The organism is Kushneria konosiri, from assembly GCF_002155145.1.
Classification (GTDB): Bacteria; Pseudomonadota; Gammaproteobacteria; order Pseudomonadales; family Halomonadaceae; genus Kushneria; species Kushneria konosiri.
In genome coordinates, this window is sequence record NZ_CP021323.1 from 634,202 (window position 1) to 1,095,574 (window position 461,373).

Consider the following 461,373-nt stretch of genomic DNA (forward strand, 5'->3'; position numbering starts at 1 on the left):
TGACGCCAGCAATTTCCTGGGCATTCTCGCCTCGGGCAATGTCAAGAACTACGGCGGCTATCACAGCGCCGAGTTCGACCAGCTGCTGGTGCAGGCTGCCGCGCAGCCCGATCAGGACAAGCGTCAGCAGCTACTGGAACAGGCCGAACGTCAGGCACTGGGCGATTACGCCATGGCACCGATTTATGCCGATGCTGCACGTAACCTGGTCAATCCGGACATGACTGGCTGGGAAGACAACGCCATCAACCGTCATCTGTCCCGCTGGATCAGCCTCGAGCCGTAAACCGCCATGCAACGCAGGCGCGTGCCCGTGCGACATGCGCACCGCCTCGGACAATAACAATGACCGATACAACGTCTGACCTGCGTACCGTTCGCGGGCGAGCCCCGCTTTTCAGACGCGCCGTTCTGACAGCCTGTCTCCTGTCCATGGCACCGCTGGGCATGGCCGCTACGCTGCGCATCGATAACGGCGCCGAACCCGGCACGCTCGACCCGCAAAAGACCAGCGGCACCTGGGAGACGCGCATCGTGCGCGAACTCTTCGAGACGCTGATCAGCCATGATGCCAAAGGCAATCTGGTACCGGGACTGGCCAGTGGATGGCAGCTCAGTGATGACGGCCTGATCCTGACCCTTGAGCTGCGCGACGGCGCAACATGGTCCGATGGCCAGCCCGTCACCGCCGGTGATGCCGTCTTCAGCCTGCGCCGATTGTTGAGCCCCGAGACGGCGGCCCACAACGCCAATCTCTACTACCCGATCAAAAATGCCCTCGCGGTCAATGCCGGCGAAGCCGACCCGGAGATGCTGGGCGTGCGCGCCATTGATGATCGTCATCTGGAAGTCCGGCTTGAGCGGCCCACCGCCTGGTTTTTACAGGCACTGGCCATGCCCGAAGCGGCACCGCTTCCCGAACACGCCATGACAGATGACAGCGAACGCTGGGTCGTCCCGGGGGAAACGGTGGTCAGCGGTCCCTTCACCTTGAGTGAGTGGTCGCCGCAGGACCACATTACGCTGGATAAAAACGAGCACTATTACGATGCCAACGAGGTGGCCCTTGATGAGGTCATCCTCTATCCGCTGGAAGAAGCCACCGCCGCGCTCAACCGCTTTCGTACCGGCGCACTGGACATCAGCTATACCAGCGTTCCGGGGGGGCGCCTTGAGCAGCTGCGTCAGGAACTGGGCAACGCTCTGCGGGTCAGCCCGCTGGTGGCGCAATATTTCTACATGTTCAACCTGCGCCCCGACAGCCCGCTCAGCGACATTCGCGTCCGTGAAGCGCTGAACCTGGCCACGCGACGTGAGGTGATCACCGATCAGCTGCTGGGCATGGGTCAGACGCCATCCTACTGGCTGGTCCCGCGGGTAACCCACGGAGGCACCAAAGGCGAAATGCCCATGGTGCAGATGACGATGGATGAGCGCATGACGCGCGCCCGCGAGCTGATGAAAGCGGCCGGCTTTGGCCCAGATACTCCCCTGACGCTGACGCTGCGCTACAACACGCTGGAAGATCACAAGAAAATTGCGGTGGCGCTGGCCGCCATGTGGAAGCCGTTGGGCGTTGAGATGTCGCTGGTCAACACCGAGGCCACCAGCCACTACGCCGCCATCCGCGAAGGCGATTTCCAGCTGGCACGCTATGGCATGGTCGCCACCATCGACGACCCGTATGACTTTCTGGGCAGCTATACCACCGGTGGAAGCGCCGCCATCAGCAGCGGCTATCACGATGAACGCTTTGATCAGCTGGTCGAGCAAAGTAGCGAGACCATCGCGCCGGATGCGCGTGCCGAGCTTCTGACCCGGGCCCAGCAGCGCCTGCTCGACGATTATGCCCTGCTGCCGCTTTACGATTACATCAACACCGCGCTGGTATCAGAGCGCGTCCATGGCTGGGAGCCCTCCCCAATGGACGTGCATCCCCTGCGCTACATCAGTATCAAGGAGTAATCCCTTGTTTTCGATATCCATCCTGCGCCGAGGTAGACCGGCATGCTGAGCTATATCGCCAAGCGTCTGGCCATGGCCATTCCCACACTATTGATCGTGATCACGGCCTCCTTTTTCCTGATGCGGGTCGCCCCGGGAGGGCCCTTTGATGGAGAGCGCCAGCTCCCGCCGGAGATCGAGGCCAACCTGATGGCGGCTTACCATCTGGATGAACCGCTGCCCATGCAGTATCTGCGCTACATGGGCAACCTGGTTCAGGGCGATTTCGGGCCGTCGTTCAAATACAAGGACTTCTCGGTCACCGACCTGATCGCCCAGGGCTTTCCGGTCAGTCTGGAACTCGGGGGACTGGCGATTGCGCTTGCCCTGCTGCTGGGCATTCCCATGGGGGTGATGGCCGCGCTCAGGCGCAACTCGACCGTGGATTATCTGCTGATGGGGACAGCGCTGGGCGGCATTGCGGTGCCCAACTTCGTGATCGCCCCGCTCATGGCGCTCTTTTTCGGCGTCATTCTGGGCTGGCTGCCGGTGGGCGGCTGGAACGGTGGTGCCCTGCCCAATCTGGTCTTGCCGGTGGTGGCGCTGGCCATTCAGCAGATTGCCTATATCGCCCGCATGATGCGCGCCTCGATGATCGAGATTCTCGGCAGTCACTTCATCCGCACCGCCCGCGCCAAGGGACTCAACGAACGCCAGGTCATCTGGCGTCACGCCCTGCGCCCGGCGATGCTGCCGGTGCTCTCCTACCTGGGGCCAGCCATTGCCGGCATCATCACAGGCTCGGTGGTCATCGAGCAGATCTTTGGTCTGCCGGGCATCGGACGCTACTTCGTTCAGGGCGCACTCAATCGCGACTACACCCTCGTGATGGGCACGGTGGTGTTCTACGGCGTGCTGATCGTGCTGATGAACCTGATTGTCGATCTGCTCTATTCGCTGTTCGACCCCCAAATTCGCTATGACGACTGACCGGAGCACATCATGACTTCATCCAGCGGTGCTCATGACACCCGGGCCGCATCCGGCACGACTTCAGATAACGCTGACCATCTTCAGGGCGGCGGCAGTCCCAACCCGCCTCAGGCACCGGTCGCGCAGCCCGGCGAGAGCCTGGCCCGAGAGGCCTGGCGCCGCCTGCGCCACAATCGGGCCGCCATGGCGAGCCTTATCCTGCTGGCACTGATGACCATCATCTGTATTGCGGGTCCCTGGTTTCTGCCCTGGGATCTGGCCGAGGTGGACTGGAACGCATTCGGCGTGGCGCCGACGATGGAAGGCCAGCACTGGCTGGGTACCGATGCCAACGGTCGAGACCTTCTGACCCGCACGCTCTACGGCGGGCGTGTGTCCCTGTCCGTGGCGCTGGTAGCCACCCTGGTGAGTCTGGTCATCGGCGTGCTGTATGGCGCGATTTCCGGCTACATTGGCGGGCGCACGGACAATCTCATGATGCGCTTTGTCGACATCATGTACTCCCTGCCCTTCATGTTTCTGGTCATCCTGTTGATGGTGGTGTTCGGCCGTAACATCTTTTTGATCTACGCCGCGATCGGCGCGGTGGAGTGGCTCGACATGGCGCGCATCGTGCGCGGGCAGACGCTGTCACTCAAGCGCCGCGAGTTCATCGAAGCCGCCCACGCCCTGGGCGTGCGGGATACCAAGATCGTCACTCGCCACCTGATTCCCAACTCGATCGGGCCGGTCATCATCTACGTGACGCTGACGGTGCCCAAGGTCATTTTGCTGGAAAGCTTTCTCTCCTTTCTGGGTCTGGGCGTTCAGGAGCCGCTGACCAGCTGGGGCGTTCTGATCAGCGAAGGGACCTCCAACATGCAGGGCGCGCCCTGGATGCTGATCGTGCCGGCGGCGTTTCTGGCCGTGACGCTGTTCTGTCTCAACTTCCTGGGCGATGGGCTGCGTGATGCCCTCGACCCGCGTACCCGCTAAGGAGTCCGCCATGTCGGCACATCTACTCGAGATCGACAATCTGAAGGTGGACTTTGAACTGCCCACCGGTACCGTCTCCGCCGTCAAGGGCGTGAGCTTTCATATCGACCAGGGCGAAACCGTCGCGCTGGTGGGCGAATCCGGCTCCGGCAAGTCGGTCACCTCGACGGCATTGATGCGTCTGCTGCCGGAGATGGCCAAAATCTCCGGCGCCATTCGTCTGGACGGTGAAGATCTCACTCAGGTCAGCGCCTCACGGATGCGCCGGCTGCGCGGCAACGAGTTCTCGATGATCTTTCAGGAGCCGATGACCTCGCTCAACCCGCTGCACCGCATCGGGCGCCAGATTGCCGAAGTCCTTCATCGCCATCGCGGCATGTCCGGCAGTGAAGCGCGCACGCGGGTGCTGGAACTGCTGCATCAGGTCGGCATTCCCGAACCCGAGCGGCGCATTTCAAGCTACCCGCATGAACTCTCCGGCGGCCAGCGCCAGCGCGTGATGATTGCCATGGCGCTGGCCTGCGAACCGCGCCTGCTGATCGCCGATGAGCCCACCACAGCACTTGATGTCACCGTTCAGGCCCAGATTCTTGACCTGCTCCGGGACCTGCAAAAGCGCTACGGCATGGCGATTTTGTTCATCACCCACGATCTGAGTCTGGTGCGACGCTTTGCCGAGCGGGTCTGTGTGATGCGCTACGGCGAGCTGGTCGAATCCGGTGAGACCGCGAAGGTCTTCAATGCGCCGCAGCACGACTATACCCGCATGCTGCTCGATGCCGAACCGCGTGGCAGCAAGGCGGCCGTGGCAGACGATGCGCCGGTACTGCTCAGCGGTCAGGACGTTCGGGTGCGCTTTACCACCAAAAAGCGCCTGTTCGGTAAAAATGACTATTTCGAGGCAGTGCGCGGCATCAACCTGACCGTTCGTCGCGGCCAGACCGTGGGCATTGTCGGCGAGTCGGGTTCGGGCAAGTCAACGCTGGGTCGGGCACTGCTAAGGCTTTTAAAAAGTCAGGGCCAGCTGCGCTTCGAAGACACCGACATCACGGCGTTTGATAAATCCCGGATGCGGCCGCTGCGCTCGCGCATGCAGGTGGTCTTTCAGGACCCCTTTGGCTCGCTGTCACCCCGTCTGACCGTGGGCGAAATCATCAGTGAAGGGCTCAAGGTCCACTTTCCCGAACTCGACCGGCGCGAGCGCGAGGCACGCGTCATCGAATCGCTGGAGGAAGTGGCACTCGATCCGGCGATGCGCAAGCGCTATCCGCACGAGTTCTCCGGCGGCCAGCGCCAGCGCATCGCCATTGCCCGGGCACTGGTACTCAAGCCCGACTTTTTGCTGCTCGATGAGCCGACCTCGGCGCTCGACCGTTCGGTGCAGATGACAGTCATCGAACTTTTGCGTCACCTTCAGCAGAAATACGACCTGACCTACGTGTTCATCAGCCACGACCTGGCCGTGGTCCGCGCGCTGTCCGACACCGTGCTGGTCATGAAGGAAGGTCAGGTCGTTGAACAGGGCTCGGCAGAGAGTATTTTCCAGTCACCGCGCGAGGCGTACACGAAAGCGCTTCTGGAGGCCGCCTTTCTAGAAACGGCCGCCTGAAGGGCCACCGCGTCGCAGACGACTCAAGGGTCATGGCGACATGAATGTCCTGGCAACCCTGAACCCTCGCCCCGACTGGCGGGGGTTTTTTGTGGGTGATTGAGCGCATCCACCATCTCGACCCTGTGGTTACCCCGGGATTTTACGCTGAGCGCATGACAGATAACCGGCAGGCAATGACACGTGAACTGGCCGAAGGTGGCCACGTGACCCACAAAACCAGCCACCATGACCCTCAGAGACTGATTCACGTCGAACATCTTCCAACGTCTATCCGCTTTTTTTAGCCGGGCGACTCCAGCCATGACTGTCTTGAGAAAAGCAGGCCGGGGTTGGCGTCACAGGGTAAATGACGACGTGATCGATGGCAGGGTCGACAGGCGGCTAGATTTCCACCGCACGGCCAATGTATTCGATGGGCCCGGTCGGCAGGCCCGTGGGCGAGCCGGTAGCGTCTTCAAGCGTCAGCTCGAACAGCTGGTTGTCCTCAAGCGGTGGCAGCGTGTCCAGATTCAGACGTACGGGTCTGCCCGGCTGAACCAGACCCAGCGATACCGGTGCCTGCCAGTCATCGGCCTTGGTCCAGAACTGGAGCGCCTTGCCTTCGGGCACCTCGAAGGTGCCCAGCGGAATCAGCTCGATCTGCCGGCGGTTGGCAGCCTGAACCACCCAGCCGGCGGACTGGCTTTGCGGGGCGAGCAGGACCACCATGTATTCCGGCGTCGCTGGAGCATCTGGCTGTCGCCATAACAGTGCGGCCATGACCAGCGTTGCCGCCACGCCCAGTCCGGCGGCAGTACGCCAAAGGGCCAGGCGCTGAAAAAGACCGGTTGCAGGCGCCGGCGATCGGCGCGCCTCCAGACTTCGCTGAATGCGCGGCCAGAGAAAATCGCTCGGGGTTTGAGGATCGGTGAGTGCGGTGTAAGGGAAAAAACGCTCCTCCCACTCGATGACCATTCGGCGCAGCTCGGGGTCGCGGGTCAGACGCGCTTCAAATGCCTGACGCTCGGCATGGGAAAGCGTCCCCAGTACATATTCGCCGGCCAGAACGTGCTTGTCTTCATCAGACGGCAGGTCACTTTCGTGAGGCGTGTTCATGCCAGACACTCCCGTAAACGCACCAGGCTTCGTTTGATCCAGGCCTTGATCGTGCCCAGCGGTGCGCCCGTATGCGCCGCGATTTCCGCATGGCTCAACCCCTCCACGTATGCCTGTAGCACGCAGTTGCGTCGCTCAACCTCAAGCGCTTTCAGGCATTCGTCCATTCGCTGACCGGTGTGCCAGTCAAAGGCTTCAGCGGACGGGCTTTCAGGGCGCGTGTCATCCCTCTGCTCAAGGGTATCTGCATCGATTTCTCCCACCAGTCTTTCACGCTGACGAATGGCGTTCAGCGCCATATGGCGGGCAATGCTGAAGATCCATGTGCGGGCACTGCCCTTTTCGGAATCAAAGGTGTCAGCTCGCTGCCAGATGGCCAGAAAGGCATCATGAACAATGTCCTCTGCCATGCCGCGGTCCCTGACGATGCGCTGCACCACACCGAGCATTCTCGCCCCCTCCAGACGATAAAGCGTGTGAAGGGCGTCATGATCCCCCCGGGCGCAGCACGCCAGTGCCTCGTTGTAATCAAATTCGCGGGTTGTATCGGACACCTGTGCTCCCTCATGGCGCCCGGCTCGTTCACCGATGCGCCGAAGCAGCATAACCACCGAAGGCCCATGACACGAGCCCTCGATGTCATCGCAATGGAAAAGCCCCTGCTCGAGTCGGGGCAGAATCTGAACTTACTCGGCGGTCCAGAAGAGATAGTCGGCCTGATAGGTCACGATGGCCGTGGCGCCCTTGTGATCGGCATCGCACGCGACATTCGGGGGAACACCGCCCTCGGTATTCAGACGCTGAATATAGCTGACACCGGTCATGGCGCCCTTGCCTTCGGCCGGATTGGCCTTGACCAGCTGCAGCGCAATGTTCCCGTCGCCATTACCGGCGGTGGCCTGCTGGGTGCCGGTCACTTTCGAGCCGTCCAGCGCTTCCCAGGTGGCGGGCGGGCCATAATAGCTGCCGACCTGGTGGCCATCGCCATCATTGAGCGCGGCACTGGGCCCCTTGAAGACCCATGCCATGGCCCCGTCATCGCTGGTGTCACACAGATACCTGATGGCACCGACGCCGACGGTCTCAAGTGCAACCTTGTGGCCATCCGGCACCTGGACACTCTCCGGAGTATCCGCCAGAGCCGCATGACTAAAGGACGCGATCAAGGCGGTCGCCAGAGCAGTACGCGTTAGACGTTGAACATTCATGTCAATCTCCCTGATGGTGGTTATCAACCGCTCCAATCGCTGCGGCTGTATAAGGGGTACACACGAGATGTCGTTCTGGATGCACTTTTTTAAAAAAAATTTGATGACGCCTGACGAGCCTCGTCTTGAGGCAATGACCGTCTGCCGCACACCTCATTTGACCCTGTGGCTACCCCAGGGTTTTATGCTGAGTGCATGACAGATAACCGGCAGGCAATGACATGAAAATTGGTGAACTGGCCGAACGGGGCAACGTGACCCACGAAACCATCCGTCACTATGTCCATCAGGGGCTGATTCACGCCGAGCGCAACCCCGCTAACGGCTATCAGCTTTTCGACGACGACGCGCTCAGGCGGCTGCGCTTTATCAACCGTGCCCGAACCCTGGGCTTTAGCCTCAAGGAGGTCGGGGAGATCTTTGCCCACACCGATCACGGTGACTCCCCCTGCCCCATGGTGCGTGACCTTCTGCGCACGCGCCTGCCTGAGGTCAGGGCACAGATTCAGGAGCTGGAGCAGCTGGCAGATCGGATGGAAAAGGCACTCAACGCCTGGTCTTCCATGCCGGATGGCGCGCCGGATGGCCACACGCTGTGTCAACTGATCGAACACTGGAACGATGCGCGACCCGAGGCGAGCGCACGCGACGCAGGGAGCTCTCATGTTTCATGATCATCGACTCGCCCTGAGCGGCCTGCACTGCGGCGGCTGCGTCAAACGCACCCGTGCTGCGCTGGAAGCCCTCGATCCGAAGGCCCATATCGAGATCGATGTGGAGCATCTTGCCATGCGCACCGACCGCCCCCTTGAAGAGGTCATCAAGGCAGTGGAAGGCGCCGGTTTTCAGGCTGCACCGGCGCAGGACACACCTCATCATCACCGGCTGGCGCTTGAGGGTCTTCACTGCGGTGGCTGCGTCAAACGCACACGTACCGCGCTGGAAACGCTTGATCCACAGGCGCAGATCGACATCGATACCGAACATCTGTCGATCACTACCCACAAATCGATCAGTGAGGTCATCAGCGCCGTGGAAGACGCGGGCTATCGCGCCGCCCCTGTCAGGGAGACACCTGAATCAGCGCCTGAACCCGGCCCGACGATAGAGGCCAGCGCCGCGACTGGAGAAGGTGCTGAAGACGCTGTCGGACAAACTGACGCTGATACTTCAACGTCGCCGGACAAGGCCTCGGGAGAGGCCATCGAACTTCAGCTCTCCGGCATTACCTGCGCCGGCTGCGTACGCACCATCCAGAACGCGCTGGATCACGTGCAGGGTGTCGATGAGGCCCAGGTCAACTTTGCCACGCGCAGCGCCCGGGTCCGCGGCAGCGCCACCGCCAGCGACCTGATCAGGGCAGTCGAACAGGCCGGCTACGGTGCCGAGGTCATCGAAAGCATCGAACAGGGCGAGGCACGCCGAGGCGAACTGGAACAGCAGGATTATCGTCACAAGATTCGTGACACCTGGCTGGCGCTGGTACCCGGGGCTGCGCTGATGGTGTCCATGTTCTTTCACCATCCACAGCTGGAAGGCGGTGAGCGCTGGTTCTGGGTCGTGACTGGCCTGGCCGTTCTGGGCATCATGCTGACCGCCGGCCGCGGCTTTTACGATGCGGCCATCAAGGCCGTACGCCATCGCATGGCCAACATGGATCTGCTGGTGGCCATCGGGGCCACCACGGCCTGGCTTTACTCGATGTTTGTTGCGCTGTTGCCGGACATCGTGCCCGAGGCAGCACGGTCGCTCTATCTTGAGGCGCCACTGATGATCATCGGCCTGATCAGCCTGGGGCAGGCCATCGAGACCCGATCGCGCGGGCGTACCTCGAAGGCGCTGTCGCAGCTGGTATCGCTGCGCGCCAGTACTGCCAGGGTCATTCGAGGCCAACAGGATGTGGATGTGGCCATCGATGATGTAGTGCGCGGCGACCTTGTCCGCCTGCGCCCCGGTGAGCGAGTACCGGTGGATGGCGAAGTGGTTGAAGGCAGCAGCCATATCGATGAATCGATGCTGACCGGTGAACCCCAGGCCGTCGAACGAAACGCCGGCGACCGGGTATCTGCGGGCACGCTCAACACGAAGGGTACCCTGACCCTGCGCGCGACCCGGGTCGGCGGCGACACCAGCCTGTCACGCATCATCGAACAGGTGCGTCAGGCACAGGGATCACGCCCACCCATCAGCCGGCTGGCCGACCGGGTCGCGAGCATCTTTGTGCCGGCCGTCATGATCATTGCAGTCATCACGGCGCTGGTCTGGTTCAACATTGGCCCGGAGCCGCGGATCACCCATATGTTGATCACGGCAACGTCGGTCCTGATCATTGCCTGCCCCTGCGCACTGGGACTGGCCACCCCGATCTCGACCATGATTGGCGTGGGCCGTGCCGCCAGCGCCGGTATCCTGATTCGTCATGGCGAATCTCTTCAGCGTATCGGCGAGCTGACCGCACTGGTAGTCGACAAGACCGGGACGCTGACCGAGGGCAAACCGCGCGTGACCGACGCGCTCTGGCAGGATGAGGATCATGACAGGGCGCTCGCCCTGCTGGCCGGACTTGAGCGCGGCTCGGAGCATCCGCTGGCGAGTGCCGTGCTGTCGTATTGCGACGAGCAGTCGGCAGAGACTGTCGAAGTCAGACAGTTCGAGGCGCTTTCAGGACGCGGCGTCACGGCCATCGGTTCGAGCGGCGAGCGCCTGGCGCTGGGCAATGCCGCGCTGATGAAAGCAAACAATGTCGCCCTGGAGGAGGTCCGCGAGACCGTCAACGCATGGGAAAAACAGGCCCGAAGCGTGCTGCACTTCGCCATCGATGGTCGACTGGTCGCGCTGCTGGCCGTACAGGACCCGCTTAGAGCCGATGCCCGAGAAGCCATCGAGCGTCTGCATGCCCGCCAGCTGCGCGTGGTGATGCTGACCGGTGACGCCGAACCTACCGCCCGGGCGATCGCCCGGGAAGCGGGCATCGACGAGGTGCACGCCGGCCTTCTGCCCGAGGACAAGCAGACCCATATCGAGCGGCTGCGACGCGAGGGTTATGTGGTCGGCATGGCCGGCGATGGCATCAATGACGCGCCGGCACTGGCAGGCGCCGATGTCGGCTTTGCCATGGGGGCCGGTAGCGACGTGGCGATTGAATCGGCCGGCGCTGCCCTGATGCGCGACTCCCTGCACGGCATCAGCGATGCCATCGATCTGAGTCGCGCCACGATCAAGAACATCAAGCAGAATCTATGGGGCGCCTTTGCCTATAACACACTGGGCATCCCGATTGCCGCCGGCGTGCTCTATCCGCTGACCGGCGCCCTGCTCTCGCCCATGGTGGCGGCGCTGGCGATGGCTGCCTCGTCGGTGACGGTCGTGACCAATGCCAACCGATTGCGCCACTTCACACCGGAGCGGATCGCGCGCCCGGACAATGACCAATCAGCAGCGACGACGGAGGTCACCTCATGAGTATCCTGATCAATGCCCTGGGGCTCGTACTGATCGTTGTGATCGCCTGGTGGTTCTGGGGTGGTCACAAGGACACATGACAGCGTGGGCGGGCTGGCCCACACTGCCCTTTCAGTGCCATGTTCACGGAGTGTTTATCCATGTCCGAATCGTCTGCCCCCGCCCTGCACGGGGTGATCGAAACCGCGCTCTATACCGCCGATATGGCGCGGGCGCGGCGCTTTTTTGAAACGGTGCTGGGCCTGACACCTCATCTTTTTGATGAGCGCTTTACGGCCTACCCGACCGGGCCGTCGATGCTATTGATCTTTCTGCAGGGAGAGACGCAGGACACCGTGCATCTGCCAAACGGCATGGGCACCATTCCGCCCCACGATGGCGGCGGGCGTCAGCATATTGCGCTGGCCATCAAGGCCGAGGCACTGGAGGCCTGGGAGGCGCATCTGGCACATCACGAGGTCGCCATCGAGGGGCGCACGCACTGGCCGCCGGGCGGTGAAAGCCTCTATTTCCGCGACCCGGACGGCCACCTGCTGGAGCTGGTCACGCCGGGGCTGTGGCCCAACTATTAACGTCCGGCGGTATCAGGTCAATTACTGCTGGTGCCGGTATAGCGCCCGGGGCGATGATTGAGGGTCAGGATCACACCCAGTACGGCCGCGCCCACGATGGAGTACATGACGTTGGTGGGTGGCAGCACGAAAAAGGCCATCAGCATGACCAGCCCATCAAGGGCAAGCTGAACCTTGCCGGCGCTCCAGCCGCGCCGGTCCTGCAAATACAGGGCAAGAATATTGAACCCGCCCAGACTGCCGCGATGGCGGAAAAGCGCCAGCGCCCCCAGCCCGATCAGACTGCCCCCCATGAGGGCGGCAAACAGCGGAGAGACGTCACCGATATCGATCCAGCGCGGCATCTGCCAGCTGATCAATGACAAAAGCGCAATGGCGGCAAAGGTCTTCAGCGCAAACTGGTGGCCGACCCGCTGCCAGGCGAGCCAGTAAAACGGCAGATTCACCACGAAAAAGACCGGGCCGAAATCCCAGCCGGTACTATAGGTGATCAAAAGCGCGATACCGGCCGTGCTGCCGATCAGGATCTGGGCATGCTCATAAAGTCCGATCCCCAGCGCCGCGCAGGCCGAACCCAGCATGATGGCCATGACATCCTCGTGCAGACGATGTCGACTCAACGAAGCATCCATCGATAATATCCTTGTTGTTGTGTGACTGCCGGATGGGCAGTGCATGACACACGGCGCTTGTGGCGCCTGAAGATATTATCGACAGCCCGCGCGCAGGCGTCGAGTGGCCGCGGCTTACCCGGGCTGCGACGTGGCGTGCTCGATCATCAACTGCAGACTCTCCCGCCCCCGATAGCGATTGCGTGACAGACGAAAGGCGCAGCGTATTTCCTCACCGACGGCCACCGGCATGTTCTCGCCGGGCTGGACGGCGCGAAACCAGATCGCGCGAATCATGTGGGCCCCGGCGTCCAGCGTCATCATCAGATGGTTACCATCACTGCCGACCAGGCGTGCCTGATCCACCACAAACCGGCCCTCAAACAGGGGCGCCTCAAACTCTCGCCCGTAGGGTGCCAATGCTTCGAGTTCATCGAGAATGGAGAGCGTCAGCTGATGCGGCGAGAGCGTGCCGTCGCTGAGAATCAGCGGATAGAGCTCGCGGCCGTCCAGCTGCTCGTCGATGGCCGTGGCCAGAGCACAGCGAAAGGCTTCCAGCTGACAGATGGGCACCCCGACGCCGGCCGCCCCGCTGTGGCCGCCAAAGCGCGGCAGCGCCTCGGGCGCCAGCTCACAGGCACGCTGAAGCGCATCACGCAGATGCACGCCTTCCACCGAGCGCCCGGAGCCGGTCAGCATGTCAGGGTCCGGGGCCTGGGTCAGCACCACGGACGGACGCCCGAAGGCCTGCACCAGCCGCGAGGCCACAATGCCCTGCACGCCGGGGTGACCCTCGGCCAGATGAACGATCAGCACACGCGCGCCCTGCTCGAGCTGCTGATGGGCCATGGCACGTGCCTGCTCGGCCATGTCGGCCTCGATGGCCTTGCGCGCCTGGTTGTCATCATCCAGCACATTGAGATAGCGTCGAGCGGTGGCATCGTCCTCGGCCAGCATGAAGTGCAGCGCTGCATAAGGGTCATCCAGCCGCGAGCGGGCATTGATACGCGGTCCCATCTGAAAGGCCAGCGTTTCGGCATCAAACGGTGTGCTGTCCGGCCCCAGTCGTTCGGCCATCATCCGCCAGCACGGCGCCTCCATGCGGTTGATCAGCTTGAGCCCGAGCGTGACCACCGCGCGATTGATGGCGCTGTCGCCCAGCGAGACACAGTCAGCCACCGTGCCCAGCGCCACGTAGGCCAGCCATGGAGAAAGCTTGGGGGTGTCATCGGCCAGCCGACCCGCCTCGATCAGATGCGTGCGGGTCAAAGACATCAAAAGCCAGCACACCATGCAGCCCGCGATAGTGGCATCGGGATAGTCACAGTCGGCGCGCGACGGATTGACCACCGCATGGGCCGAGGCCGGCGGCCCCTCGACGGGCAGGGCGTGATGATCGGTCACGACCACATCGATACCGGCTTCCTTGAGACGTGCCAGGCGCGGCTCATCGCTGGAGCCGCAATCGGCACTGATGATCAGCGATGGACGCGGCGTGAGCGCCAGCGTTTTATCCACCAGCGCCGCGCTGATGCCGTAGCCATCATTGATGCGATGACCAATCAGACTGTGAAGCCGCTCGCGCGGCACGCCGAAGAGTTCGACCAGCGTTCTCAGAATCACCACGTGCGAGGTAATCCCATCGACGTCATAGTCGGTGATGATGCCGATATGTTCCCCGTCGATCACGGCTCGGGCGATGCGCTCGGCGCCGCGGGTCGCATCGCACAGCTTTTCGGGATGCTCGATATAGCGCAGCGCCGGCGCGATCAGGGCGGACACCGGCGCTCGCGGGTCCTTGAGGCGTCCGGCCAGAATTCGCGCCTGCAGCTCGGTCAGTCCGGCATCGAGCGCCTCTTGGTAGAGGCCTTCATGACAGGGACGCTGCAGGATTTTCTTGTTCAGCAGCGTTTTCAGGGAAGGACTCGCGTTATTCACGGGGGCTCCAAAAGCTCAAGGGCTGCGCCAGCATCATTGATACCGGTGCAGCCCTGTTGATGGCTCGTTCAGAACGGTCAGGTCAGCGGCGTCATGACCTGTCGCTGAAAGGCGTCGCGCTCGGTCAGGCGCTGATACCAGCGCTCAAGATGCACCTGTGCCGGGCGCTCGATGGGCATTTCAAACCAGGCATACGCCATGCAGCCCAGCGGGATGTCACCCATGCCAAACGCCTCACCGGAAAGCCAGGCTTGATCGGCCAGAATGGCATCGACACGCGCCAGCAGTCTCGTGCATTCGTCAATGCCACGCTCCCTGATCGCATTGTCGCTTTGATCCGGCGATAACCGTACGGTATTCCAGAAGACATCCCTGAAGGGTGCAGCGAAGGTCGAGGTGGCCCAGTCCATCCACTTGTCCGCCTCGGCACGGCGGGCGGGGTCATGGACGGCCAGCGGCCCCTCGCCGTACTGCGCGATCAGATAGCGCACGATGGCGTTGGACTCCCACAGCACCAGCGACCCGTCCTGCAGGCAGGGGATCAGGCCGTTGGGATTGAGCGCCCGGTAGCCGGGATCATCCACAATCCCGAACTCGCCACCGGCATCGATACGCTCGACCTCAAGGCCAAGTTCATCGGCACACCAGAGCACCTTCTTGACGTTGGTCGAGTTGGCCCGGCCCCATACCTTCAACATGCCCTCTCCTCACGCAGTGATGTCGACAACGCCTGCCGGCTGGATCAGCTGCTGGCCACGCGATGCTCGGCGACAAAGCGCTGAACGTCATGTGCCCTGGCCGGCAGCACGTCATAGCGCTCTTCACGCGTCATCAGATCGCTCATGGACTCCGGCAGCGCCGCGCCTTCAAAACCGGCCCGGACCACGGCGTCCTCGAACTTGGCCGGATGCGCGGTCGCCAGCGTAATCATGGGCGTGGTGTCATCGCTGCGCGCCACGTCAGCGGCGCGATAGCCGGTGGCAGTATGCGGATCAAGCAGCTCGCCGGTGCGCTCGAAGGCTTCGCGAATCACCTCGAGGATGGTGTCATCATCCACGCGGTGGCTGCCGAACTTCTCGCGCAGTCTGGCCAGCGGGGCATCGGCCAGCACCGTGGGCTCCTGCTGGAAACACTCCAGCAGCGCGCGAACACGATCACCGTCGCGATCGTAGGCGTCAAAGAGCAGACGCTCGAAGTTGGATGACACCACGATATCCATCGACGGTGCCAGAGTCGCTGCCAGCTCGCGTTTGGAGAAGTCGTTATCGGCCAGCGTCCTGTGCAGGATGTCGTTGGCATTGGTGGCAATCACGAACTGCTTGACCGGCAGGCCCATCTGACTGGCGGTATAACCGGCAAACAGATTGCCGAAGTTGGCCGATGGCACCGTGAAACTGACCTCGCGGTGCGGGGCGCCCAGCGCGACGGCCGAGGCAAAGTAGTAGACGATCTGCGCCATGATGCGCGCCCAGTTGATCGAGTTGACCGCGATCAGTCGGGTGCCGTCGAGAAAGCCCTGGTCGGCGAAGCTGGCCTTGACGATGGCCTGAGCGTCGTCGAAGTTGCCTTCGATGGCGATGTTGTGAACGTTATCGGCCAGCACCGTGGTCATCTGGCGACGCTGAACGGCAGAGACGCGCTGATAAGGATGCAGGATGAAGATATCGAGGTTGTCACAGTGACGACAGCCCTCAATGGCGGCCGAACCGGTATCGCCCGAAGTCGCGCCCATGATGACGCCCTTCTCGCCGCGTTTTTTGAGAAAGTGATCCAGCAGGCGGCCCAGCAGCTGCAGTGCGACATCCTTGAAGGCCAGTGTCGGCCCGTGGAAGAGCTCCATCAGCCAGTGGTTGTGCGAGAGCTGCTTGAGCGGCACCACGGCGTCATGCTTGAAGGTGGCGTAGCTGTCGTTGATGAGACCGCGCAGGGTGTCATCATCGATCTCGCCGCCGACAAAGGGCTTCATGACCCGAAAGGCGATCTCGGTATAGGGCTGTCCGGCCATGGCCGCGATCTCTTCACGAGAGAACTGCGGCAATGTTTCCGGCACGTACAAACCGCCATCGGGCGCCAGCCCGGTCAGTAACGCTTCTTCAAAATTCAGCGCGGGAGCGTTCCCGCGCGTACTGATGTAACGCATGGTCTGTGCGCCCCTGATCAGACGTTTTCGTCAAGATGTTCGATGCGGATGCGGGTTACCGGCCCGGCAATATCAGCCAGCGCTTCAAGCTGGCGAATTGCTTCATTCATGTTGGCCTCGCGGGTGCGGTGCGTGGTGATGATGATCGGCACCAGCTCGCCTTCGGTGGCTTCCTTCTGGATCAGCGCCTCGATGCTGACCCCCTGCTCGGCCAGAATGGTGGCCACACGCGCCAGCACACCGGGACGATCCACGGCCAGAAGTCTCAGATAATAGGCCGTGACGATGTTCTCCATCGGCAGGATCGGCAGGCTCTCATCGCCCTCCACGATGCCGCTGAAGGCCAGATAGGGTGTGCGGTAATCATGATGGGTGGCCATGTCGCGGGCCACGTCCAGAAGATCCGCCACGACCGCCGAGGCGGTCGGCTCGGCGCCGGCGCCCGCCCCATAGTAGAGTGTCGGCCCCACGGCATCGCCCATCACTTCGATGGCATTCTTGACCCCGTGGACGTTGGCCAGCAGCTGCTCTTTGGGGACCAGGGCCGGATGGACACGCAGTTCGATGCCGTCATCGGTGCGCTTGGAGATGCCAAGATGCTTGATGATATAGCCCAGGGCTTCGGCCTGTTTCACGTCATCGAAGGTGATGCGCGAAATGCCTTCGGTGTAGGCCCTCTCGAACTGCAGCGGCACGCCATAGGCGATCGAGGCCAGAATGGTCAGCTTGTGGGCCGCATCGATACCTTCGACATCAAAGGTCGGATCGGCCTCGGCATACCCCAGCGCCTGAGCTTCGGCCAGTACGTCTTCAAAGGCCCGCCCTTCATCACGCATGTGAGTCAGGATGTAGTTGCCGGTGCCGTTGATGATGCCGGCCACCCACTGAATGCGGTTGGCGCCCAGCCCTTCGCGCAGGGACTTGATCACCGGAATGCCCCCGGCCACGGCCGCCTCGAAGGCGACAATGACGCCCTGCTCGGCGGCCGCGCGGAAGATCTCGTTGCCATGAACGGCGATCAGGGCCTTGTTGGCAGTGACGACGTGCTTGCCGTGGCGAATGGCTTCCAGCACCAGCTCGCGGGCCACGTCATAGCCTCCGATCAGCTCGACCACGACATCGATATCAGGATTTCGGGCGACCTCGAACACGTCGCGGGTGACGTTGATCCCGGTCAGGTCCACCTGCGGGCTATCACGCCGCGCACCAATCTGCTCCACCACAATGGCGCGCCCGGCTCGACGTTCAATGTCCTGGGCGTTACGCACCAATACATTGAATGTGCCGCTACCCACGGTCCCCAGTCCACAGATGCCTACCTTTACCGGTTCCACCGTCTTGCCCCCTGGTCTACTGATCTCAACGCTGCATGACTGTTTTCCCGGGGCCTTCAGGACCCCGGGAGGAGAAGCAGTGTAACGTCCCGCACGGCTTCCATGAATGCCTTGTGGTTAATTCTTCAACCCCAGCATGCTGACCAGTCGGTCCACGGGTACATAGCCTGGAATCATGCGCCCATCAGGCAGGATCAATGCCGGTGTGCCCTGAATACCGATCTGCTTGCCCAGGGCAAACTGTGCCTCGACCGGGGTATCGCAGCTGGCGCCGCCCTTGATCTTCTTGTCCTTCTTGATCGTTGTCATCGCCTCGGTGCGGTTGTCACTGCACCAGACCTGATTAAGTTCGCGTGCGCCTTCCCCCTGCATGCCGGCCCGCGGAAAGGCCAGATAACGCACCTCTACGCCCCGCTTGTTGAGCTCGGGCACTTCTTCATGAAACTTTCGGCAGTACGGGCAGGTGGTATCGGTAAAGACATTGATCACGGCCTTGACCTTGCCGGCGGGTCGAAAGACGACCGTGTCCTTGTCAGGCACCTGCTCAAGAAGCGCCAGGCGCTGCTGCTGCTGCTTCTGTTCGGTCAGGTTGACCATCTGGCCGCTGTCGTTGCGATAAAGATCGCCCACCAGCAGATACTTTCCCTCCCGGTCGCTGTAGAGCGTCTGACCACCCTCCAGCTGGACCTCATAAAGACCCGATACAGGTGAAGCTTCAACCGAGCGCACCGGCATTGACTGACCATTGACCACCAGGTGGTCGGTCAGATCCTTTGGCACCCCGGCGTCATCGGCCTGAGCGCCCTGGGCGAGTACGGCGCCGGCCAGCAGCGTACCGGTCAACAGAGAACGAATGGAGAGAGCAGGCAGTTTGGACATGGGTAGTTCAGCCCCTTGGATGATGTTTGGCATGAATGGCTTCAAGGCGTGCCTGAGCCACGCGCGTGTAAATCTGTGTGGTAGAGAGGTCGCGATGACCGAGAAGTTCCTGCAGCACGCGCAGATTGGCACCGTGGTTGAGCAGGTGGGTCGCAAAGGCGTGGCGCAGGGTATGTGGTGACAGCGACGCCTCAATGCCTGCCCGGGTCGCGTGGTGCTTGATGCGATACCAGAAAGTCTGTCGCATCATGAAACCATCGCTGCGTCCCGGGAACAGGGGAGCGCGGGTAATGTCGGCCATCAGCTCACCGCGCCCTTCACGCAGATAGCGCTCCAGCCATTCGATGGCAGGCTCGCCCATTGGTACCAGCCGTTCGGCATCGCCCTTGCCCAGTACGCGCACCACGCCCTGACGCAGATTAATGCTGTCCACCCGCAGCCCTACCAGCTCGGAGACACGAAGCCCACAGCTGTAGAGCACCTCCAGCATGGCCCGGTCACGCAGACCCAGCGCGGTGGTCACATCCGGCGCGCCAAGCAGCCGCTCGACTTCTTCCTCTTCAAGCGTGCCCGGCAGCCCCGCACTGGCTCGCGGCGCCACGATGTCGGCCAGAGGGTCATGCTGGATCTGGCCGGTGACCAGTGCCCAGCGATAAAAACGGCGCAGGCTGGAGGTCAGTCGGGCATCGGAGCGTGCCTGATAGCCATTTTGACGACGCTCATCGATCAGGTTTTGATAGACCTGACTCTCCGGCGCCAGAAGGCTCATGTCATGACGTGACAGATAGCGCTGCCAGTGCATCAGATCACATCGATAGGCGTCCAGCGTATGTCGGCTGGCACCGCGCTCAAGCCATAGCGCATCAAGAAAGGCATCGATCAGCTGGCTGGACATGACAGTCTCTCATGAAAACACGACAGTGATTCGGGCGGTCATCCTGAACCCTTCAGACAGGCCGGTACCCAACAGACAAAAACCCCGCCCATGATGCATGGTGCGGGGTCTTTGAGAAACTGCCCGATGACACCGGGCAGTGACGAAAAGGCTCAGGACTTCTTGGCGAGCTTTTCCTTGATACGTGCAGACTTGCCGCTGCGATCGCGCAGGTAGTAAAGCTTGGCCTGACGAACATCACCACGACGACGCACTTCAATGCTGTCGACCTGACGGCTGTAGGTCTGGAAAGTACGCTCAACGCCAACACCGTGAGAGATCTTGCGCACGGTGAACGCAGAGTTCAGTCCACGGTTGCGCTTGCCGATGACAACGCCTTCAAACGCCTGCAGACGCTCGCGGCTACCTTCCACGACCTTGACCTGTACCACGACAGTGTCGCCGGGGCCGAAATTCGGGATTTCCCTGTCCAGCTGCTCGTTTTCAAGCGCCTGGATAATCAGGTTTTTGCTGCTCATGACATTTCTCCAATGTGACTGGACCCGGTAGCAGTGTCTGCAACACCGGCGTCCTTAATCCCGGCGACATGCGCGGGGTCGATTCGTGGGTGACGCGGCATCATTCGAACCATGGTCCGCTAATCCCGCACCGCCGCATCGGCATCCACCGATGCGTGTTCGTCGATGAACTCGTCCAGCAACTGACGCTGCTCACGGTCGAGTATCATCTCCTGCAGCAGTTCCGGCCGACGCTGCCAAGTCCGGCCCAGAGACTGCTTGAGGCGCCAGCGGCGAATCTCGCCATGGTGTCCTCCCAGCAGCACTTCCGGTACCCGCTGCCCGTCAACCTCTTCCGGACGCGTGTAGTGCGGACAGTCCAGCAGGCCAGCGCTGAAGGAGTCCTCTTCGGCAGAGGCCTGATGGCCCAGCACGCCCGGCACCAGTCTTGCCACGGCATCACAAAGCACCATGGCGGGCAGTTCACCACCGCTGAGCACGTAATCACCGATGGACCACTCTTCATCGATATCAAGATCGATCACGCGCTCGTCGATGCCTTCATACCGACCGGCCACCAGCACCAGATTCCGATAGGAAGCCAGCTGCCTGACACCTTCCTGATCCAGCTTTCGCCCCTGAGGGGAAAGATAGATCACGCGTACCGGCGCATCGTCATCCTGTCCGGCCTGCTCTTCGCCGTGACGTCGGGCCTCGGCAATGGCACTACGCAGGGTATCTACCTTCATCAGCATGCCGGGGCCGCCTCCATAGGGGCGATCATCCACACTGCGATGGCGATCCAGCGCGTAGTCACGCGGATTCCAGCAGTCGATGCGCATCAGGCCACGCTCTACGGCGCGCCCGGTCACCCCATAGCGGGTGACGGCATCAAACATTTCCGGAAACAGCGATACCACTCCAATCCACACGGCCCATTACTCGCCTGAAGGGAAAACAGTCATCAAAAATCGGGATCCCAGTTGACGGTCATGATGCCGCCCTCAAGATCCACCTTTTGAATCACGTCATCCGGCAGAAATGGAATCAGGCGCTCGCGGTCTTCACCACGAACCACCAGAACATCGTTGGCACCGGTTTCGAACAAATACTCGACACATCCGAGCGCAACGCCATCGACCGTATGAACCCTGAGCCCTTCCAGCTGATACCAGTAGTACTCATCGCTGGCCAGCACCGGAAGCTCATCGGCCTTGAGCCAGATGGTAGCTCCCGCAACACGCTCGGCGGCTTCTCGTGAATCAACACCATCAAGGCGAACCACCAGTCCCTTGCCGTGACGCTGACCGTTAAGCAGGGTCATGGGCGTACGCTGCCCATTGTGCTCAACCAGCCATGTCCCGTAGGAGAGGATACCCTCCATGGGGCTGGTCCACGAATACACGCGAAGCCACCCTTTTACGCCATAGGGGCTGGTCAGCTTGCCCATGACGACGTACTGCTCAGGCGACTGCGTCATACCGATTCCAGAACGTATCAGGCGGAAGCGGTTTGCTGCTTGCGCGCAAAACGCACGAGCTCGGCAACGCGATCAGAGAGCTGTGCACCCTGAGCCTGCCAGTGTTCGATGCGCTCGAGGTCGATACGCAGACGTTCCTGCTGACCACGGGCGATCGGGTTGAAAAAGCCCACCTGCTCCAGATAGCGGCCGTCACGCTTGACGCGCGAATCAGTCACATGCAGGTGATAAAAGGGACGCTTCTTGGCGCCACCACGTGCCAGACGAATGGTAACCATTTAAAGTCCTTCAGTTGGAATAACGTCGCTCAACTGCACGACGAGGCCATAAACATGTTGCGCGCATCATCCTGATCACAAGCGTTACCGGAAAACTCACCCCGGAAAACGCCATGCGCAGGCGCGCCGCTTCTCGAAGACGCGGTATTCTACGGGAAATTTCAAGGCTTGGGAACTGCATAAATGCAGTTCCCAGGCAAGCGAAATCGGGCACTTCTCAACGACGCGGGAAACCGCCCGGACCACCCATACCGCCCATGCCTCCGCCGGGGCCGCCCATGCCGCCACCGCCGCCCATCATGGAGCTCATACCGCGCATCATCTTCTGCATGCCGCCCTTTTTGCCCATCTTTTTCATCATTTTCTGCATCTGCTTGTGTTGCTTGAGCAGACGGTTGAGATCCGGCACGGTCGTCCCGGAACCTGCACAGATGCGGCGCTTGCGCGAGCCGTTGATCAGGTCGGGCTTGCGGCGCTCCTTCGGCGTCATGGAATTGATCATTGATTCGAGCTTGCCGAACTCCTTCTCGCTGGCCTGCCCCTGGGCCATTTCGGCCATCTGTCCCATACCGGGCAGTTTTTCGAGCAGACTGCCCATGCCGCCCATGTTCTTGAGCTGCTGGAGCTGATCACGAAAGTCCTCGAGATCGAAGCTTTCGCCCTTTTTGATCTTTTTGGAGAGCTGATCGGCCTTGGTGCGATCTACCTTGCGCTCGGCTTCCTCGATCAGGCTGAGCACATCCCCCATGCCAAGGATGCGCGAGGCCACACGGTCCGGATAGAAGGGTTCGAGAGCATCGGTCTTCTCGCCCATCCCCATGAACTTGATCGGCTTGCCGGTGATATGACGTACCGACAGCGCCGCACCACCACGGGAATCGCCGTCTGCCTTGGTCAGGATCACACCGGTCAGCGGCAATGCCTCGTGGAAGGCCTGCGCCGTATTGGCGGCATCCTGACCGGTCATGGCATCGACCACGAACAGCGTTTCCTGCGGCGAGATGGCGCGATGGAGATCGCGAATCTCGCCCATCATCGTCTCGTCGATGTGCAGACGACCGGCGGTATCTACCAGTACTACATCAAAAAACTGAATGCGGGCATGACGGATGGCCGCTTCAGCGATCGCGACCGGCTGTTGTTCGCTGGTTGAGGGGAAGAACTCGACGCCGACCTCATGAGCCAGCGTTTCGAGCTGATCGATGGCCGCCGGACGGTAGACGTCCGCCGACACTACCAGCACCTTCTTCTTTTGACGCTCGCGCAGAAAGCGGGCCAGCTTGGCAACGGAGGTGGTCTTGCCCGCGCCCTGCAAACCGGCCATCAGAATGACGGATGGGGTCTGCTTGAGCTCGAGCGGCACGTTGCCCTCGCCCATGGTCGCTTCCAGCTCCTGCTGGACGATCTTGACGAACTGCTGACCGGGCGAGAGGCTTTTGGAAACCTCCTGACCCACGGCGCGGGCGCGAACGCGTTCGACGAAGTCCTTGACCACTGCCAGCGAGACGTCGGCTTCCAGCAGGGCACGCCGAACTTCGCGAAGGGTATCCTTGATGTTCTCCTCGGTCAGTCGTGCCTGGCCGGTCACGGATCTGAGCGTATGAGAGAGACGATCTGTCAGGTTATCAAACATGAGCTTCTCCGATGGTGCAGCGGCGGCGGCAGAAACGTGAAAGGCGCCCATGCCGAGACCGGAAAATGTTGGTGCGCATTATAACGGTTCAAGGCGTCGCCATACACCAGCCTGACAAGGATTCGTGAACAACCGGATATCGATCCGCAAAGAGACCTGTCGCCTGCTCCACGGACATGTCCGGTTTCGATTGGGGTTGGGTCTCGGTATAGTGGTCAAGCCCCGTGATCTGCATCACGACTTGCACGTCAGGTTCGCGATTTCCATACGGATTGTCATATAACGATGCTCACGCTTTTTTCTGCCCTTGTGGCAGTCGTGTTTTATTGCACCGCCGCCTGTCGTCAGATGCTGTCGCTCACCCGGCGCCTGCCCGCTCGCCAGGGACTTGTGAATGCGGCCAGCGCCCTGGCTGTCGCGGGTCACGGCGTGGTGGTCTACACCACGCTACGCGCACATGATGGACTGCACCTGGGCATTTCCGAGACCATTTCACTGGTCTTTTTCCTGATTGCTGCCCTTTTACTGCTGGCCAGCGTCAAAAAACCGCTCATGCCGGCCGCAGTAGGGCTTTATCCTCTGGCAGCCCTGAGTGTCATGGGGGCCGTCGGCTTTCCCGAGTCCAGCATCGAATATGGTTTTACGCCCGGCATGCTGGCGCATATTGCCACATCGGTGCTGGCCTATGCGCTGCTGATCATGGCCGCCGGCCAGGCCATTTTACTGGCCGTCCAGACACATGCGCTCAAGCACAATCATTTTCGTGGCATCGTTCAGGTTCTACCGCCCCTGACGACCATGGAGAAGCTGATGTTCGAGCTGATTACCTATGGCATGGTCTTTCTGACCGCCTCGATCGTCAGCGGCTTTTTGTTCATCAACGATCTGTTTGCCCAGCACCTGGTACACAAGACCGTATTATCCCTGCTGGCCTGGGTGCTTTTTTCCATCCTTCTCTGGGGTCGATATCAGCGCGGCTGGCGCGGCTCGCTTGCCATTCGCTGGACGCTGGGCGCCGTCATCATATTGATACTGGCCTATTTCGGCACCAGGCTGATCGTACAGTTGTTGCATGGCTGATTCAGCCGGCATTCATGGCAACTTCTGCCAATGCCGCCTTGACACTCATGACACAAATTTCTAAAAACGACCGATAACTGATTCCGAGGATCCACCGACCTTGAGCGATGACACTCCCCTGGGGCTGATGTTTGCCCTGCTCGTGCTGCTCATTATCCTGTCTGCCTTCTTCTCGAGCTCGGAAACCGGCATGATGTCCATCAACCGTTACCGGTTGAAGCATCAGGCCAATACAGGGCACAAGTCCGCCAAACGGGTGCTGCGAATGCTGTCGCGCCCGGACCGCCTGATCGGCGTCATTCTGATCGGCAACAACTTCGTCAATAATCTGGCGGCCTCGATCGGCACCATCATTGCCATTCACTTTTTTGGTGAGGTGTCGGGCCCTGCCATCTCGACAGCAATTCTGACCCTGGTCGTTTTGATCTTTGCCGAGGTCACACCCAAGACCATGGCAGCATTAAGGCCTGACAAGATCGCCTTTCCCGCTTCTCTGGTTCTTGAGCCCCTGCTGCGGGTCCTCTACCCGCTTGTCTGGCTGGTCAATGGCATATCCAACGGCCTGCTGCGTCTTGCCGGCATCCGCGAGATGGACGGCAGCGCCGCCAACCTGACCCGCGATGAACTGCGCACCGTCGTGCATGAAGCCGGCACCATGATCCCCCGCCGCCACCAGACAATGCTGATCTCGATTCTTGATCTGGAAAATGTCACGGTCAACGACATCATGGTGCCGCGCCACGAAGTGGTCGGGCTCAATCTCGAGGATGACCTGGAGACGCTGCTTTCCGAGATCCGCACCAGTCAGCACACGCGCGTACCGGTCTACAAGGGGGACATCAATAACATCATCGGCATCCTGCACCTTCGCAATGCCGCCCGTATCATGTCCCAGCCCAATGTCAGCAAGGCCTCCATCGTGCAGGAGGCGCGCGAGCCCTATTTCGTGCCCGAATCTACTCCCCTGCACACCCAGCTGCTCAATTTTCAGCAGCAAAAGCGACGCATCGGCATTGTGGTCGACGAATACGGTGACGTGCAGGGACTGGTCACGCTTGAAGATATTCTTGAAGAGATCGTGGGTGAGTTCACGACCGACATTGCTGACACGCATCAGGAAATTCATCAGCAGGATGACGGGAGCTACATCATTGATGGCACTGCCAACATCCGTGAAATCAACAAGGTTCTGAGCTGGCAGCTGCCGACCAGCGGCCCCAAGACACTCAATGGATTGATTCTGGAGTATCTGGAATCCTTTCCTGACGCACCGGCCAGTCTGGAGATTGGCAGTGTTCGTCTCGAGATTCTTGAGATCAAGGAGAACCTGATTACATCAACACGCTGCTGGCAGACTCAAAGGCGTGCGACGCGCGCAGCCGACATGCATCAATGATCGATCCGGACACATACGCAAGAGCGCTTTTGGGATTGAGTTAAGCCTGTTTTGTTAAGTTGCGCGATATCCATGACGGCCTTTCCGGGAACGCATGATGATATCGCTCACTTTTCCGCACGATTTACGTGCAACAGGTCAACATGATGTTCATGGATAGCCTCCGACTGCGCTTATTCGCGCTTTGCTGCCTGGCAACGTTCCCGACGTTTGCTGCGATGGCATGCGCCTGTCAGAAGGAGGGTCAGGATGTCTCTCAGGATGAGGTGCTTCAGATGACCGAAAATGGTCATATCGAGCCCTTTCCGGTCATACTCGAGAAAGCGCGCGGGTATCGCAGCGGGAAACTGCTTGAGGCCAAGCTCGACTGCATTGATCAGCGTTATGTTTACGAAATTGATATGCTCGATCATGATGGACAAATCAGGGCGCTTCGCTTCGATGCCGTGACCGGCAGGCACCTGGATCTGGAAGAAGATGAGAGGGGTAATCATGCGGTTGCTATTGATTGAAGACAATGTTCCGCTTGCGGATGAACTGACTGCCCTGTTTACCCAGAACGGCTACGCCGTCGACTGGTGCACGGACGGCCGGGATGCTGCCGTCATGGCCACCAGTGAACCCTTTGATATCATTATCCTGGACCTGGGCCTGCCCGGCCGTCCGGGGCTGACGCTTCTGGAACAGTGGCGGGCCGATGGGCTCGACACGCCCATACTGATCCTGACCGCTCGCTCCAGCTGGAGTGAGCGCATTACCGGACTGCGCGCTGGCGCAGATGACTATCTGCCCAAGCCCTTCCATCCCGACGAGCTGATTCTGCGTCTTCAGGCACTGGTTCGCCGCCGTCACGGTCAGCGCCCCTCTCCCACCATTTCGGTGGCAGGGGTTGTACTGGATGAAAATGGACAGAGCGCCTGGCGTACCTCCAACGAAACGCCGGTCAACCTGACCCGCGCCGAGTTTGCGATCCTGCGCTATCTGATGCTCCACCCCGAACATGTCATTGCCAAGGATCGCCTGCTTGATCACCTCTACGACAGTGAACACGATCGCAACCCCAACGTGGTCGAGGTGCATATCAATCATCTGCGCCAGAAGCTGGGGCGTGGCGTGATCATCACCCAGCGCGGACAGGGCTATCGTTTCGGTGGTGACAGCGTCGTCGCCTGATGTCACTGACACGTCGTCTCGATCTGGGGCTGCTGGCCTCGGTACTGGTGGTCATGCTGCTGCTGGCCCACGGCAGCGTGGTGCTTTTCGATTACGTTCTGCGCGACTACCTGACAGAAAGGCTGCGCGAGGATGCCGAAAGCCTGGCCACTCTACCAGTGGATCGGGACGGTCAGGTCCAGATCGATCCACTGCGTCTTCGTGCCTCCTTTAACCAGGTCTACTCGGGCCAGTATTTTGTCATCGATATCGATGACGATATCCACCTGCGCTCCCGCTCGCTCTGGGATCACCGCCTGAAGCCGGTGGAAGGCGACACTGCCCAGATCCGTCAGGGGCCCGAAAACCAGTCCCTGCTGGCCTGGACCGGCCAGTACCATCGCGGCAAACATCATTTCACCATCACTACAGCGCTGGATTACAGCACCGTCACCCGGCGTCTGGACTGGCTTCGCCTGTGCATCTGGGGCCTTGGCGGCGTCATGGCGATCCTGCTGGTCTTCATCCAGCGCCGCGTCATTCGCCTTGGCCTCATGCCGCTGGAGAAACTCCAGCGCGAACTTGCCCAGCTGCATGAGGGCAAGCGCATGGCACTGGAAACCCAGGTACCGGATGAAATCGCCCCGTTTGTCGAAGAGCTCAATCACCAGCTGGAACGTATCGAGCGGGTGCTCAACCGTTCTCGCGATGGCATCGCCAATCTCGGGCATGCGCTCAAGACACCTCTATCGGTGATGGAAACCCAGCTGGCGCGTCGCGAGCTTGAACAGCTGCCTGACCTGCGCAAGTCACTTCAGGCGCGGCTGGATGACATTCACCGTCTGGTGGAGAAGGAGCTTCAGCGCGCCCGACTGGATACCGGCGAGGTCTCTGCAGCCGCTCGCTTTCAGCCTGACAGCGACATTCAGCCCCTGCTGGACACCCTCCGCGAGATTCACAGCAACGTTACCTTCATCAACGACAGCGCGAACCTGCCGCCCCTGCCCTGGGATCGTGACGAACTGCTGGAGATTCTGGGCAACCTGCTGGATAACGCCGGTAAATGGGCCCATGGTCTGGCACGCCTGACCATGTCATATGAAGGGCGGAAGTTCGTCATGCTGGTGGAAGATGACGGCCCCGGCATTCCGCCGGAGCAGCGAAGCCGGGTAATGGGGCGCGGCACGCGCCTGGACGAACAGGTCACCGGCCACGGGCTGGGGCTCGGGATCGTGGAACAGATCGTTCACCATCACGGTGGCGATATCCAGCTGGGTGAAAGCGATCTGGGCGGGCTGGCCGTCACGGTTGAATTACCTGCCCCGCCAGGGCCTTGACGAACCAACAGGTGACCGCCCTCCCTATTTCAACCAGATTTCAGTTCTGCTCCTGACGAACCATGTCGCCATGTTCCATCGGCGCTTCCGGATCGCGAAAGGGCTTGTTATGAGCGTACCCATCAATACTGGTCTTGAGCGCGGCAACGCTTGCCTGCAGCGACTCCCGGGTTGATGTCTCGGACGCCATGGGCGCACCGAAACTCAGACAAACCTTCGCACGAAAACGTCTGGGCACTCCCTTGAAGGGCATACCGTCGTAACGCGACGACCATGACCCCCAGAGCCCGGACAGTGCTGCCGGCACTACGGGTACCGGGTCACGCTTGAGAATCAGATCAACCCCTCGGCGAAACTCGTTCATGTGACCATTGCGGGTCAGCCGCCCCTCGGGGAAGAGCATGACCACTTCACCGTTTTGCAGCGCCTTGCTGACCATGTCCAGCGCCCGACGCATTCCCTTGGGATCACGCCGCTCCGAGGCGACCGGAATAGCGCCGGCCATGCGAAAGAACCAGTTGAGCCAGGGCGATTCATAGATGGGCTTGTCCATCAGAAAGCGTAGCGGTCGCGGGCTGGCGCCCCCCATGACCAGTGCATCCATGAAACTGACATGATTGCAGACCACTATCGCGGCCCCTTCGTCAGGGATGTTTTCAATCCCCCGAATACGCAGCCGATACCACATGTTGACCAGTACAAAGATGCTGATGCGCATCATGGGGCGCGCCTGCAGCACCGCGCAGACCAGCGCCGTGATCAGAGAAATGAGCGCCAGCGAGGCAAAAAAGGTATGAAGGGAAACCCCCAGAACGCCAATCATTACGGCACCGAAGGCTGCCGATAGCACCATGAAAAGGGCATTGAGAATATTGTTGGCAGCAATCATGCGTGCCCGATGCTCATCGCTGCTTCGAATCTGTACCAGCGTATAGAGCGGAATGATATAGAGCCCGCCACCAATCCCGATCAGGATCAGATCCAGCAGCATCCACCAGAAACGCGGCATGCCCACAAGCTCTGCCAGAGTATTGACACCATCCCCCATGGCGGGATGAAGGGCAAAATCAAGCCCCGCCAGCGCCAGCACAAGGGCACCGATGGGCACCAGCCCCACTTCCAGTCGACCGGCTGACAGACGGGCACAGATCAGCGACCCCAGCCCGACGCCCACGGCAAAGGCCGCCAGCAACATGGTCACCGCCCCGGCCTGCCCGTGGACAACGTGACTGGTCCAGAGCGGCAATTGGGTCAGATAACAGGCGCCCAAAAACCAGAACACGCTGATCCCGATCAGGGCTCGAAAGATGCCGGGAGACTGCCAGGCGTTCGAGAGCACCTGCCAGGAGCCTCGAAAGGGTTGCCACTTCAGCTGACCCGGAGAATGGGCCGGCGCCGGGGGGACCAGCAGGGCCGCCCCCAGTCCGCATAGCGAAACCACTACCAGCGTGACACCGATCAATATGCGCGTGTGCTCCCCCCCAACGCCATAAGAATGCCGGCCCCAAGCGTGCCGAGCAAAATGGCCAGAAACGTGCCCATCTCGACCCAGGCATTGGCCTGCACCAGCTCGGTACGCTGTACATGCTGAGGAAGAATGGCATATTTGACCGGGCCAAAAAGCGCCGACTGGGTCCCCATCATGAACAAGAGCCCCAGCAACAGGGCATAAGCATCCAGCCAGATGGCGAGTGCAGCGCAGGTCATGGTGGCCAGCTCCAGCCACTTGAGTGCAATGATCAACTGCCGCTTGTCACGGTAATCGGCCAGCTGCCCGCCCCAGGCCGAAAACAACAGATAGGGCAAAATGAAAAGCGCGGCGGCCAGATTGTTGATCAACCCGGCATCCCAGCCCAGACGAGGCACGGCCACAAAGGTGACCAGCAACAACAGCACGTTTTTGAAGACGTTATCGTTAAAGGCGCCCAGCGCCTGGGTCCAGAAAAAGGGCGCAAAGAAACGGCTGCTCATCAGGCTCAGGACATTTCTCAATGAGCTGCCCCCCCGGCACGCAGACCGGCCAGTATGGTATACAAAAGCTGATCCAGCAGTTCGGTCACCTCAAGCGCCTGCCCCTGGCCATAGCCCAGGCGTTCGTTGAGTCCCAGCTGGACCAGGCCATGCACGCTGCCCCAGAGAGTACGCGCCAGACGGCTGGCCTCAAGGTCTGCCATCTGTGGCTGAACTTCCTTGAGCGTGGCCTCGACACGCAGGAAAAGCGCCTCGATCATCCTGCCCTGGCGAGTATCGAGTTCCCCCTCCTCGGCCAGCGGATAATCAAACAGCAGCTGCCAGCGATACGGATAACTGTGAGCAAAGCTCCAGTAGGCTCTGGCCAGAGCGCTCAGACGCTCATCGGGCGTGCCGGCCTGAAAGGTATCAATCTGCTCTTTCAGACTGTCCAGCGTTTCAAGGTTGACGTACTGAAGCAGATTGTTGAAGCTGCCATAGAGTTTGAGCAGCGTACTGGGCGCACAGCCGACATCGCGAGCGATGGAACGCAGTGACAGGGCGTGGATGGGATGATCCTTGAGCCAGCTGTCGCATGCCGCCATGACGCTGGCATGCAGCTCCTCCGGTGAATGCTGTCTTGGGCGCGCCATGAAAATTCCTGTCTGTTATATTTTGTGATCGAACACTGTTTTCATACAGCATATCCAGCCTGTTTTCAAAAGCAAGAGATATCAGGGATGCTTGAAACACACGGCCGGTAAACAACGCTTGTATACGGATACATGATATTTCAGGGACTGTCATGACAAGACGTCCGTACTGTCCACCATTTTCATGTCCTCGGGAGCGATTGCCATGGCAGGGCGTTTGTATATTGAAGCACTGGATACCGCCCGGCTTCTCGATGATGTCGTGGTTGACCAGCCTGTCGTGGCCAGTCCCAATCTTGCACCACGACACTGGCTATCGATGCTTCGCCTGGAACAGGGGCACATCCATCTGGGGCGCGCGTTCTGGGGCATGACGCCTTCCTGGCTCAAGGTGCTCGATCACGCGCCACACTGTGCCCGCGCCGAATCACTGGATGAAAGACGCATGTTTCGTGAGGCCTTCAGTGCCAGACGCTGCCTGATTCCCGTCTCCGGCGTCTATATCTGGAAACAGTTGCCACGCCAGAAACAGCCCTTTCTGATTACCCGGGTCGATCGCGCCCCGTTCATGCTGGCCGGCATCTGGTGTCGATACATGACCGATACCCGAACGGCCTTTGACTCCATGGCGTTGATCACCGTGGACGTCGATGCACCACTTACGCCGCTGACCGACCGCTTCCCTGCCGTCATCGATGCCGATCAGGCAGGCCCCTGGCTGTCGCCCGAGACACCACTGACTCAGGCACGCGCGTTGCTTGCCCCGGCGCCACCGGCTCTGCTCGGCGCCTTCCCGGTCGAACGGCTGGTCAATGACCCGACCAATCAGCAATGGCACTGTGCACGCCCCACCGGACACATGCTGACCGCCACACGCGGCGCCATTCACGTCACCGGGCACTAGCCGGTCACCCGAACACTTTCAGCGCACGGGGCAGGTATGTCCCATGCGCGCGAGCAATATGGATACTCATGACGAATCCTTCTGCAAGCGGCGAACAGCGCCACCACATCATTCCGGGACCGGGCGACAGCGCCACCTATGAAGCGCTGATGCTCGATAATGGACTGCAGGTGCTGCTGGTTCACGACGACAGGATTGAGCGCGCCGGGGCCGCCATGAATGTGGCCGCCGGCAGCGCCTTTAATCCCGTCCGCTTTCCAGGGCTGGCCCATTTTCTGGAACACATGCTGTTTCTGGGCACCGACCACTATCCCGACCCCAACGACTATCAGCAGTTTTTGAGCGCTCATGGCGGCCATCACAACGCCTTTACCGCTCCTCGGGATACCAACTACTTCTTTGACATTGCACCCGAGGCTTTTGCTCCGGCACTGGCGCGTTTTAGTCGCTTTTTTATTGCGCCGACGCTTGATGAGACCTATGTCGAGCGCGAACGTCACGCCGTCAATGCCGAATATCAGGCGCGCCTGCAGGACGATGGCCGACGCATCGAGGATGCCCTGAGCCAGGCACTCAACTCCGAGCATCCCTACAACCACTTCAGCATCGGCAATCTCGACACACTCAGGGATCTTCCCGACCAGACCCTTCGTGAAGCGCTGGTGGCCTTTCATGACGCGCACTACGATGCCAATACCATGTCACTGGTGCTGATCGGCCCGCAGCCGCTGGAGGCGCTGTCGTCTCTGGCTCGTGAGCTTTTCAGCGAGGTGCCTGACCGGGGCCTGAGCCGACGCTCCATTGATCACCCCTTGGTCCTCGATGATCAGCTGCCCATGGCCATGGCCGCACAGTCGCTGAACCAGCAGCATCAGGTCCGCTTTCTCTTCCCCATTCCCGACCCTGAACAGGACTATCGACTCAAGCCGGTCTCGTTTCTGTCGCACATGATCGGCCATGAAGCACCCGGCAGTCTGCTGGCCTGCCTGCGCCAGCGCGGCTGGGCAGATAGCCTCTCGGCCGGCAGTGCCCGTGGCGACGGCCAGCGCGCGCTGTTGATGGTCAACATCGAGCTCACGCCCAAAGGCTGCGAACATCTCGATGAGATCCAGGCCGCCCTGATGGACTGGATCAACCTGATTCGCGATCAGGGTGTCGAATCATGGCGCTACGATGAGCAGGCACGGGGCGTCGAACAGCAGTTTCGCTTTCAGCAGCGCCAGGCGCCCGCCCAGCAGGCCACGGCGCTCTCGGTGGCCATGGCGCGCTATCCGATCGAGGAAGTACGCCGGGCCGGCTTTTTGATGGAAGGTTTCAACGCAGCGCGCATTCATGACTATCTCGATGCCCTGACACCCGACCGACTACTGCGCCTTTATACCGGCCCCGAGGTGACCGGCGAGCAGCGATCCCTCTGGTTCGACACCCCCTGGCAGCACGTCTCCGTCCATCACAACCAGCTTGAGACCACACTTGAAGGCCTGGCACTGCCACAGCCCAACGCGTTTATCGCCCGGGATCTTGAGCTGATCAACAAGGATTCAAAGGCCACCCGGTGTATTCTCGACACACCGGGGATGGATCTTTGGCTGCATGCCACGGGCATTTTTGGCGCACCACGGGTGGAGTGGCGCATCAGTCTGCAGAGCCCGCATGCGGGGCAGGATGTTCGACAATCCGTGCTGACCGAGCTACTGGCGCGCTGGCTGGAAGACAGCCTGTCCGATGCACTTTATCCGGCACGCCTTGCCGGACAGGGCGTGAGCACTCATGCCCATGCGCGCGGCATGACACTTTCCTTTTCAGGCTGGCGCGATCGCCAGACACTGGTGATGTCACAGGTGCTCGATCAGCTCATGCACGCCGAGATGGATACCCACCATCTTCAGCGCGTCAGTCGCAGCCTCAAGCGTCGCTGGCAGGATGAGCCCGGCTCGGCCCTGCACGAGCAGCTCAATCGTGCGCTGATTCAGGCCATGATCACCCCGGGCTGGACCAGCGAGGCGCGTCTGGCCGCGCTGGAAGAAATAACGCCCGAAGCTGTTCGGGAGTTTCGTCACCAATGGCTGGGCGAGCTGCATGTTCAGGCGCTTGCCACCGGCGACACCAGCATCGAGCTTGCCCAACAAATGGGAGAAACCCTCAAGGCCAGGCTGTCGCCGGGAGTAACGTCCGAGGCCATCCCCGACCTGAGCGTACTGTCCCCGACGGCCACCCCGCCAATGCTGCGCCCTCAAAGCCGACGCGGCGATTCAGGCGTACTGTACTATTTACAGGGAAAGGGTCGGTCGCTGGAGGATCAGGCCCGCATGGCCATTCTGGGACAGATGATCAGCGCGCCCTTTTTCAATCAGCTCAGAACCGATCAGCAGCTTGGCTATGTCGTCTCGGCGCGCTATCAGCCACTGATTGATGCGCCGGGGCTTGCGCTGCTGGTGCAGTCACCGGATCACGACACAACCGTTTTGAACTCGCGCATTGAGCAGTTTCTGGAAGGGTTTGACGAGCTTGTGATGGGTACTGGAGATGCTGAAATGGTGGCCTATCAGCAGGCCGTGGCGGAGCGTCTTGTGGAGCGTGAGCAGCGCCTGGGCCAGATCACCGCGCGTCTTTGGCAGGAACTGGCACACGGCTGGACCGGTTTTGACCGTCGCGAGCAACTGGCAGCCGCCGTCAGCGCTCAGCGAAGCGAGGATATTCGCGCGGCCTGGCAGGCGCTGCGATCACGCCCGGTGCTGTTGGCCGGTGCTGATGACGGGGTGGCGGCCAACCTCATGGATGCCCCCTGGCAGTCCTTTTTAACGCTTATGTCGTAATTTAGCATCAGCAGCGCGCCGTCAAAGGCGCGCTTCACCAGCCTCGCAGGCCTAGCCAAAGGCCTGCGGCGGCATCATGGCCTCGACGTGCATCACCAGTTCCTCGATGCACTGCCGCTCACGATCACTCATGTGGCCGAGCTCACCATTGATTCGCTCAATCTCACGAGCAAATCCGGTCAGCGTCATGGCCGCAATCTTCGGGTCGTTCATGCGTTCCCAGCGATCACTTTCCCAGCGCGTGCGCTCTTCGGTTGTCAGCACTTCGGGATAGTTACGCGCCTTGTAGCGGAAAAACATCTCCTCCAGTCGACCGTCCTGAAAGGCAGGACGCAGTGCTTCCAGCGCCTCGACCGGCGTCTGGCGAATGCGGCCCATCTCGCGCTTGTCGCTATTGGAAAAAAAACCGCCCGAATAGAGCATCAGATCGGGGTCAGCCGGCGGCTCGGGGGGTGCCCCGCTGAACGCCTGCGCCACGCGGGTGGCAATATCGGCGCTGCCGGCGAGCTGCTGCCAGTGTCGCTCGGCAGCTTCCCGGTCGATCCCCAGACGCTCGGCGACAGCATCATCCACGGCTTTGATCGGCATCAGCACCGGGCTGCGATTGAGATGAATGACCTTGAGCGGGATGCGTGATGTGCCCTCTGCCAGTTCATCGGCGCTGGCAAAGACACGCTCGGCAATGGCCTCAGGACTCAATTCGAACAGCGGCGCCGGGTCCATGGCCAGATCCACCACGATCACCCCGTTGGGATTGGTGGGATGCATGGCCAGCGGTGCAATCAGCGCGCTGCAGCCCCGACTGGCCGGATAGCGCCGCGAGATGTGCAGCATGGGCTTTCGGGTGTTGATGTCGAGCAGTGAGGCGACGCGTCGCTTGTCGCGAAGCCCCAGCAGATAGTCAAAAAGCTTCTCGTTGCGCGCACGCAAAAGCTTCGCCAGTGCAATGGTGGCCCGCACGTCAGCCAGCGCATCATGCGCGTCCCCATGCTCGATCCCGTTGGCCACGCTGAGCCGTTCAAGCTTGAAACTGGGATTGCCATCCTCGCGGGTGGGCCACTCGATGCCTTCAGGGCGCAGCGCGTAGAAGGCACGCACGGCATCAATCAGATCCCAGCGCGAATTGCCGTTTTGCCATTCACGCGCGTAGGGGTCGATGAAGTTGCGGTAGAAGAGATGCCGCGTCACCTCATCGTCAAAGCGCAGTGAGTTATAGCCCAGCGTGCAGGTATTGCCCTGCTGCATCATCTCGAGGATACGCCCGGCAAACTCGGTCTCGGGCAGACCGCGACGCGAGGCCTGCTGTGGGGTAATCCCGGTCAGGAGACACGCTACCGGCTGGGGCAGATAGTCATCGCTTTGACGGCAGTAAAGAATTTCAGGCTCGCCGATTTCGTTGAACTGCTCATCGGTTCGAATGGCGGCAAACTGGGAGGGACGATCGCGGCGCGGGTCGGCACCGAAAGTCTCGTAGTCGTGAAAAAGAAAGCTGACCGACAAGGCAGTGGCTCCAGACAGGGATCACGGGGCGAGCAAATAAACGATAGCGCCTCTTCAACGATGTTCATCGTTGAAGAGGCGCCCGGGTGCAAGACTTCGTCAGCTTCGGTTGGGCAAGGTCACGTTCAGCTCAAGCACCGAACAGTCATCTTCACTGTCCAGACTGATGTTGATGGCGTCCTGATCAACCTGAACATAGCGACGGATCACCTCAAGAAGCTCGCGCTCCAGCATCGGCATATAATCAGGCTGACCACGCTGACCGCGCTGATGGGCCACGATAATCTGCAGTCGCTCCTTGGCGACCGAGGCAGACTTCTTGCGCTCACGCTTTAGAAATTCCAGTAATTTCACCGACGCCCCCCGCCGAAGATCCGACTCAGAAAACTTCTCTTTTGTAGTAGATGGAAGCGTAGCGGCTTTTCATCACCCAAAAGCCTGGCCACGGTATCACTATAGGCCTGACCGGCGTCGCTGTCCTGATCATGTGTTACCGGCACCCCTGAGTTGGAGGCACGCAGCACCGCCTCGGACTCCGGAATCAGACCGATCAGCTTGATCGCCAGAATTTCCTGGATATCCTCCAGATTCAGCATATCACCGCTGTCGACTCGATTGGGGTCGTAGCGGGTAATCAGCAGACGCTCGACCACCGGGTCCTGACCCTGTTCGGCGCGGCGGGTCTTGGAGGCCAGAAGCCCCAGAATGCGATCGGAGTCGCGCACCGAGGAAACTTCCGGGTTGGTCACCACGATCGCCTCGTCGGCGAAATACATCGCCAGCTGGGCCCCGCGCTCGATACCGGCCGGCGAATCACAGACAATATAGTCAAAATCTTCCGACAGCTTTTCGAGCACCTGCTCGACGCCTTCAAGCGTCAGGGCATCCTTGTCGCGCGTCTGCGAGGCCGGAAGGATATAAAGATTGTCGGAGCGCTTGTCGCGGATCATGGCCTGATTGAGCCCCGCCTCGCCCTGAATGACATTGACCAGGTCGTAAACCACACGACGCTCGCAGCCCATGATCAGGTCGAGATTTCGAAGGCCCACATCAAAATCGATAACGACGGTCTTGTTGCCTCTCAAGGCCAGACCGGTAGCGATGGCTGCCGCGCTGGTGGTCTTGCCGACCCCGCCCTTTCCTGATGTAACGACGATGATCCTGGCCAAAATGCGCTTCCTGTAACTGTTGCGTTGTAAGGGGGGCTTCGCGGTCAGACGAGTGCTTCTATGGATAACTGATCGTCTCTCAGTCTGACCTGAACCGTCGTATTGAGCAGTGACGGATCGATATCCTCAAGGCGCTTGTAATTGCCGGCGACCGACAGGAGTTCGGCATGCAGCTCATGACAAAAGATGCCGCAGTCACGATCGCCATGAATGCCTGCCAGCGCTCGCCCGCGCAGCGGCCCATAAACGTGGACACTGCCGGCGGCCAGCACCTCGGCGCCGGCATTGACGGCGCCAACCACGACCAGATCGCCTTCAGCGGCGCTGATCTGCTGACCCGAGCGTACCGTTCCGCGGAAGATGCGACCGCCACTGCCAACCTCTTCCATCACGGGCGTCTGCGGCGGCGGTGGCGTTACCGATGCCAGTGTACGCGCCTCGCGTGATTCCTGAGGTGGAAACCAGCCCAGCCCCAGCGCCCATGCCGACTGTTTAATGCCTTCGTTGCCGCCTCTGACGGCCACCGGCAACAGCTTGTGAGAACGACACACGGCGCAAAGACGCTCCAGCGCCAGTGAGGTATCATCAAGTTTTTCAACACTCAATACCACTGGCGTATGCTGAAAAAAGGCCGGCGACTGGCTAAGCTTGCCTGCCAGTTGCGCACTGATGCGCTCGGGATCTGGGCTGTTAAGCTCCATGACCGTCATGGGCAGCATGCCGCCCTTGAACGTAAAGGCAGTGGCCGTCTGATCCACCTTGAGACTCATGCCCGGTTTCCTGTCGGATAATGAATGAACGCCCTGAGCGATGATAGTGTTTCCGACCAACGATCATACGGGGTGTGCTGACGTCTGTCAGGTGTCGCCAGTTGCCGACGCCTTTATTGAGAGAGTGCTGTGCCACAAAGGTAACCCTACGCCACACGTGTGCAGGCCTGTTATCATCCCCTGACGTCCAAACGCCCATATCGCCCGGTACTCAGCCACCGCCAGTTGCCTGGAAAGACATCGATCTCATGCCCGGATTTCTACAACGTCTGTTTGCGCCGCGCTGGCGTCACAATGACCCCCATGTTCGCCAGGAGGCCATCGCCGGCCTGACGGTCGAGCGCGATCGCGAAAAACTCGAAACCCTGCTTCATGATGAACATCCCGACGTTCGTCATGCCGCCCTTGCTCGCCTGGCAACCCCGGAGCGCTATCAGACGCTGCTGTCCACGCTTGAGCCGGGCACCGGGCTTTATCGCACGCTGCTCGACACCCTGACCGGCAAGGAGCGCACCCTGCTGTCGCTGGAACAACGACAGCAGGTAGTCGACACCATCGACAGGCCTGACCTTATTGCGCACATGGCCACGCACGCTGACAACCAGCAGCTGCGGCTGGCCGCGCTTGCGCGCATCAACGATGAATCGATTCTGATCGAGCAGGCCTGCCAGAACTCGATTGCCGGCGTCCGCCAGGCCGCTGCCGAGCGCATCGACAGCGATGAAGGACTCGAACGTCTGGCGCGGGAAGCGCGGCGCGACAAGCAGATCATGCGCAGCGCTCGCGACCGGCTCAATCAGCGCCGCGACCAGCGCCGCGAGCAGGATGCCCGACAACAGCGCCGAGATGACCTGATTGCCGCCATGACCCGACTGTCCGATCAGCAGTGGGAACCCATGCTGCCGGCGCGCTACCGCCACCTGGTGCGCGAGTGGCGCTCGCTGGCTGACGATGCCGACGAATCGCAGCGTCATAAATTTCACCAGGTGGAACAGGTCACCAGTGCTCGCGTGATCGAGCATGACAATGCCGAGCGCGAAGAGCGCGCACGTGAGCAGGCCATGGACATGGCTCGCCGCGACAGCCAGCGCATCATTGGCTCACTCGAACAGGCCCTGAAGGATCTTGCGCATCACGCAACGCTTGATGCTCAGGATGTGGCCCAGCTGCAGGCACACTTCAAATTGCAGGCCGAACAGTGGCGAGATCTCACTGATCGTATCGCCCCAAGCCAGGAAGACCAGAAACATTTCGAAGCGCTGTTCCAGAAGGCCGGCGAGCTGGCCGCCGCCTGGCAGCGCTTCGAAGAACATGAGCAGACCCTGCGCAGCGCCATCGACAGCCGCGATTTCAAGGCCATCGATCATTCAAGGCGGGCCATCGCCTGGCCGGAGGGACTCCCCTGCCCGACACTGCTGACGCACCTTCCCGAACCTCCCGCGTCGGACGACAGTTCCCCGTCTTCCCGCCCCAGCCTCGACCCTGAGCAGTTTCAGCAGTCGCTGGACCAGCTGGAAAGCCAGCTTGATCGCGGTGAGCTGCAGGAAGCCACGCGCCTGCTCGATAGCCTGATGCAGCGCCGCATGCGGCTTGCGCCCGATCACCGCGACCGCCTGCAGGCCCGGCTCAACCAGCTGGGTCAGCGCACCCATGAGCTGCGCGACTGGCGCAACTTTGCAGCCGCCCCCAAGCGCGAGCAGCTGATCGAGGGAATGGAAGGACTTGCAGCCGCCGATCTGGACGAAACCGCTCGTGATCAGCAGCACCGTCGTCTGGTGCGTGACTGGAAGGCGCTGGGCGATGCTGCAGCCTCACGAGATCGCTCTACGCGTTTTCGTCAGGCCTCTGATCAGGTCCGCGAGCAGCTGGCCGGGTTCTACCAGCGCCGCGATCAGCAGCGTGAGACCAATCTGGCCGAACGTGAGCGGCTCTGTGAACAGCTGGAAACGCTGGTCGGTCACACGGCAGCCACCTCCGACCCCGACAGCCTGCGCACCATTCGCGATCGCGCCAGAGAAGCCTGGCGTCAGTGGTCGCCTGTACCACGGAATCGGGAAAGTGAGTTGCGTCAGCGCTTTACAAAAGCGCTGCGAGCGCTGCAGACCCTGATCGATCAGCAGGCGCGGACGGTCGCTCAGGCCAAACAGGCCCTGGTCGACGAGATTCGCGCGCTGGAAGACGCCGACATCGATGACGAACGGCGTGCCGATCGGGCCAAGGCACTGCAGACCCGCTGGCGTGAACTCGGGCGCGCGCCAAGAGGCGAGGAACAGGCCCTGTGGCGCGCTTTCCGCCAGCACTGTGACACCATCTTCGAACGGCGCAACGTCCAGCGTAATCAGCAGCGTCAGCAACGCGACAGTCGACTTGATCAAATGCAGGCCCTGATCGACCGACTGGACCAGTGGGTGCCCGAACGCGCCGCCGATCAGGCCATTCTCGATGATGCCGAACGTGAAGCCGAGGCACTGATGCCGTTGCCCAACGGCTCTCGCACCGGCGGTATGCTCAAACGATGGGAAGGCATTCTGCGCGATCGGCGCGAGCGACTGGACCGTCTGGCGCTGGGCACCCTGGCCGAACGCTGGCAGCAGTGGCAGCCGCTGCTCGAAGCGCATGTCGCCGCAGACAGCCGCGCCCTGAAGGGCGAGCCCGCCGACAGTGTCGACACCCCGCTTGCCCTTTCACCGCAGGCACTGGACGCCCATCGCCTGCGCAATGAGCGACGCGCCAGCGGCGAGCAGGCCAAGGCCCGCGAATGGCTCGAGCACCTTCGTGTTCACCTGTCCGTGCTGGTGGATGCACCGCTGGGCAGTGAAGACTCCTCTCGCCGGCTGGACGTCCAGGTGGCCCGTCTCAATGACGCCATGGGCAACATGCCGGGCCCCATGGAGGAACTCGAACAGTTGCAGAATCGATTGCTGGCCAGTGGTCCGATCGATCAGGAAGACTGGGCGCGAATCGCTCCTCGCCTGAACGAACTCATGACCATGTTGCAGGAATTTGACACAAACGATTGACACTGCGGCAAAAACGCGTAAGATGCACAGCACGTCGATGCGGGGTGGAGCAGCCTGGTAGCTCGTCGGGCTCATAACCCGAAGGTCGTCGGTTCAAATCCGGCCCCCGCTACCATCGACAATCAGATTGCAAAAGCCGACCCTTGGGTCGGCTTTTTTGCGTCTGGCGATTGGCAGAGCCTGTCCTTGATGCATGCACACAACGGTCGTCGGTTCCCTTTTGATTTCAACACCGGCGGCCCCCGCTGCCCTCCACAGAAAGATTGCAGGAACCTACCTCTGAGCGGGCTTTTTGGTGCCTGGCAGTTGGCAAACCATGCCCGTGACACATGCACACAACGGGCGTCGGTTCCTCCTTGATTTTATACTGACGGCTTCATCCCCTTGTCCTATCTGCCGCCTCGATGCCGGGCCAGCATCAGAACCGGCCGTTTCAGTTTCCCGGAGATACTGCCCCTTTTATTCATACTGCGACTGATATAGAGGTGTCGGAGCCAGACGTCCAATGCCCGGCAACTTGATCGCCAGATCCAGCGGGTCGACCCCGAAGACCAGCCCCAGCAGATTGAATTCAAGTCCTTCATCGCGTGCCAGCATGATCCCGAACAGACCGTAGAGCGAGACCTGATAGCCCGTTCCACTGGGCGCCGGACCGATCACCCGCCCCAGAAAATGATGGTCATCAATCAGATAGTCCTTGCCCAGCGCCAGCGAGGGCATCTCCACATCAAGCTCGGGCACCTGACGAATCAGCCAGGCAATGAAGGTATTGCTATTGGGACCGGGAAAGACGCGATAGCGCTGCGGCCAGGGGTAGTCATCGACCGCCTGATCTATATGAGAAATGGCACGCGCAGCCTGCCTACCCCGCAAATCCGCCAGCAGATGCGGAGGCTGTCCGAACCATTCGCGATCCAGCACGCCCTCACGCATGCGTACAGTGGGCCGGCGCCAGCCCTGGACTTCATAAGTGGTATAGGTGCTTGCCCCTTCCGGCTTGACGGCAATCCAGGTATGCATGGCAAAGGCGCCACGCCAGCTGAAGGCACGGGCCCCGTAGAGCTGAACCACCGCGCCATCGAATGCCTCGGCTCGGGGCGCAAGGCCGACAGACTGTCGTCCGGCATTTGACCAGCGGGTCTGTGTATCAATGCCACCCAGCCACCACACCCCTGCCGGTCCCGCCAGCAGCAGTGCCAGCAATGCCAAAAGGCCTGCCAGCCATTTAATCAGCGTCATGGCAGGCTCCCTTTCAATACTCCGGGCAAGTACCCGGTGATCTCTCGCCCCTTGGGCATGTTTTGTTCACCCCGTGTGGTCTGACGTCTTGAATTCGCCCCGGGCCAGCGCCATAAACACCTATATTCGAACGGACCGAGAATCCCTCTTAGCGAGAGTTTGCCATCATGCAGATCGTTGACCCCAAAACCGGTGAACCCATGGGCGCGCCGTCCCCCCAGCCCGGTCAGAGTGCCGGCGGCAATGTCGATGCCTCGCAGTTTATCGTCGATGTCGACATGTCCAATTTCCAGCAGGTTGTGCTGGAAGGGTCGATGCACATGCCCGTGGTCCTGCAGAGCTGGGGCCCCTCGAGTGAAGCCTGCCGGACACTGATCCCGGTACTGGAAAGACTGGCCCACGAGTATCAGGGCGCCTTCGTACTGGCCAGGCTCAACGTTGAAGAGCAGCCGCAGATCGCCGCTCAGCTGGGCATCCGCTCAGGGCCCGACGTCAAGCTGATCATGCAGGGCCAGCTTTATGATCAGCTGCACGAAGCCCTGCCCGAGCGTCAGATGCGCGAATGGCTCGGCAAGCATATTGCCGCCCCCGAAGGTGGCACACAAAGCGTCGAAGAGCAGGTTCAAAACGCTCTGGAGACCGGCGACACGGCCACCGCTCGCACCCTGCTGACACAGCTGATCAGCGATTATCCCGATGATCATGGCTATCGCATCGACATGGCAGGCGTCATGACCCGCGAGGGCCATTTTGACGACGCCCTGAGCATTCTCGATGCCCTGCCGCCGGAGCATCGCGACGGTGTCAAGGCACGCGGGGTTCGTGCTCGGATCGATTTCGCCCGCGAAGCCCTGTCGGCGGAAGAGATCGAGGCAATCGGCACGCGCGACGACAGCGAAGCACAGTTCCAGCGCGCGCTGCGCGCCGTGGCCGACGGTGACTATGAGCGTGGCCTTGAAGGCTTTCTGGAACTGATGAAGCGCGATCGCAGCTACGGCGAAGATGCTGCACGCAAGACGCTGCTGCGCGTCTTTGATGCCCTCGGCGGCGACCATCCGCTGACGGTCGCCTACCGTCGTCGCATGTTTACCCTGCTGTATTGATTCCTGCGCTGACCCATGGCGCCCGGCCCTCTTCATGGCCGGGCGCTTTTTTTCACGCCTTGTTTTATACCTCTGACGGCGCCAGCAGCGCATCCATCCGCGTGAGTGCTTCTTCCAGTACGGCCCGCTCGGTGCCAAAATTCAGCCGTGCAAAGCCGGGCCAGCCAAAATCCGCCCCGTTATTGAGCGCCACTCTGGCGTGCTTGAGCAGCGCCTTTTGTGGCGATTCACCCAGACCGGCCTCGCGCAGATCGAGCCAGGCCAGATAGGTCGCCTGCGGCACACTCATCTGCACGCCCGGCCAGCGCGCCACGAACGACTCAATCAGCGCCACGTTGTCACGCAGCTGTGCCAGCAGCGCCTGACGCCACGGCTCACCATGAGCGTAGGCAGCTTTCGCCGCCGTCTCGCCCATGATGTTTTCAGATGGCATCAGCCCAAGACAGCCACGCTTGAAGCGAGCCCGCAGGTCATCATCGCTGATCACCGCACAGGCACTGGTCAACCCGGCGACATTGAAGGTCTTGGAGGCCGCCCAGAGCGTGATGGTACGTGAGGCAAGACGCGGCTCGATCATGGCCAGCGGCCGGTGAGCGCTGCCATCCAGAATCAGATCGCAGTGCAGCTCATCGGAGCAGACAATCAGATCATGGCGTTCGATGAAGTCCGCCAGCCGGGCGAGTTCTTTTTCATCAAAGACGCGTCCGGTCGGGTTATGCGGATGACACCAGAGCAGCAGCCGGGTGCGCGGCGTCACAGCGGCTTCCATGGCGTCAAAATCCAGTCGCCACAGTGGATCGTTTTGTGTCGGAGCACGCATCGGTGCCGTCTGGGTAGTGCGCCCGGTATTGTCTGCCACCTTCAAAAAGGGGGGATAGATGGGCGTGACGGTCAGCACGCCGTCACCGGGCTCGGTCAGGGCCAGGCTTGCCACATGCAGCGCCGGCACCACGCCAGGCAGCCAGTGCTGCCAGTCGGCCTGAATCTCCCAGCCATAACGATCGTGACTCCACTGGCAAAGGGTCTTCTTCAGCGCTTTATCGGCATGCGTATAGCCAAAGACCGGATGCGCCAGACGTTCAGCCAGCGCTGTCTGAATGGCCGGTGCCACGGCAAAGTCCATGTCGGCCACCCACAGCGGCAACACGTCCTCGTCATACAGATGCCATTTGGTGGTAGGGTACACGCGCCGATCCAGCGGTGTCGTAAAATCAAAGTCGGCACTGTCCTGCGTCATGCTGTCTCCGTGAAATGCAGTCCGGTCAGACACTGACCGAAACGTGATTGAATGCATGATGTCGTGATGCCGGCGGCATCGTTACCCTTGATTGATCCCACGCTTTTGAACAGACCCCATCATGACCGATAGTGACTTTTATACCAGCGCCATGGCCGGCCTGCCTTCCCTGATCGAGCGCTGGCTCGAGATCGGCGATACCACACCCGAAAAACTGGGCATCATTCTGGCCGATACGGCCCGGATTGCAGGGCTTGGAGATCCAGCACAGGATCCGGACGGCGAGACGCTCAGACGCTGGGCGGCACCGGGCAAAAGCGCCGATCACCCGCCGGCATGGGCCACACGCAGCGCGCTTTTCCTGCTTTCACAGATGCCGGCGCACCCGATGCCGCAGACGCCATCACAGTGTGACGGCTGGGCCTGGGCGTGGGTGCGCCTGCGTCGCTGGGAAAGTCTCGAACAGGCCGTCGAGGCACTGCCGGGCTGGCTTGCCCCGGCACTTGAGGCTCGCCTGCCAAAGGCCTGGCACGATCATGGGTCCCAGCGGCTCATTTGAGCGACGATCATTGGATCTCAGCGCTGGCGCCGAATCGGCGACTTGGGCTTGAAACCGGCCGGGCGGCTTGAAAGCCAGCGAGCGAATTCCGCGATCTCGGGCTGTGTCAGCAGCGCCTCACGCGTGTGATAGCTTTCGGCCATCTCGCGCTCGCTGAGTACGCGATGAATGTGGTTGTGACAGGGTCGGCAGATCATCAAAATGTCGCCTTTCATCTCCTCACGACTGAAGCGCTTGCGAAACCGCTTGCGCCCGTGCAGCGCCCGCGGGATCAGATGATGGCGCGTCAGCGCCACGCCCTGACGCCCGCACAGCGCACAACAACTCAAGGGAGTGTCCTCATGTTGTGACATGGCATCTCCATAACAGTGGCCGGGACAGGTTCGCAACCAGGCTTACCGTCAGTATAAGATGGCGGGGCACGCCTTGCCGCCGACCAGGGGCATGTCTATGATGCAACCCCGTTTTCGCACATGCAGCGACTGCTCTTTTCCTTTCACGATCGTGCGCCCTGTGCCCACGTCGAACTGCCTATCCGACCATGATCATTCGTACCGACCACGCCCCCAGCGATGCCCAGCTCGACATCATTACGCAGCAGCTGGGACGCACGCCGCGCGGCCTTCAGGCCGTCAGCGCCGAGGACAGCCGCGGCACGCCGCTGGCGCTGCGCGTCGCCCCACTGGTAGAAGGCAAGCCCTTCCCGACACTTTACTGGCTCTGCAGTCGCGAGCTGACGGTGGCGCTGTCGCATCTTGAAGCCGATGGCGTGATCAAGCGTCTCGAAGCACATCTCAAGGAAAATGAAGCGCTGCGTGAGGCCTATCGCCAGAGCCATGAAGCCTATGTACAAAAGCGCTGGTCATGGATAAGCGAGCAGGAGCGTGCCGAGATCGAGCGACTGGGCTTTACGAAGGCACTGACCGAGCGCGGCGTCGGCGGCATTACCAACTGGCAGCAGGTCCGCTGCCTGCATACGCAGTATGCCCATCACGTGAGTGACCACAACGCCATCGGCGCCTGGATTGATGAGCACTACCCGCAGGTTGCCGAAAGCGTTAATTGAGCGTCGGACCGTGTTATCCGTGTGAACCACCAGCAGCAGGAATCATCATGAACAGCCATACCCGGCCTTATGAAGGCCTCAGCGTCTGCGTTTACATGGGCTCTCGCAGCGGCCATGCACCGCACTGGCAGCAGCTGGCCGAAGCCGTGGGCACAGGTATTGCCCAGCGCGGCTGGCGACTGGTGTACGGTGGCGGGCGGACCGGTCTGATGGGCGCCTGTGCCAGCGCGGCGCTGTCCGCCGGCGGCGAGGTCGTCGGCGTCATTCCGGATCATCTGGTCGAGCGCGAAGTGGCCCATACGGGACTGACCGAGCTGATCAGGGTGCCGGACATGCATACCCGCAAGGCGCAAATGGCCGCCCACAGTGATGCCTTCGTCACCCTGCCGGGCGGCATCGGTACCTTCGAGGAGTTTTTCGAGATCTGGACCTGGCGCTATCTGGGCCTGCACCGCAAGCCCATTGGGCTGCTCAATCACGAGCGCTTCTTTGATCCCCTGCTACAGTTTCTGGACAACACGGTCGAGGCAGGCTTTCTCAACGCCGATACGCGCGCCACGCTGATCAGCGCCAGCACGTCGAATGATCTGCTGGATGCCCTGTTCGACTAAATCTCAATTTTTCGGGAGTAGCACCGATGTATGCCATCGCCGTCAAGGATTCGCACCTTCAATGGTGCGAGCACAAGGATCTGCCCTCCCCCGGCGGCAGCGAAATTCTGATTGATGTGGCCTGGGCGGGCATGAACCGCGCCGACGTGCTTCAGCGTGACGGGGGCTATCCGCCGCCGAAGGGCGCCTCCGAGATTCTCGGTCTGGAAGTCAGCGGTGTGGTCACAAGCGTCGGCCCGGCCGTCGAGCGCTTTCGCGTGGGCGATCAGGTCTGCGCCCTGCTTTCAGGCGGTGGCTACGCCGAGCAGGTCGTTGTCAATGAAGCCCAGGCCCTGCGCATTCCCGAAGGGATGACCCTGCGCGATGCGGCCGCCCTGCCCGAGGTATTCGCCACGGCCTGGCTCAACCTCTATATGGAAGCCGACCTGCGTGAAGGCGAACGGGTACTGCTGCATGCCGGTGCCAGCGGTGTCGGCACCGCTGCCATCCAGCTCTGCCGCGCCTTTAACAACCCCTGCTTTGTCACCGTGGGCAGTCAGGACAAGATCGAGGCCTGCAAGGCACTGGGCGCTGAAGCCGGCTGGAATCGCCACGACGGCAGCTTCGTCGAGGCGGTCCAGAACTGGGGGGGCGTCGATGTGGTGCTGGACCCGGTCGCCGGCGAATATATCGAATGGAACCAGCAGGTGCTCAACCTTGATGGCCGCATCATTTTGATCGGCTTCATGGGGGGCGGGAAACCCGGGTGGATCTGGGACGCATGCTGATGAAACGTCAGCGCCTGATCGGCTCGACCCTGCGCTCGCGCTCACCGGCCGGCAAGGGTAGCGTCATGGACGCCCTTCACGCCCATGTATGGCCGCTGCTGGAGTCCGGCCGGGTCAAGCCGCTGGTGGATCGCACCTTCTCCATTCAGGAAGCCGATGAGGCCATGCGCTATCTGGAAGAGAACACCAGTACCGGCAAGGTCCTGATGGGCGTCTCCGGCGCCTGAAGCTGCCTTGAAACAGTGACAGACCCCGGACATGAAAAAGCCCGAATCCGCTGGATTCGGGCTTTTTCATGTCCGGGTCAGAATCCAGAACAACGTTACTGCAGGGCAGGCGAACGTGCAGAGACCGACGTCATCTGGCGTACAACCGGTGCAGTATCGTCTGCCAGGCGCCAGTGACGCGAGCGTTCAGGGTCAACCGGCAGTCCGAGTTCACCATGATCAAAGGCGCGCGACAGACGCTGCGCCGCACCGGCATGGCCGGCTTCGGCCGCACGAGCATACCAGGTGACCGCCCGATCTTCCCGGCGTGCGATCTGGGTGCAGCCATGCTCATAGATGTGCCCGACCTGGTACTGTGCCTCGGGGTGACCGGCCTCGGCCGCCTGCACGACACAGCGCACGCCCCGGGCCTTGTCACGAGCCGACTGACCACGGCGAAACAGCATCACCCCATAGGTGGAAAGTGCATCCACGTGGCCTGCATTGGCACAGCGACGAAACAGGTGAAGCGTCAAGCGACGCTTGTGCGCAGAGCCTTCCAGCCAGGGGGCCTGCATCAGACGCGATGCCAGACGATATTCAAGCTGTGTGAATACTTGAGCAGACCGCAGCATAACAACCAACCTTGTGAGTTCCAGCGTTCGATTCATGCCCTGTCTGACCTGTAGCGTGGCAGGGATCGGGCATTGACGCGAATGACTGTTGCCGTGAAGGTGACTCATCACCTGCAGAACAAGAACAAAAAGAGGGATAACCTCAATGTTGTCGCACCCTCGGGTGTTGTGCACCCGGGCAGCGAGGCCGGCAATATACGCCTGTGCGGGAGGTGACTCAAGCCCTGTGTTTGCCCGCGCATCAGCACCCGTCTAACATGGGCGTTCATCCGCTTTTGAAGGCTCTGGAGACCCCATGGAAAGACGTCCTCTCGGTGACAGTGGCATAACGGTCAGCCGGCTCTGTCTTGGCACCATGACCTTTGGCGAACAAAACAGTGAAGCCGAGGCTCACGAGCAGCTCGATCGCGCGCTGGCCGCCGGTATCGACTTTATCGATACGGCCGAAATGTACCCGGTACCACCGGGTGGCGAGACCCAGGGTCGCACCGAAGCCTATATCGGCAGCTGGCTGAAGGCGCGCGGCCGACGCGACGATATCGTGCTGGCCAGCAAGGTGGCCGGGGCCGGGCGCGGCATGGAACACCTGCGCGGTGGACCGAAACTGTCGCGAACGCAGATCCATCGGGCCCTGGACGACAGCCTCAAGCGTCTGAATACCGACTATCTCGACCTCTACCAGCTGCACTGGCCGGACCGCCCCGCCAACTACTTTGGCAAGCTGGACTATCACCACGAGGAGGCCCCGGACGCGACGCCGCTGGAAGAGACCCTGTCGGCGCTCAAGGAAGCCGTGGATGCCGGCAAGATCCGGACCATCGGCCTTTCCAATGAAACGCCCTGGGGCACCATGCACTGCCTGCGTTTGGCCGAGACCATGAATCTGCCGCGTGTGGTATCGGTTCAGAACCCCTATAGCCTGCTCAATCGCAGCTACGAAATCGGCATGGCCGAGATCAGCCATCGCGAAAACGTGGGGCTGCTGGCCTACTCACCACTGGCCTTTGGCGTGCTGTCCGGCAAGTACCTGGGCGGCGTCAGGCCGGACGGGGCGCGGCTGACCCTGTTTGATCGCTTCCAGCGCTATAACTCGACGCTGGCCGAGGAAGCCACCTGGGCCTATGTCGATATTGCCCGACGCTTTGATCTCAGCCCGGCCCAGATGGCGCTGGCATGGGTCAACACGCGCCCCTTCCTGACCAGCAACATCATCGGGGCCACTACGCTCGAGCAGCTCGATCACAACATCGCAAGCGAAGGCATGACGCTTTCCGATGAGGTTATCGAGGCCATCGAAGACGTCCACAAGCGTCTGCCTAACCCCTGCCCCTGAGCTTTCCTTCGCACACCCGGGAACAGGCTTTCCCCTCTGGCCTGGCACTGACTTAAGGCAGTCTGACGCCAGCGCCGGAGGGGGTATAATCAGTGACATCATGAGCGGAGAATCTGCATGCTGAGCGTGCTGTCCCCAGCCAAGACGCTGGATTTTGAAACGCCGTCCAACGTGACGATTGCCTCGCAACCGGATTATCTGGACCAGAGCCGGCAGTTGATCGACATTCTGCGCGACTATTCGCCGCACGCGCTGTCGAAGTTAATGGGCATCAGCGACAAGCTGGCCGGGCTCAACGTGGCCCGCTTCGAGCAGTGGCAGACACCGTTTGATCAGGACAACGCCAAACAGGCGATTCTGGCCTTTCAGGGCGACGTCTATACGGGCCTTGAGGTCTCAGGGTGGCATGAGGATGACCTTGAATGGGCGCAGTCGCACCTGCGGATTCTGTCAGGGCTCTACGGCATGCTCAGGCCGCTGGATCTGATGCAGCCCTATCGTCTGGAAATGGGGACGAAACTTGAAAACCCGGCCGGACGCGACCTTTACGCGTTCTGGCGCGAGCGACTGACACAGGATCTCGATCAGGCCGTGCGCGAGAGCGGCGGTGATTGGGTACTGATCAACCTGGCCTCCAACGAATATTTTGGCGCCATTGATCGCAGGCGTCTTGGCAGTGATGTCATCACGCCGGTGTTCAAGGATGCCAAAAACGGGCAGTACAAGGTCATCAGTTTTTATGCCAAGAAGGCGCGCGGCATGATGAGCGCCTGGATGGTGCAGCAAAGAATTGAAAAGCGCGATGATCTGAAAGCCTTTGACGGGGGCGGCTACCGGTTCAACGCGGAGCTTTCGGATCAGCGCAGCTGGGTATTTACCCGCGAGACGCCGCAAGCGTAATGATGGTCGGTTGACCACCACTCAATGATGCATTTATCGGGAGGATCTCTCATGCGTCATCTATTGATTACCCTGCTCATCGGTCTGATGAGCTTTGGCCTGGCGGTCGAGCACGCCGACGCCAAGCGTTTCGGCGGCGGCAAGAGCTTTGGCAGCTACTCGCGCTCGGCCAGCCCAAGCAGCAGTCAGGCCACGACACCGCCACGGCAGGCCCAGCAGGGCACTCGTGCCGCCGGTGGTGGCATGTCGCGCTTCATGGGCCCGCTGGCAGGCATTATGGCCGGCGGCCTTCTGGCCTCGCTGTTTTTCGGCGGCGCCTTCGACGGTATCCGCTTCATGGATATCCTGCTGATCGCGCTTTTGGGCTTTATTGCCTGGAAGGTGCTGGCCGCACGGCGTCGAGCCACCAATACCGGTGCCCACGACGCGCATCAACAGCCTCAGCAGCGTCAGGCGCACGATTTTGGTGGCACCTCCAGCGGCACGGCTGGTGCCATGGGCGGCGCCACCATGGCCAGCGAGCCCGACTGGTTCAACCGCGAGCAGTTCCTGTCCGGTGCCAAGGAGCACTTCATGGATCTGCAGCGCGCCTGGGACAACAACGATTTCGCCAAAATCCAGGAGTTTGTCACGCCAGAGCTTTATAACCTGCTTCGCAAGGAGCGTGCCGAGCAAAGCGCCAACAACCAGACCGAGATCGTGCGTCTGTTTGCCGAGCTGGGAGATGTGCGTGAATACGGTCAGCAGGCCGAAGCGACCGTACTGTTCCACGGCGTCATGAAAGAGGATGGTCAGGACAACGAGTTCAACGAGACCTGGCATCTGATTCGTGAAGTGCGCGATCAGTCTCCCTGGTATATTCAGGGTATCGAACAGAACAACGTCTGATCTACCTTGCCGCCGCCCCTTCCGGGCGGCGGTTCTCGTCATCGGGTCACTTTCTTCGGCCCTGGATCATTCCCGAACCTGTCCGAGCATGCCCCCCTGGTTGCCCTCATGGGCACTACCCTGCCTGTCGATCTACCCCTGCATCGACCATTCGATACTGTGCACCCCGTTCTGATCCGCGTAACGTGATGTTTTGACAAGACTCTACCGGAGAGAGCATGCGCCGCCCGAGGCCGTCGGCACGGGCATGGCACAGCGTCAGCCATCCAATGACAGGTGATACACCTCAACGAAAGGTCAGGGTCCGCCGTACGCTGATCCTGTCAGCCTTTGGCATCGCTCTGGTACTGCTCATGTGGCAGGGCGCGCGGCTGGCTCGCGAGCAGGCACTGACGGAGCTTCATCATGTCGCCGGCAACGCCCTGCAGCTGTCCCGCGCCAATCTGGTCGGCTACCTTACCCGCCACGATTATCTTCCTCACCTGCTTGCCACGCGTGAGAGTGTGCGCCGCTTCCTGTCTCAGAGAGAGGATGAACGCGATCCCCGGGCGCTCAACCAGCTGCTGGATCGCTCACGCGCCTATGCCGACGTGTCAGACATCTACCTGCTTGATCATGACGGCACTACCATTGCCGCCAGCAACTGGCAGCGCACCGACAGTTTCATGGGTCAGAACTATGCCTTTCGCGGCTATTACCGTCAGGCCATCAATGGTCGCAGTGGTCGCTTTCACGCTCTGGGCACACAATCTGGCGCACGCGGGTACTATTTTTCGGCTCCGGTCCGGGCCAGTGGCCATACATCGGACATGCCACCCGACGGGGTGATGGTGGTCAAGGTAGGGCTCGAAGAGATCGAACGTGAGTGGCAAAGCCTTGATGCCACGCTGCTGGTGGCCGATATCAACGGCATCATCTTCATGTCGAGCGATCCTGCCCTGCGCCTGACGGCGCTTCAGCCTCTCTCGGAAAGCGCCCGCAAGGGGCTTTTATCAACCCGACGCTACACGGATGAGCCCCTGCCCGAGTCCGGTCTCGAGGTGATCGAAACCCTGCCCGGGGGCGCACGACACGTACGTCTTGGCGACCAGGACTATCTGAATCTTTCACAGCCTTTGGCGCGCTTTAACTGGAGCCTGAACATTCTGCAACCGATGACCCCGATTGCCCGGGCACAGTGGCTGGGCGCACTGGGTGCCGGCGGCAGCTGGATGCTGATCGCACTGGGAAGCGCCATTGGCTGGCAGCGTCATCGATTGCGCCGTGAGCGCGAGCGCTTTGCCGAACGCGAGCGCAACACGCTTGCCCATGCTCGAGATGAGCTGGAGCGCCATGTGGCGGCTCGCACCCGCGAACTGGTCGACTCCAACCATCATCTCTCTCAGGAGATAGAAGAACGAAAGCGCGCCGAGGAGAGCCTGCGCCAGACTCGCGACGAACTGGTTCAGGCAGCCCGTCTGGCCGTACTGGGTCAACTGGCCGCCAGCATCAACCACGAGCTCAATCAGCCTCTTGGCGCCATCCGGGCCTATGCCGACAACGCTCGTACATTGCTGGCACGCCACCGCATCGAGGATGCCGACACCAATCTCGCGCAGATTTCCGAACTGGTCGAACGCATGGCGGCCATCAGCGCCCAGCTGCGACAGTTTTCTCGCAAGGGCAGCGAAACGCTGACCGATGTCTCGGCTCAGGCGTGCTTCGACTATGCGCTGCGCCTTTTTCGAGCGCGCCTGGAAGAATCCAGTATTACGGTCGTATCGCACATGGATGAGTCAACCTGCTGGGTGCGTGCCGATCCGGTACGCCTTGAACAGGTGCTGGTCAATCTGATCGGCAATGCTCAGCAGGCCATGAACGACAGCGTCGAACGCCAGCTGATACTGGTCGTCGAAAAACACGCTGAACGGGTTATCCTGAGCGTTGCCGACAGCGGCCCGGGGCTCAGCGAGGAGGCACTCGAGCACCTCTTTGAGCCCTTTTATACCACTCGCCCTGCCGGTAGCGGGCTGGGGCTGGGGCTTTCCATCTCACAGCGCATCATCAGCGACCTGGGCGGTCATCTCGAAGCTCGCAATCGTCCTGAAGGTGGCGCGCTATTTGTGATCCAGCTACCTGCTGCCCACCCATCGTCACTACCCTCGGAGAATCCTGCTGATGCCTGATCGCCCTGCCACGCCAGTGATCATCGTTGACGATGAACCCCACCTGCGCTTCACCACCGGCCAGACGCTGGAACTGGCCGGCTACCGGCCGCTACCGGTGGCCAGTGCAGAGAAGGCTCTGGAGATTCTGGAGAAGGACTTTCCTGGCGTGCTGATCAGCGATATCCGCATGCCGGGCATGGATGGCATGGCACTGCTGCGCGAGGTACATGCCCGTGACCCGGAGCTGCCGGTGATTCTGATTACCGGTCATGGCGATGTCTCCACCGCGGTTACCGCCATGCGCGATGGGGCCTGGGACTTCGTCGAGAAACCCTTTGCCGGCGATGAGCTGGTGGAAGTGGTACGCCGCGCCGCCGAAACCCGAAGGCTGGCACTGGAAAACCGCCACTTGCGCGCCGAACTGGAGGCCCAGCAGTCAGCGCCAGGACCAAGACTGGTAGGACGTACCGCAGCGATCGCCCAGCTGGCCACCATGGTGTCACGCATCAGTCAGGTAGAGGCCGATGTCCTGCTGTTTGGTGAGACCGGTACCGGCAAGGATCTGGTTGCCCGCGCCATTCATGAGCGCAGCCGCCGCAGTGGCGCGCCATTTGTTGCCATCAACTGTGGCGCCGTGCCGGAGAGCATTATCGAATCGGAGCTGTTCGGCCACGAAAAAGGAGCCTTTACCGGTGCGGTAGAGCGACGCATTGGAAAGTTCGAATATGCCCAGGGGGGCACGGTCTTTCTCGACGAGATTGAATCCATGCCGCTGACGCTGCAGGTGCGGCTACTGCGGGTGCTTCAGGAGCGCGCTATCGAACGCCTTGGCGCCAATGAGGCCATCGAACTGGATATCCGCGTGATCGCGGCCACCAAGGTGGATTTGAAAGCCGCTGCCGAAGCGGGGCGTTTTCGCGAGGATCTCTACTACCGGCTTAACGTGGTCACCCTGCCGATTCCACCGCTGCGCGAGCGGCGCGAGGATATCCCGCTGCTGTTTCAGCACTTTGCCGTGGTCGCGGCGACCCGCAGCAGCCTTGAGGTGCCCCCGCTCGACAGCGCAGGCGTGGCCGTACTGCTGGCCCACGACTGGCCCGGCAATGTGCGCGAACTGCGCAACCTTGCCGAGCGCTACGTACTGATCGGCAGTGCCTACGATTACCGCCTGGATGCCCTGCTCGGCAGTATTGACGGCGATGCCAGCGAGCTGTCGCTGGCCCGCCAGGTCGAGATGTTCGAAAAAAGTCTGATTGATCAGGCGCTGGCCCGCTGTCGTGGCCGAATCAGTGAGGCCTGCGAGCACCTTGATGTGCCAAGAAAAACGCTTTATGACAAGCTGAAAAAGCACGATCTGCGTGCCGAGGCCTATCGACGTGAAGGCAGTGATGACCCTCAAGTCTGACCGTTGAACGTTCAAAAGCGGCTCCGGCTCAGCCTTGAAACGGCCTTCACCGTTATACTTTAGACTCGAAAAGCGTCTCTTCGGTGGCGCTGGTAGCGTCTTTCATACCCTGACAGCACCGTTGTGCGGATTTCCGCACACCACTGATGTGGAAAAATGTGGATATCCGCCATTTTCCCACCCTTTCACACGCGACCAAAGTTGCAACGCAAAACCATAACCCTCTGACATCGTTTAAAAAAACGGTAAATGGCGCATCGCTTGCCACTCCCGAAGTGTGATGCACATCGACGCCCTGGTCGGTGTCCTTCAAAAAGTCCAATCATAACGGGAGCTCCATCATGCCAACCCTGTCACGCAATACTTTTGCCCTGACTGTCGCGGCCTCGGTTACGACGGCAGTATCTCTGACCACCATCGGCGCAGCCCAGGCCGGCGATAGCGTTGACCGCAGCGACTGGCCGAACAGCATCACCGTGGCCACTGCCAGCCAGGGCGGGACGTACTACGTCTATGGTTCCGGCTGGGCCAACCTGATTGCCGAAGAACTGGGCATTTCCGGCGGCGGTGAGATTACCGGCGGCCCGACCCAGAACATGGCGCTGGTCCATAGCGGCGATGTCGCGCTGGGTCTGACCACCATGGGGCCTGCCGCTCAGGCCCTCAACGGCGAGAGTCCGCTGGCGCCGGGCATGAAGATGGACAACGTCTGTGCGCTGTTCCCGATGTATGAAACGCCCTTCTCGGTGGCCGCCCTCTCCAGCAGTGGTATCGACAGTATCGACAGCATCCCCGATGGCGCGCGCATCGGCTTTGGCCCGGCGGCATCGACCTCTGACACCTATTTCCCGGCGATTCTGTCAGAACTGGGCGTGGAGTATGAGCGCCGCAACGGCGGCTGGTCCGACCTTGGCAGCCAGCTGCAGGATGGTCTGATCGATGTGGTCGCCTTTGCCGCCGGCATTCCCATCCCGGCCGTCAGTCAGCTGGAAGTCCAGACCGGCGTCAACTTCGTCGAGTTCACCGAAGCACAGCAGGAAAAGATCGTCAAAAACTTCCCGGTCGCGCCGTTCACCATCCCGGCCAGCACCTACAGCACGCTGGATCACGATCTTCGTGCCGTATCGATGTGGAACTTCACCATCGCCAACTGTGATCTGCCGGCAGACTTCGTTTATCAGGTCGTCAAGGTGAGCATGGAAAACAACGACCGCATGCGTGATATCCACCGCAGTGCGGCCAATAGCGTACCGGAGAACCTCAAGTACAACACCGTGCTGCCCTACCATCCGGGCGCCGTGCGCTGGTATGAGGAGAACGGTTACGACATCGACCCCTCACTGATCCGTCAGTAAGACTCGTCGCCGCCTCGTGCTCGGGGCGGCGCCGTTTTTTGAATCACTCGGGGTGACCACCATGTCCAACCAGCACAATAATCAGACGCCTGAAGATGACATGATCATCGCCGACGGCGTTGACAACGATGTCGTCGAGCCGACCCGACGCGTCTTCTCCGGCCGCCTCTGGTGGCTGTTCGCCGCCATGGCCGTGGCCTATACCAGCTTTCACCTGATTTCGCTCAATGTCTATCCGATCGAGACCTGGACATTTCGTATCCTGCACGTCTGCGGCGCGCTGATTCTCGGCTTTGGCCTTTATACCGGGGCGCGCTTTGCTGAAGACGGTGAAAGAACCTCACCGCGCTGGCTGGACGGTATTGCCGGCGTCATGCTGCTGCCCGCCCTCTATGCGCTGGTACAGGTCTTCATGATGCACCAGGCCATGGCCGGCGGTACCATGCGCATTGATCCGTCCATCGAGACCTGGCAGTTCGGCGTCCCACTGATCGTCGCCACCGTGGGGGCCATCATGCTCTCCTGGGCGATTCGGCGCCCGCGCGGCCATCTACCCATCGCAGAAGTGGTGCTGATGGTCTGCGCCGCTGCGGCCTCCAGCTATCTGCTTTTGATGTTCAATTCACCGCTGCGCGCCTCGACCGGTACCGCCTTCGCACCGATCGGGATATCCTGGGCGGCGATCGCCGGCTCGCTGCTGATTCTGGAGCTGACTCGCCGGGTGGCTGGCATGGCGCTGGTCATCATCGCTGCCATCTTCATCGCCTATGTGTTTGCCGGCCCTTTCCTGCCGGGCTTCCTCGGCTACCCGGGACTGTCCGTCAACCGTTTCTTCAGTCAGGTCTACACCGATGCCGGCGTCCTGGGACCGACTACCGCAGTCTCCTCGACCTACATCATCCTGTTCATCATCTTTGCGGCCTTTCTGCAGGCATCAAAGGTGGGTGACTACTTCGTCAACTTCGCTTTCGCGGCCGCAGGACGCGCGCGCGGCGGCCCGGCCAAGGTATCGATCTTTGCCTCCGGCCTGATGGGCATGATCAACGGCACCAGCGCCGGTAACGTCGTCTCCACCGGCTCGCTGACCATCCCGCTGATGAAAAAGGTTGGCTACCCCGCCCGCAGTGCCGGCGCCATTGAAGCGGCCGCCTCGACCGGTGGGCAGATCATGCCGCCAATCATGGGGGCAGGCGCCTTCATCATGGCCGAGATCACCGGCATTCCCTATACCGAGATCGCCATCGCGGCGGTGATTCCGGCCATCCTCTATTTCGCCTCGATCTACTTCATGGTCGACTTCGAGGCCGCTCGCAAGGGCATGCGTGGCATGACCCGGGACGAGATTCCAAAGTTCTCGAAACTGGCACGCCACGCCTACCTGTTCGCCCCGATCATCATTCTGGTCGCTGCACTCTTCATGGGCTATTCGGTGATTCGCGCCGGTACCCTGGCCACTGCCTCGGCGGCCATTGTCAGCTGGATCTCGCCCAACAAAATGGGTCCCGCAGCAATCCTGCGTGCCCTGCAGCTGGGCGGCACGATGTCGATCCAGATTATCGCGGTATGTGCCTGCGCCGGTCTGATCGTCGGTGTCATCGGCCTGACCGGGGTGGGCGCGCGCTTCTCCTCGCTGCTGCTGGGTCTGGCGGGTGTCAGTCAGCTGCTGGCACTGTTCTTCGCCATGCTGATCAGCATTTTGCTGGGGATGGGGATGCCGACGACCGCCGCCTATGCGGTGGCCGCCTCGGTAGTGGCACCGGGATTGATCGGCATTGGCATCGAGCCGCTGGTGGCACACTTCTTTGTGTTCTACTTCGCCGTGGTCTCGGCGATCACTCCGCCGGTGGCTCTGGCCTCCTATGCCGCGGCCGGCATTTCAGGGGACAACGCCATGGGCACCTCGGTGGCCTCGTTCAAGATCGGTCTGGCCGCCTTTATCGTGCCCTTCATGTTCTTCTACAGCCCGGCCATGCTGATGGAAGGCAGCTGGCTGCAGATTGCGCGCGTTGGCGTCACGGCCACCATGGGCATCGTGCTGCTCTCCGCCACCGTTCAGGCCTGGTTCTTTGGCCCGGTGAAGGCATGGCAGCGGGTCGTCATGTTTATCGGAGCGCTGTGCATGATCTATGGCGGTATTTATAGCGATCTGGCCGGGATTGCCATCGCCGTCGGTCTGATCGTTTTTCAGCGCCGCCATCACAATGACCGCAACACACCGCAGATGGCCACGACATGATCGTTGGTTATGCCCGCCGAAGGGCCCCGCATGGCGGGGCCCTTTTCATTGGGCTAACAGCTCAGGCAAATACCGGCTGATAGCCCGAAAGGCCCAGTTCCAGGGCTGCCATACCCGCCGGCACATCGACCCTGTAACCCAGCGAGCGCACGCTGGTGCCCAGCGCATGCAGGGTACGAAACAGATGATGCGTGCGGCACTGCTCGCCCATCTGACCGATTCGCACGATGTTGGCCCCAAAGGCGCCGGAAATCTCCACACCGTGATGGCTCGAGATGTGAGCCATCAGATCGGCCTGCGCCAGCCCCTCGGGGAGATGAATGCCGACTACCGAGTTCAGCCGCGAGGGGCCTTCGATATAAAGCTCAAGCCCCAACCCTTCAATGCCTGCCTGCAACGCCCTGGAGCAGCGCAGGTGTCGATCAAAGCGTCTGGACAGGGTTTCCTGACATACCAGTCGCAGCGCCTCGTGCAGCGCCAGAATGCCCGAGACCGGCGCGGTGTAATGATAGGACTTGTTGTACCAGAACTGATGCGCCAGTCGAGCATCAAGACACCAATGGGTCAGCGTGCGCGTGCGCTGCTCGATGACCTCCCAGGCGCGATTGGAAAAGGCGATCAGTGACACGCCGGGAATCGAGCTCAGCCCCTTCTGACCACCGGTGATCACCACATCTACCCCCCAGGCATCCATCTCCAGCGGCATGGTGCTCAGCGTACAGACCGCATCGCAGACCACCAGGCAGTTCGCCTCAGCCGCTGCCCGACAGATGGCCGGCAGGGTATGGTTGAACACGGTGCTGGAGGTTTCGCCCTGCACGATGGTCAACACACGCGGGCGATGTGTCCGGATGGCCTCGATGACATCAGCTTCACTGGCAGCGCAGGCCACACCGGCGTTCATCTCCACGACCTCTCCGCCGGCGCGGCGGGCCATCTCGCCCAGCCGGCTGCTGAAAAAGCCGTTATTGATGGTCAACACTCGGGTCCCCGGATCGACCAGATTGATGATCGCCATTTCCATCGCCGCCGACCCGGGCCCCGCCACACCCAGAATATGGCGTGACTCGGTCTGAAAGACATAACGCGACATCGCCTTGACCTGCTCGATGATGCGCGCCATGGTCTCGCCCAGATGATTGATGACAATACCGTTGGCCGCCGCCACCCGAGCCGGAATGGGCACGGGGCCCGCGCCCATCATGAGCAGCGGCTCATCGGGCAGAATGCTTTCCAGGGGTTCGATATCAGGCACGGTATACGACATCACCCTCTCCTTGAGATGGGATCGGACAGTTTGAGGCGCCACCACCCAGCGGTGGCACCTGCGCGAGCCGTCCAGTATGCCCACGCTCTGAAAACGTCGACAAGCGAAAGATCACCAGAACCTGATCAAGGCAATGCCGCATTGCCCGGGCGGGCCTTATGAGCGTATGGAGGTGAAGACGCCGTTTGGACGACGGGGAGGAGATGAGGGGCATGGCCTGTCTACAGGGGCCGGACAGCCCCTGTAGACATCTGGAACGCGTCAGACGTTGTTCCAGTGCATGGTGTTGTCAAACGCCCCGGGCAACAGGGCAGTGACTGCATGCACCCGCTGCATGAGCGTTGCGTAGTCATCGGCCACCACATTGATGTGGGCCAGCTTGCGCCCGGCGCGTGGTGATTTGCCATAGCGATGCAGATGCACCCCCTCAAGCGCCAGCAGCGCGGCGCTGTCGCCCTCTTCACCGATGACATTGACCATGCAGGTCAGACCACGCGGGGCGGTATCGCCCAGCGGCAGCCCGGCAATGGCCCGCAGGTGGTTTTCAAATTGGCTGGTCACGGCACCATTCATGGTCCAGTGACCGGAATTGTGCACTCGAGGCGCCATCTCGTTGGCCAAAAGCCTGCCGTCGCGCGTCTGGAAAAGCTCCAGCGACAGCACACCGACATAGTCCAGCTCATCCAGCAGCTTCTGGATATAGCCATCCGCCGTGGCCTGCAGGGTCTGATCCACATCCGGCAGCGGCGCTACCGAGTAGCGCAGAATGCCCTCTTCGTGCTGGTTTTCGGTGATCGGATACGAACGCACTTCCCCATCACGCCCGCGCACGGCAATCAGGGAAACTTCCCGCACGAAATCCACGAAAGCCTCAACCACCAACTGGTCATGGCCAATGCTCTGCCACGCTTCAGCGGCCTGCTCGGGCGTGCGCAACACCGCCTGGCCCTTGCCGTCATAGCCCTCGGTGGTGGACTTGGCCACGACCGGACAGCCCAGCTCACGCGCAGCAGCCTCGAGCGCCTGCGCACTGTCGACCAGGCGATATTCAGGCGTCGGGATGCCCAGCTGCGAGAATAACGCCTTCTCTTTGGCGCGATGCTGGCATACCGCAATGGCACGGCTTGACGGATAGACCGGGCGTACCTGCTCGATGCGCTCCAAAAGCGTGACCGGCAGGTGTTCGAATTCATAGGTGACGACGTCAGCGCGTTCGATGAACGCCTCAAGGGTGTCGTCATCGCTGCCGGTCAGCAGCTCACCAATGCCGGCACTGGGCGTGCCGCCGGGGTCCAGAAGGGTAAATTGCTGACCCAGCGGCAGGCCCGCCAGTGCCATCATGCGTCCGAGCTGTCCTGCTCCCAGAATGCCGATCTGCATGGCCATCTCTCACTCATCAACAAGGGTAAAGGAATCTGCGCCAGTACCTTTTGGCAGTACTGTTTCAAGCCGTATTATTCTGCGCCGGGGTCGGGATTATCCAGAACGTTTTGAGTCTGCTCGGCACGGAAGGCCTCGACGGCACGGCGTACCTCAGCGTCATGCGTACCGATGATCTGGGCCGCCAGAAGCCCGGCATTGGTGGCGCCGGCCTTGCCTATGGCCAGCGTGCCCACGGCAATCCCTCCCGGCATCTGGGCAATCGAAAGCAGCGAATCCATGCCCTTGAGTGCCTTGGACTCGACCGGTACACCCAGCACGGGCAGCGGCGTTTTCGAGGCCACCATACCGGGCAGATGCGCGGCACCGCCGGCGCCGGCGATGATGACTTCAATGCCCCGCTCGGCGGCGGTGCTGGCATATTCAAACATCATATCCGGCGTACGGTGGGCAGAGACAACACGAGTCTCGTAAGCCACCCCCAGACGCGTCAGCATGTTGACGGCATGCTCCATCACCGGCCAGTCCGACTTCGATCCCATGATCACTCCCACGCGCGGCTGCATCGGCACTCCCCCTTTCGGCAATGAACATTCGACTAGAAACAGTGCAGCGCCGGCGGTAGCCAGGGCGCTGCGTCATGCTGGAAAACCGTGCAGGATACTCGCTCGGGCAAGGGGGGGAAAGTCACGACGATAGTCACGAGACCGGTCAATCGCCAGCGATGGCTCACACTGCAAACACCAGCGGCGTATTGTTGGCAGCGACACCCGGGTCACTGATGAAATGAAGCCATCGTACTGTCATGCACAAAGCAGAGCTTGTTGCCTTCAATATCACGGCAATAGGCCGCATAAAAATCCGGCCCATAGCAGTCGCGCACGCCGGGCGGGCCTTCGCTGATCCCACCGCAGGCCATGACTCGGCGCCAGACCTCATCGACGCTCTCCCGATCGGGCGACATGAAACTCACCTGAGTACCATTGCCCCAGGTCGCCGGAAGGCCATTGAAGGGATACTGAATGACAAACAGCGGCCAGTGCCGGCCCGGATAGTGCCAGATGGCATCGGGTGGACCACCATCGCGCTCGCTTTGCAGACGAATCAGCCCGATCGGCGCCAGCACGTGATCATAAAAGGCCGCCAGACGGGGTAGATCACGCGTACCAAGCTGGATATGGGTAAACATGGGTCAGGCGCGCCCCCTGTCGATAAAAGGGCCCATGGCATGAAACAGGAAGGGATAGACGGGGTGAGCGGGCCAACAGAGGGTGATCATGCAGCAGAACTCCTTGAAGTTGTTGTTGGGGAGTAAGCTTTTGCAGCCGATGCCCTCATACCATAGCCAGCCTTCAAGGCAGTGACACCACCCTTTTTGTGACGATGCGTATGCGACCAGAACCTATCGGCAAAGCCCGTAACCGCGCATGCCAAGATGAAAGTGATCGCGATGGGCTGCGTTGTATTCAGGCCCCAGCGAGTTGCCGAACACGTCGCAGCTGCCCTTGAAGGCCTGTCTTAGCAGCGCGCCTCGCGGCCCCTCATCCGACCAGTGCCCGGCGACCGTCGCCCGGGTACCATCCTTGAGACGAACCCCGATCACATCGAAGGCCTCGGCCGTGGCGTGTTCACTGCGTCGGCCGCTGGCACGATGATAGACATTGCGACAGGCAAAGCTGCCGACGTGATCCACCCGGGCAACGTCCTGTCCGAAAATGTCACGCGCAAGCGGTTGAAGGCGCTGTCGTTCGAACACGACCCAGGACAGCGCCAACGGACAGCTGGCCAGAAAACTGTTCCCGAACGTGACCGACGTCGAGCGAACCCGCACGGCGTGATCGAGCTGACAGGCGCCGATCTCTGGGCTGCCGACCTCGACATAATCAATGGCGCCCTGCGCTCGCGCCCGAGCAAGCGCTGCCAGACAGCGTTGCGGATCCTGATTCAGCGCCTTGAGCTTGAAACGGGTCATCGGATTGAGTGGATCGTCGACATTGAGAGGCGCAAAGGGATTGTATTGTGAAGGCACGCGCTCGCTGCCCGGCCACTGCTGCCAGAGTCCGATGGCAACCAGCACCGGGATCAATAACATCATCAACATCACGTAGCGCATGTCCCTCCCGAGCGTTCGACAGGCAAAAAAAATCCCGCATGAAAAACATGCGGGAAAGAAGGGGGTGTTGCATTGCATCATGGATGCTAGATGAAACAGCTCCGAGTCTGGCGGCTCGAAACATGATCAAGGATAGGGAAGGAGTGATTAACAGGCTAATCATCATTGCGGATCATAAAAATAGCCAAAGATAATCGGGTCAGGCAAAAGGCCCGACCCGATGCTATTGAAGTGAGCCGCCAGCCCTTATTCCGACTCGATCTGCCCGGTCCCCCGATCCCGGTGGATTCGGCGGTTCTTCACGCCCGGCGAGCGACGAATACGCTCGGCATGCATGTCGGACATCTCGTCGGCTTCAAAGGCATCCGCCCCCACCGGCGTCTCGTTATGCTGACGATAGAGGTTGAGCAGCATCTGTTTACGATCGGCTCTCAGCTCCTTGAGCAGCACATAGACCATGCCGTAGATGATCAGCGTAAACGGCAGTGCCGAGACCACGGCCGCCGACTGCAGGCCGCTGAGGCCGCTCTCGCCCCCGGCCGAAATCAAAATCAGACAGATGGCAGCAATCAGCACCCCCCAGGTCACCCGCTTGTAAAGCGGCGGGTTGAGCGACCCCTTGTCGGTCATCTGCCCGACGATATAGGCCGCCGAATCGGCCGAGGTGACCAGAAAGATGAAGATCAGGATCATCGCCACGATCGACAGCGGGAAGGAGAACGGCATTTGATCAAACATCACGAACAGCGCCGAGGTGATGTTGTCACTGGTCGCCTGAGCCAGGTCCGTACCCTGGAAGATATCCATATGGATGGCCGCCCCGCCAAAGACGCCAATCCACAGACAGGCCAGCATCGGAGGCACGATCAACACCCCGAAGACATACTGCTTGATGGTCCGGCCACGCGAGATACGCGCCACGAACGTGCCGACAAACGGCGACCAGGCAATGACCCAGGCCCAGTAAAACACGGTCCAGCTGCTGGCCCAGTCGGTCTCGGTATAAGGGCTCAGACGCAGACTCATGGCAAAGAAATTCTGTAGATAGTCACCAAGCCCCGTGGTAATGGTGCCCAGAATGGCCACGGTAGGTCCGGTAATCAGAATATAGGCCATCAGGGCCAGGCACAGACCCATGTTGAGATTGGACAGGCGCTTGATCCCCTTGTCGAGCCCGGAGACCGTCGAGAGCATATAGCAGACAAACATCGCAAACAGGATGATGCCCTGCCACATCAGCCCTTCGGTAACATCAAAGACGGCATGCAGCCCGCCGTTGATCTGTAACACCGCCAGACCGATGGAGGTCGCCACGCCCATCACGGTCGCGACCACGGCAAAGGTATTGAGTATCCCTCCAGCCAGCACACGTCCGCGGCCAAGCTTTGCCGTCAGGGGGGCCATGACCGTTGAGACCAGCCCGGTCTGCCCCTTGCGAAACTGGGTGTAGGCGATAATCAGGCCCACTACGGAAAAGGCGGCCCACTGATGAACGCCCCAGTTGAAAAACGCATATTGAATGGCCAACCGCGCCGCTTCAGGCGTTTCTCCCTCGACATCCCCGAAAGGCGGGCTGGAAAAATGTGTCATCGGCTCGGCCATACCGTAAAACACCAGCCCCACCCCGAAACCCGCGGCCAGCAGCATGCTGACCCAGGAGAAGAAGTCATAGGTCGGTTTGCTTTCCTGAGGACCAAGACGAATCTTGCCGTACTTGCTGAAGGCAAGAACCAACAAAAAGATCACAAAGCCGAAAACCGATAGCAGATAAAACCACCCGAAGAGATGGGTCACACCACTGAGTGCCGCGCTGGCGCCAGCACTGAACTGGTCAGGAAAGATGGCCCCCATGGCCACAAGGACCACGATAATCATCGTGGAGGCGACAAAGACACGCTGTCTGGGAGCAATAACCATAAGAGCGTCGTTCCCCTGTCATTGTTGGATTGTCGTTAAAGACTAGTTCAAAACATCAAGATCAATGCATGAAGGTGTCGGCACCCGCTGGCGCCTGCCACGCAAGACCGGCCGAAAACGTCCGGCCATTGATCGATGATGTATTGCCAGTGCGCATTCACTACCCGGGAACACGCTCGGCGCTCACGAAAAAGGGGGACACATCCGTGTCCCCCTGTCTTTCTTCGCGCCCAAGGACCATTACATCCTGGCATCAATAGCGACCACTATCCATAACGCCCTGTTATATAGTCTTCCGTCTGCTTCTTGCCGGGGTCGGTAAAGATCTGGTCGGTCTGACCGCACTCGATCAATTCCCCCAGATACATGAATGCCGTGATGTCCGAGACTCGCGCCGCCTGTTGCATGTTGTGCGTCACGATCACGATCGTATAGTCCGTCTTTAATTCGTGAATCAGATCCTCGATATAGCCGGTCGAAATCGGATCCAGCGCCGACGTCGGTTCATCCAGCAGGATCACTTCCGGCTTGACCGCGATGGTACGCGCAATGCAAAGGCGCTGCTGCTGACCGCCGGACAGCGACTGCCCGTTGGTCTTGAGCTTGTCCTTGACCTCGTTCCAGAGTGCTGCCTTTTTCAGCGCCCACTCTACCCGCTCGTCCATGTCGCGCCGCGACAGGCGCTCATAGAGCTTCACGCCAAAGGCGATATTGTCATACACCGACATCGGAAACGGGGTCGGCTTTTGAAACACCATGCCGATCCGGGCACGCAGCAGATTGATGTCCACGCCAGAGGCATGGATATCCTGCCCATCCAGCAAAATGCCGCCTTCGGTTTTCAGTCCCGGATAAAGATCGTGCATCCGATTGAAACAACGCAACAGCGTCGACTTGCCACAGCCGGAGGGGCCGATATAGGCCGTGACCTGATTAGCCGGAATTTCCATCGAGACGTTTTTGATCGCCTGAAAACTGCCGTAGTAAAAGTTCAGGTCCTGGACCGACAGCTTGGAAGGGGCTGAAGCATGGGTATGTCCGGAAGCGTTCCGGGAGGTCTGCCTGGGCGCCATGGTGAAATTCTCTGATCGCATGTTCATGAAATGAAAGCCCCTTGATGCTACTTCTGTGAGCGCGCTGCACTGACGCGCGCCAGAATATTGAGAATCAGCACCGCGGCCGTCAGTATCAGTGCCCCTGCCCACGCAAGCGCCACCTGAGCGGGAATAAACGAATTGATGGTCATGTTCTGGTAAAGCACCATCGGCAGGTTGGGCATCTCGCTGCCCATGTTGAAAAAATTCCACTGATTGGTGTTGAGCGCCGTAAACAGCAGCGGCGCCGTCTCGCCGCTGATGCGCGCACACCCCAGCAGCACCCCGGTAGTGATCCCCGCCTTCGCACCGCTATAGCAGACCCTGAGCACGATCAGCCAGCGATGTGCCCCCAGCGCCGCGGCGGCTTCACGCAGCGAATTGGGTACCAGCAGCAGCATGTCCTCGGTCGAGCGAATCACGACCGGAATGATGATGACCATCAGCGCTGCCACCCCGGCCCAGCCCGAAAAGTGCCCCATCGGCAGCACCACGACGGCGTAGATATACAGACCGATGATGATCGAAGGTGCCGACAACAGCACATCGTTGATAAAGCGAATGAGATTGGCCAGCCGTGAGCGACCGCCGTATTCGGCAAGCCAGGTGCCGGCCGCGATGCCGATGATGGTACCGCCGACAGTGGCCAGCGCCGTCATGATCAGCGAGCCCAGAATGGCGTTACCCAGCCCGCCACCGGACATGCGGGTGCGCTCGGTGAACACGTCAAGTGACAGGGCCGGTACGCCCTTGGTGACCAGCGTCAGAAGAATCAAAAAAAGCCAGATGACCCCAAAGGCAGAGGCCAGCAGCGACGCCATCATGATGATGCGATTGGCCATACGGCGACGGCGATAAACAGGATTCATGACAGCCTCCTTCATGACGGGGCCCGCTGATTGATGCGATTAAGCATGAAGCGCGCCAGTGCCAGTACTGCAAAGGTGATCAGAAACAAAACCAGACCCAGCAGCAAAAGTGCCGAGCGCTGCAGGCCGTCGGCTTCTGAAAACTGATTGGCGATCAGGGCAGCAATCGAGGTGCCCTGCCCGGTGACGGTGGCGTTCAGGAAAAGGTTGTTGCCGATCACGAAGGTCACCGCCATGGTTTCTCCCAGCGCCCGGCCCAAGCCGAGAATCACCCCACCCAGCATCCCGGCCTTTACGGACGGAAAGATCACGTGGCGCACGACCTCCCAGGTGGTACAGCCCAGTCCGTAGGCCGACTCGCGCATGATCGATGGCACGGTATTCATGACATCGCGGGTCACGGCAGTGATAAAGGGGATGATCATGATGGCCAGAATCAATCCGGCCGTCGTCAGTCCGGTACCGGCCGGAAACACCGACGGGAAATGGGACTGCAGAAACGGGGCCAGCACTTCCATGCCCCACATGCCATAAATGATGGACGGCACGCCTGCCAGCAGCTCGACCATGGTGCCAATGGTGCGCCGCAGCTTCGGCGGGCACAGCTCGGTGAGAAAGATCGCAATGCCCAGCGAGACCGGCACTGCGATGGCGATGGCAATCAGGGACGTCACCAGCGTGCCGTAAATGGCCGGCAGCGCGCCAAAATTCTCGACGTTGGCGGCCCAGCGATCGCCGGTAAAAAAGGAAAGCCCCAGCTGCTGCAGGGCCGGCCAGCCGGCGATCACCAGCGAGCCGGTGATGGTTCCCAGCAGTACCAGCACCAGCAACGCCGAGCTACGGGTCCCGAGCTCAAAGATCCGGTCAATAATGCCGTTGCGCTTGAGTGCCGTGCGCTCCCGGGCACTGGCCGACAGCTTCTGCATCCGATCGCCCTCTGCGGCCTGTGGTGTGACGCTGCTGCTGCCGGTCGTCATGATGGATACCTGTACATGAACGTCATGAGTGGGTCAGGTGGACAGAAGCCGGGGCACATGGCCCCGGCCCGAGACATCAGGTCAGCCGTGAATTACTGCTGCCAGACAGCCTTGCCGCTGCTGTCCTTGATCTGCGACCAGACGTCTTTCTTGATCATGTTGACCACGCCATCCGGCATCGGGATGTAGTTGAGCTCGGTGGCCATGTCATCGCCGTTTTCAAATGCCCAGTCAAAGAAGGCAAGCGCGTCACCAGCGGCCTTGGCATCGTCGACTTCAGTGTGCATGAGAATGAAGGAAGCCCCCACGATCGGCCAGCTCTGATCGCCCGGCTGATTGGTCAGCACCAGATACATGCCGTCAGCATTTTGCCAGTCGGCATTGGCGGCCGCGGCCTGGAAGGTGTCGCTGCCGGCGGTCACAAAGTTGCCGGCCTGATTTTTCATCTGCGCCACATTCAGATCGTTCTGCTCGGCATAGGCTGACTCGACATAGCCGATGGCGCCGTTGATGCCGTTGACCTGGCTTGCCACCCCGGCGTTGGCCTTGGCACCAACACCGGCAGGCCACGCCACGGACTTGCCTTCACCAATCTCGTTTTTGAAATCGCTGCTGACCTGGGCCAGATAGTGTGTAAACAGGAAGTTGGTGCCCGAGCCTTCGGCACGATAGACCGGGGTAATCCTGGTGTCTGGCAGATCCACGTCGGGGTTGAGCTGCGAGATGGCGTCATCGTTCCAGGTGGTGATCTCGCCGCGGTAGATGTCCGCCAGTGTCTGACCGTCCAGACGCAGCGCCCCATCTTCAACGCCTTCCACGTGCACGACCGGCACCACGCCGCCCATGATCTGGGGCCACTGAACCAGATTGTTCTTTTTGAGCTCTTCCGGTGTCATCGGCGCATCGCTGGCTCCGAAGGTGACCGTACCGGCAGTAATCTGCTGGATACCGCCACCGGACCCGATGGCCTGATAGTTGAGGCCGTTGCCGGTCTCGTCCTGATAGCCATCGGCCCACTGCGAATAGACCGGATAGGGGAAGGTCGCACCGGCACCGGTGATGGTCGCGGCCGAGGCGGTGGCCGCCAGCGAGGTAGCAATGAAGGCTGCAGCGACTTGCTTGATCATCAGATTGCTCCGTTACCCTGCGTCAGAACGCTCAAGGCGCCCTGCTGGTTATCGTGCCGGCCTGTCAGAAAAGGCGCGGCTGCTTCAATACGACGCCAGGTTAGCAATCAAATATGTCAGTTTTATTGCAGCGCTGTCATAAATCTCCCCTGCCCACTACCGCAGCCACTGCCGCACAAGGGCCACACAGGCCATGCCCAGCGCCGTCATCAGTAGCGAACCCACAAGATGGGCGCTGATACCCGCCAATGCATTCAGATAGCGTCCTTCCTGAAGCTGTCCGGTGATCTCCAGCGAGAAGGTCGAAAAGGTGGTCAGCGCGCCCAGAAAACCGGTCACCACAAAAAGTTTCCAATGTGGACTCAGCTCCGGCAGGAGATTAAACAGCGCAAAGGCAATGCCGATCAGCCAGGCCCCCAGCAGGTTGGCCACCAGCGTCCCGGGCGGCAACGGTGGAAACAGCGCATTGAGCATCAATGACAGGGCCCAGCGCAGGTTGGCGCCCAGCGCCGCACCACACCCGATGGCAAGAATGGACAACCACATGCAGCACTCCTCGAATCTCTCGGTCATGTCGAGGGCACGGGCAGCAACGTCGTATCAACACGAACCTGCCCCCGTCCCCCGGGGCGTTGCAGGCATCATCAATCACGACGTGTCAGAGCGCGATGGTTCGAAGCGCATGCTTCGGGAGGCATGCCATCTCCTTTGGAAAATCATTGCACTGCCGCGCGATGGTGACAAGCCATGCCCCGTGAAGGGTCTTCCCCTGCCCGCCATCGTGGCGTTTGCGTTAACATGGCATTTTTATTCTGTTCACGGGGCGTGACCATGCCGGCAATGGGCCGTTTCAATACGCTTGAAATCCTCAGGACGTCTTCCATCGGGCTTTTCCTCGATGGCGGCACGCTGGGCGATATTCTTCTGCCGACGCGCCAGATACCGCGAGGTTTATCCACCGAGCCGGGCGACTCGCTGCGGGTCTTTTTGTATCTCGACAGCGAAGACCGCCCGATCGCGACCACCGAGCGACCCAAAATTCAGGTGGGCGAGTTCGCCGCGCTGGAAGTGGTCGAGCGTACTCCAGTGGGTATCTTTCTGGACTGGGGCCTGCCCAAGGACCTGCTGCTGTCGCATTTTGAAGAGCGTACCCATCGCCCCCTGCGTCAGGGCGATCGCTGCGTGGTGTTCGCCTATCTGGATGATCGCACCCGACGCATCACCGCCTCGATGCGGCTGGACCGCTATCTGAGCCATGAGCCGGCCGATTACGCGCGTGATGAGGAAGTCGATCTGCTCATTACCGGTCCGACCGACCTGGGCTTCAACGCCATTATCAATCATCGCCACTGGGGGCTTTTGCACAAGAGCGAGGCCATTCGTCCGCTGCGCATGGGCACCCGGACCAAAGGCTACATTCATCGGATTCGCGATGACGGCAAGGTGGATCTGAGTCTGCAGCCTCGCCGTGAACTACTGGCAGAGCCGCTGGCCGAACAGATTCTCGAGCAACTGCAAAAGGCCGGTGGAAGGCTGGCCATCAGCGACAAGAGTGACCCTGCCCTGATTCAGCGCACCTTTGGTGTCAGCAAGGGCAACTTCAAAAAGGCCATTGGCGGCCTTTATAAGCAAGGGCTGATCACCATTGATGCCGATGGTATACGACAGGTCAATCAACCATGATCAGCGCCCGGCGCTGAGACATTTATATTTTGCATCAACGTTCAGGGATCTTCATGGGCAAGACAACGGGCATTATCGGTACTGCAGCAGTCATCATCGTGGTCGCAGGCGCTGCCGCCCCCTGGTACACCGGCAAGCAGATCGAGCAGGAGTTCCGCCATGGCATGGCGCAGGTCTCTGACAGCGCCCCGACCCAGGTCATCGACTATGACCGCGGCTGGCGCACGTCTGATGCGGTGACCCGCACCGTGATCGAGACCCGCGAAGGGCCGTTGCAGATCGATGTGCATCATCACATCACTCATGGCCCATGGGGATTTGGCTGGGCGCGCATCGACAGCACCCCCGACTTTGGTGACCAGCAGGCCGCCGTTGCGCACTATTTCGGTGACCAGCCGGCGCTTGAGGCCACCACCACCGTGGGCTTTGGCAATGACGTCAACATCGACTGGCAGTCGCCGGCCTTTGACGACACCCAGGTTCCCGAAAGCCCTGACGCCCGCCTGGCCTGGGGCGGCATGAAGGGCCACTACCGGCTTGACGGTGATCGCACCGAATCCAGCGTCTCGATCCCCTCTCTGGATTTTCACAGTGACGACGCCACGCTGACGCTCAAGTCATTGAAGATGGACAGCAGCGGCGCCGGCGGCCCCGACTGGCCCAACATCGACAACTTCTGGGACGCTCGCTTCAAAACAACCCTGGGCCAGCTGAACCTTCAGGACAATGCTGAAGGCGTAAGCCTGAAGCTGGGCCTGGACGGCCAGGGTCAGCTGCGCGACAACGGTGACGACGGCCTGTCAATGAACGCCTCCTGGCAGATCAGCAACCTGCTGATGAAGGATCCGGAGCTTGCCGAGCCACTGATCATCAACAGTGCTACCCAGACCCTGGCGCTCAAGCACCTTCCTCGCGAGGCCACCCGCACGCTGCTGACCGAACTGGCCGGTGTGGATGACTCGCTGGACGAAGATCAGGTCACGGGGCAGGTACAGAACATCATGACGCGATATCTGCTGGAGGCTCTGAAGGGGGCCCCGTCTGCAGAAATAACGGTCGCGGGCCTCAACACCCCTCAGGGGTCGCTTGAAGGCAAGCTGGCACTGGACTTCCGCCCGATGGATACCGAAGGCAAACCGCTTGCCACAGCGCTTGAGCGTGGGAACCTGACGCTGGACATGGCCTCGGATCGTACGCTGCTCATGCACCTGATGACGCTTTCCGATCCAGATGCCCGTCCGGAGCAGACGCTTCAGGGCCTCGAGCAGGAAGGGCTACTGGCACGTGATGGCGATCGATATCGCATGGATATCGAAATGAACAGCCAGGACCTTCGCGTCAACGGTAAGTCACATCCGGAGCTTTACATGATGCTGCCCCTGCTGCTGATGTCCCTGAACGGCTGATCCATTCGGCCTGGCGTGCGCGCCAGGCCATGGTCGCGCTGTGTTGCGTCCCGAGAGATGGCTATAGTGGGAGCGCCGTCAGCGATAAACGACCCAACCGATACCCTGACGCATCATGCATGACCGGGGTATTTCTTCACTTTCTGTCTACAGCGAGTCATGACGATGTCCCAGAATCCTTCTCGCCCGCTCTATATCGTGCATTCAGGGCCCACCCTTCTTGAAACACCGCTGCTCAACAAGGACAGTGCCTTTTCACTTGAGGAGCGCATTCAGTTCAACCTGATGGGCCTTTTGCCGCAAAACATCGAAACGATCGAAGAGCAGGCCGAGCGTGCCTACCAGCAATATGCCCAGCAGGGCAGCGATCTGGATCGTCATATCTATCTGCGCTCGATTCAGGACAGCAACGAAACCCTGTTCTTCCGGCTGCTGGAAGATCATCTTGAGGAGATGCTGCCGATCATTTACACGCCCACCGTCGGCGAGGCGTGCCAGTCCTTCTCCCAGATCTATCGCTCTCATCGCGGCATCTTCATCTCCTATGACCACCGCGATTACATTACCGATATCCTGCACAGTGCCACCAAGGACAACGTCAAGGTGGTCGTGATCACCGATAGTGAGCGTATTCTCGGTCTGGGTGATCAGGGCATCGGCGGCATGGGCATCCCGATCGGCAAGCTCTCTCTCTATACCGCCTGTGGCGGTATCAGCCCGGCCTACACCATGCCGATCGTGCTGGATGTCGGCACCAACAATCAGGACCTGCTGGACGATCCCATGTACATGGGCTGGCGTCACGAGCGTGTCACCGGTGAGGCCTATTACGAATTTGTTGACCAGTGCATTCAGGGCATCAAGCGTCGCTGGCCCAACTCCATCATTCAGTTCGAGGACTTCGCCCAGGCCAACGCCATGCCGCTGCTGGAGCGCTATCGCGATGAGATCTGCTGCTTCAACGATGATATTCAGGGCACCGCCTCCGTCGCACTGGGCACCCTGTTCTCGGCCTGCAAGGCCAAGAACGAAAAGCTTTCCGAACAGCGCGTTGCCTTTGTCGGTGCAGGCTCCGCCGGCTGCGGCATTGCCGAGCACATTGTGCTTGCGATGCAGGAAGAGGGGCTCAGCGAAGAAGAGGCCCGCAAGCGCATTTTCATGATCGATCGCTACGGCCTTCTGACCGATGACATGAGCAACCTGGTCAACTTCCAGCGGCGTCTGGTGCAAAAACGCACCGACCTTGGCGACTGGGATACCGGCACTGGTGATCTGGCCCTGATCGACGTGGTACGCAATGCCAAACCCACCATCCTGATTGGCGTCTCGGGTCAGCGCGGGCTCTTTACCGAAGAAGTCATCAAGACCATGCACCAGCACTGCAGTGAGCCGCTGGTGATGCCGCTGTCCAACCCGACGTCGCGCATCGAGGCTACCCCGCGCGAGATTCTGGAATGGACCAATGGCGAGGCACTGGTCTCGACCGGCAGCCCTTTCAAGCCGGTCACCATCGGTGATCGAAAGATCCCCATTGCCCAGTGCAACAACTCCTATATCTTCCCGGGCGTGGGTCTGGGCGCCATTACCGCCAGGGCCTCGCGCATCACCGATGGCATGCTGATGGCAGCTTCGAGAGCACTGGCCGACTGCTCACCGGTCGCACTTGAAGGCAAGGGTGCTGTCCTGCCACCGCTGTCCGATATTCAGGAAGTCAGCCAGAAAATCGCCATCGCCGTGGCCAAACGCGCTCAGGAAGATGGCGTGGCTCTTGAAACCGATGACGACACCATTCGTCAGGCCATCGATGCCAACTTCTGGCGACCGCGCTACCGTCAGTATCGTCGCGCCTCCTACTAGGCCGGATCGTACTGACCACAAAAAGGGCGCCCGAAGGCGCCCTTTTTTAATGGGTCAGCCAAGGTTCAGACGCTTGCTGCACTCTCCTTGCCCTTCGCGACCTTTTTACGTTTGGCCGGAAAGAAGGTGCCGTTACGCAGGTCCGCCTCGATCTGCTCAAGCGAGCGCCCTTTCGTTTCGGGCACATAGCGCACGATAAATACCAGTGCAATGATGGTGATCAGCGCATAGAGCCAGAAGGTACCAGAGGTGCCCAGCGCTCCGATCAGCGACAGCGTGGTCAGGGTAACCAGCAGGTTGAAGACCCAGTGGCTGAAGGCGCCCACACTTGCCCCCTTGCCACGTACAAACAGCGGATAAACCTCGGCATTGATCAGCCACAGGCAGACACCAAAGCTTGAGTTGAGCGCCATATAAATGGCAAGACATGCCACCAGCGTCCACTGCGCCGCCGGATTGTCCGGAGAGCCACCAACAAAAAGCGCGCCCATGATGACCAGTGCCACGGCCGAACCCGGCACCATCCAGAGCAGAAAGCGCTTGCGACCGATCCGGTCGACCAGAAAGATGCCCAATACGGTGGCCAGGTTGATCAGCACCGCCCCACCTACCGCCGCCAGCACCGAAGCGCTGTCGCCGAAACCGGCATCACTCAGAATGGTGGGCGCATAGTAGATCAGCGCATTGTTGCCGGTAATCTGGGAGAACATCGCAATACCAAAGCCCGCGATCAGGGCCGGCCGCACCCACGAGCTGAACAGATCCCGCCAGCTGCCTTCCGGCTGCGCAGCAATCTCCTTGATTTCGTCAAGCTCCTGCTGAGCGCCCTTTCGATTGCCTCTCACACGCTCCAGAATGCCCAGCGCCTCGCTTTCACGATTTTTACCCAGCAACCAGCGCGGGCTTTCCGGCAGCAACAGCATGCCAATCATCAAAATGACCGAAGGGATGATGCCGAGCGCAAACATCCAGCGCCACTGATGCCCCAGCGCATAGCCGGTGAGATAGGCGACCAGGATGCCAAAGACCACCATGAACTGGAACATCACCACCAGCTTGCCGCGATGCGCCGGCGGCGTCACCTCGGCGATGTAAACCGGAATGATCTGTGTGGCGCTACCCGCCGACAGTCCCAGAATAAAGCGGGCCAGAATCAGTACGCCCACGCTGGGGGCTGCTGCCGACATGATCGAGCCGATGGTAAAGACCAGCCCGACCAGGGCGATCGACCAGCGCCGTCCAATGCGATCGGAAATGGGCCCCGTGCCCAGACACCCGACCAGCGCGCCAAGAATGATGGCCCCGGTCACGATCTGCTTGAGCGCATCGTTGAGGGCAAAATCGCGCGCCAGTCCCAAAAGGGCCACGCCAATGATGCCGGTGTCATAGCCAAACAGCAGCCCGCCCAACGCTGCAATGATTGACACCACAATCACCAGAGCCTTGCCGCGAAGCCCCTTCTGTGCGGTCCCTGCATGATGTTCCATGAAAACTCCCGAAGCTGGCTGAATCGTTTCAGCGTAACCCTTAAAAAAATGCTCTGATGCAAAGCACCAGAGCCTTATCGGGATTGTAACCTGAAGCCATACTGATGCGATCATTCATTCGCCGTAGAGCGGCGAGTAAATGGTGACATCGTGTTAAAAAATGATGTCTTGTTTATAAAAAACGAATACAGGCGCCATCCCAGCCGACAAGACGATCCGCTCGCACTCGAGTGGCCTCGATTTTTTCGGCGTTGGGACGATCCGTCGAGGCCACCCAGGCTCGGGCATCAGACTCACTGCGTCCAAATCGCATGTGACGCTCTACCAGCCACTGTTCGCGCTGCTCGGTGTCGACTTCGACATACCAGATTTCATCGAGCAGTGATCTGACACGATTCCATGGCGCCTCCTCCATCAGGAGATAGTTGCCCTCGGTGACCACCAGCGGCGTGTGCGGTGATACCGCGATACTGGCGGCGATCGGCTCCTCGATCTCGCGATAAAAGCCGGGGGCGTAGATGATCTCATCCGGCTGCGGGGCCCGAAGCCGCTCCAGCAGTGCCACATAGCCGGCACTATCGAACGTGTCCGGCGCCCCCTTGCGCTCGGCACGCCCCAGACGCGCCAGTTCACGGTTGGAAAGGTGATAGCCATCCATCGGCACCACCTGCATCGTCTCACCAAGGCAGTGCATCAGCGCCTCGCTGACACTCGACTTGCCGGCACCGGGCGCCCCGACCAGTCCCAGCAGCGCGCGGGGCCGATCACGAATCAGCGACCGGGCCGCCTCAACGACAGCATCATCGATCATCAGACCTGAAATATCGTTTTCAGAGGGCGTCATCTTTTTCTGGACCTTTTGCTCAGGGCTTTTGAAAAATGGGATAACATAAAAAGGGCCGGCTCCAGTGGAGCCGGCCCTTTAGAATGAAACGCTGTCTTTACAGGCGCTTTTCGATCATGCCTTCGAGCTTTTGCTGGTCTTCGGCAAACTTGCGAATGCCCTCTGCCAGCTTGTCGTTGGCCATGGCGTCCTGATTGTGCTCCCAGCGGAACTCGGCTTCGGTCATTTTTTCGACCTTCTTGTCGCCGGCACCGGTATCGGTCACCTTGCGCTCAACCTCGCCTTCGGTATTGGCCAGCTTTTCCAGCAGGTCCGGCGAGATGGTCAGACGGTTGCAACCGGCCAGCGCCAGAATCTGATCGGTGTTACGGAAGCTGGCACCCATGACCACGGTGTCATAACCGTAGTTGCTGGCGTAGTCACATACGCCGCGCACAAACTTCACACCCGGATCATCTTCCGGTGCGTAATGTTCAACGCCGTCACGCTGCTTGTACCAGTCAGTGACACGGCCCACGAAGGGTGAAATCAGAAAGACACCGGCCTCGAAGCAGGCGCGCGCCTGAGCGTCGCTGAACAGCAGCGTCAGGTTGCAGTTGATGCCTTCGCTCTGAAGCTGCTCGGCGGCGCGAATGCCTTCCCAGGTGGAAGCCAGCTTGATCAGGATACGATCGCGACCAACGCCGGCCTTTTCATAAAGCTCCACCAGCTTGCGCGCCTTCTCGATGCTGCCTTCACGGTCAAAGGAAAGCTTGGACGCCACTTCGGTAGAGACAAGTCCCGGCACCAGCTTGGTAATCTCGGTACCGACAACCACCGAAAGGCGATCCACGGCGTGCTCAAGACGCGCTTCGCGGCTCTGGCCCTCGGTTTCCTGCTTCACTTCCTTGAGCGTCTTGTCGATCAGCTCCTGATAGCCGTCCAGCTCGAAGGCCTTGAGCAGCAGCGACGGATTGGTCGTGGAGTCTTGCGGCTGATATTTCTTGATCGCTTCCAGATCACCGGTATCGGCGACGACCTTGGAAATCGCCTTGAGGGACTCAAGCTGAGTTGCCATGTATCACTCCATCGAATCGATTGGGGCCAGCCGACGCAGCAGCATCGACTGGCCACGACATTCATGCAGAAACGGCTCATGAGCTTCTGCAACGAAAATTCTACCGTGTCAGAGCTTCAGGATAGCGATTTTTGAGCGTTTCGACATAGTCTGCGTAGACATCTGCATAGCGCGAGACGCTATCCTCGTTCGGAGATGTGAGGGTGGATCGGTCAATATCAACCGCATGGCGGCAGATATCGGCAAGCTCGGTCTTGCGTCCCTGCATGTATTCATCACACCACTGTGCCTGCAGGGCGCCACCCAGCGCGGCCGCCTCGCGGATGACCGGACAGACCAGTTCCACATTCATGATGTCGGCAATCATCTGTCGCCACACCGCGCTATTGGCCCCGCCACCGACCAGACGCAGCTGATCGGGCCGAATGTCGAAATCCGCCAGCAGGTCCATCCCATAGCGCAGGCCGAAGCTGGCGCCTTCCATGACCGCCCGACAGAGGTTGTCCGCCGAAAGATTATGAGCAGAAAGCCCCAGAAAACTGCCGGTGGCTTCCGGCAGCATTGGCACGCGTTCGCCGTTGAAAAACGGCAACACCCTGACCCCTTCGGCACCAATGGGCGCCCGTGCCACGGCGGCGTTAAAGGCCTGAACATCATGTCCCAGCACCTGGCTTAACTGACTGGTGGCCGAGGTCACATTCATGGTGCAGATCAAGGGCAGCCAGCCGCCGTGGCTTGAGCAGAAGTTGGCCACCAGTCCGTTGTCGGTAATGGCCGGCTGGCTGGCACAACCATAAAGCGTGCCCGACGTCCCCAGACTCATGGTCACTGCACCTGGCTGAATGTTGCCAGTACCGATGGCCCCCATCATGTTGTCGCCACCGCCGGCCGAAACAATCACGTGATCGTTCAGTCCCAGACGGCGGGCCACTTCGCGACGCACGGTGCCGGCCGGCTGATGCGGCTCGATCAGTCGCGGCAGCACGCGCTGCGGATCGAGCTCGGGCGCCACTTTCGAAAACGCCTCGCGATGCCAGTAGCGCTTGCGGGTATCGAACCACCCCGTGCCCGAGGCATCACCATATTCAGCGCTATATTCACCGGTCAGATAAAAGTTGAGATAGTCGTGTGGCAGCAGAATATGGGCGATTCGATCGTAGGCATCGCGGTGATGCCGACGAAGCCACATCACCTTGGAGGCGGTGTACCCGGTCTGGGGAATCACCCCCAGCGTGTCCAGACAGCCCTTTTCGCCCCCAAGCGCTTCAACGTATTCCGCGTTTTCCTTCGAGGACTCGGTGTCGTTCCAGAGCTTGCCCGGATAGACCGGCACGCTCTGCTCATCAAGGGCCACCATGCCGTGCTGCTGTCCGGAGACCCCAATACCGCGAATGGCACCGGCATCGATTCCCGCTGCCTCGATAGCCTGATGGAAGGCAGCCTCGAAGGCCTTGATCCACCATGTGGGATCCTGTTCGCGACGTCCACTTTCACGGCTGATCAGCTCGTGAGGCTGCTGGCCTTCACCGATGATGACGCCGTTTTGAGTATCCAGCACCACCACCTTGGTACTCTGCGTTCCGCAATCCACGCCGATATACATGAGCTTGTCCTGTCCGAAAGTACTGTCGTGACAATAGCCTAGCGCACTGATTCGACCGTGGCCCTCGCACCCTGCTGATGCAGGCGGGAAAGTGCCCGGGTATAGGCTTCCACAAAGCGTTCGTTATCGACCAGATCGCCGAACACTTCCCGATTTTCGATAAAGGCCAGCGGATTGTCGCGATTGTGTTGCGCAATCTCGTGAAGTTCCTCTTTCATGCGATCAACGATCTCGATCGGTTCATTCTGCTCATCAACGCCTTCGGCGTAGCGGGCCCAGCTGGCCACGACCGCCGCCGAGCGCTTGATCTCGCCATCGCGCTCGAGCTGCTCGCGAATCACCGGCAAAAGCCACTTTGGAATGCGATCGGAACTCTCGGCGCACAGCCTTGCCAGGGTGTCACGAATCTCGGGATTGGCAAAGCGCTCGATCAGGGTGCGACGATAATCATCAAGATCGACCCCGGGTACGGGCGAGAGCGTCGGCGTGCCCTCCTCGACCATGTAGTTGAGCAGAAAGTCGGCGTACAGCTCGTCCTGACAAACCTCGTGGGCGTAGCGATAACCGTCGAGGTAGCCAAAATAGGTCAGGGCCTGATGACTGGCGTTCAAAAGGCGCAGCTTCATCAGCTCGTAGGGCATGACGTCATCGACGACCTGAACGCCGACCTCTTCATAGGCCGGGCGCCCCTGGTTGAAATGATCCTCCAGCACCCACTGGGTGAAGGGTTCACACACCACCGGCCAGCCGTCCTCGATGCCAAAGCGCGCCCTGATCTGCTCGCGATCCTCATCGGTGGTCACCGGCGTGATGCGATCCACCATCGAGTTGGGAAAATTCACCTCACTTTCAACCCAGTCGCCCAGTGCCGGATCACGGCTGCGTGCAAAGGCCACAAAGGACTCCTTAGCCACATCGCCGTTGCCCTGGATGTTGTCACAGGACATGATCGTAAACGGCGCCATGCCCTTCTCGCGACGGCGCGCAAGCGCCTCGACAATCAGGCCGAAAAAGGTTTTTGGCACGACGCTGGCATCCAGATCATGACGCACATCAGGATTGTCGAAGTTGAACTCGCCGGTGACATGATGAAAGTTGTAGCCGCCTTCGGTGACGGTCAGCGAGACGATGCGGGTCGTCTCTGCCGCCAGACGCTGGATGACCGCTTCGGGATCATCAGGGGCGTAGAGATAGTCGACGATCGAGCCGATCACCTGAGCTTCCCAGCGCCCGTCGGAATGCTTCTGCACCAGGGTATAAAGCCCGTCCTGCGCCTTGAGGACCTCCTGCATGCGCCGGTCACCCGGCATGACCCCGACACCGCAGATGCCGAAGTCCATCGCCTTGCCTTCCTTCATCAGCGCATCGAGATACATGGCCTGGTGGGCGCGATGAAAGCCCCCGACACCGAAATGAAGGATGCCGACACTGACATCATCACGGTGGTAGCCAGGCAGCGAGACATCACCACCCAACTGATCAAGATTGCCTGCCTTCAGCGCTGTCATGCCGTCACTCCCTGTGTTGTCGGACGTCTATTGTAGATGCCGGGATCAACCGGTGGTCTGGTTACGCGGTGGCCTGTGCCGAGGATGTCGCCGGGTCTGTCTCGAGCCCCAGCGCCTTGTCGCTGTCGATATCAAAAAGATGGACATGATCCGGATCAAAGGCCAGTGCCAGTGTGTCACCGATCTGCACGTCCAGATGCGCGGCCAGCTGGGCCGTGACGAGGGTATCTCCCACCCGTACCTGCGCCATGGTGACCGGCCCCAGCGGCTCGACAACTTCAACGCTTCCCTCAAGACGACCGTTGCCGCTGACCTCATCGGCCCGATGCAGATGCTCTGGACGAATGCCCAGCCAGCACTGCGAACGCTGGCCACTGTCACCCAGTGCCGACTGCTGGCGCGGGCTCAGGGTGCATGAGAAGCCCTCACCCTTGAGTGCATCCCCCTGATAATCGGCCTTGAGGAAATTCATCGACGGCGTACCGATAAAGCCGGCCACAAAGCGGTTCACCGGACGTTCATAAAGATTGTAGGGCGTGTCGATCTGCTGAATGCGGCCGTCGCGCATGACCACAATGCGCTGCCCCATGGTCATGGCCTCGGTCTGATCATGGGTGACGTAGAAGGTGGTCACACCCAGGCGACGATGAAGCCGGGTAATTTCGGCGCGCATCTCGACGCGCAGACGCGCGTCCAGGTTGGACAGGGGCTCATCCATCAAAAAGACCTGGGGCTGGCGCACCAGCGCCCGCCCGAGTGCCACACGCTGGCGCTGACCACCGGAAAGCGCCCGCGGCTTGCGATCCAGCAGATGCTCGATATCAAGAATTCTGGCCGCCTCCTGAACGCGTTTTTTCACCTCATCCTTTGGCGTTTTCTTGAGTTCAAGTGCAAAGGCCATGTTGTGATAAACGCTCATGTGCGGATAGAGCGCGTAGCTTTGAAACACCATGGCGATGTCGCGATCACGCGGCTCAACGGCACTAACGTCCTGACCGTTGATGCGGATCTCACCGGCCGTGTTGTGCTCAAGGCCGGCTATCATGCGCATGGTGGTGGATTTACCGCAGCCGGAGGGGCCGACCAGCACCACAAACTCGCCATCTTTTGTGATCAGGTTGAAATCCTCGACCGCATTGGCCTGCTCGCCACTCTTTTTGCCCGGCATGCTGTCGTAGCGTTTGGCTACATCTTTAAGTTCTACAATCGCCATCGAAGCGCTTCCTTTTCCAGGCACAGCCATCCGGCTGCGCAGATCCATTCGATGCGCCTATTTGACGGCGCCAAAGGTCAGTCCGCGAACCATCTGACGCTGAGCAAACCAGCCCAGCACCACGATGGGCGCAATGGTCAGTACCGAGGCGGCCGACAGTCGCGCCCAGAAAAGCCCTTCGCCACTCTTGAACGATGCCGTGTACACGGCCAGGGTCGCCGCGTGGTAGTCGGTCATGGTCAGGCTCCAGAACGACTCGTTCCAGGCCAGAATCAGGGCCAGAAGCCCGGTCGATGCCAGACCCGGCAGTGCCAGCGGCAAAATGACACGAAACATGGTCTGAGCCGTGCTGGCCCCGTCGATGCTGGCAGCTTCGACAATATCTACCGGAATGTCGCGGAAATAGGAGTACACCATCCATACCATGATGGGCAGGTTCATGGAGGTGAACAGCATCGTCAGGCCCAGACGCGTGTCCAGAAGCCCAAGGGAGCGATAGACCAGAAAGACCGGAATCAACACTCCCACGGCCGGGATGAACTTGGTCGACACCATCCAGACCAGCGTAAAGTCCGTGCGTTTTGAGGGATAAAACGCCATCGCATAGGCCGCCGGTATCGCCAGCGCCAGCCCCACCAGCGTTGACCCCACCGCCGTGATGACCGAGTTGAGGGCGTAGTGCCAGTATCCGCTGCCCTGGGCCAGCGCGCTTTTGAAGCTCTCAAGCGTTGGCGAGAAAATGAAGGTCGGCGTCATGCTGAACGCTGTCTGCTCGGTCTTGAGCGCCGTCAGCACCACCCAGAGGATCGGGAAGAACATGGTGATGCCGATCAGCCAGGCCAGCAGCGTCAGTAATGTGCCGCCGGTGGACTTTTTGCGACCGGGCGTTTGATCAATGGTAGATGACGTCATCGCTGGCTCCCTGCGTTGAGGTTACCGGCCACAAACCGGATCAGGAATATGGCGCAGATGTTGGCAAGCACGACAGCACCGATGGCCGCCGCCGAAGAGAGCCCGATGTCATACTGGAAAAACGCGCCCAGATAGATGTAGTACGGCAGATTGGTGGTCGCCGTGCCCGGGCCGCCGCTGGTGGTGGCGTAGATCTCGGCAAAGGAGGTCAAAAAGAAGATGCTCTCGAGCATGATGACGACATACAGCACCTGCCCCAGATGCGGCAGTACGATATGTCGAAACTCCTGCCAGCGATTGGCGCCATCCAGACGTACTGCCTCGAGCTGATCCTCGGGCAGCGACTGTAGACCGGTGAGCAGAATCAACAGCGCAAAGGGCGTCCACTCCCAGCTGATCATCATGACCACCGACAACAGCGGATAGCTGGAAAGCCACTGGATGGGCTCAAACCCCATCGAGCGCATGACCCATGAAAACAGCCCGTAAACCGGGTCCAGCAGCATGTACTTCCAGATCAGACCGGTCACCACCGGCATGACAAAAAACGGTGAAATGGCCAGCGTTCTGGCAATGCCTCGCCCTACAAAGGTGCGATTGAACAAAAGTGCCAGCGCCAGTCCCGCCACAACCGTCACCAGAAGGCAGGTCGCGACCAGCAGCAGCGTATTGAGCAGGGCATCCCAGAAAACAGGGTCGGTAAAGAGCAGTTCATAACTCAAAAACCCGGCGAAACCGCGCATGTCCGGCATCATCAGGTTGTAGTCCTGCAGCGAGTAATACAGCGTCATCGCCAGAGGGACAATCATCCAGACCAGCAGAAACAGCACCGACGGCGCCATCAGGCGCTTGGTCGGCGCACGCTGTCTGGAAGATGGATTGGATGAAGGATCGCTCATGTCACAGGCCTCGCATGGCGGAAGTCATCAACGGAGGAAACCACGCGGGGGATGCCCGCGTGGTCGCGCGGGTCACCGAATGCCGGTGACCGTATCTGTGGACTACTTCGCCACATCGGCGCGGCGCATCAGCCGCTCGGTAAAGGCCTGCGCCTGATCAAGCCCCTCATCCACGCTGGTCTGACCGCTCAGGATACCGGCCATGATCTGCCCCACTCGCGTGCCGATGGCTTGGAACTGCGGAATGCTGATGAACTGAATGCCGGTATAGGGCACGGGCTCAGCGGTTGGATGCTCCGGATCAGCACTCTGGATGGCCTTTTCGACCAGATCGGCGAAGGGTGCGACCTTCTGGTACCCCTGACTCTCATAGGTCGATTGACGCGTCCCCGGTGGAACCGACAGCCAGCCATACTGGTCAGCCACACTCTGGATGTAATCCGCCGAGGTTGCCCAGTCAACAAAGGTCTGTGCCGCTTCGGGATGATCTGCCGACTCAGGGACTGCCAGCGCCCACGCATACAGCCAGCTGGAGCCGGCCTCGGTTTTCTCGTGCGGCGCGCGAGCAAAGCCTACATGCTCATGCACCTTCGAGTTATCAGGATTGGAGAGATAGCCGGCTGCAACGGTAGAATCCACCCACATGCCGCACTGGCCGTTGGCAAAGAGCGTCTCGCTCTCGGTAAAGCCGTTGGAGGTCGATCCCGGCGGGCCGTACTGCGTCAGAAGGGTCTTGTAGGCGTTGGCGGCCTCATGCCAGGCCTCTGAGGTCAGCTGAGGCTCCCACTGCTCGTTGAACCAGCGTCCTCCAAAACTGTTGACCATGGTACTGAATAGCGCCATGTTCTCGCCCCAGCCGGGCAGACCACGCAGACAGATGCCATAAACCCCGTTTTTGGGATCATGTACCTTTTGTGCAAAATCCTTGATCTGGCTCCAGGTCGGCTGGTCGGGCATCTCGATGCCGGCCTTTTCGAACAGGTCCTTGCGATAATAGGTCATGGAAGATTCGGCATAAAACGGTAGTGCGTAGGGCTTGTCTTCATAGGAAAGACCCTGACGCACGCTGGGGATCAGGTCGTCGACCCGATAGCTGTCCGGCAGATGATCCATCGCCTTGAGCCAACCGTTTTTGGCCCAGATGGGCGTTTCATAGTTGCTGACCGTAATGACATCGTATTGACCGCCACCGCTTGAGATATCGGTCGTAATCTTTTGACGCAGTTCGTTCTCGGCCAGCGTCACATAGTTGACCTTGATATCCGGATGCGCCTCGGTAAAGGCCTTGGTCATCTTCTGCATGGTGACCATATCCGGATTATTGACAGTGGCCACCGTAATGGTGGTCTGTGCCTGCGCAAGGCCTGCGCACCCAAGTCCCGCCAGCAGCATGATCCATGGTGTTTTCATTGTAGAGATTACCCCGGGTGTTGGTGGGCCCCTGTTGCAAGAGGCACAGAGATGAGCAACATTTTTGTCATTTTTTAACATTCATTGTTATGTGCCTATCGTTCAACAGGACCAGCGTTAAGGCAACCTCGCGATAAAACAAAAAACATCTAAATATCATTAACTTATATTTTGTTAGACCAATTGACGTTCTAATGTAGAAAAGCAACAGACTTTTATACCGACGAATGGTGTACTTCCCTTGAGCATTTTTAAGACGCCGAAGATGACAGAAAATGATAGATATTGATGAACGGCATCATGACGCTACCGATGCTGTTCTTGTCGCCATTACAAATCAGGACACCTCATGGAACCGCCATCATCTTCCACAAGGGTTCGTCTAAAGGATGTTGCCCGGGCTGCCGGGGTCAGCACGATCACGGTATCCCGCGCGTTCAGCGCCCCCGAACAGCTGCACCCCCAGACCCGTCAGCGGGTACTCGACGTGGCACAGGCGATGGGGTACGTGGCAAGGCAGCGTTTGGCGAGCGAGGAAGACAGGCGCCCGGTCATTGGCGTCATCAACCCTCAACTGGACAACCCCTTTTTTCATGAACTGGCCTGCGCCTTCAGCCAGCAGGGAGAAGCGCGCCGCATGGATGTGCTGATCATGGATTCCCATGACTCAGCCGCTCAGGAAGAAGCCGCCGTGGACCGTCTGATTGCCTGCGGCGTGGACGGCATCATCCTGACCGTCATCTCTGCTGACAGACGCTATCGCCCCCCCTATTTCGAGCGGCTGGAAAAGGCAGGCATTGCCGTCATTCTGGTGGATAGGGAAGTCGCGGCCCCCCATTATGGCGGCGTCTATATCGACAATCTGGATTGCGGCTATCAGGCAGGAATGTGGATGAGAGAACAGCCGGTCGAGCGACTGCTGATTCTCTCCGGGCCACCGGACTCGCTGGTCACCATCGGGCGGGTATCAGGAATACGTGAAGCCATGGCAGGCAGTCACATCACGCTGGAGGTGCACTACGGGGATTTTTCGATGACGCCTGCCGAGCAGTTTCTGGATAACAGACTCGATCAACCCCCGCTGCCTGATGCCCTGATCGGCATCAATAACCAGATCACTCTGGGCATTCTGGCCGCCTATCGACGCGCCGGACTCGCCCTGCCCGGGAAGCCCGGCGGCCCCCGTCTGTTCTGCATCGACGGCATCGCCTGCGCCGAACTGCTCGGTATGGACCTCCCCTCCATTCGCCATGATCTAAAGACCATGGCCACGCAGGCCATGGACCTTATCGAGGACGCCCTGCGCGCCGGCAGCCGACGCGGGTCTCGCCAGGTTGTACGGGGCCATCTTCATCTGCCGGGCGAAACAACCTGATGACAGTGTCAGGGGCGCGACGCCCCACCGTCCGGCGGGGCGCCATCCGGCGCGCCGCCGGCATCTGTCCCTTCGTCATGTGAGTCGGGAGGGGCAACCATAACCTCCCGGCGCGCCTCGCCCGGGCGTCCGCCTCGTAGATGTTCCAGCAGGCCATCGAGATTTTCCAGATGGACGCTAGTGCGTGGCACGGCCAGATCGAAGCCTTCTTCATCCATGCGCCGCTTGAGACGCAAATTGAATTCACGCGCTACCTCCCACTGCATGACCGGGGCGGTACGAAAGCGTGCTCGTACGATGGCCGAGCCTTCGGTAAAGCTTTCCACCCCCTGCATCTCGAGCGCCGACCAGATCTTGAAGCGAAACAGCGGATCATTACGCATGCCGCCAGCGGTCTCCTCAATCATCTCGATGGCCCGATCGATGGTCATGCGCTGCGGCACGCGCACACGGAACATGGCGTAGCCGAACTCGCGCGAGTAGTTCTGCACCGCCTTGATCTGACTGAAAGGCACTGAATGCACAATGCCATCCAGATCGCGCAGCCGAATGGTACGCAGACTGAGCTTTTCAACCGTCCCCAGATTGCCACCCACATCGACAAAGTCATCGATGGCAAGTGTGTCTTCTACCAGAATGAAAATGCCGGTGATCAGATCCTGCACCAGCGTCTGAGCACCAAAGCCGACCGCCAGACCGATCACACCGGCACCGGCCAGCAGCGGTGTCACATTCACGCCCAGATTGGCCAGGGCCACGATCGTCCCGATCACCAGAATGGTGACAAACACCACATTGCGCATCAGGGGCGTGATCGTCTCGGCCCGGGCCCGTCGTGCGCGCCCGCGCTGGGAGCGCGAGGTGGAGGTCATGGCACGATGAATGGCCGTGTCGGTCAGAATCCAGATCAGCCAGCAGATCAGCACCGTCAGGCCGATACTGATCAGCGGCCGGGCAATACGCTCGCCCACGCCCCCGGTGCGTCCAAGATTGAGTATCGAAAAACCCCACGCCTGAGCGGCACACTCGGCAAAGATGATCCAGCAGGCCAGATGGCACAGCACATAACCAAATCGGGTCAGACGCCTGACATAGAGCGAGCGGCGCGGCCGCTGGCGCACCTGCTGACTGTTGCGCCGCAAAAGACCGGTCACGATCAGGGTTACGATCATGAGCCCGGCCGTGAGCAGCGCCCGAGCAAAGACCGAGCGCACGTCACCGCTGTAGGTCAGAATGGCCAGCAGCGAAGCGGCAACGATCAATAGCGCCGGAATGTGCCAGACCTTGCCCAGCACCTGAATCAGGTCACTGATGGCGCCACCCTCACGACGCTGGCTCAGCGGGCGGTTACGAATCAGATGACGAATCGGGCGGCGAAAGCGCACCACGAAAAAGCCGGTCAGAAGCACCGCGGCAATGTTGACGATCTCGGCGCTGAAGCCGGCCAGACTGCTGCCCAGCGCCTCGGTCAGCAGATTGGCATTCAGGGCATCGCCCAGTGCGGCCACGCTGCCGATGTAAAAAAGCGGCCATGCCGCCTGCTGGCGCAGCAGCCGCAGCGCCGTGCGCCGATGCCCCCAGGAAAACAGCGAAAAGACCACCTCACAGACCGAGGCAAAGACCATGCCGCAAAGCGCCGCCCATCCCAGCGTCGTGGCCAGTATCATGCCGGGTGAAGGCCCCATTCGAAAGGTCATCACCAGGGTGGCCGCAAAGGCCACGCCCATGGGCAGCAGTCGGCGCAGACAGTAACGTATCAGCGTGACGGCGGTCGGCTGCTCGGGCAGTCGCTGAATGACACCATAATGTTTGCCCACCACCCGGATCAGCGTGTAAAGCAGCAGCCCGATGACCAGCTGTACTGCCAGCGTCATCAGAAAGTCGCGAATCAATGACCAGCGGCTGTCACGATTGCCAAATCGTTCGGACAGATCGTCCAGCGCACTGTTGCCCCGGCGCTGCCAGCTCTCGATCAGACTGCGCCCTTCTCCGTTCTGACCGGTCACCTCCTCAAAGGTGGTGGCCAGCGCGCCGAGTAATCCGCGCCCGGACGCGCCTTCACCACTGTCGCCGTCGATACGCGCCTGACTGGCCTCGCGAAGCTCACGCAACCCCTTGAGCAGCGAGGCTCGCTGCTCGCTGTTTTCAAGCGTCGAAATCAGCTGATCCAGCGAATCACGCATCTGCTGGGGAGAGACCTGCTCACTGCCGCCGGCGCCCTCCTTGTTTCCCCCACCCAGCCCGGCAAGCTCGGCGGCCGAAGCATGTGCCTTCGGCGTCCCGGCCAGTACAATCATCGCCAGCATTATCATTGCGCCCAGTCGGCGCATGGCTGTCAGCGTCCAAAGCCCTGTTGTCGCCTGCATCCACTGATCTTCCTTTCCATCCAACCGGCAGGCAGAGTGACCTGGTCAAGCCAGGTCGACAAGTCATGACACTCCATTATGGGGAAAACGCCGCTCGCTCCATCAAATGGCGCCATTCTTCTCGATCATCACGGCTGAAAACCGTTCAAACGGGTCGAGCCGGACCGGAAAACGGTTGAAAAAATATTGACGCTGGCCCATCATACCCGGCCATTAAATTTGGCTGACCAACATCTTTCCGGAGCGCGCCATGAAAGCAGGCATCCATCCCCAGTACCGCACGGTGATCTTCCACGACACCAATGCCGATACACACTTCAAGATTCGTTCGACGGTAAGCACCAGCGAAACCATCGAGTTTGAAGGCGAGACCTATCCGCTGGTACGTCTGGATATTTCTTCCGCCTCGCATCCCTTCTATACCGGCCAGCAGCGTCAGGCCAGCTCCGAAGGTCGTGCAGCGCAGTTCCGTCGTCGCTTCGGCAACTTCGGCACGCGCAACAACGCGCAGTAAGACTCCGGGCGCTCTTCGCCCGAGTCACCAGGCCTTGTTCGGGCCGATATTCCGAACACGCAGCGCTCCTGTATGCCCGAAAGGCTTTCTTTCGGGCGTCAGGGCTGCACTGCCCGCCCCACCGCAAGATATGCACGCCTCTCTGACATACCCCCTGACATAAAACTGAATCACGCGATTGGGCATGAACCTGCCACAAGCGCTATTGTCTTATTATCAGCCATTTTGATTCAGCCACTACCCGTGAGGAGTGTTTACATGGCAGATCAGAGTTATAACGCCGCCTGGCGCATGGCCGAAGAGATGAAGGCACGCGCCCGGGCCGCACAGCCCTCTCGTCAGCCCGGCGCACTGAAAATGCTGGGCGCATGGATGGTGTTTGGTCTTCTTCTGATGCTCGGCAGCGTGCTGGCCCTGTTTTTCGTTCTGCTGGGATGGGCCATGATGCCGCTGGTACGCCACCGCATGAAAAAGCATGCCAATCAGCAGGGGCGCACATGGCAGGGTCAGACAGCACCGAACGGAAACCACGCCACGCTTGAAGGTGAATACGAAATTCGCCGCGATCCTCACGCACAGCATCACTGACGCAAATGTTTTGATTCGTTACTGAAAAAGTCGGCCCTGCCGGCTTTTTTTGTGACCGACCACATGATTTTCCCCTGTTGAATTATCGATAGCACGCCCCGACGTCACACATAATAAGCCTGCTAATGATATGCTGGTAGCAGCGCTATTTCGCAACGAACAGAGGCCATCATGTCCCTACTTGCCAATACTCGCCTGTCCGTACTGGATCTGGCACCCGTGCGTCAGGGCGGCACCATCCGTGAGACGTTCGACAACACGGTGTCTCTGGCGCGTCACGCCGAGGCGCTGGGCTATCACCGTTTCTGGCTGGCCGAGCACCACAACGCCGCCGGCATCGCCAGCGCGGCCACTTCGGTGCTGATCGGCCATGTGGCCGGCGCCACTTCGACCATCCGGGTCGGGTCCGGTGGCGTCATGCTGCCCAACCACCCTCCCCTGGTGGTCGCCGAGCAGTTCGGCACGCTGGCAACACTCTATCCCGATCGCATCGATCTGGGGCTGGGGCGCGCCCCGGGCACCGATGGCGCCACCATCGCCGCACTGGGCCGCAATCCTCAAAGCGGGGTGCATGACTTTCCCCAGCAGGTGGCAGAACTCGCTCGCTATCTGGGCGATGAGCAGCCAGGACAGCGCGTCAGTGCCTGGCCGGGACAGGGCACCCATGTACCGCTCTGGTTGCTGGGTTCCAGCGGCTACAGCGCGCAGCTCGCGGCGCACCTGGGCCTGCCATTCGCCTTTGCCGGCCAGTTTGCTCCGGGCTACATGATGGAAGCACTACGACTGTATCGCAGTCAGTTCCAGCCCTCGGAAGTACTCGACGAGCCCTACGCAATGGCCGGCATTCCGCTGATCGCGGCCGACACCGATGAAGAGGCGCAGTATCAGGCCACGACACAGCAGCAGAAATTTTTATCGCTCATTCGCGGACGTCGTATCCAGCTGGCACCCCCGGTGCGGGAAATGGACTGGAGCCCGCATGAGCAGGCGGCCATCTCCAACAATCTGGGCGCTTCAATCGTGGGTGGACCGGACACCGTTCGTCGTGAACTTGAGGCCTTTATCGAGCGTACGGGGGTCAATGAAGTGATGGTCAACTCGGATTTCTTCGATCATGCCGACCGGCTGCGCAGCTACGAAATCCTCGCCGACATCCGGTCGGGACGCCGTTAAGCGTCCCGACCGGTGACTCGACAGGCGTCAGGCAGGGCTGCCTGACGCCCCTGCCCCTTCCCTGGCGGCCAGCGCCCGGTTGGTGACAAACACGATCACGGCGATCGCCGCGCCACCGATGTCGGTCCAGACGCCCGGGAAGATCAGCATCAAGGCCCCCACGAGCGACAGTATCCGCACGACCATGTTGACCTTCGTCCACAGATAGCCCTCTGCTGCCACCGCCAGCAGGGTAACGCCCGCCACGCTGGTCACCAGCACCACCGAGATATTGGCCACCGTGGAATCAATCATCAGCATTTCGTGGGCGAAAACGAACATGAAGGGCACCACAAATCCCGCAATGGCGAGTTTCATGGCCTGAAAGCCGGTGGCATTGGGTGAGCCACCGCTGATACCGGCACCGGCATAGGCAGCCAGTGCTACCGGCGGCGTCAGGTTGGCAAAGATGCCGAAGTAGAACACAAACATGTGCGCCACGAACACGGCCGTGTCGTTGCTGCCCGAAAGCTCGCGAAACAGCGGCAGGTTCAAAAGAATCGGCGCTGCCATGGTGCTGGTAATGATGTAGGTCGGGATACTGGGCAGCCCCATGCCCAGCACGATGGACGCCAGCATGGTCAGAAGCAGCGTGACCATCAGCTGAATCATCGGACTGGGAATCTGCGAGCCAAGCGCCACAACAGCATCGGCCGCCTCCAGCGCGATGCCGGTAAGCGTGGCAACGCCCACGATAATGCCCACGGCTCCACAGGCAACGGCGACCGGAATGGCGTTGCGAATGCCGCCTTCCATAGCATCGACGCAATCACGCGCAGTCATGGTCTCGGCAACGATGCCCTTGCTGGCCCGCAGCGCATTGACCACCACCGGTACCACAATCACTGCCAGCAGCCACAGTCGATCAATGCCGACATCCGGAATGCCGCGACCCACGATCACCCCTTCCAGCTGCGGCTGAAAGATCAGCGCCAGCAGAATCAGGGATAACCCGATGACCACGCGACGCGTACCGCAGATCAACACCGTGGCGCCGATCGACCAGAAGGCAGCAAAAAACGGCGCACGCCCATCGGCCAGCAGCCAGATCAACACCGCCATGGGAATCAGAAGGTGGCCGCGCTCGATCATGACCGCCCTTACCGGCGAGAGCTGATCCCGCGGAATGCCCTTGAGACCGTTGCGCAACGCGCGCAGGTGAACCTGGATCAGAACGCCGAGATAAAAGAGCAGTGCCGGGATAATGCCGGCCAGCATGACCTGGGTATAAGGCACCGACAGCACTTCGGCCATGATGAAGGCGGCCGCCCCCATGATGGGGGGCAGAATCTGGCCACCGACGCTGGCCGCGGCTTCCACGGCACCGGCAAAGTTTGGCTTGTAGCCGGTCTTTTTCATCAACGGAATGGTGAAGGCACCGGTCGTGACCACGTTGGCAATCGCCGAGCCGTTGATTGAGCCCAGAAAACCACTGGCGATCACCGCCACCTTGGCCGGCCCGCCACGGGAGTGACCCGCTACCGCCAGCGCCAGGTCATTGAACAACTGACCCAACCCCGACTTGCCCAGAAAGGCGCCAAACAGGATGAACAAAATGATATAGCTGGCCGACACGGCAATGGCCGAGCCCAGCAGACCTTCGGTGATGTAGACCAGATGCGACATCAGCTGACGGCCGATGGCCATCAGGATGTTTGGATTCAGTTCGGGGTAGAACGACAGCCGAGCGTAGATGCCATAGGCCAGAAAGGCCGTGGCCAGCAGTGTCAGGCCCCAGCCGGTCACACGACGGGTGGCATCCAGCACCAGCAGAATGGCCACGATACCAACCACCATATCCAGATCCGTGATACGCCCGGCGGCCAGAATGATTCGCTGGGTGGAAAGGATCATGTAAACGCCGATACCAAGCGCCAATACTGCCAGAATCACGTCACGAATCGGCACCCGATCGCGCGCGCCCTTGCGGGTGAAGGGATAGAGCACAAAGGCCAGCGCCAGCAGCGTGTAGAGGTGAATGCTGCGCTGCTGAATATCGATCAGCGGCCCGGCCGTTGAGGTATAGAGGTGGAAAAGCGCCAGCAGCACGCCGAGAACGGTGACCACACGGGCAAAGAAGGTCGGCAGGCTGTGGCGAATGGCACTCTCGCGGTCATATTTCTCCAGCAGGGCCGGGTCCAGCGCTGCGGTATCCTGACTACCTGCCAGGCCTCCGGGCAGCTCGGCACCATCATGCTTGTCGTCCGGGATATCACGGCTATCCACCCGTGTGTTCATGTTGTTCTCTCCGTACCGTCCCAGGGATTCTGGTGCCCACGGGTCATTCGGTGCCACCAGGGGCGCCACAGGGCTGCCATGACCATGATTGGTGGCAGACGTTGTTGTTGAAAATGCAGGATCGGGGCCGGTCCGAGTGCGGCGAGGTCGAACCAGTGTCCGCCATATCCAAGGCGATAATGCTCGCGCTCGGCGGCCTGTACCAGCAAGGGATCTACAGATCGGTGAAGACCGTCCAGAACGACCCAGCCGTGCTCGAGACGGCTGGGCCGACCGGAATCCGGAACGCCAGCACCAAAGGTCTTGAAGCGACTGCGCACCACATTGATGCCGCCCGGGGTCAACTCGAAGGTTTCAACCCAGTCTTCACGCTCGACTGAATGCTGCCAGCGCAGCGAAAACCGTGTCCCATCATCGCCGGAGAACGCGTAGCGCCGTTCATCAGCACTACCGACATGGCGTTCGCTGACCACCAGCCATGGCCGGGGCCAGCAAAACACCAGCAGCAACACCAGTGCATACAGCACCAGCCAGCCGCGACGATGGGACACGCGCTGACTCAGCCAGCGTCGTTGCTGTTTGCGTTGTTATCGGCGGCGTCGCTGCCACTGGTGTCAGACTCGGCACCACCCCCAGCGCTCTCCTGCCGGCTGTCGTAATAACGCTTAGCTCCGGGATGTACCGGCACGATCAGACCCTGGTCCAAGGTGTCGGAGCCGACTTCCTTCAGGGCCCCCACCGCAACCTGACCGGAATTGAGATACTCATCAAAGCGGCGGGCCAGATCCTCGGCCACATCGTCGCGCATGCTGGCCGGTGCAATCAGAAGGTTGCGAATGGACACGGTGTTGACCGGCTCGGAGAGGTCGTAGCGTTCGGCAGCACCGGCAGGAATGGTGTAGCTCTGGTAGTAGGGATAGTCATCCATCAGTTTTTTGGCGGTATCGCCATCGATGTTGACGAACTTGATGTCCCGGCTCTGCATCAGGCCGGTAATGTTGCTGTTGGGCACGCCCGAAGTGAAAAACGCAGCGTCAAGGTTGCCGTTGCTCATTTCGGTCACGCTGTCGGCATAGCCGGTGTGGCTGACACGCGCCAGATCATCATAATCAAGGCCGGCCGCAGACAGGGCAATCTTGGCACTGGCTTCCACGCCCGAACCGACCTGACCGACACCGATGCGCTTGCCGGCCATGTCCGCGATGCTGTTGATACCGCTGTTATCAAGCGCCACGACCTGAACCACGTTGGGATACAGCCCGGCGATCGCCGTGATATCGGCCGGGTTGTTCTCGAACTGGTTCTTGCCATTGACGGCGTCATAGGCCACATCGCTCATGACGATGGCCAGTTGATTCAGACCGTCCTGAATGTTTTGAATGTTTTGTACCGACGCACCTGTCGAGACGACCTGAACGTTACTGATCACCGGGCTGGCTTCAAGCACGGACTTCAATGCGCCCCCCAGCGCGTAATAGGCCCCGGAGGTCCCCCCGGTCCCAAAGACCAGCTGCACCGGCTCTGCCGCAGCCTCGCTGCTGCTACCTGCCTCGCTGCTGCCACCCTGAGTGTCGGCACTGTCCGGCTGAGCGCTTGCGCTGCTGTCGGCCTTCTGGCTATCGCTGTCATCGCCGCAGCCACCCAGCATCAGCAGTGCCAGTGAGGCCGCGATCAATCCGCCTTTGTAATTCATGGTGCCATCCCCTGATTCATTGGTATTCGCACGCCCTTGAGTCATCGGACGCTGTGATGCGAAATCAATGTATACAGGGGTAATGTCGCAACACAATGTACCCGACGCTCACAGAGCGTCAGGGATGGCATCCATTGGTCGTATTGAAAGTATTAGACATTCCTGCTCTCAGCATTTCAGACCGTCTGAAAGCGGCCAGCAAAACCAGCAATCAGACCGGCCAGCGCTTCTGGCATTTCCATCGGCAGCAGATGACCATGGTCGGGAATAACTTCAAGATGTGGCGCAGCAAACTGACCCAGCACCAGCGCCTTTTGTGTTTGCGGCGGCAGGGATGGGTCCCGATCCCCCACAACGATCAGCGTGGGATAGTCCAGCACCCCGACTTCTCCAGAAAAATCTTCCCGGCTGCCATGACGTGGCCAGGCCTGCCAGGCCGCAGGCGAGGCGCGCATGGCATCCTCGACGGCATCCCGATAGCGCGCAGGTGAAATGTTCCGGGCAATTGCGCCGTCAATAAAGGCCTCGGCCTGCTCACGGCTATGGTCAAAGGCCTGCTGAAACTCACGCTCCTCATCGCTGACCGGCTGAGGACCTGCCGGTGCCGGTGCCACCAGCACCATCGAGATGAGCCATTCGGGCCGCCGGGCGGCAAGCACCATCGCAACCTTGCCGGAAAAGGAGTGGCCGACCAGCACCACACGCTCAAGGCCCAGTGCATTGATGGTCTGTTCGACCTGATCTGACATGGCACGGGTATCGAATCCCTCGATATCGGCAGCGTCACCGAAGCCCGGCAAATCCAGTGCAATGCATCGATGCTCGGGCCCCAGATATTCAATGACCTCGAGCCACTCCCGATGTGAATTGCCGAAAAAATGCATCATGACCAGCGCGGTATCGCTCTGGCCTCGATCGATCAATGGCAGCATGTTCTCTCCCTGACGCCTGCGTTGAACAAACGCCTTGAGCATAGCTGTCGTTACTGCATGTGACAGCAGGGGATTGTCGAGGATGGCGCAGGCATGCCTATACTGATGACCATGTCCGACAAACTCCGGTAATGCCGGCCCCCTCGTACGATGACAAAGGATGCAGGCCCATGAATGCCAGCGGTTATATTGTCGCCAGTGACAGCGCCATCATCGGCATTGGAGAGACCATCCGAGAGGCTGCCACCCAGGCGCTTGAATGGAGTGATGATTATGGCAGCGTCGAAGCGCTGATCTCGGATATGGAAAGCGATCTTGAGAAGGCGCACGAAGAAGACGGCAAGCCCTACGTACGCCGTGCTACCGCCGCCCTCATTGATGCCGTGGAAAAGGGCGGCACGCCCGAGCAATGGACCATCATCGATAACATTGCCTGCACGGCTGAAGAAGCCATCGAGCACAACAGCTAGCGCTCATTTTCTGCCGCCAGCTCCCTGCCTCAGAGCATTCGCCGAATGCCCGGCAGTCCGCCCATCCACTTCTGAGCCCGGACCAGCAGGCTGCCGGGCTCCTTCGACAACCGACGCGCCCGATTGTCCTCATCCACCGTCAGCCACGACAGTTGTCCCTGGTCATCCAGCTCGACCCTGAAGCTGCTGTCCGGGCGAAGGGCGCGCTCGATCACATCGTCAAGCTCTGACACCAGCCCCTTGTGCTCAACCATCAATCCCATCTCGTTGTTCCACCAGGTCGAGCGTGGATCGATATTGAAGGAACCGACAAAGAGTCTCCTGTCGTCCATGACCATGGCCTTGCCATGCAGGCTGGAGGCCATGATGCCGAAATGATGCCTGCGACGACGGCGCGGCTTGTGGCCATGTCGCAGCTCATGCATGCGCGCCCCCTTCTCGAGAAAGCGGCGCCGCCAGGGCGCATAGCTGCCATTGACGATCGGCGTATCACTGGCCTGCAGGGAATTGGTCAGCACGGTCACCTTCACGCCTTTTTCCAGCAACGCCTCGATATCGATCACGTCACGCTCACTGGGAATGAAATAGGCCGAGACGATTTTGATATGTGATTGCGTGTCGGCCACCATCGCCCCGATGGCCGGCCCCATGATCAGATCACGGGAGGGGTAGCCCGGCTGGCACGGCTTGTCCGGATGATCCCAGTACAGCTCGCCGTGAGTCTGAACCAGCTCGCCCAGACCCTCTTCCAGCGCGCGCTGCTCGCCATGGTGGATGGACAAAAAGGCCGAATCCGCCAGCTCTTCACCGGATAACTGCTGCCGAAGCGTTTCACGCAGGTCCTGCCAGTCATGACCTGGCGCTTCCGGGACCAGGGACGTCAGCGTGCTCACACAATGACCATGCCAGTACTGGCTGAAGCATTCACGCATCTGCGCGGCCACCGGACCGTCAGCCACGAGCATATCCAGATCTGCAAAATTGTATTCACTGTTGGTGATGAAGTAGTCATCACCCAGATTGCGCCCGCCGGCAATCCCGACCACGCCATCCACCAGCCAAAGCTTGTTGTGCATCCGCCGGTGCGAGCGACGAAGGGTCAGCGCCATGGCCAGTCGATGGCTCCAGGTATAGCGTCGCCAGAAGGTCACCGGATTAAACAGGCGCACCTCGATATTGGGATGAGTCTGCATGGCACGCAGCATGTCCTGCACACCGATCGCGCTCATGTCATCCACCAGCATCCTGATCCTGACACCGCGCTCGGCCGCAACCAGTAGCTCGGCCATCAGCACCCGAGTGGTGATGCCGTCCTCAAGGAGATAGCTCAGGCTGTCGATGCTGTCCTGAGCGTAGCGTGCCAGATGAGCGCGCACCTCGAAGGCGTCAAGGCCATCGGGCAATAGCCGCATGCCGCTGGTGCTGTCTGACGCCTGCCCATGCTGTCTTGCCCAGCGTTTGAGGGCATCGTCATTGATATCATTGGTCATGAAAGGACTCATGGTCGCGACGCTTCAGCGACCGATTGCGGTAATAGCGACGCAGCAGAGCAGCGTACAGCGCTGCCACGAGCATGGCGACCAGGACGACCCCCTGGGACGGACGTTTCAGATGCTCAGGCAGCAGGGTCTCAAAGAGCACGATCAGAATAAAGCCGATGGCCTGGGCTGAAATGGCAATAATTCTTGGCGTATCGCGACGTCGAGAGCGTCTGGCGCGGGAATCAAACATGAAAATCACCGGCGGCAACATGGATCAGCAAGCATGACCGGACACGCCGGCCTGTCCAATTCTAACGCATGATGGAACAAACAAATGGTGCTTCCCGAGAGTATCCTGCTCTCTCCAATACCGCTGGCCGTGGTCTGCGCCACAGTGACCCTGCTGACGGCACACCTCATCAGCCCCCGGGCACGGGCCATCACAACGCGCTGGGCGCTGGGCGCGCTGGCCTTGTGGCCTATTGGCGCCGCGCTTTTCGGATGGCTTGCTGCTCCTGAAGATTTCAGGATGTCATGGTCTGCCCTGTACGGATACACCGATACGGCCTCTGCTGGCGGTCTGATCATTTTGCTGGCATGGACACTGTGGTACTGCCGCCGGCATTCCGGGTTACGCAGGCGACTGTGTCTTTTGGTCATGATGACCAGCGGGCTCTGGTGGGGACTGGAGCAGTGGCGAATGACGCTGACACCGTCCCTGCCCGCCTCCCTGCCCGCGCTGAGCTTCGAATCTCTCGAGGGCCGGTCGGTGACCCCGGCCGATGAAGCCTCGCAACGCTATCTCCTTTTGTGGCGCACCGACTGCAGTGTCTGTCGACAGTGGCTCCAGCGCCTGGCCGAGCGGCCCATCGGACGCTCACCGGAGCTGATACTGGTCAATCAGGGCGAATCTCTTTTGAGCGCGATCCGCTATCTGGATCAACATCCTGACCAGCGCCTTGAGCTTGAGGACACCTCGCTGCTGCTGGACCCACGCCAGCATCTGCTGGCGCTGACCGGACAGCGGCACCTGCCGGTCCTGCTTCAGGTAGCGCCGGACAATACCCTGAGGCGCGCGTCCAGTCTTTCCGCCCTTATGGCCGACACACCGAAAGGCCGGTAACACATGCTCACATCAGTGCCCCGCCGCCGCTCTGTTTTGGTTAAGATAGGCACCCTTTTCGGAGGTCACTGCCTCAAGGCCATGCTGCAGGGCAGGCCGTGGCGGTGACCCATGGCAGTTCATCCCCCGTCGATGACCGACTCACATCTGTACCCGCGCGCCCGAGAGGCGACATTTTCGAGGCATCATGAGCAATTTTATTCCCGGTCAACGCTTCATCAGTGACGGCGAAACCGAGCTGGGCCTTGGCACCATACTCAACTGCGACGCGCGCAGCGTGACCGTCCTGTTTGCCGCCAGCGATGAAACCCGAACCTACAGCGTGCGCGAAGCGCCCCTGACCCGCGTGGTCTTCGGTCGCGGCGACCGTATCGACACCGATGACGGTCAGGTACTGCTGGTCAGCGAACTGCGCGATGAAGGCGGCCGAATGATCTACATCGGTCAGGACAGCAATGGCGAGCGTGAGCTGCCGGAATCGCGCATCAGCGATCGCATGCAGTTTCATCAGGCCCGTGACCGCCTGCTGACCGGCCAGATCGATCGCAACGACGCCTTCAATCTGCGCTATCGCAGTCTTCAGCATCTGGCGCGCGTCGAGCGCCATCCCGGCTTCGGTCTGTCCGGCCCGCGTATCGACCTGATTCCGCATCAGCTGCATATCGCCGACGATATCGCCAGTCGCCGTCTGCCCCGCGTACTGCTGGCCGACGAGGTCGGCCTGGGCAAGACCATTGAGGCAGGTCTGGTGCTGCACCGCATGCTCCTGACCGGTCGCGTCGAGCGCGCCCTGATTCTGGTGCCGGACAGCCTGGCACATCAGTGGCTGGTCGAGTTGCTGCGCCGCTTCTCCATCGAAGTCACCCTGCTTGATGAGCAACAGAGCAAGGCCCGCGGCAGCGATGGCAATCCGTTTGAGTCGGCACAGCTGGTGCTGGCCAGCCAGCAGTGGCTGTTTGCCAACCCCGAGCGCCAGAGTCAGGCCCAGGCCTGCCGCTGGGACCTGCTGATCGTGGACGAAGCCCAGCATCTCGAATGGGATCCGGAAAACGGCGGCGATACCGGTTACCAGTGCGTTGAAGCGCTGGCCACCCAGCGCACCGGACTGCTGCTGCTGAGTGCCACGCCGGAGCAGATGGGCGACGTCAGCCACTTTGCCCGCCTGCGCCTGCTGGACCCGGAGCGCTATCACGACATTGAGGCTTTCAGGGCCGAACAGCGTGGCCACGCAACCCTTGCCGAGGCCCTCGAGGCGCTGGAACACCTGCCACAACAGCCAGAGAATCGCGATGTCCTGCACCCCATCATCGCAGACGACCCGCAGGCACTCGCTCTGCTTGAGCAGCTGGTGACAGCCGGAGAGGACGAACAGCCTTCGCATCGGGAGTCACTGCGGCGCGTGCTGCTTGACCGCTACGGCATCGGCCGGGTCATGTTTCGCAACAGCCGTCGCCATGTCAGCGGCTTCCCGGTACGTCACCTGCACGTCAGCGAGCTGGAAAACCCGGGCGCCTATCGTCGCATCGAGCAACGCCTCAGCCGCGACGAGGACTACCTGGACAGCCTTCTGATTGAAACCGGTCTGGATTATCCGGAAATCCTGCTCTATCCCGAGGCCACCTTCGAAGCACGCCGACAGAACACCGGGGACGATGAGCGCTGGTGGCGCCTTGATCCGCGCATGGCCTGGCTGCGTGAATGGCTTAAAAGCCATCCGGGTGAGAAGGCGCTTGTGATCTGTCATTACGGCGACACTGCCCGTGAGCTGGCCGCCGGTCTGCAGGTGCTGACCGGCCTGCATGTTCCGGTCTTCCACGAGAACATGACGCTGATCGAGCGCGACCGCGCGGCGGCCGCCTTTGCCGAGGCCGAGGATGGCAGTCCGTTGCTGATCTGCTCGGAAATCGGTTCCGAAGGACGCAACTTCCAGTTCTGCCACCATCTGATCCTGTTTGATCTGCCCCCCCATCCTGACCAGCTGGAACAGCGTATCGGGCGTCTGGATCGAATCGGGCAGCAGCATGACGTCGAGATTCATCTACCGGTCATGGCCGGCAGCCCGACCGCGGCACTGCTGCGCTGGTATCAGGAAGCGCTGGCCGCCTTTGAGGCACCCAGCGGTCTGGGCAGCGTGGTCAGCGATGCCCACGGCGATGCATTGTTCGATGCCCTGCTGGATCAGGAGGCACTCGACGAGGTCATCGACGCCTCGCGCACGCTGGCCATTCAGACCCGCCAGGAGCGTGAAGCCGGTCGTGATCGTCTGCTGGCCTGGAGCTCGTTCGACGCCGGTCACGCCGGAGAGATGATCGAGGCCGTACAGGCACTCGATGATGACGCAACGCTGGATCGCTATCTCGATCAGGCACTGGATGTCTTTGGCATCGACACCCGGGAAACCGATGAAGGACTTACCTATCTGCACCCCGGGTCTCACATGGTCGACGGCATGCCCGGCCTGATCCGTGGCGAGGAGGGCTTTACCGCCACCCGGTCACGTCAGCGCGCGCTGGCCCGTGACGATCTTCAGCGCCTGTCCTGGGAGCACCCGCTGGTACGTGAAATGCTCTCCCGGGCGACCAACGAGAGCATGGGCAATACGGCACTGGCCCTGCTGGCCCATCCGGCCATTCCAGGCGGTCGATTCATGCTGGAGGCGATCTTTCGAACGCGCACCAGCGCGCCGAAGGCGCTCCACGTCAATCGCTTTTTCCCGCCGGCTACCGTGCGCGTGCTGCTTGATGAATCAGGCCAGGTACTTTCGGACAAGGTCTCCTTTGGCGGGCTGGCCAAGAACCTTCGCCACGTCAAGAAAGGGGTCGCCAGAAATCTGGTACGGGAGCGCCAGCAGCAATTGCGCGAGCTGTTTGATCAGGCCGAGCGGCAGGCCGAAACCGAACTGCCGGCACTGATCGAAGAGGCTCGCACGCAGATGGCTATCCAGCTGGAAGGTGAAATCGAGCGACTGACGGCGCTGGCACAGCGCAATCCGGACGTGCGCGCCGAGGAGATCGATATGCTGCGAGATGAGCGCGCTGCGCTGGATGAGGCCATCACTGGCACCCGACTGCAGCTCGATGCCGTACGTGTGATCGTGACCGTCGACCCGCAGTAAATGGCCCAAGGGTCAGGCCCTGACGTCGCGCCGCTCAGGCGGCGCGACGCTCAATGGCCGCCAGCGCCTTTTCAAGCGTTGGGTATTCAAACCGGAATCCGGCGGATTCAAGTCTGGCCGGCACCATTCGGGCGCCCGTCAGCAGCAGCTGCGACATTTCCCCCAGCGCCAGCGATATCACGCCTGCCGGCATGACAAAGGGCGCCGGCCGATTCAGGCTGGCCGCCAGCGTGCGGGTAAACTCCGCATTGGTTACAGGCTCAGGCGCACCGGCATTCCAGGCACCCGCGATGTCGTCGCGCTCAAGCAAAAAGTCGATGATACGCACCAGGTCATGCCGATGAATCCAGGGCATGTACTGTCGCCCCTTGCCCAGTCGCCCGCCGAGCCCCAGTCGAAACATGGGACGCATGGGCTTGAGCATGCCACCGTCCCGGTCCAGCACCAGTCCGATACGAAGGCAGGCCACCGGCATTTGCTCCGTGGCCAGCTGCTGCGCGGCCTCCTCCCACTCCCGACAGAGTCTGTGGGCGAACTCCTCGTGCGGCGAGGTCTGCTCGGTCACTTCGCGACTGCCCTGATCACCGTAATATCCCATCGCCGAGCCCGAGATCAGACGCTTGGGCGGCGTTTCCAGACGCTGACACAACGCACCGACATCGCGCGTGGCCTTGAGCCGCGAGTCGATCAGCTTCTTTTTCTGCGACTCGCTCCAGCGCCGATTGAAGATGGGCTCACCGGCCAGATTGACGATCGCATCCACGGACTGGTCGGCAAAATCAACCGCCGATGATCGCGCCATCACGGGCACCCCGATGGTCGCCTGCGCCTTGTCCGGCTGGCGGGATACCACCATCAGCGTGTGTCCACGTTCATGCCAGTACCGACAAAGCGCCTGACCGACAAAACCGGTGGCGCCGGTGATCACTATATTCATGTCGCTCACTCCCCTGTCCAACGCATGGCAATCACGAACATTCGCCATGATCGCTGGTTATTGTGTGGAAAATTTTATCGAAGCGTTTTTAACGTCAACGCCGTTCTGGTACACATAACGTACAAGATTTATCCGGGGCGCGCCCGATACCTGCGGCGAGGCCATGGTCGTTTCCCTTCAGATGATTTGAGGCCTTCGTGGACTTCTTGCACAATATAGCCGTCATTGGCGCTGGCATGGCCGGGCTGTCTGCTGCTCGGGTGCTGCAGCAGGCGGGAAGAAATGTACAAATTTTTGACAAGGGTCGTCGCCCGGGCGGGCGAATGTCATCCCGGCGCAACGAGCATGGCCTGTTCGATCTGGGCGCCCAGTACTTCACCGTTCGAGACCCGGCGTTTGCACGACTCATCACGACCTTTGAGCAACAGGGCAGTGTCGCGCGCTGGCCAAGCATCATGGCGCGCCAGATCGACGGGCAATGGCAGGCACGACAACCCGAACATCCCAGATATTCAGGCATGCCCTCAATGGCGTCCCTGATCGAGGCACTGGCCGAGCCCTTGAAGCTTGAACAGCAGGTGCGCATCACCTCGATGACCCGCACCGCCTCGACATGGACGCTCGAGGATCAGAATGGGCAGCAATGGTCGGGATTTGATCATGTCATCATTGCCATACCGGCGCCGCAGGCAGCGTCGCTTCTGGAGGGGATCGACACAACGCTGCGCCCGCAGGCCGACATGTCGGCCTGCTGGAGCACATGGGTGCGATTCAGGGATGCCCTGGACATGCCCTCGGGTATTGATGCCTGGCATGGCGTCCAGCTGGAGGCGTCCACCGTGCTGCGCTGGGCGGCCCGCAATCAGACCCGTCCCGGGCAGCATGAAGGTGAACGCGTCACACTTCTGGCCAATGACGACTGGTCTGACGAACACCTGGAAGACGATCCCGCTCAGGTGGCCGACAAAATGATCGACGCCTTTCAGGACTGTTATCCCGCGCTGCTTCCGGCCATTGAGGCCTGCGGCGCACATCGCTGGCGATATGCCCAGCCGCGACAGCCGCAAGAGGACACCCCGGGCTATCTCATCGACGGGGCGGCGGCGCTGTCCCTTTGTGGCGACTGGTGCATCGATGGTCGCGTCGAGGCCGCCTGGCAATCAGGCAACCGGCTGGCGGAGGCTCTATGTCGTCAATGAACACGTTTGCCCATGAGCATGAATGGCCAACCCAACGCCTTGCTGATTCAGGAATGAGACCAACATGACCACTGCATTGATCGTACTGGCCCACGGCTCCACGGACAGCCGCTGGCAGGCACCGTTTGAAACGCTGGAGCAACGTCTCAAAACGCGCATGTCCACACCGGTACGACTGGCCTATATGGAGCTTTGTGACCCGTTGCTTGAAAATGTGGTCGCCGAACTGCATGCCGATGGATTCAATGACATTGATATCTTGCCGCTCTTTTTTGCCGCTGGCCGCCATCTGCGTGAAGACGTCCCGGGACAGCTTGATGCCCTGCGCCAATCGCATCCAGAACTCTCGTTGACCCTGCTCGACCCGGTAGGACAGCATCCGTCATTTGCGGATGTGGTTGTGTCGATCGTGGCAGAGAATCAGCGTGACAGCAGTTGTACAAATCAAGTTTGACGTACAACACCTGTGCAAATACTGCTACACTCGTGCCATACACGGATTCAATTTATTTGTTCGACCATGATGGCCAGGGCAATCATGCATGCAGGTCGAATAGCTCATTTTCGCAACGTGACGTGCCAATCGGCACCCACGTTCCTGTCAACAGGAACTGCGAAGGAGGCTCTCGCTTATTATGACTGAGAAAGTGGCAAATGTTGTCGGCGGCCCCCTCTATCCCATTAGAGAGGTCTCGCGTCTGACCGGCGTCAACTCGGTAACGCTGCGTGCATGGGAGCGCCGTTACGGGCTGATTCAACCAAGACGCACTCCAAAGGGCCATCGCCTTTATGCCCGCGAAGACATCGAGCGGGTTGAACGTATCCTTCAGTGGTTGAACCGAGGGGTTCCGGTCAGCCAGGTAGGTGAACTGCTCGATCAGGCCTCGGCCGAGGACCCGACGCAGGAAGAGCAGGAAGACAATCAGGTATCGACTACCAGCGAATCCGCGCCGGATCATGACTGGGAAGGACAGCGTCAGGAAGTCATCGACGCTGTGGCCGAGTTTGATACCAACCGTCTTGAGAACCTGTTTACCCGAAGCATGGGGCTTTATCCGGTCAACACGGCGATTGCACGTCTCTGGCAGCCTGTCGTCGAGCGCCTTGAAAAGTCGTGGGCCAATCACGCCACGCCCATGGCCGAGCGCTGCTTTCTGGAATCCTTTTTGAGAACCCGTCTGGGTCTACGGCTCTATCATGGCAATCATGAAAATACCGAGCCGCGCATCCTGATGAGTTATCTACCCGGGGGCTGCAGCGCGCTATGGCAATTGCTGTTTGCCTTCACGGCCAGCAGTGCCGGCTTTTACATCACACTGTTTGACGGATCCGTGCCTCTCAGCGAGCTGATCGAGGCTGCCCGACGGAAAAATGCCAGAACCATCGTTCTTTCCGGCGCCATGGAAGCTGATATCGAAGGGCTTCGCCAACAGCTTTCCGAGGCATCCTATCAGGGAATTTTGCCCATCCGCGTAGCAGGCTCCATTACGCGACAGCTGCGTGACACGGACGAGAACAACCTGAGCGCTCTGGCCAGCGATCCCGCCCAGGCCATCGCGCAGCTGAGGCTGGCCACGGCTCGTCATGGCTGATGCCGATTAACGTTATGGATCCACTGCAACCCGCCTTATGGCGGGTTGCTTGCGAAAGGAACCGGTAGATGGGTAGCAAGCGACAGCTGGTCTGGTTCAGGACCGATCTGAGATGTGAAGACAACACGGCCCTTCACCATGCTGCACAGCGAGGTCCGGTTATCGGTGTGATCTGCTGGACGCCTAAGCAGTGGCGAGAGCACGGCCATGGCGACAACAAGCTCGATTTCTGGCGACGCGGCATTCAGGCACTAGCCAATCAGCTTGGCCATCTCAATATTCCTCTCAGGATTATTGCCAGCGAAAATTTCGATGCACTGCCCGACCGGATTCTTGAGCTGGCAGAGACGCTTGAATGCGAAGCCTTACACTTCAACGATGAATATGGCCTCAATGAACGACACCGCGACCGACAGGTCAGTGAAGTCTTTCATCAACGCGGGCTGGGCGTGCACCGCTATACCGATCAGATTGCCTTTACCCCCGGCGAACTGCTAACCGGAGATGGTCGCTATTACAGCGTTTTTACGCCTTTTTATAAAAGCTGGCTCAAAAATATTGGCGCCGATCAGTTGCAGCAGTTCGATGCGCCCAAAGCGCAGACTGCCCTGAACGATGTGGTCAGCGATGACCTTCCCGAACTCGAGGCCAGCCATAAGGTTATCAGCCGTGAAGACTGGCCTGCCGGCGAAGATGCCGCGCAGGATCGCCTGGCCCGTTTTCTGCAAAAAAGAGCGCACCAGTACGACAGCGGACGCGACTTTCCTGCCATGAAGGCCACCAGCGGACTCTCGGCCTGGCTGGCGCTGGGCATGATCTCCTGGCGTCAGTGTATCAATGCCGCTGCAGCCAGAAATGGCGGACATCTTGGTGATGGAGACAGTAATCTGACAAGCTGGATCAGCGAGATCATCTGGCGCGAATTCTATCAGCATGTTCTGGTCGGCTTCCCCCGTGTCAATCGCCATGAGCCCTTTCAGGAACATACAAAAGCACTGGCCTGGCGGAACAGCGATGAAGACTTTGAGCGCTGGTGCAAAGGCAATACCGGTTATCCACTGGTCGATGCGGCCATGCGTCAGCTGACCACAACCGGATGGATGCACAACCGTCTGCGAATGGTCACCGCCATGTTTCTCAGCAAGCATCTGCTGATAGACTGGCGGCGCGGCGAAGCCTTTTTTTTGCAGCACTTGGTCGACGGAGAGCTGGGGGCCAATAATGGAGGATGGCAGTGGGCCGCCTCCACGGGGACAGATGCAGCGCCCTATTTCCGCATCTTCAACCCGACAACCCAGTCCAGACGTTTTGACCCGGAAGGCATGTTTATTGCAGAGTTTGTGCCCGAACTGGCAAACGTTGATGCTAAAAAGCGTCATGCGCCCGATGCGGTCACCTGTAAACAGACCGGTTATCCGGTGCCCATGGTGGATCATCGTGTCGCGCGTCAACGAGCGCTGGACGCCTTCAAGGCATTAAGTTAAACGTAACTGAAGAGCGATGCCGGGGCTACAGGCCCGTCCATTGGCGCTGGCGTGCATTTCGCCACCTCTATCAGTACACTAAGCGCGCTCCATCAGGAGTACCTATTCCTTTGATTTCCGGAACATGTCAGTGACCACGCAACACTCCTTTAACCGTGATCAGCTGCTCGCGTGCAGTCAGGGCGAACTTTTCGGACCTGGCAATGCACAGCTGCCAGCACCGAACATGCTGATGCTCGATCGCATCATCAACATTCAGGAAGCGGGTGGCAAATACGGCAAGGGCGAGCTGATCGCTGAGCTGGATATTAACCCTGATCTCTGGTTCTTCCAGTGCCATTTCCCGGGCGATCCTGTCATGCCGGGCTGCCTTGGCCTTGATGCCATGTGGCAGCTTCTGGGTTTCCATCTGGGCTGGCTGGGCAATCCCGGCCGCGGCCGCGCCCTTGGGTGTGGTGAGGTCAAGTTCTCCGGACAGATCCTTCCGGATGCCGAGAAGGTTACTTACCATATCCATATCAAGCGGGTGATCACGCGGCGCTTGATCCTTGGCATCGCCGATGGCGTTTTGTCCGTGGATGGCCGCGATATTTACGAAGCCAATGATCTGCGTGTTGGCTTGTTCACCTCCACTGCGAATTTCTGATGGGGAGGCTCCCATGCGACGAGTGGTAGTCACTGGCCTGGGCATTGTCTCCTGCCTGGGCAACGATCAGCATCAGGTCCTTCAGTCCCTGAAGGAAGGCCGTTCGGGTATTCGCTTTCGCGATGAGTATGTCGAGCGCGGAATGCGAAGCCATGTTGCCGGTGTTGTTGATATCGACCTGGACGCTCTGGTCGATCGCAAGCAGCGCCGCTTCATGGGCGATGCGGCCGCCTACGCCTACGTTTCCATGCAGCAGGCCATCGAGGACGCCGGCCTTTCGCCTGACCAGGTGTCCAACGTTCGCACCGGCCTGATTGCCGGCTCGGGCGGCGCGTCCTCTGCCAATCAGGTGGAAGCCGCCGATATCCTGCGCGACAAGGGCCTGCGTCGAGTCGGCCCCTATCGCGTGACCCGAACCATGGGCAGCACGGTATCTGCCTGTCTGGCCACGCCCTTCGCGATCAAGGGGGTCAACTACTCCATCTCTTCAGCCTGTGCGACGTCAGCACACTGTATCGGCAGCGCTGTCGAGCAGATTCAGCTGGGCAAGCAGGACGTCGTCTTTGCCGGCGGCGGCGAAGAGGAACACTGGACCCTGTCGTGCCTGTTCGATGCCATGGGGGCGCTGTCCACCAGCTACAACGACTGCCCCGAGAAAGCATCTCGTGCCTATGACACGGCCCGCGACGGCTTTGTCATCGCAGGTGGTGGCGCCATGCTGGTGCTCGAAGAGCTCGAGCATGCCAGAGCACGTGGCGCCAAAATCTATGCCGAGGTAGTAGGCTACGGCGCCAACTCCGATGGCCATGATATGGTAGCTCCTTCCGGTGAGGGCGGCGCTCGCTGCATGCAGCAGGCCCTGGCGACCGTTAAAGGGGACATCGACTATATCAATACGCATGGCACCTCGACGCCGGTTGGCGACATGTGCGAGATCAAGGCCCTGCGTGACGTCTTCGGTGACAAGGTTCCGGCACTCTCCTCGACCAAATCGTTGACCGGACACTCTCTGGGAGCGACCGGCGCTCAGGAAGCCATTTATTCGCTTCTCATGATGCAAAACGATTTCATCTGCGCCTCTGCCAATATCGATGAAATCGACCCGGAAGCCAGCGATCTGGATATCGTGACAAAGCGTCGTGATGGCGTACGCCTTGAACGGGTTCTGTCCAACAGCTTCGGATTTGGCGGCACCAATGCCTGCCTGATCTTCCAGCGCATGGCCGACCAATCGTCCTGATCGCCATGACAGGCAGTTGCCAACCGAAAAGGGCGCCCCGACGGGCGCCCTTTTTCATGCATGCCATCCAGCCCTGCATTTTACAGCGGCCTGTCGCTATCTGATCGGCTTCTATAGTGTGCTGACAGCGGCGTCCTCTGGTGCCGGCCGGGGAACCTTCGAGATACGCGCCAGCTCCTGCTCGATCCACTGCTCGACTTCCCTCGTCACCTCATCCGGTTTGCGATCTCGAGTGGCAATGGGCTCACCGATCACGACATTGATCTGCCCGGGCTTTTTGAAAAGACTTTTGCCCGGCCAGTGCTCACCGGCGTTATGAGCGACAGGCAGTATCGGCACCCCGGCCCGGCAGGCCATATGAATACCGCTTTTGTTGAAGCGGCGGCGCTCGCCAGGCGGCACCCGCGTCCCTTCGGGAAACAACAAAACGGAAAGCCCCGAAGCCAGACGGGCAGCACCTTCCGTTAACACCAGCTTGAGCGCCCTCGAGGGTTTTGATCGATCCAGCGGGATCGGCCTGAGCATTCTCAGCGCCCAGCCAAAAACCGGGATTTTCAGCAACTCCTGCTTGAGCACCGTGCACATGGGCGACTTGATGGTCTGAAGGAACAGGGTTTCCCACTCGCTTTGATGATTGGACAACAGCACGCAGGGCCCATCCGGGATATGCTCACGACCTTCCACGCGATAGCGTACGCCACAACAGAGTCCAAACCAGAACACGATGAAGTGGTTGTAAAGGTTCAGGACTCGAAAGCGGCCATTGAGCGGTAGAAAAAAGGCCAGCGGCACCAGGGTGACGGCACTAACAAGAATGGCCATCAGATAGCCGGTATAAAACAGCAGACTGCGTAGCGCCTTCACGTCCCCTTCTCCTCGTCAAAGCGTGCCTGACACCATTGTTCGAGCATGGCGTCCAGCGCCAGCCGCCAGGGCTTTTGATGAACGCCAAAGGTCTCAAGCATCTGACGACAGTTGAGCACGCGTCGCAGCGGCTGATCATGATGGTGGTGCAGCGGCTTGATCTCGCCAGGCGTCATATCAATGTTTCTTCTGGCGAGCTGAATCTCCAGTTGATGGCGCACTACGCCATGAAAGGTATAAAGACTGACCGGTTCCACACCGGCAAGATGATAGGCCCCCCAGGCGTTGGCGCCCGAAAATTGCTGCGCCAGCATACCGATCACGGCACGAGCCACCGCCTGTACCGGGGTTGGACAGACAATTTCATCTTCTGCCGCGCGCAGGGTCTTGCCGCTTACCAGCTCCTCCAGCATGCGTGCCAGCCAGGCGTTGCGACCTTTCAGCGCCATCAGCGGACCGGTCCGCACGATAAAATGCTCGGTCAGTCCCGAACGAATCCGGTTGCCCGTCTCCAGCAGGCGCTGGAGACCCTCATCCCGGGGCGAGGGCAACATGCTTTCTTCGATGGGCATGTCCGACCCGGTATCAAAGACCTGATCACTGACAAACCAGACCAGCGGCACGCCAAGTTCGTGACAGGCCATCATGATGGCCTCTACCTGTTCGACATGCTCGATCATCTCGGCATAGTCGACACTGGCCGGACACAACAAGGGTGGAAAAATGACAACGTCCGGCGCCCATGCCTTTAACTGCGGCAGCGGGCATTGGCGGGAACGCTCCATGATCAATTCAACATCGCTTCGCGAGTCGCTTTCATCGATGAGCGCCCGACCAAGACAGTGATCGGCATCAAGCAGTAATAGTTTCATTGAGTTTGCGGCCCGACAGAAAATGACGTCACTCTTGGCGGGCAGTGACGCGGCAGGCCCGACACTTTACAAAAAAAACCCATGGGTTGCACTGTCCAGACCCCGTCGCATGCCAAAGGCTGCGCAGCAGCAGGCCTGCGATCATCGACTATCATCATTCAAGGACTCATGAGCCGTTTAACAGACAAGAAGCCTGCCTGAATGACAAAAGAAGCCACCATCGTCACGCGCCATCGCAGCGGCAAGGGGTTTACCTACCGCGATGAAGCAGGAAAGACCCTGAGGGATCAACACTGGCGGGAGTGGATCAAGGGGCTTGCCATTCCGCCAGCATGGCGTGATGTGACCATTACGCTCGATCACAAGGCACACATTCATGCCACGGGAAGAGACAGCGTCGGACGCAAGCAATACGTCTATAACAGCCAGTGGCGTGAACAGCGCGAGAAAATGAAATTCGATCGCATCGTCGACTTTGCACAGCGGCTTTCGACCATGCGACGTATCACCGGTCAGCACATGGCCCGCGAGGGCATGCCTCGAGAGAAGGTGCTGGCCTGCATGGTCAGACTGCTGGATACGGCCTATTTTCGCCCCGGTAATGACAGCTACAGCGAGCAGAACGATTCCTATGGGCTGACGACCATGCGCTCGCGCCATCTGACCATCAACGGCGACGAGCTGATTTTCGACTATCAGGGCAAAAGCGGCCAGCAGCAGCACAAGGTGATTGAAGACGAAAAGCTGGCACAGATTGTCGGGGAGCTTGACGACATTCCAGGCTATGAAATCTTCAAGTATTTTGACGACGACGGCCACAAGGTGCGTGTCGATAGCCATGACCTTAACGATTATATCCATGAGGTCATGGGAGAGCGCTTCAGCGCCAAGGACTTTCGGACCTGGGCCGGCACTTCCATTGCAGCGCTCGCTCTTGATGAGCTGGGCATCGGCGATGATGACGATGCCAGCCAGTCGTATATTCGTGAGGCGGTGGAGCGTGTCGCCACCCGTCTGGGCAATACCCCCAGCATTGCGCGCTCAAGCTATATCGACCCTCGCGTGATCGAAAACTACCTTGATGGCCGGCTATTGCGACACTTTCTGGAGCAGATTGAGGATGCCCTTGATGAGGATGATCTAACGGGCCCTGAAGAACGCGCCATTCTGAAGCTCCTTCAGGCCCGTCTGAAGAGAAAATAAGAAAACAGTCTTGCATCTGCATAGCCTCCTGTCGCAACAGATAGTAGGCTTGCCATATAATTATCAGTTTTTATTTAAACCAACTTGGCTCTTTTTCACCCAAAACACTTGACCCATATAAACGCTTCAGGAATATCCTTGATGAATGATTTAGCCGGCAAAAAAATTTATGTGATTATTGACAATATAACGACCGGCGGCGGCATTGAACGTGTTTGCAGCGTTATTCTTCCTCTGCTGGCAAAAGAAGCAAATATCAAGATCATAGGGCTACTCGATAAGGATTCACACACGACCTATGATTTTTCCAACATCCATATTGTACCTTTAAATAAAAGCAATCTTTCCGGCCAGGCTGGCTATCTCAAACTGTTATCGCAAGCCTTCACTATTATAAAAGAGGACCGTCCGGATATTGTACTTTATCCCAGCATGGGTCGCCTTACGGTTTTTGCCGCTCCATTTATACTGAAAGATCGTTTATTTTCGCGAAAAACAAAGCATGTTGCTTGTGAGCACATTGCTTTCAGTAGTCATTCAGGGCTGGTATTAAAACTCAAACGAGCCACACTTCCCCGCTATGACAGAGTTGTATTTTTAACTTCTAGGGATATTGATCAATTCAGGAATCGTTCAAATCTTCTTTATATCCCCAACCCCTCTCCTTTTACTGAAGTTTTGCAAACAAGAACCGCGCCATCGAATAAAACAGCTATTGGTGTAGGACGGCTGACCTATCAGAAAGGTTTTGATCTGTTAATTCCCGCCTGGAAAGATTTTACCAAACGCCATCCTGACTGGAAGCTCATTATCGCTGGGGAAGGCGAAGATCGTACCAAGCTACAATCCTTAATTGAACAACATGAACTAGAAAACCACTGTGAGCTTTATGGTAGCAGTCAGGATATAGGACAATTATATAAACGCGCGGACATTATGCTAATGCCTTCCAGGTTCGAGGGATTGCCGATGTCGTTGATAGAAGCGCAATACTATTCACTACCTATCGTTGCCTTCGACTGTGAAACAGGTCCGCGTGAAATAGTCACCGATGGAAAGGATGGATATCTGGTCCCTACTTTCGACCAAAAAGAGTTTGCTGATGCAATAGAAAAGGCTATCGATCCTGAAAAATATGAAGCCTTATCGGCAGCCGCAGCTCAAAACGCCAAGCGCTTTGATCGTCATGAAGTCATTCATCACTGGAGAAAACTCTTTAATTCTCTGTAATGCATGAAGCGCTATGAAAAAAAATGGTGCCTCCTGAAAGGAAGGCACCATTACTTTAATTTTATTCAGCAAAAGGAAAAATCTAGAACGGAATTTCGTCGTCGAAATCGTCGAAGCTGCCGGGGTTCGGCGCGCCGCCCCCCTGGTTTTGACCACCCTGCTGGTGTTGCTGAGGGCTCTGACCATAGTTGCCCTGGCCCTGACCGTAGCCGCCCTGGTTCTGACCACCCGAGGGGCTGTTCTGGCGCGCACCGCCGCCCTGCTGATCGTAACCACCCTGGCCATAGCCACCGCCGCCCTGACCACCGAAGTCACCGCCCTGAGCTCCGCTGCGACTATCCAGCATCTGCATGTCGTTGGCCACGATTTCGGTCGAATAGCGATCCTGGCCATCCTGACCCTGCCACTTGCGGGTCTGCAGACGCCCTTCGATATAAAGGCGCGAACCTTTTTTGACATACTGCTGCGCAATTTCAGCCAGCTTGTTGAACATGACAACGCTGTGCCACTCGGTGCGTTCCTGACGCTGACCGCTCTGACGATCGGTCCAGGTATCAGTAGTTGCCAGACGCAGATTGCAGACAGGACTGCCGGAGGGCAGAAAACGTACTTCCGGGTCCTGACCCAGATTGCCGATCAGTATGACCTTGTTTACCCCACGGGCCATGTTTCTCTCCAGTGCCGGCTGGCATGTTTAAACGAATGAACTGACAAGGCCATCGCCTTGACATGATCGTCTATAATAACTGTATGGATATTCACTGCAATGCAGGCCTTGCCACGCAGATACCCGAACGTACAAAAGGGGCATCCTGCGCGGTGACTTTTGATGTGCCCTGACAGGCACCCAACCTTTATGGCATGCCAGCTCCATTTTACCGGGCTGCGCGCCACATGGAAAACGCTGTGCACTGCATTTTGCGCCTCGCTTTCAACACCTTCTATAGTGTCTTTCCGACGCCGGCGATGAGGTAGGTATGGATCGTATTTCGGTGAGTGGGGCCCGCACCCACAACCTGAAGAACATTGATGTCGAGCTGCCCCGTGACAAGCTGATTGTCATTACCGGGCTCTCCGGATCAGGCAAGTCTTCCCTGGCCTTTGACACTCTGTATGCAGAAGGACAACGCCGCTACGTCGAATCACTCTCGACCTATGCGCGTCAGTTTCTCTCAATGATGGAAAAGCCCGATGTTGACCACATCGAAGGGCTGTCACCGGCCATCTCCATCGAACAAAAATCCACGTCGCACAATCCGCGCTCGACCGTCGGCACCATCACCGAAATATACGACTACCTGCGCCTGCTCTATGCCCGTGCAGGGACGCCACGCTGCCCTGATCACGAGCTTGACCTGGAGGCTCAGACCGTTTCGCAGATGGTCGACCAGACACTCGCGCTGGAAGAAGGCACTCGGGTCATGCTGCTGGCGCCCATCATCAAGGGCCGCAAGGGAGAACATCAGCAGACGTTGACCGAACTGCGCACCCAGGGCTTCGTGAGGGTTCAGATCGACGGTCAAACGTATGAATTCGATGAGCTGCCCACGCTCGACAAGAACAAGAAGCATGACATCAGTGTCGTGGTAGACCGCCTGAAGATCCGAGAGGACATCGAACAGCGTCTGGCAGAGTCCTTTGAAACCGCGCTCGGACTTGCCGATGGCGCAGCCGTGCTGCATTTCATGGACGGCGATCGTGAGGACATGATTTTTTCATCTCGCTTTGCCTGCCCCATCTGTGGCTACTCGATCGCCGAGCTCGAGCCGCGCATGTTCTCTTTCAACAATCCTGCAGGTGCCTGTCCGAGCTGCGACGGGCTGGGGGTGCATCAGTTCTTCGATCCCGACAAGCTTATCCGTCAGGACGAACTCTCCCTGTCTGAAGGCGTCATCAAGGGATGGGACAGACGCAGCATCTACTATTTCAATCAGCTGGAAGCCGTGGCGGCGCACTACAAGTTCGAGCTGGAAACGCCCTGGAAGCAGTTGCCGCAACGCGTTCGCGATGTCGTTCTGCATGGTAGCGGTCGCGAATCCATTTCGTTTTCCTACGTTAACGATCGCGGCAAGAAAGTCTCACGCGAGCATGCCTTTGAAGGCGTGCTGCCCAATATGGAACGCCGTTATCGGGAAACCGATTCGAGCATGGTCCGTGATGATCTATCGCGCCATCTGGCCGTACGCCCCTGCCCGACCTGTCACGGCAGTCGTTTACGCCGTGAGGCGCGTCACGTTTTTGTCGATGACCATTCGCTGCCGTCGGTCGTCACCAAACCGATTGGCGAGGCCCGAACCTTTTTTGGCGTCATGGACCTTCCCGGACGCCGCGGGGAAATCGCCACGCGCATCCTCTACGAGATCACCAGCCGTCTCGAATTTCTGGTCAATGTCGGACTCGACTACCTGACGCTGGAACGCAGTGCTGACACCCTGTCAGGCGGCGAAGCTCAGCGCATTCGATTGGCCAGCCAGATCGGTGCCGGACTGGTAGGGGTCATGTACATTCTCGATGAACCCTCCATCGGCCTTCATCAGCGTGACAATGATCGTCTCCTGCAGACCCTGACCCGGCTGCGCGATCTGGGTAACACGGTCATCGTGGTCGAACACGATGAAGATGCCATCCGCTCTGCCGATCATGTGCTCGATATCGGCCCTGGCGCCGGCGTCCACGGGGGTCAGATTATCGCTCAGGGCACCCCGGATGACATTGAGGCCAGTCAGGACTCGCTGACCGGCCAGTATCTGTCGGGCACTCGACGCATCGAGATCCCGTCAACGCGCACGCCGATCAATCCGGAGAAGGTGCTGCACCTGACCAGGGCCTCCGGCAATAATCTGGATAACGTGGATCTGGCGCTGCCGCTGGGCCTTTTTGTCTGCGTGACGGGTGTATCGGGTTCAGGAAAGTCGACCCTGATCAATGCCACGCTGATGCCCGTGGCGGCGCGCGAACTCAACAAGGCCACCACACTGACGCCCTCTGCCTACAAGACGATCGAGGGCCTCGATCAGCTCGACAAGGTCATTGATATCGACCAGAGCCCCATCGGACGAACGCCGCGCTCCAACCCGGCTACCTATACCGGCATCTTTACGCCCATCCGGGAACTGTTTGCCGGTACGCCCGAAGCTCGCTCCCGCGGCTACAAGCCCGGGCGTTTCTCGTTCAACGTCAAGGGCGGACGTTGTGAAGCATGTCAGGGCGAAGGGATGATCAAGGTGGAAATGCATTTTCTGCCCGACATTTACGTGCCCTGTGACGTCTGCGGCGGTCGTCGATATAACCGGGAAACCTTGGACGTACTCTACAAGGGGCAAAGCATTCACGATGTGTTGGAGATGACGATCGAGGAAGCCGTCGAGTTTTTCTCGCCGGTCCCCGCCATCGCTCGTCGACTGCAGACCCTGATGGACGTCGGACTGTCCTACATCAAGCTTGGGCAAAGTGCGATCACGCTATCCGGAGGGGAGGCGCAGCGCGTCAAGCTGGCGCGAGAGCTGGCCAAGCGTGATACCGGCAAGACGCTCTATATTCTTGATGAACCTACAACAGGGCTTCATTTCGAGGACATCAGACAGCTGCTGGGCGTCCTGCATCGACTGCGCGATCAGGGTAATTCTGTAGTGGTGATCGAGCACAACCTGGATGTGATCAAAACAGCCGACTGGATTGTTGATCTCGGCCCCGAGGGCGGTTCCGGCGGCGGACGCATCATTGCCGAAGGCACACCCGAAGAGATCAGCGAGCAGGAGATCTCACATACCGGACGCTTTTTGAAGCCGCTGCTGGCGCGAGGCTACTGACTGTATATAAATAACTTTCCAGACCCTTGAAGGGCAAGGCCGGAAGCCACCCTGCTTCCGGCCTTTTTATGCGGCGGTTACAGCGCTGAAACACCCCGGATCAATGTCAGGCAGGGCCTGAAAGGCAGGTCGTGCATAGTAATAGCCCTGATGACGCGTGATGCCGTTTTGATACAGCCATCGCGCTTCTTCCAGCGTTTCGACCCCTTCAGCCACCAGCCCCATATCAAGGGATCCAGCCATCGAGCAGATGTGACGCACCATGTTCTGACGCCGCCGATCGTGATCAATATTGCTGATCAAGATTCGATCCAGCTTCAGATGATTCGGTGACAATACCGTCAAAAGATCAAGGTTGGCATGGCCGGTACCAAAATCATCCAGCGCCACACTAAACCCCATCTCATGATACTCCTCGACGATGTGGTGCAGATGATCGCGATCCGTCACATGCTCGTTTTCGGTAATCTCGAAAATCAGGTTATCAAGAGACCACCCCACCCGCTCGGCTACTTTAAGGGTGGCACGTATGCAGGCACGTGGCTCGTAAACAGCATTGGGCAGGAAATTGATGGACAGCCTGGAGGTCATGCCCAGCTGGCTGGCCATCTCGATCGCACGGACCCGACAGGCCTGATCAAAGGCATAAAGATCCTTTGGCGTGACCTGCGACAGTATTGACCAGGCTGACTCACCATTAACACCGCGAACCAGTGCTTCATGCGCAAAAACGCTGCCATTTTCAAGATCCACAATCGGCTGAAAGGCCATGGTAAAAGAGAACGGCAGATCATTTTGACAGTTTTCACATTCCCCGTTGACGAAATGACATCCCACGGCAAGCACTCAAAAGGCTGATTGGATTGTCAGTATGGATCAGGAAGGTATTTTTCAGAGACAAAAAAAGCCGACCCGGAGGTCGGCTTTTCTGACGATAGCAAAAAGGGCGGTTTATTCTTCGCCGCTGGCTTCTGCTGCTACCGGGCGATCAACCAGCTCGACGTACGCCATGGGCGCGTTGTCGCCGGCACGGAAGCCGCACTTGAGAACGCGTACATAACCACCCGGACGGGTGTTGTAGCGCGGACCCAGCTCGTTAAAGAGCTTGCCAACCGTATCCTTGGAACGGGTACGGCTGAACGCCAGACGGCGATTGGCCACACTGTCATTCTTTGACAGGGTGATCAGCGGCTCAATATAACGACGCAGCTCCTTGGCCTTGGGCAGCGTGGTTTTGATCATTTCATGCTCGACCAGCGAAATGCACATGTTCTGGAACATGGCATTACGATGCGAGCTGTTACGGCTTAGATGACGACCGGTTTTACGATGACGCATGGATAAGATTCCTTACCAATCTGGGGCGCGAGTCACCCGTTCAGGCAGAGGCCTTGTCGTCTTTCAGGCTCGCCGGCGGCCAATTGTCCAGCCGCATGCCGAGTGAAAGATTACGGGCCTCGAGAACGTCCTTGATTTCATTCAACGACTTCTTGCCGAGATTGGGTGTTTTAAGAAGCTCTACCTCGGTGCGCTGAATCAGGTCACCGATATAGTAGATATTCTCGGCCTTGAGGCAGTTGGCACTTCGGACAGTCAATTCGAGATCGTCGACAGGACGCAGCAGAATCGGATCGATTTGATCTTCCTCTTCCACTACTTCCTGCTCTTTCTCGGCTTCAAGATCAACGAAGGCAGCCAGCTGCTCCTGCAGAATGGTTGCAGAGCGGCGAATGGCTTCTTCGGGATCCAGCGTGCCATCGGTTTCCAGATCAATGACCAGCTTGTCGAGGTCAGTGCGCTGTTCAACACGCGCTGCTTCGACAGCATAGGAAACACGGCGAACCGGTGTGTACGTGGCGTCAAGCTGAAGCCGTCCAATGGCGCGTGACTCATCATCACGCTCGGCACGGACGTCTGCAGGCTCGTAGCCACGGCCGCGCATGACGCGCAGCTGCATTTTCAGTTCACAGCCATCATTGATATGAGCAATGACGTGATCCGGATTGACAATCTCGATGTCATGATCAGCGGCAATATCGCCGGCGGTCATGATGCCCGGGCCCTGCTTGTTCAGCGTTAATACAACGTCATCGCGGCCATGCATCTTGATGGACACGCCCTTCAGATTCAGGAGGATTTCAATAACATCTTCCTGAACACCTTCGATCGCGCTGTACTCGTGCAGAACGCCTTCGATTTCTGCTTCTGTAATCGCACACCCAGGCATGGATGACAGCAGAATACGACGCAGGGCGTTCCCGAGAGTATGACCAAAGCCGCGCTCGAAAGGCTCGAGCACGATCTTTGCATGATTCGCGCTGACTTCTTCGACCTTGATGTCGCGAGGTCTTAGAAACTCTGTCACTGAACGCTGCATATGAACACCTATCAGGCTGCCAAACGGTTAATCCAAAAAAGCTCAATGCTTATTTGGAGTACAGCTCGACAATCAGGTTTTCGTTGATGTCGGCAGACAGGTCGCCGCGCTCAGGCAGGGCCTTGAAAGTGCCTTCCATCTTCTTCGAGTCAACGTCGACCCAGCTTACATCGCCGCGATTGCCAGCAAGTTCGAGGGACTGCTGAATGCGCGACTGATTCTTGGCCTTTTCACGAACGCTGACCACGTCACCGGGACGAACCTTGTAGGACGCCACGTTGACGGTACGACCGTTGACGGCGATGGCCTTGTGGCTGACCAGCTGGCGAGATTCGCTGCGAGTCGAGCCAAAGCCCATGCGATAGACAACGTTGTCGAGGCGAGTCTCGAGGAGCTGAAGCAGAACTTCACCAGTGGCTCCCTTCTGACGCGCGGCTTCCTTGTAGTAATTGCGGAACTGCTTTTCCAGTACGCCGTAGTAACGACGGACCTTCTGCTTTTCACGCAGCTGCGAGCCGTATTCGGAAAGACGCTGACGGCGCTGACCGTGTTGACCCGGGGGAGTCTCTGACTTGCACTTCTTCTCGAACGCCGTGACACCGCTCTTCAAAAAGAGGTCGGTGCCTTCGCGACGAGAGAGCTTGCACTTCGGACCAGTATAACGTGCCATGAGTGTGTCTCCTTAAACGCGACGCTTTTTCGGCGGGCGGCACCCGTTGTGCGGAATGGGTGTCGCGTCGGTAATGCTCTGCACGCGAAAACCGGCGGCATTCAATGCACGCACGGCGGACTCACGGCCGGGCCCCGGGCCCTTGACCAGTACGTCGACGTTTTTCACACCATACTCGGCTGCAGCGGTAGCTGCACGTTCACTTGCCACTTGGGCAGCGAACGGGGTGCTCTTGCGAGAACCACGAAAACCCGAACCACCGGCAGTGGCCCATGAAAGAGCGTTGCCCTGGCGGTCTGTGATCGTCACGATCGTATTGTTAAAAGAGGCATGGATGTGGGCAACCGCATCCACGACCTGCTTTTTAACCTTTTTACGGTTACTGCGCGGGTTAGCCATGTTTGATGTTCCTGAATTCTAAACGCCGGACATGCGTTTATTTGCGAATCGGTTTACGCGGTCCCTTGCGGGTACGCGCATTCGTCTTCGTGCGCTGCCCGCGCATCGGAAGACTGCGACGATGGCGCAGACCACGGTAGCAACCCAGATCCATGAGACGCTTGATATTCAGCGTAATCTCACGGCGAAGGTCGCCTTCCACGGCATATTGGCCAACTGCAGTACGCACTTCGTCGAGTTTCTCGGCGGAGATATCTCCAACCTTGACGTCGGGTGCGATACCCACCTGCGCACAGATTTCCTTAGCGCGGGTGCGACCAATACCGTAGATGTAGGTCAGCGAGATCGCCGCATGCTTGTTGTCCGGGATATTGACGCCTGCAATACGGGCCATCAGCTTTCTCCGAATTTGAGCGGCTTGCTCGGTTAATCGTCTGTAAAAGGCGCAATAGCATACCTCCCCTGATAACTCATGGCAAGGGGTATGCATCACAACCTGTCTCTTTGGCAGTGAAGCTGAAGCTTCCCGCCTCTACCGCAATCACAGTGAAACTGTATGACGGCATGATCAGGCCTTGCGACCTGAGTGATAGATGGCAGGCCTGAACAACGACCTGCCATCACCGGGACATGTCAGCGCATTACACCGCCGCTGCCATAACCCTTGAGGTTTGACTTCTTCATTACGGACTCATACTGACTGGACATCAGATGAGACTGAACCTGCGCCATGAAGTCCATGACGACCACTACAACGATCAGCAGCGAAGTGCCGCCGAAGTAGAAGGGTACCTGCCATGCCACCATGAGGAACTGGGGCATCAGGGAGACCAGCGTAATGTAGAGAGCGCCAAACAACGTAAGACGCGTCATGACCTTGTCGATATAACGCGATGTCTGCTCACCGGGACGAATGCCCGGCAGGAATGCTCCCGACTTCTTCAGGTTATCTGCTACATCCTTCGGGTTGAAAACCAGAGCAGTGTAGAAGAAACAGAAGAAAACAACGGCAGTGGCAAACAGCAGAATATACAACGGCTGACCCGGCCCGAGAGCCTGAGAAATTGTCGTCAGCCACCCCATGTTTTCGCCCTGTCCAAACCACTGACCCAGCGACGCCGGGAAAAGCAGAATGCTCGAGGCAAAAATGGGCGGAATGACGCCGGCCATGTTGACCTTCATCGGCAGATAGCTGCTCTGGCCGGCATACATCTTGTTGCCGACCTGTCGGCGCGGATAGTTTACCGTAATACGGCGCTGTCCACGCTCGATGAAAACCACAAAGGCGACCGTTGCAATACCCAGAACACCGAGTGCCAGCAGCGGCAGCACATTCCAGGCACCGTCGTTGCGGGCCAGCTCGAATGACTGCCCGAGCGCACCGGGCAAACCGGCAACAATACCGGCAAAGATGATCAGCGAGATGCCATTGCCAATCCCTTTTTCGGTAATCTGTTCACCCAGCCACATCAGGAATACGGCACCTGCCACAAACGTGGTGACCGCCGTAAAGTAGAAGCTGAAATCGGCGCTGTAAGCGACCCCGTTACTGACAAGCCCTACTGACATGCCGATCGCCTGGATCAATGCCAGCAACACCGTGCCGTAGCGAGTGTACTGGCTGATCTTTCGACGGCCGGCCTCGCCTTCCTTCTTCAGCTGTTCAAGCTGCGGCGAAACCACGGTCAGAAGCTGCATGATTATTGATGCAGAAATATAAGGCATGATGCCCAGTGCAAAAATACTCATGCGCTGCAGGGCACCGCCCGAGAACATGTTGAACATGCTCAGGATGGTGCCCTGATTTTCTCTGAACAAGGCAGTGAGCTGGTCAGGATCGATACCGGGGACTGGAATGTGGGCACCGATGCGATACACCACGATTGCGATAAAAACGAACCTTAGGCGAGCCCAGAGCTCGCCCAGACCGCTTTGCATATTAGCCGGTACTTTTCCTGACTTTGCCATTTAGTCCTCTACCTTGCCACCGGCGGCTTCAATGGCAGCCCGTGCACCCTTGGTGACTTTCAGACCACGTACGGTAATGGCGCGATCAAGATTGCCGGACAGCACAACCTTGGCAAAACGCGTGGCATTTTTCAGTACATTGGCCTTTTTCAGGCTTGCCAGATCAGCAACGTCGCCTTCGACATTGGCCAGCTCGTTAAGACGAACTTCTTCGCTGACCAGCGACTTGGCGGAGGTAAAGCCGAACTTGGGCAGACGACGCTGAAGCGGCATCTGACCACCTTCGAAACCCGGCTTAATGGAGCCGCCGCTGCGAGAGGTCTGACCCTTGTGACCGCGACCAGCGGTCTTGCCGAGGCCGGAACCGATACCGCGACCAACACGCTTTTCAGCGTGCTTGGCACCCGGCGCCGGGCTCAGGCTATTCAGTTTCATGGTCATTACTGAGCTCCTTCAACGCGAACGAGGTAGTTGACCTTGTTGATCATGCCACGAACGGCAGGTGTGTCTTCAAGCTCAACCGTATGGTTGATACGACGAAGACCCAGACCGCGCATGGTGGCCTTGTGCTTTTCAAGTACGCCGATCGTGCTGCGTACCTGAGTAACTCTGATTGTGGCTGACATGGCGCGCTTACCCCGTAATCGCTTCAACGGACAGGCCACGCTTTGCCGCAACGTCCTCGGGAGAACGCATGGAAGCGAGGCCCTTGACGGTTGCGCGCACGACGTTGACCGGATTGGTCGAGCCATAGCACTTGGCCAGAACGTCATGTACACCAGCCAGTTCCAGTACCGAACGCATCGCACCACCTGCGATGATGCCGGTACCTTCAGAAGCAGGCTGCATGAAGACCTTGGAAGCACCATGGTTGGCACGTACCGGATACTGCAGCGTGTTACCGCGCAGTTCGACCTTGATCATGTTGCGATGAGCCTGGTCCATCGCCTTCTGGATCGCGACCGGCACTTCACGTGCCTTGCCACGACCGAAGCCGATACGACCATTGCCATCACCTACGACGGTCAGGGCAGTGAAACCGAAAATACGGCCACCCTTGACCACTTTGGCAACACGGTTGATCTGAACAAGCTTTTCCTGCAGATCGCCGTTGCCTCTCTGTTCGTTATTCGCCATCGTAGAACCCTTTAGAATTGCAGGCCGCCTTCGCGCGCGGCATCAGCGAGGGCCTTGACCCGACCATGGTACCTGAACCCGGAACGGTCAAAGGCAACTTCAGTAATTCCCGCTTCCTTTGCGCGCTCGGCCAGCAGTGTACCAACGCGAGCAGCGGCGTCGGCATTGCCGGTCGCATCTTCACGCAGCGACTTGTCGAGCGTGGAGGCGCTGACCAGAACCTGGCCACCGTCTGCGGAAATAATCTGAGCGTACATGTGACGCGGTGTGCGATTGACACTCAGACGGTTGATACCAAGTTCGCGGATCTTGGCGCGCGTGCGGCGGGCACGACGGAGACGAGCTTCTTTCTTCGCGTTCATAACCCTGCCCTATTTCTTCTTGGCTTCTTTACGAAGGATGCGTTCATCGCTGTAACGAACACCCTTGCCCTTGTAGGGCTCCGGCGGACGGAACGCACGAATCTCTGCAGCCACCTGACCAAGACGCTGCTTGTCAGCGCTCTTGAGAACGATCGTGGTGTTTTTGGGCGTTTCAACAACCACGCCTTCAGGCACCTTGTAATCGATCGGGTGAGAGAAACCAAGTGTCAGGTTGAGTGTCTGACCGTTGGCCTGAGCACGATAACCCACACCGGTAATTTCCAGCGAACGGGTAAAGCCTTCAGTAACACCAACGACCATGTTGTTGACCAGAGCGCGGGTCGTACCGGCCATGGCCCAATTCTTGGCTGAAGCGCTGGGTTCGAACGTCAGCTGGCCTTCCTGCTGGCCAATCACAACATCGTTGTGAACGTTCATTTCCAGCTGCCCCTGACCGCCCCGGACGGTCAGCCTGCCTTCCTCGAGCGTGACTTCCACACCGCTGGGCAGCTTAACCGGGTATTTTGCAATCCTGGACATCATAGACTCCTAGAATACGGTGCAGATGACTTCACCGCCGACGCCTGCCTGGCGCGCCGCACGATCGGTCATGACACCTCTGGAAGTGGACACAATGGCCACACCCAGACCGTCTGCTACGCGCGGCAGTTCATCCTTGCCCTTGTAGCTGCGAAGGGAAGGCTTCGAAACACGCTGAATGTGCTCGATAACCGGCTTGCCTTCGAAGTACTTGAGGGTAATCGTCAGGTCAACCTTGACGTCGCCTTCAACGGAGAAGTCGGCAATGTAACCTTCTTCTTTCAAAACACGCGCGACTTCGACCTTGATCTTGGAAGACGGCATGGTCACCGTCTCCTTGGTCGCCATCTGCGCATTACGGATACGGGTCAGCATATCCGCGAGTGTATCCTGCATGCTCATCGATAACGCTCCTGATGCGATTACCAGCTGGACTTGGTCAGCCCGGGCACATCGCCACGCATGGCCGCTTCACGCAGCTTGTTGCGTGCAAGTCCGAACTTGTTGTAAAAGCCGTGCGGACGGCCGGTGACGCGGCAGCGATTACGCTGGCGTACCGGGCTCGAATCACGCGGCAGTTTCTGCAGCTGCAGCTGCGCATCGAAGCGCTCTTCGTCCGAGCTGTTGACGTTGCTGATGATCGCCTTGAGCTCTGCACGACGGGCTGCGTACTTGTCTACCAGCTCGGCGCGCTTGCGCTCGCGCTCAACCATGCTTTTCTTTGCCATGATTACACCTTTATTTCCGGAAGGGGAAGTTCAGCGCACTCAGGAGTGCACGAGCTTCTTCGTCGGTGCCGGCAGACGTCGTGATGGTGATATCCAGCCCGCGAACACGGTCAACCTTGTCGTATTCGATCTCGGGGAAGATGATCTGTTCACGCACACCCATCGAGTAGTTCCCACGGCCATCAAATGATTTCGCATTGAGGCCACGGAAGTCACGAATACGCGGGATCGCGATGTTTACCAGCCGGTCAAGGAAGTCCCACATGCGCTCACTGCGCAGGGTTACCTTGGTACCGATCGGCCAGCCTTCACGTACCTTGAAGCCCGCAACTGACTTGCGAGCCAGAGTCACGATAGGCTTCTGGCCGGAAAGCTTTTCCAGATCAGCCACGGCATTATCGATCAGCTTCTTGTCGCTGGTCGCATCACCGACGCCCATATTCAGGGTCACCTTGGTGATCCGGGGCACCTGCATTACGTTGGCGTAGCCAAACTGCTCTGTGAGCTTGGCCATCACCTCGTCTTTGTACTGCTCTTTCAAGTTCGCCATGTTGCCACCCGAATCGCGTTAGGCGTCGATCTGCTTTTGCGTCGACCTGAAGATACGGATCTTGGTACCGTCGTCATTCATCTGAAAGCCGACCCGATCCGCCCTGCCGGTCTCCGTATTGAAGATGGCAACGTTAGAACCGTGGATCGGAGCCTCACGCTCAACGATACCCCCTTGATTGCCGGCCATCGGGTTGGGCTTGGTGTGACGCTTGATCATGTTCACACCTGAAACCACGTAGCGCCCGTCCTGCAGAACCCGCTTGACGGTACCGCGCTTGCCCTTGTCCTTGCCGGCGATGACGACGACTTCATCATCACGTTTGATCTTGCGCATAATTCCGCCTCGCTCCTTACAGCACTTCGGGCGCCAGGGAGATAATCCGCATGAACTTCTCGGTACGAAGTTCGCGGGTTACCGGCCCGAAAATACGAGTGCCTACCGGCTGCTCGTTGGCGTTGTTCAATAAAACCGCCGCATTGCCATCGAAGCGGATAAGAGAACCATCCGGACGGCGAATTCCGCTGCGTGTGCGTACTACAACGGCCTTGAGCACCTGACCCTTTTTGACACGGCCACGCGGAATCGCTTCCTTGACCGTGACCTTGATGATGTCGCCAACACGGGCGTAACGGCGGTGAGAGCCACCCAGGACCTTGATGCACTGGACCCTGCGCGCTCCGCTGTTGTCAGCGACATCCAGCATTGTTTGCGTTTGAATCATCGGTTTTCTCCAAACCTGAACTGATGCACGGGTTTAGGCAGTTGCCTTACCCTCTGGCCTGCTCGACGACTTCAACCAGAGTCCATGCCTTTTTCTTTGAAAGCGGCCGACACTCTTCGATGGAAACCAGATCGCCGATGTGGGCCTGATTGGTTTCGTCGTGCGCATGCAGTTTGGTGGAGCGCTTCATGTACTTACCGTAAATCGGATGGCGCTCACGACGCTCGATCATGACAACGATCGATTTTTCCATCCGATCACTCACCACACGACCGGTGAGCCTGCGTGCTTGCTTTGCCTGTTCTTCGGCCATTTCAGTCCACCTTCTCGTTGAGCACAGTCTTCACGCGCGCGATGTCGCGGCGAACCTGTTTGAGCAGATGGTTCTGGCTCAACTGACCGGTAGCCTTCTGCATCCGCAGGTTGAATTGCTCGCGCAGCAGTTCGAACAGCTGCTCATTGAGCGCTTCGGTCGACTTGTCACGAAGTTCCTGAGCTTTCATTACATTACCGTCCGTTTCACAAAGGTAGTGGCAACGGGCATCTTCTGAGCCGCGAGACTAAACGCTTCACGCGCCATCTCTTCCGATACGCCTTCAATTTCATAGAGCACCTTGCCGGGCTGAATCTGAGCGACCCAGTACTCGACGGAACCCTTGCCCTTACCCATACGGACTTCGAGCGGCTTTTCGGAAATCGGCTTATCCGGGAATACGCGGATCCAGATCTTGCCGCCACGTTTGACATGACGCGTGATAGCACGACGGCCGGCTTCAATCTGACGAGCAGTGATACGACCACGGCCGGTCGCCTTGAGGCCGTACTCACCGAAGCTCACGCTACTACCGCGATGCGCCAGACCGCGGTTGCGGCCCTTCTGCTGCTTGCGGAATTTGGTACGCTTGGGCTGTAACATCGACTATCCCCTTACTTGGAACCTTTCTTCTTGCCGGGAGCGCCAGTCTGCGAATTATTCTGCTTCGCACGGACTTCTTCGATCCCACCAAGAATTTCGCCCTTGAAGATCCACACCTTGACACCGATGACACCGTAAGTGGTGTGCGCCTCGTAAACCGAGTAATCGATATCGGCACGCAGGGTGTGAAGGGGAACACGGCCTTCGCGATACCATTCCGTACGCGCGATTTCTGCACCACCAAGACGACCGGAAAGCTGAATCCGGATACCCTTGGCGCCCAGACGCATGGCGTTTTGTACCGCACGCTTCATGGCACGACGGAACATGACGCGACGCTCGAGCTGACCAGCAACGTTCTGCGCTACCAGCGCAGCGTCGAGTTCAGGCTTGCGAACTTCCTCAATGTTGACGTGAACAGGCACGCCCATGAGATTGGTCAGATCACGACGCAGACGCTCGACATCTTCACCCTTCTTGCCGATCACGATACCCGGACGAGCGGTATGGATGGTAATACGGGCGTTGTTGGCCGGACGCTCGATGTGAATTTTGCTGACAGAGGCGCTTTTCAGACGCTCGGACAGAAAACTGCGAACTTCGAGATCGTTATTAAGCTTGTCGGCATAAGCACCGCGCTCGGCGTACCACACGGAAGTGTGGTCCTTGACGATCCCGAGACGAATACCGACTGGATTGACTTTTTGACCCATCTGGTCGACTCCTACTTCTCGGCTACCTTGACGGTGATATGGCAGGTACGCTTCATGATGCGATCCGCACGGCCCTTGGCACGCGGCAGAATACGCTTGAGCGTCATGCCCTCATCGACACAGATGGTCGAGACGCGAAGCTCGTCGATGTCCATGCCGTTATTTTCTTCCGCGTTGGCGATAGCGGATTGCAGTACCTTTCTCACCAGCACAGCCGCCTTTTTGGGCGAAAATGCCAGGATATTCAGTGCCTCTGCGACCGGCTTGCCCCGCACCTGATCTGCCACCAAACGAGCCTTCTGGGCGGACAGGCGAGCGCCGCGCAATTTAGCAGCTACTTCTTCCATTGTGGTCCTCTCCCTTACCGCTTGGCTTTCTTGTCAGCCGCGTGACCGCGATAGGTGCGGGTGGCAGCAAATTCGCCCAGCTTGTGGCCCACCATCTCTTCGGAGACGTGAACCGGTACATGCTGGCGACCGTTATGGACAGCAATGGTGAGTCCTACCATATTGGGCAGGATCATCGAGCGACGCGACCAGGTCTTGATCGGTTTGCGGTCGCTCTTTTCCACAGCCGCCTCAACCTTCTTCAAAAGATGAAGGTCAATGAAGGGACCTTTCTTAAGTGAACGTGGCACAGCCGTTACCCCTTAAATACTGATGTTTGGCCTTGCGGCACCGTTTATCTGGCTTTGCGACGACGCACGATAAGCTTGTCGGTACGCTTGTTCTTGCGCGTCTTGTGACCCTTGGTCGGAATACCCCAGGGGGTTACCGGATGACGGCCACCACTGGTACGACCTTCACCACCACCATGCGGGTGATCAACCGGGTTCATCGCAACGCCGCGAACCGTCGGACGTACGCCTCTCCAGCGCTTGGCGCCGGCCTTGCCGAGCTGCCCAAGGCTGTGCTCGGAATTGCCGACTTCGCCCAGAGTGGCGCGACATTCAGCCAGAATGCGACGCATTTCACCGCTACGCAGACGCACGGTGGCATAGTTGCCTTCACGTGCAACCAGCTGAGCACTGGTACCGGCGCTGCGTACAAGCTGCGCGCCCTTGCCGGGCTTGAGCTCGATGCAGTGAATGGTCGAACCAACCGGAACGTTGCGCAGAGGCAGAGCGTTGCCCTGACGAATCGGTGCGTTGACACCCGACTCCAGACGATCGCCTTCTGCAACACCGCGGGGGCAATGATGTAACGGCGTTCACCGTCCACATATTTCAGCAGTGCAATGTGTGCGCTGCGATTCGGATCGTATTCAAGACGCTCGACGATGGCCGGAATGCCATCCTTGTTGCGCTTGAAATCAACCAGACGATAGTGCTGGCGATTGCCACCACCCACGTGACGGGTAGTGATACGACCGTGGTTGTTACGACCGCCCGAACGAGACTGTGCTTCGGTCAGCGCCGCATGCGGACGCCCCTTGTACAGCCCTTCAGTGACGACCTTCACCTTGTGGCGACGGCCGGCGGACGTTGGTTTTGTCTTGACTACTGCCATGATCCGTTCTCCTGCCTCACTCGGCGCCGGTGAAGTCTTCGAGCGTTTCGCCCGCAGCCAGGGTGACGTAGGCCTTGCGATAACCGCTGCGATGGCCTTCGCCACGAGCATTACGCTTGACCTTGCCCTTCATGTTCAGGACCTGGACGCTGTCGACCTTCTTTTCAAAAAGAGCTTCAACGGCCTTTTTGATTTCGGGCTTGGTAGCATCGCTGGCGACCTTGAAGACGTACTGGTTACGCTCTGCAGCGTAGGCCGCCTTCTCGGTCATGTGCGGACCAAGCAGCACCTGGAATACGCGTTCCTGATTCATGCCAGCTTCTCCTCGAACTTGCGGAGGGCGGGTACGGTCATCAGCACCTTGTCATAGGCAATCAGGCTGACAGGATCCGCGCTCGACGCTTCGATCACATTCACATTGGGAATGTTGCGAGCGGCCAGATATAGATTCTGATCCAGCTCGTCAGTCACGATCAGCACCTTTTCCAGACCGAGGTCGGAAAGACGACCAACCAGCTGCTTGGTCTTGGGGCTGTCTACGGTAAAGGCATCAACAGCGACCAGACGTTCCTGACGCACAAGCTCCGAAAGAATGGAGCGCATGGCAGCGCGGTACATCTTGCGATTGACCTTCTGGGAGTGATCCTGCGGACGGGCCGCAAAGGTCACACCACCGGTACGCCAGATCGGCGAACGGATGGTACCGGCACGAGCACGACCGGTGCCCTTCTGACGCCACGGCTTCTTGCCGCCACCGCTGACGTCAGAACGGTTTTTCTGTGCACGGGTACCCTGACGCGCGCCTGCCAGATAGGCAGTCACGACCTGGTGAACCAGCGCCTCGTTGAATTCCTTGCCAAAGGTGTCGTCGGAAATCTCGACGGCCCCGGCTCCTGCACCTGCAAGATTGAGATTCATCGTTACCTACCCCTCAGCGAGCTTTGACAGCGGTGCGCACGATCACATCGCTACCGGCAGCACCAGGTACGGCGCCCTTTACCAGCAACAGATTGCGTTCGGTGTCAACACGGACGATTTCAAGGCTCTGAACGGTGACACGCTCGTTACCCATCTGACCGGCCATCTTTTTGCCCTTGAAGACGCGACCCGGCGTCTGGCACTGACCGATGGAACCCGGCGCGCGATGCGACAGAGAGTTACCGTGAGTGGCGTCCTGCGTACGGAAGTTCCAGCGCTTGACTGCGCCCTGGAAACCCTTGCCCTTTGACGTACCAGTGACGTCGATGAGCTGGCCTGCTTCGAAGAGGGATACGGTGAGCTCGCTTCCGGACTGCGGATCTTCTTCGCCTTCGGAAAGACGGAATTCCGCGAGGAAACGACCGGCCTCAACACCTGCGCTGGCATACTGCCCGGCAATTGCCTTGGTGAGGTGCTTGGCCTTGCGCGAGCCTGCAGTAACCTGTACGGCACGGTACCCATCAGACTCGAGAGTCTTGATACGCGTGACGCGGTTGGGCTCGACTTCAATTACGGTTACCGGCACAGATGCGCCATCTTCGGTAAAGATACGGGTCATGCCGCTCTTTTTACCGACTAAACCGATAGACATGTTCAGTCTCCTTTAGTGTACGGGGCTATCACCCGCTATGGCTGCCCTTTCCAGAGCATTCCACTAGCACATTGTGTGACGCCATCCCGGCGTGAGCGGCAGGGCGTGTGCCCTAAAATGCCGCGTGAGTGACTAGTGTTGGGTTAATCAACCTTGATCTGTACGTCTACACCAGCTGCCAGATCAAGCTTCATCAGTGCATCAACCGTTTTCTCGGTCGGCTCAACGATATCCAGCACACGCTTGTGGGTACGAATCTCATACTGATCGCGCGCGTCCTTGTTGACGTGCGGAGAAATCAGAATGGTATACCGTTCACGCCTGGTCGGCAGCGGAATGGGACCGCGAACCTGCGCACCAGTGCGCTTGGCAGTATCCACAATTTCCTGTGCGGACTGATCGATAAGACGATGATCAAAGGCTTTCAAGCGAATGCGAATCTTTTGGTTCTGCATTACCCGGGACTCCAGGGAAATTCAAGACGATGTCTGACGCCGATGGGCGCCTGACCGCCTACGCACGCCTCAAAAGGATGCGCATTATAGGCAGGCACTCGCTCAGAGTCAAACATGCATATGACAAAGGGGCCTCCCGACGGAGGCCCCTTTAGATTTCGAGCCGCTAAATCACTCGATGATCTTGGCAACAACACCAGCGCCAACGGTACGACCGCCTTCGCGGATAGCGAAGCGCAGGCCGTCTTCCATGGCGATCGGAGCGATCAGGGTGATCACCATTTTAACGTTGTCGCCCGGCATGACCATTTCAACGCCTTCCGGCAGTTCACAGGTACCGGTCACGTCAGTGGTACGGAAGTAGAACTGCGGACGGTAGCCCTTGAAGAACGGCGTGTGACGGCCACCCTCTTCCTTGGACAGGATGTAGACTTCGGACTCGAACTTGGTGTGCGGCTTGATGCTGCCCGGCTTGGCCAGAACCTGACCACGCTCGACGTCATCACGCTTGGTACCACGCAGCAGGGCACCAACGTTCTCACCAGCACGACCTTCGTCGAGCAGCTTACGGAACATCTCGACACCGGTAACGGTAGTCTTGACGGTGTCCTTGAGGCCGATCATCTCGACTTCTTCGCCCGGCTTGACGATACCGCGCTCGATACGACCGGTCACAACGGTACCACGACCAGAGATGGAGAAGACGTCTTCGATCGGCATCAGGAACGGCTGATCAATGGCACGCTCAGGCTCGGGGATATACTCATCCATGGCGCGAACGAGGTTGGCAACGGCGGTGGTACCCATGCCATTGTCGTCCTTGCCTTCCAGTGCCATCAGAGCAGAACCGATGATGATCGGCGTGTCATCACCCGGGAAGTCATACTCGGACAGAAGTTCACGAACTTCCATCTCGACCAGCTCGAGCAGCTCTTCGTCATCGACCATATCAGCCTTGTTCAGGAAGACAACGACAAACGGAACGCCGACCTGACGAGACAGCAGGATGTGCTCGCGAGTCTGCGGCATCGGGCCGTCAGCTGCGGAACAGACCAGGATAGCGCCGTCCATCTGGGCAGCACCGGTGATCATGTTCTTGACGTAGTCAGCGTGCCCCGGGCAGTCAACGTGCGCGTAGTGGCGCGTTTCAGACTGGTATTCAACGTGTGCTGTCGAGATCGTGATACCACGCTCACGCTCTTCAGGAGCGTTGTCGATGGTAGCAAATTCACGCCAGTCACCACCGAACACCTCGGCAGAAACACGTGTCAGGGCCGCAGTCAGCGTAGTTTTACCATGGTCAACGTGACCGATGGTGCCTACGTTTACGTGCGGTTTGGAACGTTCAAATTTTTCCTTGGCCACTGCTATAACCTCTTTATCAGCTAACGGTTATCATTTCTGGTTGATGACGGCTTCGACGATGCTGGACGGTGCCTCATCGTACTTCGCAAACTCCATGGAGTAGCTTGCGCGGCCCTGGGTCTGAGAACGCAGATCGGTCGCATAACCGAACATCTCACCCAGCGGCACCATGGCACGGATAACCTTACCGGAAGTAGTGTCATCCATACCCTGAACAAGACCACGCCGACGGTTAAGGTCGCCCATGACATCACCCATGAAGTCTTCGGGTGTTACCACTTCGACGCTCATCACCGGCTCGAGCAGTACTGCTCCGGCCTTGCGTGCGCCCTCCTTGATTGCCATGGAAGAGGCAACCTTGAAGGCATTCTCATTGGAGTCGACGTCGTGATAGGAACCGTCATACAGCGCTACCTTGACGTTGATCATCGGATAACCGGCGATGACACCGTTCTGCAGCTGCTCAAAGGCACCCTTCTCGACTGCCGGCACATATTCCTTGGGTACTACACCACCGACGATCTCGGAGCTGAACTTGAAGGTCATTTCCGGATCATCACCGCGGTCTTCATCGGTCAGCGGCTCAATGCGCAGGTAGACATGGCCGAACTGACCACGACCACCGGACTGACGGACAAACTTGCCTTCCTGCTCGACGCTCTTCTTGATCGTCTCGCGATAGGCTACCTGCGGCTTGCCGATATTGGCCTCGACCTTGAACTCGCGACGCATGCGGTCAACGAGGATATCCAGGTGAAGCTCGCCCATACCGGAGATGATGGTCTGGCCGGTTTCCTCGTCGGTCTTGACGCGGAAAGAGGGATCTTCCTGAGCCAGCTTGCCCAGAGCAATACCCATCTTCTCCTGGTCAGCCTTGGATTTCGGTTCAACGGCAACCGAAATGACCGGCTCGGGGAATTCCATGCGCTCAAGAACGATCTTGGAGTTCGGATCACACAGGGTATCACCGGTAGTGACATCCTTGAGACCGACACAGGCAGCGATATCGCCTGCGTAAACTTCCTTGATTTCCTGACGGCTGTTGGAGTGCATCTGAACGATACGCCCAACACGCTCCTTCTTGTCCTTCACCGAGTTATAGACCTGGTCGCCGGAGTTAAGCACGCCAGAGTATACGCGGATAAAGGTCAGCGTTCCGACAAACGGGTCGGTCGCGATCTTGAACGCCAGTGAAGAGAAAGGCGCACTGTCATCGGCTTCGCGAGTCTCAATGGTCCCCGCCGCGTCATCCAGCTCACCTTCGATGGCCTTGACCTCGGTCGGCGACGGCAGATACTCGATAACCGCATCCAGCATGGCCTGTACGCCCTTGTTCTTGAACGCCGAGCCACAGGTTACCAGTACGATTTCGTTGTCCAGCGTACGACGACGCAGGCCAGCCTTGATTTCCTCGATGGAAAGCTCACCGCCTTCGAGATACTTCTCCATCAATTCTTCAGAAGCTTCAGCGGCAGATTCGACCATATGCTCATGCCATTCCTGAGCCGTTTCCTGCAGCTCAGCCGGAATGTCGACGAGGTCATAGGTCATGCCCTTGTCTTCTTCATTCCAGAGAATGGCCTTCATTTGAAGAAGGTCGATGACGCCCTTGAATTCGTCTTCCGCACCCCAGTTGATCTGGATCGGCACGGCATTGGCGCCCAGACGCTTGCGCATCTGCTCAACAACCATGAAGAAGTCGGCACCGGCACGGTCCATCTTGTTGACGAACACCATGCGGGGAACTTCATAACGGTTGGCCTGGCGCCAGACGGTTTCGGTCTGCGGCTGAACACCGGAGCTGCCGCACAGCACGACGATCGCACCATCAAGCACACGCAGGGAACGTTCAACTTCGATGGTGAAGTCAACGTGCCCGGGGGTGTCGATGATGTTGATGCGATGCTCATCGAACTGCTGATTCATGCCACTCCAGAAACAGGTGGTCGCAGCAGAGGTGATGGTAATACCACGCTCCTGCTCCTGCTCCATCCAGTCCATGACAGCGGCACCTTCATGCACTTCACCGATCTTGTGAGAAAGACCCGTATAGAAGAGCACGCGTTCGGTCGTCGTTGTCTTGCCGGCATCAACGTGGGCGCAGATACCGATATTGCGGTAGCGCTTAAGAGGAGTCTTGCGTGCCACGATAGCGTATCCTGTAGTTGGAAGCGCCTTCGTCTGAAGGCGCTTCTATTAGAAGCGGTAGTGAGAGAAGGCCTTGTTGGCTTCAGCCATACGATGGACGTCTTCACGCTTCTTGACAGCAGCACCCTTGCCTTCAGCCGCGTCCAGCATTTCGCCGGCCAGCCTCTGCACCATGGTCTTTTCACCACGATTACGTGCTGCATCTACCATCCAGCGCATGGCCAGCGCCTGACGACGGGAAGGACGCACTTCGACGGGTACCTGATAGGTAGCACCGCCAACACGACGTGATTTTACTTCGACCATTGGCTGGATGGCTTCCAGTGCCTTGTCGAAAATGTCCAGCGGCTCATCATTGGAGCGTTCGGCAACCCGATCCAGCGCACCATAAACGATGCGCTCGGCGACGGATTTCTTGCCGCTGATCATCAGGTGATTCATGAACTTGGCAAGGCGCTCACTTCCGAACTTGGGATCCGGCAGGATGTCGCGCTTCGCCGCAATACGTCTTCTAGGCATGATAAGCCCTCAGTCAGAAGAGTCTTTCAGGTAAACCCGGGACCAAACACCTCAGGGTGCGCTGCCCGGCCTTACTCTTATCAGACCGTGTAAATTAAATGGATACCGATCAGGATTTCGGCTTCTTGGTGCCGTACTTCGAGCGCGACTGCTTACGGTTTTGAACACCGGAGGTATCCAGCGCACCGCGAACAGTGTGATAACGCACACCCGGAAGGTCCTTTACACGGCCGCCACGGATCAGGACCACGGAGTGCTCCTGAAGGTTGTGACCTTCACCGCCGATATACGAAGCGACTTCGTAACCGTTGGTCAGGCGAACACGGCAAACCTTACGCAGGGCCGAGTTCGGCTTCTTGGGCGTGGTCGTATAAACGCGCGTGCAAACACCGCGGCGTTGCGGGCATGCCTGCAGAGCAGGCACGTCGCTTTTGGCCTGCGGGCGCTTGCGAGGCTTGCGCACCAGCTGATTAATCGTTGCCATAAAAGGCTCGCTCCAATGATGATGATACAAAACAGTAGAGACAGGACGCACCTATCCCTACTGTTAAAGGCTGCGAATTCTAAGGGTTTGCCTGCAAGGGCGTCAAGCCCTGTGCCGGATACGGCGCAGGGCTCGGGTACCTTTAGAGATCGTCGTCAGCGTCCAGGGCGGTCAAATGCTCACCCAGCTGCTGTTCGACATCGAAGGCCGAAGGATGCAGGTCACGTGCAGCACCCTCCTTCCTGCGACGACGTTCGGCATGGTGGGTAAGACCCGTCCCTGCCGGAATGAGGCGACCCACCACCACGTTCTCCTTCAGGCCACGCAGATAATCGCGCTTGCCGGTCACGGCAGCCTCGGTCAATACGCGCGTGGTTTCCTGGAAGGAAGCCGCCGAAATGAAGGACTCGGTCGCCAGCGATGCCTTGGTGATACCCAGCAGTACACGGTCGTATTTGGCAGGGAATTTGTCCTGCTCATGCAGCCGTGCATTCTCTGCCAGAACACGCACCAGCTCAACCTGATCGCCCGGAATCAGCGTGCTGTCGCCGGCATCGATAATCTCTACCTTGCGCAGCATCTGACGCACGATGACTTCGATGTGCTTGTCGTTGATGCCAACGCCCTGCAGACGATAGACGTCCTGGATTTCCGCAGTAATATATTTGGCCAGCTCGCTGACCCCAAGCAGACGCAGGATATCGTGCGGGTTGCTGGGGCCATCGGAAATGACCTCACCACGTTCGACGGTTTCGCCTTCGAAGACACCGATCTGACGCCACTTGGGAATCAGCATTTCGACCGGATCACCATCGGTGGGCGTAATCATCAGACGACGCTTGCCCTTGGTTTCCTTGCCGAAGGTGATGGTACCCGTGGTTTCGGCCAGTACCGAAGCTTCCTTGGGCTTGCGCGCCTCGAACAAGTCTGCAACGCGCGGCAGACCACCGGTGATGTCCTTGTTACCGGACGCTTCCACCGGAATACGAGCGACCACTTCACCGATGCCGATCGCAGAACCATCGTCAACGGAAACGATCGCATTACCGGGCAGCATGTACTGTACCGGCGTATTGGAGCCCGGCAGGGAGACCGCTTCACCATGCTCGTTTTGCAGCATGATCATGGGACGCTTGTCGCGTCCGGATGTTGGACGGTTACCGGACTCGATCACTTCGATGGAAGATAGACCGGTCATCTCATCAACACTGCGGTTGATGGTGACGTTTTCTTCCATGTCCGTGAACTGGATGCGACCTTCCACTTCCGAGACGATCGGATGTGTGTGCGGATCCCACTTGGCCACGACCTGGCCGGACTCAACCTGCGCGCCGTCCTTGATGGACAGCTCGGCGCCGTAGGGCAGCTTGTAGTACTCGCGCTCACGGCCATGCTCATCGGCCACCGCCAGAGCACTCGAACGGGAGACCACAACCAGTTTGCCGTCGCTACGCTCAACATGCTTCATGTTGTGCAGTCGCACGCTACCACCATGCTTGACCTGGACGCTATCCACGGCCGAAGCACGCGAAGCCGCACCACCAATGTGGAAGGTACGCATGGTCAGCTGGGTACCCGGCTCGCCGATGGACTGTGCCGCAATGACACCCACCGATTCACCAACGTTGACCACATGTCCACGGGCCAGATCGCGGCCATAGCAGGACGAGCAGACGCCATGTGCCGTTTCACAGGTAATGGTCGAGCGCACCACAATCTCGTCAACACCCATGGTGTCGAGACGGTTGCACCAGGCTTCATCCAACAGCGTATTGCGCGGAATCAGCACTTCCTCGGTCTGCGGATCGATGACATCACGCGCCACGACGCGACCCAGCACACGCTCGGCCAGCGAGACGATGATATCGCCCCCTTCAATGACCGGATGCAGTGTAAGACCTTCTTCCGTGCCGCAATCGACTTCGGTTACGACCACGTCCTGAGCCACATCAACCAGACGACGCGTCAGGTAACCGGAGTTGGCCGTCTTGAGTGCCGTATCTGCCAGACCCTTACGAGCACCGTGCGTCGAGATGAAGTACTGCAGTACGTTCAGGCCTTCACGGAAGTTGGCGGTGATCGGCGTTTCAATGATCGAGCCATCCGGCTTGGCCATCAGACCACGCATACCGGCCAGCTGACGGATCTGGGCGGCACTACCACGAGCACCGGAATCCGCCATGATGAAGACGCTGTTGAACGAATCCTGCTCAACCTCGTTACCTTCACGATCGGTCACTGTTTCCTTGGAAATACCGGTCATCATGGCACGAGCGACCTTATCGTTCGCCTTGGACCAGATGTCGATGACCTTGTTGTACTTCTCGCCAGCCGTGACAAGACCCGAGGAGAACTGATCCTCGATTTCTTTCACTTCATCCTCGGCCGCTTCGATAATCTCCTTCTTGGAGTCGGGGATTACGAAGTCGTTTACGCCGATGGAGGCACCCGACCAGGTGGCCAGACGGAAACCGGTATACATCAGCTGGTCAGCAAAAATGACGGTTTCCTTCAACCCCACCAGACGATAGCCGGCGTTGATCAGCTGGGAGATCGCCTTTTTCTTCATGGCCTTGTCGACCATTTCAAACGGCATACCGCGCGGCACAATGCGATACAGCAGCGCACGGCCCACGGTGGTGTCCTTGACCGAAGCATGTTCGATCAGCTCACCGGTTTCTTCATCACGCGTCCATTCGCTCAAACGGACACGAATGCGCGCATGAAGTGCCACGTTCTGGGTACCGAAGGCACGCTCGACCTCATTAAGGTCGGAGAAGGCCATGCCTTCACCCTTGGCGCCAATACGCTCGCGCGTCATGTAGTAAAGACCCAGAACAACGTCCTGTGACGGCACGATGATGGGATCACCGTTGGCCGGCGAAAGCACGTTATTGGTCGACATCATCAGCGCACGCGCTTCAAGCTGGGATTCCAGCGTCAGCGGTACGTGAACGGCCATCTGGTCGCCGTCAAAGTCGGCGTTATAGGCCGCACAAACGAGCGGATGCAGCTGAATGGCCTTGCCTTCGATCAGCATCGGCTCGAACGCCTGGATGCCCAGACGGTGCAGCGTCGGCGCGCGGTTCAGCAGTACCGGATGTTCACGGATAACGTCGGCGAGAATGTCCCACACCTCGGGCATTTCACGCTCTACCAGCTTCTTGGCCGCCTTGATGGTCGAGGCCTGGCCACTGCCCTGCAGCTTCGAATAGATGAAGGGCTTGAACAGCTCAAGCGCCATCTTTTTGGGCAGACCGCACTGATGCAGACGCAGGGTCGGGCCTACGGTGATAACCGAACGACCGGAATAGTCAACACGCTTGCCCAGCAGGTTCTGACGGAAACGTCCCTGCTTGCCCTTGATCATGTCAGCCAGTGACTTCAGCGGACGCTTGTTCGAGCCGGTGATGGCACGACCGCGACGACCGTTGTCCAGCAGGGCATCGACCGATTCCTGCAGCATGCGCTTTTCATTGCGGACGATAATATCCGGCGCAGACAGGTCCAGCAGACGCTTGAGACGGTTGTTACGGTTGATCACACGACGATAGAGGTCGTTGAGATCAGACGTTGCAAAGCGGCCACCGTCCAGCGGCACCAGCGGACGCAGATCCGGCGGCAGTACCGGCAGCACTTCCATGACCATCCAGCCCGGATGGTTGCCGGAACGATAGAAGGCTTCCAGCAGCTTGAGGCGCTTGGACAGCTTCTTGATCTTGGTATCAGAGTTGGTCTGCGGAATTTCCTCACGCAGACGGTCAATCTCTTCACCCAGATCGATATCGGACAGCAGCGCCTGTACGGCCTCGGCGCCCATGCGAGCATCGAAATCGTCGCCAAACTCCTCAAGCGCTTCGAAATACTGCTCATCGTTGAGCAGCTGACCGCGCTCAAGCGTCGTCATGCCAGGATCGATGACCACGAAGGACTCGAAATAGAGCACGCGCTCGATATCACGCAGGGTCATGTCCAGCAGCATGCCGATACGCGACGGCAGCGACTTCAGAAACCAGATGTGCGCGACGGGAGACGCCAGTTCGATATGGCCCATCCGCTCGCGACGCACGGACGCCTTGGTCACTTCGACGCCGCATTTTTCACAGATGATGCCACGGTGCTTCATGCGCTTGTACTTGCCGCACAGGCACTCGTAATCCTTGACCGGACCAAAAATCTTGGCACAGAACAGGCCGTCACGTTCTGGCTTGAACGTCCGGTAGTTAATGGTCTCGGGCTTTTTGACCTCGCCAAACGACCAGCTGCGGATCATGTCCGGAGAAGCAAGCGAAATCCGAATGGCATCAAACTCTTCAGACTGCGCCTGCGATTTAAGAACTTTGACCAGATCTTTCATGGGGTCGGCTCCGTTGCGGAGTTGTCATGAGCGGGGCCCGATCAATCAGGGCCCCGCGGACCTTCATAGGTAAAGGCGGCGTTTAGCCTTCCAGCTCGATGTCGATACCCAGCGAGCGGATTTCCTTGACCAGTACGTTGAAGGATTCAGGCATACCCGCCTGCATGCTGTGATCACCGTCGACGATGCTCTTGTACATCTTGGTACGACCTTCAACATCATCGGACTTGACCGTCAGCATTTCCTGCAGCGTATAGGCCGCGCCATAGGCTTCGAGTGCCCACACTTCCATCTCACCGAAGCGCTGGCCGCCGAACTGCGCCTTGCCACCGAGCGGCTGCTGAGTGACCAGCGAGTACGAACCGGTGGAACGTGCATGCATCTTGTCATCCACAAGGTGGTTGAGCTTGAGCATGTACATGTAGCCAACGGTAACCGGGCGATCAAACTTCTCACCGGTACGGCCATCGTAGAGCGCCATCTGACCGGAATCAGGCAGATCGGCCAGACGAAGCAATCCCTTGATTTCCTGCTCATGGGCACCGTCAAACACCGGCGATGCGATCGGCACGCCTTTCGAGAGGTTTTTGGCCAGTGCCAGCACTTCCTCATCGGTCAGCTCGTCGATGTTTTCCTGACGCCCGCCACTGGTGTTGTACACCTTGTGCAGGAACTCACGAATTTCGGTGAGTTGCTGCTCACGGGCATTTCGCATCATCCGGTCGATCTTGACGCCAAGGCCGTGGGCCGCCATGCCCAGGTGGGTCTCAAGAATCTGACCAACGTTCATGCGCGACGGAACACCCAGCGGGTTGAGCACGATATCGACCGGCGTGCCCTCATCATCGAACGGCATGTCTTCAACCGGCATGATGGCCGAGATGACACCCTTGTTACCGTGACGACCCGCCATCTTGTCACCTGGCTGGATACGACGCCTGACGGCCAGATAGACCTTGACGATCTTGAGCACGCCAGGTGCCAGATCATCACCCTGAGTGAGCTTGCGCTTCTTGTCCTCGAAACGCTCCTCCATCTCCTTGCGGCGAAGTTCCAGCTGTTCGTCGGCCTGATGCAGCAGCTCATTGAGCGCTTCATCCTGCATGCGAATCTTCGACCACTGCGAGCGCGGCAGCTCTTCAAGATACTCGTCGGTAACCACGTCACCCTTGGAAAGCTTCGGCCCACCGTTGACCGGCTGACCGGAAAGCGTGCGCTGCAGACGTTCAAAGGTCGCGTTTTCGGCGATACGATAGGTTTCCTGCAGATCCTTGCGCACTTCATCGAGCTGCTGCTGCTCGATGGAGAGCGCACGCGCATCCTTGTCGACGCCGTCACGGGTGAAGACCTGAACGTCGATAACCGTACCGCGCATGCCGGTAGACGCACGCAGCGAGGTATCCTTCACGTCACTGGCCTTCTCACCAAAGATGGCACGCAGCAGCTTCTCTTCCGGTGTCAGCTGAGTTTCACCCTTCGGCGTCACCTTGCCCACCAGAATGTCGCCCGGGTTGATCTCGGCACCGATATAGACCACGCCTGACTCGTCAAGCTTGCCCAGAGCCGCCTCGCCCACGTTGGGGATATCCGAGGTGATTTCTTCGGCACCCAGCTTGGTATCGCGAGAAACGCAGGTCAGCTCCTGGATATGGATCGTGGTAAAGCGATCCTCTTCAACCACGCGCTCCGAAATCAGCATGGAGTCTTCGAAGTTGTAGCCGTTCCAGGGCATGAAGGCGATACGGATGTTCTGACCCAGCGCCAGATCACCGGTATCTACCGACGGACCGTCAGCCAGAATGTCGCCAATGGCGATCTGGTCGCCCTGGCGCACGATCGGGCGCTGGTTCTGACAGGTATTCTGGTTGGAGCGCACGTATTTGGTCAGGTTGTAGATATCAACGCCGGCTTCACCGCCGATGATTTCATCTTCATTGACGCGAATAACGATACGCTTGGCATCGACAGAATCCACGACACCGCCACGACGAGCCACGGCGCAAACACCGGAGTCGCGTGCCACGAAACGCTCCATCCCGGTACCGACCAGCGGCTTGTCGGCCTTGAGCGTCGGTACTGCCTGACGCTGCATGTTCGAACCCATCAGGGCGCGGTTGGCGTCATCGTGCTCCAGGAACGGAATCAGGGCCGCGGCCACCGAGACGACCTGACGCGGAGAGACGTCCATCAGGGTCACCTTGTCAGGTGCCATGAAGGTGGTTTCACCGCGGTGACGAACCTGAACGAGATCGTCAATCAGCTGGCCGTTTTCATCCACCGTGGCCGAGGCCTGAGCGATGATGAAGTCCCCCTCCTCGATCGCCGACAGATGCACCACCTCATCGGTAACCTGACGGTTTTCCACCTTGCGGTAGGGCGTCTCCAGGAAACCATAGTGGTTGGTGTGGCTGTAGGTGGCCAGCGAGTTGATCAGACCGATGTTCGGACCTTCAGGTGTCTCGATCGGGCACAGACGGCCATAGTGCGTGGCATGAACGTCACGGACTTCGAAACCGGCACGCTCACGAGTCAGACCGCCCGGCCCGAGCGCGGACACACGACGCTTGTGCGTGACCTCGGACAGTGGATTGTTCTGGTCCATGAACTGTGAAAGCTGAGAAGAGCCGAAGAACTCCTTGACCGCCGCCGCAACCGGTTTGGCATTGATCAGGTCCTGCGGCATCAGGCCTTCGCTTTCGGCCATCGACAGACGTTCCTTGACCGCACGCTCAACGCGAACCAGACCCACACGGAACTGGTTTTCGGCCATTTCGCCGACGCTTCGGATACGACGGTTACCCAGGTGATCGATGTCATCGACATCGCCAAACCCGTTACGAATATTGATGAGCTCTCTGAGCACATCAATGATGTCGTCATGGGTCAGAACCCCCGGGCCTTCGTCCGTATCGCGACGCAGACGACGGTTGAACTTCATGCGACCAACGCCCGAAAGGTCGTAACGGTCTTCGCTGAAGAACAGGTTGTTGAACAGCGACTCGGCGGCTTCCTTGGTCGGCGGTTCGCCCGGACGCATCATGCGATAGATCTCGACCAGTGCCTCGAGCTGAGAACCGGTGGAATCAACACGCAGGGTGTCGGAGATGAACGAGCCGGTATCCAGGTCGTTGGTATACAGTGTCTCAATGGTCGTGATACCGGCCTGACCCAGTTTCTCGAGCATTTCAAGCGTCAGCTCGGTATTACAGGCCACCAGTAGCTCGCCGGTATTGGGATCGACCTGATCCTTTGCCAGCGTCTTGCCAAGGAGATACTCCATCGGCACGTCAAGACGCTCGATACCCGCCTTTTCCAGCTGACGGATATGCTTTTGCGTGATTCGACGACCTTCTTCAACAATGACATTGCCGTCATTATCGGAAATATCGAAGCTCGCAGTGTCGCCACGCAGACGCGAGGGCACCAGCTGTACGGAAAAACCGTTTCTTTCGACATGATAGACATCGGTGTCGAAGAAATAGCCGAGAATGTCCTCGGCACTGTAGCCCAGTGCACGCATGAGCACGGTGGCCGGCAGCTTGCGGCGACGGTCAATACGTACAAAGACGTTATCGCGCGGGTCAAACTCGAAATCCAGCCAGGACCCGCGATAGGGAATCACACGTGCCGAATACAGCAGTTTGCCCGAAGAGTGGCTCTTGCCCTTGTCGTGATCAAAGAACACGCCCGGGCTGCGGTGGAGCTGAGAAACAATAACGCGCTCGGTACCATTGACCACAAAGGTACCGTTTTCGGTCATCAGGGGGATTTCCCCCATGTAGACTTCCTGCTCCTTGATATCCTTGATCGCCTTGTTCGAAGACTCGCGATCGTAGATGATCAGACGTACCTTGACACGCAGGGGTGCTGAATAGGTCACACCACGAAGCTGGCACTCCTTGACATCAAAGGCAGGAGTACCAAAGCGGTAGCTGACATATTCGAGTGCCGCATTGCCCGAAAAGCTTTCAATCGGGAACACTGACTTGAAGGCGGCATGCAAACCAATATCATGGCGACCTTCAGGGGCACGATCCTGCTGCAGGAAGTCATAATAGGAATCAAGCTGGATGGCCAGCAGGTAAGGCACATCCATTACTTGGGGCAGTTTGCTGAAATCCTTGCGGATGCGTTTTTTCTCAGTGTATGAGTAAGCCATCTGTAATCCCCAGCTTGTTCACCATGAGTGACTGGCGTGATCGGTACACCAGCGGATTGGCTCCATCAGGCGCCAACGGCAAGCTTTCTGGAAGAAAGCTCGCCGCTTGAAGTTTTCCGGATCGCCTTAGCGTACTGGATATGGTGCTATGAGCACGCTAAGCCCATCCGGCAACAGAAAAAGGCCGGCGGCGGTCAGCTCATCTGACCGCCACCAGCCGTCATGCTATAACGCTTTCAGGCAGAACACTGATTACTTGAGTTCCACGGAAGCGCCAGCTTCTTCCAGCTTCTTCTTGGCTGCTTCAGCATCGTCCTTGGACATGCCTTCTTTCAGGGTTGCCGGAGCACCGTCAACGGCGCCCTTGGCTTCCTTGAGGCCCAGACCGGTGATTTCACGAACAACCTTGATGACGTTGACCTTCTTGTCACCAGCGGCAGTCAGAACCAGATCAAACTCGGTCTGCTCTTCAACGGCTGCGGCTTCGCCGCCTGCACCCGGACCTGCAACAACGGCTGCAGCGGCGCTGACGCCGAACTTCTCTTCCATCGACTCGATAAGGTCGACGACTTCCATGACGGACATTTCAGCAACAGCGTTGATGATGTCTTCTTTGCTCAGTGCCATGATTGCATTCCTGTACTTTGCGGGGCAAATGACTGCCCGATGAAATTTGCCGGGATGATACGTCGATCAGGCCGCTTCTTCTTCCTGCTTCTGGTCGCGCAGCGCTGCAAGCGTGCGTACCAGTTTGCCGGCAGAAGCTTCCTTCATGACGGACATCAGCTTGGCGATAGCTTCGTCGTAGGTCGGCAGGCTTGCCAGACGATCGATATCCTTTGCATCGATCAGCTCACCTTCGTAGGCCAGCGCCTTGACTTCAAATTTGGGCTGTTCGCGAGCGAAATCCCTGAGCAGACGCGCGCCGGCGCCCGGATGCTCAAGAGAAAACGCCAGCAGAGACGGACCAACAAAAGTCTCGTTCAGGCACTCCCAAGAAGTGCCCTGCAGGGCGCGACGTGCCAGCGTGTTACGCACAACGCGCAGCTGGACGCCGTTATCGCGGGCCTTTTTACGCAGTGCCGTCATGGCACCCACGTCAACACCGCGAGAATTGGCTACGACAACGGAGAGCGCCTGTCCGGCAGTTTCGCTGACCTCAGCGACAATTGCCTTCTTGTCTTCAAGACCCAGGGGCATATTTTCACTCCTCGTGCCGGTCATCCGAAAGAATGACCATCGTGGTTACCATCTACTGAAGACATACAGCAGAGTGGATGATGGCGTGTTGCCGGCTGACAACAGGCGCCATCTGCGCAGGCCATCTGCTCCGAACAAATGATTAAGCCGCCCCGTAGGACGACACCTGCGGTCTTTGACGGCGCCCCGTTCCACCACGGGCACGGGGACCGCAAAGCAATCGGTTGGTATCGATCAATTCAGGTAGGAATGATCGACGGTAACACCAGGCCCCATTGTCGTGGACAGGGAAACCTTTTTGATATAAACACCCTTGGAGGTGCTGGGCTTGAGCTTTTTCAGATCATTGACCAGCGCTTCCAGGTTGCCACGCAGGGCTTCAGGCGTGAAATCGACCTTGCCGATACCCGCATGAATGATGCCGTTCTTGTCGGTACGGAAACGCACCTGGCCTGCCTTGGCATTCTTGACGGCAGTCGCAACGTCAGGCGTTACGGTACCCACCTTGGGGTTGGGCATCAGGCCGCGCGGACCCAGAATCTGGCCCAGCTGACCGACGACGCGCATGGCGTCCGGCGCTGCGATGACAACGTCAAAGTCAAGGTTGCCCTTTTTGACTTCTGCTGCCAGATCATCCATGCCGACAATTTCGGCACCGGCTTCACGAGCCGCATCAGCTGCCGCACCCTGCGCAAAGACCGCAACACGAACGTCACGACCAGTGCCATTGGGCAGTACGGTAGCACCACGAACAACCTGATCCGATTTACGCGGATCAACACCCAGGTTGACGGCGACTTCTACACTTTCCTTGAATTTCACGGAAGAAATTTCAGACAGCAGCGTAGCGGCTTCATCAACACTGTATACACGCGAGGCATCGACACGATCGCGAATCAGCTTCATGCGCTTGGAAAGCTTGGCCATGATCAAAGACCCTCCACGTTCAGACCCATGCTGCGTGCGGTACCAGCGATGGTACGCAGTGCAGCCTCGAGGTCGGCAGCTGTCAGGTCAGGCTCCTTGGTGCGAGCGATCTCTTCGATCTGCTCACGCGTCACCGTGCCAACCTTCTTCTTGTTCGGCTCACCGGAGCCGGACTTGATGCCAGCAGCCTTTTTGAGCAGCACCGGCGCCGGCGGCGTCTTGGTGATGAACGTAAAGCTGCGATCGGAATAGACCGTGATAACCACGGGGGTCGGCAAACCGGCTTCCATATCTTGGGTTTCTGCATTAAACGCCTTGCAGAACTCCATGATGTTGACACCGTGCTGACCGAGTGCCGGACCTACCGGCGGACTGGGATTGGCTTTACCCGCTGCAACCTGCAGCTTGATGTAAGCCTGAACTTTCTTGGCCATGATGAACTCCGATTGGGTAATAGCGCCTTGCGGCTCCCCTGACTATCGATGCAGTGTCACTGCATCACCAGCACCCATAAGGACTAGAGCTTCTCAACCTGTGAGAACTCGAGCTCAACGGGTGTTGAGCGCCCGAAGATCAGAACACTGACCTGCAGACGGCTCTTCTCATAATTGACTTCTTCGACCACGCCATTGAAGTCTGCAAATGGACCATCGGCAACACGAACGGTTTCGCCGGCATCGAACATGGTCTTGGGACGTGGCTTTTCAGTACCATCCTGTACACGACGCAGAATGGCCTCTGCTTCGTTCGGCGTAATGGGAGCAGGCTTTTCAGGCGTTCCGCCAATAAACCCCATTACCCGGGGTGTTTCATTAACCAGATGCCAACTGCGGTCATCCATCGCCATTTCGACCAGCACATAACCGGGATAAAACTTGCGCTCGCTCTTGCGACGCTTCCCATCGCGCATTTCGACGACTTCTTCCGTAGGCACCAGGATTTCGCCGAAATGGTCTTCCATTTCGTAAAGCTTCACACGCTCAATCAGTGAGCGCATGACCTGTTTCTCAAAACCGGAATAGGCGTGGACAACATACCAGCGCTTAGTCATGCAAGCTCCTAACCAATAAGAGTCGACACCAGCCAACCGAAGAACATATCAATCAGCCAGAGCAACAGGCCTACAATGACAACTGCGCCCAGCACGATAGCGGTCGTTTGAAAGGTTTCCTGGCGGGTGGGCCAGACAACACGCTGAATTTCCTTCTTCGCGTTTCTGGCAAGCGAGGTCAGCTCGCGACCTCGACTGGTCGTCAGTGCAATACCCAGAGCTGCCACTACCAGCACGACAACGCCGATCACTCGATAAATCATCGGTTGATCGGCAAAGTAGACGTTACCCGCTACCGCAACAGCGACAAGCACCACAGCAGCAGCCCACTTGAGCGCATCAAAACGGGTATCCTGCACTTCGGCGGTCTGTTTCATGGGGAAGAAAACTCCTCAGGAGTGCGGCAATCGATTTACACACAAAAGCTGCCAATCTGAGGAAGACTGGCAGGCCAGGAGGGACTCGAACCCCCAACCTGCGGTTTTGGAGACCGCTGCTCTGCCAATTGAGCCACTGGCCTGTAACATCGTCGTCGCGAATGCCTTTGCGAGCGGCATGCACGATACCAAAAAGCTCGATGCACGACAACCACATCGAACTAGAAAGGGCGACCCTTACGGCTCGCCCTGAATGGAGCTCATGGACGGAATTGAACCGTCGACCTCACCCTTACCAAGGGTGTGCTCTACCCCTGAGCTACATGAGCATAACCCTTTGCACAACTGGAGCGGGCAGCGGGAATCGAACCCGCATCATCAGCTTGGAAGGCTGAGGTTCTACCATTAAACTATGCCCGCTTACCCAATACTTCAATCACTGCGTGACTGAAAAAATTCTTGGTGGAGGGAGGAGGATTCGAACCTCCGAAGCTCGCGCGGCAGATTTACAGTCTGCTCCCTTTGGCCACTCGGGAATCCCTCCAACTTGGCGGCAAATTATACCGATCCAAGACGGGCTGTCAAGCCCTTATTCCATTTGACCTAAATGCCCTGCCTCATGGAACGCGCCGCATTCTGTCAGAGCATTCGCGTAAACGCAAGTGCCTTTCGCATTTCTGCCAGATCGGCAGGCGCCATCACTTCAGGCATGCCGGCCAGCACGCCCCGCTTCTCTTCCACGGTCAGCGGGAAAAGCGCTTCGAGACCGGCATAGACCATGTCCGGCCAGCAGGCGTGTGGCAAACGAAGCCCCCTTGAAATCAGTGGCGCATCGCCACCGGTAATCAACAACGGCAGCGTCATGTTCTGACTGTCGCAGAGTTCCATGTAAAGACGATTTATCGCACTGATGGCGGCCATGAAAACCCCGTGATTAACGGCATCGCCTGTATTGGTACCAGGCGAAAGCGCATGAAGGACTTCCTCTTCGGGGTCGATCACTACCTTGCGGGTTCCCAGCTTGAGGCTCTCCTTCATGAGCCTGAGCCCTGGAATAATATATCCGCCGAGGTGCTGCCCGTTGGGCAAAACGGCATCCATGGTAATGGCACTGCCACAGTCCACGGTGCAACACCCCCCGGTCAGCTGATACCCCGAAAGCACTCCCAGCCAGCGATCCACTCCCAGTCGTTCGGGTGTTTCGTAGCCATTACGAATGCCAAGTGCCTCGGCAGTGGAGTGTGCGACATGAATATCACCCACGCGTCGTTTTAAAAGTCTGACCGTATCTTCCAGCACATCCTGACGCGCCACGTTGGAGATGCGAATGACCTCGACAATGTCGAGGTCAGGGATATCCGCTCCCGAGCGCCATTCATCACGCGTCCACATGGCGCCTCGGGCGCGAATACTGCTGGTACGGCGATCCTTGAGACGCCATTTTGAAAGTGTATTGCCGATATCCAGATCGAGAATCATGAGCCGCCACGCAAACTGACTTCGCCACCGGCAAAGCGCTTGTCCTCACCACCAATGCTGACCATCAGATTACCGGTATCATCCACACCTTTCGCCACCCCTTCACTGACGGTGCTCTCCTGATAGATGCGCACTGCCCTGTCCTGATAAACGTGATAGGCATTCCAGCGATCACGCCAGGCGGCAAATCCTGCCTGCTCAAAGCCTTCGAGCATCTTTATGTGCGCCTCGATCATGGCGCTGACCAGCACATTGCGTGAGACACCGGGCGCCAGTTCGGAAAGCGTCGTGATGGGCTGTCCGATAGCGGCCCGCCCCTGTTCGGAAAGCCTGATATTGATTCCCACACCGATGACCACCTGGCAGGGCCCGGAAGTATCTCCTCGAACTTCAACCAGAATCCCGCCCAGCTTGGAGACGCCTTTCGACGTTGATACCAGCAGATCGTTGGGCCATTTCAACTGAACGTCGACCCCCTGATCCGACAGGAGATCCGCCATGACCACACCGACCGCCAGGCTCAGTCCTTCAAGCGCCCCTACCCCGCTTTCAAACTGCCAACCGATGGAGAAGTGAATGTTCCCCCCCCACTCACTGTAAAACGACCGACCGCGCCGCCCTCGTCCGGCACTCTGCCATTCCGCAAGACATACCTCTCCATGCCCGGCCCCCTGAGCGAAGCGCTCCAGCAGAAAGGTGTTGGTCGAACCGATCGAATCCTCTATAAAAAGGTGTTCGAGATGCTGTCGCGCAGAGCGTGACAGGCTGGCCACGATGTCACCTCCGCGCAAGGGCTCCGGCGGCTCCAGAAGGCGGTATCCACATCCTCTTGCCGTCTCGACAGACAGCCCCAGTCCTTCGAGCTTGCGCAGCTGTTTCCATACCGCTGTACGAGAGACTCCGATTTCCTTCCCCAGCGCCTCACCTGAATGGAAGGCCCCATCGCTCATCAGTCTGATCAGATCGCTGACACTCATGGAATTGCGTTCATATCCTGGAACCCTTGTATCCGCCTGCACCGCCACGGGCATTGCTCTTCAGAAATTCGTGCAGGGCACGAAAACAAAAAGGGTACCCCTTTGGGTACCCTTTGTAATCTCCGAACGCGCGATTTAATCTCAGTGATATCCCTCACCATGGCGCACCTTGCCCCGAAAGACATAGTAGCTGTAAGCCGTATAGGCGAGCACGATGGGCACCAGAATCACATATCCCACGATCAGAAATGACTGACTGGCACGCGCCGAGGAGGCGTCCCAAAGGGTGATATCTGGCGGGATGATCAAGGGGAAAAAGCTGATGACCAGCCCCGAGAGCCCGAGGAAAAACAGGCCCAGCACCTTGAAAAAGAGCCGCCGCTCATGGGAGTGCGTGACACCGTTCCAGATGCTCCAGGAAAGTAGCGCAACCAGAATCGGCACCGGCGCAAACCAGGCAATATTGGGGAACGTGAACCAGCGCTCGGCAATGCGCCCATTGGAAAGCGGCGTCCATACGCTGATCACGATCATGGAAGCCACCAGCAGCAGCGTTAGAGGACGTGCCAGCTGATAAAACCGATTCTGTAGCTCTCCTTCCGTTTTCATGATCAGCCAGCCGGCCCCCAGCAGCGCATAACCTGCCATGAGCGCCAGCCCGGTGAACAGTGCAAACGGCGAGAACCAGTCAAAGGTGCCTCCCTGATAGGTACGCTCTGACACCGCCAGTCCATTAATGATGCCCCCCAGAACGACGCCCTGACTGAAGGTTGCCACCATGGCACCGCCACTGAATGCAAGATCAAACCATTTGCGCGAACGGTTCGACTTGAAGCGGAATTCAAAGGCAATTCCCCTGAAAATCAATGCCAGCAGCATCAGGATCAAGGGGAGATACATGGCCGGTAAAATCACCGAATAAGCCAGTGGGAAAGCGCCATACAATCCAGCGCCCCCCAGAATCATCCATGTCTGGTTGCCGTCCCATACCGGCGCCACGGTGTTCATCATGACGTCGCGATTCTCATCTCCCTTGATGAAGGGAAACAGGATTCCAACACCCAGGCTGAAGCCATCCATCATGACGTACATGGCAACAGCAAAACCGATCAGCAGATACCAGATGACTGGCAGGTCAATTGTCATGCTCATGGCTCCCAATCAATTTTGCTCTTCGAAACTGCCGTCGGCTGCCGACATCGGCCGCTTGGGCTGACGCTCATGGCCCGGACCACCGGAAGGCACCATATTCATCGGCTCGGATTTGATCAGTCTCAGCATATAATAGATTCCGATACCGAAGATGATGGCATAGACCACCATGAAGCCAATCAGGGTTGTCATCATGCTGGCCACGCTATGTGTCGAGACTGCATCCTCGCTGCGCAGCATGCCGTAAACCACCCAAGGCTGACGACCGGCTTCTGTCGTAATCCAGCCAGCCAGCAGGGCGATAAAGCCCACGGGCGTCGTGAACAGCGCGATCCGCTGGAACCAGCGCGCGTCATAGAGCTGTCCTCTCCAGCGCAAAAAGAGCCCGACAACACCCATGCCAAGCATCAACATGCCCAGCCCAACCATGATCCTGAAGCTCCAGAATACCAGTGGCACATCAGGCCATTCGTCACGAGGCCAGTCCTTGAGCCCCTGAATCTTGCCATCAAGGGTGTGGGTCAAAATCAGACTGCTGGCATAGGGCACCTTCAGCTCGAAGTGGTTGGCTCCATCTTCCATGCTTGGCAGGGCGAAGAGCACCAGCGGCATACCCTTCTGATCCGGCTCGTTCTCCCAGTGCCCCTCCATCGCGGCCACCTTGGCAGGCTGATGTTCCAGCGTGTTGAGGCCATGCATGTCACCGGCAATGATCTGTACCGGCAGTGCTACCAGAATGGCCCACATGGCCATGGAAAACATCTTGCGCGCTGCCTGGTCACGGCGATCACGCAGCAGGTGATAGGCCCCTACCCCACCCACGACAAAACCGACCGAGATAAAGGCTGCCAGCCCCATATGGACAATTCGATAGGGGAAGGACGGGTTGAACATGATTTCGAGCCAGTTCGACGGCTCAAAGCGCCCATCAATGACTTCATATCCGGCAGGGGTCTGCATCCAACTGTTGGACATCAGAATCCAGGTCATCGAAATGAGGGTACCAATGGCCACAAGGCAGGTCGCCGAGAAGTGCAGCCGCTTGCTGACACGCCCCTCACCGAACAGCATGATGCCGAGGAAACCGGCCTCCATGAAGAAGGCTGTCAGCACCTCATAGGTCAAAAGCACACCGGTAATATCGCCTGCCCTTTCGGCAAAGCCGCTCCAGTTGGTGCCGAACTCGTATGCCATGACCACGCCAGAGACGACCCCCAGCCCGAAAACCACAGCAAAGATACGCACCCAGAAACGGTACAGGTTATGGTAAATCTCATTCCCCGTTTTTAACCACAGCCCTTCCAGCACCATCAGGTAGCTTGCAAGACCGATCGAAAAAGCGGGAAAAAGAATATGAAAGGAAACGGTAAAGGCGAACTGGAATCGCGCCAGGTCTAAAGCTTCAAACCCCAGCATTGGCTTGGCTCTCCTGCTTTGGGTTCTGGATAGTCACGGAAACTATGAAGTTAGAGCATTCCCACGGAAAAGTGAAAGCCTCGGGACATCATGTCGCATGACCATGGCGCTGCAGTACGGGAAAGCAAAGGCAGGAAAGACAATGCTGATCGACGCAAGCGTCAATGCAGCATTGAATGAACTAAACGTTCAGAGACGCTGGCGAATCAAGCCGCGCGGCTGTGGTCTCTGATGCAGGCTTTTGATAGTCGATGGCCATGACCGCACTCAATACCGTAACGACCAGTATTGAAATACCAAAGAGCTGACGCGCCCAGCGGGCATTGTCATTTTGGTGATAACGAGAAATGGCAATATAGAGCCAGTAAAGCGTCATCGCGATCATTACGACCAGATAGACGTATCCGGTGTATCCCGTAAACGTCAAAAGCGTCGCGGCCACACCGAAAGCCACAATATAGGCGACGGTCTGGCGTTTGGCCGATGCCACCCCTCTGGCAACAGAGAGCACGGGAATGGAAGCCGCCCGATAATCTTCCAGCCTGAAAATGGCAATCGCATATGAATGCGGCATTTGCCACAGACTGAAGATCAACAGTACCAGCCATGCGCCCAGATCAAACTGATTACTGACTGCACAGTACCCAATGACCGGCGGTGCCGCACCGGACAGGCTGCCGATCAACGTACCATGAACCGAATGACGCTTTAGCCAGAGGCTGTAGGCGCCAACGTAGATGGCAAAGCCGAACAGGGCCACACCCGCAGCCAGCGGATTAGCCACTATCAATAAAAGTAAAAAGCCTGCTGTACCCAGCAGGCAGGCCATGATCAGCGCAGAGCGAACATCGATCGTGCCTTCGACAAGCGCACGCTTTTGCGTGCGCGCCATGTACTCGTCAATGTCGCGATCGATGACATTGTTGAATACACAACCGGAAGCAACGACCAGCGACACCCCGATAACGGTGGCGAAAAACAACAGCAGGTCGATGCTTCCTTTCGAGGCCAGAAAGAATCCCCCTGTTACCGAGATCAGATTGCCGAAGACAATGCCCGGCTTCGTTAGCAGGAGATATCTTTTGAGCATCGGTACAGGCTTCTTACATCCCTACCATCAGATTATGGTTGAGATGGAACATGATCCACAGCGAGCCCACTACCACAATGGCCACGATCAAAATCGTGAACCAGAGCGAGATCATGTTCCAGCGTGGCCCTGAGTCTTCATTGAGGTGAAGGAAGTACATGACCTGCACCACGATCTGAACAACCGCCATGATCATGATGATCGCCAGCGTTGCCATACCCGAGAGCGCGCCGGTCATGACCAGGCCAAAGGGGATAATGGTCAGGATGATGGAGAGAATCAGTCCCGTGGTATAGGACTTGACGCTACCATGATCGTGACTTTCTGGAGATTGATGGTGATTGGACATTACATGGCTCCCATCAGATAGACGATGGTAAATACGCAGATCCAGATGATGTGCAGGAAGTGCCAGAACAGGCTTAGACACATCAGGCGCGATCGGTTCATGTCAGTCAGACCCTTGGTGGCAATCTGAATCAACAAAACGATGGCCCAGAGGCACCCGGAAGTGACGTGCAGACCATGCGTACCTACCAGCGTAAAGAACGATGACAGGAACGCACTACGCTGGGGACCCGCCCCTTCAGCAATGAAGTGATGGAACTCGTAGATCTCGAGAGAGACGAACACGATACCCAGTAGCAGGGTCAGCGCCAGCCAGAGCATGGTGCCCTGCTTGTTGCCCTTGTTCATGGCAAGCGTTGAAAGCCCGATCATGAAGCTACTGGCGAGCAGCACAAAGGTTTCTACCAGAACAAAGGGCAGCTCAAACAGCTCTTGAGAGGTGGGGCCACCCGCATAGTTCGTACTCAGGACTGCGAAGGTTGCAAAAATGGATGCAAACAGTACGCAGTCGCTCATGATGTAGATCCAGAAACCGAATACTCTGGTCGCTACCGGATCATGATGTTCATGCTCATGGTGCTCATGCCCGTGGGCATGAGCGTCCTGATTGGTCATTGATTGAGTCGACATGTGTTACGCCTGATTTGACAATTTTTGATAACGCTGACTTTCGATGCGCTCGACTTCGGCAGCAGGAACGTAATAGTCAATATCGTCGTTGAAGGTACGCAGCACGATGGTGATGAAGATGCCTACAGCTGAAGCGATCGCCAGCCACCAGATATGCCAGATCAGTGCAAACCCGAATACAGAGGCAATAATGCCGATGAAAAATCCTGCCGAGGTGTTTTTCGGCATATGGATATCCTGATATTCGGCAGGCTTTTGTTCACTGACGCCGTTTTCCTTCATGTGCCAGAAGGCATCACGCTCTTCTACAACGGGAATATGCGCGAAGTTGTAAAAGGGTGCCGGTGAAGGGATGGACCATTCAAGCGTACGACCGCCCCACGGATCACCTGTCTCGTCGATGTTCTGATGACGATTCTTGATGCTCACGACAATCTGCAGGAGCTGGCAGGCAATACCACAGGCAATGATGAGAGCACCAATGGCAGCCACAATCAGCGGGAAATGCCAGTCCGGATTGTCATAGCTGTTCAGGCGACGGGTCATGCCCATGAAACCAAGAGCATACAGCGGCATGAAGGCCGTAAAGAAGCCCACGATCCAGCACCAGGCAGAAGCCTTGCCAAGCTTTTCATCAAGCTTGAATCCGAACACTTTCGGGAACCAGTAGGTGAAACCTGCCAGGTAACCGAAGACCACACCACCAATGATGACGTTGTGGAAGTGAGCAATCAAAAACAGGCTGTTATGGAGCACGTAATCAGCGCCGGGTACGGCCAGAAGAACACCTGTCATCCCACCGATCGTGAAGGTGATGAGAAAGCCAAGCGTCCAGGCCATTGGAACGGTGAACTGAACACGGCCTTCATACATGGTGAACAGCCAGTTGAAGATTTTGACCCCGGTCGGGATCGCAATGATCATCGTGGCGATACCAAAGAAGGAGTTCACATTGGCACCAGCACCCATGGTGAAGAAGTGGTGCAGCCAGACCACAAAGGACAGCACGGTAATGGCAACCGTGGCATAGACCATGGAGGTGTAGCCAAACAGGCGCTTCTTGCAATAGGTGGCCACAACCTCGGCAAAAATGCCGAAGGCAGGCAGAACCAGAATGTAGACTTCCGGATGGCCCCAGGCCCAGATGAGATTGACGTACATCATCTGGTTGCCACCCATGTCATTGGTAAAGAAATGGGTGCCAATGTAGCGATCAAGCGTGAGCAGCGCGATAGTGACCGTCAGGATCGGGAATGCCGCAATGATCAGGACATTGGTGCACAGTGCCGTCCAGGTAAACATCGGCATTTTCATCAGCGTCATGCCGGGAGCACGCATCTTCAGGATGGTGACGAAGAAATTCACGCCGGTCAGCAGGGTACCGATACCTGATATCTGCAGACTCCATATCCAGTAATCCACGCCCACGCCCGGACTGTACTGAATATCGGACAATGGCGGATAGGCCAGCCAGCCGGTAGCTGCAAACTCACCCACACCCAGTGACACGTTGACCAGGATGACGCCAGCCGTTGTCAGCCAGAAACTCAGCGAGTTCAGATAGGGGAAGGCAACGTCGCGAGCACCGATCTGCAGCGGTACGGCAATGTTCATCAGACCTACCATGAACGGCATGGCCATGAAGAAGATCATGATAACGCCATGAGCAGTGAAGATCTGGTCATAGTGCTCAGGCGGCAGATACCCTTCTGCTCCCCCGAGGCAATGGCCTGTTGGGAGCGCATCATGATGGCATCAGAAAAACCACGGATCAGCATGATGATGGCAACGATGATGTACATCACGCCCAGACGCTTGTGATCCACGGAGGTAATCCACTCCCTCCAGAGATATCCCCACTTCTTGAAATAGGTAATGGCGGCAACGATGGCCAGGCCCAGCAGCCCCGCAACACCAAGAACCACCATGACGATGGGTTCGTGGTAGGGGACGGCTTCAATACTAAGTTTGCCGAACATGTTTACTCCTCAGCCCCATGATGCGAGCTATCGCCCGACGTGATGTAACTGTTGACAATATCGGTGTACAGGCCAGGCGTCACGGTAGAGAAATACTCAACCGGATTGTTTCGGCTGGGCTCGGCCAGTTCGTTGAAACTGTCCTGAGTCAGGACTTCCGGAGCCTGTCGAACGCTGTCGACCCACTGCTGGAAACCTTCCTCCGATGTTGCCAATGCCTTGAAGTGCATACCGCTGAATCCGTGGCCGCTATAGTTGGCCGACATCCCCGGGTAGGTGCCTTCCTCAGAAGCCAGCAGATGTACGGTATTTTCCATTCCTGCCATGGCATAGATCTGACTGCCCAGCTGCGGAATGAAGAAGGAGTTCATGACGCTGTTGGAGCTCACGCGGAACTCAACCGGCGTGTCTACCGGAAAGGCCAGCTCATTGACCGATGCAATACCCTGCTCCGGATAGATGAACAACCATTTCCAGTCCAGTGCCATGACCTGAATGACGATGGGCTCCTTGTCGGATTCCGGTACGCGATGCGGGTCAAGGGCATGCGTACTGCGCCAGGTCAGAATGCTCAGAATGACAATGATCGCCAGCGGAACAGCCCAGACGACAACCTCAATCTTGTTCGAGTGAGACCAGTTGGGCGAGTACTTTGCATTCTTGATGTAGTTGTAACGCCACGCGAACAAAAGCGTCATGACAATGACGGGGATGACCACGATCAGCATCAGGAAGAACGACGTCATGATCAGGTATTTTTGTTCCGCGCCAACCGGCCCCTTGGGATCGAGGAGACTTGATCCCGTACAACCACTGAGCACAAGTGCGACAGTAGCAAGCAGTGACACCCTTTTAAGAATGTCTGGATAGTTCCATTTTCTCATCTCACGCTCTCTTGAACGGCCAGCTTGAACACTTCGCTTTTGTCCGACCAGAGGGGCCGGATATGCGTGACAGGTACTTGCCCGCTTCCGTTCACGGTCTGACAGCAACGCTCACGGAAGGCATTTACCACGTCAGACAGTCTGACATTGCAGGGGTGCCTGATGGTTTTATCGTTGGAAGTGACTGTCCTGGACGGATATTGCTCGCCCGTGACGGCTCCCAGCAGGGAGGTGACATGAACGTCATCTGACTGACTGAAAGCAGCAGGCATGACAGCCCTGCGTGGTGCTATATGCTACCACTGCTATTGTTCAGTTTTTCACCTATTGACTTCAAGTGCTGTGACAAAAGCTTATTTAGACCTTGGCATAAGGAAACATGCGCCAAAAGGGCTTTCAGGTAAGTGAACACTTCGCCATCAACCCGCGTGCGACAAGCATTCTGTAGAGGCAGCAACTAAAAACGGCAGGTGAACAACGCTGAACCAATGCGACAAAACACCGCGGCATAATACATGGAACCTTTCACCAATTCCATTCGTCACAGAGGGATTGCCGCACATCGTGATAACCCTGTCGAGTTCTTATGCCTTATCAATTTACTACTGAATTGCGCGTCAATTTCCTGCGAGCCTGCCAGACCGTTAAAATGATGCCCTGTCACAGGGTTTTCGGAGAATCATGAAACACATTTCACTCAATGCAGGCGAATACCGCGCCGTTGCAGGCCTGGGCATACTGTATGCCTTCCGCATGCTTGGCCTTTTCATGGTATTGCCCGTGCTCGCTCTTTATGCCAGAGAACTGGAAGGCGCCACGCCCTTTCTGATTGGCATTGCACTGGGGGCTATGGTCTGACACAGGCCATCTTTCAAATTCCCTTTGGCACGCTTTCTGATCGCCTGGGTCGAAAACAGATCATTGCTCTTGGATTGCTGCTTTTTTTCGCAGGCAGTGTCATGGCGGCGCTTTCAACCTCAATCTACGGTGTCATTGCCGGTCGCTGTCTGCAAGGAAGCGGTGCCATTGCCGGTGCATTGATGGCATTACTGGCAGACAAGACAAGAGAAGAAACGAGAACTACTGCCATGGCGGCCATTGGCATGAGCATTGGCGTTGCCTTCGGCCTTGCAATGGCGCTGGGACCATTTCTGGCAGAAGTTTTCGGCCTTTCAGGCGTTTTCTGGAGTACCGCCCTGCTGGCCCTTGTTGGCCTTCTGATTCTGTGGCGACTTGTCCCGTCAGCGCCTGCTAGACAGCATCGTGATGTAGGCGTGGATCCTCGTCAGCTGAGAAAAATGCTCTTTAAAAGCGAGCTTTTACGCCTTAACTTTTCGATCTTTGCTCTTCATGCCATTTTGACGGGCTGTTTCATTGCCCTGCCCCTCAGACTCGAAAATCTTGGAATCGACGCCCAATATCATGGCTGGGTGTATCTGCCCGTCATGGCAGCGGGCTTTTTTGCCATGGTGCCATTGATCATCGCAGCTGAAAAATATCGTCATATGAAAAAGGTGTTCATGGGCGCTGTTGCTGCCATGACACTGGCGCTTTTGGCTCTTGGCGAGACAGGGCATACCAGGTGGATTCTGATCGCTTTACTATTGATATTTTTTACCGGCTTCAATCTTATGGAGGCCATGCTGCCGTCCATGATCAGCAAGCTTTCCCCTGCCGGTGCCAAGGGAACAGCCATGGGCGTGTACTCCACCAGCCAATTTCTCGGCGCAAGTGTGGGTGGCAGCGCAGGTGGCGCCATTGCCGGTCATTTTGGCATTAATGCTGTTTTTCTCTTCGCAGCGGCACTTGGCGGCCTGTGGTTTCTGGCCACTTTGAAGATGACCGTCCCCAGACATCTTTCGAGCGAAGTGATTTCCCTGGAAGGGAAGCACATTGCTGACGGCAGTGAATGCAGCAGAGAATTGATGGGCATTACAGGAATCGAGGACGCACTGGTAGTCAAGGCAGAAGGTGTCGCGTACTTGAAGGTTGATCGCGACACAATTGATCGAGATGCACTGACACGCTGGCTACAGGCTTCTCCCTGACCCAGGTTCATTGGCCAAAAGCATTGACTCATAAAAGGCATCCTCAGGGATGCCTTTTCAATGTTTTCAACATGACGCAGAACAGGAACAGGAACAGGAACAGGAACAGGAACAGGAACAGGAACACAGTATAGGCAGGCGACAAAAGAGAGGTTCTTGTCGATGCTGGCAAGCTGTTCGATCAAGGTAAGATTCGACCTGCCAAGCCCCTTTAACACAATCACTGTGACTTTTGTTGCCTCAAGATTTTCCCCAGAGTGAGTTAGCGCCTTCGATCGGCACGGATGCCGAGATGACGGCCCTGACCGACGCCCTTGCCGTGCAGGACAGCGCCGACTGAGCCCGTGCCCTGCCCGGTCACGTCAGTGACCGGGCAGGGTCGGGCCCGGCCGTTTTTTCGAGCGCACATAAAAGAACCCCGGTCCATCTGGACCGGGGTTCGGAGGGGTGTCTGACGATGACCTACTCTCACATGGGGAGACCCCACACTACCATCGGCGCGGAGCCGTTTCACTACCGAGTTCGGAAAGGGATCGGGTGGGACCGGCACGCTATGGTCGTCAGACAATTCTGCAGACCGGCTGCCTTTCGGCAGCGGGTCAAAATCGGGATCATGCTGATCGATACGCTATCGTATCCAACATCGTGTGATGCGAACCACTTGGGTGTTATATGGTCAAGCCTCACGGGCAATTAGTACGCGTCAGCTCAATGCATTACTGCACTTACACACCGCGCCTATCGACCTCGTCGTCTTCGAGGGCCCTTCAGGGAGCTCGAGGCTCCAGGGAAGTTTCATCTTGAAGGGGGCTTCCCGCTTAGATGCCTTCAGCGGTTATCCCGTCCGCACATAGCTACCCGGCGGTGCCATTGGCATGACAACCGGTACACCAGCGGTGCGTCCACTCCGGTCCTCTCGTACTAGGAGCAGCACTTCTCAAACTTCCGACGCCCACGGCAGATAGGGACCGAACTGTCTCACGACGTTCTAAACCCAGCTCGCGTACCACTTTAAATGGCGAACAGCCATACCCTTGGGACCGACTTCAGCCCCAGGATGTGATGAGCCGACATCGAGGTGCCAAACACCGCCGTCGATATGAACTCTTGGGCGGTATCAGCCTGTTATCCCCGGAGTACCTTTTATCCGTTGAGCGATGGCCCTTCCATACAGAACCACCGGATCACTAGAACCTGCTTTCGCACCTGCTCGACATGTCCGTCTCGCAGTCAAGCACCCTTATGCTCTTGCACTCATTGCACGATTTCCAACCGTGCTGAGGGTACCTTAGTGCTCCTCCGTTACTCTTTGGGAGGAGACCGCCCCAGTCAAACTACCCACCACACACTGTCCTCACACCGGATCACGGTGCGGAGTTAGAACGCCGATGATACCAGGCTGGTATTTCAAGGTTGGCTCCACCCCGACTGGCGTCGGGGTTTCAAAGCCTCCCAGCTATCCTACACAAGTAACATCAGCGTCCAGTGTGAAGCTATAGTAAAGGTTCACGGGGTCTTTCCGTCTAGCCGCGGGTACACTGCATCTTCACAGCGATTTCAATTTCACTGAGTCTCGGGTGGAGACAGCGTGGCCATCATTACGCCATTCGTGCAGGTCGGAACTTACCCGACAAGGAATTTCGCTACCTTAGGACCGTTATAGTTACGGCCGCCGTTTACCGGGGCTTCGATCAAGAGCTTCGCCTTGCGGCTAACACCATCAATTAACCTTCCGGCACCGGGCAGGCGTCACACCCTATACGTCCGCTTACGCGTTGGCAGAGTGCTGTGTTTTTAATAAACAGTTGCAGCCACCTGGTCTCTTCGGCCGGTCAGGGCTAGGGGAGCAAGTCCCATCACCCTGGCCGGCGCACCTTCTCCCGAAGTTACGGTGCCATTTTGCCTAGTTCCTTCACCCGAGTTCTCTCATACGCCTTGGTATTCTCTACCTGACCACCTGTGTCGGTTTGGGGTACGGTCGCATGTTATCTGAAGCTTAGAGGCTTTTCCCGGAAGCGTGGCATCAGTGACTTCCAGACCGTAGTCTGTTCGTCTCGCATCTCGGCTTGTAGAGGACCGGATTTGCCTGATCCCCAGGCCTACATGCTTTCACCAGGACAACCAACGCCTGGCTCACCTAGCCTTCTTCGTCCCCCCATCGCAATAACATCCGGTACGGGAATATTGACCCGTTTCCCATCGACTACGCTTTTCAGCCTCGCCTTAGGGGCCGACTCACCCTGCTCCGATTGACGTCGAACAGGAACCCTTGGTCTTCCGGCGGGGCGGGTTTTCACCGCCCTTGTCGTTACTCATGTCAGCATTCGCACTTGTGATACCTCCAGCATACCTCACGATACACCTTCGCAGGCTTACACAACGCTCCTCTACCGCGCATCCATAGGATGCACCCGCAGCTTCGGTACCCGGTTTGAGCCCCGTTACATCTTCCGCGCAGGCCGACTCGACCAGTGAGCTATTACGCTTTCTTTAAAGGATGGCTGCTTCTAAGCCAACCTCCTGGCTGTCTGTGCCTTCCCACATCGTTTCCCACTTAACCGGGATTTTGGGACCTTGGCTGGCGGTCTGGGTTGTTTCCCTTTTCACAACGGACGTTAGCACCCGCTGTGTGTCTCCCACGCTGTACTCACCGGTATTCGGAGTTTGCCTCGGGTTGGTAAGCCGGGATGGCCCCCTAGCCGAAACAGTGCTCTACCCCCGGTGGTAATACGTGAGGCGCTACCTAAATAGCTTTCGAGGAGAACCAGCTATCTCCGAGCTTGATTAGCCTTTCACTCCGATCCACAGCTCATCTCAGCATTTTTCAACATACTTGAGTTCGGACCTCCAGTCAGTGTTACCTGACCTTCATCCTGGCCATGGATAGATCGCCCGGTTTCGGGTCTATTCCCAGCAACTAAGTCGCCCATTTAAGACTCGGTTTCCCTGCGCCTCCCCTATTCGGTTAAGCTCGCTACTGAGAATAAGTCGCTGACCCATTATACAAAAGGTACGCAGTCACAGAACAAGTCTGCTCCCACTGCTTGTACGCACACGGTTTCAGGATCTATTTCACTCCCCTCGCCGGGGTTCTTTTCGCCTTTCCCTCACGGTACTGGTTCACTATCGGTCAGTCAGGAGTATTTAGCCTTGGAGGATGGTCCCCCCATGTTCAGTCAGGGTTTCACGTGCCCCGACCTACTCGATTTCACAATGCTCGGATTTCGGCTACAGGACTATCACCTGCTATGGTCAGACTTCCCAGACTGTTCGCCTATCGGTTGCACTGCTTAAGGGCTGCTCCCCGTTCGCTCGCCGCTACTGGGGGAATCTCAATTGATGTCTTTTCCTCGGGGTACTTAGATGTTTCAGTTCTCCCGGTTCGCCTTCATGAGTTATGTATTGGCTCATGAATACTCATCTTGTGATGAGTGGGTTTCCCCATTCGGAAATCGCCGGGTCGCAGGTCATTTGCCACCTCACCGACGCTTATCGCAGGCTGTCACGTCCTTCATCGCCTCTGACTGCCTAGGCATCCACCGTGTGCGCTTAATCGCTTGACCATATAACCCCAAGGGGTCCGGTCTCACAATCACACGACATTTACCGGGTGACGTACGACATGACGTACCACGGTAAATTTATACGTTTTCTGCCGGCCGGGTCACGACACTCTCGTAGGCGAGAGGTGTTCACCGACCGACAGGTCAGCATGATCCACATTGTTAAAGAGCGTACTGTCAAAAAGACAGTCAGAAATCATGTCGATGAGTGTCATCATCATGACTTTTGACTGTGGTTTCATCAGTAAAAGCGAGATACCGACACCGGGCTGTATGGTGGAGCCTAGCGGGATCGAACCGCTGACCTCCTGCGTGCAAGGCAGGCGCTCTCCCAGCTGAGCTAAGGCCCCGACAGGTTGGTGGGTCTGGGCAGACTCGAACTGCCGACCTCACCCTTATCAGGGGTGCGCTCTAACCAACTGAGCTACAGACCCAGGCATCTTCGCTCTATCCGATCAGGCAATTTGTGTGGACGCGCTGGTTCGCGTGAACACTTGTCGTTTAAGGAGGTGATCCAGCCGCAGGTTCCCCTACGGCTACCTTGTTACGACTTCACCCCAGTCATGAACCACACCGTGGTGATCGCTCTCCCGAAGGTTAAGCTAACCACTTCTGGTGCAGTCCACTCCCATGGTGTGACGGGCGGTGTGTACAAGGCCCGGGAACGTATTCACCGTGGCATTCTGATCCACGATTACTAGCGATTCCGACTTCACGGAGTCGAGTTGCAGACTCCGATCCGGACTGAGGCCGGCTTTATGGGATTGGCTTCACGTCGCCGCTTCGCAACCCTTTGTACCGGCCATTGTAGCACGTGTGTAGCCCTGCTCGTAAGGGCCATGATGACTTGACGTCGTCCCCACCTTCCTCCGGTTTGTCACCGGCAGTCTCCCTGAAGTTCCCGGCCGGACCGCTGGCAAAAAGGGATAGGGGTTGCGCTCGTTACGGGACTTAACCCAACATTTCACAACACGAGCTGACGACAGCCATGCAGCACCTGTCTCTGCGTTCCCGAAGGCACTCTCCCATCTCTGGGAGATTCGCAGGATGTCAAGAGCAGGTAAGGTTCTTCGCGTTGCATCGAATTAAACCACATGCTCCACCGCTTGTGCGGGCCCCCGTCAATTCATTTGAGTTTTAGCCTTGCGGCCGTACTCCCCAGGCGGTCGACTTATTGCGTTAACTGCGCCACCAAACCCTCAAGGGGTCCAACGGCTGGTCGACATCGTTTACGGCGTGGACTACCAGGGTATCTAATCCTGTTTGCTACCCACGCTTTCGCGCCTCAGCGTCAGTGTCAGTCCAGAAGGCCGCCTTCGCCACTGGTATTCCTCCCGATCTCTACGCATTTCACCGCTACACCGGGAATTCCACCTTCCTCTCCTGCACTCTAGCCTGCCAGTTCCGAATGCCGTTCCCGGGTTGAGCCCGGGGCTTTCACATCCGGCTTGGCAAGCCGCCTACGCGCCCTTTACGCCCAGTAATTCCGATTAACGCTTGCACCCTCCGTATTACCGCGGCTGCTGGCACGGAGTTAGCCGGTGCTTCTTCTGTGGGTGATGTCCTTCATGACGGGTATTAATCGTCATGCCTTCTTCCCCACTGAAAGTGCTTTACAACCCTAGGGCCTTCTTCACACACGCGGCATGGCTGGATCAGGGTTTCCCCCATTGTCCAATATTCCCCACTGCTGCCTCCCGTAGGAGTCCGGGCCGTGTCTCAGTCCCGGTGTGGCTGATCATCCTCTCAGACCAGCTACGGATCGTTGCCTTGGTGAGCCGTTACCTCACCAACAAGCTAATCCGACATGGGCTCATCCGATAGCGCAAGGTCCGAAGATCCCCTGCTTTCTCCCGTAGGACGTATGCGGTATTAGCTCGGGTTTCCCCGAGTTATCCCCCACTACCGGGCAGATTCCCATGCATTACTCACCCGTCCGCCGCTCGCCGGCATCCCGAAGGACCCGCTGCCGCTCGACTTGCATGTGTTAGGCCTGCCGCCAGCGTTCAATCTGAGCCATGATCAAACTCTTCAGTTTATTTTGAAGCTTTGAGATTCTTTATTCGACACTGCCAAAGCAGTCTCGAAAGGCGAATCAATCCGGGCTCGAGTTCAAACTGGTACTCTTGACGAGTGTTCGTCTGCTCGATTATCTATGTGACTGGTGTCACACGAGCCAGACGCCCACACAAATTGCCTGATCGACTTGTTAAAGAGCGTCTCGAAGATGTTGCCTCAGTCGCCGTTGGCGGCTGCTTCGAGAGAGTGGGCATTTTACAGCCCTTGATCGAAAAGTCAACCTCTTTTTTTCGATCCGGAAGTCAGCGGCTGGATTTGAAATCCTGATTGAGCGACCAAAACCCCAGTCAAAACAATCACCTGCTTAACTTCCCCGCTGCCTCGTCGCCGTGTGCTCCGTGGCAGCGGATGCGTACTTTATAGATCGACCCCGGTTCGTGCAACCCCTTTTTTCAAAAAGATTTGCTGACGGCCTTTTCCCTCTATCAACATCTGCAAAATGACCGCGGCCTGAGGCCGTCCAGGGCATTAGCCATCCCAAAAGAAAAAGCCCGCAGCTGATATCAGCTGCGGGCTTTATGGATCTTCCCGATCCTGAAACACCACCATCCATGGTGACGTTTTGAAATTTACACCGAGGCTTCCCTTCCATGGGTGCAACGCTTCCATGCGTCCGCTGCCTCGGTGTTTGTACAACTTACCTGAATGTAGCGGTCGTGTCCAATTTTTTACGTTCAAAAACTGCTGCAAGTGTATGACTTGTACAAAAACCGGTTATACCTTGTGCAGACGGACCCGGGCGTAGCGTTTTTTGCCCGCCTGAATCACGTATTCATGGCCCACGACGAGCATATGCCCTGCCTCAACCTTGTGGCCATCCACCCAGACACGCGCATTTTTCAACATATCCTTGGCCTGAGCACCATTATTGGCAAGGCCGGCGCGATTGAGAATGAAGGCAATGGGCGCCTCGGCCATATCCTCAACTGCCACCTCTACCTCCGGCAGGTCATCCGGCAGCTCACCCTCCTTGAGCTGATTGCCGCTGGCGCGATGCGCGTTGACGGCCGCGTCTTCGCCATGAAAGCGGGCGACCAGCTCACGTGCCAGCACCATCTTGACGTCTCGCGGATTGGCCCCCTTGTCCACATCACTCATCAATGCCCTGACCTCATCCATGGGCTTGAGCGAAAGAAGCTCGAAATAGCGCCACATGAGAGAGTCGGGCATGGAGACGATCTTGTTGAACATTTCGCCGGGACGGTCGGTAATGCCGACATAGTTGCCCAGCGACTTGGACATCTTCTGCACACCATCAAGGCCTTCAAGCAACGGCATGGTCAGTACTACCTGCGGCACCTGCCCATAATGCTTTTGCAGCTCGCGCCCCATTAACAGGTTGAACTTCTGGTCGGTACCGCCAATTTCAATGTCGGCTTCCAGTGCGACCGAGTCATACCCCTGTATCAGGGGATAGAGGAATTCGTGAATGGCGATGGGCTGATTACCGCGATAGCGCTTTTCAAAGTCGTCTCGCTCCAGCATGCGGGCAACGGTGGTCTGCGCGGCCAGGCCGATCAGGTCAGCAGCCGACATGGCCCCCATCCACTGCGCATTGAAGACCACCTTCGTACGCTCGGGATGAAGTACCTTGAACACCTGCTCCTGATAGGTGCGCGCATTGGCCATGACATCTTCTTCGGTCAGGGGCTTTCGCGTCACGCTCTTGCCGGTGGGGTCACCAATACGCCCGGTAAAGTCGCCAATCAGAAACAAAACCTCATGCCCCAGGTCCTGGAACTGACGCAGCTTGTTCAAGAGCACCGTATGCCCCAGGTGAAGATCGGGCGCCGTGGGATCAAAACCTGCCTTGATGCGCAATGGACGTCCCAGAGAGAGCTTTTTCTCAAGCTCCTCTTCTATCAATACCTCGTGGACACCACGCTTGATCAGTGCCAGCGCATCGGCAACATCGGCCATGACCTGCCTCTCCTGTATTCAGATGATTGCAGCTGCCCTACTCTCGCATGATCTGCGCAAGAGCAGCAGGAAATGTGGGGCATGATAGCATGGCGTCAAACGCGTGGACCGCCCCGGCAGGAGTGAATAGATGAGTCTCGTAATAGGTCTGATGTCCGGTACCAGCCTTGATGGTATCGATGCCGCGCTGGTGGAATGTGGCCATCACCACCGTCCCGTTCTCATGCAAGCCACGGGCATCGACATGCCGGAATCTCTGCGCCGGCAGCTATGGCAGCTATGTCACGCTGGGGAGGCGGCCTTCGAGCTCCTGGCCGAGACCGAAGAGACGTTTTGCCGTCTGCAGGCACAGGCCGTCAGTGCGCTATTAAAGAAAAGCGGCGTTGCCATTGAAGACATCGCCGCCATCGGAAGCCACGGACAGACCATCGAGCATCGACCGGGCGGCTCCTTTCCTTATACATGGCAATTGGATAACCCTTCGCGACTGGCCGAGCTGACCGGCTGTCGCGTCGTGGCCGATTTTCGCCGGCGCGATCTCGCCGCCGGCGGTCAGGGGGCACCGCTGGCGCCCGCCTTTCATGACGCCCTTTTTCGTGACCGCCAGCAATGGCGGGTGCTGCTGAATCTGGGCGGGTTTGCCAACGTCACCCTGCTGCCACCCGAAGGGAGCGACATTCCGGTGATCGGCTTCGATACCGGCCCCGCAAACGCCCTGCTGGATGGATGGTATGCCCGTCACCATGACGGCCGTTTTGACCGTGATGGTGCCTGGGCCGCTCAGGGACACTGCCAGAAGCCACTACTGGAACGCCTTTTGAGTGATCCCTTTTTTGAAAGCGCACCGCCCAAGAGCACCGGCCGGGAACATTTTCACCTGAAGTGGCTGGAAACCCATCTGAAGGAAGAAGCGCCCGCCGATGTGCAGGCCACGCTGCTGGCACTGACGGTTGAAAGTATCGCGCGCGAGCTGGAGCGTCATCTTCCCGCGGACGCCCGGGCAGGTGCCTGTGTCATTCCCTGCGGTGGCGGCGCGCGCAATATCGCCCTGATGAAGGCACTAAGCGCCAGACTGTCACCGATACGCACCGAACACTGCGAGACGCTGGGCTGGTCACCGGACTGGCTGGAGGCCGGCGCCTTTGCATGGCTTGCCTGGCGACGCCTGGAAGGCCTTGCAGGCAATCTGGCCTCGGTCACCGGCGCGGCCGGCCCCCGCATTCTGGGTGGGGTCTATGAGCGCTGACGCACTCAGGATGGAATGATCCGTTCACCCGCCGTGCTCTTCGCGCAGGATCAGTCCTTCGGCCGCCAGCCGGGTCACGGCTGCATCCATGGTTTGCATGCCCAGTCCGCCGCCGGTCTGAAGCGCCGAGTAAATCTGCGCCACCTTGTCTTCACGAATCAGGTTCCGGATGGCGGGCGTGGCAATCAGGATCTCATGGGCAGCAATCCTGCCTCCGCCAATACGACGCAACAGCTGCTGGGAAATAACGCCCTGAAGCGACTCGGACAACATGGCTCGCACCATCGCCTTTTCATCTCCTGGAAAGACATCCACGATACGATCCACCGTTCGCGCCGCCGAGGTGGTGTGCAGTGTGGCCAGCACCAGATGGCCGGTCTCGGCTGCCGTCAGGGCAAGGCGCATGGTTTCAAGATCACGCATCTCTCCAACCAGAATCACGTCAGGATCCTCACGCAGGGCAGAGCGTAGCGCGCTGGCCACATTATGCGTATCGCGCTGCACTTCACGCTGGTTGATCAGGGCACGTCTGGAGTGATGCACAAATTCGATAGGGTCTTCAATGGTCAATACGTGCTGGGCCCGAGCCCCGTTGATATGATCGACCATGGCCGCCAGCGTCGTGGACTTGCCCGAACCGGTCGGACCTGTCACCAGCACCAGTCCATGTGGACAGCAGGCAAGGCGTCGAAAGACGTCTCCAAGCTCCAGCGATTCAAGGCTTGGAACATGAGCGGGAATGGTACGAAAAACACCAGCGGCGCCTCTGTCCTGATGAAAGGCGTTGACACGAAAGCGCGAAACACCGGGCACATCGACAGAAAAATCGATTTCCAGCGCTTCCTTGAAAGTCTGCTGCTGCGGCTGACTCATGACCGCCATCAGCAGGCGCTCGACATCCTCGTGCTCAAGCGCCGGCGCGTTGAGGCGACGGATTTCTCCATCAACGCGCATCATGGCAGGCAGGCCGGCAGACAAATGCAGATCCGAGGCGCCCTGTTTTGCCGTAAAAGCCAGCAGTTCGGTAATATCCATGCGTTCCCAGTTCCGGACGTCACAAAGAGTGATCACTCATGAGCGATCAGCAGTCACGCGCGACTCCCGATCAGAGCCAGGCTGTGAAGGACAATATCGTCGCGAGTCGCCATCGACTTGAGCAGGCCCTGGTCAAGTCAGGCAGGCCGGTCGACAGTGCGGCAATACTGGCCGTCAGCAAGACCAAACCGGCGACCATGCTGCGCGCGGCATTTGAGGTCGGACAACGCCTTTTTGGCGAAAACTATCTGCAGGAGGCGCTGGAAAAGCAGCGCTCGCTTACAGACCTCGAAGGGATCGAATGGCACTATATCGGCGCGCTTCAGTCCAACAAGACACGTGAGGTGGCCGAGCATTTCAGCTGGGTACACACCGTGGACCGCGAAAAGATTGCCAGACGCCTGAATGAAGCCCGCCCGACGTCCATGGGCGCGCTCAACATCTGTCTGCAGGTCAATATCAGCCGGGAAGACTCGAAATCAGGCGTAATGCCCGAAGCGCTACCGGCCCTGGCAGAACAGGTACTGGCCCTACCCAATCTACGTCTACGTGGCTTGATGGCCATTCCGGCCGCCAGCAATGACCCTGAACAGCAACATGTTCCTCATGCACGGCTGCGCGAGCTTTTCGAGGAGCTGATACGGCGCCACCCTGACGCCCCACTGGACACCCTGTCGATGGGCATGAGCGGCGATATGGAGGCAGCCATTGACGAGGGCGCCACGCTGGTCAGACTAGGCACAGCCATTTTCGGCAGCCGAGACTGAATCTTCCGACAACAAGGACCCTTTCATGGCAAGTCAATTGACCTTCATCGGCGCCGGCAACATGGCCAGCGCTATCTTCGGTGGCCTGATCGATAATGGCTATCCGGCCGAGGCCATTACGGCTACCTCGCCGGATGACGACATGCTCAAGCAACACCGTGCGCGCTACGGCATTCAAACCACCGGCGACAATATCGCCGGGGTCAGCGAAGCCGACGTCGTCATTCTGGCCGTCAAGCCACAGATCATGCGTGAGGTGTGTGAGCCGCTTCAGGAGGCCCTGCAGATCAGTCGTCCCCTGATCATTTCCATTGCTGCCGGTCTAACCATCGAGACGCTTGGTCAATGGCTTGGCGACGACAGCCTGCCCATTGTGCGCTGCATGCCCAATACGCCAGCGCTGGTCGGTGAAGGCGCTACCGGCCTTTATGCACCGCCGGGGCTTGGCGAAGCGCATCGCGCGCTGGCCGGTGAATTGCTGTCAGCCGTTGGCATTGTCGAATGGGTCGAAGAAGAAACCCTGCTCAGTGCCGTGACCGCCATCGCCGGCAGCGCGCCTGCCTACTTCTTCTATATGCTGGAAGCGATGGAAAACGCCGGCGTAGCACGAGGACTGTCTCGCGAGACCGCGCGGCGGCTGGCGATTCAAACGGCTCTGGGCGCGGCCCATATGGCAAAAGAAAGTGAACATGATCCTAAAACGCTCAAGCAACAGGTCATGTCGCCGAAAGGTACTACGGAGCGTGCCATTTCAAGCTTTGAGCAGGCCGGCTTCGAGAAAATGGTGGATGATGCCACACTGGCCTGTTTCGAGCGCGCCGAGTCGCTGGCACGTGAACTTCAGGATCAGTAAATTCACTGCACCTGTCATCTTGTGACGACATAACGGAGAGTCTTCATGGGGAGCGCACTGGGCGATACCGGCATCATGCTGGTCAACACCCTGATCAACCTTTACCTGTTCGTGCTGATGCTGCGCTTTTTGCTGCACGCCTCACGTGCCGACTACTACAACCCCATCAGTCAGGCGATCGTCAAGGTGACCTCGCCTGTAGTGGGGCCGGTGCAGCGCCTCCTGCGGCCTGCCGGCCCCATTGATATCGCAACGCTCGTGGTTGCGCTGGTATTCAAGATGGCGGGTATCGCCCTGATCTGCATGGCGATTTTTGGCTTTCCGCCCATCAGCCTTCTGGCGATAGCGGCGCTGGCCGGCGTGGTCAATGCCATTTTGAAGATCTATTTCTTTGCGATGATCATCATGATCATCCTGAGCTGGGTCGCTCCACAGTCCGGCCACCCCGGCGCCCTGCTGGTGTTTCAGATTACCGAGCCGGTCATGGCACCGGTACGACGCGTCATCCCCGCCATCGGCATGATCGATCTTTCTCCCATCGTGGTCTTTTTGCTGATCAACGTGCTCGACAGTTTTCTGGTCGGTGCGCTCAGCCGCGCTGCCGGACCACTGGCACCGCTGATTTAAGATCTGAAAGGCTGCCGTGCTCTCGCACGGCAGCCTCCCGCCAGCGCCTCACCCCGATTCCTGCAACGATATGCTACAGTGCCACTCCGACGGTGGGTCACGATCTCGACCTGCCCAGCCTGACCGGATTTGAGTGCTGATGCCCGAGACACTGTCTTCTACCTCGGTGGGCCTGGTAACGCCGCAGGTCGCCCGCTTCGATACGCCCCTGATGCTCGCCTGCGGCCGTGAACTCCCCGCCTTTGAGCTGGTATATGAAACCTATGGCACGCTCAACGAAACGGCCAGCAATGCGGTTTTGATCTGCCATGCCCTGTCGGGGCATCACCACGCCGCCGGCTATCATCACATCGATGACCGAAAACCCGGCTGGTGGGACGCTCACATTGGCCCCGGCAAGAGCATCGACACCCGACGTTTTTTCGTGATTTCGGTCAACAATCTTGGCGGCTGTCACGGCAGCACCGGCCCTTCCAGTGAAAACCCGGCCACCGGCCGTATCTGGGGGCCGGACTTCCCGCTCATGACCGTAACGGACTGGGTTCATAGCCAGGCAATGCTGGCCGACCGGCTGGGCATCCAGCGGTTTGCGGCCGTGGTTGGCGGGAGTCTGGGTGGCATGCAGGTGCTGCAGTGGGCGATGACCCTGCCCGAGCGCGTGGCCAATGCCACCGTCATTGCGGCCACCCCGCGCCTGTCGGCACAAAACATTGCCTTCAATGAGGTCGCACGTCAGGCCATTCGATCCGATCCCGAGTTCTTTGATGGCTGGTACAGCGAGCATCAGACGCTGCCCAGACAGGGGCTTCGGCTGGCTCGCATGGTAGGCCACATTACCTATCTATCGGAGCATTCGATGGGCGCCAGGTTCGGTCGCGACCTGCGTACCGACAGTCTCAATTACGGCTACGATGTCGAATTCGAGGTGGAGTCCTATCTGCGCTATCAGGGGATACCTTTTCCACCCGCTTTGATGCCAACACCTATCTATTGATGACCAAGGCGCTGGATTATTTTGATCCTGCCGGAGAGCATGACGATGACCTGCCACGGGCCCTGTCGACGGCAACCTGTCGTTTTCTGGTGGTCAGTTTCACGACCGACTGGCGCTTTGCACCAGCCCGATCACGTGAACTGGTCGACGCCCTGCTGCGTGCCGGCAAACACGTCAGCTACGCCAATATCGATTCGCCTCATGGACACGATGCCTTTCTTCTTCCCAATGAGCGTTACGAAGCCGTATTGGGTGGTTTCATGACGCGTATCGCCAACGATGTGGAACGTGCTGCCGGAGACCATGCGTAATGCGGGCTGATCTTGCACTGATTTATGACTGGGTGCCCAAGGGCGCTCGCGTTCTGGACCTGGGCTGTGGCGATGGGACCCTGCTGGCGGCACTCTCGGCGCAAAAGCAGGTGACAGGCTATGGACTGGAAATCGATAGCGACGGCATTTCCCGCTGCCTTGAAAAGGGCGTGGATGTCATCGAACAGGATCTGGACCAGGGGCTGGCCAATATCCCGGACGATACCTTCGATCTGGTCATCATGACCCAGGCCCTTCAGGTATTGAGACGTCCCGATCTGATGCTCGATGAAATGCTGCGCGTCGCCAATGAGTGCATCATTGCCTTCCCCAACTTTGCCTGGTGGCGCCACCGCCTGTCGCTGGGCATCAAGGGCCGCATGCCGGTATCGCGCTCACTGCCGCATGCCTGGTACGACACGCCCAACATTCACCTGTCGACCTTCCGGGACTTTTCCGACCTTTGCCGCATACAGGGACATACCATTACCGATCGGGCCGTAGGCAATGGCAGCAAGGAAGGTCAGTGGCGCCATCGACACTGGCCCAATCTTTTCGGCCAGGATGCCATTTTTCGAGTCAAAAGATAAAATCGGACGCCTGCACCTTCGACTTTGGTAGTATAAACCAATCCTTTCGCGACCTTGTCGAGGCCGACACATGAATTTCCATACCCGCAAGTGGATCAAACCCGAAGATCTCAATCCCAACGGTACCCTCTTTGGCGGCAGCCTTCTAAAGTGGATCGACGAAGAGGCGGCCATCTACGCGGTCATTCAGCTGGGCAATTCGCGCGTCGTCACCAAATACATGTCGTCCATCAATTTCGTCTCCAGCGCACGCCAGGGCGACATCATCGAGCTGGGCATTACCGCCACCCGGTTCGGCAAGACATCGCTGACGCTGCACTGCGTGGTGCGCAACAAGATTACTCACAAGAACATTCTGACCATCGATGAAATTGTCTTCGTCAACATGGGCGATGATGGCCGTCCGGTACCGCATGGCAAGACCAGAATCACTTACCTTCGTGACCGTGACCTGGAAGGCCCGGACAGCGCCACCTGATCCTTTTGGAGCTGGCGAGATCGGCAGGCCGTTATCTCTTCCGGGGTGATCTCGCAGCCCAGCATCATGACTTCAACGCCTGCCTCGCATGCGGCCTCAAAGGTACGGGCGTAGGCAGGATCCAGATGCGCTGCCGGGCGGACATCATCGATACCGCTGTGGGCGACCAGAAATACCAGTACGGCCCGGTCACCATCTGCGCGCAGTGCCATCAGCGTCTCAAGATGACGACGTCCGCGAGCACTTACGGAATCCGGGAAGTAACCGCGGCCTTCTTCCTTCAACGTGACCTGCTTGACCTCCAGCCAGACGGACTCGTCCCCCTCGGTTGTCAGCCGAAAATCAAGTCTTGAATCATCAACCCTGACCTCACGCTGCAGCCCCCACGCCCTGTCAAAGGGAAGAATGCCGCCGCTTTCCAGAGCCTCCTGCACCAGTGCATTGGCACGCCCGGTATGAACGGAGGCCATCGCACCATCCGGCAGCTCAATCAGCTCCCACGTCCAAGGCAGACGGCGTTTCGGATTGTCATGCCAGGACACCCACACCCGACAGCCAGGCACATTAACGGCACGCATCGAGCCGGTATTGGGACAATGGGCCGTAATCACGCGTCCGTCGTCGAGACGAATGTCAGCCAGAAAACGTTTGTAGCGCGCGATAAGTACACCCGACCAAAGTGGCGGCAACTTCATGAACTCGCCTCCGCGGCCGATATCATGGTTTGAACTATACTCATGAGGTGATTTCCAGCCCTGCAGACTTTTGTTGAGACCAGCTTGCAATCAGCATGGATTTTCTATACATAGCTCTACCCTGAATCATGCGATGCGGTAATCAGGAACAGTCTTGCAGGCTTACGGCATCGCCCTTACCTGCAGTGAGGCAATCTCCCATGGCATTAGCCGAGACGCAGTCGCCCGATACCTTTACGCCCTACGAGCCAGCGCCGGGCGAAGAGTACATGAATGAAAAGCAGCTGGCACACTTTCGCCAGATCCTGCTCAACTGGAAAAGCGATCTAATGGAAGAGGTCGATCGTACCGTTCGTCACCTTCAGGAAGACGCCAATAACTACGCTGATCCTGCCGACCGTGCCACACAGGAAGAAGGCTTCAATCTTGAGCTTCGCACGCGTGATCGTGAACGAAAACTGCTCAAAAAGATCAACGAGACCATCGAAAAGATCGATGAAGATGACTACGGCTTTTGCGAGGCCTGTGGCATCGAAATCGGTATCCGACGCCTGGAAGCTCGGCCTACGGCGACGCTCTGCGTGGATTGCAAGACCCTGTCGGAACTGAAGGAAAAACAGCTCGGAGGCTGAATGCCGGGCATGGAACAGCTTGAACCTGGCCCCGCAGTCGTTGGTCGCTTTGCACCAACGCCTTCGGGGCCGTTGCATTTTGGCTCGCTGCTGGCCGCTCTCGCCAGCTGGCTGGACGCTCGCGCAAAAAAGGGTCGCTGGCTGCTAAGGATCGAGGATATTGACCCGCCCCGCTGCCCGCCCGGCGCCAGCGATACCATTATCGAGCAGCTCGACGCCTTTGGCCTTTATCACGATGGCGCCGTCAAATATCAGCATGAACATGACAGCGACTATCAAAAGGCGCTGGACGCGCTTGTCGCCTGCGGCATGGCCTATCCCTGTAGCTGCTCCCGGAGGGAGTGGCAGCATCTTGGGATTTATCCCGGGTGGTGTCGTCAGGGCCCCCTGCATCCTGAAAGAGATTGCGCCTGGCGTTTGCGTACCGATTCCGGTGAGCCCGAGATTTACTGGCAGGATCGGCGGCTGGGACATCAGCGCTGGTCGTTGCCTGATCTTGGGGATGTCGTACTAAAGCGACGCGATGGTCTATGGGCCTATCAGCTGGCGGTTGTGGTTGATGACGCCCGACAGGGCGTCACGGACATCGTTCGAGGCGCCGATCTGCTCGACAACACGCCCTGGCAGATTCGCCTGCAACAGGCATTGGGGTATGCCACCCCAAAATATCTTCATCTCCCACTGGTGGTTGCCGCAAATGGTCAGAAACTTTCGAAGCAGAATCTGGCCCCGGCTCTTCCCCTGCAGCATGATGCCGTTCGTCCGCTGCTGCATGAAGCGCTGATTCTGTTGGGCCAGTCGCCGTCACCGACACTGCGCCGGGCACACGTCGATGATCAGCTCAAAGCCGCTATCGAGAGCTGGCAACCGCACAATCTGTGCCCTGGGAATGTTCAGCGCACGACATCAATCTGACCCATATCGACCATCGTCGTCTTTTTTTACTGCTCGTTACGCGTATGCTGACCCTAACCAACAAAGACAATGCACCAAAAAAAAGCGCATGGGCATTTTTATGCACGCCTTTAGTGCAAAAATGGAGCATGACAGGTAACCGAAGCTGTTACCGACTACTCCGAATGCCATGTCTTTGCATAAGAAATTGAATATAAAGGTTTATTTTTTAACTGGCACGTGTTCTGCACCTTATAAGCGACTGAAAAAGAATAACAGTGATCGCTTGAACCGGCTGATAACAAAAACAATTGCTGATCCCGATCAAACAGACTGCCTTGAACAATAACAAGACAAGGGCATCTGTCAGTAATGTGCCAATGAGCTCATAACAACAATAAAGGCTCAACGGCATGCGAGGTTAATAACAACAACAAACGTCCTCTCATGACCAGAACGCGATGTCACTGCAGCGTTGTCAAACAACAACAACACAACCCTGCGACACTCCAGAACAATAACAAAAGCGCTGGAGCAGCCTGCTGGCTGTCGTCATGGAAGATTGTTTTGAATACGAGATGTTCGCAGCCGTTACTGCACAACAACAAGAGACCACGGGCTATCGCCTTTGGTGAACATGGTACGTATTCAGGGCGATGCGCCATCACGAAGAAAAATACAAGGCAGCACGATTGGCGGGGAGACAGAGATTGTCTCCCCGTTTTCATTCTCGATCCCTGACTTGTATGACAGGCTGCTTTGCAAGCTTTTGCTGCTCGGCTACACTGAGCTTCTGATCGGCGTCTCGACATAGCAGTACGCAGACAGATCGGGACACCATGGCCTATTCAGAATCGGCCCCCGGAATTTTCATCAGGTCAACATGGCTTCACCTTGACGCCCACCATTCTTCCCCGCGACCAGCACCCAATTTCTCGACGAATGCTCAGCGAAAATGCGCTGAAGGTACTTTATCGTCTTAACCAGGCAGGTTTTGAAGCCTATCTGGTAGGTGGCTGTGTCAGAGACTCTCTTCTTGGGCAGGTGCCCAAGGATTTCGATGTTGCCACCAGCGCTACCCCTGAACAGGTGCGCCATGTCTTTCGCAATGCCCGCATGATCGGTCGACGATTTCGTATCGTTCATGTCCGTTTCGGGCGCGAAATCATTGAGGTCACCACCTTTCGTGGCGGCCATGACACCGAAATGGCTGAACGACACTCACAACAGTCCGAAGAAGGGCTTTTGTTGCGTGACAATGTCTGGGGCAGTGTTGATGAGGACGCGCTTCGCCGTGACTTCACGGTTAACGCGCTCTATTACAGCGTACGTGATTTTGCCATTCACGACTGGACCGGCGGTCTGGAAGATCTGGAGCATCGTGTTCTTCGACTGATCGGTGATCCGGACCTTCGTTATCGAGAAGATCCGGTCCGCATGCTTCGCGCCGTGCGCTTTGCCAGCAAGCTTGATTTTACGCTGGCACCCGAAACGGAGTCACCGCTGGCAGACTGTGCGCCCCTGCTGCTGCAGATTCCGCCCGCCCGCCTGTTTGAAGAAGTGCTCAAGCTTTTTCTCTCCGGTCATGCCCTGAGTACTTTCCAGGGGCTGAGGCGTTATGGGCTCTTTGCCATGCTTTTTCCGGGCACCGAAGAATCATTTGCGCAATTGAGCTGGGCTGAAAAAATGGTCGAGCAGGCGCTGATCAATACCGATGAGCGTATCCGTGCCGACAAACCCGTCACGCCGGCCTTTTTATACGCAGCCCTGCTCTGGCCAGCCACAGTGGCCCAGACGGCGCAACTGATTGATGAGGGCATTCCGCCTGTCCCGGCTGCACAGCAGGCCTCCCAACAGGTCCTGAACCGTCAGTTGCAGCATACGTCCATTCCAAAGCGTTTCAGCCTGCCCATGCGTGAAATCTGGGACATGCAGCTGATGCTGCCACGTCGACGAGGCAAACGGCCCTACCAGACGCTGGCACACCAACGCTTCCGGGCGGCCTACGACTTTTTGCTGCTCAGGGAGAGCGCCGGTGAAATTGCCTCAGGTCTGGGGCTCTGGTGGACCCGTTTTCAGGAAGCCAGCGAAACCCAGCAGCGCGAGATGGTACAAAAGGTCGAACAGGGCCAGGACGATCTCGTCGGCGATGATGACACTCCTGAAAGCATGCCCATGCCATCTCGCAAACCCCGACGTCGCCGCAGACGTCGCGCGCCAAGGGATGGACAGGAGTGAGTCACAGGGCATGGATCGGACTTGGCAGCAATCTGGATCATCCTCAACAGCAGGTATCCACCGCTCTTGAGGATCTGTCCAGACTTCCTCTGACCCGGCTATGGGCTCATTCTTCGCCCTATAGCAGTCGTCCGGTCGGCCCACAGGATCAGCCTGACTTCATCAACGCCGTGGCGGTGCTGGAGACACGGTTATCTTCGCTGGCGTTGCTGGACCAGCTTCAGGCACTGGAACAGCGCCACCGGCGTGTACGAAAGCGTCACTGGGGACCACGTACGCTGGATCTGGATATCCTGCTTTACGATGATCAACAGCTCGATCTTGCTCGCCTCTCGGTGCCCCATCCATGGCTATGCGAGCGTGCCTTTGTAGTCCAGCCCATGCTGGAAATTGAACCTGAACTTCGCCTTCCGGGCGGTCTGCCATTGAAACAGCTTCCGGCAGCGTTGCCCTCCAATGACTTGAAGCGTCTGTCGTTCTGACCCTAGACTCGATCAGCCATACTGGCTGTCAACCGTCGAGGGATGCATGACCCGCCCCATTACCATTAAAACGTTGAACGAACGCCGATCTGCAGGACAGCCCTTCAGCTGTCTCACTGCCTATGACGCCACCATGGCCAGGCTGGCAGGCAATGCCGGCATTGAGGTTCTGCTGATTGGAGACTCCCTGGGCATGGTACTGCAGGGCCACACGTCGACCTTGCCCGTGACGCTGGAGGATATGGTCTATCACACTCGGTGTGTGGCACGGGCAGAAACGGCCAGCCTGATCATGGCGGATCTTCCTTTCATGACCAATATCACAACCTCCCAGACGCTGGAGGCAGCCGGGCGGCTGATGCAGGCAGGCGCGCACATGATCAAGCTTGAGGGTGAAGCCTGGCTTGCCGAGACTGTCACCGCCCTGACGCAGCGCGGTATTCCTGTCTGCGTACACATGGGCCTGACGCCGCAAAGCGTTCATGCGCTGGGCGGCTATCGCGTCCAGGGACGTGATAGCCAGCAGGGCGATGTCATGCTCGAGGCTGCCAGAACGCTGGAACAGGCCGGCGCCGGCGTCATCCTGCTGGAGTGCGTGCCTCGCGAACTGGCCGGCCGCATTCGGACAGCCCTCAGTGTTCCAGTCATCGGCATTGGGGCAGGTCCCGACGTTGATGGCCAGATTCTGGTCATGCACGACATGCTCGGTGCCACGACCGGAAAGGCGCCAAGATTCGTCAAAAATTTCATGACAGAATCCGGCAGTATCGAGGGTGCTTTCAGGGCCTATCACGAGGCGGTCAAGGCACGCGACTTTCCCGCACCGGAACACTGTTTTTGATCTTGAACATGGATACAACACGTCATGCAAACGTTTGACGATATCAAAGCCCTTCAATCCACCCTGGCGACATGGCGCCGCGAGGGCCATCGAATCGCTCTGGTGCCGACCATGGGCAATTTACATGAGGGCCATCTGAGACTGGTGGATGCCGCCCGGCAACATGCCGATCGTGTTTTGGCCACCATTTTTGTCAATCCGCTACAGTTTGGCCCTGGTGAGGACCTGGATCGCTATCCGCGTACGCTTGTAGAAGATCAGCGGCTTCTGACCGAGCGCGGCTGTGATCTTCTGTTTGCGCCGGGCGTCGATACCCTCTATCCGCAGGGGCAGTCCGCTCTGACCCGGGTCAGCGTACCGCAGGTATCAGAAGGTCTATGCGGTGCCCATCGTCCTGGGCATTTCGATGGCGTGGCAACCGTGGTCAGTCTTCTTTTCAATTTAACGCGCCCCGATGTGGCCTGCTTTGGCGAAAAAGACTTTCAGCAGCTGGCAGTCATCCGAAAGCTGGTACGCGATCAACACATGCCCATCGACATCATTGGTGTACCCATTGCCCGCGATCATGACGGTCTGGCACTGTCTTCACGCAATGGCTATCTGGAAATCGACGAGCGAGCGCGGGCCAGCCAGCTGTATCAATGTCTTGTCGACAGCGGCCGACGTCTCGAGCAGGGAGAGCCCAGCGAACAGGTGCTGACAAAAGGTCTGCAGCAACTGGAAAACGCTGGGTTTCAACCCGAATATCTGACCCTTTGCGATGCTGATACGCTATACCCGGTTAACACATGGCAGCCCGGCTCGGTACTGCTGGTGGCAGCTCGACTCGGCAGCACGCGGCTGATCGACAATCTGAGCTTTCCCTCATGACGGGGTGGCGATCAGCACAACCTGAAGACATGGATATGCTGGTCGGGTGGCTTGACTCACCAGAGGGTCTGGCACGATGGGGCGGCCCATTGCTGACATGGCCTGTGCAGGCAGATCAGCTGTGGCAGCAGATCAATGCCGAGACCCTGCCATCCTTTTCGTTAGAAGAAAACGGTGAATTACAGGCATTCGGCCAGCTGTCACCGCGCGATCAGGACACGACCTGGCATCTATGTCGACTCATTGTCGCGCCTCATCTCCGCAACCAGCGGCTGGGCGAGAAGCTTTGTCGTCACCTCGAGGCACAGGCGGCCAGCCTTGGGGGAACGCGAGTAACACTCAACGTTGCTGTCGATAATCAACCCGCCCTTCGGCTTTACCAACGCCTTGGCTATATCAGCAGCAGTGCGCCGGTTGATGAGCGTGGCGTTCAACCCATGGCGCGACAGCTTTAAGGCCTGCGTGAACAGCCCGCAACCTCGTTTTTCGGATACAAAAAGGGCCTGACTCCGGTCAAACCGGAGCCAGGCCCTGAGATATCGAAGCCTTCCTGTCACCCATCACAGCGTCAGTCGGGCTGACGCTGTGGGCTGGCATCAGGCGTCTGGAAAATTATTCTTCCAGCGTGGCCTCGAAGGCAGCCTTCTCTTCTTCGCCAACTTCCTTGATGGAGAGCTTCACGCGACCGCGGTTGTCGATATCCAGTACCTTGACGGTCACCATCTGTCCTTCGCTCAGGAAGTCACGCACGTCATTGACGCGCTCAGGTACGATCTGGGAAATGTGTACCAGCCCATCGGTACCCGGCATGAAGTTGACGAACGCGCCGAAATCAGCGATGCGTACGACCTTGCCGCGATAGAGCTTGTTGATTTCCGCTTCGGCAGTGATGCCCATGACCGTATCGACAGCCTTTTGTGCCCCCGCCTTGGTTTCGGCGTAGATGCGCACGCTGCCGTCATCGTCGATATCAATCGAGGCGCCGGTGTCTTCGCAGATCTGGCGAATGGTCGCGCCACCCTTGCCGATGACGTCACGAATCTTCTCGGGATCGATCTTGAGACGTGCCATGGTAGGTGCATGCTCGGCCACTTCACCACGGCTCTGTGCGATCACGCGATTCATCTCGACCAGGATATGCTGACGCGCATGGAAGGCCTGCTCGAGCGCCTTTTCCATGATCTCTTCGTTGATCCCTTCGATCTTGATGTCCATCTGCAGCGCGGTGATACCGTCAACGGAACCCGCCACCTTGAAGTCCATGTCGCCCAGATGATCTTCATCACCAAGGATATCGGTCAACACGGCAAAGCGATCATTTTCCTTGACCAGTCCCATGGCAATACCGGCTACCGGTGCTTTCAGCGGTACACCGGCATCCATCAGCGCCAGCGAAGAACCGCAGACGGACGCCATTGAGCTTGAACCGTTGGACTCGGTGATCTCGGAGACCACACGAATCGAGTACGGGAAGTCGTCGGCCGAGGGCAACATGGCAGCAACACCACGGCGCGCCAGACGGCCATGGCCGATTTCACGACGCTTTGGCGAACCAATGAAGCCGGCCTCACCCACGCTGTAGGGCGGGAAGTTGTAGTGCAGCATAAAGCGGTCATGGCGCTCACCATCAAGACCTTCCACAAGCTGCGCATCGCGAGTGGTGCCCAGCGTCGTGGTCACGATGGCCTGGGTCTCACCGCGCGTGAAGATGGCAGAGCCATGCGTGCGGGGCAGTGCGCCGACTTCGATGTCCAGCGCGCGAACGGTGGCATGGTCACGGCCATCAATACGCGGTTCACCATTGAGCACGCGCTCACGCACAATACGCTTTTCAAGCCGGGCAAAGCCGTTGCTGACGTCTTCGCTGCTGTAGAGCGCATCGTCGCCTTCACAGAGCTGCGTCTTAGCCTGAGCCTTGAGCTCGCTCAAACGGTCCTGCCGGGCCATCTTGTCGGTAATTCGATAGGCTTCGCCGATGCCGGCCTCATAACCGCTGGCCAGGGCATCCTTGAGTGCTGCATTTTCGGACTGCGGCTGCCAGTCCCATTTGGCCTTGCCACCTTCGCTCACGAATTCGTTGATGGCCTTGATGGCCACCTGCATCTCTTCATGGGCGAACAGGACGGCGCCAAGCATTTCATCTTCGGAGAGCTCTTTGGCCTCGGACTCGACCATCAGCACGGCCTTTTCGGTACCGGCCACGACCATGTCGAGCTCGGACGCCTGCAGCTCTTCCTGAGTAGGGTTGATGAAATAGCCGCGCTCGTTGGTGAACGCCACGCGCGCCGCGCCGATCGGACCGGCAAAGGGCACACCGGAAATCGCCAGCGCCGCTGAAGTTCCCAGCATGGCCGCGATATCAGGATCCTGATGCCGCTCTGCCGAGAGTACCGTGCAGACAACCTGCACTTCGTTCATGAAGCCCTTGGGAAACAGCGGGCGGATCGGGCGATCGATCAGACGCGAGGTCAGCGTTTCCTTCTCGCTGGGGCGCCCTTCACGCTTGAAAAAGCCGCCCGGAATCTTGCCGACCGAATAGGTCTTTTCCTGGTAATGCACGGAAAGGGGGAAGAAATCCTGACCGGGCTTGGTGTCCTTGCGGGCCACAACCGTACACAACACAACCGTGTTGTCCATGGTGACCAGTACGCTGCCGGTCGCCTGACGTGCCAGACGGCCGGTTTCCAGCGTGACGCTGTGATTGCCGTATTGAAATGTCTTTTTAACCGCGTTCAATGCGCTGTCCTTTTCTCGTAAACCATTCATCTACTTTCAATGTCATCTTAAAATCAAACGCCCCAAGTGTCACTCTCACCCGGCCGGCACAACAAAAAACAGGCGGCTCCCGAAGGGGAGCCGCCTGTCAGTTCGTACCGGAATGGCGACGCAATCAGCGACGCAGGCCCAGACGAGAAATGATCTGCTGGTAGCGATCAAAATTCTTGCGCTTGAGGTAGTCCAGCAGCTTGCGGCGCTGGTTAACCATGCGGATCAGACCACGACGCGAGTGATGGTCCTGCTTGTGATCCTTGAAGTGGCTCTGCAGCGTGACGATGTTGTCAGTCAGCAGAGCGATCTGAACTTCCGGCGAGCCGGTGTCGTTCTCAACGGTACCGAATTCCTTGACGATTTCGGCCTTGCGTTCGGCAGTCAGTGCCATGTTACTTCTCCAGTTTAATATGCCTGAGCATTGATAAATGTCGAAGACCACGCATATTTGCAGTCTTCGCGAACCCTACCGACTTTCATCGGCAGTATTGATCAGCCGGCGAGGCGAACACTGCCCCGACCCGCTGATGGTGACCACGCCCAACAGGCTTTGGTCATGATAGAGCCTGGCGACACTGCCTTCGTCCAGCGAGAGCGTTTCAAGTGCAATGGGCTGGCCATGCATGATGCGCCGCGCGCCATCGTCATCGGTATTCAGTGCCGGGAGGTGACTGATCAGCGCATCCACCGGCAACAACCTTGCAAGACGCTGCTCATCGCTCATGGACTCAAGCACTTCGATATCGAGCATGTTGCTGTCATCGAAAGGGCCGGTTCTGAGTCGGCGCAGCCCTTCAAGGTGCGCGCCACAGCCAAGACGCTCGCCAATATCCTCAGCCAGAGTACGAATATAGGTACCCTTGCTGACGCTGACATCCAGAGAAAATCCCTGGGAATGTCGCGAAGTGAGCGCGATATCATAAATGCTCACGCGCCTGGGTGCACGCGCAATCTCTTTTCCGGCGCGGGCATGCTCATAAAGCGGACGCCCCTGATGCTTGAGTGCCGAATACATCGGCGGCACCTGATCGATTTCGCCCAGAAAACCGGACAACACACTTTCGATATCGTCATCACTCAACGGAGGAACAGCATACTCCCTGAGTATCTCACCTTCACGGTCACCGGTATCGGTCACAGCGCCCAGACGAACGTCCGCCAGATAACGCTTGTCGGCATCCAGCAACCAGGACGAGAACTTGGTCGCCTCCCCCAGACAGATGGGCAAAAGCCCGGTCGCCATGGGGTCCAGCGTACCGGTGTGCCCGGCCTTTTGCGCCTGATAGAGCCCGCGCACCTGCTGCAGTGCGCGGTTTGACGTTACGCCTTCGCTTTTATCAAGCAAAAGCACGCCATCAACAGGTCGCCCGCGACGTCTTCTCGCCATCAGTCGCTGCGCTCCGAACCCTCGTCCTCGTCCGAAGCACGATCACGATCGGACTGCACGGCACGTTCAATCAGACTCGACAGTGCATGGCCGCGGCTGACGGACTCGTCGAAGTGAAAGCGAAGCTCGGGCACATGCCTGAGTTTCATGGTCCGGGCAACGCGAGACCGAAGAAAGCCGCTGGCTCGCTTGAGCACGGCCAGGTTCTCGCGGATGCGCTCCGGATCATTTTCACCCATCAGAGTGACATGAACATCGGCATAGCCCAGATCACGACTGACATCGGCCGACGTGACCGTCACCATGCCCAGCCGTGGATCCTTGACTTCACGCTGGATCAGCTGAGCCAGTTCATGGGCCAGCTGTTCGCCCACCCGATCCGTACGACTGAATTCACGCATGAATCGCTCCCGTCATGGGTGCAGCGCTCACAGAGAGCGCTGGACCTCGATCTGGTCAAAGACTTCGATCTTGTCACCGACCTGAACATCGTTGTAGTTACGTACGCCGATGCCGCACTCCATGCCATTACGCACTTCGCTGACGTCATCCTTGAAGCGGCGCAGGGATTCCAGCTCCCCTTCATAGACCACGACGTTGTCACGCAGAACACGGATACGCTTGTTACGGTGGACGTTGCCTTCGATGACCATACAGCCGGCAACAGCGCCGATTTTCGGAGCACGGAAGACGTCACGAACCTCGGCCACACCCACAATGTCTTCACGCCATTCCGGTGCCAGCATACCGCTCATCGCCAGCTTGACCTCGTCAATGAGCTGATAGATGACGCTGTAGTAGCGCAGATCCAGACCTTCACGCTCGACGATGTCACGCGAGGAGGCATCGGCACGGACGTTGAAGCCCACGATAATGGCATTGGATGCCACCGCCAGGTTGGTGTCGGTTTCGGTAATACCGCCCACACCGGAGGAGACCACGGCCACCTTGACCTCATCGGTCGACAGCTCCTCGAGCGCGCCGCGAATGGCTTCCAGTGAGCCCTGCACGTCGGCCTTGAGCACGATGTTGACCGTTGCGGTTTCGTCCTGACCCATCTGGCTGAACATGTTCTCCAGCTTGGCCTTCTGCTGGCGTGCCAGGCGCACTTCGCGATACTTGCCCTGACGGAAGTTGGCCACTTCACGCGCCTTCTTCTCATCAGCCACGACCATGAAGTCATCGCCTGCTTCCGGCGTACCGCCAAGACCCAGGATCTCGACCGGCATGGAAGGCCCGGCTTCATCGACCTGCTTGCCCAGCTCGTTGACCAGCGCACGCACGCGACCGTAATGAAGACCGGCCAGTACGACATCACCCTTCTTGAGCGTTCCGTTTTGCACCAGCACGGTGGCAACGGGACCACGACCGCGGTCCAGACGGGACTCGACCACCACACCCTTGCCGGGCGCTTCGGGAACCGCCTTGAGCTCCAGAACTTCGGAAACCAGCAGCACGGCTTCCAGCAGCCCATCGATGTTTTCGCCGCTTTTGGCAGAAACATGAACGAACTGGGTGTCACCGCCCCACTCTTCCGAGATCACGCCGCGCTGAGAGAGCTCGTTGCGCACACGATCCGGATCGGCACCGGCCTTGTCGATCTTGTTGACCGCCACGACCAGCGGAACACCGGCAGCCTTGGCATGCTCGATGGCTTCGACCGTCTGCGGCATGACGCCGTCATCAGCCGCTACCACGAGGATAACCACGTCAGTGGCCTGCGCACCGCGTGCACGCATGGCCGTAAAGGCGGCGTGACCGGGGGTGTCGAGGAAGGTGACATCACCATTTTCATGCTCGACGTGGTAGGCGCCGATATGCTGGGTGATACCGCCGGCCTCACCGGTAGCGACCTTGGTGCGACGAATGTAGTCCAGAAGCGAGGTCTTGCCATGGTCAACGTGACCCATGACGGTGACGACCGGTGCACGCGTGATCTGTTCACCTTCGTAGGAGATGTTCTCGAGCACTTCCGTCTCAAGTGCATCTTCCTTCACCAGCTTGGGCGTATGCCCCATCTCTTCGACCACGATCGCAGCGGTATCCTGATCAATGGTCTGGTTGATGGTGACGGCTGCGCCCATTTTGAACATGGCCTTGATGACTTCGTTGGCCTTGATGGCCATCTTGTCGGCAAGGTCTGCCACGCTGATGGATTCAGGGATCGGCACTTCGCGAACGATATTCTGAACCGGCTTCTGGAAGCCATGTGCATTATCGCTGCGGCCACTGCCGCCACGACGACTGCCGCGACGCTGCTCGGCACGCTTGACCTTCTTGCCACCACGCTTGCGCTCGTTGCGTTCGCTGCGCTCGTCGGCATCATCACGACGCTCGTCACGACGACCGCCAGCTGACTTGCCACCTTCTCCGCGGCGAGCGGTGCGACGACTGTTGTCGTTGCGCGGCTCGCGAGGCGGCGCCTCAACAGCAGGCGCACTGTCGCCTTCGTCTTCTGAAGGGACAACCGCGACAGCCTCTACCGGCTCAGACTTTTTCGCTGCTGTTTCGGTAACAGCCTCGGCCGACTCGGAAGCTGCTTCCTGTGCCGGGGCCTGCTGCACGGGGGCTTCAGATGCGGCCGGCGCAGCGGTATCGCTGGTCTGCTCGGCAGCTGGCGCCTGATCCTGCGACGCCTGCTCGCCGTTTTCCTCGTCGCCACGCTTGACATAGGTGCGCTTTTTACGAACCTGCACTTCGATGGTCTTGTTGCGACCATCGCCAGTGCGAATCTTGCTGCGGGTCTTGCGCGTCATGGTAATGCGGTTCTTGTTACCGCGCGCACCAGCACCGCCGTGGCTCTTGGTGAGATAATCGAGCAGCTTTTGCTTGTCTTCTTCAGAGACAGCATCATTTTCTGCCTTGTGAGGCAGGCCTGCTTCGCTCATCTGCTCCAGCAGGCGGCTGACATCACGCCCCACCTTGCCGGCAAATTCCTTGACTGTTGTTTCTGCCATTTATGACCTCCTGAGCCCGTGACCTGTCGCGATACGATGGATTATTCGAACCACGGCGCCCGGGCCGTCATGATCAGTGCCGCTGCGCGTTCTTCATCCATTCCCTCAATATCCTTGAGGTCTTCAATGGACTGCTCGGCAAGATCTTCCATGGTGATAATTCCTCGCCCGGCCAGCCGGTAGGCAAGATGCTGATCCATACCCTCCATCGAGAGCAGATCCTCGGCGGGCGCGGTGCCGTCCAGTTCTTCTTCGGATTTGATTGCCAGATTGAGCAATTCATCCTTGGCACGCGCACGCAGCTCTTCGACCAGCGACTCATCAAAGCCGTCGACTTCCAGCATCTCTTCCAGCGGGACGTAGGCGACTTCTTCAAGCGAAGTGAAGCCCTCTTCCACCAGCAGTCGTGCCATCTCCTCATCAACATCCAGATGGTTGATGAAGTATTCGATATAGCTGTCGAGTTCCTGCTCGCGGCGCCCTTCGGCTTCCTCCTCCGTCATGACGTTGAGCGTCCAGCCTGTCAGCTCACTCGCCAGGCGCACGTTCTGACCACTGCGCCCGATCGCCTGCGCCAGATTGTCTTCACCGACCGCGACGTCCATGGCATGCGTATCCTCATCCACCAGGATGGAGGCCACATCAGCAGGTGCCATGGCATTGATGACCAGCTGAGCGGGGTTATCGTCCCAAAGCACGATGTCCACACGCTCGTTGCGAAGCTCATTTGAAACGGCCTGAACCCTGGAACCTCGCATGCCGACACAGGCACCAACAGGATCGATACGACGATCGTTGGTCTTGACGGCAATCTTGGCACGAGAGCCTGGATCACGCGCTGCGCCCTTGATTTCAATCAGCTGCTCCGAGATTTCAGGAACCTCTATGGTAAACAGCTCAACCAGAAACTCGGGACGTGTGCGTGACAGAATCAGCTGAGCGCCGCGCGCTTCGGGGTCTACGCGCCAGAGCAGGGCCCTGACACGCTCGTTGAGACGATAACGCTCGCCCGGGATCATTTCACCGCGTGGCAAAAAACCTTCCGCGTTGTCGCCCAGGTCAATGATCAGGCCATCGCGTGTGGTTTTCTTGACACTACCGCCCACCAGTTCGCCTTCGCGCTCGGCATACTGACGCACAATTTCGGCGCGCTCGGCCTCACGCACCTTCTGCACGATGACCTGCTTGGCTGTCTGGGCGGCAATTCGACCAAACTCAGCTGACTCGATCTGCTCTTCGACCACGGCACCCAGACCCAGCGGTTCATCACGCTCTTCAGCAGCTCCCAGCGGAATTTGACGTGCTGAAGTGATGTAGTCTTCATCAGGCACAACTGTCCAGCGCCTGAAGGTGTCATAGTCACCGGAGTGACGATCGATACGAACCCGGATATCAACATCCTTGCCTTCGTAGCGCTTGCGGGAGGCGCTGGCCAGCGCCGCCTCGACGGCTTCGAAAATAATGTCGCGGGGGACACCCTTTTCATTCGATATCGCATCGACGACCAGCAAAATATCCTTGCTCATGCCTGTGCCTCGCCAGAAAAGTCCTTGTTATCATCAAGCATCAGTTATCAAACCCGGGCACGACACGTGCCTGCTCAATGGTCTCGATAGGAAATCCATACTCTTCGTCATTGAACTGCAGCAGCACCTCATCGCCATCAACTCCTGCCAGCAGCCCCTTGAAACGACGCTGACCCTCGAAGGGCGCGCGCAGTTTCAACGTAATCGTGTGACCGGCAAACCGGGCAAAATGTGACAGGGAATAAAGCGGGCGATCCATCCCGGGAGAGGACACTTCAAGTTGATACTGTCCGGGGAGAGGGTCTTCTACATCCAGAAGAGCACTTACCTGCCGACTGACATCGGCACAATCATCCACACCAACACCATTTTCGTGTTCGATATAGACAACCAGCTTGGAGTGTTTGCCCTGAGCGCTGTAATCGATGCCCCAGAGCTCGAAGCCGAGCGCTGCGACGGCGGGTTCTATCAGCGTATGCAGTGTTTCTTGCCTGGTTGGCACGACATGGCCTCCTGCAGTGGCATCAGGCACCTGAGCGAAAATACAGGAGAGCAGATGAGGTGACTGATGAGCGATCTTGTTGCGCTGTAACAAAAAGCCCCTTCAATGGAAGGGGCTTTTCGGGAAAAAATTTCCATCCTTTAACGCTTGGATGGTAGCGGGGGCCGGATTTGAACCGACGACCTTCGGGTTATGAGCCCGACGAGCTACCAGGCTGCTCCACCCCGCATCAATAGCGCAATCAGTATAAGGACTTTGTCCTGCCGAATCAACATGATCCGTCTGTCGCGACTTGCAGTTCCGATGGTGCCGAAGGCGGGACTTGAACCCGCACGACCATAAGGTCACTACCCCCTCAAGATAGCGTGTCTACCAATTCCACCACTTCGGCTTTCGGTTTGACAGAAACCTGCTTTCTGTCTTGCTCAACAGCTTGTCGAGCAGGTGATGAAACTCTTCTGAAACAAGCGCCTCATCACTGGCGCGAGATTATGCACCCCATGACATGATTCGTCAAGCGATGCATAACCTCTTGCATCAATTACTATTACTGCTGTCTGTAGAAGGAACACTCAGTCCGTCATCGCCACTGCTTTCAGACCCCTGCTGGGCAGCGGGCGCCCGGGGCGCGTCATCACCATCATCAAGACTCGGCGCACTGGTGCGCTGCTGCTCGATCACGCGGGCATCGGGGATGCCGCTTTGTGTCTCTCCGCCACGATCTACCAGCCAGGCAAGACCCAGCGATGTTATAAAAAACAGCGCTGCCAGTACGGCCGTGAGACGAGCAAGCGTCTTGGAAGCACCCTGCGAGCCCAGTACCGTCTGCGAGGCACCGCCTCCAAAGGCAGCCCCGGCCTCGGCTCCCTTGCCGCGCTGCAACAGCACCAGCGCGATCAGGCTGATGGCAAGAAGGACGTGAATCAAAATGATGGCAACGTACATTTAATCAACCTGCTGCGTGACAAATCGCAATAAAGTCATCGGGTTTAAGCGAGGCGCCGCCTATCAGCCCCCCATCGATATCCGGCTGGGAAAGAAGATCGGCAGCGTTATCGGCCTTCATGCTGCCGCCATACAGAAGGCGCATGCCCTCTCCCAGAGCGGGTTCCTTGTCTGACAGCCAGGCGCGAATCATGGCATGCACCTGCTGCGCCTGCTCGGGCGTGGCCGTACGGCCCGTGCCAATGGCCCAGACCGGTTCATAGGCAATGACCAGCCGTGAGCACTGCTCTTGTGAAAGCGCATCCATGACCGTACGAACCTGGCCCAGCACCACCGTTTCTACCTGATCCGCTTCACGCTCTTCGAGCGTCTCGCCCACGCACAAAATGGGAACAAGACCAGCATCAAGGGCTGCCTTGACGCGAACAAGCACGGCCTGATCATCTTCATTAAACAGCGTACGGCGTTCCGAGTGGCCTACCAGCACATGACTGACACCGCACTCCTTCAGCAAGGAAGCGCTGACTTCACCAGTGTAGGCTCCCGACGATTCGGGGTGGAGTGTCTGTGCACCGAGTCCGATGCCACTTCCTTCCAGCACTTTCCCTGCCTGCATGAGCAGCGTGAAAGGCGGAATGATGGCGACATCCACACTGGAGGAAATCCGGGCAGACGACAGTGTCTGGTTCATGCTGTCCAGCAGCGCCAGCGAACCATTCATCTTCCAGTTGCCGGCAATCAGCGGCTTACGCATGGTGACTTCTCCCTAGCCTGTCGGGAACAGGAAAGTATTGGTAGACGCCTCCGCAAGGAGGGCGATGTTAATGGAGCGATGGCGTGAACACAACCACGCTCCTTTTTCTTCAGCCCTGGGCAGATGTCATGCCCTGTTCGATTTCATCGGCAATTTTTTGTGCCAGCGCCTGAACATCAAAGCGCGGACGGCCCTCCACCATGACGCGAATCAATGGTTCGGTGCCTGATGGCCTGAGCAGTACGCGCCCGGACTCTCCCAATGTCTGCTCAACGTCCTTGACAGCACCGACCACCGAAGCGCTTTCCATCAGCGCCGTCTTGTCGACACCGGGCACCAGCCTTACGTTAATCAGTGCCTGCGGGGCCTTCTCCATGCCTTCCAGAAGCTCATCAAGACTACGCTCTTCGATCACCATGGTGGCCAGCACCTGCAGGGCAGAGACAATACCATCGCCGGTCGTCTGAGCATGGCCGCACAGGATATGCCCGGAGGACTCTCCGCCAAGCTGCCAGTTACGTGCCTGCATCTGCTCGATGACATAACGGTCACCAACCTTGGCACGCTCAAAGGGAATTCCCAATGTCTCGAATGCTGACGCCAGGCCAAAATTGCTCATGAGGGTACCGACAACCCCACCACCCAGCACGCCACGACGCTGACGGTCGCGTGCAATGATGTAGAGAATGTCATCCCCATCCACGATGCGTCCGGTGTGATCCACCATGATCACACGATCGCCGTCGCCATCAAAGGCGATGCCAAGATCAGCGCCAGTCTCGAGCACTTTCTCTCGCATGACCTCCGGGTGCGTGGAGCCAACCTGCTGATTGATATTGAGGCCATCAGGCGTCACACCCAGGGTGATAACCTCAGCGCCCAGCTCGCGAAAAACATTGGGCGCAATGTGATAGGTCGCCCCGTTGGCACAGTCGATGACCATTTTCAGCCCATGAAGACCAAAGCGATTGGGCACTGTCGACTTGCAGAATTCGATATAGCGTCCGGCGGCGTCCTCAATGCGCACGGCCTTGCCGAGCCTGTCAGGACCAACCGTTTCCTGGAGCCCTGCGAGTTCACGCTCGATCTCGTCTTCAAAGGCATCAGGCAGCTTGGTGCCATGCTGTGAAAAGAACTTGATGCCATTATCCTGATACGGATTGTGCGAGGCGCTGATCACCACACCGGCACTGGCACGCAGCGTACTCGTCAGATAGGCAATACCAGGCGTGGGCATCGGACCCAGCAGGGCAACATCTACCCCGGCTGCTGAAAAGCCGGCTTCCAGTGCAGATTCGAACATGTAGCCGGAGATACGAGTATCCTTGCCAATCAGTACGCGAGCGCGCCGATTCTGACGCGCAAAGACACGACCTGCTGCCCAGCCCAGACGCAGCATGAAGTCTGCTGTGATGGGCGCCTGTCCTACCGTGCCGCGAATGCCATCCGTCCCGAAATATTGTCTTGCCATTACTATTTGCCTTCCTTGAGTACTGCACTGGTCATGCCAACAGCATCAGCGCTGGCAGCGACATCGTGTGTTCTGATAATCCAGGCACCCTTGCTGATGGCAAGGGTTGTCAGTGCCAATCCACCATAAAGACGTTCATCAACTTCACGAGAGAGCGCACGACCGATCATGCCCTTGCGCGAAGTTCCTACCAGCAGGGGGTAGCCCAGACGCTGAAGATACTCTAGGCGATTCATCAGACGCAGGTTGTGCGCAAGCGTCTTTGCAAAACCAAAGCCTGGATCTACCAGCAGCCGTTCACCAGCGATGCCGGCATTGAGACAGCGTTCAATCTGTTGTGCCAGAAAGGCCGCCACTTCGTCTTCGACAGGGCGCGCGTATCGAGGGTCATTTTGCATGTTATCGGGCTCGCCCACCATATGCATGAGACAGATGGGCAGCCCTGTGGCTGCCGCAGCTTCCAGAGCCCCCGGACGCCTCAGCGAGCGTACATCATTGATCATGCCGGCACCGGCACTGGCCACGGCCGTCATTATTTCCGGAGCACTGGTATCTACCGACACCAGAGCGCCGAGTTCACCTGTCAGCCGTTCCACGATGGGCAACACCCGATCCATTTCCTGCTGTACGCCAACAGGTGTGGCTCCGGGCCGAGTGGATTCGCCTCCCACATCGATGATACTTGCGCCTTCCAGAAGCATTTTTTCAGCACGGCGCAATGCGGCATCAGCCACGGCATGCTGACCACCATCGGAAAAAGAGTCCGGCGTCACATTCAGAATGCCCATCACATGAGGGCACTCCAGCGACAACTGATGATGATCACCGCACGACATGAAAGTAGCTGCTTTTGACATGGTGATTCCTGAAACCCGATCGCTTGATCACTCATTGTAATCATTGGACATAAAAAAACCGCCCCGAAGGGCGGTCATTATCATACGTAAAATGCAGGTCAGTGTCCGGAGGAGCCACCCAGCGGATCGGAAGGACGTCGCCGCGTATCATCGACGCTGTCGCCATCCGGGTCTTCGACCGGCCTTACATCAGAGGAGCTGGTATCCGGTGCGCCAAGACCACCGCTTGGGCCGCTGCTGCCGGGCTCCTTGGGCGGACGCGGATCGCGCCCTTCCATGATGTCGCTGATCTGATCAGCATCGATGGTTTCATATTTGATCAGCGCTTCGGTCATCGCATCAAGCTTGTCGCGATTATCATGCAGAATCTGCTCGGCCTGCTTGTAGCACTCATCAATGATGCGGCGAATTTCACGATCCAGTCTTGATGATGTCTCTGCCGAACTGAACTTGCTGCCACCGCCACCAGGGCCACCCAGGAACTGATGTGACTCATCCTCGTCATACATCAGCGGGCCCATCTCCTGGGATAGCCCCCACTTGGCCACCATGTTATGAGCAAGCTCCGTGGCACGCTTGATGTCGTTGGAAGCACCGGTGGTGACACCGTTGGGCCCCAGCGTCATCTCTTCAGCGATACGCCCACCAAACAGGGAGCATATCTGACTGATGATCTGCTGACGCGTATAGCTATAGCGATCCTCATTGGGAAGGAACATGGTCACACCCAGCGCTCGACCGCGAGGAATGATGGTGACCTTATAGACCGGGTCGTGTTCAGGCATCAACAAGCCAATGATGGCATGGCCCGACTCATGATAGGCCGTGTTGCGCTTTTCCTTCTCGGACATGACCATCGAGCGCTTCTCAGCTCCCATCATTATCTTGTCCTTGGCCATTTCAAGCTCCGCCATGCCAATCAGCCGACGATTCTTGCGTGCCGCAAAGAGCGCTGCTTCGTTGACCACGTTGGCAAGCTCTGCCCCTGAAAAACCCGGGGTTCCCCGCGCAATCAGCTCCGGCCTGACGTCATCGGCCAGGGGCACCTTGCGAAGGTGTACACCAAGGATGTGCTCACGCCCACGAATGTCAGGAAGCCCCACGGTCACCTGACGGTCAAAGCGACCCGGACGCAATAGCGCAGGGTCAAGGACATCAGGACGGTTGGTAGCCGCAATGACAATGATGCCTTCGTTGGCCTCAAAGCCGTCCATCTCGACCAGCAGCTGGTTCAGGGTCTGCTCTCGCTCATCGTGTCCACCACCCATGCCGGAACCACGCGAGCGCCCTACTGCATCAATCTCATCAATAAAGATAATGCACGGAGCCTGCTTCTTGGCCTGCTCGAACATGTCCCGCACACGTGAAGCACCAACCCCTACAAACATCTCGACAAAGTCGGAACCGGAAATGGTGAAGAAGGGTACCTTGGCTTCACCGGCAATGGCCTTGGCGAGCAGTGTCTTACCGGTACCGGGAGGCCCCACCATCAGAACACCACGCGGGATCTGTCCGCCAAGGCGTTGAAACTTGGAAGGGTCCTTCAAAAAGTCGACAAGTTCTTCGACCTCTTCCTTGGCCTCGTCGCAACCGGCCACATCCTTGAAGGTTGTCTTGACCTGTTCATGAGACAGCAGCTTGGCCTTGGACTTGCCAAAGCTCATGGGGCCGCCCTTTCCGGCCCCTCCACCCTGCATCTGACGCATGAAAAACATGAAGATGGCCAGAATCAGCAATATGGGGAAACTGGCAATCAACAGCCGTGACCAGATGCTCTGCTGGTCAGGCTTCTTGCCGATGACCGTTACGTTATTGCTGAGCAGATCATCCATCAGACGCGGATCTTCCGCAGAGGGACGGATGGTCTGAAAGGTTGAACCATCGTCGCGCTCGCCGCGGATGTCATAACCGTCAATGGTGACCTGACGGATCTGGTCGTTTTGCACCTGCTCGACGAACTGGGAATAGTTCATCGCCTGCGGCGAATTATCGACGCTGAAGTTATTGAATACCGTCAACAATACTGCCGCGATAATCAACCATAGGATCAGATTCTTGGCCATGTCGTTCAAGGGGACACCCTCACTACGTGATTCTGCCTGCCAGGCGTGGCCCGGTATGTGTCGGATAGCTTGGGGCGCGGCCTGTCAATTACAAGCTCATGCGCGAAAACCGCGCCCAAGCAGATGTACTTCTCGCGATCTTGGACGCGAGGCATCGGGCTTGCGAGTCATTACCTTATCGAACCGAAGACGCATTTCCTTTAGATGCTGATCAGGACCCTCACTCTGGAAGGTTCTGACCATGAAATCGCCACCCGGCGTCAATACCCGCCGGGCCATAAGCCATAACCAGTGCCAGTTACACAAGGTAAATGCCCACTGGATGGTTGATGGCTATTTGCCCGCTCGGATTGGGCGCCATGTCAGATAGCATAACGTTGACCCGCCGGTTACCCAGCGCCCCGAGCATAGCATGCAGCGCGCCTTCTTCCGTAAAGTCACCCTGAATGAAATCCACGACCGCAACGGCATCCAATTCAAGAATATCAGTGGCAATGAACTGCTCCTGACACTCAACATGTGCCATGGCGACCTGAGGCCAGCCGCTGGGCGCTCGCCCATATCCATTACGCTCATGCACGGTGTAAAAAGGCGATTGCGACCATTGATTTCAAGCAGCTTGTAACCGGCATGGGCGCGATAGCCCTCGGCCCAGCTCCACCTTACCCAGCTCTCGTCAAAATGTGTCTTCATCCAGCCGTTATCGGCTGAAATCTTCTTGCCGGAAGGCGGCTTTTTGGCGCGTGTCACGTTAACTTCCGGAAGAAGGAGTTGCCGTGCCATAGCGATCAAACACCGGTACTCGCTCAGGAAAGATACCTGACGTGCGACAACCGTTGGCGCCACCACCATCGTCTGGAGTAAGATGATTGCACATGAAAAGGGATCGAGAGTTTTCAACATATCATGAGCCTTACAGCGGCACAAAAGAAAACCCTGCGTAGCGTCGGCCATATTCTCAACCCGGTTGTCCGGATTGGTGACAAGGGTCTGACCGAGGGTGTCATGGGTGAACTTGAACGAGCACTCACCGACCACGAACTGATCAAGGTCAGCATTGCAGGCGCTGAACGCGACGAGCGGGCCGAGATTATTCAACATCTGCTGGAGCAGTCCGGCGCCGAGCTGGTACAAAGCATCGGCAAGACAGCGCTGCTCTACCGCCATAACCCCAAGGCGGATCCCAGACTTTCCAACGTGGCACGCTACACCCAGTAATCACCGTTCGGTGCCAGTGAGTGGCACAGGTGAACTGAATGCAAAAGCCCCCGACAATGTCGGGGGCTTTTTTGATACATACATCCATAAAATGTTGATCAGCCAACGTGTTCAACGCTGTCGATTTCGTACTCGACATCACCCCCGGGTGTGCGAACGTTGACGACATCACCTTCGGATTTGCCCACCAGCGCGCGCGCGATAGGAGAGTTGACCGAGATCTTGCCGTCCTTGATGCTGGCTTCATCTTCACCGACGATGCGATAGGCCACTTCCTCATCGGTATCGAGGTTCAAAAGCCTGACCGTGGTGCCAAAGATGACCTTGCCGGTATGCGGCATTTTGGTCACATCAATGACCTGGGCATTGGACAGGCGCGATTCGATCTCCTGAATGCGCCCTTCGATAAACCCCTGCTGCTCACGCGCAGCGTGATACTCCGCATTTTCCTTGAGATCGCCATGCTCGCGCGCCTCGGCAATATCTGCAATCACACGCGGGCGATCAACACCCTTGAGCTGGTTAAGCTCTTCACGCAGGGCCTGTTCGCCCTGCACCGTCATCGGAACCCTGCTCATGCCGTTACACTCGTATGGAGTTCCTGAAGTCGCCGTACCGTAATCTCGTTACCGTACTCAAGCGCCATGCACACGGCGCGCGCCCCTGCCAGGGTCGTGGCATAGGGCACCTTGTGTGACAGCGCTGAACGGCGAATCATGGAAGAATCGTTAATGGCCTGCCGCCCCTCGGTCGTATTCACGATGTAGGCAACCTCATCGTTTTTAATCATGTCGACGATATGGGGACGGCCTTCAAACACCTTGTTGACCGCCTCGACCGGCAGGCCGGCAGCTTCCAGTGCCTGCGCCGTGCCCTGTGTGGCAATCAACGTAAAGCCTAATGTTAACAGAGAACGGGCCACGTCAATAACGCCCTCCTTGTCCGGATCACGAACAGAAAGGAATGCCCGACGACCGCCCGTCAGCGCCGGGATGGCTTCGCCCGCCCCCAGCTGCGCCTTGTAGAAGGCCTCGGCAAAGGTGGTGCCGGTCCCCATGACCTCACCGGTCGACTTCATCTCCGGCGTCAGGATCGGGTCTACACCCGGGAACTTGTTGAAGGGGAAGACCGCTTCCTTGACGCTATAGAAATCCGGAATGTGCTCACGGGTGAACTCGAGCTCTGCCAGCGTCTTGCCGGCCATGACGCGCGCGGCGAGCTGTGCCAGCGAGCGGCCGATGCACTTGGAGACAAATGGCACGGTACGTGAAGCACGCGGATTGACCTCGATGACATAGACCTCGCCATCCTGCCAGGCCAGCTGCACGTTCATCAGACCGACCACATTGAGCTCCAGCGCCATGCGCTGTACCTGATCGCGCATGCGATCCTGAACGTCTGCCGGCAGTGAATAGGGCGGCAGCGAGCAGGCCGAGTCACCGGAGTGCACGCCGGCCTGTTCGATATGCTGCATGATGCCGCCGATCACGACGTCCTTGCCGTCGCTGATGGCATCAATGTCCACCTCGATGGCGGCATTGAGGAAATGATCCAGCAGCACCGGTGAATCGTTGGAGACCTTGACCGCATGGGTCATGTAATTCTCGAGCTCATCGGCCGAGTAGACAATCTCCATCGCGCGCCCACCCAGTACATAGGACGGACGTACGACCAGCGGATAACCGATCCTGGAGGCCTTGACGAAGGCATCCTCAAAGCTGCGCGCCGTGGCATTATTGGGCTGCTTGAGACCAAGCTTGTCGATCATCTGCTGAAAACGTTCACGGTCTTCGGCGCGGTCGATCGCATCCGGTGTGGTCCCGATAATCGGCACTCCGGCCGCTTCCAGATCGCGGGCAAGTTTCAGCGGCGTCTGGCCACCGAACTGCACGATGACACCAACCGGTTTCTCCTTTTCAACGATGGCCAGCACATCCTCAAGCGTCACCGGTTCGAAATAGAGGCGATCGGAGGTGTCATAGTCGGTCGAGACGGTTTCAGGGTTGCAGTTGACCATGATGGTTTCATAACCGTCTTCACGCATGGCAAGCGCGGCATGGACGCAGCAATAGTCGAACTCGATGCCCTGACCGATCCGGTTGGGGCCGCCGCCCAGCACCATGATCTTCTGACGATCGCTCGGGTTGGCCTCGCACTCCTCTTCATAGGTGGAGTACATGTAGGCCGTGGACGTTGCAAACTCGGCAGCGCAGGTATCCACTCGCTTGAAGACCGGACGAACGTCCAGCGCCTGGCGATGCTCCCTGAAAGCCTTTTCGCTGACCCCGATCAGTCGGGCCAGACGTGCATCGCCAAAGCCGCGACGCTTGTAGAAATAAACCTGCTTGCGACTGAGATCGCTCAGGGAGGTCTTGGCAATCTGACCCTCCAGAACCATCAGCTCCTGAATCTGGATCAAAAACCAGCGATCGATTTTGGTGAAGTTAAAGACTTCATCCAGCGAGAGCCCGGCACGGAAGGCATCGGCCACAAAAAAGATTCGATCGGCGCCCGGACGCTGCAGTTCGCCCTGCATCAGCTGGCGCGACGCTTCGTCGAAATTCGAAAGCTTGGGGTCGAGCCCGTCCACACCGATTTCGAGACCGCGAAGCGCCTTTTGCAGCGACTCCTGGAAAGTGCGTCCGATGGCCATGACCTCGCCCACCGACTTCATCTGAGTGGTCAGACGATCGTTGGCCTGAGGAAACTTCTCGAAGGTAAAACGCGGAATCTTGGTCACGACATAGTCGATGGCCGGCTCAAACGACGCAGGCGTGGCGCCACCGGTGATGTCGTTTTGCAGCTCGTCGAGCGTGTAGCCTACCGCCAGCTTGGCCGCGACCTTGGCGATCGGGAAGCCGGTAGCCTTGGAGGCCAGCGCCGATGAGCGCGATACGCGCGGGTTCATCTCGATCACGACCATGCGCCCGGTGTCAGGATCAACGCCAAACTGTACGTTGGAGCCGCCGGTCTCGACGCCGATCTCCCTGAGGACTGCCAGCGAGGCATTACGCATGATCTGATACTCTTTATCAGTCAGCGTCTGCGCCGGCGCTACCGTGATGGAATCACCGGTATGCACGCCCATCGGGTCGAAGTTTTCAATGGCACAAACGATGATGCAGTTGTCGCTCTTGTCGCGAACAACCTCCATCTCGTACTCCTTCCAGCCCAGCAGCGACTCGTCAATCAAAAGCTCATGATTGGAAGAAAGCTCAAAGCCGCGATGGCAGATCTCTTCAAACTCTTCGCGGTTATAGGCCACACCGCCGCCGGAGCCGCCCATGGTGTAGGAAGGACGAATGATGCAGGGAAAGCCCAGCTCGGACTGAATCTCCCAGGCTTCATCCATTGAATGCGCCACCTTCGCCTTCGGGCATTCAAGGCCGATATTTTTCATCGCCTTGTCAAACAGGTCGCGATCCTCGGCCTTCTCGATGGTCTTGGCATTGGCCCCGATCAGCTCGACCCCGAACTCATCCAGAATACCGCGACGATCCAGCTCAAGAGCACAGTTCAGGGCGGTCTGACCGCCCATGGTCGGCAGTACCGCATCGGGACGCTCGCGCTCGATGATGCGCGCCACGGTCTCCCAGGTGACCGGCTCGATATAGGTGGCATCCGCCATGACCGGGTCGGTCATGATGGTGGCCGGATTGGAGTTGACCAGAATGACCCGGTACCCCTCCTCGCGCAGCGCCTTGCAGGCCTGGGCGCCGGAATAATCGAACTCACAGGCCTGGCCGATAACGATGGGGCCGGCGCCAATGATCAGAATGCTTTTCAGGTCAGTACGTTTTGGCATGACGATTTCACTGCGTCGAAAAATGGGATGCGAACAAGTCGGATGCGATGGCGGCCCGGGCGACGGCGCAAGCCGCCGCCGGGATCGGGTCAGGCGGCCTGACGGCGGCCTTCCATCATGGCCACGAAGCGATCAAACAGCGGTGAAACGTCATGTGGCCCGGGACTGGCTTCCGGGTGCCCCTGGAAACTGAAGGCCGGCGTATCGGTCAATTCGATGCCCTGCAGCGTGTGGTCAAACAGCGATCGATGCGTCGCGCGCACATTGGCCGGCAAGGAGGCCTCGTCAACGGCAAACCCATGGTTCTGACTGGTGATCATGACATGGCCGCGATCGATATCCAGCACCGGGTGGTTGGCGCCGTGATGACCCTGCTTCATCTTGATGGTTTTGGCGCCACTGGCCAGCGCCAGCAGCTGATGGCCCAGGCAGATGCCAAAGACCGGCGTTCTGGTCGCCAGAATTTCCTGAATGGCCCGGATGGCATAGTCACAGGGCTCCGGGTCGCCCGGGCCGTTGGCCAGAAAAACGCCGTCGGGGTTCATCGCCAGCACCTCGCTGGCCGGTGTCTGCGGCGGCACCACGGTCAGCCGACAGCCGCGGCTGGTCAGCATGCGAAAGATGTTGTGCTTGGTGCCGAAATCATAGGCCACCACATGCCAGGGACGTTCGCGCTGACGAAAATCGTCATAGCCCTTGCCCAGCTGCCACTCACCGTCATGCCATTCATGAATCTCGCGGGTGCCGGCCTCGCGGGCCAGATCCATGCCCTTGAGCCCGGGAAAGGCGTTGGCCGCTGCCAGCGCGCGTGCCACGGCGTCATCACCCTGAGCATCTGCCCCGGCAATAATCGCGCCGTTCTGGGCGCCCTTGTCACGCAAAAGTCGGGTCAGACGACGCGTGTCGATATCGGCAATGCCCAGAATGCCATGAGCGGCCAGATAGTCATCAAGGGCGCGAACACTGCGGAAATTGCTGACCAGACGGGGGAGATCACGAATGACAAGGCCGGCGGCATGAATATGGTGGGATTCGACATCCTCTTCGTTGATGCCGGTGTTGCCGATATGGGGATAGGTAAGCGTGACAATCTGGCGAGAATAGGAAGGGTCCGTCAGGATCTCCTGATAGCCTGTCATGGCCGTATTGAAAACCACCTCACCGCTGGTTTCTCCGTCGGCGCCAATGGAGACGCCGTGAAATACGCTGCCATCCTCGAGCGCCAGAATCGCGGGTTTGATCAATGCAACGTCCTCCACAGGGCAAAAGAAACTGTCAGCGAAAGCGACAACGCTGACCGTAAAACCGGCCGTCTGGCGACCCCGTCGACCATGCATTCCCGGTGCCCCCTGATGAAGGACATGGCCCCGGGCTGCAAAAAAGCGGGACGAAACCCTGAAGGGCTTCATCCCGCTTTGTTTTATCGCCATGGTCTGCGGGTTCGACCCGGCCAAATTGTGCCGATAATATCGGATTTCACCCGCGCATGCCATCACACAATGTTCATGTTTTGAAAATGCCGGATCAGTCCTGCTTGAGGCCCAGCACATCCTGCATGTCGTAGTGACCGGCAGGCTGACCCACCAGCCAGTGTGCCGCACGCACTGCACCGCGCCCGAAGGTCAACCGGCTCGATGCCTTGTGGGTAACCTCGATGCGCTCGCCTTCGGCGGCAAACAACACGGTATGCTCACCCACGATGTCACCGCCGCGCACGGTGGAAAAACCGATTTCCCGAGCGCTTCTCGGTCCCACCTGCCCCACACGCTGATAGACGCCATCGGTCTTCAGATCACGACCCAGCGGCTCGGCCACCGCACGTCCCATCATCAGAGCCGTACCCGAAGGCGCATCGACCTTGTGGCGGTGATGGGCTTCGATGATCTCGATATCAAAGCCGGCATCGCCCAATGCCCGGGCAGCCGTGGCAAGCAGGTTGAGTGACAGATTCACGCCGGTACTCATGTTGGCCGCAAATACAAAGGGCACCGTTGAGGCATAACCTTCCAGCGCGCTCAACTGTTTCTCATTGAATCCGGTGGTCCCGATCACAAGACGCTTGCCATGCCTGGCGCAGATGGCCAGGTTTTCAAGCGTCAGGGCCGGCGTGGTGAAGTCGATCAGGACATCAAAGTCATCGACAATCTCTTCAAGACTGCCACAGAGCGTGACGCCAAGACGCCCCTGGCCGGCCAGCTCCCCGGCATCGGCACCCTTTAGAGAACTGTCCGGGCGCACGACGGCGCCGGTCAGCCGAGCACTGTCATCGCCGTTGACCGCCTCGATCAGCATTTTGCCCATACGCCCTGCAGCGCCCATGATGGCAATTCGTGTCACACGTCCCCCTGCTTTCTGCTCATGTTCATCGTTTGCTCTCAGGCTTCTCTGCCACTATAACCCATCACACTTCCCAACCGGACGGCGCCATGGTGGACAGACACTCTCACTCTTTCCTTTCTGCAGCCACACTGGCGCTGTGCCTGGTTCTGCTGCCCGGCTGCACTCAAGCCGGTATCGTCGATCCGGGTGGCCCTCCGGGCGGCTCAAGCCCCGAACGCCTTGAGTGGTGTGGCATGCTGGAACTGCCGGATCATATGCCCGATGGCCAGCCACTGGGCGGCTTGTCGGCACTGGCCTTCGATCAGCAAAGCCACCTGCTGTACATGCTTTCCGACCGCGGCCATCTTTATCGCACCCGTCCTCGTTTTGATGATCAACAGCAGCTGACCCATCTTGAACTGCTGGGTTCAGCTCCCCTGCTCGACCACCGGGGGCGGCCGCTCGAAATGCCCCAGGCAGACAGTGAATCCATGGTACTGATCAAGGGCAAGCAGGGAGAAACACAGCTTTTGATCGGCTTTGAGCGCCAGCATCGACTGCAGCGCTTCACCCTCGAAGGAGAACCCGTGGGGGAGCCACTGCAACTCTCGGCCCTTGATGGCGCACAGAACAACGGCAGCCTGGAGGCATTGGCCAACCATCCCGTACATGGCCTGATTGGCGGACTCGAATTTGCCTCAAAAGGCATGAACGACAATGAAAGCCGTCTGTTTGATCTTGATGGACACCAGTGGCGCTGGCAGCGCAGCAGCGCTGACAGCGGCCTGACGGCCATGGCCCCGCTGGGTGACGACCTTTTAATGCTGGAGCGCAACTTCAAGATCGGCAGGCCGTTGATCATCTCACTGCGTCGGGCCCGCCTTTCCAGAGCCACCCCGGATGGCGTGGTACCGGGCGACACCCTGGCACGTCTGGTCAGCGACGACGGCTGGCGGCTGGACAATTTCGAGGGCCTGACCCGTATCGCCTCGCAGCGCTACCTGATGGTCAGCGACGACAACTTCAGCTGGCTGCAGCGTTCTCTGCTGGGATGCTTCAACGTCCCGGAATCTGCGCAACAACCCAGGCAGTGGCCTGCCGACGTCAACCAGGAATGAGTCATGCAGGGCCGGCGGCGTTTTCCGCCAGCAGCGCCTCAAGCGTCATCACCTCGCCGCAGCGATCCGGCGCGTAACCATTCAGGGCGTCTACTCCGGCCAGAAAGCGCTTTGAGGCCATATACCCCAGCAGCGCCTGGAGGTTGTCCTGAGCCAGTCGATCCGTGTGACAGATCAACAGATAGTGCTCGGTCGTCAGAGGCACAAAATCAAGGCCAAACTGCGTCGCGGCAGCCTCCACGCCAAAGCCTGCATCCGCCATGCCCGCCGCCACATAGGCTGCGACCGCCGTATGCGTAAACTCCTCGTGGCGGGCATCCGGCAACTCAGCATCATCAATGCCCTGCTCTGCCAGCAGTAGATCAAACAACATGCGGGTCCCGGAGCGTTCATTGCGCTGAATGAATCGAATATCACCACGCATCAGGTCCGCCATGCTACGAATCCGATCGTGGTCCTCATGACGCAGCATCAGCCCCTGGCGACGCGTCACGAACCGGATGACACTCAGATTCTGCCCGGACAGCCAGGGGCGATAGACCGCCATGACCTGCTCGGCCAGCCCGGGGTCCACCGGCAGGTGCAGGCTAGCCAGATCGCATTCATCACGCCTGAGCGCTTCCAGCGCCTCTCTGGAGGTGCAATAGCGCAGATCAAGCTCCCCGGGAAAATCCGGCAGCAGGGCAACGGCATAGCCGTGGCTGGCGTGCAGGCGCAGTACGGGATGAGCGCCATCCAGCAGCTGTTGGAGTTGATGGTTGAGCTCGGAGGCCATGCTGTCGATCTGAGGCCCCAGTCGTGCGCGCACGCGCTGCTCTGCCCACAACAGCTTTTCACCCAGCGGCGAGAGCTTCGTGCCATGACCACGGCGCATCTCCACCAGCGACATGCCAAAAAAGGCCTCGGCGCGATTGAGCAGGTTCCAGGCATGCCGATAGGAGACACCGGCCCGGCTGGCCGCCTGAGTCAGCTTGCCGGTCTCGAGCAGCCCCGCCAGCAGCACAAACAGTACCGGATCGAGCAATTCGCCATCTTCGCGATAAAAGCGCCAGGCCGGGACGATATTCAACTTTTTGCTAAGCATTTTCGTTCATATTTTGCAGCCGTATAGAGAGTGCTAATTTGGTCGCGAACGTGACCCTGACTTAAAGCAGTTATGAATAACGATTCCTATAAGACGATCGGATGAGCGTTGTCGCTTTAATCCTCCGACCTGATGAGATCCGGCCATGTCACAGACCCATTCCCCCGTCGCCGACGCCTGGACGCCGGCGCAAATTCAGGCAGTGATTGATGCCCACCGTTCAAGGCCGGGCGCCATGCTGCCGATGCTGCATGCCATTCAGGACCGCTTCGGCTTCATCCCTGAAGAGGCGGTACCCATGATTGCCGATGCCCTGCGCCATACCCGCGCCGAGGTGCATGGCATCATCAGCTTTTATCATCACTTTCGCACACATCCGGCCGGGCGCAACGTCGTCCAGATCTGTCGCGCCGAGGCGTGCCAGTCGGTGGGCAGCCGCCAGCTCGAGGCCCATGCGCGAAAGGTACTGGGTATCGATTACCACCAGACCACGCCGGATCACGAGTTCACCCTCGAGCCGGTCTATTGTCTGGGCAACTGCGCCTGCGGCCCTTCCATCCGCGTCAACGATGATATTCATGGTCGGATGACCCCCGAGCAGTTCGATGAATTGACAGACGAGCTGTCAGCGACCGTCGTGGAGGTGAAGTAATGACCGTTACCGTTTATGTCCCCCGCGACACCACGGCACTGGCCCTGGGGGCCGACCGGGTCGCCACCCGTCTTGAGCGCGGCGCAAAGGCTCGCAATGTCGACATCAACATCGTGCGCAACGGCTCGCGTGGCCTGTTTTATCTGGAACCGCTGGTCGAGATCGACACACCTGAAGGTCGCATCGCGTTTGGCCCGGTCACCCCGAAAGACGTGGACAGCCTGATCGAGGCCGGTCTGTTCGAGGCGCGTCAGGACCACCCCCTTTCGCTGGGGCTGACCGAGGAGATTGATTATCTCAAGCGCCAGCAGCGGCTGACCTTCTCGCGTATCGGCATCACCGACCCGGTATCGATCGAAGACTACACCGCCCTACGCGGCTTTGAAGGTCTGAAAAAAACGCTGGCACTGGACAGCCAGGCCGTCGTCGATGAGGTCAAGACCTCCGGCCTGCGCGGTCGCGGCGGTGCAGCCTTTCCTACCGGCATCAAGTGGCAGACCGTGCATGACCAGCCCCCGGGTCAAAAGTACGTGGTCTGCAACGCCGATGAAGGCGACTCAGGCACCTTTGCTGACCGCTTGGTGATGGAGTGTGATCCCTACCTGCTTATCGAGGGCATGACCATTGCGGGTCTCGCCGTAGGCGCCGACCAGGGCTACATCTATCTGCGCTCCGAATATCCGCTGGCGCACGCCATCCTTGATGAGGCGATCGAGCGCGCCGTCAACGCCGGCTATCTCGGCGACAACATTCAGGGCAGCGGCCGCGCCTTCCACCTGGAAGTGCGTCTGGGGGCCGGCGCCTATATCTGCGGCGAAGAAACGTCCCTGCTGGAGAGCCTTGAGGGCAAGCGCGGACTGGTACGTGCAAAGCCCCCCCTACCTGCCATTGAAGGGCTGTTTGGCCGGCCTACCGTGGTCAACAACGTACTGTCGCTGGCGGCGGTGCCCTTCATCATGGATCAGGGCGGTCAGACCTATGCCGATTACGGGCTGGGCCGCTCGCGCGGAACGCTGGCCATTCAGCTGGCCGGCAACGTCAAACGCGGCGGACTGGTGGAGCTTGCCTTTGGCACCAGCCTGAGAGAACTGATGGAAGGATTTGGTGGCGGCACCCTGAGCGGGCGAGCGCTCAAGGCCGTTCAGGTCGGTGGCCCGCTGGGCGCCTATCTGCCAGAGAGCCAGTGGGACCATCCGGTCGACTATGAAGGCTTTGCCGCCTTCGGGGGCGTCGTAGGCCACGGCGGCGTGGTGATGTTTGACGACAGCGTCGACATGGGCGATCAGGCCCGCTTTGCCATGGAGTTCTGCAGCGTGGAGTCCTGCGGCAAGTGCACGCCGTGCCGAATCGGTGCCGTGCGCGGCGTGGAGGTGATCGATCGCATCCGCGCCGGCGAGTCGTTTGAGAAGAACCTCGCCCTGCTCACCGATCTTTGCGACACCATGGTCGATGGCTCGCTGTGTGCCATGGGCGGCATGACGCCGTTCCCGGTCCAGAGCGTCATGCAGCACTTTCCCGATGATCTGACACCTCGAAAAGCCGTCACGGCGGGAGGTACGACATGCTGAACTATTTTGACCCCAAACAGGCCGACCCACATGCCTTCAATGCAGGGCTGGGCGGCGTTGGTGAATACCAGAATACCTTTAATCCGGCGTTTTTCGATCGAGATCTGGGCACGCCAGCGCGCACGTCCGAGACACCGGTCGAGCTGACCATCGACGGCACCGCGATTCGCGTGCCGGAAGGTACCTCTGTCATGCGTGCCGCCGCACTGGCCGGCATTACCATCCCCCGACTGTGTGCCTCGGACAATCTCGAGGCGTTCGGTTCGTGCCGACTCTGCGCGGTCGAAATCGAGGGGCGGCGCGGTATGCCGGCCTCGTGCACGACGCCGGTCACCGAGGGCATGAATGTCACGACGCAGAACGCCAAAATCGCGAAACTGCGCCGCAACATCATGGAGCTCTACATCTCCGACCACCCGCTGGACTGCCTGACCTGTCCGGCCAACGGTGACTGCGAGCTACAGGACATGGCCGGAGTCGTGGGGCTTCGCGAAGTACGCTATGGCTTTGACGGTGCCAACCATCTCGATGCCGAGATCGATGACTCCAACCCCTACTTCAGCTTTGATCCCAGCAAGTGCATCGTCTGCTCACGCTGCGTGCGTGCCTGCGGCGAAGTACAGGGCACCTTTGCCCTGACCATCGAGGGGCGCGGTTTCGACTCGAAGGTTGCCGCCAGCCAGAACGAACCCTTTATGGATTCCGAGTGTGTCTCCTGCGGTGCCTGTGTCCAGGCCTGCCCCACCTCGACGCTGATGGAAAAGAGCGTCATCGAGGAAGGCGTGCCGGAGCACAGCGTCGTGACCACCTGTGCCTATTGCGGCGTGGGCTGCTCGTTCGAGGCACAGATGAAGGGTGACAAGCTGGTACGCATGGTGCCCTACAAGGGGGGCGACGCGAACCACGGCCACTCCTGCGTCAAGGGTCGCTTTGCCTTTGGCTACGCCACCCACAAGGACCGCATTCGCGAGCCGATGATTCGCGACTCGATCGACCAGCCCTGGCGCGCCGTCTCCTGGGAAGAAGCGATCAGCTTTGCCGCCCGTCGCCTCAAGGAGATCCAGAACCAGTACGGTCGCGACAGCGTTGGCGGCATTACCTCGTCACGCTGCACCAATGAAGAGACCTATCTGGTCCAGAAGCTCATTCGCGCGGCTCTGGGCAACAACAACACCGACACCTGCGCCCGCGTCTGCCATTCGCCGACCGGCTACGGTCTCAAGACCACGCTCGGCGAATCGGCCGGTACGCAGACGTTCGATTCGGTCATGAAGGCCGACACCATCCTGGTGATCGGGGCCAACCCGACCGATGCTCACCCGGTATTTGCCTCGCAGATGAAGAGACGCCTGCGCCAGGGCGCGACGCTGATCGTCGCCGACCCGCGGCGTATCGACCTGCTCAATACGCCACACGGCGGCGAGGGGATGCATCTGGCACTCAAGCCCGGCACCAATGTGGCACTGGTCAATGCTCTCGGCCATGTGGTCGTTACCGAAGGGCTCGAGGACACCGATTTCATCGCACGCCGCTGCGACACCGAGGGGTATCAGCGCTGGCGCGAATTTATCTCTGATCCGCGTCATGCACCGGAAGCCGTGGAAAGCGAAACCGGCGTGCCGGCCGACCAGGTTCGCCGGGCGGCTCGTGCCTATGCCACCGCCGGCAACGGCGCCATCTATTACGGACTGGGCGTCACCGAGCACAGTCAGGGGTCAACCACGGTCATGGCGATCGCCAACCTGGCGATGGCGACCGGCAACATCGGTCGTGAAGGCGTCGGCGTCAACCCGCTGCGCGGTCAGAACAATGTTCAGGGCTCCTGTGACATGGGTTCATTCCCGCACGAACTGCCGGGCTATCAACACGTGGCCGACCCGGACATCCGCCAGCGCTTTGAAACGGTGTGGAATGCCAAGCTCGATGACGAACCGGGGCTTCGCATCCCCAACATGTTCGATGCTGCCATCAACGGCACCTTCAAGGCACTCTATGTCCAGGGCGAGGATATCGCGCAGTCCGACCCCAACACTCAGCACGTCGAGTCTGCATTGTCAGCGCTGGACTGCCTGATCGTTCAGGATATTTTCCTTAACGAGACGGCAAAATACGCTCACGTGCTGCTGCCGGGGGCTACCTTCCTCGAGAAAAATGGCACCTTCACCAATGCCGAGCGTCGCATCAATCGCGTGCGTCGGGTCATGCCACCGGTCGCCGGCAAGGAAGACTGGGAGGTCACTCAGGATCTGGCCAATGCCCTGGGCTACCCAATGAACTACAGCCATCCGTCTGAAATCATGGACGAGATCGCAAACCTTGCACCCACCTTTACCGGCGTCAGCTATGACAAGCTGGAAAAACTGGGCAGCATTCAGTGGCCCTGCAACGATGACTATCCACTGGGCACGCCCACCATGCATGGGGTGGACTTCCCGATTGGCAAGGGGCATTTCGCCATTACCGAGTACGTGGCGACCGAGGAACGAGTCAACGCACGCTATCCGCTGCTGCTGACTACCGGACGTATCCTGAGTCAGTACAACGTGGGCGCGCAGACAAGACGCACCGCCAACAGCAGCTGGCATTCGGAAGACGTACTGGAAATTCATCCGGCAGATGCCGAGGATCGAGGATTGCGGGACGGCGACTGGCTGGGCATTCGCAGCCGCGTGGGGCATACCGTATTGCGCTGTCGCATCAGTGATCGCATGGCCCCGGGCGTGGTCTATACCACCTTCCACCATCCGGGCAGCGGCGCCAACGTCATCACCACTGACAATTCGGACTGGGCGACCAACTGTCCGGAATACAAGGTGACCGCGGTACAGGTCGAGAAGGTGTCACAACCCTCGTCGTGGCAGCAGCAGTTCCAGCGCTTTGATGAACGTCAACAACGCTACCTGGCCAACGCCGAGTCACCGGAGCCGGCGCTCAAATGAGCGCCGGAGACCATGACCTTACCTGGACTGCGAGGGTGACATGAACGACCCCACTGTACCGTTAATCAAGATGGTCAATCAGATCAGTCTCAACAATCGCTATCATGACAGCGATGAGGCAGCGGCCGAGCAGATTGCCGGCCACCTCAAGAAGTTCTGGGCCCGCGACATGAAACGCCAGATCATCGACTATGCCGAGCAGGACGGCAGCGAGCTGGATCCCTTGTCAAGACTCGCCGTGTCGCGCCTGAAGACCATGTCGGATGTGGTCAGGGACTGGGAGGAGACCTCTGATGCCGGTTAGCGCCGGCGTCATATCCTCCTGAACGGGTCCATCGATGGCCCTGCCTTCCGGCAGGGCCATTTCTTACCATATTCCTGAAGAACCGGAACGGCCCGGCAGGCCTTCTGTTGCCAACCTTTTCGTTCCTGACTCTCTACGCATCCTGCCACTCGACGTCGTCGATGAAACCTCGCATAATGCCGAAAAAATGCGAATGATAAACCTTATCATCATATGACAGAATGCTGTCCGGTGCTCCGTTTACAGCGTGCGTCTCCTTCTCTGGCCATTACAATGATCATGAAAAAAAACCTGCTGTTCAGCGCTTTTATAGCACTCACCCTGCTCTCCGGCGTCACTCAGGCGAAGGAGATAGTCGTTACGGACATCGCAGGCCATAAGGTTCATATCGATACTCCAGTCAAACGCATGATTCTGGGAGAGGGCCGCCAGATCTATCTATTGGGCGCCCTGCAACCGGAGACGCCCTTCAAGGGCGTGGTGGGCTGGCGCGACGATCTCTCTCAGGCCGACCCGGAAACCTGGGCTGCCTACGCCGCCAAATTTCCCGAGATCAAGAACATCCCCACCTTTGGGGGATTCAAGGATGGCACCTTTGATGTGGAACAGGCGGCCTCCCTGAGACCCGACGTCGTTTTCATGAATATCGAGTCACAGACTGCTACCGAAGATGCCGGCTACGAAGACAAGCTTGCGTCGCTTGGCATTCCCATCGTCTATGTCGACTTTCGGGAAAACCCCATCAAGGACACGCCGGCTTCCATTCGGCTCATGGGCGAACTTCTGGACAAAAGCGATGAGGCAGAGCGCTTTATCAACTTTTCCAACGAACAGATGGCCCGCGTTACAGATGTTATCGAAAAGGCCGATCCTGAACGTCCACGCGTGTTCATTGATCGTGCCGGTGGTTACTCTGATGACTGCTGCATGAGCTTTGGCCCGCACAACTTCGGCGACTACGTTCGCATCGCCGGCGGGAAAAATATCGCAGACGATATCATCCCGGGCACCTTTGGCACGCTTAACCCTGAACAGATCATCGCCTCCAACCCGCAGCAGGTCGTGGTCACCGGCGGTGACTGGGAAGCCTACGTACCCGGTGGCGCCTGGGTAGGCGTCGGGCCTGGCGCCGACATGACAGAGGCCCGCCGCAAGCTCGAGGCCCTGACGCATCGCACGGCCATGACGGGTATCGATGCTGTCGCCAATGATCAGGTTCATGCCATCTGGCATCAGTTCTATAACAGCCCCTACTATTTCGTGGCGATACAACGACTGGCCAAATGGTTCCACCCTGAGCTGTTCAAGGACCTGAACCCTGAGGCCACCATGCGTGAGCTCTACGAGCAGTTCCTGCCGCTGAGCTATCAGCCCGGCTACTGGGTGTCACTCGAGGCAACGGATGAATAGGTTAATCGCGGTCATGACCTCTTCCGAACAGGGACGCGACTTCTATCGCACCATGGTCCTGCGTCGCCAGCTGATACTGCTGGGCCTTTTGGGGGCACTGTTTTTAAGCTTTTGCGTCGACCTGGCACTGGGGCCGGCCTGCTATGATTTGATGCAGGTACTAAGCGCACTGTTCTCGCCCGGCTCGGTCAGCGAGCAGGTCAGTGTCATTGTCTGGCAGATCCGCATGCCGGTCGCGCTGATGGCCATCGTGGTCGGCGCCAGCCTCTCGATCGCTGGTGCGCAGATGCAGACGATCCTGAGCAACCCTCTGGCAAGCCCCTTCACGCTGGGCATCTCGGCCGGTGCCGGCTTCGGCGCGGCGCTGGCACTGGCGTTTGGGGTGTCGATCATTCCGGCCGCCGTGGACTATGTCGTGCCGATCAATGCCTTTCTGGTCGCCATGCTCACAGCGTTGATGATTCATCTTTTAAGCATGCGCCGCGGCGTGACGATTGAAACCATCGTTTTGCTGGGCATTGCCATGGTGTTTATCTTCAACGCGCTCATGGCACTGATCCAGTTTTTTGCCAGCCAGCAGGCCCTGTCGGCCGTGGTGTTCTGGACCATGGGCAGCCTGACCAAGGCGACCTGGCCCAAGGTCTGGGTCTCGCTGGGCGTTCTGGCCATCGCGATTCCGCTGCTGGCACGCCATGGCTGGGCGCTGACCGCCATGCGACTGGGAGATGCCAAGGCCGAGAGCATGGGTGTGCGCCCGCGTCGGCTTCGCCTGCAGGTACTGATGCTGGTGTCGCTGCTGGCATCAGTGTCGGTGGCCTTTGTCGGCACGATCGGCTTTATTGGCCTGGTGGGACCGCATATTGCCCGGATGCTGGTGGGTGAGGATCAGCGATTTTTCCTGCCGGCCTCTGCCCTGTGCGGCGCTCTTATTCTCTCGGTAGGATCGGTGATTTCCAAGATGCTGATTCCTGGCACGGTGATTCCCATCGGTATCATCACCTCACTGGTCGGCATTCCATTTTTCCTCTTTCTCGTTCTCAAACAGAAGAAATCGACATGGTAAGCCTGACGCTTGAACAGGTGACCGCCCACTACGGCAAGCGCGAGGTGCTTTCGAGCATTACCACGCCAACGCTGTCGGGCGGTCAGGTCGTGGCACTGCTGGGCCCCAATGCTGCGGGAAAATCCACGCTGTTTCGACGCATTATGGGACTGCTGTCCGGCGGCGGCCATGTCCGGATTGCCGGCACCCAGGCCGAGCGACCGGTGGCCTACATGCCGCAGGAGACCCGCATCGATGCGGTATTAAGCGTTTATGAAAGCGTGCTGCTGGCACGCATGCAGGGTCGGCGTCTCAAGGTCCAGCCGGAAGATCTGGCTCAGGTGGATGCCGCCCTCGATGAGCTCAATCTTCATGCTCTGGCACAGCGAGACATCGGCGATCTCAGCGGCGGACAGCGCCAGCTTGTCAGCGCAGCCCAGGCGCTGGTGCAATCTCCTGACATTCTGCTGCTGGATGAACCCACGTCTGCGCTCGATCTGCATCGTCAGATCGGGCTTTTGAGCGTGCTTCGTCGACTGGCTGAACAGCGCCAGATGCTGATCATCGTGGCTCTGCATGATCTGGGTCATGCCCTGCGCTTTTCCGATCAATCTCTCGTCCTGGCCGGAGGCGCGCTCAAGGCCTGTGGCCCAACCCGTGCCGTGGTCACCGCCGAGCTTCTGCGCGAGGTCTATCAGGTCGACGGCCGCATTGAGAGTTGCACCAGGGGATGTCCACTACTGGTGGTCGAGAACGCGCTTTAGATCCGTCTGGACAAAGGGCTCGAAGCCCTGGTTACTGCAGCACCTCTACCCTGACCGGTGCCACGCCACTGCGGATCATGCCAATCTGGCTGGCAGCTGCACGAGACAGATCAATGATCCGCCCTCTGGAAAAGGGCCCGCGGTCATTGATGCGCACCACGGTCTGGCGCTGATTATTCAGATTGGTGACGCGCACTCGGGTGCCAAAGGCAAGCGTTCGATGGGCGGCCGTCATGGCATTTTTATTGTATTGCTCACCGCTGGCGGTACGCGCCCCCTGATGCCGATCACTGTAATAGGACGCCTTTCCCGATGCAGTGGACCCCGGAGCGTCAGACATCTGCTGACCGGCACACCCGACCAGTGTGAGCAGACACAGCAGCACCAAAAACCGCTGAACCTTTGACCAGACTCCATCTGGCATTGACGCAATCGACATGTCTTTAGGCTCTCCATAAAAAAACGCACCGCAGTCTACCAAAGCTGCGGTGCGTTTTTTGAAACGTCACGCGGTGATGTCAGTGACCCTTCACTTCAATATCAACCTGAATATTACCGCGTGTGGCCTTGGAGTACGGGCACATCTCATGGGCCTGAGCAATCAGTTTTTCCGCTTCAGCCTGAGGCAGCGCCACTTCGGCTGTCAGCTTGACCACAAGGTTGTAGTCATGGTTTTCCGCATCCAGCGCCACATGTGCGGCGACCGGGATGTCATCGAGTTTATGGCCCTGCTGGCGCGCAACGCCCATGGCGGCGCTGGCAAAGCAGGCCGCATAGCCCGCAGCAAAGAGCTGCTCAGGGTTGGTCGCATCAGCACCGCTGCCCGGCATGGCCAGATTGACATCGAGAATGCCATCATCGCTTCGAGCATGTCCCTTGCGCCCGCCTGAAACGTTGACGGTGGTTTCATACATGACTGCCATGCTGTTCTCCCTGTGTTGAAAACCTGCCCAAAGCGTAGTTGATAGCAGATCGACTCGCCTGCCGGCTGCCGACATAAAAAAACCCCGCCGATGGGCAGGGTTTTGAGATCGACTCAAGCGCTTACTCAGGGGCGCATGTCATCGAAAAACTTTTTCACGCCGTCGAACCAGCGGCTTTTACGCGGCGAATGACGCGTATCGGTGCCGTCCAGACTTTCCTGGAATTGGCGCAGCAGCTGCTTTTGCTCTTCATCAAGATTGATCGGCGTTTCCAGTACGACCTTGCACATCAGATCACCCGGAGCCCCGCCGCGCACCGGCTTGACGCCCTTGCCGCGCAACCTGAAAAGCTTGCCGGTCTGGGTTTCAGGCGGAATACGCAGCTTGACGCGACCTTCCAGCGTCGGCACTTCGAGTTCTCCACCCAGGGTGGCATCCACGAAATTGATGGGCACTTCACAGTAAAGATCACGCCCGTCACGCTCGAAGATGGCGTGCGTCTTGATCGACACCTGCACATACAGATCGCCTGCCGGGCCACCGTTGACGCCGGCCTCACCCTCACCGTTGAGACGGATGCGGTCGCCGGTATCGACGCCGGGCGGGATCTTGACCGACAGGGTGCGCGTTTCCTGAACGCGTCCTTCGCCGTGGCACTTGCGGCATGGCGTATCAACGCTCTGCCCCTGACCATGACAGGTCGGACAGGGCTGCTGTACCGCAAAAAAGCCCTGCTGCATGCGAACCTGACCCATGCCGTTACAGGTCGAGCAGGTGCGCTTGCTGGTACCGGGCTCGGCGCAATCGCCGTGACAACGATCGCACTCTACAAGCCGCGGCACACGAATATCGACGGTCGTGCCGGCAACGGCTTCTTCCAGATCGATCTCGAGGTTATAGCGCAAATCGCTGCCGCGGGCGGCACCTCCCGGGCCACGGCGTCCGCCGCCACCGCCGAAGATGTCGCCAAAGACGTCGCCGAAGATATCGCTGAATCCGCCTGCGCCGCCGGCACCACCAAAGCCGCCGCCGCCAAAGCCACCACCCTGGCCATCGACACCGGCGTGACCAAACTGGTCGTAGGCTGCCCGCTTGTCACTGTCGGCCAGCACTTCATAAGCGTCGGAGACCTCGCGGAACTTCTCGGCAGCAGATTCATCATCGGGATTGCGGTCGGGATGATATTTCTGTGCCAGTCGGCGATAGGCCTTCTTGATTTCCTTGTCGTCGGCGCCGCGCTCGACGCCGAGGACCTCATAGTAGTCACGCTTGGACATGATGTAACGGATCCTCCGAAGTCTGACACCTGCAAAAACAACGCGGGAGCAAGGCCCCCGCGTTGTACAGATCAGGCGTGGAAAGCCTTACTGTTTTTTCTGGTCGTCGTTGACTTCTTCGTAGTCCGCATCGACCACATCATCCTTGCTCTTCTGATGGCCTTCCGGCTGCTCAGCCTGAGCCTGTTCGCCCTGCTCGGCATACATCTTCTGGGCCAGATTGCCGGAAGCTTCCGTCAAAGCATCCAGTTTCGGCTGGATCTGTTCCGGGTCGTCGCTCTTGAGCGCTTCTTCCAGTTCGCTGATGGCCGTTTCGATGTTCTGACGATCTTCGTCAGTGGCCTTGTCACCGGACTCTTCGAGCGTCTTGCGCGAAGCGTGGATCATGCCGTCGGCCTGGTTGCGCAGCTGAACGAGCTCCTCGAACTTCTTGTCTTCGGCCTCGTGCGCCTCGGCGTCCTTGACCATCTGATCGATCTCTTCATCGGAGAGACCGCCGGAGGACTTGATCACGATCGACTGTTCCTTGCCGGTCGCCTTATCCTTCGCCGTGATGTTCAGGATACCGTTGGCATCGAGATCAAAGGCCACTTCGATCTGCGGCACACCGCGCGGTGCCGGCGGAATGTCGGCCAGGTCGAAACGACCCAGTGACTTGTTCTGTGCCGCCTGCTTGCGCTCGCCCTGAAGGGCATGGATGGTTACGGCAGTCTGATTGTCCTCGGCCGTGGAGAAGGTCTGGGTCTTCTTGGTCGGGATCGTGGTGTTCTTTTCGATCAGCGGCGTCATGACACCACCCATCGTTTCGATACCCAGCGTCAGCGGCGTGACGTCGAGCAGCAGTACGTCCTTGACGTCGCCGCCCAGTACGCCGCCCTGAAGCGCAGCGCCCATGGCCACGGCTTCGTCCGGATTGACGTCCTTGCGTGCTTCCTTGCCGAAGAATTCAGCAACCTTCTGCTGCACCATCGGCATGCGGGTCTGACCGCCAACCAGAATCACGTCCTGAATCTCGCTGTTGGAAAGGCCGGCGTCCTGCATGGCAGTCTTGCACGGACCGAGCGAGCGCTGTACCAGATCCTCGACCAGCGATTCGAGCTTGGCACGAGTAACCTTGACGGCCAGGTGCTTGGGACCGGTCTGGTCTGCCGTGATGTAAGGCAGGTTGACTTCGGTCTGCTGAGCAGAAGACAGCTCGATCTTGGCCTTCTCGGCCGCTTCCTTCAGACGCTGCATGGCAAGCGAGTCGCCGGAAAGATCGATGCCGGAGTCCGTCTTGAACTGCTGGACAAGATAGTCGATCAGCTTGAGATCGAAGTCTTCACCGCCCAGGAAGGTGTCACCGTTGGTGGCAAGCACTTCAAACTGCTTTTCGCCATCAACATCAGCGACCTCGATAATGGAGATATCGAAGGTACCGCCGCCCAGGTCATAGACCGCGATGGTGCGATCGCTACCCTTGCTGTCCATGCCGTAGGCCAGCGCGGCAGCTGTCGGCTCGTTGATGATGCGCTTGACCTCGAGACCGGCGATACGACCGGCATCCTTGGTGGCCTGACGCTGAGAATCGTTGAAATAGGCCGGGACGGTGATGACCGCTTCGGTGACTTCTTCACCGAGATAGTCCTCGGCCGTCTTCTTCATCTTTTTCAGAACTTCAGCGCTGACCTGCGGCGGCGCCATCTTCTTGTCGTTGACCTGAACCCAGGCATCGCCGTTGTCGGCTTCAATGATGCTGTAGGGCACCATCTTGATGTCCTTTTGAACAACGTCGTCCTTGAACTTGCGGCCGATCAGGCGCTTGACCGCATACAGGGTGTTGTTCGGGTTGGTCACGGCCTGACGCTTGGCCGCCTGACCCACCAGTGTTTCGCCGTCATCGGTGTAGCCGATGATGGAAGGCGTAGTACGCGCGCCTTCAGCGTTTTCGATTACGCGGGTCTTGTCGCCATCGAGCACAGCCACACAGGAGTTGGTTGTGCCAAGGTCGATACCAATAATGCGTCCCATAGTGTCACCTCGAAAAATCTTCTGAACCAAAATTGCTGTCGATGCGCAGCCAACGCTGCGTGGATGTCTGCCTATGTGTGGGCATTACGCTGCTTTTCAAGACCCCACACGTATCGTTGTCGACAAATCATCCGAAATCGGGTCGTCAGGCCTGCTTGCTCACCACCACCATGGCCGGGCGCACCAGACGACCGTTGAGCGTGTACCCTTTTTGCATGACGTCCATGACCGTATTGGGGTCCATGTCCGGATTGGCCACCTGCGTCATGGCTTCATGGTATTGCGGGTCAAAGGGCTCACCATGCGGATCGAGCTGCTCGACGCCAAACTTGCCCAGCACATCTAGCTGCATCCTGAGCGTCATCGACACGCCTTCACGATGTGTTTCGCTGACGTCCTGACTCATGCTCTCAAGACCCTTTTCAAGGCTGTCCACGACCGGCAGCAGCTCCTTGACGAACTTCTCGAGCGCAAACTTTTTGGCCTTTTCGGCGTCCTGTTCGGCACGACGGCGCGCATTCTGGGCTTCAGCCGCGGCCCGAACCTGCTGGTCCTTTGCCTGTGCCAGCTCCTGCTCAAGCTCTGCTACCCGGCCGGCCAGAACGTCGGCTTCCTGCTCACTCTGGCTCAGGACGGCATCGTCATCTGACGCCAGCTCGCCTTCGATATCCTCAAGGGTATCCGTATTGTCGGGTTCAAGCGGCTGCGGCTCGGCTTCACGCTCGGCACGCTCGAGTTCTTCATCCCTTGGATCATGCGGCTTGTTGGTCATACCCCACTCCTGACTCGCTGTGTCTACTGTTGAATCATGGCGCTCATCCTGCGCGGGCATACGCGACCGGCTATCAGTGCGTCATCCTGTAGAGCGACATTGATACTGAAAACTGTTTACCCAGATGGGGCATCCAGGCGGCGATCTCAAGGCGTCATGACGATGAAATTACCAATTCAGGGTATTGAAGCCCGATAAGAGCAGCTGTATAAAAACACACTCACTGTATATAAAGTCAGTCTCTATCCACTAAACCCAGTCATCTGCGACAACGCACACGGGAGTGGCCATGCTGTCTCAGCTATCCATCAGTAACTACGCCATCGTCGAACATCTGGAACTGGATTTCAGGGATGGCATGACGGCCATCACCGGCGAAACCGGTGCCGGCAAGTCCATTCTTCTGGATGCCCTGTCGCTTTGCCTGGGAGAAAGAGCCGATGCCGGCAGCGTCCGTCATGGTGCCAGCCGGGCAGACCTGGCCGCCCGTTTTGATATCGAGCAATTGCCTGAAGCGCGCGCCTGGCTGACCGAACGTGACCTTGGCGATTCGGAGTGCCTGCTGCGCCGCTCGATTACCACCAACGGACGCTCGAAAGCATGGATCAACGGCGTGCCAGCCACCCTTGCCGATCTCAAGATGTTGAGCGAACACCTGATTGATATTCATGGCCAGCATGCCCACCAGACCCTGATGCGTGAAGAAACCCATCTGCGGTTGCTGGATGACTTTGCCGGTCATGCCGATGAAGTCGTTCAGCTCACAGGGATCTATCGCCAGTGGCAGCAGGCCAGTCGCCGTCTGAAGGCCGCGCGCGAAAGTGGTGATGAACAGCAGGCACGCTGTCAGCTGCTGCGCTATCAGGTCGAAGAGCTCGATGCGCTATCACTGGGTGAAGAAGAGCTTTCGGCACTGGAAGAAGAGCAAACGCGTCTGGCCAATGCTGAAGAGCTCATCACCCAGGCACAGTTTGCCGCCGACTGCTGCGATGATGACGAAAACGGTGCCCTGTCCCGGCTGGCACAGGCCCGCCAGCGCCTGGAGCAGCTGCCCGGCAGCGACAGCGGCGCCCTGGCCAACATTCTCGGAATGCTCGGTGATGCCTGTATCCAGCTGCAGGAAGCAGGGTATGAGCTGCATCGCTACGTCAATGCGACCGAGCTTGATCCGGACCGTTTGATGACCGTCGAGTCACGTCTGGCCGAGATTCATCGCATTGCTCGCAAGCATCACGTTATGCCCGAAGAAGTGCCAGCATTACATCAGCGTCTACAGGCCGAGCTTTCCGAGCTTCAGGATGGCGGGGAAGACATGGACACTCTGGTGGCGTCGACCGAGGCGGCGCGCAATGCCTGGCGCGAACTGGCACGCCAGATTTCCGAGCAGCGCATCGAAGCAGCTCGTCGCATGGGTGCAGAAGTCAAGTCTCAGCTGACCTTCCTGGGCATGGAAAAGGCAGACTTTACCGTGGACGTTGCGCGTCGGGATACCGCTCAGCCTGACGGCATGGACCGGGTCAGCTTTCTGATCAGTGCCAACCCGGGTCAACCTGCACGCGCACTGACCCGCGTCGCCTCTGGCGGCGAACTCTCACGTGTGAGTCTTGCCATTCAGGTGGTAGCGGCTCAGCACAGTACCATCCCGACGCTGGTCTTTGACGAAGTGGATGTGGGCATTTCAGGCGCGACTGCAGAAATCGTCGGTCAATTGCTGCGCCAGCTGGGCGAACATGGGCAGATTCTTTGCGTCACGCACCTGCCTCAGGTGGCCGCGCAGGGTCATCAACACCTGCACATCGAAAAACAGGCAGATGAGCGCACAACCCATACCACCATGGCGCTGCTCGATGAAGGCGGGCGCGTCAGGGAGCTGGCCCGGATGCTTGGCGGTGTGCATCTTTCAGAGCGAACGCTGGCCCATGCACGCGAAATGCTGGACGTCAGCCAACGATCGGCACACTAGCCGCTCCGACACCCTTCCATTGTCCATCGACACAAAAACGCCGCGAACATTCGCGGCGTTTCGGTAATCTCCGGACCGTTTTTACGGGTCAGCGGCGATTGCCGCCGCCATCCTGACGAGTGGCGCTGGACCCCTTGGGTCGTACATAAAGTACCAGAGCATGATCGACCAGCTCGTAACCACGCTCTTCGGCCAGCTCACGCTGGCGACGCTCGATATCACGATCAAAGAATTCGACGACTTCGCCCGTTTCAAGACACAGCATGTGATCGTGATGCTCTTCCTGAGACATCTCAAATACGGCATGGCCGCCGTCAAAGTTGTGACGCACCACCAGACCTGCGGATTCAAATTGCGTCAGAACGCGATAAACGGTGGCCAGACCGACGTCTTCACCGGAATCCAGCAGCGCCTTGTAGACGTCTTCAGCGCTCATATGCAGATCCTCTTCCCGAGTCGCCTCGAGGATCTGAAGGATTTTTACGCGAGGCAGGGTCACCTTGAGCCCCGCCTTGCGTAACTCCTGATTTCTATCGGCCATGGTAGCTCTTCGCAGTCTCTGGATGTATCGGGTATGATCGATCAAGGCAAACGATAGGGAAAGTCCCAGGCAAATGCAAAACACGCTCAAGCTTATAGTTTTTTCTTTTATGATCAGTCTTTTAGCAGCTTGCGTTTATAAGCGCGACCTGCCTCAGGGCAATCTGATCACTCCCGATATGGTGTCGCAGCTACAGCCCGGCATGAGCCGTCAGCAGGTCGTACAGATCATGGGAAGCCCTTTAATGTACAACGCCTTTGACGATTCACTCTGGAACTATGTCTATCGGCTGAAGGATGCTGACGACAATATCACTGAAAAGCAGGTTTCGCTCGTCTTTAATGGGAATCAACTGGCCGATATCCAGACATCGGGCGATATCGATGCCAGCCCCCGTGTTGACCTGGGTGAAGCCCCTGCTTCAGCAGCAGCAGCCGGCCCCGGAGAAGTCGTCTCACCAATGGGCCAGCCCACCTCCAATCCTGAAGGCGGGGCCGCAGACCCGACACTGTAAGACAGTGACAAAAGCGGACAACCTTCAGACCTTTCGTCGGGCACGGGCCCGACGAGCCTGTTTTGGATCGATCTGAAGCGGCCGGTAGATCTCGATGCGATCTCCCTGACACACTGTCTGATCGGCGGGCGATTTCACATGCTCGCCGAATATTCCAAGCCTAAGCGCTTCCAGAGTCACATTCTTCAGCTCATCGATCCGATGACAAAGCCCTGAAGCTTCCAGCGCGCCCAGCACGGTGGTCCCCATAGGGACATTGACGACCACCAAGTACTGATCCTCGGGCGCAGCCCAGGCAACCTCACAGGTGATGCTGTTCGCTTCGTCACACATCAGCGTCCGTACACCTTGTCGGCACGCTCGATAAAGGCGTCTACCAGTTGCCCTGCCAACTGATTGAAGAGCCGCCCAAAGGCCATGCCCAGCAACCGACTGGAAAATTCAAACTCAAGATGCAGCTCTACGCGGCAGGAGCGCTCATCCAGCGCCACGAATTTCCAGTAGCCCTCAAAGCGCTTGAAGGGGCCACTGGCCAGAGACAGATCGATGCGATCAAAGGGTTTGAGTGCATTATGAGTGCGAAAGGTCTGCTCAATCCTTCCCTTGCCAAGGGTCAACTCCCCTACAAGATGGTCCTCTTCCCTTTCAACCGTACGCGCATTGCGACAGTTGGGCAGAAATTCCGGGTAGCGTTCAAAATCATTCACCAGCTCAAACATCTGCTGATCGGTATGGCGCACCATCGCGGAGCGATCAACGGTGGGCATGCCCTTCTCCCATGACGCAGGCACGCTCAGCGCGTACCATGGTTGACGTTTGTTCACACATGCTTGAATGATATCACGCCTCCCCCCATTTTAAGGTGAGCACGCGCATGTGATGTATCGCATGATTTTTATAGTCAAGGAGATGACATTTCGATGGGCAAGAAGAAACATCAGCCCTCAGGCAATCTGATTGCCCAGAACCGCAAGGCGCGCCATGAGTACCACATTGAAGAGAGCTTCGAAGCAGGGCTTGCGCTATCAGGCTGGGAAGTCAAGAGCCTTCGCGCTGGCAAGGCACAGCTGACCGATACCTACATTCTGGTACGCCGCGGCGAAGCCTGGCTCATGGGTGCTCACTTTACGCCCTTGAATACCACCAGCACCCATGAAATAGCCGAGCCGGCTCGAACACGCAAATTGCTGCTACATAGAAAGGAAATTGCCAAAATCTTTTCGCGTACGCAGGACAAGGGCCACACCTGTGTGCCATTGAGACTTTACTGGAAAGGGCACCTCGTCAAATGTGAGCTGGCACTGGTAGTGGGCAAGCAAAAGCATGACAAGCGCGAAACCGAGAAGCAGAGGGACTGGCAGCGTCAGAAAGCGCGCGTGGTACGTGAGCAGCGTTGATAGCGCGCACGCCTCATGGCCATACAACGTTGATAGCCATTGGCGCTCACTGCAATTATTGCTACACTTTACAGCGATCTGGGGGCGTTATGGATTCGACGCCGGTTGCAGATCCTGAGGTGCATGCCGAGAGCGTAACGTATCTCGTAAATACCACGTTATTCTAAAATAGTCGCAAACGACGAAAACTATGCTCAAGAGGGCGCGCTGGCAGCTTAAACCCTGCTGGTAACCTTCTTACCCCGAAGCGATGTGCCTGTTCATCGTAACGGGGCTACGAGCTACAGCTGACAGGATCGCGGTTGGCTTTGTTCTCGCGTCAACCGCTAAACATTAGAGAGCCCGCTGCATCGGATCCTGCTCGTCGGAGCCGATGCGGTTGAACCAAAAGACGAAACTAAGCATGTAGAGCTGATGGACGAGTGCCGGCGGACGGGGGTTCAACTCCCCCCGCCTCCACCAACATTAAAAAGCCGCTGAATTATCAGCGGCTTTTTTTATTTCGTTTTTATAGACTTGGATGTCAACGTTTATATATAAATCTTATAAAAATATGAAATAAAGAAGATTTTTTGATACCTGATAAAAGATCAAATTCTTTACTTGCCTTAACATAAGAAATGGTATTGGTAGACCATATACATATCTGTCTCAAGACAAAGGTCTATAATAATTGGCATTTTGCACGTTCCAGCCTACCTGTTAGGTCGAGCAGCGCGATTTAATATCCCGGATCGTTAACAAGCCGTTTAATTACCCGGCTGGCAGCGGTAATTATGCAGAAAGTAACAAAAGATACACAAAGTGACTTGCAGCACCACTTCGGCACATACCGGTGGTGAATACGCTGCCAATATAACGCTATCGCAGCTAATGACTATCGGAATGATGTTTCCCATGGATGGTGTCGTATCATTTTTCAGGTCAAACTGAAAAAAATTTATGACTACCTTCATACGCGGTTCAGCGAGATAAAAGATATATTATTTCGTTCACCGGCAGGGTTATTCATGGCCAGTACAGGGCATCAACCGATAGAGCATTCCGATTTAACGGACAGCTGTATCGCAGGGTATCCAAGACTGAAGGAGGGCATATGCCCAGGGCCGTAAAAAACCTGTTTGCCGACTCGCTGACGGCTGAATCGGAGCCTCAAATGAAGAAGCAGGACAGCAGGGTTGTCGATGTGAGAAAGAGGGACCGCATCGATGAGCTCCTGCGCCTGGCGCGTCGCAGCATCATGAATGTCCTTCCTGACAAATGGCATACGGCGCTCCGCTATCGACGAGTATTCGGCGAATTCCCGAATTTGAAAAATCCGCGCACCTTTAATGAAAAGATCTGCTATCGCAAGATCAATCCTCAGCCGATCTATTCCGTTTTGAGTGACAAGATCGCAGCGCGCGATTATGTGGCGCATACCATAGGCGAACAATATCTGGTGCCTTGCTACGCAATAGAGTCCGAGCCGACACCGGCCACCTACTCAGCACTGCCAGAAAGTTTTGTCATGAAGGCCAACCATGGCTTTGGATACAATCTGCTCGTACGCGACAAGGCTGACCACCCTTTCCCCCAGATCTATAATCTTGGACAACATTGGCTGGGGCAGGATTTCTATGATACCTGCAGGGAAGCACACTACCGTCAGATCAAGCCTCGCCTGATCTTCGAAAAACTGCTTCTTGATGATCTTGGCAACATTCCGAAGGATTTCAAATTTCACTGCTTCCAGCGTGAAGGTGAAGATCCGGTTGTTTTCATTGAAGTGACTCACGACCGTTTCACCAACTACAAGGTCGATTTTTACAACCAGGATTGGGAGCTGGTAGAAATTCGTCGTCCCGAAGTCAGCACCGGACAAGCCATGCCGCGGCCGCAGCAGCTTGACGAGGCGCTTGAACTTGCACTCAAACTCGCCAATGGCTTCTCTTATGTTCGAGTTGATTTCTATCTGGTAGGTGATGCCATTTATTTTGGCGAAATGACCTTTACTCCGACGGCTGGCCTGACCAAGTTCAAGGACCGCGAGACCGATCATCAGTGGGGCGCCCTGTTCGACATATAGACCGCCCTGCAAGAGGCATGACATGGCAACCGCAGATCGCCATGTCAGCCTCCATTCCTGCCATCAAGTATCAGAATTTAGCGGCATTCGCAGATCACGCTGCCATCTGCGAACCTTGAGTCTCTGACGACGCTTACCCAGTTGCTGAGTACCGATCGTTTCGGGGACAAGACTCAATTTTTCATCGTCATCATATTTCATGTTGAATCGTCTACTGGCGCCTATCGGACTCGTTTCTGCACCGAAAATCATGATCAGACGAATTTCAACGCTGCTAAAACCTTCTTCTCCTGTTGGACGACAGCTTTCATCAACACTGATGCCATGCTCACTGGCGACCTTTTGCAGCAGTGTTCGAAAGGTGCCGGCATTCATATACTCACCGGACCCCAACGGCCCCTGTCGCGTCACCTGACGCAGCTCCCTCATATCCATATCATTGTTATCTTCGCCCTGCTCATCGACGGTGTCTGTAACGTCTGTGACGTACTGACCATCGCTGGTTTCAAGCTTGACGATGATGCTGTCGATGAATACCGCAGACTGACTCATGTTGCTCACGATGCAGCGCGAATCGATCCCACGCCCATAACCATGATTGATGATGATCTGGGGACGACGCTGCATACGAAAGTTATGCAAAAGCAGCTGTAGATAAACTCCCCAGATCAAGAGCATGCCGACACTGGTCAGCCCGCTGAAAACCGTGGCATTTTCCTGTATCCAGTCCCATAGATTGCTCAAAAAATAAATCACTGCTGCCCCCTGAAGATAATGCACCCGGATACCGCTTCACCCCTGCCAGCGATATGAATCGGCCGCCAGACAAGCATGGCTTAAAAAGCGATACCACGCCCGGATATGCATCTCTATCGACTAATAGATGTACCCAGCCGGCCCAGAAGGGAGCAGCGCCAACTATAGTACCAGACAGGCGGGCATATTCTGGCGCCCCGCCAAATGAAGCATGGCTCGTTCGTCAGTGACATTAACACTGTTGTGGACCTGAAGCGGTCCTGGGAGTGCATCATGATTCATCATGTCTGGGGCCTGATGGCTCATCCTCATCGAGAATGGAAACATATCGACAATGAACACGAGACTGCGACACACATGTATGCCAGCCATGTCCTGCTGCTGGCTGCTGTCCCTGTAGTCAGCTCGTTCATCGGTACGACCACTGTTGGCTGGGACTTCGGACGCTCTGCGGTCGTAACACTTTCGACAACAACCGCCCTTCAGCTGGCCGTCCTGTTTTATCTGGCCATTCTGGGTGCCATCGCCTTGATGGGGCTCGTAATTCATCGAATGGCACAGAGATACCCCTCACACCCTGATCTGAACCGCTGCATTGTTTTTGCCGGATATGTGGCCACTCCCATGTTCCTGGCGGGCCTGATGGCCCTGTATCCGATGATATGGCTGTGCGTCGTCGCAGGCGTGGCCGGGCTTTGTTATACCGGCTATCTGCTCTACCTGGGCATCCCGGGGTTTCTGGGTATTGATCGCAAGGAGGGGTTCATCGTTTCAAGCTCAACGCTGGGTATCGGCGTACTGGTGCTTGAAGTGCTGCTTGCCATTGCGGTACTGCTGTGGGGATACGGCGCTCATCTGGTCTATTAATGTCAGAGAGGCAAACCGGGTAGCTTGGCAACCAATGCCGCACAATCAGAACGAAGACACGGAGTAGGGACAAATAAAAAGGGAGCTGCCAATGGCAGCTCCCTTTACAGTAGAATTTAATCTACCGACTTACTCGGGGCGGATTGCAGAAGCCTGCAGACCTTTTTTACCCTGAGTGACGTTGAAGGAGACCTTCTGGCCTTCCTGCAGCGACTTAAAACCTTCTGCCTGAATCTCGGAGAAGTGTGCGAACAGATCGTCGCCACCGTCGTCAGGAGAAATGAAACCGAAGCCTTTGCTGTCGTTGAACCACTTAACAGTGCCAGTTGCCATGCTTTTGATACCTGTGCAATAAATTAATGATGGTTAGCCCACCGCGGGCACAAACAAGATAGCCATTCATATGCTCTCGACAGGATCGATTACAACTGACGATATACTGCCTTGTTAACCACCCGAACCATAGTGCACCTATCGCCCTACCGGGTCAAGTAACCCTTTGGTAGGGGTATGCGATATGCACACCACGAACATGTCGTATAACTCAGGAGAAAAGCAAAGTCAATCGCAAGAAGCACAGGGTTCAAAGCGTTTCCCCGCAATCTCTGATCCTGCAACCCTGTCGACTCGAGTCATGAAGCCGACGATTCGATCAGAGTTTACAATCCGGGATGACGCTGCCAATAGACTTCAAGGTTACAAAAAAACCGCCCTGATGGCGGTTTCTTTTATCGATATTGCAGTTGGCGCAATTCGAAATGGTGCCGGCTGAAGGAGTCGAACCCTCGACCTACTGATTACAAGTCAGTTGCTCTACCAACTGAGCTAAGCCGGCGCACTCAGCAACGAATGTCGAATAAAGTGGCTGGGGTACCAGGACTCGAACCTGGGAATGCCGATACCAAAAACCGGTGCCTTACCACTTGGCTATACCCCAGCAGATGGTGGCCAGAGACGGAATCGAACCGCCGACACGGGGATTTTCAATCCCCTGCTCTACCGACTGAGCTATCTGGCCGTTGCCAACGGCTGCGTATTAAATCGAAAACCTTCCTCCAGGTCAACACCTGTTTTGCGATTATTTCAAAAAACTATTGAGCCGGGGGAACATAGCCTTCAGCGCTGTCGGTTTCTTCATTGTTGAAAAACCGGTTCATCTGAGCCATCAGGTAGTCACGTGTTTCGGAATCCAGCATATTGAGTCGCTTTTCGTTGATCAGCCGTGTCTGCAGTGCCTGCCACTCCTCCCAGGCCTTTTTGGAAACGTTGTCATGGATGTCCTGCCCTTTCGCGCCTGGCAGGGGCGGCATCTGCAGCCCTTCCATTTCCTGCTGATACTTGCGGCAAAATACCGTACGAGTCATTGCAATACCTTTTGTAAGCGCTTTCAAAGAAGCGAAGAGGATGACAGGGATTCCAGCAGCGCCTTGACCGGTGCTGCCAATCCTATGCTGTCAGGTTGGTCAGGATCATACCATCGCCGCCCTGCCACCACGGGATGCTCCCCGCTTCGAGACAGATGCGCCTGAACCGGCGTGATCTCAAGTCGAAAGTGTGTAAAAACGTGCGTAAAACATGGCCATTGCTGCTCTACAGCGCTACCGGGCATTTCACGGGCCAACCAGGACTCGAGTGCCTCATGATCGTCAAACTGTGGCATTCCCCACAAACCACCCCACAAACCGCTTGAAGGGCGCTGCTCAAGCAGGACACGCTCATGGCCATCACGCAGTATCAGCATCAATGTCTGACGAACAGGTTTTTCCTTTTTCGGCTTTGACGCTGGGAAACGATGCTCTTCTCCTTGTGCATGTGCCACGCAGTCAGCTTCAAAGGGACACAGCAGGCAGCTGGGACGACGGCGCGTGCAAAGCGTGGCGCCCATGTCCATCATGGCCTGAGTAAAGTCGGCGCAGCGCCATTGGGGCGTGTAGTGCTCGGCCAACTGCCAGAGCTTCCTCTCCACCTCGGGCTTGCCGGGCCAGCCCTCAACGCCATGCAAACGGGTCAATACGCGTTTGACGTTGCCATCCAGAATGGGCGCACGCTGTCCGGTGGACTGGGCAATGATGGCCCCGGCCGTCGAGCGACCAATGCCCGGCAGAGCGCTCAGGGCCGCCACACTCTCGACCGGAAACACTCCGCCATGCTCGTTGACAACGCACTGGGCGGCACGATGCAGGTTGCGAGCACGGGCGTAATATCCCAGTCCCGTCCAGAGATGGAGCACCTCATCCTGCTCGGCCGCTGCCAGTGCCTCGACATCCGGAAAGCGCTGCATGAAGCGCTCAAAATAGCCGATGACGGTTGCCACCTGTGTCTGTTGCAGCATGATTTCTGACACCCAGACACGGTATGGGCTCCTGTCCTGCTGCCAGGGCAGATGGGTGCGGCCATACTGATCAAACCAGCCCAGCAGACGGATGCGAAAATATTCGGCATCCAGCGGCTGCAGGGCCTCGATAAAAGTACTCACGGATTGGCTCTCGCCCGGATAGAAAACTCGAAAAGTGCCGATGCCCTGCTTGATCAGGGCACCGGCCGCATGACGTGATGACTGAAAAGGTTGTTACTGAAAAAGGCCCTTGATGGCATCTTTCAGATTGCCGCCGGACGCCTCACCCAGCTTTTCCTCGATCCGCTGACCCAGCTTGCCCTCCAGCTGGCGGTCTACATGCTCACGCAACTTTTCCCTGCCTTCGCTGGCAGCACTCTTTTGCAGGATGGCGCTGAAGGCATCGGCATCAAAGCGACACCATTGGGCCGGGGCATCGCCCAGGCTTCCCGAGCAGTGCAGCGGGAGCGGTATATGGCTCAGCGTCGCACTGACCGGGCATCCCTGGGTGTCAGCGGTGTTGACCAGCCGAGCAGCCAGCGCCATGTCCAGATTCTGCGCCTTCAGATCGATCTGACCGCTGCCTGTGATGTCCACACCGGGCAACGCCACGTTCAGGTCATCGTTTTGAATCACACCGTCGACAATGTCGAAACTGGCAGCAAACCGATCGAACTCGGTATCGCTCCCCCATTCATGCGAGGTGCTATTGCCCTGCAACATGGCAGCCGTCGTGCACAGCTGTCCCGGCAGATTGATCCCCATCATGGCGCCGTCAGCAATCACAAATGACGCCTTCCCATCGAGATTGGCCAGCCACGAGCCCTCATCCTCAAGGGTGGAAGACAGCGCGGCACTGGCATTGAGCGTACCGCGGAAAAGATCATCACGTCCCGAAACATCCTTCAGCAGGGGCTGTAGCGCCACACCGGTCAGTTGCGGCTCAAACGAGAGCGACACTGATGAGGCCGCAACGTTCATGGCGCCGCTGGCCTTGAGCGCCCCATCGTAGAGATCGGCATTCAATCTTGAGAGACGATAATGCCCTTCACGCCCCTGCGCCTTCAGAGCGACGTTCTCGAGCTGGAATTTTCGTGCCTTGAGCGTCTCGAGAGTCAGATTCAGATCAAGGTCCAGCGAGCGAGCCAGCGCCAGAGTACTCTCATTGAGGGAGGCTCCAGCGTCAGCGATCGGCGTCGTGTCGCTGGTGCGAGCCTGCGGCGCCTCATTCGATGCCGTCACATTGGTGGACCTTGGTGGCAGATAGCGATCAAGGTCCAGCGAATCCCCCTTGAGCTCGGCGTGCAGAAGCGGCGACTCAAGCCCCAGCGATGCCGTCCCCTCAAGGGTCGTATCGTCAATATCGACCGATAAATCCGTGAACCGTGCAGTGCGTTTGTCACCTTCAACCTGCGACGATAACCCCACTCGCTGTAGCGCCTGGGCATCTGCAGTAGTCGGCAATTTTCCCAGTCGTTCCAGCCAGCTGCGAAGATCGGCCGGGGCCATGTCGACCTGTCCCTGCCAGTGCAGGTCATCGCTCAGATGACGCGCCTCTGCGCTGCCGGTCAAGCGCAGCAGCTGGCCGCTGCTGAGCGAAAAAGAGGTCAGTTTTGCCTGATCTTCCGCCAGCGACACTTCACCACTTGCCTCGGCGCCCAGAGGCAGGGCATGTTCGCCCAGAGACGGCAGGTAAAAGGTGCCATCCAGCACAGCGCTGTCCACGCTGTAGCGCTGCCGATCAAGATCTGCAGCCAGCCTTGAAGCGTTCAGGCCAAAGGTCTGATCGTGGGCGCCGTCGATGGCCGGCAAATGCATCGCCCCTTTCAGGGCAAGATTATCGAGACGGTAGACCGCGCTGTTCAGATCAAGACTGGCTTGGCTTTTCAGACTGATGGTGCCATTCAGTTCAGGCCGGGTACCTTCGACGGCGAATGAAAGCTCCAGCGGAAAGGCGCCGCCCGAGGTGACATTGGATGCCTGAAGGGCCAGTGAAGACAACGTGATGTTGCGATCATTCTGCTGGTCTTCAAAATGTACCTGGCCGTCGCTGACCTGCACGCTGGCAATGTCCATGGCCAAGGGGCGGTCGCCGGCCGATGCGACACTCTGTGGCCGTCGCGAAGGAGAAGACGGTCGGTCGTTATCCTGTTGAGCGACGGTATCGACCAGAGCCTCCCAGTTGCCATGCCCCTGCGCATCACGCTCCAGATTGAGACGAAGGCCATCAAGCGTGAAACCATCGACTTCGATATTGCCACTCAGCAACGGGGGGAAGCGTAACCGCGCCTCGGCCTGGCGGAACGCAGCAAAGGGCGTCTCATCGGCGCTCTGATCGGGAAGGCGGGCCGTGGCATCTTCAACGGTGACTCCGATGCGCGGATAGAAGGTCCAGGAGAGCGGGCCATTCAGTGACAGCTCAAGCCCCGTGCGCTCGCGCACGGCATCCGCCAGCCGCGGTTTGAGATCATTGGGATCGAGAAAGGTCGTCGCGTAAATGACCACGGCCACAGCCAGCAACCCCAGCACCCCTATCGCCGCCAGCACTATCCTGAACAACGCTTTCATTGAATACTCTCCCCAAGACCTTTCCCGCACGATAATCGCATCGATAAATCCCCCCATCATGCCAGAGACCGGCCTGTCGGTGGCGGGCGTTAGTGTAGCGGATGGTCACTGCCCTTCTCTATAATGGCGCGCCGGCGTCATGGCCTAAAGGCATGACCGCAGCATTCCGGCCCATCGAGCCGCGCGGGCATGAGCCGCTTTTGATATCGTTATGACCCATGACGCCCTAGAGGCGATGATCTTCTTTTTGCAGGGAGCCTTCATGACCCAGTCGACGCGCCGCGCCAGCATTTCACGTCATACCAGCGAAACGCGTATCAGCGTCTCGCTCGACCTTGATGGTCAGGGCGAACTCAAGGCCGATACCGGCGTACCCTTTTTCGAGCACATGCTCGATCAGATCGCTCGCCACGGCATGATTGATCTCACCATTGATGCCGATGGTGATCGCCATATCGATGATCACCATACGGTCGAGGATACAGGCATCACCCTGGGCCAGGCCTTTGCCGAGGCGCTGGGTGACAAGCGGGGCATCCATCGCTACGGTCATGCCTATGTTCCGCTGGACGAGGCGCTGTCACGGGTGGTGATCGATTTTTCCGGCCGCCCGGGGCTTTTCATGAATGCCGAGTTCACCCGCGCCACCATCGGCGCCTTCGAGACCCAGCTGGTTTCCGAATTCTTTCAGGGGTTCGCCAGCCATGCGCGTGCCACCGTCCATATCGACAACCTGAAGGGCGACAATGCCCATCATCAGGTCGAGACCATCTTCAAGGCTTTCGGTCGCGCCCTGCGCATGGCGGTTTCTCCGGATGAGCGCATGGCCGGGCGAATTGCTTCTACCAAGGGCAGCCTGTAACCCAACACCATCCGATCGGCGTGTGTCCGGTCGGCAAGGAGCGTGTCCAGCATGACGATTGCCATCATCGACTACGGAATGGGCAACCTGCACTCGGTGGCCAAGGCCATCGAGCACGTCAGTCCCGATGAGCGTGTCACCATCACGCGGGATGCCCGCGCCATCAAGGGCGCCTCGCGCGTGGTGCTGCCCGGCCAGGGCGCCATTCGTGACTGCATGGGGGAACTTGAACGTACCGAGCTGACCGGTTTGGTCAAGGAACTCCTGAGAGATGCCAGCAAGCCGTTGCTGGGGATCTGTGTCGGTCAGCAGATGCTGATGGACAAGAGCGAGGAAAACGGCGGAGTCCGCTGTCTGGGCTACATGCCCGGCCGGGTGACACGCTTTGACGATACGGCCCTGGACGAACAGGGTCAGCGGCTCAAGGTGCCCCATATGGGATGGAACCGTGTCCATCAGCATCACATGCATCCGCTGTGGGAAGGCATCCTGACCGGGGAGCGCTTCTATTTCGTGCACAGCTATTTCGTACAGGCCGAGGACGATGCCCACGCGATGGGCTACATCGATTACGCAGGCAGCCGCGCCCATGTGGCCACCGGTCGTGACGCCGTCTTTGCCGTACAGTTTCATCCGGAAAAAAGTGCCGACGCCGGCCTCAGACTGCTGGCAAATTTTGTGGCCTGGTCGCCCTGACCCTCTCTGCGCCCAGGACCCTTCACGACAAGGATAAAGGAATTCCCATGCTGGTCATCCCCGCCATCGACCTGAAAGACGGTCAGTGTGTTCGCCTCAAGCAGGGCCGTATGGAAGACTCGACCACCTACGGTGAAGACCCGGTGGCCATGGCCCAGCGCTGGGTGGATGCCGGCGCGCGGCGTCTGCACCTGGTGGACCTCAACGGCGCCTTCGAGGGTCGCCCGGTCAATGCCGAAGCGGTCAGGGCCATCGCTGCCCGCTTTCCGGACCTGCCCATTCAGATCGGCGGCGGCATCCGTACCCGCGAGGTCATTCAGAGCTACCTCGATGCCGGCGTCAGCTGGGTCATTATCGGTACCCAGGCCGTGCGCGATCCGGACTTTGTCCGTGAGATGTGTCGCGAATTTCCCGGCCATATCATGGTCGGACTCGACGCCCGTGACGGCTACGTCGCCACCGATGGCTGGGCAGAAGTGTCCACCATGCGCGCCGTGGACCTGGCCCGCCATTTTGCACAGGACGGCGTCAGCGCCATCATTTACACCGATATTTCACGTGATGGCATGATGAACGGCGTCAACGTCGAAGCCACCGTCGAAATGGCCAGCCATGGCGGTGTGCCGGTCATCGCCTCTGGCGGCGTGACCGACATGGAAGACGTGCAGAAACTGGCTGACGTTGCCGCATCCGGCATCGTTGGCGCCATTACCGGACGGGCCATCTATGAAGGCAAGCTTGATCTTGCCGAGGCCCAGACCCTGTGTGACACCATTGAAGCCCAGCAAGGCTGATGGTTCGGAGAGGCACATGACACTGGCAAAACGCATCATCCCCTGTCTGGACGTGGATCGTGGCCGTGTGGTCAAGGGCGTCAATTTTCTGGGCATCCGGGATGCCGGCGACCCGGTCGAGGTCGCCCGGCGCTACAATGAACAAAATGCCGACGAGATCACCTTTCTCGACATTACCGCCAGCCATGAAGCGCGGGGTACCACGCTGGACATGGTCAGCCGGATTGCCGGTGAGGTCTTCATTCCGCTGACCGTCGGCGGCGGCATTCGCAGCTGCGACAATATTCGCGCCCTGCTCAATGCCGGCGCCGACAAGGTGTCAATCAACACGGCCGCCGTCACGGATCCGGATTTTGTCTACGAAGCCGCCGAGCGCTTTGGCAGTCAGTGCATCGTTGTAGCCATCGACGCCAAGCGGGTCAGCGAGGATGATGAGCCACCCCGCTGGGAGATCTTTACCCACGGCGGGCGCAAGTCAACCGGGCTCGACGCCGTCGAATGGTCTCGCAGGATGGTGGAATATGGTGCCGGAGAACTGCTGGTGACCAGCATGGACCGCGACGGCACCCGGGAAGGCTTTGATCTGGGGGTCACACGCGCCATCAGCGATGCTGTTTCGGTGCCGGTCATCGCCTCGGGCGGGGTGGGCAATCTCGATCATCTGGTGGCGGGTGTGAAAGAAGGCGGCGCCGATGCAGTTCTGGCCGCGAGCATCTTTCATTTTGGCGAATACACCATCGAACAGGCCAAGCAGTACATGGCCGATCATGGCCTCGAGATGCGCCTTTAATTGCGCCCGCACACGGCATCGTTCTTCGACGCCGTGTGCGGGCGGGTTTTGCGTCCTGTCTACTCGGCCGTCAGCCCCAGGTTGCTGACGCCCTCGTTTTTCCCCAGCACGCGCAGCACACGCAGTCCTTCCCGATCCAGCGTCTGTATCTCGACGTGCTCCAGCACCGCCAGCTGGAAGGCTCGCTCGTCGCTCATCAGCTCATGCTCCTCGATCAGGGCCTCACGCTCGGCATCATCGTGGATGGCATCACCGGCGCTCATCTCGATAAATCGCTCGACCCCGCCGATGGAGAGTCGGCTGACGTCTACACCCGCCTCAACAGCCGGGCCTGACAGCACATCCACGCAGGCAGACAGGGCCAGAGTCATGTCCCGGGCGAGACGCGCCCCGAAGCTGTCATCCTCTTCCGGTGGTTCACAGGCCACCAGCTTTTCACCCTGACGCTCAAAATCAATGCGGGCATCGCGAACCCCCAGGCTCTCCCAGACCAGCGCCAGCAGGCTGGCCACGCCATGCGCATCTCCAGCCTCGCCGATCTCGGCATAGAGGCGATAATTTGGCATCAACCGCTCACTCAAGGCCGCCATGAAGGCCAATGACTGGCGTGGTGACAGCGCCCTCAAACGCTTTTCAAACCCTGGTGCGATCATGGTGGGCATTGCTTGTGCTCCCTGCTCGAAATCGTTCTGCTGGTGTTGTCATCATCTGCCTGATCCTGGGTTTACCCTTTCTGGTTCAGAAGGGCGTCCCGGTATCACAGACAGACTCGATAAAATGCGATTGCCTGACCCTCAGGGCCAGAAAAAATGCGCCGGAATCCGACCGCGTGCGTCAAATACCACACCCTCGGCGCTCAACAGTTCGCGCTGCCGGCGAGCCCCGTCATGATCGGCAAGGCGACCGCCGGCAGCAACGACTCGATGCCAGGGCAGCGTATGTCCCTCGGGCAGCAGACGCAGCAGCGCCCCGACCGAGCGTGCCGTAGCGCCTTCCGTCATTTTCGCGATGGCGCCATAGGTAGTCACACGCCCTTCGGGGATACGGGCAATAATGGTCGTGGCCTGCTCACGTACCTCGTCACGCATGGGTCTTCCCGGTGATTGTCCAGATCGGTGTATGCTGAGTGATCAAATTATCGTTATCCATCATGGCCCTATCATGCATATCTATTTTTTGCAGCATGCGTCTCATTTTGGACCAGCCCGACTGGCGGACTGGCTGACCAGCATGGGCCACAGTTTCAACGTCTGTCGCCTTTATGCCGATGAAGTGCCGCCCCGGCCCGGCGATTTCGATGCCCTGATCGTGCTGGGCGGCCCGGAACAGATCGTGGCACACGGCTGGACCAAACGTGAACAGCATCTTCTCGAGCGCACGCTCAAAAGCTCAAAGCCGATCATGGGGCTGGGCTACGGCGCAGAGCTGATCGCCGAGGCGCTCGGCGCCATCGTGTCGCTTAATACGCACGGTGAATTTGGCTGGCATGCGGTACGCGGCAATGAGGACGGCGACCTTGACCTGCCCGAGCGTTTTGACGCCTTTCTCTGGCATAGGCGTATCTTCGGGCTACCGGAAGGCGCCATCTCGATCGGGGCCAGCGACGCCAGCCCGTTGCAGGGATTCACCTGGGACGGCGCCCGGGTGGTGGCCATGCACTGCCATCTGGAAGCCACCCATGACTGGGTGCAGCGGCTTGCCGAGAAAGAAGCCGGCAGTCTGGAAAATTCAGGCCCCTGGGTGCAGTCACGCGACGAGATGCTCAATGACAGCCACCGCTTTGCCCGGCAGGCGGCCGTACTGGATCGGGTCATGATCGACTGGCTGCGCCTTTAACCCTTATTCGACATCGCCGCTGCGACGCTGCTGGTCGACAGCCTCGCGCACGAACGCCAGCACTTCCTGCCACGTGCCGGTAAAGGCAGGCCCATGTTCGTTCTGGCGTAGCTGATAGTGATACATGGGGTCGTAGTATTCGCTCAGCAGCGGAGACAGCCAGCCATCATGAGCCTGACTGTCTTGCGTGGTGACATGCGCCTCGAAGGCCTGCTGCTGAAGCTGCAACAGCCGCTCGAGGCGCGCATTGCCCAGCCGCTTTTTGAGGCGTACCAGTGCGCTGATCAATTGGCGACGCATCAGCGACCAGCCCAGCCATGGACCATAGGACTGGCGATACTGCGTCCAGAGATCATCAATGTAGTCACGGCGAATCTGAGCCAGCCGCCACTCCAGTGGCATCTCGATCAAGACTCGGGGAGCCGCACACAATCCCTGCCAGAGAGGTAGTGGAATCTCGACACTGCCGATGCGGCGGGATTCATCTTCGAACACATAAGGCGCCCGACGCGCGGCCAGATCCATTGCCAGCGCATGCTCAAAGTTGATCTGCGTTGGCGGCTGCCCTGGCTGGCGGCCAAAGCTCGACCCCTTGTGACGCGCATGTCCTTCCAGATCAATGCCACTATCGAGTGCCTTGATCATGTCGGTCTTGGCACAGCCGGTCAGCCCCGCAATCACCAGCGACGGCGCCTCGGCCGCCTGCTCGGTGATCGACATCAGCGTACGACGCGCCGCCTTGAACCCGCCCTTCAGGCGTGCCACCTCAAGGCCCCTTTCCGCCAGCCATTGCTGAGCGATACCCGATCGCTGGCCGCCGCGGGCACAATAGATCAGGGCATCAGGGTGACGCGCCAGAACCTCGCACCAGGCCTCGACGCGGCTCTCCTTCAAGGTACCACTGACAAGCTGATGGCCAAGCCGGAGCGCGGCATCACCACCCTTTTGTCGATAGCAGGTCCCCACCTGAGCGCGCTCATCGTTGTCCATCAACGGCAGGTTGATGGCCCCGGGCAGCGTCCCATGGTCAAACTCGATGGGAGCGCGGACATCGATCAAAAGCGACGCGCCCTTGAGCCGGTCAAGCGTCGGCGCGAGCTGCTCTCCCTTATTGCTGGACATGTAAAACCGCTTCACCCTCACGCGCCACGCACTCTCCAAAGGCTTCAAGCGTCAGACCATGCTCACGGCCAATACGCTCGACGTCATCTTCATAGGCAGGGTCGACGGCCAGCACCAACCCACCGGAGGTTTGTGGATCGCAGAGCCACTGCCAGTGATAATCATCCATGGCTGGCATCAGTCGACCCATGGCGCGGTGATTGCGCTCGGTGCCGCCGGGCACTGCGCCCTGGCGCAGATAGCCATCCGCCTCGGCAATGCGCGGTAGACGCCTGAAGTCGATCCGGGCCGCCACATTGCTGGCCGTGCAGATCTCGCCCAGATGCCCGGCCAGACCGAATCCCGTCACATCGGTCATGGCATGAACGCCCGGTACGGTGGCCAGCTTCTGTCCAATGGCGTTGGTACGCAGCATGGTGTCACGTGCCAGACCATGATGTTCCGCCGCCAGCAGACCACGCTTTTCCGCCGTGGTCAGTATGCCAACCCCCAGCGGTTTGGTCAGATAAAGGCGGTCACCGGGGCGAGCACCATTGTTGCGTTTGAGGTGCTCAAGCCGGACCAGACCGTTGACTGCCAGACCAAAGATGGGCTCCGGGGCATCGATGGAGTGACCACCGGCCAGCGCCAGACCGAGCTCACAACATACGGACTGGGCACCGGCCAGCACCTCACCGGCGACCCTGGGGGAAAGCTTGTCAACGGGCCAGCCCAGAATGCCCAGCGCCATGATCGGGCGCCCCCCCATGGCAAAGACATCGCTGATGGCATTGGTCGCAGCGATGCGGCCAAAATCAAAGGGGTCATCCACGATCGGCATGAAAAAGTCGGTCGTGGCGATCAGGCCCTGACCATCGCCCAGATCATAGACGGCAGCGTCTTCGCGGTCCTGGTTGCCGACGATCAGCTTGTCACTATGGGCGCCGGGGCCTGCATTTTTCAGCATGCTATCCAGCACGTCCGGTGCAATCTTGCAGCCACAGCCGGCGCCATGGCTGTACTGGGTAAGGCGAATCTGTGTCATGAACTCTCCCCTTTTGACCTTCAGTATACTCAATGGTGGTCATTTTCACTGTGGCACCGGCAGCCGCTTCAGACCACACCCCTTTATCCGGTTCGATCAAATGGCCTCGAGCGCCTCGGAGAGACGATCAACGGCGATCACTTCCATCCCGGCCGGCGATTTTTTGGGCGCGTTGCCGCGCGGCACGATGGCACGGGTAAAGCCGTGCTTGGAAGCTTCAATGATGCGCTCCTGCCCACTGGGTACCGGACGGATTTCTCCGGAAAGACCGACTTCGCCGAACACCACCAGCTCGCGAGGCAATGAGCGATTCTGAAGGCTTGAGACCACGGCCAGCAGGACCGCCAGATCGGCGCTGGTTTCCAGCACCTTCATACCGCCGACCACATTGACAAAAACGTCCTGATCCCCGGTAAAGAGACCACCATGACGGTGCAGCACGGCCAGCAGCATCGCCAGACGCTGGGCATCAAAGCCGACGGCCACACGCCGCGGGTTACCCAGCGCCGACTCATCCAGCAGTGCCTGAACCTCGACCAGCAGCGGCCGAGTGCCCTCCCAGACCACCATCACGAGACTTCCGGGCGCCATCTCCTCCCCACGGGAGAGAAAGATCGCGCTGGGGTTTTTTACCTCCCGAAGCCCCTGCTCCATCATGGCAAAAACGCCCAGCTCATTGACGGCACCAAAGCGGTTTTTCTGCCCACGCAGGGTACGAAAGCGTGAGTCGGAACTCCCCTCCAGCAGCAGCGAGGCATCAATCATGTGCTCCAGCACACGCGGCCCTGCCAGAGCGCCATCCTTGGTCACGTGGCCTACCAGCATCAATACCGTGCCGGTTTGCTTGGCAAAACGGGTCAGTGCCGCGGCCGACTCACGCACCTGGGCCACCCCGCCCGGGGCGGAGGAGACATCTTCCAGATGCATGGTCTGGATGGAATCGATGATCAGTACCGCCGGTTTTTCGCGCTCGGCCATGCCCAGAATGGTTTCCACGCTGGTTTCGGCCAGCATGGAAAGCCCCTGCGTGGGCAGAGAGAGGCGATGAGCTCGCATGGCCACCTGAGAAAGCGACTCCTCCCCGGTGACATAGACCACGCGGTGCTGCTGGGCGAGGTGACAGGCTGTCTGTAAAAGCAGTGTGGATTTGCCCGCCCCCGGATCACCGCCCAGCAAAATGGCACCGCCGGGCACCAGCCCACCGCCCAGTACGCGATCAAATTCATCATAGGTGGTCGAAAAGCGCGGCAGTTCGCTCAGATCGACCCTTGATAGATCCGTCAGCGCCACGCTGGCGCCACCGGCGTAGCCCTGACGGGCAGTACTACCCGCACCACTGCCGGGACGAGAGGCACTTGAAAGACGTATTTCCGTCAGCGTGTTCCACTCACGGCAGCTGCTGCATTGCCCCTGCCACTTGGAATACTCGGCACCGCATTCGGTGCATACAAATGCACTCTTGGCCTTTGCCATGCTGCCCGTCCGTCCTCTTTGGTGATTTCAGACATGAAAAAGGGCGGCCTGGCGCCGCCCTCTGTTTGAAACTGCCCAGGCGGGCAGCATTTCAGGATTACTGCTGTCGAGTCAGACGCAGGGTCTGGCCGTTTTCGAAACGACGCAGCTGCGGATCCACCAGTTCGAGTGTTGAATCGTTGACACGCTCGAAGTAATAGACCTGACCTTCACCGGAAGGCGTCAGCTCATAGACGGTGGCCGACGGATCGTCCTGCATGCCGCTGATCACATCCCAGTTGCCGCTGTAGGTTTCAGTCGGCGGATTCTGCGGATGGTTCTGGTACTGCGCTTCCAGCTCGAACGTCCGATCCTGCGGATTGGTCGCCTTCTCATCGCCCTGCAGATTGACGGTCAGTGCGATTCCGCTGCAGTTGCGACACGGCAGGGTACCCGTATAGGTACGCGTTTCTGTCTGGGCCTGTGAAGACTGGGCCGTGGAACCTGCGCTGTCAGTACTCTGCTGCCCACCGCCAGTGCCGGCACAGCCTGCCAGTAGCGCCATCAGTGCCGAACCGGCCAGCAACGTTTTCATCTGCATGAAGCTTACTCCTGATGCCTGTTTTTTGGCCGCTCAAGCGACCGGTGCCCCCTAGCATAGCTGTTCGTCGGGGGCACCGGAAAGACACCCGTGCAGATTAGAGTCACTACGGCAGGGTCAATGCCCGTTAACGGGCCTGATCCGATAGAAAGGGATAATCGGTATAGCCTTTTTCATCGCCGCCATAGAAGGTGTCCGGGTCGGGGTCGGTAAGCTCGGCACCAACACGAAAGCGCTCGGGCAGATCAGGGTTGGCAATGAAGGGCCTACCGAAGACGGCGGCATCGGCAATACCACGATCGATCAGATCCACTTCGCCCTGCGCCGTGTAGTGGCCACAAAAGAGCAGGGCGCCGTTGCGAAAGCGTGCTCGCAGGGCGCGACGGAAATCATCAGTCAGATGGATGTCGCCACCGGCCCAGTCGGGTTCGTTGACGTGCAGATAGGCCAGTTCGCGGACATTGAGCTGTTCGGCCAGATAGAAGGCCATCTGTTCGGACTCCTCATCCTTGAGCCCGAAAATCTCGATAAACGGCGAAATGCGAATGCCAACCCGGTCATAACCAAAGACGCTGGCCACGGCATCCACAATCTCGAGCACGACCCGGGCGCGATTTTCGATCGAGCCACCATAGCGGTCAGTACGCTGATTGGAACCGGTCGCCAGAAACTGCTGAAGCAGATAAGCATTGGCGGCGTGGACCTCGATCATGTCAAAACCGGCGCGACGGGCGCGTATGGCGGCCTGGCGGTAATCCTCGACCAGTTCCGGAATCTCTTCGGTCTCCAGCGCACGGGGCGTGCTGGCATCTTCACGACCGGAGCTGCCATCCTCGAATTCGACAAAGGCCTGGGCGCCTTCACCACGCAAGGCGCTGGGCGCGACCGGTTGCTGGCCATCAGGCTGAACACGCTCGTTGGAGACACGACCGACGTGCCAGAGCTGCAACGCAATGCGTCCGCCGCGCGCATGGACGGCTTCTACCACACCTTTCCAGCCGGCTTCCTGCTCATCGGTCCAGATGCCTGGGGTATAGACATAGCCGGCCGCAGTCGGTGAGATATTGGTGGCCTCGGCGATGATCAGACCGGCGCCGGCACGCTGACCGTAGTAGATTTCCTGCAGGCGCCCCGGGATGCGATCCGGCGTACGTGCGCGCGTTAGCGGCGCCATGATGACCCGATTTGGGATTTCCAGCGAGCCCAGTTGAAGCGGTTCGAATAAAACATCGTGCATGTGAGAACCTCCCTGTTCGATGACTCCGACAAAAGCGAAATGATTTGAGTCAACCAACCATATGGAGACTATTAGCCTGCTTATCAAGTCGCCCGACTCAAATTGTTTCTTCCCTTTCGATCAGGGCGAGCCGAAGCCCTCAACCAATCGTTGGCGCAGGGCATCCATTCCCCAGTGCGCGCTGTTCCGGTCTGGCAACATGCCCGACTGCCAGCCCCATCTTGCAAATTGATCCAGTACATGCGGATCGCGGGTCATGACATGCACCGGCACATCCATGCTGGCGCCTTCACCCGTGATCAGTGAGGCCGGCTGATGATCTCCCATGGCGATCACGACCAGAGAGTCGTCGCCATAATGGGTGATGAAGGAGGCCAGTGCTTCAAGCGCGTAGTCGATGGACTTGAGATACTGTGCCCGCACGCGGTCGCTGTCCTGCCAGACCACGTCAGGCGGATCACCGGCATTGGCCCACTCGTTGAAGATACGACCGTCACCGATCTGACCCCAGTCCACCAGAGGCGGGATGGGCGTCCAGGGGGCATGACTACTCAACGTCGCGATTTCAGCCATGATCGGGGCTCGATCCCTGTGGGACAGTATCTGCTTCTGAAGAGCAAAATAAGTGTACTGATCCGGCATGGTGATCCAGTTGAAGGGTTCCCCCTTGTAACCGAGATTGCGGGCATCGAGCACCTCATCAAACCGGAAGTAGCGATTGGCCAGCCATTCGCGGGTCAAGGCCGGCTCAACCGCCATGGTCTTCCAGCCGGCCCGCCCAAAAAGACGTGCCAGCGAGACACGATCGGTATCCATCAGCCAATTGTAGCGCCGCTGCGAGTCGATCCAGAGTCCTGACTGCAGCGTGGCATGGGCCAGCCAGCTCTGCCCACCTACAGTGGGTGAGGCAAGCCAGGCGCTGCGCGCGCCAAACCCGGCCTTTCCAAGCTCATGATCGATGCGGGCCATGCGCGAACGCATGGCACCTGCGTAACGTTCGTCTTCCAGAGCCGTGCGCCCGTAGGATTCTATAAACACGAACAGGACATCATGGCCCTCAAGATTGGTGAACAGCCGATCGGCCGGCATCTGTGCGATCGGGTCATGAAGGGCATGCTTTTTCAAGGTGGCCAGATCACGAAGGTTTTGTCGGGACTGGCCAACGTGCTCAACGATCAGCCGTGATGAAGCGGCTGGCCGGGGAACGTCATGCCATACCAGCCCGGCCAGAGATATCACAAGCCACCCTGTAGGCAGAGACCAGAGCCACCGGTGCTGATCCGAGCGCACATTCAATGCGACCTGACGCGACAGAAGTGACCAGCCCCTTATGGTAGTGCCGAGCATCAGCAAGAGCATCACGACCAGTACACCAGCCAGCAGCCAGGCCTTGCCCGCCCCCACCGTACCGCTGAAGACATTCCACCCCGGCCCGATAAGACGCCAGTCGGAAATTGGATCAAAAATGCGCCAGTACGCCTGAAGGGCCACCATATCGGCCAGCTTGAGCAACGCCAGCAGTACAAGGGCCATCGCCACCAACGGCGCCAGAAAACGTGTGACACGATGTGGCAGGCACCATAGCGTTATCAGGATGAGAGGCAGCTCAAGCGGAGGCCACCATGTCATGGGGAAGGCAAGCATTCCGACCTGATTGGGCAGTGCCAGTACGATATAGCCCAGCAGCAGGGTCACTCCCATGACACTGGCCTCTTGAATCCTTCCTGCCACCAGTATGCCCCTTGTCATTCGGTAAAGCCCTTGAGATTAGCAGAGCCCTCTGCATGAGCGAGACTTGCGAACGCTACGGGCAGGGGTCAACATGATCCTACCGTATTGTCCCCTTGCAGAGAGCCACGATGAGCAAGTTCTGGAGTCCTGGAATAGCAGCACTGACACCCTATGTACCCGGTGAACAGCCCCGGCAGCGTATGATCAAGCTCAATACCAATGAGAACCCCTACCCGCCGGCCCCGGGGGTGGAAAAGGTGCTTCGGCAATTTTCCTGTGAGCAGCTAAAACGTTATCCGGATCCGGAATCGCTGGCGCTTCGCGACATGCTGGCGCGCACCTACAACGTGACCCGCGATCAAGTCTTTGTGGGTAACGGTTCGGATGAAGTACTGGCCTTTGCCTTTCGCGCCTTTTTCCTGCATGAAGGCGAGGCGCTGGCGATCCCGGAATACACCTACAGCTTTTATCCAGTCTACTGCCAGCTTTATGGCATCGAGCTGGAGAAGATTGCCCTGAACGATCGATGGGAAGTACCGCTGACGCATTTCCCGGAAAAGGGGCATGCAGGGATTGCCTTTGCCAACCCGAATGCTCCAACGGGACACGCGCACTCACGCGCGGACATCAAGGCGCTACTGGAACGTCAGCGTGAGCGCGTCGTGCTGGTCGATGAAGCCTATTATGGTTTTGGCAGTGAAAGCGCTGTACCGCTGATCGAGGAACACCCCAACCTGCTCGTGACAGGTACTTTTTCAAAGTCCCGCAGCCTGGCAGGCATGCGTATCGGTTTTGCCATAGGGTCAAAAGAACTGATCGAGGGGCTGGAGCGCATCAAGGACTCTTTCAATTCCTTTCCAGTCGATGCACTGGCCAGCGCCGCAGGGATCGCCGCCCTCGAAGATACACAGCATTATGAGGAGTGCTGTCACGCCATCATGGCGACACGTGAGGCCACTGTTCAAACACTAAAGGATCTGGATATCGAAGTGCTGCCGTCACAGGCCAACTTCCTGTTTGTTCGCCCCAGACGTCATGACGCCGTTTCGGTGGCCGCGCATTTGCGCGCCTCCGGCATACTGGTGCGCCACTTTGGCACGCCGGGACTCTCGGACTGGTTGCGGATCTCGATCGGCACGGATGCCGAGATGACGGCCCTGACCGACGCCCTTGCCGTACAGGCCAGCGCCGACTGAGCCCGCGCCCTGCCCGGTCACGTCAGTGACGGGGCGGGGTCGGGCCCGGCCGTTTTTTCGAGCGCACATAAAAGAACCCCGGTCCATTGGACCGGGGTTCGGAAGGGGTGTCTGACGATGACCTACTCTCACATGGGGAGACCCCACACTACCATCGGCGCGGAGCCGTTTCACTACCGAGTTCGGAAAGGGATCGGGTGGGACCGGCACGCTATGGTCGTCAGACAATTCTGCAGACCGGCTGCCTTTCGGCAGCGGGTCAAAATCGGGATCATGCTGATCGATACGCTATCGTATCCAACATCGTGTGATGCGAACCACTTGGGTGTTATATGGTCAAGCCTCACGGGCAATTAGTACGCGTCAGCTCAATGCATTACTGCACTTACACACCGCGCCTATCGACCTCGTCGTCTTCGAGGGCCCTTCAGGGAGCTCGAGGCTCCAGGGAAGTTTCATCTTGAAGGGGGCTTCCCGCTTAGATGCCTTCAGCGGTTATCCCGTCCGCACATAGCTACCCGGCGGTGCCATTGGCATGACAACCGGTACACCAGCGGTGCGTCCACTCCGGTCCTCTCGTACTAGGAGCAGCACTTCTCAAACTTCCGACGCCCACGGCAGATAGGGACCGAACTGTCTCACGACGTTCTAAACCCAGCTCGCGTACCACTTTAAATGGCGAACAGCCATACCCTTGGGACCGACTTCAGCCCCAGGATGTGATGAGCCGACATCGAGGTGCCAAACACCGCCGTCGATATGAACTCTTGGGCGGTATCAGCCTGTTATCCCCGGAGTACCTTTTATCCGTTGAGCGATGGCCCTTCCATACAGAACCACCGGATCACTAGAACCTGCTTTCGCACCTGCTCGACATGTCCGTCTCGCAGTCAAGCACCCTTATGCTCTTGCACTCATTGCACGATTTCCAACCGTGCTGAGGGTACCTTAGTGCTCCTCCGTTACTCTTTGGGAGGAGACCGCCCCAGTCAAACTACCCACCACACACTGTCCTCACACCGGATCACGGTGCGGAGTTAGAACGCCGATGATACCAGGCTGGTATTTCAAGGTTGGCTCCACCCCGACTGGCGTCGGGGTTTCAAAGCCTCCCAGCTATCCTACACAAGTAACATCAGCGTCCAGTGTGAAGCTATAGTAAAGGTTCACGGGGTCTTTCCGTCTAGCCGCGGGTACACTGCATCTTCACAGCGATTTCAATTTCACTGAGTCTCGGGTGGAGACAGCGTGGCCATCATTACGCCATTCGTGCAGGTCGGAACTTACCCGACAAGGAATTTCGCTACCTTAGGACCGTTATAGTTACGGCCGCCGTTTACCGGGGCTTCGATCAAGAGCTTCGCCTTGCGGCTAACACCATCAATTAACCTTCCGGCACCGGGCAGGCGTCACACCCTATACGTCCGCTTACGCGTTGGCAGAGTGCTGTGTTTTTAATAAACAGTTGCAGCCACCTGGTCTCTTCGGCCGGTCAGGGCTAGGGGAGCAAGTCCCATCACCCTGGCCGGCGCACCTTCTCCCGAAGTTACGGTGCCATTTTGCCTAGTTCCTTCACCCGAGTTCTCTCATACGCCTTGGTATTCTCTACCTGACCACCTGTGTCGGTTTGGGGTACGGTCGCATGTTATCTGAAGCTTAGAGGCTTTTCCCGGAAGCGTGGCATCAGTGACTTCCAGACCGTAGTCTGTTCGTCTCGCATCTCGGCTTGTAGAGGACCGGATTTGCCTGATCCCCAGGCCTACATGCTTTCACCAGGACAACCAACGCCTGGCTCACCTAGCCTTCTTCGTCCCCCCATCGCAATAACATCCGGTACGGGAATATTGACCCGTTTCCCATCGACTACGCTTTTCAGCCTCGCCTTAGGGGCCGACTCACCCTGCTCCGATTGACGTCGAACAGGAACCCTTGGTCTTCCGGCGGGGCGGGTTTTCACCGCCCTTGTCGTTACTCATGTCAGCATTCGCACTTGTGATACCTCCAGCATACCTCACGATACACCTTCGCAGGCTTACACAACGCTCCTCTACCGCGCATCCATAGGATGCACCCGCAGCTTCGGTACCCGGTTTGAGCCCCGTTACATCTTCCGCGCAGGCCGACTCGACCAGTGAGCTATTACGCTTTCTTTAAAGGATGGCTGCTTCTAAGCCAACCTCCTGGCTGTCTGTGCCTTCCCACATCGTTTCCCACTTAACCGGGATTTTGGGACCTTGGCTGGCGGTCTGGGTTGTTTCCCTTTTCACAACGGACGTTAGCACCCGCTGTGTGTCTCCCACGCTGTACTCACCGGTATTCGGAGTTTGCCTCGGGTTGGTAAGCCGGGATGGCCCCCTAGCCGAAACAGTGCTCTACCCCCGGTGGTAATACGTGAGGCGCTACCTAAATAGCTTTCGAGGAGAACCAGCTATCTCCGAGCTTGATTAGCCTTTCACTCCGATCCACAGCTCATCTCAGCATTTTTCAACATACTTGAGTTCGGACCTCCAGTCAGTGTTACCTGACCTTCATCCTGGCCATGGATAGATCGCCCGGTTTCGGGTCTATTCCCAGCAACTAAGTCGCCCATTTAAGACTCGGTTTCCCTGCGCCTCCCCTATTCGGTTAAGCTCGCTACTGAGAATAAGTCGCTGACCCATTATACAAAAGGTACGCAGTCACAGAACAAGTCTGCTCCCACTGCTTGTACGCACACGGTTTCAGGATCTATTTCACTCCCCTCGCCGGGGTTCTTTTCGCCTTTCCCTCACGGTACTGGTTCACTATCGGTCAGTCAGGAGTATTTAGCCTTGGAGGATGGTCCCCCCATGTTCAGTCAGGGTTTCACGTGCCCCGACCTACTCGATTTCACAATGCTCGGATTTCGGCTACAGGACTATCACCTGCTATGGTCAGACTTCCCAGACTGTTCGCCTATCGGTTGCACTGCTTAAGGGCTGCTCCCCGTTCGCTCGCCGCTACTGGGGGAATCTCAATTGATGTCTTTTCCTCGGGGTACTTAGATGTTTCAGTTCTCCCGGTTCGCCTTCATGAGTTATGTATTGGCTCATGAATACTCATCTTGTGATGAGTGGGTTTCCCCATTCGGAAATCGCCGGGTCGCAGGTCATTTGCCACCTCACCGACGCTTATCGCAGGCTGTCACGTCCTTCATCGCCTCTGACTGCCTAGGCATCCACCGTGTGCGCTTAATCGCTTGACCATATAACCCCAAGGGGTCCGGTCTCACAATCACACGACATTTACCGGGTGACGTACGACATGACGTACCACGGTAAATTTATACGTTTTCTGCCGGCCGGGTCACGACACTCTCGTAGGCGAGAGGTGTTCACCGACCGACAGGTCAGCATGATCCACATTGTTAAAGAGCGTACTGTCAAAAAGACAGTCAGAAATCATGTCGATGAGTGTCATCATCATGACTTTTGACTGTGGTTTCATCAGTAAAAGCGAGATACCGACACCGGGCTGTATGGTGGAGCCTAGCGGGATCGAACCGCTGACCTCCTGCGTGCAAGGCAGGCGCTCTCCCAGCTGAGCTAAGGCCCCGACAGGTTGGTGGGTCTGGGCAGACTCGAACTGCCGACCTCACCCTTATCAGGGGTGCGCTCTAACCAACTGAGCTACAGACCCAGGCATCTTCGCTCTATCCGATCAGGCAATTTGTGTGGACGCGCTGGTTCGCGTGAACACTTGTCGTTTAAGGAGGTGATCCAGCCGCAGGTTCCCCTACGGCTACCTTGTTACGACTTCACCCCAGTCATGAACCACACCGTGGTGATCGCTCTCCCGAAGGTTAAGCTAACCACTTCTGGTGCAGTCCACTCCCATGGTGTGACGGGCGGTGTGTACAAGGCCCGGGAACGTATTCACCGTGGCATTCTGATCCACGATTACTAGCGATTCCGACTTCACGGAGTCGAGTTGCAGACTCCGATCCGGACTGAGGCCGGCTTTATGGGATTGGCTTCACGTCGCCGCTTCGCAACCCTTTGTACCGGCCATTGTAGCACGTGTGTAGCCCTGCTCGTAAGGGCCATGATGACTTGACGTCGTCCCCACCTTCCTCCGGTTTGTCACCGGCAGTCTCCCTGAAGTTCCCGGCCGGACCGCTGGCAAAAAGGGATAGGGGTTGCGCTCGTTACGGGACTTAACCCAACATTTCACAACACGAGCTGACGACAGCCATGCAGCACCTGTCTCTGCGTTCCCGAAGGCACTCTCCCATCTCTGGGAGATTCGCAGGATGTCAAGAGCAGGTAAGGTTCTTCGCGTTGCATCGAATTAAACCACATGCTCCACCGCTTGTGCGGGCCCCCGTCAATTCATTTGAGTTTTAGCCTTGCGGCCGTACTCCCCAGGCGGTCGACTTATTGCGTTAACTGCGCCACCAAACCCTCAAGGGGTCCAACGGCTGGTCGACATCGTTTACGGCGTGGACTACCAGGGTATCTAATCCTGTTTGCTACCCACGCTTTCGCGCCTCAGCGTCAGTGTCAGTCCAGAAGGCCGCCTTCGCCACTGGTATTCCTCCCGATCTCTACGCATTTCACCGCTACACCGGGAATTCCACCTTCCTCTCCTGCACTCTAGCCTGCCAGTTCCGAATGCCGTTCCCGGGTTGAGCCCGGGGCTTTCACATCCGGCTTGGCAAGCCGCCTACGCGCCCTTTACGCCCAGTAATTCCGATTAACGCTTGCACCCTCCGTATTACCGCGGCTGCTGGCACGGAGTTAGCCGGTGCTTCTTCTGTGGGTGATGTCCTTCATGACGGGTATTAATCGTCATGCCTTCTTCCCCACTGAAAGTGCTTTACAACCCTAGGGCCTTCTTCACACACGCGGCATGGCTGGATCAGGGTTTCCCCCATTGTCCAATATTCCCCACTGCTGCCTCCCGTAGGAGTCCGGGCCGTGTCTCAGTCCCGGTGTGGCTGATCATCCTCTCAGACCAGCTACGGATCGTTGCCTTGGTGAGCCGTTACCTCACCAACAAGCTAATCCGACATGGGCTCATCCGATAGCGCAAGGTCCGAAGATCCCCTGCTTTCTCCCGTAGGACGTATGCGGTATTAGCTCGGGTTTCCCCGAGTTATCCCCCACTACCGGGCAGATTCCCATGCATTACTCACCCGTCCGCCGCTCGCCGGCATCCCGAAGGACCCGCTGCCGCTCGACTTGCATGTGTTAGGCCTGCCGCCAGCGTTCAATCTGAGCCATGATCAAACTCTTCAGTTTATTTTGAAGCTTTGAGATTCTTTATTCGACACTGCCAAGGCAGTCTCGAAAGGCGAATCAATCCGGGCTCGAGTTCAAACTGGTACTCTTGACGAGTGTTCGTCTGCTCGATTATCTATGTGACTGGTGTCACACGAGCCAGACGCCCACACAAATTGCCTGATCGACTTGTTAAAGAGCGTCTCGAAGATGCTGTCTCAGTCGCCGTTGGCGGCTGCTTCGAGAGAGTGGGCATTTTACAGCCCTTGATCGAAAAGTCAACCTCTTTTTTTCGATCCGGAAGTCAGCGGCTGGATTTGAAATCCTGATTGAGCGACTAAAACCCCAGTCAAAACAATCACCTGCTTAACTTCCCCGCTGCCTCGTCGCCGTGTGCTCCGTGGCAGCGGATGCGTACTTTATAGATCACCCCCGGTTCGCGCAACCCTTTTCGTCAAAAAACTTCATTTTTCTGTCACGACTTCCAGATCGGCCCTTTAATGACGTAGATATCCCTCGTCGCTTAAACACCTCTCAAGCGCCTCCTTGCCCTTTACCAGATGCGAACGCACTCCCAAGTCACGGGCTGCTTCAATACATTCAGGATTGTCATCAAGGAAGGTGATCTGGTCGGGTCGACACTTCAGTGCTTTCAACACATGGTGCCAGGCACGTGGGTCAGGTTTGCGATAACCGATTTCGTGGGAAAGGAAGATAGCGTCGAAAGCGGCTTCCAAGCCGGCGCCTTGAATGACGCTCCAGTGAAGGGGATTGTTATTACTGAGAATGGCCCTGTAAAAGCGCGGATCAATTCGATCAAGCAGTTCAAGAGTACCGGGATAAATCCCCTTGACCCATCCTGCGTAATGCTGACCGAAGGCTTCGGGCGTCATATCAAGTGACAGGGCTTCAACCGCGGCTTTCAGAAAACCGTCAATTGATGCCCTACCGGTTTCAAAGGGGGCCAGCGGCGCGAACTCCAGCCAGAATTGACGAGCCTCCTCACGGCTCAATCGTCCATTGGTCAACGCTACCAGTGGCGTGGTGCCGTCCCAGTCAGCCAGCACGCCCCCTACATCAAATAGAAGTATCTCTCGCAACGCTATCTCCTCTCCTTTCAGGACAGGCTCTACCCCCAGAGCGTCCATACCTTGCTGCCGATCTGCTGCAATGCGTCATAAGGCGGCAACCAGGGCGTCATCGACAGTATCACGATACCCATGAGCAAAGCCGTCTGCGGATTACCGTAATCATAGAGCTTGAAGGCGGTTCCGAAGGAGCGCTTCAGACGCCGCCCTTCAATATCAATACTATAAATTTCATCAAGTAATAGATGAATGAGCACCCCCACCAGCATGGCTGCGGCAAAACACCAGGACTGCATGGCCGTCTGTATAAAGAGGTGGTAGCTCACCATGGCCACAGCCAGAGCGGAAAGCACGGCTGCGATCAGGGAATGCCAGATGCCGCGATGCACTGAAAAGCGCTTGAAGAGACTGCTGAGGGGATAACGCACGAAAAGATAGGCGGCAACGCCTGCACCACTCAGCTCTGCCAGAGATAGAAAGGGTTGAAGCGCCGAGACACAGCCGACAACAGCCAGCATGGCCATCAATGTAAATATCAGGCGGACCGCGCGGGATTGGTCGGCATCGATATCCGGCACCACCCCGCCCAGTGCGACCAGCCCTGCCACCGCAAAGCTGTCAACGAAGGGCCAGAGCCCTGCAAACCAGCCCAGACCGCCGACCAGGACGCCGCCAGCGGCAGCCACCGTAAAATGCGTTGTAAAATTGGCCATAGCTCAACTACTGGATATAAATCCATATTATGACGCAATTTTTCCAGTAACAACAACGATATAGCGGCTACCGCCCTCACATTATCGTTCAGTCTGGGAGAGGAACTCGTCCTTGAGCGAGACATAGTTGCCTGCCGAGTACTCAAAGAAGCGATATTCGGACTCCTTGAGCGGGCGCAGCTGACGCACGGGATTACCACCGTAGACGTAGCCGCTTTCCAGATGCTTGCCCGGAGGCACCACGGCACCGGCAGCCACCAGCACTTCGCTTTCCACCACGGCCCCATCGAGCACCGTGGCCCCCATACCGATCAGCACCTTCGAGGCAATGGTGCAGCCATGCAAAATGGCGCGATGGCCGACGGTCACATCGTCACCAATCGTCAGCGGATACCCCCCGGGGGAATAATCGCTGGCATGAGTGATGTGAAGGATCGAGCCATCCTGAATGCTGGTCCGGGCACCGACACGAATTCGATGCATGTCGCCGCGGATGACGGCCGTGGGCCAGACAGAGGTATCATCGCCTAGCGTGACGTCTCCCAGCACCACAGCAGTGTCATCAATGAAGACACGCTCCCCCAGCGTTGGCGAAACGCCTCTAAAGCTTCGAACACCCATGCCTCTTCTCCATCTGCCCAATGTGATTGGTCAGTCTGCAACAACCCGAAAGATGCCGCCAGCACCCTGTATGTCTACCCGGTCACACCAGGACCTGACTACTTCATCAGAAAAAAGCCGAGCAGCACCAGAACCAGGAGCGGAATGGACACCCAGCGCACCACCGCCCGCCACACTCGATAAAAGCGCTCGCCGGCGCCAATCGCTTCTATCGCACGAGGCGCATCGACGATCCAGACCGCAAAGATGGCAATCAATAGCCCACCGATGGGCAGCATGATATCGATCGGCAGCGTGGTCGCCAGATCAAAAAGGGTCATGTCGTTGAACACTCGAACATCCGCCCAGATCGAAAAGGACAGCGCAGAGGGCACTCCCATCAGCCAGACGCCGATGCCGATGATCAACGCCGCCAATGGGCGGGCCATGCCGATACTGCCCAGCATCGCCACCATGGGCTCGGCGAGGTTAATGGAAGACGTCCAGGTCGCCAGAAGCAGCAGCACAAAAAAGCCGCCAAGCCATAGCGCGCCACCGGGGAGGTCGGCAAAGGCGATGGGCAGCGTCACGAACATGAGTCCTGGTCCAGAAGCCGGGTCCATGCCCTGCGAGAAGACGATCGAGAAGATGGCGATCCCTGCCAGCAATGCCACTGCCACATCGAGTATGGCGACAGTCACGACGGCGCGCGGCAGGCTCTGATCATCGGGCATATAGGCCCCATAGGCCATCAGGGCACCCGCGCCCACGGCCAGCGTAAAAAAGGCGTGTCCCATCGCATTGAAAACGGCCATCAGGGTCACCGCTGAAAGATCAGGCTTGAACAGCCATACCAGTGCGGTCGTGAACCCACTGGTTGTCACGGCATATCCCACCAGCAGAATCAGCAATAGATAGAGCAGGGGCATCAATAGATTATTGAGCCGCTCAAGACCACCACCGACCCCGAGCGCTACCACCGACATGGTCAGAAACAGGAAAATACTGTGGTTGAGCAATACAAGGCCGGGACTGGCCAGAAAGGCCTCAAAGGCGCCGCCGATCTGCTCGGGAGAGCGTGAGGCGAAACTGCCGCTCAACGCGTCCACCAGATACTCGATCGACCAGCCGGAAACCACGGAGTAAAAGGAAAGAATGAAAAACAGGGTAATGCCGCCAAAAAGTCCCAGCCATCCCCAGTGGCGACTTTTGCCGGCTTCACGCGCCAGAAAGGTCAACGCCTGCATGGGGGTACGCCGCCCGGCGCGCCCGATCATGATCTCGGCCACCATGACCGGCAAACCCAGCAGGGCAAGAAACAGCACATAGAGCACTAAAAAGGCTGCGCCGCCATTTTCACCGGTCATCCAGGGGAAGCGCCATATATTGCCCAGACCTACTGCCGCCCCTGTCACTGCTATAATGAACGCACGGCGTGAGCCCCAGCGCTCTACCACTTCGGACATGTCCCGCATTCCTTCTGCTGCGCCATGAGGCGCCTTGAATCGACTCATGATGGCGGAGGCCCGCATTGAAACCGGCGCTCGCCACCCTCATTGTCAGCAGTATATCTTTCGCCAACCGCGAGGTCGCTTCATGTCTACCAATCCCCTGCTCGAATCCCACGTGCTTCCCCCTTTCGAGGCCATTACCCCTGATATCATCGAGCCGGCCGTGGACGAGCTGCTCGCACGCAATCGGGCGGCCATCGAAGCGCTGGTCGAGTCAGGCGACTACACCTGGCAGGGGCTGGCAGCACCGCTTGAAGCCATCAACGATCAGCTTTCTCAGGCCTGGTCACCGGTTTCGCATCTCAATGCCACCATGAATTCGCAGGCCTTGCGGGAAGCCTACCAGGCCTGTCTGCCAAAACTCTCGGCCTACGGCACCTGGCTCGGTCAGCATGAAGGTCTTTTCAAGGCCTTCCAGACGCTGGCTGACAGTGACGAGTACCAAAAGCTCGATCAGGGGCAGCGCAAGTCGATCGATAACACCCTGCGCGATTTCCGTTTGGCCGGGGTCGATCTGCCGCCTGAAAAAAAGGAGAGATTCGGCGAGATTCAGGCAAGGCTCTCTACTCTCTCCAACACCTTCTCCAACAACGTGCTGGACGCTACTCAGGCCTGGCATCTGGACGTCCAGCGCGAGCGCCTGGGCGGCCTGCCGCAGAGCGCCATGGAGACGCTGGCCGCCAACGCCGAGGCCAAGGGCGTTGAGGGCTATCGTGTCACGCTCGACTTCCCAAGCTTTTTTCCGATCATGAGCCACGCCGATGATCGGGCGCTGCGTGAAGAGGTCTATACCGCCTTTGTGACACGGGCTTCCGATCAGGGCCCCAATGCCGGCGAGTTCGACAACTCTGACGTCATGGCCGAAATCGTGACGCTCAGGCAGGAACTGGCAGCGCTGGCCGGTTTTGAGACCTATGCCGACTACTCGATGGCCACCAAGATGGCCGACAGCCCGGATCAGGTACTCGATTTCCTTCAGGATCTGGCCGGTCGCGCCGTGCCTCAGGCCACCGAAGAGTTTCAAAATCTCAGCGATTTCGCTCGCGAGGAGCTGGGCATCGACACGCTTGCCCCCTGGGATACCGGCTATGCCAGCGAAAAGCTGCGTGAAGCACGCTATGCCATTTCACAGGAAGAGCTTCGTCCCTATTTTCCGGCACCCGGCGCCGTCGATGGACTCTTCCGGGTTATCGGCAAACTCTTCAACGTCAGCTTTCAGGAAAATACTCAGGCACCGCGCTGGCACAGCGACGTGCGCTATTTCGACATTCTTGAAAATGACAGCGTCATCGCCGGATTCTATCTCGACCTTTACGCCCGTGAAGGCAAGCGCGGCGGGGCCTGGATGGATGAGTGCCGGGTTCGGCGCGAGCGCGAAAACGGTGACATCCAGCTGCCGGTCGCCTATCTGACCTGTAACTTCACTCGCCCGGTCGGCGACCGCCCGGCGCTTTTGACCCACGATGAAGTCCTGACCCTGTTCCACGAATTCGGCCATGGCCTGCATCACATGCTGACCCGTCAGAGGGTGGCGGATATCTCCGGCATCAACGGCGTGGCATGGGACGCCGTCGAGCTGCCCAGCCAGTTCATGGAAAACTACTGCTGGGTGCGCGAAGGGCTCGATCTGATTGCCGCACACGTGGACACCGGAGCGCCCCTGCCGGATGACCTGCTCGAGCGTCTACAGGCGGCCCGTAACTTCCAGTCCGCCATGACCATGGTGCGCCAGCTCGAGTTCTCGCTGTTTGATCTGCGCCTGCACCGTGAGCATCAGTCACCCGGCGCCGAAGACATTCAATCCCTGCTGGATGACGTTCGCCATCAGGTTTCCGTGGTTCCCAGAGTCGAGTTCAATCGATTCCAGCATGGCTTCAGTCATATCTTCGCCGGGGGCTACGCGGCAGGCTACTACAGCTATAAGTGGGCCGAGGTACTCTCGGCGGATGCCTGGTCGGCCTTTGAAGATGCCGGCGTCTTTGACCAGGCCACCGGCATGCGTTTTCGCACCAGCATTCTGGAACAGGGTGGCGCTCGCGACGCTGCGGTCCTGTTTCAGGAGTTTCGTGGACGTGAGCCGAGTATTGAACCGCTGCTGCGCCACAGTGGCATCCACCAGGCGGCCTGATTTACGTATCACGACCGGCGGGCCATCGCCTGCCGGTCAGGAGTCTTGATGAACCAGTCAACACCCAAACGCTTTATTGCCGGCGCCATCTGTCCGCGCTGCAATGCCATGGATCGCATCCGTAGCTGGGAAAGCAATGGCACGCGCTATCGAGAGTGCGTCAGCTGTGACTTTTTCGAGCAGCTGCCCATGACCGATGAAACGCTAGACCCGCTTGATACACGCGTCTCCAAATCCCGGCCAGCCTCGGAAAGTGACGATTTTCAGCCGGTCAAGATCATCGACCCGGGCAAGCGCTAGTCCCAACGACGCTACTGTTTGCCTTATTGCACTACCATCAAAAAGGCCCTGCCGGTTAACCGACAGGGCCTTTTCAGTCATTACCATTCTGGATCAGCTGGCGCCTTCAATCACGCCGCAGGCCCAGCGCGCACCACCGCCGCCCAGCTTGGGCGTGTCACTGTAATTATCGCCGCCTTCGTGAAGCATGACGGCGTGGCCGGCCAGATCACTCTCCTTCAGGCGAGGTGCCAGCACCGGCGTTTTGATGTTGCCATCGTTATCGGCCACCAGCAGTGGCATATCGCCCAGATGACTATCCTCGGCGTAAGGGCCGGCATGCGTGTCTGTGCCCTTTGGATCAAAATGCCCGCCGGCCGCACCGGCCGGGGTCACCTTGCCATCGGTCGTTGAGGGATCACAGCTGGGTTTGGCATGAAGATGAAAGCCGTGCATTCCCGCACCCGGCAATCCTGAAATGTCAGGCGTCGCCAGAAGGCCGTAATCGGTGTCTTCAAACGTCACGCTGCCTACGGATTCACCCGGTCCCTTGTCCGTTGCCTTTTGCAGCTCTACCGTTGTGTCGGCCATGGCCAGCGGAGTCAGTGCCAGCAGTGCAGATGCCAGAAATAGTCTTTTCATCGGAAGTCCTCGTGAGTCGGCCCATTAACGATTGGCGTGCTCATAAGACTAGTTGGCTCAGGCCAATGCGACCAATCAGCGCCCTGCTTTCTCAAGCGACAGATCAGACACGATACGCGTGCAGGCCTCGGCCTGATTAAGCGTATAGAAATGCAGACCCGGCGCCCCCTGATCCAGCAGCTGCTGACAAAGGCGCGTGACCACTTCATGCCCGAAGGCCTGAATGCTGTCACTGTCATCGCCGTAGGACTCGAGCTGTCGACGCACCCAGCGCGGGATTTCCGCACCGCACATCTCGGAAAAACGGGCCAGCTTGGTGTAGTTGGTGATCGGCATGATGCCCGGCAGGATGGGAACATCCACACCGCGGGCCCGAACCCGATCCACGAAATGATGGTAGGCATCCGGGTTAAAGAAATACTGAGTGATGGCCATATCGGCGCCGGCACGCACCTTGTCGGCGAAGTGGTCAATGTCCTGTTCGAAATTGCGGGCCTGCGGGTGGCACTCCGGATAGGCTGCCACGGTCAGGTCGAAATGATCACCGGTCTCTTCGCGAATGAAATCGACCAGATCCCGCGCATAGCGAAACTCCCCCAGCCCCAGCATGCCCGAAGGCATATCGCCCCGCAGAGTCACGATACGCTTGATACCGTGCTCGCGATATTGCGTCAGAAGCCGACGAAGGTCGGCCTTGTCGCTGGCCACGCAGGACAGGTGTGGCGCCGTGCAGATGCCGGTATCGCGCGAAATGTTTTTGACGGCATCAAAGGTGAAATCACGCGTCGTGCCGCCAGCGCCAAAGGTGACCGAAAAAAAACGGGGATCGAGTTCGGCCAGTTTTGTATAGACCTCAGGCAGCCGATCTCGGCCTGCTTCTGTACGCGGCGGAAAGAACTCGAAGCTGAGCTCGGGGGCACTGGAATCACTCATGGGTCTGAAGGTCCTTTTATCAAATCACGCGGTCGACCGGACGGCGGCATAAAACACCTGTTACCCGACCCGGTTGGGGCCGTGATCAACCATCGATTAATGCCATGTATTGTGACGACACCGGAGAACCAGGCCAAATGAAAGATTCGAGAGGTCTGATCAAGCAGAATTCATGATCAGGTGCATGAGAGATGCAAAGACACAACGGAGGGAGAACAGGAGCAACGGCAGCAGGAATGATCGAAAATGGCGGAAAAGCGTGGGAGTCGAACCCACCAGGGACTGCTGGCAGCCCCTCTCGGGTTTGAAGCCCGAGCGCCCCACCGGGGAACGAAGCCTTTCCGCAACCGCATGATCTACATGGTGTCATGCAGGTAGGTCAGCAAACCTGCATGATAGCTTAATTAATGCCACATGTCGGCCCGTCTTACGACATGGTCGTCACGCACCCGACGTGTATAGCCGATTCGATCAAAGAACTCCAGGATCATGACCGCCAGCTTGCGCCCGATGCCCAGGCGGTCGCGAAAACTGGCCACACGCGCCGCCCCCTGCTCCGCCTCGAGCTGCTGGATCATATTGGCCATGTCCAATACGGTGCGGGAAAGGAAAAAGTGATCGCGGCGAACATGATAAACACGTCCCAGACGAGCGGCAGAGGTCAGCACCTGACGCACCTTCGACTCATCGATATTTTCAAGACCGACCACGTCTCTTACTCGCGGTGGATCAAAGGGCGTTGCGGCCAGATGCGGCTCAATCTGCTGCCAGAGCACCTCTTCATCCTCTGAAAGCGCTGCCTGATGCTCCGGCAGCGACAGGAAAGGGCCTTGCTGTTTTAACATTCCATCGTTGATCAGTGGCTGAACCATCTGGCGAAACAGCGCACTGGGTAGCCCGGGCATGACCTGACGACGCAGTCGCTCACGCTCGGTACCCAGCATGGCCGGCTCCCGCTCATGATTGTCTGTAACCACCTCGAGAATACGAACCCGGATTGCCTCCAGCGCCTGAGGCGAGAAGGCACGCATCTCCTGACCGGCACTGATGACCCGTGCACCCAGCGCTTCGAATTCCTGCGCCAGCGAGGCCGGCGTACGATTGAAGTTTCGTGCCAGACCATAAATATCGGGACCGTCGGGGCGCAGCGTCAGCGCTACCTTGAGTGGCTCGGTCAGAGAGATACCGTCAGTACTGCCCGTCACTGCCTGACGACAGCTTTCAAGCCACTGAAGCCGCGCCGGAGAACGCTGACCGCGGCGCGGCGTCGCGCCATCAAGCACAATGGCACCGCCAATGGTGTGACGCGCGCCATGGTCGCGAACGATGACGCGATCTCCCAGACAGGTATGCAGTGGCGAATCAAGAATCATCTGCGCCAGCATGCGCTGACCGGGCAACAGTTGTTGCCCCTCCAGCAGAGAGATGCGCCCGGTCACGTGTGATGCTCCCAGATGCAGATGCACCCCCGACCAGTGGTTTAAAGGAGGGGCATCTTCCAGAAGCTCCAGCGCAATATCCACACGCGTCAAAGACGGGGTGGGCAGCGTTTGAGCCACCACCCAGTCACCCCGCTGAACGATTTCCCTATCGATACCCGGCCCGGCCAGATTCAGGGCAAGCCTGTCGCCCTGACGGGCGTGCTCCGCCATCCGTCCCTGACGTCGCAACCCTCTGACCCGGGCATCCCGATCGGATGGAAAGAGCCTGACATTGTCGCCAACCGAAATCTCGCCGGCCACGACCGTGCCCGTGACCACAAGCCCGGAACCGGTCTTGGTAAAGGCGCGATCCACGGCCATGCGGAAATTGCCCTGAGCCACTTCACTGTCACTGGCACGGGCCCGTTGCCAGAGCTCGTTCTTGAGGGCAGCAATGCCCTCGCCGGTGCGACTGGAAACCTCAAAGATTTTCGAAGCCTCCAGCGACGAACCCGCCAGCAGGGCCTCGATCTCTCCACGGACCTCTATAAGTCGCTGCGGCTCGACCAGATCACACTTGGTCAGCGCCACAACGCCCCGGTCGATACCCAGCAGACGCAGTATCTGCAGATGCTCGCGGGTCTGGGGCATGACACCGTCGTCAGCCGCCACGACCAGCAGCATGGTATCGATGCCTGCCACGCCCGAGAGCATATTGTGGATAAACTTTTCATGCCCGGGCACATCAATGAACCCGAGCTCGAAATCATCGGACATCTCCGGATAGGCGTAGCCGGCCTCAATGGTCAACCCACGGGCCTGCTCTTCACTCAGCCGATCAGTACTGATGCCGGTCAGCGAATGAATCAGCGCTGTCTTGCCATGATCCACATGGCCTGCCGTACCTATGATCATGATCCGGTATCCCGATTGAGCGAGAGATGGTCAAGCTGCTCCACAAAGGTGCGCTCTTCGACGTCCCCCTGAAGACAGCGTAGGTCAAGCCAGAGCGCGCCATCGTGTAACCTGCCAATGACGGGCCTTGGCAGCTGCCTGAAAGCGGTTTCAACCATGCGCAGAGTACGTTCACCGGCACGGCGATCCTGTGTGGTGGGGGTCACCACGAGCGCCTGGCTGGGCAGACGATCCACCGGCAGCGCACCACTGCCCAGCTGGCTTTTACATGGCGCGATACTGACCTCCATATCCGGCAGATATTTACTCAGTACTGGCAGCAAACGCTCTGCCGTGGCCGCAATATCGTCCTGCGCACGCGTCAACAGCCTTAGTGTTGGAATATCACGCGCGATCTCATCGCTGTCCCTGTAAAGACACAGCGTCGCCTCCAGCGCGCTCATGATCAGCTTGTCGACACGCAGGGCACGCTTGAGCGGATGACGACGGATGCGATCGATATGGTCACGGCTGCCGACGATCAAACCACACTGGGGGCCACCAAGCAGCTTGTCGCCACTGAAGGTCACCACATCGGCACCGGCTTCGATGCTCTGGCGAGGGCGGGCCTCATCCGGCAGCCCCAGTGCCGCCATGTCCGTGAGAGCACCACTGCCCAGATCCACGACAAAGGGGACTTCCCGGGCATGCGCGATTCGTGCCAGCTCACTTTCCTCCACGGCGGCCGTAAATCCTTCCACGGCATAGTTGGAGGTATGGGCCTTGAAGATCATGCCGGTGGCCTCATTCATGGCCTGCTCGAAATCGCGTGGATGGGTACGATTGGTGGTCCCGACCTCGCGCAGATAACAGCCGGAGGTATGCATGATGTCGGGCAGGCGAAAGGACCCACCGATCTCGATCAGCTCACCGCGAGAAATCACGACCTCTCGACCGACCCCCAGTGCCGACAGCGTCAGCACTACCGCGGCGGCATTGTTGTTGACCACGGTTGCAGCCTCGGCGCCGGTCAGCTCACACAGCAGCGATTCGACAACCTGGTCGCGATCTCCCCGATGACCACTGTCGATGTCGTATTCCAGTGCCAGCGAATACCTGGCCGCCCGTGTCATGGCCTCGATGGCCGGCTCTGCCAGTGGTGCCCGGCCAAGATTGGTATGAATGACCGTGCCGGTCAGGTTAAACACGCTGGGCGCATTCGACGCCGCCAGCGACCGGGCCATGTCAATGGCGCGGGCCACCAGTTGCTCCCTGGCAAGCGGTGCAGCATCTTCCCGGCCCAGCCGCCGGCGCTCACAGGCCAGCAGTTCGCGGACAGCTCGCCGTTTAAGACGATGACTGATCTGCGAGCGCTCCATCGCCTGATGAGACAGCAGCACATCCACTGCCGGCAGATAACGACGCGGGTCATCCATCGAGGACTCCTTTCATGGGATCAGGGCAGGGCGTTCATCCACAACACGCTTTTTATACTGTCATACACAAGCTTCCACCCCTTCAGGGAGCGGAAGGCACATTGTCAGATATTGAATCAAAATCGGACCATACGGTACACGATCATTCAAGCCGGTCATCATCCATTAAAAAAGTATTGGAACAAGCAGCATACATTTTCTTTAGAGATCGTTTTGCTATAACCAAATAAAAAACGCGCTCATTTTGAGCGCGTTGCTAAAACAGACCACCAGAATCAGCCGGCTATTAACCAGGGGTTATAGCTGCTGCGACCGATATCACGCTCATTGGCAATCATGATATCCAGCCCAAGGCTTGCCAGGTCGTCGGACAATGCGTCGGCATCCACCTCGGTATCCCGGTGGACGATCTTCACATAGCTCTGGCAGTCGCCGCAGGTCTCTGCCCTGACCGGTAACGGACGTTGCCCGTCTTCACCTTCAAGACCAATGTAATCCAGCTTGCCGGTCTCAAAACAGGTCGTGCAGCGGGCGCGCTCCATGTACCACTCGGCAGCACAGATCGAACACTGCATGTAGCGTACACGGGAACGTTCACGCCCCACCTGGATGAGACTGGCCACTGGTAGCGCACCACAACAGGGACAGACGGTCTGGGCCGTTCCTTCTGCCCGCTTCGGCGGACGGGGCAGCACAGAACACTGACGAAGCCACGCCACCTGCAGGGCAGCGGCCACAAGCGGCATGAAGGCACGGATCTCTTCCGTACCGCTACCTGCATTGAGCACTTCGCCAGCAATCCCGCGCCGGGCCTCGCGATCGAGCTGACGCAGCTGGCGGATCAACGTCTGCTGCGCCGGCCCCACGTTGAGTTCCAGCGCATCACAGAGCGCGTCCAGATCTTCCTGCCAGTCCAGATCGTCTTGTAACGACTGCACTGACAATGGCGGCATGCCGTGCTCCAGCGCCAGATCAAAGGCCTGACTGTCCGGTGCAAAGGTGCTGGTACGCTTTTGCAATACCTGATGCTGGGCCTGCGCCAGACGCGCGGCAAAGCCGAGGAAGTCAGCCATTGAGCGCATGCGTCTGGAAAGATCGCGCAGGCGACGCGCTCGATGACTGAAAAGGCGTCGTTCGGGCAGCACCACGACGGGGGGTTCTACTACCCCGCCGGGGGCGGCACCGTAATCATGTTCAGCCTGATGTTCGGCCGTCATGGTGTGCTCCGTGGTGGGATGCTTTCTCACGCCTGGAAGCGTGCTCGTCTCCCGCGCGCTGCGAAGGATCCTTCATCTCCTCTTCATACCAGAGCGGATGATGATGTTTCGCCCAGGCATGGGTCACACGCCCGCGGGTCATGGCCTTGATCGACCCCTTGACCCAGATGGCCGCATAGACATGCACGATGATGGTCGCGATCGCAACGAACGCTGCCACAGCGTGCAAGAGGCTCGCCACGCGAATCAGCGGGATGGGGAAAAACCCGGCAAACCAGGGACGCCACATGATGATGCCCGTCAACAACATGACCGGAATACTGATGACCAGCCCCCAGTACACCAGCTTCTGGCCCGGGTTGTACTTGCCAATCGGCGGCAGCTTGTCATCGTCGTTGTTAAGCACGTCCTTGATCTGACGCATCCACTTCACGTCATTTTTCATCAGCAGGTTATGTTTGAACTGGCGCACCGCGATGATGACAAACAGCACGAACAGCACCACACCGATAAAGGGGTGAAGCACCCGCGACCAGACCGGCCCACCAAGCGTGTTGCTCAGGAAGTAGAACGGTGGATAGAAAAAGGCAAGCCCTGACAGCGCCAACAGAATAAAGGCGATCGCCATGGCCCAGTGGTTGGCCCGGGTACCCGGGCCGTAGCGTTGCATGGTCTTTTGCTTTTTCAGGTTCATGGCCGGTGCTCCTCTTCACGTGAGTCACGATGATGGTCATCGCCTTCACCGAAGACTTCCTCATCCGTGGGCTCTTCCTTCGGCCCCTTGGTGATGTAGTGGAAGAAACCGGCAAATGCCGTGATCCCCAGAATGGCGGACATGATCGGCTTGGTGATGCCCTTCCAGGCACCGACGACCGGCGAAATGCGCGGATCTTTCGGCAGACCGTGATAGAGCCCGGGCTCGTCATGGTGATGCAGCACATACATGACGTGCGTGCCGCCCACACCTGCCGGATCATAAATCCCGGCCTGCTCGTAACCGCGCTCTTTCAGATCGTTTACGCGTTTCTCTGCGCGCGCCAGCATGTCCTGCTTGCTGCCAAACTCGATGCAGTTGGTCGGGCAGGCCTTGACGCAGGCCGGCTCCAGTCCAACATTGACGCGATCAGAGCACAGGGTGCACTTGTAAGACTTGCTGTCCTTTTCCGAAATGCGCGGAATATTGAACGGACAGCCAGTAATACAATAGCCACAGCCGATGCAGTTGTTGGAATCAAAGTCCACGATGCCGTTGGCGTACTGCACGATCGCGCCGGGTGCCGGGCAGGCTTCAAGGCAACCCGGCTCGGCGCAGTGCATGCAGCCATCCTTGCGGATCAGCCACGACAGCTGCTTTTCGGCGCTGACGTCATTGCCGCCAACAACTTCCGTTTCCACTTCGCTAAAGCGCATCACCGTCCATGACTCGGCGGTGAGGTCCATGGGGTTGTCATACACCCCATGGCACTCGCCAACGTCATCACGCAGGTCATTCCACTCCATGCAGGCAACCTGGCAGGCCTTGCAACCGATGCACTTGGAGACATCGATCAGCTTGGCCACCTCCACCACGTTGTCGCGTGCCTGAGGTGCCGGCAGTGTCGTCGCGGAACGGGCAACGATATTTTGTGAGTTGATCATGTGCCCTCCCCCTATGCCTTCTCGACCTTGACGATGAATGACTTGTATTCCGGTGTCTGGGTATTGGCATCACCCACGAAAGGCGTCAGAGCGTTGGCCAGATAGCCCTTCTTCGCCACGCCGGTGAAGCCCCAGTGAATCGGAATACCCACATGATGCACGTCGCGATCGCCGATACGCAGCGGCTGCAAACGCCTGGTGACCACCGCAACCGCCTTGATAAAGCCGCGGTTGGAAGACACCTTGACCCAGTCCCCCGCCACCACACCGATTTCCTCGGCCAGCTGGTGGCCGATTTCCACGAACTGCTCCGGCTGCACGATCGCATTGAGGCGGGCGTGCTTGGTCCAGTAGTGGAAATGCTCGGTCAGACGATAGGTGGTTGCCGCATGCGGAAACTCCTGTCGTGTCCCCAGCTCCGCACGATCCTTGTCGAAGATACGACCCGCAGGATTGTTCCTCGCCAGCGGATTGTTCGGATGCAGCGGGTTGTTGTCGATCGGTGATTCATAGGGTTCGTAGTGTTCAGGGAACGGGCCATCCACCATGCTCTGCCCCCCGAAGAAGCTACCGCCACCGGACGGCTGCATGATGAACGGACCTACGCCCTTCGACGGTGCCGACGTCAGCGGGAAGTCAGGAACATCAGCCCCGATCCAGCGGCCCTGCTCGCTGCTCCACCATACGAACGCCTTCTCCTTGCCCCAGGGACGGCCCTGCGTATCGGCACTGGCACGGTTGTACAGCACGCGCCGGTTGGCCGGCCATGCCCATGCCCAGCCCAGCGTGTTGCCGGTCCCGTAGGGGTCGGAGTTATCACGCCGCGCCATCTGGTTACCGTCCTGCGTCCAGGCACCGGAGAATATCCAGCAGCCGGAAGCCGTACGACCATCCGCTGTCATTTCGGAGAAACCCGACAACAGCTCGCCAGCACGACGCGTCACGTTGCCGTTGTCATCGGTCAGATCGACCAGCGCACGCCCGTTGTACTCCTGCGCCAGCTCTTCCGAGGAAGGCGCTTCGGGAATGTCGTAATCCCAGTCCAGATTCAGAATCGGATCGGGGAAGGCACCACCCTCCTTGCGATAGAGATCACGAAGCCGGATGAACAGCTCACCCATGATGCGGGTATCCGGACGTGCCTCGCCAGGCCCTGGTGCTGCGGCCCAGTGCCACTGAAGCCAGCGGGCACTGTTGACGATCGAGCCGTCATCCTCGGCAAAGCAGGTCGTGGGCAGACGAATGACTTCGGTCTGGATCTGTGAGGAATCCACATCGTTGTATTCGCCATAGTTTTTCCAGAACTCGCTGGTTTCGGTGTTCAGCGGGTCCATGACGACCAGATACTTGAGCTTTGACAGTCCTTCCGTAACCTTCTGGCGATTCGGGAACGACGCCAGCGGGTTGAAGCCCTGGCAGAAGTAGCCGTTGATCTCGCCCTTGTACATGCGGTCGAAGGTATCAAGCACGTCATACAGCGGTCTTGAAAGCTTCGGCAGCCAGTCAAAGCACCAGTTGTTTTCCTGGGTGGCAGCATCGCCAAACCAGGATTTCATCAGGCTGACATGGAATTTCTCGTAGTTTTTCCAGTACGAGACCTCGCCTTCCAGAATCGGCTGCTTGGCGCGCTTTTTGATATAGGCGCCATAGTCCTGCTCGACGGCATTGGCCAGCGACATGTAACCCGGCAAAAGCTGCGAAAGCAGACCCAGATCGGTCAGCCCCTGAATGTTGGAGTGACCACGCAGGGCGTTGACGCCGCCGCCCGGCATTCCCATGTTGCCCAGCAGCAGCTGAACCATGGCAGCCGTACGAATGATCTGAGACCCGATCGAGTGCTGCGTCCAGCCAAGTGCATACAAAATCGTCATGGTCTGATGCGGCACGGCCATCTTGCCGATTTCCGACCAGATATGTTCGATGTGCTCCCTGGGCATGCCACAGATGCCAGACACCGTATCGATGTCGTAGCGGCTGTAGTGCTCGCGCATCAACTGATAGACGCACCTCGGGTGCTGAAGCGACATGTCGCGTATGGCCATGCCATCATCGCCCAGCTCATACATCCAGGACGACTTGTCGTCGTAGGCCTTCTTGTCAGGGTTGTAGCCGGTAAAGATACCGTCTTCGAAACCAAAGTCTTCACGCACCAACAGCGAGGCATCGGTGTAGTTGAGGACATACTCATGCTGAATCTGATTGGTCGTGATCAGGTAATGGATCAGACCACCCAGAAACGTAATGTCGGTTCCGGTACGGATAAAGGCCTTGTAGTCAGCGACCGCGCAGGTACGGGTGTACCGCGGATCGATGCAGATCAGCTTGGCCTTGTTGTGCTCAATGGCTTCGGTGACCCAGCGGAAACCCACAGGGTGAGCCTCGGCAGAGTTGCCGCCCATTGAAAGAATCAGATTGGCATTGCGGATGTCGACCCAGTGATTGGTCATCGCACCGCGACCGAATGTTGGGGCAAGACCTGCCACCGTCGGTCCGTGTCAGACGCGCGCCTGGTTGTCGAACGCTACCATGCCAAGGTTTCGTACCACCTTGTGGGTGATGTAGCCGGCTTCATTGGACGATCCCGAAGCGGCCAGAAAGCCGGTCGTGGTCCAGTGATTGACCGTATTGCCCTTGTCATCACGCTCGACAAAGTTGGCATCACGATCATTTTTGATATGACGCGCGATCTTGTCGAGCGCCTCATCCCAGCTGACACGCTTCCACTCGCTGGAGCCCGGCGCGCGCACCTGAGGATATTCAAGGCGCCCTTCGCTGCGTACGAAGTCCAGAAGTCCGGACCCCTTCGGGCACAGGGAACCGCGAGAGACCGGATGATCCGGGTCGCCCTCGATATGAAAGACTTCCTGATGAACATTCTTGGAGCCATCACCATGGCTGTAAATCAGGATGCCGCAGCCTACCGAGCAATACGTACAGTTATTGCGGGTTTCCTTGGCGTGCGTCAGCTTGAACTGACGCACGGACGCTTCAGCCGATTCCGGGGCAAACCCCATCATCGCCATGCTGGATGAGGCCACACCGGCCGCCCCCAGCTTGAAGAACTGTCTTCGGGTTACATTAACCGTCATGGGTCAATCTCCTCGTCGCCTGCCGATGTACCGGCCGTCAGGGCGGGCAGGCGTCATGCTTGAACATTGGCTATACGCCAACGTGACCAGTCACTGTTTATCGGCATGACCTCACCGATTATTAATACTTCCCATAGCTGGGATAACTTTTATCAGGCGATACAAAAAGAAGGGATAGGGAAATGGTCGTGCGGCCGGCGTCATGAAGACAAAATGCCGCATACGCCGATTCTCGAAGAGATTGTACGTTTTGTCATCATCTGGTTTCAAAAGTAAACGTCACATTTTTTTCAATAATTTAAAAACCCATCAGATTCATGGCGTTAATAAAAAATGCCGCATTAATTTTATTTTAATCGGAAGCCGATTCCGCCTCATCATCTGCCAGCCAGTCTTCTGTGTCGGTTTTTTCGCGATGGCCGGAGGGCGGTCTGGGATCATCCACCAGCGTCTTGTTTTGCCAGTCCACCAGACGCAATCGACCGTCAAACTCTTCCACCAGAGCCGTACAGTTTTCGACCCAGTCGCCATCATTACAGTACACGAAACCTTCGCATTCGCCGAAAAAGGGAATGTGGATATGGCCACCGATGTAGCCATCCACCTCTTCACGCCGCACGCGTGCCAGCGCCGATTGTCGAAAGGCACCGGCAAAGTGTTTGACATTGCTCGAGCGACGCTTGAGTGCCGCTGACAGCGACCAGTACGGGCGCCCCATGCGGCGACGCGCCTGCACGGTCCAGCGATTGGTGCGCCGCATGGTATGCAGCGCCATCTCCCCGACCACCAGCTTCCACTGCGGCGCCTTGAAGTGGCCATCAAATTCATCTCCGTGACTGACCAGCAGCCGCCGGCCGTCCTTTGTGACATGAATGGCGTCACGCCGGATCTCGATGCTGCGAAAGGTTTCGCCACAGAAAGTGCGAAAGGCAGAGTCGTGATTGCCGGGGATATAGATGACCTCGCAGCCGGTGCGGGCCAGCCGCAGAATATGGCGAACCAGCCGCTGCTGGTGGCTGTCCAGTACCGAGATGGCCCGACGCTTCATGGCGATCAGATCAAAGACATCGCCCACCAGATAAAGTCGCTCGGGGCGCACCAGCTGCATCAGGTTCAGCAACAGTTGCGCCTGAGCATCCGGCGTTCCCAGATGAAGATCGGATACAAACAGGGTACGTGCATTGGGCCTTCGGGCCATCGGATCCTCCAGGACAGTCTCGATGACGCATGACCTGCGTCACGTTAAACACCTTCAATGACAGACAATTATCGACATAACATCAGGATACGTCGAATTGCCGCATCCCGGCCCCTTATGGACTGGCTATGCTGTCAGGGCAGGACAGGCCAACTACCCCCTTAAAGGAGACCTTCGATGTCAGCTCCCAACGAGAAAGTCTTTATCAGCCCCGGCCGCTATGTCCAGGGCGCCAACACACTCTCCCGCGCTGGCCACTACGTCTCCCAGCTGGGTCAGCAGGCGCTGGTCATTGCTGACGATTTCGTCTGGAAAATGGCAGGCCAGGCATTGAGTGACAGCCTCAAGGGCAGTGATATTCGCTTTGAGCGTGCCATTTTTGAGGGCGAATCTTCCACCGCCGAGATCGATCGACTGATCAAGCAGGGCGAGACCTTCAAGGCCGATGTGGTCATCGGGTTTGGCGGCGGCAAGACCCTTGATACTGCCAAGGGCGTCGCAGACAGAATGCAGGCGGCCTGCGCCGTACTGCCAACCACCGCCTCGACGGATGCACCAACCAGCGCGCTGTCAGTGATCTACAGCGATGAAGGCGAATTCGAATCCTATCGCTTTTATAACAAGAATCCCGATCTGGTGCTGGTCGATACCGCCATCATCGTCAACGCGCCCCCGCGTTTTCTGGCCTCCGGCATCGCCGATGCGCTGGCCACCTGGGTCGAGGCCCGGGCCGCCATTCGCGCCAGCGCCACCAATATGGCCGGCGGTCAGGCCACCATTCTGGGTCAGACCATCGGCGAAAAATGCGAAGAAGTGCTTTTCGATCACGCCCTGCTGGCCTATCAGGCCAACCAGGCCGGGATCGTCACACCTGCCTTCGAGGCGGTGGTCGAGGCCAATACGCTTCTCAGCGGACTGGGCTTTGAAAGCGGCGGGCTGGCTGGCGCCCATGCCATTCATAACGGCTTTACCGCCCTTCACGGCGACATCCATGAGCTCACGCACGGTGAGAAGGTCGCCTATGGCACCGTCGCACAGCTGATTCTGGACCAGACGCCTCAGGCCGAACTGGAAGAGTATCTGGATCTCTATCTCGCTCTGGGACTGCCGGTCACGCTTGAAGCCCTCAAGCTCAAGGACGTCAGCGACGAAGATCTGTATCGCGTGGCCGAAGCCGCGCTCAAGGAAGGCGAATCAATTCACAATCTGGCCTACACCCTCACACCCGATCAGGTCGTGTACGCCATCAAGGCGGTCGATGTTCATGCGCGCGCCTACATGGAAAAGCTTGGCTGGGAATAACCTCTCCTGTTTCGGACAAGGGCCGCTCAGCGGCCCTTTTTCATGGCGAGTACTCGTTGCCTTCGCCGACGAAAAAGGCCTGGCATCACTATGCTGACAGCAGCCCCTCTCTCCTTTCATGTGACCGGACCGGAAGCCGAGACTCATGCAAAATGCCGATATAGCCCGTATCCTCAACCGCCTGGCGAACATGCTGGACATTGAAGGCGCCAACGCCTTTCGCGTTCACGCCTATCGCAGTGCCGCACAGACCATCGAATCCCATCCTCGTGCCCTGCAGGAGATGGTGACTCATGACGCGCCACTGACCGAACTGGACGGTATTGGCCGCGACCTGGCCGAAAAGATCACCGAGCTGATCAACACGGGCCGTCTTACGGTGCTTGAAGAGGCTGAAAAACGCCTGCCGTCCGGACTTTTACAGCTTTTGCGGGTCAGCCAGCTGGGGCCTCGACGTATACGTCAGCTTCATGAGGCACTGGGCATCGACAGCCTCGAGACATTGAAAAAGGCAGCCCGTGATGGCCGTATCCGCGCACTCGAAGGGTTTGGTGAAAAAACCGAGGCCGGCATCCTCAAGGAAGCTGAACGTCTCAACGATGCCCCGCCACGGACGCGACTTGATGAAGCCCATCGGGCCGCCGACGACCTGATCGCCTGGCTTGAACACGCAAAGAGCGCCCAGCGCCTCAGCGCGGCCGGCAGCCTGCGACGCGGGCGCGAGACGGTTGGCGACCTTGATATTCTGGTCAGCAGCGAGGATGGCCCGGCCATCATGGCACATCTGATGGCCTACCCGGAGATTGCCGAAACCGTCTCTCACGGCAAGACAAAATCCACCCTTCGTCTTCACTCGGGTCTACAGGTGGATGTCCGTGTGGTGGGTGATGAAAGCTTTGGTGCAGCCCTTTACTATTTTACCGGTTCTCGGGCACACAACATTGCCACTCGCAAAATGGCCACCGACCGCGGGCTCAGGATCAACGAATACGGCGTCTACAAGGGAAAACAGCAGCTGGCAGGCCGCACTGAAGAAGAGGTGCTGGCACAGATCGATTTACCCTGGATACCGCCCGAGCTGAGGGAAAATCGCGGCGAAATCGAGGCCGCCCTTGAAGGCACCCTGCCCGAGCTTGTCACCCTTGATGATATTCGCGGTGACCTGCACATGCACACCACGGCTTCGGATGGCAAGGCAAGCCTTGAAGACATGGCCCGTGCCGCCAAAAGGCGCGGCTATCGCTATATCGCCGTTACCGATCACTCACAGCGTCTGGCCATGGCCAACGGCCTGGATGCCAGACGCCTGCGCGAGCAGATGACCGAGATCGACGCGCTCAATGAACGGCTGAAAAACTTCACCGTTCTCAAGGGTAACGAGGTCGATATTCTGGAAGATGGTTCGCTCGACCTTCCCGATGATGTGCTCAAGGCACTCGACGTCTGCGTATTCTCGATCCATTCCAGGTTCGACCTGTCACGGGAAAAACAGACAGCGCGTATCCTGCGCGCCATGGATAATCCATACGTTAATATTCTGGCCCACCCTACCGGTCGCATCATCAACGGCCGCGAGGGTTATGACGTCGATATGGAAGCCGTGCTGCACGGGGCAAAAGCGCGCGGCGTCTTTCTCGAGATCAACGCCCAGCCCGCCCGACTGGATCTCGCCGACCACTGGGCTCGCATGGCGCGCGACATTGGCGTGATGCTGGCCATCAATACCGATGCGCACGCCACCGAGCAGCTGGGTCACATGGCGCTGGGCGTAACGCAGGCCCGCCGAGGCGGGCTGGAACGACAGGACGTGCTCAATACCCGCACCGTCACACAGCTCAGGAAACTGATGAAACGCTAAAGCGCCTGCCTGGCGTTCAGGCTGCGCCCAACATCAAAAACGCTCCACCCCCGGCAATCACGGCACCGCTGACATGCTGCACCCAACGCCCGGCCTGACCGCGGGCAACGGCCAGTGCCATCAATACACCCAGCCCGTGCAGAGCCGCGGTGGAGAGCATGAATCCGGCAAGATAAGCACCCGCATGACCGCTGGCTTCGGTCGCATGCGCGTGCCCATGCAATACGGCAAAAAGCCCGATGCACAGCAGAGAGGCGCGGGTCAGCATGACAGACTGCTGCTGGCCACCGGTCAGGGTCAGCAGACCAAAAACAACCACGGAGAGCACGATGCCGGTCTCCACCAGCGGAAGGTGGATGCCTGCCCAGCCCAGAAGCGCGCCACTGCCCATGGCCGCCATGAACGTCAGGGGAGCAACCAGCACACGGCGCGGCATGACAAATCCGGCCCAGAGCCCTACTGCGACCATGGCCAGCAGATGATCCATTCCGGTCAGCGGATGCAAAAGCCCCGCCATCAGGCCCGAGCCATGTTCGTGACCAGGATGTGCCATGGCCGGCAGTGACAGCAGCATCAGCGGGCCTGTCAGTGCGAAGGCCTGAGGGAAGCGCATACGGTGATCCTCTAAAGGTTGATTCAAATGCCAGACCTGTTGCGGGACAGACCATGACCGTTGGCAGACCGGTCATTATGTCGTACTTGTCCGTCAGGCCCAGCCCGCTACGACCAAGGGCTAACGCCATGCCCTGCCTGTCACCCACACAACGCTTCCTGCGAACATAAAAAACGCCCCGAGGCTCGCTCAAGCGGCCTCGGGGCATTCATGGTCTGGATCGAACCGACCCTGAAGGGCCGGTCAATCACTCAGTAGCGATACTCGTGCGGCTTGAACGGGCCTTCCTGCGGCACACCCAGGTACTCGGCCTGCTTCGGCGTCATTTTGGTAAGCGTGCCACCAAAGCCTTCGACCATGTAGCGGGCGACTTCCTCATCGAGCTGCTTGGGCAGGACTTCAACCGTAACCTCCGGGCGCTCGTCGACCGGGATATCGGCAAACCGGCGCTCATAGAGGTGAATCTGTGCCAGTACCTGGTCGGCGAAGGAGCCGTCCATGACGCGTGACGGGTGGCCGGTCGCGTTACCCAGGTTCACCAGACGCCCTTCCGAGAGCAGCAGCAGATAGTCATCGCTGGTCGGATCGAAGTTGCCCGGGGTGCCATCACGGTAGATCTTGTGGACCTGCGGCTTGATCTCTTCCCACGCCCAGTGCTTGCGCATGTAGGCCGTATCGATCTCGTTGTCGAAGTGGCCGATGTTGCAGACCACCGCACCCTTTTTGATCGCACCCAGCATGCCGGCATCACAGACATTGATGTTGCCGGTCGTGGTCACCAGCACATCAATCTTGCCCAGCATGTAGGTATCGAGGTTGTTGCCGGACTCGTCGTTGGCACCGTCAATATAGGGCGAAACGACTTCGTAGCCGTCCATGCAGGCCTGCATGGCACAGATCGGGTCCACTTCGCTGACCTTGACGATCATGCCTTCGTTGCGAAGCCCGGCTGCCGAGCCCTTGCCCACATCACCGTAACCGATGACCAGCGCCTGCTTGCCGGAGAGCAGGTGATCGAGACCGCGCTTGATGGCGTCCGACAACGAGTGGCGGCAGCCATACTTGTTGTCGTTTTTCGACTTGGTCACCGAATCGTTGACGTTGATGGCCGGTACACGCAGCGTGCCCTTGCGCATCATTTCGACCAGACGATGAACGCCGGTCGTGGTCTCTTCACTGATGCCATGAATGGCATCCAGCAGCTCGGGGTGATCGTCATGGAGCATCAGGGTCAGATCGCCGCCGTCATCGAGCACCATGTTCGGGCGCCAGCCGTCCGGACCTTCGATGGTCTGCTGGATGCACCACCAGAACTCTTCTTCCGTTTCACCCTTCCAGGCAAAGACCGGCGTACCAGCGGCAGCGATGGCCGCAGCGGCCTGATCCTGGGTCGAGAAGATATTGCACGAGGACCAGCGCACGCTGGCACCCAGCTCGATCAGCGTCTCGATCAGCACCGCGGTCTGGATGGTCATGTGGATGCAGCCGGCAATGCGGGCGCCCTTGAGCGGCTGCTGGTCGCGATACTTGGCGCGAATTTTCATCAGTGCCGGCATTTCGGTTTCGGCGATGCGAATTTCGCGGCGGCCCCAGTCGGCAAGACTGATATCGGCGACCCTGTAATCCTGATGAACGGCGTTTTCGGCAGTAGCCATGAAATAATACTCCTGGCAGATAGCGGGCGCCGTTGAATCCGGGGTATCCAGCTCGAGCCTCGCAGAAATCCTCCTCCTGCTGCAGCGCCCCTCGAGTGGACATGGCACCTCACAACAGGGTGAGGCAAAAAATCTGGTGCAAATTATAGCGGGCTGGCGCCTTGAATGGTCAACACTGAACGCAAAAGCCGCCAGACTCGCTCATGTTATCGGCACACAGGCGTGAAACAAGAGGCCTGAGATCAGTGGTGTTTCGTGGTGTCGGATGACCTGTCGCCTCCAGGCACCACATGAGCGACCAGCTTACCGATGGTCAATCCCTGCACCAGAATGGAAAACAGCACGATAATGTAGGTGATCATCACGATCGGCTCGCGGTAGTCACTGTCCGGAAGCCCCAGCGCCAGTGCCACCGAAATGCCGCCACGCAGCCCGCCCCAGGTCAGCACCCGGGTCGTACCCCGCCGATAGTCGACCCAGTGACGCATCGCCATCAGCGGCAGTCCGATGGTCGTCAGACGCACCGCCAGAATGATCACGACCAGCGGCGCGGCCACCATCAGATAGCCCCATTCAAAGGGAATCAGCAAAAGCTCCAGTCCGATCAGGACAAACAGCACGGCATTGAGAATTTCGTCAATCAGTTCCCAGAAACCGTCTACATAGCGGCGGGTATTGTCCGACATGGCATGTTCGCGACCGCGATTGCCGATAAACAGTCCGGCAATCACCATCGCGATCGGCCCGGAGACCTCAATCCAGGTGGCCAGAGCATAGCCACCCAGCACCAGCGCCAGACTGATGAGCACCTCAACCTGATACTGATCGATGCTTTTCATCATCTGATAGGCGATATAGCCCATGACAAATCCCAGCAGCAGACCACCACCTGCCTCCTCGGCAAACAGGATCAGTGAGTGGGTGGCGGTCAGCTGCGCACCCGATGTGGCCGCTGCCGCCAACAGGGTAAAGACCACCACGGCTACCCCATCGTTGAACAACGACTCGCCCACGATCTTGGTCTCCATGTCCTCCGGCGCCCCGGCGTTTTGCATGATCCCCAGCACGGCAATCGGGTCGGTCGGCGAAATCAGCGCACCAAAGACCAGACAATAAAGATACGGTACATGGATGCTGAAAGTGGCAAACAGCCACCAGGCGGCACTGCCGATCGCGAGCGTTGATACCACCACGCCGACCGAGGCCAGAAAGCCGATCGAATAGCGATATCGCTTGAGCTTGTTGATATCCACATGCAGGGCGCCTGCAAACAGCAGAAAGGACAGCATGCCGTCCATCAACAGGGCATTGAAGTTGATGCTGCCAAGCCACTGCTCGGTCAGATCCGTAACCAGGGTAAAGCCCAGATGATCCAGCGCGATCAAGGCCAGGGACATTACAAGGGCGATCACCATCACACCGATGGTGGCCGGCAGACGGATAAAGCGGTAGTTGAACCACGAAAAGAGCGCGGTCACGGTAATAAACAGTGCAGCAATGTTCAGCATGAAAAAGGGACTCGATTGAAGAATCGGTCTGCTCGAAACAGGCAGACGCCCTTGAGCATAGCCAAACATCCCTCACAAAAAAGCCCACGCATTGGTGGGCTTTTGTGGAGTGGACCGGAAAGTTCGCGGCCCATCGATCAGGATTTACAGCCCGGCGGCGTCTCGAAGCGCTTCTGCCCGGTCGGTTTTTTCCCAGGGGAAGGCGGTGAAGGTTTCGCTTTGCATCTCGCCTCGCGTGTCCTTCCAGGTATAGGTGTGCTCGAAGGGATCACGACCGAAGTGCCCATAGGACGCGGTAAGCTGATACATCGGGTGGAGCAGATCCAGCATGCGCGTAATGGCGTAGGGGCGCAGATCGAAATGCTCACGCACCAGATCGACGATCTTGTCATCGCTGATCCTGCCGGTACCAAACGTATTGATGGCCACCGACGTCGGCTCGGCCACGCCAATGGCATAGGAGACCTGGATCTCGCATTTATCGGCGATACCGGAGGCCACCACGTTCTTGGCCACATAGCGCCCGGCATAGGCCGCACTGCGGTCTACCTTGGAAGGGTCCTTGCCGGAGAAGGCGCCCCCGCCATGACGGGCCATGCCGCCATAGGTATCGACAATGATCTTGCGTCCGGTCAGGCCGCAGTCACCGACCGGCCCGCCGATCACGAACTTGCCGGTCGGGTTGATATGAAACCGTGTCGACTCGGTGATCCACTCTTCGGGCAGCACATCACGAATGATCAGCTCCTCGACCGCGTGACGCAGCTCCTCCTGAGAAATGCTCTCATCGTGCTGGGTCGACAGGACGACAGCGTCCACCGCGACCGGCTTGCCATCCTCACCGTAGCGAAAGGTCACCTGACTCTTGGCATCCGGGCGCAGCCAGGCGAGCGTGCCGTTTTTACGCAGCTCGGACTGACGCTCGACCAGGCGATGCGAAAAGTGGATCGGCGCCGGCATGTAGGACGGCGTCTCGTTGGTGGCATAGCCAAACATCAGGCCCTGATCGCCCGCGCCCTGATCTTCGGGTCTGGAGCGGTCAACGCCTTGGGCAATATCGATGCTCTGCTTGCCGATCAGATTGAGCACACCGCAGGTGGCGCCATCAAAGCCGACTTCAGAGGAGGTATAGCCAATATCGGAAATCACGCGACGCACCAGATCTTCCAGATCCACCCACGCACTGGTGGTGATCTCGCCGGCCACGATCGCGACTCCCGTCTTGACCAGCGTCTCGCATGCCACACGCGCCTGCTTGTCCCGGGCGATCAGGGCATCGAGCACCGCATCGGAAATTTGATCGGCAATCTTGTCAGGATGTCCTTCAGATACGGATTCGGAGGTAAAGAGGGAGTATTCGCTCATGAAGACTCTGGATCCTTTTGTCGCTCATTTTTGAGCAAAATATGGAAGGCCAGGCCGTGCTGCATGGCGCAGACGTCCTGTCATGAATGTGGATACCGATACTATCGGCACAGGACAAAAAGTTTACACCCGGTAAAAGCAAAGTGCCTAACCCGCACCCGTGCAATGTCTTCATGGTCATCACGCAGGACGTTCATGACGAGCGCGCACGCCATCACGTCGGCCCGGCCGAAATGCCCGCCGCGGGTTGATGACATCTCGATGAAGCGTGCGCTATACCATCAGACACTGGATTAAAGAAGGCACGGCTGTAATTCTTGTCCCTTCACCTTCAATCCCAGGATGGGCACATGTCATCACCGCAATCCCTAATGGCCTATATCGGCTGCGGCGGCGCCGGCGAGGTCTGTCTGGTGCGCTTTGCCAACGACCATCTCGAACTGGTTCAGCGCGTCCCCCTTCCCGACCTTGAAAAGGCCGGCGGCTCCCTGCCACTGTGCCTGAGTCCGGACCGGCGCTATCTCCATGCTGCCGGCCGGGGCACCCCCATGGGCATTTTCACCTTCGCCATTGATGCCCAGAGCCATCAGCTTGCGCCGGTATCGACCTTTCCCATTCATGAAAGCGTCGCCTATCTGGCCTGCCCAGCGCGGGATGGTCGCCTCTTTTCAGCGTCCTATCACCACCATCTGGTAGCCGCCTACGACATGGCAGAGGACGGCGGCGTCGAGCGCGAGCAGGGACGCTGGACCACCGAACCCAACGCCCATTGCATTGTGCCCGACCCGCAGGAGCGCAATGTGCTGTTCACAAGCCTTGGCGGCGACCGGCTCTACTGCTCGGCCCTCGACGCACAGCCACCGTTTTCCGACACGATCGAGACCACCCTTCCCGAGGGTACCGGCCCCCGACACCTGATTTTTAACGCCGAGGGCACGCGAGTGTATCTGCTTGGCGAGCTGGACGGCTCCATCACGCTGTTTGACTACGACAGCCGCACGAAAGGCCTGAACAGGCGGCAGCGGGTCGTGATCGACAAGGGCGAGGCCGATACCTTCTGGGCGGCAGATATTCATCTCGACGCAAAAGGTCGCTATCTGTACGCCTCCGAGCGCAGCAGTTCGCTGGTGACCTCCTTCGAGGTCGATGCCGACAGCGGCGAGCTCACACGCATCGGTGCCTTCGAAGTCGAAGCGCAACCCAGAGGCTTTGCGCTGGATGCCACCGGACAGCTGATGCTGGCAGCCGGCCAGCAGTCTCAACACGTGGCGGCCTACCGTCTTGTTCAAGGCAGGCTTGAATTGATCGATCGTGTGAAAGTCGCCCAGTCTCCGGACTGGGTCGAGATGGTCTGAACGATTGATGATGGCAGGTACTCGGCCTGCCATCGGCAGCTGACTCAACAGGTCTGACCGCCACCTGCGATCACACTGATGGACATCACAATGTCCGTGGACGGTATGAATTCCGGCCTGAAACACGGGCATAAAAAACAGCGCGGCCGAGTGGTCGCGCTGTTTCGAGTCAACCTCTGGTTTCAGATCAAACCTTAAGGGATCAGCACAATCTTCAGTGACTTTGCCCCGCTGGTCATGAGCTCAAAGCCTTCCTCGAACTTCTCCAGCGGCAGCTTGTGGGTCACCACACCCTCGGTGGGAAAATCACCATTGCTGATGCCATTGATCACCAGCGGATAGCAGTACGGCCCCAGATGCGAGCCCAGTACATCGAGTTCCTTGCGATCGGAGATGATGCTCCAGTCGACGCTGACCGGGTCCTTGAACACGCTGAACTCGACAAAACGGCCCAGTTTTCGAATCATCGACAGGCCCTGCTCGACCGATTTCGGGTGGCCGGTCGCCTCGATGTAAACATCACAGCCGTATCCGCCGGTCATCTCCTTGATGATCGACACCACGTCATCGTTTTTGGGATTGAGCACCATGTCAGCGCCAAATTTTTTGGCCAGTTCAAGGCGCTCATCAAAGAGATCGAGCACGATCAGTTTTTCGGCCCCGGCCTTCTTGGCGGCCCCGACCATGCCAAGGCCCAGCGTCCCGGCCCCGGAGAGTACCACCACATCCCCCAGTTCGATCTTCGCGCGCTGAACGGCGTGCAGCGAACAGGCATACGGCTCGATCAGAATGGCCTTTTCCAGCGGCAGCTCTTCGGGCACGTGATAGTTGATCGCTTCTTTCGTGAACTTCATGTACTCGGCCATGCCGCCGTTCACGTTGTTCTGGAAGCCGTAGAGATCGTGTTTTTCACACATCCAGTACTGACCACGACCACAGAAACGGCAGTCCCAGCAGGGCACGATCTGCTCGGAGATGACGCGATCACCGGGCTTGTAGTCGGTCACGGCATCGCCAACCTTCACCACCCGACCGATAAACTCGTGCCCGGGGATCATCGGCGCCTTGATATAGGCCGGCTGATACTCGTCACCCCAGAAACTGGGCGCCCCATCAAAGGACTTGATATCACCGGCACAAATACCGCAACCCTCGACCTTGACCAGAATTTCGCGGTCATTGTCGAGCTCGGGCACCGGCACCTCTTCATAGCGATAGTCACCGGGGCCGTAGGCCACCACGGCGTGCATGGTTTTGGGAATCTCGTGCTGGGAAACGTTGTTCTGCGTCAGTGTGTCAGACATGGTCACCTCATCGGGGGCTGCAAACATCATTTGTTCCTGCCTTGGACAAATGAAATAACGCCACAGACCCGGCTCGGTCAATCAATGGCGGGCAATGAAACCTTATACTTTAGCGCAATGAAAACTTAATTCCTTGATTTTAATGATTTTTAAAAACCCTGTTCCGAGCATCTCCGGAGACGTCACGAATGACGAAACAGGCACCATTAATGATCAATTACCGAACATTTGAACAACTCCGCCGAGTCATATTCCTGAAGCGGGTTGTACCCCGATAAAAGAAGCCGCCATGAAAGGCGGCTTCGTGGGGTGGCGCATACGCAAGCGTCGCGTTTACTGCTCCAGCACGAACGGAGAAGTCACCTGATCGACGTTGTCCGGCGTGATCAGCAGGCAGTCAAAGAGCTGCTTTTCACCATTCAGACCGGTTTCACCAGTACGGATGAACTGATCAGCCAGCTCCACGGCACGCTTGGAGAACACGGCGACAGGCTGAAGCACGGTGTAGGCCATGTCGCCATCCTTGACCGCCTGTACCGCATCCGGTGAGCCGTCAAAACCGCCGACCACGACATCCTTGAGCTTGCCCGATTCACGCAGGGCGGCAATGGCGCCGAGTGCCATTTCATCGTTACCGCTGATCACGCCCTGAATGTCAGGGTTGGCCTGCAGCATGCTCTGGGTCTTGTTGTAGCCCTGGGTACGGTCCCAGTTGGCCACGTCGGATGCGACCAGCTCAAGATCCGGATACTGCGTCAAGACGGTCTGATAGCCGTTGGAACGCGTGGCAGCATTGTTGTCAGAAGGCGCCCCCTTGAGTTCGACATAGCGAGCGCTGTCACCCACGGCCTCGACCCACTGCTGCGCCCCCAGTGCCGCACCCTGGGCATTGTTGGACACGAGCTGTGCCTTCGCCAGCCCCTGCTGGTTGATCTCGGCATTGACGATAAAGACCGGAATACCGGCATTGACCGCCTTCTTCACGGCCCCGATCGAACCATCCGCGTTGGCCGGATCAAGAATGATGGCTTTCGCCTGGTTGGTGATCGCGGTATCCACCTGACGGCTTTCAGCGTTGGTGTCGCCCTTGTGGGCGCTGACATTGGCGCTGTAGCCCATCTCTTCAGCCGTTTCGCGGGCAATCTGGCCCTCCGTAAACCAGTATGGGTTGGAAGTGTCATTGACGATGATCGAGATCAATCCCTTTTGCTGATCCTGCGCCAGCGCACTGCCACCGAGCACCATGGCGCCGACGGCCAGACCCGCCATCAAAAGATGCTTTCCCTTTCTCAACATGATGTTTCCCCTTGCCTTGACGGTTGGAGTGCCGGCGAACCGGCGTTTCGATGTCGCCCGAGCGGATTTATGCTGCCCCGGATGACGCTGAAGTCTTTTGTGGCGCGTCAACACCGCCTGCGCGCTTTTTGCGCGGCTTGTACTGGATACTGTTCAAAAGCACGGCCAGTACGATGACGGCCCCCATGAACACGGTCTGCCAATAGGAAGAGACCCCGATAATGACCAGACCGTCGGAGAGAAACCCGATGACAAACGCCCCGAGCAGCGTGCCACGCACGTTGCCACGCCCGCCGGTCAGCGCCGCCCCACCGATGACCACGCCAGCAATGGCGGTCAGCTCATAGGTGGTACCGGCTGTCGGCCCGGCTGACGTCAGCTGCGAAGAGAGCACCAGGCCTGCAATGGCGGCACATACGCCGGAGAGCACATACACCCACACCTGAACCCGCTTGACCGGCACCCCGGAAAGCTCCGCAGCGCGCGCGTTGCCGCCGGTGGCATAGACCCAGCGCCCAAAGGGCGTGCGATTGAGCGCAAACATGCAGGCAATCGCCACCGCAGCGAAGATCAACACGCCTACCGGTACGCCGAACAGCCGGTTGAAGCCCAGCCAGTCAAAGCCCGTATTACCAAACTCCGGGTTGCCACCCAGATTGTTGTAGGTCAGGCCATCGGTCATCAAAAGGGCCGCGCCGCGCGCCACATAGAGTGTGCCAAGCGTTGCCACAAAGGCCGGGACCCGAAAGACCGCCACCAGCACCCCATTGATCATGCCCACAAACGCGCCGGCCACACAGGTCAGCACCACCACGGCCCAGACTGGCGGATAGAGCGTCACGCCAAAGATATCCAGCGAGACGCCCTGCATCATGAAGCCTGCGATTACCCCGCAAAGCCCCATGGTCGAGCCGACCGAAAGATCGATGCCGCCGGTCAGAATGACCAGCAGCATGCCGATCGAGAGCAGCCCGAAAATGGCCACGTGGGACGACATGGTCAGGAAGTTGTTGGTCGAGAAATAGACCGGTGACAGGATCGAAAAGATGATGATGATGGCGATCAGGGCAAAAAAGGCTCGCCCTTCAAGAAGAATGCGCCCCAGATCGAACCCACCGCTGCGGCCCGACGCCGAGCGAGCAGAGGAATCGGTAGCAGATGAGGCACCCTGTTGAACATCGGACATGGTAGTGATCCCTGATATACACGTATTTCAGCCTTCGGATTATTCCCCGGAGGCGGCCATGATCTCTTCGCGGGTCACATCGGCCCCGAACTCGGCACTGATGCGCCCACGACTCATCACCACGATCCGGTGCGCCACACTCAGACACTCCCCCACTTCCGAGGTCGAGTAGATGACCGCCAGCCCCTTTGACGCCCCCTCGGCCAGAAGCCGAAACACCTCGGCCTTGGCACCAATGTCGATACCACGGCTGGGCTCGTCCAGCAGCACCACGCGAGGATGGGTCGCCAGCATCTTGCCGATAACCACCTTCTGCTGATTGCCGCCGGAGAGCGAGCCGATACCGGCCGCACCACCGTCGGTCTTGATATGCACATTGCGAATCGATTCTTCGATGACGGCCTGCTCGCGACCGCGCGAGGTCAAAAGACCACGCGTGAACGCGCCGATACTGGCCAGCGACAGGTTTTCACCCACTGCCATGGTCTGTACTAGGCCATCACGCTGGCGGTCTTCGGGAACCAGCACCAGTCCGCGCTCGATACGCTCGGCGATGCTCAGGCCGGAAATGTCCTCACCCTCCAGCATGACCCGGCCATCACTGGCCGTCACGCGCCCGGCGGCACACTCCAGAAGCTCGGTGCGCCCAGCCCCCATCAGGCCGTAGATACAGACGATTTCGCCGGCGCGAACCGACAGCGATAGCCGATCCACCACCGAACGCTCCGGCACCGCCACATCCGCCACACTGATGTTCTCCAGTGACAGTGCCACCTCACCCATCGTGTGACCGGTCGGCGGCGAGCCCAGATCAAAGTTGTCGCCCACCATATGACGCACGATCCACTCGAGATCGATCTCGCTGCGTTCGGCATAGGCCGTCATGGCCCCATCGCGCAGCACCACGGCGTGATCGGTAATGGTCAGCGCCTCTTCCAGATGGTGCGAGATATAGACGATTGATACCCCGCGGCTTTTCAGGTCTGCGATGACCCGAAACAGCACCTCGACTTCGGAGGCCGACAGCGCCGAGGTCGGCTCATCCATGATCAGGATGCGCGAATCCACCGACAGGGCCCGGGCGATCTCGACAATCTGCTGCTGGCCGAGACGAAGATCCTCCACCAGAGTCAGTGGATCGATGGGCTCATCGAGCTCGGCCATCAACCGCTCGGTTTCACGCGCCTCGAGGGCGTAGTCCACGCCCCCGGGCCCGCCCAGCTCGCGCCCCATGAAAATGTTGTCGCGCACATTCATGTTGGGCGCCAGGCTCAACTCCTGGTGGATAATCGAAATACCGTGCCGCTGGGCATCCACGGTCGATCCAAAGCTGACCGGTGTACCTTCCAGCACAATCTCGCCGGCACTTGGCTGAATCACGCCCGAAAGGATCTTCATCAGCGTCGACTTGCCCGCGCCGTTCTCCCCGAAAAGCGTGGTCACCTGCCCACGGCGAATATCAAAGTTGACGCTCTTGAGGGCCTGTACGCTGCCAAAGGATTTGGCCACGTTGCGTGCTGACAGTACGACCTCGCCGGTGGTGTCAGCCGATGCCGGCCTTTCCATGACGCTCTCTTCACTGCTCATGACGCACTCCCGTCATCATTCGCCCTGCACTTCAAGGGCCACCGGTGTAATCAGCCAGTTCCTGGGATTGATCATCTGAAAAACGCCGGTCACTTCAACGGTTTTGCCACTCAGGCTGGCCGTATCCACACCCTCGAGCACCTCGGCCTTCATGGCATTATTGATGGCTGCACCGGCGTTCTGGTATTCGATCTGATTGGTGAACTGACCAAAGCTGATATCGCCGGTCGCATCCCGCAGCGCGGTGCCATTGATGGCCGGACCGGTCTGCACCCTGACGCGCGTGCCTTCGGGCATATCGGGAATGTCGATCGTATAGATACCGGACTTGCCCTCACCCACAGTACCGGTGAAACTCACCGGAAAGATCGGGCCGATCCCACCGGCGACGCCATAGCGCTCACCGGCAGCGCTGGCATTATCAGCCAGTGCCCGGGCCAGCTCCGGCGCATCCACCGCACGGGACTCCACGCTCTGGCGAATCTCCGGGAACTGTTCCTGTCCGTAGCGTTCAGCCGAGAACTGTCCGCTTTGGGCATCAGACTCCGCCCCCTGCTCAACCACATGCGTGTCCCAGCCAATGGCGATGGCCACCATGACCACCACCACAGCCGCGATGGCACGGCCACGTTTTTTGCGAGCGCGAGGGCGGGCATGCGTACTGGCTTCTGCTGTCATATCAAACCGGTCTCCGCTGCAGAGGCAGGTGGTTGTCAGGACTTCAGGGTTCAAGGGACACTGAATGGAGGGTGCCCATGCCGAATCATTTGACCTGCCTTCGTTCAAATGTATTAACGCCACAGCGCCTGTTGACTGCAATCCCTGGACCGGGCTCAACCCCTAAGACTTTGTGCTTAACGTTTTTAACAGGCTGAAATAAAAGGCAATAAACGCATCGTTCAGGAAGGCTTGCGACTAAAGTTCCTGGCTATAAAAGGCGCTGATAATGCGAACATTTCTGCAGCTCAAGAACATCAGTACAGCATCAGCATGTCTTTGTTGACAGTTTACAATAGCCAAAAAAGGTATCCTGATTGCTGCATTGCCGTTTCTACAGGAACCGTTCATGAGCATTAGAAGCCTTCAGCGCACCACCCTTCGCGATCAGTGTCTGGATGGCCTGCGCTCTGCCATTACCTCCGGACAGCTGCCTGCTGGCCATCATATGGTGGAAACCGACCTATCTTCGGCCTTTGGCGTCAGCCGTGGCACGCTACGCGAAGCAATGCGCCGACTGGAACAGGAAGGTCTACTGGTCGCAGGCCCGCGCGGTCAGCTGCGGGTAAGAGAGATCAATGAAGGAGAAATCGGTCATCTTTATCAGGTCCGTGCAGCCCTTGAGGTACTGGCGGCACGCAGCCTCTGTCTTCATGACGATTTTGCCGCGCGACTGGAAATCCTGCGCGGATGCCTTCAGCGTCTGCATGAGGTGCAAAACGATCTTGGTGAACAGATCGAGGCTGATCTGACCTTTCACCGTACCCTTTGCGAACTGAGTGACAATCCGGTGTTACTGTCGAGCTGGCTGGCGCTGGAAGGGCCGATTCGAATCACGGTCATGCATGCCGGTCTCGAGCGAGCGCTGCACAATATGTCGGCAGATCGTCACGACCATCTGCTGAATGTGATTGCCCAACGCGACCCGACACATATTGAACGGGTGCTCTTTGAGCACATGGATGAAGCAGCTCAGCGCCTGATGCGCGCCATGGAAGCACAGAGCGCAGGCTGATTGATCGGCGCCCCATCGTGGGGCGCCCTGTCATTGATGAGACACCTGAGGTGTCAGTACATATGCATGCCGCCGTTGATGTCCAGTGCCGCCCCTGTGGTATAGGAAGAAAGCTCGGAGGCGAGGAACAAAAACCCTCTTGCCACATCGTCGGCATCGCCCAGGCGGTTGAGCGGAATCCCGGTCAGTATCTGCGTTTTCATCTCATCGGTCAGCTTGCCACCGGTGATGTCGGTCTGAATCAGCCCGGGGGTGACCGAGTTGACGCGGATATTGTGCGCGCCGAATTCACGCGCCATGGCCTTGGAAAGTCCCAGCATGCCCGCCTTGGCGGCACTGTAATGCGGCCCGCCAAAGATACCGCCACCACGCTGGGCCGAGACCGACGAGGTGTTCACGATCGCACCGCCCTTCTGCTCCACCATGTAAGGCAGTACGGCCTGAGACATGTACAGCATGCCGCGAAGGCTGACATCGGTGACCTGCTCGTAATTCTCTGGCGTGATCTCCATGGTTTTCAGCGGCTGGGTGATCCCGGCATTGTTGATCAGCACATCGATATGGCCATACTGATCGGCAACAGCTTTTGCGGCCGCCTCGCAGGAAGCCTTGTCGGTGACGTCACAGACCACGCCCATGGTGCGCTCGCTGCTGACATCCGCCGCCGCTTCACGACTCTTGTCCAAATCCAGATCAGCGATGACCACGATGGCACCGTGCTCGTGAAAAAGTCGCGCCGCCGCCTTGCCGATACCGCGAGGACCGGCACCGCCAGTGATGATGCAGACCTTATTTTCCAACAATCCTTTCATGGTGTACTCCCGAACAGGGTTCAAGTGAATAACTACAGGTGATTACAGGGCCGGGTGGTTCTGTGCCATCCAGTACAGGGACGCCGCCACGCCTCGCTCGATCTCTTCAAGCGGTAGTGGCTCGGCCAGTTTGTTGGGCTGCGCGTGTTCGTCACGACGCAACCGGAAGGGCAATTCAAGGCTGAAAGGCAAACGACGCGCCGCCAGCGCCTCAACAATAGGGGCGTAGTCGATATCACCGGTACCCAGCGCGCCGAAGTGATAGCCATCCTGCTTGCGGCTCACCGCCTTGAGATGTAAATGGTCACTCTGCGGGATGGCCTTGAGCGCATCATCAACCGGCGACAGCGCCGGGCGATGCGAGATCAAATTGCCGGGGTCATAATTAATGCCGGTGACCGAGGCATCGAGGCGTTCCGTGAGCGTTGCCAGCTCGCTGGCCTGATTGATCACGTTGTCACTGCCATCGCCCGGATTTTCGAAAAGCAGCTTGACGCCCGCCTCTCGAGCCGCCGCCATCATGTGATCGAGCCCCTGCTCGAAATACTCACGCCCGGCAAGGCTTGACGCATTGGAAATCAGATAACGCGCCCCCAGCGCGGCGGCAAAACGGATACGCACTGCCATGCTCTCTGCCGCACCCGGCTCACCGAGATCGATATGGGCTGACAGCACCGTGCAGCGCTGGCCGTACTGCGCCATCAGTTCGCATAGTCTCTTTGCCAGTTCGGCATTGAGATCGGCATCGGTAAATTCGTTGACGTAGCCCTTGATAAAGGCCAGCTCGACGTCGGTGATATTGAGCCGCGCCATCGAGGAAAAAATATCGGGCCAGTCGTAGCCATCCCAGGCTGCGGTACTAACCGACATGCCAACAGCACGCATCCGCTCGGCATCAGGCAGTTCAACACTCATCAAAACACTCCATTGTTGACTGTTAACATCGAAAACAGGCAAATTTTGATGCGACCTCTGAACAGGGCGTCGCATCCTGTTCTAACCGGCCGGGAAAATCGCCGGCACGTAGCTCACCAGCATCAATACCAGCAGCGCGAAGATGTAAAACGGCACCAGCGCCCGCGCGGTCTGCTCGATCCGCACGCCGGCAATGGAGGATGAAATGAACAGCGTCGTGCCTACCGGCGGCGTAAACAGGCCAATCGCCAGATTCAGCACCATCATGATGCCCAGCTGGATCAGGCTCATGTCGATCGACTCGGCCAGCGGAATCATGATCGGTGCCAGCAGCAGGATGGCAGGTGTCATGTCGATCACGGCCCCGTCCACCAGCATCAGCAGGTTCATGAACAGCACTACCAGCACATCGGTCAGACCCAGCGCATTGATGAAGTCCACCAGTCGCGAAGGCAGCTGATCCACGGTCATGATCCAGCCAAGCACCGAGGAGGCCATGATCAAAAGCAGTACTGCGCCTGTGGCCTGGCCGGCGCTCAGTATCGAGCCGAGCAGCCCGCGCGGGGTCAAATCGCGATAGCACAGCCGCACGATCAGCGCGTAGAACACCGCCACCACGCTGATTTCGGTCGGTGTGGCGATGCCGCCGATCAGCGCGCCCAGTATGATCACCGGCATCAACAGCGCTGGCAGTGAAGCGATAAAGCCGCGCACCACAGGGCCGAATGCGAAGGGCTGATCACTGCGCGGGAAGTTGCCGCGCCGGGCAATCAGATAGACCGCCGCCAGACTTGCCGCGCCGAAAATAAAGCCTGGCACGATGCCGGCCAGAAAGAGTGCGCCGACCGACACCTGCGACACGCTTGAATAAATGATCAGCGGGATCGAGGGCGGAATGATGACACCGATGACCGAACTGGCCGAATTGACCGCCGCTGCAAAGGGGGCCGGATAGCCTTCCCGCTTCTGCCACGGAATCAGCACCGACCCCAGCGCCGAGGCATCCGCCACTGCCGAGCCGGACACGCCGGCAAACAGCATCGAGGTCACCACACTGACCTGCCCCAGCGCCCCGCGCACCCGGCCAACCAGAATGCCGGCAAAGTGGATGATGCGCTGCCCCAGGGTACCGGCAATCAGCAGTTCACCGGCCAGAATGAAAAACGGAATCGCCAGCAGCAGCGAGCTTTGTGTGGCATCGAAGAAGCGCTGCGCGACGATCGACAGCGGATAGCTGCCGCTCAGGACGATGCCGATGCTGCTGGCGCCCAGCAGCGCATAGCCGACCGGCAGCGCCATGACCAGCAGCAGCAGAAACAGCGGTAGCGCAATCACGGTCATGGGAGAGGCTCCTCCTGGATGGCGGGCTCGGCACCGCTGGCCAGCCCGATCAGGTCGATAACGGCCAGCAGCATCACTCCGGCGGCGCCCAGCGGCAGGCTATAAAAGGCCCATGTCGCGGACCAGCCCAGCACCGGCGTGGTCTGATACTGCATGAACTGCATCAAAACGAATGACTGCTGGACCAGCATCGCCATCAGGGCCGCCACCATGAGCTGCACCACGACCATCAGCGCCCGGGCCCCCTTCGGTGACAGCTTGCGTGCAAAAAAATCCACGCCCAGGTGCTGATGACGCGCCGCTGCCATGACCACGCCGCCCATGATCAGCCACGGAAACAGAATCACCGGCAACTCGTTGCCCCAGGCCAGCGAGCCGGCCAGGAAATAGCGCACGATGACTCCTGACATCAGGGTGATCCCGATCACTGCCGTAGTCACCACCACCACTGCGCTGCCAATAACATAAAACAGCTCACGACCTCGGTTCAGCCATCGTAGAAGCGGTGGTGTCGAGATGGGATTATCTGCCTTCATTGCGTCATGCCCCTGGCTCATTATCGTCTCCATCACATCAGGCCTCGGCGTCGCCCCTGCAAAACACCAATTCTGTACCGGGACCGGTATCTACCGGCCCCGGTTTGAGCACCAGGATGCGGACGCCTCACCGGTAGTGGCCTGATTAGCCTCTTCGGCAGCCTGGCGGGTACGCTCGACAATATCGCCCAGCTTGTCCTGCCAGATGTCATAAACCGGTTTTGTGGCTTCGCGGAAGGCCGCGGCATCCACTTTATTGATCTGCATGGCGCCGTTATCACGCAGTTTTTCAAGCAGCTCGTCGGTCTGATCAATCAGCGTCTGACGCTGAAAATCGCCGGCTTCATGCGCCGCACGTTCAAGTGCCTTTTGATCCTTTTCAGAAAGGCGCTGCCAGGTCGGCATGCCGATCACGATCGGGGTGGTTTCATAGCGATAGTCGGACAGCGACAGATACTTTTGCACCTCTTCAAGGTGCGAGGACATGATGTTGACCACCGGATTTTCCTGACCATCCACCGTGCCCTGCTTGAGCGCCACATAGAGCTCACCAAAGGCCATCGGAGTCGGGTTGGCGCCCAGAGTACGCAGAGTGTCGATAGTCACCGCGTCCTGAGAGGTACGCATCTTGAGCCCCTTGAGATCCTGCGGTGACTCGATCGGACGCACGTTATTGGTGAACTGGCGCAGACCGTTGTCCCACCACGCAAGCACTTTCAGGCCACGCTGTTCGGCCTGCTCGGCCACTTCATCACCAATCGGTCCATCTGCGACCTGCCAGCCAGCCTGAGGGGAGTCAAACAAAAAAGGCAGCCCGAAAACGTTGGCCTTGGGGACGATGGAAGCCAATGATCCCTGACTATTGGCTGTCAGCCCGATCGCCCCGCTTTGAGTCTGCTGTAGCATCTGCACATCCGACCCAAGCTGCTCAGAGCCCTGGATGCGAAGTTCCAGATCACCGTCGCTATATTTCGAGGCCAGCTCGGCCATGCGATCGGCGGCCAACGAGCGAGGGTTACCTGGCGCGGCTCCATGGCCCAGTACCAGCGTCTGTGCCTGTACAGCACCGACCATGGCCGCAGCCGCCAGCCCCACACTCAGCGCCAGTGCCGTTCTGAAAGCGCGCTTGCCCCCCTGTCGTGCTGTCGGAACCCTCGACGCGACGAAATTCTTCATGGTCTTTCTCCTGACGATTGAAAGGATCGGGCCGCAGCTCCCTGAATCATCGAAGGCCCCCGGCCGGCTCTTTTACTGCAGTATTCGGATTCATTGTTAACAGTCAACAAAGAATCCGATGAGACTTTCGAAGTACGCCTCAACCATTTGAAAAAGATGAATTTTTAGAGCAATTCGGTGCCAGATAAGACTAAAGAAGCCAGGCATGTAGCCTGGCTTCAAAGATCATTGATATAGAGATGGGAAAGGGAAAAAGGCAGAATTTGACGGCTGCCGGCCATCAGGACCGGGCGCTGGAAAGGAGCATCAACGAGAAACGAACGAGGATTTATTCCTCGTCGCGGGCGCGGGTGGCCTCATCCAGATGCAAAATGGTATGTGCATTGGTAGCGCTGGTGGCGAGCACATCAATAACGCCAGTGCGCAGCGCGCCGAGTATACCGGCGGCCTTGGTGCTTTCGCTGGCGATTGCAATGACCTCGGGAATACGCGCCAGATCCGCAATGGTCAGTCCGATGACGCGGCCCTGCATGGGGGTGGTAGAGGCGCGACCGTTCAGATCAATGAAGTCATAGCCCATCATGTCGCCAACCGTGCCGGACAGGCGTGCCTCGGCAATTTCCTGCGGCGAGAACCAGCCCATACGCACCATGTTGCTGTCTTCCGACAGATCCCCCACGCCAATCATGGCGATATCGGCCCGCCGGGCGCGATCCAGGGTCTGACGTACGGTGGGATTTTCCAGCATGGCATCACGAAGCTCGGTACTGGCCACCATGGCCGGGGCATAAAGCGTTTCGCTCTCGCCGCCGAATCTGGCCGCCAGACGCCGACAGATATGATCGGGATTCATGTATTCCCCGGCACGCAGCGAGCCACCAATGGCGCAGATGAAGGAACACTGCCGGGTATGCTGGGTAAAGACGTTATCGGCCACGGTGCCGACGTTGCGCCCCATGCCGACCGCTACCATGGTGCCATCCTGCAGTGTTCTCGAAAGATGATCTGCCACCAGGCTCGAAACTTCATGACGCTGCTGTTCGGCATCGGCGCAGTCAAGTGCAATCAGTGCCCGACGGATGCCAAAGCGCTGAATCAGCGCCTGCTCGATTTCAGCGGCCACCGATGGGTGGTGACGCACCCGTACATCAACGATGCCTTCGGCCTGAGCACGCTTGAGCATGCGCCCGACCTTGATGCGTGACATGCCCATGCGCCCGGCGATCGCTTCCTGGGTTTCGCCCTGCATGTAATACCGGCTGGCAATCTCGGTCATCAGCGCGATATCGGGGTCGGCACGCTCGTTCATGGGGTCTCCGGATATGGCGCGTTGGTGTCATGAAGGCGGGAAGATACCTGCAAGTGCCGCCCATGTCACAGCGGGTTATCCAAAATAAGCACCTGAAAAAGGGGCTGTACGTCCGTTGATCGTACAGCCCCATCACATCGGCTCGGCGCGAGCGCCCTTGCCTTTTCAGACAGGGATCACGCCTTGCCGCCCTGTTCCTGCTCATAGGCCTTGATGCGATCGACCTTGGCCTGCGAGCCACCGCCGCTGAACTCGCTCTCAAGAAAGGACTCGGCAATCTTCTTGGCAAGCTCGACGCCGATCACACGGGCACCCATGGTCAACACCTGTGCATCATTGCTTTTGCGTGCGCGCTCGGCGGAATAGGTGTCATGCGCCTGTGCGGCACGAATGCCCGGCACCTTGTTGGCCGAGATGGCCACGCCAATCCCCGTGCCACAGATCAGAATGGCGCGATCGACCTTGCCGTCCTTGACCGCGTGAGCAGCGGCAAAGGCGATATCAGGATAGAGCACCGGTTCGGCATTGTAGGTACCGAAGTCCTCGACCTCGTGACCCAGCGAACGCACGTGCTCTACCATGGCCTGCTTCATGTCATAAGCGGCTTCATCACATCCGAGTGCAACCCGAAGCCTTTTGGTCTCTACTGTCATGATCTCTCCTGGTGAATTGTCACCGTCTGCGTTGACACCCGTCTAGGGTACGCCCCACCGATCATATGAACAAAACATATTCATATGAAAAATATTCTGGTTCATACCATTCGCGCCAAAAACCACCCTCAAAAGCCGACAATATCACTCATCAACGAACAAATGCGCCGTGACACCCCCGACCAAAGGCGATATTAAAACCAAAGTCTCATGCGAACACATCGTGCTCGGCGCTAATATGGCCTGAATGTTTCTAACAAATGTACATGTCAGGATCATATTATCGTTCTGACGATTTCCTGTTCGAGTGCGTCTCGCACGCGAGGGGGAGAGAGGTATCGAATGCTGCTTGAGCACAAGGCTGCGCGATATCTGATCATTGTCGCCTTATCAGGAGTACGCCCGTCATGACACGCCTTTTCAACGATCCCGTTGCCTTTGTTGACGAAGCCACCGAAGGCTTTGTCGCGGCTCACGCTCACCAGGTGCGCCAGGTGCCCGGCGGCGTCATCCGCAGCACCAAAAGCGAACCGAACACCGTCGCGGTCGTGATCGGCGGCGGCTCGGGCCACTACCCCGCCTTTTGCGGCCTGGTCGGCCAGGGACTGGCACACGGGGCGGCCATGGGTAACCTGTTTGCTTCACCTTCGGCCCAGCAGATCTATTCGGTCGCTCGTGCCGCCAACAACGGCGCCGGTGTACTGCTGAGCTATGGCAACTATGCCGGTGACGTGCTGCATTTCGGCCAGGCGCGCGACCGTCTGATCAGCGAAGGCATTCCATGCGAGATGGTCAAGGTCATCGATGACGTCTCCAGCGCCAGTCTCGAAGAGATTCAGAAACGTCGCGGCATTGCCGGCGACCTGACCGTGTTCAAGATCGCCGCCGCCGCCGCCGAAGCCGGCTACTCGCTTGAAGACGTGGTCCGCGTGGCGGAAGCGGCCAACCTGCGTACCCGCTCCTTTGGCGTGGCCTTTGATGGCTGCACCCTGCCCGGTGCCGATGACGCGCTCTTTCACGTGCCGGAAGGCAAGATGGCCGTCGGTCTCGGTATCCACGGCGAGCCCGGCATCAGCGAGCAGGACATCCCCACCGCCGATGAGCTGGCCGAAATCCTGGTCAAGCGGCTGCTCGAAGAGCTGCCTGAAGGCGTGGACAGCGCCAAAGGGGCACGGGCCTCGGTACTGCTCAACGGTCTGGGCACAGTCAAGTACGAAGAGCTGTTCGTGGTCTATCGCCGCGTCAATCAGCTGCTGCAGGACGCCGGTCTTGAAATTGTCGAGCCCGAAGTGGGGGAACTGGTCACCAGTCTCGACATGGCTGGTGCTTCACTGACCCTGTTCTGGCTCGACGACGAGCTTGAGAAGTTCTGGGCAGCCCCCTGCGACACGCCGGCCTATCGCAAGGGCAGCGTCGTCAGTGTCGAGCAGCTCGATGCAGCAGAACTCGATATTCCCGACCCGGACGCCATCCCTGACGCCACGGAAGAATCGAAGGAAGCCGCGGCAAAGGTGCTGGCGGCACTCGAAGTCACCTATCAGGTGATTGAAGAAAACGAAGAGGAATTCGGCCGCATCGATGCGGTCGCCGGCGATGGCGATCACGGCATCGGCATGGCCCGCGGCGGCAAGGCAGCCCTTGAAAAGGGTCGCGAGGTGAAAGAGCGCGGCGCCGGCGCCGGCTCACTGCTGCGAATGGCAGGCGATGCCTGGGCTGACAAGGCCGGCGGCACCTCGGGTGCGATCTGGGGCTCGGCGCTGCATTCACTGGCCATGGCCATCGGCGACGAGAAAAGGCCCGATGCTGCTCGCATTGCTCAGGGCGTGCGGGACGCACGCGACAACATCATGCACTTTGGCAAGGCAAAGGTCGGCGACAAGACGCTGGTCGACGTGCTGGTTCCCTTTAGCGAGGTGTTGACCGAGCGTGTCGAGGCCGGCGACGACCTGAAAACGGCCTGGCAGGCCGGGGCCGAGCGTGCCGAGCAGGCGGCGAAGGAGACGGCCGACCTGGTGCCGAAGATCGGTCGTGCCCGCCCGCTGGCAGAAAAGAGCAAGGGGACGCCGGATGCCGGCGCCGTCTCGCTGTCCATGATCATCCGCGCCGTGGTCGATGTGCTCTAGGCGATCACTCACGATTCAACCACTGGAGAAAGACATGGCCGCACCCCTGCTCATCGGCACCAGCCTCAAGATGTACTTTGGCTATCAGCAAACGCTGGACTGGTGTCGTCAGGTGGCCGACATTGCCCGACAGCACCCCGCCGTCACGCAGGGGCATGCCACGCTGTTCGTCATGCCCTCGTTTCCAGCCCTGGCGCCGGTGCTTGAGATCATGCGCGACACCGGTATCCGCATCGGGGCGCAGAATCTTTCCGACCAGCCGCCTGGTGCCTGGACCGGCGAGGTCAGCGCCGCCATGCTCGCCGAGATGGGCTGTCGCTGCGTGGAGGTCGGCCATGCCGAGCGTCGGCGTCATTTTCATGAGGATGAAACGCTGATTGCTGCCAAGACCGCGCAGGCGATCGCAAATGGGCTCTCTCCCGTCCTGTGCGTGGGAGAGGTGGAGGAAGGGGACCCGGACATTGCGGCCAGCGAGTGCATCCGTCAGGTAGAGAGTGCGCTGACGGATGTCCCACGGCCCAGAGAAACAGATCTGATCGTGGCCTACGAGCCCCACTGGGCCATCGGCGCCAGCCAGCCGGCACCGAGAGAGCACATCAGCGCCGTGTGCATCAAGCTTCAGGCCTGGCTGGACGGCCATGGCGGCGGGCGCGTCATATATGGCGGCAGCGCAGGGCCGGGCCTGCTGTCCCGTCTGGATGGCAGCGTTCAGGGCATGTTTCTGGGCCGTTTCGTGCATGACGCACACGCCTTCAGAGAGATTCTTGATGAGGTCATGACGCTTCATGAGGCGTCCCGCTAGCCCATGCCTGGAGTCTGACTCACCAATTTCAGCACGCCCTTCTTGATACCAGGGGGGCGACATCACCATTTCATGCAGCTACTCTTGGCGAATAAAGATGTGCGACATCGATGCAGGCGCTGGCCGCATGCCGCCCTGATTTCGGTCGATGGCACCAATGTCCCTTTCACTACCACCATCAGGCAGGAGTTCACCAAGATATGACCTCGCGTCGTCACCTCGCCAATGCCATCCGTGCACTTTCGATGGATGCCGTGCAAAAGGCCAACTCCGGCCACCCGGGCATGCCGATGGGCATGGCTGACATCGCAGAAGTGCTCTGGAACGATCACCTCAGACACAATCCGGCCAACCCGGACTGGGCTGAGCGCGACCGCTTCATTCTCTCCAACGGCCACGGCTCGATGCTGCACTATTCGCTGCTGCACCTGACCGGCTATGACCTGCCGATGGAAGAACTCAAGAACTTCCGTCAGCTGGGCTCAAAGACCCCTGGACACCCGGAACACGGCTATACCCAGGGTATCGAGACCACCACCGGGCCGCTGGGTCAGGGTCTGGCCAACGCCGTCGGCATGGCAGTCGCTGAACGTACACTGGCCGCCCAGTTCAATCGTGACGGTCACGACATCATCAATCACCGCACCTGGGTCTTCGCCGGTGACGGCTGTCTGATGGAAGGCATCAGCCATGAGGCCTGCTCGCTGGCCGGCACGCTGGGTCTGGGCAATCTGGTCGTGTTCTATGATGACAACGGCATCTCGATTGATGGCGAAGTCGAAGGCTGGTTCACCGACGATACCGCTACCCGCTTTGAGGCCTATCACTGGAACGTCATCCGTGACGTCGACGGCCACGATGCCGAGCAGATCGACGCCGCCATCCGTGAAGCCAAGGAAGTCACCGACAAGCCGACGCTGATCATCTGCAAGACCGTGATCGGCTTTGGTTCGCCCAACAAGGCGGGCAAGGAAGAAAGCCACGGTGCAGCGCTGGGCGAAGAAGAAGTCGAAGCCGCACGCAAGCAGCTGGGCTGGGAATACGGCGCGTTCGAAATTCCCGACGATATCTACAAGGCGTGGGATGCCCGCGACAAGGGCCAGCAGCTCGAAGACGAGTACAAGCAGAAGATGGCCGCCTATGAAAAGGCCCATCCGGAACTCGCCAGGGAACTTCAGCGCCGCTACGACGGCAAGCTGCCGGAGAACTTTGACGGCGATGCCCTGATCAAGCGTGCTCAGGAAAAATCCGAAACCACCGCCTCGCGCAAGGCATCCCTTGGTGTGCTCAACGAGCTGGCGCCGGAGCTGCCTGAACTCTTCGGTGGCAGTGCCGACCTGGCACCGTCCAACCTGACCCTGTGGAAAGGCGCCAAGGCCGTCAGCAAGGACAACTTCAACGGCAGCTACCTGCACTATGGTGTACGTGAGTTCGGCATGGGCGCGATTGCCAACGGCATCGCCACCCACGGCGGCTTCATCCCCTATGACGCCACCTTCCTGGTGTTCATGGAGTACATGCACAACGCTGTACGCATGTCGGCCCTGTCGCACACCCGCATCCTGCACATCTTCACCCACGACTCCATCGGTCTGGGCGAGGACGGCCCGACGCACCAGCCGGTCGAGCAACTGGCCGATCTACGCAACCTGCCGGGTCTGGCCACATGGCGCCCCTGTGACGCCACCGAAACCGCAGCCTCCTGGGTGGAAGGTCTGATGCGTGAAACCGGCCCCACGGCGCTGATCTTCTCGCGTCAGGACCTGCCGGCCCAGTCTCGCAACGACGAGCAGCTCAAGAACATCCGCCGCGGTGGCTACGTCCTCAAGGACGCCGAAGGCGGCCAGCCGGACCTGATCCTGATCGCCACCGGCTCCGAAGTGGGTCTGGCGATGGACGCTGCCAAGGAACTCGAAGGCAAGGGCCAAAAGGTTCGTGTGGTCTCCATGCCCTGCACTATCCAGTTCGATGAGCAGGACGAGTCGTATCGCGAGTCCGTACTGCCCAATGCCGTGCGCAAGCGCATGGCGATCGAAGCCGCCATTCCGTCGACCTGGTACAAGTACGTCGGTCTCGATGGTCATGTGTTTGGCATGACCACCTACGGCGAATCCGGCAAGGCGGGTGATCTGTTCAAGCACTTCGGCTTTACCGTTGAGAAGGTGGTCGAGCGCGCAGAGCAGATGCTCAAGGCATAATCCGTCAGGGTGCCGGATGGCCTGCGCTGTCCGGCACTTCGCAGGCGTTTCATGTCCTGAAGTAACCGCTGAAAACAAAAAAGGGCCCGGCAATTGCCGGGCCCTTTTGCGTCTCGAACGTTAGAACATCTCCATCAGGCGATGGTGACATCCTTGTCGAGATAGACATCCTGAATGGCATTCAGCAGGGCCACGCCCTCTTCACGCGTCTTCTGGAACGCCTTGCGGCCGGAAATCAGACCCATGCCACCGGCACGCTTGTTGATGACGGCAGTACGGACCGCTTCACCCATGTCGGAATGGCCCTTGGAGCCACCACCGGAGTTGATCAGTCCGGCACGGCCCATGAAGCTGTTGACGACCTGATAGCGCGCCCAGTCGATCGGGTTATCGCTGACAAGCTCGTCATAAATACGGTCATGGGTATGACCGAAGCCGACCGCACGATAGCCACCGTTGTTCTCCGGCAGCTTCTGCTTGACGATATCGGCATTGATGGTCGCGGCCAGATGCACGGCCTGACTGGTGAGGTCAGAAGAGACGTGATAGTCGACGCCGTTTTTCTTGAACTCGGGGTTACGCAGGTAGGACCACAGTACGGTCACCATGCCCAGCTCATGCGCCCGCTCGAACGCTTCGCTGATTTCCTGAATCTGGCGACGGCTTTCCGGCGAACCGAAGTAGATGGTGGCACCAACCGCGACACAGCCCATGTCATGGGCCTGCTCGACCTGCGCAAACAGCGTCTGGTCGTAGATGGCCGGATAGGTCAGCGTCTCATTGTGGTTGAGCTTGACCATCATCGGGATGCGGTGTGCATAGCGACGCGCCACGGAGGACAGCACACCCAGCGTGGAGGCCACGCAGTTGCAGCCGCCATCAATGGCCAGCTCAACGATGTTTTTCGGGTCAAAATACTGCGGATTGGGCGCAAAGGAAGCGCCTGCCGAGTGCTCGATGCCCTGATCGACCGGCAGCATGCTGACGTAGCCCGTGCCGCCGAGTCGACCATGGTTGAAGATTGTCTGCATGTTACGCAGTACGTGCGGTGAGCGGCTGCTGTCCATCATGACCCGATTAACGAAGTCGGGACCAGGCAGGTGCAGGTCCTCTTTCTTGAAACCGGCACAGGTATGGTTCAACAGGCTATCCGCTTCCTCTCCCAGCAGCCTGGCGATATCTGTCATTATCTTCATCCTCTTTTCTACGAAAGATTTTGCATTGCCGCCGGCCAATACCGAGGCTCGAACAGCATAAGCAACTATACGTTGCAGTTCATGTCATGTTTTGTCAGTAGTATTCAAGCATGAAGGGATCTGCACTGCATGCCTGTCATGGACGACCTCTTGCTCAGGGCCGCCATGACTGGCTCCCATTGTGAGACGACAACGCCACCGACCACTTGACCGCGATGCGCGCTGTCACCGACCTATAGACGAAAGTCTCATGCGCATGACCGCACTCCGACAGTCAATAATGGCGCCCGGCGTGGCTGTCTTCGCTTTCCGTGTCCCTGCTATGCTGAAAGATGTTCCAACCGGCCCTGGAAACACTGCAGAGCCACGACCACCGCCCAATGACGACCACTTATCATTAATACGGGAGTAGCGACATGACTGTGCGCAAGATGTCCGAGCTGAACCTCGCCGGCCAGCGCGTCCTGATTCGTCAGGACCTCAACGTGCCGATCAAGGATGGAAAGGTCACCTCGGATGCCCGCATTCGTGCCAGCCTGCCCACCATTCGCACGGCGCTTGAACAAAACGCTCGTATCATGCTGATGAGTCACCTGGGACGCCCCACTGAAGGGGAGCCCAATGATGAGGAGTCACTGGCCCCGGTGGCCAACCACCTGGGCGAACTGCTGGGCATGACGGTCCGTCTGGAGCGCGACTATCTGGAGCAGGACCCTGAGGTGCAGGAAGGAGAAGTTGTCCTGCTGGAAAACGTGCGCTTCAACAAGGGCGAGAAAAAGGATGACGAGACACTGGCGAAAAAATACGCCAGCCTCTGCGACATCTACGTGATGGATGCCTTCGGCACCGCCCACCGCGCCCAGGCCTCGACCCATGGTGTGGCCCGCTTTGCACCGGATGCCTGCGCCGGCCCGCTGCTCTCTTCGGAGCTGGACGCCCTTGAAAAGGCCCTGTCCAGTCCTAAGCGTCCGATGGTCGCCATCGTCGGCGGCTCCAAGGTCTCGACCAAGCTGGACGTGCTCAATGCGCTGTCCGAGAAATGTGATCAGCTGATCGTGGGCGGCGGCATCGCCAATACCTTCATCGCGGCCGCGGGCTATAACGTCGGCAAGTCGCTGTATGAAGCCGACCTGGTAGATCAGGCCAAAGCACTCATGGACAAGGTCAACGTGCCCCTGCCCATCGATGTGGTCGTGGCCACCGAGTTTTCCGACAAGGCCGAGGCGGTGACCCGCAACGTCGATGAGGTGCGCGATGACGAGATGATTCTCGATGTCGGCCCGCAGACCGCGCAGACCTACGCCGACGCCCTGCGCGAAGCCGGCACCATCCTCTGGAACGGCCCGGCCGGCGTGTTCGAAATCGAGCAGTTCAGTGCCGGAACGAAGGCCATGGCACACGCCATCGCCGACAGCAACGGCTTCTCGATCGCCGGCGGCGGTGACACCCTGGCAGCGATCGATCAGTTCGGCGTCACCGACCGGATCTCCTATATTTCCACCGGCGGCGGTGCCTTCCTCGAGTACGTGGAAGGCAAGACCCTGCCGGCCGTCAGCGCTCTGCGAGACGCCGTCAGATAACGGCTGACTCACATCGTTGAAAGACGACCTTTGAGAAACAGAAAGGAGGCCCTGTTCCAGCAACGAACAGGGCCTCTTTTGTAACACCTTTTTGCATGCATGTTTCCGTGGCACCCTCTCGGCGCTACACTGCGACAAAGTGCAAAACAGGCTCTCCATGAACAAACGACTCTTTTATGCCGGTAGCTGGCCCGATTCCGCCGCCCTGCTCGAAGGCGCCCTATGGGTAGGCTATGCCTGGAGCATTCAGTGGTCGCTGGTCCATCATCAGAGTCTGGTCTTTTTGCTGGCGACCCTTGTGGTGCTGGTCTGCGCACTGGCAACGCTCATGTGGCAGCCGCTGAAACTCACGCTGGCACGCTATCGGGTCAGAAAGCGGCGCACCGAAATGTGGATGCACATCCTCTACCCGCCGATGCTGCTCGCCCCACCGCTGTGGTGGCTGCTGGAGCGCCTGGTCGGCAACCTGCCCGACGCCCAGCAGTGGACGCTGGCCTGCCTGCTGATGACGGTCGGCTGGCTGGTCTTTCTGATCTCGCTTTTAATCAAGCGTCTGATCCGCCAGTACCGTCAGTCCTTGAACGATCACGCCGCAGACTGACGGCCAACCCGGAGGCTTTCCCGCCTCCAGATATCGTTAGAAGCTTTCCCACTCCTCGACCGCCGCATCTCTGGACGGGGCGCGTAAAGCGTCCGGTCGGGAGACTTTTCTTGCCGAAGTTTCCGTTTTCCGGACACCCGTTGAGGCTGATGACGGTCTCCTCGAGGCGACCTGCACCCGCGCCGGCTCGGCGGCCAGTGGGCTGTTCGCCATCGACTCAGACAGGCGAAAGAACGAGACGGTCTCGACCAGCGCCTGAGACTGCTGATACAGCCTACGAGAGGCTTCGCCGTTTTTCTCAACCATCAGCGCATTGTGTTGCGTGGTCTGATCAAGCTGACCGATGGCCTCACCCACCTGACTGACGCCGGTACTCTGTTCGGCGCTGGCGCGGCTGATGTCGCCCATGAGGTGGTGCACGCGCTTGATGGAGGTCACGACTTCCTCGATGGTCTGCCCGGCCTGGTCCACCAGCGCAGTCCCCTCCTCGGTACGGGTCACACTCTCCGAGATCAGCGCATTGATTTCACGCGCGGCTTCGGCGCTGCGACTGGCCAGGTTTCTCACCTCGCCGGCCACGACCGCAAAGCCACGGCCCTGCTCACCGGCACGGGCAGCTTCAACCGAGGCATTGAGCGCCAGAATATTGGTCTGAAAGGCGATGTTGTCGATGACGCTGATGATTTCCGAGATGCGCCGCGCACCGTCGTTAATGTCCTTCATGGTGACCACCACACTGCCAAACACTTCGCCGCTACGCTCGGCTACGCCGGCGGCCCTTGTGGCCAGCTGCTCGGCATCGCGGGCGTTATCGGCATTCTGGCGCACTGTGGCACTAAGCTCTTCCATGGCGGCCGCCGTCTGCTCCAGCGCACTGGCCTGCTGCTCGGTCCGCGAGGAAAGCTGAGTATTGCCCTGTTCGATGTGGCCACTGGCATGCGCCACCTCATGCGCCGAGCGACGCACATTGGCCACGGTCTCCTGCAGCCGGTCTGCCGTGCGGCTCAACGCGGCCATGATGCTGCGATCCCGATCCTCGTAAACCTTGCGTGTTGCATCCAGCTCGCCACGACCCAGCGCTTCGGCCAGCGCCCGAACGTCACCGGGTTCGGCGCCCAGGGTTTTCAAAAGCCCCCGCGTGATCAGCGTGGCAATCGCAATACCCAGCAGTACCGCCAGCGCGCACAGGGTAATCATGGTGGTCTGGAAGCCACCACTGATGCCGCGCACCACGACGGCCTCGGCATGATTCATGTCTTCCTGATAATCAATGAAGGCGTTGATCGAGGCCAGCCAGTCCACGAAGGCCGGGCGCGCCTGAGACAGCAGCAGGTTCCGGGCGCCCTCGATGTCACCATTGCGGCGCGCCTGAAGCACGCGCTCGATCAACGGCATGGTGCGATCATGCACGGCGTTGATGTTGGCCAGCAGGCTTTGATCCTCGGCCGTAAACTTCTGGGCGTCTGCTGCCATGGCAGCCATGCTCGCCGCAGCGGTCTGATAATCCGCCGTCAGTCTGTCGATCAGCGACGTGACCTGAGGCAGTTCGCTGTCGCTTACCAGCGTTGCATCTCTCAGCGCAATGGCGCGATCATGGACGCTGCCACGATAGTCGATGGCATGGCGCTGCTTGACGCTGTTCACGTCGTTGATGTGGGTCAGGCCACGATCAATGTCACCGACGCGCCAGACACCGATGGCCGTCAGCAGGACGATCAGAAAAAGAACCGTAGAGAAGCCGAGCATCATGCGAGTGCGAACGCGCATGTTCGAGAAGGTTGAAACGCCAGACGCCATCGCCATGTGATCACCTGTCTGTATTATCGCACTATTAATTAATACACTATTGATATGGACAGGAGTTATCGCCTTGCATCGACCTGACTTGAGCCATATGGGCGTTGAAATATCTTATGGCGGCGATAGTCACGCCAGAGATACAACGCCCGGGGCATCCCCGGGCGTAGAAGTGGCTATCGAGGCTCCAGCACCAGCAACGGATCAATGCGGGTATCAAACCAGTTCATGCCCCAGTGCAGATGTGGCCCGGTGGCACGTCCTGTCGCGCCTACTTCACCAATCACATCGCCCTGCGCCACGCGATCGCCCACCTGCACCTCCAGCTTCGACAGATGCAGAAAGTTGGAGCTGATGCCGTAACCGTGATCGATCAGCACCGTGCCGCCGGTCAGATACAGATCCGGATTGGCAAAGGTCACGATGCCGCCGGCTGGCGCCTTGACCGGCGTCCCGGTCGCGGCCGCAATATCCATGCCCGAATGTGCCGAGCCCGGCGTGCCGTTGTAGACGCGCTGATTGCCAAACCGTCCGCTGATGCGCCCTTTCACCGGCCAGATGAAGTCTTCGGTGAAATCGGTAATGCGCTCGTCACGCGTACGGGCCTGGCTCACGCCGGCCTGCTCGCGTCGAATGCGCTCGGCGATTTTCGGCGGTGGCGATACGGTCTTTGGCGGTACGCCGTTAATGCGCTCAACCGGGAAATCCCGCGGCGTTACCCGGATATCCACCGTGCGCGGCTGCCCGCCGGGCGGCGTCACGCTGACTTCGCTGTTACCCGCGGCATCCCGGCCGACCCCGAACACCACCGTACCATAGTCGGTCACGCCCAGCGTTCGTCCGGCATGCACCACCCGGCTGCCGGGCGGCACCCGCCCTATCACCATGCTCCCCTGCTGAACATGCTCGGGAAAGACAATCGGCACCTGCGTGTCAGCCGCGGCGGGGCCGCTCATCAACGCGCCTGCAAGCATCAAGGCCGGCAACAGGGCGAACCGAACGCGACGTGTACCGCGGGCCAATCTCATGACATCAGACAACATGGGTCACTCACTCTTTGAAGATGATCAGGTGGGCAGCAGATAGGGGAGATAAACGATCAGGGCGATCACGGCAAGATGGCCGGGATACCAGCCAAGCCACAGCCAGCGCGGCATGCGCACCACGCCCGGAATCCAGCGCGCCAGTCCCGCGGCGATGACCAGTACCACCAGCGTGGTCGAAAAGGCCACGCTCTTGCTGATGGTGTAAATATTAAGCTGTGCCGTGATCAGAAGAATCGGCACCCCGGCCAGCCACGCCCAGATGCGCGCCACGCCATGATCAAAGTGCTGATAGACCGCCATGGCCAGCATGAAGCCCGGCACCATCAAAATGCCGAAGCGGCCGTATTCAAGCAGCGGCCCGACCGTGTACCAGACGATAACGGAAAGTGCCACGGCAGCAGCGCTGATCATTCGAGCGCGCGTCTCACGAGGCGGCGACGTCAGCAGCTGTCGCAGCCAGGCACCCCAGACCAGCCCGAAGGCGAGCGTGAAGCAGACGTTGATCACCAGTACGCTGGAGTAACGCGGCATCAGCATATAGGGTAGCTGGGCGATCAAACCGATGACGAGGATGCGTCGCGCATAGCGCATGGGGTTACGGGTATCGAAAAGCCCGTGCCAGGCCACCATGGCGGCAAACAGCGGAAACGCCACTCGCCCGATGGTGGAACTCGCCCAGCCAAACTGCCAGGACAGTTCATTGGAGAGCGCATAGCGCACCACATGATCCACGGTCATGGAGATCAGGGCGAGCCACTTGCCCCAGTCCGTCCAGCGGGACAGGGTAGCCCGGGGCCGGGACACCGGGACCCCGGCGGTTGTATCGGTCATGCGCTCCATCCTTTGATCAGATTGGCAGAAGTCATTCACGGGTCGCGACTGGCGCGGCAAAAGCTCTCACAAGCAACGGAGACAGTCCATGCACTCCCCCATCAGAACCGTAATTATCGGCTTTGGACTGGTCGGGCGCGTCTTTCATGCGCCCCTGATTCGCCACACCCACGGCATGACCCTCAAGGGCGTGGTCTCCAGCCGGCCTGATGACGTTCACGCTGACCTGCCTGACATCGACGTCTACTCGACGCCCGATCAGGCCTTCAGTGATCCGGAGGTGGATCTGATCGTGATCGCCTCTCCCAACGACACGCACACCCAGCTTGCCATGGCCGCGCTCCAGGCCGGCAAGCACGTGGTGATCGACAAGCCCGTGTCTCTGGACGGCGAGGAGCTGGATCACATCACCACCTGCGCCCGCCATCATGACAGGGTTTTCAGCGTCTTCCAGAACCGCCGCTGGGATGCTGACTTTCTGACTCTCAAGGGGCTGCTGGAGGCCGGTCGGCTGGGCGACGTTACCCGCTGCCACCTGCACTTTGACCGTTTCCGCCCTGAAGTACGCGACCGCTGGCGCGAGCGCCCCGGCCCCGGCAGCGGCGCCTGGTATGATCTGGGCTCGCATCTGGCCGATCAGGCCGTAACGCTGTTTGGCACGCCGCGGGGCGTCTACGCCGATCTGGCCACGCTCAGACCGGGGGGCGGTGCAGTGGATTATTTCCACGTACTGCTGCGCTATGACCACCACCGAGTGGTGCTCTCAAGCCATGCCCTGAGCGCCCATGACGGACTGCGCTACGCCATCGACGGCACCCGTGCTTCCTGGATCAAGCACGGTATCGACACTCAGGAGCAGACCCTGCGCGACGGCGGCACACCGGGCCAGCCCGGCTGGGGCGAGGACCCGGTCCGCGGCGTGCTTTATCATGGCGACACCGGTGAGCGTGAACCCATTGATAACGCCCGGGGTGACTACCGCGCCTACTACGACAATATCGTCGCGCACCTTCAGGGCGAGGCCGAACTCGCCGTAACGCCCGAGCAGGCCCGCGAGGTCATGCGCGTGATCGACGCCGCGCACGAAAGCTGCGCCACCCGGTGCGAGGTCGTTCTCGACTAGCGCAGGCCCTCGGCATCAGGTGCCGCAGAAGGTGCGAAACACGGCTTCATCGGGCGCGGCCGGCAATGTCCAGGCCTCCCGCCCGGGCTGCTCGTCAAACGGATGGGCGAGAATCTCGCGCAGCGTCTCAAACGGTGCAAAATCGCCCTCGACGGCTGCGCTCAGCGCCTGCTCGACCTGGTGGTTACGTGGAATGTAGAGCGGGTTGACCGCCTGCATGCGCCGGGCAGTTTCCTCACCGTTGCGGTCCTCGCGCGCCAGACGCTTGCGCCATTGCGGCAGCCATGCGCGAATGTCGGCGTCCTGCTCAAACAGCGCCAGCAGGGCGTCATCCCCTTGCTCACCGCGGGCACACTCGCCGAGCTGGCGAAAGGTCAGGGTGAAGTCGGCGCGTCCAACGCGCATGGCTTCCTGCAGCGCCTCGATCAACTCCTGATCACTGTCCTCTTCCTGTAAAAGTCCCAGCTTTTGTCGCATCACCCCAAGCCAGGCCTCCAGATATTGCTCGGAGAAGCCCTGCACCACTTCGGTGGCGCGCTCGATGGCTTGCTGCTCATCACTGTCAAACAGCGGCAGCATCGCCTCGGCCAGACGCGCCATGTTCCACTGCAGGATCACCGGCTGATTGACGTAGGCATAGCGCCCGTTGGTGTCGATCGAGCTGAACACGGTTTTCGGGTCAAAGCGTTCCATGAAGGCGCAGGGGCCGAAGTCGATGGTCTCGCCCGAGATCGAGGTGTTGTCGGTGTTCATCACGCCATGGATGAAGCCCACCCCCATCCAGCGTGCGACCAGCTCGGCCTGGCGCTGCTGAATCGCCTTCAAAAGGTTCAGATAGCGATCCTGCTCGCCGGCCCCTGCAAGCTCCGGATAGTGGCGCTCGATCACGTGATCGGCCAGCGTTTTGACGGCCTCGGCGTCGTGCCGCGAGCCAAAGTATTGAAAGGTGCCGACCCGGATATGGCTTGAGGCCACGCGCGTGAGTACCGCGCCCGGCTCCGGCATGCGCCGCATGACCCGTTCCCCGGTGGTCACCGCCGCCAGTGCCCGAGTGGTCGGAATGCCCATGGCATACATCGCCTCGCTGACCAGATACTCGCGCAGCACCGGCCCAAGCGGCGCACGCCCGTCCCCACCGCGCGAGAACGGTGTGCGCCCGGCGCCCTTGAGCTGAATGTCGCGCAGGCGACCGTCACGATCGGTCACTTCCCCCAGCAGCACCGCACGGCCATCACCCAGTCGCGGCGAAAAGCCGCCAAACTGGTGGCCGGCATAGGCCTGGGCCACGGGTTCTGCCCCCGGCGGCAGCTCATTGCCGGAGAACCAGTCGGTTGCCTGTTGCTCGTCAAAGGCGGACAGGTCAAAACCCAGCGTCTCGGCCAGCGTCTGATTGAAGGCGATCAATGCAGGCTGTTCGACGACCACCGGCGTAAAGGGCTCGAAAAAATGGGCGGGAAGCTTCGAATAGCGAAGCGTAAAGGTCGGAAACATGGTGACTCCAGCGGCAGACGCCGCGCGTTGATGAAATGATCCGTCCGGAGAAAAAGGGTAGAACATCCCTGACGCAAGAGCCCGGCACTCATTGAAGAGGCCGGGCTCCTGGCAAGCCGTCAGTGGCGTCTCACATCAGTCGTTTTGCTTCATGGCTTTCACCATTTGATCGACGTTAAAGCGGAACATGTCGATATAGGTCGCAGCCGGGCCATCGGATTCGGAAAGCGCACCTACGTAGAGCTCTCCGCCGGGTCTGGCGCCCACTGCATTGGCGATCTGCTCGACCAGCCGCGGATCGCTGGAGTTTTCGAAGAAGTAGCTGCCGATGTGCTCTTTTTTCATCTGGGTGATGAGACGGGCAACATCCTGCGCTGAGGCCTCGCTGTCGGTCGTGACTCCCAGTGGGGCCAGAAAGGTCACCCCGTAGCGGTCGCCGAAATAGCCAAAGGCGTCATGAGAGGTCAAAATCCTGCGCTGGCTTTCGGGAATGGCCTCGATCTGCGTTTTAGCGTACTCATCCAGCGACGCGAGTTCCTGCTTGTAGGCGTCCCCGTTGGCCCGATATTCATCGGCGCCGGCCGGATCGGCTTTCGACAGCGCCGCGACGATATTATCGACCCATACCTCGACATTGACCGGGCTGTTCCAGACGTGCGGATCAACCCCGTCGTGATGGTGATGGCCGCCATCGTCATCATGGTCATCGTGGCCATGGTCATGACCTTCACCATCATGCCCCTTGTCGTGGCTATCCTCTCCCATCTCGCGGGCATGAATGTTGTCGGAGACCACCACCGGCTGACCCTTGTAGCCGGAGGTCGCGATCAGACGATTCATCCAGCCTTCAAGGCCCAGTCCGCTCATGAACACCACATCGGCGTCACGCACCCGGCGCACGTCATTGGGTGTTGGTTCATAGGCATGCGGGTCACCGTTGGGCCCGATTAGACTCGACACCTCGACCCGGTCGCCGCCCACTTCACTGACCACATCGGCCAGCACGGTAAAGGTCGCCACCGCCTTGACGTCCGCGGCCTGGGCCACCGCCGCCGACAGCGGTGACAGTGCCAGCATGGCTGCTCCCGCCCACCAGACTCTGATCTTCATGCATGCTCCCCGTTTGACAGTAAACCCTGATTCAAAACGCATGGCCTAGCCGGCCAGATGCGGTCGAGACAGGCGCTGGCGCACGATGCCCAGCCGCCCGAACAGAAACGACAGCAGATAAATCCCGCTCGCCGAGAGCACGATGGTCGGCCCTGACGCCACGCCGGTATGAAAGGAGATGTTGAGCCCGATAATGCCGGCCAGAAACGCCACCAGCATGGCACTGAACATCATGCCCGGCAGGCTCACCGCCCAGAAACGCGCGGCCACTGCCGGCAGCATCATCAAACCCACCGCCATGAGTGTGCCAAGGGACTGAAAGCCCGCCACCAGGTTGAGCACCACCAGCAATAAAAAGAGCACATGATAGAGATGGCCGCGCCCACCAACCGCGCGTAAAAACCCGGGGTCAAAGCACTCCATCACCAGCGGTCGGTAGATCAGCGCCAGCAGCACCAGCGTCAATGACGAGATGCCGGCAATCAGATAAAGCGCGTTCTGGTCGATGGCAAGAATGGTGCCAAAGAGCACGTGCAACAGATCCACGCTTGAGCCCTTGAGCGACACAATCAACACGCCCGCGGCCAGTGAGGTGAGATAGAAGCTGGCAAAGCTGGCGTCCTCGCGCACTGCGGTCGTACGGCTGACCAGCCCTGACAGCAGCGCCACCGCCAGCCCCACCACCAGACCACCCAGCCCCATTGCCGGCAGCGACAGGCCGGCGATCAGAAAGCCGACGGCAGCGCCCGGCAGCACGGCGTGGCTCATGGCATCGCCCACCAGACTCATGCGTCTGAGCATCAACAGCACGCCGACCGGGCCGGACCCCAGTCCCAGCGCCATGCAGGCCACCAGTGCCCGGCGCATGAAACCAAACTCGACAAAGGGGGCAAGCGTAGCGTCATAGGCCATCGTCACAATACTCATGCCTGCTCCTCATGCAGTTCACAGGTATGGGCATCTTCAAGCCACGACTCTTCCATCATGTTGGCCCGCTTCAGGTGGTGCGGCTGCAGCACCTCTTCGGTGGGACCCCAGGCAATGGCCTCACGCGCCATCAACAGCGTTTGTGGAAAGCACTGACGCACCTGGGACATGTCGTGCAATACGGCAATCACGGTACGGCCATGCTCGTGCCAGTGGCGGATCAGAGCCAACAGATCGCGGGTGGTGCGCTCATCAATGGCATTGAACGGCTCATCCAGCAGGATGACCGGTGCGTCCTGCAGCAGCAGACGGGCAAACAGTACGCGCTGGAACTGACCCGAAGAGAGTTCACTGATGCGCCGCTGCTCGAAGCCGGCCAGACCGACCTTATCAAGCGCGTCGAGCGCCCGGGCCACATCGCGGCGTTTCATGCCACCAAAGATGCCAAGACGGTGCCAGTCTCCCATGGCGACGGTATCGAACACGCTTAGCGGGAAGCTGCGATCGACTTCAGCAGCCTGGGGCAGGTAGCCATAGCGGCTGGCCGACATCCCGGCCCGGTCAATGCGGCCTTCGGATGGCGCCATGGTGCCGGTCAGCGCCTTGATCAGGGTCGACTTGCCGGCCCCATTGGGACCGATGATGGCCGTCAGGCTCCCGGCCTCGAAACTGCCGGTCACATGGTGAACCGCCGGGTGGCGCTGATAGGTAATCGTCAGGTTATCAAGATGAAGGGGCGCACCCTTGAGGTCAGGGCAGCTCATGGGACGGCCACCGCCCAGTGCACCATGGCCCAGAGTCCGACCAGTCCTGCCATGGCCAGCAGTAACCGCCAGCCCACCGAGGAGGCCAGCACCGAGCGCTGACAGCGCTTCATGGTTTGGTCATCGCGCACGCGCTCGGCGCCTGGCGAATCATTCGTGGAAGAAAGGTGACGAGACACAGTGTGATTCCATGACGATACGGTGCCGAGCGAACGACCGCTCGGCACCTGGGATGTTATAAAGTATCATCACATGTGATCTATGCCAGCGCAATCGCTCTGCGCCCTGCAGGACACCGACTTTAGACACGCGCCCTGATGATCAATCCTCGATCCGTGCCAGCAGCCGCTGACCGCGGCGTGAGCGCCGGGTCCGTCGCATGCCGGCAGAGGCCATTTTCCAGCCCACGATGCGGGCAGCGCCCACTGCCATGCCGCTGGCGGCGCCCCACAACAGCGCCTGACGCCACTCGACGTCATCGCGATCGGGATTGATGGGCGGGTCAAACACGCCGTGTCGAAAGGTCTTTTTCATGGCCTGACGCATGGCGATGCCGGTCGCCGCCGCCGTGGCAGTGCCCACAAGGGTCCAGAGGGTTTGAGATTTCATGACAGTTTTCCGTTCAAGGGGTCCATGACAACCCCTCAAGCCTGGTCGATCCCGCTGGATGCCACCAGTACCCATGGACAGCCCTGCCGCACTCGCGCACCATCCGGGGATCTTCATCAGCCCCGTACAGGACACCCCATGACCGAACAGCCCCCCGTCGTCGTCGAACCCGAGCATACCCCGGCCACTGCCGTGGTCATCATCCTGCACGGCCTTGGCGCCAGCGCACACGATTTCGACCCGCTGATTCCGGCGCTGTCGCTGCCCGACGACCTGGCGATTCGCTTTGTCTCGCCTCAGGCTCCCATGCTGCCGGTGACCGTCAACAACGGCATGACCATGCCGGCCTGGTATGACATCACCAGCATGGCGCTCAATCGCGAGATTGATGAACCCCAGCTCAAGGCCTCGGCAAAACGCATTCATCAGTTGATCGATGAGCAGATTGCCAGCGGCATCGACAGCCGCCGCATCGTGCTGGCCGGTTTCTCTCAGGGCGGCGCGGTCGCCTATGAAGCGGCCCTGACCTACCCCGAACCGCTGGCGGGCGTGCTGGCGATGTCGACCTACTTTGCCACCGCCGACAGCATCACAACGGATGAAGCCAATCGCGACACACCGATCGAGATCCATCACGGCAGCCAGGACCCGATCGTGGACGAAACGCTTGGCCGACGCGCTGCCGAACGTCTGACCGACATGGGTTACGAGGTGGAATACCGGACCTGGCCGATGGCGCACACCATCAGTGCCGATCAGGTCCCGGCCATTCGCCAGTGGCTGATCAAGCGACTCGGGAATCAGGATTAACCGGGGTTTTCAAGGCGCATGACCGTATGGCGCGCGCCTGCCCCCCGGCCGATGCTCTCCTCAAGCAACGTGGTGAAGGCTTCGATGACAGGCCCTGGCTGAACCGGGCGACGCCACAGGCAGCCGAGTTCGCGCGAGACACCCTTGACCCGATGCGTGGTGACTTCATCCCCCAGATTGAACACCTCAATGCATGACGCCGGCAGCAGGGTATAGCCCAGCCCTTCTCGCACCATGGCAATGGCGCTGCTCATCTGGGCCAGCTCCCAGCCCGGCACCAGTGACAGGCCCGCCTGCTTGAGCGCCCGGTCTGCCAGTGGACGAATGCTGGTGTGGGCGGTCAGGGCAATGTAGGGCAGCGTGTGCGAACAGGCCTGCCAGGACCGGCCAGCCCCTCTGCTGGCCGGAACCACGGCAATGAGTTCATCCTGCCAGAGAGGCTGAAAATCCAGCGCGCTGTCCGCCTCGGGTCGGGATGTCAGGCCGATATCCACGCTCGCGTCACATACCCATGTCTGTATGTCTCCTGCCAGACCATCGCGAACGCTGATGTCCACCTGGGGATGGCGCTCACAAAAACGTGCCATGACCCCGGGCAACAGGGAGGACGCCACCGACGGCAGCACCGCAAGGCGCAGGCGCCCCTGGCGCAGATGTGCCATGTCCCGGGCATCCGCCAGTGCCTGATCCATATCGGCCAGAATCCGCTGGGCATGGGCCAGAAAGTGTCGGCCGCCCGAGGTCAGCGTCACGCTTCGGGTATCACGCGTAAACAGGGCAATGCCCAGCAGTGTCTCGAGCTTTCTGATGGACGACGACAGGGCCGGCTGGGAAAGGTGAACGTATTCGGCAGCGCGGGTGAAGCTGCCCAGCTCCGCCACGCTGACAAAGGCCTGCAATTGCCGCCGTGCGAACATGCGCCGCTCCATAACCATTGCCGATAGGCTCATAAAATAAAGCAGCTGGTCATGTAAGCGGCACTACACCATGGTCAAAGGCCTCCTGATGAATGGACATGAGGCCATGACGGACACACGCCCGGATCAAACGACACTGCATATCGGTTATGGCGCCGGCTTTGCCGGCGATCGGCCACAGGCGGCGCTGGCACTGGCCCGGGACCTGGCCTCCCGTCATGGCCCTCGCTATCTGGCGCTTGAACTGCTTGCCGAACGCACGCTGGCCCAGTGTCAGCAAAGGCGCCATGACGATGAGCGCTCAGGCTACGCACTGCGACTATTTGACTTCCTTGAACCGATCCTTCCCATCTGTCTGGAAAGCCGAATTCCCGTCATCACCAACGGCGGTGCGGCCCATCCGGTGGCAGCCGCCTATCGCCTGCGCACCTGGCTTGACGCTCAGGGCTTTCACAACGCCCGCATTGCCTGCGTGCTCGGCGATGACCTTTTCGAGCAGCTGGGCACCACGCCCTCCCCGGACTGGCTGCCGGAGGATGTGGTGCTCGATGAAGTGGTCTCTTGCAATGTCTACATTGGCGCCGAGCGGATTCAGCAGGCGCTGGAAGAAGGCGCCGATATTGTGCTGTGCGGCCGCGTGGCCGACCCCTCGATGGCCGTTGGCGCCATTCGACACGGTCTGGGCTGGTCAGCCGATGACCCCGGGTTGACCGCCATTGCACTGGCGACCGGGCATCTGCTGGAGTGCTGCACCCAGATCACCGGAGGCTATTTTGCCGACCCGATCACCAACCCCATTCCCGATCCAGCGCATCCGGGCTGCCCAATCATCGAGCTGGGGGCAGAGGGCCAGCTGATCGTCACCAAAACCGCCGGCACCGGGGGAATGGTCAGTGCCCGCACCGTCAAGGAGCAGCTGCTCTATGAGATCCATGACCCGGCAGCCTATCTGACGCCGGATGGCGTGATGGACATCAGCCGGGCACAGGTCATCGATCACGGCGACAACCGGGTAGAAGTCCGCGGCATTCAGGGCCGGCCGGCCCCGGCCACCCTCAAGGGCAACCTGGGGCTTAAAGGCCTGTGGTTTGGTGAAGCCGGTATTTCCTATGCCGGCCCTCGCGCCCTGGCCCGAGCGCAACTGGCGCGCGAGATCGTGATGACCCGCGCCGCCGAACTGGCCCCGAATCTCGCACCACGGCTGGATATTGTCGGCTTTTGCAGTGTGCTCGGCGACGCCGGAGGCGCAGTCATCAGCCAACGCCCGGATATCGAGGATGGTGTCGATGACGCTCGCCTTCGCCTGGGGGTCGTGGATCGCGACCGCGGGGCCATTGAGGCGCTGCTTTACGATTTCGAGTCCCTCTATACCAACGGCCCGGCCGGCGGCGGCGGTATTCGCACCCATCTGGTCGAATCACTGCGTACCGAGGATTTTTTGATCGACCGTCACGCTGTTCCCACCTTCCTTGCCTGGTATTAAGGAGTCTCGCCATGCTCAACGCAGCCCCCGCCCCGTTATCCTCGGTGCTACTGGCGGATTACGCCCATGCCCGGGCCGGTGACAAGGGCAATCATCTCAATATTGCGGTGTTTATCTTTCAACCTGGCCATTACGACTGGCTCGTCGCCATGCTCACGCCTGAACGTGTCGCGGCCCATTTTCATGCCCGACGCCCTTCTGCCGTGCACTGCCATGCACTGCCAACGCTTGGTGGTCTCAACATCGTGCTGGAAAACGTGCTCGAAGGTGGGGTCAACCAGAGTGCCGGTCTGGATCGTCACGGCAAGACCCTGAGCTATCACCTGCTGGGGCTATACCTGCCCGCCCCCGCTGTCACGTCGCATCAACAATAAAAGCCATCGATGCCCGGAGGTAGAATGCCATGGTAACCCTGCTCGGCTTCGTGATGATGGGATCCATCATCGCCCTGATTCTGGCCAGACGTCTCAGTCCCATCGTGGCCTTTGCCACCATTCCGATCATCATCAGCCTGATGGCCGGATTTTCAGCAACGCAGATCGGCGAGTTCGTCAAATCCGGACTGACGTCAGTGACGCCCACCGCCACGCTGTTCATTTTCGCCATTCTCTATTTCGGCATCATGCGTGAGCGCGGCCTGTTTGACCCGCTGGTGGCCGTGCTGTTGCGCGGCACGCGCGGCCAGCCGGTACGGGTCACCATGGCAACCGTTTTGATTGCCGCCGTGGCGCATCTTGACGGTATCGGCGCTGCCACCTTTCTGCTGACCATACCCGCGCTGCTGCCACTTTATCAGCGTTTGAACATCAGCCCGCTGGTGCTGGTGTGTCTGGTCGGGCTGAGTGCCGGTGTGATGAACATGATGCCCTGGGGCGGGCCGACCGCCCGAGCTGCGGCCGTCTCGGGGATTGATGCCACCGAGCTCTGGATGCCGCTGCTGCCGGTGCAGCTGTTCGGGCTGGTATTGATGCTGGGGCTGGCCTTCATGTTCGGTCGTCGGGCGCAGCATCAGCTTCATCATCAGGGCATCACCGTGGATGAAACCTTCGTGACGCAAATGTCTGTCCGTGAAGGCGGGCTGCCTACCAGCCACTGGCGCTACTGGGGCAATCTGGTCCTGACCCTGCTGGTGCTGACGGCACTGTTTACCGGGCTGTTTCCGCTCTACCTGACCTTCATGATCGGCCTTGCCGTCGCCCTGGTACTCAACTTCCCGTCCCTGAAGGATCAGGCCGACGCCGTTGCCCGTCATGCCAGCGACGCACTGTCCATGGCACTGGTGATGCTGGCCGCCGGCGTGCTGCTGGGCATTCTGGCCGGCACCGGCATGTCTGATGGCATGGCCCACCGACTTCTGGATCTGTTGCCCGGCGGTGCGGTGAGCTCCCTGCACATTATCGTGGGCGTGCTGGGTGTCCCGTTGCAGATGATCTTTTCACCGGATGCCTACTATTTCGCCCTGATGCCGATCGTGCGGGATGTGGCCCAGGCCGGTGGCGTGTCGGTAGAAGCGATCGCCCGCGCCATGTTGATCGGGGAAAATACCGGTTTCAGCGTCAGTCCGGTGGTGCCCAGTGTCTACCTGGCCATCGGCCTTGCCGGTGTCGACCTGCGCGCCCATATCCGGTTCTCCTTTCTATGGGCATGGGGGCTGAGCGTCATCCTGCTGCTGTTTGCCATGCTGATCGGCGCCGTTGCCGCCTGAGCCGGCAGATACCCAACAAGGCACAAGAGAAAAGGGGCGGCATGGTCTGTACCATGCCGCCCCTTTTCTCATTCACTCTTTCATTCGCTGGAGCCGTCAGGGCCGCTCTACGGCCATGGCCACCCCCTGACCGCCACCCACACAGAGCGTGGCCAGACCACGACGGGCCTCGCGGCGGCCCATTTCATGGATCAGGCTGACCAGAATTCTCGCCCCGGACGCGCCGATGGGATGTCCCAGCGCGATGGCACCCCCATTGACGTTGACCCGCTCCAACGACCAGCCCATCTGCTGCTGTACCGCCAGTGCCTGAGCGGCAAAGGCCTCATTGGCCTCAATCAGCTCAAGATCACCGACCGACCACCGGGCGCGCTCAAGACAGCGCTGCGTGGCCGGTACCGGTCCGATGCCCATAAAGGCCGGGTCGACGGCCGCCTCACCGTAGCCCCTGATGGTGGCCATGATCGGCAGCCCCAGCGCCTCGGCACGCTCGCGTGACATGACCAGCACGGCAGCGGCACCATCGTTGAGCGTGGAGGCATTACCGGCCGTGACCGTACCGTCACGGGTAAACGCCGGCTTCAGACGCGACAGCGACTCGGCCGTCACGCTGTCGCGCGGCTGCTCATCCTGATCAACGGTGGTGGTCTCTCCACGCCGGCCCGACACCTCAACCGGGATGATTTCAGCCTCGAAGCGCCCGGCCTCACGGGCAGCACAGGCACGACGCTGGGATTCAACGGCAAGATCATCCTGCGCCTGACGGGTAATGCCATAACGCTCGGCCAGATTCTCCGCGGTGATCCCCATGTGATAGTCATTGAAGGCATCCCACAGGCCGTCATGCAACAGGCTATCCAGCAGCTCGGCATGACCCATGCGCAGTCCCGTGCGGGCTTTGGGCAGCACATACGGTGCCAGACTCATGTTCTCCATGCCGCCGGCCACCACGATGTCGGCATCACCACAGCGAATGGCACGCGCTGCCATCGTCACGGCACTGAGGCCTGAGCCACAGACCCGGTCAATGGTCATGGCCGGCACCGCTTCGGGCAGGCCGGCATGGATGGCGGCCTGACGCGCTGTATTCTGTCCGGCCCCGGCACGCAGTACGTGGCCCATGATGACCTCATCCACCGAGGCCGGATCAACGTTTCCCAGTACGCCACGAATGACCGCAGCGCCCAGCTTGGCAGCCGGCACGGTAGACAGCGCGCCCTGAAAGGCACCAATGGCAGTGCGTCCGGTGCCCACAATCACGACCTCACGCATGGCGTTTCTCCCGTTGATCGATCAGTTCACAGCCGGTGGCCTTGCGAATCTCGTCCAGCGTCACGCCGGGTGCCAGCTCAATCAGCGCCAGACCCTCATCGGTGATATCCATCACCCCCAAGTCACTGATGATGCGATTGACCACGCCGACCCCGGTCAGTGGCAAAGTGCATTCAGGCAGGATCTTGTGCTCGCCTTTGGCCGTGTGCCCCATCAACACCACCACACGCTGCACGCCGGCCACCAGGTCCATGGCGCCGCCCATGCCCTTGACCATTTTCCCCGGAATCATCCAGTTGGCCAGATCGCCCCTCTGCGAAACCTGCATGGCCCCCAGAATGGCGAGATTGATATGGCCACCGCGAATCATGGCAAAGGACTCGGCGTTATCGAAAAAACTGCTGCCGGGCAGAGAGGTTACCGTCTGCTTGCCGGCATTGATCAGGTCCGGGTCCACGGTTTCCTCGGTGGGAAACGGGCCGATGCCCAGCATGCCGTTTTCGGACTGCAACCACACGTCCATGCCCGGCGGAATATGGTTGGCCACCAGCGTCGGCTGACCGATGCCAAGGTTGACGTAAAAGCCATCCTGCAGCTCACCGGCGGCACGTGCCGCCATCTGTTCGCGACTCCAGGCCATGTCAGCTTGCCTCTCTCAGGGTGCGTTTTTCGATCCGCTTTTCCGGCGTCTGGTTGACCACGATGCGATCAACGAAAATGCCCGGCAGATGCACATCATCCGGATCAATCTCACCGGTCTCGACGATCTCCTCGACTTCCGCCACACAGACCCGGCCGGCCATCGCGGCCAGAGGATTGAAATTGCGGGCCGTTTTGGCAAAGCGCAAATTGCCGGCGCGATCCGCGGTCTGCGCCTTGATCAGGGCCACATCCACGACCAGGCCCCGCTCCATGACGTAGTGCTGGCCCTCGAATTCACGGACCTCCTTGCCCTCGGCCACCTTTGTGCCATAGCCCGTGCGGGTGTAAAAGGCCGCAATACCGGCGCCCCCGGCCCGCAACCGCTCGGCCAGAGTACCCTGCGGGCAGAACTCGAGCTCCAGCTCACCGGAGAGATACTGACGCTCGAACTCGCGGTTTTCACCGACATAGGAAGAGATCATTTTCTTGACCTGTCGGGTGGCCAGCAAAAGCCCGAGCCCGAAGTCATCCACCCCGGCATTGTTGCTTGCAATGGTCAGCCCGCGACAGCCGGTCTCCCGCAGCGCCATGATCAGGGCCTCGGGAATACCGCACAGCCCGAAGCCGCCGACCGCCAGGGTCATGTCATCGGTCATGATGTCGGCTAGGGCCACATCGGCATTACCGTACAGCTTGTTCATGTTCTGCCCTCGGATCGAAAGGGATAAACGTTCACTCTGGTGACTCAGCCCGCACCGCACCAGAAGATTTGTTGAATAGGCTGATTCATATTGATGATGGCGCCTTTTGACGCAGCGAGTCGAAGCCCCTGAAGCTGGCCGACAGCTTCGCAAAAGCATCACCGTGACCGTCATTATTGGCCAGCCACTGATCAAGTGACCAAAATCATCGAGATTTTCATCAGGGGCTCATGAAGGGCATCAGCCGAAAGAAATAGAAGTTCAGAGATGGCTACTCATGCCTGTCACCAGAAAAATCATGCTCGCCATGCCAGCGTGATTAAACAAGGCGCCGATCGGGCTGATCGCCTTTTACGGCACGGATATGAGCCCGCGCCAACGTCATCCTTGGGACATCGCTTCCACAGTCTCTCAAGGTGTCGACATGTCCTTTGCCCAGTCCTCGATCATCGAACCCGCCAACGGCCGCCCGGCGGATGCCTGCGTTATTTTCCTGCATGGTCAGGGTGGCAGCGGTTATGACTTTGAACCGCTGTTCCATGCCCTCGCCCTGCCGGCCAGCAGCGCCGTGCGTTTCGTGCTGCCCGGTGCGCCGATGCGCCAGCTCGAATGTCGCCAGGGCGCACGTGCCAGCGCCTGGTATGACGCCGCACCCGGTGAAAACGCCGGCGGCCACGCTCAGCAGCAGATGGTGGATGCCGTGCGTCAGGTCGAGATGCGCATCGAGAGTGCGCTGGCCGACGGCATTGATGCCAGCCGCATCATTCTGGGCGGATTTGGTCAGGGGGCCGACATCGCCGCGCAAACCGCACTGGGCTATCGCAAGGGTCTGGGCGGCTTGATGATGCTCTCCACGGCGCTGGGCACGATGCCTTCCAATACCCATGACGCCAACCGTCATCTGCTGATCACCATGCACCACGGTCGTCAGGACCCGATCGTCGGCGAAGCCTCGGCACGTCAGCGCGCGGACGCCTTCACCCGCATGGGCTACAGCGTCGACTATCACGCCCACGCCATGGGCAACGAGTTCTGCGCCGATGAACTGTCGCAGCTGCGCGCCTGGCTGGTCACGCGCCTGATCCGCACGCGCCTGGTTGCCTGATGGCCCGCCTCGGATCATCCTGCACCGATTAAAAAAGCGCCGCCCATTGGGCGGCGTTTTCATTATCGGGATCTGCTGTGCTGGCGGTTGGCAATCTTGATGAACTGCGCGCTGTCACGAGGCGGCCGGGTGACCAGACTGGCCCCGAGATACAAAAGCGTGGCCACCGGCAGGCCCCAGAGCCCGGCCGGCAGGCCCAGCGGCTTGAAGCCGGTGACAAAGCTTGCCAGCACCAGACTCCCGGCGCCAATAATGCTGACCAGTGCGCCGGCAGCCGTCCCGCGGCGCCAGAAAAAGGCCCCCACAATGGCCGGCACGGCCACCACCAGACCACTTGATGACGCCACCGACAGCACCGCGATCAGATCAAGGCGAAGCTCGGCAAACCCGAGCGCAATCAGCGCAATGACCGGCATCACCCACTTGCCCAGTTTGAGCTGGGCCTGTTCGCTGCCCTGGTCTTTTGACGTCGATCGAAGATCTCGCGCAATCATCGAGGCCAGCGTCAGCATGATCGAATCGATGGTCGATACCGCCGCCGCCAGAATGCCCACCATCACGATGCCCCCCAGTACCGGTGGCACATGGGCGGAGGCCAGCAGCGTCGGCGTGGCCAGATCGGCGCTCTCAAGCGAGGGAAAGGCGACCAGCGCCGAAAATCCCCACAGCACCGACACCAGCGTGTAGATAAAACCGAACACCAGAAAGCCCAGCAGCATGCGACGCATGGCGGACAGGTCCTTTGGCATGAAAAGGCGCTGACTGACCTGCGGGTTGGAGAGGCTGAAAAAGAACCACGGCAGGGTCAGCCCCAGAAAATTGACCAGATTGAACACGCCGTTGCCCGGCACCACCAGCGACTGCGGATGCTCCAGTGCCAGCCGGTCAAAGAGCATGGCAAACCCGCCCAGCTCGTGAACCACCAGCAGCGCCACCGCTGTTGAGGCCACGATCATGAACAGCGCCTGGAGCGAATCGGTCCAGGCCACCGAGCGCATCCCGGCAATGCGAGAAAACAGAATCGCCAGCAGGGTGGCCACCACCACGCCGGTGGTAAACGACACTGCCCCGCCACTCATGCCGGAGAGCAGATAACCCACGCCGGCCAGCTGCACCGAGGCATACGGAATCAGAAACAGACAGCTGGTCAGCGTCACCGCCACCGCCACGCCGCGGCTTTCATAGCGATGGCCAAGCATCTCCCCGGGCGTCACAAAACCGAAGTGGCGGCCCACCGCCCAGAAGCGCGGTCCGAAGATCGCCACCAGCGATACGCCGGCAAAATACAAAATCTCGAACCCCAGCGCGCCCACACCGCCGGCGTAGGTCAGTCCGGCCAGCCCGACCATCATGAAGGCACTGTAGGTGGTGGCACTGTAGCTCAGCGCCGAGACCATCCCGCCCATCTGACGGTTGCCCAGAAAGTAATCGGCCATGCCGGTGCCCTGCCCCTGGCGCGAACGCCAGGCCACCACCAGTGACACCACTAGATAAAGCGCCACGGCACTCCAGATCAGCAACTCACTCATGCCCGGCACCCTGGTCATCGGCCTGTGCGGCGTCATTGAAATGGCGCGTGGCCAGCGCATTGAGCACGATGACCATTAGCCCCAGTACGCTCCAGAGCAGAAAGCTGCCATACCAGGCCTGCACCCGTGACAGCCACGTAAAGGGCAATACAATGGCTGGAATCACCAATAGCCATACCACTCCGATCCAGCGCGCCGTGGTCATCTCTGCCTTGCTCCCGGGGTTATGAAGGGAGGCCAGCATAGCGCGGCTGACTTATGCTCGAAATAAGCAAATAGCGTAAGGCGTAAAAAAACCGGGCTCTGACGGCCCGGCTACCGAGGCAGACACGCTTAACGCAACTGACTGTCCTTGCTGCCGCGTCGGTTAAAGCCCGCGCTGCGGCTGGTGTGGCGATCCTCCTCGGCCTGACAGTTCACACAAAGCCGTACCCCCGGCACCAGCTCGCGCCGGCGCTCGGGAATCGGAGCCTCGCAGGCCTCACAGAACTCAAGGCTTTCGCCGTGATGCACCAGACGACTGCGCGCCCGTGCCACGCCCTCTTCCACGGTGTCATCAATCTGATCCTGTACCGCACCATCTCGTGTCCAGCCGCCTGCCATGATGCCCCTCCTGATGCTGAAAAACCGAGCATTGAAGACTGTGCCATGTCCGGGCCAGCAACGGCCCGAATCATGCGTTGCTCATGACTATCAGCATAGACCGGTTTCGATCCGTTCGGCAGCCCTTCGAAGGTCCCCCCCTGAGGCACCGTTATCCGCGTTCGGCCAGCTGCTCAAGACGCTTCGCCCCGACGATCACGCTGGTCACTGCCATTGCCGGGCAGGTAGGCTATGAAAGCCCGTCCCAGTTCAGCCGTGAATACCGACGCCTGTTCGGGGACTCACCGCGCGGCGACCGCCGCCGCTGGCTCGAACAGAATGCGGGTACCGACGCCGTTACCCGCTAGCCGGGCCGATGCTGTCGATCCAGGCCTGCGACAGCCAGCCACCGGCTCGCTGAATCTCTATTTCCGGGCTGCCCGCATAGCCCAGCACCAGCCCGGCCCGGGTCGGCGGGCCCGTAAAATAGCGTGACAGCGGTGAGAGCAAAATGCCGCGAGCGCGACCGGCCTCGACCAGTGCCTGCTCACAAGCCACATTCTCAAGCCCGGCCAGCAGATGCATGCCGGCATGCCCTTCGGAAAGCATCAGCCCCTGATCAACAGCCGGTACCAGCGCGTGGCGCAGCGCGGCCTGCCGGGATCGGTACGCCCGGCGCATGCGCGCCACATGACGGGAGAAATGTCCCTGCTCGATGAATTCGGCGAGTGCAGCCTGCACCGCGTACTGCCCCTCCCGGTTGACCCGGGCATTGACCCGCTGGAAGGGTTCGACCAGCGCTTCAGGCAGCACCAGATAACCGAGCCGCAGCCCCGGATAGAGCACCTTGCTGAAGGTGCCCACATAGATGACCGGCGCCTGATCCACCAGCCCCTGAAGCGAGGCCAGCGGCGGCGAGCTGTAGCGAAACTCGCTGTCGTAGTCATCCTCGATGATCCAGGCCCCCTGCGCACGCGCCGCCTCCAGCAGCGCCAGCCGCCGCGACAGGCCAAGCGTTACCCCTTGTGGATACTGATGCGACGGCGTCACGTAGATCAGCTTTGGAGGCGCGCCCTTCGGCGCCCGGTCGATATTGATGCCCTCGGCATCCACGGGCACCGGTGTCAACGACAACCCTGCCGCTTTCAGCGCCACCTGTGCGCCAACGTAGCCGGGCTCCTCGATCCAGGCGTCGTCACCGGGGTCGGTCAGCATCCGCGCAATCAGTTCAAAGCCCTGCTGCGCGCCCTGGGTGATCAGAATCTGCTGTGGCGTACAGCGCACCGAGCGCGACAGCCGAAGATAGTCACACAGGGCGGTCTTCAGCGCCGTCATGCCGCCGCTGCTCTGGTAGGCCAGCCACGCCTCGGGGGCGCGCTGCTGGTGACGGCGCAGCAGCCGCTGCCACTGCTCGCGCGGAAAGAGATCCAGCGCCGGAACCCCGGGGGCGAAGGCGCGATGATGCCCGCCCGACAGGGCGCTGTCCGCCAGCAGATCCTCTCCGCGCCGGGAGAGCTGCCTCTCCTGCGAAGCGATGGGTGCCTGATGAATCGCCCCGGCCAGCGCCAGCCGTGCCACGAACAGCCCCGCACCGGGGCGGGTCACGACAAACCCTTCCGCCGCCAGTCGATCCAGCGCTGCCAGCGCCGTGTTGCGAGCGATGGATAGCTCGTGCGACAGCTGTCGGGACGAGGGCAGTGCCTCGCCCGCAGCCAGCTCACCGGACTCGATCCAGCCACGCAGGGCAACATATAGCCGCTGGCTCAGCCCCTGCTCACAGCGCGCTGCCAGCCGCATGGCCAGCGCCTCAATCACCCAAACAGTACGTGCACGCCGGCTCAACCGGTTCTCCTGATTTTCCTGAAACTGGCTCTTATGGAAGAACCAGTATGCGACCACGATGATCGAACGTCATCTGTCTCTGGAGAAACCATGCCTACCCTTCGAGCTGCCACTCCGGCTGATCTTGATGCCCTGACCGGGCTTCTGGACGGCTATCGCGTGTTCTATCAACAAGACAGTGATGAAGCAGCCTGTCGCGCCTTTCTTCAAAAGCGCCTTGAGCGAGGCGACTCGCATCTGCTGGTCCACGAAACCAAAGGCGTTCTGGACGGCTTTGTGCAGCTCTATCCGGTACTTTCAACGGTGAGTCTTGCCCCGCGCTGGCTGCTCAATGATCTGTTCGTAGCCCCCGGGGCGCGCGGCCGCGGTATCGGCCGAGCGTTGATGCAGGCTGGTGCAGATCTCGCCCTGGAACACGGCGTGCCCTCGCTGATGCTGCGCACCCAGCCCCACAACCATGCCGCGAAAGCGCTCTATGAATCGCTGGGCTGGGGGAAAAACGAGGCCTTCGACACCTATCTGCTTTCCGTGCCGGAGTCCAGGTCATGACGATTTCTCGAGAATCCGAGGCGATCCCACGGGGACCTCTGATTGATGGCTGGCAACCGCCGCCGCTGCCGGGTAACGACACGCTGATCGGACGCTACTGTCGGGTGGCACCGCTGAACGTGGCGGCACACGGCGATGCGCTGTTCAATGCCTGGCAGGCAGATGACGCCTCGCGCTGGGTCTATCTGGGCGGGCGCCCCTTTCATGATTGCAGCAGCTGTCTTGAGTGGCTGTCCCATCAGGCCACCTCCCGCGACCCGACGTTTCTGGCGCTCATCGACCGGGACCGTGATCAGGCGCTGGGCGTGGCAGCCTGGCTTAACATCGCCTGCGAACATGGCAGCGTCGAGCTGGGCCATTTGAGCTTCTCTACACGGATGGCACGCTGCCGCATGGCCACCGAAGCGCTGCACCTTCTGATCGATCACGCCTTCAAGCTCGGATACCGCCGGGTGGAATGGAAGTGTGATGCGCTCAATGGACCCTCACGACGTGCCGCCGAGCGGCTCGGCTTTCGCCCTGAAGGAACGTTTCGACAGCACCGCGTGGTCTGCGGGCGCAATCGCGACACCATCTGGTACTCATTGCTGGATCACGAATGGCCGTCGCTCGCGGATGCGCACAGACAGTGGCTGATGCCGGATAACTTTGATGACATGGGCCATCAAGGCGTCGCGCTATCAACGCTGACCGCACCCCTGCGGCAGGGAGCGTAGGCCATGTATCTCCCCCGCCACTTCCGAATGGACAGCCTCGAGGCGCAGCATGCCCTGATGGCGCACGCTCCTTTCGCCACGCTCGTCACCGTCGCAGGCGGTGCCCTCGAGGCCAATCCGCTGCCGCTGCTGCTCAATCCTCATCGAGGGGAACAGGGCACGCTTGAAGGGCATATTGCCCGCGCCAATCCGCTCTGGAAAACGCCGCCGACCCATGCCATGGCGCTGTTCCATGGGCCTGACAGCTACATTACACCGAGCTGGTATCCCGCCAAACGCGCGCATGGCCGGGTCGTGCCCACCTGGCACTACCTGAGCGTCCAGGCACACGGCACGATCCGGTTTATCGAGGACCCTGACTGGCTTCAAACGCACATCGCAAGGCTCACTGACCGGTTTGAACGCGAACAGGCCACGCCCTGGTCCATCAGTGAGGCGCCCGCGGATTACATCGAGGGACTGTGTCGCGCGATTGTGGGCGTCGAGCTTTGCATTGAGCGCCTGGTCGGCAAGCACAAGGCCGCGCAGCACAAGGATGAGGCGACGCAGCAGGCGGTGTGCAGCGGCCTGAAGCAACAGGGCATGAGCGACTCGGAAGCCGGCTGGCTGAGTGGTGCCCCCTTTACCCGGCATGGGTGAGGGTTCACCGGATATCCATTTTTATCGTTTTTTCCAACACGACTGGCAGGGGGCGTCATGTATCGCGTTTACGGCGATCAGCACTCGGGCAATTGCTACAAGGTCAGGCTCGTCCTGCAATATCTGTCACTGCCTTATGAATGGATAGAGATGTCCGTCCTGAACGGGGATACCCGAACGCCGGCCTTTTTACAGCGCAACCCGAATGGCAGGATTCCCGTGCTCGAGCTTGAGGACGGCACCTGTCTGGCAGAGTCCAATGCCATCCTCTGTTTTCTCGCTGACGGCAGCACGCTGATCCCGACGGGGCGGCTGGCGCGGGCACGCATGTTTCAATGGTTGTTTTTCGAGCAGTACAGCCACGAACCTTCCGTGGCGTCGGCACGATTTATCGTGCGCTATCTAAACACCCCTGCCGAGCGGCGCCATGATCTGGCAGCCCGACAGCGTGATGGGCATATGGCTCTTGCCGTAATGGAACAACAGCTTGCTTCTACACCCTTCATGGCAGGCGATCGTTTTACGCTGGCCGACATTGCTCTGTATGCCTATACCCATGTGGCGCATGAAGGCGGTATCGATCTTGCCGATTACCCCGCCATCAAGGCATGGCTTGCACGAGTCGCCTCACAGGAGGGGCACGTCGCCATGCCGGACTGAAAGAAGCCTTGCGGTAAGGGATCTTCTGTCATGCCCCTCCCAATGTCCGAATCGGTGGGTATAAGGTCGTTTTCGACATCGCCGTCTGACCGCACACTCTCTGCTGTTTCCCTGCGGAAAGCCGCTGATGCCCCATACCCTCGATCTCTTGATCTATCCGAACTGCCAGTTGCTGGATGCCAGTGGCCCCTGGCAGGTGTTTGCCACGGCCAACCAGCTGGCCGGCCGGTCGCTTTATCAGCTGCGCCTGCTGGCTGAATCGGCAGGGCCTGTCACGACCAATTCCGGCATGACCCTCCATGCAACGCATGCGCTGGCCACGACACCACAGGGGGACACCCTGCTGGTCGCGGGCGGCTCGGGTGTGCATGCCCTGGAAATGGCCACCATCGAGACCATTGCCCGGCGCGCGTCAAAAACAGCCCGTGTAGGGTCGGTCTGCACCGGTGCGTTCGCGCTGGCCCGGGCCGGGGTACTCGACGGGCGATGCGCTACCACGCACTGGCGCCATGCCGGGACGCTGGCGCATCAATTCCCGAAGGTACAGGTCCACGCGGAGGCGCTTTATCTGGAAAGCGACGGCGTCTACACCAGCGCCGGCATTACCGCAGGCATTGATCTGGCGCTCTCACTGCTGGCTCAGGACCAGGGGCTGCCCCTCGCCGCGGAAGTGGCCCGGGAACTGGTCATGTTTCTGCACCGCCCGGGCAACCAGGCGCAGTTCAGTGAAGGATTAAAGGCACAGGTGAAGAGTCACGGCAGACTGCGGCGTCTGGTAGACCGCGTGACGGCCGAACCGCTCGATGACTGGTCCATCGAGACAATGGCTGATGCCGTGGCCGTAACACCGCGCCATCTAACGCGCCTTTTCAGACAGGAGCTTTCGATGACGCCCGGCGACTTTCTGACGCGCCTGCGACTGGAAGCCGCCAGACGCCTGCTGCTGGAAAGTGATACCTCACCGGCTCTGATCGCCGAGCACTGTCGCCTCGGCGGCGGTGAGCAGCTGCGCCGTCTGTTTCAGCGCCATTTCGGACTGCCACCTTCCCTGTATCGAGCCCGTTTCGGCTCGGGAGCCCTGTCATGAATCAAAGACTTCCATCAACATCGCTGCCGGCCACGGTCTGGTGGCTGGCGCTGTGTCAGGCATTGCTGGTCAGCGGCAATATCATGCTGATCACCATCAACCCGCTGATCGGCGCGCATCTATCGCCGTCAGCCGCGCTCATTACCCTGCCGGTGGCCGCGCAGATGCTGGGCACGACCTGTGCCACCCTGCCGGCCGGCTGGCTGACCGAGCGCTTCGGGCGGCGGCGTACCTTTATCATGGCCAATCTGACCGGGCTTTCCGGCATTGCTCTGGCGACGCTGTCGCTGGCCGGGGAAAGCTTCGTCGGCTTTAACCTCGGCGCTTTCGGGATCGGGGCCAGCATCGGGGCCGGCATGCTCTATCGCTTTGCCGCGGTCGATGCCGCGCCCGCCCAGCGCGATCGGGCGCTTTCGATGGTGATGGCCGGTGGCGTGCTGGCGGCACTGTTTGGCCCCTGGCTGGCCAGCGTTTCACGCCATCTGTTTTCCGTACCCTTTTTAGGCACGCTGGCTGGGCTTGCCGGGCTGTATCTTGTCGCGCTGGTGATTGTCGCCAGCCTGAACCTGACCGACCCGGTGCCCCGCGGCCGCCAGGGCACGTCGATCTCACGGATCGCGCTGCTGCGCCGCCCACGGCTGGCGGCCGCGATCATGGCTGCGGCGCTGGGCTATGTGGTCATGAATCTGGCCATGACCGCCACCCCACTGGCCATGGCTCAGCACGGTCACGGCTTTGAGGCCACGGGGCATGTGATCAGTGCGCACGTACTGGCCATGTTTGCGCCCTCCTTTGTCACCGGCCATCTGATCCGACGATTTGGTCACGTCCGCATGATCGTCGCCGGAGCACTGCTGCTGGGGCTGAGCGCGCTTTGTGCCCTGCTGGCCCCGGCCCTGTCCGCTTTCGGGGTGGGGCTTTTGCTGCTGGGGCTGGGCTGGAACTTCACCTTCATTCCCGCCAGCGCCTGGCTTGCCAGTGCCCATACGCCAGATGAGGCCCCTCGGGTACAGGCGCTGAACGACTGTGTGGTGTTCAGCCTCGTAACCCTCTCGGCACTGGCGGCAGGGCCGCTCAATGCATGGCTGGGCTGGCAGGCGCTCAACCTCTGGCTGCTGGTGCCCGTGGGCGTGATGGCAGTGGCCGTGATGGGGCTGAACCGTCGCCCCCACGTGACCGCCTCTACCCACATGTCTGCCTCATCATGAGGCAGATGTCTCGACCCGGCTCAGGGTGATGATGGAGCGGTGTCATCCTGAGTGCGCTCATCGGGAATCTCGGCGCTCCCCTGCGGCGTTTTGGTGGTGTTGTCGTCGTTCATGCTGCCGACACCCTGCTTTTGGTGCTGGCGCTCCATGGCGCTGGAGGATTCATGGGAATCCTTGAGCTGTTGCTGGCGCTCACGCTGCATGCTGCCGCTTTGATCCTCCATGCCGCTGGCGCCGCCCGGGCGGGAGAGCTCATCAGTATTCTGCACAGACGACACGGATGGGGATGACTGGGTCGATGATCCGTCCTCTTCCGACGGCGGAGACGTGGCCAACGCCAGCACGGGCACCAGGGCCAGGCTCAGTCCACAAACCACGATTTTCAATGTCTTCATGACGCTGTTCTCCGAGGCGTGATGCCAGATCCAAGCATAGTGGGCGCACCCGCTTTTATGGCTGCTGCTTTGGTCATGTGACAAGACGGCTGACGACGATTGGCGTGGCGACATCCAGGCTGACATTACCGCCAAGCCATGACGGTGATACCTTATGAATTGAAATCTCAATTCCATTCGTTAGAGATCCCGACTCATGTCCATGTCTGACCACCGTTTTTCTCCCGCTCCCGGCGGCCTGCGCGCCCTTCACTGGCAGTGTCTGGCGCTGCTGCTTTTGTGCCTGGCGCTCTCCGGCTGCGGTATCAACAAGATTCCGACCCTGGATGAGAAGGTCAAATCCGCCTGGTCACAGGTCGAAAACCAGTATCAGCGACGCGCCGACCTGGTCCCCAACCTGGTCGAGACGGTAAAGGGCTATGCCAACCAGGAGCAGGAAACCCTGACGGCGGTCATCGAGGCACGCTCAAAGGCGACCTCGATTCAGGTGGATGCCGATACGCTCAACAATCCCGAGCAGCTTCAGCAGTTCCAGCAGGCCCAGCGCCAGCTCAGCGGTGCGCTGAGTCGCCTGATGGCGGTCTCGGAGCGCTACCCGGAGCTCAAGTCGAATCAGAACTTTTTGGCGCTGCAGTCCCAGCTCGAGGGCACGGAAAATCGGATTGCGGTGGCACGACGCGACTTCATTCAGGCGGTCGAGGCCTACAACACCGAGATTCGCACCTTCCCGGGCAGCATCTGGCACAAGCTGATGTACAGCGACCTGCCGATTCGCGACAACTTCGAAGCCACTGCCGAAAACGCAGACCAGGCCCCCCAGGTGACATTCTGATGCCGCAGGTGATGACGTGAGACAACTGACACGCTCGCTGGCCGTCGGCCTTTTGCTGCTGCTGTGTACGGCAGCGGCTCAGGCCGCCCCCGACTTTCCCGAACTGACCGGGCGCGTGGTGGACAATGCACAGCTGCTTGATCCATCGACGACCACGCAGCTTTCCGGGATGCTGGCAGCCCATGAAAAGGCCACTGGCGAACAGCTGGTGGTGGTCACCCTGCCCGATCTGGGCGGGGAGACCATCGAGCGCTACGGCTATCAGCTCGGCCGCGCCTGGGGGATTGGTCAGAAGGACAAGGACAACGGCGCCCTTTTGATCGTGGCCGTTGAGGAGCGCAAGGTGCGCATCGAGGTCGGTTACGGCCTTGAAGGGCGTCTGACCGATGCGCAATCTTCCGCCATCATCAATCAAATCATTACGCCAGCCTTTCGCAACGGCGATTATGCCCACGGCATTGTCGAAGGCAGCCAGGCCATGATCCAGGTGCTCGGCGGCGATCCACTGGCACAGACGCAACAGCGCAGTGAGGGCGAGTCCAGCCATCTCGGCGGTGCCGGTATCTGGCTGACGATTTTGATGTTCATCGTGCTGATGATCGTTCGAGGTGGTGGCGGTCGTGGCGGACGAGGTGGACTGCTCGGTGGCATGCTGCTGGGCGGGGCGCTTGGCGGCGGCGGCCGTTCGGGTGGCGGTCTCGGCGGCGGCGGTGGTTTCAGCGGCGGTGGCGGCGGCTTCGGCGGCGGCGGCGCGTCCGGCGGCTGGTAACGGTCGCGCTCACACAAGGATAACGCGGTATGTCACTACTTAAAGAGAGCGAGCAGCGCGAGGTCGGCGAGGCCATTGCCCGCGTCGAGCGCGACACCGATGCCGAGATCGTCACGGTTCTGGCGCCCCGGGCGGACGACTACGCCTACATTCCACTGCTGTGGGCAGGGCTTGTGGCCCTGATCGTGCCCGGGGCACTGGCCCTGCTGGCCGGCTGGTTCGGGCTCGATGTGTTCTGGACCGGCCCCTGGATCGTACTGCTGGTGCAGTGGGCCCTGTTCGCGGTGCTGGCGATCGTATTTCGTCTGCCCGGCATCATCACGCACCTGATTCCTCGACATGTGCGGTTCTGGCGCGCGGCCAATCTTGCCCGGCGTCAGTTTCTCGAGCAGAACCTGCACCGCACCGAAGCCGGCACCGGCGTGCTGATCTTCGTCTCGGAAGCCGAGCGCTATGTCGAAATTCTGGTCGATCACGGCATCTCTTGCCGGCTGGATAACGCCGTGTGGGCCGAGATCGTGGCGGACTTCACCCAAAAGGTGCGCGCAGGCCATACGCAAAAGGGGTTTATCGACTGCGTCGAAGCCTGTGGAAGCCTTTTGAAGACGCATGTGCCTGCCACCCACGAGCGCGATGAGCTGCCCAACCGTCTGATCGTGCTGGATCAGAGCGATATCAGCTGATCGCTCTATCGCCCGGGCGGTTTGCCCGGCGCACGATCATCAAAAGCCATCCTTCGGGGTGGCTTTTTTGCGTGGTGACACCTCTTGAGCGTCAGAAACAGCGAACAGACCAGGTTCAAACTGAAGGCCACTTCATCACCGTCCCCCGTCGGGTTGTCGGCCCTGATGACGACAGATAACATTCCTTCACGAATAAGAAATATTCTCAAATATATCTGATAACAACCAGACCCGGGAACCTTCATGTCTTACCAGGGATATGTCATCACGCCGCTGGCCATGGCGATATCGGCCGGCCTGCTGCTGACGCCGTCAACTGCTGCCGCCGAGGCATCTTCATTCTCCGCCACGACAACCACCACGACCAGCGTTGCGTCAACGTCGCAGTCGCCGGCCTCGGAGACCATGGTGGTGGTAGGCTCACGCACCCCGGCGTCTCCCGACCAGATCCCGGGCGCCGTCTGGCTCGTGGATCAAGAGCAGATCAAAAGTCGGGCTCAGGCCGGTGAGGATCTCAAGACGATGCTGGGCAAGCTGGTGCCGGGGCTCGATTTCGCTCCTGAAGGGCGCACCGAATACGGCCAGAACCTGCGCGGGCGCAGCCCTCAGATCCTGATCGACGGTGTTTCGATGACCAGTTCGCGAGGGCTGTCGCGCCAGTTCGATTCGATCGACCCGTTCAATGTCGAGCGCATCGAGGTGCTCTCGGGGGCCAACAGCCTTTACGGCGGCAATGCCACCGGCGGCACCATCAACATCGTCACCAAAACGCCCGAGGCGGGCGGGCCGCATTTTGAAACGCAGGTGGGCGTCACTTCCGGATTTGATAACCATCGCGACCTTGATCGCCGCATGGCGCAGTCGGTCTCGGGCGGCAGCGAGCGCGTGCGCGGTCGGCTGAGCGTGGCCTATGAGGAGAACGGGCGCTTTTATGACGGTGACAACCAGGAGATCTTCCCGGATCTGGCCCAGACCGATCTACAGGACAACCGCGCGGTCGATATCATGGGCAGGGTGGATATCGACCTGACCGAGGATCAGAGCCTGTCACTGCTGGCCCAGCACTACGACTCGGGGTTTGAAGGCGATCGCGGCGTGCGCTTTCCCGAGCTTGCCGCAGGCAGCCTGGACAATGCCGATCTCCGCGGCAACTACGAGTCGGACCGCGACCCGCGCACGCAGCGAAAGCTCTACAACGCCAACTATCATCACGCCGATCTGCTTGGACAGGATTTCTATTTTCAGGCCTATTACCGCGAAGAAGACAGCAGCTTCTCGCCCTTTCCCTATTACGTGGACGATCGTACAGCCATCGAGTTTCGTGCCTCCGAGCAGCGTACCGACCTGGGCGGCGCCAAGGCCCTGTTTGTGGCGGCGCTGCGCGATGATCTCGATCTGACCTATGGGGTGGATTACTACCACGAGCGCTTCAATTCCGATCAGGCCTTCTTTGATCGCGATGTCTCCGATGCCACCGGAGGTCTGAGACTGGCCACCGACCGGACCGGACCGCGCTACCCCGGCTATTCGATCGATGGCCTGGCCGGCTACGCCCAGCTGGAGTGGCAGGCCACCGAACATCTCAAGGTCCAGGGGGGCGTGCGTCAGGAGCATGCCGACGTGGAGGTCGATGCCTTCGACAATGGTACCCCCGGTGGCAACTCGGGCGGGCGCAACAGCTACAGCAATACGCTCTATAACCTGGGCGTGGTGCAGGAGTACGACAGCGGTCACCGGTTCTGGTCGAGCTACAGCCAGGGCTTCGAGCTGCCCAACGTGGGCGCGGTGTATAACAACGCGCAGTTTGATATCGGGGACAACGCCGTTGAAGGCATCCAGACCGATCAGGTCGAGCTGGGCTGGGGCTATCGCAGTCGACACTGGAACTCCCAGGTCGCGCTGTATTACGCCTGGTCGGATCGGGCGCTGGAAAATGACCGCCAGCTGGGCACCAGCATCATCGATGAAAAACGCCGCGACTACGGCATCGAGGCGGCGACTTCCCGTTTTCTGGGCGATCACTGGGAGCTGGGAGGCACGGCGCACCTGACCCGATCCGAACAGCTCGGCGAGGACGGCGACTGGCACAGGCGCGATGCGCGCTACGCCTCGCTGTCAAGCGCCACCGCCTTTGTCGAGTGGGCCGACAGCGACCGCTCCGTGCGCCTGCAGGGCAATCACGCCTTTGACCTGTCCGACGATGCCTCAGAGCTTGGCGCCTCAAGCGATAACGACATCGACGGCTTCACGACGTTTGATCTGATGGCCCGACAGCGTACCGACGGTTACGGCACCTTCACGGCCGGTATCGATAACCTGCTGGACAAGCGTTACGCCACCGTCTGGGGGCAGCGCGCAGCGATCTTCTATTCACCGACCTATGGCCCCGAGGAGCTTTACGAGTTTCAGGGCCGCGGCCGCACCTTCTCGCTGGGCTGGAACATGGACTGGTAGCGCACCCTTCCTACCGTGGCGGCTCACACCGAGCCGCCACCGCTCCATAGACCCATCCCCTTGTAGATCAGATAACCCGCTACGGCGACGATCAGCAGCACCATCATGGTCCGCTCGTGGCGCTTCCAGAGCTTGAGTGCCTTGTCACCGAAAAAGTGCACCAAAAGCGCCAGACCGAAATAGCGCGCACCGCGGGCCAGCATCGCAGCAAGCATGAACAACATGAAGGAGTAGCCGGTGCTGCCGGCCACCAGCATGGCAATCTGAAACGGAATGGGGATCACACCGATCGACAGCACGGCCAGAAAACCATTGTCTCTGAAGCGCTGATCAAACGCGCTGAATGCCTGCTGCCCGCCGAACAGGGCGATCAGTTGATCACCGAAATGACCCATCGCCCAGATGCCGAGCCCGTAGCCGATCGCGGCCGCCAGCAGATTGCCTGCCAGCGCCACCGTGGCCAGCCACCAGCGCTTTTGTGGGCGCAGCACCATCCAGGGAATCAGAATCGTCTCGATGGGAACGGGGACGATCAGGGTTTCCAGTATCGACGCCACGAACAAGAGCCAGACCGCGCGCCGATGATCCATCAGTTCGACCAGTCGGTCACCGAGACGCTGCCTCTTTTGGTGCCAGTACCCTGCCATGATGCCTCGTTTCCCGATCGTGAAGTGGCTGCCCGCGGCCTGATTGAAATGTCGGCAGTCCCCGAGCCGACAGTCTGGCACAGCAGGCAATGAGCACGGCCGCATTCTTCAGACGATAATTGGTCAGCCTGACCGCCGCGCCTTTCACAGGGAGCAGGCCAGGCGCCCACCGGCGTCGCCGGGGACTGCTCAACTGAGCCGCACAAGAGGCGCTGGAAGAGCGCTGATGCATGGCGAGCTCATGCACCCGGCAGAGTGCGCTGTTATACTCGCCATGACCGAATCGCTGGCCCATGTGTGCTTATCCGCCATCTGCGCATGGAGTCCGGACGCTTCGCAGGCAAGACTTATTCGTCGGGCGAGTGGGTGTAAAGACAGACGACAGACTGCCCTTGCACGACCACTGTGTACCGCCAAAGCTTCATGCAACCGTCATGTACATCATGCAATCGCAGTGACAAGAGAGGTTTACATCAGGATGTCCAATACGCCGAAAATCATCTACACCCTCACCGATGAAGCACCTGCGCTGGCCACCCATTCGCTGCTCCCCATTATCGATGCCTTTACCGACTCGGCCGGCATCATCGTCGAAACCCGCGATATCTCGCTGGCCGGCCGCATCCTGTCGCAGTTCCCGGACTACCTGAAAGACGACCAGAAGATGGGTGACCATCTGGCCGAGCTTGGCGATCTGGCCAAGACGCCGGAAGCCAACATCATCAAGCTGCCCAACATCAGCGCCTCGGTGCCCCAGCTCAAGGCCGCGGTCAAGGAACTGCAGGCCCAGGGCTACGCCATCCCCGACTATCCCGAGTCGCCGTCAAGCGATGAGGAAAAGGACATCCGCGCCCGCTTTGACCGCGTCAAGGGCAGTGCCGTCAACCCGGTGCTGCGCGAGGGCAACTCCGACCGCCGCGCGCCGAAGTCGGTCAAGAATTACGCCAAAAAGTATCCGCACCGCATGGGCGAGTGGTCGAAGGACTCGAAGTCCCACGTGGCGCACATGAGCGAAGGCGACTTCTACGGCAGTGAAAAATCCGCCGTGATCGACCGCGCCGGCAACCTGAAGATCGAGCTGGTCCAGAACGATGGCACCACCACGGTACTCAAGGACAAGGTCGCCGTCACCGAAGGTGAAGTCGTCGATGGCGCCAGCATGAGCGCCCGCGGTCTGCGCGCCTTTGTTCGCGAGCAGATCGAGGATGCCAAGCGCCAGGGCGTACTGTTCTCGCTGCACCTGAAGGCCACCATGATGAAGGTCTCCGACCCGATCATGTTCGGCATCGTGGTCGACGAGTTCTATCGCGACGTGCTGGAAAAGCACGGCGAGGCCCTCAAGAACGCCGGCTTCAGCCCCAACAGCGGCGTGGGTGATCTCTACTCGGCGCTGTCTTCGCTGCCGTCTGATCAGCAGGACGCCATCAAGGCCGACATCGAGGCGCTCTACAAGGCGCGTCCGTCACTGGCGATGGTCGATTCCAGCAAGGGCATCACCAACCTGCATGTCCCGTCTGATGTCATCATTGATGCCTCCATGCCGGCGATGATTCGTGACTCCGGCAAGATGTGGGGCGCCGATGACGATCGCCATGATGCCAAGGCCGTCATCCCGGATCGCTGCTACGCCGGCATCTATCAGGCCACCATCGAGGACTGCCAGAAACACGGCGCCTTCGATCCAACCACCATGGGCAGCGTGCCCAACGTCGGCCTGATGGCGCAGAAGGCCGAAGAGTACGGCTCGCACGACAAGACCTTCCAGATTCCGGCCGACGGCACCGTGCGCGTCACCGATGAGTCAGGCAACGTATTGTTTGAACACTCGGTCGAGCGCGAAGACATCTGGCGCATGTGCCAGACCAAGGACGCCCCGATTCAGGACTGGGTGAAGCTCGCCGTCACGCGTGCCCGCGACAGCCAGACCCCGGCCATTTTCTGGCTGGATGCCGAGCGCGCCCACGACGCGCAGATGATCAAAAAGGTCGAGCAGTACCTGAAGGATCACGACACCAGCGGTCTGAATATTCAGATCATGGCGCCGGTCGAGGCGATGGCCTTCACGCTTGAGCGTACGCGCCGCGGTGAGGACACCATCTCGGTCACCGGTAACGTACTGCGCGACTACCTCACCGACCTGTTCCCGATCATGGAGCTGGGCACCAGTGCCAAGATGCTCTCGATTGTTCCGCTGATGAACGGCGGTGGCCTGTTCGAGACCGGCGCCGGCGGCTCTGCACCCAAGCACGTGCAGCAGCTGGTGGAAGAAAACCACCTGCGCTGGGATTCGCTGGGTGAGTTCCTGGCACTGGCCGCGTCACTCGAGCACCTGGGCAAGACCTTTGATAACCAGCGCGCCATTGTGCTGGCCAACGCACTGGACCGCGCCAACGGCGAGTTCCTGGACAGCGACAAGTCGCCCAAGCGCAAGACCGGCGAGCTGGACAACCGCGGCAGCCACTTCTATCTGGCGCTCTACTGGGCCCAGGCACTGGCCGAGCAAAGCGACGACGCCGAACTCCAGAAGCTCTTCGGCGAGCTTTATGAGACGCTCAAGAACAACGAGCAGGCCATCGTTGAAGAGCTCAACGGCGTACAGGGCACGCCCGTCGACATCAAGGGGTATTACCACCCGGATATCGAGCTGGCCGGTCAGGCCATGCGTCCGAGCAGGATCCTCAATGATGCACTCGCCACGCTCTCCAAAAAGAGCTGATGCGTTAATGCATGACTGTCAGCAATGACAGGCCCTATAAAAACCGGCGCCTCAGGGCGCCGGTTTTTTCATGTAGGTTGGAAAGGGCCTAGCGGCTCAGATCCACCCTGACCGAGCCGCCGTTTTTCACCCGCACCTGTTTGAGAATGAATGGGCTGCGGCCCTGACCGCCCGGCAGCGCCACGGTGCCGGCCACATAGAAGGTCCCGGCCGGAATGCCGGTCGCCGTAAAATAGCCGTTGGCATCGGTGGTGGTCACATGGGTATAGGCCTGCGCGCGCGGGTCGGCCGGCTCGACGCGCTGACCCGCCAGCGCCCGGTCGGCAGCTTCGGCAGAGTACTCGGTAGCCGGCGCAATCGAGACCTTCTCCCGATTGCCGTAAACGGTCTGTCCTGACGTCAGCTTGTAGGCCAGTCGGCCCTTGATGGTCGCCGTACCGGTTTTGGGAAGGGCCGCATAGGTCTCCGCCGGGAAGGGCACCTGCCTGGGCACGGTCGCCTCGACCGGCCCCTGGCTTGAAAGCCCCGGAATATGCTCGGCGCCTGGAATGTTCTGCGCCATGCGCTGCACGCTTTCACAACCGGCCAGCCCCATCATCAATACGGCACCTGCCCATACCTGCCACTGACGCATCCCGATACTCTCCTGGCATTATTCGATGTTTGATCGGCCCAGCTTATCGCACCCTTCCGCGGCGTCCACGCCTTTTGATTCACCGCCCTGTCCAGACCTTCCCTGCTGATGCTCACGGGCCTCGGCCAGCTGGATCAATGCGTGGTCCAGCTTGTCGTGGAGCTGGCGAATTTCCAGCTCGGCCATCAGATTGATGCGGTAGTCACTCTCTGCTCGAGCCCGATCCTTCTCCTCCTGACGGCGCTGGCTCATCATGATGACCGGCGCCTGCAGGGCCGCCAGCGATGAGAGCACCAGATTGAGTAGGATGAAGGGATAGGGATCAAAGGGGCGCGCCAGCAGACCGATCGTGTTGAACGCCATCCAGCCGATCAGAAGCACCGAAAAGCTCAGAATGAACCCCCAGCTGCCGCCGAGACTCGCCAGCCGATCCGCCGCGCGATCCCCGAATCCGGCACGCTCGGGCATGACCTCTTCCGGTGGACGCGATACGGGCTCGTCGCGCTCGATGGCGGCTACGAGCGCCTGATCCAGCGGTTTATCCCCGTGGTGGCGATGCAGCCAGGCGCGCAGATGATGACGCCGGACCCGGGCCAGATCCGCATGGCAGATATAACAGCCGGGCTGCCAGCCGGGAGCCAATGCCTCGATCTCGGCGTGCAGTGCCGATCGAACGGCGCGCTGAGGGGTCAGCTCGACCTCTGGCGGGCGTCGGCCACAGAGATGACAGGCGGGCGCGGCGTGATCGCGTTCTGATGAGGGCCGGGAAAGAATCATGGCAAGTCCTGCACCTGTCCGGTAGCAAAAGCCTCAATATCGCCTGTCCCCATTCGAGGCGCAATCAGGGGCTGAGCCACGCCCTTGATATTCGGCACACGGATCAGGGATTGCCGCCCCTCATGATCATTCGTTGTTAGACTGTCAGAACCACTTGAAGGTTGAGAGACCACTGACCGGCGAGCGTCGTTCGGGCATTGATACGCCCTGGCGCTCGTCCTTGCCCGACATTGACAGGAGCCTGCGTGCCGCTTCGCGATTTCTATCTGGTGCTGGCCGTCATTTTGATCTGGGCGTTCAACAACATCATGATCAAGCTCGGCCTTGGTGAGATGCCGCCGCTTTTGATGACCACCCTGCGTTTTGCCCTGGTGGCAGTGCTGATCGTACCCTTTACCCGCATCACGCGCGTGCAGCTGCCGCTGGTGCTCAAGCTCGCCGCCAGCTTCGGCCTGATGCATTTCGGTTTTTTGTTCATCGGGCTCAATTACGCCGAAGCCGGTACCGGGGCACTGCTGGTCCAGCTGGGCACACCCTTTGCGACCATTCTGGCCGCCATCTTTTTGAAGGAGCGTCTGCGGCTGAAGCCGGTCATCGGCATGCTGGTCTCCTTTTCAGGTGTGGTGGTGCTGGCCGGCGGCCCCACCCTGCCCGGCCCGCTGGCGCTGACACTTCTGCTGTTGAGTGCGCTGGGCTGGGCGATTACCAATCTGCTGGTCAAGACCGGCCCGGAGATTGAGCCGCTGACCATGGCCGGCTGGCTGTCGATGTTTGCCATCCCGCTGGTCGGCATGGGCTCGCTGCTGTTTGAACAGCATCAGTGGATGGCGATGACCGAGGCGGGCTGGCGGGGCTGGGGCGCGGTGGTCTACAGCGCCGTGATGTCCTCGATTCTCGCCTACGGCCTTTGGAACACCCTGCTGCGGCGACACTCGGTGTCACGTCTCATCCCGTTGTCGCTTCTCACTCCGCTGGTGGTGGTTCTGCTGGGCATCCTGATGCTGGGTGAGAGCCTGGCGGTCAGCAAGCTGATCGGGGGCGCCCTGGTGGTGGGAGGGATCGCCATCATCAATGTCAAGCGGCCCAGAAAAGCGCCTCATGAGGCTGTCCTCGATGATGATGCCCCGCTGCCTTCATCGAAGAAGTGATCGATCCCTCACCGGCCCGACCGTGCCGCGCTCGATCAGCGTCGGTGTGAAAGGCGTCGAGGGCGGCAGCGAGGCGCCCGCCACCAGTCTGATCAGCCGCTCGGCGGCCTCCTGTGCCATCTCCTCGAGCGGCGCGTGGATGGTCGTAAGGCCTGGCACGACATGTCGGGCGCAGGCTTCATTGTCATAACCCACCAGCGACATGTCGCGGGGAACCGAATAGCCCTGTGCCCGCAGCACTGACATGGCCCCCAGTGCCATGTCGTCGTTGCCGGCCACTACGGCGGTCACGGGCACTTCCCGGGTCAGTAGATCGATCATGCCCTTCTCCCCGCTGCGTTCGGTGAAATCGCCCTCGATCAGGGCCTGCTCATCGATCGCGATGCCCTGCTCACTCAGGGCTCGTCGATAACCCGCCAGTCGTCCCGCGGCGTCCTGCTGGTGCAAGGGTCCGGTCAGACAGGCGATGTGTCGATGCCCCTGATCGACCAGGTGCCGCGTGGCCAGATAGCCTCCGTACTCGTTGTCCAGATCGATGCAGTGCGCCTCGATTTCCAGCACCCGACGATTGAACACCACCAGCGGCGTTGTCGTGGCAAGCGTTGCCAGTGCCGCATCGGACAGCGCATTGGCATGCACGATCAGCCCGTCACAACGCCGTCCGCGCAGGAAATCGACGGCGTCGCGCTCGCGTTCAACCTCCCCCCCGCCGCTGGCGACCAGCAGAGAGACATTGGCACGGCGCAGCGTCGCCTCCAGCGTCATCATGACCCGTCCCATGAAGGGGCCGGCCAGATGCGAGATGACAAGCCCCACTCCGCCCAGCCGATTGGACGCCAGCGAGCGTGCAAAGGCATTGGGGGCATACCCCATCGCCTCGATGGCGGCTTCGACACGGGCACGGGTCTCGGCATTGACCGGCACCTCGCCCTTCATGACGCGGGAGACCGTGGCAGGAGACACACCGGCAGAAGCGGCAACCTCGCGAATGGTCGGCATAATGTTGTCCTCTGGATGATTCGGCTACTTGACCAGATGCCACGCGTCACGGCAAGCGCCCTGCTGCCATACCCGCGCTGCCCTTTCCGTTGACGATCCTGAGGCATTCCCTGCCAAGGTCGCATGGTGCAATGATCATTGAGACGTCACCATGAAACCGGTTTCATGGACGCCCATCGACGACAAGGATGTCTCAATGCTGAACGTGCAGGAGAAGCTGAGCTACGGGCTGGGTGATTTTGCCAGCGCCTTCACATGGGCCTCGCTGTCGCTGTATCTGATGTACTTCTACACCGACGTCTTTGGCATCAGTCCGGCGCTGGTCGGGACGCTGTTTCTCGTTACCCGACTGTGGGACGCCGTGACGGACCCGGCGGTAGGCCTGATGGCCGATCGTACCCATACCCGCTTTGGCCGGCTGCGCCCCTACCTGCTTTTTTTCTCGCTGCCGCTCGGCGCCATGCTGGCCCTGACCTTTACCACACCGGCACTGAGCGAAAGTGGTCGCATCATTTACGCCTTTGTGACCTACATCGCCCTGATGGGACTTTATACGCTGGTCAATATTCCCTATTCGGCGCTGCCGGTATCGATGACGACCGATAACGACGAGCGTCGTCAGCTGACCAACTACCGCATGCTGCTTTCCTATATCGCCTTCGTGCTGATCAGCTACGGCACGCTGCCACTGGTGGGGCTGCTGGGCGACGGTGACGAGCAGCGCGGCTTTGCCCTGACCTATGCCCTTTACGGCGCCATCACCTTTGTTGTGTTCCTGCTGACCTTCAAGGGCGTGCGCGAGCGCTATGTGGAAGGCGACAGCGCCAGTCATCCACTCAAGAGCTTTGGCCACATTGCCCGCGCCCGGCCGTTCTGGATCATGTTTGCCACCAGCATCCTGATTTTCACCCTCATGCTGATGCCGGACTCGGCCGCCATCTACTTTTTCAAGTATTACCTAGGTGAGGCGTCTTCCGTCTCGCTGTTTCTGGCCACGGGCTACGCCAGCATGGTAGCGGGCGTGATCTTCAACCAGCTGGTGATGCGCCGCTTTTGTAAGCGCCGCGTGATGATCGGCGCCAATCTGGCCTACGGCGTTGCTCTGGCGAGTTTTTTTGTCGCCGCCGACCATGGCCCGGCGTTCTACTTTGCCGCCTTCATGGCCGCCAAGTTCATCAACGGCATCATCGCTCCGACCATGTGGGCCATGGTGGGCGATATCGCCGACTACGTGGAATACAAAAGTGGCCGACGCGCGACCGGCACCACCACCAGCGCCGTCACCTTCAGCCAGAAATTCGGCATGAGTATCGGCGGCCTTTTGACCGGCGTGCTGTTCAGCACCTACGGCTACATCCCCAATACCGAGCAGAGCGAGACCGTACTGGTGCTGATCAAATCCATGATGAGCGTGCTTCCAGCGGCGGGCGCCCTGGGCGTGGCGGCCCTGATGTTCGTCTATCCGCTGAATGATCACCGCATGGCCGATATCCGCACCGCCAAACCCACGGCCGCCTGAGTCATTCCCCTCTCCATTCAAGCGACAAGGACACCCGGCACATGCGCGATGTAAAGACACTGATCGAACAGATGACGCTGGAGGAGAAGGCCGGACTTTGCTCGGGCGATAACTTCTGGCGCACGAAAGCCGTTGAGCGTCTGGGTATCCCCGCGATCAACCTCGCCGACGGCCCGCACGGGCTGCGCGCACAGGGCGAGGAGCAGGATCATCTGGGCGTCAACGACAGCAGGCCGGCAACCTGTTTTCCTACCGCCGCCGGGCTTGCCAGCTCGTGGAGTGTCGAACGACTCGAACAGCTCGGCGCCGCGCTGGGCGATGAGGCCCGGGCAGAAGGACTGCACGTCGTGCTGGGGCCAGGCGCCAACATCAAGCGCTCGCCGCTGTGTGGGCGCAACTTCGAATACTTCTCCGAAGATCCGCTGCTCTCCTCGCAGCTGGCCGCCGCCCACATTCGCGGTACGCAGTCGCGCGGCGTGGGCAGCTCGCTCAAGCACTTTGCGGCCAATAATCAGGAACATCGCCGCATGTCGGTAGATGCCCGGATCGACGAGCGCACACTGCGCGAGATCTACCTGGCAAGCTTTGAACATGCGGTGAAGGAGGCACACCCCTGGACGGTGATGTGTGCCTATAACCGACTCAACGGCGACTACTGCAGCGAACATCAAAGGCTTCTGACCGATATCCTGCGCGATGAATGGGGCTTTGAGGGATTTGTCGTCTCTGACTGGGGCGCGGTCAACGAGCGCGTGTCGGGGCTTGAGGCCGGTATGGAGCTGGAAATGCCCGCGCCGGTCGGCGAGCGCGATGCACAGATTGCTGCCGCCGTCCGAGAGGGCCGTGTGGAGGAAGCGGTGCTGGATCAGGCCGTCGAGCGGCTTTTGCGCATCATCTTCAAGGCCCACGATGCTCGCCCTGAACACGCAGCATTCGACGCCGAGGCCCATCATCAGCTCGCCCGTCATATCGCACGCGAGAGCATGGTACTGCTGCAAAACGACGGCACCCTGCCGCTGAAAAATACCCAGCGAGTAGCGGTCATCGGCGAATTTGCCGAGCGCCCGCGCTATCAGGGCGGCGGCAGCTCTCATGTCAACGCCACCCGTGTCGAAACCCTGCTGGAGGCGCTCGAGTCCCGCGATGCCCGCTTTAACTATCTCAAGGGCTTTGAGATCGACCGCGATGCCTCCGATCAGCAGCTCGAGCAGGATGCAGCGACCGCCGCCGTCCACGCCGACGTTGCCGTGCTCTGTCTGGGCCTGCCCGAGCGTCACGAGTCCGAAGGCTATGACCGCACGCATCTGAACCTGCCAGCCAACCAGCTCACCCTGATCGAAGCCGTCACCCGCGTACAGCCCAATACCGTGGTGGTGCTGGCCAACGGCGCACCGATCGCGATGCCCTGGGCCGGTCAGGTCAACGCCATTCTGGAAGGCTATCTGGGGGGACAGGCCATCGGTGCAGCGCTGGCCGATCTGCTCTACGGCGAGGTCTCACCCAGCGGCAAGCTGGCCGAAACCTTCCCGCAGCGTCTCGAAGATAACCCGGTCCATCTCAACTTCCCGGGCCAGGGCGATGTGGTGAACTACGGCGAAGGCATCTTCGTTGGCTATCGCTACCATGACACCCACGACGTCGCACCGCTTTTCCCCTTCGGTCACGGCCTGAGCTACGCCCGCTTTGACTACGCCAGCCTGACGCTCTCTGCCGATACCTTTGACGGTCAGGACACCCTGACGGTAGGTGTGGATATCACCAACAGCGGTGATCGCAAGGCCAGCGAGATCGTCCAGCTCTATCTGAGCGATCAAACGCAGACCGTACCGGTGGCAGCACAGGCGCTGCGCGGTTTTGACCGGGTGACGTTGGCACCCGGGGAAACGAGTCGCGTTGAGCTTGTGCTCACACGCCGTGACTTCTGCTGGTATGACGCCGAGCGCGCCGACTGGCGAATGCCCACCGGCACCTTCGAGGTGCGCATTGGCGCCTCCTCGCGCGATATTCGACTCACACAGCGTCTTGAGGTGCAGGGCGACGCCACGCCGCTGCCGGTGATCGATCGCAACACCCTGCTGGGGGATCTCAAGGCGCATGACGGCGCCGTTCGCGTTCTGCGTGAACATCTCGCCGACATCGCCGATGAGCTGCCCATGCTCAATGCCCTGATGGGCCGGGAGGGCAGTGACGATCTGATGAATGCCATGGGGCACTACCTGCCGCTGCGCGCCATCATCTCCTTTTCCAGCTTCACCGAGGCGCGGCTTGAGAGGCTGCTGAAGGATCTCGAAACGCTGGCGTCACCATAACAGGAAAGCCCGGTATGGCTTGGGTTCTCTCCAATATAGCTGTATATTTAAACAGTATTCAGAGAGAGCCTTGTCATGTCGGGTGGACCCATTATCGGCCGCGGTGCCAGCGGCAACCTGCATCACCGCTTCGATCGCACACGCATCGAGGTGGTCGATGATGGCTGGTGGCAGGACGATGTCCCTGCCAGCCGGGCCACCGAGGTGCGCCTGGAACAAAGCCGCACGGCCATCTCGCGCAACCAGTCACCGGACATGCCCTTTTCCTCGTCGCTCAATCCTTATCGGGGCTGCGAGCACGGCTGCATCTACTGCTTTGCCCGGCCCTCGCATGCCTACTGGGACCTGTCGCCCGGTCTTGATTTTGAAACGCGCCTGATCGCTCGCACCAATATGGCCGCCCTGCTGGCCGAGGAACTTGCCCGCCCCGACTACGTCTGCGAGCCCCTGGCCCTTGGCGCCAATACCGACCCGTATCAACCCATCGAACGCCAGCACCGGCTGAGCCGACAGCTGCTCGAAGTGCTGCTGCGTCATCACCACCCACTCACGATCACTACCCGCAGTGCGCTGATCCTGCGCGATCTGGATCTGCTCGAGTCGCTGGCCCACCAGCGGCTGGTACGGGTCTTTATCAGCTTCACCACGCTGGAGGCGGATCTCAAAAGGATCATGGAGCCACGGGCGGCCTCACCCGGAGCGCGTCTGAAAGTGATTCGCACCCTGCGCGCGGCAGGTGTTCCCGTCGGCATCATCACCGCGCCGATGATTCCCATGATCAACGATATGGAACTGGAAAGGCTTTTAAGGGCCGGGCTCGAGGCCGGTGCCACCAGCGCCGGCTATACGCTGCTGCGCCTGCCCCATGAAGTGCGTCCGCTGTTCGAGCAGTGGCTGCGGGAGCATTTTCCCGAGCGCGCCGAACACGTCATGAGCCTGATCCGCCAGTCGCGAGGCGGGCGCGAGTACGACAGTCGCTTTGGCCATCGCCTGCGGGGTGAAGGCCCCTTTGCCGACCTGCTCGCCCAGCGTTTTCGGCTGGCCATTCGACGCCTGGGGCTCAATCGACGCCGTGAGGAGGAACGCCTGGATACCACCCGATTTGCACCGCCTCATCAGCAGATCAATCTGTTTTAACCACAATAATTCGAAAGGAGGACACGTCATGACCGCTGCCAACGCGCTCGCCGATATAACGGTCGACATGCCGGACCCCGCGCTGTGCTATCACCGCTTTGGCTCACCGCTGGAGGTCCTGCACCTTGAGCCACGACCGGATGGCCCGCTGATGCGGGAACTCATGCGCGTACGCATGACCTGTGCGCCGGTGAACCCCTCCGACCTGATTCCGGTGACCGGCGCCTATCGCCATCGGATCACCCCACCACTGGTGGCCGGTCATGAAGGCGTGGGGGTAGTGACCGAGGCCCACGGACCGTGGCAGGCACTGGAGGGCCAACGAGTATTGCCGTTGCGCGGCGTTGGGACCTGGCAGCAGTCGCTGGACTGCGCTCCGGAGCTGGCCATTCCCGTACCCGATGACATCCCGGATCATGTGGCGGCGCGCGCCTGGATCAACCCGATGACGGCCATGACCATGCTTCAGCGCTGGCCGGTCGAGGGGTGTGATGTGCTTCTGACCGCTGCCGGCTCAAACTGTGCTCGCCTTCTGGCCCAGTGGGCGCTGTGCTGTGGTGCCCGCTCGGTCACCGGTATCTGTCGCAGTGACCATCACCGTGAGGCGCTGACGGCCATGGGTGTCAATGTGCTGAACCAGAAAGACCATGCTGCCATTGATGCTGCTGCCGGACGCGCACGGCGCATCCTTGATGCCACCGGAGGCCGACTGGCCGACCGACTGCTGTCTCACATGGCGCCCGATGGCCTGTTTGTGACCTATGGCCTGCTCTCCGGCATCCCCATCAGCTCACATCACATGGACGCCCGCATACGTCACTTTCATCTGCGCGATCACATTGCCGGGCTGGATCGCTATCAGTGGCAGGAAAGCTTCAAGACACTCTGGGCCCTGCTACGTGACATCGACATGCCGTCAACACGGGAGTTCAGACTTGCCGACTGGCGCCAGGCATTGATCTGGCACGACAGTCATCCCGAGGTGAAGCCCATGCTGACCTTCTGACCATGGCGACCTTCGAATAAAAGGCCGACATGAAAAAGGGCTGCCCGAGCGGGCAGCCCTTCTGACCTGTCAGGTCATGATCGATCTAAAACGCCATGACGGCAGGCTCACTCCCCGCTGATGGTCTCGACGCTGACCACTTCGGGGGGCTCAACCGGCGTCAGGCGACGCACCTGATCCGGTTGAATACGTTCACGATAGTCGAGCGGCTCGATCGACTGCGGCTGACCGGTCTCCAGTGCCCGCTCGATGGCCTCCAGAATGCGCACGTCTCGCAGCCCTTCTGTCCCATCGGCTTCGGGCGCGATGTCGTTAAGGATGCAGTGGGAGAAGTAGTCGGTCTGCCCGCCAAACTGCTCGACCGGCCCCGGCGAATGCGCCGTGGTCTTGCCCTCCACGCTCAGGTCATAGTCGATCGACACGCCTGGCCCGAACATGTAACTGGGGCGCGCAAACAGAGCCCCGCGCTCGCCGACCACCGAAAGATGGTTGTGCCCGCTGGTGGCGTAGCTGACAAAGAACTGGGCCAGTCGCCCCTCGGGGAAGCGCAGGCTGACGGTCACGCTGTCATCGCAGGTGTAGTCGCGCCCGGGTTTGTTGTCGCTCATGGCGCTGACTTCGACCGGCTCGGCGCCGAACAGATGGCGCACCGCATTGATCGGATAGGCGCCCATGTCAGGTACCGGCCCGGCCCAGTAGCCATGCAGGGCGCGGTGGTTTTTCGGGTTGAGATCCTGGGTCAGTTGAGAGGAAAACGTGCGCGGCGCACCGATGGTGCCTTCGCGCATGTGCTGGATCATCTCCAGCGTGCCCGGCTCGTGATGCAGTCGATAGGCAATCATCAATTTGGCACTGCTGCGCTCGGCCGCCTCGATCATCGCCTCGCAGTCTGCCACGCTGGTCGCCATCGGTTTTTCCAGCAGTACGTGAATGCCCGCTTCCAGTGCCGGAAGGGTGTCCTGGCGATGACGAAAGTTGGGTGTGGCGATATAGACGGCATCGATCTCGCCGGAATTTAAAAGCGTCTCGTACTCCTCGTAGCCGTAGACCTTGAGGTTGTAGCGCTTGCCCAGCACCTCAGCCTTTTTGGGATCGCCGGTGACCAGTGCCGTCATTTCCGAGTTGTCGCTGGCCTTGATCCCCGGCATGAACGCGCCCTGTGAAATTTCTCCACCGCCGACCACGGCGTAACGCACCTTTCCCTGTGCCATGTGAGCTCCTCTGATGTGTTCGTAAATGACAACGATCCCATCAAGTCTGGCGCAAGGTTTCGAGTCTGTCAGGCAAACCGGCAACCTCCAGTAACATCAGGGCAGGCTCAACCGGTTCGGTGGGCATTCATGTCAGGTCGGGTCAGATCCTCGATACTCACCTGATTACGCCCGGCCTTCTTGGCACGATACAGCGCAGCGTCAGCAGCCTCGAAAAGCATCTGGACATCCGACGACGTCGGACATCCCAGCACCATGCCCACGCTGATTGTCATGACACCGGCCGTTCTGCTGTGATGATGAACCAGTGCCAGACGCTGAACGCTGGCCCGCAGACGCTCGGCATAAAGGGGCAGCTCATGATGGGTGATCCCCGGCACGAACACGGCGAACTCCTCACCGCCCATTCGTCCGACGCGTCCCGGCGGCCGTGCTGCCTCTGCCAGCGCCCGGGCCACACGCCTGAGCGCCTCATCACCGGCGCCGTGGCCATAGTGGTCGTTGTAGGCCTTGAAATGATCGATATCGATCATGGCGATGGCCACCCGCGCCCCGGACGTCAAACGATCAAGATCCCCTGCAATGCCGGCATTCAGCCCGCGCCGATTGGCCAGCTCGGTCAGAGGGTCGAGTGCTGCCAGACGCGCCAGCATGTCGCGCTGTTCGGCCAGCTGACGCCGTCGCAATCGCTCACGCTCCATCAACAGAAACTGTCGGCGACGGTCGCTTTCCAGCGCCCGATTGGCAAAGATGGCGGGACCGATGATCACGATGGCAATCATCAGATTATGCAGCTCAAGCGTCGGGTATCGGAGCGGTCCATGGGCGACCGCTACCGCCTGAATCAGAACCACGACAGAGGCCAGCACCGCCACCAGTGACCGCGGCAGCGCCATGCTGATCACCATGAACATCAACAGGGCGTAGCTTGCAAAGACAAAGCCCAGCGCATCGACGGATTCAGAGAGCACCACAAGCAGTGCCAGCAGGCCCACCACCAGCAGATGAAAACTACAGGCCACGCACTGCTGTCGTATCAGCGAGCAGCGGGTACGACGGAGCCAGTAGAACACCACAAGTCCGAGCGGCAGGATAATGGCCAGACGAAAGATCAGCGCCAGCTGAAGCCGATCAGGCACGGCGAAGGCGTCGCCCAGTGCAAAGGCGACATAAAATCCTGTTCCAAGGAGTACGGATTTCGACAGGGCGCGGCGACGCACGGCCAGGGTGTCGTCGGCAAAGGCGTCCTTCAATTCAGCCGGTATCAGAACCCGTCCCCTGCCTTCCAGGGCCCGATCCAGCTCGGTGGCATCATCCTGCATGGTGGTTTCCGTTGTCCGCGATACCGGCCTGCGACGCCCGGGCGCGTCGCCACTGCCGTAACGGGCGTACTCTCCCATTATGGGACAGCCCTGCCGGGCCGAGTGATTCAGGCGAGTAGAACTTATCGACCGGGTCGATGGCGTCCTTGAGCCGCTGAATCACAGGCACAAAAAAGCCCCGCCGAAGCGGGGCAGGACTCAAACAAAATCAGGTTTAAAAGGTATATTCGATACCGATGACGGCGACCGGATAGATGTTGTACTTGTTGAGCTCGTCAAGCGCATCATCTTCGGCGTCAGAAGCATAGGACCGAGCGGCAGGCGCCAGGGGGGAGTTGGTGATCGGCCCTCTGGCATTAACCGACACCGACGGGTCAATCAGGAATGCACCGGCTTCAGCATAAAAGCCCAACCCCTGCCTGGAGCTGTTGCGCCACCCAATACCCAGATAGGGCTCAACACCGTCAGAAAGCTCGGCCTTGCCATCCAGATAACCAAAATCGCGAGGAATAGTGATGTCTTCTCCCTGAAAATCTACAGAGGCACGTCCTATTGCATTGATGCGAATATCGGGCCTTACAGCACCTGCAGAAAGGAAAAAGCCGCTATTGACCCACGGATAGACATCCAGCTTCAAGCTATAGACGTTGATATCCACTTCCCCTTCGTAATCAACGTCATTAACGGATTGATCCAGATCGTCATAATTGTAGCCGCTATAGCCGGCCGTCAGGGCAAAGTGATCATGAAAGCGCCAGCTCACATTGGCACCCAGACCGGTCGTACCGGCGGTGCCGGCCACTGACCAGTGCTCTTCGGCGTTGGCGGCGGCGCTGGTCACCAGCAGCAGTGATCCGGTAATGACAGCGGTTGCGATACGTCGCATGACGAGCCCTCGTGGAGAATGATCAGGGTTGGGTGCGCCGATTCAGTCGACGTCATTGAATGATCATGAGTTTACCCAGCCCCCCGCTGATCAATTGAACAAAAAGGGCTGCTTTGGGTCTGTATTTCTCACGTGCGGGCGTTCGTGCATTTCGAACGACGTCGCCGCTGCGCTATTCTTGGGGCTTATTGATGCAAGCGGGAGTCGAACAATGTCATCACTGCGCGATCAGTTGAGCCGCAAGGTGTATTCCACTGAAACCGGAGACATGCGCAAGCATGACGAGGACGATGCGCAACGAGCGCAGGAAGCGGCGCGCCTGGCATCGCTTGATGGCATCGTACGTATTCGACGGGAAACGGCCGGGCGCAAGGGCAAGGGCGTGACCACGCTGCATGGCATACCGCTGCCGGCTGATGAGCTCAAGACCCTGATGCAGGCGCTCAAGAAACGCTGTGGCAGTGGTGGGTCGCTCAAGGAGGGGATCATCGAGATTCAGGGCGATCACCGCGATACGCTGCGTGCCGAGCTGGAAAAGCGCGGTTATACCGTCAAGCTGGCAGGGGGCTAAGCATGCAGAACCGCCGTTTTCGATCGCTGCTGGCCGTCGCACCGCTGGTCATGACCGGCCTTCTAGGCGGTTGCTCGCTGTTTGCCGGCGGCCCCGATTTTGCCACGCTTTCAGGTGAAGCCGTCAGCGATGAGCAGGCGCCGATGGCCGATGATGCCCGGCTGGAGATTCGTCTGCTGGACATGACCCAGGGACGCACCACCATCGCCCAGGTCGATCAGAACACCCACGGTCGCTGGCCGGTGCCCTTTGCGCTGCAGTTTGATCGACAGCGCATCGACAGCGACCGCCGTTACGCGCTCAGCGCGGCCCTGCTTGAAGGAGAGAGCACACGCTATCTGACGCTTGAGCCGCTACCCGTGCTGACCCGGGGCGCTCCCTCGCAGCAGGTACGTGTGCCGCTGACCCCGATCACCCCATAAGTCTTGAGCCATCAACGTCTGACAGGCCCTCCAGCAGGGCGGTCAGGCTCTCATCAATGGGCGCCTCACACTTGAGGCTGTATAACGCATCGGCGCGAGTATGCCCCCGGTTGAGGCATGCCATCGGCATTCCCCTTGAAGCGGCATGCCGGGCAAAACGAAAGCCTGAAAACACCATCAGTGATGACCCCACCACCAGCAGGGCCTGACTGTCATCGAGTATCGACATGGCACGTTCAAGCCGCCCACGCGGCACGTTATCGCCGAAAAAGACCACATCGGGCTTTAAAATGCCGTGGCCACAACGCGGGCACTCCGGCAGCCTGAAGGTCGAAAAGTCCACCTCATCAAGATAGGCATCACCATCCGGGGCGATCTCGGCCTCCATGCCGACCCAGTCAGGGTTGAGCGTGGCCAGGTGATCGTGCAGCACATGACGACGCACCAGCAGATTGCACTGCATGCAACGCACCAGATCGGCCCGGCCGTGCAGGTCCACGACACGCCGACTGCCCGCCTTCTGATGCAGACGATCAACGTTTTGCGTAATGATTCCTTCGATGAATCCCTGTGCTTCCAGCGCGGCCAGCGCCTGGTGCGCACGCCCGGGCGTGGCGTGCGCCAGCAGTCGAAAACCGACCAGACTGCGCGCCCAATAGCGCTGACGCCCCAGGTGACTTTTCATGTAGACCTGATGGGTCATGGGCGGTGGTCGCTTCCATTCGCCCTTTTCGTCTCGATAGTCGGGAATGCCACTGTCGGTACTGACGCCGGCGCCTGTCAGAACGCACAGACGAGGATAGCGCCGTACCAGATCAATCAGTGCCTGTTGATCGGCACCCAATACGCTACTCATGATGACTCCTTGCAACCTGACGGCCGAACGCGAAATGGCGTCAGCGAAATTTCTGCCGGGCATGGATGCCAACTCGACAGAACGCTAGACTACCCCTCAACCTATCGGGATAACGTCATGCGCTGGCTGGAATATCTACTTCCCCTGATTTTTCTGACTCCCCTGTTCGCCACTGCCGTCGTGGTGCTCGGCCTTCGCCACCTGTTTCAGGACAGGCCCGGTTTCTCTCCTTCCGGTCATCGGCTCAGACAGTCCGGTAACCGCTTCCGCGAGCGTCTGGCCGAGGCACGCGTCAGACTCTTTCTGGCGGGGGCGCTGGGTCCCATTCTTGCCATCACGCCCTTGATCTACGGCATGGGACGCATGCTGTTTTCGTCCTATCAGGACTGGATCGAATGGAGCATCTACGGGTTGATCACCACGATCGCAGCAATGATCGTGGGCGCTTTCATGATGGCACTTTCCTACCGGATTTCTAATCTGCGCTTGCGGCTGGCTGGCGCCATGAATGTGGCCCATGATCTGCAGCGGCTTTTGCGCGAGCAGCACCAGGGAACCTGTATCTTTCACGATGTACCGGCCGAAAACTTTACCATTGACCATGTCGTGGTCACCGAACACGGCGTCTTTTCCCTGCTGGTGCGCACCCGCCAGCCCGGTCCCGAAACCGCCGCGAACACTCCTCGAACGCTTGGACTCGATGGCGAACGGCTGATCTTTCCCGATCGCGAGGAAACACGGCCGATACGCGAGGCGCAGCGTGCCCGGCGCTGGCTGCAGGAGCGCCTGAGCCGTGAGTGCAGGTGTGACGTCCCCGTCAGGGCCATGCTGGCCATGCCGGGCTGGCGTCTTGAGCGTATCCGCGATAACGAGAGCGTCAGGGTAGTGGGCGATAATGAGCTGGTGGATTTCCTGAAGCGCGTTGAACAGCCAGCACTGCCGCAGCCACTGCATGATGATGTCCTCAAGGCGCTGATTCGCCTGACCGATGATCATCAGACCCATCACGCGCTGTCGCCGGAAGGACGCTAGTCCGGAACCTGCCATCATGCAGGGCAGAAATGCCCTCTTGGCCATCACCACCTTGATGGAGAATGGGCGCGCCTGCCGACAGGAGAATACGGGCCTGCCCTTTTGAACCTTGTGACGAGGAGTGCTTCATGAGTGACCCCGCCGGCGAAAGCGTTACGGCTCATGCGCCCGCCAGCCGCGCCGCCATTGCCTGGTTTTTTGCCCTGTCGGGACTGTCCTTTTCCAACTGGGCGGTGCGCATTCCGGATATTCGTACCCTGCTGGAGCTGTCGCAATCCCAGCTCGGTGCCCTGCTGCTGTGTCCGGTGATCGGGTCGCTGGGTCTGACACTGCTGTCGAACTATCTCAACAACCGCTTTGGCAGTCGACGCATGACGCGTGTGGCCGCCTGCGCCATCGTGGTCTCGCTGGTCCTGATCGGGGCGGCCATGTCCATGTTGACGCTGGGTCTGGCGCTGGTGGTGTTTGGCGCTGGCATGGGGCTGCTCAACATTGCCATGAACGATCAGGCGGCGACTCTGGAACGGCGTTATCGACGCTCCATCATGTCCTCCTTTCACGGCCTGTTCAGCCTGGGCGGCATGGCCGGCTCGCTGGTGGGCGGGGCGCTGGCAACGCTCGGGCTGACCCCGCGCTGCCACCTGCTGCTGGTGGCCGGGCTCTTGATGGTAGGCATTCTGATCGCCCACCGTCATCTGCTGGCCCCACCGCCGCGCGCCGAGCGCCCGGTCGGCGCCCTGTTCGTGCGCCCGAAGGGCCGGGTCTGGCTTTTGGGCATTATCGCCGCAGCCGTGGTCTTTATCGAAGGATCAATGGCGGACTGGTCGGCGCTCTTTCTCACCGAACTGGGCGCCTCGCGCGGGCATGCGGCCCTCGGACTGGCCGTGTTTACCGGCACCATGGCCGTGGGTCGTCTGCTGGGAGATCGCTGGCTGGATCGAGTGGGTGCCGTACGCGCACTCGAGATTGGCAGCGCACTGGCCCTGCTCGGGCTTGGACTGGCCATTGTGGCGGCCAGCCCGATCGCTGCCCTGGCCGGGTTTGCGCTGGCCGGCATCGGCATGTCGACCCTGTTCCCGTGCCTTTTGAGTCTGGCCGGGCGCAACCGGTCGATGTCGCCCTCCGGGGCGATCGCGTCGGTCGCCATGCTGGGCTATCTGAGCATGCTCGGCGGCCCGCCGATGCTGGGCTTTCTGGCAGAAGCCATCACGCTGCACTACGCCTTTGTCGCGCTGGTCGTGGCCGCAGCGCTTGCCATCGCCCTGGCGCGTCCGGCGGCACGGGCCTGAGCCCTCTCCCTGTTTTACAGTGATTTTTCATGAGAAGGGGGCCCGACCATGATGGTCGGGCCCCCTTTATTACCGACAGGCTCGGCCTTGTCAGACCGGCGGCTGCTCGGGACTGTCCGGCATGTTGATACTGCCGGGTTCCATACGGTTGAGATGCAAAAACTGCAGGTGGCGCTCGTACTGATCGAGAATATCGTCGATCACCTGCTGCTCACTGTACCCCATCAGGTCATAGCCCTGACTCCCTTCCAGAAGATGCACTTCAAGACGGTAGTAGTTGCGAGAGGCCTTTTTGGTCCGCATGGCGAAGGCAGGCGTTGCAAACGCGCGTGTCCAGACCTGATAGGTGAAGTTCTGTTCCTCACCGAAATCGACATTGAGCGCAAGATAGTCATGCTCGTTCTGCTCGCCACCGTTGACGTGAACGCCGACATCCTGATGCTCAAGCCGATCCTTGATGGCCATCATGGCCGGGCGAACCCGCTCTTCAAGGAAGCGCTGCGCTTCACTGCGATCCGGGAAATTCATCGCCCGATCAAGACGCTGCTCCCAGTTGCCACGCCCGCCTCGGCTGCTGCCCATGCGACCGGAAAGCGAACCGGCCAGACTCAGACGATAGCTCTCTTCCTTGAAGGCCTCGACCTTGAGCGCCTTGTAGAGCCCCGCCATCATGAAAAAGAGCACGATCGAGAATGGCAGCCCGGTGATCACCACCGCACTTTGCAGGGTGGAAAGTCCGCCGGCCAGCAGCAGTGACAGGGTCAGCACCCCGATCACCGCCGACCAGAGAATACGCATCCAGACCGGCGCATCGCTGCTGACATCCTTGAGAATCGAGGTGAAGTTGGACAGTACCAGAGCGCCCGAGTCTCCCGAGGTGACAAAGAACACGATCGCCAGGATGCTCACGGCAATCGTGGTGACCACCGGGAAGGGATACTCCTGTAGGAAGAGATAGATGCCTGACGGCGGGTTATTCATGACCTGCTGACCGAAATCGGTCGCGCCGTTCATCGCCATATCGATGGCGCTGTTCCCCAGCAGTGACATCCAGATCATCATGAAGGCAATGGGCAGCGACAGGGTGCCGGCCACAAAGGTACGAATGGTGCGGCCGCGGGAGATACGTGCCAGAAAGAGGCCAACGAACGGGCCCCAGGCGATCCACCAGGCCCAGAAGAACAGCGTCCAGCCGTTGAGCCATTCGGTGGGGCGATCAAAGGCGTAGGTGTCAAACGACATCCTCACGAACGAGGAGAGATAGTCGCCGATGTTCATCACCAGCGCGTTCAACAAAAAGATGGTCTTGCCGGCAAACAGCACAAACAGCAGCAGCGCCACGGCCAGCAGGATATTGAACTCCGACAGCCGGCGGATGCCCCGCTCGACCCCGGTGACTGCGGAGATGGTCGCAAACAGCACGATCATCAGCACCAGAATGGTCTGGGTCCAGGCGCTCTCGGTAATGCCGAACATGAAGTTCAGCCCGTAGTTGAGCTGGATGACCCCAATGCCAAGACTGGCCGCAATACCGAACACGGTGCCCAGCACCGCCGCGATATCAACGGCATGACCGATGGGGCCATAGATTTTCTTGCCAAAGATTGGATAGAGCGCGCTTGAGATGGTGAGCGGCAGATTGTGGCGATAGCTGAAAAATGCCAGTGACATGCCGACCAGCGTATAGATCCCCCAGCCCGATAACCCCCAGTGCATGAAGGTCAGCTGCATGGCGTACCGCGCCGCCTCGATCTGATCCTCCGGCGCGCCGGGCGCGTTATAAAACTGCGTCAGCGGCTCGGCCAGGGCAAAGAAGATCACGCCAATACCGATCCCTGCGGAAAACAGCATGGCCGACCAGGAAAAGATATTGAAGTCCGGCCGGGCGTGCTCAGGCCCCAGGCGGATCTTGCCAAAGCGTGAAACGCCGAGAAATATGACAAAGGCAAGATAGATGACAACGGTTAGAAAGTAGTACCAGCCAAAGGTGTTGGAGATCCAGCCCAGAACGGCGTTGATGACCTTGTTGGCCTGTTCGGTGGCGATCATCGCCCATAGCGAGAACACCACAATGCCTATGAATGATCCGTAAAAGACGGTTGGATTGAGTCTGTCCTCTGAAGAGGAGTGACCCCTGGTTGCTTCACTCATGTGTCTTCCTGATTGATATTGGAAATTGGAAGAGAGCCCTGAAAGCGTTTGATGCTGCCTCTTTTCGGTGTTGGTTCAGAGCGACATTAGCCCAGTTTGAACCATCGTTCAAAAAAAAGCTTATCGGAGCACAATATTCCGGAAAGACAGGGTTATCCGAAAAAACGCGCTGGGCATCCTTGCGATGAGTGATTCCATACCGGCAGATGAGGGGTTCGGGCAGTGGCGGCGTCAGGGCACCAGGGTCAGGTATCGCCGTAGATCAGCCAGACCGGCTGACAGATATCGTGTTCGTGACGCTCCCCGGTGACCAGCCGCGCTGCTGTCACACCCTTGGCGTAACTGTCCTGATAGACCGTGGTGAGCATGGGACGACGGTGCTGGCCTTCGGCAATACCATCAAAGCCTGTCAGTTTCAGCTCGCCGGGCACGCTGATACCGCGCTGCTCGGCCAGACTCAAGGCAGTCAATGCCAGACGGTCCGACATGCACAGCAGCAGATCCGGCTTGTCCTCGGCCAGCAGGGTCTCGATGACCGGCGCCGCCGCCTCAAAGGTATTGCCGGCAACGTTCCATAGGGGCACCTGTTCCGGATCATGACCGGCCTCTTCAAGCGCCTGATCGAAACCGGCCAGTCGCTCAGTGGCGACCTGATTGGGCTGAGACCACTGTAATGGGCGCTCGAGCCGGCCTCCGGAGGCGTCCAGTGTCATGCGCAGCGCCACAATGGCCGGGCGCCTTGCACCGCCAGCGAGTGCATGGCGTGCAATGGCCAGCGCTGCGCTGCGGTGATCGATCAACACCGATGGCAATCCCGGCAAGCGGATGTCCACCGTGATCAGCGGCTGTTGCTGATGGCGCAGCAAAGCCATGGTGTTCTCTTCAGGGATCGAGCCGTAAATCAGATAGCCGTCGGCCACGCCGTTGAGCGAAGCGCTCTGACGTTCAGTACGGGATGAGTCCGTCAGCAGCAATAGATGATAGCCCCGGGCGTCCAGCACTTCGGCAATACCCCCCAGGAAATCCCCGGCCACGCGGTCGCCGAGGCTATAGCCCAGACCATCAGAAAGCATCACGCCAATGATGCCGGTACGTCCGGTGCGCAGCGTTCGGCCCTGACGGCTGGGGCCGTCATAACCCAGCGCCCGGGCCGCGGTCAGAATCTCCTCGCGCAGCCTTGACGAAAGCTGGTCGGGCCGGTTGAAGGCATTGGAGACGGTGGCCGTCGAGACGCCCAGATGCGTCGCGACGGCCTTGAGTGTCACGGGATGACGCCTGCTCACATCAGCTTCCACGGCAAGGCGTCACGGTGTGGTATCACGGTCAGGACCGGGCGCTTCAAGGCGTCACCAGCCAGACCGCCGCGTTGCCGGCCAGCTGTCCCTCGCTGACGGCGTCCGGCACGCTTTGAATGGCGACCTCTGCCTCGGGCAGCGCCACCGGCGTCTCGCCCAGGTTGAGCACCACGGTCACGCCGCCGTTGGAAAGGCTCAGCACATCGCTGCGCGGGCTCTCCTGCCAGGTCAGCTCGCCGTGGCCCAGCCCGTATTCGTGGCGCATGGCCAATAGTCGACGATAAAGCTCCAGCGTCGAGGTGGCATTTTCCAGCTGAAGGTTGGCGGCATAGCGGGCATAGTTTTCAGGCTGTGGCAGCCAGCTCTCACCGGTGGTATTAAAACCGAAGGCCGGTGCATCAGCGCGCCACGGCAGCGGTACGCGACAGCCGTCACGACCGATCTGCTCTCCATCGGTGCGATGGAAGGTCGGGTCCTGCCGATAGCGCGCCGGCATGGTGGTGTGATCCGGAAGGCCCAGCTCTTCACCCTGATAGAGATAGGCCGATCCGGGCAGCGCCAGCGTCAGCATGATCAGCGCCCGCGCCCGGCGCAGCCCCAGCGCTTCGTCAGGCTGTTCACCGTCGGCATCAATGCCGTTGGGGCGCGTGCCCGGATGCGACAGCCCCAGCCGTGAGGCATGACGCACGCCGTCGTGGTTGGACATGACCCAGGTGGTGGTGGCCCCGACCGCCCCATAGCTCTCAAGCGAAGTATCGATGACACGGCGCAGCTTGTCGGCATTCCAGGGGGTCAGCAGGTAGTCAAAGTTGAACGCCTGCTGCATCTCGTCAGGACGTACGTAGCGCGCCGTCCGCGCCGGCGGATGCACCCAGGCCTCGGCGACCATCATGCGGTCACGACCGAACTCGGCCAGCACCCGATTCCAGCGGCGATAGATCTCGTGCACCTCTTCCTGATCCCACATGGGACCACGATTGCCGCCCTCGATCATTTCCTGACTGCCCTCCCAGTCCGGCAGGTCCGGCGCCTTGATCATGCCGTGGGCCACATCGACGCGGAAGCCGTCAACGCCGCGCGCGAGCCAGAAGCGCAGCACATTGTCGAACTCCTCGAGCACCTCGGGGTTACGCCAGTCAAGATCGGGCTGGCTGGTATCAAAAAGATGCAGATACCACTCGCGCTCGCCGGGCACCTGTGTCCAGGCAGGCCCACCGAACACGCTCTGCCAGTTGTTGGGCGGTTGTTCACCATGCTCGCCACGCCCTTCGCGAAAGATATAGCGCGCCCGCGCCCGGCTGCCGGAATCCGAGGCCAGCGCCTCCTTGAACCAGACATGTTCGCTGGAAGTATGGTTGGGCACGACATCCACGATGATTCTCATGCCTCTTTCATGAGCCCCCGAGAGCATCGAGTCGAAATCCTCGAGCGTGCCAAACAGCGGATCGACATCGCGATAGTCGGCCACGTCATAGCCGGCATCTGCCTGCGGTGAGCGATAAAAGGGCGACAGCCAGAGCGCATCCACGCCCAGGTTCGCCAGATAGTCGAGCCGCTCGGTCACGCCGGCCAGATCACCGATACCATCACCGCTGGCATCCATGAAGCTGCGCGGATAGATCTGATAGATGACGGCGTCGTGCCACCACTGTGGCCAGGAAGAGTGCTGTGTCATGTCAACTCCAATGGTTGGTCGAATATAGTGCATCCATCATGCTCATGCGACTGCCGACAGGGGGCACTGTCACCCTGCATCGGCCGGATTGACGGCCCTTTCCGCTCTGAATGCGGAGATGGAACAACATTGCCATTCGCTCGAGGGGGCATCGTGCCCTCCTTCAACCGATCATCTACCGCTCACCACTGCCGGCGCTTGAGTCGGGTCAGGGTCTGATCAAGAGTCTCCAGCGCCGCAGCGGGCTCGGCGCGTCCGGAGAGTACTTCGTGCACGTTGTTGAAGACAGCGTTGGACACCCGGGCATAGGCCTCGCCGGTCACTGCCGAAGGACGTGCCACTGCGTTCATCAGCACCGGGCGCAGCACGGTCATGGTGGGATTGGCCGCCACCACCTCGGCATCATCGTAGAGTGCGATTCGGGTCGGGTTCATGCCGTTGTTCAGCGCGTGCTGGCGCTGCACCTCAGCACTGGTCATATAGCGGGCCAGCGAAATCGCGGCCTCGGGCGTATCAGTGTAGCGTGAGACCGCGAAGTTCCAGCCGCCCAGGGTGCTCACCGAGTCGGCGTCGGGGCCGTGGGGCAGCGGTACCACGCCGATCCTGCCGCTCACCGGACTGCCCTCGCGCTGGGCCAGCGACCACACGTAGGGCCAGTTGCGCATGAACACCGCGTTGCCGCTCTGGAACACGCCGCGTGCCTCTTCCTCGGTGTAGTTGAGCACGCCACGCGGGGCGATGCTGCCAATCCAGCTCGCCGCCTCGGTCAGTGCCGCCGTGGCCTGCGGGTTATCTACCGTGATCGCGCCGTCGGTATCAACGATCTGCCCACCGCCGTAGCCGGCGATCCACTCGAGCGCATTGCAGGTCAGCCCTTCATAGGCACGACCCTGAAACACGAAGCCCCACATCTCGTCATGGCCGGCATCGCGCTCGGCCTTTTGAATGCTGGCGGCAGTCTCGTTCATGTCCTGCCAGGTCTCGGGTACCGGACGCTGGTACTTGTCGAGCAGATCCTTGCGGTAGTAAAGCAGACCGGCATCGGTGTACCAGGGCAGTGCCACCAGGCGGCCATCAACCGTATTGGCCTCGATCAGGGCCGGGAAAAAGGCCTCGCGCTCGGCAGGCGGCACGGCCTCGCTCAAATCCAGCAGATGCGGTGCCAAAAGCCCCGGCCAGGCGATATCGACCATCATCACGTCGACGTCCCGGGAATGGCTGTTGAGCAGCTGCTGGAACAGTGCCAGCTTCTCGGTAGTGGCGTTGGGCGTGGTCACCACTCTGACGCTGTGGCCGGTCTGTGCCGCCCAGGCGCGGGCCGCGATGGGGCAGTAGTCGCCGTCACCACCACCGCCACAGGCGATGGCAACCTCGGCGGCCTGCACCCCACCAGTGGCGCCCAGTAGTGCGACCAGCCCAAGCGCCGTGCGCCAGCCACCTCGGCCGGTCGTCGATTGATCAGTGTCCTGCATGCTCATGATAGGGTCCCCTGCGGCTCAGTGACGGATTCATGGTGCGCAAGCGGTGCCATCGCGCGTCCATCACGATCGAAGAGATGGGCATGTGCCGGATCGAAATCGAGCACTACCCGTTCGCCGCGCTTGAACGAGCTGGAGGCCTGAGTGCGACAGACCAGCAGCTCGCCGTCGTCGCGCTCCAGATAGAGATAGGCTTCGCTGCCGAGGTACTCGACATTGACGATCTCGAGCCCTTCGCCGCTTTCACTGGCGGTGGGAATCAGATGTTCCGGACGCACGCCCAGCGTCGCTTCGCTGGCGCTGTCGAGTGCCAGCGGCAGCGTGCGCTGTCCGATGGCGGGAATCTCTACGCGACAGCCCTGCTCGGGAACGGGATGGGCAGTGACTTCGAGGAAGTTCATTTTTGGCGAGCCGATGAAGCCCGCGACGAAGCGCGACGCAGGCCGTTCGTAAAGCTCGCGTGGGGTACCGATCTGCTCCACGTGACCGGCGTTGAGCACCACGATGCGATCGGCCAGGGTCATCGCCTCGACCTGGTCGTGGGTGACATAGATCATGGTCGAGCCCAAACGCTCGTGGAGCCGCGCGATCTCGTTGCGGGTCTGTACCCGCAGCGCCGCGTCCAGGTTGGAGAGCGGCTCATCGAAAAGCAGGATCTTCGGCTCGCGGGCCATCGCCCGGCCGATCGCCACACGCTGGCGCTGGCCGCCGGAAAGCGCCTTGGGCAGGCGCTCCAGCAGACCGTCAAGCTGCAGGATTTTTGCCGTCTGGCGGACCCGTTCGTCCACCGTCTGCTTCTCCTGTTTGACCAGCTTCAGGCCGAAGGCGATGTTGTCGTAGACGCTCATGTGCGGATAGAGCGCGTAGGACTGGAACACCATGCCGATGCCGCGTTCCGGCGGCGTGAGATTGTTGACCCGTTGATCATCAATCATCAGATCGCCGTGAGTGATCGATTCGAGCCCGGCAATCAGGCGCAACAGGGTCGACTTGCCACAACCGGAGGGGCCGACAAAAACGATGAACTCGCCGTTGTCGATCTGCATCGAGACATCATCGATCACCCGGGTGCTGCCAAAGCGCTTGTTGACTCGTTCGAGCGTCAGACCAGCCATAGTTTCTCCTACCCGAAAACGGGGAAAGCAGTGGGAGCATTCAGCCCTTGACGGCACCGGCAGTAAGCCCGGAGACGATACGCCGCTGGAAGATCACCACCAGCACCACCAGCGGTACGGTCACGATCACCGAGGCAGCCATGATCGGCCCCCATGGCAGCTCGTACTGGCTGCCGCCGGAGATCAGCGCGATCGCCACCGGTACCGTGCGCTGCGAATCGGTCAGGGTGAAGGTCAGGGCAAACAGGAATTCGTTCCATGCCGCGATAAAGGCCAGAAGCCCGGTGGTGGCCATCGCCGGCCACAAAAGCGGCATGAACACCTTGGTGAGGGTGACCCAGGGCGAGGCGCCATCCACGATCGCGGCCTCCTCGAGCTCGTCGGGGAGCTGGCGCATGAAGGTGGTCAGAATCCACACCGTGAATGGCAGGGTGAAGATGGTGTAGCTCAGGATCAGTCCACCGGGAGAGTTGTAGAGATCAAGCGTACGAATTACCTCGAACAGTCCCGAAAGCACCGCGACCTGAGGGAACATTGACACCCCCAGCACGATCATCATCACCGTGGTACGCCCGCGAAAGCGCACCCGGCCCAGCGCCCAGGCGGCTGTCAGGCCCAGCAGCAGGGCAATGATCACCACGCTGATGGCAACGATCACCGAATTGCGGATGGCGGCCAGAAAGGTCGGCTGCGAAAGCACCGCCACATAGTTGGAGAAATCCAGGCTATCGACCCAGTAGCTCACCTCGAAGAGCTGGCTGGAGGGTTTCAGCGAGGTCACGATGGCGTAGTAAAAGGGGAAGACAGCGTAGAGCACCAGCACTGCCACCAGCGCCCAGAAGCCGATCTTCAGGGCGACGGCCTTCAATGTGCGCAGTCTCATTGTCCACCTCCCAGCTGGCGACGTCCGAGATAGAGATAGACCACCGTGACCAGCGCGATGATCATGAACAAAAGCGTCGAGGCGGCACTGCCATACCCCACGTCCTGGAACTCCACCAGCTGCTGGCGGGCGTAGATCGACATCGTCATGGTCGAGGCAGCATTCGAGGTCAGCACGTAGATGACGTCGAACACGCGCAGCGCGTCCAGGGCGCGAAAGATCACCGCCACCAGCAGCGCCGGGGTGATCAGCGGCAGGGTTACACGGAAGAACACCCGCACCGGATGGATGCCATCGACCTTCGCGGCCTCGTAGCAATCGCTGGGCAGCATCTGCAGTGCCGCCAGCACCAGAAGCGCCACGAACGGGGTCGCCTTCCAGACGTCGACGATGATCACGGCCCACATCGACAGGCTGGCATCGGCAGTCCACGACAGCGGCGCATCAATCAGCCCCAGGCCCAGCAGCAGGTGATTGATGATGCCGAACTGGTCATTGAGCATCCACGCCCAGATCTTGGCCGACACCACGGTGGGAATCGCCCAGGGGATCAGCATCGCTGCGCGCACCAGGGTACGGCCGCGAAAGTGAGCGTTGAGCACCAGCGCCACGATCACGCCCAGCGCGGCCTCCAGCGATACCGACACCAGCGCGAAGTAGATCGTGTTCCATACCGACTGCCACCACAGTGGATCGGCAAGAATGCCGTACCAGCCATCATCGAAAACCAGATAGTTCTCAAGGCCAATGAACTGCGATCCCTCAAGGCTCGACAGGCTGGCATCGGTGAGGCTGAACCAGAAGGTGCGCACGAGCGGCCAGCCGGCCACCAGCAGCAAACCGATCAGCATCGGGGTCAGAAACAGCCAGGCGGCGCGTACCCGCTGGCGTCTGACCCGGGTGCCGCGCTCGCGACGCGGCGTACCGGCCGGGCCTGCTGCTCCCCCGTCACTCTTCTCGTGACGGGGGCTGTTGGACACCGTGTCATGCGACTCTTGTGCGGTCATGATGTGCTCCTCCGGCGGTTTTACCAGCGGCGCCGCTTGATGCGCTCAAGTTCGCCCTCAAGGCTTTCAAGCCCCTGATCGGCGGTAACGCGACCCGAAAGCACTTCATGGACGGTGTTGAAAAAGGCGTTGGAAACGCGGGGGTAGTTGTCGCCGGTCACGGCCGCCGGACGAGGCACGGCCGAAACGAAGGTATCGTAGAGCGTGCCGAAAAAGGGCACTGCGGCCAGCACTTCCGGGTCCTGGTAGAGGGCTTCGATGGTCGGGTTGTAGGCGCCCTCGATGGCACGACGCTTCTGCTCCTCGGGTGAGGCGAGAAACGCGACCAGATCGGCAGCCATGTCGGGATGATCGCTGTAGCGCGAAACCGCCAGATTCCAGCCGCCCAGCACGCCGGCACTCTGGCCGTCTTCCCCTCCCGCGGGCAGCGGTGCCACCTCGACCTTGTCACGGATGCTGCTCTGCTCGGACTGCACCAGATCCCAGGCATAGGGCCAGTTACGCATGAACAGCGCATTGCCGGACTGGAAGACGCCACGCGCTTCCTCCTCGGTGTAGTTGAGCACGCCCTGCGGAGAGATATCGTTGATCCATCCGGCGGCGTGCGACAGGGCCTTCACCGCCTGAGGGTTATTAACAGTGATCTCGCCATCCTCGTCCACGATGGTGCCGCCATCGGGATAACTGGCGATCCACTCCAGCGCGTTGACGGTCAGCCCTTCATAGGCACGCCCCTGGAACACGTAGCCCCAGAAATCCTTTTGCCCGGCGTCCCGCTCGCCCGCCTGGACGGTTTGCGCGGCTTCGGTCAGTTCAGCCCAGGTGGTGGGGACCTCAAGGTCGTACTTTTCGAGCAGATCCTTGCGGTAGTAAAGGATGCCGGCGTCGGTGAACCAGGGCATCGCCACCAGCCGCCCCTCCACCGTGTTGTTATCGACGATGGCTCCGAAAAAGCCATCGGTTGCGTTCTGCGGCAGATACTCCTTCAGATCGATCAGATGGGGCGCCAGCATGCCGGGCCATACCACGTCGATCTGGAAAACATCGATGTCGCTGGAACGGGCATTGAGAATCTGCTGATACAGCGACAGTCGCTCGGTGGCCGAGTTGGGCGTTGAGACCACCTCGACACTGTTGCCGGTCTGTGCCTCCCAGCGCTCCACCCCTGACTTGCAGAGCTGAAGCTCGGCGCCTACGGCGCCGCAGGAGATGGTGAGATCGGCCGCCTGAACCTGACCGGCTACGGCTACCAGAAAAATCCCTGCGGGAAGCAGTCTGCCTTTCATGGCAACACCTCTTTGTAATCGTCGAAAGGTATCCAGCGCTAACTTAATCGTTTAAGACGCCATGAAAATTACGTTTATTTGCAGTCACGATACATAAGACCTTGGCCGTTTAGCGGTTGGTCTATACGACCATGGGATAGCTCTACAACCCTGTCTTTAACGTTTAAGTTTCGCCCATATGCCGTCAACGCCGTCGATCAGGAAGTTTTGCGTGGTTTTTGAGGGCATTCGAGACTGAAAAGGCAATAACAGACAAGAATACTTTCAAGGGGAACCCGCCATGTCATTCGTCCTGACTCGCCGCCCGCTGGCGATCGCCGTCACCGTTGCCCTGCTGGGGCCCGGCAGCGCGCTCGCTGATCAGAATCAAAGCATCGAACAACGTCTTGCTGAACTGGAAGCGCGAGTGACCGCTTCCGAGCGCCGCGCCAGTCAGGCTGAACAGCGTGCAGCCCAGGCGGAGGCGGCCCTGCAAAAACAGCAAAATTCGCCGCAGCTGGTGCAGCAATCCGCTGGAGAAGAGGAACTTTCGGCCGGCAGTATCCCCTCTCAGGTGCGCGAGGAAGAGGGTGAAGGCGAAGGGCTATCCATGAGCGTCTATGCCCGTTCGGGCCTTTTGATCGGCAGCGATCGCAAGAGCGCGCCAGGCGGGCCTTACCTGACTCCGGCCGGGCGCTCGGGTGGCGCCGTGGGCCGACTGGGCAATGAACCGGACACCTACGTCGAAACGGTCTTTGACTACAACCAGCGTTTTGAAAACGGCGCCCACTCGCTGTATCGCATCATGCTGGCCGACGGCACCACTACCAGCAACGACTGGACCGCCGACGAATCACAACTCAACGTACGCCAGGCCTTTGTCGAATTCAGCGACCTGCCCAGTTTTACCGGCGCGTTCGAAAACGCCTCGATCTGGGCGGGCAAGCGCTTTGACCGCGATAACTTCGATATCCACTGGCTCGACAGCGACATCATCTTCCTGGCCGGTACCGGCGCGGGTATTTACGACATCAGCGTGACCGACAGCTGGGACACCAGCTTTTCCCTGTACGGGCGCAGCTTCAGCAATTATCCCGTGGTCACCGATGAGCAGCCACAGCTCGAGGGCGACACCGACAACCTGATCCTGACCTCCAACAACCGCTTCGGCCCCTGGCAGTGGATGGTCAGCGGCATGTCGGCCAATGACAACGACGAGCGCGATAATGATCCGCGCGGTGGCATACCGGGCGACAACGTCGCCGACAACGGCTTCCATACCATGCTGGCCTATCATGGCGACAGCTTCTTCGGCATGGGCGAAGGTACCTTCAAGACCGCTCTGATGTATGGCCACGGGCTGGGCGGTGAGGTGAAAGCGCTGGGCTCCGACGGCAATCTGACCGAGGATGCCAATACGGCGCGGCTGGCGATTTACGGCACCACCTATCTTGCTCCGAAATGGCGCCTCGCCCCGGCGCTGCTGGCCCAGACCAGCCATGACCGCTACGCCGACGGCGATCGCTACGACTGGGTGACCCTCAGTGCACGGCTGGCCAACGAGCTGACCGAAAACTTCGAGATGCAGTACGAGGCCAGCTACCAGTGGATGGATCTCGATCCGTCGGGATACGGATATGAAGATGGCAACGGCAATGAGCAGGTTTTCCAGAGCGTCAACGGCGGCTATACAAAGCTGACGATTGCCCCGACCTTCAAGCCGCAGGTCGGCGGCTTCTGGAATCGTCCCGAGATCCGCCTGTTCGCCACCTGGAGTGACTGGGACGAGGACCTCAACAACTTCTCCAACAATGATGCGCTGGGCAGCGACGAATTCACCGGCAGCGAGTGGACCTTCGGCACCCAGATGGAAGTGTGGTTCTAGACGAACACTCGATACCCAACGAAAGGCGCGGGGGATGGCATGGCCATCCCCCGCGCGCTTTTGTTTCCGTACTGCCCTGCTTCGACTACTCTCCGCGCAGACGCCCGCCCATTTCCTGAGCGAGATCGACCGCGAAGTTGTCCGTCATGCCGCCGATGAAATCGAGCATACGGCGATAGCTGTCATACAGCGGCCATTGGGTCTGCGGCGTGTTTTCCCCGATCAGGGCCAGCACGCGCTGATGCTTGAAGCTCGACTGGCCGGTGAAATGCAGCTCGTGCGCCGCACCGATAAAGGCTTCGAGCAGAATGCCCAGCGTCGTGTAGGCGCCGATCTCGAGCTTGGCCTTGCGCGCATTGCGAAAGATGCGATCGCGGGCAATTTTCTTGGCCTCGCTTACCCCCCAGCCGAGATCCGGGTGACACAGATCCAGCAGGTCATCTTCAAGGCTGCCTTCCAGCAATGCCTGTTCGTGGGTGACAAAGGTCGCCGCTACTTCATTGACCGCTCGCTCCATGGCAGCACCTCGAAGCGCCGCCACCCGCCGACGCTGGGAGACGTTCTCGCGCGACATGCGGGCGTAATCCTCGGGCTCGCCGCCGGCAATATGGGTCAACACGCCGGCGACTTCCTCATAGCGCAGGATGCCCATCTCGAGACCGTCCTCAAGATCAAGCAGGGCATAGCAGATGTCATCGGCCGCCTCGACCAGCCAGGCAAAGGGATGACGACACCAGGCGTGATCGCTCAGTCGCTTGAGCCCGAGCAGACCGGCCACGCGCTCAAGCTGGCGGCTTTCGGATTGATAGGCACCGAACTTGCCGGCCAGCCCCGCCCGCTCTACCGTCCAGGGATACTTGAGCATCGCCCCGAGTGTCGGCGCGGTCAGGCGCATACCGCCACGGAACTGGTTGTATTCGATCTGGGTAACCACCCGAAATCCCTGAGCGTTACCCTCATAGGTCAGAAGATCGGCCCGCTCGGTCGGACTTAACGCCTCGAGATAACCGGTGCCATCGGCTTCGGCGCGCTTGAACCAGTCACGAATGGCGTACTCGCCGGCATGACCAAAGGGCGGGTTGCCGATGTCATGACTCAGGCAGGCCGCCTGAACGATCACGCCCATGTCGGCCGGCGTGATCCAGTCCGGCAAATGATCACTCAAGCGCTCGCCGACGATCATCCCCAGACTCCGCCCGACACAGCCAACTTCCAGCGAGTGGGTCAACCGGGTGTGGATATGATCGTTTTCGGTCAGTGGATGCACCTGCGTCTTGCGCCCCAGACGGCGAAAGGAGCCTGAAAAAACGATGCGATCAAAGTCCTTGTGGAAAGGACTGCGCCCGATTTCGCGCTCGCGCTCGGTGGTCTTGTCATCCAGACGCACGGGGGCCAGCAACTGCTCCCACTGCATTTGACTCATCTCGCCTCGCCCCCTGGCGCCGGCTGCGCCGGCCGTTGATTGATCATGACGCTCACCGGTCCACGCCTGCTTGCTGACGTCCGCTTATTCGTTGACATCCATGTAGCGACGCGCCCATTCGCGGTTCTCTTCAAGCGTCGAGTAGCGGGTAGAGAGCTCGGAGGCGTTCAGATTGCCATCGGCAATCTGGCGCTGCTCGCGCAGGCAGTCATAGGTGGCCTTGATGGCGGCAAAATAGGCGCCATGACCGTTGACCACCACACGTACGCCGGCACGCGCCAGACGCTCACGATCGCGCAGTTCGGGATTGTCATAGGTGACCAGCATCAGAGGGATATTCAGATGCTCGGCGATGCTTTCCAGATGATCGAAGTCACGAATGCCGACCATGCAGATGCCGTCGGCGCCGGCACGTTCATAGGCCATGGCACGCGTGGTGGCATCTTCCACGCTGAGCACGCCGGCGTTGGTACGGGCAAAGATCGACATGGCCGGATCAATCCGGGCCTCCAGCGCCGCACGAATCTTGCCCACGCCCTCTTCCAGTGGCACCAGATCGGTGGACTTGCGGCCGTACTTGGCCGGCAGCAGCGTGTCCTCGATGGTCAGCGCCGCCACGCCGGCCCGCTCGAGCTCAACGATGGTGCGCATCACATTGAGCGCATTACCGTAGCCATGGTCAGCATCGGCAATGATCGGCAGACGCGCCACGCGACCGATACGGGTCGCCTGCTCGACAAATTCGCTCAACGTGATGAGAGCAAAATCGGGCGCGGCCAGTACCTGCAACGAGGCGACAGAACCGCCCAGAATGCCGACTTCAAATCCCAGGTCCGCCGCAATACGGGCAGACATGGGATCAAAGGTCGAGGCGGTGAAGAAGCAGTCTTCGCGGGCAAGCAACTCGCGAAACTGATAGCGCAGATCGTGCTGGGAGGGGGTAGCCATGACAACTCCTGAACATCACAAAGCGGCGACAGGCCCCGGGGGCCCATCCTTGATGGCGACCTACTTTATACCTTTGTCCCATAACGCACCAATCCGGTGCCCCTGACCGGTCGATCACCTTTCGATACCGACTCTGTTGTTACGCCATCCTGGTGATAGATGAAGATGAGGTCACAGGATCGATCCTGTCGAAAGATCTGATGTTTATTTCAAGCGACTTGATGAGGCCCTGGGAATCAGGCTGGGCATGGCGCGGCGAATGACATGCTCGGAATTGTCGGTAAACAACAGATCGACGGCATGATGCGCGATGTAGTCAAACGGTATATGCACCGAGGTTAGCGGTACCGGCAGTCGGCTACAAAGCGGAATATTGTTATAACCTACCAGCGACAGTGAGGCACCAAGCTCAATGCCGAGACGATGGGCGGCTGCCATGACACCGATGGCCAGATTGTCGTTGACCGCAAAGATAGCGGTGGGACGAGATGCCCCGGACAGCAGCTTCATTCCCGATTCTTCGCCCGACTCCATGCCAAACTCGGACCCCATGATCCACTGCTCATTCACTTCCACGCTGGCCTCCTGCATGGCGCGACGAAACCCCGCCTGTCTATCGCGCGCACTGGAGGCGAACCCCGGACCCGCTACCAGCCCGATATCCGTATGACCGAGATCAAGAAGATGGCGAGTCGCAAGATATCCTCCCTGAATATCATCCCCAAGCGAGGAAGGGCTGGTGCCATCCGTACGCAAAACCAGTGAATGCGCAATGCCCTGTTCACGAAGATGTGAGGGAAGCTGATCATCCAGGCGACTGGTGGCGAGAATCAAACCATCAACGCGTCGATTCAAGAGCGACTCGGCGGCCTGACGCTCACTTTCCGGTGCATCGCCACTGGTCGCTACAATCGTGAAGTAATGGCGCTCCTTTGCCGCCTGGGAAATCGCTTCATAAATCAGCGCCATGACCGTATCGCTAAGACGTGGCACCAGCACGCCGATGGTTCCACTCCCCCCACGGCGAAGGCTTGATGCCAGAATATCGCGCTTGTAACCGAGTGCTTCGGCAACCTGCCTGACACGCTCGGCAGCAGGGCTGTTCGAGCGTGGCAAGCGTTCATCCAATACCCGTGAGACGGTGGATGTACTGACGCCTGCGGCCCTGGCCACCTCCTGCATCGTAACCGGCTTGTTATTCATCGATATATGGGTCCATGAAACATGGGTGTAACGACGGATTCAGCTGACAACACCCTACAAGGCATGAAAACAGGATTACCAATCATAATCCTGATTGTGTAAGCAGTTATATCACTGAGCATGTCTCGGGCCTTATCTTCAATATTCTTCAAGTTTCCTCCGATGGTCTTCAGACCAATGTTGAATTGGCGCCAAACATTTTTAGCACAAATATATGCAAACGTTCCCGTTAACGTTCCCAAACACTCTAGAAAGGATACATCATGTCTCTCGATCTCAGGGGTCTTACGCCTGCGCCGGTAACGCCCTTTACACGTGAAGGCGAAGTCGATTATGACGCCATCCAGAAACTGGGGGCCTGGCTTGGCAGCATTGATGGCATTACAGGGCTGGTCGTATTGGGTCATGCCGGGGAAGGCACGTTTCTGACGTCCGACGAACAAACACGTGTGATCGAAGCCTTTGTCGAGTCGGTCAAGGGCGAAATCCCCATTATCGCGGGCATTACTCGTGAAGGCGATTATGTGGCCGCTGAAGAAGCAAAGCGGGCCGTCAAGGCTGGCGCATCAGCAGGTCTTGTCTATCCATCACACGGCTGGCTGCGTTTTGGCTATCAGGAAGGCGCCCCTCAGGAACGCTATCGCCGCATTCATGAAGAAAGCGGCCTGCCACTTATCCTCTTCCAGTATCCAGACAACACCAAGGCGACCTACAACCTGCAGACCCAGCTCGACATTGCAGCGCAACCCGGCGTCTTTGCCATGAAAAACGGGGTTCGCAACATGAAACGCTGGGACACCGAGATCCCGGTGATTCGCGCCGAGCGGCCTGACCTGCAGATTTTGACCTGTCACGACGAGTATCTGCTGCACACCATGTTTGATGTAGATGGCGCCCTGGTAGGCTACGGCGGTATCGCACCGGAGCCGCTGATCGAAATGATCAAGGCAGGCAAGGCAAAGGATTATCCCAAGGTCCGCGAGCTGCATGACCGTCTGCTACCGGTAACCAAAAGCGTTTATCACCGCGGCTCTCACATGGAAGGCACCGTCGCGCTTAAATGGGCTCTGGTCGCTCGAGGCATCCTCGATCATGCCACGGTGCGCGCACCGCTGAGACCGCTCGTTGAAGGCGCCGATCAGGAAATTGCCGATGCCATGCGCCAGGCCGGCCTGACCTGATTCACTCCGACCGGCCACCACCCGGTGGCCGGTTGACATTGAGCATCTTCCTCGCCGTCTCATCAGATGCTTTATCCATGATCGTCACCTCATCTTCTAGGGCATCCTCTTCAGGAGCGCATGATGAATACTGATCTCAAGCAGTCTTCCAGGGCTGCCCCCGGCGCATCGTCAGTTACCGGGCGTCTTTCAATACCTCAAATGCTGGCCCTCATGGGGCCTGCCTTCGTGGCCGGGGCCTGGCGCTTCGGTCCCGGCGCGCTTACATCGGCTGTTCAGGCCGGCAGCCAATACGGTTACATGCTGCTATGGGTCATCCTGATCTCGGCAGTACTGATGTTCGTCTTCAACGATATGGCAGTAAGGCTCGGGCTGGCGTCAGGTGATTCCGTGATTTCGGTGACCAAAAGAACGCTGGGGCGACCGGTTGGCGTACTGGCCGGACTTGGCGTTTTCTCCATTACCCTGATGTTTGCCGTCGGTAACGCGGTCGGCTCGGGACTCGCCCTGAGCCTGCTGTTTGGAGGATCCGTTGTTGGCTGGACGCTGGCCTCGACCGTGGCCGTAGCGCTGCTCATTGCCATGCGCAATACCTACAAGGCAATGGAGCGACTTCTCGTCGCCCTGATCGGGCTGATGTCGATCGGATTTTTCGCCTCGGCCATCCTGAGCGACCCCAACTGGGTGGACGCGGCAAAGGGATTGATTCCCAGGGTTCCTGCCGAGGCCGGCGTGCTGCTGATTGCGTTGATTGGCACCAACTTTTCAATCAACTCAGCGTTTTATACGGGCTATGCCATTCACGAAAGAAACCTGCGCAAGGAACAGTATCGCGCCATAACGCTGATGGACACGCTACCCGGCAACATCGCGACAGCCATCATGGCCATGCTGATCATTGTCGTGGCATCGGCCGTCCTCAATGCGACCGGCACCGTGGCAACCACCTTTCCTCAATTGGCCAGCGTACTGGAGCCGCTCGCCGGGCGTATGGGCGCAATACTCTTCGGGATGGGCTTTTTTGCAGCGGCCTTCTCATCCATGGCCGCCAATGCTTCGGCTGGTGGCACGCTGCTTGCAGATGCACTCGGCTGGGACAGCAGCCTCTCCTCCTGGCGCGTCAAATTTCTGGTCTACGCCATCATGATCTGGGGCGCCGGAGTCACCGTCTTCTCAAAGGGTTCACCGATCGAGCTGATCATCGTTGCCCAGGCGCTCACCGTACTGGTAGCTCCGTTTCTGGGCATCATTCTCTTTGTGCTGACCCAGCGTCGTGACGTCATGGGAGAACTGAGAAATGGCCCCTTGCAGACAATACTGGCCATCATCGGTCTGATTGCCATTTTTTCCATCTCCTTTCAGTTGCTCCTCAAACTCTTCGGTTAACGCCATCCAACGCTGACCTTCTGGCTTCAATACCAACAAATACAATGGAGATATCGAGATGCCCAACCGCATTTCACGCCGCTGTTCGCCCGTTTTCTGGGGAGCCATCATATTGTCATCCAGTGCACCGGCCCTTGCTTTCGATCTAAAGGTCGATGACACCACCGTGTCGCTGTATGGCTATGCAAAACTCGACATCATGCATGACATCGGCGACGTCCGTACCGGTAACAGCGATGGTATGGGAGACAGTGTCAACTTCAACAAAATCGCCGTGGATGGACAGCCTTCCTCTAGCGGTCACTCCAACCTGAGCGCAGGCGAGTCTCGTCTGGGAATTCGCACCACCACACCGACAGAGCAGGGTGACCTGGTGGTTAATCTTGAGGGAGATTTTTTCTTCGGCAATTTGCGGCTGCGCCAGGCCTATGGATCCTGGAACGGCATTACCGCCGGCCAGACCTGGAGCAATTTTCATACGTTCGTTGGCACAACACCGACGCTTGACTTTACGGGTCCTGCAGGACGGGACTCCACCCTGCGTCAGGCGCAGTTGCGCTATTCCATCGGCAATTTTCATATCGCAGTGGAAGATCCAGGCGGGGTAGCCTCGGGAGATTCATTTGATGGCGGATACAATGCCTTCAATGGAGATAGATCCATTGCCGGAACGGATGTTGATCGCAAGGATGGACTGCCGGATTTAACCCTGCGCTATGAATCAAGGTCAGGGCCGGTCCAGTGGGCAACGGCCGCGGTCGTCCGCGAAATTGCCTTTGATGATGGCGGCAACAGTGACTCTGTCCTTGGGTGGGGGATGTTTCTCGCAGGCAGCTATGCCCTTGCTCCTTCAACCAGAATACGCGCTCAGTTGACCGGCGGTGACGGCATCGGCGCCTACATGAAGGTCAATCCTGCTCCTGCGGCTTACCGCATCGGCAATCGTCTCGAAACGCTACCGGCATGGGGCGGCACATTAGGCATTAGCCAGGATATCGGGCCTGGTACGCTCAATGCTTCCTATTCCCGCGTCGAAGCTGACTGGGATGATGCCGAGCGCGACGGCATTTCTCTGGTCAACACAAATAGCGCCAGTGGATTCATCAATGCCTATGACAAGGTGCATGAGCTGATTCATGTCAATTACATGTGGAATCCCATGGAGCGCATTACCTATGGCGTTGAACTCTCGCATGCCATGCGGAAAACCGTAGATGATCGCAGTGGCAGCGTTGATCGTTTGCAGGGCAGCATCATCTACCGCTTCTAGATGACGCCTTGTACACAGCCTGCCCCGGCGTATCAGCGCCGGGGCCTGCAGGGAGTTCACATACAGACCATCAGTCGGCGCTGTCGGCCAGCGCCGGCAGCAATACCTTGAGCTTGCGGGTCAGGGTATTGCGTCCCCAGCCCAGCAGTTCAGCGGCCTCGCCCTTGCGCCCACCGGTGTGCTTCAGTGCCGTCTCGATCAGGATGCGCTCGAAATCCGGAACCGACTCCTCCAGCAGATGCGTATGACCCGCCGCCAGCGCTCGATCGGCCCATTCACGAAAGGCGCTGCGCCAGTCGCCGGAGCCCTCGGTGGGGCCGTCCAGATCACGCAGCTCCGGCGGTAAATCGTCAACGAGCACTTCACGGCTGGACGCCATGACGGTCAGCCAGCGGCAGGTGTTTTCCAGCTGGCGCACGTTGCCTGGCCAGGGCAGGTGCGAAAGATGCTGTTCGGCCGCCTCGGTGAGCACCTTGGGCTCGGCGGAAAGTTCACGGGCCGCCTCGGCCAGAAAGTGGCGCGCGAGTCGCGGGATGTCCTCGCGCCGCTCGGCAAGTCTGGGCAGGTGTACGCGGATCACGTTGAGGCGGTGAAAAAGGTCCTCACGAAAGCGCCCTTCCTCGACCAGCTTTTCGAGATGCTGATGGGTCGCAGCAATGATGCGCACATCCACCCGAACCGGCACATGACCACCCACCCGATAGAACTCGCCATCGGCCAGCACGCGCAACAGTCGCGTCTGGGTTTCGGCCGGCATGTCACCGATCTCGTCGAGAAAGAGCGTGCCGCCATCGGCCTGTTCAAAACGTCCGCGACGCTGGGCGGTAGCCCCGGTAAAGGCGCCCTTTTCGTGACCAAAAAGCTCCGACTCCATGAGATCACGCGGAATGGCGGCCATGTTCAAGGCGATAAAGGGTTGATGGCCCCGTGGACTGTGCTGGTGCAGGGCGCGGGCCACCCGCTCCTTGCCGGTCCCCGACTCGCCGTTGATCATCACGGTGATGTGAGAGTGAGACAGCCGGCCGATGGCACGAAACACCTCCTGCATGGCCGGCGCCTCACCGATGATCTCGGCCTGAATGCCCTCGGGCACGCGAGCCGGTGCCTGACGTTCGCGTGCGTGGGCCACGGCGCGGCGCACCAGTGAGAGCGCATCGTCGACGTCAAAGGGCTTGGGCAGATACTCGAACGCGCCGCCCTGATAGGAGGCCACGGCGCTGTCGAGATCCGAGTGCGCCGTCATGATGATCACCGGCATGTCGGCGTGGCGCTCGCGCACCCGCGCCATCAGATCGAGCCCGTCGACGCCCGGCATGCGAATGTCGGTGAGCAGTACATCAGGAGCCTGACGGTTGATGGCCTCCTCGGCCTGATCAGCTCGCTCAAAGCTTGAGACTTCGATATCAGGCTGGGCAAGCGTACGCTCGAGTACCCAGCGGATGGCGCGATCATCATCCACGATATAGACGCGGGCCGTATCACTCATGGGTGCCTCCCTTCTCTTGTCGGTCTTGTTCGGGTTCGCTGAATCCTTCCAGCGGAATCAGAAGACGAAATTCGGTATGACCGGGGCGACTTTCACATTCGATCAACCCCTGGTGCTGGTGCAGGATCGACTGGGCAATGGACAGCCCCAGTCCGCTGCCTTCGGCGCGACCCGAGATCATTGGATAAAACAGCGACTCTGCCAGCGTTTCGGGGACGCCCGGGCCGTTGTCGATCACGCAGACCTCACACACCAGCCGGTGGCGTTCGGCGCCCAGGGTAAACTGCCGCCTCGCTCGGGTCCGCAGCGTGACCGTCGGCTGCTCGATGGCGTTTTCGTTGAGCGCCTGTACGGCGTTGCGCGTGACGTTGAGCACCGCCTGGATCAGCTGGCCGGCATCCCCCATGATCAATGGCAGGCTGGGGTCGTAATCGCGCACCAGCGCGATGGTGTCGGTCTCGGCCTGCAGCAGGGCACGCACCCGCTCGACCACCTCATGCACGTTAATGGGCCTTTGCTCGACCGGTCGATTGGGCCCCAGCATGCGATCAACCAGATCGCGAAGGCGGTCGGCCTCCTCGATGATGATGCGGGTGAACTCGGTCAGGCTTTCATCGGGCAGGTCACGTTCGAGCAGTTGCGCCGCCCCTCGGATACCCCCCAGCGGGTTCTTGACCTCATGGGCCAGACCCCGGGTCAGGACCTTGACCATCTCCTGGCGGGCAATCAGCGACTCCTCGCGGGAGATGCGCATCAGGCGGTCACGCGGCTCGAACTCCAGCAGCAGCTCGGTTTTCGACAGTGGCGTTGCGGTGTAGTCCACCGTAATGCGCTCCCCGCTCGCCATGACCAGCTGCGTTTCGCGCTGGGTATAGGGGTGTTGAAGCCGCAACGCCTCGAGCAGCATGGCGGCGATACGGCCGTCTTCACCTTCAAGACATTCAAGAGAGGTGCCCTGCACCCGTGAAAGGCTCAGTCCCATCAGGGCTTCCGCAGCCGGATTAAGCCAGCGAACGCTCAATTGCGCGTCCAGCAGCACCACAGCCGTGGTGAGATGTTCCAGCAGGCGTTGATACATGAAGCCCTCGTTAACGTCGTTTCCCTTTGATAGTGCAAAAAGCGCGCCACATATGACGGATGCAGCATATATCGCACCACAAGGGAAAGGTGGGTCAGCGCGCCAGCACGGAAATGGCACATTGATAAGACCGCCCGGACCATGATGCACCTTTGTGGTGCATCAAGACCAGCAGCGGTTCACCGGGAATTGGCAGGCTCGGATTCGGACGTTGATGCGGCCAGTACATCAAGGGTCATGACGTCAGATCGCTGTCGAACAACACCGGCGCTGTCGAGCACTTCAGCCACCAGCGCATGGCGCCCGACCTTGAGCCCCATGGCCATCAATACATGGCTGGATAGCGGTGACTGATGCCGCCGGCCATCAATGATCAGTTGCACTTGATCGCCAGCACGCAGACGCGGAACGATTTCAAGACGCAGGGGAATGCCACGGCGGGCCTGTTCGACGGTTACAGGCGCCGATCGTGGCTTGAGCACAACGCGCTGATAGGAGGTAAAACGAACAGGCGTCGCAGGTTCTGCCCCGGGGCTGTCAGTGCTACTGGAAGGCGACAGCACACGCGGGGCGCGCACTTGCGCCCGCGTACCACCGGGACGGTCGCTCCAGACAATGTTGCCCTGGGCATCTGTATGGCGATAGACCGCGGCATGTGCCTGCGACGGCAAGTCTGCAAGCAACCAACAAACCCCTAGTGTCCACAGCAACAGATAACAGGAACGACCCGGCACGACAGTAATTCCACAGGAGGGAAAGTCCGTCATTATGGCCGGGGAAACTCGATCTCCAGACGATAAAAAGCCCCGTTAAAACGGGGCTTTTCCGTGTGGATACCCACAGGGGGCGGGCATCCTGCCTCAAATCATCAAGGCTGAACCTTAGAGGCTGTAGTACAGGTCGTATTCCATGGGGCTTGGCACCATGCGTACGGCCGTCACATCTTCCATCTTGAGTTCGATGTAGGCTTCGATCATCTCTTCGGTGAATACGCCACCTTCGGTCAGGAAGGCGTGGTCATCCTTGAGCGCCTGCAGGGCTTCTTCGAGGCTCGAAGCGACCGTGGGCACGTTGAGCGCTTCTTCGGCCGGCAGGTCATACAGGTTCTTGTCCAGCGCTTCGCCCGGATGGATCTTGTTACGGATGCCGTCGATGCCGGCCATCAGCAGTGCGGAGAAGGCCAGGTACGGGTTGGCCATCGGGTCAGGGAAGCGGGTTTCGACACGCTTGCCCTTCGGGCTTGCCGTGTAGGGAATACGAATCGAGGCAGAGCGGTTGCGAGCGCTGTAGGCCAGCATGACCGGCGCTTCAAAGCCCGGAACCAGACGCTTGTAGGAGTTGGTCGACGGGTTGGTGAAGGCGTTCAGGGCACGGGCGTGCTTGATGACACCGCCGATGTAATACAGCGCAGTTTCGGACAGACCGGCGTATTCATCGCCTGCGAACATGTTCTCGCCGTCCTTCCAGAAGGACTGGTGAACGTGCATGCCGGAGCCATTGTCGCCAGCCATCGGCTTGGGCATGAAAGTGGCAGTCTTGCCATAGGCATGCGCCACATTGTGGATCACATACTTCATGGTCTGAACTTCGTCGCACTTCTGCACCAGCGTGTTGAACTTCACACCGATTTCGTTCTGACCGGCGTTGGCTACTTCGTGGTGATGCACTTCAACGGTCTGGCCCACGGCTTCCAGCGTGGCGCACATGGCGCTGCGGATGTCATGGAAGGAATCGACCGGGGGCACCGGGAAATAGCCGCCCTTGACGCGCGGACGGTGGCCCATGTTGCCGCCTTCGAACTTGCCATCGGTCTCCCAGGCACCCTCTTCGGAGGAGATGCGGAAAAAGGAGTGATGCATGTCGTTCTTGAAATGCACTTCATCAAAGATGAAGAACTCCGGCTCGGGGCCGAAAAAGGCCGTGTCGCCCAGACCGGTGCTGCCCAGATAGGCTTCGGCGCGCTTGGCGATCGAGCGCGGATCACGCTCATAGCCCTGCATGGTGGCCGGCTCGATGATGTCGCAGCGCAGAACGATCGTGGGGTCTTCGGTAAAGGGATCGAGATAGCCTGAACCATCCTGAGGCATCAGAATCATGTCGGACTCGTTGATACCCTTCCAGCCGGCGATGGAGGAGCCATCGAACATCTGGCCGGTTTCAAAAAACTCTTCATCGACCATACGCGCGGGGATGGTGACGTGCTGCTCCTTGCCCTTGGTATCGGTAAAGCGCAGATCGGCCCACTTGATGTCGTTCTCTTCGATCAGGGCAAGCGTTTTCTCTGACATGTGACTCCTCCAATAAAAGGGATACTGCTTGAAAACCGTTAACAGGACGCCATCACTTCGCCACCGTTGTATCACGCGCAAGCACAGTGCATGCAAGTCCCGATGTGTACCCAAATAATGCATGCAGCGTGCCAAAATGGCGCATACCAATCGTCCCGAATTTAAAAACGCTTTCCATACAGCAGCTTAACCCCATCATCAAATGACGAGGCCTTCGAGACAGCGATGGAATCAAGGTCGGAACTTCTGTATCGGCGTTTCAGATTGCACCATTAACGTTCAAGTCACGCCCTTTTTGCACCAAAAAAGAGCAGCGACTGAAAGCAGGGTGTCGTCACCTCGTCACAATGACCCTGTTTCATTGTACTTCACGGCGTCTGCACCACGATTCCAGCTATTCGACCGGCGACTTAGCCTATACAATGCGGGGCCAAATTTATTGCACGCTGCTGACATGGCCGTTGAAACAATGCACGGTCATGCTCCTACCCTGAACAGGCGCGTGTACACAAAGGTGAAAACGCGTTATGTCCGATACGCTTACTTCCGGCAATATCGAGAAGCTGAGAAATATTGCCATCATTGCTCACGTTGACCACGGCAAGACCACACTGGTCGACAAGCTGCTGGCGCAATCCGGCACCCTGGACCGCAAGGCGGAAAACCAGGAACGCATCATGGATTCCAACGACCAGGAAAAGGAACGCGGTATTACCATCCTGGCCAAGAACACGGCCATTACCTGGCACGACTACCACATCAACATCGTCGACACCCCCGGGCACGCCGATTTTGGTGGTGAGGTCGAGCGCGTCATGTCGATGGTGGATTCCGTTCTGCTGCTGGTCGATGCCGTTGATGGCCCGATGCCGCAGACCCGCTTTGTGACCCAGAAGGCATTTGCCCAGGGCCTCAAGCCGATCGTCGTGGTCAACAAGATCGACCGTCCGGGCGCGCGCCCTGACTGGGTCATCGATCAGATCTTCGATCTGTTCGACAACCTGGGCGCGACCGACGAGCAGCTCGATTTCCCGATCATCTACTGCTCGGCGCTCAATGGCATCGCCGGCATGGACCCGGAAGATCTGTCCGAGAACATGGACCCGATGTTCCAGGCCATCGTCGACATCGTCGAGCCGCCGACCGTTGAACTCGACGGCCCGTTCCAGATGCAGATTTCAGCGCTGGACTACAACAGCTACGTGGGTGTTATCGGTCTGGGGCGCGTCAAGCGTGGCCGCGTGCGTCCCAACCAGCAGGTCAGCGTCATCTCCCGTCACGGCGTCACTCGAAAGGGCAAGATCGGTCAGGTCATGACCCACCTTGGCCTTGAGCGTGTTCAGGCCGATGAAGTCAGCGCCGGTGACATTGTCTGCATTACCGGTATCGATGATCTGTCCATCTCTGACACGATCTGCGATCCGTCCAATGTTGAAGCACTGCCGGCACTGACCGTGGATGAGCCGACCGTCTCGATGACCTTCCAGGTCAACGATTCCCCGTTCGCCGGTCGTGATGGCAAGTACGTCACCAGCCGTAACATCAAGGACCGCCTGAATCAGGAGCTGATCCACAACGTGGCCCTGCGTGTTGAGCAGGGAGAATCGGCCGAGAAGTTCAAGGTCTCCGGTCGTGGCGAGCTGCACCTGTCGGTGCTGATCGAATCCATGCGTCGTGAAGGTTACGAGCTGGCCGTGGGCCGCCCGGAAGTCATCATCCGCGAGATCGATGGCGTGAAGCAGGAACCCTACGAAGAGGTCATCATCGACTGTGAAGAGCAGCATCAGGGCTCTGTCATGGAAGAGCTGGGCTATCGCAAGGGTGAGCTGACCAACATGAACCCGGATGGCAAGGGTCGTGTACGTCTGGACTTCATGATTCCCTCGCGTGGCCTGATCGGTTTCCGCTCGCAGTTTCTGACCATGACCTCCGGTACCGGCATCCTGACCAGCCGCTTTGACCACTATGGTCCGCTCAAGGAAGGCGCAGGTGTTGAGCGTCGCAACGGCGTACTGGTCTCAATGGTCGACGGCAAGGCACTGGCCTATGCGCTCTACGCCCTTCAGGACCGCGGCAAGCTGATCATTGATCATGGCACCGAAGTCTATGAAGGCATGCTGATCGGGATCAACAACCGCTCCGACGACATGGTGGTCAACCCGACCAAGGGCAAGAAGCTTGATAACATGCGCGCCTCCGGCAACGATGAAAACATCGTGCTGACGCCGCCGATCCGCTTCACGCTGGAGCAGGCAATCGAGTTTCTGGACAGCGATGAGCTGGTGGAAGTCACACCCGGCTTCATTCGCATCCGCAAGAAGCACCTCAAGGAAACCGACCGCAAGCGCAACAAGAAGTAAGCCATTGCGCACGCGTTGTCATGTTTTCTGACACAAAATGGCCTGCAGAATATGCAGGCCGTTTTTTTATCTTCAAGAGATTGTCGAGATGCCGGGCATCACATCAGCCCCGGGCAACATCTGCAGAAACACAAAGGCCGCTGCCCTTGCGGACAGCGGCCTTTTGTCGCCTATCTGATTCCCCGGAGAAATCAGGCAGCGTTACGACCGGGCATGGACGAGAAGTCGGTAGACGGCTGCGCATTGCTGAGAGCGGCAGGCCTTGCAGCACCGACTCGCACCGGTTGAAGACGACGTGCCTCACGATCTGAAGCCCGTCCGGAAAGCATCATCGCACCCAGCATGAACATGATCAGTAGGGCGTAACCCATTGCGCCAATGATTAACAGTGCCATGGTCCTATCTCCTTTCAACGCATCGTTTCATGCAACGCGTTTTTACAATGGAAGCCAATTTGCACAGCCATGTTCCTGATGGTGATCGCCTGCTCTTGGGCGCTGTGCTCCAACAAACCGCTGATGTCTATCACCTGATCGATGCCCCCTGTTCTGAGGGGTAGGTACCGAATAAGGCGTTGAATCAGTAACCCTGTAATGCTTAATGTATCAGAAGGTAACTCAAATTACACTGAGCAATTAGTATCAAGGAAATTGAAAAGAACTATCGCTCTACGACTTCTCAACATCCTTGATGATGGAAATTCTCACCCTTGCGAATTCCCTGCTTCATCCTCCCGTGTCCAAGGCTCTGTTTTATCGACCCATTCATCAAGCAGCGCCTGTACTGTCTCGTTGTGCCAGAAAGCCTCCAGTGTGGCAACGTCGGCGCTGTTCAATCCCGGTATCGCCTGCCAGTCAGCGTTTTTCAGCGAGCGCATGAACACAATGTGATTCAAACTATCGGCTGACCGAAAGACGACTTTAGGCTGAGAGGCGTAGAAACGGGCATGGGCCGGCTCCAGAGCCATGAGCCAACGTTGCAGCGATTGCCGACCTGCCTGATCAAAGGCAGTGCGCCACCGCGCGGCGCGAATGTCACCCACACCGCTCAACGAGCGCAATGTAGCGCGCGGCAGATCACGCCAATCAAGCAAGGAAGTGATCATTTCGGCGTCAATTAGCCGTTTCCAGGTGCCCTCACCAATCCCGTGCATATCGAGCCCGTTGCGGCTGCTCAGATACTCAAGACGTGCCAGAAACTGATCGCGACACCCCGGCGTCAATTCCAGACAGCTCAGGGCGTTGAATGCATCAGGATCAGGCACATCCATCGGCACCCGCTGAGCGTTACGCACCACAACCTCGTCAAATCGCGGAATGGTCAGGCCGGCCAGCGACACCATGACCTGATCACCCGGACGAATATCAGCCTTGCGCCAACGCGCCATGGAGCCTGCGCTGACGCGTCGGACCGTACGGTCTCCAAGCGTCACGGGTTCAAGTTCCAGCACCGGTGTAATGCGTCCGGTACGACCGATACTGAAATCGACATCGCGCACCTCGGCAAGCGTGGCCACGGCCGGGTATTTCCAGGCCACGCTCTCCTCGGGCGGAGTATTGCGCCAGAGACGGCCCGGCGGCTGCACATCACGCTTGATCACCACGCCATCACTGGCAAAAGGCAATTTGTTTCGATACCAGTAGTCTCGCCAGTGCGCCACGTCGTCAATGGTATGGACCGGTTTGCTCCAGCGTTGCGGGTCCATGAAGCCCCAGTCGGAAAGCTTTCGGTGTCGCTCGGCAAGCGTTGCCGGGCCGTCGGGGAGCGCCCAGGCAAAGAATCCGATCCGAGCGCGTGTCTGCTCGTCCGGATTTTGGCGCTGCATCAGGCCCGCCACGCGCGAGCGCGCTCCGGCTGTACCATCACGCTGCTGAACATGGTCAGAACGCTTGAGATAGAGCTCTCCCTGAACGACCACTCGCTCGGGCGATGGCCCTTCAAGCCGTTCGGGGATCGCCTCGATGCCGATTACACCGGCCAGCCAGTCCTGTCCGGTCAGACCATCGCCACGGCTGGTCGCCTCAACCAGCACGCCGTGTTCGTATACCAGCGTCACCGCCACACCATCCACCTTGGGCTGAACCCACAGCGGACCGGGCGGCAATGCCTCAATCCAGCGTTCGACTGCCGCCCGATCCGGCAGCTTGTTCAGTCCGGTCTGGGCGATGGCATGACGCTGCTCGCCGCCGCTCAGGGCAACCGCAGGCGACGTCTGCCCCAGACAAGAGCGCCAGTATGCCAGCCGCGTCTGTGCCTGATCGTGCACGCCGTCGGCCACCAGCCGCTCGCCGTGCTGATAGTAGGCCTCATCCCAGCGAGCAATCTGCGCTGCGAGCGGCTCAAGACGCGCCTTGATCTCCTCGGATGGCGGACACGCACTCTCCTTTCCCATCACCGGAGTCGCCAACCCCATCAGGGTGATGGTGACCATGACCCACCGCTGCCATTTCATACGCCCTCATCCGATTACATCAAAAATTTCTGATATGGATATCGACAGGAGAGCGTCTTTCTAAAGACGAATGCATTCAGCGTAACGGTCGCAAACTGCTAAACTTTTTTTATCAACAAGGAGACAGGCCATGAGCAACGTACGTACAGTTACATGGGATCAGGAAGGGGTTGATCATGTCGCTGATCACGAGGAACTGACTCAGTTTTTGCATAAAAAGCCCAAGGCCGGTGACATCATCACCGCGCGTTACAGGGGGGCCAATGTGCGCCTGAAGGTCCTCGAGCGTCCGGATGAAGACACTTCGATTGCCGAGGTACTGGGGCTGAGTACCGAGGACGAGACGCGCGTTGACACGCATGAAGGATTGCACAAGGGCGAATCGGTACTGGTGCCCGACAAGGACCGTGCCTTTATCCGTTATAGCAATTAATGCTTTGACCAATATTTTTTATGCTTTTATGGAATCAAGTTAGGACAACTCGTTGTTTGGTTCTGCGGCCTGAAGTCGTCATTATCTGACCATGACCTCATGTCGGCTCCAGCCGGGCCGCGGGCCCTTCTGCTGACACCGTTTTCATCAATGCCAAAGGAGTGACAAATGGCGCTGCAACTTGGCGATACTGCACCGGATTTCTCTCAGGACAGCACCGAGGGAGTCATCAATTTTCACGAGTGGCTGGGTGATAGCTGGGCGATCCTGTTTTCTCACCCCAAGGACTTTACGCCGGTGTGCACCACCGAGCTGGGCGAGGTAGCACGCCTGAAATCCGAGTTCGACAAGCGCAACACCAAGGCCATCGGCCTGTCGGTCGATCCAATCGAAGATCATCACGCCTGGAAGGGTGACATCGAGGAAACCCAGGGCTGCGGGCTCAACTTCCCGCTGCTGGCCGATGCCGATCGCAGCGTCAGCGAGAAGTACGGCATGATTCACCCCAATGCCAACGACACCCTGACGGTTCGTTCGGTCTTTGTCATTGACCCCAAAAAGAAGGTGCGTCTGACCCTGACCTATCCGGCCAGCGCCGGTCGTAACTTCCAGGAAATCCTGCGTGTGCTCGACAGCCTGCAGCTGACCGATAACGAAAAGGTCGCCACGCCGGTCAACTGGCGCCAGGGTGACGATGTCATCATCGTCCCGTCGCTGAGCAACGAGGAAGCCGCCAAGCTCTTCCCGCAGGGCTGGGACGAGAAAAAGCCCTACCTGCGCATGACAAAGCTCAACAAGTAAGGCGCGACGGCAGGCGCCCTTGCAGTCAATACGCCTGCTGCCCACCATGAAAAACGCCCGGCCGGATGGTCGGGCGTTTTTTTGGATCAAAAGCGACAGGGCTCAGAGCACCTGGGCGGTCAGCTTTTTGGCAAAGCCTGCCACATACTCGCCCTGGAAGCGGGCAATTTTAAGCTCGCGCTCACTGGGCTGGCGCGAGCCGTCACCGCCGGCCAGCGTCGAGGCGCCGTAGGGCGTGCCGCCACTGACTTCGGAAATATCGAACTGCTCCTCGACCCCATAGCCGATCGGCACGATGACCATCCCGTGGTGGGCCAGCGTCGTCCAGCTGGTCGTAATGGTCATCTCCTCACCGCCGCCAGTGCCGGTGGAGGTAAAGACGCTGGCCAGCTTGCCGCGCAGGGCACCCTTTGCCCAAAGCCCGCCGGTCTGATCCAGAAAGGTGCGTACCTGGCCGGCCATGTTGCCATAGCGGGTCGGCGTTCCCAGGATAATCGCATCATAGTCGGCAAGCTCGGACGGCTCGGCAATCGGTGCCGACTGATCCACCTTGCCGCCGGCCTGTTTGAAAGCTTGCTCATCCATGGTTTCCGGCACGCGCTTGACGGTCACCTCGCTACCCGACACCGAGCGGGCGCCTTCTGCCACGGCTTGCGCCATGGTTTCGATATGGCCATACATCGAGTAATACAGCACCAGTATCCGGGACATCGTCTCTGTCTCCTTGAGTCAATATGGTGTTCATCCACGATAACGTCATGCCCTGTCAGCCTGGTGTATCAAGGCGGCAGCTGCCTGCTTTTTTGAACATGACATCCATCATCGCTTTTGAAGGCCTGTCTTAAGCGCGCTTGAACGAATGACGTTGCGACCCGTCCGTATCGCCTTATGCTGTTGTAAGGCAGCGTGCTTCGGCTGCCGTGAACGCCCTTGCCTGCGGAAACCTGCCCATGCCTGAACACCACGATGCCCGACGCCCGCTGATCTGGCTGGTCGCGCTGATCCCGATAGCGCTGGCCCTGATCTTCTGGTGGTGGCTGTCAAATGAGCAGGCACCAGAGCGTGGCCGCGAGGCCTCTCCCGTGGCGGTCGGCCTGGCCGAAGTCATCGAGCGCCCCTTTAGCGCAACGCTGGGCGCCGTGGGCGATGTCGAGGCCACGGACTCGGTCGAGATCGCCTCTCTGGTCACCGAACGCATTACCGAACTGCACTTTGACAGTGGCGAACGGGTCAAACGCGGGGATCTTTTGATTCAGCTCGATGATCGCGCCGAGCAGCAGGGCCTGCGGGCAGCACGGGTGATTGTCGAACAGGAGCAGCGCGAGCTGGATCGCCTCAAGCCGCTGGTGCGTCAGGGGTCGATCGCCACTCAGCAGATCGATGCCCAGCGCAACCGGCTGGAAAGTGCCCGAATCGAGGCGGCGCGCCTGACTGCCGCACTGGAGGACCGCATCATTACCGCACCGGTCAGCGGCCTCATGGGGCTGAACAACCTGAGCGTCGGCGAGCAGATCAGCGCCGATACACCACTGGTGACACTGGACAGCATCGATCGAGTACAGGTCGACTTCTCACTGCCCGAGCGTGAGCTGCAGCGCGTCAAGGAAGGCATGGCGGTCACGGCACGCTCGGTGGCCTGGCCCGATCGTCTCTTTCATGGCGAGGTTACCACCATCGACCCGCGGCTGGACCGGGATACCCGCACGGTCATGGTCCGTGCGCGTTTTGATAACCCGGGCCTTGCCCTGCGCCCGGGCATGCTGCTCGAGATTGCCCTGCTTCTGCCAGCACGGCGCCGTCTGATCGTGCCGGAAGGCGCCATCATGGGCGAGCGTGATCGCCAGTGGGTGTTTGTGATCACCTCAGAAGCAGACCACTACCGCGCCCACCGGGTCGACATCAACGTACTCGAGCGTGGCCCGGGCTGGGCCGCCATCGACGCCGGCAGTGACCCGGAGCGCTTGCAGCCGGGCGATTCGGTCGCCATCAGCGGCCTGCGCGCTATCGGTGAAGATCGTACGCTTACCCTTGATGAAACCGCCGCCCGCGACACGTCCACCCTGTTTGAACAGGCCAGGCAGACCACGGCAGACGAGTATGCACCCGACTCGGAGATGCCCACCCCATGACCCTGACCGATCTGGCCGTCACACGACCGGTAGGGACCGTGGTCGTTTCGCTGCTGCTGGTGCTCTTTGGCACGCTGGGCTTTCTGGAGCTGCCCATTCGGGAATACCCCTCCATCGAGGAGCCGGAAGTCTCGGTCGAGATTGCCTGGCCCGGCGCCTCGGCGGCGGTAGTCGAGTCCCGCGTCACTCAGACGATTGAAAACGTGGTGGCCGGCATCGAAGGCGTGGTCAGCGTTGAATCCGAAAGCAATGACGGCGAATCCGAAGTCACACTGACCTTTGCCAGCAACATCGATCTCGACACCGCCGCCAATGACGTGCGCGATCAGGTCTCCCGGGTCGCGGACAATTTGCCCGATGGGGCCGAAGCCCCCGAAATCAGCAAGGATCAGGGCGGCAGCGACACGCTCATGATCCTGTCGGTCAAGACCGATCAAATGAGCGCCATGGCGCTGTCGGACTACGCCGACCGTCAGCTTCTGGATCGTTTCTCGACCATCAATGGCGTCTCGCGGGTGCGACTGTGGGGCTCGCAGCTGCCGGCCATGAGGGTGGATCTGGATCGCCACGCCATGACCGCCCATGACATCACCGTCGAGGACATTACCGAAGCCCTGACCCGGGAAAACGTTGAGTATCCGGGCGGGCGGATCGAGTCCACCACCCGGGAGTTCACCGTACGCCTGCTGCCAGGCTATGAGACGGCCGAGTCGTTCCGGGGACTGCCACTACGCCGTGGGGAGGGTACGCGCACCGTCACGCTGGGCGATGTGGCCACGGTCGCGCTGGGTCCGGAAACGCGGCGCGAAAGCTTTCAGGTCGACGGGGCGCCGACGGTCTCGATTGCCATCAGCCGACAGAGTACGGCCAATACGCTGTCCATCTCGCGCGACGTGCGCAAAACGCTTGAGGATCTGCGCAGTGAGCTGCCCGAGGGCATGCACATCGATATCGTCTCCGATGACACCCTCTACATTTCTGCCGCGCTCAAGGAGGTGCTGCTGACGCTGCTCATTGCAGTGTTGATGGTGGTCGGCGTGATCATCGCCTTTCTGGGGTCGTGGCGTGCAGCGCTGGTGGCTGCCACGGTCATTCCCATCTCGCTGCTGGCCTGCGGCATGCTCCTGCTGGGGCTGGGGTTCAGCCTCAACATGCTGACCCTGCTGGCACTGGTGCTTTCGGTGGGACTGGTGGTGGATGACGCCATCGTCATGATCGAAAACATCCAGCGCCATCTCGAGGATGGCGATGCCCCACTGGTGGCGGCCTTTCGCGGCGCCCGCCAGGTCGCCTTTGCCATCATCGCCACCAGCCTGGTGCTGATGGCGGTCTTTCTACCCATCACGCTGATGAGCGGCCAGACCGGGCGGCTCTTTACCGAATTTGCCGTCACCATTGCCGCCGCGATTGCCTTTTCCACCCTGGTGTCGCTGTCGCTGACGCCGGTGATGGCCTCATGGCTTCTGACCGGCCGCCAGGGCGCTTCCACGGGGCGGTTCATGGCCGGCGTGGCGGCGCGTTATGAACGCCATCTGGCGCAGATGCTGCACCGCCCGGTGCTGGTCGGCGGCGGCTTTGTGGCCATGGTCATTGTCACCTCCGCGGTCATCACCTCGCTGCCCACCGAATACGAGCCCTATGACGACCGCGGCGCGCTGCGCATCAACGTTCAGGCCGAGGAAGGGGTCAACTTCGAGGAGATGCATCGGCGCATGAAGGTCATGGAACAGCGTCTGGCCCCCATTCTCGAGGACCCGTCACTGGTCGATAACGCCTCGCTGCGCGTACCCTCACCCGGCAACAGCGAAGGTGCCGTCAACAATGGCCGCTGGATCATCAGCTTTACCCCCTGGCAGACACGCGATCAGAGCACCCGAGAGGTGGCCGCGCGCATCAACGAGGCACTTGAGGGCTTTTCCGAAGTCAGTGCGACCACCCTGCTGCCACGCGGGCTGAGCTCGGGCAACGCCACGCCGGTGCAGTTCGTGGTGGGCGGGCCGGATTACGCCACCCTGGGCGCCTGGCGCGATCAACTGATGGCCGCCTGGCAGGATTACCCCGGTCTCAAAGCGCTCGACAGCGACCTGATCGAAACCACCCCCCAGCTTCAGATTCGACTGGACCGGGAACGCGCCGCCCAGCTCGGAGTCAGCGCCGAGAGGGTCGGCCAGACGCTTGAATCCTTTTTCGGTGAGCGCAGCCTGACCACGTTCGAGCGCGACGGCCAGTCCTATGACGTGATCCTGCAGGGCCTGCGTGAGCAGCGCCTGACACCACAGGCGCTGGAGGAGATTCGAGTACGCAGCGCCAGCGGCGCGCTGGTCAGCCTGGCCAACCTGGTTCATCTGGAAGAGGTGGCGGTCTCGCCGACGCTCAACCGCTATAACCGGATTCGCGCCGTGACCTTTTCAGCCAACGTGGCCGACGGCTACAGCCTGTCGCAGGTGCTTGATCACATGAACGCAACGGTTGCTCAAACCCTGCCGGAACAGGCGCGCATCGACTACAAGGGCGCCACCCAGGACTTTCTGGAAGCCGGACGCGATCTGCTGCTGGTGTTCACCGTGGCGATCGCGGTCACCTGGCTGGTGCTGGCCGCCCAGTTCGAGAATTTTATCAGTCCACTGGTGGTGATGTTGACCGTACCGCTGGGGATGCTGGGCGCAGGCACGGCGCTGTGGCTTTTGGGGGAGAGTCTCAATCTGTATGCCCAGATCGGGCTTTTGATGCTGATAGGCCTTTCGGCCAAAAACGGCATTTTGATTGTCGAGTTTGCCAATCAGCTGCGCGATGAGGGCGTGGCGCTGCGCGAGGCCATTGTGCAGGCGTCACGGACGCGACTGCGCCCGATTCTGATGACCTCGCTGTCCACCATGGCCGGTGCCCTGCCACTGGTGATGGCCACCGGTGCAGGTGCTGCCAGTCGCTTCGGGCTGGGGATTACGTTGCTGGCCGGCTGCGCCAGCGCCACGCTGCTGACGCTCGGCGTGGTGCCGATCGCCTATTACTGGCTGGCCGGCCATCAGAAGCCGCCGGGGCATCGCCGCCGCCAGCTCAGGGCCTCACTGGAAGATCAGCCTTCCGGGACACCGCCGCAGGTCTGATCCGGCGGCCGGCGCTTGAAGGTCAGTACCAGCAGATCCCGTACGCCAACGCGTTCGGGATCGACAGCCACGATGGGCGTCACGCCGTGTAGTACGCGGGTATCATCGACCAGCGCCATGTCCAGGCCGTCCGCCAGCGTAAACGCGGACAGCTCGCGACGGTCGAGGTCGTGAATGTGGGAGACCCCCTCGCGAACATTGCTCCGATGGATCATCACCATCGCCACGAAGTCCACGCCGTCACGGTGCAGCCCCTCCGGCGTGGGCAGGCCGGCGTCGATGTCTCCGCCCACCTCGATTCGAAACTGATGCATCTCGACATGCCAGTCGGCCCCCGGCGCGCAACGCCCGAACACGCCAAGGCAGAGCTCACAGAGAAAGGTGAAGGCGTTCGTGGTCAGCGCAGCGTCTTCTACCGGCTCGAAATGGCGTTCGATGCCACCGTTGAGCCGATTGTAATCGGTGGTCTGAAAATGCGCCTGATGGGGCCTGCGACGCAGCTCATGCGCGCCGGCAGCGGCACTGAAGACGGCGTGGCGACGACGCCGGTAGCGCCCGCCATCTCCCATGAAGCGATCCGGCGCCAGACGGTTCCAGTAGCCGGCCAGCACGTCATGATCCGGCATACGGTGCTCACTCGCCGCACACCAGGCGTGAAAGACCGGCGTGACCTGGTCGGCCGGCGCCAACAGATAGCCATCGCGCTCGACCCGCTCGGCCAGCGAGGTGAGAAGCGTTTCAAGGGGGGCATCATGCGTTGGCACATCACACATCACAGTAACCACCGAAAATAAAACAGAGGGTGGAGCCACCGCGCATCATCTCACGACCCACCCTGACGACACGCGGAACAGGGCGCTATTATGGCATCGTCAATCACCGCCGCCCATGATGATGTGATCAGGGCGCCTGTCTGCCAATAAAAGGGCCTCGCCATGTCTGCATCTCCCCGCGCCCCCATCGCCATTACCATGGGAGACCCGGCCGGCGTCGGCCCGGAAATCATCGTCCGTCTGGCCTGCATGCCGCGCGCGGGCACCACGCCACTGCTGGTCATCGGCGATATAGAGCGCCTGCGCGCCATGGCAGCGCGCCTGGGACTGGCCCTGACGCTTTTTCCGGTCCAGCATCCAAGCGAGCTGGACATGGATGACACCACGCCGGGACGCATGGCTGTGCTACCGGCAGGTCCGTCACTGCCGCCTGATCTGCCCTATGGACAGGTCGATGCCCGCGCCGGGGCCGCCGCCTATTCTTACGTCAGTCGCGCCATCGATTTCGCGCTCGAGGGCTCGATCAGCGCCATTGTTACCGCCCCGCTCAACAAGGCCGCCATGGCTGCCGCCGGCATTACCTATCCCGGGCATACCGAGATTCTCGCCGACCGCGCCGGCACTCAGGATTTTGGCATGATGCTGGCCAACGACGAGCTGCGCGTGATGCTGGTCTCGATCCATCTGTCCCTTCGTCAGGCGATAGACGTCGTCACGCCCGAGCGCGAGCTGCGCGCCATTCGACTCGCCGCGCGCGCCTGCCACGCCTACGGTATCAAACATCCTCGCATTGCCGTCGCCGGGCTCAACCCGCATGCCGGCGAAGGCGGTCTGTTCGGTCACGAGGACGACGCCATTATTGCGCCGGCCATCGCCCGTGCCCGGGAAGAAGGCATCGACGCCTCCGGCCCCTGGCCCGGCGATACGGTCTTCATGAACGCCCGCCGCGGTCACTTTGATGCAGTGGTGGCGCAGTATCACGATCAGGGCCTGATCCCGGTGAAATATCTCGGCGTCGAGAATGGCGTCAACATCACGGTGGGGCTGCCATTCGTGCGCACCAGCGTCGATCACGGCACCGCCTTTGATATCGCAGGCCAGGGCGTGGCTGACCCCTCAAGCCTTGTGTACGCCCTGAAACAGGCCGAGGCGATGGTGCGCGCAGGGGCCGAAAATCGACCGGCCGGATGCAACACCGGACAGCGGTAGTACACTGAAGACATGACCACGCCGCTGCGGGCTCATCCGCAACGGCGCGCCACTCCCCCGACACGCGGAGCAGGACGATGCAACTCAGGCAGAGCAATATCGACAGGCTGGCCGACGGCGAGACCTACGACACACTGATCATCGGTGGCGGCATCAACGGCGCGGTCTGCGCCGCGGCGCTGGCCGGGCGCGGCGTCAAGGTCGGTCTGGTGGAACAGGGTGACTTCGCCGGCATGACCAGCATGTGGTCGTCCAACCTCATCTGGGGCGGCATCAAATACATGGAATCGCGGGATTTCAAGCTGGTGCGTGAGCTGTGTATCTCGCGCAACCATCTGATCAAGCACTACCCCTCGACCGTGCAGGAGATCCGCTTTCTCACCACGATCACCAAAGGCTTTCGCTGGCATCCGCTAATGCTCTGGGCGGGCACCTGGATCTACTGGCTGTTCGGCAACTGCTTTACACGGATGCCGCGCCTGCCGAGCCTTGCCACCGTCAATCGCGAGGAGCCGGTGATCAATACGCAATCGGCCACCGGCTGTTTTGAGTATTCCGACGCCTTTTTGCACGACAACGATGCCCGCTTTGTCTGGAACTTCGTGCGCACCGCCATGAACAGCGGCTGCGTGGCGGCCAACTACGTCGAGGCCACCGGCTTTGAGCGTCAGGGCAAACTCTGGCACGTGGGTCTGCGCGATGTCATGAGCGGCCGCGAATGGACGGTCAAGGCGAAGACGCTGGTCAACGCCTGCGGACCGCTGGCCGATCGCACCAACGCTCTGGCCCACAAGAAAACCGAGCACAGTCATGTGCTTTCCAAGGGCATCCACCTGATCGTCGATCGCATCACGCCCAACAAGCGCGTGCTGGCGTTTTTCGATGAAGACGGTCGGCTGTTTTTCGCCATCCCCATGGGGACGCGCACCTGCATCGGCACCACCGACACCCGCACCGAAGACCCGCATGCGGCCATCACCGATGACGACGTCAAATTTGTACTGGATAACATCAACGCGCGCCTATCACTGGACAAGCCGCTTGACCGTGACGACATCATCGCCACTCGCTGCGGCGTGCGACCGCTGGCCGTACAGAACACCAGCGGCGGCGACCGCGATTTTCTGCAGCTCTCACGCAAGCACGAGATCGATTCCGACATCGATCAGGGCTTTATCAGCATCTTTGGCGGCAAGCTCACCGACTGTATCAATGTCGGCGAGGAGATCGTTGATCTGGTCAAGACCATGGGCATCGACATCCGCTTTCCCGATTACCGCTGGTACGGCGAGCCGGTGAATGCGGTGCGCGACGAGTTCTTCCATCAGGCGCGCCTGATGAAGCTTGATGATTACACCGATGCCAGCGCCTCCGAGCCGCTCTCGACCCGGCTGTGGCGGCGCTACGCAGCGCATGCGATCGGCATTCTGGAATACATCCGGGAGGACCCGCGCCAGGCAGAAATCCTCATCGAGGGCACCGAATACATCCGCGCCGAAGTGCGCCAGGCGGCACGCCGCGAGATGATCACCAAGCTCGAGGACTTCCTGCGAAGGCGCTCCAAGATCAGTCTGGTTTCGCGTCAGGAGACCATTCGTCAGTCGGCCGGGCTGATGGAGGCGTGCGAGATTTTGTTCGGTGAAGACGCCCGGATGCGCTTTGACGAATACTTTCGCGATCACCCCGTGACCAACGGCATCGCTCGCGACCCGGGCGCCGGGCCGCTGCCGGCCGATGGTGCTACCAATGATCCTGCGACCGAGGGGGAGGCGAGCTCAACGCCCCACAAGGAAGGGGATTTCGAAACGCTGAACTGGTAGTGCACTCATGAAAACGCCGTCGGGGTTTCCCCCGACGGCGTCATGCTTTCTTCTTCATGGACAGACGCGACTAGAAGATAAATGCCAGCGCCAGGTTGAAGACCAGCGCGACCACAAAGCCCAGCGGCGCGGCGCGAAACAGCAGTTTCGGAAAGAGTACCGTGCGGCTTTCCTCGCTGGGGCAGGAGCCGAGAATCAGGCTGCCCCCCGAGGAGAAGGGCGAAATCGAGGTCGCCTGCGCCCCGACCACGATGCTGATGAAAATGATCATCGGATCGATCGACAGGGTCTGGGCGATGGGCATGACCACCGGGAACAGCGCCGGCGTGACGACACCCAGGGTGCTGGCAAACAGCGACATCATCGCGGCAATCACCCCGAAGACCACCGGCACCAGCACGGGAGGAATGCTGCCACTGATCCAGGAGGCCAGCAGATCGATCGTTCCGGCCTTCATGGCAATCGCAATCAGCATGCCAACCCCGCAGATCATGATCAGGGTACCCCAGGGCACGCTGGCGATCGCCTTGCGTTCATCCCCCAGTTTGAGCAGCAGTGCGATCACGGCAAAGACACTGGCTACCAGGCCGATATCAATGCGGGCATTGACGTAGCCGATCAGCGCATTGTCCGGCGCCACCAGTGCCGCGATGGGCGGTGCGAGCACCACGGCCATCATGATCAGCGTCAGTAGCAGCGTGATGCGCTGATCGCGATTGAGCGGCTTCGGTGCCTCAACGTGTGACATGGCATCGGCCATGGCCCGCTTGTTGCCGGCCAGAAACACGAATCCGGAAATCACGATCAGCGGAATCACGGCCGTGGAGAGGAAAATGCCAATACCGTTGATGAACGCCGTGCTTTCCGGCACCCCCGAGGCGGTCATCAGACCGCGGAAGATGATGCCACTCTGGCTGGAAACGAAGTTGGCACCGGCCAGCGCCCCGTAGTTCACCGACATGCCACCGATGATCAGGCTCAACCCGGTACGGGCGCACAGCAGGATCGTGATCGGCGCCATGAAGGCCAGCACCGTGTAGTATCCCGCACCCAGCGCCGAAATCAGGGTGGCCGCACCAAAGATGGCATATGGCAGGAAGTGGGGCACATTGCGACAGCGATACATCATGTGCTCGGCCAGTTTTTCAAGCGTGCCGTTGACGATGGCAAAGCTGTAGAACAGACAGACCGAGAAAATGATGAAAAAGAGCTTCAAGGGCCAGAGGTTGATCACCTCGGAAGGTTTCATGCCCATCACGAAGCTTCCGATCACGTAGGCCAGCGCAATGGCAAAAAGCCCGATATTGATTCGTGTCAGATAGCCCAGCGCGATGGCGGCGACAATGGCCCCTACGATCAGAAGACTCAGCATTGGATATGCTCCCGGACATCGATCATGAAAAGGCGCGCCGGGTTATCGATCATGACCTTCCGGCGCAGCGCAGGATCAGGCATCAGTGTTTTCGCGAGCGCAAACTGCGACTCATAATCGGTCTGGTGCTCAAAGCGGGTATGCGGCCAGTCGCTGCCCCATACCAGATGATCGGCGTGACCTGCGCCGTCGCAGAGCGCATCAATGCTGGCACGGGCCTGATCGATACTCAGCTTGCTGCGGTAGGTGGCCGAAATCTTGACCCACAGATTGCGCTCGCCCAGCAACTCCAGAAACCAGCGATGCTCGCGGTGCCTGGCATCAAGGGCCGTGCCTTCCGGCAGGCCAAAGTGATCAATCACGACCGCCACGTTCGATGCCAGGATGGCTGGTACCACCGCGTCCAGATCCGCCAGCGTGCGCTGAATCTCGACAGACCAGCCCCGATGGGCCAGCCGGGTAAACAGGTGCTGCCAGTGGTCTGCGCTGTAATCCTCGAGCGTCTTTCCGACCAGGTTAAGCCGAATGCCCACGACGCCGGCCTCGCCCAGCACGTCGAGCGAGGCGTCATCGATGTCGGGCGCCACCACGGCCGTGCCCCGCAGGCGCTTGCCATGTTGGCGCAGCGCCGAGAGCATGTAACTATTGTCGGTCCCCAGAAAGCTGGGCTGTACCAGTACCCCATGAGAGAGCCCGCAACGATCCAGATGCGCCAGATACTGGCTGACATCGGCATCGTAGTCAGGGCTGTAACGCCGCTGGCTGGCCATGGGAAGGTGCTGACTGAAGATATGGGCGTGCGTGTCCACGCCAGTGATGGCGGTGTCATGCGTATCGATCATTGAAACTCCTGCATATCAGCATTCCGGGCACCTTCTCACGGAAAATTGTTATCGTCGTATAGTCATATATATGAATCGAAACCTTATAGTGGCCCGATATCGCGGTCAATTGCGCCGCGATGAGACATTGGTGTTATACATTCACCCCCGCTTATTGATGACGAGTATGCATGAGTGACTGGAAAGAGGGATCGGATGCGCGCCTGCCGCTCTATCAGCGGCTGCGCGAGGAAATCATGGACAGGATCGCCAACGGAGAATGGCCCCCGGGCGAGACCATTCCAACCGAGGCAGAGCTGACCCGGCGCTATGGCATCGCGGTGGGTACGGTTCGCCGGGCCATCGATACGCTGGTCAATGAAGGCCTGCTGGAGCGCAGCCAGGGGCGAGGGACCTTCGTGCGCCGACCGGACTTTGACGCCTCCTTCTTTCGCTTCTTTCGCCAGGTCAACGCTGCCGGTGAATCACGGGTGCCGAGCAGCCGGATACTGTCGGCCACCCTGTCGATACCGCCGGCCGAGGCCTCCAGAGCGCTGGAACTTGCCGACAACGAACCGTGTATCTGTCTTGATCGGTTGCGTACCCTGGAAGATGACAGCCTGCTGACCGAGAAGATATGGCTACCCGCCTCTCGCTTTTCAGGGCTGCTTGACGTGCCGCTTGAGGCGTTCGGTACGCTTTTATATCCCTTTTATGAAGCCCGCTTTGGCCAGCGGATCGGCTCGGCACGCGAGACGCTGACCATCGCCTCGGCCGATGCAGCCACGGCCGACCTGCTGGGCATCGCTGCTCGCGACCCCGTGGTCGTCATTGAGCGCATTGCTCTGGGATATGATCGCACGCCACTGGAATATCGCTGCTCGATGGGGGCGGCGGCCACTTTCCGCTATCAGATCGAAATCTCCTGAGTCATCCTCTAACGCCGCCCACGGTCGGGGAACGCAACCCCGACTGCGGGGTCGATGGAGAATGCGCAGCCCCGCCGGGCCTGCTTGAATGTTGTCGCTACCGCAGGAACTCTATCGTGCTACGGTCGTTTTTTCCCAATCCGCCTGTTTTTTTCTCAAGCGTTCTGGTCTGGGCGCTGATCTGCATCACGCTTTGGCAGCTGGGTGCCAGTGACTGGGGCGCCGTTATCGGACTGCCGCCGCTCGGCGAGGGCGAGGACCTGCCCGTCAGCGTCTCGCGCTTCTGGGCGCCTTCAATGCTCTGGTTCTATCTCTACTACGCCCTTGGCGTGGCAATCTTTGCCGCAGCATGGGCCCTGTTCAGCCGCCACCGCTGGCAGCACTGGTCGATTCTGGTCAGTGCCCTGATCATTTTCATGACCTGGTTTTCAGTGCAGACAAGCGTTGCCATCAACGCCTGGTACGGCCCGTTCTGGGACATGATCCAGAACGCGCTGGGGGGCGACAGCGGCGTGACGGTGGCCGATATCTATACCGGCATGCTCAGCTTTGCCGGCATTGCCTTTGTGGCCGTCACGGTGGGGGTGCTCAACTACTTCGTGGTCAGCCACTACATCTTTCGCTGGCGCTGGGCGATGAATGATTTCTACATGAAACACTGGTCGAAGCTGCGCCACATCGAGGGCGCGGCCCAGCGCGTGCAGGAAGACACCATGCGCTTTTCCACCACGCTTGAGGGGCTGGGCGTCAATCTGCTCAAGGCGGTGATGACCCTGATCGCCTTCATGCCGCTGCTGGTCACGATGTCGCAGAACATCACCGAGCTGCCCCTCATCGGTCATATCCCCAACGCACTGGTATGGGCAGCAATTGCCTGGTCACTCTTTGGCACTGTGCTGCTGGCCGTGGTGGGTATTCGTCTGCCGGGGCTCGAGTTTCGCAATCAGCGCGTCGAGGCGGCCTACCGCAAGGAACTGGTCTACGGCGAGGATGATCCGCAGCGCGCAGCGCCTGCGAGTGTGGCCACGCTGTTTGATCGGGTCAGACAGAACTATTTTCGGCTTTACTGGCACTACGCCTACTTCAACATTGCCCGCATCTTCTATCTGCAGGCTGATGTGGTGTTCGGCTTTATCGTGCTGGCGCCTTCGATCGTGGCCGGCAAGCTGACGCTGGGCCTGTTGCAGCAGATCCTCAACGTCTTTGGACAGGTGCGCGACTCCTTCCAGTATCTGGTCAACTCCTGGTCGACCATCATCGAACTGCTCTCGATCATCAAGCGTCTGCGCACCTTTGAATCGGTCATCGATGACGACCCTTCGAAAGGAAAGGCGCTGCCCCTGAACGAATAGCCCTCTTTTGAGCGCGCGCTTTCCCAGCCGCTTCTCTCCCATAGGCCTGCCGCGGCCCTGAATACCCCGGCAGGCCGTGCGCCCTCATCACGAGGGACCGAGTACCTCATCCGGGCCGGTATCGCGCACGTGCAGCGTGATCACGGTGCAGTGCGCCACATGAGACACCTTATGCGACACGCTACCGACCACCAGCCCCTTCATGTCACTGAGTCCGCGGCTGCCCATCACGATGGCATCCACCTCCAGCGCTTGAGCCATCTCCACAATGGTCCGATCCGGTCGGCCCGGCGGATTATCCTCGACGTGAAAGTGTACCTCGGCGGACGGGTCACCCACCGCCGCCCAGGTCTCCTTCAATAGCGCCTCGCCATGTTCATGGCCCTTTTCCGGGGTGTAATCCACCGGCGTTGATCCGGTGGTGGCCCCCAGATGGTCGGTGGCCACCGGCGGCTCGACAATATGCAGCAGATGCAGAACGCCCCCTTCGGCGCGCTGCATCAGACAGGCGTGCTCGAGTGCTCGACGAGCACTGCGGGAGCCATCCAGGGGTATTAGAATGCGCTGTGTCATGATTCACCTCCCTGCGCTGGCGGCTGATGCCCGCCCTCAGGACGACAACACCGTCAGACCGCACAACAAGTCATGCGGCGGTGTCTGATGTTGCAACCATACCGCCGCGCCCTTACCTCTTTGACATTAGCACTCCTGCATAAGGGACTACACTTCGATCATGGTTCATGCCCCTTTCGGGGTCTATCCATGACCCATCGGACTACCCCTGCCCGCCCCAGCGTGCCAGAGTATCGAAACACACTGTCCTGCTCCGAGAGACGTTTGCCATGTCGATTCATCTGCTGGTCGTGACGCGCCTGTCACGCCATCATCAGGCCCGCATCGAAGCCGCCGGTTTTCGCCTTCATATGGCAGAAGACGCCGAGACCCGCCGCGAGGTACTCCGCCATCACCGTGATGACATTCGAGCCGCCCTGACCATCGGTACCATTGGCTTCACGGCCGAGGAAATGGACGAGCTGCCAAATCTGGGACTGATCTGTGCCCAAGGGGTCGGCTTTGAGGGCATTGACGTGGCAGCCGCTCGAGAGCGCGGCATTGCCGTCGCACACGGGCCTGGCACCAATGCCGAAACGGTGGCCGACCATACGCTTGGGCTGATGCTTTCCTGTCTTCGCCGTATTCCACAGGGGGATGCCGGCCTGCGCCTGGGGCAATGGCAGGAGATTCGCCGCAGCGCGCCGGTGCTGCACGGCAAGACACTGGGGCTTCTGGGCATGGGCAACGTGGCCCGTGCCATCGCCAGGCGCGCCCATTACGGTTTCGACATGCCCGTGGTCTACTTCTCCCGCCAGCCGAAGGCCGATCTCGACTGGCCCCATACATCGGACCCGCAACATGTGGCGGCGCAGGCCGACGTGCTGGTCAGCGCCCTGCCCGGCGGTCCGGAGACGCACCATCTGATCAATGACGAGCTGCTGGGCGCCATGAAACCTGACAGCATTGTGGTCAACGTCGGTCGCGGTAGCGTGGTGGACAGTGATGCGCTGGTGCGTGCCGTCACCGAAAAGCGCCTTGCCGGCGCTGCCCTCGATGTCTTCGAGCATGAGCCCGACGTGCCGCAGGCGCTGAAGGATGAACCGCGCATCATCATGACGCCGCACACCGGGGGCCTCTCCCCTGAAGCTCTTGATGCCACCGTGGAACTGGTCATTCAGAATCTTCAGGCCTTTCACGAGGGCCGCGCGCTGGTAACCCCGGTGCCAGAAGCCTGATTCGTTTTGTGCATGCACCGACAGGAGCCCGCCATGTGCGCTGACCATTCGGAAGACGTTCGTTCAAAGAAACAGAAAATGCTCGCCGGCGAGCTCTACATCGCCGATGATCCCGAACTGGCTCATGACTCGGCCGTTGCCAAGGCCGCCATGGCCGAATTCGCCAGAAGCTACGAGCACGACGTCGCAGCCGCCCATGCCATCCTGAAAGGGCTCTTCAAGGAGTTGGGTGATACCGCTCATATCCGGCCGCCGCTGCATGTCGACTACGGCTGCTACATCAGCTTCGGTGAGGGCTCATTTGCCAACTTCGGGCTGGTGGCACTGGATGTCGCGCCCATCACCATCGGTCGGGACGTCCAGATCGGGCCCAACGTGCAGCTGCTGACACCAACCCACCCCATCGATGCCGCCTCGAGACGCGCAAAGCTCGAAGCCGGCGCCCCGATCATCATCGAAGACAACGTCTGGCTGGGCGGCGGTGCGATCGTGCTGGCCGGCGTCACCATTGGTGAGAACAGTGTCATCGGTGCCGGTGCGGTGGTCACCCGTGACATCCCCGCCAACGTCGTAGCGGTGGGCAACCCGGCCCGCGTGATTCGACAACTTGAATAATGCATCGCATTGAGCCTGCCATGCCCTTCTGACGACCGCCCGCTACACTGAGGCCGGCGCCGCGTTCTGCGGTGAACAGTCGAGATCAACGCATGAGCCACGACACTGCCTTGCCCACCCCTCGCAGCCGCCGCGGGCTGGATGGCCTGAACTTCTTTCTGGCCGATGTCCGTGATGGCGTCGGGCCCTTTCTGGGCATCTACCTGCTGACGCGCTTTGACTGGAGTGCCGGGCAGATCGGCATGGCCATGTCGGCGATGACCTTTGCCACCATGATCGCGCAGAGCCCGGCCGGCATGCTGCTGGACGTTACCCGACACAAGCGTTTGCTGACCGCTCTGGCCACGCTCGTGGTCGCCGTGTGCAGCGTGCTGATGACGCTGCCGGCGCTGGTTAATCTGCCCTCTATCCTGCTGCTGCAGGCGCTGATGGGCGTCAGTGCGGCGCTGCTGCTGCCGGCCGTTGCCGCGATCACGCTGGGCATGGTCGGCAGCCGGCGCTTCCCGGAGCGCCAGGGCCGCAATGAAATCTTCAATCACGCCGGCAACGTGGTGGCCGCGCTGCTCGCCGGCCTGCTGGCGCATTTTTTAAGCGTCGAATGGCTGTTTTATTCCCTGGTGCTGTTCGCCTGCGGCAGCCTGATCAGCGCGCTCGCCATTCGTGAGGAGGATATCGATCACGCCGCCGCCCGGGGCGCGATGGCCGATGAAACGCTGCCCCGGCAAGGCACCGGTGTGATGGCGGTCCTGCGCCATCGACAGGTGCTCATGCTTGGCGCCACGCTGACCCTGTTTCACTTTTCAAATGCCGCCATGCTGCCGCTGGTCGGCCAGTACCTGACGATCGGCGACAAGGACGCCGCCTCGCTGTACATGTCGGCCTGCATCGTCATTGCCCAGCTCGTGATGATCCCGGTGGCCTGGTGGGCGGGACGCAGGGCCGTCAGCTGGGGGCGACGACCGGTCTTCATGATCGGCCTGATCGCGCTGCCGCTGCGGGGCCTGCTCTATGGCGTCAGTAACGATCCCGTCTGGCTGCTGCTGGTACAGGCGCTGGACGGCATCGGCGCCGGCATCTTCGGCGTGCTCTGGCTAATTGTGGCCGCCGACCTGACCCATGGCACCGGGCGCTACAATGCAACGGTCGGCGTGCTGGGCACGCTGTTTGCGCTGGGCGCCGCGGCCTCCAACCTGGTCGCCGGGGTCGTGGTGGACGCCAGCGGCTATGTCGGCGGCTTTCTCTTTCTTGCAGCGTTTGGATGCGCAGCGCCGCTGATCTTCTGGTGGGGCGTTGGCGAGACCCGCCCGATCGAGGACGCCTCTTCAGTGTCGGTGTAGGCTCTCGGCGCCATCATTGCCTGTCGTTCTGCGTGCGCTATCTGTGGTTAACGACCGGGAAGAGGCACGCCCGGCTTATGGGCATACGTCACGGTCTCGCCAAATCCCTCCGCCCCGATCCGCTGCTCGAGCCCGGCGTCCAGCACCTGCCGACCGGTGATGTGAAAGCTTCCATCACGGCTTTCTCCCCGGGTCAGCGAAGCATCATCGAGTATCGCCTCCAGTCGCCGGGCGACGGCGTCACCGGAGTCGACCAGCTGAACGTGGCGGCCCAGCTGCGCCTGAATGGGCGCTCGCAGCAGCGGATAGTGCGTGCAGCCCAGCACCAGCTGGTCGAGGGCGTGCCACTCGGGAGCGTGCAGGGGAGAAAGCTCGGCGGCCAGCGCGTCACCATCGAGTGTGTTTGATCGCCAGTACTGCTCGGCCAGTGCGGCAAGGTTCGGCGCGCCTACCGTCACGACCCGGCAGTGACCGGCAAAGCGCTCGATCAGGGTCGCGACATGGGCACTTTTCACCGTCCCCGGCGTGGCCAGCACGCCGATGACACCGCTGCGACTGGCCGCAGCCGCCGGGCGGATCGCCGGCACCACGCCCACCACCGGGATCGACAGCCGTTCTCTCAGTGCCGGCAACACCACGGTCGAGGCCGTGTTGCAGGCGATCACCACCGCATCGACAGGACGAGTCGCTACAGCCCGTGTGATGAGATCGCATACGCGAGCGATCAGTGCCTCGGCATCAAGATTGCCATAGGGGAACGCTGCGCTGTCAGCGATGTAGTGCTGCGAAAGTCCCGGCAGGCGATGGCGAATGGCCCGCGCAATGGTCAGTCCGCCAATGCCGGAATCCAGCAGCCAGATGGCTCGCGTCTTCTGCATGACTGTTTTGCCTGCTTCCCGGTTCGAGTATCGGATGGTCATGTGTATGTCGAGCATGACGTCCGATCATGCCAATGCAGAAGAATATCTCAGCGACACATCGCCGTGCTTCCCCATTGCCGCCGGGTCATTGATACTGTCAATTCTCGTGACAAACACGAGCCCCATACAACAGGTGCCGGCCGGTCATGACCTGCCGTACACCAAACAACACAATGGGAACATTGCCATGACTTCTGTCACCCGAGCGTCTCCGCTCGATCTTCTGCGCCTGCATGTGCTGGTGGTTATCCTCTCGCTGATTGCCGAGTGGATCGGCATCATCAAGATTCCGCTGGGCGTTGGTACGCTGTTATTGCTGCCGCTGTTTTATGCCTTTTTGCTGGCCATTGCCCTTAACCCGCATCTTTCCAGCCAGTTTCATGCGCTGGTGCCGCCACGCCTGAGCGATGCAGCCTCCCCGCTGATCCTGATTGCGATCATGCCGTTCATTGCCCGCTTTGGGTCTACCATCGGGCCATCGATCGATCAGATCATCAGTGCCGGGCCAGCGCTGATCCTTCAGGAACTGGGCAATCTGGGCACCATGCTGATCGCCCTGCCGTTTGCCTTGCTGGTGCTGAAAATGGGTCGCGAATCGATCGGGGCGACCTATTCGATTGCGCGTGAACCCAATATCGCAATCATCTCGGACCGCTATGGCCTGAAGGGTCCGGAAGGGATCGGCGTGATGGGGGTCTACGTGGTTGGCACCATGTTCGGCACCCTCTGGTTTGCGCTGATGGCCGGTTTTCTCGGCTCGGCGGGCTGGTTTGACCCGCGCGCGCTGGCGATGGCCTGTGGCGTGGGTAGCGGCAGCATGGTGGCGGCCTGTTCAGGGGCGCTGGCCGAGGCCGTTCCTGCCATGCGCGAGGAGCTGTTCGCCTTTGCCGGGGCCAGTAATCTCCTGACCTATGCCACCGGCCTTTATGTGTCGCTCTTTATCGCCCTGCCGGTCGCGGAGTGGCTCTACAAGCGGCTCAGCCCCAAACGCCAGGCGACTGCCTCTATCAATCCCGCCGATGCCGACAGCGCCACAGAGGCGGCGGCTGAACTTCGCCCCGAGCAGCAGATCGGCCGGACCGCGATGATGCTGGCAGCCGTCTGCGTGGTGGGCTGGATCACCAATGTGATCAGCGCCGGCACGCTCTGGGGCGCCCTGCCGGGCATGATCATTCTTTACGTCATGAGTCTGATCGGACTGCTCATCACCCGGGCCATGCCCTTCTACCTGCCGGCGATTGCCTGGATATCGCTGGTCAGCATTGTCATGACCCTGCCGTTTTTTCCCGGTAATGCCTGGGTGGTAGCGCAGCTGTCGCAGGTCAACTTCCTGGCCATCGTCACGCCCGTGCTCGCCTACGCCGGCTTCGTCCTGTCGAAGCAGGAGTTCAGCATGTTCCGCCGTACCGGCTGGAAGCTGGTGCTGGTGTCGCTGCTGGTGTTCACTGGCACCTATCTCGGTTCGGCAGTGGTCGCCCAGATCCTGCTTTAACCCGCAACGGTGTGGCACACCTTTACCGGCGTGCCACACCCACGTTGATCCCTTTCGCATTACGGAGACACGCATGTCCATGAAGATCGTCGTCATCGGCCCGGGGCAGATGGGGGGCAATATGGCGCTCACGCTCAAGCGCGCCGGCTTTGAGGTCACGGGTATCGACCCCAGCGAACAGGCGCGACAGCGGCTGAGCGATCAGGGTCTGAATGTGGCCAGCGACGCCGCGCTGCCCTCTGCCGAGGTCTATCTGCTGTCACTGCCCACTTCCGATCATGTTCGCACGGTGATCGAATCAAGCCCCGGGCTTCTCGAGCACGCCGCGCGTGGCAGTGTGGTGATGGACACCTCGACCAGCGACCCGGTCGTCAGCCGCGCCCTGGCACAAAAGGTCACGGACGCCGGCCTTGAATGGCTGGATGCTCCGGTCAGCGGCGGTCCGAAGGGCGCCGCCACAGGCAAGATGGGCGTGCTGCTCGGCGGTGAGGCATCCACCATCGAGCGGGTGGTCCCGGTGCTTGAGGCCCTGTCGGCCCGCTATACCCACGTGGGCCCGGCCGGCAGCGGCCATGTGGTCAAGCTGGCCAACAACTACCTGTGTGCAGCCAACCTGATCGCCACCGGCGAGGCCGTCGCCATGGCGGCAAAAGCCGGGGTTGATCCAGCGGCCTGTCTGGCCGGGCTCAACAGCGGCTCGGGGCGCAGCGCCGTCAGGGAGGTCAACTTCCCCGAATGGATTTTCTCGGAGCGTTTTGACTCGGGCTTTACCACCGGCCTGATGCGCAAGGACCTTCGTCTGGCCCGTGACGCCGCCGAGCAGTTGGACACCCCAAGGGCCCTGCTGAACCATGTGGTCGAGCGCTGGCACGAGGCGCGCGACATCGAGGATCAACAAGACTTCAACCGCATCGCCGATGCCCTTCTCGCCACCGCCCGCAAGTAACAGGAAATACTGTCATGTCGACCCCCTCTGCACAGGATGAGCGTGCAAAGGCACGCCTTGAGGCCCTGCTGGATCACTTTGGCCTGTCTCGCAGTGAGGCACCGGCTACCAACTGGATCGACGGTCAGGCCGTCGTCGGCCAGTGAGAAACGATCACACTGCGCAACCCGGTCACCGGTCAGTCGCTGGTGAGCTACTTCGATGCCGGCCAGGCCCTGGTTGAACGAGCCGTCAGCGCCGGCACGCGTGCACAAATCGAATGGATGGGCCTGACCGCCAGCGCCCGCGGCCGACACATGAATGCCGCCATTCGGGCGCTGGAAGGACAGGAAGAGTCACTGGCGCAGCTGGAAAGCGTGGTGGCCGGCAAGCCGATCAGCGACTGTCGTGGTGAAGTCGGCAAGGTGCGCGAAATGTTTGAGTACTACGCCGGCTGGTGTGACAAGCAGCATGGCGAAGTGATCCCGGTGCCCACCTCGTATCTCAACTATGTGCGCCACGTCTCCTATGGCGTGGTCGGTCAGATCACGCCCTGGAATGCGCCGATGTTCACCTGCGCCTGGCAGCTGGCGCCCGCCATCGCGGCCGGTAACGCGGCCGTGCTCAAGCCCTCGGAGCTGACGCCCTTCACCTCAGTCGTGATCGCAGGGCTTTTGGAAAGCGGCGGGCTGCCAAAGGGGCTGATCAACATTATCAACGGCGTGGGGCCGACCACCGGTGCCGCCCTGACCGATCATGACGGCATCTCGAAGCTGGTGTTTGTTGGCTCGCCGGAAAGCGGACGGATGATCGCCCAGGCCGGCGCGCGCCGCCTGGTGCCCAGCGTGCTGGAGCTCGGCGGCAAGTCCGCCAACATCATTTTCAATGACGCCAGACTCGATGACGCCGTGGCCGGCGCTCAGGCCGCCATTTTTGCCGCTGCCGGGCAGAACTGTGTGGCGGGATCACGTCTTTTGATTCAGCGCGACATCTTCGATGAGGTCGTTGAACGACTGGGACGCGCCGCGGCACAGATTCCGGTGGGGCTGCCGGAAGACGATGCCACCCGCATGGGACCGCTTCAAAACGCCCGGCAGTTCGAACGGGTCATGGCCATGATCAATACGGCGATCGAATCCGGCGCCCGCCTCATGACCGGCGGCCATCGCCCACAGGGGCTGCCCGAAGGGACCGGCGGCTACTATCTGGCGCCTACCATTCTGGCCGATGTGACCCCCGACATAGCCATTGCCTGCGAGGAGGTGTTCGGTCCGGTGCTGGTCGCCATGCCCTTCGATGACGAAGCCGAGGCCATCCGCCTTGCCAATGCCACCCGCTTTGGGCTGGCCGGTGCTGTCTGGACACAGGATGTCGCCCGCGCCCATCGCGTGGCCGGCAAGCTGCGGGCCGGCACAATCTGGATCAACAGCTACAAGGCGATCAACGTCATGTCGCCGTTTGGCGGCTTCGGCGACAGCGGCTTTGGGCGCTCCAGCGGTCTGGATGGCCTGAAGGAGTACACCCTGCCCCAGAGCGTCTGGGTGGAAACCGGCGGGCAGGCAAGCGTGGCGATGGGGTATGGCAACGGCGTGGGGTGAGTCTTTCCCATGAGACCTGTAAGCCCACCTTTTGGTGGGCTTTTTTGTGCTGCCATGCCGGGATCACGCGAACGCTTTTCGGTGTGCCCCTGAGCTTGGGTGTGCCCCTGAGCTTGAATGAAGACAGCACGCCATTCTCTATCGCGTCACGACAACCAGACCGACCAGCAAGAGCACTCCGCCCGCCAGGAAGTTGATCGTCAGGGGCTCGCCGAGCAAGAACGCCCCGAACAGCACGCCAAAAATCGGGGATAGAAACGAAAAGATCCCCAGTTGCGAGGCAAAGTAGCGCCGGAGCAGTGCGAACCACAAAAGCAGTGCGGCAAAGGAGATGACCAGCGTCTGGAAGGTCAGACTGGCGAGCGCTGCGCCCGTGAACTGAATACGCCCAAAATCGCCCAGCAGTATCGTGGCGGGCAGCAACAGCAGACCCGCAACGGTCAGCTGATAGCATAATGTCTGGACCGGCGGCGTCTCGGAAAGCGATGAACGACGGATCACCAGCGTCGTGGCCGCCCAGGCAAGACCGGCCAGCAGACCCAGTAGATCACCGCGCAGAATGTCACCGGCATTGTCGATATCGGTATCCGGTGCCATCGCCAGCACCATACCGCCAAAGGCCAGGGCAACACCGATCCACTGTCGTCGTGTCAGCTGTTCGCCCGGCACCCACAGGTGCAGCCCCACGGCCGCAAAAACGGGAGCCGTGTAGAGAAACACCGACATGTGAGAGGCCAGCGTATGGTTGAGCCCCCAGGCCACAAACAAGAACTCCGCGGCAAATCCCAGCCCCACCAGAACCCCCGGGCCGAGCTGCGCGCGCATATCGCGCAGCCGGATGCCCTGCCACCAGGCCAGCGCCGCCACCAGCACGGCCGCAAGCGATGAGCGCAGGGCCACCTGTGACAGCGGTGACATGTCCTCGGCCACCATCTTGATGGCCACCTGCTGAGCGCCCAGCACGATGCAAAACAGCACCATCAGGGCGCTGGCCTGCAGGTCCAGCCGCCGGCGCGCCGAATGGCTGCCTGTCGATAGGGTGGGCGTTGTCTGTCCGGTGTTCTGCATAGGGCCTCCTGTCGGTCACAGGCTTCAGTGGAGCATTTGCCGGGGCCGTCGCCAAACGATTAATCTGGAGATCAAGGCTCAGGAAAACTCAACCCATGAAGATCGAACGCCTCCCCCTGAATGCGCTGCGCGCCTTTGCCGAGGCGGCCCGCACGCAGAGCTTCAAGCACGCTGCCAATAGGCTGGGGGTGACGCCCGGTGCGGTCAGCCGTCAGATCAAACAACTCGAAGACCGGCTCGGCGTTACGTTTTTTTGAGAGACATGCCAACGGTGTCCAGCTCAACGAAATCGGACGGCAGCTGGCCCGGGACATCGACAGCGGTCTTGAAACGATCGCCGCGGGCGTCTCAACCGCTCGGGAAAGTGCGCGACACACCCCGATGCTGACGCTCAGCGCACCGCCCACTTTCCTGCAGCTGTGGCTGCTGCCACGGCTGGCCACATTTGAGGCCCGGATTGGCGGTCTCGATATTTCACTGGAGTCCAATGACGCCCTGATCGTCCCCACCTGGCGAGGCAGCGGGGCGCGTCTGGCGATACGCTATGGCCGCGGCCCCTGGCCGGACGTGACGAATTACCGGCTGTTGGGCGATGAGCTGTTCCCCGTCTGTACCCCTGCACTGCTCAAACAGCACGGTCAGCCCATGAAGCCCGCCGACCTGGCCCGTCACACCCTGCTGGAAGTGGCCTGGAACTCTCCACAGAGCGCCACCGTCCCGGGCTGGCAGACATGGCTCGAGACAGTCGGCGTCGCCAATCAGGTGTCGCCGCCGCAAAGGCGCTATTCGCTGTCCGGGCTGGCCGTGGACCAGGCCATTGCCGGGCGGGGCCTCATGCTGGCCAGTCTCCCCCTGGTGATGGACCGGCTGGCCAGCGGCGTACTGATGATTCGCCCCTTCGGCGAACAGCATGCCCTCGCCTCCCCCATGACCTACGACCTGCTGACCCCGGCGATCGGTGAAGCGTCGCCTGCCGTGGCACGTTTTGTCGACTGGCTGTTGCAAGAAGCCACCGTCTTCGACGGTGAGGCGAACAAGGCCCACTGAGCCCAGCACCTCTATTGGCCGGGCCGCATGGTTGTTGATCAAATAAAAAGCCCACCGTTGGGTGGGCTTTAGAGTAAAAACCGGTCGGCCATTCAATTTTTACAACCATTCTTGTCGCAGGTAATTCTACTGCCTGAAGACACCCAATGATCTGAATGGTCTTTCGTGTCAAAACCGCAGCCGGTTTTCCCGCCTTTATTGCCTTTATGAACAACACCGGTCGGTATGTGCTTGACGGCCATAAGCGCTCCTTTGATTAGACAAATTAACAGTAGCTTGATTGCAAATATCAACAACGCAACTTTTGCCTAATTCGTCATGAGCCAAACCATCAAGAAAACATTAACCACGACTGATGCACAGAACCAAAAAGCCCACCGTTGGGTGGGCTTTGTCATCATGCGTCTCGAGCGTCTTTCAGAGCGCGGGGCGATGCAGCCGGGCATTGAACAGCGGCCCGCGTGTCATGCCGGTGCGCCATTTGGCGAGCGCCAGCACGCCGAGATCGATCAGCGGTTCCAGAATGACCACGCTCATGTAGGCCACCCCGAACGTGCTGACATTGACGAGGCTCTGCGCCGAAAGCCCCTCGCCGTAGAAGGCCCAGAAGCCGACCCAGAGCACGATGCCGCCCTGATAGGCGGTGGAAAGCGCCAGCGCCTGTCGATAGGTCACCTCAACGTAGGGCGTATCGCGTGGAATCAGGCGTCCGGCCAGCACGCTGATGCCCCACAGCGGCACGATCAGGGTGGTCACGTTCATGCCGTATTGCGGCAGGTCGAACGGCGCGAAGAAAAGCCCCTGAATCAAAAGCCCCAGCGCCAGGCCGATCGCCGTCGGGCCAGCCCCAAACAGCAGCAGCAGGGTCGAGCCCAGAATCAGGTGGACCTCTGACACGCCCACAGCGTGGTGAGGCAACACCTCGAAAAAGCAGAAGACACACAGCGTGGCCACAAGACTGCGACCGATCAGCGCCGTGAAGCCATCGCGGCCTTCCAGCGTGTGCCGTGCCAGACGCGCGGTCAGCCCGAAGGCACCGGCCGCGGTGGCGTAACTCAACAGGATTTTGGCGCCCGTGACGACGCCCGGTTCGATATGCATGCGATTGATCCTTGCTGCACCCACCGTGCAGGGATGAGATGAATGGAAGTCGACATGGCAGGTCTCCTGGCTTGCGCGTCATCACCCTTGCCTCGCCTTCCCGGCAGTGGCCAGTGGCGTGTGAGGCGGGCTCATCGCTTACAGTTGCGGGGGCAGCCGTGGCTTGTCCACGTTCCCTTTTCATTTGAAGCGGCAGGGCCGCTTCAACACCATGTCACCTGCATTCTATGCCTGGTGGGCTCGGGGAAGGCAACGCCTTTTTAAAGCGATGTCTGATAAAGAGACAGTGCCCGGACGACAGCGCTTGATCGCCGCTCCTGCTGATCAGGCCACGCTGTCCATCGCGATAACGCGCCCTGATGCGCCCTCCAGCACGCCATCGCGGATCGCAGCGATGACCAGGCAGGCCTCACGTCCGTCGGCGCCAACAAGGCGCTCCCCCTGTGCGTTCCATCCGCCGCTTCTGCCGCAGGTCTGCCAGCTACCGGTGTCGGAGATATGGTTGGAAAACAGCACCGGCATTCCGTGACGCCGGGCAATGCCGGCAAGGCATTGAGCATCCGCCTCATATCCGCCGTCTGAAATCAGCACACTGGCAAGATACACCGCCGCCTTCCGGGCGGAAGCGGCATCACTGTGAATGGTGTGGACAAAATCGGCGCAAATCGCCAGTGCGATGCGCACGCCGTTGACGGTGAAGAGACAGGCTTCATCACCCGGCGAGCAGTACGCCTCCTCCCCATCGTGCAGGTGCTGCTTGGCGTAAAACGTACGCGCCCCATCGGGAAAGCAGATGACCGCCCCGATGCGGGGCTTGCCGCCGTCGTTGATCAGCGGACCACCCGCGATCACAACCATATTGTTCTCCACCGCGGCAGCAGACAGCGTTTTGAACGCCTCGGCATCGTATGGCATGGCAAGCGCTTCCAGCAGATCAGGCTCGTAACCAATCAGCGAGAGCTCGGGAAAGACGATGACATCAGCGTCGTGCCGGGCGGCATGCTTGATATAGCGCAGATGCGTGGTCAGATTCTCCGCCACGGCACCGCGGATAACCGGCGGCTGCGCCAGAGCGACAACGACATTGCCTGCATTTTCAGAGGGCATATCCACTCGCATCCTCTTCACAAGGGCTGGAATACAGGACATGAAACCTCAGGGGCACCACAAAAGAGAAGGCATGGCTTTCAGGATCTATTGAAACGGAGGGGCATCTAATCTATAGCTGGTGGCGTGTCATGGGGAAGAAGCAGCGGTTTCGCCGCTATCGAATAGAAAATTAGCGTTTTAGGGACCAAAAAAGCGCGTGACCAAGAAGCAGGAATAAAACGTTGTTGTTCAGGCGAGGAATGGAGACGGGTTGCTTTCGGCCAAGAGCGGCCATTGAGATCATTCTTATCCATACCGCTTTACTCATAGTTAAATTAGGAGTGCGGCGAGTAATTTATCCGTGTGAAGCAACTTGTTACGATTTTGATTGGCTAATTCGAAGGAACGTATCCCCGACTGCCTGCTCGTATTCCCCAGCAATCTTACACATGACTATATGATCAAGCGCTGGTTTAAGACATAGGAGTGTTGTAGTGATCTGATACAAGCTGATGGCTGTCGCGTGCGCTGGATCTGTCATGCCTGAGTTGCTTTGTCCCACCAGCAGGATATCATGTCTCGCTTCACACAGCCCTAACCGACTTGTCATGCCTTTCGAACTAGCATGAATATTCTGGCTGGCCCATTTGTAGTACGGACGCATATGATCCAATCCTACGTTCTTTTCAATTGCAGCAAAACCCACGCGCTGATGGCTTGGGAATATGTGCGCAGCCCAACCGTAAAGCTGTGAAAAAGACTTACCATACCTTCTGATCAGTTCATCATATTCCTTCTTGCAGTCGTCAATTTCTGCCTGTGAGGGGCCTTTTTCCTGCAGCCGGTTCTCGTATTTTTTATGCTCACGCATAGCGTCGTATGAATCTACAACATCATGAAAGTAGAACCTTTCCGCGCAATCTTGGCCTTGCTTGACAATAAACATTGCAGTGCAATTCACCTCATGAAGCGCCCTCCACCTAGCATGCGCCGCATCAGGAAACCCGGACTTTAACAGGCATAAAATTTCTTGTGCTATGTGACATGCACGCGCATGTTGTCGGACAACAACGTCAAGAACTAAGTCGTTGTTTTCGACAGCTTCTGGTCGATACGATTTGTTGAATTCTTCACCAGCCTCAGTACAAATGACGATGTGAGTCTCCAGTAAGTCAAACCCTTCTCGCCACCGCTCTAGATTTCTAGCCTCAAATTGGGTCGATAGCCTCCTCCGCTCCCACAACATCTGGCCTGTCGTCTTCTGCAACGATTTCTTTAGGCTTGCAACAATTTCTGGCGTTATTTCCGAGATGATATTTTCAATGTCGATATCCCGACATTCCACAGGATTGGCCTCTTCCATCTCAGAAATGACTTTGATCAACTGATTGTGAAACGTTTCCATTCGAAGGCTCTTTTTTCATAACGACAAAATATGCGGCACCCGACGCAGGAGGACGTCCGGCGCCTGAAACATGCATACACTTCCAGCTTAAACACATGCCAAGCCCTGTAGTATCAGCTAACACCTATGCTCAGCCGCCGGCTTGGAGCAGCAGCGAAAAAAGCCGGCAGCAGCCCTAGTTAAACTCTTTTCTTAGCTTTCAGCCAGTTGAAGTGCCTAGAAAGACCATCTAAATCAGGAAAAATTCCTTCCTCATTGATATTGTATAGATTTAACTCATCAATGATTTCTTGCTTGTCCGCGCAAGGAATTATTATCTTTTTTAGCCTTTGGCCGATAAAAGGCTTTCCAATTTCACCAAACTCAATTGACTCTCTAGGATTTGGATGATAAGTAAATCTTCCGTTTTGCCTTACGATTCTTGCCGCCAACCCACGAGGAATATAATGCTTTATCTCTTTTTCCTCTCTGTAGTCAAAGCGCTCTTCCTCGATCACGTTGCTTGGAAAAAATAGATAGATAGCAGCATCCTTATTAGGTTTCTCTTTACAGGCGAAATACGTAGCCACTAGCGGGTTATTTGACCAATCCAAGAGTCTCGTGGCCAATCCGTGATGCTGAGCAATAGCTAAACATTCCAAATCATTTTCCGGAAGTCTGTCGTAGGCGATGGCTTTATTCCGCCATATCGAAAACATTGCCCAGTCGGATCCACCACGACAATCAAATTCGGATCTCCCAACTTTGGGCACCAAAGGCCAGCTTTCGTCTGCTTGCCCTCGAAATAACCAGCCGCCAACGCCCTCAACCGAACGGTACTGTCGAAAAATAGCTTGTAGTTCTTGAAGAGAACCTGCGCTGTAATGAACAGTATCGTCAGACACTCTGATTTCACTCATTAAATCTCAGCCACTTGATTGAATTTCAACGCCGACAGCATGCGCGGCTTTGTAGTGGAGGCGAATCCGCAACGAATAAGGCGTCGCATTACCTGGCCTTGTTAAGAGCTTAGTTGATAGCTCCACTCACGATGCCTAGCCCGGTCTGGCTTGTTGTACTCAGGGCGATACCACAGCGCAAGCGACACTAAGATAACCGAGTTAATGTATAGCTGACGTGCATTACCGTCTAATCTGGTCCCATCCGGCGTATTCGCGTGCAAGTTATTACAGAGGTCATATACCTTGTTGTCTGTAAATGTGAGTCCATGAACCTGATGAGCGAATTCATTTCTGATGCGCCTGATAAGCTCACACTCCTTGTACTTAAGCTCTGTGATCAGATCTAGACAATACGCCATTTTTATACGTGTGCTGAACGAACCAAGGGGAGCATTACTTCCCTTGATTAATTCGTTGGATTCCTTACATTCGATAAAATGAGACTCCAAAAGTCTATGTAGCCGCTCATCAATTAAAGCCGCACCGACCAAGGCTGATCCTCGATCAGTCTCACCCTGAAATTCACCGAGGAACTGCGAGAAATAGTTCACGTCCTCATCGCGCACTGGACTCACCTTTTGCCCTTAGAAGGTATTACACTGCAGACTCGTATATTTACTTGAACTCGCACGCAGCCTCTGCAGGAAGGGCCACTCTGGGTCGTTAGAAGACATTTTATTCAAATTTCGATTGCATTCATTCGCATTAAATATAAAGCTGCAAATAAACTGATATTCACCACGATCTGACTCCACATATCTTCAAACCATGTACATGCAGCATCAAGCGTGATGGGGTGTATTCGGCGACAGCCCATAACCTCAAAAAGACCATACTAATGCACGTCAACTAAATGTCACTTATCTTTACATTGGCTATTGGTCGATGCATGCCGAGCGCCGATCTATAGTTGATCGTCAAAAAGCGGCAAGGTCGCGAGATTGAAGCCATCCCTTGAAGAGATGGCTTGGAGGGGTCAGGAAAAACACGTGAGGCCAGTGAATGAGCTGGTGGCGATCATGAGGTGCCACGAACCAGGCGTCGACGCTTAATGCAGGGTGATACGAATGAAACGGGTGAGAGCGCTATCGAATATTTAAATCATGGCGGGGGCGTTGGATATCCTGCCCGTTGATGATGATAACGGCTCTGGTACTACGGCGGACTGACCCGACAGAAGGTATGCATCCTTAATAGTGATATCGAAGCTGCGCAATCATCAGCGCGTCGTCTGTCACTTTATAAACAATTCGATGCTCGTCGTTGATTCGCCGGGACCAATAACCTGAAAAGCCGTGTTTGAGCGGCTCCGGCTTGCCCATACCTTCAAATGGCTGGCACTGGATTTCCCTGATCAGTTTGTTGATGCGCCCGAGCACCTTCTTGTCGGTTGTCTGCCAGTACAGGTCATCCTCCCAGGCATTCTCGGAAAACAGGCGCTTCACTCAAGAAGCGCCTTTTTCTGACCGTCGCCTTGCTCCAGCTCGGCCATGGACTCCAGCAGGCGGCGGGCGTTTTTGGGTGAGCGCAGAAGATAGGCGGTTTCCTGCAGGGCCTCGTAGTCTTCCAGCGAGAGCATGACCACCGAAGGCGCCTTGCTGCGCGTGATGACGATGGGCGCGTGGTCTTCACACACCTGTTCCATGGTTTTGGACAGCTGGCTTCTGGCAGCGGTATAGCTGATGGCATCCACGATGTTTTCTCCTGTACAGATTCTTGTACGTACCAATAAGGCGCGCAATGGCTTTTCACTGCTGCCGGTCGTGCAGGCATTTTCGAGATACTGACGGTAATGGAAACACCACACCGGTCGTCGCCCAGCAGGCAATGACCAACGCCCGCCAGCCGTAAAAGTGCATCGCACCAGGCGGTGTCGAAGCCTCAAACGCGGGCGAAGACATGGCCAGCCGATGCGCCTGATAGTCCGCCAGCACTTCGTGGGCGGCCTCAATATCCCGCGGGGCAACCTGCACTTTCACGCCGCCCAGCGCGGTCTCCCACATCCACTGCATCGTCATCAGATGCTCGTCGATGATGAAGGCCGTAACACCGCGGGATTCAAGCAGCCCCTTGAGCAAATGGGCTTCATGGGGAAAGGTGACACGGGCAAGCGTCACGAGCGGACCGGTGGACATGACAGAACTCCACGAGCATGGCGGTCACCCCAGTGTAGCGCGGTCACTTTAGTGGATACGAATTAAACGGCCGACAGAATTGTCAGCCGTGTATGCCATGGCAAGGAGGTTAGAACGAGTACGTCAGCGTCGCCGTGGCGCTGCGCGGCGCCCCATAGACGCCATAGGTACCGAGATAGCCATAGTACTCCTTGTCGAACAGGTTCTTGATGTTGGCCTGTAGCGACAGATCAGGCGTGAACTGATAACGCCCGAACAGATCCACTATTGCGAAACTGCCCTCCTGAACACGCGTGGTGCCTCCGTCCGGGTTGGCGATATCGCTGAAGGTGCGATTCTGCCAGTTCACACCGCCGCCAACGGTCAGCTTCTCCCATTGCGGAACGCGATAGCTCGAGAAAAGCTTGATCTGTGTCCGCGGCTGGTTGGTATTGACGCCACCTTCATCGTTTTTCGCAGTGTAGCGAGTGATGCCCAGCGTTGTGTCGAGACGCTCAGTCACGGCGCCGTTGAGTTCAAAATCAAATCCTTCGCTGACAACCCCTCTGGCAGCCGTATAGGCCTGGTCTCCGGTGCCCGGTACGGTGGTATTACCATCGGCCTGGGCGACGTTGTCCTGCTCTAGGCGGAATATGGAGAAGGACGCTGTCAGACGGTCGTCATACCAGCCTGCCTTGAGACCGGTCTCGTAGTTCTTGCCGGTAATGGGATCAAGATAGGCACCACTGCTGTCGCGATAGTCCTGCGGCATGAAGATTTCGGTGTAGCTGGCAAAGGCCGACCAGGTATCGTTGATGTCGTACACCAGCCCGCCATAGGGAATGACTTCTTCATGATGTCGAGAGGATTGCAGGCCATCGTTTTGCCAGTCGGTATATCGCGCGCCAAGAATCAGGGTCAGCGGATCGGCCAAAGATAGTCGGGCAGCCGTATAAAAGGCACGCTGTCGAGTCACGTCATCCACCTGAGTGTTCATTTCTCCCCACTCGGGTTCATCGATGCGACCGTTGAACCGGTGAATATCTACCGATGATGTATCAACAGGCAGGTAGGCACCTGTATGGCGGGTGTGCTGACGGTTGTAGCTGAGGCCCGCGACCAGCTCGTGCTCACGGCCAAGCAGTTCAAAGGGGCCATTAACGTAGGTGTCCACGGCGTCCATTCGACGTGTGCTTTCATATCGTCCCGCCCCGCTGTTGAGTCCCAGTCCGGATTGGCGGTCAGGAAAGCCATACATGTATAAAAGCCTGCTGTCGCTATCGAGCGTTGCATGGGTGGCCACCCCTCGCAGCTCCCAGCCGTTATCGAACTGATGATTCAGCTCGGCAAAGACCTTTTGTGAATCGTAATCATAAAAGGACCAGCGAGGCGCGACGCTGAAATCGCGATCAAAATCCGTACGGCCACCATCGCGGTAAAGCATCGGTAACCCGCCCCATGTCACATCGTTCTGATGGGTATTCTGGTACTCATACCCAAGCGATACGGTCGTACTGTCGGTCACATCCGCATCAATCACGGCGTAGCCAAACTTCTTGCGCTCGCTGAAGCGGTCCAGAATCCCGTTGCCATCTTCATAACCGCCGACAAAGCGCGCCCGCACGTTGCCTGAGTCGGTCAACGGGGTCTGCGCATCAATCACCGTACGGCCATGCCCCCGACTTCCCAACTCACCGGAAATGGTTCCCGTGGGCTCGCGAGCGTCTGCATGCTTTCGCACGAAGTTGACCGAGGCGCCCGGATTGCCGGCACCGGTCAGCAGTCCGTTGGCGCCACGAACGATCTCGACGCGGTCATAGATGGCGCTATCCAGCGCCGCATCCCCCATATACCACTGACCCTGAACCGTCGTCGGGATGTTGTCGAACTGGTAAGTGTTAATGAAAAACCCGCGGGAATAAAAACTTCGCCGGGTACTGTCAACGGGTGAGACAGAAATACCCGTCGCACTGTTCAGGATGTCTTCGGCATTGTTGAGGTTCTGATCCTTCATGCGCTGCTCGGTTACCACACTGACAGACTGCGGAATCTCCTTCGGTGAGAGAGACAGGCGTGTACCAGCCCTGATCGAGCGCCGGGTATAGCCCACGCTGTCGTAAAGACTGGTGGCCGTGACGGTAACCGTATTGATGGCGGTGTCATCGGCCTGAGCCATGACGGGGGTGATCAGGCAGGCGCCGGTGGTCACGATCGTCAGGGCGTGACGACCGCAGGATGGCTTTTTCATGGTGTCCCTTGCTGACGCGCCTGGCGCGCCGGTTATCGGTGTTATGGCCACGCGATTTTGATGAGCCTCCAGATGCAAAGTCAACTCATGCGAAAATTATTCTCATTTTCATTTGAAAAAAGTGTTATGACCCCGCCATTTGTTAACCATAGAAATATTTGAAGTTAACCAGAGACGCTGGCAAAGTCGTCGTTATCTTTTATTTTTGAAAAGGTTAACAGCGCCATGCCCACCACTCGCTCCAATGCCGCCACCGCCGAGTCCTTTCGTCATGACTGGCAGCGCCACGAGATCGAGGCGCTGCTGACCCTGCCCTTCAATGACCTGCTGTTTCGGGCACAGAGCGTGCACCGTCAGCACTTCGACCCCAACGCCGTCCAGATCTCCACACTCTTGTCGATCAAGACCGGCGCCTGCCCGGAGGACTGTAAGTACTGTCCGCAGTCCGGGCATTACAACACCGGCCTTGAGCGCGAAAAGCTCATGCAGGTCGAGGCCGTACTGGAAGAGGCGCGTCGGGCGAAGGAGGTCGGGGCGAGTCGTTTCTGCATGGGCGCGGCCTGGAAGAATCCGCGTGCGAAGGACATGCCTTACGTGCTGGAGATGGTGCGCGGCGTGCGTGCCATGGGGCTTGAAACCTGCATGACGCTGGGCATGCTGACCCGGGACCAGGCCGAAGCACTCGAAGACGCCGGCCTTGATTACTACAACCACAATCTGGACACCTCACCGGAGTACTACGGCGAGATCATCACCACGCGCACCTACGCCGACCGGCTTGAAACGCTCGATCACGTGCGTCAGGCCGGCATGAAGATCTGCTCCGGCGGCATTCTCGGTATGGGCGAGAGCGTCAATGACCGCGCAGGCCTGCTGCAGCAGCTCGCCAACCTGCCCACGCACCCCGAAAGCGTGCCGATCAACATGCTGATCCGCATCGAAGGCACGCCGCTGGCTCAGGTCGAAGATCTCGACCCGATCGACTTCATTCGCACCATCGCCGCCGCCCGGATTCTGATGCCCGCCTCTCACGTGCGTCTGGCCGCCGGACGCGAACTGATGAGCGACGAGACCCAGACCCTGGCCTTTTTCGCTGGCGCCAACTCGATTTTCTACGGCGAACGCCTGCTGACCGCGCAGAATCCGCAGGCCGCCCATGATCAACGCCTGTTTGAGCGGCTGGGGCTCTATCCGGAGCAGCGGCACGATGTCGATGACGCCACCCACGAGGCGGTGCTGGATCAGCAGCTTTACCAGGCGCGCGTAGCCGCCATGACCACCGATGCCGCCACCCATTAAGAGGGACAGCATCGAGATGAGTACCTTCGAGCGTGCCCTGCACCATCGCCTCGAGCAGCAAAGGGCAGCCGGGCGTTATCGCCTGCGGCGCAGCCAGCGCGATGCCGGCGTGCATACCCGGATCGATGACCGGGACGTGCTGACCTTTTGCAGCAACGACTATCTGGGACTGGCCACGCACCCGCGTGTGGTGGAGGCCCTGTGTAACGGCGCACGCCAGCATGGCGCCGGCGGTGGCGCCTCGCACCTGGTCAACGGTCATCAGGAGGTTCATGACCGGCTGGAAGCCCGGCTGGCACAGTGGACCGGGCGAGAACGAGCGCTGTTGTTCTCCTGCGGCTACAAGGCCAACCTGGGGGTCATCTCGGCGCTGATGTCCCGCGGCGGCCACGTTGTTCATGACCGGCTCAACCACGCTTCGCTGCTGGATGGCACCCGGCTGTCCGGCGCGCGTCTGCATCGCTTCACCCATGGGGACGTCGCAGCCGCAGCACAAACGCTGGCAGGGCTTCCACCGGACGCCGACCGGCTGCTGGTCAGCGACGGTGTCTTCAGCATGGATGGCGACTGCGCCGACGTGAACGCGCTGGCCCGCCTGGCCGAGCGTCACGACACCCCGTTGATGATCGATGATGCCCACGGACTGGGCGTACTGGGCGCCTCCGGTGCCGGCACGCTGGAGGCGCAGAACGTTCCCCTTGATCAGGTGCCCATTCTGGTCGGCACGCTGGGCAAGGCGCTGGGCACCCAGGGCGCCTTTGTGGCCGGCAGCCACGCCCTGATCGAGTCCCTGATCCAGTTCGCCAAGCCCTTTGTCTATACCACCAGCCTCTCGCCGGCGCTGGCCGCGGCCACGCTGGCCTCGCTTGAGATCGTGCAGTGCGAGCCCGAACGGCGCGCCTATCTGCACCGCCTGATTCAGCGGTTTCGACAGGAACTGACCTCTCTGGCGCTGCCCGGCATCACGCTGATGCCCTCCGAGACGCCCATTCAACCGCTGCTGATCGGCAGCGAGCAGGCAGCGACGGCGCTGTCCGAACGTCTTTATGAAAAAGGCATCCTGTGCACCGCCATTCGCCCGCCGACGGTGCCGACGGGGCACTCACGGCTGCGCGTGACGCTGTCGGCGGCCCACACGCAGGCCGACCTGGATCGACTGCTCGAAACCCTAGCGCGCTGCTGTCGGACAGTGACTTCATGATGACCGCCTCTCCAACCCTGATCCTGCTGCCCGGGTGGGCCATGGCGCCCTCTTCGATGACGGCGCTGGCCGATGAACTTGGAACGCGACTGCCCGGCTGGGTCATCGACTGCCCGCCCCTGCCGGCTACCAGCGATGACACCCTCGAGGTCTGGCTCGATGATCTTGATGCCCGCCTGCCCGAGCATGCCTGGCTGGCCGGCTGGTCGCTGGGCGGCATGCTTGCCATGGCGCTGGCCGACCGGCGCCGCGGGCACTGCCCCGGCGTTATCACGCTGGGCAGCAACTTAAGCTTCGTGACCCGACATGACTGGCGGTACGCCCTGCCGACGGCCACCCTCACGGCCTTTCAGGGCCGCTGGGCAAGCGCCCCGGAAAAGACCCGGTCACGCTTTTTCGCGCTGGTGGCCCGCGGCAGCGCCTCGTACGCCTCCATGATCCGCCAGCTTGAGCAGCATGCGGCAACCCTCACCATTGAGCAGGCACTGGCCGGGCTGTCGCTGCTGGCGCACATCGATCTGCAGACGCAGCTCGCCCCTGGTCTCTGCCCGAGGCTGCACCTTTTTGCCGAGCTTGATGCGCTGGTGCCCTCACATGCCGGTGAGGCCATTCACGAGTGGCAACCCGATAACAGCACGGTCCGTCAGCTGGCCGACACCGGCCATGCCTTTGTGATGGAGCACCCGGAAGCGTGCGCCCGACACATGGTGGCCTTTATCAAGCAAAGCGGGACAGGAGATGTCCATGAGTACTGAGGCGACCCTGCCCCTCAAGCACCGCATCGCGACTAGCTTCTCAAGGGCAGCACCTCACTATGACCACCACGCCGGTCTTCAGCGCGAGGTGGCCGATGATCTGCTTCGCGCCCTGCCGACAAGAGCCATGCCTCAGCGTCTGGCAGATGTCGGCTGCGGCACCGGCTACGTCACCCGCGGACTGCGCGCGCGCTATCCCGAGGCCACCATTACCGGCATTGACCCGGCCCCCGGCATGCTTGAGGAAGCAGCCCGCCGTCACGGCCATGGTCGGTTGTATTGGCAGTCGGGCGAGGCCGAACAGCTGCCTTTTGCAGACGAGTGTCTGGACATGGTGGTGTCCAGCCTGGCCATTCAGTGGTGTGCCACACCAGAAGGTTTTCTCAGGGAAGCCGAGCGCACGCTGCGCCCGGGCGGCTGGCTGGCCTTCACCACTCTGCTTGATGGCAGCCTCAACGAGCTGAAAACCGCCTTTTCAATGATTGAGGACCGTGCGGCGGTCAATGCCTTTCTCACGCATGAGGCGCTCTCGGTCCATCTCCAGGCCAGTCCACTCACGCTTCATACCCTAAAGGTCAGGGATCACCGGGTCTTTCATGACAGCGCCGCCGCCAGTCTGCGGGCGCTGAAGGCCGTGGGCGCTGCCACCCCGGACAGACCGGCACCGCAGGGGCTGATGAGCCGCCGACACTGGGCGGGCGTCACGCAGTCCCTGGAGCGCTTTCGCACCCCGATGGGGCTGCCCACCACCTATCGGGTGGCGCTGGTCCTCATGCAAAAACCTGGAGATCTCCCATGACGGATCACACCTCTGGTCCCTCCCCTTCGGCCTTTTTCGTGACCGGCACCGATACCGATGCCGGCAAGACCCTGATCGCCTCGGGCCTTTTGAGCGCGGCACGTACCCGCGGGCTGACGACCGCCGCCGGCAAGCCCGTCGCGTCCGGCAGCCAGCGCACCTCGCAGGGCCTGCGCAACGCCGATGCTCTGGCCCTGCAGGCCCAGTGCGAGCCTGCGCTTTCTTACGAGGCGGTCAATCCAGTGGCGTTTGAACCGGCCATTGCACCGCATATTGCGGCCAGTGAGGCCAGAAACAGGCTCTCGGTGGCGTCGCTTCTGACGCCCATGCAGACGCTGCTGGCCGCCAGCGCCGACTTCACCCTGATCGAAGGCGCCGGCGGCTGGCGCGTGCCTTTAAGCGATGACGCCTGCCTCTCCGATCTGGCCGTGGCGCTGGATCTGCCGGTCATTCTGGTGGTCGGTGTGCGGCTTGGCGCCATCAATCACGCCCGGCTGACGCTGGAGGCCATCGAGCGAGATGGCCTGAGGGTCGCCGGCTGGGTGGCCAATGTGGTGGATGGCGACACCTCACGCCTGGTCGCCAATCTGGCCACGCTTGAATACTGGTTGAGCCGACGCGGCGGCATTCCCTGCCTGGGCCTGGTCCCTCACCTTGTCGCCCCGAGCCCCGAGCGGGTCGGCGCCTGTCTTGATCTCGATATTTTGCTGGAGCCTCATGAACGATAACGCCACATGGATGCAGCGCGATCTCGCCAGTCTCTGGCATCCCTGCACACAGATGAAGGATCACGAGACCCTGCCGGTCACGCCCATTCGCTCGGGCAAGGGGGTATGGCTTACGGATTTCGAAGGCAATCGCTATCTGGATGCGATCAGCTCCTGGTGGGTCAATATCCTCGGCCACGCCAACGAGCGCATCAACGCGCGCATCAAGACCCAGCTCGACACGCTCGAACACGTCATCCTGTCGGGCTTTACCCATCAGCCGGTGATCGAGCTGTCCGAGCGGCTGGGACGACTGGCCCCCGACGGTCTGGGGCACTGCTTCTACGCCGACAATGGCTCCTCGGCGATCGAGGTGGCGCTCAAGATGAGCTACCACTACTGGCACAACCAGGGACGTCCGGAGAAACGGCGCTTTCTGACCATCACCAATGGCTACCACGGCGAGACGCTGGGCGCGCTCTCCGTCGGCGACGTGGCGATTTTCACCGACACCTATCGCTCGCTGCTGCTGGATGTGATCAAGGTACCGGCGCCGGACGGCTTTGGCCTGCCGCGCGATCAGTGGATCGATCAGGCCCGGGCAGCCTTTGCCCACATGGAAGCCGCGCTCGAGCGTCATGGCGAGGAACTGGCCGCGGTCATCGTTGAGCCATTGATCCAGTGTGCCGGCGGCATGCGCATGTACCCGCCGGAATATCTGACCTGGCTGCGCGAGGCCTGCGACCGCCACAACGTGCAGCTGATATTTGATGAAATCGCCGTCGGCTTCGGGCGCACCGGCACGATGTTCGCCTGCGAGCAGGCCGGCGTACGCCCGGACTATCTGTGTCTGTCCAAGGCAATCACCGGCGGCTATCTGCCACTATCGGTGGTGATGACCACTGATGACATCTACGCCGCCTTTTATGATGACTATTCAACGCTGCGGGCCTTTCTGCACTCGCACAGCTACACCGGCAACCCGCTGGCCTGTGCTGCGGCGCTGGCCACGCTCGACATTCTCGAAGACGACGACGTGATCGCCACCAATCGCGACAAGTCAGCGCGCATCGAGCAGGTGACGGCACCCCTGCGCGAGCATCCGCACGTCGGCGATGTGCGCCAGACCGGCATGGTGGTCGCCATCGAAATGGTGAAGGACAAGGCGACGCTCGAACCCTATGACTTTCGCGAACGCCGCGGCCTGCGAGTCTTTCAGCATGCCATGTCCCGCGGAGCCATGCTGCGCCCGCTGGGCAACGTCATCTACTGGATGCCGCCCTACGTGATTACCCCCGAGGAGATCGATTTTCTCGGCGAGGTCACTCGCGAAGGACTGGAGGTCGCCACCGGGCAATAGCCCGTTAACCCGCGGGCCCTGATTCGACAGCCGAATCAGGGCTCACTACTATCGAAACATGAAAGATCGAAACGGCCACCGCAGACAGGCGTCAGGTCATGGGTGGCAAGGATCGTTACTTTCAGGGGCCGCATTAAAAAAGACGATCACGTCACACCATCGGTGGTAGACAGATGTCCGATAAAAAAATGAGCACAGCGCAGAACAAAATGCCGACGACAGGGAAGACGCGCAGGACCACGCCTCGAGTCGAAATGAACAGGAGCAGATTGCCCAGCCCTATTCCCACGAAGAGCAGGCCGAAAGCTGCGAGGCCGAAGAACGCGAGCTGAGCTCGAAGCGGCTGGTCGTGCTCGGGCTGGCCGCACTGGGCATCTCCTACGGCGATATCGGTACCAGCCCTCTCTACGCACTGCGCGAATGCTTTCGCGGCGCCAACCACCTGACACCCAGCGATGCCAATGTGCTGGGCATTCTGTCACTGATCTTCTGGGCACTGATTCTGGTCGTCTCGACCAAGTACATGCTGTTTGTCACCCGCGCCAATAATAACGGCGAAGGCGGCATGCTGGCGCTGGTGGCCCTGCTCAACCCCTGGCGCAAGAATGCCGGGCCTCACTCCAAATGGCTGCTTCGGCTCGGCATTTTCGGCACCGCCCTGCTGTACGGCAGTTTCATGCTGACGCCAGCGATATCGGTCTCCAGCGCCGTGGAAGGCCTGAATGTGGCCACCACGGTCTTCGAGCCCTATGTCATTCCGATCACGATCGCCATTCTCGTGGCGCTGTTTGCCATTCAGTCACGCGGTACCGAAACCGTTGGGCGCTTTTTCGGCCCGGTGATGGTGGTGTGGTTCACAACGCTCGCCTCACTCGGGATCTACGGCATTGTTCAGGAGCCCGGCGTGCTCGCGGCCGTCAACCCGCTGCGGGCCATCGAGTTCTTCAGCATCAACCACTGGACAGGCTTTGTGGTGCTGGGTGCGGTCTTTCTGGTGGTGACCGGCGGCGAGGCGATGTATGCCGACATGGGGCATTTCGGCCGGCGCCCGATCCAGCTGGCCTGGTTCGGGCTCGTTCTGCCGGCGCTTTTGCTCAACTATTACGGCCAGGGCGCGATACTGATCCACTCCCAGGGCCAGTCCGCCAGCCAGCCGTTTTACAACCTTGCGCCGCACTGGGCGCTTTATCCGCTCGTCGGCCTGGCGACCATCGCGACCGTCATTGCCTCGCAGGCCGTCATTTCAGGGGCCTTCTCGCTGACCCGTCAGGCGGTCCAGCTCGGCCAGCTGCCGCCGATGCGCCTGTTTCAGACCTCCTCGGAAGAGTACGGTCAGATTTATGTGCCGACCCTGAACTGGCTACTCATGCTGGCCACCATCGGGCTTGTGCTCGGTTTTCGGACCTCGACCAATCTGGCCTGGGCCTACGGCGTGGGCATCTCCTTTGCCATGACCATCACCACGGTGCTGGCGTTTTTCATCATGCGCGAGCGCTGGGAGTGGCCACTGTGGGTGGCCGGACCGATGACCGTGGCCTTTTTGCTGGTCGATCTGCCGTTTTTCGGCGCCAACCTGCTCAAGGTGCCCCACGGCGGCTGGTTCCCGGTATTGACTGCGGTGGCCATGTTCACGCTGATGAGCACCTGGCAGCGCGGGCGTGAGCTTTTGAGTCGCCGGCTCATGCATGATGAAAAGCAGGAGGAAGACAACGCCGACGAATCGGCCCCGCTTGAGGCGTTCGTGCGTGAGCTGGCTGACAGCGAGACCATCCGTGTCGAGGGCACCGCCATTTTCCTGACCGGCAGCGATGCCGGTACTTTGCCGATGCTTCACCATCACCTGCAGCACAATCACGTGCTGCATGAACGTGTACTGCTTTTGACCGTTCGCACCGAGGACGCCCCTCGTGTTCCGGCCGCCGAGCGCCTTGAAATCGATGATCTGGGCCAGGGCGTCTACCGGGTGATCGTGCACTACGGCTTCATGCAGACCCCCAACGTCCCGGTGGCAGTACGGTTTGCCGAACGATTCGGCCTTGAAGTGGACATGGAACAGGTCACCTTTTATATCGGCCGGGCGACAATCATTCCCACCGACGAGGTTCCGGGCATGATGCTCTGGCGCGAGAAGCTGTTTGCCTTCATGGCGCGCAACGCCATCCAGCCCACGTCGTATTACAAGGTGCCCCCGCAGCGGGTCATCGAGCTTGGCCTGCGTGTGGAGATCTGATCAATATCGACGGCGAAGACCACCAGGCAGGGAAAGACATCGCATGTCACGACTTCTACTGTTGAGCAGCGCCATGGCCGGCGATACCGGCTACCTGGGCTATGCTCGCCCTCTGATCAGGGATTTTCTCGGAGCCATTCCGACGCCGGCCACGCAGGCACTGTTCATCCCGCATTCGTCGGTCAGCCGGTCCTTTGACACGTATCTTGAGAACGTGCGTACCGCGCTTGATCTCGGCGGCATCACTCTGGAAAGCCTTCATGACAGCGACGATCCGGGGGCGGCCATTTGCCACGCCGAGGCACTGATTGTCGGCGGTGGCAATACCTTTGCGCTGGTCAGCCGGCTTTACGAGCTGGGTCTGATGGACATCATTCGCAAGCGCGTGGGTGAGGGCCTGCCCTATATTGGCTGGAGCGCCGGGGCCAATATCGCCGGTCCGACCCTGTGCACCACCAATGACATGCCAATCGTCGAGCCGCCGAGCTTCCGAACCCTTGAGCTGGTGCCCTTTCAGATCAACCCTCACTTCACCGCCGGCAAGAGCGCCGGACATCACGGTGAAAGCCGAGAAGAGCGTCTGACCGAGTATCTGAGGCTCAATCCGGAAAGTAGAGTCATCGCTCTGCCGGAAGGCACTGCCCTGCAAAGGGAAGGTGACAGGCTGGAACTGCTCGGTGATCAGGATGCCTGGCTCTTTACCGCTCAGGGCGTACAAGTGCTGCCAGCAGGCCAGCCCTGCAATGGGTTGATTGGAGCAAACCGTGACCCATGAGCAATGCGCATCTTGCCCGAATGCCGGCAAGGTGCCATCGTCATGACAGGACCGGGCGCGCAGGGCGCCCGATGGACAACGACAGGAGCGTGTACGGTGTTTATTGCCATGAACCGTTTTCGGGTCAATCCAGAGCGTGTGGAGGAGTTCGAGAAGCTCTGGCTGGAGCGTGAAACCCACCTGCAGGGCCTGCCCGGTTTCGTCGAGTTTCATATGCTGCGCGGGCCCTCCGAGGAGGATCACGTGCTCTATGCTTCGCACACCATCTGGCGCTCGCGTGCGGACTTCGAGGCCTGGACCCACTCCGAGGCCTTTCGCGCCGCCCATGCCAATGCCGGCCAGAGTCGCCGCGAGGGGCTTTATCTGGGACCGCCGAAATTCGAAGGGTTTGAGGTCATTCAGACCATCAGCGAGACGAACCACGACTGAGCGCGTGACGGCCTGTTCTGCTACGGAGCATTTCAATGAGTGATCATGCCGATAGACGGCTTCTGGCCGTCGTCACCGGTGCCAATACGGGGCTGGGGTTTGAAACCGCGCGCGCCCTGATGCATCAGCACTATCGGGTCATCGTGGCCGCCCGTAATGAAGCAAAAGGACAGGCCGCCGTCGAGGCGCTGCGGGCCGAGTCTCCCAAGGCCGATGTGCGCCTTGAGCTGCTCGATCTCAATCGGCTGACGTCGGTGCGCGAGTTTGCCCGGCGCGTGCAGACGCAGGAACCGTCACTGGATCTTTTGATCAACAATGCCGGCGTCATGGCGCTGCCTGAGCGTGAGCTGACAGAAGAGGGGTTCGAGCGTCAGCTCGGCGTCAATTATCTGGGTCACTTCCTGCTGACAAGCCTTTTGCTGCCGCAACTGATGCACGCCGCCGCCCCAAGAGTGGTCCAGCTTTCAAGCCTGGCTCACCGGGGCGGGCAGATTGACTTCGATGATCTGCAGGGTGAGCGACATTACGATCCCTGGCGAGCCTATCGTCAGTCGAAGCTGGCCATGCTGATGTTCAGCCAGACCCTTCAGCGTCACAGCAATCAGGAGCTGTGGGGGCTGGACAGCCTAGCAGCGCACCCGGGGCTGTCGCGCACGGCCCTTTTTAACCACGGTGTGAAAAGCCGCCCGCTGGTGGGCACGCTGTTCAGACTGGCCATGCCGCTTCTGAGCCAGAACGCGACCGAGGGCGCACGTCCCACGATTCATGCCGCCACCTCCAGCGATATACGACCCGGTGACTATTTCGGCCCCGATGGTCCGGGAGAGACGCGCGGTGCTCCCAAACGCGCCCGCATGTCGCAGGCGGCCCGCGATCAGGCACAGGGTGAGCGACTCTGGCAGCGCTCCTGTGAACTGACCGGCGCTGAATGGTCTGCCTGACCCCGTCGTTCACTCTCCTCTCTCGACATGCCGGCCTGCGACATCACGTCCCGGGCCACCGGCTGGCGAGCGGTTCGATCTACTGCTTTATTGAAGACCCCTGAAGCGTTGCCATGGACAGCACGCTACCTGCCAACCAAAGGGAGTCGATCATGGGCAGAATTGATAAGCGCATTGCCGTTGTGACCGGGGCCGCTACCGGTATCGGGGCCGCCACGGCGAAGCTGTTTGCCGAGGAAGGGGCCTCCGTCCTTTGCGCCGACGTCGACGAAAACGAGATCAAGCGCACGGTCAGCGACATCCAGGCCTCCGGCGGGAAGGCCGAAGGCTACCGGCTGGATGTCGCAAGCGAAGAGGAAGTTCAACGCTTTGCCTAGCAGGTAAAGCGTGAGTACGGCCGACTCGATATCCTGTTCAATAATGCCGGCATCGATCAGGAAGGCGGCAAGCTGCACGAATATCCCACCGAACTGTTTGATCGCATCATCGCCACTGACCTGCGCGGTACCTTCCTGGTCAGCAAGTATCTGATCCCGCTGATGCTGGATCACGGTGGGTCGATCATCAACACCACTTCGATGTCGGCGTCTGCCGGCGATCTGGACCGCTCGGGCTATAACGCGGCCAAGGGCGGCGTCGCCAACATGACCAAAACGATGGCGATCGACTATGGCCGCAGCGGTATTCGTGTCAATGCGCTGGCTCCCGGCACCATCGAGACACCGCTGGTCAGCCACCTGGCCGGCAGCCCGGAAGAAGACAGCGGTCAACAGTTTCGAGAGGCCCAGAAGTGGGTCACGCCGATGGGGCGACTCGGCAAGCCCGAGGAGATGGCGAAGGTAGCGCTGTTTCTGGCCAGCGACGACAGCTCGTTTGTCACCGGCGAAACCATTCTCGCCGACGGCGGCGTAATGGCCTATACGTGGCCCGGCAAGATGCTTTTTGAAAAGGGCTGGAAACCCGACTGATGCCCCCTAAAAAGCGCCCGCCAGGGCGCTTTTTGTTTCTGTAAGGCGACTGCTCTGATCCCAAAGAGGGTTTTCCGGCCATGATCGGGATGCGTAGGATAGAGGTTCCTTCGCCATGAGAGCGGCCATGCGTTACTCCCTGATCGTGATTGCAAGCCTTGTTGCCAGTCTGAGCCTTCCCTCTGCTCAGGCCTCCGAGACCACTCAACGCGCCATGGCGCAGCAAAAGGCACGGGTGCTCGAACAGCGCGCCTCCAACGAGGGCGGCGTTCAACCGCCGCCGCCTGACGTGCGCCTGACCCCGGGCGGAACGAAGGCCATCGACCCAAACGGCCAGGCGCCTCTCGATGACGCCGTTACCTGTCTGGCCCGCTCCATCTACTGGGAAGCCAAGGGCACCAATGCCCGGGAGATGGAGGCCGTCGCCAATGTGATCATGAACCGCCTTGGCAGCAGCGGCTTCCCCACGACGCTGTGCGGCGTGGTACAGGAGGGTTCGGAAACCGGCAGCTGTCAGTTCTCATGGTGGTGCGATGGCCGCCCGGATGAGGCCAAAGAGCCCGAGGAGTACGCCGCCGCGCGTGAGATCGCCCGACGCGCCCTCAATGGCAGCCTGCTGGACCGCACCCACGGGGCGCTGTTTTTCCATCATCGCGGCATCACCCCGGCATGGGCTTCAAGCTTTGTCCTGACCGCGAAAACCGGCGAATTTTTGTTTTATCGACCGTAACGCCATGCCTTCGAGAACGATGACGGGCACCGCTGCCCGTCATTCCCCGCACCCTGCCGCTTCTGCAGGCATGAAAGCCTTTCTCGCCTTGCGACACAAGAACCTGAGCATGAAGCATGACATCGTGGAAACCGGCAGCGGCCCGATGCTGATGTCATCAGCGCTGAAGGGTTAATCAAACCTTTTTCAGACTTAACTCTCCTCCGTCAGGCCTGCCATAAGCACTTCTGCCAGGGCCGTCATCACCTACTGATCTAGCGTTCACAGGCCACCGGCATCCCACCTGATGCTCGAGGCACCCTCTGCTGCATCCATTACAACCATTACAACCATCAGGAGTGCTGTCCTGCATGCGTCTCATTGGCCGCCTGTTCACCCATATTGCCGTTCGCTATCTACCGGACGCCTTTGTCTTTTTGTTTTTCCTGACGCTTGCGGTGCTGGGACTCGGCATCTTCTGGGGCGACGGCCACGAGCCACGTCAGGTGCTGGATTACTGGGGCAACGGGTTTTTCAGCATCTATGAATTTACCTGTCAGATCATTCTGGTGCTGGTCAGTGGCTACGCCCTGGCCCATACCCGGCCGGTACGGCGCGCCCTGATCAAATTGACCCACCTGCCACGCACCGAAGTTCAGGTGATTGTGGCCACCACGCTGATCGCCATGCTCTGCAGCTGGATCTCCTGGGGCTTCGGGCTGGTCGCCGGCGGGCTGGTGGCTCGCGAAATGGGCATTGTCCATCGTGGACGCGTGCACTACCCGCTGGTGGTGGCGGCGGCCTACTCCGGATTTATCGTCTGGCATGGCGGCTATGGCGGTTCGATCCCCACGGTCATTGCCAATCCGGGCCACTTTCTGGAAGCCGAAATGGGCATCATTCCGGTATCGCAGACGGTCTTTTCAATCGGCAATCTGGCCATTTTGGCGGCCATGGTGCTGGTCGTGCCGGCCGTTCTGGTGTCGATGAGACCGCGCGCCGATGAACCCCGTACCAGCTTGCCGGAGGGTGAGCAAAGCGATGACATGACGACCGCCCCCCTGCCCGAGCGCTCACACATGACCCCGGCCCTGCGCCTTGAATATTCCCGGCTGATCCCGCTGACACTCGGTGTGATCGCCCTGCTGTGGCTGGCAGATCACTTCATCACCGGCGGCGGCGTCAACATCAATACCGTCATTCTGGGCTTTTTTGCCCTGGGGCTTTTGTTTTCCCGCCACACCCGGGAATACATTACCTTTTGTACCGGTGGGTCGCGTACGGCCTACGGCATCATCATGCAGTTTCCCTTCTACGCCGCCATGATGGGGGTGATCAGCGGCACGGGTATGGCCACCGATATCGGCAGCGCGCTGGTCTCGATTGCCAGCAGCGAGTCGCTGCCGTTTTATTCGTTTTTAAGCGCGGGGTTGATCAACTTCTTCATTCCGGCAGGGGGCGGTCAGTGGATCATGCAGGGGCCGATCGTGATCGATGCCGCCCGGCAACTGGATGCCGATATGGCCAATGTGGCCATGGCGGTGGCCTGGGGCGATGCCTGGACCAACATGGTTCAGCCCTTCTGGACGCTGCCACTTCTGGCCATTGCCGGCCTGCAGATCCGCGACATCATGGGCTATACCTCGGTGATCATGCTCGTGACCGGCGTCGTGCTGGGTGTGGCGATGTTTCTGATCTGACCGGCCGCGAGCGAACGACCTCGCCCCGATGTAGTCAGACCCGGGGAGGATCGCCGGAGACAGGGAGACAACATGCGGGCAGCGTCAGGTAGAAAGGGCGTAACGCTGATGATCACGGCCGTGCTGGGTCTGCTGGCCGGCCCTGCCACGGCCGACGCCCCATCGGCGTCGGCGGCCATCGATGAATCGATGGCGCTTGAGGTGGCCCACACCCTCAAGGCGGCCGCCGAGGCCCCAATCGTGCGCACCGATCATGGTCTGCTGCGTGGCGAGCGCAACCAGGGCTTTTCGGCCTATCGCGGCATCCCCTTCGCGGCCCCGCCAGTAGGCGAGAACCGCTGGCGACCGCCACAACCGGTCCCGGCCTGGCAGGGGGTACGCGAGGCCACACGCTTTGGCCGCGACTGCATGCAAAAGCCGCTGTCGAGCAGCGCCTCGCCCGGCGATGAGCGCCCCGATGAAGACTGTCTCTATCTCAACGTCTGGCAGCCCGACGGCGCGCGCGCCGAGACTGGCGAGCGCGACAGCACCGAAAGGACAGCCGCCGAACCCGATGACGGGGGGCGGCCGGTGGTGGTCTGGCTCTATGGTGGGGCCTACGTCAATGGTGGTGCTTCATCCAGAGCCTATGACGGCGAAAGCTTTGCCCGCGACGGCGTGCTCTATGTCAGCTTCAACTATCGGCTGGGCCGCTTTGGCTTTTTCGCTCATCCGGCGCTGGACGGCGAAGACGACGAGGGCACCCCGCAGGGCAACTACGCCTTCATGGATCAGATTCGGGCGCTTGAATGGGTCAAAGACAACATCAGAGATTTCGGTGGCGACCCGAATCAGATCACAGTGGTCGGCGAATCTGCCGGCGGCAACTCGATTCTCAACCTGATGGCAAGCCCTGTCACGGAAGGTCTTTTTCAGCGCGCCGTGGTGATGTCCGGTGGCGGGCGCGGGCTGCGCGCCATACGTCATGACCTGCAGACAGATCACCCCGACAACCCCTCGGCCAGGACCTTCGGCCAGCGCTTTGCAAGGCGCTACGGTATCGAGGGCAGTGACGAGAGCGCACGCCAGGCGCTGCGTGATCTACCCGCCGAGGCCATCACCGGGGACCTCAACATGAGCATGATGTATACCCCCAACCGCGAGCGCGACACCTTTGCCGGCGGTCCGGTGCGCGACGGCAAACTGCTTGTTGATGAAACCCAGAACCGTTTCAGACAGCAAAAGCAGCGACAGATACCGCTGCTGATCGGCTCGACCAGCATGGATCTGGGCCGTTTTGACGCCGCCTCGAAGACCGAGCTGTTCGAGAGTTTCGGGGATAACGCCGATCGCATGCGTGCGCTTTATGACCCTGGCGGCAATGCCAATCTGAAAACGCTGGCCAAGGAGATCGGTCGTGATCGCACCATGACCGAGCCTGCCCGCTTCATCGCCGATGAGATGTTCGCGGCCGGTCAGCCGGTATGGCGCTATCGCTTCTCTCATGTGGCAGCGCCAAAACGCGCCGACTGGTCCGGCGCGCCGCATGCCACCGACATTCCCTATCTCTTTGACCGTCTGGAAGAGGCCTACGGCAGCGCAATTGATGATGCTGACCGCACCACGGCCACGGCCTTTCATCGCTACGTGGTCAACTTTGCCCTGACCGGTGACCCCAATGGCGAGGGGCTGCCTCAGTGGCCGCAGCACGACCCGCAGCAGGAAAAGCTGGTGGACTTCACCCAGAATGATGGGCCACAGGTGATGCGAGACCCCTGGTGGGAACGGCTGGACATGATCGAAGGCCGCTGGCTGGCCTCGCGCGACGCCGAGCCGGAGGATAACGAGTAACGGGAGCATCACGTCGACGTGGTCTATCCTGAGCGCTTGAATCAACGCAAATGGAACACCGCATGCAACGCTGGTTGAAAGGACTGCTGACACTGGGACTGCTGGCCACGCCCCTCTGGGTCTGGGCTCAGGCTTCCTCCTCCCATCCGCCGGTGACCCGGGTGGCCATCGATACCGGTACCCTGCGCGGCAGCAGCACATCCGGCGTGACGGCCTTCAAGGGTATCCCCTATGCGGCAGCGCCCACGGGAGAGAACCGCTGGCGGCCCCCGCAGCCGGTGCCGCCGTGGCAGGGCATGCGCGATGCCACCGCCTTTGGCCCGGACTGCATGCAGCGTCCTGATCCGAGCGATGCCGCCCCGCTGGGGGTAACTCCTTCCGAGGACTGTCTCTACCTCAATGTCTGGGCGCCCTCGAGTGCCATCCCCGACCCTCGGGCGGACCGTGCCATGAACAACCATCCGGTGCTGGTATGGATTCACGGCGGTGGCTACGTCAACGGCGGTACTTCGGCGCCGGTCTATGACGGCAGCGCCTTCGCCCGGGACGGCGTGATTCTGGTCAGCCTCAACTATCGGCTGGGCCGCTTCGGCTTTTTTGCTCATCCGGCCCTGAGCCGCGAGTCATCAGGCCAGCCGCTGGGCAATTACGCCATCATGGATCAGCTGGCCGCCCTGAGATGGGTCCAGCGCAATATTGACGCCTTCGGCGGCGATGCCGGTAACGTTACGATCATGGGCGAATCGGCCGGTGGCGCATCGGTGCTGGATCTGACCGGCACACCCGCCGCCCATGGGCTTTTTCAACGTGCCGTGGTGATGTCCGGCGGCGGTCGGGCACTGATGGGCCCGATGCCCGAACTCTCGGATCACCAGGGCGATCAGCCTTCGGCCGAGAGGATCGGCGAGAACTTCGCGCATCGTCACGGCATTACGGGTGCGGGCAGCGACGCGCTCGCCGCGCTCAGGGCGTTACCCGCCGATCAGGTGGTCGACGGTCTCAACATGCAGAGTCTCATGGCGCCGCAGGAAGGTCCGCGCACCTGGACCGGCGGTCCGATTCGCGATGGCGAACTGGTCTCCGGCCCGCCCGAAGGCATCTACAGGGCCGGCCTTCAGCAGCATGTCCCGATGATGATCGGTACGACCGATGCCGACCTGGGCTTCAGCGCTGCCAAAAGCATGGAGGCACTGTTCGCGCCCTTTGGCGAAGATGCCGAGCAGGCTCGAACCCTTTATGACCCGACAGGCAGTGACGACGTCCAGCGGGTCGGCTGGCGCGTGGGGATGGATCGGATGATGACCGAGCCGGCACGCTTTGTGGCCAATCAGGTCGCGGCCAGCGGTGAGCCGGTATGGCGCTATCGCTTCTCGCACGTGGCTCTCGAAGCGCGAGATGACTGGCCCGGTGCCGTACACGCCAGTGAACTGCCCTATCTTTTCCGTACGCTTGACGCACGCTACGACCGGCTGGACGACAGTGACCGCGCTACGGCCTGGCAGCTTCATCGCTACGTGGTCAACTTCGCCCGGGACGGTAACCCCAACACCGGCGGTGCCCCCATGTGGCCGCTGCATACGCCACTGTCCAATCTGATGATGGACTTCACTCAACATCAGGGGCCGGTGGCCCGTCAGGACCCGTGGCAGACGCGACTGGATCTGATTGAACGCCACTTCACTCCAGCCCTCGGTCATTGACTCAACAGGCATAGGCAGGTCGCCAGAGACGAGACCTTGAAGGGATACAACTTTGGTAACATCGAGTAACAAAAAGATCAAGAAAGTAACACAGGGGTCGATATAGGCGATGAACATCTTCTGGATTCGCCATCATGAAACTGGATCGCTTTTACGCACAGGCTAATGAACAGGACCACCTGCTTCAGGATGAATTTGCTCATGAAGCCTTCGAGACCGCGCTGTCTTCCTGTCAGAAGCTCGAGCAGGGCTACAAAAACATGATTCAGCGCGAAGAACATCTGCGTCTGGCCTGGCAAAACACTCCCGAGGACCTGCGTGTGCTTTTACAGGGCACCGCGCTCGGGCAACTGCTGGCAAATCTTTAATCTTTTATGTTTTCATTCCTTCCCGTCTAGCAATAAAACGCCAGGCATCGCACAATCCTGCATACACGACGATAGTCTTAAATGTCATGATCGCCTCCCCTGCCGACCTGGCTCCATGTCGGCAGTCCACCTTCGAAAAAGCAGCTCCATGAACAAGGCACTCATTAATACCGCCTGGATCTTAGGCGAAAAAGTCATGTTTGCGCTGGCCGGCATTTTTATCACGGTGTATGTCGCCCGCTATCTGGGTCCCAGCGAGTTCGGTTTGATCAGCCTGGCGCTGGCCATCGTGGCCCTGATTACGCCGCTGGTGAAGCTTGGCAGTGAAAGCGTTATTTTTAATCGACTGGCCTACAATCAGGAAAGCGGACTGCTTTTGATAGGCGCCTCAAAACGGGTACGTTTTATAAACTTTCTGGTGATTAATACCATTATAACGGCGGGGGCTTTTTTTTATTTTGACACTCTCCACAAAATGCTGGTATTTACCATCATTATCTGGGGCAGTTATTTCATAACAACAGAAATTTATAGCGTCTTCTTCAATGCAACCTTGAGTTCAAAATTCAATACCATTGCACAAAATGGTTCTCTGGCCGCTGCTGTCGTTCTGAAGTTAATTTTTATACATGCAGGTGCCACCGTTGCCTTTTTTGCCGCTGCCAACATTATTCAATGGTTCCTTTCCTGGGTTATAAAGCGCTATTTTTTCAACAAGCAAATAAAACTCAATCTTCAGGCCGCAAGACGGCGTAGTCGTCGTCATGCACGTCATCTACTCCATGCGGGTTTACCGCTTGCCATTTCCAGTCTGTCCATTGCGCTCTACACACGTACAGACCAGGTCATGCTGGGTGCCATGCTTGATGAAACTCATGTTGGCTGGTATAGCGCCGCCCTGACACTGGCTCAAGGTTGGCTAATGTTTCCGGTCGCCTTGATGACATCATGGATGGTTGGAATCAACGAAGCCGCCAGAAACAACAATATTCCTTTTTTTGAACGCCGTATTAAAAACATGTTTCTCGTCGTTTTCTTTATGGCGCTCTTACCAGCACTGGTCATGGGTGTCTTTCGAGACCCTATCATTGCTCTGGTATATGGTGATAGTTATACGCCTGCGGGCAACATATTGGCCATTACTGCCATTTCTTCAGTTTTTTCAGCCTATGGCACGGCAGCCTATCGTGTTATTACGGTGATGGGGGGCTACGGATTCCTGTTGAAGAAAATGCTTTTTGTCAGCTTACTCAATGTTGTACTCAATTATATATTGATCCCTCGATATGGAATGATTGGGGCGGCGCTGGCAACACTGACAGCTGAAATTCTTTCCGCACTGATACTTAATGCCTTTTATCAAAAAGGAAGGGTGCTAAGGCTTCAGGTAACGGCTTTCCTGCCCAGAAAAGCAATGGCCTGATGAAGAGGCGCCATGGCACATTTTTGACAACGAAATCTGCATCCGGCAGCTCTGATCTTAAAACCCATATGGGATATCAAATTAAAGATGTATTGAACAATCAGTCATCTTTTTCTCGCAGGTACTGACAGGCCCCCGGACAGCGTGCTGTCCGGGGGCCTTTTTGATGGCACATCTTCTGTTATCTTCACTCGCTTGTGATCACACCGTCAAACGCATCGACACCCGAGCGCGATCGGCATAAGGTTTTTGTCCGGGCATATTTTTTTCGACAACAACATTTTGACCAGGAACCCTCATGACGGCCTTCGAGTCCTATCCCAGCGCCGAGCAGCTCCGCCAGTGGCGCCACGATTTTCATCGCCATCCCGAGATCGCCTTTGAAGAGCAGCGCACCAGTGCGCGCATCGCCGAGTTGCTGCGCGAGGCCGGCATCGAGGTACATACCGGCCTGGCCGGCACCGGGGTGGTGGGCACGATCGAGGGCGCGCGTGGTCCGGGGCGCACCATTGGCCTGCGCGCCGATATCGACGCGCTCGCCATCGAGGAGGCCACCGAGCTTGAATGGGCGTCCACCATTTCCGGGCGCATGCATGCCTGCGGTCATGATGGCCACACGACCATGCTGCTGGGGGCGGCCTGGGCACTGGCGCGCAACCCTGACTTTGCAGGCCGCGTGCACCTTATCTTTCAGCCCGCCGAGGAGAACGAGGGCGGCGCCCGGGTCATGATCGAGCAGGGGCTGTTTGAGCTTTTCCCGATGGACGCCGTCTACGGCCTGCACAACTGGCCCGGCATGCCGGTCGGCGAGGCGGCCGTCCACAGCGGCCCTTCGATGGCAGCCTTTGATGTCTTTACCCTGCGGCTGTCCGGTCGAGGCTGTCACGCGGCCATGCCACACATGGGCGATGACCTCATTTTAGCGGGCTGCGAGCTCGTCACCCGTCTTCAGGGGCTGATCAGCCGCGAGCGACCGGCGCATCAGCCGGCCGTGCTGAGCGTGACCCAGTTTCATGGCGGCGATGCCTTCAATGTCATGCCGGGCACGATAGAGCTGCGTGGCACCCTGCGCTGTTTCGACCCCGCGCTTCGCGAACATCTTGAAGAGCGCTTTCGCGAGGCCGTTCAGGCGGACGCCGATTTCCACGGCCTGAGCGCCGAGCTTGATTATCAGTCGCGCTATCCGGCCACCATCAACGACGCCGAACAGGCCGGGCGCTGCGCCGAGGTGCTGGAAAGCATGCCCGAGATTCGAAAGCTCCATTACGATCTGCCGCCCTGCATGGCGTCTGAAGACTTTGCCTTCATGCTGGAGCAGTGTCCGGGGGCCTACATCTGGATGGGCAATGGCGACAGCGCCGCCCTTCATAACCCCGCCTATGACTTCAATGATGACCTGGCACCGATTGGCGTGGCCTGGTGGCTGGCGCTGACAAGCCACCTGCTGGGGCAGTCAGACCCGGGGGCAGCACGCTATCGCCGCAGTTGAAGCTCAAAAAAGGCCTTAATTGCGGTTTTAATCAGACACTCCTGTTGCATAATCCGGATTATCCTTTGATGACGTCTGTATGCCCTGTCGTGACAGCGACAGACGCCGACTTCTACCTCCTTGATCCCGATATCACCATGGCCGAACCACGAGCGCCTGCCAGCGCCCTCACAATGGACAGTGATGCGCTTTATCGACAGCTGGTCCAGAACATTACCGACTACGCGATCTACATGCTTGACCCTGAAGGCACCATCCTGAGCTGGAATGAAGGTGCCCGATACTTCAAGGGTTACTGCGCCGAGGAGATCTTGGGCCAGAATTTCAGCTGCTTCTACATGCCGGAAGAGCGCAGCTCCGGTCTGCCCATGCAGGGGCTGGCCGCCGCACGCCGGAACGGTCGTCACGAAGCCGAGGGCTGGCGCCTTCGCAAGGATGGCAGCGCCTTCTGGGCCAGCGTGGTGATCGATGCAATTCACGATAATGATCGACTGATCGGCTTTGCCAAGATTACTCGCGATATCACGGAAAAGCGCGCACAGCAGCAGCAGGTACTCAAGGCACGTGATACCGCACAACAGCAGTCGCTTGAGTTAAGTGGGCTCTATGCCTTTTTGAACACCGTCCTTCACAATATCCCGACCAGGGTACTGGTCGAGGACGAAGCCGACGGGCGGCTGTTGCTGTGCAACCATGATGCTCGTGGGTCGCGAGAAGACGCCCAAACGATGATGACCCATCTGGCCAACGACACCCTGCTGGCACGGATCAGGTCAGAACTGTCACAACAGCACGCCGGCTCTTCCAGCGAGCTTCGCCTCAAGCTGGAAACGCCGGAGGGGATCTGTCGCCTCAAGTGCCTGACACTTGCCATCATGGACGATGGACGGGCCACGGGGCAGCGACTTTATCTGATTGATGACATCACCGAAGAGCACACTGCTCAGGCCACCATTCGCCACATGGCCCATCACGATGCCCTGACCAACCTGCCCAACCGGCTGCTGTTCGGTGAGCGTACCCAGAGCCTGCTGGAGACACTCGAACCGCATCTTGATCAGGTCGGCATGCTGCTGTTGGACATGGACAACTTCAAGACCATCAACGACGTGCTGGGCCATCAGGTCGGTGACGAGCTCCTGTGCCAGATGGCTGCAAGGCTGCGCCAGCATCTGCATCATGGCGAAACCCTGGCACGCATCGGCGGTGATGAATTTGCCCTGCTGGTGCCCGAGGCCCGTGATGACAACGCACTGGCCGATCTGGCACACACCCTGGCCATCAGTGCCCGCATTCCCTTTCAGCTCAGCGAACACCGGGTGCAGACCGGCATCAGTCTGGGCGGCGTACGCGCCTCAAGAGATATCGACAGCTTCGAGCAGCTGATGCGCTGCGCAGATCTGGCCCTTTATGAAGCCAAGCGTCAGGGCAAGGGCCGCTACGAAACCTTTCATCCTGAACTGGCCGAACTGGCACGTGAGCGTCTTGATCTGGAAAACGATCTTCGCAATGCCCTGGCACAACAAGAACTCTTTCTGCTTTATCAGCCCATTTATGACATCAGCGGGGCCCACAATACCGGTTTTGAAGCACTGATGCGCTGGCGCCATCCGGTGCGGGGTATCGTGTCACCGCTTGAATTCATTCCGATTGCCGAAAACAGCGGCCTGATCCTGGAGATCGGTGCCTGGGCGCTGGTCGAGGCCTGTCGCGAGGCCAGCCACTGGCCGGATGATCAGCGCATATCGGTCAATCTGTCGCCGGCACAGTTCGGCCGTCAGGCACTGGTCGAAGACGTTGCCAATGCTCTGGCCGTCACGGGCATCCATCCTTCCAGGCTGGATCTTGAGATCACCGAGTCGATTCTGCTGGATGCCAGTCAGCACAACATCGACATTCTGCATCAGCTCAAGGCGCTGGGCGTGCGCATCGTGCTGGATGACTTCGGCACCGGCTATTCATCGCTGCACTATCTACGATCCTTCCCGTTTGACCGGATCAAGATCGATCAGAGCTTCATCCGCGAGATGTGCGACAGCCGTGAAGCACTGGCCATCGTTCGCGCCGTGACCGGCATGGGTAAAAGCCTCGAGATCGAAGTCACCGCCGAAGGCGTCGAGCGCCCGGAGCAGATGGCCCTGCTGCAGCAGGAAGGCTGCTCGCATCTACAGGGCTTTCTGCTCGGCCGTCCGGGGCTGGCCACTGACATCCTGTCTCAAACCGCCGACGCGCTCGAGTTCAGGTCGCCGCACGCTGCGAGCTGATCAGACGCCGGCGCTGGCCCTGTTGATCCAGCAGCCGGCCGGCCACCTCTGCCAGCGGCGTCATCTGATGACAGATCATGGCCAGCTGGGAATGCACCAGCCGGCGAGCGTCTTCGACCTCTTCCGGTAATTGCTCGAGAAAGGCCACCATCGATTCGGGCGGCGGTGACAGCGTCCCGACGGCCTGACGCCGCGCCAGCGCACGGGCAATGGTCGAGAGATAGCCGCTGATGGCTTCAAACACCATTTCCAGCTCCTGAACATCCAGACGCTCACTGACGCTGCGCCGATGCGCGCCCAGCGCCGAAAGATGGCCCAGGATGCTGTGCGTAATCACCAGCAGCCGATAGCCCTCGTCGGCGTCATGGCGGTACTGCCCCGGCTCCTGCATGACACTGGCCAGGCGAGAGGAGAGGGCCGCATCGGCGTTATGGGCATTGCGTCTGGCCAGCCGATAGGCCAGATCATCCCGTTTGCCGCTGCGATACTGACGCACGATCTCGCGAAAATAGGCTTCGCTGGCCGTGACTACTGATGCCGCTTCTCGATTGAGCCGCCGTCCCTGCCAGTCCGGCAGGATCAAGAGCACCGCCAGAGCCGCAAGGCCCGCCCCGAGCAGCGTATCGAACAGCCGCGGCCAGATCAGATCAAACCCGTCGCCAACCTGATTGAAGCAGGCCAGCACCATCAGCGTGATGGCCGCCGTGGCCACCATGTAATGCCGGATACGGGCGGCAAAAAAAAGCACCCCGGCCAGCACCGCAATCAGGGCCTGAGCGGCGTCCCAGGGAAAGAGTGTGATCAGTGCCCAACCGGCCACCAGTCCAAGCACGGTGCCGGTAATGCGCTGACGCAAAAAGCGATGGGTGGCGCCAAAGCTTGGCCGACAGACAAACAGGGTGGTCAGAAGAATCCAGTAGCCCTGGGTCGGATGAATCAGGCGCAGCAGCAGATAGCCGGCCACCAGCGCCGAGGAAAGGCGCAGGGCATGACGAAAGATCGGGGATGAGGTGCGCAGATGCCCGCGCAGCCGCTGCCAGCCGTCACGCAGACCGCTCGGTGAGCGGTCCAGCAGGTTGCGATCATGTGCATCAAGAGCAAGCTCTGGATTATCGGCGCGGGTGAGCTGGCGCTCCAGCTCGCCCAGATTGATGGCCAGTGACGTCAACGAGCGCAGCAGCCGATGGTTCTGTCGGGCATCTCCCCCGGGCGGATGCTGCTTGAGATACTCGATGGACGCGCGCAGATCGCTCAGCGCCTGCTCGCTTTCGCCATGATCGAACGACTGGCGCAGCAACAGCGCCTCGCCCAGCGCCCGGCAGGCCTGCCCCTGTTGATGTAAAAGCCGCTGACAGCGAAACAGCACGTCGCTGTGAAAGAAGTGCTCGGCCAGTGCCGAATAGTCATAGTGGGTCGAACTGGCCCGCTCGTGGATGTCCTGAGCAATCAGATAAAGCCTCAGATAGCGGTCGATGCGCGCGCTGTTGTGCTGCCCCTGAAGCCGCGAAAAGATCATCTCCTTGGCCTCGTTGAGCGCACTGACCACTCGCCCGTTCTGTCGCGCCAGCGCCAGCCGACGAGCGCTGCGATCCACCCCGCGCAGCGGCTCGAACAGCGACGCCTTGATGGCGAGATACTCCCCGAGCTCCGTCATCAGCGCGGCCAGACTCTGACGTACCGGCTGGTGGGTGAACAGCGCCTGCCAGGCAATCGACAATATCCCGTACCAGGCGGCCCCGGCGATCAGCAGCAGCGGGCCATGCCAGATATTGTCCGGCACTGCGCCGCCGCGCTGCTCGATATTGATCATGGTATAGACCGAGAGGATCAGCGTGGCCGTCGTGATGGTGGCGTAGCGCTGGCCGATGGCGCCCAGCATGATCATCAAGAAGGTGGCCAGCCCCAGCCCGATCCCGAACAGCCACGGGTGGGCAAAGGTCAGCTCCACGGCAAGCGAGGCGATGGCAAAACAGACCAGCGTGACCAGAAGCGCCCGCAGTCGCCCCTGCCAGCTGTCATCGGTCTCGGCCAGGGCGCTTGCGATAACCCCCAGAAACAGCGGGATCATCTGCTCGATGTGGCCCAAAAGCCCGCTCCAGAGCATGACGCCGGTCAGCGCGATAAACACGCGCAGACTGTAGGCAAAGGCATCCAGCGCCCAGAGGCGGCGCAGTGAATGGGTCAGGCGATCTAGCATGGGCGCTGGCATCCACGGGTGACAGGAAAGCGGAGCGCACCGGGCGCCCCGCGACAGCGCGAACATAACAGAAAGGCGATAGAGACGACATCGTCACCCGGATCAGGGCGGCGAGGCACCGGCCGGGAAAAAGGACGGGCGGTCTTACGCGTTCCGACCGAACACCTGACGCAGGTGCGCCCGATACTCGCTCTGGTAGCGCTCGATCTCTGGATTCTTGATGACATCAGTGGCCAGGAAGGTCGGCAGTGCTTCAAGACCGAGAAACTGCTGCGCCTTGTGGAAGGGAAAATAGACGTTATCTACACCGCGGCCTTCAAAGAAGTCTTCGGGATCGTCAAAAGCCATCCGTGGCGCGTTCCAGGTCAGTGACAGCATATAGCGTCGCCCCTGTAACAGACCGCCACTGCCATAGCGTTTGCTGGCGTCATGGCGACTGCGCCCATCACTTGCATAGAGCTTTCCATGGCCGTGGGTAAAGACCTCATCGATGTAGCGTTTGAGGGTCCATGGTGCGCCCATCCACCAGCCCGGCATTTGATAAATGATGGCGTCGGCCCACAAAAACCGTTCAACCTCCTGCTGTACGTCATAATCGTCCTCAAGGCAGGTGGTCACCACGTCATGCCCCAGCTCTGACAGCTCGCCCACGGCCAGCTCATGCAGCGTGGCGTTCAACTGCCCTTTCGAATGCGCGTACGCCTTGCCCGCGTTGATCGATAAAATCCTGCCCATGACATGCTCCGTTCATATGAGATCCAGTGCGATGTCCGTATTGTCGCCTGCCCCATAGGCCCGAAAAATGGGAAAAACCGGGAATCATCCTTGCGCTATAGTCAACAATCCAAATCCTTTGCCACAGCCCTGTCATCGCCATGAACGTGACCCTGGAAGAACTGGCCGCCTTTATCGCGGTCGTCGATACCGGCTCAATCACCGCCGCCGCTGAACAGCTCGGTCAGACCACCTCCGGGGTCAGCCGCGCTCTGCAACGGCTGGAGCAGAAGCTTGAGACGACCCTCCTGCGTCGTACCACCCGCCGTCATGAGCTCAGTGATGAAGGGCGCACCTTTTTACATCATGCCCGTACCATCGTGGCCTGCGTTGATGAAGCCGAAGAGGTCATGGCCCTTGGTCGACAGCGCCCGGCCGGGCGGCTTCGCATCAACGCCCCACCCTCCTTCATGCGCCATGTCATTATTCCCCTGATCGGTGAATTTCGACGGACCTGGCCCGGTATTACGCTGGAACTGGACACCAACGACCGCATCATCGACCTGCTCGAGCATCGCACCGATCTGGCCATTCGTATCGGCACGCTCCAGGACTCTTCCCTGCATGCCCGCCCCCTGGGCGTCAGCCGCCTGCGTCTTTTGGCCAGCCCGGACTACCTGGCCCGGCAGGGTCATCCCGAGACGGTCGATGAACTGTCCCATCACACTCTGATGGGCTTCAGCCAGTTGCCACATCTCAACCGCTGGCCACTGCATGATGCCCACGGCGAAGAGCTGGACATCACGCCTGCGCTGTCGGCTTCCAGTGGCGATACCCTGCGCGCTCTGGCCCTGAACGGTCAGGGAATCGTGTGTCTGGCAGATTTCATGACCCGTCAGGACATTGAGCAGGGTCGACTCGTCGAGGTCCTCACTGCCAGGCAACTCGAACGTCACCAGAGTATTCAAGCGGTCTACTACCGTAATACGACGCTCTCCCGTCGCATTCGCCTCTTTCTCGACTTTTTGTCCGAGCGACTCGACGATCGACTGTAGCCATTGGCTGCCGGGCATGAAAAAACCGGCCTCGAAAGGCCGGCAAAGAGAAGTCATGCGATCGTCCCGGGGATTAGAAATCCAGCGTCGCCGAGAGCTTGAAGGTACGCGGCTCACCCTGTAGCAGCGTCTGCGATCCTGTTGTGGCCGCCGATGCCCAGTACTCTTCGTCGGTAACGTTTTCGACATCGGCGCGCCAGATCAGGCTGCCTTCGTTGAACGGCATGGTATAGCGAAGCCCCAGGTCCAGCCGCGTCCATGGATCTACCTTCAGATTGTTGGCCTCGTCCACGTACTGCGAACCGGTGCGGATCACGCGCCCGGTCGCGGTCAGATTCTGTACATCGGGCAGGTCCCACTCGCCGCCCAGCACGTAACGATGGCCCGCCACGCCCGGCGCATCATTGCCATCACTGGCGCCGTCAGTCGTGTCACGCAGTTCGGGGTCCAGCCAGGTCGCGCTGGCGAGCAGACGCACACCTTCCAGAGGTTCGCCGTACAGACTGGCCTCGAGTCCGCGATTGCGCTGCTCGCCGTTATAGCCGGCGGTCTGACTGCCATCGGCATTGGTTTCGATGCTGACCTGAGGCTGTTCGATCTGGAACAGCGCGATACCGCCGCCGATCGAGCCGTAATCAAACTTTGCCCCCACCTCATCCTGTTTGGAGCGGACAATGCCCAGCACGTCACCGGCGTTGGTGACCGTATTCCCCCCACTGGTAAAGGGCGCCGACTCGCCGGCCTGCAGCGCTTCGATATGATTGGCGTACAGCGAGATATTGTCGGTCGCCTTGTAGAGCAGTCCATAAACCGGCGTCACGCGCGACTCTGCAAAGCGGTCAGTCAGCACGCCGTCAGCAGCGCCGTAATTGTTGACCTCGATTTCCTGATAACGCACGCCCAGCGTCAGCAGCAGTCGGTCATCGATAAAGCCCAGCGTATCGGAGAGTGAAACACCGTTGTTATAGACCCGGCCGGTGGTGTTGGGATCATTCAGATTACCGCTCACAAACGGCGAGTCCAGAAGCGCTATATCAGCAGGATCGTAAAGATTGGTCGCGGTACCCGCGAAATTGCCCTCATAAGCCACATCCTTGCGCGAATAGACGCTGGAGTAGCCCAGATTGAGCTGATGCGAGACCGGCCCGGTATCGAGCTCGCCGCGCAGCCCGATCTGGCTGGCCAGCGATTCCGACTGATAGGCCGTATCCAGCTGTGACACGGTGCCGTTACCCTCTTCATCGGCCAGGCTGACGCTGCCGGACAGGGTTCTTTCATGGGTCCGATTGCCGCCCAGCGCCGCATAGCCGGTCCAGTCGTCGTTGAAGTCATGCTCGCCGCGCACCATGGCGAAGGTGGTTTCAAGGCTGGAACGGTTCCAGCCCGGTACATAGTTGGCATCGGCGTCCGGCACGTCGGGCACCGAATTGCCGGTATAGCTGCCCAGGTTCAGGTTGAGCCGATCGCCGTCGATCACGGTTTTCTGATGGCCCAGATCGAACGAGAGTCGATCATCGCCGCCGTCATAATCCAGTCCCAGAAGCGCCAGAGTATTTTCACGCTCGGCATCATCAATGGCCGTATCGCCGCGTCCGCGCTTGAGCACCAGCCGGGCACCGAATTCGTTGGCCTCGCCAAAGCGGCGCCCGACATCCACACCGGAGTCGATATGGCCATCGCTGGTATAGCCGGTCGACAGTCGGTTGATGGGCGTATCGGTGGCGCGTCTGGGCTCGATATTGACCGACCCGCCCACGCCGGTACCGCCGGCCGGGACGCCGTTGGCAAAGGCGCTGGCGCCCTTGAAAAGCTCCACGCGACGGGCAATATCGCTGGCAACGATCTGACGCGGCAGCACGCCATAGAGACCGCCAAAGGAGATGTCGTCGTTGTAGAGATTGAAACCGCGAACCTTGAAGGATTCAGAATAGTTGCCAAAGCCCGTGCCGACCGCGACCGAGGCGTCGTTTTGCAGCACGTCACCGATGGTATCGGCCTGCTGGTTCTCGATCAGCTCATCGGTATAGCTGATGACGTTGAACGGCACGTTCATCGCGTCCTGCTCGCCCAGGATGCCAAGTCGCCCGCCCTGAGCCACCTGCCCTCCGGCATAGGCCGGCGGCGGCGTGTTACCTGCCGTCTCAAGCGCCGTACTGGTCACTGTGATGGTCTCAAGACTGCCATCCTGCCCGGCCGCGTACGTTGCACTCGGTGCAGCCATGCTGCCCACAACAACGCCTGCGACGGCATACATCAGCCGTCGTCCGGCCTCCTGTTCCCTTATCATTGCTCTGAACCCTTTCATTGTTGGTGCCCGTCGCCGGTGACAACGAGGTAATGCGTCAGCCGTCTCCTGCCACCGGTGTCCCTGGTCATCGACTTTACTGCGACAAGGATACCGGTGTTAATAAAGTGCATTTGAAAACTGTTCGCATATCGAACGCAACAGGCATTCACTTAAGCAGACACAAAAAAACCATCCCGAAGGATGGTTTTGAGAGCAGGCGCTGGTAGAGACAGGATCAGTCGATATTGAACAGATCGCGGGTATAGACCTTGTCCTGCACATCCTTGAGCTCGGGCATCATGCGGTTGGCCACAATCACATCGGCCTCGGCCTTGAAGGCCTCGAAGTCCTTGATCACTCTGGAGTTGAAAAACTCATCTTCCGCAAGGCTCGGTTCATAGACGATGACTTCAACGCCCTTGGCCTTGATGCGCTTCATCACGCCCTGCATGGCGCTGGCGCGGAAGTTGTCGGAGCCGCTTTTCATCACCAGACGATAGACGCCAACGACCTTCGGCTGGCGACGCAGGATCGCCTCGGCCACGAAGTCCTTGCGGGTGCGGTTGGCTTCAACGATGGCCTGGATCAGATTGTTGGGCACGTTCTGATAGTTGGCCAGCAGCTGACGGGTGTCCTTGGGCAGGCAGTAACCGCCATAGCCAAAGCTCGGATTGTTGTAGTGGTTACCGATACGCGGGTCGAGGCCGACACCGTCGATGATCTGACGAGCGTCGAGACCGTGGGTCTCGGCGTAGGTATCCAGCTCGTTGAAATAGGCCACACGCATGGCCAGATACGTATTGGAGAAGAGCTTGATCGCCTCGGCTTCGGTGCTGTCCACCAAAAGCGTGGGGATGTCCTGCTTGATTGCGCCCTCTTTCAGCATGTTGGCAAACTGCTCGGCACGCTCGGAACGCTCGCCCACAATGATGCGCGACGGATGCAGGTTGTCATACAGCGCCTTGCCCTCGCGCAGAAACTCCGGCGAGAACATCAGGTTTTTGGTGTTGAAACGCTCGACCGCATCATGGGTATAGCCTACCGGGACGGTGGACTTGATCACCATCACGGCGTCGGGATTGATCGCCATGACGTCATCGATGACCGACTCAACGCTTTTGGTGTTGAAGTAGTTGGTCTGGGGGTCGTAATCGGTGGGCGTGGCGATAATGACAAACGCCGCATCGCGATAAGCCGCTTCCTTGTCCAGTGTGGCAGTGAAATTCAGCGCACGATTGGCCAGAAAATCCGAGATTTCCGCATCCTCGATGGGCGACTGCCCCTGATTCAGGCGCTCGACCTTCTCGGGCACGATATCGACCGCGACCACTTCATGATGCTGCGCCAGCAGCATGGCGTTGGAAAGGCCCACATAGCCTGTGCCTGCAACTGCAATTTTCACTTGAACTGTCCTTTCGTCAAAAATGTGCTTTACCGACCTTCACCGGACCCTTTGGCCATTCCGATGACAGCGCCCTCACGGGACCGTGTCGTGACTGCTACCCACCATCATACTCGACCCGCCCGGAGAATCGCTTGGCACAAACGCTACTTTTCATCCCTGTACAACGCCGGTCAAAGCGCAGGGCCAGCGCAAGGCTGGCCCCATGGTAACGCGCTTTCGTATCCGTGATCAGTCAACACGGCCTACCATTCGGCAAAGCTGCCGTCCTTGTGGCGCCAGATGGGATTGCGCCAGCGATGGCCGATCCCGGCGCGCTCGCGCACGTAACCCTCGTTGACCTCGACGCCCAGCCCCGGCCCCTGCGGGATTTTGACGTAGCCGTCCTCATAGGCAAACACTTCCGGATTTTTGACGTAATCCAGCAGGTCATTGCCCTGGTTGTAGTGAATGCCCAAGCTCTGTTCCTGGATGAAGGCGTTATAGCAGTTGGCATCAAGCTGCAGGTTGGCGGCGAGTGCGATCGGGCCCAGCGGGCAGTGCAGGGCGAGCGCCACATCGTAGGCCTCGGCCATGTTGGCGATCTTGCGCGTCTCGGTGATGCCGCCGGAGTGGGACGGGTCGGGCTGAATGATATCGACGTACCCCCCGGCCAGAATCTGCTTGAAGTCCCAGCGCGAGAAAAGCCGCTCACCCAGCGCAATCGGGATGTTCGACAGCGGCGCGATCTCCTTCAACGCCTCGGCGTTTTCACTGAGTACCGGCTCTTCGACGAACATCAGTCGATAGGGCTCGAGCTCCTTCATCAGCACCTTGGCCATCGGCTTGTGCACGCGGCCGTGAAAATCCACGCCGATACCGAAGTTCGGACCGACCGCATCCCGAATCGCCGCCACGTTGGCAATGACCCCATCGACCTTGTCGAAGGTGTCGATGAACTGCATCTCTTCACTGGCGTTCATCTTGATGGCCGTGAAGCCGTCGTCCATGCGCTCTTTCGCCATGCGCGCGGTATCGCCCGGGCGATCCCCCCCGATCCAGGAGTAGACGCGAATGCGATCACGCACGGCCCCGCCCAGAAGCTCATGGGCCGGCACACCCAGCACCTTGCCCTTGATGTCCCACAGCGCCTGATCGATCCCGGCCAGTGCGCTCATGTGGATGGCGCCGCCGCGATAGAAGCCGCCGCGATACATCACCGTCCAGTGATCCTCGATATGGCGCGGGTCCTTGCCGATCAGATAGTCGGCGAGCTCCTCCACCGCGGCCGCCACGGTGTGAGCGCGACCTTCGACCACCGGCTCGCCCCAGCCGACAAACCCCTCGTCGGTCTCGATTTTCAGAAAGCACCAGCGCGGCGGCACAATGAAGGTTTCCAGTCGGGTAATTTTCATGACAGTACTCGGCAGTTTCCGGTCTTGAGTGGGTCAGAAGGAAGTCATTCGTGTCGGATCAGCGCTTGAGCGCCTGCCACGCATCTGCGAAGGCGCGGGCGTTACGGCCCACCTCTTCCGCACTCATGCCGGGCTTGTAGAGCGCCGAGCCCAGCCCGAAGCCGCCGGCACCGGCATCAACGAATGCCTGCATGTTGTCAGGCGTAATGCCCCCGACCGGCAACAGCGCTACTTCAGGGGGCAACACGGCCCGCCAGGCCTTGATGACCTTCGGCCCCAGTTGCTCGGCCGGGAACATCTTGAGCACATCGGCGCCGGCATTGAGCGCGGCAAAGGCCTCGGTCGGCGTGGCCACGCCCGGCGCACTGACCAGCCCTGCGGCCTTGGTAGACTGAACGACGCGCGGGTCGCCGTGGGGCGAGACGATCAGCTTGCCGCCGGCATGCGCCACGTCACGCACCTGCTGAACACGAGTGACCGTGCCGGCACCGATCAGGCACCTGTCACCCAGAAGCCGATCCAGCCGCACGATGCTCTCCAGCGGTTCGGGCGAGTTGAGCGGCACTTCCATGATGCGAAAGCCCGCGTCATAAAGCGCCTGACCGATGGGCTCGATCTCGTGTTGCGTGACGCCGCGTAAAATCGCGATGAGCGGCAGGGTCTGCAGGTGCTCATTCAACATGGTCTGCTCCTTTGTAAGCATAAAGCGTCAGAATCTTCAGACGGGCTCGATCAGGCCGGCATGACGGGCAATGGTCATCAATCCGCTGATGCTGGCATCACTGATGGTCTGAACGTCGGCGTAGTCAAAATACGACAGCGCCCGGGTATAGCGCTGACACAGGGCATCATCACCGATCAGGGCAAGCTTCAAACGGGACTGCGCCTCCAGTGCCACGGTCGCGCTGCGGACTTCTTCACCGATCAAGAGCCCGGAGAGATAGGCCAGACTCGCCGCGGGCGAGAGCTCATCGGCCAGTACGCGGCTGCGCACGCTGAAAAGCTGCCCGGAAAGTCCGGCGCTTCCAGCGTCACGGGCGTTGGCAAGCCCTTCATCAAAGGCCGCAAGGCTTGCCGCCTGGCTGGCGTCTTCCTGACACTCGCGCGCCGGACGCCCCAGAATCGAATGCTCGCGCAGCACCGCGTAGAGCTCACCGGTCATGTGGGTGGTAAAGCCCGTCAGACGTTCATGCTCGATTCGCGCCCACTTGCTGTGGGTGCCGGGCATCACCAGCAGCGAGGCCTGTGCCAGTTCCGGCTGATGCGCCATCACGCCAATCAACTGGGTCTCCTCGCCACGCATGACGTTGGGCAGCGCACCGGTGGTGGCGTCGCTATGCTGCATGACCCCCGGCACCAGCGAGAGTCGGTCAATGCCGGTCTCGATCTCGATCAGCCCGTTGGCGATGGCACCGGCATCGACGGGGGCGGCCACATAGGGCACTTCCTGCCAGCCGCCGCGGCTGCCGATCATGCCGCAGGCCAGCGCCGGAAGCTCTGGATGCGTCTCGCGCCAGGGCCCGACCACGGTCTGATAGGCCCGGGCAAAGTCGCCTTCCGGTGTCTGCAGGATGCCCCAGGGCTCGTGACGCTGATCCAGAATCTGCCCGCGTTCATCGAGCAGCCAGGCACGCAGCGTGGAAGTCCCCCAGTCGAGCGCGATCAGGCGCGCAGAGGTGTCAGTCATGAAAGGCTCCCGCGGATAAAGAAAGGGAAGAGTCAGGGTGAATGCCGGGCCGGGCGATCCGGTTCGAGAGCTGCGCGGCAGCATCGCGGACCCTGGGAGCCAGCTCGGTCAGACGCTCATCCGACATCCAGGGTGTGGCGCTGGCAATGCTGATCGCGGCGACGATCGTGCCACGTGCGTCGCGCACCGGCGCGGCCACGCAGCGAATGCCACGCTCGTTGTCCTCAAGATCCAGCACGATGCCCGTGCCTTGATAATCAAGCAGCCGCGTTCGGTACTCGGGCCAGGCCGGCGGCACCAGTGGCGCAAGCCCGGCCACCGGCGCCTCGTTCTGGCGTGTCTGGTGATCACGGGCGAGCGTGTAAAGCCGCTGCCACTGGGTCTCATCGAGATCGAGCATCAGCGCCCGGCCGACACCGGTCAGCGCCAGCGGCAGGCGAAGCCCGGGACGCGAGCGCATCTCCAGCCCGCGCGAGCCGCGAATCTTGTCGAGATAGACCACGTCGTCGCCGTCGCGAATTCCCAGGTGCACGCTGTCGCCGCAATCGCGGGCCAGCGCCTCGATGATCGGACGGGCCAGCGTCACCAGCGGCATCTGCTCGCGGGCGCGGGTGCCGAGCGTGGCCAGCTTGATGCCAAGCTGATAGCCATGGGCATCCTGGCGCAGATAGCCGGCATGCATCAGCGCCGACACCAGTCGATGTGTGGTGCTGCGCGTGCACTGGATACGCTCGCCGATGGCGGCCAGGTCGTGATGCCCCTCCGCGACGGCATCAAGCACCGCCAGCCCGCGCATCAGGGCCTGCGCGCCGGCCGGCCGGGTAGAAAGAGAGGTTGTCATGAGCCTGAGTGTACGCCTGAATCGGCCATATCCCAATATGCGAACGTAAATCCCATATTATGGGATCAGGCTTGTGATACGAAGGTCTCGATCCTGTACTAAGGTCACAGGAGCCCTGGTATCCAACTGCAACGGGATTTGATCATGCATGATCCGCTGATGGCCTGGCTTGCCACCCTTCCCCACTGGAGCCTGGCGGTGATGGCCATTGCCGTCGCCGCGGCCCTGCACGGTCTTTTGAAGGTGATCCATCTTCGCCTGCGCGGGCTGGCAAACGGGCGCTTTCACCTGCTCAACGTCGCCGCCCTTGCCGTGCATCCGCCGCTGGTGTGTCTGGTCTGGTGCTATGGCGTCATGGTGGCGCTTTACTATCTGATCCCCGATGCGCTGGGCTGGCAGTCCACGATCATGACGCTGGCCAATGTGGTGGGTGTGTTTCTGGGGTTCTGGCTGTTTGTGCGGGTTTCGCGGCGCGTGATTGCGGTCATGGACCGCTGGTCGGACACCCGCCAGGGGTACTTCGAACGTTTTCTGGCGCCCTTTCTGGCTCGGGCCGCGGCGGCACTCTTTCCCATCTTTCTGCTCTTCTCGCTGTTTCCGCTTTTTGTCACCTCCGAGCGCTTCGATCTTGCCATTCACAACCTCCTCAGCATGCTGCTGATCACGAGTATCGCCGGCATTCTGGTGCACGGGGTCAATATCGTTGAGCGGGCCCTGCGTGAACACTACCGTGTCGATGTGGCCGACAATCTGGCCGCGCGCAAGGTGCACACCCAGATCGCCGTACTGCGCAAGATCGTCAACTTTCTCATCGTGCTGGTGGCGCTGGCCTCGATACTGATGCTCTTTGACAAGGTGCGCCAGCTCGGTACCAGCATTCTCGCCTCGGCCGGCATCATGGGGGTGATCCTGGGTTTCGCTGCGCAGAAAATCTTCGGCAACCTGCTGGCCGGGATACAGATTGCGCTGACTCAGCCCATTCAGCTTGATGACGCGGTAGTGGTTCAGGGCGAATGGGGCTGGATCGAGGAGCTGACGCTGACCTACGTGGTGGTCAGGCTCTGGGACTGGCGACGGCTGGTGCTGCCGATCAACTGGTTTCTCGACAATCCGTTCGAGAACTGGACGCGAAGGACCAACGACCTGATCGGCAGCGTTTTTCTGTATGCCGATTTCTCGCTGCCGCTGGATGCGCTGCAGGAAGAAGCCACCCGCATCGCGCAGAATTCGCCGCTGTGGAGCGGCGTGGTATGCAAGGTGCAGCTGCTGGAGATGACCGAATACAACATGCAGTTGCGCGTGCTGGTCAGTGCCCGCGGTGGTGGCGACACGTTCGATCTGCGCTGCGAGATGCGTGAGGGGCTGATCCGCTTCATCGCCCGGGAATATCCGGACGCTTTCCCGCGCATGAGAGTGATGATGCCGGATCGCAACAGCCTGCACGGCGAGCAGGAAGCCAGCCCTGCGCCGACCGGGGAAACCACGCTGACCCAGGCGCCGGAAGACGTAGCGGGCGAGGACCGGACACCGAACGGCCCGGCCCCCAACTGATCAACCGAACCCGAGGTCGCCTCGGGTACTACTGCCCGGCGCCGGCCATCAGATCGGCCTGAATCACCTCGATCCAGTAGCCGTCCGGGTCCTTTACGAACACCACGTTTTTCATCTTCCCATCATTGGCACGCTTGATGAACTCGACCCCCATGTCCTCGAACCAGGTCTCGGCGCTGTCCAGATTGGGTACGTTGAAACAGATGTGGCCATAGCCCTGCGGGTCCGAATTGCCATTGTGATAGGCAAACTCCGGATCGTCCTCGGTGCCCCAGTTGTGGGTCAGCTCCAAAAGCCCGCGCTGGCTGAAGGTCCAGATCGTGCGCTCATCCGGGTCTTCCGGCACGCTGTCTTCCGGAGAAAGCTGAGTCAGAAAATAGAGCGTGAATTGCATCTCGGGAAACTCGAGCTTGCGCAGCAGGCGCATGCCGAACACGTGGGTATAAAAATGCAGGGCACGCTCCGGGTCCTTGATGCGCACCATCGAGTGGTTGAGCGTAAAGCCCGCCGCAGCGGTCGGAATTTCCTCGGCCACACCCGGGGCCTTCTCGGTAAAGGTGGTCATATGTCTCTCCTTTAAAACGTGTGGGTGCCAGTGTCGACCATGCCGGGCTTCCCTGCCACGGACGAGCGCATTTTTGGCCGGAGAGCAGGCAATGCTGCTGATTCAGAAATGGCGCGGTCCTTATTGCGTCACGGCGGGCCTGTGCATATCAATATGGGGTATGCCATCTTCCTCGTAAGGTTCGCTGACGGCGACAAATCCAAAGGATGAGTAGAAGGTTGTCAGGTAGACCTGCGCGCCAATCCTGATGCCCAGGCCCGGATAGATTTCCTCGGTGAAACGAATCGCTTCACTCATCAGCGCCCGGCCATATTGGTGCCCGCGAAAGGCCTTGAGCGTCATCACCCGACCAATCGAGGGCTCGGCGAACTTGTCGCCAGGCCCGACAAGGCGGACATAGGCGGCCAACTGATCGTTCACGGTTGCCAGCAAATGCCAGGCCAGCGGATCAAGCGCATCCACTTCCTGATAAGCGCACTGCTGTTCCACCACAAAGACCGCTTCGCGCGCGGTCACGATCTCGTAAAACTCGCGCGTGCTGAGCGCATCAAATTTTGACCAGCGAAACTCCAGGGACATGCCGGCTTCTCCTGCCTGTCGCGTTGTTTTTCGAGTATCGAGTGTACAAAAAGGAAAAAGCAGAATGCTGAGAATTTATGGGCGGACCAGTTCCTACAACGTGCAGAAAGTGCTGTGGCTGGCCGACGAACTCTTGCTCGATTACCAGCACATTCCTGTCGGCGGCGAACATGGAGGACTGGATCGCCCTGAATTTCTGGCCATGAATCCGGGTGGGCGTATCCCGGTCATCGCGGATGGAACCATCAGCATCTGGGAAACCCATGCCATTCTTCGCTACCTGGCGGCGCAGTACGGCAATGAGGAGTTTCAGCGTGATACGCCGGCCGCACAGTCTTTGATCGACCGCTGGGTCGACTGGTCGCTGTCAGAACTGGAACCGGCCTTTTTTGGCGGTATCTTCTGGGGGTATTACCGAACGCCGGACGCGCAGCGTGATCAGACGGCCATTTCAAGGGCGCTAAAGCGTTGCGATCAGCTTTATCAGCGCCTTGATGATCAGTTGCGTCATCAACCCTGGCTCAGCGGTGAAACGCTGGGGCTGGCCGATATACCCGCCGGTACGACGCTGTATCGCTACTTCGAAATGGACGGTATTTCACGACCCGAGCTGCCCCATGTTCGACGCTGGTATCAGCAGCTGCAGGCAAGAACCGCCTATCAACAACAGGTCATGCGACCATTCAGCGAATTGAAGGGCCGTCTGGCCTATTAGAAAAAGACGTTTTTTGATCACTGCCGGAGACATTTCATGCTGGGCATCCATGATCTTGCCATTTTCATGCTCTCGGGCCTGATCCTGAACATGACGCCGGGGCCGGACTCGCTTTTGATCGTGGCGCGTACCGCCGCAGGCCGATGGCAGCAGGGCGCGGTGACGGCGCTGGGCATCAGTACCGGCACACTGGTGCATGTATTTGCCGCAGTTCTTGGGCTCTCGGCCATTCTGGCCACCTCTGCGATGGCGTTCACGGTGGTGAAATGGGTCGGGGCGCTCTATCTGATCTGGCTGGGCTTATCGGCGCTTCTCAAGCGTCACCATTCAACGCCACAGACACCTGCACTCCGCATCAGCGAGACCCGCCTGCGCACGCTGTTTCGTCAGGGCTTTCTGACCAACGTGCTCAACCCCAAGGTAGCGCTGTTTTTCATGGCCTTCATGCCGCAGTTCATTGACCCGGCATCGACGCTCAAACCGCTTGCCTTTCTGACCCTGGGCCTGATCTTTGATGTCGTGGGCACCCTTTGGAGCGCTGTCCTGATCGCCGCTGTCACCCTGGGTGGGCAGCGCCTGCGCCCCGGTGCCAGACTCAAGGCGTGGCTTGAGCGCAGCGTCGGCATCATGTTTGTGGCATTAGGCGTTCGACTGGCGCTAACGCGAACGCCTTCTCTGACATAAAAAAATCCGGCGCCCTGGGCGCCGGATCCTTCAACCATGACCGCTAGTCAAAATAACTGAACGTCTCGCCGGACTTGATGTTCAAAAGCGTTTCATAAATCAGACGGATCACGTTTTCGACGTCCTCGCGCTGCACCATCTCGACCGTGGTATGCATGTATCGAAGCGGCAGCGAGATCAGCGCCGAGGCCACACCGGTGTTGCTGTAGGCAAAGGAATCGGTGTCGGTGCCGGTGGCACGTGACTTGGCGACCCGCTGGAAGGGAATATTGCCCTTTTCGGCCACGTCCAGAATGCGCTCGCGCAGGCGGTTCTGTACGGCCGGCGCCCAGGCAATGACGGGGCCGGCGCCCATCTTGTTGCTGCCTTCCTTCTTGGGATCGATCATCGGCGTATGGGTGTCGTGGGTCACATCAGTGACGATCGCCACATTCGGCTGGATACGCTCGGCAATCATCTGCGCCCCGCGCAGGCCGACTTCTTCCTGCACCGAGTTGACGATGTAGAGACCGAAATCGAGCGTCTTGCCGTTTTTCTTCAGAAGACGCGCCACCTCGGCGATCATGAACCCGCCCACGCGGTTATCCAGCGCGCGGCAGACGAACTTGTTGCCGTTGAGCACGCTGAAAGTGTCCGGGTAGGTGATCACACAGCCGACGTGGACGCCGAGCTTTTCGACCTCTTCCTTGTTGTCGCAGCCCACGTCGATAAAGATGTTGTCCGGCTTGGGGGCCTGTTCTTCGCTGCCCGGGCTGCGGCGGGTATGGATCGCCGGCCAGCCGAACACGCCTTCGACGATGCCGTTTTTGGTGTGAATGTTGACCCGCTTGGACGGTGCGATCTGATGGTCGCTGCCGCCGTTTCGAATCACGTAGAGCAGGCCCTCGTCGGAGATGTAGTTCACATACCAGCTGATCTCGTCGGCATGCCCTTCGATGACAACCTTGTAGTCGGCATCGGGATTGATCACGCCAACCGCGGTGCCGTAGGTATCGGTGAAGAACTCATCGACCCATGGACGCAGATAGTCCATCCACAGCTTCTGGCCTTCCCACTCGTAGCCGGTGGGCGAGGCGTTGTTGAGATAGCGTTCGAGAAAGTCCAGCGACTGGTCGTTCAAAAGCGGGGTGTTGTCACTCATGGTCTGTCCTGTTGATGCAGTGATTCAGGGATCAATCGATCCTTACGCCCTGACCATGGCGCGAAACCGTCCTTTCGTCCAGCGAAACACCGGAAGCGATGCCTCTGTCAACGACAGCTCACCGCAGAAGCCTCAGGTTCATGCAAGCCTCTCGCCCACTCCAGCACGATGTTTGACCCTTGCCCCACCGTACACTCAAGCGCGGATTTCCTGCCCTTCACCCCCGTGACCAAAGCAGGTTGCTCTCAGGAAAATGCCGGCCCGGCATGATTACGGCTCAGGCAGTTCCGCCCTCTCAAACACTGGAGTGCAGGGAAGCGCCATGGAAGCCATTACCCGAGTCTCGGTGCGCGTCGTGCAGCGCTACCTGCCCAGTGCCTTTGTGCTGGCCGTCATGCTGACAGCCATTGTTGTCATGCTCGGCATGGGCATTACCCGACAATCCCCCATCGAGATGGTGACGTACTGGGGAGATGGCTTTTCAGAGCTTTTCAAATTCGGCATGCAGATGACGCTGGTGCTTTTGACCGGCTATGTGCTGGCGCTGACGCCGGTGGTTCAGACTGCCCTGTCCGGGCTGACGCGGCGGGCCGGTTCGCCGCGTCAGGCGATCCTGCTGACCATCGTGGTCAGCTTTGTCTGCTACTACCTCAACTGGGGCTTCGGCATGGTGGCAGGCGCCATTCTGGCGCGAGAGATGGGTCAGCGGGTGGCGGGCATCCACTTCCCGCTGCTGGTCGCGGCGGCCTACGGCGGTGAGCTGGTACGCGGTCCGTCGTCGTCGATTCCACTGGTGATTGCCACACCCGGGCACTTCATGGAGGACGCCATTGGCATCGTGCCGGTATCGCAGACGCTTTATTCCGGCTGGAACATTGCCCTGACGCTTTTGCTGCTGGCGCTGCTGCTGGCCTTTTTCGCCCGTCAGAAACAGCCCGAGCACATCGTCACCCTGCAGATGACCGACCAGGCCGTCCCGGAGCCCGTGCCACCACCTGCGACCCATGACGGCACGCCCTCGGATCGCATCGAGCACAGCCGGCTGCCGACCCTGTTTCTGGGGGCCATGGCAGCGCTTTATCTGATCGCCCAGGCCGTTACCGGCAGCTTCAGCATTGACCTCAACACCGTGATCCTCTTTTTCCTGGCGCTGGGGCTGTTGCTCCATCGAAGCCCAAAGGCCTATCTGAGCGCGGCGGAAAAGGGCGTCAGCGCCGCCCGTGGCATTATCGTGCAGTTTCCGCTCTATGCCGGCATTGCGGGCATGATGACAGGCTCCGGTCTGGTCACGCATTTCTCGGAGGCCGTCATTTCACTGGCCACGCCGGCCACCTTCCCCATCCTGACCTTTCTGTGTGCCGGCATCGTCAATTTCTTCATTCCCTCCGGCGGCGGTCAGTGGGCCATCCAGGGGCCGATCATGATGGAGGCGGCTGCCGCCATTGGCGCGGACCCCGCCCAGACCATCATGGCCTTCACCTGGGGAGACGGCTGGACCAACCAGATCCAGCCCTTCTGGGCCCTGCCGCTGCTGGGCGTGGCAGGCCTCTCGGCACGCGATATCATGGGCTATCTCATTGTCTGGCTCGCCATCTCGGGGCTGGCCATCGGGGGCGTGTTTGCCGCACTGGCCCTGATGGGTTAAGCGCGATCGCCCGAACCATCGGGA

415 protein-coding genes, 15 tRNA genes, 6 rRNA genes, 1 other RNA gene, 4 pseudogenes and 3 riboswitches (1 of these 444 running past the window's edge) are annotated in these 461,373 nt (G+C 59.5%); of the genes and pseudogenes, 171 read left to right on the forward strand and 270 right to left on the reverse strand.

Annotation, left to right across the window (positions count from 1 at the left end; translation table 11 throughout):
* The 5 genes in view from B9G99_RS02950 to B9G99_RS02970 are tightly spaced (at most 59 nt apart) and all read left to right on the forward strand, a layout consistent with a single transcriptional unit that may run on beyond the window.
* Positions 1-286 carry the 3' end of a peptide ABC transporter substrate-binding protein gene (locus B9G99_RS02950; protein WP_086620685.1) on the forward strand. The gene continues 1,307 nt to the left of window position 1, outside the view, so only the last 286 of its 1,593 coding nucleotides appear in the window; the start codon falls outside the window, past its left edge; its stop codon occupies positions 284-286.
* A 59-nt stretch (positions 287-345) separates the two neighbouring features.
* Positions 346-1,965, forward strand: a complete 1,620-nt coding sequence (locus B9G99_RS02955) for a peptide ABC transporter substrate-binding protein (RefSeq protein ID WP_086620686.1) — start codon at positions 346-348, stop codon at positions 1,963-1,965.
* A gap of 42 nt (positions 1,966-2,007) precedes the next feature.
* Entirely contained in the window at positions 2,008-2,934 is a 927-nt protein-coding gene (oppB, locus tag B9G99_RS02960) for an oligopeptide ABC transporter permease OppB (protein ID WP_086620687.1), read from the forward strand.
* Between the two features lie 12 nt (positions 2,935-2,946).
* Positions 2,947-3,912, forward strand: a complete 966-nt coding sequence (locus B9G99_RS02965) for an ABC transporter permease (RefSeq protein WP_227875905.1) — start codon at positions 2,947-2,949, stop codon at positions 3,910-3,912.
* A gap of 10 nt (positions 3,913-3,922) precedes the next feature.
* Positions 3,923-5,521 carry an ABC transporter ATP-binding protein gene (locus B9G99_RS02970; RefSeq protein ID WP_086620688.1) on the forward strand — a complete coding sequence of 533 codons (1,599 nt, stop codon included), beginning with the start codon at positions 3,923-3,925 and terminating at the stop codon, positions 5,519-5,521.
* Between the two features lie 384 nt (positions 5,522-5,905).
* On the opposite strand, the gene B9G99_RS02975 is transcribed toward B9G99_RS02970, so the two are convergent.
* The 3 genes from B9G99_RS02975 to B9G99_RS02985 form a co-directional block, all read right to left on the reverse strand.
* A complete protein-coding gene (locus tag B9G99_RS02975) occupies positions 5,906-6,619 on the reverse strand; it encodes an anti-sigma factor (RefSeq protein WP_086620689.1) in 714 nt (237 codons plus the stop codon).
* Positions 6,616-7,173, reverse strand: a complete 558-nt coding sequence (locus tag B9G99_RS02980) for a sigma-70 family RNA polymerase sigma factor (RefSeq protein WP_086623248.1) — start codon at positions 7,171-7,173, stop codon at positions 6,616-6,618. The genes B9G99_RS02975 and B9G99_RS02980 overlap by 4 nt, the downstream gene beginning before the upstream one ends.
* A 132-nt stretch (positions 7,174-7,305) precedes the next feature.
* The gene (locus B9G99_RS02985; protein ID WP_086620690.1) at positions 7,306-7,827 is read right to left on the reverse strand and encodes a DUF3455 domain-containing protein; all 522 of its coding nucleotides are present in this window, start codon (positions 7,825-7,827) and stop codon (positions 7,306-7,308) included.
* Positions 7,828-8,048: 221 nt separating this feature from the next.
* Here B9G99_RS02985 and B9G99_RS02990 point away from each other — a divergent pair, with 221 nt between their 5' ends.
* From B9G99_RS02990 to B9G99_RS03000, 3 genes are all read left to right on the forward strand, one after another.
* Positions 8,049-8,501 carry a MerR family transcriptional regulator gene (locus B9G99_RS02990; protein ID WP_086620691.1) on the forward strand — a complete coding sequence of 151 codons (453 nt, stop codon included), beginning with the start codon at positions 8,049-8,051 and terminating at the stop codon, positions 8,499-8,501.
* Entirely contained in the window at positions 8,491-11,289 is a 2,799-nt protein-coding gene (locus tag B9G99_RS02995) for a heavy metal translocating P-type ATPase (RefSeq protein ID WP_086620692.1), read from the forward strand. The genes B9G99_RS02990 and B9G99_RS02995 overlap by 11 nt, the downstream gene beginning before the upstream one ends.
* A gap of 140 nt (positions 11,290-11,429) precedes the next feature.
* Complete coding sequence (locus B9G99_RS03000) at positions 11,430-11,861, forward strand: VOC family protein (RefSeq protein WP_086620693.1); 432 nt, start codon at positions 11,430-11,432, stop codon at positions 11,859-11,861.
* A gap of 17 nt (positions 11,862-11,878) precedes the next feature.
* On the opposite strand, the gene B9G99_RS03005 is transcribed toward B9G99_RS03000, so the two are convergent.
* From B9G99_RS03005 to ffh, 12 genes are all read right to left on the reverse strand, one after another.
* On the reverse strand, positions 11,879-12,493 hold the full coding sequence (locus B9G99_RS03005; protein WP_086620694.1) for a YitT family protein: 615 nt from the start codon (positions 12,491-12,493) through the stop codon (positions 11,879-11,881).
* 114 nt (positions 12,494-12,607) lie between these two features.
* On the reverse strand, positions 12,608-14,410 hold the full coding sequence (locus tag B9G99_RS03010; protein ID WP_086620695.1) for a single-stranded-DNA-specific exonuclease RecJ: 1,803 nt from the start codon (positions 14,408-14,410) through the stop codon (positions 12,608-12,610).
* Between the two features lie 77 nt (positions 14,411-14,487).
* Complete coding sequence (locus B9G99_RS03015; protein ID WP_086620696.1) at positions 14,488-15,108, reverse strand: glutathione S-transferase family protein; 621 nt, start codon at positions 15,106-15,108, stop codon at positions 14,488-14,490.
* 44 nt (positions 15,109-15,152) lie between these two features.
* Positions 15,153-16,550, reverse strand: a complete 1,398-nt coding sequence (gene thrC / locus B9G99_RS03020; protein ID WP_086620697.1) for a threonine synthase — start codon at positions 16,548-16,550, stop codon at positions 15,153-15,155.
* A 17-nt stretch (positions 16,551-16,567) separates the two neighbouring features.
* Positions 16,568-17,884, reverse strand: coding sequence for a homoserine dehydrogenase (locus tag B9G99_RS03025; RefSeq protein ID WP_086620698.1), 1,317 nt, complete (start codon positions 17,882-17,884; stop codon positions 16,568-16,570).
* Positions 17,885-18,001: 117 nt separating this feature from the next.
* Entirely contained in the window at positions 18,002-18,763 is a 762-nt protein-coding gene (locus B9G99_RS03030) for a DsbC family protein (RefSeq protein ID WP_227875906.1), read from the reverse strand.
* Positions 18,764-18,770: 7 nt separating this feature from the next.
* Positions 18,771-19,658 carry a site-specific tyrosine recombinase XerD gene (xerD, locus tag B9G99_RS03035; RefSeq protein ID WP_086620700.1) on the reverse strand — a complete coding sequence of 296 codons (888 nt, stop codon included), beginning with the start codon at positions 19,656-19,658 and terminating at the stop codon, positions 18,771-18,773.
* A gap of 152 nt (positions 19,659-19,810) precedes the next feature.
* Entirely contained in the window at positions 19,811-20,176 is a 366-nt protein-coding gene (rplS, locus tag B9G99_RS03040) for a 50S ribosomal protein L19 (protein ID WP_086620701.1), read from the reverse strand.
* A gap of 119 nt (positions 20,177-20,295) precedes the next feature.
* Positions 20,296-21,087, reverse strand: coding sequence for a tRNA (guanosine(37)-N1)-methyltransferase TrmD (gene trmD, locus B9G99_RS03045; RefSeq protein ID WP_086620702.1), 792 nt, complete (start codon positions 21,085-21,087; stop codon positions 20,296-20,298).
* Positions 21,088-21,119: 32 nt separating this feature from the next.
* A complete protein-coding gene (gene rimM / locus B9G99_RS03050; RefSeq protein WP_086620703.1) occupies positions 21,120-21,635 on the reverse strand; it encodes a ribosome maturation factor RimM in 516 nt (171 codons plus the stop codon).
* A 17-nt stretch (positions 21,636-21,652) separates the two neighbouring features.
* A complete protein-coding gene (rpsP, locus tag B9G99_RS03055; RefSeq protein WP_086620704.1) occupies positions 21,653-21,913 on the reverse strand; it encodes a 30S ribosomal protein S16 in 261 nt (86 codons plus the stop codon).
* A 217-nt stretch (positions 21,914-22,130) separates the two neighbouring features.
* A complete protein-coding gene (ffh, locus tag B9G99_RS03060; RefSeq protein ID WP_086623249.1) occupies positions 22,131-23,546 on the reverse strand; it encodes a signal recognition particle protein in 1,416 nt (471 codons plus the stop codon).
* Between the two features lie 285 nt (positions 23,547-23,831).
* On the opposite strand from ffh, the gene B9G99_RS03065 reads away from it, so the two are divergent.
* The 5 genes from B9G99_RS03065 (at position 23,832) to B9G99_RS03085 (ending at position 28,511) form a co-directional block, all read left to right on the forward strand.
* A complete protein-coding gene (locus tag B9G99_RS03065; RefSeq protein ID WP_086620705.1) occupies positions 23,832-24,626 on the forward strand; it encodes a cytochrome C assembly family protein in 795 nt (264 codons plus the stop codon).
* 100 nt (positions 24,627-24,726) lie between these two features.
* Entirely contained in the window at positions 24,727-26,022 is a 1,296-nt protein-coding gene (locus B9G99_RS03070) for an HlyC/CorC family transporter (protein WP_086620706.1), read from the forward strand.
* A 128-nt stretch (positions 26,023-26,150) separates the two neighbouring features.
* A complete protein-coding gene (locus tag B9G99_RS03075) occupies positions 26,151-26,534 on the forward strand; it encodes a PepSY domain-containing protein (protein ID WP_086620707.1) in 384 nt (127 codons plus the stop codon).
* The gene (locus B9G99_RS03080; protein WP_086620708.1) at positions 26,515-27,195 is read left to right on the forward strand and encodes a response regulator transcription factor; all 681 of its coding nucleotides are present in this window, start codon (positions 26,515-26,517) and stop codon (positions 27,193-27,195) included. Before B9G99_RS03075 ends, B9G99_RS03080 begins: the two co-directional genes overlap by 20 nt.
* Positions 27,195-28,511, forward strand: a complete 1,317-nt coding sequence (locus tag B9G99_RS03085) for a sensor histidine kinase (RefSeq protein ID WP_086620709.1) — start codon at positions 27,195-27,197, stop codon at positions 28,509-28,511. Before B9G99_RS03080 ends, B9G99_RS03085 begins: the two co-directional genes overlap by 1 nt.
* Before the next feature lie 40 nt (positions 28,512-28,551).
* Here B9G99_RS03085 and B9G99_RS03090 read toward each other — a convergent pair whose 3' ends face one another.
* From B9G99_RS03090 to B9G99_RS03095, 3 genes are read right to left on the reverse strand one after another with little or no spacing between them, the layout of a single operon-like run.
* Positions 28,552-29,973 carry an MFS transporter gene (locus B9G99_RS03090; protein WP_227875907.1) on the reverse strand — a complete coding sequence of 474 codons (1,422 nt, stop codon included), beginning with the start codon at positions 29,971-29,973 and terminating at the stop codon, positions 28,552-28,554.
* The gene (locus B9G99_RS16905) at positions 29,970-30,482 is read right to left on the reverse strand and encodes an MFS transporter (RefSeq protein WP_227875908.1); all 513 of its coding nucleotides are present in this window, start codon (positions 30,480-30,482) and stop codon (positions 29,970-29,972) included. The genes B9G99_RS03090 and B9G99_RS16905 overlap by 4 nt, the downstream gene beginning before the upstream one ends.
* Before the next feature lie 17 nt (positions 30,483-30,499).
* Positions 30,500-31,114 carry a TetR/AcrR family transcriptional regulator gene (locus B9G99_RS03095; RefSeq protein ID WP_086620710.1) on the reverse strand — a complete coding sequence of 205 codons (615 nt, stop codon included), beginning with the start codon at positions 31,112-31,114 and terminating at the stop codon, positions 30,500-30,502.
* A 205-nt stretch (positions 31,115-31,319) separates the two neighbouring features.
* Between B9G99_RS03095 and B9G99_RS03100 the strand changes: the two genes are divergently transcribed.
* On the forward strand, positions 31,320-32,018 hold the full coding sequence (locus B9G99_RS03100; RefSeq protein WP_086623250.1) for an SOS response-associated peptidase: 699 nt from the start codon (positions 31,320-31,322) through the stop codon (positions 32,016-32,018).
* Positions 32,019-32,086: 68 nt separating this feature from the next.
* A complete protein-coding gene (locus B9G99_RS03105; protein WP_158521432.1) occupies positions 32,087-34,834 on the forward strand; it encodes an insulinase family protein in 2,748 nt (915 codons plus the stop codon).
* A 51-nt stretch (positions 34,835-34,885) separates the two neighbouring features.
* Here the strand turns inward: B9G99_RS03105 and sbcB are convergent, their stop codons facing one another.
* The 4 genes from sbcB to minC all read right to left on the reverse strand — a co-directional run bounded on the left by sbcB (position 34,886) and on the right by minC (position 38,273).
* Positions 34,886-36,352: an exodeoxyribonuclease I gene (gene sbcB, locus B9G99_RS03110; RefSeq protein ID WP_086620712.1), complete on the reverse strand. Its 1,467-nt coding sequence runs from the start codon at positions 36,350-36,352 to the stop codon at positions 34,886-34,888.
* Positions 36,353-36,433: 81 nt separating this feature from the next.
* On the reverse strand, positions 36,434-36,688 hold the full coding sequence (minE, locus tag B9G99_RS03115) for a cell division topological specificity factor MinE (protein WP_086620713.1): 255 nt from the start codon (positions 36,686-36,688) through the stop codon (positions 36,434-36,436).
* Positions 36,685-37,503 carry a septum site-determining protein MinD gene (gene minD / locus B9G99_RS03120; protein ID WP_086620714.1) on the reverse strand — a complete coding sequence of 273 codons (819 nt, stop codon included), beginning with the start codon at positions 37,501-37,503 and terminating at the stop codon, positions 36,685-36,687. The genes minE and minD overlap by 4 nt, the downstream gene beginning before the upstream one ends.
* 44 nt (positions 37,504-37,547) lie before the next feature.
* Positions 37,548-38,273, reverse strand: a complete 726-nt coding sequence (gene minC / locus B9G99_RS03125; RefSeq protein ID WP_086620715.1) for a septum site-determining protein MinC — start codon at positions 38,271-38,273, stop codon at positions 37,548-37,550.
* Positions 38,274-38,521: 248 nt separating this feature from the next.
* Here minC and B9G99_RS03130 point away from each other — a divergent pair, with 248 nt between their 5' ends.
* Together B9G99_RS03130 and B9G99_RS03135 are read left to right on the forward strand one after the other, a co-directional pair.
* Positions 38,522-41,293 carry a DUF349 domain-containing protein gene (locus B9G99_RS03130; RefSeq protein WP_086620716.1) on the forward strand — a complete coding sequence of 924 codons (2,772 nt, stop codon included), beginning with the start codon at positions 38,522-38,524 and terminating at the stop codon, positions 41,291-41,293.
* 38 nt (positions 41,294-41,331) lie between these two features.
* Positions 41,332-41,408 (forward strand) — tRNA-Met (locus B9G99_RS03135).
* 344 nt (positions 41,409-41,752) lie between these two features.
* Here the strand turns inward: B9G99_RS03135 and B9G99_RS03140 are convergent.
* Positions 41,753-42,532 carry a DUF3750 domain-containing protein gene (locus B9G99_RS03140; protein WP_086620717.1) on the reverse strand — a complete coding sequence of 260 codons (780 nt, stop codon included), beginning with the start codon at positions 42,530-42,532 and terminating at the stop codon, positions 41,753-41,755.
* A 167-nt stretch (positions 42,533-42,699) separates the two neighbouring features.
* Between B9G99_RS03140 and B9G99_RS03145 the strand changes: the two genes are divergently transcribed.
* The gene (locus B9G99_RS03145; protein ID WP_086620718.1) at positions 42,700-43,635 is read left to right on the forward strand and encodes a tetratricopeptide repeat protein; all 936 of its coding nucleotides are present in this window, start codon (positions 42,700-42,702) and stop codon (positions 43,633-43,635) included.
* A gap of 64 nt (positions 43,636-43,699) precedes the next feature.
* On the opposite strand, the gene B9G99_RS03150 is transcribed toward B9G99_RS03145, so the two are convergent.
* Complete coding sequence (locus B9G99_RS03150; protein ID WP_086620719.1) at positions 43,700-44,872, reverse strand: MalY/PatB family protein; 1,173 nt, start codon at positions 44,870-44,872, stop codon at positions 43,700-43,702.
* Positions 44,873-44,993: 121 nt separating this feature from the next.
* Here B9G99_RS03150 and B9G99_RS03155 point away from each other — a divergent pair, with 121 nt between their 5' ends.
* Positions 44,994-45,431 carry a hypothetical protein gene (locus B9G99_RS03155; RefSeq protein ID WP_086620720.1) on the forward strand — a complete coding sequence of 146 codons (438 nt, stop codon included), beginning with the start codon at positions 44,994-44,996 and terminating at the stop codon, positions 45,429-45,431.
* Positions 45,432-45,448: 17 nt separating this feature from the next.
* Here the strand turns inward: B9G99_RS03155 and B9G99_RS03160 are convergent, their stop codons facing one another.
* The gene (locus B9G99_RS03160; protein WP_086620721.1) at positions 45,449-45,784 is read right to left on the reverse strand and encodes a hypothetical protein; all 336 of its coding nucleotides are present in this window, start codon (positions 45,782-45,784) and stop codon (positions 45,449-45,451) included.
* A 188-nt stretch (positions 45,785-45,972) separates the two neighbouring features.
* Between B9G99_RS03160 and B9G99_RS03165 the strand changes: the two genes are divergently transcribed.
* Genes B9G99_RS03165 through B9G99_RS16910 form a run of 4 tightly spaced genes read left to right on the forward strand, consistent with a single transcriptional unit; the run spans position 45,973 to position 48,102 of the window.
* Positions 45,973-46,497, forward strand: a complete 525-nt coding sequence (locus tag B9G99_RS03165) for a DUF501 domain-containing protein (protein ID WP_086620722.1) — start codon at positions 45,973-45,975, stop codon at positions 46,495-46,497.
* Between the two features lie 47 nt (positions 46,498-46,544).
* The gene (locus tag B9G99_RS03170; RefSeq protein ID WP_086620723.1) at positions 46,545-47,108 is read left to right on the forward strand and encodes an LOG family protein; all 564 of its coding nucleotides are present in this window, start codon (positions 46,545-46,547) and stop codon (positions 47,106-47,108) included.
* A gap of 26 nt (positions 47,109-47,134) precedes the next feature.
* Complete coding sequence (locus B9G99_RS03175; protein WP_227875909.1) at positions 47,135-47,875, forward strand: NAD(P)H-quinone oxidoreductase; 741 nt, start codon at positions 47,135-47,137, stop codon at positions 47,873-47,875.
* Positions 47,869-48,102, forward strand: a complete 234-nt coding sequence (locus tag B9G99_RS16910; protein ID WP_227875910.1) for a zinc-binding dehydrogenase — start codon at positions 47,869-47,871, stop codon at positions 48,100-48,102. The genes B9G99_RS03175 and B9G99_RS16910 overlap by 7 nt, the downstream gene beginning before the upstream one ends.
* 95 nt (positions 48,103-48,197) lie before the next feature.
* On the opposite strand, the gene B9G99_RS03180 is transcribed toward B9G99_RS16910, so the two are convergent.
* Positions 48,198-48,716 carry a tetratricopeptide repeat protein gene (locus B9G99_RS03180; RefSeq protein WP_086620724.1) on the reverse strand — a complete coding sequence of 173 codons (519 nt, stop codon included), beginning with the start codon at positions 48,714-48,716 and terminating at the stop codon, positions 48,198-48,200.
* 295 nt (positions 48,717-49,011) lie between these two features.
* Between B9G99_RS03180 and B9G99_RS03185 the strand changes: the two genes are divergently transcribed.
* The 7 genes from B9G99_RS03185 to B9G99_RS03215 all read left to right on the forward strand — a co-directional run bounded on the left by B9G99_RS03185 (position 49,012) and on the right by B9G99_RS03215 (position 58,980).
* A complete protein-coding gene (locus B9G99_RS03185; RefSeq protein ID WP_086620725.1) occupies positions 49,012-50,049 on the forward strand; it encodes an NADP(H)-dependent aldo-keto reductase in 1,038 nt (345 codons plus the stop codon).
* 117 nt (positions 50,050-50,166) lie between these two features.
* Positions 50,167-50,949 carry a peroxide stress protein YaaA gene (gene yaaA, locus B9G99_RS03190; RefSeq protein ID WP_086620726.1) on the forward strand — a complete coding sequence of 261 codons (783 nt, stop codon included), beginning with the start codon at positions 50,167-50,169 and terminating at the stop codon, positions 50,947-50,949.
* Positions 50,950-51,000: 51 nt separating this feature from the next.
* The gene (locus B9G99_RS03195) at positions 51,001-51,837 is read left to right on the forward strand and encodes a Tim44 domain-containing protein (protein ID WP_169712214.1); all 837 of its coding nucleotides are present in this window, start codon (positions 51,001-51,003) and stop codon (positions 51,835-51,837) included.
* A 269-nt stretch (positions 51,838-52,106) separates the two neighbouring features.
* The gene (locus tag B9G99_RS03200) at positions 52,107-54,002 is read left to right on the forward strand and encodes a sensor histidine kinase (RefSeq protein ID WP_086620728.1); all 1,896 of its coding nucleotides are present in this window, start codon (positions 52,107-52,109) and stop codon (positions 54,000-54,002) included.
* Positions 53,995-55,389, forward strand: a complete 1,395-nt coding sequence (locus tag B9G99_RS03205) for a sigma-54-dependent transcriptional regulator (RefSeq protein ID WP_086620729.1) — start codon at positions 53,995-53,997, stop codon at positions 55,387-55,389. Before B9G99_RS03200 ends, B9G99_RS03205 begins: the two co-directional genes overlap by 8 nt.
* Positions 55,390-55,730: 341 nt before the next feature.
* A complete protein-coding gene (locus B9G99_RS03210) occupies positions 55,731-56,744 on the forward strand; it encodes a TAXI family TRAP transporter solute-binding subunit (RefSeq protein ID WP_115504159.1) in 1,014 nt (337 codons plus the stop codon).
* A gap of 61 nt (positions 56,745-56,805) precedes the next feature.
* Positions 56,806-58,980, forward strand: coding sequence for a TRAP transporter permease (locus B9G99_RS03215; RefSeq protein ID WP_086623252.1), 2,175 nt, complete (start codon positions 56,806-56,808; stop codon positions 58,978-58,980).
* A gap of 61 nt (positions 58,981-59,041) precedes the next feature.
* On the opposite strand, the gene B9G99_RS03220 is transcribed toward B9G99_RS03215, so the two are convergent.
* From B9G99_RS03220 to crcB, 11 genes are all read right to left on the reverse strand, one after another.
* Positions 59,042-60,247, reverse strand: coding sequence for a pyridoxal-phosphate-dependent aminotransferase family protein (locus B9G99_RS03220; RefSeq protein ID WP_086620730.1), 1,206 nt, complete (start codon positions 60,245-60,247; stop codon positions 59,042-59,044).
* A gap of 261 nt (positions 60,248-60,508) precedes the next feature.
* On the reverse strand, positions 60,509-61,627 hold the full coding sequence (locus tag B9G99_RS03225) for a 5-(carboxyamino)imidazole ribonucleotide synthase (protein ID WP_086623253.1): 1,119 nt from the start codon (positions 61,625-61,627) through the stop codon (positions 60,509-60,511).
* A 74-nt stretch (positions 61,628-61,701) separates the two neighbouring features.
* The gene (purE, locus tag B9G99_RS03230; protein WP_086620731.1) at positions 61,702-62,193 is read right to left on the reverse strand and encodes a 5-(carboxyamino)imidazole ribonucleotide mutase; all 492 of its coding nucleotides are present in this window, start codon (positions 62,191-62,193) and stop codon (positions 61,702-61,704) included.
* 209 nt (positions 62,194-62,402) lie between these two features.
* Positions 62,403-62,816: a VOC family protein gene (locus B9G99_RS03235; RefSeq protein ID WP_086620732.1), complete on the reverse strand. Its 414-nt coding sequence runs from the start codon at positions 62,814-62,816 to the stop codon at positions 62,403-62,405.
* Positions 62,817-63,029: 213 nt separating this feature from the next.
* The gene (locus tag B9G99_RS03240) at positions 63,030-63,740 is read right to left on the reverse strand and encodes an extensin-like domain-containing protein (RefSeq protein ID WP_174678754.1); all 711 of its coding nucleotides are present in this window, start codon (positions 63,738-63,740) and stop codon (positions 63,030-63,032) included.
* Positions 63,741-63,986: 246 nt separating this feature from the next.
* On the reverse strand, positions 63,987-65,657 hold the full coding sequence (locus tag B9G99_RS03245) for a BCCT family transporter (protein ID WP_086620733.1): 1,671 nt from the start codon (positions 65,655-65,657) through the stop codon (positions 63,987-63,989).
* Positions 65,658-65,923: 266 nt separating this feature from the next.
* Positions 65,924-66,751 (reverse strand): phosphate ABC transporter ATP-binding protein PstB, encoded by an 828-nt coding sequence (pstB, locus tag B9G99_RS03250; protein WP_418268963.1) that lies wholly within the window; start codon positions 66,749-66,751, stop codon positions 65,924-65,926.
* Positions 66,752-66,777: 26 nt separating this feature from the next.
* Complete coding sequence (gene pstA, locus B9G99_RS03255) at positions 66,778-67,620, reverse strand: phosphate ABC transporter permease PstA (protein ID WP_227875912.1); 843 nt, start codon at positions 67,618-67,620, stop codon at positions 66,778-66,780.
* Between the two features lie 11 nt (positions 67,621-67,631).
* Complete coding sequence (pstC, locus tag B9G99_RS03260) at positions 67,632-68,597, reverse strand: phosphate ABC transporter permease subunit PstC (protein ID WP_227875913.1); 966 nt, start codon at positions 68,595-68,597, stop codon at positions 67,632-67,634.
* Positions 68,598-68,689: 92 nt separating this feature from the next.
* Positions 68,690-69,724, reverse strand: a complete 1,035-nt coding sequence (pstS, locus tag B9G99_RS03265) for a phosphate ABC transporter substrate-binding protein PstS (RefSeq protein WP_086620735.1) — start codon at positions 69,722-69,724, stop codon at positions 68,690-68,692.
* A 156-nt stretch (positions 69,725-69,880) separates the two neighbouring features.
* A complete protein-coding gene (crcB, locus tag B9G99_RS03270) occupies positions 69,881-70,270 on the reverse strand; it encodes a fluoride efflux transporter CrcB (protein ID WP_086620736.1) in 390 nt (129 codons plus the stop codon).
* A gap of 82 nt (positions 70,271-70,352) precedes the next feature.
* A riboswitch (Fluoride riboswitch) is annotated at positions 70,353-70,440 on the reverse strand.
* A gap of 82 nt (positions 70,441-70,522) precedes the next feature.
* On the opposite strand from crcB, the gene B9G99_RS03280 reads away from it, so the two are divergent.
* From B9G99_RS03280 to B9G99_RS03290, 3 genes are all read left to right on the forward strand, one after another.
* Positions 70,523-71,407: a CvfB family protein gene (locus B9G99_RS03280; RefSeq protein WP_227875914.1), complete on the forward strand. Its 885-nt coding sequence runs from the start codon at positions 70,523-70,525 to the stop codon at positions 71,405-71,407.
* 53 nt (positions 71,408-71,460) lie between these two features.
* The gene (locus B9G99_RS03285) at positions 71,461-72,813 is read left to right on the forward strand and encodes a YdgA family protein (protein WP_086620739.1); all 1,353 of its coding nucleotides are present in this window, start codon (positions 71,461-71,463) and stop codon (positions 72,811-72,813) included.
* 165 nt (positions 72,814-72,978) lie between these two features.
* Positions 72,979-74,670 (forward strand): NAD-dependent malic enzyme, encoded by a 1,692-nt coding sequence (locus B9G99_RS03290; protein ID WP_086620740.1) that lies wholly within the window; start codon positions 72,979-72,981, stop codon positions 74,668-74,670.
* A gap of 65 nt (positions 74,671-74,735) precedes the next feature.
* Here B9G99_RS03290 and B9G99_RS03295 read toward each other — a convergent pair whose 3' ends face one another.
* The 9 genes from B9G99_RS03295 to B9G99_RS03335 all read right to left on the reverse strand — a co-directional run bounded on the left by B9G99_RS03295 (position 74,736) and on the right by B9G99_RS03335 (position 85,603).
* Positions 74,736-76,157 (reverse strand): sugar porter family MFS transporter, encoded by a 1,422-nt coding sequence (locus B9G99_RS03295; protein ID WP_086620741.1) that lies wholly within the window; start codon positions 76,155-76,157, stop codon positions 74,736-74,738.
* Between the two features lie 172 nt (positions 76,158-76,329).
* A complete protein-coding gene (locus tag B9G99_RS03300; protein ID WP_086620742.1) occupies positions 76,330-77,001 on the reverse strand; it encodes a nucleoside/nucleotide kinase family protein in 672 nt (223 codons plus the stop codon).
* A 97-nt stretch (positions 77,002-77,098) separates the two neighbouring features.
* Positions 77,099-78,058 carry a transaldolase gene (tal, locus tag B9G99_RS03305; protein WP_086620743.1) on the reverse strand — a complete coding sequence of 320 codons (960 nt, stop codon included), beginning with the start codon at positions 78,056-78,058 and terminating at the stop codon, positions 77,099-77,101.
* Between the two features lie 100 nt (positions 78,059-78,158).
* Entirely contained in the window at positions 78,159-79,661 is a 1,503-nt protein-coding gene (xylB, locus tag B9G99_RS03310) for a xylulokinase (protein ID WP_086620744.1), read from the reverse strand.
* A 38-nt stretch (positions 79,662-79,699) separates the two neighbouring features.
* Positions 79,700-81,169: a mannitol dehydrogenase family protein gene (locus tag B9G99_RS03315; protein WP_086620745.1), complete on the reverse strand. Its 1,470-nt coding sequence runs from the start codon at positions 81,167-81,169 to the stop codon at positions 79,700-79,702.
* Between the two features lie 61 nt (positions 81,170-81,230).
* A complete protein-coding gene (locus B9G99_RS03320; RefSeq protein ID WP_086620746.1) occupies positions 81,231-82,382 on the reverse strand; it encodes an ABC transporter ATP-binding protein in 1,152 nt (383 codons plus the stop codon).
* 57 nt (positions 82,383-82,439) lie between these two features.
* Positions 82,440-83,294, reverse strand: coding sequence for a carbohydrate ABC transporter permease (locus tag B9G99_RS03325; protein ID WP_086620747.1), 855 nt, complete (start codon positions 83,292-83,294; stop codon positions 82,440-82,442).
* Entirely contained in the window at positions 83,291-84,193 is a 903-nt protein-coding gene (locus tag B9G99_RS03330; RefSeq protein WP_086620748.1) for a carbohydrate ABC transporter permease, read from the reverse strand. The genes B9G99_RS03325 and B9G99_RS03330 overlap by 4 nt, the downstream gene beginning before the upstream one ends.
* 102 nt (positions 84,194-84,295) lie before the next feature.
* Positions 84,296-85,603 carry an ABC transporter substrate-binding protein gene (locus tag B9G99_RS03335; protein WP_086620749.1) on the reverse strand — a complete coding sequence of 436 codons (1,308 nt, stop codon included), beginning with the start codon at positions 85,601-85,603 and terminating at the stop codon, positions 84,296-84,298.
* A gap of 349 nt (positions 85,604-85,952) precedes the next feature.
* Here B9G99_RS03335 and B9G99_RS03340 point away from each other — a divergent pair, with 349 nt between their 5' ends.
* On the forward strand, positions 85,953-86,978 hold the full coding sequence (locus tag B9G99_RS03340) for a LacI family DNA-binding transcriptional regulator (protein WP_086620750.1): 1,026 nt from the start codon (positions 85,953-85,955) through the stop codon (positions 86,976-86,978).
* Between the two features lie 8 nt (positions 86,979-86,986).
* Here the strand turns inward: B9G99_RS03340 and B9G99_RS03345 are convergent, their stop codons facing one another.
* Positions 86,987-89,344 (reverse strand): mechanosensitive ion channel family protein, encoded by a 2,358-nt coding sequence (locus B9G99_RS03345; protein ID WP_227875915.1) that lies wholly within the window; start codon positions 89,342-89,344, stop codon positions 86,987-86,989.
* 250 nt (positions 89,345-89,594) lie between these two features.
* Between B9G99_RS03345 and B9G99_RS03350 the strand changes: the two genes are divergently transcribed.
* From B9G99_RS03350 to B9G99_RS03360, 3 genes are all read left to right on the forward strand, one after another.
* Positions 89,595-89,858, forward strand: a complete 264-nt coding sequence (locus tag B9G99_RS03350; RefSeq protein WP_086620751.1) for a type B 50S ribosomal protein L31 — start codon at positions 89,595-89,597, stop codon at positions 89,856-89,858.
* Positions 89,859-90,116: 258 nt separating this feature from the next.
* Positions 90,117-90,446, forward strand: a complete 330-nt coding sequence (locus B9G99_RS03355; protein ID WP_086620752.1) for a hypothetical protein — start codon at positions 90,117-90,119, stop codon at positions 90,444-90,446.
* Between the two features lie 171 nt (positions 90,447-90,617).
* Positions 90,618-91,619 carry an LLM class flavin-dependent oxidoreductase gene (locus B9G99_RS03360; protein ID WP_086620753.1) on the forward strand — a complete coding sequence of 334 codons (1,002 nt, stop codon included), beginning with the start codon at positions 90,618-90,620 and terminating at the stop codon, positions 91,617-91,619.
* Positions 91,620-91,646: 27 nt separating this feature from the next.
* Here B9G99_RS03360 and B9G99_RS03365 read toward each other — a convergent pair whose 3' ends face one another.
* The 4 genes from B9G99_RS03365 to B9G99_RS03380 all read right to left on the reverse strand — a co-directional run bounded on the left by B9G99_RS03365 (position 91,647) and on the right by B9G99_RS03380 (position 96,521).
* Positions 91,647-93,896, reverse strand: coding sequence for a TRAP transporter permease (locus tag B9G99_RS03365; protein ID WP_086620754.1), 2,250 nt, complete (start codon positions 93,894-93,896; stop codon positions 91,647-91,649).
* Positions 93,893-94,447, reverse strand: coding sequence for a DUF1850 domain-containing protein (locus tag B9G99_RS03370; protein ID WP_227875916.1), 555 nt, complete (start codon positions 94,445-94,447; stop codon positions 93,893-93,895). The genes B9G99_RS03365 and B9G99_RS03370 overlap by 4 nt, the downstream gene beginning before the upstream one ends.
* 8 nt (positions 94,448-94,455) lie before the next feature.
* The gene (locus B9G99_RS03375) at positions 94,456-95,589 is read right to left on the reverse strand and encodes a TAXI family TRAP transporter solute-binding subunit (RefSeq protein WP_086620755.1); all 1,134 of its coding nucleotides are present in this window, start codon (positions 95,587-95,589) and stop codon (positions 94,456-94,458) included.
* Positions 95,590-95,765: 176 nt separating this feature from the next.
* Positions 95,766-96,521: an alpha/beta fold hydrolase gene (locus tag B9G99_RS03380; protein WP_086620756.1), complete on the reverse strand. Its 756-nt coding sequence runs from the start codon at positions 96,519-96,521 to the stop codon at positions 95,766-95,768.
* Positions 96,522-96,691: 170 nt separating this feature from the next.
* On the opposite strand from B9G99_RS03380, the gene B9G99_RS03385 reads away from it, so the two are divergent.
* Positions 96,692-96,991 carry a hypothetical protein gene (locus B9G99_RS03385; RefSeq protein WP_086620757.1) on the forward strand — a complete coding sequence of 100 codons (300 nt, stop codon included), beginning with the start codon at positions 96,692-96,694 and terminating at the stop codon, positions 96,989-96,991.
* 29 nt (positions 96,992-97,020) lie between these two features.
* Here B9G99_RS03385 and B9G99_RS03390 read toward each other — a convergent pair whose 3' ends face one another.
* The gene (locus B9G99_RS03390; protein ID WP_158521433.1) at positions 97,021-98,481 is read right to left on the reverse strand and encodes a phospholipase D-like domain-containing protein; all 1,461 of its coding nucleotides are present in this window, start codon (positions 98,479-98,481) and stop codon (positions 97,021-97,023) included.
* Complete coding sequence (locus B9G99_RS03395) at positions 98,471-98,722, reverse strand: hypothetical protein (RefSeq protein WP_086623259.1); 252 nt, start codon at positions 98,720-98,722, stop codon at positions 98,471-98,473. The genes B9G99_RS03390 and B9G99_RS03395 overlap by 11 nt, the downstream gene beginning before the upstream one ends.
* Before the next feature lie 84 nt (positions 98,723-98,806).
* On the opposite strand from B9G99_RS03395, the gene B9G99_RS03400 reads away from it, so the two are divergent.
* Positions 98,807-99,595 carry a hypothetical protein gene (locus B9G99_RS03400; RefSeq protein WP_086620759.1) on the forward strand — a complete coding sequence of 263 codons (789 nt, stop codon included), beginning with the start codon at positions 98,807-98,809 and terminating at the stop codon, positions 99,593-99,595.
* A gap of 187 nt (positions 99,596-99,782) precedes the next feature.
* Positions 99,783-102,710 (forward strand): RNA polymerase-associated protein RapA, encoded by a 2,928-nt coding sequence (gene rapA / locus B9G99_RS03405; protein WP_086620760.1) that lies wholly within the window; start codon positions 99,783-99,785, stop codon positions 102,708-102,710.
* A gap of 34 nt (positions 102,711-102,744) precedes the next feature.
* Here the strand turns inward: rapA and B9G99_RS03410 are convergent, their stop codons facing one another.
* On the reverse strand, positions 102,745-103,647 hold the full coding sequence (locus B9G99_RS03410) for a TIGR01777 family oxidoreductase (protein ID WP_086620761.1): 903 nt from the start codon (positions 103,645-103,647) through the stop codon (positions 102,745-102,747).
* Positions 103,648-103,844: 197 nt separating this feature from the next.
* On the opposite strand from B9G99_RS03410, the gene B9G99_RS03415 reads away from it, so the two are divergent.
* From B9G99_RS03415 to fabB, 6 genes are all read left to right on the forward strand, one after another.
* A complete protein-coding gene (locus B9G99_RS03415) occupies positions 103,845-104,846 on the forward strand; it encodes an NAD(P)/FAD-dependent oxidoreductase (RefSeq protein WP_227875917.1) in 1,002 nt (333 codons plus the stop codon).
* A 64-nt stretch (positions 104,847-104,910) separates the two neighbouring features.
* Positions 104,911-105,300: a sirohydrochlorin chelatase gene (locus B9G99_RS03420; RefSeq protein WP_086620763.1), complete on the forward strand. Its 390-nt coding sequence runs from the start codon at positions 104,911-104,913 to the stop codon at positions 105,298-105,300.
* A gap of 181 nt (positions 105,301-105,481) precedes the next feature.
* Positions 105,482-106,438, forward strand: a complete 957-nt coding sequence (locus B9G99_RS03425; protein ID WP_086620764.1) for a MerR family transcriptional regulator — start codon at positions 105,482-105,484, stop codon at positions 106,436-106,438.
* Between the two features lie 68 nt (positions 106,439-106,506).
* A complete protein-coding gene (gene phrB / locus B9G99_RS03430; protein WP_086620765.1) occupies positions 106,507-107,922 on the forward strand; it encodes a deoxyribodipyrimidine photo-lyase in 1,416 nt (471 codons plus the stop codon).
* 130 nt (positions 107,923-108,052) lie between these two features.
* Positions 108,053-108,568, forward strand: a complete 516-nt coding sequence (gene fabA, locus B9G99_RS03435; RefSeq protein ID WP_086623260.1) for a 3-hydroxyacyl-[acyl-carrier-protein] dehydratase FabA — start codon at positions 108,053-108,055, stop codon at positions 108,566-108,568.
* A 13-nt stretch (positions 108,569-108,581) separates the two neighbouring features.
* Positions 108,582-109,808, forward strand: coding sequence for a beta-ketoacyl-ACP synthase I (fabB, locus tag B9G99_RS03440; protein WP_086620766.1), 1,227 nt, complete (start codon positions 108,582-108,584; stop codon positions 109,806-109,808).
* A 111-nt stretch (positions 109,809-109,919) separates the two neighbouring features.
* Here fabB and B9G99_RS03445 read toward each other — a convergent pair whose 3' ends face one another.
* Together B9G99_RS03445 and B9G99_RS03450 are read right to left on the reverse strand one after the other, a co-directional pair.
* The gene (locus tag B9G99_RS03445) at positions 109,920-110,672 is read right to left on the reverse strand and encodes a lysophospholipid acyltransferase family protein (RefSeq protein ID WP_086620767.1); all 753 of its coding nucleotides are present in this window, start codon (positions 110,670-110,672) and stop codon (positions 109,920-109,922) included.
* Positions 110,669-111,544: a sugar nucleotide-binding protein gene (locus B9G99_RS03450; protein WP_086620768.1), complete on the reverse strand. Its 876-nt coding sequence runs from the start codon at positions 111,542-111,544 to the stop codon at positions 110,669-110,671. The genes B9G99_RS03445 and B9G99_RS03450 overlap by 4 nt, the downstream gene beginning before the upstream one ends.
* A 201-nt stretch (positions 111,545-111,745) precedes the next feature.
* On the opposite strand from B9G99_RS03450, the gene B9G99_RS03455 reads away from it, so the two are divergent.
* Both B9G99_RS03455 and B9G99_RS03460 read left to right on the forward strand, forming a co-directional pair.
* The gene (locus B9G99_RS03455; RefSeq protein ID WP_086620769.1) at positions 111,746-112,747 is read left to right on the forward strand and encodes a DNA topoisomerase IB; all 1,002 of its coding nucleotides are present in this window, start codon (positions 111,746-111,748) and stop codon (positions 112,745-112,747) included.
* A 141-nt stretch (positions 112,748-112,888) separates the two neighbouring features.
* Positions 112,889-113,977, forward strand: coding sequence for a glycosyltransferase family 4 protein (locus B9G99_RS03460; protein ID WP_086620770.1), 1,089 nt, complete (start codon positions 112,889-112,891; stop codon positions 113,975-113,977).
* Positions 113,978-114,059: 82 nt separating this feature from the next.
* Here the strand turns inward: B9G99_RS03460 and ssb are convergent, their stop codons facing one another.
* Positions 114,060-114,644 carry a single-stranded DNA-binding protein gene (ssb, locus tag B9G99_RS03465; RefSeq protein WP_086620771.1) on the reverse strand — a complete coding sequence of 195 codons (585 nt, stop codon included), beginning with the start codon at positions 114,642-114,644 and terminating at the stop codon, positions 114,060-114,062.
* 310 nt (positions 114,645-114,954) lie between these two features.
* On the opposite strand from ssb, the gene uvrA reads away from it, so the two are divergent.
* Positions 114,955-117,786: an excinuclease ABC subunit UvrA gene (uvrA, locus tag B9G99_RS03470; protein ID WP_086620772.1), complete on the forward strand. Its 2,832-nt coding sequence runs from the start codon at positions 114,955-114,957 to the stop codon at positions 117,784-117,786.
* A gap of 66 nt (positions 117,787-117,852) precedes the next feature.
* Here uvrA and B9G99_RS03475 read toward each other — a convergent pair whose 3' ends face one another.
* From B9G99_RS03475 to cyoA, 53 genes and pseudogenes are all read right to left on the reverse strand, one after another.
* The gene (locus B9G99_RS03475; protein WP_086623261.1) at positions 117,853-118,557 is read right to left on the reverse strand and encodes an EAL domain-containing protein; all 705 of its coding nucleotides are present in this window, start codon (positions 118,555-118,557) and stop codon (positions 117,853-117,855) included.
* Between the two features lie 180 nt (positions 118,558-118,737).
* Complete coding sequence (gene rplQ, locus B9G99_RS03480) at positions 118,738-119,124, reverse strand: 50S ribosomal protein L17 (RefSeq protein ID WP_086620773.1); 387 nt, start codon at positions 119,122-119,124, stop codon at positions 118,738-118,740.
* A 40-nt stretch (positions 119,125-119,164) separates the two neighbouring features.
* Positions 119,165-120,163: a DNA-directed RNA polymerase subunit alpha gene (locus B9G99_RS03485; RefSeq protein ID WP_086620774.1), complete on the reverse strand. Its 999-nt coding sequence runs from the start codon at positions 120,161-120,163 to the stop codon at positions 119,165-119,167.
* A gap of 49 nt (positions 120,164-120,212) precedes the next feature.
* The gene (rpsD, locus tag B9G99_RS03490) at positions 120,213-120,833 is read right to left on the reverse strand and encodes a 30S ribosomal protein S4 (protein WP_086620775.1); all 621 of its coding nucleotides are present in this window, start codon (positions 120,831-120,833) and stop codon (positions 120,213-120,215) included.
* 12 nt (positions 120,834-120,845) lie between these two features.
* Complete coding sequence (rpsK, locus tag B9G99_RS03495; protein ID WP_009723883.1) at positions 120,846-121,232, reverse strand: 30S ribosomal protein S11; 387 nt, start codon at positions 121,230-121,232, stop codon at positions 120,846-120,848.
* Between the two features lie 37 nt (positions 121,233-121,269).
* A complete protein-coding gene (rpsM, locus tag B9G99_RS03500) occupies positions 121,270-121,626 on the reverse strand; it encodes a 30S ribosomal protein S13 (RefSeq protein ID WP_086620776.1) in 357 nt (118 codons plus the stop codon).
* 239 nt (positions 121,627-121,865) lie between these two features.
* Entirely contained in the window at positions 121,866-123,200 is a 1,335-nt protein-coding gene (gene secY / locus B9G99_RS03505; RefSeq protein WP_086620777.1) for a preprotein translocase subunit SecY, read from the reverse strand.
* Positions 123,201-123,635, reverse strand: a complete 435-nt coding sequence (rplO, locus tag B9G99_RS03510; protein WP_086623262.1) for a 50S ribosomal protein L15 — start codon at positions 123,633-123,635, stop codon at positions 123,201-123,203.
* Between the two features lie 5 nt (positions 123,636-123,640).
* On the reverse strand, positions 123,641-123,826 hold the full coding sequence (gene rpmD, locus B9G99_RS03515) for a 50S ribosomal protein L30 (RefSeq protein WP_086620778.1): 186 nt from the start codon (positions 123,824-123,826) through the stop codon (positions 123,641-123,643).
* 7 nt (positions 123,827-123,833) lie between these two features.
* Positions 123,834-124,337, reverse strand: a complete 504-nt coding sequence (gene rpsE, locus B9G99_RS03520; RefSeq protein ID WP_086620779.1) for a 30S ribosomal protein S5 — start codon at positions 124,335-124,337, stop codon at positions 123,834-123,836.
* Positions 124,338-124,348: 11 nt separating this feature from the next.
* Entirely contained in the window at positions 124,349-124,699 is a 351-nt protein-coding gene (gene rplR / locus B9G99_RS03525; RefSeq protein ID WP_086620780.1) for a 50S ribosomal protein L18, read from the reverse strand.
* A 9-nt stretch (positions 124,700-124,708) separates the two neighbouring features.
* Positions 124,709-125,239 (reverse strand): 50S ribosomal protein L6, encoded by a 531-nt coding sequence (gene rplF / locus B9G99_RS03530; protein WP_086620781.1) that lies wholly within the window; start codon positions 125,237-125,239, stop codon positions 124,709-124,711.
* A 9-nt stretch (positions 125,240-125,248) separates the two neighbouring features.
* Positions 125,249-125,641: a 30S ribosomal protein S8 gene (gene rpsH / locus B9G99_RS03535; RefSeq protein ID WP_086620782.1), complete on the reverse strand. Its 393-nt coding sequence runs from the start codon at positions 125,639-125,641 to the stop codon at positions 125,249-125,251.
* A 20-nt stretch (positions 125,642-125,661) separates the two neighbouring features.
* Positions 125,662-125,967, reverse strand: coding sequence for a 30S ribosomal protein S14 (gene rpsN, locus B9G99_RS03540; RefSeq protein WP_086620783.1), 306 nt, complete (start codon positions 125,965-125,967; stop codon positions 125,662-125,664).
* A 10-nt stretch (positions 125,968-125,977) separates the two neighbouring features.
* Positions 125,978-126,517, reverse strand: a complete 540-nt coding sequence (gene rplE / locus B9G99_RS03545; protein ID WP_086620784.1) for a 50S ribosomal protein L5 — start codon at positions 126,515-126,517, stop codon at positions 125,978-125,980.
* Between the two features lie 18 nt (positions 126,518-126,535).
* A complete protein-coding gene (gene rplX, locus B9G99_RS03550) occupies positions 126,536-126,853 on the reverse strand; it encodes a 50S ribosomal protein L24 (RefSeq protein WP_086620785.1) in 318 nt (105 codons plus the stop codon).
* A 16-nt stretch (positions 126,854-126,869) separates the two neighbouring features.
* A complete protein-coding gene (rplN, locus tag B9G99_RS03555; RefSeq protein ID WP_086620786.1) occupies positions 126,870-127,241 on the reverse strand; it encodes a 50S ribosomal protein L14 in 372 nt (123 codons plus the stop codon).
* Positions 127,242-127,287: 46 nt separating this feature from the next.
* Positions 127,288-127,554, reverse strand: coding sequence for a 30S ribosomal protein S17 (gene rpsQ, locus B9G99_RS03560; RefSeq protein WP_086620787.1), 267 nt, complete (start codon positions 127,552-127,554; stop codon positions 127,288-127,290).
* 1 nt (position 127,555) lies between these two features.
* Entirely contained in the window at positions 127,556-127,744 is a 189-nt protein-coding gene (rpmC, locus tag B9G99_RS03565; RefSeq protein WP_086620788.1) for a 50S ribosomal protein L29, read from the reverse strand.
* Positions 127,744-128,157, reverse strand: coding sequence for a 50S ribosomal protein L16 (gene rplP / locus B9G99_RS03570; protein WP_086620789.1), 414 nt, complete (start codon positions 128,155-128,157; stop codon positions 127,744-127,746). Before rplP ends, rpmC begins: the two co-directional genes overlap by 1 nt.
* Positions 128,158-128,168: 11 nt before the next feature.
* The gene (gene rpsC, locus B9G99_RS03575) at positions 128,169-128,870 is read right to left on the reverse strand and encodes a 30S ribosomal protein S3 (protein ID WP_086620790.1); all 702 of its coding nucleotides are present in this window, start codon (positions 128,868-128,870) and stop codon (positions 128,169-128,171) included.
* A gap of 11 nt (positions 128,871-128,881) precedes the next feature.
* Positions 128,882-129,217, reverse strand: a complete 336-nt coding sequence (gene rplV, locus B9G99_RS03580; RefSeq protein WP_086620791.1) for a 50S ribosomal protein L22 — start codon at positions 129,215-129,217, stop codon at positions 128,882-128,884.
* A 14-nt stretch (positions 129,218-129,231) separates the two neighbouring features.
* Positions 129,232-129,507: a 30S ribosomal protein S19 gene (gene rpsS / locus B9G99_RS03585; RefSeq protein ID WP_008959165.1), complete on the reverse strand. Its 276-nt coding sequence runs from the start codon at positions 129,505-129,507 to the stop codon at positions 129,232-129,234.
* Between the two features lie 44 nt (positions 129,508-129,551).
* Positions 129,552-130,378 (reverse strand): annotated as a pseudogene (rplB, locus tag B9G99_RS03590) (50S ribosomal protein L2).
* Between the two features lie 16 nt (positions 130,379-130,394).
* Entirely contained in the window at positions 130,395-130,691 is a 297-nt protein-coding gene (gene rplW / locus B9G99_RS03595; protein WP_086620792.1) for a 50S ribosomal protein L23, read from the reverse strand.
* Positions 130,688-131,296, reverse strand: a complete 609-nt coding sequence (gene rplD / locus B9G99_RS03600) for a 50S ribosomal protein L4 (protein ID WP_086620793.1) — start codon at positions 131,294-131,296, stop codon at positions 130,688-130,690. The genes rplW and rplD overlap by 4 nt, the downstream gene beginning before the upstream one ends.
* A gap of 13 nt (positions 131,297-131,309) precedes the next feature.
* Positions 131,310-131,948 carry a 50S ribosomal protein L3 gene (gene rplC / locus B9G99_RS03605; RefSeq protein ID WP_086620794.1) on the reverse strand — a complete coding sequence of 213 codons (639 nt, stop codon included), beginning with the start codon at positions 131,946-131,948 and terminating at the stop codon, positions 131,310-131,312.
* Between the two features lie 143 nt (positions 131,949-132,091).
* Positions 132,092-132,403: a 30S ribosomal protein S10 gene (gene rpsJ, locus B9G99_RS03610; RefSeq protein WP_019951460.1), complete on the reverse strand. Its 312-nt coding sequence runs from the start codon at positions 132,401-132,403 to the stop codon at positions 132,092-132,094.
* 171 nt (positions 132,404-132,574) lie between these two features.
* Positions 132,575-133,768: an elongation factor Tu gene (gene tuf, locus B9G99_RS03615; RefSeq protein WP_086620795.1), complete on the reverse strand. Its 1,194-nt coding sequence runs from the start codon at positions 133,766-133,768 to the stop codon at positions 132,575-132,577.
* Positions 133,769-133,798: 30 nt separating this feature from the next.
* Positions 133,799-135,916: an elongation factor G gene (fusA, locus tag B9G99_RS03620; RefSeq protein WP_086620796.1), complete on the reverse strand. Its 2,118-nt coding sequence runs from the start codon at positions 135,914-135,916 to the stop codon at positions 133,799-133,801.
* Positions 135,917-135,964: 48 nt separating this feature from the next.
* A complete protein-coding gene (rpsG, locus tag B9G99_RS03625; protein ID WP_086620797.1) occupies positions 135,965-136,435 on the reverse strand; it encodes a 30S ribosomal protein S7 in 471 nt (156 codons plus the stop codon).
* A gap of 109 nt (positions 136,436-136,544) precedes the next feature.
* Positions 136,545-136,919, reverse strand: a complete 375-nt coding sequence (gene rpsL / locus B9G99_RS03630; protein ID WP_086620798.1) for a 30S ribosomal protein S12 — start codon at positions 136,917-136,919, stop codon at positions 136,545-136,547.
* A gap of 142 nt (positions 136,920-137,061) precedes the next feature.
* Positions 137,062-141,276, reverse strand: a complete 4,215-nt coding sequence (gene rpoC / locus B9G99_RS03635; protein WP_086620799.1) for a DNA-directed RNA polymerase subunit beta' — start codon at positions 141,274-141,276, stop codon at positions 137,062-137,064.
* An 82-nt stretch (positions 141,277-141,358) separates the two neighbouring features.
* Positions 141,359-145,435 carry a DNA-directed RNA polymerase subunit beta gene (gene rpoB / locus B9G99_RS03640; RefSeq protein ID WP_086620800.1) on the reverse strand — a complete coding sequence of 1,359 codons (4,077 nt, stop codon included), beginning with the start codon at positions 145,433-145,435 and terminating at the stop codon, positions 141,359-141,361.
* A gap of 252 nt (positions 145,436-145,687) precedes the next feature.
* Complete coding sequence (rplL, locus tag B9G99_RS03645) at positions 145,688-146,062, reverse strand: 50S ribosomal protein L7/L12 (protein WP_086620801.1); 375 nt, start codon at positions 146,060-146,062, stop codon at positions 145,688-145,690.
* 66 nt (positions 146,063-146,128) lie between these two features.
* Positions 146,129-146,635 carry a 50S ribosomal protein L10 gene (gene rplJ, locus B9G99_RS03650; protein ID WP_086620802.1) on the reverse strand — a complete coding sequence of 169 codons (507 nt, stop codon included), beginning with the start codon at positions 146,633-146,635 and terminating at the stop codon, positions 146,129-146,131.
* 234 nt (positions 146,636-146,869) lie between these two features.
* Entirely contained in the window at positions 146,870-147,562 is a 693-nt protein-coding gene (gene rplA, locus B9G99_RS03655) for a 50S ribosomal protein L1 (RefSeq protein WP_086623263.1), read from the reverse strand.
* 2 nt (positions 147,563-147,564) lie between these two features.
* A complete protein-coding gene (gene rplK / locus B9G99_RS03660) occupies positions 147,565-147,996 on the reverse strand; it encodes a 50S ribosomal protein L11 (RefSeq protein ID WP_086620803.1) in 432 nt (143 codons plus the stop codon).
* Between the two features lie 83 nt (positions 147,997-148,079).
* Positions 148,080-148,613: a transcription termination/antitermination protein NusG gene (gene nusG / locus B9G99_RS03665; protein WP_086620804.1), complete on the reverse strand. Its 534-nt coding sequence runs from the start codon at positions 148,611-148,613 to the stop codon at positions 148,080-148,082.
* Positions 148,614-148,621: 8 nt separating this feature from the next.
* Positions 148,622-148,990, reverse strand: coding sequence for a preprotein translocase subunit SecE (secE, locus tag B9G99_RS03670; protein ID WP_086620805.1), 369 nt, complete (start codon positions 148,988-148,990; stop codon positions 148,622-148,624).
* A 67-nt stretch (positions 148,991-149,057) separates the two neighbouring features.
* A tRNA-Trp gene (locus B9G99_RS03675) sits at positions 149,058-149,133 on the reverse strand.
* Between the two features lie 111 nt (positions 149,134-149,244).
* Positions 149,245-149,319: transfer RNA gene (locus B9G99_RS03680), tRNA-Thr, on the reverse strand.
* A 17-nt stretch (positions 149,320-149,336) separates the two neighbouring features.
* Positions 149,337-149,410 (reverse strand) — tRNA-Gly (locus B9G99_RS03685).
* Positions 149,411-149,450: 40 nt separating this feature from the next.
* Positions 149,451-149,534: transfer RNA gene (locus B9G99_RS03690), tRNA-Tyr, on the reverse strand.
* Between the two features lie 95 nt (positions 149,535-149,629).
* A complete protein-coding gene (locus tag B9G99_RS03695; protein ID WP_086620806.1) occupies positions 149,630-150,469 on the reverse strand; it encodes a type III pantothenate kinase in 840 nt (279 codons plus the stop codon).
* Complete coding sequence (locus B9G99_RS03700) at positions 150,466-151,446, reverse strand: biotin--[acetyl-CoA-carboxylase] ligase (RefSeq protein WP_086620807.1); 981 nt, start codon at positions 151,444-151,446, stop codon at positions 150,466-150,468. Before B9G99_RS03700 ends, B9G99_RS03695 begins: the two co-directional genes overlap by 4 nt.
* 141 nt (positions 151,447-151,587) lie before the next feature.
* Positions 151,588-152,592 (reverse strand): cytochrome d ubiquinol oxidase subunit II, encoded by a 1,005-nt coding sequence (gene cydB, locus B9G99_RS03705; RefSeq protein WP_086623264.1) that lies wholly within the window; start codon positions 152,590-152,592, stop codon positions 151,588-151,590.
* Positions 152,593-152,607: 15 nt separating this feature from the next.
* On the reverse strand, positions 152,608-154,014 hold the full coding sequence (locus tag B9G99_RS03710; RefSeq protein WP_086620808.1) for a cytochrome ubiquinol oxidase subunit I: 1,407 nt from the start codon (positions 154,012-154,014) through the stop codon (positions 152,608-152,610).
* 181 nt (positions 154,015-154,195) lie between these two features.
* Positions 154,196-155,104, reverse strand: a complete 909-nt coding sequence (gene cyoE / locus B9G99_RS03715; RefSeq protein ID WP_086620809.1) for a heme o synthase — start codon at positions 155,102-155,104, stop codon at positions 154,196-154,198.
* A 13-nt stretch (positions 155,105-155,117) separates the two neighbouring features.
* Positions 155,118-155,453, reverse strand: a complete 336-nt coding sequence (gene cyoD, locus B9G99_RS03720; RefSeq protein WP_086620810.1) for a cytochrome o ubiquinol oxidase subunit IV — start codon at positions 155,451-155,453, stop codon at positions 155,118-155,120.
* Positions 155,453-156,082 (reverse strand): cytochrome o ubiquinol oxidase subunit III, encoded by a 630-nt coding sequence (gene cyoC / locus B9G99_RS03725; protein ID WP_086620811.1) that lies wholly within the window; start codon positions 156,080-156,082, stop codon positions 155,453-155,455. Before cyoC ends, cyoD begins: the two co-directional genes overlap by 1 nt.
* Before the next feature lie 3 nt (positions 156,083-156,085).
* A pseudogene (gene cyoB / locus B9G99_RS03730) lies at positions 156,086-158,061 on the reverse strand (cytochrome o ubiquinol oxidase subunit I).
* A 2-nt stretch (positions 158,062-158,063) separates the two neighbouring features.
* The gene (gene cyoA / locus B9G99_RS03735) at positions 158,064-158,945 is read right to left on the reverse strand and encodes a ubiquinol oxidase subunit II (RefSeq protein WP_086620812.1); all 882 of its coding nucleotides are present in this window, start codon (positions 158,943-158,945) and stop codon (positions 158,064-158,066) included.
* A 681-nt stretch (positions 158,946-159,626) separates the two neighbouring features.
* On the opposite strand from cyoA, the gene B9G99_RS17240 reads away from it, so the two are divergent.
* A complete protein-coding gene (locus tag B9G99_RS17240) occupies positions 159,627-159,803 on the forward strand; it encodes a hypothetical protein (protein ID WP_335617623.1) in 177 nt (58 codons plus the stop codon).
* 17 nt (positions 159,804-159,820) lie between these two features.
* On the forward strand, positions 159,821-160,993 hold the full coding sequence (locus B9G99_RS03740) for an MFS transporter (protein ID WP_335617636.1): 1,173 nt from the start codon (positions 159,821-159,823) through the stop codon (positions 160,991-160,993).
* 449 nt (positions 160,994-161,442) lie between these two features.
* On the opposite strand, the gene rrf (B9G99_RS03745) is transcribed toward B9G99_RS03740, so the two are convergent.
* The 6 genes from rrf (B9G99_RS03745) to tyrS form a co-directional block, all read right to left on the reverse strand.
* Positions 161,443-161,558 (reverse strand): 5S ribosomal RNA (gene rrf, locus B9G99_RS03745).
* A gap of 107 nt (positions 161,559-161,665) precedes the next feature.
* Positions 161,666-164,556: ribosomal RNA gene (locus B9G99_RS03750) — 23S ribosomal RNA — on the reverse strand.
* 274 nt (positions 164,557-164,830) lie between these two features.
* Positions 164,831-164,906, reverse strand: a tRNA-Ala gene (locus B9G99_RS03755).
* A gap of 7 nt (positions 164,907-164,913) precedes the next feature.
* A tRNA-Ile gene (locus tag B9G99_RS03760) sits at positions 164,914-164,990 on the reverse strand.
* A gap of 68 nt (positions 164,991-165,058) precedes the next feature.
* A 16S ribosomal RNA gene (locus tag B9G99_RS03765) occupies positions 165,059-166,594 on the reverse strand.
* The 16S, 23S and 5S rRNA genes sit together here with 2 tRNA genes alongside, the layout of an rRNA operon.
* A gap of 755 nt (positions 166,595-167,349) precedes the next feature.
* Entirely contained in the window at positions 167,350-168,555 is a 1,206-nt protein-coding gene (gene tyrS / locus B9G99_RS03770) for a tyrosine--tRNA ligase (protein ID WP_086620813.1), read from the reverse strand.
* Positions 168,556-168,685: 130 nt separating this feature from the next.
* On the opposite strand from tyrS, the gene B9G99_RS03775 reads away from it, so the two are divergent.
* Positions 168,686-169,801 carry an anhydro-N-acetylmuramic acid kinase gene (locus B9G99_RS03775; RefSeq protein WP_086620814.1) on the forward strand — a complete coding sequence of 372 codons (1,116 nt, stop codon included), beginning with the start codon at positions 168,686-168,688 and terminating at the stop codon, positions 169,799-169,801.
* Positions 169,802-169,825: 24 nt separating this feature from the next.
* Here the strand turns inward: B9G99_RS03775 and B9G99_RS03780 are convergent, their stop codons facing one another.
* On the reverse strand, positions 169,826-170,836 hold the full coding sequence (locus B9G99_RS03780) for a type IV pilus twitching motility protein PilT (RefSeq protein ID WP_086620815.1): 1,011 nt from the start codon (positions 170,834-170,836) through the stop codon (positions 169,826-169,828).
* 38 nt (positions 170,837-170,874) lie between these two features.
* Between B9G99_RS03780 and B9G99_RS03785 the strand changes: the two genes are divergently transcribed.
* The 6 genes and pseudogenes from B9G99_RS03785 to B9G99_RS03810 all read left to right on the forward strand — a co-directional run bounded on the left by B9G99_RS03785 (position 170,875) and on the right by B9G99_RS03810 (position 175,456).
* Positions 170,875-171,603 carry a YggS family pyridoxal phosphate-dependent enzyme gene (locus tag B9G99_RS03785; protein WP_086620816.1) on the forward strand — a complete coding sequence of 243 codons (729 nt, stop codon included), beginning with the start codon at positions 170,875-170,877 and terminating at the stop codon, positions 171,601-171,603.
* A 25-nt stretch (positions 171,604-171,628) separates the two neighbouring features.
* Positions 171,629-172,456 carry a pyrroline-5-carboxylate reductase gene (gene proC / locus B9G99_RS03790; RefSeq protein ID WP_086620817.1) on the forward strand — a complete coding sequence of 276 codons (828 nt, stop codon included), beginning with the start codon at positions 171,629-171,631 and terminating at the stop codon, positions 172,454-172,456.
* A gap of 45 nt (positions 172,457-172,501) precedes the next feature.
* Positions 172,502-173,083, forward strand: a complete 582-nt coding sequence (locus B9G99_RS03795; RefSeq protein WP_086620818.1) for a YggT family protein — start codon at positions 172,502-172,504, stop codon at positions 173,081-173,083.
* A gap of 139 nt (positions 173,084-173,222) precedes the next feature.
* A pseudogene (gene metX, locus B9G99_RS03800) lies at positions 173,223-174,388 on the forward strand (homoserine O-succinyltransferase MetX).
* Positions 174,388-174,978 (forward strand): methionine biosynthesis protein MetW, encoded by a 591-nt coding sequence (metW, locus tag B9G99_RS03805; protein ID WP_086620819.1) that lies wholly within the window; start codon positions 174,388-174,390, stop codon positions 174,976-174,978. The pseudogene metX and the gene metW overlap by 1 nt, the downstream one beginning before the upstream one ends.
* Positions 174,979-175,048: 70 nt before the next feature.
* Positions 175,049-175,456, forward strand: coding sequence for an acyl-CoA thioesterase (locus tag B9G99_RS03810; RefSeq protein ID WP_086620820.1), 408 nt, complete (start codon positions 175,049-175,051; stop codon positions 175,454-175,456).
* On the opposite strand, the gene sfsA is transcribed toward B9G99_RS03810, so the two are convergent.
* Positions 175,411-176,151, reverse strand: coding sequence for a DNA/RNA nuclease SfsA (sfsA, locus tag B9G99_RS03815; RefSeq protein ID WP_086620821.1), 741 nt, complete (start codon positions 176,149-176,151; stop codon positions 175,411-175,413). The two genes, B9G99_RS03810 and sfsA, sit on opposite strands and share 46 nt — an antisense overlap.
* A 200-nt stretch (positions 176,152-176,351) precedes the next feature.
* Here sfsA and dksA point away from each other — a divergent pair, with 200 nt between their 5' ends.
* The 7 genes from dksA to B9G99_RS03850 all read left to right on the forward strand — a co-directional run bounded on the left by dksA (position 176,352) and on the right by B9G99_RS03850 (position 182,563).
* The gene (gene dksA, locus B9G99_RS03820) at positions 176,352-176,783 is read left to right on the forward strand and encodes an RNA polymerase-binding protein DksA (protein ID WP_086620822.1); all 432 of its coding nucleotides are present in this window, start codon (positions 176,352-176,354) and stop codon (positions 176,781-176,783) included.
* Positions 176,784-176,792: 9 nt separating this feature from the next.
* The gene (gene gluQRS, locus B9G99_RS03825) at positions 176,793-177,698 is read left to right on the forward strand and encodes a tRNA glutamyl-Q(34) synthetase GluQRS (protein WP_086623265.1); all 906 of its coding nucleotides are present in this window, start codon (positions 176,793-176,795) and stop codon (positions 177,696-177,698) included.
* An 873-nt stretch (positions 177,699-178,571) separates the two neighbouring features.
* A complete protein-coding gene (pcnB, locus tag B9G99_RS03830) occupies positions 178,572-179,915 on the forward strand; it encodes a polynucleotide adenylyltransferase PcnB (protein WP_227875918.1) in 1,344 nt (447 codons plus the stop codon).
* Entirely contained in the window at positions 179,912-180,397 is a 486-nt protein-coding gene (folK, locus tag B9G99_RS03835) for a 2-amino-4-hydroxy-6-hydroxymethyldihydropteridine diphosphokinase (RefSeq protein WP_086620824.1), read from the forward strand. Before pcnB ends, folK begins: the two co-directional genes overlap by 4 nt.
* 46 nt (positions 180,398-180,443) lie before the next feature.
* Entirely contained in the window at positions 180,444-181,238 is a 795-nt protein-coding gene (panB, locus tag B9G99_RS03840; RefSeq protein WP_086620825.1) for a 3-methyl-2-oxobutanoate hydroxymethyltransferase, read from the forward strand.
* Positions 181,239-181,262: 24 nt separating this feature from the next.
* The gene (panC, locus tag B9G99_RS03845) at positions 181,263-182,108 is read left to right on the forward strand and encodes a pantoate--beta-alanine ligase (protein ID WP_086620826.1); all 846 of its coding nucleotides are present in this window, start codon (positions 181,263-181,265) and stop codon (positions 182,106-182,108) included.
* A complete protein-coding gene (locus B9G99_RS03850; protein WP_335617624.1) occupies positions 182,105-182,563 on the forward strand; it encodes a GNAT family N-acetyltransferase in 459 nt (152 codons plus the stop codon). The genes panC and B9G99_RS03850 overlap by 4 nt, the downstream gene beginning before the upstream one ends.
* 157 nt (positions 182,564-182,720) lie before the next feature.
* On the opposite strand, the gene pnp is transcribed toward B9G99_RS03850, so the two are convergent.
* The 16 genes from pnp to B9G99_RS17250 form a co-directional block, all read right to left on the reverse strand.
* Complete coding sequence (gene pnp, locus B9G99_RS03855) at positions 182,721-184,844, reverse strand: polyribonucleotide nucleotidyltransferase (RefSeq protein ID WP_086620827.1); 2,124 nt, start codon at positions 184,842-184,844, stop codon at positions 182,721-182,723.
* 154 nt (positions 184,845-184,998) lie between these two features.
* Positions 184,999-185,268, reverse strand: coding sequence for a 30S ribosomal protein S15 (gene rpsO, locus B9G99_RS03860; RefSeq protein ID WP_086620828.1), 270 nt, complete (start codon positions 185,266-185,268; stop codon positions 184,999-185,001).
* A 75-nt stretch (positions 185,269-185,343) separates the two neighbouring features.
* A complete protein-coding gene (truB, locus tag B9G99_RS03865; RefSeq protein ID WP_086620829.1) occupies positions 185,344-186,264 on the reverse strand; it encodes a tRNA pseudouridine(55) synthase TruB in 921 nt (306 codons plus the stop codon).
* Positions 186,264-186,665, reverse strand: a complete 402-nt coding sequence (gene rbfA / locus B9G99_RS03870) for a 30S ribosome-binding factor RbfA (protein WP_086620830.1) — start codon at positions 186,663-186,665, stop codon at positions 186,264-186,266. Before rbfA ends, truB begins: the two co-directional genes overlap by 1 nt.
* A gap of 27 nt (positions 186,666-186,692) precedes the next feature.
* Entirely contained in the window at positions 186,693-189,221 is a 2,529-nt protein-coding gene (gene infB, locus B9G99_RS03875) for a translation initiation factor IF-2 (RefSeq protein ID WP_086620831.1), read from the reverse strand.
* A 41-nt stretch (positions 189,222-189,262) separates the two neighbouring features.
* Positions 189,263-190,747, reverse strand: a complete 1,485-nt coding sequence (gene nusA / locus B9G99_RS03880) for a transcription termination factor NusA (RefSeq protein WP_086620832.1) — start codon at positions 190,745-190,747, stop codon at positions 189,263-189,265.
* A 40-nt stretch (positions 190,748-190,787) separates the two neighbouring features.
* Complete coding sequence (gene rimP, locus B9G99_RS03885; protein ID WP_086623267.1) at positions 190,788-191,249, reverse strand: ribosome maturation factor RimP; 462 nt, start codon at positions 191,247-191,249, stop codon at positions 190,788-190,790.
* 152 nt (positions 191,250-191,401) lie between these two features.
* Positions 191,402-191,478: transfer RNA gene (locus B9G99_RS03890), tRNA-Met, on the reverse strand.
* Positions 191,479-191,553: 75 nt separating this feature from the next.
* Positions 191,554-191,640, reverse strand: a tRNA-Leu gene (locus tag B9G99_RS03895).
* Between the two features lie 146 nt (positions 191,641-191,786).
* Complete coding sequence (gene secG, locus B9G99_RS03900; protein WP_086620833.1) at positions 191,787-192,194, reverse strand: preprotein translocase subunit SecG; 408 nt, start codon at positions 192,192-192,194, stop codon at positions 191,787-191,789.
* A 4-nt stretch (positions 192,195-192,198) separates the two neighbouring features.
* Positions 192,199-192,948 (reverse strand): triose-phosphate isomerase, encoded by a 750-nt coding sequence (gene tpiA / locus B9G99_RS03905; RefSeq protein WP_086620834.1) that lies wholly within the window; start codon positions 192,946-192,948, stop codon positions 192,199-192,201.
* A 109-nt stretch (positions 192,949-193,057) separates the two neighbouring features.
* Positions 193,058-194,419: a phosphoglucosamine mutase gene (glmM, locus tag B9G99_RS03910; RefSeq protein ID WP_086620835.1), complete on the reverse strand. Its 1,362-nt coding sequence runs from the start codon at positions 194,417-194,419 to the stop codon at positions 193,058-193,060.
* 2 nt (positions 194,420-194,421) lie between these two features.
* A complete protein-coding gene (gene folP, locus B9G99_RS03915) occupies positions 194,422-195,276 on the reverse strand; it encodes a dihydropteroate synthase (protein WP_227875919.1) in 855 nt (284 codons plus the stop codon).
* 98 nt (positions 195,277-195,374) lie between these two features.
* A complete protein-coding gene (gene ftsH / locus B9G99_RS03920; protein WP_086620836.1) occupies positions 195,375-197,348 on the reverse strand; it encodes an ATP-dependent zinc metalloprotease FtsH in 1,974 nt (657 codons plus the stop codon).
* Positions 197,349-197,435: 87 nt separating this feature from the next.
* Positions 197,436-197,618: an SAM-dependent methyltransferase gene (locus B9G99_RS17245; RefSeq protein ID WP_335617625.1), complete on the reverse strand. Its 183-nt coding sequence runs from the start codon at positions 197,616-197,618 to the stop codon at positions 197,436-197,438.
* A gap of 19 nt (positions 197,619-197,637) precedes the next feature.
* Positions 197,638-197,865 (reverse strand): SAM-dependent methyltransferase, encoded by a 228-nt coding sequence (locus B9G99_RS17250; RefSeq protein ID WP_335617626.1) that lies wholly within the window; start codon positions 197,863-197,865, stop codon positions 197,638-197,640.
* 380 nt (positions 197,866-198,245) lie between these two features.
* Here B9G99_RS17250 and yhbY point away from each other — a divergent pair, with 380 nt between their 5' ends.
* The gene (gene yhbY, locus B9G99_RS03930; protein ID WP_086620837.1) at positions 198,246-198,557 is read left to right on the forward strand and encodes a ribosome assembly RNA-binding protein YhbY; all 312 of its coding nucleotides are present in this window, start codon (positions 198,246-198,248) and stop codon (positions 198,555-198,557) included.
* A gap of 98 nt (positions 198,558-198,655) precedes the next feature.
* Here the strand turns inward: yhbY and greA are convergent, their stop codons facing one another.
* The 4 genes from greA to dapB form a co-directional block, all read right to left on the reverse strand.
* Positions 198,656-199,135, reverse strand: a complete 480-nt coding sequence (gene greA / locus B9G99_RS03935) for a transcription elongation factor GreA (protein ID WP_086620838.1) — start codon at positions 199,133-199,135, stop codon at positions 198,656-198,658.
* Positions 199,132-202,362 carry a carbamoyl-phosphate synthase large subunit gene (gene carB / locus B9G99_RS03940; RefSeq protein WP_086620839.1) on the reverse strand — a complete coding sequence of 1,077 codons (3,231 nt, stop codon included), beginning with the start codon at positions 202,360-202,362 and terminating at the stop codon, positions 199,132-199,134. Before carB ends, greA begins: the two co-directional genes overlap by 4 nt.
* An 89-nt stretch (positions 202,363-202,451) precedes the next feature.
* On the reverse strand, positions 202,452-203,606 hold the full coding sequence (gene carA, locus B9G99_RS03945) for a glutamine-hydrolyzing carbamoyl-phosphate synthase small subunit (protein ID WP_174678755.1): 1,155 nt from the start codon (positions 203,604-203,606) through the stop codon (positions 202,452-202,454).
* 280 nt (positions 203,607-203,886) lie between these two features.
* Positions 203,887-204,699, reverse strand: coding sequence for a 4-hydroxy-tetrahydrodipicolinate reductase (gene dapB / locus B9G99_RS03950; RefSeq protein WP_086620840.1), 813 nt, complete (start codon positions 204,697-204,699; stop codon positions 203,887-203,889).
* 89 nt (positions 204,700-204,788) lie between these two features.
* Here dapB and B9G99_RS03955 point away from each other — a divergent pair, with 89 nt between their 5' ends.
* A complete protein-coding gene (locus B9G99_RS03955) occupies positions 204,789-205,799 on the forward strand; it encodes an esterase-like activity of phytase family protein (protein WP_086620841.1) in 1,011 nt (336 codons plus the stop codon).
* Position 205,800: 1 nt separating this feature from the next.
* Here B9G99_RS03955 and B9G99_RS03960 read toward each other — a convergent pair whose 3' ends face one another.
* A complete protein-coding gene (locus B9G99_RS03960; protein WP_086620842.1) occupies positions 205,801-206,883 on the reverse strand; it encodes a substrate-binding domain-containing protein in 1,083 nt (360 codons plus the stop codon).
* A 145-nt stretch (positions 206,884-207,028) separates the two neighbouring features.
* On the opposite strand from B9G99_RS03960, the gene B9G99_RS03965 reads away from it, so the two are divergent.
* From B9G99_RS03965 to B9G99_RS03995, 7 genes are all read left to right on the forward strand, one after another.
* Positions 207,029-207,535, forward strand: coding sequence for a formate dehydrogenase subunit gamma (locus B9G99_RS03965; protein WP_086620843.1), 507 nt, complete (start codon positions 207,029-207,031; stop codon positions 207,533-207,535).
* Positions 207,535-209,103, forward strand: coding sequence for a formate dehydrogenase beta subunit (locus tag B9G99_RS03970; RefSeq protein WP_086620844.1), 1,569 nt, complete (start codon positions 207,535-207,537; stop codon positions 209,101-209,103). Before B9G99_RS03965 ends, B9G99_RS03970 begins: the two co-directional genes overlap by 1 nt.
* Positions 209,097-212,042, forward strand: a complete 2,946-nt coding sequence (gene fdhF / locus B9G99_RS03975) for a formate dehydrogenase subunit alpha (protein ID WP_086620845.1) — start codon at positions 209,097-209,099, stop codon at positions 212,040-212,042. The genes B9G99_RS03970 and fdhF overlap by 7 nt, the downstream gene beginning before the upstream one ends.
* 40 nt (positions 212,043-212,082) lie before the next feature.
* Positions 212,083-212,346, forward strand: a complete 264-nt coding sequence (locus B9G99_RS03980; protein WP_086620846.1) for a formate dehydrogenase subunit delta — start codon at positions 212,083-212,085, stop codon at positions 212,344-212,346.
* A gap of 273 nt (positions 212,347-212,619) precedes the next feature.
* Entirely contained in the window at positions 212,620-213,756 is a 1,137-nt protein-coding gene (locus B9G99_RS03985; RefSeq protein WP_335617627.1) for an ABC transporter substrate-binding protein, read from the forward strand.
* Positions 213,749-214,819 carry a FecCD family ABC transporter permease gene (locus B9G99_RS03990; RefSeq protein WP_086620847.1) on the forward strand — a complete coding sequence of 357 codons (1,071 nt, stop codon included), beginning with the start codon at positions 213,749-213,751 and terminating at the stop codon, positions 214,817-214,819. The genes B9G99_RS03985 and B9G99_RS03990 overlap by 8 nt, the downstream gene beginning before the upstream one ends.
* The gene (locus B9G99_RS03995; RefSeq protein ID WP_086620848.1) at positions 214,813-215,562 is read left to right on the forward strand and encodes an ABC transporter ATP-binding protein; all 750 of its coding nucleotides are present in this window, start codon (positions 214,813-214,815) and stop codon (positions 215,560-215,562) included. The genes B9G99_RS03990 and B9G99_RS03995 overlap by 7 nt, the downstream gene beginning before the upstream one ends.
* A gap of 31 nt (positions 215,563-215,593) precedes the next feature.
* On the opposite strand, the gene B9G99_RS04000 is transcribed toward B9G99_RS03995, so the two are convergent.
* The 5 genes from B9G99_RS04000 to grpE all read right to left on the reverse strand — a co-directional run bounded on the left by B9G99_RS04000 (position 215,594) and on the right by grpE (position 220,544).
* Positions 215,594-216,001 (reverse strand): septal ring lytic transglycosylase RlpA family protein, encoded by a 408-nt coding sequence (locus tag B9G99_RS04000; RefSeq protein WP_227875920.1) that lies wholly within the window; start codon positions 215,999-216,001, stop codon positions 215,594-215,596.
* A gap of 79 nt (positions 216,002-216,080) precedes the next feature.
* On the reverse strand, positions 216,081-216,485 hold the full coding sequence (locus B9G99_RS04005; protein ID WP_086620849.1) for an Ohr family peroxiredoxin: 405 nt from the start codon (positions 216,483-216,485) through the stop codon (positions 216,081-216,083).
* A gap of 125 nt (positions 216,486-216,610) precedes the next feature.
* Positions 216,611-217,762 (reverse strand): molecular chaperone DnaJ, encoded by a 1,152-nt coding sequence (gene dnaJ, locus B9G99_RS04010; protein ID WP_086620850.1) that lies wholly within the window; start codon positions 217,760-217,762, stop codon positions 216,611-216,613.
* An 87-nt stretch (positions 217,763-217,849) separates the two neighbouring features.
* On the reverse strand, positions 217,850-219,772 hold the full coding sequence (gene dnaK / locus B9G99_RS04015) for a molecular chaperone DnaK (protein WP_086620851.1): 1,923 nt from the start codon (positions 219,770-219,772) through the stop codon (positions 217,850-217,852).
* A 145-nt stretch (positions 219,773-219,917) separates the two neighbouring features.
* A complete protein-coding gene (gene grpE / locus B9G99_RS04020; protein ID WP_086620852.1) occupies positions 219,918-220,544 on the reverse strand; it encodes a nucleotide exchange factor GrpE in 627 nt (208 codons plus the stop codon).
* Between the two features lie 289 nt (positions 220,545-220,833).
* On the opposite strand from grpE, the gene recN reads away from it, so the two are divergent.
* Positions 220,834-222,507, forward strand: coding sequence for a DNA repair protein RecN (gene recN / locus B9G99_RS04025; protein WP_086620853.1), 1,674 nt, complete (start codon positions 220,834-220,836; stop codon positions 222,505-222,507).
* An 88-nt stretch (positions 222,508-222,595) separates the two neighbouring features.
* On the opposite strand, the gene fur is transcribed toward recN, so the two are convergent.
* The gene (gene fur / locus B9G99_RS04030; RefSeq protein WP_086620854.1) at positions 222,596-223,048 is read right to left on the reverse strand and encodes a ferric iron uptake transcriptional regulator; all 453 of its coding nucleotides are present in this window, start codon (positions 223,046-223,048) and stop codon (positions 222,596-222,598) included.
* Positions 223,049-223,121: 73 nt separating this feature from the next.
* Between fur and B9G99_RS04035 the strand changes: the two genes are divergently transcribed.
* Positions 223,122-223,562, forward strand: coding sequence for an outer membrane protein assembly factor BamE (locus tag B9G99_RS04035; RefSeq protein ID WP_086620855.1), 441 nt, complete (start codon positions 223,122-223,124; stop codon positions 223,560-223,562).
* A gap of 24 nt (positions 223,563-223,586) precedes the next feature.
* On the opposite strand, the gene B9G99_RS04040 is transcribed toward B9G99_RS04035, so the two are convergent.
* Both B9G99_RS04040 and B9G99_RS04045 read right to left on the reverse strand, forming a co-directional pair.
* A complete protein-coding gene (locus B9G99_RS04040) occupies positions 223,587-223,895 on the reverse strand; it encodes an RnfH family protein (RefSeq protein WP_086620856.1) in 309 nt (102 codons plus the stop codon).
* Entirely contained in the window at positions 223,895-224,329 is a 435-nt protein-coding gene (locus B9G99_RS04045; protein WP_086620857.1) for a type II toxin-antitoxin system RatA family toxin, read from the reverse strand. Before B9G99_RS04045 ends, B9G99_RS04040 begins: the two co-directional genes overlap by 1 nt.
* 153 nt (positions 224,330-224,482) lie before the next feature.
* Between B9G99_RS04045 and smpB the strand changes: the two genes are divergently transcribed.
* The 3 genes from smpB to B9G99_RS04060 all read left to right on the forward strand — a co-directional run bounded on the left by smpB (position 224,483) and on the right by B9G99_RS04060 (position 227,027).
* Positions 224,483-224,959: an SsrA-binding protein SmpB gene (smpB, locus tag B9G99_RS04050; RefSeq protein ID WP_086620858.1), complete on the forward strand. Its 477-nt coding sequence runs from the start codon at positions 224,483-224,485 to the stop codon at positions 224,957-224,959.
* An 80-nt stretch (positions 224,960-225,039) separates the two neighbouring features.
* Positions 225,040-225,421: a transfer-messenger RNA gene (ssrA, locus tag B9G99_RS04055) on the forward strand.
* Positions 225,422-226,055: 634 nt separating this feature from the next.
* Positions 226,056-227,027, forward strand: coding sequence for an ATP-grasp fold amidoligase family protein (locus B9G99_RS04060; RefSeq protein ID WP_086620859.1), 972 nt, complete (start codon positions 226,056-226,058; stop codon positions 227,025-227,027).
* Between the two features lie 63 nt (positions 227,028-227,090).
* Here B9G99_RS04060 and B9G99_RS04065 read toward each other — a convergent pair whose 3' ends face one another.
* Positions 227,091-227,705, reverse strand: a complete 615-nt coding sequence (locus B9G99_RS04065; protein ID WP_148663904.1) for a hypothetical protein — start codon at positions 227,703-227,705, stop codon at positions 227,091-227,093.
* A 351-nt stretch (positions 227,706-228,056) separates the two neighbouring features.
* Here B9G99_RS04065 and B9G99_RS04070 point away from each other — a divergent pair, with 351 nt between their 5' ends.
* Positions 228,057-228,650: a Yip1 family protein gene (locus tag B9G99_RS04070; protein WP_086623272.1), complete on the forward strand. Its 594-nt coding sequence runs from the start codon at positions 228,057-228,059 to the stop codon at positions 228,648-228,650.
* A gap of 129 nt (positions 228,651-228,779) precedes the next feature.
* On the opposite strand, the gene B9G99_RS04075 is transcribed toward B9G99_RS04070, so the two are convergent.
* Complete coding sequence (locus tag B9G99_RS04075) at positions 228,780-228,983, reverse strand: cold-shock protein (protein ID WP_086620861.1); 204 nt, start codon at positions 228,981-228,983, stop codon at positions 228,780-228,782.
* Between the two features lie 184 nt (positions 228,984-229,167).
* On the opposite strand from B9G99_RS04075, the gene B9G99_RS16705 reads away from it, so the two are divergent.
* Positions 229,168-229,422 carry a hypothetical protein gene (locus tag B9G99_RS16705; RefSeq protein WP_148663905.1) on the forward strand — a complete coding sequence of 85 codons (255 nt, stop codon included), beginning with the start codon at positions 229,168-229,170 and terminating at the stop codon, positions 229,420-229,422.
* Here B9G99_RS16705 and B9G99_RS04080 read toward each other — a convergent pair.
* From B9G99_RS04080 to B9G99_RS04105, 6 genes are all read right to left on the reverse strand, one after another.
* Positions 229,410-229,485 (reverse strand) — tRNA-Thr (locus tag B9G99_RS04080). The two genes, B9G99_RS16705 and B9G99_RS04080, sit on opposite strands and share 13 nt — an antisense overlap.
* A 27-nt stretch (positions 229,486-229,512) precedes the next feature.
* A tRNA-Gln gene (locus B9G99_RS04085) sits at positions 229,513-229,587 on the reverse strand.
* 5 nt (positions 229,588-229,592) lie between these two features.
* Positions 229,593-229,668, reverse strand: a tRNA-Phe gene (locus tag B9G99_RS04090).
* Between the two features lie 73 nt (positions 229,669-229,741).
* Positions 229,742-230,014 carry an oxidative damage protection protein gene (locus tag B9G99_RS04095; protein WP_086620862.1) on the reverse strand — a complete coding sequence of 91 codons (273 nt, stop codon included), beginning with the start codon at positions 230,012-230,014 and terminating at the stop codon, positions 229,742-229,744.
* 23 nt (positions 230,015-230,037) lie between these two features.
* The gene (gene mutY / locus B9G99_RS04100; RefSeq protein WP_227875921.1) at positions 230,038-231,126 is read right to left on the reverse strand and encodes an A/G-specific adenine glycosylase; all 1,089 of its coding nucleotides are present in this window, start codon (positions 231,124-231,126) and stop codon (positions 230,038-230,040) included.
* A gap of 93 nt (positions 231,127-231,219) precedes the next feature.
* Complete coding sequence (locus B9G99_RS04105) at positions 231,220-233,553, reverse strand: AsmA family protein (protein ID WP_158521436.1); 2,334 nt, start codon at positions 233,551-233,553, stop codon at positions 231,220-231,222.
* Between the two features lie 262 nt (positions 233,554-233,815).
* On the opposite strand from B9G99_RS04105, the gene hisB reads away from it, so the two are divergent.
* From hisB to hisF, 4 genes are read left to right on the forward strand one after another with little or no spacing between them, the layout of a single operon-like run.
* Positions 233,816-234,415, forward strand: coding sequence for an imidazoleglycerol-phosphate dehydratase HisB (hisB, locus tag B9G99_RS04110; RefSeq protein ID WP_086623274.1), 600 nt, complete (start codon positions 233,816-233,818; stop codon positions 234,413-234,415).
* 51 nt (positions 234,416-234,466) lie between these two features.
* Complete coding sequence (hisH, locus tag B9G99_RS04115; protein WP_086620864.1) at positions 234,467-235,111, forward strand: imidazole glycerol phosphate synthase subunit HisH; 645 nt, start codon at positions 234,467-234,469, stop codon at positions 235,109-235,111.
* 47 nt (positions 235,112-235,158) lie between these two features.
* Positions 235,159-235,905, forward strand: a complete 747-nt coding sequence (gene hisA / locus B9G99_RS04120; protein WP_086620865.1) for a 1-(5-phosphoribosyl)-5-[(5-phosphoribosylamino)methylideneamino]imidazole-4-carboxamide isomerase — start codon at positions 235,159-235,161, stop codon at positions 235,903-235,905.
* Between the two features lie 16 nt (positions 235,906-235,921).
* Complete coding sequence (gene hisF / locus B9G99_RS04125) at positions 235,922-236,695, forward strand: imidazole glycerol phosphate synthase subunit HisF (protein ID WP_086620866.1); 774 nt, start codon at positions 235,922-235,924, stop codon at positions 236,693-236,695.
* Positions 236,696-236,754: 59 nt separating this feature from the next.
* On the opposite strand, the gene B9G99_RS04130 is transcribed toward hisF, so the two are convergent.
* The gene (locus B9G99_RS04130; RefSeq protein ID WP_335617628.1) at positions 236,755-237,357 is read right to left on the reverse strand and encodes a YjaG family protein; all 603 of its coding nucleotides are present in this window, start codon (positions 237,355-237,357) and stop codon (positions 236,755-236,757) included.
* 132 nt (positions 237,358-237,489) lie between these two features.
* Entirely contained in the window at positions 237,490-237,783 is a 294-nt protein-coding gene (locus tag B9G99_RS04135) for an MGMT family protein (protein WP_086620867.1), read from the reverse strand.
* A gap of 73 nt (positions 237,784-237,856) precedes the next feature.
* Here B9G99_RS04135 and B9G99_RS04140 point away from each other — a divergent pair, with 73 nt between their 5' ends.
* Entirely contained in the window at positions 237,857-238,531 is a 675-nt protein-coding gene (locus B9G99_RS04140; RefSeq protein WP_086623276.1) for a type 1 glutamine amidotransferase, read from the forward strand.
* Between the two features lie 3 nt (positions 238,532-238,534).
* Here the strand turns inward: B9G99_RS04140 and mnmH are convergent, their stop codons facing one another.
* From mnmH to B9G99_RS04170, 6 genes are all read right to left on the reverse strand, one after another.
* A complete protein-coding gene (gene mnmH / locus B9G99_RS04145) occupies positions 238,535-239,653 on the reverse strand; it encodes a tRNA 2-selenouridine(34) synthase MnmH (protein ID WP_086620868.1) in 1,119 nt (372 codons plus the stop codon).
* Complete coding sequence (gene selD, locus B9G99_RS04150; protein WP_086620869.1) at positions 239,640-240,677, reverse strand: selenide, water dikinase SelD; 1,038 nt, start codon at positions 240,675-240,677, stop codon at positions 239,640-239,642. The genes mnmH and selD overlap by 14 nt, the downstream gene beginning before the upstream one ends.
* Before the next feature lie 96 nt (positions 240,678-240,773).
* A complete protein-coding gene (gene radA / locus B9G99_RS04155) occupies positions 240,774-242,150 on the reverse strand; it encodes a DNA repair protein RadA (RefSeq protein WP_086620870.1) in 1,377 nt (458 codons plus the stop codon).
* Between the two features lie 97 nt (positions 242,151-242,247).
* Positions 242,248-242,730, reverse strand: coding sequence for a copper resistance protein NlpE N-terminal domain-containing protein (locus B9G99_RS04160; protein ID WP_086620871.1), 483 nt, complete (start codon positions 242,728-242,730; stop codon positions 242,248-242,250).
* A 127-nt stretch (positions 242,731-242,857) separates the two neighbouring features.
* Entirely contained in the window at positions 242,858-243,967 is a 1,110-nt protein-coding gene (locus B9G99_RS04165; protein WP_086620872.1) for an alkene reductase, read from the reverse strand.
* A 120-nt stretch (positions 243,968-244,087) separates the two neighbouring features.
* A complete protein-coding gene (locus B9G99_RS04170) occupies positions 244,088-245,716 on the reverse strand; it encodes an alkaline phosphatase family protein (protein WP_148663906.1) in 1,629 nt (542 codons plus the stop codon).
* A 110-nt stretch (positions 245,717-245,826) separates the two neighbouring features.
* On the opposite strand from B9G99_RS04170, the gene hisC reads away from it, so the two are divergent.
* Positions 245,827-246,894: a histidinol-phosphate transaminase gene (gene hisC / locus B9G99_RS04175; RefSeq protein WP_086620874.1), complete on the forward strand. Its 1,068-nt coding sequence runs from the start codon at positions 245,827-245,829 to the stop codon at positions 246,892-246,894.
* 109 nt (positions 246,895-247,003) lie between these two features.
* Here hisC and rrf (B9G99_RS04180) read toward each other — a convergent pair.
* The 9 genes from rrf (B9G99_RS04180) to B9G99_RS04220 all read right to left on the reverse strand — a co-directional run bounded on the left by rrf (B9G99_RS04180) (position 247,004) and on the right by B9G99_RS04220 (position 256,001).
* Positions 247,004-247,119 (reverse strand): 5S ribosomal RNA (rrf, locus tag B9G99_RS04180).
* A 107-nt stretch (positions 247,120-247,226) separates the two neighbouring features.
* A 23S ribosomal RNA gene (locus B9G99_RS04185) occupies positions 247,227-250,117 on the reverse strand.
* A 274-nt stretch (positions 250,118-250,391) separates the two neighbouring features.
* Positions 250,392-250,467: transfer RNA gene (locus B9G99_RS04190), tRNA-Ala, on the reverse strand.
* A gap of 7 nt (positions 250,468-250,474) precedes the next feature.
* Positions 250,475-250,551: transfer RNA gene (locus B9G99_RS04195), tRNA-Ile, on the reverse strand.
* A gap of 68 nt (positions 250,552-250,619) precedes the next feature.
* Positions 250,620-252,155: ribosomal RNA gene (locus B9G99_RS04200) — 16S ribosomal RNA — on the reverse strand.
* 476 nt (positions 252,156-252,631) lie between these two features.
* A complete protein-coding gene (locus tag B9G99_RS04205; protein ID WP_086620875.1) occupies positions 252,632-253,282 on the reverse strand; it encodes an HAD family hydrolase in 651 nt (216 codons plus the stop codon).
* Complete coding sequence (locus B9G99_RS04210) at positions 253,264-253,935, reverse strand: metal-dependent hydrolase (protein WP_086620876.1); 672 nt, start codon at positions 253,933-253,935, stop codon at positions 253,264-253,266. Before B9G99_RS04210 ends, B9G99_RS04205 begins: the two co-directional genes overlap by 19 nt.
* An 81-nt stretch (positions 253,936-254,016) precedes the next feature.
* A complete protein-coding gene (locus B9G99_RS04215; protein WP_086620877.1) occupies positions 254,017-254,556 on the reverse strand; it encodes a gamma carbonic anhydrase family protein in 540 nt (179 codons plus the stop codon).
* A gap of 98 nt (positions 254,557-254,654) precedes the next feature.
* Positions 254,655-256,001 (reverse strand): sodium-dependent transporter, encoded by a 1,347-nt coding sequence (locus tag B9G99_RS04220; RefSeq protein WP_086620878.1) that lies wholly within the window; start codon positions 255,999-256,001, stop codon positions 254,655-254,657.
* 130 nt (positions 256,002-256,131) lie between these two features.
* Between B9G99_RS04220 and prlC the strand changes: the two genes are divergently transcribed.
* Both prlC and B9G99_RS04230 read left to right on the forward strand, forming a co-directional pair.
* Positions 256,132-258,174, forward strand: a complete 2,043-nt coding sequence (gene prlC, locus B9G99_RS04225; RefSeq protein WP_086623277.1) for an oligopeptidase A — start codon at positions 256,132-256,134, stop codon at positions 258,172-258,174.
* Between the two features lie 48 nt (positions 258,175-258,222).
* A complete protein-coding gene (locus B9G99_RS04230; RefSeq protein WP_086620879.1) occupies positions 258,223-258,474 on the forward strand; it encodes a YheV family putative zinc ribbon protein in 252 nt (83 codons plus the stop codon).
* Positions 258,475-258,567: 93 nt separating this feature from the next.
* On the opposite strand, the gene sodC is transcribed toward B9G99_RS04230, so the two are convergent.
* The 11 genes from sodC to B9G99_RS04280 all read right to left on the reverse strand — a co-directional run bounded on the left by sodC (position 258,568) and on the right by B9G99_RS04280 (position 270,921).
* Complete coding sequence (gene sodC / locus B9G99_RS04235) at positions 258,568-259,095, reverse strand: superoxide dismutase family protein (RefSeq protein WP_086620880.1); 528 nt, start codon at positions 259,093-259,095, stop codon at positions 258,568-258,570.
* 75 nt (positions 259,096-259,170) lie between these two features.
* Complete coding sequence (metF, locus tag B9G99_RS04240) at positions 259,171-260,028, reverse strand: methylenetetrahydrofolate reductase [NAD(P)H] (protein ID WP_086620881.1); 858 nt, start codon at positions 260,026-260,028, stop codon at positions 259,171-259,173.
* A 247-nt stretch (positions 260,029-260,275) separates the two neighbouring features.
* Positions 260,276-260,371 (reverse strand) — tRNA-Sec (locus B9G99_RS16710).
* A 61-nt stretch (positions 260,372-260,432) separates the two neighbouring features.
* Positions 260,433-262,364, reverse strand: a complete 1,932-nt coding sequence (gene selB / locus B9G99_RS04245) for a selenocysteine-specific translation elongation factor (protein WP_086620882.1) — start codon at positions 262,362-262,364, stop codon at positions 260,433-260,435.
* Entirely contained in the window at positions 262,361-263,779 is a 1,419-nt protein-coding gene (gene selA / locus B9G99_RS04250; RefSeq protein ID WP_086620883.1) for an L-seryl-tRNA(Sec) selenium transferase, read from the reverse strand. The genes selB and selA overlap by 4 nt, the downstream gene beginning before the upstream one ends.
* 275 nt (positions 263,780-264,054) lie before the next feature.
* Positions 264,055-264,996: a formate dehydrogenase accessory protein FdhE gene (fdhE, locus tag B9G99_RS04255; RefSeq protein ID WP_086620884.1), complete on the reverse strand. Its 942-nt coding sequence runs from the start codon at positions 264,994-264,996 to the stop codon at positions 264,055-264,057.
* Positions 264,974-265,690 (reverse strand): formate dehydrogenase subunit gamma, encoded by a 717-nt coding sequence (locus B9G99_RS04260; RefSeq protein ID WP_086620885.1) that lies wholly within the window; start codon positions 265,688-265,690, stop codon positions 264,974-264,976. Before B9G99_RS04260 ends, fdhE begins: the two co-directional genes overlap by 23 nt.
* The gene (gene fdxH / locus B9G99_RS04265) at positions 265,687-266,634 is read right to left on the reverse strand and encodes a formate dehydrogenase subunit beta (protein WP_086620886.1); all 948 of its coding nucleotides are present in this window, start codon (positions 266,632-266,634) and stop codon (positions 265,687-265,689) included. The genes B9G99_RS04260 and fdxH overlap by 4 nt, the downstream gene beginning before the upstream one ends.
* An 11-nt stretch (positions 266,635-266,645) precedes the next feature.
* The gene (fdnG, locus tag B9G99_RS04270) at positions 266,646-269,117 is read right to left on the reverse strand and encodes a formate dehydrogenase-N subunit alpha (RefSeq protein WP_086620887.1); all 2,472 of its coding nucleotides are present in this window, start codon (positions 269,115-269,117) and stop codon (positions 266,646-266,648) included.
* Between the two features lie 12 nt (positions 269,118-269,129).
* A complete protein-coding gene (locus tag B9G99_RS17330; protein WP_086620888.1) occupies positions 269,130-269,723 on the reverse strand; it encodes a molybdopterin-dependent oxidoreductase in 594 nt (197 codons plus the stop codon).
* Between the two features lie 352 nt (positions 269,724-270,075).
* Positions 270,076-270,921: a UDP-2,3-diacylglucosamine diphosphatase gene (locus tag B9G99_RS04280; protein WP_086620889.1), complete on the reverse strand. Its 846-nt coding sequence runs from the start codon at positions 270,919-270,921 to the stop codon at positions 270,076-270,078.
* Positions 270,922-271,098: 177 nt separating this feature from the next.
* On the opposite strand from B9G99_RS04280, the gene B9G99_RS04285 reads away from it, so the two are divergent.
* The gene (locus B9G99_RS04285; protein ID WP_086620890.1) at positions 271,099-272,223 is read left to right on the forward strand and encodes a glycerol dehydrogenase; all 1,125 of its coding nucleotides are present in this window, start codon (positions 271,099-271,101) and stop codon (positions 272,221-272,223) included.
* A 145-nt stretch (positions 272,224-272,368) separates the two neighbouring features.
* Complete coding sequence (polX, locus tag B9G99_RS04290) at positions 272,369-274,081, forward strand: DNA polymerase/3'-5' exonuclease PolX (RefSeq protein WP_086620891.1); 1,713 nt, start codon at positions 272,369-272,371, stop codon at positions 274,079-274,081.
* A gap of 16 nt (positions 274,082-274,097) precedes the next feature.
* On the opposite strand, the gene B9G99_RS04295 is transcribed toward polX, so the two are convergent.
* From B9G99_RS04295 to metK, 4 genes are all read right to left on the reverse strand, one after another.
* Positions 274,098-274,694: a HupE/UreJ family protein gene (locus tag B9G99_RS04295; RefSeq protein WP_227875922.1), complete on the reverse strand. Its 597-nt coding sequence runs from the start codon at positions 274,692-274,694 to the stop codon at positions 274,098-274,100.
* Between the two features lie 251 nt (positions 274,695-274,945).
* Positions 274,946-276,349 carry an adenosylhomocysteinase gene (gene ahcY, locus B9G99_RS04300; RefSeq protein ID WP_086620892.1) on the reverse strand — a complete coding sequence of 468 codons (1,404 nt, stop codon included), beginning with the start codon at positions 276,347-276,349 and terminating at the stop codon, positions 274,946-274,948.
* 17 nt (positions 276,350-276,366) lie between these two features.
* A riboswitch (S-adenosyl-L-homocysteine riboswitch) is annotated at positions 276,367-276,448 on the reverse strand.
* 143 nt (positions 276,449-276,591) lie between these two features.
* A complete protein-coding gene (locus B9G99_RS04305; RefSeq protein WP_086623279.1) occupies positions 276,592-277,857 on the reverse strand; it encodes a cation:proton antiporter in 1,266 nt (421 codons plus the stop codon).
* A 144-nt stretch (positions 277,858-278,001) separates the two neighbouring features.
* On the reverse strand, positions 278,002-279,222 hold the full coding sequence (metK, locus tag B9G99_RS04310) for a methionine adenosyltransferase (protein WP_086620893.1): 1,221 nt from the start codon (positions 279,220-279,222) through the stop codon (positions 278,002-278,004).
* Between the two features lie 350 nt (positions 279,223-279,572).
* Between metK and B9G99_RS04315 the strand changes: the two genes are divergently transcribed.
* Entirely contained in the window at positions 279,573-280,577 is a 1,005-nt protein-coding gene (locus B9G99_RS04315) for a lactonase family protein (protein ID WP_086620894.1), read from the forward strand.
* Between the two features lie 194 nt (positions 280,578-280,771).
* Here B9G99_RS04315 and B9G99_RS04320 read toward each other — a convergent pair whose 3' ends face one another.
* The 5 genes from B9G99_RS04320 to B9G99_RS04340 form a co-directional block, all read right to left on the reverse strand.
* Positions 280,772-281,881 carry an MDR/zinc-dependent alcohol dehydrogenase-like family protein gene (locus B9G99_RS04320; RefSeq protein WP_086623280.1) on the reverse strand — a complete coding sequence of 370 codons (1,110 nt, stop codon included), beginning with the start codon at positions 281,879-281,881 and terminating at the stop codon, positions 280,772-280,774.
* Between the two features lie 333 nt (positions 281,882-282,214).
* Positions 282,215-283,177: a D-ribose ABC transporter substrate-binding protein gene (locus tag B9G99_RS04325; RefSeq protein ID WP_086620895.1), complete on the reverse strand. Its 963-nt coding sequence runs from the start codon at positions 283,175-283,177 to the stop codon at positions 282,215-282,217.
* Positions 283,178-283,244: 67 nt separating this feature from the next.
* Positions 283,245-284,363: an ABC transporter permease gene (locus B9G99_RS04330; RefSeq protein ID WP_086620896.1), complete on the reverse strand. Its 1,119-nt coding sequence runs from the start codon at positions 284,361-284,363 to the stop codon at positions 283,245-283,247.
* A 39-nt stretch (positions 284,364-284,402) separates the two neighbouring features.
* Positions 284,403-285,950, reverse strand: a complete 1,548-nt coding sequence (locus B9G99_RS04335; protein WP_227875923.1) for a sugar ABC transporter ATP-binding protein — start codon at positions 285,948-285,950, stop codon at positions 284,403-284,405.
* A 15-nt stretch (positions 285,951-285,965) separates the two neighbouring features.
* Positions 285,966-286,628, reverse strand: coding sequence for a DUF2291 family protein (locus tag B9G99_RS04340; protein ID WP_086620897.1), 663 nt, complete (start codon positions 286,626-286,628; stop codon positions 285,966-285,968).
* A 388-nt stretch (positions 286,629-287,016) separates the two neighbouring features.
* On the opposite strand from B9G99_RS04340, the gene B9G99_RS04345 reads away from it, so the two are divergent.
* A complete protein-coding gene (locus B9G99_RS04345; protein WP_086620898.1) occupies positions 287,017-287,682 on the forward strand; it encodes a GntR family transcriptional regulator in 666 nt (221 codons plus the stop codon).
* A 53-nt stretch (positions 287,683-287,735) separates the two neighbouring features.
* Here the strand turns inward: B9G99_RS04345 and B9G99_RS04350 are convergent, their stop codons facing one another.
* The 7 genes from B9G99_RS04350 to rpiB form a co-directional block, all read right to left on the reverse strand.
* Positions 287,736-288,494, reverse strand: a complete 759-nt coding sequence (locus tag B9G99_RS04350) for an SDR family NAD(P)-dependent oxidoreductase (protein ID WP_086620899.1) — start codon at positions 288,492-288,494, stop codon at positions 287,736-287,738.
* A 42-nt stretch (positions 288,495-288,536) separates the two neighbouring features.
* Positions 288,537-289,409, reverse strand: a complete 873-nt coding sequence (locus B9G99_RS04355; protein WP_158521437.1) for a sugar phosphate isomerase/epimerase family protein — start codon at positions 289,407-289,409, stop codon at positions 288,537-288,539.
* Between the two features lie 81 nt (positions 289,410-289,490).
* On the reverse strand, positions 289,491-290,750 hold the full coding sequence (locus tag B9G99_RS04360; protein WP_086620901.1) for a TRAP transporter large permease: 1,260 nt from the start codon (positions 290,748-290,750) through the stop codon (positions 289,491-289,493).
* Positions 290,747-291,307, reverse strand: a complete 561-nt coding sequence (locus B9G99_RS04365) for a TRAP transporter small permease (RefSeq protein ID WP_158521438.1) — start codon at positions 291,305-291,307, stop codon at positions 290,747-290,749. The genes B9G99_RS04360 and B9G99_RS04365 overlap by 4 nt, the downstream gene beginning before the upstream one ends.
* A 69-nt stretch (positions 291,308-291,376) precedes the next feature.
* The gene (locus tag B9G99_RS04370) at positions 291,377-292,462 is read right to left on the reverse strand and encodes a TRAP transporter substrate-binding protein (RefSeq protein WP_086620903.1); all 1,086 of its coding nucleotides are present in this window, start codon (positions 292,460-292,462) and stop codon (positions 291,377-291,379) included.
* Between the two features lie 328 nt (positions 292,463-292,790).
* The gene (locus tag B9G99_RS04375) at positions 292,791-293,771 is read right to left on the reverse strand and encodes a sugar-binding transcriptional regulator (RefSeq protein ID WP_086620904.1); all 981 of its coding nucleotides are present in this window, start codon (positions 293,769-293,771) and stop codon (positions 292,791-292,793) included.
* A gap of 176 nt (positions 293,772-293,947) precedes the next feature.
* Positions 293,948-294,424, reverse strand: a complete 477-nt coding sequence (rpiB, locus tag B9G99_RS04380; RefSeq protein WP_086620905.1) for a ribose 5-phosphate isomerase B — start codon at positions 294,422-294,424, stop codon at positions 293,948-293,950.
* Between the two features lie 407 nt (positions 294,425-294,831).
* Between rpiB and B9G99_RS04385 the strand changes: the two genes are divergently transcribed.
* The 3 genes from B9G99_RS04385 (at position 294,832) to tkt (ending at position 299,547) form a co-directional block, all read left to right on the forward strand.
* Positions 294,832-296,547 (forward strand): dihydroxyacetone kinase family protein, encoded by a 1,716-nt coding sequence (locus tag B9G99_RS04385; protein ID WP_086620906.1) that lies wholly within the window; start codon positions 294,832-294,834, stop codon positions 296,545-296,547.
* Between the two features lie 34 nt (positions 296,548-296,581).
* Positions 296,582-297,349 carry a triose-phosphate isomerase family protein gene (locus B9G99_RS04390; protein ID WP_086620907.1) on the forward strand — a complete coding sequence of 256 codons (768 nt, stop codon included), beginning with the start codon at positions 296,582-296,584 and terminating at the stop codon, positions 297,347-297,349.
* A gap of 200 nt (positions 297,350-297,549) precedes the next feature.
* Positions 297,550-299,547, forward strand: coding sequence for a transketolase (tkt, locus tag B9G99_RS04395; RefSeq protein WP_086620908.1), 1,998 nt, complete (start codon positions 297,550-297,552; stop codon positions 299,545-299,547).
* Between the two features lie 134 nt (positions 299,548-299,681).
* Here tkt and B9G99_RS04400 read toward each other — a convergent pair whose 3' ends face one another.
* Positions 299,682-300,734 (reverse strand): class I fructose-bisphosphate aldolase, encoded by a 1,053-nt coding sequence (locus tag B9G99_RS04400; protein ID WP_086620909.1) that lies wholly within the window; start codon positions 300,732-300,734, stop codon positions 299,682-299,684.
* A 425-nt stretch (positions 300,735-301,159) separates the two neighbouring features.
* On the opposite strand from B9G99_RS04400, the gene B9G99_RS04405 reads away from it, so the two are divergent.
* Together B9G99_RS04405 and B9G99_RS04410 are read left to right on the forward strand one after the other, a co-directional pair.
* Positions 301,160-302,323 carry a phosphoglycerate kinase gene (locus tag B9G99_RS04405; protein WP_086620910.1) on the forward strand — a complete coding sequence of 388 codons (1,164 nt, stop codon included), beginning with the start codon at positions 301,160-301,162 and terminating at the stop codon, positions 302,321-302,323.
* 157 nt (positions 302,324-302,480) lie between these two features.
* Positions 302,481-302,924: a hypothetical protein gene (locus B9G99_RS04410; protein WP_086620911.1), complete on the forward strand. Its 444-nt coding sequence runs from the start codon at positions 302,481-302,483 to the stop codon at positions 302,922-302,924.
* Positions 302,925-302,960: 36 nt separating this feature from the next.
* Here the strand turns inward: B9G99_RS04410 and B9G99_RS04415 are convergent, their stop codons facing one another.
* From B9G99_RS04415 to B9G99_RS04425, 3 genes are all read right to left on the reverse strand, one after another.
* Positions 302,961-304,727 carry a methyl-accepting chemotaxis protein gene (locus B9G99_RS04415; RefSeq protein ID WP_086620912.1) on the reverse strand — a complete coding sequence of 589 codons (1,767 nt, stop codon included), beginning with the start codon at positions 304,725-304,727 and terminating at the stop codon, positions 302,961-302,963.
* A gap of 170 nt (positions 304,728-304,897) precedes the next feature.
* On the reverse strand, positions 304,898-305,677 hold the full coding sequence (locus B9G99_RS04420) for a M23 family metallopeptidase (protein ID WP_227875924.1): 780 nt from the start codon (positions 305,675-305,677) through the stop codon (positions 304,898-304,900).
* A gap of 111 nt (positions 305,678-305,788) precedes the next feature.
* Positions 305,789-306,598, reverse strand: coding sequence for a TraX family protein (locus B9G99_RS04425; protein ID WP_086620913.1), 810 nt, complete (start codon positions 306,596-306,598; stop codon positions 305,789-305,791).
* 88 nt (positions 306,599-306,686) lie between these two features.
* Between B9G99_RS04425 and B9G99_RS04430 the strand changes: the two genes are divergently transcribed.
* Entirely contained in the window at positions 306,687-307,721 is a 1,035-nt protein-coding gene (locus tag B9G99_RS04430; protein ID WP_086620914.1) for an oxidoreductase, read from the forward strand.
* A 15-nt stretch (positions 307,722-307,736) separates the two neighbouring features.
* Here the strand turns inward: B9G99_RS04430 and B9G99_RS04435 are convergent, their stop codons facing one another.
* The 6 genes from B9G99_RS04435 to B9G99_RS16825 form a co-directional block, all read right to left on the reverse strand.
* Positions 307,737-309,212, reverse strand: coding sequence for a protein adenylyltransferase SelO (locus tag B9G99_RS04435; RefSeq protein WP_086620915.1), 1,476 nt, complete (start codon positions 309,210-309,212; stop codon positions 307,737-307,739).
* Between the two features lie 135 nt (positions 309,213-309,347).
* A complete protein-coding gene (locus tag B9G99_RS04440) occupies positions 309,348-310,322 on the reverse strand; it encodes a metal ABC transporter solute-binding protein, Zn/Mn family (RefSeq protein ID WP_086620916.1) in 975 nt (324 codons plus the stop codon).
* Positions 310,323-310,367: 45 nt separating this feature from the next.
* Positions 310,368-311,249: a metal ABC transporter permease gene (locus B9G99_RS04445; protein WP_227875925.1), complete on the reverse strand. Its 882-nt coding sequence runs from the start codon at positions 311,247-311,249 to the stop codon at positions 310,368-310,370.
* On the reverse strand, positions 311,246-312,013 hold the full coding sequence (locus B9G99_RS04450) for a metal ABC transporter ATP-binding protein (protein WP_086620917.1): 768 nt from the start codon (positions 312,011-312,013) through the stop codon (positions 311,246-311,248). The genes B9G99_RS04445 and B9G99_RS04450 overlap by 4 nt, the downstream gene beginning before the upstream one ends.
* Positions 312,010-312,144 carry a hypothetical protein gene (locus tag B9G99_RS17155; RefSeq protein ID WP_257789367.1) on the reverse strand — a complete coding sequence of 45 codons (135 nt, stop codon included), beginning with the start codon at positions 312,142-312,144 and terminating at the stop codon, positions 312,010-312,012. Before B9G99_RS17155 ends, B9G99_RS04450 begins: the two co-directional genes overlap by 4 nt.
* Before the next feature lie 190 nt (positions 312,145-312,334).
* Positions 312,335-312,622, reverse strand: a complete 288-nt coding sequence (locus B9G99_RS16825) for a DUF4235 domain-containing protein (protein ID WP_086620919.1) — start codon at positions 312,620-312,622, stop codon at positions 312,335-312,337.
* A 138-nt stretch (positions 312,623-312,760) separates the two neighbouring features.
* Between B9G99_RS16825 and B9G99_RS04465 the strand changes: the two genes are divergently transcribed.
* On the forward strand, positions 312,761-313,432 hold the full coding sequence (locus tag B9G99_RS04465) for an alpha/beta hydrolase (RefSeq protein ID WP_086620920.1): 672 nt from the start codon (positions 312,761-312,763) through the stop codon (positions 313,430-313,432).
* Here the strand turns inward: B9G99_RS04465 and B9G99_RS04470 are convergent.
* Positions 313,429-314,349, reverse strand: a complete 921-nt coding sequence (locus tag B9G99_RS04470; RefSeq protein WP_227875926.1) for a LysR family transcriptional regulator — start codon at positions 314,347-314,349, stop codon at positions 313,429-313,431. The genes B9G99_RS04465 and B9G99_RS04470 overlap by 4 nt on opposite strands.
* A gap of 106 nt (positions 314,350-314,455) precedes the next feature.
* On the opposite strand from B9G99_RS04470, the gene B9G99_RS04475 reads away from it, so the two are divergent.
* From B9G99_RS04475 to B9G99_RS04485, 3 genes are read left to right on the forward strand one after another with little or no spacing between them, the layout of a single operon-like run.
* On the forward strand, positions 314,456-315,832 hold the full coding sequence (locus B9G99_RS04475) for an acyclic terpene utilization AtuA family protein (RefSeq protein WP_086623284.1): 1,377 nt from the start codon (positions 314,456-314,458) through the stop codon (positions 315,830-315,832).
* Between the two features lie 11 nt (positions 315,833-315,843).
* On the forward strand, positions 315,844-316,206 hold the full coding sequence (locus tag B9G99_RS04480; protein ID WP_086620922.1) for an AtuA-related protein: 363 nt from the start codon (positions 315,844-315,846) through the stop codon (positions 316,204-316,206).
* Between the two features lie 29 nt (positions 316,207-316,235).
* Positions 316,236-317,537: a CitMHS family transporter gene (locus B9G99_RS04485; RefSeq protein WP_086620923.1), complete on the forward strand. Its 1,302-nt coding sequence runs from the start codon at positions 316,236-316,238 to the stop codon at positions 317,535-317,537.
* Between the two features lie 96 nt (positions 317,538-317,633).
* Here the strand turns inward: B9G99_RS04485 and B9G99_RS04490 are convergent, their stop codons facing one another.
* Genes B9G99_RS04490 through B9G99_RS04500 form a run of 3 tightly spaced genes read right to left on the reverse strand, consistent with a single transcriptional unit; the run spans position 317,634 to position 320,152 of the window.
* Entirely contained in the window at positions 317,634-318,809 is a 1,176-nt protein-coding gene (locus B9G99_RS04490; RefSeq protein ID WP_086620924.1) for an acetyl-CoA C-acetyltransferase, read from the reverse strand.
* On the reverse strand, positions 318,802-319,449 hold the full coding sequence (locus B9G99_RS04495; protein WP_086620925.1) for a CoA transferase subunit B: 648 nt from the start codon (positions 319,447-319,449) through the stop codon (positions 318,802-318,804). The genes B9G99_RS04490 and B9G99_RS04495 overlap by 8 nt, the downstream gene beginning before the upstream one ends.
* A gap of 1 nt (position 319,450) precedes the next feature.
* Complete coding sequence (locus B9G99_RS04500; RefSeq protein ID WP_086620926.1) at positions 319,451-320,152, reverse strand: CoA transferase subunit A; 702 nt, start codon at positions 320,150-320,152, stop codon at positions 319,451-319,453.
* 424 nt (positions 320,153-320,576) lie between these two features.
* Between B9G99_RS04500 and B9G99_RS04505 the strand changes: the two genes are divergently transcribed.
* Positions 320,577-321,257 (forward strand): alpha/beta hydrolase, encoded by a 681-nt coding sequence (locus B9G99_RS04505; protein WP_158521439.1) that lies wholly within the window; start codon positions 320,577-320,579, stop codon positions 321,255-321,257.
* Positions 321,258-321,319: 62 nt separating this feature from the next.
* Here the strand turns inward: B9G99_RS04505 and B9G99_RS04510 are convergent, their stop codons facing one another.
* From B9G99_RS04510 to B9G99_RS04520, 3 genes are all read right to left on the reverse strand, one after another.
* The gene (locus tag B9G99_RS04510) at positions 321,320-322,786 is read right to left on the reverse strand and encodes a sodium:solute symporter family protein (protein ID WP_086620928.1); all 1,467 of its coding nucleotides are present in this window, start codon (positions 322,784-322,786) and stop codon (positions 321,320-321,322) included.
* The gene (locus tag B9G99_RS04515; RefSeq protein WP_086620929.1) at positions 322,779-322,991 is read right to left on the reverse strand and encodes a hypothetical protein; all 213 of its coding nucleotides are present in this window, start codon (positions 322,989-322,991) and stop codon (positions 322,779-322,781) included. Before B9G99_RS04515 ends, B9G99_RS04510 begins: the two co-directional genes overlap by 8 nt.
* Positions 322,992-323,119: 128 nt before the next feature.
* Positions 323,120-323,389 carry a DksA/TraR family C4-type zinc finger protein gene (locus tag B9G99_RS04520; protein ID WP_086620930.1) on the reverse strand — a complete coding sequence of 90 codons (270 nt, stop codon included), beginning with the start codon at positions 323,387-323,389 and terminating at the stop codon, positions 323,120-323,122.
* Positions 323,390-323,472: 83 nt separating this feature from the next.
* Between B9G99_RS04520 and B9G99_RS17190 the strand changes: the two genes are divergently transcribed.
* Positions 323,473-323,736 carry a helix-turn-helix domain-containing protein gene (locus tag B9G99_RS17190; RefSeq protein WP_086620931.1) on the forward strand — a complete coding sequence of 88 codons (264 nt, stop codon included), beginning with the start codon at positions 323,473-323,475 and terminating at the stop codon, positions 323,734-323,736.
* Here B9G99_RS17190 and pdxR read toward each other — a convergent pair.
* Entirely contained in the window at positions 323,726-325,165 is a 1,440-nt protein-coding gene (gene pdxR, locus B9G99_RS04530) for a MocR-like pyridoxine biosynthesis transcription factor PdxR (RefSeq protein ID WP_086623285.1), read from the reverse strand. The genes B9G99_RS17190 and pdxR overlap by 11 nt on opposite strands.
* Before the next feature lie 135 nt (positions 325,166-325,300).
* Between pdxR and B9G99_RS04535 the strand changes: the two genes are divergently transcribed.
* From B9G99_RS04535 to B9G99_RS04560, 6 genes are all read left to right on the forward strand, one after another.
* Complete coding sequence (locus tag B9G99_RS04535) at positions 325,301-325,759, forward strand: GNAT family N-acetyltransferase (protein WP_086620932.1); 459 nt, start codon at positions 325,301-325,303, stop codon at positions 325,757-325,759.
* Positions 325,756-326,475, forward strand: coding sequence for a GNAT family N-acetyltransferase (locus tag B9G99_RS04540; protein WP_086620933.1), 720 nt, complete (start codon positions 325,756-325,758; stop codon positions 326,473-326,475). The genes B9G99_RS04535 and B9G99_RS04540 overlap by 4 nt, the downstream gene beginning before the upstream one ends.
* A gap of 3 nt (positions 326,476-326,478) precedes the next feature.
* Positions 326,479-327,114: an FMN-binding negative transcriptional regulator gene (locus B9G99_RS04545; protein ID WP_086620934.1), complete on the forward strand. Its 636-nt coding sequence runs from the start codon at positions 326,479-326,481 to the stop codon at positions 327,112-327,114.
* 57 nt (positions 327,115-327,171) lie between these two features.
* Complete coding sequence (locus tag B9G99_RS04550; protein ID WP_086620935.1) at positions 327,172-327,774, forward strand: glutathione S-transferase family protein; 603 nt, start codon at positions 327,172-327,174, stop codon at positions 327,772-327,774.
* A gap of 127 nt (positions 327,775-327,901) precedes the next feature.
* A complete protein-coding gene (locus B9G99_RS04555; protein WP_086620936.1) occupies positions 327,902-328,861 on the forward strand; it encodes a GlxA family transcriptional regulator in 960 nt (319 codons plus the stop codon).
* Entirely contained in the window at positions 328,858-330,069 is a 1,212-nt protein-coding gene (locus B9G99_RS04560; RefSeq protein ID WP_227875927.1) for an MFS transporter, read from the forward strand. The genes B9G99_RS04555 and B9G99_RS04560 overlap by 4 nt, the downstream gene beginning before the upstream one ends.
* Positions 330,070-330,089: 20 nt before the next feature.
* Here B9G99_RS04560 and B9G99_RS16715 read toward each other — a convergent pair whose 3' ends face one another.
* Positions 330,090-330,464, reverse strand: a complete 375-nt coding sequence (locus B9G99_RS16715) for a hypothetical protein (protein WP_148663909.1) — start codon at positions 330,462-330,464, stop codon at positions 330,090-330,092.
* A gap of 196 nt (positions 330,465-330,660) precedes the next feature.
* Between B9G99_RS16715 and B9G99_RS04575 the strand changes: the two genes are divergently transcribed.
* From B9G99_RS04575 to B9G99_RS04590, 4 genes are all read left to right on the forward strand, one after another.
* Positions 330,661-331,296 carry a LemA family protein gene (locus tag B9G99_RS04575; RefSeq protein WP_227875928.1) on the forward strand — a complete coding sequence of 212 codons (636 nt, stop codon included), beginning with the start codon at positions 330,661-330,663 and terminating at the stop codon, positions 331,294-331,296.
* Between the two features lie 16 nt (positions 331,297-331,312).
* The gene (locus tag B9G99_RS04580; protein WP_086620939.1) at positions 331,313-332,065 is read left to right on the forward strand and encodes a TPM domain-containing protein; all 753 of its coding nucleotides are present in this window, start codon (positions 331,313-331,315) and stop codon (positions 332,063-332,065) included.
* Between the two features lie 29 nt (positions 332,066-332,094).
* Positions 332,095-332,748, forward strand: coding sequence for a TPM domain-containing protein (locus tag B9G99_RS04585; protein ID WP_086620940.1), 654 nt, complete (start codon positions 332,095-332,097; stop codon positions 332,746-332,748).
* 243 nt (positions 332,749-332,991) lie between these two features.
* Positions 332,992-335,202: a TonB-dependent receptor gene (locus B9G99_RS04590; RefSeq protein WP_086620941.1), complete on the forward strand. Its 2,211-nt coding sequence runs from the start codon at positions 332,992-332,994 to the stop codon at positions 335,200-335,202.
* 23 nt (positions 335,203-335,225) lie between these two features.
* Here the strand turns inward: B9G99_RS04590 and B9G99_RS04595 are convergent, their stop codons facing one another.
* The gene (locus B9G99_RS04595) at positions 335,226-335,849 is read right to left on the reverse strand and encodes a YqaA family protein (protein WP_086620942.1); all 624 of its coding nucleotides are present in this window, start codon (positions 335,847-335,849) and stop codon (positions 335,226-335,228) included.
* 478 nt (positions 335,850-336,327) lie between these two features.
* Here B9G99_RS04595 and B9G99_RS04600 point away from each other — a divergent pair, with 478 nt between their 5' ends.
* Positions 336,328-338,565 (forward strand): NADP-dependent isocitrate dehydrogenase, encoded by a 2,238-nt coding sequence (locus B9G99_RS04600; RefSeq protein ID WP_086620943.1) that lies wholly within the window; start codon positions 336,328-336,330, stop codon positions 338,563-338,565.
* An 88-nt stretch (positions 338,566-338,653) separates the two neighbouring features.
* Here B9G99_RS04600 and B9G99_RS04605 read toward each other — a convergent pair whose 3' ends face one another.
* A complete protein-coding gene (locus B9G99_RS04605; protein WP_086620944.1) occupies positions 338,654-339,199 on the reverse strand; it encodes a carboxypeptidase-like regulatory domain-containing protein in 546 nt (181 codons plus the stop codon).
* Positions 339,200-339,217: 18 nt separating this feature from the next.
* Positions 339,218-339,976, reverse strand: coding sequence for a DUF1003 domain-containing protein (locus tag B9G99_RS04610; RefSeq protein WP_086620945.1), 759 nt, complete (start codon positions 339,974-339,976; stop codon positions 339,218-339,220).
* Positions 339,977-340,221: 245 nt separating this feature from the next.
* On the opposite strand from B9G99_RS04610, the gene B9G99_RS04615 reads away from it, so the two are divergent.
* Positions 340,222-341,124 carry a DMT family transporter gene (locus B9G99_RS04615; protein WP_086620946.1) on the forward strand — a complete coding sequence of 301 codons (903 nt, stop codon included), beginning with the start codon at positions 340,222-340,224 and terminating at the stop codon, positions 341,122-341,124.
* Here B9G99_RS04615 and B9G99_RS04620 read toward each other — a convergent pair.
* Entirely contained in the window at positions 341,110-342,123 is a 1,014-nt protein-coding gene (locus B9G99_RS04620) for a LacI family DNA-binding transcriptional regulator (RefSeq protein WP_086620947.1), read from the reverse strand. The genes B9G99_RS04615 and B9G99_RS04620 overlap by 15 nt on opposite strands.
* A gap of 151 nt (positions 342,124-342,274) precedes the next feature.
* On the opposite strand from B9G99_RS04620, the gene B9G99_RS04625 reads away from it, so the two are divergent.
* From B9G99_RS04625 to B9G99_RS04640, 4 genes are all read left to right on the forward strand, one after another.
* Positions 342,275-343,642 (forward strand): MFS transporter, encoded by a 1,368-nt coding sequence (locus tag B9G99_RS04625; protein WP_086620948.1) that lies wholly within the window; start codon positions 342,275-342,277, stop codon positions 343,640-343,642.
* Positions 343,643-343,683: 41 nt separating this feature from the next.
* Complete coding sequence (locus B9G99_RS04630) at positions 343,684-345,951, forward strand: glycoside hydrolase family 3 C-terminal domain-containing protein (RefSeq protein ID WP_086620949.1); 2,268 nt, start codon at positions 343,684-343,686, stop codon at positions 345,949-345,951.
* A gap of 75 nt (positions 345,952-346,026) precedes the next feature.
* Positions 346,027-347,088: a PA0069 family radical SAM protein gene (locus B9G99_RS04635; RefSeq protein WP_086620950.1), complete on the forward strand. Its 1,062-nt coding sequence runs from the start codon at positions 346,027-346,029 to the stop codon at positions 347,086-347,088.
* Between the two features lie 28 nt (positions 347,089-347,116).
* Complete coding sequence (locus B9G99_RS04640; protein WP_227875929.1) at positions 347,117-348,094, forward strand: zinc-dependent alcohol dehydrogenase family protein; 978 nt, start codon at positions 347,117-347,119, stop codon at positions 348,092-348,094.
* Between the two features lie 107 nt (positions 348,095-348,201).
* Here the strand turns inward: B9G99_RS04640 and B9G99_RS04645 are convergent, their stop codons facing one another.
* The 3 genes from B9G99_RS04645 to B9G99_RS04655 all read right to left on the reverse strand — a co-directional run bounded on the left by B9G99_RS04645 (position 348,202) and on the right by B9G99_RS04655 (position 351,513).
* On the reverse strand, positions 348,202-349,305 hold the full coding sequence (locus B9G99_RS04645; RefSeq protein ID WP_086620951.1) for a Gfo/Idh/MocA family protein: 1,104 nt from the start codon (positions 349,303-349,305) through the stop codon (positions 348,202-348,204).
* Between the two features lie 107 nt (positions 349,306-349,412).
* Complete coding sequence (locus B9G99_RS04650) at positions 349,413-350,627, reverse strand: GGDEF domain-containing protein (RefSeq protein WP_158521440.1); 1,215 nt, start codon at positions 350,625-350,627, stop codon at positions 349,413-349,415.
* 214 nt (positions 350,628-350,841) lie between these two features.
* On the reverse strand, positions 350,842-351,513 hold the full coding sequence (locus tag B9G99_RS04655; protein WP_086620953.1) for a hypothetical protein: 672 nt from the start codon (positions 351,511-351,513) through the stop codon (positions 350,842-350,844).
* 211 nt (positions 351,514-351,724) lie between these two features.
* Between B9G99_RS04655 and B9G99_RS04660 the strand changes: the two genes are divergently transcribed.
* Positions 351,725-352,084: a translation initiation factor gene (locus B9G99_RS04660; protein ID WP_086620954.1), complete on the forward strand. Its 360-nt coding sequence runs from the start codon at positions 351,725-351,727 to the stop codon at positions 352,082-352,084.
* Positions 352,085-352,086: 2 nt separating this feature from the next.
* Positions 352,087-352,506 carry a YbaY family lipoprotein gene (locus B9G99_RS04665; protein WP_086620955.1) on the forward strand — a complete coding sequence of 140 codons (420 nt, stop codon included), beginning with the start codon at positions 352,087-352,089 and terminating at the stop codon, positions 352,504-352,506.
* On the opposite strand, the gene B9G99_RS04670 is transcribed toward B9G99_RS04665, so the two are convergent.
* On the reverse strand, positions 352,496-353,362 hold the full coding sequence (locus B9G99_RS04670; RefSeq protein WP_227875930.1) for an NAD-dependent protein deacetylase: 867 nt from the start codon (positions 353,360-353,362) through the stop codon (positions 352,496-352,498). The genes B9G99_RS04665 and B9G99_RS04670 overlap by 11 nt on opposite strands.
* Before the next feature lie 117 nt (positions 353,363-353,479).
* Between B9G99_RS04670 and B9G99_RS04675 the strand changes: the two genes are divergently transcribed.
* Both B9G99_RS04675 and B9G99_RS04680 read left to right on the forward strand, forming a co-directional pair.
* Complete coding sequence (locus B9G99_RS04675) at positions 353,480-354,394, forward strand: nuclease-related domain-containing protein (RefSeq protein ID WP_086620957.1); 915 nt, start codon at positions 353,480-353,482, stop codon at positions 354,392-354,394.
* A gap of 128 nt (positions 354,395-354,522) precedes the next feature.
* Positions 354,523-355,683, forward strand: a complete 1,161-nt coding sequence (locus B9G99_RS04680; protein ID WP_158521441.1) for an MFS transporter — start codon at positions 354,523-354,525, stop codon at positions 355,681-355,683.
* Between the two features lie 90 nt (positions 355,684-355,773).
* Here the strand turns inward: B9G99_RS04680 and betT are convergent, their stop codons facing one another.
* The 8 genes from betT to B9G99_RS04720 all read right to left on the reverse strand — a co-directional run bounded on the left by betT (position 355,774) and on the right by B9G99_RS04720 (position 366,573).
* Positions 355,774-357,834 (reverse strand): choline BCCT transporter BetT, encoded by a 2,061-nt coding sequence (gene betT, locus B9G99_RS04685; RefSeq protein WP_086620959.1) that lies wholly within the window; start codon positions 357,832-357,834, stop codon positions 355,774-355,776.
* 245 nt (positions 357,835-358,079) lie between these two features.
* Positions 358,080-359,099, reverse strand: a complete 1,020-nt coding sequence (locus tag B9G99_RS04690; RefSeq protein ID WP_158521442.1) for a LacI family DNA-binding transcriptional regulator — start codon at positions 359,097-359,099, stop codon at positions 358,080-358,082.
* A gap of 73 nt (positions 359,100-359,172) precedes the next feature.
* Positions 359,173-360,804 (reverse strand): glycoside hydrolase family 13 protein, encoded by a 1,632-nt coding sequence (locus B9G99_RS04695; RefSeq protein ID WP_227875931.1) that lies wholly within the window; start codon positions 360,802-360,804, stop codon positions 359,173-359,175.
* 182 nt (positions 360,805-360,986) lie between these two features.
* Positions 360,987-362,276 carry an ABC transporter substrate-binding protein gene (locus B9G99_RS04700; protein WP_086623289.1) on the reverse strand — a complete coding sequence of 430 codons (1,290 nt, stop codon included), beginning with the start codon at positions 362,274-362,276 and terminating at the stop codon, positions 360,987-360,989.
* Positions 362,277-362,278: 2 nt separating this feature from the next.
* On the reverse strand, positions 362,279-363,397 hold the full coding sequence (locus B9G99_RS04705) for an ABC transporter ATP-binding protein (RefSeq protein ID WP_086620962.1): 1,119 nt from the start codon (positions 363,395-363,397) through the stop codon (positions 362,279-362,281).
* Positions 363,398-363,437: 40 nt separating this feature from the next.
* A complete protein-coding gene (locus B9G99_RS04710) occupies positions 363,438-364,280 on the reverse strand; it encodes a carbohydrate ABC transporter permease (protein WP_086620963.1) in 843 nt (280 codons plus the stop codon).
* Positions 364,277-365,287, reverse strand: a complete 1,011-nt coding sequence (locus B9G99_RS04715; RefSeq protein WP_227875932.1) for a carbohydrate ABC transporter permease — start codon at positions 365,285-365,287, stop codon at positions 364,277-364,279. Before B9G99_RS04715 ends, B9G99_RS04710 begins: the two co-directional genes overlap by 4 nt.
* A 20-nt stretch (positions 365,288-365,307) precedes the next feature.
* Positions 365,308-366,573 carry an ABC transporter substrate-binding protein gene (locus B9G99_RS04720; protein WP_086620964.1) on the reverse strand — a complete coding sequence of 422 codons (1,266 nt, stop codon included), beginning with the start codon at positions 366,571-366,573 and terminating at the stop codon, positions 365,308-365,310.
* Positions 366,574-366,853: 280 nt separating this feature from the next.
* On the opposite strand from B9G99_RS04720, the gene B9G99_RS04725 reads away from it, so the two are divergent.
* Positions 366,854-368,437, forward strand: a complete 1,584-nt coding sequence (locus tag B9G99_RS04725; protein ID WP_086620965.1) for a carbohydrate porin — start codon at positions 366,854-366,856, stop codon at positions 368,435-368,437.
* Between the two features lie 85 nt (positions 368,438-368,522).
* Here B9G99_RS04725 and B9G99_RS04730 read toward each other — a convergent pair whose 3' ends face one another.
* From B9G99_RS04730 to B9G99_RS04740, 3 genes are all read right to left on the reverse strand, one after another.
* Positions 368,523-369,860: a deoxyguanosinetriphosphate triphosphohydrolase gene (locus B9G99_RS04730; protein ID WP_086620966.1), complete on the reverse strand. Its 1,338-nt coding sequence runs from the start codon at positions 369,858-369,860 to the stop codon at positions 368,523-368,525.
* Positions 369,861-369,944: 84 nt separating this feature from the next.
* Positions 369,945-370,808: an isocitrate lyase/PEP mutase family protein gene (locus B9G99_RS04735; protein WP_086620967.1), complete on the reverse strand. Its 864-nt coding sequence runs from the start codon at positions 370,806-370,808 to the stop codon at positions 369,945-369,947.
* A gap of 204 nt (positions 370,809-371,012) precedes the next feature.
* Positions 371,013-372,011: a LacI family DNA-binding transcriptional regulator gene (locus B9G99_RS04740; protein ID WP_086620968.1), complete on the reverse strand. Its 999-nt coding sequence runs from the start codon at positions 372,009-372,011 to the stop codon at positions 371,013-371,015.
* A 263-nt stretch (positions 372,012-372,274) separates the two neighbouring features.
* Here B9G99_RS04740 and B9G99_RS04745 point away from each other — a divergent pair, with 263 nt between their 5' ends.
* From B9G99_RS04745 to B9G99_RS04755, 3 genes are all read left to right on the forward strand, one after another.
* A complete protein-coding gene (locus B9G99_RS04745; RefSeq protein ID WP_086620969.1) occupies positions 372,275-373,192 on the forward strand; it encodes a dihydrodipicolinate synthase family protein in 918 nt (305 codons plus the stop codon).
* A 120-nt stretch (positions 373,193-373,312) separates the two neighbouring features.
* Positions 373,313-374,578 (forward strand): Nramp family divalent metal transporter, encoded by a 1,266-nt coding sequence (locus B9G99_RS04750; protein WP_086620970.1) that lies wholly within the window; start codon positions 373,313-373,315, stop codon positions 374,576-374,578.
* A 112-nt stretch (positions 374,579-374,690) separates the two neighbouring features.
* Positions 374,691-375,848 carry a DcaP family trimeric outer membrane transporter gene (locus B9G99_RS04755; RefSeq protein ID WP_148663910.1) on the forward strand — a complete coding sequence of 386 codons (1,158 nt, stop codon included), beginning with the start codon at positions 374,691-374,693 and terminating at the stop codon, positions 375,846-375,848.
* Positions 375,849-375,918: 70 nt separating this feature from the next.
* Here B9G99_RS04755 and ntrC read toward each other — a convergent pair whose 3' ends face one another.
* The 4 genes from ntrC to glnA form a co-directional block, all read right to left on the reverse strand.
* Positions 375,919-377,334, reverse strand: a complete 1,416-nt coding sequence (gene ntrC, locus B9G99_RS04760) for a nitrogen regulation protein NR(I) (RefSeq protein ID WP_086620972.1) — start codon at positions 377,332-377,334, stop codon at positions 375,919-375,921.
* Positions 377,327-378,412 (reverse strand): nitrogen regulation protein NR(II), encoded by a 1,086-nt coding sequence (gene glnL / locus B9G99_RS04765; RefSeq protein WP_086620973.1) that lies wholly within the window; start codon positions 378,410-378,412, stop codon positions 377,327-377,329. Before glnL ends, ntrC begins: the two co-directional genes overlap by 8 nt.
* A gap of 179 nt (positions 378,413-378,591) precedes the next feature.
* Positions 378,592-379,095 carry a DUF4124 domain-containing protein gene (locus B9G99_RS04770; protein ID WP_158521443.1) on the reverse strand — a complete coding sequence of 168 codons (504 nt, stop codon included), beginning with the start codon at positions 379,093-379,095 and terminating at the stop codon, positions 378,592-378,594.
* Between the two features lie 198 nt (positions 379,096-379,293).
* Complete coding sequence (gene glnA, locus B9G99_RS04775) at positions 379,294-380,700, reverse strand: glutamate--ammonia ligase (protein WP_086620975.1); 1,407 nt, start codon at positions 380,698-380,700, stop codon at positions 379,294-379,296.
* A gap of 527 nt (positions 380,701-381,227) precedes the next feature.
* Here glnA and typA point away from each other — a divergent pair.
* Entirely contained in the window at positions 381,228-383,060 is a 1,833-nt protein-coding gene (typA, locus tag B9G99_RS04780) for a translational GTPase TypA (protein WP_086620976.1), read from the forward strand.
* A gap of 191 nt (positions 383,061-383,251) precedes the next feature.
* Here typA and B9G99_RS04785 read toward each other — a convergent pair whose 3' ends face one another.
* Together B9G99_RS04785 and ligB are read right to left on the reverse strand one after the other, a co-directional pair.
* Entirely contained in the window at positions 383,252-383,455 is a 204-nt protein-coding gene (locus B9G99_RS04785) for a hypothetical protein (RefSeq protein WP_086620977.1), read from the reverse strand.
* 308 nt (positions 383,456-383,763) lie between these two features.
* Complete coding sequence (gene ligB / locus B9G99_RS04790) at positions 383,764-385,512, reverse strand: NAD-dependent DNA ligase LigB (RefSeq protein ID WP_086620978.1); 1,749 nt, start codon at positions 385,510-385,512, stop codon at positions 383,764-383,766.
* Between the two features lie 130 nt (positions 385,513-385,642).
* On the opposite strand from ligB, the gene B9G99_RS04795 reads away from it, so the two are divergent.
* Both B9G99_RS04795 and B9G99_RS04800 read left to right on the forward strand, forming a co-directional pair.
* Positions 385,643-385,945: a hypothetical protein gene (locus tag B9G99_RS04795; protein ID WP_086620979.1), complete on the forward strand. Its 303-nt coding sequence runs from the start codon at positions 385,643-385,645 to the stop codon at positions 385,943-385,945.
* A gap of 168 nt (positions 385,946-386,113) precedes the next feature.
* Positions 386,114-386,746 (forward strand): peroxiredoxin, encoded by a 633-nt coding sequence (locus B9G99_RS04800; RefSeq protein ID WP_086620980.1) that lies wholly within the window; start codon positions 386,114-386,116, stop codon positions 386,744-386,746.
* Between the two features lie 102 nt (positions 386,747-386,848).
* Here B9G99_RS04800 and wrbA read toward each other — a convergent pair whose 3' ends face one another.
* Entirely contained in the window at positions 386,849-387,457 is a 609-nt protein-coding gene (gene wrbA, locus B9G99_RS04805) for an NAD(P)H:quinone oxidoreductase (RefSeq protein WP_086620981.1), read from the reverse strand.
* A 239-nt stretch (positions 387,458-387,696) separates the two neighbouring features.
* Here wrbA and B9G99_RS04810 point away from each other — a divergent pair, with 239 nt between their 5' ends.
* Positions 387,697-388,875, forward strand: coding sequence for an efflux RND transporter periplasmic adaptor subunit (locus tag B9G99_RS04810; protein WP_086620982.1), 1,179 nt, complete (start codon positions 387,697-387,699; stop codon positions 388,873-388,875).
* The gene (locus B9G99_RS04815) at positions 388,872-391,979 is read left to right on the forward strand and encodes an efflux RND transporter permease subunit (RefSeq protein WP_086620983.1); all 3,108 of its coding nucleotides are present in this window, start codon (positions 388,872-388,874) and stop codon (positions 391,977-391,979) included. The genes B9G99_RS04810 and B9G99_RS04815 overlap by 4 nt, the downstream gene beginning before the upstream one ends.
* On the opposite strand, the gene B9G99_RS04820 is transcribed toward B9G99_RS04815, so the two are convergent.
* Positions 391,949-392,743 (reverse strand): 2OG-Fe dioxygenase family protein, encoded by a 795-nt coding sequence (locus tag B9G99_RS04820; RefSeq protein WP_227875933.1) that lies wholly within the window; start codon positions 392,741-392,743, stop codon positions 391,949-391,951. The genes B9G99_RS04815 and B9G99_RS04820 overlap by 31 nt on opposite strands.
* A 171-nt stretch (positions 392,744-392,914) precedes the next feature.
* Between B9G99_RS04820 and pdxA the strand changes: the two genes are divergently transcribed.
* Positions 392,915-393,961 (forward strand): 4-hydroxythreonine-4-phosphate dehydrogenase PdxA, encoded by a 1,047-nt coding sequence (gene pdxA, locus B9G99_RS04825; RefSeq protein ID WP_086620985.1) that lies wholly within the window; start codon positions 392,915-392,917, stop codon positions 393,959-393,961.
* A gap of 77 nt (positions 393,962-394,038) precedes the next feature.
* Positions 394,039-395,781 carry a glycerol-3-phosphate dehydrogenase/oxidase gene (locus B9G99_RS04830; RefSeq protein ID WP_086620986.1) on the forward strand — a complete coding sequence of 581 codons (1,743 nt, stop codon included), beginning with the start codon at positions 394,039-394,041 and terminating at the stop codon, positions 395,779-395,781.
* A 70-nt stretch (positions 395,782-395,851) separates the two neighbouring features.
* Here the strand turns inward: B9G99_RS04830 and B9G99_RS04835 are convergent, their stop codons facing one another.
* Positions 395,852-397,153 (reverse strand): SLC13 family permease, encoded by a 1,302-nt coding sequence (locus B9G99_RS04835; protein WP_086620987.1) that lies wholly within the window; start codon positions 397,151-397,153, stop codon positions 395,852-395,854.
* Entirely contained in the window at positions 397,147-397,995 is an 849-nt protein-coding gene (locus B9G99_RS04840) for an amidohydrolase family protein (protein ID WP_086620988.1), read from the reverse strand. The genes B9G99_RS04835 and B9G99_RS04840 overlap by 7 nt, the downstream gene beginning before the upstream one ends.
* Before the next feature lie 170 nt (positions 397,996-398,165).
* Between B9G99_RS04840 and B9G99_RS04845 the strand changes: the two genes are divergently transcribed.
* Both B9G99_RS04845 and sbmA read left to right on the forward strand, forming a co-directional pair.
* A complete protein-coding gene (locus B9G99_RS04845) occupies positions 398,166-398,903 on the forward strand; it encodes a GntR family transcriptional regulator (protein WP_086620989.1) in 738 nt (245 codons plus the stop codon).
* 116 nt (positions 398,904-399,019) lie between these two features.
* Positions 399,020-400,255, forward strand: a complete 1,236-nt coding sequence (sbmA, locus tag B9G99_RS04850) for a peptide antibiotic transporter SbmA (protein WP_086620990.1) — start codon at positions 399,020-399,022, stop codon at positions 400,253-400,255.
* An 87-nt stretch (positions 400,256-400,342) separates the two neighbouring features.
* On the opposite strand, the gene B9G99_RS04855 is transcribed toward sbmA, so the two are convergent.
* Positions 400,343-400,828, reverse strand: a complete 486-nt coding sequence (locus tag B9G99_RS04855; protein WP_086620991.1) for a universal stress protein — start codon at positions 400,826-400,828, stop codon at positions 400,343-400,345.
* 269 nt (positions 400,829-401,097) lie between these two features.
* Here B9G99_RS04855 and B9G99_RS04860 point away from each other — a divergent pair, with 269 nt between their 5' ends.
* From B9G99_RS04860 to B9G99_RS04870, 3 genes are all read left to right on the forward strand, one after another.
* The gene (locus tag B9G99_RS04860) at positions 401,098-402,045 is read left to right on the forward strand and encodes a 2-hydroxyacid dehydrogenase (protein WP_086620992.1); all 948 of its coding nucleotides are present in this window, start codon (positions 401,098-401,100) and stop codon (positions 402,043-402,045) included.
* 33 nt (positions 402,046-402,078) lie between these two features.
* Complete coding sequence (locus tag B9G99_RS17205; protein WP_162494979.1) at positions 402,079-402,660, forward strand: sugar O-acetyltransferase; 582 nt, start codon at positions 402,079-402,081, stop codon at positions 402,658-402,660.
* 92 nt (positions 402,661-402,752) lie between these two features.
* Positions 402,753-403,997, forward strand: coding sequence for an MFS transporter (locus B9G99_RS04870; protein WP_086620993.1), 1,245 nt, complete (start codon positions 402,753-402,755; stop codon positions 403,995-403,997).
* A 47-nt stretch (positions 403,998-404,044) separates the two neighbouring features.
* On the opposite strand, the gene murI is transcribed toward B9G99_RS04870, so the two are convergent.
* A complete protein-coding gene (murI, locus tag B9G99_RS04875) occupies positions 404,045-404,875 on the reverse strand; it encodes a glutamate racemase (RefSeq protein WP_158521444.1) in 831 nt (276 codons plus the stop codon).
* 229 nt (positions 404,876-405,104) lie between these two features.
* Between murI and B9G99_RS04880 the strand changes: the two genes are divergently transcribed.
* The 4 genes from B9G99_RS04880 (at position 405,105) to B9G99_RS04890 (ending at position 408,932) form a co-directional block, all read left to right on the forward strand.
* Positions 405,105-406,409: a DUF3100 domain-containing protein gene (locus B9G99_RS04880; protein ID WP_086623292.1), complete on the forward strand. Its 1,305-nt coding sequence runs from the start codon at positions 405,105-405,107 to the stop codon at positions 406,407-406,409.
* Positions 406,410-406,482: 73 nt separating this feature from the next.
* On the forward strand, positions 406,483-407,355 hold the full coding sequence (locus tag B9G99_RS04885) for an NAD(P)-dependent oxidoreductase (RefSeq protein ID WP_227875934.1): 873 nt from the start codon (positions 406,483-406,485) through the stop codon (positions 407,353-407,355).
* Positions 407,356-407,369: 14 nt separating this feature from the next.
* Positions 407,370-407,501 carry a hypothetical protein gene (locus B9G99_RS17165; RefSeq protein ID WP_257789368.1) on the forward strand — a complete coding sequence of 44 codons (132 nt, stop codon included), beginning with the start codon at positions 407,370-407,372 and terminating at the stop codon, positions 407,499-407,501.
* Between the two features lie 12 nt (positions 407,502-407,513).
* A complete protein-coding gene (locus B9G99_RS04890; RefSeq protein ID WP_227875991.1) occupies positions 407,514-408,932 on the forward strand; it encodes an aldehyde dehydrogenase family protein in 1,419 nt (472 codons plus the stop codon).
* A gap of 138 nt (positions 408,933-409,070) precedes the next feature.
* Here B9G99_RS04890 and B9G99_RS04895 read toward each other — a convergent pair whose 3' ends face one another.
* Complete coding sequence (locus B9G99_RS04895; RefSeq protein ID WP_086620996.1) at positions 409,071-410,000, reverse strand: DMT family transporter; 930 nt, start codon at positions 409,998-410,000, stop codon at positions 409,071-409,073.
* Between the two features lie 95 nt (positions 410,001-410,095).
* Between B9G99_RS04895 and B9G99_RS16930 the strand changes: the two genes are divergently transcribed.
* Together B9G99_RS16930 and B9G99_RS04900 are read left to right on the forward strand one after the other, a co-directional pair.
* Entirely contained in the window at positions 410,096-410,257 is a 162-nt protein-coding gene (locus tag B9G99_RS16930) for a LysR family transcriptional regulator (protein ID WP_211329628.1), read from the forward strand.
* Positions 410,258-410,381: 124 nt separating this feature from the next.
* The gene (locus tag B9G99_RS04900) at positions 410,382-411,047 is read left to right on the forward strand and encodes a LysR substrate-binding domain-containing protein (RefSeq protein ID WP_227875935.1); all 666 of its coding nucleotides are present in this window, start codon (positions 410,382-410,384) and stop codon (positions 411,045-411,047) included.
* 417 nt (positions 411,048-411,464) lie between these two features.
* On the opposite strand, the gene B9G99_RS04910 is transcribed toward B9G99_RS04900, so the two are convergent.
* The 9 genes from B9G99_RS04910 to fhuE form a co-directional block, all read right to left on the reverse strand.
* On the reverse strand, positions 411,465-412,148 hold the full coding sequence (locus B9G99_RS04910; RefSeq protein ID WP_086620998.1) for an energy-coupling factor ABC transporter permease: 684 nt from the start codon (positions 412,146-412,148) through the stop codon (positions 411,465-411,467).
* A gap of 39 nt (positions 412,149-412,187) precedes the next feature.
* A riboswitch (cobalamin riboswitch) is annotated at positions 412,188-412,377 on the reverse strand.
* 95 nt (positions 412,378-412,472) lie between these two features.
* Entirely contained in the window at positions 412,473-413,255 is a 783-nt protein-coding gene (locus B9G99_RS04915; protein WP_086620999.1) for a carbon-nitrogen hydrolase family protein, read from the reverse strand.
* A 358-nt stretch (positions 413,256-413,613) separates the two neighbouring features.
* Complete coding sequence (locus B9G99_RS04920; RefSeq protein ID WP_086621000.1) at positions 413,614-414,642, reverse strand: DUF5677 domain-containing protein; 1,029 nt, start codon at positions 414,640-414,642, stop codon at positions 413,614-413,616.
* 179 nt (positions 414,643-414,821) lie between these two features.
* Positions 414,822-415,541 (reverse strand): FRG domain-containing protein, encoded by a 720-nt coding sequence (locus B9G99_RS04925; RefSeq protein WP_086621001.1) that lies wholly within the window; start codon positions 415,539-415,541, stop codon positions 414,822-414,824.
* Positions 415,542-415,642: 101 nt separating this feature from the next.
* Positions 415,643-416,158 (reverse strand): MltR family transcriptional regulator, encoded by a 516-nt coding sequence (locus B9G99_RS17280; protein WP_418268954.1) that lies wholly within the window; start codon positions 416,156-416,158, stop codon positions 415,643-415,645.
* Positions 416,159-416,773: 615 nt separating this feature from the next.
* A complete protein-coding gene (locus tag B9G99_RS04935; protein WP_086621003.1) occupies positions 416,774-417,028 on the reverse strand; it encodes a Txe/YoeB family addiction module toxin in 255 nt (84 codons plus the stop codon).
* Positions 417,025-417,276: a type II toxin-antitoxin system Phd/YefM family antitoxin gene (locus tag B9G99_RS04940; protein WP_086621004.1), complete on the reverse strand. Its 252-nt coding sequence runs from the start codon at positions 417,274-417,276 to the stop codon at positions 417,025-417,027. The genes B9G99_RS04935 and B9G99_RS04940 overlap by 4 nt, the downstream gene beginning before the upstream one ends.
* Before the next feature lie 55 nt (positions 417,277-417,331).
* Positions 417,332-417,718, reverse strand: a complete 387-nt coding sequence (locus tag B9G99_RS04945) for a putative signal transducing protein (RefSeq protein ID WP_086621005.1) — start codon at positions 417,716-417,718, stop codon at positions 417,332-417,334.
* Between the two features lie 109 nt (positions 417,719-417,827).
* Complete coding sequence (gene fhuE / locus B9G99_RS04950; protein ID WP_086621006.1) at positions 417,828-419,945, reverse strand: ferric-rhodotorulic acid/ferric-coprogen receptor FhuE; 2,118 nt, start codon at positions 419,943-419,945, stop codon at positions 417,828-417,830.
* 225 nt (positions 419,946-420,170) lie between these two features.
* Here fhuE and bioB point away from each other — a divergent pair, with 225 nt between their 5' ends.
* From bioB to B9G99_RS05045, 19 genes and pseudogenes are all read left to right on the forward strand, one after another.
* Entirely contained in the window at positions 420,171-421,244 is a 1,074-nt protein-coding gene (gene bioB / locus B9G99_RS04955; protein WP_086621007.1) for a biotin synthase BioB, read from the forward strand.
* Positions 421,245-421,260: 16 nt separating this feature from the next.
* Positions 421,261-422,445: an 8-amino-7-oxononanoate synthase gene (gene bioF / locus B9G99_RS04960; RefSeq protein ID WP_086623294.1), complete on the forward strand. Its 1,185-nt coding sequence runs from the start codon at positions 421,261-421,263 to the stop codon at positions 422,443-422,445.
* Positions 422,442-423,200, forward strand: a complete 759-nt coding sequence (locus B9G99_RS04965) for an alpha/beta fold hydrolase (protein ID WP_086621008.1) — start codon at positions 422,442-422,444, stop codon at positions 423,198-423,200. Before bioF ends, B9G99_RS04965 begins: the two co-directional genes overlap by 4 nt.
* Positions 423,190-423,999, forward strand: a complete 810-nt coding sequence (gene bioC / locus B9G99_RS04970) for a malonyl-ACP O-methyltransferase BioC (protein WP_158521445.1) — start codon at positions 423,190-423,192, stop codon at positions 423,997-423,999. The genes B9G99_RS04965 and bioC overlap by 11 nt, the downstream gene beginning before the upstream one ends.
* Positions 423,996-424,727, forward strand: a complete 732-nt coding sequence (gene bioD, locus B9G99_RS04975; protein WP_086621010.1) for a dethiobiotin synthase — start codon at positions 423,996-423,998, stop codon at positions 424,725-424,727. The genes bioC and bioD overlap by 4 nt, the downstream gene beginning before the upstream one ends.
* Complete coding sequence (locus tag B9G99_RS04980; RefSeq protein WP_086621011.1) at positions 424,717-426,066, forward strand: adenosylmethionine--8-amino-7-oxononanoate transaminase; 1,350 nt, start codon at positions 424,717-424,719, stop codon at positions 426,064-426,066. Before bioD ends, B9G99_RS04980 begins: the two co-directional genes overlap by 11 nt.
* A gap of 349 nt (positions 426,067-426,415) precedes the next feature.
* Positions 426,416-428,296, forward strand: a complete 1,881-nt coding sequence (locus tag B9G99_RS04985) for a potassium transporter Kup (protein ID WP_227875936.1) — start codon at positions 426,416-426,418, stop codon at positions 428,294-428,296.
* 43 nt (positions 428,297-428,339) lie between these two features.
* Complete coding sequence (gene pepE, locus B9G99_RS04990) at positions 428,340-429,071, forward strand: dipeptidase PepE (RefSeq protein WP_086621013.1); 732 nt, start codon at positions 428,340-428,342, stop codon at positions 429,069-429,071.
* A gap of 96 nt (positions 429,072-429,167) precedes the next feature.
* Positions 429,168-429,500 carry a heme-degrading protein HmuQ gene (hmuQ, locus tag B9G99_RS04995; RefSeq protein WP_086621014.1) on the forward strand — a complete coding sequence of 111 codons (333 nt, stop codon included), beginning with the start codon at positions 429,168-429,170 and terminating at the stop codon, positions 429,498-429,500.
* A gap of 35 nt (positions 429,501-429,535) precedes the next feature.
* Positions 429,536-430,441 (forward strand): oxidoreductase, encoded by a 906-nt coding sequence (locus B9G99_RS05000; protein WP_086621015.1) that lies wholly within the window; start codon positions 429,536-429,538, stop codon positions 430,439-430,441.
* A 152-nt stretch (positions 430,442-430,593) separates the two neighbouring features.
* Positions 430,594-431,409 (forward strand): annotated as a pseudogene (locus B9G99_RS05005) (SDR family oxidoreductase).
* Positions 431,410-431,536: 127 nt separating this feature from the next.
* A complete protein-coding gene (locus tag B9G99_RS05010) occupies positions 431,537-432,139 on the forward strand; it encodes a cell wall hydrolase (protein WP_086621016.1) in 603 nt (200 codons plus the stop codon).
* A gap of 350 nt (positions 432,140-432,489) precedes the next feature.
* Entirely contained in the window at positions 432,490-433,818 is a 1,329-nt protein-coding gene (locus tag B9G99_RS05015; RefSeq protein WP_086621017.1) for a short-chain fatty acid transporter, read from the forward strand.
* A 72-nt stretch (positions 433,819-433,890) separates the two neighbouring features.
* Positions 433,891-435,648, forward strand: coding sequence for a carboxylesterase/lipase family protein (locus B9G99_RS05020; protein ID WP_086621018.1), 1,758 nt, complete (start codon positions 433,891-433,893; stop codon positions 435,646-435,648).
* A gap of 62 nt (positions 435,649-435,710) precedes the next feature.
* Positions 435,711-437,348, forward strand: coding sequence for a carboxylesterase/lipase family protein (locus B9G99_RS05025; RefSeq protein ID WP_086621019.1), 1,638 nt, complete (start codon positions 435,711-435,713; stop codon positions 437,346-437,348).
* Between the two features lie 134 nt (positions 437,349-437,482).
* On the forward strand, positions 437,483-437,716 hold the full coding sequence (locus B9G99_RS05030; protein ID WP_086621020.1) for a hypothetical protein: 234 nt from the start codon (positions 437,483-437,485) through the stop codon (positions 437,714-437,716).
* A gap of 148 nt (positions 437,717-437,864) precedes the next feature.
* Entirely contained in the window at positions 437,865-439,139 is a 1,275-nt protein-coding gene (locus B9G99_RS05035; RefSeq protein ID WP_158521446.1) for a flippase, read from the forward strand.
* Positions 439,140-439,437: 298 nt separating this feature from the next.
* Entirely contained in the window at positions 439,438-440,628 is a 1,191-nt protein-coding gene (locus B9G99_RS05040; protein WP_086621022.1) for a M20 aminoacylase family protein, read from the forward strand.
* A gap of 68 nt (positions 440,629-440,696) precedes the next feature.
* Positions 440,697-442,892 (forward strand): sensor domain-containing protein, encoded by a 2,196-nt coding sequence (locus B9G99_RS05045; protein ID WP_169712216.1) that lies wholly within the window; start codon positions 440,697-440,699, stop codon positions 442,890-442,892.
* Here the strand turns inward: B9G99_RS05045 and yccS are convergent.
* Both yccS and B9G99_RS05055 read right to left on the reverse strand, forming a co-directional pair.
* A complete protein-coding gene (yccS, locus tag B9G99_RS05050) occupies positions 442,867-445,089 on the reverse strand; it encodes a YccS family putative transporter (RefSeq protein WP_086621024.1) in 2,223 nt (740 codons plus the stop codon). The genes B9G99_RS05045 and yccS overlap by 26 nt on opposite strands.
* Positions 445,090-445,233: 144 nt before the next feature.
* On the reverse strand, positions 445,234-445,824 hold the full coding sequence (locus tag B9G99_RS05055; protein ID WP_086621025.1) for an NAD(P)H-dependent oxidoreductase: 591 nt from the start codon (positions 445,822-445,824) through the stop codon (positions 445,234-445,236).
* 140 nt (positions 445,825-445,964) lie between these two features.
* Here B9G99_RS05055 and B9G99_RS05060 point away from each other — a divergent pair, with 140 nt between their 5' ends.
* Complete coding sequence (locus B9G99_RS05060) at positions 445,965-446,858, forward strand: LysR family transcriptional regulator (RefSeq protein WP_086621026.1); 894 nt, start codon at positions 445,965-445,967, stop codon at positions 446,856-446,858.
* Positions 446,859-446,931: 73 nt separating this feature from the next.
* Here B9G99_RS05060 and B9G99_RS05065 read toward each other — a convergent pair whose 3' ends face one another.
* The 6 genes from B9G99_RS05065 to B9G99_RS05090 form a co-directional block, all read right to left on the reverse strand.
* Positions 446,932-449,145 carry a TonB-dependent receptor gene (locus B9G99_RS05065; RefSeq protein ID WP_227875937.1) on the reverse strand — a complete coding sequence of 738 codons (2,214 nt, stop codon included), beginning with the start codon at positions 449,143-449,145 and terminating at the stop codon, positions 446,932-446,934.
* A gap of 235 nt (positions 449,146-449,380) precedes the next feature.
* On the reverse strand, positions 449,381-450,547 hold the full coding sequence (locus tag B9G99_RS05070) for a nucleotide sugar dehydrogenase (RefSeq protein ID WP_086621028.1): 1,167 nt from the start codon (positions 450,545-450,547) through the stop codon (positions 449,381-449,383).
* Positions 450,548-450,792: 245 nt separating this feature from the next.
* Positions 450,793-451,941 carry a galactonate dehydratase gene (gene dgoD, locus B9G99_RS05075; RefSeq protein ID WP_086621029.1) on the reverse strand — a complete coding sequence of 383 codons (1,149 nt, stop codon included), beginning with the start codon at positions 451,939-451,941 and terminating at the stop codon, positions 450,793-450,795.
* Between the two features lie 58 nt (positions 451,942-451,999).
* Entirely contained in the window at positions 452,000-452,623 is a 624-nt protein-coding gene (locus tag B9G99_RS05080; protein WP_086621030.1) for a 2-dehydro-3-deoxy-6-phosphogalactonate aldolase, read from the reverse strand.
* 36 nt (positions 452,624-452,659) lie between these two features.
* Positions 452,660-453,628 (reverse strand): 2-dehydro-3-deoxygalactonokinase, encoded by a 969-nt coding sequence (locus B9G99_RS05085; RefSeq protein WP_086621031.1) that lies wholly within the window; start codon positions 453,626-453,628, stop codon positions 452,660-452,662.
* A complete protein-coding gene (locus tag B9G99_RS05090) occupies positions 453,621-454,469 on the reverse strand; it encodes an IclR family transcriptional regulator (protein WP_086621032.1) in 849 nt (282 codons plus the stop codon). Before B9G99_RS05090 ends, B9G99_RS05085 begins: the two co-directional genes overlap by 8 nt.
* A gap of 144 nt (positions 454,470-454,613) precedes the next feature.
* Here B9G99_RS05090 and B9G99_RS05095 point away from each other — a divergent pair, with 144 nt between their 5' ends.
* Positions 454,614-456,020, forward strand: coding sequence for a mechanosensitive ion channel family protein (locus B9G99_RS05095; protein ID WP_086621033.1), 1,407 nt, complete (start codon positions 454,614-454,616; stop codon positions 456,018-456,020).
* A 28-nt stretch (positions 456,021-456,048) separates the two neighbouring features.
* On the opposite strand, the gene gloA is transcribed toward B9G99_RS05095, so the two are convergent.
* Together gloA and B9G99_RS05105 are read right to left on the reverse strand one after the other, a co-directional pair.
* On the reverse strand, positions 456,049-456,585 hold the full coding sequence (gene gloA, locus B9G99_RS05100; RefSeq protein WP_086621034.1) for a lactoylglutathione lyase: 537 nt from the start codon (positions 456,583-456,585) through the stop codon (positions 456,049-456,051).
* Between the two features lie 120 nt (positions 456,586-456,705).
* Complete coding sequence (locus B9G99_RS05105) at positions 456,706-457,164, reverse strand: GNAT family N-acetyltransferase (protein ID WP_086621035.1); 459 nt, start codon at positions 457,162-457,164, stop codon at positions 456,706-456,708.
* A gap of 64 nt (positions 457,165-457,228) precedes the next feature.
* Between B9G99_RS05105 and B9G99_RS05110 the strand changes: the two genes are divergently transcribed.
* Positions 457,229-457,879, forward strand: coding sequence for a glutathione S-transferase family protein (locus B9G99_RS05110; protein ID WP_086621036.1), 651 nt, complete (start codon positions 457,229-457,231; stop codon positions 457,877-457,879).
* A 36-nt stretch (positions 457,880-457,915) separates the two neighbouring features.
* Complete coding sequence (locus B9G99_RS05115; RefSeq protein ID WP_086621037.1) at positions 457,916-458,563, forward strand: LysE family translocator; 648 nt, start codon at positions 457,916-457,918, stop codon at positions 458,561-458,563.
* Positions 458,564-458,606: 43 nt separating this feature from the next.
* Here the strand turns inward: B9G99_RS05115 and B9G99_RS05120 are convergent, their stop codons facing one another.
* Entirely contained in the window at positions 458,607-459,704 is a 1,098-nt protein-coding gene (locus B9G99_RS05120; protein WP_174678756.1) for a M42 family metallopeptidase, read from the reverse strand.
* Between the two features lie 322 nt (positions 459,705-460,026).
* Here B9G99_RS05120 and B9G99_RS05125 point away from each other — a divergent pair, with 322 nt between their 5' ends.
* Positions 460,027-461,349: a short-chain fatty acid transporter gene (locus B9G99_RS05125; RefSeq protein ID WP_086621038.1), complete on the forward strand. Its 1,323-nt coding sequence runs from the start codon at positions 460,027-460,029 to the stop codon at positions 461,347-461,349.
* Positions 461,350-461,373 lie beyond the last annotated feature (24 nt).

Bases quoted from the DNA above. Each gene is read 5' to 3' on its own strand.
- truB (WP_086620829.1), bottom strand. From the start codon at position 186,264: ATGGCGAGAAGACGTCGCGGGCGACCTGTTGATGGCGTGCTTTTGCTT.
- rplL (WP_086620801.1), bottom strand. From the start codon at position 146,062: ATGGCACTGAGCAAAGAAGACATCATCAACGCTGTTGCTGAAATGTCC.
- oppB (WP_086620687.1), top strand. From the start codon at position 2,008: ATGCTGAGCTATATCGCCAAGCGTCTGGCCATGGCCATTCCCACACTA.
- nusG (WP_086620804.1), bottom strand. From the start codon at position 148,613: ATGACTAAGCGCTGGTATGTTGTCCACGCCTATTCCGGTTTTGAGAAA.
- B9G99_RS04885 (WP_227875934.1), top strand. From the start codon at position 406,483: ATGTCCATGAAGATCGTCGTCATCGGCCCGGGGCAGATGGGGGGCAAT.
- B9G99_RS04895 (WP_086620996.1), bottom strand. From the start codon at position 410,000: ATGCAGAACACCGGACAGACAACGCCCACCCTATCGACAGGCAGCCAT.
- B9G99_RS03330 (WP_086620748.1), bottom strand. From the start codon at position 84,193: ATGAGCGATCCTTCATCCAATCCATCTTCCAGACAGCGTGCGCCGACC.
- B9G99_RS04370 (WP_086620903.1), bottom strand. From the start codon at position 292,462: ATGAAGAATTTCGTCGCGTCGAGGGTTCCGACAGCACGACAGGGGGGC.
- rpsE (WP_086620779.1), bottom strand. From the start codon at position 124,337: ATGGCGAATAACGAACAGAGAGGCAACGGCGATCTGCAGGAAAAGCTT.
- B9G99_RS02995 (WP_086620692.1), top strand. From the start codon at position 8,491: ATGTTTCATGATCATCGACTCGCCCTGAGCGGCCTGCACTGCGGCGGC.
- purE (WP_086620731.1), bottom strand. From the start codon at position 62,193: ATGCAGCCGCGCGTGGGAGTGATCATGGGATCGAAGTCGGACTGGCCG.
- B9G99_RS04735 (WP_086620967.1), bottom strand. From the start codon at position 370,808: ATGGCTACCCCCTCCCAGCACGATCTGCGCTATCAGTTTCGCGAGTTG.
- secY (WP_086620777.1), bottom strand. From the start codon at position 123,200: ATGGCAAAGTCAGGAAAAGTACCGGCTAATATGCAAAGCGGTCTGGGC.
- rplW (WP_086620792.1), bottom strand. From the start codon at position 130,691: ATGAATCAGGAACGCGTATTCCAGGTGCTGCTTGGTCCGCACATGACC.
- B9G99_RS04505 (WP_158521439.1), top strand. From the start codon at position 320,577: ATGTCCTTTGCCCAGTCCTCGATCATCGAACCCGCCAACGGCCGCCCG.
- B9G99_RS04470 (WP_227875926.1), bottom strand. From the start codon at position 314,349: ATGTTCGCACGGCGGCAATTGCAGGCCTTTGTCAGCGTGGCGGAGCTG.
- B9G99_RS04575 (WP_227875928.1), top strand. From the start codon at position 330,661: ATGTCCATGTCTGACCACCGTTTTTCTCCCGCTCCCGGCGGCCTGCGC.
- B9G99_RS04065 (WP_148663904.1), bottom strand. From the start codon at position 227,705: ATGCTCTTGATCTGGGGAGTTTATCTACAGCTGCTTTTGCATAACTTT.
- B9G99_RS03710 (WP_086620808.1), bottom strand. From the start codon at position 154,014: ATGCTGGGGTTTGAAGCTTTAGACCTGGCGCGATTCCAGTTCGCCTTT.
- B9G99_RS04540 (WP_086620933.1), top strand. From the start codon at position 325,756: ATGACGATTTCTCGAGAATCCGAGGCGATCCCACGGGGACCTCTGATT.
- B9G99_RS17205 (WP_162494979.1), top strand. From the start codon at position 402,079: ATGTGCGCTGACCATTCGGAAGACGTTCGTTCAAAGAAACAGAAAATG.
- secG (WP_086620833.1), bottom strand. From the start codon at position 192,194: ATGTACGTTGCCATCATTTTGATTCACGTCCTTCTTGCCATCAGCCTG.
- B9G99_RS16910 (WP_227875910.1), top strand. From the start codon at position 47,869: ATGCTGATGAAACGTCAGCGCCTGATCGGCTCGACCCTGCGCTCGCGC.
- panC (WP_086620826.1), top strand. From the start codon at position 181,263: ATGCAAACGTTTGACGATATCAAAGCCCTTCAATCCACCCTGGCGACA.
- minC (WP_086620715.1), bottom strand. From the start codon at position 38,273: ATGAGTCTCAAGGTGGATCAGACGGCCACTGCCTTTACGTTCAAGGGC.
- mnmH (WP_086620868.1), bottom strand. From the start codon at position 239,653: ATGTCCAGCAATAAGGGAGAGCAGCTCGCGCCGACGCTTGACCGGCTC.
- rimM (WP_086620703.1), bottom strand. From the start codon at position 21,635: ATGACGCAGTCGCCTGAGCAGTACGTCGTCATGGGCAAGCTGACCAGC.
- B9G99_RS04625 (WP_086620948.1), top strand. From the start codon at position 342,275: ATGAAACCGGTTTCATGGACGCCCATCGACGACAAGGATGTCTCAATG.
- B9G99_RS03235 (WP_086620732.1), bottom strand. From the start codon at position 62,816: ATGTTTACCCATATCCAGCTTGGTACGCGTGATCTACCCCGTCTGGCG.
- B9G99_RS03100 (WP_086623250.1), top strand. From the start codon at position 31,320: ATGGCAGGGCGTTTGTATATTGAAGCACTGGATACCGCCCGGCTTCTC.
- B9G99_RS04170 (WP_148663906.1), bottom strand. From the start codon at position 245,716: ATGACAAGGGGCATACTGGTGGCAGGAAGGATTCAAGAGGCCAGTGTC.
- xerD (WP_086620700.1), bottom strand. From the start codon at position 19,658: ATGTCCAGCCAGCTGATCGATGCCTTTCTTGATGCGCTATGGCTTGAG.
- metF (WP_086620881.1), bottom strand. From the start codon at position 260,028: ATGAGTGATTCCAGTGCCCCCGAGCTCAGCTTCGAGTTCTTTCCGCCG.
- pepE (WP_086621013.1), top strand. From the start codon at position 428,340: ATGTCACGACTTCTACTGTTGAGCAGCGCCATGGCCGGCGATACCGGC.
- B9G99_RS03240 (WP_174678754.1), bottom strand. From the start codon at position 63,740: ATGCGCTACGTGATGTTGATGATGTTATTGATCCCGGTGCTGGTTGCC.
- B9G99_RS16825 (WP_086620919.1), bottom strand. From the start codon at position 312,622: ATGAAATCTCAAACCCTCTGGACCCTTGTGGGCACTGCCACGGCGGCG.
- tpiA (WP_086620834.1), bottom strand. From the start codon at position 192,948: ATGCGTAAGCCGCTGATTGCCGGCAACTGGAAGATGAATGGTTCGCTG.
- B9G99_RS03145 (WP_086620718.1), top strand. From the start codon at position 42,700: ATGCAGATCGTTGACCCCAAAACCGGTGAACCCATGGGCGCGCCGTCC.
- B9G99_RS03175 (WP_227875909.1), top strand. From the start codon at position 47,135: ATGTATGCCATCGCCGTCAAGGATTCGCACCTTCAATGGTGCGAGCAC.
- B9G99_RS04705 (WP_086620962.1), bottom strand. From the start codon at position 363,397: ATGGCTGGTCTGACGCTCGAACGAGTCAACAAGCGCTTTGGCAGCACC.
- ssb (WP_086620771.1), bottom strand. From the start codon at position 114,644: ATGGCCCGTGGGGTAAACAAGGTCATACTGATCGGCAATCTGGGTCAG.
- B9G99_RS04880 (WP_086623292.1), top strand. From the start codon at position 405,105: ATGACTTCTGTCACCCGAGCGTCTCCGCTCGATCTTCTGCGCCTGCAT.
- B9G99_RS04075 (WP_086620861.1), bottom strand. From the start codon at position 228,983: ATGGCAACTGGCACTGTTAAGTGGTTCAACGACAGCAAAGGCTTCGGT.
- B9G99_RS03150 (WP_086620719.1), bottom strand. From the start codon at position 44,872: ATGACGCAGGACAGTGCCGACTTTGATTTTACGACACCGCTGGATCGG.
- B9G99_RS04335 (WP_227875923.1), bottom strand. From the start codon at position 285,950: ATGAGCAGTGAAGAGAGCGTCATGGAAAGGCCGGCATCGGCTGACACC.
- proC (WP_086620817.1), top strand. From the start codon at position 171,629: ATGGCAAGTCAATTGACCTTCATCGGCGCCGGCAACATGGCCAGCGCT.
- rplA (WP_086623263.1), bottom strand. From the start codon at position 147,562: ATGGCCAAGCTTTCCAAGCGCATGAAGCTGATTCGCGATCGTGTCGAT.
- ahcY (WP_086620892.1), bottom strand. From the start codon at position 276,349: ATGGCTACTGCCGAAAACGCCGTTCATCAGGATTACAGGGTCGCCGAT.
- B9G99_RS04795 (WP_086620979.1), top strand. From the start codon at position 385,643: ATGAGCAACGTACGTACAGTTACATGGGATCAGGAAGGGGTTGATCAT.
- B9G99_RS17240 (WP_335617623.1), top strand. From the start codon at position 159,627: ATGAAACACATTTCACTCAATGCAGGCGAATACCGCGCCGTTGCAGGC.
- B9G99_RS04635 (WP_086620950.1), top strand. From the start codon at position 346,027: ATGTCGGGTGGACCCATTATCGGCCGCGGTGCCAGCGGCAACCTGCAT.
- folP (WP_227875919.1), bottom strand. From the start codon at position 195,276: ATGTCAAAAGCAGCTACTTTCATGTCGTGCGGTGATCATCATCAGTTG.
- B9G99_RS05120 (WP_174678756.1), bottom strand. From the start codon at position 459,704: ATGAGTGACAACACCCCGCTTTTGAACGACCAGTCGCTGGACTTTCTC.
- B9G99_RS04695 (WP_227875931.1), bottom strand. From the start codon at position 360,804: ATGACACAGCACTCTTCCTGGCCACAGTGGTGGCACGACGCCGTCATC.
- rplP (WP_086620789.1), bottom strand. From the start codon at position 128,157: ATGTTACAGCCCAAGCGTACCAAATTCCGCAAGCAGCAGAAGGGCCGC.
- hisB (WP_086623274.1), top strand. From the start codon at position 233,816: ATGACCCAGTCGACGCGCCGCGCCAGCATTTCACGTCATACCAGCGAA.
- B9G99_RS05085 (WP_086621031.1), bottom strand. From the start codon at position 453,628: ATGACTGACACCTCTGCGCGCCTGATCGCGCTCGACTGGGGGACTTCC.
- B9G99_RS05025 (WP_086621019.1), top strand. From the start codon at position 435,711: ATGCAACGCTGGTTGAAAGGACTGCTGACACTGGGACTGCTGGCCACG.
- B9G99_RS03985 (WP_335617627.1), top strand. From the start codon at position 212,620: ATGATCATGAAAAAAAACCTGCTGTTCAGCGCTTTTATAGCACTCACC.
- panB (WP_086620825.1), top strand. From the start codon at position 180,444: ATGACCCGCCCCATTACCATTAAAACGTTGAACGAACGCCGATCTGCA.
- metW (WP_086620819.1), top strand. From the start codon at position 174,388: ATGCGGGCTGATCTTGCACTGATTTATGACTGGGTGCCCAAGGGCGCT.
- B9G99_RS04320 (WP_086623280.1), bottom strand. From the start codon at position 281,881: ATGTCTGACACACTGACGCAGAACAACGTTTCCCAGCACGAGATTCCC.
- B9G99_RS03320 (WP_086620746.1), bottom strand. From the start codon at position 82,382: ATGGCGATTGTAGAACTTAAAGATGTAGCCAAACGCTACGACAGCATG.
- B9G99_RS05065 (WP_227875937.1), bottom strand. From the start codon at position 449,145: ATGATAAGGGAACAGGAGGCCGGACGACGGCTGATGTATGCCGTCGCA.
- rpsH (WP_086620782.1), bottom strand. From the start codon at position 125,641: ATGAGCATGCAGGATACACTCGCGGATATGCTGACCCGTATCCGTAAT.
- B9G99_RS04465 (WP_086620920.1), top strand. From the start codon at position 312,761: ATGACCGAACAGCCCCCCGTCGTCGTCGAACCCGAGCATACCCCGGCC.
- hisA (WP_086620865.1), top strand. From the start codon at position 235,159: ATGCTGGTCATCCCCGCCATCGACCTGAAAGACGGTCAGTGTGTTCGC.
- typA (WP_086620976.1), top strand. From the start codon at position 381,228: ATGTCCGATACGCTTACTTCCGGCAATATCGAGAAGCTGAGAAATATT.
- B9G99_RS17250 (WP_335617626.1), bottom strand. From the start codon at position 197,865: ATGGCACATGTTGAGTGTCAGGAGCAGTTCATTGCCACTGATATTCTT.
- B9G99_RS03225 (WP_086623253.1), bottom strand. From the start codon at position 61,627: ATGCAGATCGGCATTCTGGGAGCAGGACAGCTCGGACGCATGATGGCA.
- B9G99_RS03165 (WP_086620722.1), top strand. From the start codon at position 45,973: ATGATCATTCGTACCGACCACGCCCCCAGCGATGCCCAGCTCGACATC.
- B9G99_RS04330 (WP_086620896.1), bottom strand. From the start codon at position 284,363: ATGTCCGATGTTCAACAGGGTGCCTCATCTGCTACCGATTCCTCTGCT.
- B9G99_RS04855 (WP_086620991.1), bottom strand. From the start codon at position 400,828: ATGACACAGCGCATTCTAATACCCCTGGATGGCTCCCGCAGTGCTCGT.
- B9G99_RS03695 (WP_086620806.1), bottom strand. From the start codon at position 150,469: ATGATTCTCGATCTGGATATCGGCAATACACTTTCAAAATGGCGTCTC.
- B9G99_RS04680 (WP_158521441.1), top strand. From the start codon at position 354,523: ATGAGTGACCCCGCCGGCGAAAGCGTTACGGCTCATGCGCCCGCCAGC.
- B9G99_RS04515 (WP_086620929.1), bottom strand. From the start codon at position 322,991: ATGACCACGGCGCGCTGGATCGGAGTGGTATGGCTATTGGTGATTCCA.
- rpoC (WP_086620799.1), bottom strand. From the start codon at position 141,276: ATGAAAGATCTGGTCAAAGTTCTTAAATCGCAGGCGCAGTCTGAAGAG.
- rplO (WP_086623262.1), bottom strand. From the start codon at position 123,635: ATGAAACTGAATAGCCTGAGCCCGGCGCCGGGTGCCAAGCACGCTGAA.
- B9G99_RS04385 (WP_086620906.1), top strand. From the start codon at position 294,832: ATGACACGCCTTTTCAACGATCCCGTTGCCTTTGTTGACGAAGCCACC.
- yhbY (WP_086620837.1), top strand. From the start codon at position 198,246: ATGAGCCTTACAGCGGCACAAAAGAAAACCCTGCGTAGCGTCGGCCAT.
- pdxA (WP_086620985.1), top strand. From the start codon at position 392,915: ATGTCTGCATCTCCCCGCGCCCCCATCGCCATTACCATGGGAGACCCG.
- B9G99_RS04800 (WP_086620980.1), top strand. From the start codon at position 386,114: ATGGCGCTGCAACTTGGCGATACTGCACCGGATTTCTCTCAGGACAGC.
- B9G99_RS04965 (WP_086621008.1), top strand. From the start codon at position 422,442: ATGATGACCGCCTCTCCAACCCTGATCCTGCTGCCCGGGTGGGCCATG.
- bioD (WP_086621010.1), top strand. From the start codon at position 423,996: ATGACGGATCACACCTCTGGTCCCTCCCCTTCGGCCTTTTTCGTGACC.
- B9G99_RS05015 (WP_086621017.1), top strand. From the start codon at position 432,490: ATGCGTCTCATTGGCCGCCTGTTCACCCATATTGCCGTTCGCTATCTA.
- B9G99_RS16905 (WP_227875908.1), bottom strand. From the start codon at position 30,482: ATGAGCAGCCGTTTCTTTGCGCCCTTTTTCTGGACCCAGGCGCTGGGC.
- rpsG (WP_086620797.1), bottom strand. From the start codon at position 136,435: ATGCCTAGAAGACGTATTGCGGCGAAGCGCGACATCCTGCCGGATCCC.
- ntrC (WP_086620972.1), bottom strand. From the start codon at position 377,334: ATGAGTGATACGGCCCGCGTCTATATCGTGGATGATGATCGCGCCATC.
- B9G99_RS03420 (WP_086620763.1), top strand. From the start codon at position 104,911: ATGACCACTGCATTGATCGTACTGGCCCACGGCTCCACGGACAGCCGC.
- B9G99_RS04650 (WP_158521440.1), bottom strand. From the start codon at position 350,627: ATGCAGGATGATGCCACCGAGCTGGATCGGGCCCTGGAAGGCAGGGGA.
- B9G99_RS05115 (WP_086621037.1), top strand. From the start codon at position 457,916: ATGCTGGGCATCCATGATCTTGCCATTTTCATGCTCTCGGGCCTGATC.
- B9G99_RS04725 (WP_086620965.1), top strand. From the start codon at position 366,854: ATGTCATTCGTCCTGACTCGCCGCCCGCTGGCGATCGCCGTCACCGTT.
- B9G99_RS04130 (WP_335617628.1), bottom strand. From the start codon at position 237,357: ATGCCCACCATGATCGCACCAGGGTTTGAAAAGCGTTTGAGGGCGCTG.
- B9G99_RS05060 (WP_086621026.1), top strand. From the start codon at position 445,965: ATGAACGTGACCCTGGAAGAACTGGCCGCCTTTATCGCGGTCGTCGAT.
- infB (WP_086620831.1), bottom strand. From the start codon at position 189,221: ATGGCAGAAACAACAGTCAAGGAATTTGCCGGCAAGGTGGGGCGTGAT.
- B9G99_RS04900 (WP_227875935.1), top strand. From the start codon at position 410,382: ATGCTGACGCTCAGCGCACCGCCCACTTTCCTGCAGCTGTGGCTGCTG.
- B9G99_RS04535 (WP_086620932.1), top strand. From the start codon at position 325,301: ATGCCTACCCTTCGAGCTGCCACTCCGGCTGATCTTGATGCCCTGACC.
- B9G99_RS05125 (WP_086621038.1), top strand. From the start codon at position 460,027: ATGGAAGCCATTACCCGAGTCTCGGTGCGCGTCGTGCAGCGCTACCTG.
- B9G99_RS02990 (WP_086620691.1), top strand. From the start codon at position 8,049: ATGAAAATTGGTGAACTGGCCGAACGGGGCAACGTGACCCACGAAACC.
- B9G99_RS03970 (WP_086620844.1), top strand. From the start codon at position 207,535: ATGACCGTTACCGTTTATGTCCCCCGCGACACCACGGCACTGGCCCTG.
- pstS (WP_086620735.1), bottom strand. From the start codon at position 69,724: ATGATCAAGCAAGTCGCTGCAGCCTTCATTGCTACCTCGCTGGCGGCC.
- dgoD (WP_086621029.1), bottom strand. From the start codon at position 451,941: ATGAAAATTACCCGACTGGAAACCTTCATTGTGCCGCCGCGCTGGTGC.
- B9G99_RS05110 (WP_086621036.1), top strand. From the start codon at position 457,229: ATGCTGAGAATTTATGGGCGGACCAGTTCCTACAACGTGCAGAAAGTG.
- B9G99_RS04040 (WP_086620856.1), bottom strand. From the start codon at position 223,895: ATGTGTGACGAAGCGAACAGCATCACCTGTGAGGTTGCCTGGGCTGCG.
- glnL (WP_086620973.1), bottom strand. From the start codon at position 378,412: ATGTATCAACGCCTGCTGGAACATCTCACCACGGCTGTGGTGCTGCTG.
- B9G99_RS05055 (WP_086621025.1), bottom strand. From the start codon at position 445,824: ATGGGCAGGATTTTATCGATCAACGCGGGCAAGGCGTACGCGCATTCG.
- selA (WP_086620883.1), bottom strand. From the start codon at position 263,779: ATGGATGACCCGCGTCGTTATCTGCCGGCAGTGGATGTGCTGCTGTCT.
- B9G99_RS04135 (WP_086620867.1), bottom strand. From the start codon at position 237,783: ATGCGTGACGAGGTACGTGAGCAGGCCACGACCATTATTGCCCGTATC.
- cydB (WP_086623264.1), bottom strand. From the start codon at position 152,592: ATGACAATTGACCTGCCAGTCATCTGGTATCTGCTGATCGGTTTTGCT.
- B9G99_RS04005 (WP_086620849.1), bottom strand. From the start codon at position 216,485: ATGGCAGTCATGTATGAAACCACCGTCAACGTTTCAGGCGGGCGCAAG.
- B9G99_RS04420 (WP_227875924.1), bottom strand. From the start codon at position 305,677: ATGAGCGGCCCCGCCGCGGCTGACACGCAGGTGCCGATTGTCTTTCCC.
- rpsQ (WP_086620787.1), bottom strand. From the start codon at position 127,554: ATGGCCGAAGAACAGGCAAAGCAAGCACGCAGGCTCACCGGTCGTGTG.
- B9G99_RS03300 (WP_086620742.1), bottom strand. From the start codon at position 77,001: ATGACGCCCTCTGAAAACGATATTTCAGGTCTGATGATCGATGATGCT.
- B9G99_RS03345 (WP_227875915.1), bottom strand. From the start codon at position 89,344: ATGCAGGCGACAACAGGGCTTTGGACGCTGACAGCCATGCGCCGACTG.
- pstC (WP_227875913.1), bottom strand. From the start codon at position 68,597: ATGACGACCGGCAGCAGCAGCGTCACACCACAGGCCGCAGAGGGCGAT.
- B9G99_RS03810 (WP_086620820.1), top strand. From the start codon at position 175,049: ATGAATTTCCATACCCGCAAGTGGATCAAACCCGAAGATCTCAATCCC.
- B9G99_RS04915 (WP_086620999.1), bottom strand. From the start codon at position 413,255: ATGCCCTCTGAAAATGCAGGCAATGTCGTTGTCGCTCTGGCGCAGCCG.
- greA (WP_086620838.1), bottom strand. From the start codon at position 199,135: ATGAGCAGGGTTCCGATGACGGTGCAGGGCGAACAGGCCCTGCGTGAA.
- B9G99_RS03475 (WP_086623261.1), bottom strand. From the start codon at position 118,557: ATGGCCTTTCAGCCGATTGTGGATCTTGAAAATGGCAGCGTTTTTGCG.
- B9G99_RS04640 (WP_227875929.1), top strand. From the start codon at position 347,117: ATGACCGCTGCCAACGCGCTCGCCGATATAACGGTCGACATGCCGGAC.
- B9G99_RS04105 (WP_158521436.1), bottom strand. From the start codon at position 233,553: ATGAAAGCGTTGTTCAGGATAGTGCTGGCGGCGATAGGGGTGCTGGGG.
- B9G99_RS04295 (WP_227875922.1), bottom strand. From the start codon at position 274,694: ATGCGCTTCCCTCAGGCCTTCGCACTGACAGGCCCGCTGATGCTGCTG.
- cyoE (WP_086620809.1), bottom strand. From the start codon at position 155,104: ATGCTCAAAAGATATCTCCTGCTAACGAAGCCGGGCATTGTCTTCGGC.
- rplR (WP_086620780.1), bottom strand. From the start codon at position 124,699: ATGAACGCGAAGAAAGAAGCTCGTCTCCGTCGTGCCCGCCGCACGCGC.
- B9G99_RS04355 (WP_158521437.1), bottom strand. From the start codon at position 289,409: ATGAGTGTTGAACTGCCTGATGCCGAGCGGATGCGTGCTGTTGGCATG.
- recN (WP_086620853.1), top strand. From the start codon at position 220,834: ATGCTGTCTCAGCTATCCATCAGTAACTACGCCATCGTCGAACATCTG.
- B9G99_RS04400 (WP_086620909.1), bottom strand. From the start codon at position 300,734: ATGACAGATATCGCCAGGCTGCTGGGAGAGGAAGCGGATAGCCTGTTG.
- rpsM (WP_086620776.1), bottom strand. From the start codon at position 121,626: ATGGCCCGTATTGCAGGCGTCAATATCCCGGACAACAAGCATGCGGCG.
- B9G99_RS04660 (WP_086620954.1), top strand. From the start codon at position 351,725: ATGTCATCACTGCGCGATCAGTTGAGCCGCAAGGTGTATTCCACTGAA.
- phrB (WP_086620765.1), top strand. From the start codon at position 106,507: ATGGGTAGCAAGCGACAGCTGGTCTGGTTCAGGACCGATCTGAGATGT.
- B9G99_RS04555 (WP_086620936.1), top strand. From the start codon at position 327,902: ATGCCCCATACCCTCGATCTCTTGATCTATCCGAACTGCCAGTTGCTG.
- B9G99_RS03180 (WP_086620724.1), bottom strand. From the start codon at position 48,716: ATGCTGCGGTCTGCTCAAGTATTCACACAGCTTGAATATCGTCTGGCA.
- B9G99_RS04360 (WP_086620901.1), bottom strand. From the start codon at position 290,750: ATGACCGTGATTGCGCTACCGCTGTTTCTGCTGCTGCTGGTCATGGCG.
- B9G99_RS04595 (WP_086620942.1), bottom strand. From the start codon at position 335,849: ATGGCAGGGTACTGGCACCAAAAGAGGCAGCGTCTCGGTGACCGACTG.
- grpE (WP_086620852.1), bottom strand. From the start codon at position 220,544: ATGACCAACAAGCCGCATGATCCAAGGGATGAAGAACTCGAGCGTGCC.
- B9G99_RS03220 (WP_086620730.1), bottom strand. From the start codon at position 60,247: ATGTCGTATACCGTGCCTGATATCGAACCCCTGGAAAGCATTCTGCCC.
- hisC (WP_086620874.1), top strand. From the start codon at position 245,827: ATGAGCAAGTTCTGGAGTCCTGGAATAGCAGCACTGACACCCTATGTA.
- B9G99_RS17190 (WP_086620931.1), top strand. From the start codon at position 323,473: ATGACTATCAGCATAGACCGGTTTCGATCCGTTCGGCAGCCCTTCGAA.
- fdhF (WP_086620845.1), top strand. From the start codon at position 209,097: ATGCTGAACTATTTTGACCCCAAACAGGCCGACCCACATGCCTTCAAT.
- B9G99_RS04440 (WP_086620916.1), bottom strand. From the start codon at position 310,322: ATGAAGATCAGAGTCTGGTGGGCGGGAGCAGCCATGCTGGCACTGTCA.
- B9G99_RS04095 (WP_086620862.1), bottom strand. From the start codon at position 230,014: ATGACTCGTACGGTATTTTGCCGCAAGTATCAGCAGGAAATGGAAGGG.
- B9G99_RS03380 (WP_086620756.1), bottom strand. From the start codon at position 96,521: ATGCTGCCATTGATCGATCGAGGCCAGAGCGATACCGCGCTGGTCATG.
- pstB (WP_418268963.1), bottom strand. From the start codon at position 66,751: ATGCGATCAGAGAATTTCACCATGGCGCCCAGGCAGACCTCCCGGAAC.
- rpsP (WP_086620704.1), bottom strand. From the start codon at position 21,913: ATGGTTACCATTCGTCTGGCACGTGGTGGCGCCAAGAAGCGTCCCTTT.
- radA (WP_086620870.1), bottom strand. From the start codon at position 242,150: ATGGCAAAGGCCAAGAGTGCATTTGTATGCACCGAATGCGGTGCCGAG.
- ffh (WP_086623249.1), bottom strand. From the start codon at position 23,546: ATGTTTGATAACCTGACAGATCGTCTCTCTCATACGCTCAGATCCGTG.
- B9G99_RS04035 (WP_086620855.1), top strand. From the start codon at position 223,122: ATGCAAAACACGCTCAAGCTTATAGTTTTTTCTTTTATGATCAGTCTT.
- B9G99_RS03485 (WP_086620774.1), bottom strand. From the start codon at position 120,163: ATGCAGCGTTCAGTGACAGAGTTTCTAAGACCTCGCGACATCAAGGTC.
- B9G99_RS03410 (WP_086620761.1), bottom strand. From the start codon at position 103,647: ATGAATATAGTGATCACCGGCGCCACCGGTTTTGTCGGTCAGGCGCTT.
- B9G99_RS04785 (WP_086620977.1), bottom strand. From the start codon at position 383,455: ATGGCACTGTTAATCATTGGCGCAATGGGTTACGCCCTACTGATCATG.
- B9G99_RS04425 (WP_086620913.1), bottom strand. From the start codon at position 306,598: ATGACCGATACAACCGCCGGGGTCCCGGTGTCCCGGCCCCGGGCTACC.
- B9G99_RS03185 (WP_086620725.1), top strand. From the start codon at position 49,012: ATGGAAAGACGTCCTCTCGGTGACAGTGGCATAACGGTCAGCCGGCTC.
- B9G99_RS04045 (WP_086620857.1), bottom strand. From the start codon at position 224,329: ATGCCCACCGTTGATCGCTCCGCGATGGTGCGCCATACCGATCAGCAG.
- B9G99_RS04545 (WP_086620934.1), top strand. From the start codon at position 326,479: ATGTATCTCCCCCGCCACTTCCGAATGGACAGCCTCGAGGCGCAGCAT.
- B9G99_RS03285 (WP_086620739.1), top strand. From the start codon at position 71,461: ATGGGCAAGACAACGGGCATTATCGGTACTGCAGCAGTCATCATCGTG.
- rpmC (WP_086620788.1), bottom strand. From the start codon at position 127,744: ATGAAAGCTCAGGAACTTCGTGACAAGTCGACCGAAGCGCTCAATGAG.
- B9G99_RS03450 (WP_086620768.1), bottom strand. From the start codon at position 111,544: ATGAAACTATTACTGCTTGATGCCGATCACTGTCTTGGTCGGGCGCTC.
- B9G99_RS03210 (WP_115504159.1), top strand. From the start codon at position 55,731: ATGCCAACCCTGTCACGCAATACTTTTGCCCTGACTGTCGCGGCCTCG.
- smpB (WP_086620858.1), top strand. From the start codon at position 224,483: ATGGGCAAGAAGAAACATCAGCCCTCAGGCAATCTGATTGCCCAGAAC.
- rplS (WP_086620701.1), bottom strand. From the start codon at position 20,176: ATGAGCAGCAAAAACCTGATTATCCAGGCGCTTGAAAACGAGCAGCTG.
- B9G99_RS03245 (WP_086620733.1), bottom strand. From the start codon at position 65,657: ATGGTTATTGCTCCCAGACAGCGTGTCTTTGTCGCCTCCACGATGATT.
- B9G99_RS05090 (WP_086621032.1), bottom strand. From the start codon at position 454,469: ATGACAACCTCTCTTTCTACCCGGCCGGCCGGCGCGCAGGCCCTGATG.
- rplJ (WP_086620802.1), bottom strand. From the start codon at position 146,635: ATGCCCCTGGGTCTTGAAGACAAGAAGGCAATTGTCGCTGAGGTCAGC.
- B9G99_RS04845 (WP_086620989.1), top strand. From the start codon at position 398,166: ATGAGTGACTGGAAAGAGGGATCGGATGCGCGCCTGCCGCTCTATCAG.
- B9G99_RS04600 (WP_086620943.1), top strand. From the start codon at position 336,328: ATGTCCAATACGCCGAAAATCATCTACACCCTCACCGATGAAGCACCT.
- B9G99_RS03095 (WP_086620710.1), bottom strand. From the start codon at position 31,114: ATGGCGCGCCCAAGACAGCATTCACCGGAGGAGCTGCATGCCAGCGTC.
- rpsO (WP_086620828.1), bottom strand. From the start codon at position 185,268: ATGGCACTGACTGCCGAACGCAAGGCCGAAATCGTCAAGGAATTCGGT.
- B9G99_RS04430 (WP_086620914.1), top strand. From the start codon at position 306,687: ATGCACTCCCCCATCAGAACCGTAATTATCGGCTTTGGACTGGTCGGG.
- rpsL (WP_086620798.1), bottom strand. From the start codon at position 136,919: ATGGCAACGATTAATCAGCTGGTGCGCAAGCCTCGCAAGCGCCCGCAG.
- B9G99_RS03325 (WP_086620747.1), bottom strand. From the start codon at position 83,294: ATGACGTCATCTACCATTGATCAAACGCCCGGTCGCAAAAAGTCCACC.
- B9G99_RS03785 (WP_086620816.1), top strand. From the start codon at position 170,875: ATGAGCGATCAGCAGTCACGCGCGACTCCCGATCAGAGCCAGGCTGTG.
- B9G99_RS04860 (WP_086620992.1), top strand. From the start codon at position 401,098: ATGTCGATTCATCTGCTGGTCGTGACGCGCCTGTCACGCCATCATCAG.
- rpsC (WP_086620790.1), bottom strand. From the start codon at position 128,870: ATGGGTCAAAAAGTCAATCCAGTCGGTATTCGTCTCGGGATCGTCAAG.
- ligB (WP_086620978.1), bottom strand. From the start codon at position 385,512: ATGAAATGGCAGCGGTGGGTCATGGTCACCATCACCCTGATGGGGTTG.
- B9G99_RS04405 (WP_086620910.1), top strand. From the start codon at position 301,160: ATGACTGTGCGCAAGATGTCCGAGCTGAACCTCGCCGGCCAGCGCGTC.
- tyrS (WP_086620813.1), bottom strand. From the start codon at position 168,555: ATGGCCGATGTTGCCGATGCGCTGGCACTGATCAAGCGTGGTGTCCAC.
- fdhE (WP_086620884.1), bottom strand. From the start codon at position 264,996: ATGACGGCCGAACATCAGGCTGAACATGATTACGGTGCCGCCCCCGGC.
- B9G99_RS05095 (WP_086621033.1), top strand. From the start codon at position 454,614: ATGCATGATCCGCTGATGGCCTGGCTTGCCACCCTTCCCCACTGGAGC.
- tal (WP_086620743.1), bottom strand. From the start codon at position 78,058: ATGGCAACTCAGCTTGAGTCCCTCAAGGCGATTTCCAAGGTCGTCGCC.
- B9G99_RS03455 (WP_086620769.1), top strand. From the start codon at position 111,746: ATGACAAAAGAAGCCACCATCGTCACGCGCCATCGCAGCGGCAAGGGG.
- B9G99_RS04510 (WP_086620928.1), bottom strand. From the start codon at position 322,786: ATGAGTGAGTTGCTGATCTGGAGTGCCGTGGCGCTTTATCTAGTGGTG.
- tkt (WP_086620908.1), top strand. From the start codon at position 297,550: ATGACCTCGCGTCGTCACCTCGCCAATGCCATCCGTGCACTTTCGATG.
- rplN (WP_086620786.1), bottom strand. From the start codon at position 127,241: ATGATTCAAACGCAAACAATGCTGGATGTCGCTGACAACAGCGGAGCG.
- B9G99_RS03005 (WP_086620694.1), bottom strand. From the start codon at position 12,493: ATGGATGCTTCGTTGAGTCGACATCGTCTGCACGAGGATGTCATGGCC.
- fdxH (WP_086620886.1), bottom strand. From the start codon at position 266,634: ATGATCAACTCACAAAATATCGTTGCCCGTTCCGCGACGACACTGCCG.
- rpiB (WP_086620905.1), bottom strand. From the start codon at position 294,424: ATGACAGTAGAGACCAAAAGGCTTCGGGTTGCACTCGGATGTGATGAA.
- rpsD (WP_086620775.1), bottom strand. From the start codon at position 120,833: ATGGCACGTTATACTGGTCCGAAGTGCAAGCTCTCTCGTCGCGAAGGC.
- glnA (WP_086620975.1), bottom strand. From the start codon at position 380,700: ATGTCAGAGAAAACGCTTGCCCTGATCGAAGAGAACGACATCAAGTGG.
- B9G99_RS03065 (WP_086620705.1), top strand. From the start codon at position 23,832: ATGCTCACGCTTTTTTCTGCCCTTGTGGCAGTCGTGTTTTATTGCACC.
- fur (WP_086620854.1), bottom strand. From the start codon at position 223,048: ATGGCCGATAGAAATCAGGAGTTACGCAAGGCGGGGCTCAAGGTGACC.
- B9G99_RS03425 (WP_086620764.1), top strand. From the start codon at position 105,482: ATGACTGAGAAAGTGGCAAATGTTGTCGGCGGCCCCCTCTATCCCATT.
- B9G99_RS03080 (WP_086620708.1), top strand. From the start codon at position 26,515: ATGCGGTTGCTATTGATTGAAGACAATGTTCCGCTTGCGGATGAACTG.
- B9G99_RS03315 (WP_086620745.1), bottom strand. From the start codon at position 81,169: ATGACAGCGCTGAAGGCAGGCAATCTTGATCAGTTGGGTGGTGATGTC.
- B9G99_RS02970 (WP_086620688.1), top strand. From the start codon at position 3,923: ATGTCGGCACATCTACTCGAGATCGACAATCTGAAGGTGGACTTTGAA.
- B9G99_RS03390 (WP_158521433.1), bottom strand. From the start codon at position 98,481: ATGACCAATGATATCAATGACGATGCCCTCAAACGCTGGGCAAGACAG.
- B9G99_RS03395 (WP_086623259.1), bottom strand. From the start codon at position 98,722: ATGTTTGATTCCCGCGCCAGACGCTCTCGACGTCGCGATACGCCAAGA.
- B9G99_RS04205 (WP_086620875.1), bottom strand. From the start codon at position 253,282: ATGGACGCTCTGGGGGTAGAGCCTGTCCTGAAAGGAGAGGAGATAGCG.
- B9G99_RS04585 (WP_086620940.1), top strand. From the start codon at position 332,095: ATGTCACTACTTAAAGAGAGCGAGCAGCGCGAGGTCGGCGAGGCCATT.
- B9G99_RS05000 (WP_086621015.1), top strand. From the start codon at position 429,536: ATGAGTGATCATGCCGATAGACGGCTTCTGGCCGTCGTCACCGGTGCC.
- betT (WP_086620959.1), bottom strand. From the start codon at position 357,834: ATGAGTGAAGCAACCAGGGGTCACTCCTCTTCAGAGGACAGACTCAAT.
- B9G99_RS17330 (WP_086620888.1), bottom strand. From the start codon at position 269,723: ATGACGGTTAATGTAACCCGAAGACAGTTCTTCAAGCTGGGGGCGGCC.
- B9G99_RS04375 (WP_086620904.1), bottom strand. From the start codon at position 293,771: ATGAACGAGCGTGCCGACCCCGATATCGCGCTGATGACCGAGATTGCC.
- B9G99_RS04750 (WP_086620970.1), top strand. From the start codon at position 373,313: ATGATGAATACTGATCTCAAGCAGTCTTCCAGGGCTGCCCCCGGCGCA.
- B9G99_RS04450 (WP_086620917.1), bottom strand. From the start codon at position 312,013: ATGAGCTGCCCTGACCTCAAGGGTGCGCCCCTTCATCTTGATAACCTG.
- rbfA (WP_086620830.1), bottom strand. From the start codon at position 186,665: ATGCGTGAATTCAGTCGTACGGATCGGGTGGGCGAACAGCTGGCCCAT.
- gloA (WP_086621034.1), bottom strand. From the start codon at position 456,585: ATGACCACCTTTACCGAGAAGGCCCCGGGTGTGGCCGAGGAAATTCCG.
- selB (WP_086620882.1), bottom strand. From the start codon at position 262,364: ATGATCATAGGTACGGCAGGCCATGTGGATCATGGCAAGACAGCGCTG.
- B9G99_RS04840 (WP_086620988.1), bottom strand. From the start codon at position 397,995: ATGATCGATACGCATGACACCGCCATCACTGGCGTGGACACGCACGCC.
- B9G99_RS03000 (WP_086620693.1), top strand. From the start codon at position 11,430: ATGTCCGAATCGTCTGCCCCCGCCCTGCACGGGGTGATCGAAACCGCG.
- rpsJ (WP_019951460.1), bottom strand. From the start codon at position 132,403: ATGCAGAACCAAAAGATTCGCATTCGCTTGAAAGCCTTTGATCATCGT.
- B9G99_RS04315 (WP_086620894.1), top strand. From the start codon at position 279,573: ATGTCATCACCGCAATCCCTAATGGCCTATATCGGCTGCGGCGGCGCC.
- B9G99_RS04305 (WP_086623279.1), bottom strand. From the start codon at position 277,857: ATGCTGAACATTGCTGCACTGTTTATTACCGTGACCGCGCTCTTTTCG.
- B9G99_RS03170 (WP_086620723.1), top strand. From the start codon at position 46,545: ATGAACAGCCATACCCGGCCTTATGAAGGCCTCAGCGTCTGCGTTTAC.
- B9G99_RS04920 (WP_086621000.1), bottom strand. From the start codon at position 414,642: ATGGAAACGTTTCACAATCAGTTGATCAAAGTCATTTCTGAGATGGAA.
- B9G99_RS03375 (WP_086620755.1), bottom strand. From the start codon at position 95,589: ATGAATTACAAAGGCGGATTGATCGCGGCCTCACTGGCACTGCTGATG.
- B9G99_RS03215 (WP_086623252.1), top strand. From the start codon at position 56,806: ATGTCCAACCAGCACAATAATCAGACGCCTGAAGATGACATGATCATC.
- B9G99_RS04445 (WP_227875925.1), bottom strand. From the start codon at position 311,249: ATGAGTATTGTGACGATGGCCTATGACGCTACGCTTGCCCCCTTTGTC.
- pstA (WP_227875912.1), bottom strand. From the start codon at position 67,620: ATGAATCCTGTTTATCGCCGTCGCCGTATGGCCAATCGCATCATCATG.
- rplE (WP_086620784.1), bottom strand. From the start codon at position 126,517: ATGGCGAACTTGAAAGAGCAGTACAAAGACGAGGTGATGGCCAAGCTC.
- metK (WP_086620893.1), bottom strand. From the start codon at position 279,222: ATGAGCGAATACTCCCTCTTTACCTCCGAATCCGTATCTGAAGGACAT.
- B9G99_RS04675 (WP_086620957.1), top strand. From the start codon at position 353,480: ATGCGCTGGCTGGAATATCTACTTCCCCTGATTTTTCTGACTCCCCTG.
- B9G99_RS03130 (WP_086620716.1), top strand. From the start codon at position 38,522: ATGCCCGGATTTCTACAACGTCTGTTTGCGCCGCGCTGGCGTCACAAT.
- B9G99_RS04665 (WP_086620955.1), top strand. From the start codon at position 352,087: ATGCAGAACCGCCGTTTTCGATCGCTGCTGGCCGTCGCACCGCTGGTC.
- B9G99_RS05105 (WP_086621035.1), bottom strand. From the start codon at position 457,164: ATGTCCCTGGAGTTTCGCTGGTCAAAATTTGATGCGCTCAGCACGCGC.
- prlC (WP_086623277.1), top strand. From the start codon at position 256,132: ATGTCTACCAATCCCCTGCTCGAATCCCACGTGCTTCCCCCTTTCGAG.
- B9G99_RS04910 (WP_086620998.1), bottom strand. From the start codon at position 412,148: ATGCATATCGAACCGGGCGTCGTCACGGGCGCCAAAATCCTGTTGAGT.
- xylB (WP_086620744.1), bottom strand. From the start codon at position 79,661: ATGTATATCGGCGTGGATTGCGGAACGCAGAGTACCAAGGTGGTGGTG.
- dnaK (WP_086620851.1), bottom strand. From the start codon at position 219,772: ATGGGACGCATTATTGGTATCGACCTTGGCACAACCAACTCCTGTGTG.
- bioF (WP_086623294.1), top strand. From the start codon at position 421,261: ATGAGTACCTTCGAGCGTGCCCTGCACCATCGCCTCGAGCAGCAAAGG.
- B9G99_RS04710 (WP_086620963.1), bottom strand. From the start codon at position 364,280: ATGAGACTGCGCACATTGAAGGCCGTCGCCCTGAAGATCGGCTTCTGG.
- B9G99_RS03960 (WP_086620842.1), bottom strand. From the start codon at position 206,883: ATGCTTAGCAAAAAGTTGAATATCGTCCCGGCCTGGCGCTTTTATCGC.
- B9G99_RS04980 (WP_086621011.1), top strand. From the start codon at position 424,717: ATGAACGATAACGCCACATGGATGCAGCGCGATCTCGCCAGTCTCTGG.
- B9G99_RS03460 (WP_086620770.1), top strand. From the start codon at position 112,889: ATGAATGATTTAGCCGGCAAAAAAATTTATGTGATTATTGACAATATA.
- sodC (WP_086620880.1), bottom strand. From the start codon at position 259,095: ATGAAAAGACTATTTCTGGCATCTGCACTGCTGGCACTGACTCCGCTG.
- B9G99_RS04495 (WP_086620925.1), bottom strand. From the start codon at position 319,449: ATGGCCTGGAGTCGCGAACAGATGGCGGCACGTGCCGCCGGTGAGCTG.
- B9G99_RS04520 (WP_086620930.1), bottom strand. From the start codon at position 323,389: ATGGCAGGCGGCTGGACACGAGATGGTGCGGTACAGGATCAGATTGAT.
- B9G99_RS04390 (WP_086620907.1), top strand. From the start codon at position 296,582: ATGGCCGCACCCCTGCTCATCGGCACCAGCCTCAAGATGTACTTTGGC.
- B9G99_RS04060 (WP_086620859.1), top strand. From the start codon at position 226,056: ATGCCCAGGGCCGTAAAAAACCTGTTTGCCGACTCGCTGACGGCTGAA.
- rpoB (WP_086620800.1), bottom strand. From the start codon at position 145,435: ATGGCTTACTCATACACTGAGAAAAAACGCATCCGCAAGGATTTCAGC.
- B9G99_RS03955 (WP_086620841.1), top strand. From the start codon at position 204,789: ATGGTGGACAGACACTCTCACTCTTTCCTTTCTGCAGCCACACTGGCG.
- B9G99_RS04810 (WP_086620982.1), top strand. From the start codon at position 387,697: ATGCCTGAACACCACGATGCCCGACGCCCGCTGATCTGGCTGGTCGCG.
- crcB (WP_086620736.1), bottom strand. From the start codon at position 70,270: ATGTGGTTGTCCATTCTTGCCATCGGGTGTGGTGCGGCGCTGGGCGCC.
- B9G99_RS04745 (WP_086620969.1), top strand. From the start codon at position 372,275: ATGTCTCTCGATCTCAGGGGTCTTACGCCTGCGCCGGTAACGCCCTTT.
- B9G99_RS03995 (WP_086620848.1), top strand. From the start codon at position 214,813: ATGGTAAGCCTGACGCTTGAACAGGTGACCGCCCACTACGGCAAGCGC.
- rplF (WP_086620781.1), bottom strand. From the start codon at position 125,239: ATGTCCAGGATTGCAAAATACCCGGTTAAGCTGCCCAGCGGTGTGGAA.
- yaaA (WP_086620726.1), top strand. From the start codon at position 50,167: ATGCTGAGCGTGCTGTCCCCAGCCAAGACGCTGGATTTTGAAACGCCG.
- B9G99_RS04260 (WP_086620885.1), bottom strand. From the start codon at position 265,690: ATGAACCTGAAAAAGCAAAAGACCATGCAACGCTACGGCCCGGGTACC.
- B9G99_RS03775 (WP_086620814.1), top strand. From the start codon at position 168,686: ATGAGTCTCGTAATAGGTCTGATGTCCGGTACCAGCCTTGATGGTATC.
- B9G99_RS04165 (WP_086620872.1), bottom strand. From the start codon at position 243,967: ATGCACGATGTTTTATTCGAACCGCTTCAACTGGGCTCGCTGGAAATC.
- B9G99_RS03780 (WP_086620815.1), bottom strand. From the start codon at position 170,836: ATGGATATTACCGAACTGCTGGCTTTTACGGCAAAACAGGGCGCCTCG.
- dnaJ (WP_086620850.1), bottom strand. From the start codon at position 217,762: ATGTCCAAGCGTGACTACTATGAGGTCCTCGGCGTCGAGCGCGGCGCC.
- selD (WP_086620869.1), bottom strand. From the start codon at position 240,677: ATGACACAGATTCGCCTTACCCAGTACAGCCATGGCGCCGGCTGTGGC.
- dksA (WP_086620822.1), top strand. From the start codon at position 176,352: ATGGCATTAGCCGAGACGCAGTCGCCCGATACCTTTACGCCCTACGAG.
- B9G99_RS04480 (WP_086620922.1), top strand. From the start codon at position 315,844: ATGCTCAACGCAGCCCCCGCCCCGTTATCCTCGGTGCTACTGGCGGAT.
- cyoC (WP_086620811.1), bottom strand. From the start codon at position 156,082: ATGTCGACTCAATCAATGACCAATCAGGACGCTCATGCCCACGGGCAT.
- B9G99_RS04645 (WP_086620951.1), bottom strand. From the start codon at position 349,305: ATGGCACAGGGAAAGGTGCGTTACGCCGTGGTCGGCGGTGGAGAAATT.
- B9G99_RS04410 (WP_086620911.1), top strand. From the start codon at position 302,481: ATGAACAAACGACTCTTTTATGCCGGTAGCTGGCCCGATTCCGCCGCC.
- B9G99_RS04670 (WP_227875930.1), bottom strand. From the start codon at position 353,362: ATGAGTAGCGTATTGGGTGCCGATCAACAGGCACTGATTGATCTGGTA.
- rplD (WP_086620793.1), bottom strand. From the start codon at position 131,296: ATGAATCTCAATCTTGCAGGTGCAGGAGCCGGGGCCGTCGAGATTTCC.
- sfsA (WP_086620821.1), bottom strand. From the start codon at position 176,151: ATGAAGTTGCCGCCACTTTGGTCGGGTGTACTTATCGCGCGCTACAAA.
- B9G99_RS03085 (WP_086620709.1), top strand. From the start codon at position 27,195: ATGTCACTGACACGTCGTCTCGATCTGGGGCTGCTGGCCTCGGTACTG.
- B9G99_RS04720 (WP_086620964.1), bottom strand. From the start codon at position 366,573: ATGAAAGGCAGACTGCTTCCCGCAGGGATTTTTCTGGTAGCCGTAGCC.
- B9G99_RS03385 (WP_086620757.1), top strand. From the start codon at position 96,692: ATGAATGCCAGCGGTTATATTGTCGCCAGTGACAGCGCCATCATCGGC.
- B9G99_RS03350 (WP_086620751.1), top strand. From the start codon at position 89,595: ATGAAAGCAGGCATCCATCCCCAGTACCGCACGGTGATCTTCCACGAC.
- B9G99_RS04830 (WP_086620986.1), top strand. From the start codon at position 394,039: ATGCAACTCAGGCAGAGCAATATCGACAGGCTGGCCGACGGCGAGACC.
- B9G99_RS04610 (WP_086620945.1), bottom strand. From the start codon at position 339,976: ATGATTCTTTCCCGGCCCTCATCAGAACGCGATCACGCCGCGCCCGCC.
- B9G99_RS04325 (WP_086620895.1), bottom strand. From the start codon at position 283,177: ATGTTGAGAAAGGGAAAGCATCTTTTGATGGCGGGTCTGGCCGTCGGC.
- rplK (WP_086620803.1), bottom strand. From the start codon at position 147,996: ATGGCCAAGAAAGTTCAGGCTTACATCAAGCTGCAGGTTGCAGCGGGT.
- B9G99_RS04605 (WP_086620944.1), bottom strand. From the start codon at position 339,199: ATGCGTCAGTGGCAGGTATGGGCAGGTGCCGTATTGATGATGGGGCTG.
- B9G99_RS04280 (WP_086620889.1), bottom strand. From the start codon at position 270,921: ATGGCCCGAAGGCCCAATGCACGTACCCTGTTTGTATCCGATCTTCAT.
- B9G99_RS17165 (WP_257789368.1), top strand. From the start codon at position 407,370: ATGTCGACCCCCTCTGCACAGGATGAGCGTGCAAAGGCACGCCTTGAG.
- B9G99_RS04715 (WP_227875932.1), bottom strand. From the start codon at position 365,287: ATGACCGCACAAGAGTCGCATGACACGGTGTCCAACAGCCCCCGTCAC.
- B9G99_RS03355 (WP_086620752.1), top strand. From the start codon at position 90,117: ATGGCAGATCAGAGTTATAACGCCGCCTGGCGCATGGCCGAAGAGATG.
- B9G99_RS05040 (WP_086621022.1), top strand. From the start codon at position 439,438: ATGACGGCCTTCGAGTCCTATCCCAGCGCCGAGCAGCTCCGCCAGTGG.
- B9G99_RS04475 (WP_086623284.1), top strand. From the start codon at position 314,456: ATGACGGACACACGCCCGGATCAAACGACACTGCATATCGGTTATGGC.
- rpsK (WP_009723883.1), bottom strand. From the start codon at position 121,232: ATGGCTAACCCGCGCAGTAACCGTAAAAAGGTTAAAAAGCAGGTCGTG.
- nusA (WP_086620832.1), bottom strand. From the start codon at position 190,747: ATGAGCAAGGATATTTTGCTGGTCGTCGATGCGATATCGAATGAAAAG.
- B9G99_RS04220 (WP_086620878.1), bottom strand. From the start codon at position 256,001: ATGTCCGAAGTGGTAGAGCGCTGGGGCTCACGCCGTGCGTTCATTATA.
- B9G99_RS17245 (WP_335617625.1), bottom strand. From the start codon at position 197,618: ATGGCCCGGCGGGTATTGACGCCGGGTGGCGATTTCATGGTCAGAACC.
- B9G99_RS04835 (WP_086620987.1), bottom strand. From the start codon at position 397,153: ATGCTGAGTCTTCTGATCGTAGGGGCCATTGTCGCCGCCATCGCGCTG.
- cyoD (WP_086620810.1), bottom strand. From the start codon at position 155,453: ATGTCCAATCACCATCAATCTCCAGAAAGTCACGATCATGGTAGCGTC.
- B9G99_RS03850 (WP_335617624.1), top strand. From the start codon at position 182,105: ATGACGGGGTGGCGATCAGCACAACCTGAAGACATGGATATGCTGGTC.
- glmM (WP_086620835.1), bottom strand. From the start codon at position 194,419: ATGGCAAGACAATATTTCGGGACGGATGGCATTCGCGGCACGGTAGGA.
- B9G99_RS03340 (WP_086620750.1), top strand. From the start codon at position 85,953: ATGGAACCGCCATCATCTTCCACAAGGGTTCGTCTAAAGGATGTTGCC.
- B9G99_RS04870 (WP_086620993.1), top strand. From the start codon at position 402,753: ATGAGCCACGACACTGCCTTGCCCACCCCTCGCAGCCGCCGCGGGCTG.
- fhuE (WP_086621006.1), bottom strand. From the start codon at position 419,945: ATGAAAAAGCCATCCTGCGGTCGTCACGCCCTGACGATCGTGACCACC.
- B9G99_RS04285 (WP_086620890.1), top strand. From the start codon at position 271,099: ATGTCAGCTCCCAACGAGAAAGTCTTTATCAGCCCCGGCCGCTATGTC.
- B9G99_RS04415 (WP_086620912.1), bottom strand. From the start codon at position 304,727: ATGGCGATGGCGTCTGGCGTTTCAACCTTCTCGAACATGCGCGTTCGC.
- B9G99_RS03295 (WP_086620741.1), bottom strand. From the start codon at position 76,157: ATGGAACATCATGCAGGGACCGCACAGAAGGGGCTTCGCGGCAAGGCT.
- B9G99_RS03105 (WP_158521432.1), top strand. From the start codon at position 32,087: ATGACGAATCCTTCTGCAAGCGGCGAACAGCGCCACCACATCATTCCG.
- rplQ (WP_086620773.1), bottom strand. From the start codon at position 119,124: ATGCGTCATCGTAAAACCGGTCGTCATCTAAGCCGTAACAGCTCGCAT.
- B9G99_RS04350 (WP_086620899.1), bottom strand. From the start codon at position 288,494: ATGAAAGGATTGTTGGAAAATAAGGTCTGCATCATCACTGGCGGTGCC.
- B9G99_RS03205 (WP_086620729.1), top strand. From the start codon at position 53,995: ATGCCTGATCGCCCTGCCACGCCAGTGATCATCGTTGACGATGAACCC.
- fabB (WP_086620766.1), top strand. From the start codon at position 108,582: ATGCGACGAGTGGTAGTCACTGGCCTGGGCATTGTCTCCTGCCTGGGC.
- B9G99_RS04210 (WP_086620876.1), bottom strand. From the start codon at position 253,935: ATGGCCAATTTTACAACGCATTTTACGGTGGCTGCCGCTGGCGGCGTC.
- B9G99_RS05010 (WP_086621016.1), top strand. From the start codon at position 431,537: ATGCGTTACTCCCTGATCGTGATTGCAAGCCTTGTTGCCAGTCTGAGC.
- B9G99_RS03360 (WP_086620753.1), top strand. From the start codon at position 90,618: ATGTCCCTACTTGCCAATACTCGCCTGTCCGTACTGGATCTGGCACCC.
- B9G99_RS03990 (WP_086620847.1), top strand. From the start codon at position 213,749: ATGAATAGGTTAATCGCGGTCATGACCTCTTCCGAACAGGGACGCGAC.
- B9G99_RS04340 (WP_086620897.1), bottom strand. From the start codon at position 286,628: ATGACAGCAGAAGCCAGTACGCATGCCCGCCCTCGCGCTCGCAAAAAA.
- rplC (WP_086620794.1), bottom strand. From the start codon at position 131,948: ATGTCTATCGGTTTAGTCGGTAAAAAGAGCGGCATGACCCGTATCTTT.
- B9G99_RS04655 (WP_086620953.1), bottom strand. From the start codon at position 351,513: ATGCGACGTATCGCAACCGCTGTCATTACCGGATCACTGCTGCTGGTG.
- B9G99_RS02955 (WP_086620686.1), top strand. From the start codon at position 346: ATGACCGATACAACGTCTGACCTGCGTACCGTTCGCGGGCGAGCCCCG.
- B9G99_RS03155 (WP_086620720.1), top strand. From the start codon at position 44,994: ATGACCGATAGTGACTTTTATACCAGCGCCATGGCCGGCCTGCCTTCC.
- B9G99_RS05035 (WP_158521446.1), top strand. From the start codon at position 437,865: ATGAACAAGGCACTCATTAATACCGCCTGGATCTTAGGCGAAAAAGTC.
- B9G99_RS05080 (WP_086621030.1), bottom strand. From the start codon at position 452,623: ATGTTGAATGAGCACCTGCAGACCCTGCCGCTCATCGCGATTTTACGC.
- B9G99_RS04140 (WP_086623276.1), top strand. From the start codon at position 237,857: ATGCATATCTATTTTTTGCAGCATGCGTCTCATTTTGGACCAGCCCGA.
- rpsN (WP_086620783.1), bottom strand. From the start codon at position 125,967: ATGGCAAAGAAAAGCATGGTTGAGCGCGAGCGCAAGCGCGCCGAGCTG.
- B9G99_RS03365 (WP_086620754.1), bottom strand. From the start codon at position 93,896: ATGAACACACGGGTGGATAGCCGTGATATCCCGGACGACAAGCATGAT.
- B9G99_RS03160 (WP_086620721.1), bottom strand. From the start codon at position 45,784: ATGTCACAACATGAGGACACTCCCTTGAGTTGTTGTGCGCTGTGCGGG.
- B9G99_RS04945 (WP_086621005.1), bottom strand. From the start codon at position 417,718: ATGTCCACCGGTCCGCTCGTGACGCTTGCCCGTGTCACCTTTCCCCAT.
- B9G99_RS02965 (WP_227875905.1), top strand. From the start codon at position 2,947: ATGACTTCATCCAGCGGTGCTCATGACACCCGGGCCGCATCCGGCACG.
- B9G99_RS04560 (WP_227875927.1), top strand. From the start codon at position 328,858: ATGAATCAAAGACTTCCATCAACATCGCTGCCGGCCACGGTCTGGTGG.
- B9G99_RS03700 (WP_086620807.1), bottom strand. From the start codon at position 151,446: ATGAGTGTCAGCGATCTGATCAGACTGATGAGCGATGGGGCCTTCCAT.
- B9G99_RS16715 (WP_148663909.1), bottom strand. From the start codon at position 330,464: ATGAAGACATTGAAAATCGTGGTTTGTGGACTGAGCCTGGCCCTGGTG.
- B9G99_RS04070 (WP_086623272.1), top strand. From the start codon at position 228,057: ATGATTCATCATGTCTGGGGCCTGATGGCTCATCCTCATCGAGAATGG.
- B9G99_RS04215 (WP_086620877.1), bottom strand. From the start codon at position 254,556: ATGGGTGTTCGAAGCTTTAGAGGCGTTTCGCCAACGCTGGGGGAGCGT.
- murI (WP_158521444.1), bottom strand. From the start codon at position 404,875: ATGCAGAAGACGCGAGCCATCTGGCTGCTGGATTCCGGCATTGGCGGA.
- B9G99_RS04590 (WP_086620941.1), top strand. From the start codon at position 332,992: ATGTCTTACCAGGGATATGTCATCACGCCGCTGGCCATGGCGATATCG.
- B9G99_RS03965 (WP_086620843.1), top strand. From the start codon at position 207,029: ATGTCACAGACCCATTCCCCCGTCGCCGACGCCTGGACGCCGGCGCAA.
- B9G99_RS04730 (WP_086620966.1), bottom strand. From the start codon at position 369,860: ATGAGTCAAATGCAGTGGGAGCAGTTGCTGGCCCCCGTGCGTCTGGAT.
- B9G99_RS04925 (WP_086621001.1), bottom strand. From the start codon at position 415,541: ATGAGTGAAATCAGAGTGTCTGACGATACTGTTCATTACAGCGCAGGT.
- B9G99_RS03795 (WP_086620818.1), top strand. From the start codon at position 172,502: ATGGGGAGCGCACTGGGCGATACCGGCATCATGCTGGTCAACACCCTG.
- rplV (WP_086620791.1), bottom strand. From the start codon at position 129,217: ATGGAAGAAGTAGCTGCTAAATTGCGCGGCGCTCGCCTGTCCGCCCAG.
- bioB (WP_086621007.1), top strand. From the start codon at position 420,171: ATGCCCACCACTCGCTCCAATGCCGCCACCGCCGAGTCCTTTCGTCAT.
- B9G99_RS16930 (WP_211329628.1), top strand. From the start codon at position 410,096: ATGAAGATCGAACGCCTCCCCCTGAATGCGCTGCGCGCCTTTGCCGAG.
- B9G99_RS04365 (WP_158521438.1), bottom strand. From the start codon at position 291,307: ATGAGCCAGGGGCATGACGCAATGAAGGCAGATAATCCCATCTCGACA.
- B9G99_RS04620 (WP_086620947.1), bottom strand. From the start codon at position 342,123: ATGCCGACCATTCGCGAGGTTGCCGCTTCTGCCGGTGTGTCTCCTGCC.
- B9G99_RS04630 (WP_086620949.1), top strand. From the start codon at position 343,684: ATGCGCGATGTAAAGACACTGATCGAACAGATGACGCTGGAGGAGAAG.
- B9G99_RS04485 (WP_086620923.1), top strand. From the start codon at position 316,236: ATGGTAACCCTGCTCGGCTTCGTGATGATGGGATCCATCATCGCCCTG.
- B9G99_RS04160 (WP_086620871.1), bottom strand. From the start codon at position 242,730: ATGCAGATGAAAACGTTGCTGGCCGGTTCGGCACTGATGGCGCTACTG.
- bioC (WP_158521445.1), top strand. From the start codon at position 423,190: ATGAGTACTGAGGCGACCCTGCCCCTCAAGCACCGCATCGCGACTAGC.
- B9G99_RS02985 (WP_086620690.1), bottom strand. From the start codon at position 7,827: ATGAATGTTCAACGTCTAACGCGTACTGCTCTGGCGACCGCCTTGATC.
- wrbA (WP_086620981.1), bottom strand. From the start codon at position 387,457: ATGTCCCGGATACTGGTGCTGTATTACTCGATGTATGGCCATATCGAA.
- rpmD (WP_086620778.1), bottom strand. From the start codon at position 123,826: ATGTCAGCCACAATCAGAGTTACTCAGGTACGCAGCACGATCGGCGTA.
- yccS (WP_086621024.1), bottom strand. From the start codon at position 445,089: ATGCTAGATCGCCTGACCCATTCACTGCGCCGCCTCTGGGCGCTGGAT.
- B9G99_RS16705 (WP_148663905.1), top strand. From the start codon at position 229,168: ATGCACACCACGAACATGTCGTATAACTCAGGAGAAAAGCAAAGTCAA.
- hisF (WP_086620866.1), top strand. From the start codon at position 235,922: ATGACACTGGCAAAACGCATCATCCCCTGTCTGGACGTGGATCGTGGC.
- B9G99_RS03290 (WP_086620740.1), top strand. From the start codon at position 72,979: ATGTCCCAGAATCCTTCTCGCCCGCTCTATATCGTGCATTCAGGGCCC.
- hisH (WP_086620864.1), top strand. From the start codon at position 234,467: ATGACGATTGCCATCATCGACTACGGAATGGGCAACCTGCACTCGGTG.
- cyoA (WP_086620812.1), bottom strand. From the start codon at position 158,945: ATGAGAAAATGGAACTATCCAGACATTCTTAAAAGGGTGTCACTGCTT.
- B9G99_RS04815 (WP_086620983.1), top strand. From the start codon at position 388,872: ATGACCCTGACCGATCTGGCCGTCACACGACCGGTAGGGACCGTGGTC.
- B9G99_RS03200 (WP_086620728.1), top strand. From the start codon at position 52,107: ATGACAGGTGATACACCTCAACGAAAGGTCAGGGTCCGCCGTACGCTG.
- B9G99_RS04230 (WP_086620879.1), top strand. From the start codon at position 258,223: ATGAACCAGTCAACACCCAAACGCTTTATTGCCGGCGCCATCTGTCCG.
- B9G99_RS03980 (WP_086620846.1), top strand. From the start codon at position 212,083: ATGAACGACCCCACTGTACCGTTAATCAAGATGGTCAATCAGATCAGT.
- B9G99_RS04500 (WP_086620926.1), bottom strand. From the start codon at position 320,152: ATGAACAAGCTGTACGGTAATGCCGATGTGGCCCTAGCCGACATCATG.
- pdxR (WP_086623285.1), bottom strand. From the start codon at position 325,165: ATGCGGCTGGCAGCGCGCTGTGAGCAGGGGCTGAGCCAGCGGCTATAT.
- B9G99_RS04490 (WP_086620924.1), bottom strand. From the start codon at position 318,809: ATGCGTGAGGTCGTGATTGTGGGCACCGGACGCACTGCCATTGGTGCC.
- B9G99_RS04345 (WP_086620898.1), top strand. From the start codon at position 287,017: ATGAGCATTAGAAGCCTTCAGCGCACCACCCTTCGCGATCAGTGTCTG.
- B9G99_RS03030 (WP_227875906.1), bottom strand. From the start codon at position 18,763: ATGTCCAAACTGCCTGCTCTCTCCATTCGTTCTCTGTTGACCGGTACG.
- thrC (WP_086620697.1), bottom strand. From the start codon at position 16,550: ATGCGTTACATCAGTACGCGCGGGAACGCTCCCGCGCTGAATTTTGAA.
- carB (WP_086620839.1), bottom strand. From the start codon at position 202,362: ATGCCAAAACGTACTGACCTGAAAAGCATTCTGATCATTGGCGCCGGC.
- rplX (WP_086620785.1), bottom strand. From the start codon at position 126,853: ATGCGCAAGATCAAACGTGATGATGAAGTCGTCGTCATCGCCGGCAAG.
- B9G99_RS03400 (WP_086620759.1), top strand. From the start codon at position 98,807: ATGGTGCTTCCCGAGAGTATCCTGCTCTCTCCAATACCGCTGGCCGTG.
- polX (WP_086620891.1), top strand. From the start codon at position 272,369: ATGCAAAATGCCGATATAGCCCGTATCCTCAACCGCCTGGCGAACATG.
- B9G99_RS05030 (WP_086621020.1), top strand. From the start codon at position 437,483: ATGAAACTGGATCGCTTTTACGCACAGGCTAATGAACAGGACCACCTG.
- B9G99_RS03280 (WP_227875914.1), top strand. From the start codon at position 70,523: ATGGCATTTTTATTCTGTTCACGGGGCGTGACCATGCCGGCAATGGGC.
- uvrA (WP_086620772.1), top strand. From the start codon at position 114,955: ATGGATCGTATTTCGGTGAGTGGGGCCCGCACCCACAACCTGAAGAAC.
- B9G99_RS03335 (WP_086620749.1), bottom strand. From the start codon at position 85,603: ATGAAAACACCATGGATCATGCTGCTGGCGGGACTTGGGTGCGCAGGC.
- B9G99_RS05020 (WP_086621018.1), top strand. From the start codon at position 433,891: ATGCGGGCAGCGTCAGGTAGAAAGGGCGTAACGCTGATGATCACGGCC.
- B9G99_RS04700 (WP_086623289.1), bottom strand. From the start codon at position 362,276: ATGCAGGACACTGATCAATCGACGACCGGCCGAGGTGGCTGGCGCACG.
- B9G99_RS04435 (WP_086620915.1), bottom strand. From the start codon at position 309,212: ATGTTTCCGACCTTTACGCTTCGCTATTCGAAGCTTCCCGCCCATTTT.
- B9G99_RS02975 (WP_086620689.1), bottom strand. From the start codon at position 6,619: ATGAACACGCCTCACGAAAGTGACCTGCCGTCTGATGAAGACAAGCAC.
- gluQRS (WP_086623265.1), top strand. From the start codon at position 176,793: ATGGAACAGCTTGAACCTGGCCCCGCAGTCGTTGGTCGCTTTGCACCA.
- secE (WP_086620805.1), bottom strand. From the start codon at position 148,990: ATGAAACAGACCGCCGAAGTGCAGGATACCCGTTTTGATGCGCTCAAG.
- B9G99_RS04550 (WP_086620935.1), top strand. From the start codon at position 327,172: ATGTATCGCGTTTACGGCGATCAGCACTCGGGCAATTGCTACAAGGTC.
- B9G99_RS04740 (WP_086620968.1), bottom strand. From the start codon at position 372,011: ATGAATAACAAGCCGGTTACGATGCAGGAGGTGGCCAGGGCCGCAGGC.
- B9G99_RS05045 (WP_169712216.1), top strand. From the start codon at position 440,697: ATGACGTCTGTATGCCCTGTCGTGACAGCGACAGACGCCGACTTCTAC.
- B9G99_RS03140 (WP_086620717.1), bottom strand. From the start codon at position 42,532: ATGACGCTGATTAAATGGCTGGCAGGCCTTTTGGCATTGCTGGCACTG.
- B9G99_RS03015 (WP_086620696.1), bottom strand. From the start codon at position 15,108: ATGTTGAAGGTATGGGGCCGGGCCAACTCGACCAACGTCAAGAAGGTG.
- rapA (WP_086620760.1), top strand. From the start codon at position 99,783: ATGAGCAATTTTATTCCCGGTCAACGCTTCATCAGTGACGGCGAAACC.
- B9G99_RS04000 (WP_227875920.1), bottom strand. From the start codon at position 216,001: ATGTCGATTGCGTCAATGCCAGATGGAGTCTGGTCAAAGGTTCAGCGG.
- B9G99_RS03195 (WP_169712214.1), top strand. From the start codon at position 51,001: ATGCGTCATCTATTGATTACCCTGCTCATCGGTCTGATGAGCTTTGGC.